The organism is Leptolyngbya sp. 7M, from assembly GCF_018128485.1.
On sequence record NZ_CP070897.1, the window covers coordinates 4,292,448 to 4,747,466 of the forward strand.

At 50.3% G+C, this 455,019-nt stretch carries 470 protein-coding genes, 5 tRNA genes, 2 rRNA genes, 34 pseudogenes, 1 riboswitch and 3 other annotated features (2 of these 515 running past the window's edge); of the genes and pseudogenes, 267 read left to right on the forward strand and 244 right to left on the reverse strand.

Annotation, left to right across the window (positions count from 1 at the left end):
- Both hpsL and JVX88_RS21955 read right to left on the reverse strand, forming a co-directional pair.
- A protein-coding gene (gene hpsL / locus JVX88_RS21950) for a hormogonium polysaccharide biosynthesis protein HpsL (RefSeq protein ID WP_263975205.1) crosses the window boundary here: on the reverse strand, positions 1-602 show its 5' end (the start). The gene continues 1,060 nt to the left of window position 1, outside the view; only the first 602 of its 1,662 coding nucleotides appear in the window; it begins with the start codon at positions 600-602; the stop codon falls past the left edge of the window.
- Between the two features lie 146 nt (positions 603-748).
- The gene (locus JVX88_RS21955) at positions 749-1,606 is read right to left on the reverse strand and encodes a manganese catalase family protein (protein ID WP_211620264.1); all 858 of its coding nucleotides are present in this window, start codon (positions 1,604-1,606) and stop codon (positions 749-751) included.
- 1,389 nt (positions 1,607-2,995) lie between these two features.
- Here JVX88_RS21955 and JVX88_RS21960 point away from each other — a divergent pair.
- Genes JVX88_RS21960 through JVX88_RS21970 form a run of 3 tightly spaced genes read left to right on the forward strand, consistent with a single transcriptional unit; the run spans position 2,996 to position 5,210 of the window.
- Positions 2,996-3,397, forward strand: coding sequence for an acyl-CoA dehydrogenase family protein (locus JVX88_RS21960; RefSeq protein ID WP_263975620.1), 402 nt, complete (start codon positions 2,996-2,998; stop codon positions 3,395-3,397).
- 11 nt (positions 3,398-3,408) lie between these two features.
- Positions 3,409-4,743: an LLM class flavin-dependent oxidoreductase gene (locus JVX88_RS21965; RefSeq protein ID WP_211620266.1), complete on the forward strand. Its 1,335-nt coding sequence runs from the start codon at positions 3,409-3,411 to the stop codon at positions 4,741-4,743.
- On the forward strand, positions 4,740-5,210 hold the full coding sequence (locus JVX88_RS21970; protein ID WP_211620268.1) for a hypothetical protein: 471 nt from the start codon (positions 4,740-4,742) through the stop codon (positions 5,208-5,210). The genes JVX88_RS21965 and JVX88_RS21970 overlap by 4 nt, the downstream gene beginning before the upstream one ends.
- Here the strand turns inward: JVX88_RS21970 and JVX88_RS21975 are convergent.
- Complete coding sequence (locus tag JVX88_RS21975; RefSeq protein WP_211620270.1) at positions 5,150-5,929, reverse strand: response regulator transcription factor; 780 nt, start codon at positions 5,927-5,929, stop codon at positions 5,150-5,152. The two genes, JVX88_RS21970 and JVX88_RS21975, sit on opposite strands and share 61 nt — an antisense overlap.
- Before the next feature lie 394 nt (positions 5,930-6,323).
- Between JVX88_RS21975 and JVX88_RS21980 the strand changes: the two genes are divergently transcribed.
- Both JVX88_RS21980 and JVX88_RS40900 read left to right on the forward strand, forming a co-directional pair.
- On the forward strand, positions 6,324-6,725 hold the full coding sequence (locus tag JVX88_RS21980; protein WP_263975206.1) for a Uma2 family endonuclease: 402 nt from the start codon (positions 6,324-6,326) through the stop codon (positions 6,723-6,725).
- Positions 6,646-6,909 (forward strand): Uma2 family endonuclease, encoded by a 264-nt coding sequence (locus JVX88_RS40900; protein ID WP_263975207.1) that lies wholly within the window; start codon positions 6,646-6,648, stop codon positions 6,907-6,909. Before JVX88_RS21980 ends, JVX88_RS40900 begins: the two co-directional genes overlap by 80 nt.
- Positions 6,910-6,924: 15 nt before the next feature.
- Here the strand turns inward: JVX88_RS40900 and JVX88_RS38835 are convergent, their stop codons facing one another.
- Positions 6,925-7,323, reverse strand: coding sequence for an ABC transporter substrate-binding protein (locus JVX88_RS38835; protein WP_410503723.1), 399 nt, complete (start codon positions 7,321-7,323; stop codon positions 6,925-6,927).
- 60 nt (positions 7,324-7,383) lie between these two features.
- Between JVX88_RS38835 and JVX88_RS21985 the strand changes: the two genes are divergently transcribed.
- Positions 7,384-7,680, forward strand: a complete 297-nt coding sequence (locus JVX88_RS21985) for a ribulose bisphosphate carboxylase small subunit (RefSeq protein WP_410503724.1) — start codon at positions 7,384-7,386, stop codon at positions 7,678-7,680.
- Positions 7,681-8,031: 351 nt separating this feature from the next.
- Here the strand turns inward: JVX88_RS21985 and JVX88_RS21990 are convergent, their stop codons facing one another.
- Both JVX88_RS21990 and JVX88_RS21995 read right to left on the reverse strand, forming a co-directional pair.
- Entirely contained in the window at positions 8,032-8,331 is a 300-nt protein-coding gene (locus JVX88_RS21990; RefSeq protein ID WP_211620272.1) for a hypothetical protein, read from the reverse strand.
- Between the two features lie 165 nt (positions 8,332-8,496).
- Positions 8,497-8,799, reverse strand: coding sequence for a hypothetical protein (locus JVX88_RS21995; protein ID WP_211620274.1), 303 nt, complete (start codon positions 8,797-8,799; stop codon positions 8,497-8,499).
- Between the two features lie 149 nt (positions 8,800-8,948).
- Between JVX88_RS21995 and JVX88_RS22000 the strand changes: the two genes are divergently transcribed.
- Positions 8,949-9,548: an AAA family ATPase gene (locus JVX88_RS22000; protein ID WP_263975208.1), complete on the forward strand. Its 600-nt coding sequence runs from the start codon at positions 8,949-8,951 to the stop codon at positions 9,546-9,548.
- A 167-nt stretch (positions 9,549-9,715) separates the two neighbouring features.
- On the opposite strand, the gene JVX88_RS22005 is transcribed toward JVX88_RS22000, so the two are convergent.
- Positions 9,716-10,042, reverse strand: a complete 327-nt coding sequence (locus tag JVX88_RS22005) for a BON domain-containing protein (RefSeq protein ID WP_211620276.1) — start codon at positions 10,040-10,042, stop codon at positions 9,716-9,718.
- Between the two features lie 381 nt (positions 10,043-10,423).
- Between JVX88_RS22005 and JVX88_RS22010 the strand changes: the two genes are divergently transcribed.
- From JVX88_RS22010 to JVX88_RS22025, 4 genes and pseudogenes are all read left to right on the forward strand, one after another.
- The gene (locus JVX88_RS22010; protein WP_211620278.1) at positions 10,424-10,627 is read left to right on the forward strand and encodes a hypothetical protein; all 204 of its coding nucleotides are present in this window, start codon (positions 10,424-10,426) and stop codon (positions 10,625-10,627) included.
- Between the two features lie 321 nt (positions 10,628-10,948).
- Positions 10,949-11,683: pseudogene (gene nadA, locus JVX88_RS22015) on the forward strand (quinolinate synthase NadA); the annotation flags it as partial.
- 53 nt (positions 11,684-11,736) lie between these two features.
- A tRNA-Ser gene (locus JVX88_RS22020) sits at positions 11,737-11,824 on the forward strand.
- A 237-nt stretch (positions 11,825-12,061) separates the two neighbouring features.
- Positions 12,062-13,138: an IS5 family transposase gene (locus JVX88_RS22025; RefSeq protein ID WP_211620280.1), complete on the forward strand. Its 1,077-nt coding sequence runs from the start codon at positions 12,062-12,064 to the stop codon at positions 13,136-13,138.
- Positions 13,139-13,348: 210 nt separating this feature from the next.
- Here the strand turns inward: JVX88_RS22025 and tnpC (JVX88_RS44295) are convergent.
- Positions 13,349-14,137: pseudogene (gene tnpC, locus JVX88_RS44295) on the reverse strand (IS66 family transposase); the annotation flags it as partial.
- On the opposite strand from tnpC (JVX88_RS44295), the gene JVX88_RS22035 reads away from it, so the two are divergent.
- The gene (locus JVX88_RS22035) at positions 14,019-14,606 is read left to right on the forward strand and encodes a hypothetical protein (RefSeq protein ID WP_211620282.1); all 588 of its coding nucleotides are present in this window, start codon (positions 14,019-14,021) and stop codon (positions 14,604-14,606) included. The pseudogene tnpC (JVX88_RS44295) and the gene JVX88_RS22035 overlap by 119 nt on opposite strands.
- Positions 14,607-15,095: 489 nt before the next feature.
- Positions 15,096-16,172: a DegT/DnrJ/EryC1/StrS family aminotransferase gene (locus JVX88_RS22040; RefSeq protein ID WP_211620283.1), complete on the forward strand. Its 1,077-nt coding sequence runs from the start codon at positions 15,096-15,098 to the stop codon at positions 16,170-16,172.
- A 145-nt stretch (positions 16,173-16,317) separates the two neighbouring features.
- Here JVX88_RS22040 and JVX88_RS22045 read toward each other — a convergent pair whose 3' ends face one another.
- On the reverse strand, positions 16,318-18,363 hold the full coding sequence (locus JVX88_RS22045; RefSeq protein WP_315875353.1) for a S8 family peptidase: 2,046 nt from the start codon (positions 18,361-18,363) through the stop codon (positions 16,318-16,320).
- On the opposite strand from JVX88_RS22045, the gene JVX88_RS22050 reads away from it, so the two are divergent.
- Positions 18,328-18,792, forward strand: coding sequence for a hypothetical protein (locus tag JVX88_RS22050; protein WP_317134408.1), 465 nt, complete (start codon positions 18,328-18,330; stop codon positions 18,790-18,792). The two genes, JVX88_RS22045 and JVX88_RS22050, sit on opposite strands and share 36 nt — an antisense overlap.
- Before the next feature lie 724 nt (positions 18,793-19,516).
- A pseudogene (locus JVX88_RS22055) lies at positions 19,517-20,371 on the forward strand (protein kinase domain-containing protein); the annotation flags it as partial.
- Here JVX88_RS22055 and JVX88_RS22060 read toward each other — a convergent pair.
- Positions 20,318-20,944, reverse strand: coding sequence for an SDR family oxidoreductase (locus tag JVX88_RS22060; RefSeq protein ID WP_263975622.1), 627 nt, complete (start codon positions 20,942-20,944; stop codon positions 20,318-20,320). The pseudogene JVX88_RS22055 and the gene JVX88_RS22060 sit on opposite strands and share 54 nt — an antisense overlap.
- Positions 20,935-21,639 (reverse strand): GNAT family N-acetyltransferase, encoded by a 705-nt coding sequence (locus JVX88_RS22065; protein WP_211620287.1) that lies wholly within the window; start codon positions 21,637-21,639, stop codon positions 20,935-20,937. Before JVX88_RS22065 ends, JVX88_RS22060 begins: the two co-directional genes overlap by 10 nt.
- Before the next feature lie 906 nt (positions 21,640-22,545).
- Positions 22,546-23,514 (forward strand) — a sequence feature (23S ribosomal RNA rRNA prediction is too short).
- Between the two features lie 96 nt (positions 23,515-23,610).
- On the opposite strand from JVX88_RS22065, the gene rrf (JVX88_RS22075) reads away from it, so the two are divergent.
- Both rrf (JVX88_RS22075) and JVX88_RS22080 read left to right on the forward strand, forming a co-directional pair.
- Positions 23,611-23,726 (forward strand): 5S ribosomal RNA (gene rrf / locus JVX88_RS22075).
- A 227-nt stretch (positions 23,727-23,953) separates the two neighbouring features.
- The gene (locus tag JVX88_RS22080) at positions 23,954-24,169 is read left to right on the forward strand and encodes a hypothetical protein (protein WP_211620289.1); all 216 of its coding nucleotides are present in this window, start codon (positions 23,954-23,956) and stop codon (positions 24,167-24,169) included.
- A gap of 632 nt (positions 24,170-24,801) precedes the next feature.
- Here the strand turns inward: JVX88_RS22080 and JVX88_RS22085 are convergent.
- The 4 genes and pseudogenes from JVX88_RS22085 to JVX88_RS44300 all read right to left on the reverse strand — a co-directional run bounded on the left by JVX88_RS22085 (position 24,802) and on the right by JVX88_RS44300 (position 30,023).
- On the reverse strand, positions 24,802-26,559 hold the full coding sequence (locus tag JVX88_RS22085; protein ID WP_211620290.1) for an MASE1 domain-containing protein: 1,758 nt from the start codon (positions 26,557-26,559) through the stop codon (positions 24,802-24,804).
- 494 nt (positions 26,560-27,053) lie between these two features.
- Entirely contained in the window at positions 27,054-27,518 is a 465-nt protein-coding gene (locus JVX88_RS22090) for a hypothetical protein (RefSeq protein ID WP_211620292.1), read from the reverse strand.
- A 2-nt stretch (positions 27,519-27,520) separates the two neighbouring features.
- Positions 27,521-29,260, reverse strand: coding sequence for a type I-D CRISPR-associated helicase Cas3' (cas3, locus tag JVX88_RS22095; protein WP_211620294.1), 1,740 nt, complete (start codon positions 29,258-29,260; stop codon positions 27,521-27,523).
- Positions 29,194-30,023, reverse strand: a pseudogene (locus JVX88_RS44300) (DUF2887 domain-containing protein). Before JVX88_RS44300 ends, cas3 begins: the two are co-directional and overlap by 67 nt.
- 85 nt (positions 30,024-30,108) lie before the next feature.
- Between JVX88_RS44300 and JVX88_RS43185 the strand changes: the two are divergent.
- Together JVX88_RS43185 and JVX88_RS43190 are read left to right on the forward strand one after the other, a co-directional pair.
- Positions 30,109-30,348: a hypothetical protein gene (locus JVX88_RS43185; RefSeq protein ID WP_211620296.1), complete on the forward strand. Its 240-nt coding sequence runs from the start codon at positions 30,109-30,111 to the stop codon at positions 30,346-30,348.
- Positions 30,345-30,539 carry a hypothetical protein gene (locus JVX88_RS43190; protein ID WP_211620298.1) on the forward strand — a complete coding sequence of 65 codons (195 nt, stop codon included), beginning with the start codon at positions 30,345-30,347 and terminating at the stop codon, positions 30,537-30,539. Before JVX88_RS43185 ends, JVX88_RS43190 begins: the two co-directional genes overlap by 4 nt.
- On the opposite strand, the gene JVX88_RS22115 is transcribed toward JVX88_RS43190, so the two are convergent.
- On the reverse strand, positions 30,540-31,328 hold the full coding sequence (locus tag JVX88_RS22115; protein ID WP_211620300.1) for a sulfite exporter TauE/SafE family protein: 789 nt from the start codon (positions 31,326-31,328) through the stop codon (positions 30,540-30,542).
- A 478-nt stretch (positions 31,329-31,806) separates the two neighbouring features.
- Between JVX88_RS22115 and JVX88_RS22120 the strand changes: the two are divergent.
- Positions 31,807-32,402, forward strand: a pseudogene (locus JVX88_RS22120) (ISNCY family transposase); the annotation flags it as partial.
- A gap of 548 nt (positions 32,403-32,950) precedes the next feature.
- On the opposite strand, the gene JVX88_RS22125 reads toward JVX88_RS22120, so the two are convergent.
- The 3 genes from JVX88_RS22125 to JVX88_RS22135 are packed head-to-tail and all read right to left on the reverse strand — an operon-like array spanning position 32,951 to position 33,931.
- Positions 32,951-33,346: a VOC family protein gene (locus JVX88_RS22125; protein ID WP_211620301.1), complete on the reverse strand. Its 396-nt coding sequence runs from the start codon at positions 33,344-33,346 to the stop codon at positions 32,951-32,953.
- A gap of 24 nt (positions 33,347-33,370) precedes the next feature.
- Positions 33,371-33,514: a hypothetical protein gene (locus JVX88_RS22130; protein WP_211620303.1), complete on the reverse strand. Its 144-nt coding sequence runs from the start codon at positions 33,512-33,514 to the stop codon at positions 33,371-33,373.
- Positions 33,515-33,574: 60 nt separating this feature from the next.
- Complete coding sequence (locus JVX88_RS22135; RefSeq protein WP_211620305.1) at positions 33,575-33,931, reverse strand: glycogen debranching enzyme N-terminal domain-containing protein; 357 nt, start codon at positions 33,929-33,931, stop codon at positions 33,575-33,577.
- Between the two features lie 246 nt (positions 33,932-34,177).
- On the opposite strand from JVX88_RS22135, the gene JVX88_RS22140 reads away from it, so the two are divergent.
- From JVX88_RS22140 to JVX88_RS22150, 3 genes are all read left to right on the forward strand, one after another.
- Positions 34,178-34,789, forward strand: coding sequence for a peroxiredoxin (locus JVX88_RS22140; RefSeq protein WP_036001408.1), 612 nt, complete (start codon positions 34,178-34,180; stop codon positions 34,787-34,789).
- A gap of 234 nt (positions 34,790-35,023) precedes the next feature.
- Positions 35,024-35,278 carry a hypothetical protein gene (locus JVX88_RS22145; RefSeq protein WP_036001410.1) on the forward strand — a complete coding sequence of 85 codons (255 nt, stop codon included), beginning with the start codon at positions 35,024-35,026 and terminating at the stop codon, positions 35,276-35,278.
- Between the two features lie 20 nt (positions 35,279-35,298).
- A complete protein-coding gene (locus JVX88_RS22150) occupies positions 35,299-35,817 on the forward strand; it encodes an MltA domain-containing protein (protein WP_225931138.1) in 519 nt (172 codons plus the stop codon).
- A 255-nt stretch (positions 35,818-36,072) separates the two neighbouring features.
- On the opposite strand, the gene JVX88_RS22155 is transcribed toward JVX88_RS22150, so the two are convergent.
- Positions 36,073-36,384, reverse strand: coding sequence for a helix-turn-helix domain-containing protein (locus tag JVX88_RS22155; RefSeq protein WP_211620307.1), 312 nt, complete (start codon positions 36,382-36,384; stop codon positions 36,073-36,075).
- A gap of 433 nt (positions 36,385-36,817) precedes the next feature.
- On the opposite strand from JVX88_RS22155, the gene JVX88_RS22160 reads away from it, so the two are divergent.
- Positions 36,818-38,647 (forward strand): SH3 domain-containing protein, encoded by a 1,830-nt coding sequence (locus tag JVX88_RS22160; RefSeq protein ID WP_211620309.1) that lies wholly within the window; start codon positions 36,818-36,820, stop codon positions 38,645-38,647.
- Positions 38,648-39,374: 727 nt separating this feature from the next.
- A complete protein-coding gene (locus tag JVX88_RS22165) occupies positions 39,375-40,145 on the forward strand; it encodes a hypothetical protein (protein WP_211620310.1) in 771 nt (256 codons plus the stop codon).
- On the opposite strand, the gene JVX88_RS22170 is transcribed toward JVX88_RS22165, so the two are convergent.
- Genes JVX88_RS22170 through JVX88_RS22195 form a run of 6 tightly spaced genes read right to left on the reverse strand, consistent with a single transcriptional unit; the run spans position 40,142 to position 43,714 of the window.
- A complete protein-coding gene (locus tag JVX88_RS22170; protein WP_211620312.1) occupies positions 40,142-40,441 on the reverse strand; it encodes an ATP-binding cassette domain-containing protein in 300 nt (99 codons plus the stop codon). The two genes, JVX88_RS22165 and JVX88_RS22170, sit on opposite strands and share 4 nt — an antisense overlap.
- Positions 40,438-41,250 carry an ABC transporter ATP-binding protein gene (locus tag JVX88_RS22175; protein WP_211620314.1) on the reverse strand — a complete coding sequence of 271 codons (813 nt, stop codon included), beginning with the start codon at positions 41,248-41,250 and terminating at the stop codon, positions 40,438-40,440. Before JVX88_RS22175 ends, JVX88_RS22170 begins: the two co-directional genes overlap by 4 nt.
- Entirely contained in the window at positions 41,243-42,112 is an 870-nt protein-coding gene (nikC, locus tag JVX88_RS22180) for a nickel ABC transporter permease subunit NikC (protein ID WP_211620316.1), read from the reverse strand. The genes JVX88_RS22175 and nikC overlap by 8 nt, the downstream gene beginning before the upstream one ends.
- Positions 42,113-42,114: 2 nt before the next feature.
- Positions 42,115-42,309: an ABC transporter permease subunit gene (locus tag JVX88_RS22185; RefSeq protein WP_211620318.1), complete on the reverse strand. Its 195-nt coding sequence runs from the start codon at positions 42,307-42,309 to the stop codon at positions 42,115-42,117.
- Positions 42,306-42,686, reverse strand: coding sequence for a hypothetical protein (locus JVX88_RS22190; protein WP_211620320.1), 381 nt, complete (start codon positions 42,684-42,686; stop codon positions 42,306-42,308). The genes JVX88_RS22185 and JVX88_RS22190 overlap by 4 nt, the downstream gene beginning before the upstream one ends.
- 53 nt (positions 42,687-42,739) lie before the next feature.
- A complete protein-coding gene (locus JVX88_RS22195; protein ID WP_211620322.1) occupies positions 42,740-43,714 on the reverse strand; it encodes a TIGR03885 family FMN-dependent LLM class oxidoreductase in 975 nt (324 codons plus the stop codon).
- A gap of 298 nt (positions 43,715-44,012) precedes the next feature.
- Between JVX88_RS22195 and JVX88_RS43195 the strand changes: the two genes are divergently transcribed.
- The 5 genes and pseudogenes from JVX88_RS43195 to JVX88_RS22220 form a co-directional block, all read left to right on the forward strand.
- Positions 44,013-44,366: a zinc-binding dehydrogenase gene (locus tag JVX88_RS43195; RefSeq protein WP_211620324.1), complete on the forward strand. Its 354-nt coding sequence runs from the start codon at positions 44,013-44,015 to the stop codon at positions 44,364-44,366.
- Positions 44,367-44,469: 103 nt separating this feature from the next.
- Positions 44,470-44,817 carry a tRNA-guanine transglycosylase gene (locus JVX88_RS22205; RefSeq protein ID WP_211620326.1) on the forward strand — a complete coding sequence of 116 codons (348 nt, stop codon included), beginning with the start codon at positions 44,470-44,472 and terminating at the stop codon, positions 44,815-44,817.
- A gap of 38 nt (positions 44,818-44,855) precedes the next feature.
- Entirely contained in the window at positions 44,856-45,278 is a 423-nt protein-coding gene (locus JVX88_RS22210; protein WP_211620328.1) for a (2Fe-2S) ferredoxin domain-containing protein, read from the forward strand.
- Positions 45,279-45,674: 396 nt separating this feature from the next.
- Complete coding sequence (locus JVX88_RS22215; protein WP_035997335.1) at positions 45,675-46,325, forward strand: response regulator transcription factor; 651 nt, start codon at positions 45,675-45,677, stop codon at positions 46,323-46,325.
- Positions 46,326-46,667: 342 nt separating this feature from the next.
- Positions 46,668-47,090: pseudogene (locus JVX88_RS22220) on the forward strand (DUF6658 family protein); the annotation flags it as partial.
- Between the two features lie 200 nt (positions 47,091-47,290).
- Here JVX88_RS22220 and JVX88_RS22225 read toward each other — a convergent pair.
- Entirely contained in the window at positions 47,291-47,674 is a 384-nt protein-coding gene (locus JVX88_RS22225; protein WP_211620332.1) for a nuclear transport factor 2 family protein, read from the reverse strand.
- Between the two features lie 578 nt (positions 47,675-48,252).
- Here JVX88_RS22225 and JVX88_RS22230 point away from each other — a divergent pair.
- The 3 genes and pseudogenes from JVX88_RS22230 to JVX88_RS22240 all read left to right on the forward strand — a co-directional run bounded on the left by JVX88_RS22230 (position 48,253) and on the right by JVX88_RS22240 (position 49,559).
- Entirely contained in the window at positions 48,253-48,939 is a 687-nt protein-coding gene (locus tag JVX88_RS22230) for an N-acetylneuraminate synthase family protein (RefSeq protein WP_211620334.1), read from the forward strand.
- Positions 48,837-49,088, forward strand: a pseudogene (locus JVX88_RS22235) (allophycocyanin subunit beta); the annotation flags it as partial. The gene JVX88_RS22230 and the pseudogene JVX88_RS22235, both read left to right, overlap by 103 nt.
- Positions 49,089-49,355: 267 nt before the next feature.
- Positions 49,356-49,559 carry a phycobilisome linker polypeptide gene (locus JVX88_RS22240; RefSeq protein ID WP_036003986.1) on the forward strand — a complete coding sequence of 68 codons (204 nt, stop codon included), beginning with the start codon at positions 49,356-49,358 and terminating at the stop codon, positions 49,557-49,559.
- A gap of 217 nt (positions 49,560-49,776) precedes the next feature.
- On the opposite strand, the gene JVX88_RS22245 is transcribed toward JVX88_RS22240, so the two are convergent.
- The gene (locus JVX88_RS22245; RefSeq protein ID WP_211620336.1) at positions 49,777-50,406 is read right to left on the reverse strand and encodes a hypothetical protein; all 630 of its coding nucleotides are present in this window, start codon (positions 50,404-50,406) and stop codon (positions 49,777-49,779) included.
- A gap of 201 nt (positions 50,407-50,607) precedes the next feature.
- On the opposite strand from JVX88_RS22245, the gene JVX88_RS22250 reads away from it, so the two are divergent.
- From JVX88_RS22250 to JVX88_RS22275, 5 genes are all read left to right on the forward strand, one after another.
- Positions 50,608-51,078: an FtsW/RodA/SpoVE family cell cycle protein gene (locus tag JVX88_RS22250; protein WP_211620338.1), complete on the forward strand. Its 471-nt coding sequence runs from the start codon at positions 50,608-50,610 to the stop codon at positions 51,076-51,078.
- A gap of 384 nt (positions 51,079-51,462) precedes the next feature.
- Complete coding sequence (locus JVX88_RS22255) at positions 51,463-53,541, forward strand: fused N-dimethylarginine dimethylaminohydrolase/saccharopine dehydrogenase domain-containing protein (protein WP_317134409.1); 2,079 nt, start codon at positions 51,463-51,465, stop codon at positions 53,539-53,541.
- A gap of 835 nt (positions 53,542-54,376) precedes the next feature.
- A complete protein-coding gene (locus JVX88_RS22265; protein ID WP_035996351.1) occupies positions 54,377-54,679 on the forward strand; it encodes an RNA recognition motif domain-containing protein in 303 nt (100 codons plus the stop codon).
- A gap of 149 nt (positions 54,680-54,828) precedes the next feature.
- A complete protein-coding gene (gene rpsU / locus JVX88_RS22270) occupies positions 54,829-55,017 on the forward strand; it encodes a 30S ribosomal protein S21 (RefSeq protein ID WP_035996349.1) in 189 nt (62 codons plus the stop codon).
- Positions 55,018-55,341: 324 nt separating this feature from the next.
- Positions 55,342-56,205 (forward strand): sugar ABC transporter permease, encoded by an 864-nt coding sequence (locus tag JVX88_RS22275; protein ID WP_211620342.1) that lies wholly within the window; start codon positions 55,342-55,344, stop codon positions 56,203-56,205.
- Positions 56,206-56,513: 308 nt separating this feature from the next.
- Here the strand turns inward: JVX88_RS22275 and JVX88_RS22280 are convergent, their stop codons facing one another.
- Positions 56,514-56,696 carry an NblA/ycf18 family protein gene (locus JVX88_RS22280; protein WP_211620344.1) on the reverse strand — a complete coding sequence of 61 codons (183 nt, stop codon included), beginning with the start codon at positions 56,694-56,696 and terminating at the stop codon, positions 56,514-56,516.
- A gap of 217 nt (positions 56,697-56,913) precedes the next feature.
- Between JVX88_RS22280 and JVX88_RS22285 the strand changes: the two genes are divergently transcribed.
- The 5 genes from JVX88_RS22285 to JVX88_RS43205 all read left to right on the forward strand — a co-directional run bounded on the left by JVX88_RS22285 (position 56,914) and on the right by JVX88_RS43205 (position 64,781).
- A complete protein-coding gene (locus tag JVX88_RS22285; protein ID WP_211620345.1) occupies positions 56,914-57,525 on the forward strand; it encodes a phycobiliprotein lyase in 612 nt (203 codons plus the stop codon).
- A 174-nt stretch (positions 57,526-57,699) separates the two neighbouring features.
- A complete protein-coding gene (locus tag JVX88_RS22290) occupies positions 57,700-59,640 on the forward strand; it encodes a glycoside hydrolase family 2 protein (protein WP_211620347.1) in 1,941 nt (646 codons plus the stop codon).
- A complete protein-coding gene (locus tag JVX88_RS43200) occupies positions 59,631-62,270 on the forward strand; it encodes a DVUA0089 family protein (RefSeq protein ID WP_211620349.1) in 2,640 nt (879 codons plus the stop codon). The genes JVX88_RS22290 and JVX88_RS43200 overlap by 10 nt, the downstream gene beginning before the upstream one ends.
- Positions 62,271-62,334: 64 nt before the next feature.
- The gene (locus JVX88_RS22300) at positions 62,335-63,324 is read left to right on the forward strand and encodes a CobW family GTP-binding protein (RefSeq protein WP_211620351.1); all 990 of its coding nucleotides are present in this window, start codon (positions 62,335-62,337) and stop codon (positions 63,322-63,324) included.
- The gene (locus JVX88_RS43205) at positions 63,312-64,781 is read left to right on the forward strand and encodes a helix-turn-helix domain-containing protein (RefSeq protein ID WP_211620353.1); all 1,470 of its coding nucleotides are present in this window, start codon (positions 63,312-63,314) and stop codon (positions 64,779-64,781) included. Before JVX88_RS22300 ends, JVX88_RS43205 begins: the two co-directional genes overlap by 13 nt.
- 94 nt (positions 64,782-64,875) lie before the next feature.
- Here the strand turns inward: JVX88_RS43205 and JVX88_RS22310 are convergent, their stop codons facing one another.
- Entirely contained in the window at positions 64,876-67,506 is a 2,631-nt protein-coding gene (locus tag JVX88_RS22310) for a response regulator (protein ID WP_211620355.1), read from the reverse strand.
- A 124-nt stretch (positions 67,507-67,630) separates the two neighbouring features.
- Here JVX88_RS22310 and JVX88_RS22315 point away from each other — a divergent pair, with 124 nt between their 5' ends.
- Positions 67,631-67,819, forward strand: coding sequence for a DUF4278 domain-containing protein (locus tag JVX88_RS22315; protein ID WP_211620357.1), 189 nt, complete (start codon positions 67,631-67,633; stop codon positions 67,817-67,819).
- A gap of 122 nt (positions 67,820-67,941) precedes the next feature.
- Positions 67,942-68,313, forward strand: a complete 372-nt coding sequence (locus JVX88_RS22320) for a hypothetical protein (RefSeq protein WP_211620359.1) — start codon at positions 67,942-67,944, stop codon at positions 68,311-68,313.
- Here JVX88_RS22320 and JVX88_RS22325 read toward each other — a convergent pair.
- The 5 genes from JVX88_RS22325 to JVX88_RS22345 all read right to left on the reverse strand — a co-directional run bounded on the left by JVX88_RS22325 (position 68,252) and on the right by JVX88_RS22345 (position 74,239).
- Positions 68,252-68,980, reverse strand: coding sequence for a hypothetical protein (locus tag JVX88_RS22325; protein WP_211620360.1), 729 nt, complete (start codon positions 68,978-68,980; stop codon positions 68,252-68,254). The genes JVX88_RS22320 and JVX88_RS22325 overlap by 62 nt on opposite strands.
- Before the next feature lie 50 nt (positions 68,981-69,030).
- Entirely contained in the window at positions 69,031-69,264 is a 234-nt protein-coding gene (locus JVX88_RS22330; RefSeq protein WP_035997028.1) for an NfeD family protein, read from the reverse strand.
- Positions 69,265-70,341: 1,077 nt separating this feature from the next.
- Positions 70,342-70,962 carry a succinate--CoA ligase subunit alpha gene (locus JVX88_RS22335; RefSeq protein ID WP_211620362.1) on the reverse strand — a complete coding sequence of 207 codons (621 nt, stop codon included), beginning with the start codon at positions 70,960-70,962 and terminating at the stop codon, positions 70,342-70,344.
- 22 nt (positions 70,963-70,984) lie between these two features.
- On the reverse strand, positions 70,985-72,166 hold the full coding sequence (locus JVX88_RS22340; protein WP_211620364.1) for a succinate--CoA ligase subunit beta: 1,182 nt from the start codon (positions 72,164-72,166) through the stop codon (positions 70,985-70,987).
- Between the two features lie 825 nt (positions 72,167-72,991).
- A complete protein-coding gene (locus JVX88_RS22345; RefSeq protein WP_211620366.1) occupies positions 72,992-74,239 on the reverse strand; it encodes a Zn-dependent hydrolase in 1,248 nt (415 codons plus the stop codon).
- A 142-nt stretch (positions 74,240-74,381) separates the two neighbouring features.
- On the opposite strand from JVX88_RS22345, the gene JVX88_RS22350 reads away from it, so the two are divergent.
- Positions 74,382-74,579 (forward strand): hypothetical protein, encoded by a 198-nt coding sequence (locus tag JVX88_RS22350; RefSeq protein ID WP_211620368.1) that lies wholly within the window; start codon positions 74,382-74,384, stop codon positions 74,577-74,579.
- A 106-nt stretch (positions 74,580-74,685) separates the two neighbouring features.
- Here the strand turns inward: JVX88_RS22350 and tpiA are convergent, their stop codons facing one another.
- The 4 genes from tpiA to JVX88_RS22370 form a co-directional block, all read right to left on the reverse strand.
- Positions 74,686-75,336 (reverse strand): triose-phosphate isomerase, encoded by a 651-nt coding sequence (gene tpiA, locus JVX88_RS22355; RefSeq protein WP_211620370.1) that lies wholly within the window; start codon positions 75,334-75,336, stop codon positions 74,686-74,688.
- A gap of 121 nt (positions 75,337-75,457) precedes the next feature.
- Entirely contained in the window at positions 75,458-76,387 is a 930-nt protein-coding gene (locus JVX88_RS22360; protein WP_211620372.1) for a histone deacetylase, read from the reverse strand.
- 109 nt (positions 76,388-76,496) lie between these two features.
- Positions 76,497-76,820, reverse strand: coding sequence for a TIGR00730 family Rossman fold protein (locus tag JVX88_RS22365; RefSeq protein ID WP_211620373.1), 324 nt, complete (start codon positions 76,818-76,820; stop codon positions 76,497-76,499).
- Positions 76,821-76,824: 4 nt separating this feature from the next.
- The gene (locus tag JVX88_RS22370; protein ID WP_225931140.1) at positions 76,825-77,328 is read right to left on the reverse strand and encodes a DUF29 domain-containing protein; all 504 of its coding nucleotides are present in this window, start codon (positions 77,326-77,328) and stop codon (positions 76,825-76,827) included.
- A gap of 208 nt (positions 77,329-77,536) precedes the next feature.
- On the opposite strand from JVX88_RS22370, the gene JVX88_RS22375 reads away from it, so the two are divergent.
- Positions 77,537-77,842, forward strand: a complete 306-nt coding sequence (locus tag JVX88_RS22375) for a hypothetical protein (protein ID WP_211620374.1) — start codon at positions 77,537-77,539, stop codon at positions 77,840-77,842.
- A gap of 10 nt (positions 77,843-77,852) precedes the next feature.
- Here JVX88_RS22375 and JVX88_RS22380 read toward each other — a convergent pair whose 3' ends face one another.
- From JVX88_RS22380 to JVX88_RS22390, 3 genes are all read right to left on the reverse strand, one after another.
- A complete protein-coding gene (locus JVX88_RS22380; protein ID WP_211620376.1) occupies positions 77,853-78,416 on the reverse strand; it encodes a hypothetical protein in 564 nt (187 codons plus the stop codon).
- Between the two features lie 629 nt (positions 78,417-79,045).
- Positions 79,046-79,396, reverse strand: coding sequence for a hypothetical protein (locus JVX88_RS22385; protein WP_211620378.1), 351 nt, complete (start codon positions 79,394-79,396; stop codon positions 79,046-79,048).
- Positions 79,397-79,621: 225 nt separating this feature from the next.
- The gene (locus JVX88_RS22390) at positions 79,622-80,332 is read right to left on the reverse strand and encodes a Uma2 family endonuclease (RefSeq protein ID WP_211620380.1); all 711 of its coding nucleotides are present in this window, start codon (positions 80,330-80,332) and stop codon (positions 79,622-79,624) included.
- Between the two features lie 88 nt (positions 80,333-80,420).
- On the opposite strand from JVX88_RS22390, the gene JVX88_RS22395 reads away from it, so the two are divergent.
- Positions 80,421-80,999 carry a Uma2 family endonuclease gene (locus JVX88_RS22395; RefSeq protein WP_225931141.1) on the forward strand — a complete coding sequence of 193 codons (579 nt, stop codon included), beginning with the start codon at positions 80,421-80,423 and terminating at the stop codon, positions 80,997-80,999.
- 12 nt (positions 81,000-81,011) lie between these two features.
- Here JVX88_RS22395 and JVX88_RS22400 read toward each other — a convergent pair whose 3' ends face one another.
- Complete coding sequence (locus JVX88_RS22400; protein WP_211620382.1) at positions 81,012-81,170, reverse strand: helix-turn-helix domain-containing protein; 159 nt, start codon at positions 81,168-81,170, stop codon at positions 81,012-81,014.
- Positions 81,171-81,173: 3 nt separating this feature from the next.
- Between JVX88_RS22400 and JVX88_RS22405 the strand changes: the two genes are divergently transcribed.
- Positions 81,174-83,348: an acyltransferase domain-containing protein gene (locus JVX88_RS22405; RefSeq protein ID WP_211620384.1), complete on the forward strand. Its 2,175-nt coding sequence runs from the start codon at positions 81,174-81,176 to the stop codon at positions 83,346-83,348.
- Positions 83,349-83,467: 119 nt separating this feature from the next.
- A complete protein-coding gene (gene tnpC / locus JVX88_RS22410; RefSeq protein ID WP_211620386.1) occupies positions 83,468-84,997 on the forward strand; it encodes an IS66 family transposase in 1,530 nt (509 codons plus the stop codon).
- Positions 84,998-85,154: 157 nt separating this feature from the next.
- Here tnpC (JVX88_RS22410) and JVX88_RS22415 read toward each other — a convergent pair whose 3' ends face one another.
- The 3 genes from JVX88_RS22415 to pipX all read right to left on the reverse strand — a co-directional run bounded on the left by JVX88_RS22415 (position 85,155) and on the right by pipX (position 86,903).
- Positions 85,155-85,424: a hypothetical protein gene (locus JVX88_RS22415; RefSeq protein ID WP_211620388.1), complete on the reverse strand. Its 270-nt coding sequence runs from the start codon at positions 85,422-85,424 to the stop codon at positions 85,155-85,157.
- A 485-nt stretch (positions 85,425-85,909) separates the two neighbouring features.
- Positions 85,910-86,584, reverse strand: coding sequence for a YggS family pyridoxal phosphate-dependent enzyme (locus tag JVX88_RS22420; protein ID WP_211620389.1), 675 nt, complete (start codon positions 86,582-86,584; stop codon positions 85,910-85,912).
- A gap of 49 nt (positions 86,585-86,633) precedes the next feature.
- Positions 86,634-86,903, reverse strand: coding sequence for a transcriptional coactivator PipX (gene pipX, locus JVX88_RS22425; RefSeq protein ID WP_035996468.1), 270 nt, complete (start codon positions 86,901-86,903; stop codon positions 86,634-86,636).
- A gap of 808 nt (positions 86,904-87,711) precedes the next feature.
- Between pipX and JVX88_RS22430 the strand changes: the two genes are divergently transcribed.
- Positions 87,712-88,635, forward strand: coding sequence for a S1C family serine protease (locus JVX88_RS22430; protein ID WP_211620391.1), 924 nt, complete (start codon positions 87,712-87,714; stop codon positions 88,633-88,635).
- Positions 88,636-88,693: 58 nt separating this feature from the next.
- Here JVX88_RS22430 and JVX88_RS22435 read toward each other — a convergent pair whose 3' ends face one another.
- The 3 genes from JVX88_RS22435 to JVX88_RS40940 form a co-directional block, all read right to left on the reverse strand.
- Positions 88,694-89,578, reverse strand: a complete 885-nt coding sequence (locus JVX88_RS22435) for a helix-turn-helix domain-containing protein (RefSeq protein WP_211620392.1) — start codon at positions 89,576-89,578, stop codon at positions 88,694-88,696.
- Positions 89,579-89,748: 170 nt separating this feature from the next.
- Positions 89,749-89,952 carry a hypothetical protein gene (locus tag JVX88_RS22440; protein WP_211620394.1) on the reverse strand — a complete coding sequence of 68 codons (204 nt, stop codon included), beginning with the start codon at positions 89,950-89,952 and terminating at the stop codon, positions 89,749-89,751.
- A gap of 212 nt (positions 89,953-90,164) precedes the next feature.
- On the reverse strand, positions 90,165-91,262 hold the full coding sequence (locus JVX88_RS40940) for a pentapeptide repeat-containing protein (RefSeq protein WP_211620396.1): 1,098 nt from the start codon (positions 91,260-91,262) through the stop codon (positions 90,165-90,167).
- A gap of 751 nt (positions 91,263-92,013) precedes the next feature.
- Between JVX88_RS40940 and JVX88_RS22450 the strand changes: the two genes are divergently transcribed.
- Together JVX88_RS22450 and JVX88_RS22455 are read left to right on the forward strand one after the other, a co-directional pair.
- Positions 92,014-92,247 carry a PTPA-CTERM sorting domain-containing protein gene (locus tag JVX88_RS22450; protein ID WP_211620397.1) on the forward strand — a complete coding sequence of 78 codons (234 nt, stop codon included), beginning with the start codon at positions 92,014-92,016 and terminating at the stop codon, positions 92,245-92,247.
- Between the two features lie 296 nt (positions 92,248-92,543).
- Positions 92,544-93,302, forward strand: a complete 759-nt coding sequence (locus JVX88_RS22455) for a Uma2 family endonuclease (protein ID WP_263975213.1) — start codon at positions 92,544-92,546, stop codon at positions 93,300-93,302.
- Positions 93,303-93,331: 29 nt separating this feature from the next.
- On the opposite strand, the gene JVX88_RS22460 is transcribed toward JVX88_RS22455, so the two are convergent.
- The 5 genes from JVX88_RS22460 to JVX88_RS22480 form a co-directional block, all read right to left on the reverse strand.
- Positions 93,332-93,619, reverse strand: a complete 288-nt coding sequence (locus JVX88_RS22460; RefSeq protein ID WP_211620399.1) for a hypothetical protein — start codon at positions 93,617-93,619, stop codon at positions 93,332-93,334.
- A 287-nt stretch (positions 93,620-93,906) separates the two neighbouring features.
- Positions 93,907-95,634 (reverse strand): MGH1-like glycoside hydrolase domain-containing protein, encoded by a 1,728-nt coding sequence (locus tag JVX88_RS22465; protein WP_263975214.1) that lies wholly within the window; start codon positions 95,632-95,634, stop codon positions 93,907-93,909.
- 90 nt (positions 95,635-95,724) lie between these two features.
- Positions 95,725-96,180 (reverse strand): HdeD family acid-resistance protein, encoded by a 456-nt coding sequence (locus tag JVX88_RS22470; protein ID WP_211620401.1) that lies wholly within the window; start codon positions 96,178-96,180, stop codon positions 95,725-95,727.
- Positions 96,181-96,753: 573 nt separating this feature from the next.
- On the reverse strand, positions 96,754-97,569 hold the full coding sequence (locus JVX88_RS22475) for a cyanophycinase (RefSeq protein WP_211620402.1): 816 nt from the start codon (positions 97,567-97,569) through the stop codon (positions 96,754-96,756).
- A gap of 720 nt (positions 97,570-98,289) precedes the next feature.
- The gene (locus JVX88_RS22480) at positions 98,290-98,733 is read right to left on the reverse strand and encodes an ROK family protein (protein ID WP_211620404.1); all 444 of its coding nucleotides are present in this window, start codon (positions 98,731-98,733) and stop codon (positions 98,290-98,292) included.
- A gap of 464 nt (positions 98,734-99,197) precedes the next feature.
- Here JVX88_RS22480 and JVX88_RS22485 point away from each other — a divergent pair, with 464 nt between their 5' ends.
- A complete protein-coding gene (locus JVX88_RS22485) occupies positions 99,198-99,797 on the forward strand; it encodes a hypothetical protein (protein WP_211620406.1) in 600 nt (199 codons plus the stop codon).
- A gap of 91 nt (positions 99,798-99,888) precedes the next feature.
- Positions 99,889-100,578 (forward strand): FecR domain-containing protein, encoded by a 690-nt coding sequence (locus JVX88_RS22490; RefSeq protein ID WP_211620407.1) that lies wholly within the window; start codon positions 99,889-99,891, stop codon positions 100,576-100,578.
- Here the strand turns inward: JVX88_RS22490 and JVX88_RS22495 are convergent.
- Positions 100,529-101,095, reverse strand: coding sequence for a recombinase family protein (locus JVX88_RS22495; protein ID WP_211620409.1), 567 nt, complete (start codon positions 101,093-101,095; stop codon positions 100,529-100,531). The two genes, JVX88_RS22490 and JVX88_RS22495, sit on opposite strands and share 50 nt — an antisense overlap.
- A gap of 295 nt (positions 101,096-101,390) precedes the next feature.
- Positions 101,391-101,801: a very short patch repair endonuclease gene (locus tag JVX88_RS22500; protein WP_211620411.1), complete on the reverse strand. Its 411-nt coding sequence runs from the start codon at positions 101,799-101,801 to the stop codon at positions 101,391-101,393.
- Here JVX88_RS22500 and JVX88_RS22505 point away from each other — a divergent pair.
- Positions 101,800-102,576, forward strand: a complete 777-nt coding sequence (locus JVX88_RS22505) for an HNH endonuclease (protein ID WP_211620413.1) — start codon at positions 101,800-101,802, stop codon at positions 102,574-102,576. The genes JVX88_RS22500 and JVX88_RS22505 overlap by 2 nt on opposite strands.
- 119 nt (positions 102,577-102,695) lie before the next feature.
- On the opposite strand, the gene JVX88_RS22510 is transcribed toward JVX88_RS22505, so the two are convergent.
- Together JVX88_RS22510 and JVX88_RS22515 are read right to left on the reverse strand one after the other, a co-directional pair.
- Positions 102,696-102,908, reverse strand: coding sequence for a hypothetical protein (locus tag JVX88_RS22510; protein ID WP_211620415.1), 213 nt, complete (start codon positions 102,906-102,908; stop codon positions 102,696-102,698).
- Positions 102,909-103,342: 434 nt separating this feature from the next.
- A complete protein-coding gene (locus JVX88_RS22515) occupies positions 103,343-103,960 on the reverse strand; it encodes an integron integrase (RefSeq protein ID WP_211620417.1) in 618 nt (205 codons plus the stop codon).
- 38 nt (positions 103,961-103,998) lie between these two features.
- On the opposite strand from JVX88_RS22515, the gene JVX88_RS22520 reads away from it, so the two are divergent.
- Together JVX88_RS22520 and JVX88_RS22525 are read left to right on the forward strand one after the other, a co-directional pair.
- Positions 103,999-104,274: a hypothetical protein gene (locus JVX88_RS22520; RefSeq protein ID WP_211620419.1), complete on the forward strand. Its 276-nt coding sequence runs from the start codon at positions 103,999-104,001 to the stop codon at positions 104,272-104,274.
- A 1-nt stretch (position 104,275) separates the two neighbouring features.
- Complete coding sequence (locus tag JVX88_RS22525; protein WP_211620421.1) at positions 104,276-104,722, forward strand: hypothetical protein; 447 nt, start codon at positions 104,276-104,278, stop codon at positions 104,720-104,722.
- A gap of 346 nt (positions 104,723-105,068) precedes the next feature.
- On the opposite strand, the gene JVX88_RS22530 is transcribed toward JVX88_RS22525, so the two are convergent.
- The 7 genes from JVX88_RS22530 to JVX88_RS22560 all read right to left on the reverse strand — a co-directional run bounded on the left by JVX88_RS22530 (position 105,069) and on the right by JVX88_RS22560 (position 108,956).
- Complete coding sequence (locus JVX88_RS22530; RefSeq protein ID WP_211620423.1) at positions 105,069-105,395, reverse strand: hypothetical protein; 327 nt, start codon at positions 105,393-105,395, stop codon at positions 105,069-105,071.
- A gap of 8 nt (positions 105,396-105,403) precedes the next feature.
- Complete coding sequence (locus tag JVX88_RS22535; protein ID WP_211620425.1) at positions 105,404-105,847, reverse strand: hypothetical protein; 444 nt, start codon at positions 105,845-105,847, stop codon at positions 105,404-105,406.
- Positions 105,847-106,098, reverse strand: coding sequence for a hypothetical protein (locus JVX88_RS22540; RefSeq protein WP_211620427.1), 252 nt, complete (start codon positions 106,096-106,098; stop codon positions 105,847-105,849). The genes JVX88_RS22535 and JVX88_RS22540 overlap by 1 nt, the downstream gene beginning before the upstream one ends.
- The gene (locus JVX88_RS22545) at positions 106,098-106,640 is read right to left on the reverse strand and encodes a hypothetical protein (protein WP_211620428.1); all 543 of its coding nucleotides are present in this window, start codon (positions 106,638-106,640) and stop codon (positions 106,098-106,100) included. Before JVX88_RS22545 ends, JVX88_RS22540 begins: the two co-directional genes overlap by 1 nt.
- A gap of 189 nt (positions 106,641-106,829) precedes the next feature.
- Complete coding sequence (locus JVX88_RS22550; protein WP_211620430.1) at positions 106,830-107,453, reverse strand: TMEM165/GDT1 family protein; 624 nt, start codon at positions 107,451-107,453, stop codon at positions 106,830-106,832.
- Positions 107,454-107,830: 377 nt separating this feature from the next.
- Positions 107,831-108,451, reverse strand: a complete 621-nt coding sequence (locus JVX88_RS22555; protein ID WP_211620432.1) for a TetR/AcrR family transcriptional regulator — start codon at positions 108,449-108,451, stop codon at positions 107,831-107,833.
- A gap of 148 nt (positions 108,452-108,599) precedes the next feature.
- A complete protein-coding gene (locus tag JVX88_RS22560; RefSeq protein ID WP_263975215.1) occupies positions 108,600-108,956 on the reverse strand; it encodes an EAL domain-containing protein in 357 nt (118 codons plus the stop codon).
- On the opposite strand from JVX88_RS22560, the gene JVX88_RS22565 reads away from it, so the two are divergent.
- The gene (locus JVX88_RS22565; RefSeq protein ID WP_225931143.1) at positions 108,925-110,847 is read left to right on the forward strand and encodes a TonB-dependent siderophore receptor; all 1,923 of its coding nucleotides are present in this window, start codon (positions 108,925-108,927) and stop codon (positions 110,845-110,847) included. The genes JVX88_RS22560 and JVX88_RS22565 overlap by 32 nt on opposite strands.
- A gap of 8 nt (positions 110,848-110,855) precedes the next feature.
- Here the strand turns inward: JVX88_RS22565 and JVX88_RS44305 are convergent.
- The 6 genes and pseudogenes from JVX88_RS44305 to JVX88_RS22595 all read right to left on the reverse strand — a co-directional run.
- A pseudogene (locus JVX88_RS44305) lies at positions 110,856-110,957 on the reverse strand (IS1 family transposase); the annotation flags it as partial.
- Between the two features lie 238 nt (positions 110,958-111,195).
- Positions 111,196-111,318: pseudogene (locus JVX88_RS22575) on the reverse strand (IS1 family transposase); the annotation flags it as partial.
- Positions 111,319-111,710: 392 nt separating this feature from the next.
- Positions 111,711-112,532 carry a potassium channel family protein gene (locus JVX88_RS22580; protein WP_211620438.1) on the reverse strand — a complete coding sequence of 274 codons (822 nt, stop codon included), beginning with the start codon at positions 112,530-112,532 and terminating at the stop codon, positions 111,711-111,713.
- A 537-nt stretch (positions 112,533-113,069) separates the two neighbouring features.
- Positions 113,070-114,722, reverse strand: coding sequence for a cadherin repeat domain-containing protein (locus JVX88_RS22585; protein ID WP_211620440.1), 1,653 nt, complete (start codon positions 114,720-114,722; stop codon positions 113,070-113,072).
- A gap of 449 nt (positions 114,723-115,171) precedes the next feature.
- Positions 115,172-117,409: a non-ribosomal peptide synthetase gene (locus JVX88_RS22590; protein WP_211620441.1), complete on the reverse strand. Its 2,238-nt coding sequence runs from the start codon at positions 117,407-117,409 to the stop codon at positions 115,172-115,174.
- Positions 117,406-119,535 (reverse strand): proline dehydrogenase family protein, encoded by a 2,130-nt coding sequence (locus tag JVX88_RS22595; protein ID WP_211620443.1) that lies wholly within the window; start codon positions 119,533-119,535, stop codon positions 117,406-117,408. Before JVX88_RS22595 ends, JVX88_RS22590 begins: the two co-directional genes overlap by 4 nt.
- 8 nt (positions 119,536-119,543) lie before the next feature.
- Here JVX88_RS22595 and JVX88_RS22600 point away from each other — a divergent pair, with 8 nt between their 5' ends.
- Positions 119,544-119,996: a sensor histidine kinase gene (locus JVX88_RS22600; protein ID WP_211620445.1), complete on the forward strand. Its 453-nt coding sequence runs from the start codon at positions 119,544-119,546 to the stop codon at positions 119,994-119,996.
- Between the two features lie 253 nt (positions 119,997-120,249).
- Entirely contained in the window at positions 120,250-121,347 is a 1,098-nt protein-coding gene (locus JVX88_RS22605; RefSeq protein ID WP_211620447.1) for a trypsin-like peptidase domain-containing protein, read from the forward strand.
- A gap of 104 nt (positions 121,348-121,451) precedes the next feature.
- Here JVX88_RS22605 and JVX88_RS42185 read toward each other — a convergent pair whose 3' ends face one another.
- Positions 121,452-121,784, reverse strand: coding sequence for a hypothetical protein (locus tag JVX88_RS42185; protein WP_211629098.1), 333 nt, complete (start codon positions 121,782-121,784; stop codon positions 121,452-121,454).
- On the opposite strand from JVX88_RS42185, the gene katG reads away from it, so the two are divergent.
- Positions 121,665-123,701 carry a catalase/peroxidase HPI gene (katG, locus tag JVX88_RS22615; protein ID WP_211620448.1) on the forward strand — a complete coding sequence of 679 codons (2,037 nt, stop codon included), beginning with the start codon at positions 121,665-121,667 and terminating at the stop codon, positions 123,699-123,701. The two genes, JVX88_RS42185 and katG, sit on opposite strands and share 120 nt — an antisense overlap.
- Positions 123,702-123,738: 37 nt before the next feature.
- Here the strand turns inward: katG and JVX88_RS22620 are convergent, their stop codons facing one another.
- The 3 genes from JVX88_RS22620 to JVX88_RS22630 are packed head-to-tail and all read right to left on the reverse strand — an operon-like array spanning position 123,739 to position 125,848.
- Entirely contained in the window at positions 123,739-123,864 is a 126-nt protein-coding gene (locus JVX88_RS22620) for a dihydrofolate reductase (RefSeq protein WP_211620450.1), read from the reverse strand.
- Positions 123,861-124,562 (reverse strand): YqjF family protein, encoded by a 702-nt coding sequence (locus JVX88_RS22625; protein ID WP_211620451.1) that lies wholly within the window; start codon positions 124,560-124,562, stop codon positions 123,861-123,863. The genes JVX88_RS22620 and JVX88_RS22625 overlap by 4 nt, the downstream gene beginning before the upstream one ends.
- Positions 124,559-125,848: a SelB C-terminal domain-containing protein gene (locus JVX88_RS22630; protein ID WP_211620453.1), complete on the reverse strand. Its 1,290-nt coding sequence runs from the start codon at positions 125,846-125,848 to the stop codon at positions 124,559-124,561. The genes JVX88_RS22625 and JVX88_RS22630 overlap by 4 nt, the downstream gene beginning before the upstream one ends.
- On the opposite strand from JVX88_RS22630, the gene JVX88_RS22635 reads away from it, so the two are divergent.
- The 6 genes from JVX88_RS22635 (at position 125,795) to JVX88_RS43210 (ending at position 130,126) form a co-directional block, all read left to right on the forward strand.
- Positions 125,795-126,997 carry an inositol-3-phosphate synthase gene (locus JVX88_RS22635; protein WP_211620455.1) on the forward strand — a complete coding sequence of 401 codons (1,203 nt, stop codon included), beginning with the start codon at positions 125,795-125,797 and terminating at the stop codon, positions 126,995-126,997. The genes JVX88_RS22630 and JVX88_RS22635 overlap by 54 nt on opposite strands.
- Positions 126,998-127,093: 96 nt before the next feature.
- Entirely contained in the window at positions 127,094-127,609 is a 516-nt protein-coding gene (locus JVX88_RS22640; protein WP_211620457.1) for a cysteine peptidase family C39 domain-containing protein, read from the forward strand.
- 270 nt (positions 127,610-127,879) lie between these two features.
- Positions 127,880-128,017 carry a hypothetical protein gene (locus JVX88_RS22645; RefSeq protein ID WP_211620459.1) on the forward strand — a complete coding sequence of 46 codons (138 nt, stop codon included), beginning with the start codon at positions 127,880-127,882 and terminating at the stop codon, positions 128,015-128,017.
- 607 nt (positions 128,018-128,624) lie between these two features.
- Entirely contained in the window at positions 128,625-129,443 is an 819-nt protein-coding gene (locus JVX88_RS22650) for a hypothetical protein (protein ID WP_211620461.1), read from the forward strand.
- A 213-nt stretch (positions 129,444-129,656) separates the two neighbouring features.
- Positions 129,657-129,893, forward strand: coding sequence for a photosystem I reaction center subunit IV (locus JVX88_RS22655; RefSeq protein ID WP_036000115.1), 237 nt, complete (start codon positions 129,657-129,659; stop codon positions 129,891-129,893).
- A gap of 44 nt (positions 129,894-129,937) precedes the next feature.
- Entirely contained in the window at positions 129,938-130,126 is a 189-nt protein-coding gene (locus tag JVX88_RS43210) for a DNA-formamidopyrimidine glycosylase family protein (RefSeq protein WP_317134665.1), read from the forward strand.
- Between the two features lie 64 nt (positions 130,127-130,190).
- Here JVX88_RS43210 and JVX88_RS22660 read toward each other — a convergent pair.
- Positions 130,191-131,690, reverse strand: a pseudogene (locus JVX88_RS22660) (protein kinase domain-containing protein); the annotation flags it as partial.
- A 194-nt stretch (positions 131,691-131,884) separates the two neighbouring features.
- Positions 131,885-132,211, reverse strand: coding sequence for a response regulator (locus tag JVX88_RS22665; RefSeq protein WP_225931144.1), 327 nt, complete (start codon positions 132,209-132,211; stop codon positions 131,885-131,887).
- A 137-nt stretch (positions 132,212-132,348) separates the two neighbouring features.
- Here JVX88_RS22665 and JVX88_RS22670 point away from each other — a divergent pair, with 137 nt between their 5' ends.
- The 5 genes and pseudogenes from JVX88_RS22670 to JVX88_RS22690 all read left to right on the forward strand — a co-directional run bounded on the left by JVX88_RS22670 (position 132,349) and on the right by JVX88_RS22690 (position 138,212).
- The gene (locus tag JVX88_RS22670; RefSeq protein WP_211620464.1) at positions 132,349-132,615 is read left to right on the forward strand and encodes a hypothetical protein; all 267 of its coding nucleotides are present in this window, start codon (positions 132,349-132,351) and stop codon (positions 132,613-132,615) included.
- A 452-nt stretch (positions 132,616-133,067) separates the two neighbouring features.
- Positions 133,068-134,300: a POTRA domain-containing protein gene (locus JVX88_RS22675; RefSeq protein WP_225931700.1), complete on the forward strand. Its 1,233-nt coding sequence runs from the start codon at positions 133,068-133,070 to the stop codon at positions 134,298-134,300.
- Positions 134,270-136,489, forward strand: a pseudogene (bchH, locus tag JVX88_RS22680) (magnesium chelatase subunit H); the annotation flags it as partial. The gene JVX88_RS22675 and the pseudogene bchH, both read left to right, overlap by 31 nt.
- 98 nt (positions 136,490-136,587) lie before the next feature.
- On the forward strand, positions 136,588-137,232 hold the full coding sequence (locus JVX88_RS22685) for a calcium-binding protein (protein WP_211620468.1): 645 nt from the start codon (positions 136,588-136,590) through the stop codon (positions 137,230-137,232).
- 221 nt (positions 137,233-137,453) lie between these two features.
- Positions 137,454-138,212 carry a glycosyltransferase gene (locus JVX88_RS22690; RefSeq protein ID WP_211620470.1) on the forward strand — a complete coding sequence of 253 codons (759 nt, stop codon included), beginning with the start codon at positions 137,454-137,456 and terminating at the stop codon, positions 138,210-138,212.
- A 69-nt stretch (positions 138,213-138,281) separates the two neighbouring features.
- Here JVX88_RS22690 and JVX88_RS22695 read toward each other — a convergent pair whose 3' ends face one another.
- On the reverse strand, positions 138,282-138,452 hold the full coding sequence (locus JVX88_RS22695; RefSeq protein ID WP_211620472.1) for a hypothetical protein: 171 nt from the start codon (positions 138,450-138,452) through the stop codon (positions 138,282-138,284).
- Here JVX88_RS22695 and JVX88_RS22700 point away from each other — a divergent pair.
- The 3 genes from JVX88_RS22700 to JVX88_RS22710 all read left to right on the forward strand — a co-directional run bounded on the left by JVX88_RS22700 (position 138,452) and on the right by JVX88_RS22710 (position 142,722).
- The gene (locus JVX88_RS22700; RefSeq protein ID WP_211620474.1) at positions 138,452-139,486 is read left to right on the forward strand and encodes a sensor histidine kinase; all 1,035 of its coding nucleotides are present in this window, start codon (positions 138,452-138,454) and stop codon (positions 139,484-139,486) included. The genes JVX88_RS22695 and JVX88_RS22700 overlap by 1 nt on opposite strands.
- Before the next feature lie 116 nt (positions 139,487-139,602).
- Positions 139,603-140,592 carry a DUF4336 domain-containing protein gene (locus JVX88_RS22705; protein ID WP_211620476.1) on the forward strand — a complete coding sequence of 330 codons (990 nt, stop codon included), beginning with the start codon at positions 139,603-139,605 and terminating at the stop codon, positions 140,590-140,592.
- Between the two features lie 117 nt (positions 140,593-140,709).
- Positions 140,710-142,722 carry a carboxypeptidase-like regulatory domain-containing protein gene (locus tag JVX88_RS22710; RefSeq protein ID WP_211620478.1) on the forward strand — a complete coding sequence of 671 codons (2,013 nt, stop codon included), beginning with the start codon at positions 140,710-140,712 and terminating at the stop codon, positions 142,720-142,722.
- On the opposite strand, the gene JVX88_RS22715 is transcribed toward JVX88_RS22710, so the two are convergent.
- Positions 142,719-143,957, reverse strand: coding sequence for a sigma-70 family RNA polymerase sigma factor (locus JVX88_RS22715; protein ID WP_211620481.1), 1,239 nt, complete (start codon positions 143,955-143,957; stop codon positions 142,719-142,721). The genes JVX88_RS22710 and JVX88_RS22715 overlap by 4 nt on opposite strands.
- Positions 143,958-144,149: 192 nt before the next feature.
- On the opposite strand from JVX88_RS22715, the gene JVX88_RS22720 reads away from it, so the two are divergent.
- A complete protein-coding gene (locus tag JVX88_RS22720) occupies positions 144,150-146,249 on the forward strand; it encodes a calcium-binding protein (protein ID WP_211620483.1) in 2,100 nt (699 codons plus the stop codon).
- Between the two features lie 207 nt (positions 146,250-146,456).
- Here JVX88_RS22720 and JVX88_RS22725 read toward each other — a convergent pair whose 3' ends face one another.
- The 3 genes from JVX88_RS22725 to JVX88_RS22735 all read right to left on the reverse strand — a co-directional run bounded on the left by JVX88_RS22725 (position 146,457) and on the right by JVX88_RS22735 (position 149,164).
- Positions 146,457-147,917 (reverse strand): alpha/beta hydrolase, encoded by a 1,461-nt coding sequence (locus JVX88_RS22725; RefSeq protein ID WP_211620485.1) that lies wholly within the window; start codon positions 147,915-147,917, stop codon positions 146,457-146,459.
- Between the two features lie 77 nt (positions 147,918-147,994).
- A complete protein-coding gene (locus JVX88_RS22730) occupies positions 147,995-148,948 on the reverse strand; it encodes a glycosyltransferase (RefSeq protein WP_211628817.1) in 954 nt (317 codons plus the stop codon).
- A gap of 42 nt (positions 148,949-148,990) precedes the next feature.
- Positions 148,991-149,164 carry a hypothetical protein gene (locus tag JVX88_RS22735; RefSeq protein WP_211620487.1) on the reverse strand — a complete coding sequence of 58 codons (174 nt, stop codon included), beginning with the start codon at positions 149,162-149,164 and terminating at the stop codon, positions 148,991-148,993.
- Positions 149,165-149,627: 463 nt separating this feature from the next.
- Here JVX88_RS22735 and JVX88_RS22740 point away from each other — a divergent pair, with 463 nt between their 5' ends.
- Entirely contained in the window at positions 149,628-150,752 is a 1,125-nt protein-coding gene (locus JVX88_RS22740) for a trypsin-like peptidase domain-containing protein (protein WP_211620489.1), read from the forward strand.
- Between the two features lie 131 nt (positions 150,753-150,883).
- Here JVX88_RS22740 and JVX88_RS22745 read toward each other — a convergent pair whose 3' ends face one another.
- Positions 150,884-151,051: a DUF2996 domain-containing protein gene (locus JVX88_RS22745; protein WP_211620491.1), complete on the reverse strand. Its 168-nt coding sequence runs from the start codon at positions 151,049-151,051 to the stop codon at positions 150,884-150,886.
- Positions 151,052-151,185: 134 nt separating this feature from the next.
- Here JVX88_RS22745 and JVX88_RS22750 point away from each other — a divergent pair, with 134 nt between their 5' ends.
- The 5 genes from JVX88_RS22750 (at position 151,186) to JVX88_RS22770 (ending at position 155,326) form a co-directional block, all read left to right on the forward strand.
- Positions 151,186-152,565, forward strand: coding sequence for a HetZ-related protein (locus tag JVX88_RS22750; RefSeq protein WP_211620493.1), 1,380 nt, complete (start codon positions 151,186-151,188; stop codon positions 152,563-152,565).
- A gap of 391 nt (positions 152,566-152,956) precedes the next feature.
- The gene (locus JVX88_RS22755) at positions 152,957-153,139 is read left to right on the forward strand and encodes a hypothetical protein (RefSeq protein WP_211620495.1); all 183 of its coding nucleotides are present in this window, start codon (positions 152,957-152,959) and stop codon (positions 153,137-153,139) included.
- A 31-nt stretch (positions 153,140-153,170) separates the two neighbouring features.
- Entirely contained in the window at positions 153,171-153,377 is a 207-nt protein-coding gene (locus JVX88_RS22760) for an ATP-binding protein (RefSeq protein WP_317134410.1), read from the forward strand.
- Positions 153,378-153,478: 101 nt separating this feature from the next.
- On the forward strand, positions 153,479-153,934 hold the full coding sequence (locus tag JVX88_RS22765) for a response regulator (protein WP_211620497.1): 456 nt from the start codon (positions 153,479-153,481) through the stop codon (positions 153,932-153,934).
- Positions 153,935-154,138: 204 nt separating this feature from the next.
- A complete protein-coding gene (locus JVX88_RS22770) occupies positions 154,139-155,326 on the forward strand; it encodes a response regulator (RefSeq protein ID WP_211620499.1) in 1,188 nt (395 codons plus the stop codon).
- A 9-nt stretch (positions 155,327-155,335) separates the two neighbouring features.
- Here the strand turns inward: JVX88_RS22770 and JVX88_RS38900 are convergent.
- The 3 genes and pseudogenes from JVX88_RS38900 to dnaN form a co-directional block, all read right to left on the reverse strand.
- Positions 155,336-156,181, reverse strand: a pseudogene (locus JVX88_RS38900) (ABC transporter ATP-binding protein); the annotation flags it as partial.
- 218 nt (positions 156,182-156,399) lie between these two features.
- On the reverse strand, positions 156,400-156,597 hold the full coding sequence (locus JVX88_RS22775) for a type II toxin-antitoxin system RelE/ParE family toxin (RefSeq protein ID WP_211620501.1): 198 nt from the start codon (positions 156,595-156,597) through the stop codon (positions 156,400-156,402).
- A gap of 177 nt (positions 156,598-156,774) precedes the next feature.
- On the reverse strand, positions 156,775-157,278 hold the full coding sequence (gene dnaN / locus JVX88_RS22780; protein ID WP_410503797.1) for a DNA polymerase III subunit beta: 504 nt from the start codon (positions 157,276-157,278) through the stop codon (positions 156,775-156,777).
- Positions 157,279-157,319: 41 nt separating this feature from the next.
- On the opposite strand from dnaN, the pseudogene JVX88_RS22785 reads away from it, so the two are divergent.
- A pseudogene (locus JVX88_RS22785) lies at positions 157,320-159,401 on the forward strand (dihydropteroate synthase); the annotation flags it as partial.
- Here the strand turns inward: JVX88_RS22785 and JVX88_RS22790 are convergent.
- The 14 genes from JVX88_RS22790 to sbcD all read right to left on the reverse strand — a co-directional run bounded on the left by JVX88_RS22790 (position 159,353) and on the right by sbcD (position 170,053).
- Entirely contained in the window at positions 159,353-159,994 is a 642-nt protein-coding gene (locus JVX88_RS22790) for a hypothetical protein (RefSeq protein WP_211620503.1), read from the reverse strand. The pseudogene JVX88_RS22785 and the gene JVX88_RS22790 sit on opposite strands and share 49 nt — an antisense overlap.
- A 165-nt stretch (positions 159,995-160,159) precedes the next feature.
- Positions 160,160-160,732, reverse strand: coding sequence for a hypothetical protein (locus JVX88_RS22795; RefSeq protein WP_211620505.1), 573 nt, complete (start codon positions 160,730-160,732; stop codon positions 160,160-160,162).
- A gap of 363 nt (positions 160,733-161,095) precedes the next feature.
- On the reverse strand, positions 161,096-161,542 hold the full coding sequence (locus tag JVX88_RS22800) for a DUF4142 domain-containing protein (RefSeq protein WP_211620507.1): 447 nt from the start codon (positions 161,540-161,542) through the stop codon (positions 161,096-161,098).
- Positions 161,543-162,182: 640 nt separating this feature from the next.
- Positions 162,183-163,046, reverse strand: a complete 864-nt coding sequence (gene ylqF, locus JVX88_RS22805; protein WP_211620509.1) for a ribosome biogenesis GTPase YlqF — start codon at positions 163,044-163,046, stop codon at positions 162,183-162,185.
- A 50-nt stretch (positions 163,047-163,096) separates the two neighbouring features.
- Positions 163,097-163,528, reverse strand: a complete 432-nt coding sequence (locus JVX88_RS22810) for a molybdopterin cofactor-binding domain-containing protein (protein ID WP_263975216.1) — start codon at positions 163,526-163,528, stop codon at positions 163,097-163,099.
- A complete protein-coding gene (locus tag JVX88_RS22815) occupies positions 163,516-164,100 on the reverse strand; it encodes a transporter substrate-binding domain-containing protein (RefSeq protein ID WP_211620511.1) in 585 nt (194 codons plus the stop codon). The genes JVX88_RS22810 and JVX88_RS22815 overlap by 13 nt, the downstream gene beginning before the upstream one ends.
- Positions 164,101-164,791: 691 nt before the next feature.
- Positions 164,792-165,001, reverse strand: coding sequence for a hypothetical protein (locus JVX88_RS22820; protein ID WP_211620513.1), 210 nt, complete (start codon positions 164,999-165,001; stop codon positions 164,792-164,794).
- Positions 165,002-165,164: 163 nt separating this feature from the next.
- Positions 165,165-165,380, reverse strand: coding sequence for a hypothetical protein (locus JVX88_RS22825; protein ID WP_211620515.1), 216 nt, complete (start codon positions 165,378-165,380; stop codon positions 165,165-165,167).
- Between the two features lie 339 nt (positions 165,381-165,719).
- Positions 165,720-166,157 carry a putative toxin-antitoxin system toxin component, PIN family gene (locus tag JVX88_RS22830; RefSeq protein ID WP_211620517.1) on the reverse strand — a complete coding sequence of 146 codons (438 nt, stop codon included), beginning with the start codon at positions 166,155-166,157 and terminating at the stop codon, positions 165,720-165,722.
- Between the two features lie 59 nt (positions 166,158-166,216).
- A complete protein-coding gene (locus tag JVX88_RS22835) occupies positions 166,217-166,933 on the reverse strand; it encodes a 2-phosphosulfolactate phosphatase (RefSeq protein ID WP_211620519.1) in 717 nt (238 codons plus the stop codon).
- A 206-nt stretch (positions 166,934-167,139) separates the two neighbouring features.
- Positions 167,140-167,742, reverse strand: coding sequence for an alpha/beta fold hydrolase (locus tag JVX88_RS22840; protein ID WP_211620520.1), 603 nt, complete (start codon positions 167,740-167,742; stop codon positions 167,140-167,142).
- Between the two features lie 40 nt (positions 167,743-167,782).
- A complete protein-coding gene (locus JVX88_RS22845) occupies positions 167,783-168,673 on the reverse strand; it encodes a metal ABC transporter ATP-binding protein (protein WP_211620522.1) in 891 nt (296 codons plus the stop codon).
- 1 nt (position 168,674) lies between these two features.
- A complete protein-coding gene (locus JVX88_RS22850) occupies positions 168,675-169,712 on the reverse strand; it encodes a metal ABC transporter substrate-binding protein (RefSeq protein ID WP_263975217.1) in 1,038 nt (345 codons plus the stop codon).
- A gap of 14 nt (positions 169,713-169,726) precedes the next feature.
- Positions 169,727-170,053, reverse strand: a complete 327-nt coding sequence (gene sbcD, locus JVX88_RS22855; RefSeq protein WP_263975218.1) for an exonuclease subunit SbcD — start codon at positions 170,051-170,053, stop codon at positions 169,727-169,729.
- 414 nt (positions 170,054-170,467) lie between these two features.
- Between sbcD and rseP the strand changes: the two genes are divergently transcribed.
- The 7 genes from rseP to JVX88_RS22890 all read left to right on the forward strand — a co-directional run bounded on the left by rseP (position 170,468) and on the right by JVX88_RS22890 (position 178,662).
- Positions 170,468-171,571 (forward strand): RIP metalloprotease RseP, encoded by a 1,104-nt coding sequence (rseP, locus tag JVX88_RS22860; RefSeq protein WP_211620524.1) that lies wholly within the window; start codon positions 170,468-170,470, stop codon positions 171,569-171,571.
- Between the two features lie 571 nt (positions 171,572-172,142).
- The gene (locus JVX88_RS22865) at positions 172,143-173,804 is read left to right on the forward strand and encodes an ABC transporter substrate-binding protein (RefSeq protein WP_225931145.1); all 1,662 of its coding nucleotides are present in this window, start codon (positions 172,143-172,145) and stop codon (positions 173,802-173,804) included.
- On the forward strand, positions 173,795-174,094 hold the full coding sequence (locus JVX88_RS22870) for a hypothetical protein (protein WP_211620526.1): 300 nt from the start codon (positions 173,795-173,797) through the stop codon (positions 174,092-174,094). The genes JVX88_RS22865 and JVX88_RS22870 overlap by 10 nt, the downstream gene beginning before the upstream one ends.
- A complete protein-coding gene (locus tag JVX88_RS22875; RefSeq protein WP_211620528.1) occupies positions 174,051-176,060 on the forward strand; it encodes a M16 family metallopeptidase in 2,010 nt (669 codons plus the stop codon). Before JVX88_RS22870 ends, JVX88_RS22875 begins: the two co-directional genes overlap by 44 nt.
- Before the next feature lie 20 nt (positions 176,061-176,080).
- Positions 176,081-177,175 (forward strand): ATP-binding protein, encoded by a 1,095-nt coding sequence (locus JVX88_RS22880; RefSeq protein WP_211620530.1) that lies wholly within the window; start codon positions 176,081-176,083, stop codon positions 177,173-177,175.
- 57 nt (positions 177,176-177,232) lie between these two features.
- Positions 177,233-178,057: a tetratricopeptide repeat protein gene (locus tag JVX88_RS22885; protein WP_211620532.1), complete on the forward strand. Its 825-nt coding sequence runs from the start codon at positions 177,233-177,235 to the stop codon at positions 178,055-178,057.
- A 17-nt stretch (positions 178,058-178,074) separates the two neighbouring features.
- A complete protein-coding gene (locus JVX88_RS22890) occupies positions 178,075-178,662 on the forward strand; it encodes a phosphoribosylformylglycinamidine cyclo-ligase (RefSeq protein WP_211620534.1) in 588 nt (195 codons plus the stop codon).
- A 302-nt stretch (positions 178,663-178,964) separates the two neighbouring features.
- On the opposite strand, the gene JVX88_RS22895 is transcribed toward JVX88_RS22890, so the two are convergent.
- Positions 178,965-179,051: transfer RNA gene (locus tag JVX88_RS22895), tRNA-Ser, on the reverse strand.
- A 568-nt stretch (positions 179,052-179,619) separates the two neighbouring features.
- Here JVX88_RS22895 and JVX88_RS22900 point away from each other — a divergent pair.
- Positions 179,620-180,216 carry a phosphodiesterase gene (locus JVX88_RS22900; protein WP_211620536.1) on the forward strand — a complete coding sequence of 199 codons (597 nt, stop codon included), beginning with the start codon at positions 179,620-179,622 and terminating at the stop codon, positions 180,214-180,216.
- Here the strand turns inward: JVX88_RS22900 and JVX88_RS22905 are convergent.
- Complete coding sequence (locus tag JVX88_RS22905) at positions 180,179-181,699, reverse strand: serine/threonine protein kinase (RefSeq protein ID WP_211620538.1); 1,521 nt, start codon at positions 181,697-181,699, stop codon at positions 180,179-180,181. The two genes, JVX88_RS22900 and JVX88_RS22905, sit on opposite strands and share 38 nt — an antisense overlap.
- Positions 181,700-182,574: 875 nt before the next feature.
- Here JVX88_RS22905 and JVX88_RS22910 point away from each other — a divergent pair.
- Together JVX88_RS22910 and JVX88_RS22915 are read left to right on the forward strand one after the other, a co-directional pair.
- A complete protein-coding gene (locus JVX88_RS22910) occupies positions 182,575-182,826 on the forward strand; it encodes a hypothetical protein (protein WP_211620540.1) in 252 nt (83 codons plus the stop codon).
- Positions 182,827-182,957: 131 nt separating this feature from the next.
- On the forward strand, positions 182,958-183,521 hold the full coding sequence (locus JVX88_RS22915; protein WP_211620542.1) for a Tfp pilus assembly protein FimT/FimU: 564 nt from the start codon (positions 182,958-182,960) through the stop codon (positions 183,519-183,521).
- An 88-nt stretch (positions 183,522-183,609) separates the two neighbouring features.
- On the opposite strand, the gene cbiB is transcribed toward JVX88_RS22915, so the two are convergent.
- A complete protein-coding gene (gene cbiB, locus JVX88_RS22920) occupies positions 183,610-184,332 on the reverse strand; it encodes an adenosylcobinamide-phosphate synthase CbiB (protein ID WP_211620544.1) in 723 nt (240 codons plus the stop codon).
- A 5-nt stretch (positions 184,333-184,337) separates the two neighbouring features.
- Between cbiB and JVX88_RS22925 the strand changes: the two genes are divergently transcribed.
- Both JVX88_RS22925 and JVX88_RS22930 read left to right on the forward strand, forming a co-directional pair.
- A complete protein-coding gene (locus JVX88_RS22925; protein ID WP_211620546.1) occupies positions 184,338-185,543 on the forward strand; it encodes a DUF3769 domain-containing protein in 1,206 nt (401 codons plus the stop codon).
- Positions 185,544-185,754: 211 nt separating this feature from the next.
- Complete coding sequence (locus JVX88_RS22930) at positions 185,755-186,462, forward strand: hypothetical protein (RefSeq protein ID WP_211620548.1); 708 nt, start codon at positions 185,755-185,757, stop codon at positions 186,460-186,462.
- On the opposite strand, the gene JVX88_RS22935 is transcribed toward JVX88_RS22930, so the two are convergent.
- Entirely contained in the window at positions 186,429-187,067 is a 639-nt protein-coding gene (locus JVX88_RS22935) for a peroxiredoxin (protein WP_211620550.1), read from the reverse strand. The genes JVX88_RS22930 and JVX88_RS22935 overlap by 34 nt on opposite strands.
- Positions 187,068-187,390: 323 nt before the next feature.
- On the opposite strand from JVX88_RS22935, the gene JVX88_RS22940 reads away from it, so the two are divergent.
- A complete protein-coding gene (locus JVX88_RS22940; protein ID WP_211620552.1) occupies positions 187,391-187,705 on the forward strand; it encodes a hypothetical protein in 315 nt (104 codons plus the stop codon).
- A 169-nt stretch (positions 187,706-187,874) separates the two neighbouring features.
- Positions 187,875-188,234 carry a cupin domain-containing protein gene (locus JVX88_RS22945; RefSeq protein ID WP_211620553.1) on the forward strand — a complete coding sequence of 120 codons (360 nt, stop codon included), beginning with the start codon at positions 187,875-187,877 and terminating at the stop codon, positions 188,232-188,234.
- Between the two features lie 224 nt (positions 188,235-188,458).
- On the opposite strand, the gene JVX88_RS22950 is transcribed toward JVX88_RS22945, so the two are convergent.
- Entirely contained in the window at positions 188,459-188,614 is a 156-nt protein-coding gene (locus JVX88_RS22950) for a hypothetical protein (RefSeq protein ID WP_211620555.1), read from the reverse strand.
- 382 nt (positions 188,615-188,996) lie between these two features.
- Here JVX88_RS22950 and clpS point away from each other — a divergent pair, with 382 nt between their 5' ends.
- The 9 genes from clpS (at position 188,997) to JVX88_RS22995 (ending at position 195,079) form a co-directional block, all read left to right on the forward strand.
- On the forward strand, positions 188,997-189,278 hold the full coding sequence (gene clpS / locus JVX88_RS22955) for an ATP-dependent Clp protease adapter ClpS (protein ID WP_035996409.1): 282 nt from the start codon (positions 188,997-188,999) through the stop codon (positions 189,276-189,278).
- An 83-nt stretch (positions 189,279-189,361) separates the two neighbouring features.
- Entirely contained in the window at positions 189,362-190,231 is an 870-nt protein-coding gene (locus JVX88_RS22960) for a CPBP family intramembrane glutamic endopeptidase (RefSeq protein WP_225931146.1), read from the forward strand.
- Positions 190,232-190,376: 145 nt separating this feature from the next.
- Positions 190,377-191,693, forward strand: coding sequence for a DUF3611 family protein (locus tag JVX88_RS22965; protein ID WP_211620557.1), 1,317 nt, complete (start codon positions 190,377-190,379; stop codon positions 191,691-191,693).
- A gap of 399 nt (positions 191,694-192,092) precedes the next feature.
- The gene (locus JVX88_RS22970; protein WP_211620559.1) at positions 192,093-192,650 is read left to right on the forward strand and encodes a Wzz/FepE/Etk N-terminal domain-containing protein; all 558 of its coding nucleotides are present in this window, start codon (positions 192,093-192,095) and stop codon (positions 192,648-192,650) included.
- A gap of 22 nt (positions 192,651-192,672) precedes the next feature.
- The gene (locus tag JVX88_RS22975) at positions 192,673-193,155 is read left to right on the forward strand and encodes a hypothetical protein (protein ID WP_211620561.1); all 483 of its coding nucleotides are present in this window, start codon (positions 192,673-192,675) and stop codon (positions 193,153-193,155) included.
- Positions 193,156-193,289: 134 nt separating this feature from the next.
- Positions 193,290-193,931, forward strand: a complete 642-nt coding sequence (locus JVX88_RS22980; protein ID WP_211620563.1) for a YqiA/YcfP family alpha/beta fold hydrolase — start codon at positions 193,290-193,292, stop codon at positions 193,929-193,931.
- A 48-nt stretch (positions 193,932-193,979) separates the two neighbouring features.
- Positions 193,980-194,366 (forward strand): hypothetical protein, encoded by a 387-nt coding sequence (locus JVX88_RS22985; RefSeq protein WP_211620565.1) that lies wholly within the window; start codon positions 193,980-193,982, stop codon positions 194,364-194,366.
- Between the two features lie 98 nt (positions 194,367-194,464).
- On the forward strand, positions 194,465-194,779 hold the full coding sequence (locus JVX88_RS22990) for a photosystem II reaction center protein L (protein WP_211620567.1): 315 nt from the start codon (positions 194,465-194,467) through the stop codon (positions 194,777-194,779).
- A gap of 180 nt (positions 194,780-194,959) precedes the next feature.
- Positions 194,960-195,079 carry a photosystem II reaction center protein J gene (locus JVX88_RS22995; RefSeq protein WP_072009711.1) on the forward strand — a complete coding sequence of 40 codons (120 nt, stop codon included), beginning with the start codon at positions 194,960-194,962 and terminating at the stop codon, positions 195,077-195,079.
- Between the two features lie 313 nt (positions 195,080-195,392).
- Here the strand turns inward: JVX88_RS22995 and JVX88_RS23000 are convergent, their stop codons facing one another.
- On the reverse strand, positions 195,393-195,593 hold the full coding sequence (locus JVX88_RS23000) for a hypothetical protein (RefSeq protein ID WP_035998579.1): 201 nt from the start codon (positions 195,591-195,593) through the stop codon (positions 195,393-195,395).
- Positions 195,594-196,706: 1,113 nt separating this feature from the next.
- On the opposite strand from JVX88_RS23000, the gene JVX88_RS23005 reads away from it, so the two are divergent.
- The 3 genes and pseudogenes from JVX88_RS23005 to JVX88_RS44310 form a co-directional block, all read left to right on the forward strand.
- Positions 196,707-196,943 (forward strand): hypothetical protein, encoded by a 237-nt coding sequence (locus JVX88_RS23005; protein ID WP_211620569.1) that lies wholly within the window; start codon positions 196,707-196,709, stop codon positions 196,941-196,943.
- 70 nt (positions 196,944-197,013) lie between these two features.
- Positions 197,014-198,150, forward strand: coding sequence for a glycosyltransferase family 4 protein (locus JVX88_RS23010; RefSeq protein ID WP_211620571.1), 1,137 nt, complete (start codon positions 197,014-197,016; stop codon positions 198,148-198,150).
- 256 nt (positions 198,151-198,406) lie between these two features.
- A pseudogene (locus JVX88_RS44310) lies at positions 198,407-198,745 on the forward strand (WecB/TagA/CpsF family glycosyltransferase); the annotation flags it as partial.
- Here JVX88_RS44310 and JVX88_RS23015 read toward each other — a convergent pair.
- Positions 198,650-199,486, reverse strand: coding sequence for an integron integrase (locus tag JVX88_RS23015; protein WP_211620573.1), 837 nt, complete (start codon positions 199,484-199,486; stop codon positions 198,650-198,652). The pseudogene JVX88_RS44310 and the gene JVX88_RS23015 sit on opposite strands and share 96 nt — an antisense overlap.
- Before the next feature lie 485 nt (positions 199,487-199,971).
- On the opposite strand from JVX88_RS23015, the gene JVX88_RS23020 reads away from it, so the two are divergent.
- Positions 199,972-200,568, forward strand: a complete 597-nt coding sequence (locus JVX88_RS23020) for a hypothetical protein (protein WP_211620575.1) — start codon at positions 199,972-199,974, stop codon at positions 200,566-200,568.
- A gap of 252 nt (positions 200,569-200,820) precedes the next feature.
- On the opposite strand, the gene JVX88_RS23025 is transcribed toward JVX88_RS23020, so the two are convergent.
- Complete coding sequence (locus JVX88_RS23025) at positions 200,821-201,582, reverse strand: DUF3084 domain-containing protein (protein ID WP_211620577.1); 762 nt, start codon at positions 201,580-201,582, stop codon at positions 200,821-200,823.
- A 386-nt stretch (positions 201,583-201,968) separates the two neighbouring features.
- On the opposite strand from JVX88_RS23025, the gene JVX88_RS23030 reads away from it, so the two are divergent.
- From JVX88_RS23030 to JVX88_RS23040, 3 genes and pseudogenes are all read left to right on the forward strand, one after another.
- Positions 201,969-203,096 (forward strand): lipid-A-disaccharide synthase-related protein, encoded by a 1,128-nt coding sequence (locus tag JVX88_RS23030; RefSeq protein ID WP_263975219.1) that lies wholly within the window; start codon positions 201,969-201,971, stop codon positions 203,094-203,096.
- 172 nt (positions 203,097-203,268) lie between these two features.
- Positions 203,269-204,015 (forward strand): HAD family hydrolase, encoded by a 747-nt coding sequence (locus JVX88_RS23035; protein WP_211620579.1) that lies wholly within the window; start codon positions 203,269-203,271, stop codon positions 204,013-204,015.
- Positions 204,016-204,228: 213 nt separating this feature from the next.
- A pseudogene (locus JVX88_RS23040) lies at positions 204,229-204,972 on the forward strand (S-adenosylmethionine synthetase N-terminal domain-containing protein); the annotation flags it as partial.
- A gap of 54 nt (positions 204,973-205,026) precedes the next feature.
- Here JVX88_RS23040 and JVX88_RS23045 read toward each other — a convergent pair.
- Positions 205,027-205,248, reverse strand: a pseudogene (locus tag JVX88_RS23045) (DUF29 domain-containing protein); the annotation flags it as partial.
- Between the two features lie 36 nt (positions 205,249-205,284).
- Complete coding sequence (gene dxr / locus JVX88_RS23050) at positions 205,285-206,469, reverse strand: 1-deoxy-D-xylulose-5-phosphate reductoisomerase (protein WP_211620581.1); 1,185 nt, start codon at positions 206,467-206,469, stop codon at positions 205,285-205,287.
- 170 nt (positions 206,470-206,639) lie between these two features.
- Between dxr and JVX88_RS23055 the strand changes: the two genes are divergently transcribed.
- Positions 206,640-207,080, forward strand: coding sequence for a hypothetical protein (locus tag JVX88_RS23055; protein ID WP_211620582.1), 441 nt, complete (start codon positions 206,640-206,642; stop codon positions 207,078-207,080).
- Here the strand turns inward: JVX88_RS23055 and JVX88_RS23060 are convergent.
- Positions 207,000-207,656 carry an amino acid ABC transporter ATP-binding protein gene (locus JVX88_RS23060; RefSeq protein WP_211620584.1) on the reverse strand — a complete coding sequence of 219 codons (657 nt, stop codon included), beginning with the start codon at positions 207,654-207,656 and terminating at the stop codon, positions 207,000-207,002. The two genes, JVX88_RS23055 and JVX88_RS23060, sit on opposite strands and share 81 nt — an antisense overlap.
- A 58-nt stretch (positions 207,657-207,714) precedes the next feature.
- On the opposite strand from JVX88_RS23060, the gene JVX88_RS44315 reads away from it, so the two are divergent.
- From JVX88_RS44315 to ribA, 8 genes are all read left to right on the forward strand, one after another.
- Positions 207,715-207,912 (forward strand): transporter substrate-binding domain-containing protein, encoded by a 198-nt coding sequence (locus JVX88_RS44315; RefSeq protein WP_410503725.1) that lies wholly within the window; start codon positions 207,715-207,717, stop codon positions 207,910-207,912.
- Positions 207,913-208,001: 89 nt separating this feature from the next.
- Positions 208,002-209,054 carry an ABC transporter substrate-binding protein/permease gene (locus JVX88_RS44320; protein WP_410503726.1) on the forward strand — a complete coding sequence of 351 codons (1,053 nt, stop codon included), beginning with the start codon at positions 208,002-208,004 and terminating at the stop codon, positions 209,052-209,054.
- Positions 209,055-209,116: 62 nt separating this feature from the next.
- A complete protein-coding gene (locus JVX88_RS23070) occupies positions 209,117-209,266 on the forward strand; it encodes a hypothetical protein (RefSeq protein ID WP_211620586.1) in 150 nt (49 codons plus the stop codon).
- Positions 209,267-209,280: 14 nt separating this feature from the next.
- A complete protein-coding gene (locus tag JVX88_RS23075) occupies positions 209,281-209,613 on the forward strand; it encodes a nucleotidyltransferase domain-containing protein (protein WP_211620588.1) in 333 nt (110 codons plus the stop codon).
- Entirely contained in the window at positions 209,582-209,890 is a 309-nt protein-coding gene (locus JVX88_RS23080; RefSeq protein ID WP_211620590.1) for a HEPN domain-containing protein, read from the forward strand. Before JVX88_RS23075 ends, JVX88_RS23080 begins: the two co-directional genes overlap by 32 nt.
- Positions 209,891-209,979: 89 nt before the next feature.
- Entirely contained in the window at positions 209,980-210,789 is an 810-nt protein-coding gene (locus JVX88_RS23085; RefSeq protein ID WP_211620591.1) for a DEAD/DEAH box helicase family protein, read from the forward strand.
- Positions 210,777-211,187, forward strand: a complete 411-nt coding sequence (locus JVX88_RS23090; RefSeq protein ID WP_211620593.1) for a hypothetical protein — start codon at positions 210,777-210,779, stop codon at positions 211,185-211,187. Before JVX88_RS23085 ends, JVX88_RS23090 begins: the two co-directional genes overlap by 13 nt.
- A complete protein-coding gene (gene ribA, locus JVX88_RS23095) occupies positions 211,171-212,343 on the forward strand; it encodes a GTP cyclohydrolase II (protein ID WP_211620595.1) in 1,173 nt (390 codons plus the stop codon). The genes JVX88_RS23090 and ribA overlap by 17 nt, the downstream gene beginning before the upstream one ends.
- A 25-nt stretch (positions 212,344-212,368) precedes the next feature.
- On the opposite strand, the gene JVX88_RS23100 is transcribed toward ribA, so the two are convergent.
- From JVX88_RS23100 to scpB, 4 genes are all read right to left on the reverse strand, one after another.
- Positions 212,369-213,196, reverse strand: coding sequence for an MATE family efflux transporter (locus JVX88_RS23100; RefSeq protein ID WP_211620597.1), 828 nt, complete (start codon positions 213,194-213,196; stop codon positions 212,369-212,371).
- Positions 213,150-213,671, reverse strand: a complete 522-nt coding sequence (locus tag JVX88_RS23105) for a S1 RNA-binding domain-containing protein (RefSeq protein WP_211620598.1) — start codon at positions 213,669-213,671, stop codon at positions 213,150-213,152. Before JVX88_RS23105 ends, JVX88_RS23100 begins: the two co-directional genes overlap by 47 nt.
- A gap of 580 nt (positions 213,672-214,251) precedes the next feature.
- Positions 214,252-215,124, reverse strand: a complete 873-nt coding sequence (locus JVX88_RS23110) for an aldose epimerase (protein WP_211620600.1) — start codon at positions 215,122-215,124, stop codon at positions 214,252-214,254.
- Between the two features lie 128 nt (positions 215,125-215,252).
- Entirely contained in the window at positions 215,253-215,759 is a 507-nt protein-coding gene (gene scpB / locus JVX88_RS23115; RefSeq protein ID WP_211620602.1) for an SMC-Scp complex subunit ScpB, read from the reverse strand.
- Between the two features lie 348 nt (positions 215,760-216,107).
- Between scpB and JVX88_RS23120 the strand changes: the two genes are divergently transcribed.
- The 4 genes from JVX88_RS23120 (at position 216,108) to JVX88_RS23135 (ending at position 221,494) form a co-directional block, all read left to right on the forward strand.
- A complete protein-coding gene (locus tag JVX88_RS23120; protein WP_035996516.1) occupies positions 216,108-216,305 on the forward strand; it encodes a DUF2949 domain-containing protein in 198 nt (65 codons plus the stop codon).
- Between the two features lie 319 nt (positions 216,306-216,624).
- On the forward strand, positions 216,625-217,416 hold the full coding sequence (locus JVX88_RS23125; protein ID WP_211620604.1) for an ATP-dependent metallopeptidase FtsH/Yme1/Tma family protein: 792 nt from the start codon (positions 216,625-216,627) through the stop codon (positions 217,414-217,416).
- A gap of 715 nt (positions 217,417-218,131) precedes the next feature.
- Positions 218,132-219,514, forward strand: coding sequence for an MFS transporter (locus JVX88_RS23130; RefSeq protein WP_211620606.1), 1,383 nt, complete (start codon positions 218,132-218,134; stop codon positions 219,512-219,514).
- Between the two features lie 219 nt (positions 219,515-219,733).
- The gene (locus tag JVX88_RS23135; protein WP_211620608.1) at positions 219,734-221,494 is read left to right on the forward strand and encodes a hypothetical protein; all 1,761 of its coding nucleotides are present in this window, start codon (positions 219,734-219,736) and stop codon (positions 221,492-221,494) included.
- Here the strand turns inward: JVX88_RS23135 and JVX88_RS23140 are convergent.
- The 6 genes from JVX88_RS23140 to sat form a co-directional block, all read right to left on the reverse strand.
- The gene (locus JVX88_RS23140; protein ID WP_211620610.1) at positions 221,489-222,997 is read right to left on the reverse strand and encodes a GUN4 domain-containing protein; all 1,509 of its coding nucleotides are present in this window, start codon (positions 222,995-222,997) and stop codon (positions 221,489-221,491) included. The genes JVX88_RS23135 and JVX88_RS23140 overlap by 6 nt on opposite strands.
- Positions 222,998-223,061: 64 nt before the next feature.
- Positions 223,062-223,499 (reverse strand): GDYXXLXY domain-containing protein, encoded by a 438-nt coding sequence (locus tag JVX88_RS23145; protein ID WP_211620612.1) that lies wholly within the window; start codon positions 223,497-223,499, stop codon positions 223,062-223,064.
- Complete coding sequence (locus JVX88_RS44325; protein ID WP_315875298.1) at positions 223,399-223,911, reverse strand: condensation domain-containing protein; 513 nt, start codon at positions 223,909-223,911, stop codon at positions 223,399-223,401. The genes JVX88_RS23145 and JVX88_RS44325 overlap by 101 nt, the downstream gene beginning before the upstream one ends.
- 76 nt (positions 223,912-223,987) lie before the next feature.
- Positions 223,988-224,902, reverse strand: a complete 915-nt coding sequence (locus tag JVX88_RS23155; RefSeq protein WP_211620616.1) for a methyltransferase, TIGR04325 family — start codon at positions 224,900-224,902, stop codon at positions 223,988-223,990.
- A gap of 76 nt (positions 224,903-224,978) precedes the next feature.
- On the reverse strand, positions 224,979-225,605 hold the full coding sequence (locus tag JVX88_RS38915; protein WP_225931148.1) for a lysine-specific demethylase: 627 nt from the start codon (positions 225,603-225,605) through the stop codon (positions 224,979-224,981).
- Between the two features lie 106 nt (positions 225,606-225,711).
- Positions 225,712-226,890: a sulfate adenylyltransferase gene (gene sat, locus JVX88_RS23165; protein ID WP_211620618.1), complete on the reverse strand. Its 1,179-nt coding sequence runs from the start codon at positions 226,888-226,890 to the stop codon at positions 225,712-225,714.
- 696 nt (positions 226,891-227,586) lie between these two features.
- On the opposite strand from sat, the gene JVX88_RS23170 reads away from it, so the two are divergent.
- Positions 227,587-227,733, forward strand: coding sequence for a metallothionein (locus JVX88_RS23170; protein ID WP_263975220.1), 147 nt, complete (start codon positions 227,587-227,589; stop codon positions 227,731-227,733).
- 142 nt (positions 227,734-227,875) lie between these two features.
- Here JVX88_RS23170 and JVX88_RS23175 read toward each other — a convergent pair whose 3' ends face one another.
- The gene (locus JVX88_RS23175) at positions 227,876-228,403 is read right to left on the reverse strand and encodes an RNA-guided endonuclease InsQ/TnpB family protein (protein ID WP_211620622.1); all 528 of its coding nucleotides are present in this window, start codon (positions 228,401-228,403) and stop codon (positions 227,876-227,878) included.
- A gap of 214 nt (positions 228,404-228,617) precedes the next feature.
- Between JVX88_RS23175 and JVX88_RS23180 the strand changes: the two genes are divergently transcribed.
- The gene (locus tag JVX88_RS23180) at positions 228,618-229,190 is read left to right on the forward strand and encodes a Uma2 family endonuclease (RefSeq protein WP_211620624.1); all 573 of its coding nucleotides are present in this window, start codon (positions 228,618-228,620) and stop codon (positions 229,188-229,190) included.
- 301 nt (positions 229,191-229,491) lie between these two features.
- Here the strand turns inward: JVX88_RS23180 and JVX88_RS40955 are convergent, their stop codons facing one another.
- From JVX88_RS40955 to JVX88_RS23190, 3 genes are all read right to left on the reverse strand, one after another.
- Complete coding sequence (locus JVX88_RS40955; protein WP_263975699.1) at positions 229,492-229,620, reverse strand: hypothetical protein; 129 nt, start codon at positions 229,618-229,620, stop codon at positions 229,492-229,494.
- Positions 229,577-231,121, reverse strand: coding sequence for a 4Fe-4S binding protein (locus JVX88_RS23185; RefSeq protein WP_211620626.1), 1,545 nt, complete (start codon positions 231,119-231,121; stop codon positions 229,577-229,579). Before JVX88_RS23185 ends, JVX88_RS40955 begins: the two co-directional genes overlap by 44 nt.
- A 499-nt stretch (positions 231,122-231,620) precedes the next feature.
- The gene (locus JVX88_RS23190; protein WP_211620628.1) at positions 231,621-233,717 is read right to left on the reverse strand and encodes a non-ribosomal peptide synthetase; all 2,097 of its coding nucleotides are present in this window, start codon (positions 233,715-233,717) and stop codon (positions 231,621-231,623) included.
- 1 nt (position 233,718) lies between these two features.
- Between JVX88_RS23190 and JVX88_RS23195 the strand changes: the two genes are divergently transcribed.
- The 3 genes from JVX88_RS23195 (at position 233,719) to JVX88_RS23205 (ending at position 235,929) form a co-directional block, all read left to right on the forward strand.
- Positions 233,719-234,225 carry a PIG-L deacetylase family protein gene (locus JVX88_RS23195; RefSeq protein WP_211620629.1) on the forward strand — a complete coding sequence of 169 codons (507 nt, stop codon included), beginning with the start codon at positions 233,719-233,721 and terminating at the stop codon, positions 234,223-234,225.
- Between the two features lie 84 nt (positions 234,226-234,309).
- Entirely contained in the window at positions 234,310-235,770 is a 1,461-nt protein-coding gene (locus tag JVX88_RS23200) for a hypothetical protein (RefSeq protein ID WP_211620631.1), read from the forward strand.
- Positions 235,771-235,785: 15 nt separating this feature from the next.
- Positions 235,786-235,929 (forward strand): hypothetical protein, encoded by a 144-nt coding sequence (locus JVX88_RS23205; protein ID WP_211620633.1) that lies wholly within the window; start codon positions 235,786-235,788, stop codon positions 235,927-235,929.
- A 27-nt stretch (positions 235,930-235,956) separates the two neighbouring features.
- Here the strand turns inward: JVX88_RS23205 and JVX88_RS23210 are convergent, their stop codons facing one another.
- Positions 235,957-237,765: a hypothetical protein gene (locus JVX88_RS23210; protein WP_211620635.1), complete on the reverse strand. Its 1,809-nt coding sequence runs from the start codon at positions 237,763-237,765 to the stop codon at positions 235,957-235,959.
- Between the two features lie 19 nt (positions 237,766-237,784).
- On the opposite strand from JVX88_RS23210, the gene JVX88_RS23215 reads away from it, so the two are divergent.
- On the forward strand, positions 237,785-238,240 hold the full coding sequence (locus tag JVX88_RS23215; RefSeq protein WP_211620637.1) for a CPP1-like family protein: 456 nt from the start codon (positions 237,785-237,787) through the stop codon (positions 238,238-238,240).
- 152 nt (positions 238,241-238,392) lie between these two features.
- Here JVX88_RS23215 and JVX88_RS23220 read toward each other — a convergent pair whose 3' ends face one another.
- From JVX88_RS23220 to JVX88_RS23230, 3 genes are all read right to left on the reverse strand, one after another.
- Positions 238,393-238,800: a hypothetical protein gene (locus tag JVX88_RS23220; protein ID WP_211620639.1), complete on the reverse strand. Its 408-nt coding sequence runs from the start codon at positions 238,798-238,800 to the stop codon at positions 238,393-238,395.
- 556 nt (positions 238,801-239,356) lie between these two features.
- Positions 239,357-239,821 carry an SbcC/MukB-like Walker B domain-containing protein gene (locus JVX88_RS23225; protein WP_317134413.1) on the reverse strand — a complete coding sequence of 155 codons (465 nt, stop codon included), beginning with the start codon at positions 239,819-239,821 and terminating at the stop codon, positions 239,357-239,359.
- The gene (locus tag JVX88_RS23230; RefSeq protein ID WP_211620641.1) at positions 239,776-240,663 is read right to left on the reverse strand and encodes an isopenicillin N synthase family dioxygenase; all 888 of its coding nucleotides are present in this window, start codon (positions 240,661-240,663) and stop codon (positions 239,776-239,778) included. Before JVX88_RS23230 ends, JVX88_RS23225 begins: the two co-directional genes overlap by 46 nt.
- Before the next feature lie 200 nt (positions 240,664-240,863).
- Between JVX88_RS23230 and JVX88_RS23235 the strand changes: the two genes are divergently transcribed.
- The 4 genes from JVX88_RS23235 (at position 240,864) to JVX88_RS23250 (ending at position 243,933) form a co-directional block, all read left to right on the forward strand.
- Positions 240,864-241,232, forward strand: a complete 369-nt coding sequence (locus tag JVX88_RS23235) for a peptidase C15 (protein ID WP_225931149.1) — start codon at positions 240,864-240,866, stop codon at positions 241,230-241,232.
- 358 nt (positions 241,233-241,590) lie between these two features.
- Positions 241,591-241,896, forward strand: a complete 306-nt coding sequence (locus JVX88_RS23240; RefSeq protein WP_211620645.1) for a hypothetical protein — start codon at positions 241,591-241,593, stop codon at positions 241,894-241,896.
- Positions 241,868-242,662, forward strand: a complete 795-nt coding sequence (locus JVX88_RS23245; protein ID WP_211620646.1) for a C39 family peptidase — start codon at positions 241,868-241,870, stop codon at positions 242,660-242,662. Before JVX88_RS23240 ends, JVX88_RS23245 begins: the two co-directional genes overlap by 29 nt.
- A gap of 302 nt (positions 242,663-242,964) precedes the next feature.
- Complete coding sequence (locus JVX88_RS23250; RefSeq protein WP_211620648.1) at positions 242,965-243,933, forward strand: hypothetical protein; 969 nt, start codon at positions 242,965-242,967, stop codon at positions 243,931-243,933.
- A gap of 64 nt (positions 243,934-243,997) precedes the next feature.
- Here the strand turns inward: JVX88_RS23250 and JVX88_RS23255 are convergent, their stop codons facing one another.
- Positions 243,998-244,756, reverse strand: a complete 759-nt coding sequence (locus tag JVX88_RS23255; protein ID WP_211620650.1) for a tetratricopeptide repeat protein — start codon at positions 244,754-244,756, stop codon at positions 243,998-244,000.
- A gap of 16 nt (positions 244,757-244,772) precedes the next feature.
- On the reverse strand, positions 244,773-245,948 hold the full coding sequence (locus JVX88_RS23260) for a hypothetical protein (protein ID WP_211620652.1): 1,176 nt from the start codon (positions 245,946-245,948) through the stop codon (positions 244,773-244,775).
- A 31-nt stretch (positions 245,949-245,979) separates the two neighbouring features.
- On the opposite strand from JVX88_RS23260, the gene JVX88_RS23265 reads away from it, so the two are divergent.
- Both JVX88_RS23265 and JVX88_RS23270 read left to right on the forward strand, forming a co-directional pair.
- A complete protein-coding gene (locus JVX88_RS23265) occupies positions 245,980-247,068 on the forward strand; it encodes a glycosyltransferase family 4 protein (protein WP_211620654.1) in 1,089 nt (362 codons plus the stop codon).
- A 445-nt stretch (positions 247,069-247,513) separates the two neighbouring features.
- Entirely contained in the window at positions 247,514-248,092 is a 579-nt protein-coding gene (locus JVX88_RS23270; protein WP_211620656.1) for a glycogen debranching N-terminal domain-containing protein, read from the forward strand.
- A gap of 182 nt (positions 248,093-248,274) precedes the next feature.
- Here JVX88_RS23270 and JVX88_RS23275 read toward each other — a convergent pair whose 3' ends face one another.
- Positions 248,275-249,717 (reverse strand): serine/threonine protein kinase, encoded by a 1,443-nt coding sequence (locus JVX88_RS23275; RefSeq protein WP_211620658.1) that lies wholly within the window; start codon positions 249,715-249,717, stop codon positions 248,275-248,277.
- 26 nt (positions 249,718-249,743) lie between these two features.
- Positions 249,744-249,956: a hypothetical protein gene (locus JVX88_RS23280; protein WP_211620659.1), complete on the reverse strand. Its 213-nt coding sequence runs from the start codon at positions 249,954-249,956 to the stop codon at positions 249,744-249,746.
- Between the two features lie 177 nt (positions 249,957-250,133).
- Between JVX88_RS23280 and JVX88_RS40960 the strand changes: the two genes are divergently transcribed.
- Both JVX88_RS40960 and mobF read left to right on the forward strand, forming a co-directional pair.
- Positions 250,134-250,580 (forward strand): hypothetical protein, encoded by a 447-nt coding sequence (locus tag JVX88_RS40960; protein ID WP_211620660.1) that lies wholly within the window; start codon positions 250,134-250,136, stop codon positions 250,578-250,580.
- A 124-nt stretch (positions 250,581-250,704) separates the two neighbouring features.
- Positions 250,705-252,903: a MobF family relaxase gene (mobF, locus tag JVX88_RS23290; RefSeq protein WP_211620661.1), complete on the forward strand. Its 2,199-nt coding sequence runs from the start codon at positions 250,705-250,707 to the stop codon at positions 252,901-252,903.
- Positions 252,904-254,007: 1,104 nt separating this feature from the next.
- On the opposite strand, the gene JVX88_RS23295 is transcribed toward mobF, so the two are convergent.
- Positions 254,008-255,501, reverse strand: coding sequence for an ABC transporter ATP-binding protein (locus JVX88_RS23295; protein WP_211620662.1), 1,494 nt, complete (start codon positions 255,499-255,501; stop codon positions 254,008-254,010).
- 99 nt (positions 255,502-255,600) lie between these two features.
- On the opposite strand from JVX88_RS23295, the gene JVX88_RS23300 reads away from it, so the two are divergent.
- A complete protein-coding gene (locus JVX88_RS23300) occupies positions 255,601-256,125 on the forward strand; it encodes an OB-fold nucleic acid binding domain-containing protein (protein WP_211620663.1) in 525 nt (174 codons plus the stop codon).
- Positions 256,109-256,372, forward strand: a complete 264-nt coding sequence (locus tag JVX88_RS23305) for a hypothetical protein (protein ID WP_211620664.1) — start codon at positions 256,109-256,111, stop codon at positions 256,370-256,372. The genes JVX88_RS23300 and JVX88_RS23305 overlap by 17 nt, the downstream gene beginning before the upstream one ends.
- A 369-nt stretch (positions 256,373-256,741) precedes the next feature.
- Here the strand turns inward: JVX88_RS23305 and JVX88_RS23310 are convergent, their stop codons facing one another.
- From JVX88_RS23310 to JVX88_RS23325, 4 genes are all read right to left on the reverse strand, one after another.
- The gene (locus JVX88_RS23310) at positions 256,742-256,963 is read right to left on the reverse strand and encodes a DUF4327 family protein (protein WP_035999156.1); all 222 of its coding nucleotides are present in this window, start codon (positions 256,961-256,963) and stop codon (positions 256,742-256,744) included.
- A 666-nt stretch (positions 256,964-257,629) separates the two neighbouring features.
- Positions 257,630-258,160, reverse strand: coding sequence for a 4-hydroxythreonine-4-phosphate dehydrogenase PdxA (locus tag JVX88_RS23315; protein WP_317134414.1), 531 nt, complete (start codon positions 258,158-258,160; stop codon positions 257,630-257,632).
- 50 nt (positions 258,161-258,210) lie between these two features.
- A complete protein-coding gene (locus tag JVX88_RS23320) occupies positions 258,211-259,632 on the reverse strand; it encodes a DUF1254 domain-containing protein (protein ID WP_211620668.1) in 1,422 nt (473 codons plus the stop codon).
- Between the two features lie 431 nt (positions 259,633-260,063).
- Positions 260,064-260,561, reverse strand: a complete 498-nt coding sequence (locus JVX88_RS23325) for a tetratricopeptide repeat protein (protein ID WP_211620670.1) — start codon at positions 260,559-260,561, stop codon at positions 260,064-260,066.
- Positions 260,562-260,917: 356 nt separating this feature from the next.
- On the opposite strand from JVX88_RS23325, the gene JVX88_RS38930 reads away from it, so the two are divergent.
- The 3 genes from JVX88_RS38930 (at position 260,918) to JVX88_RS23340 (ending at position 264,242) form a co-directional block, all read left to right on the forward strand.
- Positions 260,918-262,231, forward strand: coding sequence for a hypothetical protein (locus JVX88_RS38930; protein ID WP_225931151.1), 1,314 nt, complete (start codon positions 260,918-260,920; stop codon positions 262,229-262,231).
- Positions 262,216-262,659: a hypothetical protein gene (locus JVX88_RS23335; protein ID WP_211620672.1), complete on the forward strand. Its 444-nt coding sequence runs from the start codon at positions 262,216-262,218 to the stop codon at positions 262,657-262,659. The genes JVX88_RS38930 and JVX88_RS23335 overlap by 16 nt, the downstream gene beginning before the upstream one ends.
- Before the next feature lie 113 nt (positions 262,660-262,772).
- On the forward strand, positions 262,773-264,242 hold the full coding sequence (locus tag JVX88_RS23340; RefSeq protein ID WP_211620674.1) for a S8 family serine peptidase: 1,470 nt from the start codon (positions 262,773-262,775) through the stop codon (positions 264,240-264,242).
- A gap of 45 nt (positions 264,243-264,287) precedes the next feature.
- Here the strand turns inward: JVX88_RS23340 and JVX88_RS44330 are convergent.
- Positions 264,288-264,902: pseudogene (locus JVX88_RS44330) on the reverse strand (pentapeptide repeat-containing protein); the annotation flags it as partial.
- A gap of 404 nt (positions 264,903-265,306) precedes the next feature.
- Between JVX88_RS44330 and JVX88_RS23350 the strand changes: the two are divergent.
- The 7 genes from JVX88_RS23350 (at position 265,307) to JVX88_RS23380 (ending at position 272,052) form a co-directional block, all read left to right on the forward strand.
- On the forward strand, positions 265,307-266,275 hold the full coding sequence (locus JVX88_RS23350; protein WP_211620676.1) for an EAL domain-containing protein: 969 nt from the start codon (positions 265,307-265,309) through the stop codon (positions 266,273-266,275).
- A complete protein-coding gene (locus JVX88_RS23355) occupies positions 266,262-268,232 on the forward strand; it encodes a peptidase domain-containing ABC transporter (RefSeq protein WP_211620678.1) in 1,971 nt (656 codons plus the stop codon). Before JVX88_RS23350 ends, JVX88_RS23355 begins: the two co-directional genes overlap by 14 nt.
- A 177-nt stretch (positions 268,233-268,409) precedes the next feature.
- On the forward strand, positions 268,410-269,285 hold the full coding sequence (locus tag JVX88_RS23360) for an S-methyl-5'-thioadenosine phosphorylase (RefSeq protein WP_211620680.1): 876 nt from the start codon (positions 268,410-268,412) through the stop codon (positions 269,283-269,285).
- 183 nt (positions 269,286-269,468) lie between these two features.
- Positions 269,469-270,038, forward strand: coding sequence for an alpha/beta hydrolase (locus JVX88_RS23365; RefSeq protein WP_211620682.1), 570 nt, complete (start codon positions 269,469-269,471; stop codon positions 270,036-270,038).
- 256 nt (positions 270,039-270,294) lie between these two features.
- On the forward strand, positions 270,295-270,399 hold the full coding sequence (locus JVX88_RS23370; RefSeq protein WP_225931704.1) for a DUF2256 domain-containing protein: 105 nt from the start codon (positions 270,295-270,297) through the stop codon (positions 270,397-270,399).
- A 236-nt stretch (positions 270,400-270,635) separates the two neighbouring features.
- The gene (locus JVX88_RS23375; RefSeq protein WP_211620684.1) at positions 270,636-271,598 is read left to right on the forward strand and encodes an isoaspartyl peptidase/L-asparaginase; all 963 of its coding nucleotides are present in this window, start codon (positions 270,636-270,638) and stop codon (positions 271,596-271,598) included.
- Between the two features lie 91 nt (positions 271,599-271,689).
- Entirely contained in the window at positions 271,690-272,052 is a 363-nt protein-coding gene (locus JVX88_RS23380; protein WP_211620686.1) for a hypothetical protein, read from the forward strand.
- A 254-nt stretch (positions 272,053-272,306) separates the two neighbouring features.
- On the opposite strand, the gene JVX88_RS23385 is transcribed toward JVX88_RS23380, so the two are convergent.
- Positions 272,307-272,558 carry a hypothetical protein gene (locus JVX88_RS23385; RefSeq protein WP_211620688.1) on the reverse strand — a complete coding sequence of 84 codons (252 nt, stop codon included), beginning with the start codon at positions 272,556-272,558 and terminating at the stop codon, positions 272,307-272,309.
- A 773-nt stretch (positions 272,559-273,331) separates the two neighbouring features.
- Between JVX88_RS23385 and JVX88_RS23390 the strand changes: the two genes are divergently transcribed.
- Both JVX88_RS23390 and JVX88_RS23395 read left to right on the forward strand, forming a co-directional pair.
- Positions 273,332-274,027 carry a hypothetical protein gene (locus JVX88_RS23390; protein ID WP_211620690.1) on the forward strand — a complete coding sequence of 232 codons (696 nt, stop codon included), beginning with the start codon at positions 273,332-273,334 and terminating at the stop codon, positions 274,025-274,027.
- Positions 274,028-274,117: 90 nt separating this feature from the next.
- A complete protein-coding gene (locus JVX88_RS23395) occupies positions 274,118-274,363 on the forward strand; it encodes a DUF1822 family protein (RefSeq protein ID WP_211620693.1) in 246 nt (81 codons plus the stop codon).
- A 56-nt stretch (positions 274,364-274,419) separates the two neighbouring features.
- Here the strand turns inward: JVX88_RS23395 and JVX88_RS23400 are convergent, their stop codons facing one another.
- Positions 274,420-275,319, reverse strand: coding sequence for a J domain-containing protein (locus JVX88_RS23400; RefSeq protein ID WP_211620695.1), 900 nt, complete (start codon positions 275,317-275,319; stop codon positions 274,420-274,422).
- A gap of 384 nt (positions 275,320-275,703) precedes the next feature.
- On the opposite strand from JVX88_RS23400, the gene JVX88_RS23405 reads away from it, so the two are divergent.
- Positions 275,704-276,126: an NINE protein gene (locus tag JVX88_RS23405; RefSeq protein WP_263975221.1), complete on the forward strand. Its 423-nt coding sequence runs from the start codon at positions 275,704-275,706 to the stop codon at positions 276,124-276,126.
- 203 nt (positions 276,127-276,329) lie between these two features.
- Here the strand turns inward: JVX88_RS23405 and JVX88_RS23410 are convergent, their stop codons facing one another.
- The gene (locus tag JVX88_RS23410) at positions 276,330-277,619 is read right to left on the reverse strand and encodes an AMP-binding protein (RefSeq protein WP_211620697.1); all 1,290 of its coding nucleotides are present in this window, start codon (positions 277,617-277,619) and stop codon (positions 276,330-276,332) included.
- A 913-nt stretch (positions 277,620-278,532) separates the two neighbouring features.
- Positions 278,533-278,736: a photosystem II reaction center phosphoprotein PsbH gene (gene psbH, locus JVX88_RS23415; RefSeq protein ID WP_211620700.1), complete on the reverse strand. Its 204-nt coding sequence runs from the start codon at positions 278,734-278,736 to the stop codon at positions 278,533-278,535.
- A 65-nt stretch (positions 278,737-278,801) separates the two neighbouring features.
- On the opposite strand from psbH, the gene psbN reads away from it, so the two are divergent.
- On the forward strand, positions 278,802-278,981 hold the full coding sequence (psbN, locus tag JVX88_RS23420; protein WP_410503728.1) for a photosystem II reaction center protein PsbN: 180 nt from the start codon (positions 278,802-278,804) through the stop codon (positions 278,979-278,981).
- Between the two features lie 165 nt (positions 278,982-279,146).
- On the opposite strand, the gene JVX88_RS23425 is transcribed toward psbN, so the two are convergent.
- The 3 genes and pseudogenes from JVX88_RS23425 to JVX88_RS23435 form a co-directional block, all read right to left on the reverse strand.
- Complete coding sequence (locus JVX88_RS23425) at positions 279,147-279,506, reverse strand: STAS domain-containing protein (protein ID WP_211620703.1); 360 nt, start codon at positions 279,504-279,506, stop codon at positions 279,147-279,149.
- Between the two features lie 177 nt (positions 279,507-279,683).
- Positions 279,684-280,433 (reverse strand): annotated as a pseudogene (gene hemF, locus JVX88_RS23430) (oxygen-dependent coproporphyrinogen oxidase); the annotation flags it as partial.
- 279 nt (positions 280,434-280,712) lie between these two features.
- On the reverse strand, positions 280,713-281,189 hold the full coding sequence (locus tag JVX88_RS23435) for a bis(5'-nucleosyl)-tetraphosphatase (protein ID WP_211620705.1): 477 nt from the start codon (positions 281,187-281,189) through the stop codon (positions 280,713-280,715).
- A 478-nt stretch (positions 281,190-281,667) separates the two neighbouring features.
- Here JVX88_RS23435 and JVX88_RS23440 point away from each other — a divergent pair, with 478 nt between their 5' ends.
- The 8 genes from JVX88_RS23440 (at position 281,668) to sppA (ending at position 287,941) form a co-directional block, all read left to right on the forward strand.
- Positions 281,668-282,078 (forward strand): Npun_F0494 family protein, encoded by a 411-nt coding sequence (locus tag JVX88_RS23440; protein ID WP_051925746.1) that lies wholly within the window; start codon positions 281,668-281,670, stop codon positions 282,076-282,078.
- 74 nt (positions 282,079-282,152) lie between these two features.
- The gene (locus JVX88_RS23445) at positions 282,153-282,473 is read left to right on the forward strand and encodes a hypothetical protein (protein ID WP_317134416.1); all 321 of its coding nucleotides are present in this window, start codon (positions 282,153-282,155) and stop codon (positions 282,471-282,473) included.
- Between the two features lie 384 nt (positions 282,474-282,857).
- Positions 282,858-283,904, forward strand: a complete 1,047-nt coding sequence (locus JVX88_RS23450) for a sulfonate ABC transporter substrate-binding protein (protein WP_211620708.1) — start codon at positions 282,858-282,860, stop codon at positions 283,902-283,904.
- Positions 283,905-283,938: 34 nt separating this feature from the next.
- A complete protein-coding gene (locus tag JVX88_RS23455; protein ID WP_211620711.1) occupies positions 283,939-284,547 on the forward strand; it encodes a TauD/TfdA dioxygenase family protein in 609 nt (202 codons plus the stop codon).
- Between the two features lie 26 nt (positions 284,548-284,573).
- Positions 284,574-285,173, forward strand: a complete 600-nt coding sequence (locus tag JVX88_RS23460) for a YqaA family protein (RefSeq protein WP_211620713.1) — start codon at positions 284,574-284,576, stop codon at positions 285,171-285,173.
- 65 nt (positions 285,174-285,238) lie between these two features.
- A tRNA-Pro gene (locus tag JVX88_RS23465) sits at positions 285,239-285,315 on the forward strand.
- Positions 285,316-285,460: 145 nt separating this feature from the next.
- Positions 285,461-285,536, forward strand: a riboswitch (SAM riboswitch).
- Between the two features lie 132 nt (positions 285,537-285,668).
- Positions 285,669-286,610, forward strand: coding sequence for a homocysteine S-methyltransferase family protein (locus JVX88_RS23470; protein ID WP_211620716.1), 942 nt, complete (start codon positions 285,669-285,671; stop codon positions 286,608-286,610).
- Entirely contained in the window at positions 286,532-287,941 is a 1,410-nt protein-coding gene (gene sppA, locus JVX88_RS23475; protein WP_211620719.1) for a signal peptide peptidase SppA, read from the forward strand. Before JVX88_RS23470 ends, sppA begins: the two co-directional genes overlap by 79 nt.
- Positions 287,942-288,027: 86 nt before the next feature.
- On the opposite strand, the gene JVX88_RS23480 is transcribed toward sppA, so the two are convergent.
- Together JVX88_RS23480 and JVX88_RS23485 are read right to left on the reverse strand one after the other, a co-directional pair.
- On the reverse strand, positions 288,028-288,552 hold the full coding sequence (locus tag JVX88_RS23480; protein ID WP_211620722.1) for a hypothetical protein: 525 nt from the start codon (positions 288,550-288,552) through the stop codon (positions 288,028-288,030).
- A 1-nt stretch (position 288,553) separates the two neighbouring features.
- A complete protein-coding gene (locus JVX88_RS23485) occupies positions 288,554-289,336 on the reverse strand; it encodes a GntR family transcriptional regulator (RefSeq protein WP_211620725.1) in 783 nt (260 codons plus the stop codon).
- A 98-nt stretch (positions 289,337-289,434) separates the two neighbouring features.
- Here JVX88_RS23485 and JVX88_RS23490 point away from each other — a divergent pair, with 98 nt between their 5' ends.
- Entirely contained in the window at positions 289,435-291,330 is a 1,896-nt protein-coding gene (locus JVX88_RS23490) for a 2-isopropylmalate synthase (RefSeq protein WP_211620728.1), read from the forward strand.
- A gap of 36 nt (positions 291,331-291,366) precedes the next feature.
- Here the strand turns inward: JVX88_RS23490 and JVX88_RS23495 are convergent, their stop codons facing one another.
- Positions 291,367-291,654 carry a hypothetical protein gene (locus JVX88_RS23495; RefSeq protein WP_211620731.1) on the reverse strand — a complete coding sequence of 96 codons (288 nt, stop codon included), beginning with the start codon at positions 291,652-291,654 and terminating at the stop codon, positions 291,367-291,369.
- A 38-nt stretch (positions 291,655-291,692) separates the two neighbouring features.
- Here JVX88_RS23495 and JVX88_RS38940 point away from each other — a divergent pair, with 38 nt between their 5' ends.
- Positions 291,693-292,583, forward strand: a complete 891-nt coding sequence (locus JVX88_RS38940) for an SMC family ATPase (protein WP_315875299.1) — start codon at positions 291,693-291,695, stop codon at positions 292,581-292,583.
- A 682-nt stretch (positions 292,584-293,265) separates the two neighbouring features.
- Here the strand turns inward: JVX88_RS38940 and JVX88_RS42215 are convergent.
- Positions 293,266-293,607, reverse strand: a pseudogene (locus tag JVX88_RS42215) (carboxypeptidase-like regulatory domain-containing protein); the annotation flags it as partial.
- A gap of 277 nt (positions 293,608-293,884) precedes the next feature.
- On the opposite strand from JVX88_RS42215, the gene JVX88_RS23505 reads away from it, so the two are divergent.
- From JVX88_RS23505 to gcvH, 3 genes are all read left to right on the forward strand, one after another.
- A complete protein-coding gene (locus tag JVX88_RS23505) occupies positions 293,885-294,580 on the forward strand; it encodes an FAD-dependent oxidoreductase (protein ID WP_211620737.1) in 696 nt (231 codons plus the stop codon).
- Entirely contained in the window at positions 294,577-295,428 is an 852-nt protein-coding gene (locus JVX88_RS23510) for a mechanosensitive ion channel family protein (RefSeq protein WP_211620739.1), read from the forward strand. The genes JVX88_RS23505 and JVX88_RS23510 overlap by 4 nt, the downstream gene beginning before the upstream one ends.
- 198 nt (positions 295,429-295,626) lie before the next feature.
- Positions 295,627-296,016 (forward strand): glycine cleavage system protein GcvH, encoded by a 390-nt coding sequence (gene gcvH / locus JVX88_RS23515; protein WP_211620741.1) that lies wholly within the window; start codon positions 295,627-295,629, stop codon positions 296,014-296,016.
- A gap of 860 nt (positions 296,017-296,876) precedes the next feature.
- On the opposite strand, the pseudogene JVX88_RS23520 reads toward gcvH, so the two are convergent.
- Both JVX88_RS23520 and JVX88_RS23525 read right to left on the reverse strand, forming a co-directional pair.
- Positions 296,877-298,553 (reverse strand): annotated as a pseudogene (locus JVX88_RS23520) (efflux RND transporter permease subunit); the annotation flags it as partial.
- Positions 298,550-299,377 carry a hypothetical protein gene (locus JVX88_RS23525; protein WP_211620744.1) on the reverse strand — a complete coding sequence of 276 codons (828 nt, stop codon included), beginning with the start codon at positions 299,375-299,377 and terminating at the stop codon, positions 298,550-298,552. The pseudogene JVX88_RS23520 and the gene JVX88_RS23525, both read right to left, overlap by 4 nt.
- 1,100 nt (positions 299,378-300,477) lie before the next feature.
- On the opposite strand from JVX88_RS23525, the gene JVX88_RS23530 reads away from it, so the two are divergent.
- Together JVX88_RS23530 and JVX88_RS23535 are read left to right on the forward strand one after the other, a co-directional pair.
- On the forward strand, positions 300,478-300,924 hold the full coding sequence (locus JVX88_RS23530) for a histidine phosphatase family protein (RefSeq protein ID WP_211620746.1): 447 nt from the start codon (positions 300,478-300,480) through the stop codon (positions 300,922-300,924).
- Positions 300,925-301,009: 85 nt separating this feature from the next.
- Positions 301,010-302,038 (forward strand): tetratricopeptide repeat protein, encoded by a 1,029-nt coding sequence (locus tag JVX88_RS23535; RefSeq protein ID WP_211620748.1) that lies wholly within the window; start codon positions 301,010-301,012, stop codon positions 302,036-302,038.
- Between the two features lie 79 nt (positions 302,039-302,117).
- Here the strand turns inward: JVX88_RS23535 and JVX88_RS23540 are convergent, their stop codons facing one another.
- The 6 genes and pseudogenes from JVX88_RS23540 to JVX88_RS23565 all read right to left on the reverse strand — a co-directional run bounded on the left by JVX88_RS23540 (position 302,118) and on the right by JVX88_RS23565 (position 307,122).
- Positions 302,118-302,588, reverse strand: a complete 471-nt coding sequence (locus JVX88_RS23540; RefSeq protein WP_211620750.1) for a TonB-dependent receptor — start codon at positions 302,586-302,588, stop codon at positions 302,118-302,120.
- A gap of 2 nt (positions 302,589-302,590) precedes the next feature.
- Positions 302,591-303,797 (reverse strand): annotated as a pseudogene (locus JVX88_RS23545) (IS701 family transposase); the annotation flags it as partial.
- A gap of 603 nt (positions 303,798-304,400) precedes the next feature.
- Positions 304,401-305,117, reverse strand: coding sequence for a hypothetical protein (locus tag JVX88_RS23550; RefSeq protein WP_211620752.1), 717 nt, complete (start codon positions 305,115-305,117; stop codon positions 304,401-304,403).
- A gap of 7 nt (positions 305,118-305,124) precedes the next feature.
- Positions 305,125-305,757, reverse strand: coding sequence for an RNA polymerase sigma factor (locus JVX88_RS23555; RefSeq protein ID WP_211620754.1), 633 nt, complete (start codon positions 305,755-305,757; stop codon positions 305,125-305,127).
- A gap of 109 nt (positions 305,758-305,866) precedes the next feature.
- A complete protein-coding gene (locus JVX88_RS23560) occupies positions 305,867-306,472 on the reverse strand; it encodes a hypothetical protein (RefSeq protein ID WP_211620756.1) in 606 nt (201 codons plus the stop codon).
- Between the two features lie 53 nt (positions 306,473-306,525).
- The gene (locus tag JVX88_RS23565) at positions 306,526-307,122 is read right to left on the reverse strand and encodes a Gfo/Idh/MocA family oxidoreductase (protein WP_317134417.1); all 597 of its coding nucleotides are present in this window, start codon (positions 307,120-307,122) and stop codon (positions 306,526-306,528) included.
- 372 nt (positions 307,123-307,494) lie between these two features.
- Here JVX88_RS23565 and JVX88_RS23570 point away from each other — a divergent pair, with 372 nt between their 5' ends.
- Together JVX88_RS23570 and JVX88_RS40970 are read left to right on the forward strand one after the other, a co-directional pair.
- Entirely contained in the window at positions 307,495-308,184 is a 690-nt protein-coding gene (locus tag JVX88_RS23570; protein WP_211620758.1) for a response regulator transcription factor, read from the forward strand.
- A gap of 207 nt (positions 308,185-308,391) precedes the next feature.
- The gene (locus tag JVX88_RS40970; RefSeq protein ID WP_036000008.1) at positions 308,392-308,514 is read left to right on the forward strand and encodes a hypothetical protein; all 123 of its coding nucleotides are present in this window, start codon (positions 308,392-308,394) and stop codon (positions 308,512-308,514) included.
- Between the two features lie 34 nt (positions 308,515-308,548).
- Here JVX88_RS40970 and JVX88_RS23575 read toward each other — a convergent pair whose 3' ends face one another.
- On the reverse strand, positions 308,549-309,043 hold the full coding sequence (locus tag JVX88_RS23575) for a tetratricopeptide repeat protein (RefSeq protein ID WP_211620760.1): 495 nt from the start codon (positions 309,041-309,043) through the stop codon (positions 308,549-308,551).
- Positions 309,044-309,389: 346 nt separating this feature from the next.
- Between JVX88_RS23575 and rpiA the strand changes: the two genes are divergently transcribed.
- Positions 309,390-310,100 (forward strand): ribose-5-phosphate isomerase RpiA, encoded by a 711-nt coding sequence (gene rpiA, locus JVX88_RS23580; RefSeq protein WP_211620762.1) that lies wholly within the window; start codon positions 309,390-309,392, stop codon positions 310,098-310,100.
- A 10-nt stretch (positions 310,101-310,110) separates the two neighbouring features.
- Here rpiA and JVX88_RS23585 read toward each other — a convergent pair whose 3' ends face one another.
- The 3 genes from JVX88_RS23585 to JVX88_RS23595 form a co-directional block, all read right to left on the reverse strand.
- A complete protein-coding gene (locus tag JVX88_RS23585; RefSeq protein ID WP_225931152.1) occupies positions 310,111-310,515 on the reverse strand; it encodes a DUF2325 domain-containing protein in 405 nt (134 codons plus the stop codon).
- 89 nt (positions 310,516-310,604) lie between these two features.
- Positions 310,605-311,588 (reverse strand): GAF domain-containing protein, encoded by a 984-nt coding sequence (locus JVX88_RS23590; protein WP_211620765.1) that lies wholly within the window; start codon positions 311,586-311,588, stop codon positions 310,605-310,607.
- Positions 311,558-311,905 carry a hypothetical protein gene (locus JVX88_RS23595; protein ID WP_035997616.1) on the reverse strand — a complete coding sequence of 116 codons (348 nt, stop codon included), beginning with the start codon at positions 311,903-311,905 and terminating at the stop codon, positions 311,558-311,560. Before JVX88_RS23595 ends, JVX88_RS23590 begins: the two co-directional genes overlap by 31 nt.
- A 226-nt stretch (positions 311,906-312,131) precedes the next feature.
- Between JVX88_RS23595 and tmk the strand changes: the two genes are divergently transcribed.
- Together tmk and cobA are read left to right on the forward strand one after the other, a co-directional pair.
- Entirely contained in the window at positions 312,132-312,767 is a 636-nt protein-coding gene (tmk, locus tag JVX88_RS23600) for a dTMP kinase (protein WP_211620768.1), read from the forward strand.
- Between the two features lie 926 nt (positions 312,768-313,693).
- On the forward strand, positions 313,694-314,503 hold the full coding sequence (cobA, locus tag JVX88_RS23605; protein WP_211620771.1) for a uroporphyrinogen-III C-methyltransferase: 810 nt from the start codon (positions 313,694-313,696) through the stop codon (positions 314,501-314,503).
- A gap of 43 nt (positions 314,504-314,546) precedes the next feature.
- Here cobA and JVX88_RS23610 read toward each other — a convergent pair whose 3' ends face one another.
- Positions 314,547-315,086 carry a carboxypeptidase-like regulatory domain-containing protein gene (locus JVX88_RS23610; RefSeq protein ID WP_211620774.1) on the reverse strand — a complete coding sequence of 180 codons (540 nt, stop codon included), beginning with the start codon at positions 315,084-315,086 and terminating at the stop codon, positions 314,547-314,549.
- Between the two features lie 393 nt (positions 315,087-315,479).
- On the opposite strand from JVX88_RS23610, the gene JVX88_RS23615 reads away from it, so the two are divergent.
- Positions 315,480-316,244 carry a hypothetical protein gene (locus tag JVX88_RS23615; RefSeq protein ID WP_211620777.1) on the forward strand — a complete coding sequence of 255 codons (765 nt, stop codon included), beginning with the start codon at positions 315,480-315,482 and terminating at the stop codon, positions 316,242-316,244.
- Here the strand turns inward: JVX88_RS23615 and JVX88_RS23620 are convergent.
- The gene (locus tag JVX88_RS23620) at positions 316,241-316,630 is read right to left on the reverse strand and encodes a helix-hairpin-helix domain-containing protein (protein WP_211620780.1); all 390 of its coding nucleotides are present in this window, start codon (positions 316,628-316,630) and stop codon (positions 316,241-316,243) included. The two genes, JVX88_RS23615 and JVX88_RS23620, sit on opposite strands and share 4 nt — an antisense overlap.
- 17 nt (positions 316,631-316,647) lie before the next feature.
- Here JVX88_RS23620 and JVX88_RS23625 point away from each other — a divergent pair, with 17 nt between their 5' ends.
- The 7 genes and pseudogenes from JVX88_RS23625 to JVX88_RS23655 all read left to right on the forward strand — a co-directional run bounded on the left by JVX88_RS23625 (position 316,648) and on the right by JVX88_RS23655 (position 320,047).
- Positions 316,648-317,124 carry a hypothetical protein gene (locus JVX88_RS23625; protein ID WP_263975222.1) on the forward strand — a complete coding sequence of 159 codons (477 nt, stop codon included), beginning with the start codon at positions 316,648-316,650 and terminating at the stop codon, positions 317,122-317,124.
- Positions 317,121-317,504, forward strand: a complete 384-nt coding sequence (locus tag JVX88_RS23630) for a Na+/H+ antiporter subunit E (protein WP_036001912.1) — start codon at positions 317,121-317,123, stop codon at positions 317,502-317,504. The genes JVX88_RS23625 and JVX88_RS23630 overlap by 4 nt, the downstream gene beginning before the upstream one ends.
- Positions 317,501-317,767: a hypothetical protein gene (locus JVX88_RS23635; RefSeq protein ID WP_036001909.1), complete on the forward strand. Its 267-nt coding sequence runs from the start codon at positions 317,501-317,503 to the stop codon at positions 317,765-317,767. Before JVX88_RS23630 ends, JVX88_RS23635 begins: the two co-directional genes overlap by 4 nt.
- A gap of 56 nt (positions 317,768-317,823) precedes the next feature.
- Positions 317,824-318,063: pseudogene (locus JVX88_RS23640) on the forward strand (monovalent cation/H(+) antiporter subunit G); the annotation flags it as partial.
- Positions 318,059-318,574, forward strand: a pseudogene (locus tag JVX88_RS23645) (DUF4040 domain-containing protein); the annotation flags it as partial. The pseudogenes JVX88_RS23640 and JVX88_RS23645, both read left to right, overlap by 5 nt.
- Before the next feature lie 110 nt (positions 318,575-318,684).
- A complete protein-coding gene (locus JVX88_RS44335) occupies positions 318,685-319,065 on the forward strand; it encodes a TonB-dependent receptor domain-containing protein (protein ID WP_315875356.1) in 381 nt (126 codons plus the stop codon).
- Between the two features lie 154 nt (positions 319,066-319,219).
- Positions 319,220-320,047, forward strand: coding sequence for an iron-siderophore ABC transporter substrate-binding protein (locus JVX88_RS23655; RefSeq protein ID WP_211620783.1), 828 nt, complete (start codon positions 319,220-319,222; stop codon positions 320,045-320,047).
- Positions 320,048-320,258: 211 nt separating this feature from the next.
- Here JVX88_RS23655 and JVX88_RS23660 read toward each other — a convergent pair whose 3' ends face one another.
- Complete coding sequence (locus JVX88_RS23660) at positions 320,259-320,615, reverse strand: type II toxin-antitoxin system VapC family toxin (protein ID WP_211628828.1); 357 nt, start codon at positions 320,613-320,615, stop codon at positions 320,259-320,261.
- A 1,081-nt stretch (positions 320,616-321,696) separates the two neighbouring features.
- Here JVX88_RS23660 and JVX88_RS23665 point away from each other — a divergent pair.
- A pseudogene (locus tag JVX88_RS23665) lies at positions 321,697-322,626 on the forward strand (nitrogenase component 1); the annotation flags it as partial.
- Between the two features lie 2 nt (positions 322,627-322,628).
- Positions 322,629-322,775, forward strand: coding sequence for a hypothetical protein (locus JVX88_RS23670; protein ID WP_211620786.1), 147 nt, complete (start codon positions 322,629-322,631; stop codon positions 322,773-322,775).
- 53 nt (positions 322,776-322,828) lie between these two features.
- Here the strand turns inward: JVX88_RS23670 and JVX88_RS23675 are convergent, their stop codons facing one another.
- Positions 322,829-323,071, reverse strand: a complete 243-nt coding sequence (locus JVX88_RS23675; protein WP_211620789.1) for a hypothetical protein — start codon at positions 323,069-323,071, stop codon at positions 322,829-322,831.
- Between the two features lie 391 nt (positions 323,072-323,462).
- Here JVX88_RS23675 and purC point away from each other — a divergent pair, with 391 nt between their 5' ends.
- A complete protein-coding gene (purC, locus tag JVX88_RS23680; RefSeq protein ID WP_211620792.1) occupies positions 323,463-324,197 on the forward strand; it encodes a phosphoribosylaminoimidazolesuccinocarboxamide synthase in 735 nt (244 codons plus the stop codon).
- 383 nt (positions 324,198-324,580) lie between these two features.
- Here the strand turns inward: purC and JVX88_RS23685 are convergent, their stop codons facing one another.
- From JVX88_RS23685 to JVX88_RS23700, 4 genes are all read right to left on the reverse strand, one after another.
- Positions 324,581-325,042: a NusA N-terminal domain-containing protein gene (locus tag JVX88_RS23685; protein ID WP_211620795.1), complete on the reverse strand. Its 462-nt coding sequence runs from the start codon at positions 325,040-325,042 to the stop codon at positions 324,581-324,583.
- A gap of 41 nt (positions 325,043-325,083) precedes the next feature.
- Positions 325,084-325,566: a ribosome maturation factor RimP gene (gene rimP, locus JVX88_RS23690; protein WP_211620796.1), complete on the reverse strand. Its 483-nt coding sequence runs from the start codon at positions 325,564-325,566 to the stop codon at positions 325,084-325,086.
- Between the two features lie 111 nt (positions 325,567-325,677).
- Positions 325,678-326,085, reverse strand: coding sequence for a hypothetical protein (locus JVX88_RS23695; protein WP_211620799.1), 408 nt, complete (start codon positions 326,083-326,085; stop codon positions 325,678-325,680).
- 42 nt (positions 326,086-326,127) lie between these two features.
- On the reverse strand, positions 326,128-326,649 hold the full coding sequence (locus JVX88_RS23700; RefSeq protein WP_211620802.1) for an ROK family protein: 522 nt from the start codon (positions 326,647-326,649) through the stop codon (positions 326,128-326,130).
- A 51-nt stretch (positions 326,650-326,700) separates the two neighbouring features.
- Here JVX88_RS23700 and JVX88_RS23705 point away from each other — a divergent pair, with 51 nt between their 5' ends.
- Both JVX88_RS23705 and JVX88_RS23710 read left to right on the forward strand, forming a co-directional pair.
- Entirely contained in the window at positions 326,701-327,705 is a 1,005-nt protein-coding gene (locus tag JVX88_RS23705; protein ID WP_211620805.1) for an AraC family transcriptional regulator, read from the forward strand.
- 139 nt (positions 327,706-327,844) lie between these two features.
- Positions 327,845-328,756: a TonB-dependent receptor plug domain-containing protein gene (locus tag JVX88_RS23710; protein ID WP_410503798.1), complete on the forward strand. Its 912-nt coding sequence runs from the start codon at positions 327,845-327,847 to the stop codon at positions 328,754-328,756.
- Here JVX88_RS23710 and JVX88_RS44340 read toward each other — a convergent pair.
- The 3 genes and pseudogenes from JVX88_RS44340 to JVX88_RS23720 all read right to left on the reverse strand — a co-directional run.
- Positions 328,696-329,037, reverse strand: a pseudogene (locus tag JVX88_RS44340) (lactate racemase domain-containing protein); the annotation flags it as partial. The gene JVX88_RS23710 and the pseudogene JVX88_RS44340 sit on opposite strands and share 61 nt — an antisense overlap.
- 41 nt (positions 329,038-329,078) lie before the next feature.
- On the reverse strand, positions 329,079-330,020 hold the full coding sequence (locus JVX88_RS23715; RefSeq protein ID WP_211620811.1) for a cation diffusion facilitator family transporter: 942 nt from the start codon (positions 330,018-330,020) through the stop codon (positions 329,079-329,081).
- 18 nt (positions 330,021-330,038) lie between these two features.
- Positions 330,039-330,614: a fibronectin type III domain-containing protein gene (locus tag JVX88_RS23720; protein ID WP_211620814.1), complete on the reverse strand. Its 576-nt coding sequence runs from the start codon at positions 330,612-330,614 to the stop codon at positions 330,039-330,041.
- Here JVX88_RS23720 and tuf point away from each other — a divergent pair.
- From tuf to JVX88_RS23735, 3 genes are all read left to right on the forward strand, one after another.
- Positions 330,607-331,794, forward strand: coding sequence for an elongation factor Tu (gene tuf, locus JVX88_RS23725; RefSeq protein WP_211620817.1), 1,188 nt, complete (start codon positions 330,607-330,609; stop codon positions 331,792-331,794). The genes JVX88_RS23720 and tuf overlap by 8 nt on opposite strands.
- Positions 331,795-331,877: 83 nt before the next feature.
- The gene (gene rpsJ / locus JVX88_RS23730) at positions 331,878-332,198 is read left to right on the forward strand and encodes a 30S ribosomal protein S10 (protein ID WP_211620820.1); all 321 of its coding nucleotides are present in this window, start codon (positions 331,878-331,880) and stop codon (positions 332,196-332,198) included.
- A gap of 92 nt (positions 332,199-332,290) precedes the next feature.
- Positions 332,291-332,710, forward strand: coding sequence for a large ribosomal subunit protein uL3 (locus JVX88_RS23735; RefSeq protein ID WP_211620823.1), 420 nt, complete (start codon positions 332,291-332,293; stop codon positions 332,708-332,710).
- On the opposite strand, the gene JVX88_RS23740 is transcribed toward JVX88_RS23735, so the two are convergent.
- A tRNA-Met gene (locus tag JVX88_RS23740) sits at positions 332,689-332,765 on the reverse strand. The two genes, JVX88_RS23735 and JVX88_RS23740, sit on opposite strands and share 22 nt — an antisense overlap.
- A 108-nt stretch (positions 332,766-332,873) precedes the next feature.
- Positions 332,874-332,988 (reverse strand): 5S ribosomal RNA (gene rrf, locus JVX88_RS23745).
- Positions 332,989-333,232: 244 nt separating this feature from the next.
- Positions 333,233-334,087, reverse strand: a sequence feature (23S ribosomal RNA rRNA prediction is too short).
- A 9-nt stretch (positions 334,088-334,096) separates the two neighbouring features.
- Positions 334,097-334,434 (reverse strand) — a sequence feature (23S ribosomal RNA rRNA prediction is too short).
- A 52-nt stretch (positions 334,435-334,486) separates the two neighbouring features.
- Between rrf (JVX88_RS23745) and JVX88_RS23750 the strand changes: the two genes are divergently transcribed.
- The 4 genes from JVX88_RS23750 (at position 334,487) to JVX88_RS23765 (ending at position 337,788) form a co-directional block, all read left to right on the forward strand.
- On the forward strand, positions 334,487-335,047 hold the full coding sequence (locus JVX88_RS23750) for a hypothetical protein (protein ID WP_211620825.1): 561 nt from the start codon (positions 334,487-334,489) through the stop codon (positions 335,045-335,047).
- A 42-nt stretch (positions 335,048-335,089) separates the two neighbouring features.
- The gene (locus JVX88_RS23755) at positions 335,090-335,485 is read left to right on the forward strand and encodes a hypothetical protein (protein WP_211620827.1); all 396 of its coding nucleotides are present in this window, start codon (positions 335,090-335,092) and stop codon (positions 335,483-335,485) included.
- Between the two features lie 182 nt (positions 335,486-335,667).
- Positions 335,668-335,835 (forward strand): hypothetical protein, encoded by a 168-nt coding sequence (locus tag JVX88_RS23760; protein WP_211620829.1) that lies wholly within the window; start codon positions 335,668-335,670, stop codon positions 335,833-335,835.
- 690 nt (positions 335,836-336,525) lie between these two features.
- On the forward strand, positions 336,526-337,788 hold the full coding sequence (locus JVX88_RS23765) for a S8 family serine peptidase (RefSeq protein ID WP_225931154.1): 1,263 nt from the start codon (positions 336,526-336,528) through the stop codon (positions 337,786-337,788).
- An 11-nt stretch (positions 337,789-337,799) separates the two neighbouring features.
- Here JVX88_RS23765 and JVX88_RS23770 read toward each other — a convergent pair whose 3' ends face one another.
- Positions 337,800-338,441: a Uma2 family endonuclease gene (locus JVX88_RS23770; protein ID WP_211620831.1), complete on the reverse strand. Its 642-nt coding sequence runs from the start codon at positions 338,439-338,441 to the stop codon at positions 337,800-337,802.
- Positions 338,442-338,613: 172 nt separating this feature from the next.
- Here JVX88_RS23770 and JVX88_RS23775 point away from each other — a divergent pair, with 172 nt between their 5' ends.
- Both JVX88_RS23775 and JVX88_RS23780 read left to right on the forward strand, forming a co-directional pair.
- Entirely contained in the window at positions 338,614-339,204 is a 591-nt protein-coding gene (locus JVX88_RS23775) for a hypothetical protein (protein WP_211620833.1), read from the forward strand.
- A 277-nt stretch (positions 339,205-339,481) separates the two neighbouring features.
- On the forward strand, positions 339,482-340,690 hold the full coding sequence (locus tag JVX88_RS23780; RefSeq protein ID WP_211620835.1) for a hypothetical protein: 1,209 nt from the start codon (positions 339,482-339,484) through the stop codon (positions 340,688-340,690).
- A 78-nt stretch (positions 340,691-340,768) separates the two neighbouring features.
- Here JVX88_RS23780 and JVX88_RS23785 read toward each other — a convergent pair whose 3' ends face one another.
- The gene (locus tag JVX88_RS23785; RefSeq protein WP_211620837.1) at positions 340,769-341,791 is read right to left on the reverse strand and encodes a sulfate/molybdate ABC transporter ATP-binding protein; all 1,023 of its coding nucleotides are present in this window, start codon (positions 341,789-341,791) and stop codon (positions 340,769-340,771) included.
- Positions 341,792-342,128: 337 nt separating this feature from the next.
- Here JVX88_RS23785 and JVX88_RS44345 point away from each other — a divergent pair.
- A pseudogene (locus JVX88_RS44345) lies at positions 342,129-342,464 on the forward strand (substrate-binding domain-containing protein); the annotation flags it as partial.
- Here the strand turns inward: JVX88_RS44345 and JVX88_RS44350 are convergent.
- Entirely contained in the window at positions 342,426-342,782 is a 357-nt protein-coding gene (locus JVX88_RS44350) for a hypothetical protein (RefSeq protein WP_263975224.1), read from the reverse strand. The pseudogene JVX88_RS44345 and the gene JVX88_RS44350 overlap by 39 nt on opposite strands.
- A gap of 158 nt (positions 342,783-342,940) precedes the next feature.
- Here JVX88_RS44350 and JVX88_RS23795 point away from each other — a divergent pair, with 158 nt between their 5' ends.
- The gene (locus JVX88_RS23795; protein ID WP_211620839.1) at positions 342,941-343,735 is read left to right on the forward strand and encodes an MBL fold metallo-hydrolase; all 795 of its coding nucleotides are present in this window, start codon (positions 342,941-342,943) and stop codon (positions 343,733-343,735) included.
- A gap of 617 nt (positions 343,736-344,352) precedes the next feature.
- Here JVX88_RS23795 and JVX88_RS23800 read toward each other — a convergent pair.
- Together JVX88_RS23800 and JVX88_RS23805 are read right to left on the reverse strand one after the other, a co-directional pair.
- The gene (locus tag JVX88_RS23800) at positions 344,353-345,132 is read right to left on the reverse strand and encodes a calcium-binding protein (RefSeq protein ID WP_211620842.1); all 780 of its coding nucleotides are present in this window, start codon (positions 345,130-345,132) and stop codon (positions 344,353-344,355) included.
- A gap of 1,137 nt (positions 345,133-346,269) precedes the next feature.
- Complete coding sequence (locus JVX88_RS23805; protein WP_211620845.1) at positions 346,270-346,461, reverse strand: (d)CMP kinase; 192 nt, start codon at positions 346,459-346,461, stop codon at positions 346,270-346,272.
- 1,419 nt (positions 346,462-347,880) lie between these two features.
- On the opposite strand from JVX88_RS23805, the gene JVX88_RS23810 reads away from it, so the two are divergent.
- Positions 347,881-348,477 (forward strand): DUF6335 family protein, encoded by a 597-nt coding sequence (locus JVX88_RS23810; RefSeq protein WP_211620848.1) that lies wholly within the window; start codon positions 347,881-347,883, stop codon positions 348,475-348,477.
- Between the two features lie 17 nt (positions 348,478-348,494).
- On the opposite strand, the pseudogene JVX88_RS23815 reads toward JVX88_RS23810, so the two are convergent.
- Positions 348,495-349,190 (reverse strand): annotated as a pseudogene (locus tag JVX88_RS23815) (thiamine pyrophosphate-dependent enzyme); the annotation flags it as partial.
- A gap of 1,090 nt (positions 349,191-350,280) precedes the next feature.
- Between JVX88_RS23815 and JVX88_RS23820 the strand changes: the two are divergent.
- A complete protein-coding gene (locus JVX88_RS23820; RefSeq protein ID WP_211620851.1) occupies positions 350,281-352,386 on the forward strand; it encodes a PAS domain S-box protein in 2,106 nt (701 codons plus the stop codon).
- A 157-nt stretch (positions 352,387-352,543) separates the two neighbouring features.
- Here JVX88_RS23820 and JVX88_RS43230 read toward each other — a convergent pair whose 3' ends face one another.
- A complete protein-coding gene (locus tag JVX88_RS43230) occupies positions 352,544-355,081 on the reverse strand; it encodes an AAA family ATPase (protein WP_211620854.1) in 2,538 nt (845 codons plus the stop codon).
- An 883-nt stretch (positions 355,082-355,964) separates the two neighbouring features.
- Positions 355,965-356,294 (reverse strand): hypothetical protein, encoded by a 330-nt coding sequence (locus JVX88_RS23830; protein WP_211620857.1) that lies wholly within the window; start codon positions 356,292-356,294, stop codon positions 355,965-355,967.
- A 37-nt stretch (positions 356,295-356,331) separates the two neighbouring features.
- On the opposite strand from JVX88_RS23830, the pseudogene JVX88_RS23835 reads away from it, so the two are divergent.
- The 9 genes and pseudogenes from JVX88_RS23835 to JVX88_RS23875 form a co-directional block, all read left to right on the forward strand.
- Positions 356,332-358,206: pseudogene (locus JVX88_RS23835) on the forward strand (protein kinase domain-containing protein); the annotation flags it as partial.
- An 81-nt stretch (positions 358,207-358,287) separates the two neighbouring features.
- A complete protein-coding gene (locus JVX88_RS23840) occupies positions 358,288-358,539 on the forward strand; it encodes a hypothetical protein (protein WP_211620861.1) in 252 nt (83 codons plus the stop codon).
- Positions 358,532-358,819 carry an MSMEG_0570 family nitrogen starvation response protein gene (locus JVX88_RS23845; protein WP_211620863.1) on the forward strand — a complete coding sequence of 96 codons (288 nt, stop codon included), beginning with the start codon at positions 358,532-358,534 and terminating at the stop codon, positions 358,817-358,819. Before JVX88_RS23840 ends, JVX88_RS23845 begins: the two co-directional genes overlap by 8 nt.
- A 164-nt stretch (positions 358,820-358,983) precedes the next feature.
- Positions 358,984-359,373 carry a 6-pyruvoyl trahydropterin synthase family protein gene (locus tag JVX88_RS23850; RefSeq protein ID WP_211620866.1) on the forward strand — a complete coding sequence of 130 codons (390 nt, stop codon included), beginning with the start codon at positions 358,984-358,986 and terminating at the stop codon, positions 359,371-359,373.
- Between the two features lie 9 nt (positions 359,374-359,382).
- Entirely contained in the window at positions 359,383-360,048 is a 666-nt protein-coding gene (locus JVX88_RS23855; RefSeq protein ID WP_263975225.1) for a 7-carboxy-7-deazaguanine synthase QueE, read from the forward strand.
- 11 nt (positions 360,049-360,059) lie between these two features.
- A complete protein-coding gene (locus JVX88_RS23860) occupies positions 360,060-360,356 on the forward strand; it encodes a 7-cyano-7-deazaguanine synthase (protein WP_317134419.1) in 297 nt (98 codons plus the stop codon).
- 16 nt (positions 360,357-360,372) lie between these two features.
- Positions 360,373-360,846, forward strand: coding sequence for a GNAT family N-acetyltransferase (locus JVX88_RS23865; RefSeq protein WP_225931155.1), 474 nt, complete (start codon positions 360,373-360,375; stop codon positions 360,844-360,846).
- Positions 360,847-360,966: 120 nt separating this feature from the next.
- Positions 360,967-361,176 carry a hypothetical protein gene (locus tag JVX88_RS23870; RefSeq protein WP_036001577.1) on the forward strand — a complete coding sequence of 70 codons (210 nt, stop codon included), beginning with the start codon at positions 360,967-360,969 and terminating at the stop codon, positions 361,174-361,176.
- A gap of 26 nt (positions 361,177-361,202) precedes the next feature.
- Entirely contained in the window at positions 361,203-361,676 is a 474-nt protein-coding gene (locus JVX88_RS23875; protein ID WP_211620869.1) for a hypothetical protein, read from the forward strand.
- Between the two features lie 18 nt (positions 361,677-361,694).
- Here JVX88_RS23875 and JVX88_RS23880 read toward each other — a convergent pair whose 3' ends face one another.
- Genes JVX88_RS23880 through JVX88_RS23890 form a run of 3 tightly spaced genes read right to left on the reverse strand, consistent with a single transcriptional unit; the run spans position 361,695 to position 363,670 of the window.
- A complete protein-coding gene (locus JVX88_RS23880; RefSeq protein ID WP_211620871.1) occupies positions 361,695-362,201 on the reverse strand; it encodes a TetR/AcrR family transcriptional regulator in 507 nt (168 codons plus the stop codon).
- Positions 362,114-362,917: a DUF3598 family protein gene (locus tag JVX88_RS23885; protein WP_211620875.1), complete on the reverse strand. Its 804-nt coding sequence runs from the start codon at positions 362,915-362,917 to the stop codon at positions 362,114-362,116. Before JVX88_RS23885 ends, JVX88_RS23880 begins: the two co-directional genes overlap by 88 nt.
- 51 nt (positions 362,918-362,968) lie before the next feature.
- On the reverse strand, positions 362,969-363,670 hold the full coding sequence (locus tag JVX88_RS23890; RefSeq protein WP_211620877.1) for a PHP domain-containing protein: 702 nt from the start codon (positions 363,668-363,670) through the stop codon (positions 362,969-362,971).
- Between the two features lie 550 nt (positions 363,671-364,220).
- Between JVX88_RS23890 and JVX88_RS23895 the strand changes: the two genes are divergently transcribed.
- The 6 genes from JVX88_RS23895 to JVX88_RS23920 all read left to right on the forward strand — a co-directional run bounded on the left by JVX88_RS23895 (position 364,221) and on the right by JVX88_RS23920 (position 368,160).
- Positions 364,221-364,835 carry an acetate/propionate family kinase gene (locus tag JVX88_RS23895; RefSeq protein WP_211620879.1) on the forward strand — a complete coding sequence of 205 codons (615 nt, stop codon included), beginning with the start codon at positions 364,221-364,223 and terminating at the stop codon, positions 364,833-364,835.
- A 170-nt stretch (positions 364,836-365,005) separates the two neighbouring features.
- Positions 365,006-365,260: a hypothetical protein gene (locus tag JVX88_RS23900; RefSeq protein WP_211620882.1), complete on the forward strand. Its 255-nt coding sequence runs from the start codon at positions 365,006-365,008 to the stop codon at positions 365,258-365,260.
- Positions 365,261-365,442: 182 nt separating this feature from the next.
- Entirely contained in the window at positions 365,443-365,964 is a 522-nt protein-coding gene (gene purE, locus JVX88_RS23905) for a 5-(carboxyamino)imidazole ribonucleotide mutase (protein WP_211620885.1), read from the forward strand.
- Between the two features lie 39 nt (positions 365,965-366,003).
- On the forward strand, positions 366,004-366,990 hold the full coding sequence (locus JVX88_RS23910) for a polysaccharide biosynthesis/export family protein (RefSeq protein WP_211620888.1): 987 nt from the start codon (positions 366,004-366,006) through the stop codon (positions 366,988-366,990).
- A 77-nt stretch (positions 366,991-367,067) separates the two neighbouring features.
- On the forward strand, positions 367,068-367,274 hold the full coding sequence (locus JVX88_RS23915; protein ID WP_211620891.1) for a hypothetical protein: 207 nt from the start codon (positions 367,068-367,070) through the stop codon (positions 367,272-367,274).
- Positions 367,249-368,160, forward strand: a complete 912-nt coding sequence (locus JVX88_RS23920) for a matrixin family metalloprotease (RefSeq protein WP_211620893.1) — start codon at positions 367,249-367,251, stop codon at positions 368,158-368,160. Before JVX88_RS23915 ends, JVX88_RS23920 begins: the two co-directional genes overlap by 26 nt.
- Here the strand turns inward: JVX88_RS23920 and larC are convergent.
- Positions 368,074-369,315 carry a nickel pincer cofactor biosynthesis protein LarC gene (larC, locus tag JVX88_RS23925; RefSeq protein WP_211620896.1) on the reverse strand — a complete coding sequence of 414 codons (1,242 nt, stop codon included), beginning with the start codon at positions 369,313-369,315 and terminating at the stop codon, positions 368,074-368,076. The two genes, JVX88_RS23920 and larC, sit on opposite strands and share 87 nt — an antisense overlap.
- 35 nt (positions 369,316-369,350) lie before the next feature.
- Here larC and JVX88_RS23930 point away from each other — a divergent pair, with 35 nt between their 5' ends.
- On the forward strand, positions 369,351-370,004 hold the full coding sequence (locus JVX88_RS23930) for an L-threonylcarbamoyladenylate synthase (protein ID WP_211620899.1): 654 nt from the start codon (positions 369,351-369,353) through the stop codon (positions 370,002-370,004).
- Here the strand turns inward: JVX88_RS23930 and JVX88_RS23935 are convergent.
- Both JVX88_RS23935 and JVX88_RS23940 read right to left on the reverse strand, forming a co-directional pair.
- Positions 369,981-370,382 carry a glutamine amidotransferase-related protein gene (locus JVX88_RS23935; RefSeq protein WP_211620903.1) on the reverse strand — a complete coding sequence of 134 codons (402 nt, stop codon included), beginning with the start codon at positions 370,380-370,382 and terminating at the stop codon, positions 369,981-369,983. The genes JVX88_RS23930 and JVX88_RS23935 overlap by 24 nt on opposite strands.
- A gap of 11 nt (positions 370,383-370,393) precedes the next feature.
- Positions 370,394-371,344: a diiron oxygenase gene (locus tag JVX88_RS23940; RefSeq protein WP_211620906.1), complete on the reverse strand. Its 951-nt coding sequence runs from the start codon at positions 371,342-371,344 to the stop codon at positions 370,394-370,396.
- Positions 371,345-372,113: 769 nt separating this feature from the next.
- Between JVX88_RS23940 and JVX88_RS23945 the strand changes: the two genes are divergently transcribed.
- From JVX88_RS23945 to JVX88_RS23955, 3 genes are all read left to right on the forward strand, one after another.
- A complete protein-coding gene (locus tag JVX88_RS23945) occupies positions 372,114-373,106 on the forward strand; it encodes a Rieske 2Fe-2S domain-containing protein (protein WP_211620909.1) in 993 nt (330 codons plus the stop codon).
- A gap of 444 nt (positions 373,107-373,550) precedes the next feature.
- Entirely contained in the window at positions 373,551-374,141 is a 591-nt protein-coding gene (locus JVX88_RS23950; protein ID WP_211620912.1) for a biotin/lipoyl-binding protein, read from the forward strand.
- Complete coding sequence (locus tag JVX88_RS23955) at positions 374,033-375,118, forward strand: trypsin-like peptidase domain-containing protein (protein ID WP_211620914.1); 1,086 nt, start codon at positions 374,033-374,035, stop codon at positions 375,116-375,118. Before JVX88_RS23950 ends, JVX88_RS23955 begins: the two co-directional genes overlap by 109 nt.
- A 201-nt stretch (positions 375,119-375,319) precedes the next feature.
- Here JVX88_RS23955 and JVX88_RS43235 read toward each other — a convergent pair whose 3' ends face one another.
- On the reverse strand, positions 375,320-376,534 hold the full coding sequence (locus JVX88_RS43235; protein ID WP_263975226.1) for a thiamine pyrophosphate-dependent enzyme: 1,215 nt from the start codon (positions 376,532-376,534) through the stop codon (positions 375,320-375,322).
- Between the two features lie 310 nt (positions 376,535-376,844).
- Between JVX88_RS43235 and JVX88_RS23970 the strand changes: the two genes are divergently transcribed.
- On the forward strand, positions 376,845-377,735 hold the full coding sequence (locus tag JVX88_RS23970; RefSeq protein ID WP_211620917.1) for a nuclear transport factor 2 family protein: 891 nt from the start codon (positions 376,845-376,847) through the stop codon (positions 377,733-377,735).
- A 47-nt stretch (positions 377,736-377,782) separates the two neighbouring features.
- Here JVX88_RS23970 and JVX88_RS44355 read toward each other — a convergent pair whose 3' ends face one another.
- Positions 377,783-377,914, reverse strand: a complete 132-nt coding sequence (locus JVX88_RS44355) for a DUF6464 family protein (protein ID WP_225931156.1) — start codon at positions 377,912-377,914, stop codon at positions 377,783-377,785.
- Positions 377,915-377,920: 6 nt separating this feature from the next.
- Between JVX88_RS44355 and JVX88_RS40990 the strand changes: the two genes are divergently transcribed.
- Both JVX88_RS40990 and JVX88_RS23980 read left to right on the forward strand, forming a co-directional pair.
- Complete coding sequence (locus JVX88_RS40990) at positions 377,921-378,676, forward strand: type II toxin-antitoxin system HicB family antitoxin (protein ID WP_211620919.1); 756 nt, start codon at positions 377,921-377,923, stop codon at positions 378,674-378,676.
- Positions 378,677-378,727: 51 nt separating this feature from the next.
- Positions 378,728-379,861 (forward strand): hypothetical protein, encoded by a 1,134-nt coding sequence (locus tag JVX88_RS23980; protein ID WP_211620922.1) that lies wholly within the window; start codon positions 378,728-378,730, stop codon positions 379,859-379,861.
- A 59-nt stretch (positions 379,862-379,920) separates the two neighbouring features.
- Here JVX88_RS23980 and JVX88_RS23985 read toward each other — a convergent pair whose 3' ends face one another.
- The 6 genes from JVX88_RS23985 to JVX88_RS24010 all read right to left on the reverse strand — a co-directional run bounded on the left by JVX88_RS23985 (position 379,921) and on the right by JVX88_RS24010 (position 383,313).
- A complete protein-coding gene (locus tag JVX88_RS23985; RefSeq protein ID WP_211620924.1) occupies positions 379,921-380,652 on the reverse strand; it encodes a PmeII family type II restriction endonuclease in 732 nt (243 codons plus the stop codon).
- 11 nt (positions 380,653-380,663) lie between these two features.
- Positions 380,664-381,488: a DNA-methyltransferase gene (locus tag JVX88_RS23990; protein ID WP_211620927.1), complete on the reverse strand. Its 825-nt coding sequence runs from the start codon at positions 381,486-381,488 to the stop codon at positions 380,664-380,666.
- A gap of 83 nt (positions 381,489-381,571) precedes the next feature.
- On the reverse strand, positions 381,572-381,736 hold the full coding sequence (locus tag JVX88_RS23995; protein ID WP_263975227.1) for a 4Fe-4S binding protein: 165 nt from the start codon (positions 381,734-381,736) through the stop codon (positions 381,572-381,574).
- 299 nt (positions 381,737-382,035) lie between these two features.
- Positions 382,036-382,515, reverse strand: coding sequence for a DUF29 domain-containing protein (locus JVX88_RS24000; RefSeq protein ID WP_211620930.1), 480 nt, complete (start codon positions 382,513-382,515; stop codon positions 382,036-382,038).
- Positions 382,516-382,577: 62 nt separating this feature from the next.
- Positions 382,578-383,069, reverse strand: coding sequence for a DUF29 domain-containing protein (locus tag JVX88_RS24005; protein WP_225931157.1), 492 nt, complete (start codon positions 383,067-383,069; stop codon positions 382,578-382,580).
- Positions 383,070-383,124: 55 nt separating this feature from the next.
- Entirely contained in the window at positions 383,125-383,313 is a 189-nt protein-coding gene (locus JVX88_RS24010) for a DUF3096 domain-containing protein (RefSeq protein WP_211620932.1), read from the reverse strand.
- Positions 383,314-383,734: 421 nt separating this feature from the next.
- Here JVX88_RS24010 and JVX88_RS24015 point away from each other — a divergent pair, with 421 nt between their 5' ends.
- Positions 383,735-383,938, forward strand: a complete 204-nt coding sequence (locus tag JVX88_RS24015) for a hypothetical protein (RefSeq protein WP_211620935.1) — start codon at positions 383,735-383,737, stop codon at positions 383,936-383,938.
- Positions 383,939-383,971: 33 nt separating this feature from the next.
- Here JVX88_RS24015 and JVX88_RS24020 read toward each other — a convergent pair whose 3' ends face one another.
- A complete protein-coding gene (locus JVX88_RS24020; RefSeq protein WP_211629099.1) occupies positions 383,972-384,721 on the reverse strand; it encodes a hypothetical protein in 750 nt (249 codons plus the stop codon).
- Positions 384,685-385,632: a CHAT domain-containing protein gene (locus tag JVX88_RS24025; RefSeq protein WP_211620938.1), complete on the reverse strand. Its 948-nt coding sequence runs from the start codon at positions 385,630-385,632 to the stop codon at positions 384,685-384,687. Before JVX88_RS24025 ends, JVX88_RS24020 begins: the two co-directional genes overlap by 37 nt.
- A gap of 171 nt (positions 385,633-385,803) precedes the next feature.
- On the opposite strand from JVX88_RS24025, the gene JVX88_RS24030 reads away from it, so the two are divergent.
- Together JVX88_RS24030 and JVX88_RS43240 are read left to right on the forward strand one after the other, a co-directional pair.
- On the forward strand, positions 385,804-387,630 hold the full coding sequence (locus tag JVX88_RS24030) for a hypothetical protein (protein ID WP_211620941.1): 1,827 nt from the start codon (positions 385,804-385,806) through the stop codon (positions 387,628-387,630).
- Between the two features lie 547 nt (positions 387,631-388,177).
- A complete protein-coding gene (locus JVX88_RS43240; protein ID WP_211620943.1) occupies positions 388,178-389,581 on the forward strand; it encodes a serine/threonine-protein kinase in 1,404 nt (467 codons plus the stop codon).
- A gap of 32 nt (positions 389,582-389,613) precedes the next feature.
- Here JVX88_RS43240 and JVX88_RS24040 read toward each other — a convergent pair.
- The 3 genes and pseudogenes from JVX88_RS24040 to eno form a co-directional block, all read right to left on the reverse strand.
- Positions 389,614-391,296, reverse strand: a pseudogene (locus JVX88_RS24040) (GAF domain-containing protein); the annotation flags it as partial.
- A gap of 183 nt (positions 391,297-391,479) precedes the next feature.
- Entirely contained in the window at positions 391,480-392,253 is a 774-nt protein-coding gene (locus tag JVX88_RS24045) for a 2-hydroxyacid dehydrogenase (protein WP_211620946.1), read from the reverse strand.
- Between the two features lie 94 nt (positions 392,254-392,347).
- Positions 392,348-393,427, reverse strand: coding sequence for a phosphopyruvate hydratase (gene eno, locus JVX88_RS24050; RefSeq protein ID WP_211628836.1), 1,080 nt, complete (start codon positions 393,425-393,427; stop codon positions 392,348-392,350).
- Positions 393,428-393,431: 4 nt separating this feature from the next.
- Between eno and JVX88_RS24055 the strand changes: the two are divergent.
- Positions 393,432-393,584, forward strand: a pseudogene (locus JVX88_RS24055) (cytochrome b N-terminal domain-containing protein); the annotation flags it as partial.
- Positions 393,585-393,740: 156 nt separating this feature from the next.
- Positions 393,741-394,223, forward strand: a complete 483-nt coding sequence (gene petD, locus JVX88_RS24060) for a cytochrome b6-f complex subunit IV (protein ID WP_211620949.1) — start codon at positions 393,741-393,743, stop codon at positions 394,221-394,223.
- Between the two features lie 298 nt (positions 394,224-394,521).
- On the opposite strand, the gene JVX88_RS24065 is transcribed toward petD, so the two are convergent.
- Both JVX88_RS24065 and JVX88_RS43245 read right to left on the reverse strand, forming a co-directional pair.
- Entirely contained in the window at positions 394,522-395,142 is a 621-nt protein-coding gene (locus JVX88_RS24065; RefSeq protein ID WP_263975228.1) for a serine O-acetyltransferase, read from the reverse strand.
- Positions 395,139-395,741, reverse strand: a complete 603-nt coding sequence (locus JVX88_RS43245; protein WP_211620952.1) for an MFS transporter — start codon at positions 395,739-395,741, stop codon at positions 395,139-395,141. The genes JVX88_RS24065 and JVX88_RS43245 overlap by 4 nt, the downstream gene beginning before the upstream one ends.
- Positions 395,742-396,118: 377 nt before the next feature.
- On the opposite strand from JVX88_RS43245, the gene cysH reads away from it, so the two are divergent.
- Positions 396,119-396,877 carry a phosphoadenosine phosphosulfate reductase gene (cysH, locus tag JVX88_RS24075; RefSeq protein WP_211620954.1) on the forward strand — a complete coding sequence of 253 codons (759 nt, stop codon included), beginning with the start codon at positions 396,119-396,121 and terminating at the stop codon, positions 396,875-396,877.
- Between the two features lie 59 nt (positions 396,878-396,936).
- On the opposite strand, the gene JVX88_RS24080 is transcribed toward cysH, so the two are convergent.
- The 3 genes from JVX88_RS24080 to JVX88_RS24090 form a co-directional block, all read right to left on the reverse strand.
- Positions 396,937-397,302 (reverse strand): ArsR/SmtB family transcription factor, encoded by a 366-nt coding sequence (locus JVX88_RS24080; protein ID WP_211620957.1) that lies wholly within the window; start codon positions 397,300-397,302, stop codon positions 396,937-396,939.
- Positions 397,299-398,351: a response regulator gene (locus JVX88_RS24085; RefSeq protein ID WP_211620960.1), complete on the reverse strand. Its 1,053-nt coding sequence runs from the start codon at positions 398,349-398,351 to the stop codon at positions 397,299-397,301. The genes JVX88_RS24080 and JVX88_RS24085 overlap by 4 nt, the downstream gene beginning before the upstream one ends.
- A 292-nt stretch (positions 398,352-398,643) precedes the next feature.
- On the reverse strand, positions 398,644-399,228 hold the full coding sequence (locus tag JVX88_RS24090; protein ID WP_211620963.1) for a DUF2267 domain-containing protein: 585 nt from the start codon (positions 399,226-399,228) through the stop codon (positions 398,644-398,646).
- Here JVX88_RS24090 and JVX88_RS24095 point away from each other — a divergent pair.
- On the forward strand, positions 399,215-399,454 hold the full coding sequence (locus JVX88_RS24095) for a cobaltochelatase subunit CobN (protein WP_225931159.1): 240 nt from the start codon (positions 399,215-399,217) through the stop codon (positions 399,452-399,454). The two genes, JVX88_RS24090 and JVX88_RS24095, sit on opposite strands and share 14 nt — an antisense overlap.
- A gap of 586 nt (positions 399,455-400,040) precedes the next feature.
- The gene (locus JVX88_RS24105) at positions 400,041-400,322 is read left to right on the forward strand and encodes a hypothetical protein (RefSeq protein WP_211620966.1); all 282 of its coding nucleotides are present in this window, start codon (positions 400,041-400,043) and stop codon (positions 400,320-400,322) included.
- Between the two features lie 23 nt (positions 400,323-400,345).
- On the opposite strand, the gene JVX88_RS24110 is transcribed toward JVX88_RS24105, so the two are convergent.
- The 8 genes from JVX88_RS24110 to JVX88_RS24145 all read right to left on the reverse strand — a co-directional run bounded on the left by JVX88_RS24110 (position 400,346) and on the right by JVX88_RS24145 (position 403,722).
- Complete coding sequence (locus tag JVX88_RS24110; RefSeq protein ID WP_410503729.1) at positions 400,346-401,101, reverse strand: hypothetical protein; 756 nt, start codon at positions 401,099-401,101, stop codon at positions 400,346-400,348.
- A 233-nt stretch (positions 401,102-401,334) separates the two neighbouring features.
- On the reverse strand, positions 401,335-401,601 hold the full coding sequence (locus JVX88_RS24115; protein ID WP_211620968.1) for a hypothetical protein: 267 nt from the start codon (positions 401,599-401,601) through the stop codon (positions 401,335-401,337).
- Between the two features lie 73 nt (positions 401,602-401,674).
- Positions 401,675-401,833: a hypothetical protein gene (locus JVX88_RS24120; protein WP_211620970.1), complete on the reverse strand. Its 159-nt coding sequence runs from the start codon at positions 401,831-401,833 to the stop codon at positions 401,675-401,677.
- A gap of 10 nt (positions 401,834-401,843) precedes the next feature.
- A complete protein-coding gene (locus tag JVX88_RS24125) occupies positions 401,844-402,035 on the reverse strand; it encodes a hypothetical protein (RefSeq protein WP_211620972.1) in 192 nt (63 codons plus the stop codon).
- A complete protein-coding gene (locus JVX88_RS24130) occupies positions 402,026-402,256 on the reverse strand; it encodes a hypothetical protein (protein WP_211620974.1) in 231 nt (76 codons plus the stop codon). The genes JVX88_RS24125 and JVX88_RS24130 overlap by 10 nt, the downstream gene beginning before the upstream one ends.
- Positions 402,257-402,327: 71 nt before the next feature.
- Positions 402,328-402,609 carry a helix-turn-helix transcriptional regulator gene (locus JVX88_RS24135; protein WP_211620978.1) on the reverse strand — a complete coding sequence of 94 codons (282 nt, stop codon included), beginning with the start codon at positions 402,607-402,609 and terminating at the stop codon, positions 402,328-402,330.
- A 481-nt stretch (positions 402,610-403,090) separates the two neighbouring features.
- Positions 403,091-403,279: a hypothetical protein gene (locus JVX88_RS44360; RefSeq protein WP_410503730.1), complete on the reverse strand. Its 189-nt coding sequence runs from the start codon at positions 403,277-403,279 to the stop codon at positions 403,091-403,093.
- 77 nt (positions 403,280-403,356) lie between these two features.
- A complete protein-coding gene (locus tag JVX88_RS24145) occupies positions 403,357-403,722 on the reverse strand; it encodes a helix-turn-helix domain-containing protein (RefSeq protein WP_211620981.1) in 366 nt (121 codons plus the stop codon).
- 503 nt (positions 403,723-404,225) lie between these two features.
- Between JVX88_RS24145 and JVX88_RS24150 the strand changes: the two genes are divergently transcribed.
- The 4 genes and pseudogenes from JVX88_RS24150 to cysW all read left to right on the forward strand — a co-directional run bounded on the left by JVX88_RS24150 (position 404,226) and on the right by cysW (position 406,461).
- Positions 404,226-404,456, forward strand: a complete 231-nt coding sequence (locus JVX88_RS24150; protein ID WP_211620984.1) for an addiction module protein — start codon at positions 404,226-404,228, stop codon at positions 404,454-404,456.
- Between the two features lie 62 nt (positions 404,457-404,518).
- Positions 404,519-404,743 (forward strand): annotated as a pseudogene (locus tag JVX88_RS44365) (type II toxin-antitoxin system RelE/ParE family toxin); the annotation flags it as partial.
- A 250-nt stretch (positions 404,744-404,993) separates the two neighbouring features.
- A complete protein-coding gene (gene cysT / locus JVX88_RS24160) occupies positions 404,994-405,581 on the forward strand; it encodes a sulfate ABC transporter permease subunit CysT (protein ID WP_263975229.1) in 588 nt (195 codons plus the stop codon).
- Positions 405,571-406,461: a sulfate ABC transporter permease subunit CysW gene (gene cysW / locus JVX88_RS24165; protein ID WP_211620988.1), complete on the forward strand. Its 891-nt coding sequence runs from the start codon at positions 405,571-405,573 to the stop codon at positions 406,459-406,461. The genes cysT and cysW overlap by 11 nt, the downstream gene beginning before the upstream one ends.
- 82 nt (positions 406,462-406,543) lie before the next feature.
- Here the strand turns inward: cysW and JVX88_RS24170 are convergent, their stop codons facing one another.
- From JVX88_RS24170 to JVX88_RS24185, 4 genes and pseudogenes are all read right to left on the reverse strand, one after another.
- Positions 406,544-406,915, reverse strand: a complete 372-nt coding sequence (locus JVX88_RS24170; RefSeq protein ID WP_211620991.1) for a hypothetical protein — start codon at positions 406,913-406,915, stop codon at positions 406,544-406,546.
- Between the two features lie 53 nt (positions 406,916-406,968).
- A pseudogene (locus JVX88_RS24175) lies at positions 406,969-407,160 on the reverse strand (AAA family ATPase); the annotation flags it as partial.
- Between the two features lie 178 nt (positions 407,161-407,338).
- Positions 407,339-408,226 (reverse strand): Fe-S cluster assembly protein NifU, encoded by an 888-nt coding sequence (nifU, locus tag JVX88_RS24180; protein ID WP_211620994.1) that lies wholly within the window; start codon positions 408,224-408,226, stop codon positions 407,339-407,341.
- Between the two features lie 147 nt (positions 408,227-408,373).
- Positions 408,374-408,982 (reverse strand): aminotransferase class V-fold PLP-dependent enzyme, encoded by a 609-nt coding sequence (locus tag JVX88_RS24185; protein WP_263975230.1) that lies wholly within the window; start codon positions 408,980-408,982, stop codon positions 408,374-408,376.
- Positions 408,983-409,520: 538 nt separating this feature from the next.
- On the opposite strand from JVX88_RS24185, the gene JVX88_RS24190 reads away from it, so the two are divergent.
- Positions 409,521-409,685, forward strand: a complete 165-nt coding sequence (locus JVX88_RS24190) for a hypothetical protein (protein ID WP_211620997.1) — start codon at positions 409,521-409,523, stop codon at positions 409,683-409,685.
- Between the two features lie 298 nt (positions 409,686-409,983).
- On the opposite strand, the gene JVX88_RS24195 is transcribed toward JVX88_RS24190, so the two are convergent.
- Positions 409,984-410,226, reverse strand: coding sequence for a hypothetical protein (locus JVX88_RS24195; protein ID WP_211621000.1), 243 nt, complete (start codon positions 410,224-410,226; stop codon positions 409,984-409,986).
- Positions 410,227-411,063: 837 nt separating this feature from the next.
- Here JVX88_RS24195 and JVX88_RS24200 point away from each other — a divergent pair.
- The 7 genes and pseudogenes from JVX88_RS24200 to JVX88_RS44370 form a co-directional block, all read left to right on the forward strand.
- On the forward strand, positions 411,064-412,179 hold the full coding sequence (locus tag JVX88_RS24200) for a type IV pilus twitching motility protein PilT (protein WP_211621003.1): 1,116 nt from the start codon (positions 411,064-411,066) through the stop codon (positions 412,177-412,179).
- Between the two features lie 145 nt (positions 412,180-412,324).
- Entirely contained in the window at positions 412,325-412,807 is a 483-nt protein-coding gene (locus JVX88_RS24205; RefSeq protein WP_211621006.1) for a type II secretion system F family protein, read from the forward strand.
- Entirely contained in the window at positions 412,804-413,100 is a 297-nt protein-coding gene (locus JVX88_RS24210; protein WP_211621009.1) for an N-acetylmuramoyl-L-alanine amidase, read from the forward strand. The genes JVX88_RS24205 and JVX88_RS24210 overlap by 4 nt, the downstream gene beginning before the upstream one ends.
- 38 nt (positions 413,101-413,138) lie before the next feature.
- Entirely contained in the window at positions 413,139-414,041 is a 903-nt protein-coding gene (locus JVX88_RS24215) for a 3'(2'),5'-bisphosphate nucleotidase CysQ (protein ID WP_225931160.1), read from the forward strand.
- 535 nt (positions 414,042-414,576) lie between these two features.
- Positions 414,577-415,395 carry a sensor histidine kinase gene (locus tag JVX88_RS24220; protein WP_211621012.1) on the forward strand — a complete coding sequence of 273 codons (819 nt, stop codon included), beginning with the start codon at positions 414,577-414,579 and terminating at the stop codon, positions 415,393-415,395.
- A 13-nt stretch (positions 415,396-415,408) separates the two neighbouring features.
- Complete coding sequence (locus JVX88_RS24225; protein WP_211621015.1) at positions 415,409-416,005, forward strand: DUF4126 domain-containing protein; 597 nt, start codon at positions 415,409-415,411, stop codon at positions 416,003-416,005.
- Between the two features lie 293 nt (positions 416,006-416,298).
- Positions 416,299-416,541 (forward strand): annotated as a pseudogene (locus JVX88_RS44370) (CAP domain-containing protein); the annotation flags it as partial.
- A 52-nt stretch (positions 416,542-416,593) separates the two neighbouring features.
- On the opposite strand, the gene JVX88_RS24235 reads toward JVX88_RS44370, so the two are convergent.
- The gene (locus JVX88_RS24235; protein ID WP_317134422.1) at positions 416,594-417,805 is read right to left on the reverse strand and encodes an Rne/Rng family ribonuclease; all 1,212 of its coding nucleotides are present in this window, start codon (positions 417,803-417,805) and stop codon (positions 416,594-416,596) included.
- 736 nt (positions 417,806-418,541) lie between these two features.
- Here JVX88_RS24235 and proS point away from each other — a divergent pair.
- Positions 418,542-419,774, forward strand: a complete 1,233-nt coding sequence (gene proS / locus JVX88_RS24240) for a proline--tRNA ligase (RefSeq protein ID WP_317134423.1) — start codon at positions 418,542-418,544, stop codon at positions 419,772-419,774.
- 12 nt (positions 419,775-419,786) lie between these two features.
- On the opposite strand, the gene JVX88_RS38995 is transcribed toward proS, so the two are convergent.
- The gene (locus JVX88_RS38995; RefSeq protein WP_225931161.1) at positions 419,787-420,917 is read right to left on the reverse strand and encodes an alkaline phosphatase PhoX; all 1,131 of its coding nucleotides are present in this window, start codon (positions 420,915-420,917) and stop codon (positions 419,787-419,789) included.
- A 679-nt stretch (positions 420,918-421,596) separates the two neighbouring features.
- Here JVX88_RS38995 and JVX88_RS24250 point away from each other — a divergent pair.
- Complete coding sequence (locus JVX88_RS24250; protein WP_317134424.1) at positions 421,597-422,400, forward strand: ABC1 kinase family protein; 804 nt, start codon at positions 421,597-421,599, stop codon at positions 422,398-422,400.
- On the opposite strand, the gene JVX88_RS24255 is transcribed toward JVX88_RS24250, so the two are convergent.
- Positions 422,354-422,731, reverse strand: coding sequence for a hypothetical protein (locus JVX88_RS24255; protein ID WP_211621018.1), 378 nt, complete (start codon positions 422,729-422,731; stop codon positions 422,354-422,356). The two genes, JVX88_RS24250 and JVX88_RS24255, sit on opposite strands and share 47 nt — an antisense overlap.
- A gap of 449 nt (positions 422,732-423,180) precedes the next feature.
- Between JVX88_RS24255 and JVX88_RS24260 the strand changes: the two genes are divergently transcribed.
- The 5 genes from JVX88_RS24260 to JVX88_RS24280 all read left to right on the forward strand — a co-directional run bounded on the left by JVX88_RS24260 (position 423,181) and on the right by JVX88_RS24280 (position 427,859).
- Entirely contained in the window at positions 423,181-424,302 is a 1,122-nt protein-coding gene (locus JVX88_RS24260; protein ID WP_211621021.1) for an AAA family ATPase, read from the forward strand.
- A 307-nt stretch (positions 424,303-424,609) separates the two neighbouring features.
- Positions 424,610-426,229, forward strand: coding sequence for a S8 family serine peptidase (locus JVX88_RS39000; protein WP_317134425.1), 1,620 nt, complete (start codon positions 424,610-424,612; stop codon positions 426,227-426,229).
- A 5-nt stretch (positions 426,230-426,234) separates the two neighbouring features.
- The gene (locus JVX88_RS24270) at positions 426,235-426,486 is read left to right on the forward strand and encodes a hypothetical protein (RefSeq protein ID WP_317134426.1); all 252 of its coding nucleotides are present in this window, start codon (positions 426,235-426,237) and stop codon (positions 426,484-426,486) included.
- Between the two features lie 285 nt (positions 426,487-426,771).
- Positions 426,772-427,134 (forward strand): NAD(P)H-quinone oxidoreductase subunit 3, encoded by a 363-nt coding sequence (locus tag JVX88_RS24275; RefSeq protein WP_035997461.1) that lies wholly within the window; start codon positions 426,772-426,774, stop codon positions 427,132-427,134.
- Positions 427,125-427,859: an NADH dehydrogenase subunit K gene (locus JVX88_RS24280; protein ID WP_225931162.1), complete on the forward strand. Its 735-nt coding sequence runs from the start codon at positions 427,125-427,127 to the stop codon at positions 427,857-427,859. Before JVX88_RS24275 ends, JVX88_RS24280 begins: the two co-directional genes overlap by 10 nt.
- Before the next feature lie 91 nt (positions 427,860-427,950).
- On the opposite strand, the gene JVX88_RS43255 is transcribed toward JVX88_RS24280, so the two are convergent.
- Positions 427,951-428,178, reverse strand: a complete 228-nt coding sequence (locus JVX88_RS43255; protein WP_211621026.1) for a hypothetical protein — start codon at positions 428,176-428,178, stop codon at positions 427,951-427,953.
- Between JVX88_RS43255 and JVX88_RS24290 the strand changes: the two genes are divergently transcribed.
- Positions 428,178-428,870 (forward strand): FAD-binding protein, encoded by a 693-nt coding sequence (locus tag JVX88_RS24290; protein ID WP_263975231.1) that lies wholly within the window; start codon positions 428,178-428,180, stop codon positions 428,868-428,870. The genes JVX88_RS43255 and JVX88_RS24290 overlap by 1 nt on opposite strands.
- A 4-nt stretch (positions 428,871-428,874) precedes the next feature.
- Positions 428,875-429,675, forward strand: coding sequence for a succinate dehydrogenase iron-sulfur subunit (gene sdhB / locus JVX88_RS24295; RefSeq protein WP_211621031.1), 801 nt, complete (start codon positions 428,875-428,877; stop codon positions 429,673-429,675).
- 4 nt (positions 429,676-429,679) lie between these two features.
- Here sdhB and JVX88_RS24300 read toward each other — a convergent pair whose 3' ends face one another.
- From JVX88_RS24300 to JVX88_RS24315, 4 genes are all read right to left on the reverse strand, one after another.
- A complete protein-coding gene (locus JVX88_RS24300) occupies positions 429,680-430,054 on the reverse strand; it encodes an EAL domain-containing protein (RefSeq protein WP_211621033.1) in 375 nt (124 codons plus the stop codon).
- Complete coding sequence (locus JVX88_RS24305; protein WP_211621036.1) at positions 429,973-430,911, reverse strand: hypothetical protein; 939 nt, start codon at positions 430,909-430,911, stop codon at positions 429,973-429,975. Before JVX88_RS24305 ends, JVX88_RS24300 begins: the two co-directional genes overlap by 82 nt.
- A gap of 1,027 nt (positions 430,912-431,938) precedes the next feature.
- A complete protein-coding gene (locus tag JVX88_RS24310; RefSeq protein WP_211621039.1) occupies positions 431,939-433,246 on the reverse strand; it encodes an O-antigen ligase family protein in 1,308 nt (435 codons plus the stop codon).
- Positions 433,243-433,770 carry a carbohydrate binding domain-containing protein gene (locus tag JVX88_RS24315; RefSeq protein WP_211621042.1) on the reverse strand — a complete coding sequence of 176 codons (528 nt, stop codon included), beginning with the start codon at positions 433,768-433,770 and terminating at the stop codon, positions 433,243-433,245. The genes JVX88_RS24310 and JVX88_RS24315 overlap by 4 nt, the downstream gene beginning before the upstream one ends.
- On the opposite strand from JVX88_RS24315, the gene JVX88_RS24320 reads away from it, so the two are divergent.
- Both JVX88_RS24320 and der read left to right on the forward strand, forming a co-directional pair.
- The gene (locus tag JVX88_RS24320; RefSeq protein ID WP_211621044.1) at positions 433,760-434,236 is read left to right on the forward strand and encodes a hypothetical protein; all 477 of its coding nucleotides are present in this window, start codon (positions 433,760-433,762) and stop codon (positions 434,234-434,236) included. The genes JVX88_RS24315 and JVX88_RS24320 overlap by 11 nt on opposite strands.
- Before the next feature lie 156 nt (positions 434,237-434,392).
- Positions 434,393-435,754 carry a ribosome biogenesis GTPase Der gene (der, locus tag JVX88_RS24325; RefSeq protein ID WP_211621046.1) on the forward strand — a complete coding sequence of 454 codons (1,362 nt, stop codon included), beginning with the start codon at positions 434,393-434,395 and terminating at the stop codon, positions 435,752-435,754.
- 12 nt (positions 435,755-435,766) lie between these two features.
- Here the strand turns inward: der and JVX88_RS24330 are convergent, their stop codons facing one another.
- The 3 genes from JVX88_RS24330 to JVX88_RS24340 are packed head-to-tail and all read right to left on the reverse strand — an operon-like array spanning position 435,767 to position 437,658.
- Positions 435,767-436,690, reverse strand: coding sequence for a nucleoside hydrolase (locus JVX88_RS24330; RefSeq protein WP_211621048.1), 924 nt, complete (start codon positions 436,688-436,690; stop codon positions 435,767-435,769).
- Positions 436,691-436,715: 25 nt separating this feature from the next.
- Positions 436,716-437,255, reverse strand: coding sequence for a nucleoside 2-deoxyribosyltransferase (locus JVX88_RS24335; RefSeq protein WP_211621050.1), 540 nt, complete (start codon positions 437,253-437,255; stop codon positions 436,716-436,718).
- A 4-nt stretch (positions 437,256-437,259) separates the two neighbouring features.
- Positions 437,260-437,658, reverse strand: a complete 399-nt coding sequence (locus tag JVX88_RS24340; protein WP_211621052.1) for a Na+ dependent nucleoside transporter N-terminal domain-containing protein — start codon at positions 437,656-437,658, stop codon at positions 437,260-437,262.
- Positions 437,659-437,687: 29 nt separating this feature from the next.
- Between JVX88_RS24340 and JVX88_RS24345 the strand changes: the two genes are divergently transcribed.
- Complete coding sequence (locus JVX88_RS24345) at positions 437,688-438,224, forward strand: class I SAM-dependent methyltransferase (protein WP_263975232.1); 537 nt, start codon at positions 437,688-437,690, stop codon at positions 438,222-438,224.
- Positions 438,225-438,234: 10 nt separating this feature from the next.
- Here the strand turns inward: JVX88_RS24345 and JVX88_RS24350 are convergent, their stop codons facing one another.
- Positions 438,235-438,915, reverse strand: coding sequence for a GntR family transcriptional regulator (locus tag JVX88_RS24350; protein ID WP_211621056.1), 681 nt, complete (start codon positions 438,913-438,915; stop codon positions 438,235-438,237).
- 508 nt (positions 438,916-439,423) lie between these two features.
- On the opposite strand from JVX88_RS24350, the gene JVX88_RS24355 reads away from it, so the two are divergent.
- Positions 439,424-439,693 (forward strand): Rieske 2Fe-2S domain-containing protein, encoded by a 270-nt coding sequence (locus tag JVX88_RS24355; protein WP_263975626.1) that lies wholly within the window; start codon positions 439,424-439,426, stop codon positions 439,691-439,693.
- Here JVX88_RS24355 and JVX88_RS39010 read toward each other — a convergent pair.
- Positions 439,662-441,212: pseudogene (locus tag JVX88_RS39010) on the reverse strand (hypothetical protein); the annotation flags it as partial. The gene JVX88_RS24355 and the pseudogene JVX88_RS39010 sit on opposite strands and share 32 nt — an antisense overlap.
- A 301-nt stretch (positions 441,213-441,513) precedes the next feature.
- Here JVX88_RS39010 and glmU point away from each other — a divergent pair.
- Positions 441,514-442,764, forward strand: coding sequence for a bifunctional UDP-N-acetylglucosamine diphosphorylase/glucosamine-1-phosphate N-acetyltransferase GlmU (gene glmU, locus JVX88_RS24360; RefSeq protein ID WP_263975233.1), 1,251 nt, complete (start codon positions 441,514-441,516; stop codon positions 442,762-442,764).
- 117 nt (positions 442,765-442,881) lie between these two features.
- Here glmU and JVX88_RS39015 read toward each other — a convergent pair whose 3' ends face one another.
- Positions 442,882-443,379 carry a penicillin-binding transpeptidase domain-containing protein gene (locus tag JVX88_RS39015; protein ID WP_263975234.1) on the reverse strand — a complete coding sequence of 166 codons (498 nt, stop codon included), beginning with the start codon at positions 443,377-443,379 and terminating at the stop codon, positions 442,882-442,884.
- A 15-nt stretch (positions 443,380-443,394) separates the two neighbouring features.
- Here JVX88_RS39015 and JVX88_RS39020 point away from each other — a divergent pair, with 15 nt between their 5' ends.
- The 4 genes from JVX88_RS39020 to JVX88_RS24380 all read left to right on the forward strand — a co-directional run bounded on the left by JVX88_RS39020 (position 443,395) and on the right by JVX88_RS24380 (position 446,476).
- Positions 443,395-443,715: a hypothetical protein gene (locus JVX88_RS39020; protein ID WP_225931866.1), complete on the forward strand. Its 321-nt coding sequence runs from the start codon at positions 443,395-443,397 to the stop codon at positions 443,713-443,715.
- A 105-nt stretch (positions 443,716-443,820) separates the two neighbouring features.
- Positions 443,821-444,363, forward strand: coding sequence for a sigma-70 family RNA polymerase sigma factor (locus JVX88_RS24370; protein ID WP_211621065.1), 543 nt, complete (start codon positions 443,821-443,823; stop codon positions 444,361-444,363).
- Positions 444,360-445,268 carry an anti-sigma factor family protein gene (locus tag JVX88_RS24375; protein ID WP_211621068.1) on the forward strand — a complete coding sequence of 303 codons (909 nt, stop codon included), beginning with the start codon at positions 444,360-444,362 and terminating at the stop codon, positions 445,266-445,268. The genes JVX88_RS24370 and JVX88_RS24375 overlap by 4 nt, the downstream gene beginning before the upstream one ends.
- 461 nt (positions 445,269-445,729) lie before the next feature.
- Positions 445,730-446,476 (forward strand): creatininase family protein, encoded by a 747-nt coding sequence (locus JVX88_RS24380; RefSeq protein WP_211621072.1) that lies wholly within the window; start codon positions 445,730-445,732, stop codon positions 446,474-446,476.
- Between the two features lie 9 nt (positions 446,477-446,485).
- Here JVX88_RS24380 and JVX88_RS24385 read toward each other — a convergent pair whose 3' ends face one another.
- From JVX88_RS24385 to JVX88_RS43260, 3 genes are all read right to left on the reverse strand, one after another.
- On the reverse strand, positions 446,486-446,767 hold the full coding sequence (locus tag JVX88_RS24385; RefSeq protein ID WP_211629101.1) for a hypothetical protein: 282 nt from the start codon (positions 446,765-446,767) through the stop codon (positions 446,486-446,488).
- A 141-nt stretch (positions 446,768-446,908) separates the two neighbouring features.
- Positions 446,909-446,990, reverse strand: a tRNA-Leu gene (locus tag JVX88_RS24390).
- Positions 446,969-447,136 (reverse strand): hypothetical protein, encoded by a 168-nt coding sequence (locus tag JVX88_RS43260; protein ID WP_211621076.1) that lies wholly within the window; start codon positions 447,134-447,136, stop codon positions 446,969-446,971. Before JVX88_RS43260 ends, JVX88_RS24390 begins: the two co-directional genes overlap by 22 nt.
- Before the next feature lie 770 nt (positions 447,137-447,906).
- On the opposite strand from JVX88_RS43260, the gene JVX88_RS24400 reads away from it, so the two are divergent.
- The gene (locus tag JVX88_RS24400) at positions 447,907-448,440 is read left to right on the forward strand and encodes a hypothetical protein (RefSeq protein ID WP_211621078.1); all 534 of its coding nucleotides are present in this window, start codon (positions 447,907-447,909) and stop codon (positions 448,438-448,440) included.
- Between the two features lie 180 nt (positions 448,441-448,620).
- Here JVX88_RS24400 and JVX88_RS24405 read toward each other — a convergent pair whose 3' ends face one another.
- From JVX88_RS24405 to JVX88_RS24425, 5 genes are all read right to left on the reverse strand, one after another.
- Positions 448,621-448,929, reverse strand: coding sequence for a GTP-binding protein (locus JVX88_RS24405; RefSeq protein ID WP_211621081.1), 309 nt, complete (start codon positions 448,927-448,929; stop codon positions 448,621-448,623).
- Positions 448,892-449,032: a hypothetical protein gene (locus JVX88_RS24410; protein WP_211621084.1), complete on the reverse strand. Its 141-nt coding sequence runs from the start codon at positions 449,030-449,032 to the stop codon at positions 448,892-448,894. Before JVX88_RS24410 ends, JVX88_RS24405 begins: the two co-directional genes overlap by 38 nt.
- An 89-nt stretch (positions 449,033-449,121) precedes the next feature.
- On the reverse strand, positions 449,122-449,589 hold the full coding sequence (locus JVX88_RS24415) for a 4-Cys prefix domain-containing protein (protein ID WP_211621087.1): 468 nt from the start codon (positions 449,587-449,589) through the stop codon (positions 449,122-449,124).
- A gap of 192 nt (positions 449,590-449,781) precedes the next feature.
- Positions 449,782-450,153 (reverse strand): NAD(P)H-quinone oxidoreductase subunit M, encoded by a 372-nt coding sequence (locus JVX88_RS24420; RefSeq protein WP_036005219.1) that lies wholly within the window; start codon positions 450,151-450,153, stop codon positions 449,782-449,784.
- A gap of 807 nt (positions 450,154-450,960) precedes the next feature.
- Positions 450,961-452,289 (reverse strand): pentapeptide repeat-containing protein, encoded by a 1,329-nt coding sequence (locus tag JVX88_RS24425; protein ID WP_211621090.1) that lies wholly within the window; start codon positions 452,287-452,289, stop codon positions 450,961-450,963.
- Between the two features lie 197 nt (positions 452,290-452,486).
- Here JVX88_RS24425 and JVX88_RS44375 point away from each other — a divergent pair, with 197 nt between their 5' ends.
- Complete coding sequence (locus JVX88_RS44375; protein ID WP_263975627.1) at positions 452,487-452,585, forward strand: DUF29 domain-containing protein; 99 nt, start codon at positions 452,487-452,489, stop codon at positions 452,583-452,585.
- Here the strand turns inward: JVX88_RS44375 and JVX88_RS24435 are convergent.
- A complete protein-coding gene (locus tag JVX88_RS24435) occupies positions 452,570-452,827 on the reverse strand; it encodes a helix-turn-helix domain-containing protein (RefSeq protein WP_211621093.1) in 258 nt (85 codons plus the stop codon). The genes JVX88_RS44375 and JVX88_RS24435 overlap by 16 nt on opposite strands.
- 34 nt (positions 452,828-452,861) lie before the next feature.
- Between JVX88_RS24435 and JVX88_RS24440 the strand changes: the two genes are divergently transcribed.
- Positions 452,862-453,551, forward strand: a complete 690-nt coding sequence (locus tag JVX88_RS24440; RefSeq protein WP_211621095.1) for a WD40 repeat domain-containing protein — start codon at positions 452,862-452,864, stop codon at positions 453,549-453,551.
- A 140-nt stretch (positions 453,552-453,691) separates the two neighbouring features.
- Positions 453,692-454,921: a serine/threonine-protein kinase gene (locus tag JVX88_RS24445; protein WP_211621097.1), complete on the forward strand. Its 1,230-nt coding sequence runs from the start codon at positions 453,692-453,694 to the stop codon at positions 454,919-454,921.
- Here JVX88_RS24445 and JVX88_RS24450 read toward each other — a convergent pair.
- On the reverse strand, positions 454,815-455,019 hold the 3' portion of the coding sequence (locus JVX88_RS24450; RefSeq protein ID WP_211621099.1) for an LpxD N-terminal domain-containing protein. 308 nt of this gene lie beyond the right edge of the window; the window shows 205 of its 513 coding nt (coding positions 309-513); the start codon falls outside the window, past its right edge — the gene reads right to left on this strand; it ends in the stop codon at positions 454,815-454,817. The genes JVX88_RS24445 and JVX88_RS24450 overlap by 107 nt on opposite strands.

Consider the following 455,019-nt stretch of genomic DNA (forward strand, 5'->3'; position numbering starts at 1 on the left):
AGGTAGTAGGCGCAAGGAATCAGAGGCGCATAGCCAATCAAAACCTTGAGGCCCAAAATTCCCATCGCAATCGGCTGCTCGCCGCCTTTGCCAAAGAACTGCTGATACGTGTTGCTAGCTAGCATCGTGAACGTACAGCAGACCAGCAGAATGATCAAGGGCGTCACTAACTGCTTGGGAATCAGAATCGGCAATCGTTCGCGGCGGCAATGTTGATAGATACCAACTAGAGCTGGTAGATAGAACCCATCCTTAGCGAGCTGCAAGAGGGGACTGTTGCCGATCAAATAGGTGATGGTGCCGCCGAACGGCATGTAGATTAAAAATGCCCACAGCGCCAAACGCGGATATTTAAACGAAAGCGACAGGCACAAGATGGCTACCACAACCGCCACAGCGACCTTAGGGCCACCAATTAGCCCCAACGGTGCGCTGACAAACAGGGCAAATAGGAACGAGAAAATCGTGAAGTTGGTGACTTCTTTGCGGAGTCGGGCGGCTTTGCGCTTTTGTGCTAGCTTTTCCTTCAAGCTCAATTCGCCCTGACCAGGCGAGTCGGCTTGAGTGAGAGGCGGTTGGATCTGGGGTCTACTGACTAGCACTATGAATAGGTGCAGCTCTACAACGTTTGCGGTTTGTCCTTGTTAGTTATTCCCGACCGTGGGGGTGGAGTAACGTAGGGTGGAAAGGGGGCGCGTAGAGGCGTTTTGCAAAACGCCTGTACAATACAGTGTCTAAATTAGGGTGTTTAGTCGGATCCATGTAAGCGCGGATCGCCTGGAGGCGGCAAATGCTCTTCGCTCAGGGGTTGGGGCTTGGCAACATACTGAAATTCGCCTTTGCCATCGGGGGTTTGCCCTTTGGCCCAGCGACCTTCTCCGCTCTCCTCACCGTCTGAGTGGTTCCAGAACTGATAGGCATACTCGTTCTTGCCATATTCGTAAGCAACTTTGGGAACCACTACATCTTCAAAGCCTTCTGCCTTCAGATCTTCAATGGCTGCTATCCACTGGTTTTGGTGCATCGTGTCGCGGGCGATCATAAAGCTGAGGTGGTCTCTCACGCCTGGATCGTCGGTCATTTCATACAGCCGTACCGCCTGCATCAAACCCTGAGACTCGGCATGCAGATTAGAGCGAAAATCGGCCAACAGGTTGCCGCTGGCAATAATAAAGCGACCATTCCAGGGAAAGCCAACGCTATCAGCTGGCATAGCGCCGCCACCTGAAACAATTCCATGCTGCGGATTCATGGCGGCATTGATCGTATCGGTAATCACTTCCCTAGGATTACTACCTCCCATCACAGCACCCACCACCGGATCTTTAGCGCCATTCTCTTGCATTTTGATTGGTGCTTTATCAAGTAGATAGGCGATCATTGTAGCCAGCATCTCGACGTGGCCGATTTCCTCAGTGCCGATGTCTAGTAGCATATCGCGGTATTTAGCAGGGCCTCGGCAATTCCAGCCTTGGAAGAGATACTGCATCATCACAGTCATTTCACCAAAAGCACCGCCAACCAGTTCCTGTAGCTTTTTAGCGTAGGCGGCATCAGGCTTGGTAGGCGGAGTAAAATACTGCAACTGTTTTGCATGATAAAACATCGAAGTTACCTCAATTCAACTTCAAACAGAGCTTGGACAATGCTGCAAGGATGCCTGTGCTAGCAGGCAACAAAAATAGAGCATTAGGTTTTCGCTACTTGCTTTTCTAACGTTTGAAAATAGTTGCTAAATCAACCGCAGGAGAGACCATAGGAAAACTCAATCCTAAGGGCGACTGAATGTTGAAATTGAGGAATTTTCGCTATCTCAATCTGAGTAAGCGAAGGTAAGAAGCAGTGTATTTGCGATCACCTGATTAGTTCATTCAGAAGCTGTTTGAAATGCGAATAAATCCCCCCTTCTCGGGATCCTGGCTAGGACCAGCAGTTATTACTTCGGCGGGGTTAGAGAATGTAGGCAGGAGCATACCGGCTGGGATATCCCAGCCTTCGCTGCCCCCAACCCCCTTTTGGGGGGCTAGGGAGACATTCTTTCACATTGCCGGAGTAAACATTGCCGGAGTAATAGGAGAGGCTAGTGCAGAGTACTTTGATACTGTTCAAACGGGTTTAGAGGGTTGCTATACGTATGTACGGATACAGCCTCTGAATAGCTGGTTAAACTCCCCGCTTTCCTACCCAATTCTGGTAGGCATGGGTAAGCTGAATTTGTTCCCAAGTAGACAGTTGCTCCAGCTTTTTGGTCGAACCTTGGATTTGCAAAAACTGTTCCAGCTGCTGTCTGGTTGGAAGTAGGGTTGTTTGGCTTGATGTAATTTGTTTCCTCATAGCTAACGACACTGTAGACTGGTGTGTTACGGAATGCGCTGTAGAAAAATGGTTATACGAAGACATAGTTGTTGGTTCTTGTTTTGTGGTTGTTTTGTGGTTGTTTTGTGGTTGTTTTGCGATTTTCAAACGTCGATTGAGCAAGTCTTTACTCAACCTGCTTCTAAAAGTCCATCAGGGCATTTGACAAGTCACTTGATGCACTCTCATGTAGTGCATTCTCATGGATACTATTCCATGTAGCATCCTATGTAACTTTGTAGCTTAAATAAACCTGTGCTAGGTCAGCCCTAGAATAGATTTAAACCTGCTTCAGTCCTTACTGTTCCCTCTAGTCGAGGAAAAGCTATATCGAGAAAAAGACAGCGCTACAGAGAGCAGAACACTGCTCAACGCCTTTCCTGAGTTTGTTTGAGCAAAGGGACACAGACAGACTGAAGGCTTTTCAGTTCACTTCAATAGTTAGCCCTGTAAAGGTTACCACATATGCCACCGCAAGCGCCACTCACGGTTATTGGTGGTTTAGGCTATTGGTGATTTAAGGTTTGCTTTTCAGCTGTACAGTTATTAGGGTCGTATCGGTCCTTATGATGCGGCTAATACAATCTTTATACTAACAAATTTAGCAAAAATCTATACGCAAAGCCAAACCAGAGCCTGGATCACCTCAGGTGTGGAAAAAGCCACCGCCGATCCCTACATGCTGCATCACTATGGCGAAGCCTGGACTAATCTAGAAGCCGCCACTCTGCTGACCGATCGCGCTAATCAGCTCGTGCAGACGGCCTGGGAAAAAGGCAATGAATTAACGGCGGCAGAACGAGGTGAATGTGCAGTGGCGATTGCAACCGCAAAAACCTTTGTGACTCGGATTGGATTGGAAATCACCAGCAACATTTTTGATTGGATGGGGGCAAGGGCAACATCATCTCAATATGGCTTTGATCGGTTTTGGCGCAACCTCCGTACCTTCACACTACATGATCCGGTAGATTACAAGATTCGTGCTTTGGGCAACTGGGTATTGAATGGCGAGTTTCCCACCCCAGATTTTTACTCCTAGGAGGGTGATCGATGCCGCAAATGCACCTCGCTGCTTTTTTAATTGCCGGCCCTGTGGCTCACAGTCATGCGCTCTGGCGACATCCCCAAACTCAGCTTGGCTTTCTGCAACCAGCTTACTATCAGCAGATTGCGCAAGTGCTAGAGCGAGGTAAATTCGATCTAGTGTTTTTTGCCGATCGATTGGCTGTTTCCGATCGGTATGGTGGGAATCTGCAAGTCGGAGTGCAGTACGGCGATCAGGATACGTTTCGGCTAGATCCGGTTCCGGTGCTGTCCATGATGGCAGCGAGTACGAAGTACATTGGCTTGGGAGCTACCCGGTCCACCACCTATTACCATCCCTATCAGGTTGCACGCACCTTCGCTACCCTTGATCACCTCAGCAGCGGACGAGCAGCCTGGAATGTGGTGACTTCGGTGAACAATGCAGAAGCCCAGAACTTTGGCTTACCAGAACACCTAGAACATGATCGGCGCTATGACCGAGCCGATGAGTTTTTAGAATTAACGCTGAAATTGTGGCAGAGTTGGCAAGCAGATGCCTTGATTTTCGATCAACAGGCTGGGATTCTGGCTGATCCTACGAAAATAGATTATGTGCACCATCAGGGTGAGTGGTTTCAGTCACGGGGACCGTTGAATGTGCCGCGCAGTCCGCAGGGGCATCCGGTGATCATTCAGGCTGGCTCATCAGGACGGGGCAAGGAATTTGCGGCGCGTTGGGCCGAGGTGATTTTCACGATTCAGCCTAGTTTGACGTTGGCGCAACAGTTCTATGCCGACATGAAAGCGCGACTTGTGGCCTATGGACGTTCACCCAACTCCTGCAAAATTCTGCTGGCAGTAATGCCGTTTATTGGCGCAACTGAGGCTATTGCTGAGGCAAAGCGAACTGAGCACAACCAGCTTGTCTACCCTTTGGTTGGGCTTTCAACCCTCTCAAATCATCTCAACTACGACTTCTCCCAGCATGATTTAGATAAACCGCTCGAAGCTGTCAGCGTGCAGGGAATGCGCGGCATCTATGACCTGATTGCGCACCTGAGCCAGACTGAATTGCTCACTCTAGCGGAAATTGGCCGCCGCTACGGAGCCAGTGTATTAGTACCGCAACTAATCGGTACTGCTGTTGAAATTGCCGATCAACTAGAGCAATTCTTTCACGCCCAAGCTTGTGATGGCTTTGTGATTTCCCCTGCCTACTTGCCGGGTGCATTTGAAGAGTTTGTTGAACTTGTCATCCCTGAGCTGCAAAACCGCAGTCTATTCCGAGACGAATATACGGGTAAAACCCTACGCAATCATCTCAACCTTTGCAATTCTCCTGAGGAAGTTGCTCTATGACGTTTTTATCGGTATCTTTTAATGTTCAAAGGCTCGTACCCTCTACATTAAGCGCAATCCTAGTTCTGGGTGCTCTGGCGGGTTGCTCAACGGTTAAATCAACCCAGTCGAATGTAGACAACCTGCAAAGTTCTAGTCAATCTGCCGCAAATTCAATTGACGCGACGCAACAAGTTGTTCGAATTGGCTATGTCCGCTGGGGGCTATTGCCAATTGCCCGAGAACGGAAAGTATTAGAAGAAACACTGGCCAAACAAAACATCAAAGTGGAATGGGTTGGGCCGTTTCCTGCTTTTGCGCCCGTCCTGGAAGCAGTGAATGCAGGAGAAGTGGATTTTACCTCTGGCGGTGACATTCCCGGTATTTCTGGTTTGGTGGGTGGCACTCCGGTTTGTATCATCGGCTATCAGGCCCAGATACTGTCAATCCCAGCCTGCACAGTAACAGTAGTCACATTTTCGCCTTGATCGTTTTCTGTTTGTTCACTTGGCGCTTTTGCCGCTTTGGGCTTTGCTTCGGGTCTGAGCCGATAGCCAATCCCATACACGGTTTCAACCGGATCATTCAGAACGCCTGCCGTCTTCAACTTTTGCCGTAGCCCCTTTATGTGGGAACGGATTGTGTCTTCGCTGGGAGTTTCCTCAAACGACCAGATGTGATCAATCAGGGCACCGGTGCTAAAGATGCGATGCGGATTGCGCAGAAACAGCTCTAGCAAACCGTATTCTTTGGGGGTTAATCGTACCAGCTCACCGTTGCAAGTGACTTCACAAAGGCTGGGGTCCAACCTTAAATTACACCACTCCAGCAGAGGAGGTAAGGCCGCCCCGCCCCGCCGCAATAGGGCGCGAATTCGCGCCAACAACTCCGGCAAATTGAACGGTTTTGCGACATAGTCATCGGCTCCGGCATCTAAACCCGTGACTTTGTTAGTGCTGGCATTCTGGGCTGTTAATAACAAAATGGGCGTCTGGTTGCCCTGAGAGCGCAGCTTGCGACATAAACTAATCCCATCGAGTTTCGGCAACACCACGTCTAGCAATACTAGGTCATAGGCAAAGGATTCCAGTAGCGTCCATCCCGTTTCACCATCAGTTACCACATCCACCACGTAATGGTGCTCGCTCAACGCTTTCACGAGCGGTTCAGCAATTAGCGAATCGTCCTCGATCAATAAAATTTTCATAATCCGCTAGCCGCGACAAATAGGACATGCATGCCGTTTACAACGCTCCTATTGCTAGGCTAGCTCGAATCCAAACTGAGTAGCTTGTAGATTTATTGGGCATGGCCGGGAACCCAGACCAGCTAAGCCTGCCAGCTCTAATAAAGAATATTAAGAACTTTGAGATTTGAGATTGTTCATAAACAAAGATTGCGGTTCTCCTCAACGGCTTCAGAGATATCCAACCTGGCAGCTCAACCTATAATCTATTAATCTAGACAAGTCATCTCAAAAACGTCATGGCAATCACATGTGAAGCTGCATAGAATTTACCCCACCGCCTACGGCACCTCCCCTTGGTAAGGGGAGGTTGGGAGGGGTCTGATAATAAGCCGCTTCACAAAAAATTGGTATCATGGCAATCACAACCAAGAAATGGACCTTTGCAGAGTACCTTATCTATGACGACGGCACAGGGGCTAGATATGAGCTGGTCAATGGAGATCTCGTTTGCATGGCATTAGGTACCGGGGAACATGGAGATATTAGCGAGTTCCTCAACGAAGTATTCAAAGCCGAAATCAAGCGCACCTCGCGGTCTTGGACTTCTAAAGATATGAAGATCGGGATTCAATCACCAAGAAGCAGCCGGGATACCTCAAGAGTGCCTGATGTGGTTGTGCTGCCTTTAGAGCAATGGGAAGGGTTGAAAAAACGGGAATCTGTGATCACGTTAAATGAAGCTCCTCCTTATACTGGTGGTAGAAGTCGTCAGCCCAACTACAGCGGCAGCAGACTATCGTGCAAAACATACTGAATATGCTGTGTTAAATATTCCGGAGTATTGGATTGTTGACCCCATCCAATCACTGGTAACAATTTGCACTTTGCGGGATGGGGCCTATGATGATCGGGTTTTTCAAGGAAATGAGCTGCTTGTTTCTCCCACCTTTTCCGAGTTGAACTTGACAGCAACCCAAGTATTGGCAGCAGAACGCTGACAGGGGTTGATTGCTCTAGGAGAGATCGGGGATCAAATACTTGAACAAATCATCCACGACTAGATTAGCCGAAATGGGGCCGCTGCCAATCCAGTAGCTGGGCACATAATAGACTCGGTTTTGCTGCACAGCAGGCAATTTCTGCCAGAGGGGATCAGTTTTGAGTTTATCGATCTGAGCCTGTGCGTCTTGTGTTGCTTCTAACGTGTTTTCGCCAACCCACGTAAATATTACATCGCCATTCACTAAATCGAGCCGTTCTTGGTTGACGGCGGCCTGAATTGGATTGTTGAACATTTGCTGAGCTTCGGTGGCTGAGAGGTTTTGAGCCGGTGGGCGCGGTAGACCTGCATCTTGCAAAATCACACCGCAAAACGAATCCTTGAAATAGACGTTGATCTGGGAGGGTGACAAGGGAGCTACAACATAGAGTGAATCAGACCCAAAGAGCGTCGGTACGAAACTTTTTCCTATTTGCCTCCGCTCAGCGATGCCCAAATTGCTCGTCAAATTCAATACACAATCGATCAAGGCTACATTCCTTGCGTCGAGTTCAACGAGGACTCCGCCGCCGAAACCCACTACTGGACGATGTGGAAGCTGCCGTTGTTCAACGCCAGATCGCCGCAAGAAGTCCTCAACGAGGTTCAGCAGTGCCGCTCTGAATACAACAGCTGCTACATCCGTGTCGTTGCCTTCGACAACGTGAAGCAGTGCCAGGTGATGAGCTTTATTGTGCACAAGCCCAATGCAGGCGGATACCGCTACTAGAAAGTTTTGAGTTTTGAGTTTTAAGTTTTGAGTTGATAAGGCTCATTCAATTAGAATTCAAAGCTTGTTAGATGGCTTCGGTGATCCGAACTAACCCCAATTGAGAATAGGAGGTGGGATAGCCTGCCTCCTTTCATCTTGGCGATTCTTTTATCTTGGCAATTGTTCTTGCAAGCACTGATTGTATCGTTGCCGCAGTAATCTACTTTGATTACCCCAACATCCCTTTACTGGCTTTTTACTGGAAATCTAAATCAGCAAAATAGGAGGTAAATCAATCTACCTCCCGTTGATTACTGTTTGATTACCGTTTGCTAAAGTCTGTTACCGTTAGGCGGCACCAGATTATTTCTAGTTAAATTCGCGTAATTCGATTCTGCCGGTGCATTTGGCCTGCTTGAAGCCTGTTCCACCCGCAACTGGAGTAGTCAGCTCAACATATACGCGAGGTTTCAACCCACCGCCTGCTGGAGTTTCAACAAAGTATTGGAATGAGCTTAACGCGCCAATCATCGAACCAGCCGCTGCAGGCACATCGGTAATTAACAGTGCAGTTCCAGTTCCATCAAAGTTTGTTACTCCGATGTTGCACTGGCTACCTTTAAACTCAACCTTTTGGATCTTTTCGTAATCAAATGTTAGGTTAGGCATAATTTCAGTTTTCCTGTGTGTTGTGTGTTGAACTATTCCTAAATGGTCATTATGGATTTGCAATCAGGCTTTACAATGAGATAAGTACTGTTAGTCACAACTTCATTATTGTGATAGTACTTATCCCAATGCAGTTTTAATTTCTAGGCTTGTTCGCAAAAAATTCTAGACAAACTCGCGCAGTTCGATTCTGCCCGCATATTGCGCTTGATCAACCCCGCCAGCACCAGCAGCGATCGCACTATGCTCGATCATGACAACGGGCTGGTTCTGATTAAAAGGAGGTTGAATCTGGAGGTTAGAGTTTTGAACGGCACCCAGCATGGTTCCAGCGCCAGCGGGGACATCGGTAATCAGCAGCGCATTGCTCGATCCAGCTTTGTAATTCTTGAATGAAACATTGCACTTATTCGGATCAGATTTGAATTCTACCTTTTGCAGGTTGGCTAACGAAATGACAAGTTGCATAATTCTCCTTAAACACTTTCAGTCAATATGTTGGGGTTATATTGAGAGATTCACCTCATTTCACCCGCTGCATCCTCATTCTGGGCGATAGCCTGAGTGACTGGCAGTACCCGGACGGGTAATTTCTTCTACCGTGAGCTAGCTTCCTTATGAGTTACTACCTTGCTCCTCGATTTCTCGATAAGCTTTCAATTCACATCACCAAAAATTATTTGGATTTGCCTGGTGTGAAAGTACCCTTGATTTTGGGTATTCATGGCCGCAAAGGTGAAGGCAAATCGTTTCAGTGCGAGTTAGTGTTTGAGCGCATGGGCGTGATTCCGGTGCATATGTCGGCAGGAGAGTTAGAAAGCCCCGATGCAGGCGATCCGGCACGGCTGATTCGGTTACGCTATCGAGAAGCAGCAGAAGCCGTCAAGGTGAACGGCAAAATGGCCGTGTTGATGATTAACGACATTGACGCGGGAATGGGTCGCGTGGATCAGTTCACGCAATATACGGTCAACACTCAGCTTGTGGCCGGAACCTTGATGAACATTGCCGACAACCCTACCAACGTGCAGCTACCAGGCAGCTACGATGCTGAGCCAATTCAGCGGATTCCAATTATCGTCACCGGCAATGATTTCTCAACCCTGTATGCGCCTCTGATCCGCGATGGCCGCATGGAAAAGTTTTACTGGGAGCCGGACCGGGCTGATCGAATTGGCATTGTCAGCGGTATCTTTGCCGGCGATGGTGTTTGTTGACCGCGCGAAGGATTTGATCAAAAAGTCCCATGATTCCAGATTTACTAAACTTGAGCAGTAGATCGATTTGATGGCGAGAGAAAAGACGGGTAAAGCAGGCACTTTGGTCACTGGGCGTGCTCTTCCCGTCCCTATCACACTGATGGACTAATTACGAACCTAGGGAGCTAACCAACCGTAACCTGGCTGGTATCAACCTCGGTAGCACCATTTACACTGCTGGCAACTCTCACAGCCTTATCAAGCAATTGCTGATTGGGTACTTTGCCTTTCAGCACGACTTTGCTGCTAAGCTGGGCTACCCAGAGATTGTCCAAAGGCTCTAACTCAGCATCATTATCAAACGCTAAAGCTACCCGCTTGGCTAGGCCGCTTTCGTCGAATTCCCCATTCAGTCCTACCTTTGCGGCCGGAATTCCCGGATCGCTAGGAGCAGGAGGAGTTGCTGGAACTTCTTCTTTCTTTTTGCCGAAAATTCTATTCAAAAATCCCATAATTTCATCTCCACAGAAAGTAGAATCAATCAGTCAGATTATCAGCGAACCGCCTTAACCCTGGAAAAAGGAAAGGTTAATTTAAAGGTTCCGTCTATAAGCTGGTGTGAATTAGTTCCAGCGCTCAGATGATTATTGAACTACGCAGGATTGTACAGTCCACTCGTTAAGCGCAGATCAGCCGTAGGTCAGATTTGGGCTGGCTGGATGACTTGAAACAATAGCTTTGAACCAACCCGCTTTCGTCGTAAGCCGTGGACGGTTGGCCCCAAACTGTTACAAGTAGACTTTCTATCATGGCAAAATGGCAAATGGTGCAGCGCAATCTGCGGCAGATATCCGACCAAACATCTGACTGAATCGAGAGAGAGGAGCACACTGATGAATCCAACTGAGGTGAACTGCGTAGAAACCTGCGTAAATGGCTGTGTTTTGGGTGACGAGTGCCCGAACAAGGAGTATCAGGAACAAGCGGCCAAATTTATTCAGGAAACATCGCTCGACCGGATGCTGGAGATTGCTGAAGAAGCACTCCGCAAAAAGCACATGGCTCCACCCCAGTGGGTCTACCCAGAAGATTTGTAACCCGCCTACCACCTACTAACGCCTACTAAACTAACGCCTACTAAAATGAGGACATCTTTGCCGTCATGCCCAGAGTCCACTGGGTAGAGCGTAGTAGCGCTCAGTTTTTGCTGCTATCCGTTGATTTTCACCAGTTCTGCTGCAGTCATTTTTGGTAAGAAAAACTATAATTAGAGGACTAAACATCCCTATCTATCTAGCTCAATCAGCAGAAATCAACGAATAACTGTGTTTGCAACTACACTTTCTTACCAAAAACCAACGGCATCCCCGATCGATTACTTCAGTGCCATCGCGGCGCTTAAGCAGGAACTGAATGCGGTGATTCTGGCCCACTACTACCAAGATCCCGACATTCAGGATGTGGCTGACTATTTGGGCGATTCCTTAGGCTTGTCGCAACAGGCTGCCACGACCGATGCCGACGTGATTGTGTTTGCCGGCGTTCACTTCATGGCTGAAACCGCCAAAATCCTCAATCCCGCTAAACTTGTGCTGCTGCCGGATCTGAACGCGGGCTGCTCTTTGGCCGATAGCTGCCCACCCGACGCCTTTGCCGCCTTCAAAGCCAAATATCCTAACCATTTGGTGATCTCCTACATCAACTGCACCGCCGAGATCAAGGCGATGAGCGACATTATCTGCACCAGCTCCAATGCCGTCAAAATCGTCAACCAAATTCCTGCCGATCAGCCGATTATCTTTGCCCCCGACCGCAACCTGGGCCGCTACGTAATCGAACAGACCGGGCGCGACATGGTGCTGTGGCAGGGAAGCTGTATGGTGCATGAAACCTTCTCAGAAAAGAAAATTGTGCAGTTGCAAATCCAGCATCCCGACGCAGAAGTAATCGCCCACCCCGAATGTGAAGACGCCGTTCTGCGCCACGCCCAATACATCGGCTCCACCACGGCTCTACTGAACTATGTGCAGCGCAGTACTCAGCGCTCATTTATCGTGGCAACCGAACCGGGCATCATCCACCAAATGCAGAAAGCCGCCCCCAACAAGCAGTTTATTCCGGCACCACCAATGAACCAATGCGCCTGTAACGAATGCCCCCACATGCGCCTCAACACCCTCGAAAAACTCTATCTAGCCCTGACCCAGGAGGGGTGCGAGAGCGGCCGAATCGGCACGCTTGGAAAGCGTGTGTGGGGCAACCCACCGTGGGTTCGAATCCCACTCCCTCCGCCAGCTTCCCCCGTATCCAACCCTTCTCCCGACCGGTGACCGGCGCCGAAAGGCGCAGATTTCCCCTGGCCTTGGCGCACCGGCCCTGATACTGCGCAGGCGGAACGAGCACCGTTTTCGCTCTCCGGAGGGCGGGTTCGCTCCGGACCTTGATACTAGGCCGATTGGACGCCTCGAAAAACCACTGGCTTCGGCGCGGGGTGATCTGATTCGCTGATCTCCTCGGCGAAGGGGTCGGCGATGGTGGGTCAGGCGGGTTTCTTCGATGCGGATGAACGGCTTCGCGCTCTGTCTGCGGCCGGCGATCCGCTGGAGCGGCTGCGCGCGGTGGTGGATTTCGAGGCGTTCCGCGCCGAGCTGGAAGCGGGTTTGCCGCGCGCCGACCGCAGCCGGGGCGGGCGTCCGCCCTACGACGCGGTTCTGATGTTCAGGGTCCTGGTGCTTCAGGCGCTGTACACGCTTTCGGACGAGCAGACGGAGTACCAGCTGCGCGACCGGCTGAGCTTCATGCGCTTCGTCGGTTTGGCGCTGCACGATCCGGTCCCCGACGCCAAGACGATCTGGCTGTATCGCGAACGGCTGAGGCGGGCCGGCGCGCTGGCGCGGCTGTTCGCGCGGTTCGATGCGCTGCTGGCGGAGCGCGGCTATCTGGCGATGGGTGGGCAGATCGTCGACGCCACCGTGGTGGAGGCGCGCCGGCCGCGGCTGACGCAGGAGGAGAAGCGCAGGCTGCGCGAGGGCGGCACGCCCGAGGGGTGGTCGAAGGCGCGGGAGCGCCAGATCGATCGCGATGGCCGCTGGACCATCAAGCGCGGCCGCAAGGCGCCGCCTGGGGATGCGCAGCGTCAGGCGATGGGCGAGATCGCGGTGCCGGTGTTCGGCTACAAGAACCACCTCGGCATCGATCGCGGACATGGCTTCATCCGCCGCTTCACCGTCACCCATGCGGCACGCCACGACGGCAGCCAGCTCGGCGCCGTGCTGGACCCGGAGAACACTGGCAGTGGCGTCTGGGGCGACGTGGCCTATCGCAGCAAGGCCAACGTCGCGCTCTTGGAACGGCGCGGCCTGGCGCCACAGTTCCAGCGCGCCAAGCCGCGCGGACGGTCGATGCCGGCGCACGTCGCTCGCGGCAATGCCACCCGCGCGCGCGTGCGCAGCCTGGTCGAGCACGTCTTCGCCGCCCAGAAGCGCCGCATGGGATTGATCGTGCGCTCGATCGGCCTCGCCCGCGCCACCGCGCGGATCACGCTGGCCAACCTCGTCTACACCATGCGCCGGCTGGTCTGGATCGAGGGGAGAACTGCGCCAGCCTGACCGCTCAGACCGCTTGGAACACCCAAGCCAGCCGCTCCGGCCCGAAACCAATCTCCACGTCGACCGCGCTCGCCGCGGTCGCGCCGATCGCAAGACCTCAGCCGCGCCAAAAAACAGGGTTATTCGAGGCGTCCAGGCGGCGTCGGGCCGTAGGTTCCAGGGTGCGAGTTCGCCGATGCGGTTGATCGGCTGCGTGGCGATGCGGTCGAGCAGGACGCGCAGATAGGCCTGCGGGTCCCAGCCATTCAGCTCCGCGGTGCCGACCAGGGTGTAGATGATCGCGGCGCGCCTGCCGCCCTCCAGCGAGCCGGCGAACAGGTAGTTCTTCCGGCCCAGCGCGAGCGGGCGCATCCGCCGCTCGGCGGCGTTGTTGTGCAGGCAGGCGCGGCCGTCGCGCAGCACCGTGGTCAACGCCGTCCACTGCGCCAGCGTGTAGCGGATGGCCTTCGCCAGGTCGGACTTGCCGGAGATGCGGCGCAGCGTCGCTTCCAGCCAGGCGTGCAGGTCGGCCATCACCGGCGCCGCGCGCGCCTGGCGGGCGGCGAGGCGCGCCTCGGGCGGCTGGCCGTCGATCTCCGCCTCGAGGGCGAACAGCGGCGCCATGCGCTCGATCGCCTCGCGCGCGAGCGGGCTGCCGTTCGCCAGCATCTCGTCGTGGAAGTGGCGCCGTGCATGCGTCCAGCAGGCCGCCTCGACCACCCGGCCGCTCTCGTACAGCGCGTTGAACCCGGCATACGCGTCGGCTTGGAGGATGCCGCGGAACGCGCGCAGGCGGCGTTGCGGGTTTGGGAGAGGCTGCAATCTACCTCTATAATTCAATGATTTATTGTCTACGTATTGTCTATCGCGATCGAATTTCTCGGATCCAAGGAAGCCTGTGATGAGCAAAGTTGGAGTGTGGTCAAGTTTGTCCGTCGGTATTGTTCTGCTGTTGAGCAGTCCGGTTAAAGCCTTACCGGGCCAGACGGTGACGGAGGTTGCTACCTGGATGCAAACCAATCCGACGATTCAACCAGCCCCCGGCGAAACTCTGCTAGTCCGCAGAACGGACAGTCCTTCTCGGCGATTTATCTTTAAAGCGTCGATTACTTCTCCAGGTCGAGCTGTATCCGGTGATCGCAGAGACATTATCCGCAGTGAAAGCATCACCTTATTTGACATGGTGTATGGCGTCAGTCAGCCGCGTCTGGAGGAAGCGCTGGGCATTATCTACGGCGATGGGGTGTATCAGGATTACCAACAAGCTGAGGTGGTGTATCAATACCCAACCGCTGAAATGCTGAGCCGAGCCGAAAGTCAGAATGCGCCGTTGCTGCGATTTATTCAGGGAGAAGTACGACAGGGAGAACGCTACGGCTACTGGGTTGAAACGGTGCAAACACCAGAAGGCAAGCCCCACAATGGTCAAATGACCGTTTTTCTGCTGGAGGATCTGCCCAAGCTAACGAGTGAACTTGAGAGCCGTTAGGGGTGATTTAGGTAGCGTCTACCGCTAAAACTCGACAATCGCATCTCACGAACAGACCTAGTAAACTCGAACCAGCCTACGGTTTGCGGGGAGTACAGTTTGTAAGTCGATTGTAATCGGCAGAAAGCTGCAAGAGTATCAAAAGTTACGGCGTTGATAGCAGAATTACGACAAAAGCACTGCCTGCTCTAGCGCCTAGCGACAGGTTGAATATGGGCTTCTCGGTAGGCTTGTTCAGTAGGCTTGTAAAGTCATCTAGTCACAGTTTTGCTTAGATCCTAGCTAGACTAAGCACCGCGTTGATTTTACAAAGACTTTACTATTTACGAGTATTAAAAATTACAAATAATTCGGCATAACTAAAGTAAGCCTCCCTTCAATGCCTGCCACAATGCAGCCTGGGATAACGAGCCAACGTCCGGCCAAATAGTTCCGCAGTTAGGCAAATTCTTCTCAAGCTTTACTCTCCGTCGCGTTAATGTTTTCGCCATGCACCATTCCACTATTCCATTCGTTGATCTCACTGCTCAGCATCAGCCGATTCAAGCCAAGCTGGAGCAAGCCGTTCAGGATGTGATTCGCCAGGGAGACTATGTCCTGGGGCAAGCCTTGAGCGAGTTTGAAACTGCCTTTGCCCTTGCTTGTGGCGCAACCTACGGGGTTGGGGTCGCCTCTGGAACCGATGCCATTGCTCTGGGGCTGCAAGCATGTGGCATTGGCGAAGGTGATGAAGTCATTCTGCCGGCCAATACTTTTGTCGCAACGCTGATTGGTGTACTGCGCTCTGGGGCTACACCTGTGTTTGTGGACTGCGATCCCAAAACAGCCTTGATTGATTTGATGGCTGCCGAAAAAGCAATCACAACCCGCACCAGGGCGATCATTCCGGTCCACCTCTATGGCCAGATGGTATCGCCGCGAAGGTTGCTGGATCTGGCAAGCACCTACGATCTGCTGATTTTCGAAGATGCAGCTCAAGCCCACCTAGCCGAACGGGAAGGGTATCGAGCTGGCTCCATTGGCATTGCTGCTGCATTTAGCTTCTACCCCAGCAAAAATCTGGGTGGCTTTGGGGATGGCGGTATGCTGGTGACACGAGAAGAAATCATTGCCCAAACCATGCGCTCTCTGCGTAATTACGGCGCAACTCGCAAATATTTCCATACTGACTTTGGTACTAATAGTCGTCTCGATACGCTTCAAGCCGCTGTCCTCAAAACCAAATTCCCCTTCCTCTATGACTGGAACTGTGACCGCAACCGCATTGCTCGCCAATATGACGCTTTGCTGAAGCCATTAGCTGAATATGGCATTGTTCCGATTGAAAACCACTGTGATGCAGGGCATGTTTATCACCTCTATGTAATTCGGGTTACTGAAGCTAGCCCTATTGAACGGACGACACTGCAAACAGCTTTGGCCGAAATGGGAATTCAAACCGGTATTCACTATCCAATTCCCTGTCATTTACAGCCAGCATTCCATTGCTTGGGTTACCGAGCGGGTGAGGTGCTTATCGGTTTAATTGAGCTGGGACAGAAGTTTTGGCAAAAGTGCTTGACTTAGAGTGTACTCGAATCTCTTCACGCTCGAAAAGGCTCCTGCGATCGCAGCCGATTGCTTTGTTATCAGTGCAGCTACCCCTTTTACACAGTCTAGATTTAGCAAAAGGCTCGGACTATCGGTGCAATGGGCTATTGAGTACATTGTTTTACGCATTGGGATCAAACCCAACTGTAAACTCAATCGTGCCCGAATTATCGTCGCCCACTCCAGTTGCAGCTATGGATTGTCCTGCGCCTCCACTGCGATCGCCGCTGATTTGACCCGTCAGAAAGTCATAGACCAGATTGAGGTCTTTATAACCATCGGTTGGACTGATATCGATCCAGTCATTGTCGAACGTTAGAAACTCGTCGTCATCATAGACTCGAATGGTGATAGGCACCTGAGGTGTAGTCACTGCCTGACTCAATTTCCAGTATGGAGTAATATTATTTCCAGTTTGAGTCGGACTCCTCAACCAAAATGCTTCATCGTTAGGTGGGTTTTCAGAGAACGAAACCAAAGCGTAGAAATCAGAATCATTGTCGACGGGACCGAAATCACTATCAAAATCACCGATCAGACGGTCGATACTTACGGTCAATTTTTCACTCTGGAGCCGCTCAGAGCTAATAATGTTATTTCTCTCATTCGTCTCACCTACTTGATTGGTTCGATCAACAATCACCCCAATATAAGCACTGCCATTCTTAAAGTCAGTCCAAATTGGATCAGTTGCAGGGGGTAACTCGAGTTGGTCTGCTATTCGTATACTCCCGCCGCCACTGAGGGCGTAGGAACCCGGACTGCCTAGAGAATAGTCGCTGGGAGTAATCGTGCTATCGTTAGATAAATAGAAATCTACTCCAAAGAGAGATGAGTTACCTGAGCCAGTATTGTAAATCCGGAAGTTGGTATTAACGGTACTACCCGGACTAAATGTCGTCTGATCTAGCAAAAAGAGTCCTGGGTCTAAATCAACTGAGTTCTCGCCGGGTGGCTCCTCAGGTGGGATATCTGGTGGTTCTTCGGGTGGATTGAGGGCCAGAATTGCGTTAGCGAGAGCCAGCATATTGGCGCGGCGGAACTGAAGCCCAGTGTTCTCTACATTATCATCTTCATCATCTCCGTCAATGATACTATCTCCACTTCTTACTAAAAGTTGCTTGAATTCCGTAGGAGTGAGCCGCCGATCGAGAACTTGCTGCGCTAATTGCTGTGCCAGAACAGCCATTCCTGCAACGTGAGGAGCAGCTTGGCTGGTGCCACTCATAATACTGATAAAGTCCAGATCACCTGGAGTGCTGCTCAATCCTGCGCCGGTAATTTGAGCACCCGGAGCGAAAATAGTTGTCAGGGTAGAATCGCGTTGGGAGAAGCTCGCAATCTGATCTGCAGTAGTAGTCATGCTTCTGGCACCATCATTTGGTGAATCATCAGAATTTTTTGTAGGATAAAACTGCTCTCCGACATCTGCATCATAGACAGCGCCAACCGACAGTGAGTTGTAGTCGGCAGAAGGGTATGCTACTCCTTGGGCACTCTTATGCTCATAAAAGTCATTACCTGAAGAGGAGACAACAATCACATTTCGAGCCGCCAACTCTGCCAGTTCATCATCAATACCCTCAAGTCTTTGCAGCGTGTCATAGTTTTTATCTCTACTTCCAATCGACATATTAATACTGGCAATATTGAACCGATCGACATTGTCCACTACCCATTGCAGCGCCTGCTCAACATAGCCATATTCAAATCCATCTGAGTCATTTTGGAACACCTTGAGAGCGATAATGTCTGCTCCTGGTGCTACACCATCTGAATATTGACTATTGACAGCACTTCCACTTCCAGCCGCAATACTGGCAACATTCGTACCATGCCCAGTGTAACGTCCAGCGCCGTCGGTCGCGTCGTCATCATGATCGGCATAGTCATGATCAGAGACAATTCGAGATTCTCCGCCTGCTGCATTGAAGAAGGGATGGGTCAGGTTGATACCGGTATCAATAATAACTGTAGAGAAGGTTGTACCATCAATTCCAGCGAACTGAGGTTTGCTGCCAAGCGCAGGATCGCCGCTACGAAAGTCTGGGACTTTGATCAGCGGTAGCGATTCAGCAGTAGATGGACTACCTGTGGCATCAGACCCGTCTACGCCGAGCCAGATTGGTCGGTGCAGCGACTGTTCGATTGGGTTGAAGGGCGGGATATCGCTCCGCTACAAGGAGAAGGCTGGGGCGGTGGACAAGCTCGTGGAATCCTGCTGCCCGCCAACCTCACCGTTGCAACTTACCTGCTGGGCACCCCGGTCCAACCGGATTTGACCGGAGCAATTCTAGCGTTTGAGGATGTGTCCGAGGCTCCCTACCGCATCGATCGAATGTTGACGCAGTGGCGCATGATGGGCGCTTTCAACAGCGTTAAAGGCATTGCACTAGGACGGTTCAGTCAGTGTGACCCCACTCCTGGAATTCCTAGCTTTACGACCTCTGAGGTGCTGCGCGAGCGCCTCTCGGATTTAGGAATACCGGTAGTTGCTGAATTGCCCTTTGGCCATGAAGGCGTCAATGCAGCTCTGCCGGTCGGTGTTCCAGTCGAGTTGGACGGCGATCAAGGCAGCTTGAGCATCCTGAATTGAGAGGCAAACCGTTACTTGCGGGTTTAACGATGGTCGGTCAACTTAAGCCAAGCATCTAACCATCACTCTTTACTGGAAAGCCGGTTGTAACTTGCTAAAACTGCGATTCTACTTTGCTAAATCTTTTGCTAAATCTGAAGTGCTAGCACCATTAGCGCTCACTTTTCACAGTGATTTATATCCTGCCACCCCTGTGACTCAGATAGCTGCCACTCATAGCGTGGAACTGAAACAATGCCATGAATTCTGTTCCTGCCATTGCTCATACAATTAGAAACACAATTAAACTGTTTATCACTTTAATCTTTTAGTCACTATTGATTCCTACAGCTCAAAAATTCAATTTTGTCCTGCATCTAATCCCGATTAAGATTTGAATTATGGGCTGTTGGGTCTGGAAGTTGACTAGGGAAATTTATTGGTAGGCGTGTGGCTAACATACAGTGCAGATTCATCTTCATCGGTGTGCTGGCTCACTGAAAGGACAATGCCAACCCCACGGGGACGGATTTCAGACCCTGCTTCAGCCTGAGATGGCAAGCTAGTGGAGATTGTCATAGTCCTCATGCATTCCATTGAACCTGCAATGTAGTAAACTTCATCCACTGACTGTGCGATTCAGCCCTCAATTTTGCTTGCTTGGCTTCGTTTCATTGCCTTACCCTCTGATACAAACCCACCGCAGGGTGAATCATTCATCTAATGCCATAGTGCGCTACCTGCTATGATCTGCTGTCTCAATCCCCAATGCCAGAAACCTCTCAATTCAGATAATACAAAGGTTTGCCAGAACTGCGGTACACCCTTGAGCCTGTTGAGAGGCCGCTATCAGGCTGTACAGTTGCTGGGGCAAGGGGGATTTGGCAGAACCTACTTGGCGTTAGATGAAGACCGGCTAAAATCTCGCTGCGTGATCAAGCAGTTTTCACCTCAGGTCCAAGGCACAAAGTCACTGGAAAAAGCCGTGCGCCTGTTTAACCAGGAAGCGGTGCGGCTGCATGAATTGGGAGAGCATACCCAAATCCCAGCCCTATTGGCCTATTTTGAGCAGGACGGCTACCTCTATCTGGTGCAGCAATTCATTGAAGGCCAGAGTCTGCTGCAAGAGATGAAACAGCATGGCGCGTTTAATGAACGTCAAATTCGCGATGTGCTGGCCGATGTGCTGCCAATTCTTAGGTTTGTGCATCGACATCAGGTGATCCACCGAGACATCACGCCAATGAACATTCTGCGCCGTCAGACCGATGATCGGTTGATGCTGATCGATTTCGGTGTTGCTAAGCAAATCCGGGAAGAGGCGGCTGGGGAAGTAGGGACTCGAATTGGTACAGAAGGCTACGCGCCAATGGAACAATTTCGTGGCGGCAAGGCATATCCAGCCAGCGATTTGTATAGTTTGGGTGCCACTTGCCTACATTTAATGACAGAAACTCGCCCTGATAACCTCTACGATCCGCTAAATGGGCGTTGGATTTGGCGCGATTACTTGCAGCACGAAAAAGGTGTAGTTGTCAGTGACCAGCTAGCCCACATTCTGGACAATATGCTCCGCGATCTGGTTAACGAGCGCTATCAGTCTGCAGATGAAGTGATGCGCGATCTGAATGCTGATTCGTTTCTGCCAACCCCTAAACCAACGCCTGCCTCGCCTCCTCCGGTTTCTCCCTCGGCGATACCGACAGCCCAGCGAGGCTCCACAGTTCGAGGCAAACCCCGATGGCCGCAAAATTGTATAGTTGAGGCCGCTGTTGCGCAGATATTGTTCGACGGCCCACTTGGCTTTGAACACCGGCGCATCTTCATAGCCGCGATCGGCTCCCAGCACCGAAATGAAGACAAAATGCGCTACGCCTGCGGCTTTAGCAGCATCGATCAGATCAATATTGGCTCGGTAGTCCAATGCCTGTGCCCCACCCCGACTCGACGCATTCGACCCGTGGGCGCTAATCACATAACGGACTCCCTGGCAGGCTTTTTGAATATCGCGTTCTTCTAGTAAGTCGCCAATAAAAATCTCGGCTCCCCGATGCTCCAGCTCTCCATAGCGAGAGGTGAGCTTAACAAAGGCTCGGATCGGTTGCTCCCGTTCCCGCAGCAGTCGCACAATTCGACGTCCCAATCCTCCGGTTGCACCTGTAACTAAGAACATGCCGATTCTCCCAATTCTTGCAGCCGTTTACGTAAGAATAACTGCCGAGGTTGTCCTAGCAGCAGCGTGACGGGGTTCACCTCAATTCGCTGCACTCGATAACCTGTTTTCCAATATAGACGCCGCGCTTGGTGATTGTTTTCTAGAACATGCAGGTAGAGATCGCTAAAGCCCCAGTCAAGGGCAATTTTTTCACAGGTCTGCAACAACTGCTGGGCAATTCCCTGCCGTCGATAGTCGCTTTTAACCGCCAAGTTGGACAAGTAAAGATATTTAGTATTCCAGGGTTGCAGCAGGGACGGTGTTTTCAAGCTCAGCTCTACGGTACCGACTAAGGTATCACGACCAAGCACCAAACCAGTTGGGGCAACTCGTCCACTCAATTCTGAAAAAGCCTGTCCTTTTAGCGTTGGTTTGACAGCCACTAAACAGGCATAGTGACTGCTACGGCTATGAAAGCGGCTCTTCAAATCTTCGTAGATTCCGGCTTTCAGGAGAGGATACACCCACCGCATCCAACCCTCCTGGCCGTGAAAGCTGCTAGCAAGCAAATCTGCTAACGCGAGTAGATCCTGCTGCCGAACGGTGCGCGTCAAGAAGGAAGTATCGCTACGGGTTTGATAAGCGGACTGGTTGTGAGCCGAGGTTGAATTAGGTGATGAGGACGACAAAGCTTCTGAGTGCGGGGTAGACATGCGTTTAGAAAGGGGGGGATGCCCTCATTGTAGTCCTGAGAATTAGTTATAGGACTTCAGTTAAAAGCCTTACAGGACTGGGCACTCTCTAGATCAGGTTTAAGCATCTAAACCGTTTCATTCGCACCTGATTTCGGATCGACCTGATTGCAATCAAGCTAAGACTGAAATGATGCCTAAAATACGTGACTGTTTGCAGATTTGATGAAGCAAATGCAGCCTGAGAGCCAAAAATCGACGGGAAGCTGTATATTCGGTGCTAAACAGACAATTATCGCTCCTAAAGAGTGAAAATGCCAATTTAATCCATCCGTTTAGCCGAAGCCCTGTTCAACCAACCGACTAGCCTCCTAGGAATTCTTTGAGCTCTATGAATAGAAACTGGAATAGAAACTGCCTACTCGTGAACATTACACCGATAAGCATCCCTAGCGTTCGGTACCGTCCTAGGCAGTTGACTGGCCACGGTTGATCTCAGCCCACTTGCCCGAAATCTTTAACTGTTGACAACTGTTGACGCCAAGCGCTAGGCATTTCTGCCGCAGGCATTTACTTGACAAAGCCCTACTCATCTAACTGCCCTCAAACCGAGGAGAGCGGTGCATGAAATCTTTAGATCCAAACAAACCTTCGATTTTAGTGGTGGATGATGAGCCAGACAACCTGGATCTGCTCTACCGCACCTTTCACCGAGAATTTAAAGTACTGCGAGCAGAGAATGGTCCGGCAGCTCTGGAGATGCTAGCGCAGGTAGGTGAGGTAGCCGTGATTATCTCTGACCAGCGCATGCCGATGATGAGCGGCACTGAGTTTCTTAGCCTCACTGCTACCCAATACCCAGATACGATTCGGATTATTTTGACCGGCTACACCGATGTAGAAGATCTGGTCGAGGCGATCAACTCCGGTAAAGTATTCAAATATGTCACTAAACCGTGGGACGACGAAGAGCTAAAAGCTGTAGTGCGGCAGGCGGTGGATACCCACAATGTCCTTAAAACCCGCACCCAAGAGCTGCGGCGAACCTTACGGCAAGAATCTCCGGAAAGACCCCGTGCACCTTGACTACAACTTGATAGTGATTTCGGGCAAGTAATGCGCAGCATAGGTGGGAGGCTTTGATGTCAGGCTCTTGGGCTTGGCGGAGCCATCGGTGAGATACCACCCTTTGCTTGTTTGGACTCTAACCTCGACCCGTAAGCCGGGTCAGGGACATTATCAGGCGGGTAGTTTGACTGGGGCGGTCGCCTCCCAAAGAGTAACGGAGGCGCTCGAAGGTTGGCTCAGGCTGTTTGGAAATCAGCCGCAGAGTGTAAACGCATAAGCCAGCTTGACTGCGAGACATACACGTCGAGCAGGTACGAAAGTAGGAGTTAGTGATCCGGCGGTTCCGCATGGAAGGGCCGTCGCTCAACGGATAAAAGGTACGCCGGGGATAACAGGCTGATCCTGCCCAAGAGTTCACATCGACGGCAGGGTTTGGCACCTCGATGTCGGCTCATCGCATCCTGGGGCTGAAGAAGGTCCCAAGGGTTTGGCTGTTCGCCAATTAAAGCGGTACGTGAGCTGGGTTCAGAACGTCGCGAGACAGTTCGGTCCCTATCTGGTGTGGGCGTAGCAGAATTGAGGGAATCTGTCCTTAGTACGAGAGGACCGGGATGGATCCACCTCTAGTGTACGAGTTATCGCGCCAGCGGTAGCGCTCGGTAGCTAAGTGGAGCATGGATAAACGCTGAATGCATCTAAGCGTGAAGCCAGACCCAAGATAAGTTCTGCCCGTGAGACTCCTGGAAGACCACCAGGTTGATAGGCTGGAGATGTAAGTGCAGTAATGTACTTAGTTGACCAGTACTAATTGTCCCAAGGCTTGACCATAAAATTTGTTGACTGGCAAATTTATGTTTAAGCAACTTCGTAGGAAATATCGCATATATTCAGTTGTCAGAGATCAGATGAGATCTTTACAAGTTTTCCGGTGATTGTATCGACAGGGTCACACCCGTTCCCATCCCGAACACGGAAGTTAAGCCTGTTTGAGCCGATGATACTGCAGCTTTCAGTTGTGGGAAAGTAGGTAGTCGCCGGATCTATTTCAAAGAGCCTGCTCATTTGTTTGAGCGGGCTTTTTTGCGTTTGGTTCAGACGGCAAGCAATGATTTAAGAGCGCAATGTTCGAGTTCGCAGGTTCTGCCGGCGTGATCTGGATAATCAGCAAAGAAAAGGGCTTTGCCCGTTTTCCGTAAAGTTCTACGTTCACTGAGTTGCCGATTCCAAGTATGTCAATGGATGCCAGCAGTGATTTGGTACCGTAAAATTGCAGATTCGCGCCCTGATTGCCAAAAAAGCGTTTTCCCTACAAACGAGCAATGACAGCATTGTTGTTTGTATTGTAGGGTATCGCGATGTTTTTCTCGCCTACAAAGACCAGCCCTTTAATGCCGAAATCGATAAAGCCGGTGTTGTAGAAGTAGTGGTCACCGTGAGATGTATATTTGATCGTGTTTCCACTTGCCGGCTGTCTTTCGCCTAATCCGCCGAGAATGTTCGTTCCGGAGCCGTTATTGAAAAAGTGGTTGATGTTAGAAGTTAGGGTGATGTAGAGTTGTTTGCTGCATTGTTAACGACCAAAAATGCTGTAATTTCCACAGCGTCGATTGCCAGATATCTGATAGCTGACCGTGGGCTGGTCGCACCGGCAAAATTCTCGACTCGGACACCTTCGCCGGGTCCGCTAGTCAGAACCATCAATGGAAGGTCGGGCCCGGCTGTAAGTTCGCACCAATGTCATGTAACCACAGAAAAGGAAATTATATGGACAGTCGAAGGGAGCAAATCTATACTCTAATCTGGAAGATATCGCAGTGATAATCGAACGAACATTCAGAATTTTGTCGTATGCGGTGGTCCTTTGCGGATTTGCTTCTCTGTGGATATCTGGCGTATTTGGGGTATTTGGGACCGCTCTTTTTTTTGCGGTATTGATTGTTTCGATACTGATCGAAGGTTCGCGTTGGCAAATATCCGAGCGCGTTGGAACCGCGCTTACCGTGCTTGCCTTACCAGCATTCTATGTACTTTGGAAAGGCGGCTTCTTTGAGTTTACTGGGCCTGAAACGGAGCTTCCGGGTATTTTGGCGCGCCTGATCCTTTCACTTACTGCCATCAAGCTTTTACAAAAGAAGGGCGATCGCGACTGGATCTTTCTTTACGTAATGGCATTCTTCCAGGTATGTAGAACGGATCGAATAGCTTGGTTTTGGCTGAGTCGGGAATGCCGATGCCGTTGTCTGCAATTCCGATGGCTACTGCATTATGGCGCTTCTCTGTTGTGATGGTGATAGTAGGTGATTCGATCTGCCCTCGTTTCATGCCTTCCTCTAGGGCGTCGATGGCGTTGGCCAAAATATTCATAAATACCTGATTCATCTGGCCGACATAGCATTCCACCGGCGGCAAGTCCCCATAGCGTCTGATTAGCTGAATCGCGTCACGGTCGCAGGTAGCTTTGAGGCGATGCTGCAAAATCAACAGGGTACTGTCGATGCCTTCATGGATATCAACCGCTTTCACCTCGGCTTCATCCATGCGCGAGAAGTTGCGCAGTGAAGTAACAATCCGCTGAATGCGGTCGGTCCCTAATTTCATCGATCCCAGCACCTTGGGCAGATCGGCTTTGAGAAACTCCAGATCAAACTCGGCGGCGAGAGCCGCAAATTGCTGACCATCTCCCGCTTGCTCACATTCGATCAAGGTCATCACATCCTGACAATATGCTTCCAGGTGCAGCAAATTTCCGGCGATGAAGTTGACTGGGTTGTTGATCTCATGGGCAATGCCCGCTACAAGTTGCCCCAAACTCGACATTTTTTCAGTCTGCACGAGCTGGGTTTGGGCTTGCTTCAGGGCTTGCAGCGTTTCTTCTAGCTGTCGCTGCTGGATTTGTAGTTGCTCGAAGGCGGCTATGCGTTCTTCTACCCGCAACGCTAATTCCTGATTGGCGGTCGCTAACGCGGCTTCTGATTGTCGCTGCTGAGACAAAATCGCAGTTAACATGAGGGTGGTAATGGCAACGGTGCCCATAAACGTTTGTAAGAGCAGCAACGATTCATTCAATGACGCCCGCATGAAGGAGCTTTTGCCGTAAACCGTCCCAAAAATTGCCAGCATCACCACCACAACTACGCTGGTCGTCGCGCCCCGTGGCCCCAACCGGAAGGTGGCCCAAATTAGACAGGGAATGAGCAGGTACTCTACAGGATAGGCCATCCAGAAGGCGAATTTGCTGATTCCAAACAGCAGTGCCAGCATTAGCAGCATCTCGATCAGTTGCCCCATGCGCGATCGCCCCTTGGATACCTCGTCCCAGGCCAGAAACATGGGCAGCAGCACAATCAGCGAGATCATGTTGCCAATCCACCAGGTCAGCCAAACGGAACCAAAATCGCTCCAGCCAGACAGGCCAAAGATACAGAAGGTCGTTACGCCAATCGTTGCATTCACTGCTGGGCTGAGGGCTGCAATCAGCGCAAACTTCAACACATGGTTGATGGAACTAAAGAAATGCCCCATCGGGATCAGCCGCTGCATCAGGAAATTGCCCAATACGGCTTCTAAGGCGGGACTGGCTGCACAGATTGCTCCAACGACAATCGCCACTCCCCAGTTTTGGCTAGCTTGATAAAAGCTCGGTGTGCTGGCTAGCAAATCGCCCAGCCAAATGGCCGGAATCATGCGATAGCCAAACCAGAAAACGCCGATCCAGGCAATTGGGGCTGGAAACCAGATCGGCGTCACATTGCCAGGGGGAATGGGTAGCGCAACTAACATTCCGAGTTTAGCGGTGCCGTAATAGATCGCTGCTAATCCGAATGGCAGAGCTAATGCCAACATGCGTTGTCGTGCTAACTGGCTTATTTGCATCTGACGTCTCTCAGTCCAACTGATGGTTGAGTAATTTGCGTGAATTCGTTTCGTAAGTAATATTCCCGCAAACAATTCTGCGGTTGACATAGTAGTTGCAATTAGCTGCAATTAGCAGACGTAACAAGCCGCATCAACAGATAATTAGTTATCCAGAAAAAACTGTAGGATATTGTACAATTCTTGCCGTTTGTCAGGATTTTCACATCTTTCGGCAATCACAGGAATAGTTAGAGAAGCAGGATTAGCAGATTTCAGATGGATGAAGTAAAACGGTTTGGGAAACACTTTAAGATAAGCAAAATACAATTTTGACAGTTCAAGCGAGAGTTACAATTACAAGATTAGATTAAAAAAATTAGTTGAATTTAGGTAGACACAAATTGTAGCCATAGATAACCATCAATGATGGTTATTAAAGAGACATCGATCAAGCCATATATCTACCTAGGTTTAAGGCTGTCTTAAGCTGAATTACTTAGAAGACAAATCACCTATGCGCCAAAATTGAGTCGGTCTCCCCATCGCTGGCAGGTTGCCAGAATTGCCGGAATTTCAGACGCTTTAGGTGGTTGAGCCGATTCTTTCTGTCCTCGTTCTGCTTTGTCATAGTCATGCAGTGTCATGGCGAGGCAGAGCAAGCGTTTCTCGGTGTCAGACAACTGGAGGGATGATGGTAGATATTGACTCAAATTCCATGCTATCAACAGCGCATTGAGAACATGAACCAATAAACTTTGGTCGGGTCGGTTGGCCCACTTTCGGGCAGTTTCTCGGGCTCGGCGGTCGCCCTGCTTCAGTAAGCTCTGGTAGTGGGATTCCTCTGACCCACCCAGTGCTGTGATCAGGGAAAACTCCCGTTCTAATGCAGGGAGTACGGTTTCCAGAAACGTTCGCAGGATTGGATCAGTCTCTTCGGGCAGCGTTTCGATCAGGAGTGCTTGTAGGAGCGTTTGCATAGCTAGAAGATGTAGGGTCTTGAGTTTTCACAGGGTTGGAGCCGCCACTTCAGCGATTCCAGCAACAGGGCATCTTGATTGAAGGCACAGGCATAGACCTGACCATCGGCATCGGTCAAACGATAAAGACCAAATAGAGGACTGAGCCGCAACCTTCTCGCAACATCCCAGTGGCTTTGCTGCGATCTGCGATTGACTTCTACTAGAAATGTCAGCAGTTTTTGTTTGCGCAAACAATTCCGCACTTCAGTTTGAGGATGTCCAGTGATCGTCAACTTACTGATCAGAGACAACGTGCATTGCTGGATCTCCTCTGGACCAAGATCGGTTTGTAGCTCAATTGGCTGTCGTTCGTCTAACCATCTCTGAACTCTGAGATAGACTGTAATGTAACGTTCATCAAATTCAGTTGCAGCATGATGGTAATGTTGGGCCGTTTCCAGAAACGAAGCGCGATCGATCACGTCTACAGTCACATAAGGTAGAAGCCGGAGTAGATCGTAGGTATAAAACCGAGAATCATCCCAAATCGCAGCCTGTAAATCTGTTCCACCCCGAAAACGCAGTAATTCTTTCTGGACTGCTTTACCGACTGGCTCCTTTCCCAATGCATGCCAATGTCGTTTTTTATCGAGCTGATCGCCATACACTCGTCGTAAATCTGCTGCTATTTTTTCCTGTAAAGGCTGCATCACATCGGCGTTACCTTTACTCATGGTGATGAGCATTCCCTGAGCCTGCAAAGCTCCCCAGTAGGCGCGGTACTGCTCAAACTCCTTGGGCGGGTCGAAGGCTGACTCAATGATTTCTCGAAAGTCTGATTCCGTTTCAGCCGAACGAATCCGGCTGATTTTTTGCCCCTCGGCAAGCTGCTCTTGCAAGCGAGCCATAATCCAGGGGGTGCGGCTTGGAATTAAGACAAAGGCTTGATAACAAGAAAACCCAGGGTGTCGCCCTAACCGTCCTAATCGCTGGATAAAGGTTGCCGAATCGCTGGTTTCAAAAATCAGCAGGTGAATCCGAAAATCAACACCAATATCAACGGCTGATGTCGCAACAACCAGGACTGATTGAGGTGCGTTAGACAGCTCATTCCGAATTTTCTCCCGCTCCAAGCGGTCAATTCGCCCACTGATCTCTTGGACCTTGATTTCGCTCTCAGAGAAAACTGTCTGTAGTGCTCGGACGACCCGACTTACCTGAGCGATTGAGTTGAGAATAATCAGTCCACGCCCTGCTGCTTCGGCAGTCAGCAGTTGGCGAATCAGATCTGCCTGCTCTAGGAGCCATTGCAGAGAATCTGTACTGTCATCGAGCTGCACGAATTCTAGCTGAACCAGCTGACAGATCTGTCGATATCCTGGCTGTTCAGCACTGGCGTACTGCCCTTTGATCCGCTTAACCTGAAATCCAGATTGGCGTAGGCTATCAATGAACGTTTGCTTGGGTGTTGCAGATGTAAACAACGCTTTCAGAGGGCGTTTACGCAAACGGCTATAGCGAATCAGCAATAAACTGTTAAGAATAGCAGCTTCTTGATGTGCTCCAAAGATATGAAATTCGTCAGCAATATGCAGATCGGGTGATCGCGCCAGTGTATTTGGTAGATCAACTTGATTGTATGCAGGATTACGGTAGCGAAAATGGGTAATGAGATGGAAAATGTCCGGGTTCGTCAGAATAATTGAGCTTTGTTTGAGCGATCGCCACAGCTCCTTAAACCAGTAAGGGTGCTTAAACAACCTTCGGGCATCATAGCAGGTTCAAACACGAAGTCGGCCAACACTCCAGCGACTAAATAGCCCAATGGTGCTGTGATCTGAGACAGGAAGGAGCGAGCCGCAAACACTCGCCCTTGCACACTTGGCTCCACTTTAGCCAGCCAGATAGCCTGGTAGGAGCTACTGTAGAACGGGATAAAGAAAGCTCCAAGGAAACCAGCTGTAAGCCAGACTACCGGAACTTGTCCCAATCCCAAAATCATTTCTCCGCCAAAGCTAAGGGCAGCACCGATTCTGCTTAACAAATAGCGGGCTTCCTCAGGAGTTTGGTCTTCCTTAATCGTCGTCAGCACCATCAGTGCTACCCAAACTGGCAATTGCCGAACCTCGCCCAACTCATCTAGGTAGACTCGGTGTACCTGCTCTCCACTCAGTGGGGTTCGATGCGGATACACGTCCTCTTGCTCAATTCTCCGAGTGGATAAATGACGATCGCTTGCCAATCTCTAAACCGTTCTCGATTGCGGTAAAAATACAAGGCTGACTCTGCAAATACCCGTTCGTACAGCCGTTGGTCCTTCTGAAACTGCACCTCACAGAAGTAGACCGTGCCCACTTCTCCTTCAGGAGGCAGAAACACTCCATTGATCTCAAACTTTGGCTCTTTCACCGTTACTGAATCGAAGCCATAGGCTTGGGCGTTGGCGGGTGGTTCACTCAGTAGTTCAAATAGTAAGGATGAAGATTGTTGAAAGAGTTTGTAAAAAATCGAATCGCGTCGCATACCGCTTACACTGCTGAACTTGAGCAAGTGTACTACAGAATATCTCTATCAACACCCCTTAAATCTATGCCCAAACATAACTTATTTGTTCGTCAATCCTGCCACCGTTCTTCCGAAGAGCGACCCAAACATCAACCAGCGGATGGCACTCAACTACTCGAACGACTCCATACATTATGCGCTGAACGTGACCAACAACTTGACGGGCATTGCTACAATCAAAAGCTTCACAGCAGAAGCCTATGAGCGCAATCAGGTTCAATCTGAAAGTGATGCCTACTGCCTGGTAAAGCGATCGCTTTGTCTGCCGCTTTTTTCCCCATGATTCGGTTTACGATCGTTGCAGGATTTATTGCGACATTGTTCTTTGGTGGAGTCGCCGTGATCAACAATCAAATCACAGTAGGCACCTATGGTTTTATGGTGTTTATTGTGCAACTACTGCTGTGGCCCTTTGCCACCTTGAGCCAACTCATGGATAGCTATCAACAATCTGGCATCCATAATTTACCTTAACTAGTGAACAAAAAAGTAGATAGTAATGGCACATCCCACACTAATCACAAAACTCCGGACCCAGATCGGATGCAGCCGCTGCGCAAAACGAGCACTACTGTAGCCGCCAATCAAAGCTGCACTAGCCATTAGCGTTGCCTGCCACCAAAGCACCGCATGAGCCGCAATAAAGGTAATCACCGCGACTCCATTGGTACAGGTGGCTAGCCAGGTTTTCATCGCGTTCATTGTATGGATGTTTCTCCATCCCATCAACTCCAAAATTGCCAAAATCACAATGCCAGCACCGCCGCCAAAAAAACCAATGTAAATCGCAATCCCAAATTGCAGCAGCAGGGCTAGAACTAAGGGCAAATGATACTCCGCCTGAGTGGACGAACGAGCCGAGGAATGGCGTCGCAGCCAGCGAATCAGGGGTTGACCAAAGGCAAACACAACGGTTGCCGTCAGCATCAAATAGGGAAGCAGCGTGGTGAAGGTAGCCTGAGGCGTATGCAGCAGGATCTGTGCTCCCAAAATGCCGCCAGTAACGCTGGTGATGGTCAGCAGCAGTAGTTCTCGTCGTAAACTGATTAGCTCTTTTCGATAGGCAATCGTGCTGGCTACGGTGCCCACCCAAAGCGAGGCTGTATTCGTGGCATTGGCTTCGATTGCAGGCATGCCGGTAAACAGCAGCGTGGGGAACACAATCAAACCACCACCGCCCGCCACACCGTTGATCAGGCCACCCAGTAGCGCTACTCCAAATAATAAAACGAGTGAGAAGCCAGAATTTGCAAACTCCACCATAGTTGAGAAGAAACAATGCTTCCTCTACGGTAAGAACTGGATTTATAGATGTCCAATATATCTTTAGCTGGGTTTTAATACTTGAGAAGTCTTTTGGCAGTGGAAAGTAGAATAGTAGCCGCACTCAAGCTGATAATTTTAGCAACAGATTTAGTAACGGAGCTAGTAATTGATTTAGTAATTGTCTTAGTGAGCATTGTAATTACTTCGTTATTCGTTAATGTTACAATCCTAAACAATTCCAGGAAGGCTGAAAGCATGGTTTTGAAAAAGCTATATCAGACTATTGATACGCGAACCAATCATAGTAATGAAACATTATCGCCTTAATATCGGTGTTGTCAAGGTTAAGATAACTACAACAGCAATTCTATTTTGGCGAAAGGCTTTTCAAGTCCTGGCAGTAGCGGTATTGTGAGGACATCTGAGAGAGCCAAGAGCGCCAGAACTGTTGAAAGAACGGAGGTTGTTTGACACCATAGTCGGTGCTTTTCGCCAGCGCCTGTCCTCGCTACCGGACAAACGCACTGGCAAGAATACCCGCTATGGGATGGAAGATGCAGCCTTAAGCGCATTTAGCGTGTTCTTTACCCAGACCCCTTCGTTTCTGGCATACTAACGCATGATGGAGGGCAGCAAAGGGAAAAGCAATGCCCAAAGCCTGTTTGGTGTCCATCAGATCCTAAGCGACAACCAAATCCGGGACCTGTTAGATCCCGTGGCCCCTGAGCAGGTGTTTCCTGTGTTTGAGGAGATCTTGCAGGGGTTAGAACAGCAGGTGCAGTTAGAGCGCTTCCGCTCGGTTGCGGGCACCCTGTTGATTGCCATCGATGGAACTGAATACTTTAGTTCGAGCCAAATCCACTGCTCGAACGGCTCAAAGCGTAACCTGAAGTCAGGAGAGACCCACTACTTCCATAGCGTCATCACCCCGGTCATTTATCTCAATGGGGTGCCCCTGAGAGATAGCAATGATGCCCTGTTGGTGAACTGGTGCGAAATCACAGGTGCGAAATCACAGTGAGCCGTCCTAACGGCAAGGTGACCTATAAAAATTTGTTTGCCACCAATTACCTTGTTCTATTATTTTCTCAGATTAGTGCGCAGCGTAGTTAATCCTATCGGATCGCTCCTTCCCGGTACTTCACCCGATAAGGTGAGGCTAATACTTTTCTACTCTACCTTTCGGTCGATCGTTGTGATTCGATTCTTTTATGCTGTCAATTTTTGCAAAGTCGCAAAGTAAGCCAGATCACCGGTCTTAAACAATCCATACCAGGCTTCTAGAACTTGAGAAGCGTAGAGATCAAGTCTTCGTTAAACCAACCGTTTTGATTTGATACCGTCCAGGATTCGCTTGAGCATCGGGGTTATTGATTCCAGCGATCGCATATCCCGTTTCCTAATCAGCGAGTATATCAAATACAAACAGGTGTACAATTTGCTTCATACTTCCTCCTTTTGCGATCGCCCTCCAAACAACAATTATTTTCTGAGTTGGATCAACGTCCTAACTCAGTAGTCAATTTTGTATTACCCCAGTTTAGGCAACTAGCTTAGTTTCGGTTGTGCAATTCTTGCGTTACTGTCAAAATTTTGCGATCGCTTTCCAAAAATGTAGATCACGATGCAGCTTGATCGGTCATCCATTGAACCAGTTGCAACACAACCCCATTTGGATCAGTCACTTGAAAGAATCGTTCGCCCCAGGGTTCTGTTTCAATCGGAGTTGTAATTGTGACTCCTTCGGACTGTAATCGGCTGTATTCGCGATCGATGTCATTCACAACAAAGACAACGAGCAAGCCATCCGCCCGATGACTGCGTAGATGGACTGGCTTAAAGCTTTTCAGCCCAGTTTGTAGAAAGATTAAATTAAATCCTGCATCGGGCCGAGAGAGTGATACAAAGCCCTCGGCTGACATATCTTCCTTGAAGCCAAAGTGTTGCTTAACGAACTCAGCCGACGCGGTGACATCATCAACGTTGAGCGAGATTGCTGAAGCGGTAATTTCCATAGATAACTATTTCTCCATTTCTTCTCAATGTTTCACCTGATAGTGCAGCAACATGAATCCGTTGCGATAAATCTTGCTGTTCGTCAGGCTCAGGGAAACCTGCGGAACAGCACCTGCAAGCAGGGGAATGCCGCAACCGAGTAGAATCGGATGGACTTTCAGAATCATCTCGTTGATCTCTGGAAATAGCACTGTGGCTAAACTGCCGCCCCACACAACCAGATGTCTTTACCAGGTTGTTGCTTCAATTCTCTGACGCATCAACAACCGCCGAGTCAACTGCCAGTGAGATCGGCTCCAGGTCCAAGTCGGCACCGGATCGACCTCAAACCCTTGCAATAGACGATATCCAAGCGGCGCAACCGCTCCACTTTTCCAGAAATTAACGCCTAGCTCTACCAATTGGCCAGCTAGCTCCAGGCTGGCATCAATACGCGACAGCAGCAAGGTTCGTTGACCGGGCGGATCAAGAGCTGCGCTCAGCCAACCGTGGTAGGTGCGAGTATGGGCATCGCAAATGGTGCCGCTAGCAAAACTTCCCAATCCATTCGTTAGCAGCCATTCTCTGGTATCTAAATTATCCATGCCCCCTACGTTGAATGGCTGTTTGGTTTACCAGTCAGACTTAATTATTGGCAAACCTACGGTTTTAGGCAACAGGGAAGCAATACTCAGTACTGAGATTGCCTGCCTCTACTCAAAATCGTTATGACTATGATATAGTTGTTACAGTTCTTCAAGCATATGCTCTGCTGGCGGCTGAAGCTTAGTCGGCTAGTTAAGGGCAATACTTTATTGAAAGTAGACGTAGTTAGTTAAGGAGATTCATTCATGACCCTGACCTACAGTTCCGAAGGATGTCTCCGGGTTGGTCAATCTGCACCTGACTTCACGGCCACTGCTGTATACGATCAGGAATTCAAAACAATTAAGCTATCAGACTATCGCGGCAAGTACGTTGTTCTGTTCTTCTACCCGCTAGATTTCACCTTTGTTTGCCCTACTGAGATTACCGCATTTAGCGATCGCTACGACGAGTTCAAAGCCATCAACACAGAAATTTTAGGTGTATCGGTAGACAGCGAATTCTCTCACTTGGCTTGGACGCAAACCGATCGGAAGTCGGGTGGGGTTGGCGATTTGGCGTATCCGCTAGTATCAGATATCAAGAAAGAAATCAGCGCAGCTTACAATGTGCTCGATCCAGAAGCCGGTATTGCTCTGCGTGGTCTGTTCATCATCGACAAAGATGGTGTGATTCAGCACTCCACGATCAACAACCTGGCCTTCGGTCGTAGCGTGGATGAAACGTTGCGGACGCTGCAAGCGATTCAGTATGTACAGTCTCACCCCGATGAAGTTTGCCCTGCAAACTGGAAGCCCGGTGATGCCACGATGAATCCTGATCCGGTTAAATCGAAGGAATTTTTTGCGGCAGTGTAGTAAAGTGATCGATTAAATCATCTGATTGGTTTCCGTAGGTGGGTCGCAACCCACCTTTTTTGTGGCTGTGATTTTGCTGCTGTGATTGCTGTAGGTTTGGGGTGGTGCTGTTGAACTGCTTTCCGATCGGGGAATATTGACAGGGAATGTTGACCCCGTTGCTCGACTAGGTGAATAGCCATTTTCCCTCGGGCTAACGTAGGGTATTGTTGTTAAGGCGTTGAGGATGATCCTATGCCCAGAACTCCGAGTGAATATGCCGTTCACATCCTGCTGGAAGGGGGGCACCGCGAAGAAGTCCGCTTCTCGACTATCCAAGATTTTCAAAAGTGGTATAGCGGCGAACTGGTGCCCAAATCTGGTTCCGATGATTTCATTAACGTGCCGCTGAAAACAATGCAGGGCGAGTATATGGTGCTGCGTCCGTCGCAGGTAGTGGCCTTGCGAGTAGAGCCAGTCTTCTACGGCAGCGTGGATCGAGATTTTTGAGGTTGAGTTTTTACATCGCAATGAAACCGTTTGTCTGGCTTGCTATCAGTTTGGGCACAATGCTCTCGCCTATGCCAGCCCAGGGGCCAATTCAGATTAGTCAAGGTGTAACGAGTCCAGACTCCGCTCCTCCGATTCAGACGAACCAAGAGCAGGCCAGGCTACCCCTCCAGCGGGTGGAATGGAGTGCAGAGGTGTCATCTGAGCTAGGTTTAGACGATCGGCTCTGGAGTCGGTCCAGCGATCGAGCGGCCTTGGTCACCGCTATCGACTACTCGCTTGACTATTTGCAAACGCCAGAAGCGGTTGCCGTCTATCAAGCCTATCCAATTTCTGACTTTAGCTTGGAGCGAGTGCGTCGGAGTTTGGTTCGATTTCGCCAGTTGGTCTTGACAGCCCGTTCGCCAGAGGTGCTCCGCTCGACAGTCCAGCAGGAGTTTGACCTGTACCAGTCCGTTGGTTCGGATGGAGAGGGAACCGTCAGCTTTACGGGCTACTTTGAGCCGGCTGCTGAAATTCGGCTGACTCAGAAGAGGTAATCTGTTTATCCATAATCTATTAAGATATCAGGCTTAGGATATCCAATGTGAGGCAGCCCAGCACAGCAACTCAGCCAATGTCTGGTCGTAAAGCTGAGCGGATTACCAATTTAATTGGACTATTCAATTGGGCTATGCCCAGGCTTTGACGTTTTGGAATGCCATAGGCTATGGGATTCCTCTTTTGATATCGATAAGGGAAGCTAGTGGAAGTCAAAGGGGTTTCAAACAGAGCCTAGTTAACCCAAAATCCAGCTATTCCAACAGCGAATCGCTTTCTTCTGGCAACGGCACTGGTTCTAGAGCATCTTTAGAGATGGGTAATGTACAGCAGTTCACTTCGTCAATACACACTTTGCCCCACTGCAACGCCCATCGCACTAGCGCCACCCGATTGCCGGTCGCCGTTTTGGTCAAGATATTGCTGATATGGTTATCAACGGTCCGCTTGCTGATTTCCAACTTCTCGGCAATTTCCTGGTTGGTTAAGCCAGCAGCCACCAGTTCCACGATTTGCAATTCTCTCTCTGAGAGAGAGCCAGAGGTCTGAGACTCACCACCAGTCATATATACTTTCCCGTCGGACTACCAAACTGTGTATATGTACTTACTCTACTCATAATTCTAGTCAGTTTAGCAAGATGTCACTAGAGTCCGGATTAAAAACTTGAGGCAAGGGGCAGTTGGGGTAAAGGAATCAGAAGCTAAAAGGTAGGAAGTGGGTTGATCTGGCTCGCATGACTCTAGCTGGTTTCTGTGGATATCTTGCCCAGTAGGCGCGGCGGTCTAGAGGGGAGCTGTAGGGCGAAGGGCCAACCCAGAAGGATCAGTGGGCCATGCATTTCTACAACAGCTATCGGATTGCTATATGCTGGGGTCCTAGTCTGGTGCATAATCCCTGGTGCATAATCTCAGAGGCACTCCAATGGCTAGTTCGAAGTCAGCGATCAGAGGTTGTTGATCAAAACAGAGGCTGTTGATCAGAAAAAGTGAGCGAGATATGAAGTACATCATGGGGATGGTTGGAGTCAGCGCCGGTATGGTGATGAACATGGGACTTGCTGCCGTCGTCTGGGCCGAACAACCGCTGTCAGTGGTGTATCCATCCGATGGCCATGAAACCACCGCTGCCCAAATTTTTCTGATTGGCACGGCTCCGCCTGCGGGAGAAGTCACCGTCAATGGTCAGCCCATTGAGCGCAGCACGGCTGGACACTTTGCGCCTAGCTTCCCGCTCCAGCTTGGCGAGAATACTTTCACCTTGCGCTATCAAGATCAGGAACTCGTTCTGCGAGTAACTCGCACCGACCCCAACCCAACACTGCCGCTGGGAACTGGTTTTGCCGAAGGGTCGCTTGTCCCGGCAGTCGATATAGCCCGTTTACCGAATGAGCCGATTTGTTTCAGCGCCATTGCTCCGGCTCCGGCCACGGTCAGCGTCAGTTTGAGCAACCAAACCATCGCGCTACTGCCCCAACCCAGTTCAGTCAATTTGCCGCCCAATTCTGCAGTTTTAACCTTTAGCAATCAGCCGGCTCCGTCACCGATTACCACCTACCAAGGCTGCATGGCTGTTGCAAGTCCTGGTGATCTGGGGGTACCAGAATTTCAGCTCACCCTCAACGGCTCTACAGTCCGTCAATCTGGCCCCGGTCGCGTTAGTGTGATTGCGCCGGCCCAAGCTGAGGTGGTCGAAGTCACTGCCGATTCCGGTACGGCCCGCAGCGGCCCCAGCACCGACTACTCACGCCTCACACCTCTACCAAAGGGCACCCAAGCCAGCGTTACCGGACGAGAAGGAGAATGGCTGCGACTCGACTATGGCGGCTGGATCAGAGCCAGTGAGACCCAAGCCATCCCCAATGCAGCATTGCCCCGCACCCTGATCCGCAGCATCCGCGCTGGGACAGTGGGAGAGTGGACCGAAATCGCCTTTCCGCTACAAGTTCCGGTTCCTATGACCGTGCAACAGGGCAACCGCAGTTTTGCCCTCACCCTGCACAATACTACGGCCCAAACCGATACGATTTTTCTGAACGATGATCCGGTGATTGAACGACTCGATTGGCAGCAGGCGGCTCCCAGTCAGGTGCAGTATACCTTCAACCTCAAATCCGCCCAGCAGTGGGGTTACAAACTGCGCTATGTGCGGCTGACCCAAAATCAAGGCTCATCGCGTTTGGGAGTCCGAGCTTCGCTAGAAATTCTGGCACCCCAGGAACGTCTAATCCTGCAGCAAGAAACGGTGCGTGCCCAGCGAACCATGCCCACCACCAAAGTCGCAACCCTACTGATGGCGGAAGGGACACCCACGCTATCCGTCGGCAGTCAGATTCAATATCGCCTTTACAACTACAGCGAGCATCCGGTTTACTTTCTGCTGTTGGGCCTCGATACCAAAGGTAATGCTCTGATCTTCTATCCCAACCTCACGCCAACTGCGGCGGCAGCTATCAATCCACTTGCACCTGGTGAAGCGGTGACGGTGCCTCAAGCTCATGCGGCCAACTGGTTGGTGCAGCCTCCTAACGGTGTGGCGGAAACCCATCTGGTCTGTAGCCGAGCACCCTTCACGCAAACCTATCAGGTGTTAGCAGACATGCCGGTTAAGGTACCGGCTCAGGAAGTGGCTGTTCTACTTAACCCGCTAGACGTGGTGCAGGCAATCCTGCACGATTTGCATCAGGCCAGTAGTGAATTGCTGCCGATCAGCGAGGTGCCCAGCGATGTTTATGCGCTCGATGTCAATGCCTGGGCAACGTTGAGCTTTGTCTATCAAGTGTCAGGATTTGCGCAGGAATTAGGTGAGGCAAAGAGAGGCATTGCATAAACTAGGCATCGCATAAAAGAAGGATGAGCTTTACCAAACTCGACTGGTGCCAAGATCTACGGAGGTTAGCTTGGTTTAGACTAGAAGCCTGCTGCTTGAAGAAGGAGTGCTAGGGGGTCATAGACGCTCCCATGTATTAAATGGAGTTTGTTACTGCAATAGCATAGAATCTGCTCATCAAACTTCATCTAAGCCTCATCTAATCCCAGTATTAAATTTACAGTTTGTTGTATAACTTAAGACTGTTAAGAACTTCAGTCATCCAGCATCAAATTGAGCGGCCTGGTCAGATTGCCCTAGTTACAGCCTCCACAAGCGCATCAACTCTTCTCAATTTGAATGCTTAACGCTCGGTACACCCCACTGAGTCAAAGTCATTAGCTCCTCACTCCTTCCCTCAGGCAAGTTGAGCATTCCTGCCGAGGATGGCCCCAGTGAGTGGGGTTCAATCTGTGTTCAAGGCAATGTTTTTGGTCTATGCGCCTCTTCTTCAACTAAATAATCAATATGTGTGACTTCTAATCGGTTGATTATTCTTTGCGTTCAGATTTCGCTGACTTTAGTTTGAGAGTGATATTGCTCTCAGTCGCATCTTGCTGACTTCTCATGAGAAGTAACGCAGCAAAGTTTTTGAGTTGTTGCCGGTGCTATATACAGCAGCATCTCAGTTTTGCCTGCTTAGCTTATCTCAATCTATTCAACGTTCAAATGATTCAGCCCTACCATCATGGAAGAGACACAAATTCATTGGCTGGCTTCTGAACTTTTGCTGGGCAACAAGCATCCACTGCAACCTAATTCTGGGCTAACTTTACAGCAACCTGTTCAGCTAAGTGTAGGAGATCTATTCTCTGCGATTGTTCCAAGTGGTGTAGTGAGTCCATTCTCTGTTGTCCCACAGCTAAATTCCCTTGATTTGTCTAGCACAGTTTCAGATCGGGCTTCCCCTTCCCCTCAAGATATTCTCACTGGCCATCCTTTCGACGCTCCGCTGGTCTACTCGGACGTAGAATCATTGAACCTGAAATTCACTCAACCCTTCAACAAACCTTGCACCTCGACTGAGGAAACCTTATCAGCAGCAGTTACAATCGCTGCTGAGCAGTTAGAGGCTTTCCTGGCAGATCCAGCCTTCACTACCAAAATGCAACAAGCGTTTGGAGGAACGGGGAACGTTGAAGCCGGACGAGCAGCGCTGAGCCAATTGCTGAATTCTGATATGACAACGCCTTCGCCACTCCGTCTTGAGATCTTACCCACAGCTTCGTCAGCCGAGACAATTGTGCAAGGGGCATTTTCAGCCGAGACGAATACGATTTACCTATTTGAGGATTTTCTGTCTCGCCACATTGACAATCCTCAAGCCGTTGCAGCCGTGTTGCTCGAAGAGATCGGGCACTCCCTCGATGCGCAGCTCAATTCAACCGATACTCCGGGCGATGAAGGCGCGATTTTTGCCGCCCTCGTGCAAGGGCACTCCTTATCGCAGCAAGCTTAGCTATCTTGAAAAACCACCTGCATATCGCGCCGCAGCGATCGCAGTTCCTGTGGTTTTAGCTGGCTCAATTCCTTGCCCTGAAACCAGATCTCGCCGCGATCGGGCTTTTCTAAACCCAGCACCATCCGTCCTAACGTACTTTTCCCAGCACCGCTTTCCCCCACCACACCTAAACAACTTCCAGACGCAAGATCGATCGAAACATCTTGCAATGCTGGAATAAGCTGCGTTTTACCACTCCAGCCCAACCGTAACTGATAGGTTTTAGAAACATGCTGTACGGATAGTAATGTCATCGTCTTGCTCCCAAGTGATGCGTTAATCGAGACGCAAGAAGTGAACGAGTATAGGCATGTTGAGGATGATCGAATAACTGCTCGACGCTGGTTTGTTCGACAAACTCACCATTCCGCATTACCGCCACGCGATCGGCGAGTTGAGCAATCACGCCTAGATCGTGCGTGACTAATAGTAGAGCGCAATTGGTTTGCTGTTGCAGTTGTTTGATCAGTCCCAGAATTTGCATTTGAGTAATCACATCCAATGCGGTTGTCGGTTCATCGGCAATTAACACTTGCGGTTGTAAAGAAAGCGCGATCGCAATCATGACCCGTTGCAGCATGCCACCGCTGAGTTGAAATGGAAATTGACGCAGCACTCGCGACGGATCAGGTAAACCAACGGCGGCTAAATGTTCAGTGGCGATCGATCGAGCCGCAGTATCAGACAGTGAGCGATGCGATCGTAGGGTTTCGATAAATTGCCGTTGAATCGTGGCGATCGGGTTGAAGAAACTAGCGGGATTTTGCAGAACCATGCCGATTTTTTCTCCGCGGATCTGGCGCAACTCAGCCGGATTTAACCCGATTAATTCCTGCCCTAAAAGCTGGACGCTGCCTTGAACCGTTGCCCCTTGCAGTAATCCCAGAATCGATAGACAGGTAACACTTTTGCCACTACCACTTTCGCCAATGATGCCTAAAACTTTTCCCGATCGCAGTTGAAAGCTGATATTGCGGACGATCGGAATTGTTCCAGAATTGCGACGCGATCGCACCGGAAATGCAACCTGCAATTGATTAACAGTGAGGACAGATTCAGCCATTTTGTAATTTCGTTTTCAATGTTTCCATTCGCACTTGCTTCTCCATACGCGGATCAAGCACATCCCGCAGCACATCACCCACAATATTAAACGCGAGGGTCGTGATAAAAATCATCAAACCTGGGTAGAGCATCAGTTCTGGCTGGCGGCGGAAATACTCACGTCCGTCGTTGATCATGGCTCCCCATTCTGGTGTAGGAGGCTGAATGCCTAATCCCAAAAACGATAAGCCTGCAATGTGCAAAATCATGTGGCTAATATCGAGCGATGTGAGAATAGCCAGTTCCGCGATCGTATACGGCAAGATATGCCTGAGCATGATCGGCAAACTGCTTGCGCCGGATACAATCGCCGCTTGAATAAAATCGCTTTCCTTCACGCTTAAGACGCGACTGCGAACAATGCGGGCATAGCCTGCCCAGTGGGTTATTGCCAGGGCAAAGATTAAATTCCCAACTCCGGCTCCTGAGATGCCAACGATCGCCAGCGACAAAATCAGCGCCGGAAAGGCGAGAAACACATCGCATAGCCGCATTAGCCAGCTATCCACTTTGCCGCCCACATAGCCCGCGATCAAGCCAACAATCAGGCTAATAGTAGTGGTGAACATAATGACCACCAGCGAGATCGACAGCGACACCCGTGAGCCGTAGATTAAGCGTGACAAGATACAGCGACCGAGATGATCGGTTCCCAACGGAAAAGCAGCACTCGGCGGCTGAAGCTTCTGTGTTAAATCAACCGCTAAGGGATCGTGAGGTGCGATCAGCGGGGCGAATATTGCGGTGAGAACGACGATCGCAATCAGGCTAAGACCTAGCCACGCCAGTTTGTGATCCAAAAGCTTTTGCAGAATTGCCATGATTAAACTTCTTGTTTACCAAAACGAATACGCGGATCGAAATAGCTGTAGGTCAAATCAACGATGAGATTGACGACGACAAATAGCACAGCTGTTAAACAGACATAGCACTGCACGACTGGATAATCGCGATTGAGAATGGATTGAACTGCAAATCGTCCCAGTCCCGGCAGTGCGAACACATTTTCTACGATCACTGCACCAGAAATAAAATCACCGGCATCTGATTGCGCGTCTCTAACTGGACCTGAATTGGTTGGCTCGACTGGACGGCTTCCCTGAGCTGCAAGTTGATCAATCTAGCTCGTTCCTCTGCACTGAACTGTTCAGAATTGCTGATTTGAAACAGGGGTTGACCATCCAGAACAACCGTTGCCTGATTGGCGATTCGACTGGCAGTTGGATTAGTCGTTTGAGCTGCAGATGAATTTTGAAATTGAGCGATTGCAGGCGATAAAAGACCAAATAGCAAACTGACGCTAAGAATAATCGAGATTACAAGCGTAAACCAACGAAAGCTGGAACTTAAGCAGATCCGTGAACGGCGAGAATAAAACAACTGAAAGCAAGGCATCGGTTCTTCAACGCAACAACTGGTTTGATCGTATCCTTCACTCCAATCTGGCACTAATCTTGCTTGGCTGCCAGCATCGGAATCACTTTCTCACCAAATGTACGAATAAACTGCTCTTGTTCTCGATTGACGTTGTGTAAAATCAACTCATCAAATCCCAACTCAATGTCTTGCTGCAACCACTCGAGATGCTGCTGAATATCGGCTGAGATGCGAACATAGTTATTCAATTCATCGGGCTGAATAAATTCTCCTAGGGCGTCAAATTGCTGGGGCGTGCGTAACTCGGTCAGAACATGGTTAGGAAAAATATTACTGCGCCATTGCTGGTGTGCCTTCTGTTGAGCGCTTGCCAGATCCCGGTCATAGGAAAGCTGTACTTTTAAGATCATTGGCTTGCCGACTCCTCCCCCACGCCGAAAGGCTTCTACAACCGGCCTCAGCTTTTCTGGTGGACGAGAAATCGTAATCAGGCCATCGGCCCAGCTTCCTAGCCATTCAGCGGTTTTCGCCGTTACGGCAGCTCCAATAATCAAAGGTGGCGTCTGGGGGCGGGTGTAAAGCCTGGCCTCTTCTACACAAACCAATCCCCGCTGGGTGACGGTCTCTCCAGCCCACAGAGCACGCATAATATCAGCGCATTCCTTCAGGCGAGCATTGCGTTCGTCTTTACAGAGCCATTTATTGCCGGTAATCCGTTCGTTTAGCGCCTGACCGCTGCCAATCGTCAGCCAAAAGCGATTCGGAAACATCTCGGCTAGGGTAGCGGCAGCCTGAGCGATAATCGCAGGATGATAGCGGTCGCCGGGTGCATTGACAATCCGATAGGCCAAACTGGGAGTCGCCTGCATCGCTGCACCAAGCCACGACCAAGCAAAGCCACTCTGTCCCTGCTGCTCACTCCAGGGATGAAAATGATCCGAGGAAAGGACATGGGTAAATCCTGCCTGTTCTGCTAATTGTACATATTGGAGGAGTTCACTGGGTTTGAACTGTTCGTGGGAGGCATGAAAACCAATTTTGACCATAAATGAACTCATCTCCTAAACTGAAAAGTGAACGCGAAATATAAACGATTCAGTAAACGCTAGAGCTAATGCTGATACAATCGCAGATAATGCAATTGAACTGACTAAGCATGGCCCAAGCATTCCACTCTTAGCAACTTTGCTGTCTCTCAACGTCCTGCTAAGGTTAGAAATTATAGAAATCACCAATATTAAAGTCGCTGGTATTGCAGCCAGGTGAACTGTCAGCGAATCATCAGATTCCCCCAAATGTGCCAGAATCAAAGGCAGAAGCAAACTTCATCCTAAGGAGTGCGTCATGAAAGCTGTAATCATCAACCGTTATGGTTTGCCGGATGTATTGCAGTATGCCGATATAGACAAGCCCCAGATTAAGCCCGATCAAATGCTGGTTAAGGTCTATGCTAGCAGCGTCAACCCCATTGATTGGAAAATTAGAAAAGGGATGCTGAAAATTCTCACCGGCAATCGTTTTCCGATCGTGCTTGGCTTTGATGTGGCGGGTGAAGTTTACTTAAAACAGCAGATTGAGACCGGCAAACTTCAGAGTGTTATCGATCGCACCTATCCGCTAGCAGCAGCTGCAGCCGCCCATACCTACAGTGAGACAGGACGCGCCCAAGGAAAAGTTGTGATCACAATCGCTAGCTAGTTTTGTTCGCTAATTCATCGGCTGATTCTGCTGGCGTTCGGTTGCACGTTTTACTTTAGTAATCCAGGGCTGATACATTCTTAGAATTTCAGCATAAGGAACGGTGGTTTCAAATACCAGTTGTGAGAGTTTGGCCCGCCACGGCAGTGCGTTAGTACGAGGAGAGCGCTGGAATCTCAAAAACGCTCGCTTCAAGGAAGATTTTACGCCCCTCGATGCAGATTGTCCCTGCTACACCTGCCGCCACTTCAGCCGCGCCTACATCAGCCATTTGCTCAGATCTCAGGAAATTCTGGGCTACACCCTGCTTTCGATTCACAACATCACCGAACTGGTGCGGTTCACGGAACGAATTCGAGCCGCGATTCTAGCTAATCGGTTTGTAGAAGAGTTTGGCGATTGGCTCCAGCCAAGTGAATCTCCAGCGGTTGCTCATTTCCGTTCGATATAATTGCTTCACTAATCCACTAGAGTTCTACAGGATCGTCCATGCCTCCCGACTGCGATCTGCTCGCGTCTGACTCTCTTCATACCTGTGTGAAAGCGCTGGGGTTGCCCCAGATTCAGCGCCATGTTTTTATCTGTGCCGATCAAACCAATCCTAAATGCTGTAGCAAAACAGATAGTCTAGTCGCTTGGGACTACCTGAAGCAGCGGCTCAAGCAGCTCAAACTGGATCAGCCCACGGCAGAGGGGACTTCCTGTGTGTTTCGCACCAAAGCCAACTGTTTACGAGTTTGCCAGCAGGGGCCGATTTTGGTCGTCTACCCGGATGGAGTTTGGTACCATAGCGCCACTCCGGAAGTGATCGAACGGATCATTCAAGAACATTTGCTAAGAAATCAGATCGTGCAGGACTATGCGTTTTTGGTTCACCCCTTGCCCCAACCCGCCGAGGTAGAGCCGAGCTAAAGCAGCAGGAAAGCGCCAATCGAGCCATGCCTGGAAGCTGATTTTGTATGACTGAGGAAAAATTCTGCTGAGTCATGCTAACAACACTACCCGATTGGAGGAAAAGCAATATACAATATCGCGGTAGATAGACTCGTAGTTTCTACCTCTGACTTCGGAGCGTCGAGTGGTTCTCTGAGTTCAGTGAATTCACGGTTTGTCTTGACCGCCTCGGCTTGTGATTGAGTAGTTTCTCTCTTCAGATTTGTGAAATCTAGCTTCCAAAATTGAAATAGTGTGCCATCCACCCGTGCAATCAACCAAAGTCGTTTCGGCGATTTCGGCGTTGTGTAGAATTACTGGATATCATAATTGGCAGGTTTTGCTATTGACTCTGAACATAGCGAGTAGTTAAGCATGAGCAAGGAAACTAGCGTAGGAGAGCACAAGCGGCTGTTGCTGATTGATGACGATCCGAACTTAATTCTATTAGTCAAAGATTATTTGGAGTTTCGAGGGTACGAAGTCATTACCGCAGAAAATGGTCAAGATGCACTGGAGTTGCTGGACAACGAGACTCCAGACATGATCATTTGCGATGTGATGATGCCGCAGATGGATGGCTATTCACTGGTTGAGAATGTCCGCAAAAATCCTCGCACAAGCTGGATTCCAGTTCTGTTTCTATCCGCTAAAGGGCAGAGTCAAGATCGGGTGAAGGGATTAAATACAGGGGCTGATGTCTACATGGTGAAGCCCTTCGAACCCGAAGAATTGGTAGCTCAGGTCGAGTCCTCACTCAAGCAGGCATCGCGGTTAATTCAGCGGCAAGACAAGTCTACCGAAACGACTCCTAAAATCCAGGTGCCCTTCGATGTAGAGCTAACTCCCACCGAGCTGCGGGTCGTTCAGTTTGTGGCACGAGGCATGGCAAATCGGGAAATTGCTGAGGAGCTGAACGTGAGCCAACGGACAATTGAAAGCCACGTCAGCAACATGTTGGGCAAAACTGGGCTGCATAACCGCACTGAACTAGCGCGTTGGGCGATCGAAAACAGCATGGCTTAAGATGATGGCTTGGGTCATGATCTAGGCGCATCGCATAGAGGACTTGTTCAACTTGGCTTCTGGCACCTTCCAAAAAACCAGCCTAAGCTGGCAGCTTCAGCAGCTCTCTCAACAAGTGGGCGAGTGGTTAGAGGGTCTGCTGCCGCGTAACGCCAACGCCCCTACCGCCGACATCCCTCAACTACCAGAATGGCTACTCGAGGGGCTATTTTGGCTGATGGTGATTGCTGCAATTGTGTGGGCCGGCTGGCAGCTCTACAGGCTGCTGGGTCCCTATTTAGCTGAGTTTTGGCAAGTTGAGCAGGTGGATGATCGAACGGGTGTGGCTCCGTCTCCGCAGCACATGAAATGGGCGCAAAGCCTGATAATCCCGCTGTTCAAATGGGTGGACAAAACAACCCCTACAAAATGGGCGGCGATGGCTATACCAAGTACAAAATGTCTACCGACCCAGCCGCTCACCGCAACGACCAATCCAGCCTGCCGCTCACGCCGCTTGTAGCCGTAGCTGAACCCAACGGAGCCGATGGCTTGCTCTATCCTGGCCCCGACAAGGCTAAATCTGCTGGTAGTGTCAATGACTTTGTCAGCCCAGAGCGGCAACGAGAACTATGGGATCCGGCCCAAATTCCGTCCAAACCTCAGCCTAGTATCAATCGCTCTGACCCGGATGCAAAGTTGCTAGAGCGCGTTGGACAAGCTTTTGAAGATGCCTCTCAGTTCTTGAACGAAGGTACTGAGGTGCTCGGCGAGCCTCATTCTTAGGAACCTAGGGCGTCCGATAGGGGCGAAGCATTTGCTCAATCATTTGGAGCGCAAGCCTACAGATTTATCAGCAAGATCCTCCAAGTAAGGGCGAAGCATTTGCTCAATCATTTGGAGCGCAAGCCTACAGATTTATCAGCAAATGCTTCGCCCCTATCTGACGCCCAACCAACCGAATCCAAATCAAAACCCCACATCGATCACCCTCTGATTTGCGCCATCATCGCCTTGTCATCCCAATAGGATGAAACCTGCTGAATTTTATCGTCTCGCATCACAAATACGCTAATTCCTTCAGCTATTCCTCGCTTGCCGCTCTTGCCCTCAGCTCGCATGGTCCATTTGACGGCGGCTTGGTTGCTATTGATAAAGACATGGTCCTGTGAGAGCTGGAGGTCTTTGAAAGCGAGTGTCAGCAGGCTAAAAAATTCTTCAGCGTTTTCGCGCGGCTTGCTGGGTGGATTGCCAACCGGATCGTAAATCAGTGCATCCTCAGTGAAATTCTCAGCCCACGCTTGCGGGTTCATGGCTTGAAGCTGGGTAAAGTAGGCGTCTACTAAGGCTCGAATTGTTTCTGGCGGCATGGCAAGTTTCTCCGAGTTCTACAGCGACTTATAGATTACTTAGGGCAATAGGCCCACTCTACAACAGACGCGGTCAGCAAACCCATTGCTCTCCTGCCAAAATGGCAGCAACAAACCGACCTGCCCCAACAGGGTACTTGACGGACTTCTGTAGACTTTGCTACGGTTAGCAGTAAGTTAATTTTCTATCGCAAATCCGAGAGTTTATGCTGCACTCCAGCCAATACTTTTATTTTTGGTTTTTTACGGAGGTTCACCAGGGGTGAGTTCAGTTTGTTATGAACCTCTTGGTGAACCGCAGAACGAACTCTGCGGTTTTTGTTTTATGAGTCTGTTTTAGTTTACTAGTTCACTAATTGACCCACTCGACCCCATCCTGAGGACACCTCGATGACTCACTCACTCGCAAATTGGTTTGGTTTTTACTTTTTTTGGACCAGGAAAACATCCGGGTGAAATGGTCATGCAAATGCTCAGGCAGCCCGGAACCGCAAGGAACCGGGTTTTTTAATTTTGATTAGCTCTCCTAACTCAAAACTCAAAACTTAAAACTCAAAACTAACCACAAGGATCCTTCCATGCAGAAAGCAAAACTCACCCTCAAAACCAGCCCCGACCACCAAACGATTGTGCAAATCTCTGAACAGGTCAGCGTCGGTGGCAGCGATCTCCTGATAGTAGGCGGCCCCTGTGCCGTTGAAAGCCAAGCCCAGATGGAAGCGGTTGCTAGCCGGCTGGTGATGGCTCCGGTGCAGGCCATACGCGGTGGGGTATATAAGCCCCGGACCTCACCCTATGACTTTCAGGGGCTAGGCGTGGAAGGACTGAAGATTTTAGCAGCGGTGCGGGAACGCTCGGGGCTGCCGGTAATCACCGAGGTGATGGCAATTTCCCAAATTGAAGCGATTACCACCTATGCTGACGTGCTGCAAGTGGGGAGCCGCAATATGCAAAATTTTGATTTATTGAAAGCGCTAGGTGAAATTAATAAACCCGTATTGTTAAAGCGCGGTTTGGCGGCGACGATCGAAGAATTCGTGATGGCTGCCGAATATATTCTGAGTCATGGGAATCCCAACGTAATCCTATGCGAGCGCGGCATCCGCAGTTTCGATACCTACACGCGCAATGTGCTGGATTTGGGTGCAGTGGTGGCCCTGAAGCAAATTGCATCCGCGACCTCGACTACTACCTCCGCTATGCCACCTACGCTATGCTGGCTGGCGATCCTTCCATCCTGGATGAGCGCGTGCTCAACGGTTTGAAGGAAACCTACAACTCGCTGGGTGTACCCATTGCCGCTACCGTGCAAGCAATCCAGGCAATCAAGGAAGTCACCGCTAGCTTGGTGGGTGCTGATGCTGGTAAAGAAATGGGCGTTTACCTCGATTACATCTGCTCTGGCTTGAGCTAATTTCTTAAGTTGTGAGTGTTGAGCGCTGAATGATGGTGAAAGTTCTATCTAATTCAAAGCTCAAAACTTAGAACTCAAAACTGATTGAAGTCTGGGAAGTCTGGTGTGAGTGTTAGATCGTTGATGGCTGTTTCAAGGCGGCTATGGCAGTCTAAGATTGGCCCTAGATTCCCAGGCTTAGCGTAATTAGCTGAAGTGATTTTAGATAACGTCTAAAAGTCTAAATTCAACAGAAGTTTTTCAGTTTACAAGGAGAGTGACGGCCCCATGCGAATGTTCAAAATCACGGCTTGCGTTCCTAGCCAAACCCGGATTCGCACACAGCGGGAACTGCAAAACACCTACTTCACCAAACTGGTTCCTTACGATAACTGGTTCAAGGAGCAGCAGCGCATCATGAAGATGGGTGGCAAGATTGTTAAGGTTGAATTGGCGACGGGTAAACCGGGCGTCAATACGGGCTTGGCGTAGTTCTATTTAGCTCTTTTCCAGTTGGATCTATTTAGACGAGTTTCAGCTCTGACTGACGGCGTCAAGCAAAATCTAATAAGCAAAATCTCAAAGGTTGAGAGAAATTTGAGAGGGTGTTTGAAGAGTGGGAGGGGTGAGCCTTGACGCACTTTTCGGGCATCCTCTTAAAGTTTTAAAAGTATTTAAGGGATGGTGGCGAGAGATGCAAAAAGCATAATCATTTAGCCTTTGTGTCAGGTTCCAAAATTTTGATCAAAATTCGCAACAGAGCTTCTAAGTCGGCAGGAACCCGGTAGAGATCAAGGTCTTGGATCACTTCACGAGATCGGCGATCAAACTGACCAAACTGCCAGATCGTTCCGGTTGAAATTGCTCCTTGCAAGATGGGTTGCTCAGATTCTATCCATTGATCGAGGGCAATGAGTTCGATGGCGAGTTGAACAAAGCCTCGTTCTAGATCTTCATTCTTCGCTTCGATTACCAGAAATGTCTGGTGAGTTTGGAGCAGGTAATCCAACGAGCCTTTGAGTTGGTTACTAACAGCAACAGGATATTCCACGTTGAGAGTAGCCTGAGTATAGTGCAGCACATCCATCAACACAGGTGCAATCAAGAATTCCCGTCGTGCCATTTCGCTAGTCAGGCTCAGACGGGGAAGGCTTTCCTCGATTCGGGCCGTTAAGTCGGTGAGGCGATCTAGGTCGCCGGAGTAATGAGGCAACTTGAGAGAGCAGCGTTGGAGAGAAGCGTTGAAATAGGCCAAAATATCTTGCGGAGCAAAGTTGAGTTTGAAGTAGTCGGCAAAGATGTAGGACTGATCGGGTTGAATAATCGTTGCTCTAGACATAGAAGGCGACTCCTATCGACAAATCCACAAGTAAGTTTGAATAACTTTAATTCGGGGCTGGATCAAAATCCTTAGACTTGAGCTACCCTATGGAGGCATCTTCTGCAAAAGGCTGTCTTACTAGGCGATTGTCTTGGTTGATCAGCCTAGAATCCTGCGAGTTGCTGTATCTAGTTTCCATCTCATTATCGTCAATCCGGCATGGCTTCAATCGTTCGCTTCCTGTTGCCGTTTTATGATCCCTCGGCTCAAACCTGGTCATTTGAGGCGCGTGCCCTGCGCTGGTTGACTTTCTTGTGGCTGTCAGTCGGGTTAGTGGTGATGTTTTCGGCGTCCTACGTGGCAGCCGGTGCCGAGCGGGGGGATAACCTATATTTCTTCAAAGGTCAGCTCGTCTGGATTTTTCTGGGCTTGACTTGCTTCAACATCCTGGTCCACTCTTCGATGCGCTATGCGCTGGGTTTGGCTGACTGGGGCATCATGATTTTCCTGGGACTGATCCTGGCGACGCTGATTCCGGGAATTGGCACAACGGTAAATGGCGCGACGCGTTGGTTGGTAATTGGACCTGCGGCGATTCAGCCCTCAGAGATGATCAAGCCGAAATCAACCTGCCAGACGCTCATTCATTTACTCCTCGCGTTTTCCCGTTCAGCTGCAGCGTTCCATTAGCGTCATGAATTCCTGACTCGTCACGCTAATCTTATCCGAATCTAAATTCGCTACCGTAATAAGATAGATAGTTGGCTTTCTCAGCTTTTTTAACCAATTTGCAACCCCTAATTCAAGTACTTACAGCGTTTTTCACTCATGTGAGGTATGGGGGTGTGGGGGCTTCGCCCCCACGCAGGGGCAGTGCCCCTGCACCCCGTTTTTCGTACTTCACTAGCCTGAAAAAGGCTGTAGACGAGATTTCAGGTACTTAAACGAATAGCAAGCAAGTGAATGGAAACGGGTAACAGAGTTTGGCTGCGAGTCTCTGTCAAGACGACCCTTTGAAAGTTGGTTCCATTGCTTCTCAAATGACTGCTTCCACATTACACGACTGAATTGATTATGAGTACAGCTTCAATCCGTTTTCTGATGTGTCCTCCCACCTACTACGACGTGGATTATGTGATTAATCCGTGGATGGAAGGAAATGTGCATAAATCGTCCCGCGATCGCGCTGTGGAGCAATGGCAAAAATTGTTCCATGTGATGAAGGAACATGCCGTCGTGGACTTGGTTGAGCCGCAGCTTGGTGTGCCCGATATGGTGTTCACGGCCAATGCTGGTTTGGTTCTAGAAAACACCGTTGTTTTGAGCCGCTTCTATCACAAAGAGCGTCAAGGCGAAGAACCGTTCTTCCAGCAGTGGTTTGAACAGAATGGGTTTACGGTCCATACGCTGCCCAAAGACCTACCGTTTGAAGGAGCTGGAGATGCCTTGCTCGACCGCGAAGGCCGCTGGCTCTGGGCTGGATATGGATTTCGTTCTGAACTCGACTCCCATCCCTATCTGGCCAAATGGTTGGATATTGAAGTGCTGTCGTTGCGGTTGATGGACGAGCGGTTCTATCACCTTGATACCTGTTTCTGCCCGCTGGCAAACGGCTATTTGCTCTATTACCCACCCGCGTTCGACTCCTACTCGAATCGCCTGATCGAAATGCGTGTTCCTGAGCACAAGCGAATTGCTGTTGATGAACCTGATGCAGTTAACTTTGCTTGTAATGCGGTCAACATCGATCGCGTCATCATCATGAACAAAGCCAGTGATGACCTGAAACAGCGACTAGAGCAGGTGGGTTTCCGAATCGTAGAAACGCCGCTGACGGAATTCTTGAAAGCCGGTGGAGCCGCCAAATGCTTAACCCTGCGGGTGACCGAATCGGTTCAGCCTTTACACCATGCTGCTGCTACAATCGAGAGCCGCACAATTCAACTGCAAGGCCATTTGCTGGATTCGGGGTTGATCAGTCGAGCGTTGGATCTGGTCAGTGAAGGCGGCGGTAGCTTCCAGGTGTTGAACTTTCACTTGGGTGAGCAAAAGCAAAGCACCTCTTCGGCAGAAATTCGGGTCACGGCACCGTCCCACGACGTGATGGAAAAAATCATGTCGCAGTTGATCGATCTGGGAGCGGTAGCACCGCCGCAAGAAGTTTGTGACAACCCGCTGGAAACCGTCACCCAAGATGGCGTGGCACCGGATGATTTCTATGTCACCACGATCTACCCCACCGAGGTGCGGGTCAACTGTGAGTGGGTGCGGGTCCAGAACCAGCGCATGGACGGAGCAATTGTGGTTTCTCAAACTCCAGAAGGCGTGGTGGCGGAATGCAAACTGCTGCGAGATTTGCGTCAGGGGGACCGCGTAGTCGTCGGGGTTGAAGGCATCCGCACTGTGCGCAAGACCGAATCGCGGGAAGTGCGGACCGCCAACGACAAAGAGTTCAGCTTTATGGGTTCGGGGGTTTCCAGCGAGCGGCGCGTGGAGCTAGTCGTTGAGCAAATCGCCTGGGAACTGCGCCAAATCCGCGACCGGGGCGGCAAGATGGTGGTGGTGGCTGGACCGGTGGTGATCCATACGGGCGGTGCCGAACACCTGTCGCGTCTGATCCGCGAGGGCTATGTGCAGGCGCTGCTGGGCGGAAACGCGATCGCCGTCCACGATATTGAGCAAGCGCTGATGGGAACCTCGCTGGGAGTCGATATGCAGCGGGGGGTCTCTGTCCGGGGCGGGCATCGTCACCACCTGAAGGCGATCAACACGATTCGGCGCTCTGCGGATAGTGGGAACGCCACTTACCCCAATCGATGGCGCTCCAATGCAGGACTGCCAGATGCTCTCCGTTTGCCATCTCGGTTGCCTTCCTTGTTCGCTGCGCCTCCAACGTCAATCTCACAATCCCAGCTACTCGTTTCTGCCGCCGGCCCGTTCGGCCCGACCGGCCACATTTTCGATGGCCGCCACCGCCGCCCGGGAGCCAGCAATGATGTCTCGCTCTTGCCCACCCAGGTAGAGTCGCCCAAAACTGCCCACCGCAGAAATATGCAGAATGTTGATCAATGCGGCTTTTTCGGCTTCGTTAGCGGCAAGGGCGGCATAGGCAGCGGGTTCCACTTCCAACACATACAGCGTTTGCCCCGCTAGCAACATATTGCCTTTGCGGGTGCGGTTGATCAACTGGGTGTGGTGAGCGTCAATATTGCGAATAATTTGGCTAGAAATAATGCGCGGCTTCAGACAATCGCGGCGATCGGCTCCTATGGCCTCTAATACGGCTTGCCCTGCAGCCTGGGTGTCGCTCTGCCGGCTTGAATGCACCTCCAGCAACCCATACAAGCGCTCAATCACCAGCACCCCCGGACGCACCACAGCAGCCTTGAGGGCGATGTCCATCAGGCGGTTGATTTCGATCCCAGGGGAAATCTCAACCCACAGCGAAGAGTCACCCGGCAATGGCAAAAAGCCTAGTGCTTGAGTTCCCAAATAGGCAGCGTGCTGCGGCTGCAAGCTGTCCAGATATACGTAACTGCGAAGATCAATACCCAAGGTATGCTATCAAACCCCAACGTCAACCTGCACCATCGTCGATCTCGGCATAAACTGCGCTGACTCGCTCAATTAAATTCACTAATCGCCAGGATTAGCTGCAATCATTGACTGCCTTCGATGACGACCTTGCATTGAGTTCTATTATCTCTGAATTGTAAACAACCTTTAAAAATTTCTGTCTCGGGTTTAGGGAAAGCACCTGCCGCTCTACTGCTAATTGTCACTGCCAGTTGCTTCTGCCAGTTGCTTCTGCCAATTGCTTCTGCTAATTGCTACAGGCAGGTGTAGTCAATATTCTTGATCTCAAACCCTTCATTTCAAGCTAGGATGAAGGTCGAGATGCCATATTCGGTGCTAAGTTGCATTTGTACAAGGTTGACAATCAACGCTCCGACTATTTAATTCTCTGTACTGTTACATGGAGCGGTTTATGTCAATCTACGTTGGAAACCTGTCCTACCAGGTCACTGAGGAAGATATCAATACGGTCTTCTCAGAGTACGGCACCGTGACACGGGTGCAGTTGCCAACTGATCGTGAAACTGGCCGGATGCGCGGCTTTGGATTTGTCGAGATGTCATCGGATGCGGAAGAACAAGCTGCTATTGATGCGCTTGACGGTGCAGAGTGGATGGGGCGCGACCTGAAGGTCAATAAAGCGAAGCCTCGCGAAGAGCGTCCGGCAGGCGGTAGCTTTGGCAACAACCGCAGACGGAACGACCGTCGCTACTAGTTGCTGTTACAGCCGCTATTGAGCTTAGGCCGACATGAGGCTAATCAAAATATTCGGAGCTTTCAGCAGATCAGGGAACTGCCTTGCTCTGTTGGAAGCTCCTTTAGGCTTTAGATTTTTGCTGCTGTTTATGAATGAGGAATTTCTGCATGGCTCAAGTCATTTTGGGAGAGAACGAAGGGATCGAGTCGGCTCTACGCCGCTTTAAGCGTCAGGTGTCCAAGGCGGATATTTTTGCTGACATGAAGAAGAACCGGCATTTTGAGACGCCGTTAGAAAAGGAAAAACGCAAAGCGCTAGCAAGACGGAAGAAGCGCCGCTTTCGCTCCAAGGCATAAGGGAATTTGAGTCTGGTCTCTAATTAGCTTTCGCGCAGTATTGTTCATAATTTTTGATAAGGTGCAGGTTAGATGGCGCAGTCGGTCAGTCCGTCTCGCAACCGCACCTTATTGGCGTATATTGGCGTATTTATTACCTATGCGAAAACTCGTCAGAGTTTTTGAATTTTAAAACCCCTTCAGGAATTTCAAATAGACTCTTAAGACCGGATGAAGAATTTGCCCACTCTGCAATAGCGGTAGCTGATCCAATCTCGCTGTCCGGAAATCTGCTCTGGGCTGTGATGAATCGAGCTGTTACCCTTCTCAGAGCCCTGGCTAGCGATGTTAGCGGCGCTGCTGTCGGGAGCAGTAATTGGCTTGCTCAACGGCCTGTTTATTGCAGTGTTGCGGGTACCGTCGTTTATTGTCACCTTGGCTGGTTCAATTGCCTATGCCGGACTGCTGTTGGTAGTAATGGGGCCGCAGACAACTCTAGTTGTGCGAGATCCAACGATTCGCGCCCTAGCCCCGACCTACCTACCGCCAGCGCTGGGTTGGGGAATTCCGCTAGTTTGTTTGGCGCTCTATGCCGCAGGGGTCTGGTATAACCAATGGCGTCGCTCTCAGAGTGGCTTGCCGGTCAAACATCCGACTCAGTTAGTCTTGCAACTCCTGACAGCAACGGTCGTGGTGCTGATCCTGATGTTCCTATTTCATAGCTACCAGGGTGTGCCGCAGGCGGTAATGATTGCTTTGGGATTGGTGGTCATTTTCTGGCTCGTGTTGCGCAAAACGCCCTTTGGCCGACATTTGTATGCGGTGGGCGGCAATGCGGAAGCGGCTCGCCGGGCCGGAATTAACGTTGTTCGCATGAAGCTGACCGTATTCATTTTGGCGTCCACTCTGGCTGCCTTTGCCGGCATTATGATGACTTCTCGCAGTACAGCTGTTGCTACTCAGATCAGCTCGACGCTGCTGCTGAATGCAATCGCGGCGGCTGTGATTGGTGGAGTTAGCTTATTTGGAGGCCGTGGCTCGGTTTGGGCCGTGGTGCTGGGTGCTCTAGTGATCGGCAGCCTCGATAATGGCTTAGATTTGCTGAACCAGGATCAGGGTGTGAAAAACATCGTCCAGGGTGCAGTTTTGGTGTTAGCTGTGACTGCGGATGCGGTTGTGCGACGGGCCGGATTCTCTAGAGGCAAGTGAGTTGAGCAGCATCTACGCGGCTATACCAGTGAAGTTTATGCCTTGGTAGCCTATTTGTAAACGATGTTGAAAATGTTAAACTCAGCTCTAGAGCTTGATCCTCCCTAACCCTCCTTATAAAGGCTACGGTGTACACACAGGCTGATTCTGTCGGTATTCTCGTCCTTGCCGCTGCTTAAACCTCATACATGGGGGACTTCCGATTTTTGTCCGTCCAATGAGTGAGTCATGTGACAGCCAAGGGGGTGGAATTGTTTTACTTGATTCAAGACGTTTATCTCTCGCCAGAGGTGACGATTGCTTGAGCGCTAGACCGGCTTGAGCAGATCGTCTTTGAGCAACGACCGAATCACGTTTTCTTTGATCATCAGTTGCCGCAATACTTCAAGCAACATCTCTTGCGCCTGCTCTTGATTGAGCTGCTTCACCTGCTCGGCATAGGCGCGCAGACTAAACTGCTGCTCTAAACTCAGTCCAATCGGTAACTCCATGCGCTGGCTCCTTGCTCTACTTCGGGCCTAACTAGCCTAGTTGTTAAATAACGTAACACAACTCTTGACAAAGTGTCTATTTTCTGGGTGCTCTGTCCGTGCCTATCTTTAGTCAAGCATGACCCATCCAGGTCTATCATCGATCTGAGGGTGGACCGCTCTAGGGCCAGTCTCCTATTTGAGGTCTATGTAGTTGGAAGGAGACCACACACACCGCATGAATGCTATTGAGTTCTTTCACCACAGTGCTGGCCATTGGCGCTCGTTGCGCACAACCCACCATCTCGCCTTTCGCCGCACCGAAGCAGGCGAGTCAGCGATTGTCGTTGAACCGCTGGCAGCCGATGACCCGCAGGTCGTGGCGATTTGTCAGATGCATCAGGTGGACCCGGCGAGGGCGATTGGCGGTGCGTATGTGCGCTGGGACGGGTCGATGGCCTGGGACCGCTCAGAGGATGAAAATCATACCGGCTCGACGGTGTTTGCGCTGGTGCCCGAGGATGCGAGCCAGCGCTCGGGGCAGTTGCTGCGCGAACGCGGCTATGCCGAGATTGTGCCGGTGGTGGGGCAGTTCCAGATGGACGCTACCGATGGGCTGGTTTTGACCACTGAGTATGAAACGATGAGTTCGATTGAGCGCTTTTGGTTTGCTAGTCCCAACCTGCGCTTGCGCACCAGTACGGTCAAACGCTTTGGTGGCTTTAGTACGGCCACCTTCTGCACCGAGGTGCGCACTGATGCGATGCGCTCGCCCGATGAGCAGACCCCGGCGGAGTATTTCTCGCTGTTGGCTGCTGAAATTCACTCAAACCAACCTAATCCAAGCTAATTCGACCCAAATCGGCACTTGAACTGAAAAACAACGACCAACAATTGGGTTGAAACGTAAATATTCCCCAAAATCCGGGGATACCATAGAGAAAGGAGGATAAAGCGATTTGTAATAAACCGCTTTATCTCCTAGCCTAAAGAGAATCCCCTTTCAAGAGACAGTAGAAATCTGATGAAAGCATTTGGCAAATGTCTTGAGGACGCCCAACCCTGCGTCATCTCAAACTCAGACACTTTGAACCTGCCTGATATGGCTTATCCGCGCCCGCAATTGCAGCGATCTGACTGGCTGTGCCTTAACGGTCCGTGGAAGTTTAGCTTTGACGATGCTGGAGACTACCGTCAACCAAGCGACATTGCAACCTGGACGCATATTATCGAGGTTCCGTTTGCGCCCGAATCTATCCAAAGTGGGATTTATGATACCGGCTTTCACCCTAACTGCTGGTACGAACGAGAATTTGAGCTGCCATCTGTTGATGTCCCAGCTGCTGTAGCATCGACTGGCAAACGGGTGCTGCTGCATTTCGGCGCGGTAGACTATCGCACTCGGGTTTGGGTCAATGGCCAATTTGTGGCAGAGCACGAAGGCGGTCACACTCCTTTTAGTGCTGATATTACTGCCGTGCTGAATCCCGATGGCAAGCAGCGAGTTACGGTTTGGGCCGAAGATGATCCGTTTGATCTGGCCAAGCCTCGCGGCAAACAGGACTGGCAGTTGCATCCCCATAGCATCTGGTATCCCCGCACAAGCGGCATCTGGCAAACGGTATGGGTCGAGCAAGTGCCAGCAACCTACATCGACTCGATTCGCTGGACGCCCCATTTTGAACGCTGGGAAATTGGCTTTGAAGCTTTTGTGACCGGGCAGCAGCAAGAGAATGTGCAAATCAAAGTCAAGCTCACGGCCGGCAAACAGTTGCTGGTCAACGACACCTACGAAGTACTGAACGGAGAAATCCATCGCCGCATTGCCCTCTCCGATCCGGGCATCGACGATTACCGCAACGAACTGCTCTGGAGTCCAGAAAAACCAACGCTGATCCAGGCTGAGGTCCAGCTCTGGCAAAACAACCAGCTGCTCGATCAGGTGCAATCCTACACCGCCATGCGCACCGTCAGCATTCATCGCGATCGGTTTATGCTCAACGGACAACCCTACTATTTACGGCTCGTACTCGACCAGGGCTATTGGCCAGAATCGCTCATGACAGCCCCTTCCGGAGAAGCCTTGCGGCAGGATGTGGAGTTGGTCAAGCAAATGGGGTTCAACGGCGTCCGCAAACACCAAAAAGTAGAAGATCCTCGCTTCCTTTACTGGGCTGATGTGCTGGGGCTATTGGTATGGGAAGAAATGCCGAGCGCCTATCGGTTCACGCCCAAAGCCGTAGAGCGCATGATGAAAGAGTGGGCTGAAGTAATCAAACGAGACGCTAGCCACCCCTGCATTGTAGTTTGGGTGCCATTCAACGAATCCTGGGGTGTTCCCGATCTGACCGCTACACCCGCCCACCGCAACTATGTGCAAGCCCTTTACCACCTTACCAAAGCCCTCGATTCAACCCGTCCGGTAGTGGGCAACGACGGCTGGGAGAGTACAGCTACCGATATCCTTGCCATCCACGACTATGACAATAATCCGGTTCAGCTAATCAACCGCTATGGCCCAGAAGTGAAGTTGTCCGATTTGTTTGATCGCCAGCGTCCGGGTGGGCGGGTATTAACCCTAGATGGCTACCCCCATCAAGGACAGCCGATTATGCTAACCGAATTTGGCGGCATCGCTTATGGTAAACCAGATGATCACAGCATTTGGGGCTATGTACGTTCTGCGGAAGTGTCTGAGCTGCAAACTCGCTACACCGCGCTTCTAACTGCCGTGAACCAAATCGAACTGTTTAGCGGTTTCTGCTACACCCAGTTAACCGACACATTCCAAGAAGCCAACGGTTTGCTCTACGCCGACCGCACCCCCAAATTCCCGCTTGAGGCAATTCGAGCCGCCACAATGGGCTGGAGCACATCACAACCCACTGTGTTAACAACCGTTCACCTAGAGGGGGCGTCAAACTCAATTCACACCCAGTTGCACTGTGGTAACCAGTGTCATTGAAGAAAACTGCCACGATCAAGCTGCCGGTTGCCGATGATGGCACAGCGGAAGGGCCAGAAACTGCCGTGTTTACGCTGCAAGATGGACCGACCTATCAAGTGGCTCCAAATGCTATCGAGGGCAAGTTCACGATTGTAGATACCGCCGATCAAGCTCCACCCGCAACTGTAGTAGGGGAACCCAATGATACAATTGCTACCGCTTTTGATACCAAGCTGAGCGACTTGTATCCCACCTTCAAGATCAAGAGCCGCATTGATTTCGACTCTGCGAATCCTAGTGTAGATGCGACCGAAGATGTAGACTTCTATAAGTTCACCCTCAAAGCTGGTGAAACCGTCACCATCGACACGGACGCTACAGCCGTTAATCTGGGCAACTTCATCAACACTGGCTTCAACACGGTGCTGCGCTTGTTTGACGCCAATGGTAACGAGTTGGCTCTCAACAACAACGGCAGTGCGCCCGATGAGGTGTTCTTCCGAACGCTGGACTCCTTCATCAGCTATACGGCTGAAACTGACGGCACCTACTATGTCGCAGTCAGCAGTTCCAACAACAATGCCTATGATCCAAACCAGGCTGGAACTGGCAGTGGTAGCACCCGTGGTGAGTATGAGTTGGAAATCAAGCTGAATCCAGAGCAGCCTGCACCAACGGCGTTACCTCCAGCAAGAACACCAGCTGCTAATGCGCCAACTGTGACCATGGATACGGTAGTGGGAACATTCGATGGGGTCCGGGGTGCCCGCGACCTGCCGAACCCGCCTTCTCCCGATTTTGTCAACCCCAATTTCGACAACATTGTAGTTCCAGCATTGGTGCAGTCCCTAGCCCCTACATTGGCACGCGGTCAATCTCTGCTCACTTTCTCCTTCCAGACTGAAGGCGAGATTCCGCCCGAAGGCGTTGAGGTATTCATTAAAGCCGATGCTGACATTGCGGAATTTCTCAACAAGGATGCACGGGTGCTGCTAGTCGGCGCGAATACCAACGGACCCATCTACAGCAACACAGGTGAACTGATTGGCTTCAAGCTGTCTTTGTTTGAACCCCAAGCCAACGCCACCTTTGTGTTACAGAACAAAAAGGAAGCTGAAACCGACGGTCCTAAGACTGTTAACTTTAGCCTGTTGCCGACCCGCAATTACAAGATTGGCGGAAAAGCGACTCTGCCGGTGACAGTCTATGACACGATCGAGCAGGCCAACGCTGCTGTATTGAAGGAGCCATTTCCAGAAGTCAGCCTTAGCCTCAGCCAAACGGCGCTGGTGGAATCGGAAGGCACCGAAACTACATTGACCTTCAACGTCAAAGGTGAGATCCCAGCTGAGGGTCTGCTGGTCTATGTCGATAGCCCGACGAGAATAGCACTGAGCGAGCTGGATTTGACAAATGCCAAAATTACAGGGGGCCAATTCCCGCCAGCCAACTTCGACGCCAGCGGTTTTTACTTCAAGATCACCGAGCAGACTGCCAGCATTACCTTTAAGGCGCTGGACGAGACAAAGTTGCCGCTAATCTACACGCCAGAGGAAGCCTCTGAAGGTTTGGAAGGCTTTACTTACAAACTTGTGAAGGCACCTGGGTACACGGTGAATACCGAGGCGAGTGAGATTAAGTTTACGATTGCGGATACACCTGATTCGCAAGTGCGAGTCAGCCTCACCGGATCACCTGCTGTGCTGGTGGAAGCTGAGGGAACAGTAGCCAAACTCAATTTCAGCCTCAGCGCCCCGCCACCGGAAGAAGGTGTGTTGGTAACTATTGCTGCCCCAGAAATGCTAGAGTTTAATTCCAAAACTCTAAAAGCAGAGGGCGGAAAGCTAGTTTCGGCTGCTCCTGACAACACCAGCTTCACCTTCCGCATCACCTCCCAGACTGCTAGCGTTAGCGTTGCCGTTGCTGATGATGGCGTGGTTGAACAGCTGGAGAAAGCTACCTTCACACTTCTACCTGGTGTGGGGTATGAAGTTAGCCCCACCGCTAGCGTCGCTACCTTTACACTGGTGGATACGACGGCAGACATTCCGCCAATTACGCAGGAAACTGATACAGGTACAGCCGGAAATGACACTCTTAAGACTGCTAATGTTGTCTCCTTACGCTATGGAGAAGCTAGCGTCAGCGGCTCTATTTCGGGTCGGAGTGGTGTTGGTGTTTCTCTAGCTTGTGCCTTTCTGGTATTTGTGATGGTTGGAACCTCAGCTCCACTGCCCCCTGCTCTGGCCCAAATCGTGCAGCGTTTTCAGCGGGTTTCAGATCCGAAGCAACGCTATGAGCAGTTGATTTCGTTGGCGAAACGGCTTGACCCTCTGCCCGAAGCAGCCAAAATTCCAGAGAACAAGGTATCTGGTTGTGTCTCGCAGGTCTACATCACAGCGGATCTGGTGGATGGCAAGGTGAAATATCAGGGCGATTCGGATTCACAGCTCGTCAAAGGCTTGGTGGCGCTGTTAATCAAAGGCTTAGACGGCTTACCACCCGAAGAAATTTTGCAGGTGACGCCAGACTTTATTCAAGCCACTGGGCTGAATGTCAGCCTCACACCGTCCCGCGCCAATGGTTTTTACAACATCTTCCGGATGATGCAGCAAAAAGCCTACCAATTGCAGGGCGCGGCTTCGTAGAGATTCATTTACCATAGAGTACGAACTAAACTGATAATCATTCTCGGATTAGGGGCGTTTAGCTATGATTGCAGTTGAAGCGAAAGATACAGTTCCCGTCACAGTTCTGACTGGGTATCTGGGAGCTGGTAAAACAACGCTACTGAATCGGATTCTGACCCATGAGCATGGCAAAAAGGTGGCGGTGATCGTCAATGAATTTGGCGAAATTGGGATTGATAATCAGCTTGTGGTCGATACTGACGAAGAAATTTTTGAAATGAACAACGGCTGCATCTGCTGCACGGTGCGAGGCGACCTGATTCGGATCATCAGCAAATTAATGCGGCGGCGTGACAAATTTGACCATCTGGTGATTGAAACTACCGGCTTGGCCGATCCCGCTCCAGTGATCCAGACCTTTTTCATGGACGAGGATGTCCAGTCCCAAACCGAACTGGACGCCGTGGTGACGGTCGTAGATGCTAAGCATATCTGGCAGCATTGGGATGCCGACGAAGCCCAGGAGCAAATTGCCTTTGCTGACGTGATTCTGCTCAACAAGACCGATTTGGTTGAGTCAGCCCAACTCGATGAATTGGAACAGCGCATCCGCTCGATGAATTCCCTTGCGAAAATCTACCGCACCCGCAATGCGGAAGTGGAAATGAATGCGCTGTTGGGCGTCAGTGCGTTTAACTTGGACCGAGCACTGGAGCTAGACCCGGATTTTTTGGAAGAGGCTGAGCAGGGACATCACCACGAGCATGAGCATGATGAAACTGTGAAATCCGTGGGGATTGTGGAAGCGGGTGCCGTCGATGAAGTCAAGCTGAACCAGTGGTTGGGCTATCTGCTGCAAACCCAAGGTCCAGATATCTTCCGCATGAAAGGGATCTTGAATATCGATGGCGAAGACCGGCGCTTCGTCTTTCAGGGGGTCCACATGCTCTTTGACGGCAGACCCGATCGGCCCTGGCGACCCAACGAAACCCGCCGCAATGAGCTAGTGTTCATTGGACGCAATCTCGATGAAGCACAACTGAGAGAGGATTTTCGGGCGTGCCTGGCGTAAACAAAGGGGTAAGTAAAACAGCCAAACAGCAAACGGCGAACAGCCAAGTCTTTACACTGCTGGGGCAGCACAGCTTATCCGACTACGTTACGGCGATTGCCTGGTTTCCTGAAGCAGTCGGCTCAGCGGCTAACTACCTGGTTGCCAGCTCGGCAGCCGGAGAAGTGGCACTCTACCAAGTGGGTACCCAACTCGATGGCACCATGCTCCAGAGCGTGACCGATCAGTCTGTGGATTGTTTGGTTGTCTCTAGGGATGGGCAGTTTGTAGCAGCGGGGGGGCAAGATGGGCGAGTCCAGATTTGGCAGGTGGAACTGGCTGAGTTATCTTCTCCCAAACCAACGCTGATCGCCAGTTTGGAAAACGCGCCAGCCTGGGTAGATCGGATGGCCTGGAATCCGCAGCAGAATTTGTTGGCGTTTAGTTTAGGACGCTATGTGCAAGTATGGGATGCTGCCGCTAATCAGGTAGTGACAACGCTCAACTTTGAAAACTCATCGGTGCTTGATATTACCTGGCATCCGGACGGCGATCGGCTAACGGTGGCAGGCTACCAAGGCATCAAAGTCTGGTCGGCAGCAGATTGGGATGATGACCCCTACTTGGTTGAAATTCCTTCGGCGAGCACTATCTGGTCGAGTCAAGCTCAAGGTTGGGACAACATCTTAGTTGAGCAATTCCGGCATCCTCCCGGAGAAGAGCGTAGTCACTTCAGCGAGGAACATGCCATTTGTCTATCTTTGGCTCCGCGTCCAGTTCGCTTGCTGCAAATCAAAGGCGGCAGAACCTATGTAGGATTGCAAGCCAAAGGGGACGTTTCGCTTACGCCTGCTAAGGTGCCGTCCTTTTTTCGTTGGGAAAGTGATGATAGTTGTCTACAGATTCGGATTGCATCGCGGTTCATTCAGAACATTGCCAGGGATATGCTCACCACTGATCCCGATCGCCTGGAATTGCGCTTAGAATTTCAAACTCGTGATCCCCAGCTTGAAGCGATCGCCATGATGCTGCTAGCTGAACTTAAACAAGAAAATCCAGGTGGAAAACTGTATGTTGAATCCCTGTCTAATGTGCTAGCAGTACATCTGCTGAGGCAATATCTTGCTCCAAAAAATCACCTGATTGTTTATGAAAGGGGTTTATCTGAGCGACAAATTCTAAAAGTTGTAGAATACATTGATGCCCATCTCGATCAAGACATTAAGTTGGTCAATCTGGCTACATTACTGGGTATTAGTGAATCTCATCTTAGCCATCGATTTAAGCAATCAATTGGCATAACACCCTATCAATATTTACTGCAACAACGGATAGAACGGGCAAAGCAGTTATTGAAACACAGCAATCATACCATTATGGACATTGCCTTTCTGTGTGGATTCAACAACCACAGCCACTTGAGCAAACAGTTTCGTCAATTGACAGGGATGACACCCAAAGCTTACAGAGCTAGTTGAGATAATTTTTTCAATTTGTACTCGACAGCCTGAAGGCAGGAACTGAACCCCGTAGTCCTTTAGCGCGGCTCGTGGGGTCAAAGGGATACCATACTCACAAATTCGGAGAGGAACCGTACCCTGTAGAGTAAGTGATCAGGGGCAATTCGACTTGAATTTGGCATCCCTTTTCAGGTGCGCTTTCGATGCGTAAGTGACCGTCGAGGGCTGCAACTCGTTCGCGCATTCCCTGCAAGCCAAATCCACCTGCTTGATGAGCTGGATCAAAGCCTTTTCCGTTGTCGGTTACTGTCAACTGAATGTAGTCTGCGATCGCTCTGATTTGAACTTCAACTGCTGTTGCCTCGGCGTGTTTACTAATATTTGTCAGAGCTTCTTGGAGAATGCGATACAGTGCTCGATCCGCTTCCGGCGGTGTAGAAGTTTGCATATTGATGCGGGTAGAAACGGATATCCCTGTTCCCTGCTGGAAGTCATTGAGGAGTGCTTCGATCGCGCCCTTGAAACAGAGTTCTTTGTGAACATCGGCTCGGAGCGTGCTGACCGAACACCGAACTTCTTGCATGGCGATCGTAGCCAGCCGCTGTGCCTGTTCGACGAACCCTTGTGCTTGATTGATGTCTTTCTGCCAAAGTTTAACCGCAGTTTGGAGCTGAATATTTTGGGCGGTGAGCGTGTGTCCCAGAGAATCATGGATCTCGCGGGCAATCCGGTTACGCTCCTGAATTGCGGCGAGGTCTTCAACCTGAAGCGCATAGTTTTGCAACTGCTGGTGGGCGATCGCCAATTGCTCTTTCATGCGTCGTTCCGAAAGCAGCGTACTGACCAGCTTTAATGCAAAAAACAGACCCAGTCCAAACATTAACGTTTCAGCAATCAGATGCATCCAAAATAGATGCCGACTTTCCACTTCAACCAGCGAAGCAACGTTCTGCACATAACGGACTTGATGCACCAGAAACAGCAGAAAGCTTAAAATTGCTACTATCCATCGACCGGTCGGCTCAAATAGGAAGCAGCTTTGAATCAGAACAATCAGATATAGCGTTGGTAAAACATGGAGATACCCAAGCGTTGCACCATAAAAAATCAGACTGATTTCAATGGCAACATAGCTTACTTGATGGATCAGATTGCTGCCAGGCAGGAACGCTGCCATGACACAAAGGATGCCCAAAACTGAAACATGCTGGATTGGCAAGTGATTTTCCTCCACTGATTCCATCACTGCGAAGGAAAAACAGGTCGTAATCATTAACCACTCCGCATAGAGTAGAAAACGAAACGGATTGGGTTGGAGCTTGAGCGGATAAAAAAGGATACTCACCAATAGCGCCAACGCCTCTGGCTGAGCTTCGAGGCTGAGAATCAACAAATTGGGCTGATGATTATTGAGCCAACGGTGAGCCTCAGCGACGGTTGAGCAGTTGTGCCAAGCGGCAATCGTTGTTTGCTGCTGAAGCGTCAGATGTAGTTGCGGATCAACCCCAATTAGTAAAATCTGCAAGGGTGATGGAACGGTTGCGGTACTTGAGTCAAGTTTTAGCTGTGATTGTGCTTGTGGTCGCGTTTGTGGTCGCGTTTGTGGTCGCGTTTGTGGTCGCGTTTGTGGTTGAGTCTTTAAATCTATAGCTGCATTCTCATTAGTTTGAACAACAGGTAGATTTAAGTGTGCTTCTAATCGATGCAGCAGTGTGGGTAAGGTTTGCAATTCTGATGCAGTATCTTTTGTATCTTCTGTTAATATTCGTTCAATCGTTCGAGATAGTTCAGTTCCTTCATCTTTGCCAAACGCACCCAAAACCCCGGCTAACTTGTGGGCCGCGTGGGCAGCATTCTGACGCAGTTCAGGCGTAAGAGTTGGCACTGCCATTGCTGCCTGTTGCAAGAGTGCAAGCCGCTGCTGCATTGTGCCTTGGTACTGCTGCCAGAGCTTAGCAAAGGTTTGCTCCATTTGCTGCTGCACGCCTTGCCGGTCGCGTAAACCAGACTGTTCTGGCGATGGAGCACTCGATGGCGGAGCAGGCGTAGGGGGCGGAGTGGAGCGTGCAAGAATTTGAGGATGGAGCCGATAGCCCATACCGTAAATATTTTCAATCCAGTCTAGATCGCTGGCTTTCTTGAGCTTTTGTCGCAGTCCTTTAATATGGGCTTTCACGCCTTCGTCTGAAGGTAAATCGTCGAATGTCCACAGGTGCTCAATCATATAGGCACGGCTGAACAAACGGGTGGGGTTGCGCAGAAATAGCTCTAGCAAGCCGTATTCTTTTGGCGTCAGCTTTAAGGGCTGATCCTGATAAACGACGCGCTTCTGGCTAGGATCGAGCTGAAGATCGGCAATTTCTAACACCGTTGTAGGAGCAACTTCGCCACGCCGCAGCAATGCCCGCACCCGTGCTTGTAGTTCACCAAAATCGAGCGGCTTAATCAGATAATCGTCAGCTCCGGCATCCAGCCCTCGGATTCGATCGATAGCGGCATCTTTAGCCGTAATCAGCAGAATCGGAGTTTTACAACCCTGCGATCGCAGCCGTTGGCAGAGGGAAATGCCATCGAGTTTGGGCAAACCCACATCCATCAGAATCAAATCATAGTCGGCGCTTTGGGCATATTCCCATCCCATGCTGCCATCGTCAATGTGATCAACGGCATAGCGTTGCTGAGTCAGCGAGCGCACCAGCAAATCACTCAGGATTTCGTCGTCTTCAATCAGCAAGATCCGCATTCTCGATTCGTCTCCAAAATTTTGCTGCCGCCTGTCCCAATCTTCCCGATCTCTTCCCTTTTGCTTCTTACCTTAAAAGCATCTCAGAAATCAATCCAACTGACAAACCTCAGGAGAACCAACCATGCAACTCACTTATCGTGGTATCCAGTACAACTCAAACGTTCAGGCTGAAGTAACCCTTCCTACTCAAACAACCGCTCGCTATCGCGGTATTACTTACTCACTCAATCGAGCTGCTAAGCCTACTGTTTCGCTGAACTGTCAACTGCGATTCATGGGAGCAACTTACCGCAAGACGCTGTTCTATTAGAGGATCCTAAAAACCCAGATCCTGCTTTCTATCTTGGCATCGGTTCACCAACACAGTTCCCCAATCACCGCTCACCAATCACATCAACCATCAATCACTTCAAAGCATATGAGGATATGATCATGCAACTCGCCTATTGCGACATTCGCTACAATTCCCCCCCTGAAACAAGTGACTCGATTCCGAATGAAAGTTTTGCCCAGTCCATTCAGTTAATCCTTGACGAAAATCGCCGAGTGCTAGACAAGATTAGTTATTTTGCGCTCGAGCAACTGGCTCAAACCATTACCGTAGCCAACCGGATCTTTGTGTTTGGCGGAGGCCGCAGTGGTTTGGTGATGCGGATGACAGCAATGCGCCTCATGCATCTGGGCTGCCAGGTTTATGTAGTCGGTGAAACGATTACTCCCTCAATTGCACGAGGAGATCTACTCATCGCCTATATATTGCCTGCACAATTGGAGCAACTTGCCGACTCCAGTAGGGATGGGTAATCTGCTGGGCTTGCAGCAGCACCGTTTCATATTGGTGGGCTTTGAAGGCGGCTTCGACAGTTTGCCAACGGCTCTGGTTGTTCAACCACTCTTGTTGCCAACCGCGAATTTTGTTCTGAGCTTCGCTATAAAGCGGGTTATCGGGTGTGATTGCGCTGGCCGTTTTAAGGGCGTCCTCGAATCTGCCGTTGGAATCGCGGTAATATCCTTCAGCAACTTGCAGAATTTGATTGGACCATTGCCAAACCAACTGCTGGACTTGGGCAGCGACAGCACTATCTGAGATAGTCTGCACCTCGCTAATCGCATCCTTCAATTGGCCGGCACTGGCTTGACTTTGTGCTCGGTTGATCACAGCCGTGGTTAAGGCGCGTTGACACTGGTCCTGTAAAACGATGGCTCGGCTATGAAACAAGGTCTCAACTGGGATTTGCTGAGTTCCCCGGATGCAGCGTTGGTGGTCTCCTGCCGCCTTGAGGTACTCAACTCGAGCCAAAATAGCCTGATGCTGCTGCTCGACCCGCTGCTGCTGATCCACTTTGACTAGCCAGTAGAAGCGAACTGCGAGTGAGCCAGTAGCCAGGAAAACCGAACCCGTCAAAACCATAGCCAAACCAATTCGAACAGATCGCAAATGATCGGAAGGAGGCGGCATCGGGGTACGCATAGTGTTCTACCTCTCTCTAAGCTTGTTCTCCTGCTCTGGACCAATCATCACTAGGCAAGCTGAGCAGAAGTGACAGGGGTGACCAGCAGCGTGATTCCATCTCGACCAACCACAACCACCTGTTCTGAAGGTTCTGCTTGGACATACGCATCTGAATAGAGTCGAGCTGGCCAAAAACTAGCTCGATATTTCACGCGCCCCCGGCGATTAGGCGCAATCATCTGGACCACTTCACCAATACCAGGTTGGGCAAATAGTTCGATTCGCTCTGAGGTCTTCGACATAGCCATAACTGCATTACCTTTCACAAACTAAGGGGGACTGATTTGGACCGGAAATTAGCAGATGGGAAATTGCGGATTTGACCCCATTCTCTTAGGCCACAACCCTAGGGGGCTGTGCATCGACTGAGTTATTCCGCTGAGTTGCTGTTGTCTTCCGAATTGGGTTCTGGCCGATCGGACCTCCTAAAAGTTCAGTAAATCAATTTTGACCACTTTTATGATTTCTGTCAAGATATCAATTTGATACTATTTTTAATATCAGTCTGATGCTCTTGTTGCTGGATTTCTTATAGCAGTGAGCTTTTACAGAGGAAGTGCAAGTGGTTGAGGAGGCTGAGCCTGTTGCCGCTCGCTTTGGGTAAAGTCAGTGCATCAAGCACCTCAATAGTTATGCAATCTTGCTTAAAACATCAGAAGGCAGAGCAGTCCAGAGGATTTACAGGTGTGCAAATAGCGTCTAGCCCAAGGTTCTGAAGGAGATTGATATCAAAAATTATATCTTGCGTCGAAAGTAGGCTTCTATTTTCAGAAACTGCTAACCCCTGCTACATTGCTGGCTTTGTCGCTAGCCTGAATCAGGCAAGAGCTTGTATCTCCAAGCTCAGGCACCTCCACGATCGAAGACTGGCGTGGAAGCTCAGGTCAAAGCAGCGGCTGGAGAAAATTAGACAATACCCTTGCCATTGCGGGATTGACATTGATATCTTAAGTTGATATCTTAATGGACTAGCTGAAGTATAGACGTGTCTTTTGTCTACTCTCATGAGTTGCAGGTTTTAGATTGCATATCTAAGCCTAGAGGCAGGTTATATCTTAGGTGCACGGTACGTCGTGATTAGGGAAAGCGTTTGATGCCTCTCTGCCGCTATTCCCGTAGAACATCGCGGTAGGATAGGGAGATATTTGCTAGTGGGGTGCCTTCTAGCGAGGTTTTTAGTTAGTTTGCATTTGAACTACCTTTGGCACAGCGTTTTAGCGTTGCTTCGGAGTTCGCTATTCAGCTTCGTGTTCTCTCCCTGTCAGTCCAGTCAGGCTTCTTGGTCAGACGACGTGCCAAACCTGTCTAGCCTTCAGCATCTACCAACGAATGTGCATCTTTTTTAATGAGTTACCAGATGAACAGCAAAATACCGTTAGAGCTATCTTTGCATGAATTCGATCGCCGCCAATCCCCACCGCAATCGATTGACCTAGCCCAGCCCGCGTCAGCTCTAATGCCACTTCGTAGGTAAGGGTACCACTGCGACTAATCAGACCTACAGGTCCAGACGTGTAGCAATAGGGGGGATGGGTGCCTAGCAAAATTTGGTCGGGTACGATCACCCCAGGGCTACTGGAGCCAACCACCAGCGTTTCTGTGGCTTCCGCCTCCCGCAAAAGCCGCACCATGTCCAAGGGCGGCACTCCTTCTGTAATCAGAATTAGCTGCCGAATTCCAGCGGCCATCGCTTCTAACGCCGCATCTAACACTTCATAGGGAGGGGCGAAAATTATAGTTGTATCAATGTGGTCAGTGATGTCCAAAGCCTGTTCCACCAAATCGAAGACGGGGATGTCTTCAACTGTTGTACCACCATAGCCCGCGCTGACGCCTGCCACAATTGACGTTCCATAGGCTCGCATAATCGGCACATGTAAAGAACCAAGTGCTTCAGCAATTCCCTGAACCAGCACTCTACTATCGGCAGTGAAATTCATGGTAAACAGACAACTTTATACCTCAGGCAGATGCGAGCAGCAAGGAAGGCGGCTTCCCCGGCTTGGCACCAGTGGCAGAAGTGAGGCTAACCGTTTCAGCAATAGCATCATCCATTGACTCGTACACCGGTATATCCATTGCTGCCAATAGTCCACGACCCGCAGGAAACTGATCTCCCACCAGCCGCACGACCAAAGTCGGCAATTGCCGATTAGCTGGCTGCCATTTTAACCAAGAGGCAATCGTTTCAGCAATTTGCAGGCAGGAAACCACCCCACCCACCAGGTTTACACAAATCACCTTAACGCCCTTCTCCTGAATCAACAGGTCGAGTCCCTGCTTCAGTCGGTCTTGCAGATCGTTGGTAGAGGCATACTGGCGATAATCTGCGCCCAAATCGACGAAACTGGCTGGTTTGCCTTTGGCTTTGTGCAGCAGATCGAGGGTTGCCATTGTTAGCCCCGCTCCGTTGCACAGCACACCAATATTGCCTTCACGGGCAACCCCATTCAGATTAGAAACTGGTAGGCCGGCTTGGGCGGGGATGGTCGCTAACAAGGCTGCCAAGTCAGGCTGGCGTCCTAGGGCAGCATCATTGACAGTGATTTTTCCATCAAGCGCCATCAGCTCACCACTGCTGCTGACAGCTAATGGATTGATTTCAACTAGATCCAGGTCTCGCTCAGCAAACAGATGATACATTTTTTCAACTAGCGCACTGACCGAGCGCATCAGATTTCCTTGTAGGCCCATTTTCAGCGCTAGGCGACGGGCATAGAAGGGCGAGAATTCTTGATCAACTACCACCTGCCGCATATGCTTGAGAGACGATTCGACGTCAATCCCACCAAATTGAGACCCCAACAGCAGAGGCCGACGACTAGAAGGATCCAGAGTAACGGCCAAATAAAATTCTCGTTCGGGATTGTACTTTGCCTCTGCCAGCAGCACCTTTGGATACTTGCCCATAATCGGCAGATGGAAAATTGCTTGAGCTGCCGCAATCGCATCGATTGTATTTTCAACGAAGCGAATTCCACCCAGTTTGCCTCGCGCTCCCGTATACACCTGCGACTTGAGAACAACCGGGAAAGGAATTCTCAATCCCTTCAAGTCAGTGGGATGATCAATGCGCTGGGAGGGCAAAACTGGAATGCCCATCTGACGGAATAATTCCTTGGCTTGATACTCTAGCAAATCCATTTTTCTAATCCAAACTGATGCTAACTAAATCCCTGGAAAGCTATCAGCGTAAGTAACTTGGGTTAAGGGAAAGTAAAGATAGCTTTCTTGAGCGTACCCACTAACTGAAATTGCGTATGCAACAAAAGCTGCACTTTTGAAGAAATGTTTTGCGGACTTTGATTACAGACTTTTCCAGATGGATTAGCGTGAGGCTGAACAAAGACAATATTGTTGACTAGCTTCAGCGTAATCAGCCCGTGCGTCTACGCATCCTATCTCCGGATAGAGTCCCAGATAGAGTGTCTAGACAGAGGCTAGGAGAGGTGGAACCAAATTACGCAGATTGTTCCTGCTGAGTACTACCATCGCTGCTGTCCCGTCTCCCCGCCCTAGCATCATGAGCCTAAGATACAAAATAATCCACAATCAAACGTTAGAGACAGGGTAGACGGAAAGGGGATGGGTGGAAACATGAGCGAAAGTTACACTATTTCAATCCTCGAAATTGTCAACGTAGACACATCAATGCTCTGCTTAACGCTCTGCGAACTATCAGCAAGCTAGATCAGCAACTGGGATGAAGCACTAGGACGGCACGCTGTAAAGGATCTGAAAAGCGCTTCACTGCTGGTAGCCAAACTGGCTCGATTTCCCTAGCTCCGTCTCGATCAGGACTTCAGGCAGTTTTGGTGTGTATACATTGCTCCACAAACGGTTCCCTTTTCCGGGAGAAGGATGGGGGATCAAACGAATGAACTCAATTGTATGGCTAAACCTCCGCCTCCTTTAGCAGGCGCGATAAGACGTAAATTTTCTCAATATTCTTAACTGAAGGGAGTTGACTTAGCAGGCGTAGGCTGCATCGAGTTGGAGCAAGGTGTGCAGCAGCACATTCGCCCCTTGGGTGCACTGCTCTGGGGAGGTGTATTCAGCACTGGAGTGGCTCAACCCTTCCTGGCTGGGCACAAAAATCATGCCCATATCGGTAATCCGGCCAATTTCTAGCGAATCATGACCGGCACGGCTCGGCATGTAGCGGTGGCTAAGCTTCAGCTCTTGAGCGACGAATTCGATCGTTTTTTGCACTAAGGGGGCAGCTGGCGTCGGTTGAACGCACAGCACCGGAGTCACATCAATTTCCGTATTGGTGTCCGCAGCAATCTGGTTCAGCTCACGCAGCAATCGCGACATCATTGTATCGAGGCAGTCTTGTGACAAATCGCGCATGTCCACCGACAGTTCTACCTGACCCGGCACAATATTCACGGCATTAGGCGCTACATTCAGATAACCTACGGTGGCAACCGGCTGGCTGGGCATGCTGAGGGCAATTTGCTTCACAGCCAAAATCACCTGAGCAGCGGCCACCAACGCATCCTGGCGCATATCCATCGGAGTCGTGCCGGCATGGTTAGCTTGTCCCTTAATCGTAATCATCTGCCGCAGCATTCCCACCACACCCTGAACCACGCCAATTTCGGTCTGGGTGCACTCTAGAACCGCTCCCTGCTCCACATGTAGCTCCACAAAGGCAGCCATATCGTCACGGCTGCGACGGGCCGAAGGAATCTCATCCCAATTGCCGCCAATCGCTTCTAAACAGGACTCGATCGGTTGACCGACCTTAGGCTGATAGCGTTCGGGTGCGTTTAGCACCACCGTGCCCGCCATTGCCTGACTGCCAATCATCGAGCTTTCTTCGTCGGTAAAGACAATGACTTCCAGCGGATGCTTCAATCGGATGTCGTTTTCCCGCAGGGTGCGCACCACTTCAATTCCAGCCAGCACGCCCAACACGCCATCATAACAACCACCCGACGGCACCGTATCGATATGGGAACCTGTAGCCAGAGCTGGGGCATCCTCGACGCGGCCCGCATAGCGACCAATAATGTTGCCAGCGGCATCGGTACGAACGCTCATCCCGGCTTCGATCATCCACTGCTGTACCAGATAGCGGGCTTGCAGGTCTTCTGCGGAAAACGCCAGCCGACAAATATCACCATTGGGCAACTGACCAACACGCGCTAGGCGGTTGATACTGGCATTGAGGCGACTGTGGTTGACCGAGAGAACCGAAAGAACTTGCATGAACACTCCTCCTTTGAGTTGGTGCGAGATTAGATTGATGCGAGTAAATCTGAGAGAGGTTGGGCAGTGAGTAAATGACTAATTTGAGAACTGGATGAACTGACTAGGGCTGAAGCGACTTCTGAACAGTTTTGAAAAATGCATGCTTGAATACGCCATCGGTGCCCAGCTCAATGCTCTAGTGGATGGGAGGACTATGTTCATCCAGGTATTGACCCCAGTTAGGGCAGACAAACTGTCCAATCCACGAGAAATCAATTGTTTTGAGCAAGCTGCACATGGCGTAATTGGCGTAGAGCGTAAAAAAGAATTTTTCTATCTTGCAAAGTTTGCGAATTAAGTTTGCGAACTGATTGCTCTAAAGCAGTAAAAGCGTTTTTAATTCTTGTATGCCGTAGACTGTATACAAAAATTCCCGAGAATGCAGTGTAGCGCTATACAATCCTTCACGTCTTCCTCCGATAGGGTATGCCTCCAGGTTTTACCGAACCGCCGTACAAAATCGGGACATCCGGGTTCTTGAGCTGGCTGCGAATTAGGCCAATAATCCGGTTGGCTTCAGTCGCATCGCAGGTTTCGCCGGTGCCAATCGCCCAAATTGGTTCATAGGCAATCACAAGATTGTGTTGATCGACTCCCACCAAATCTTCGGTGAGCTGGTCAGTGATCACCGTTTCGGTTTCGCCCGTATCCCGCTGCTGCTTTGACTCTCCCACACAGAGGATCGGAATCAGACCATGTTTTTGTGCCGCCTTCAGCCGCAGATTGACTGTAGCATCGGTTTCGCCAAAATACTGCCGCCGCTCACTGTGACCAATCACGACATAACGTACATTTAACTCTGCCAGCATGGGGCCAGAAATCTCGCCGGTGTAGGCTCCTTCGGCTTCCCAGTGAACGTTTTGAGCGCCGAGGCGAACTCGTGTGCCATGCAGCGCTTTAGATAGCGTCTCTAATGCCGTGAAGGGCGCACAGATGACAATCTCCCGATCCTCTGGGATCTCATCGAGCTGATCGAGAAATTTTTGCAACATCTCCAGTGCTTCTGCACGGGTTTTGTACATTTTCCAGTTGCCAGCAATTATGACCTTACGCACGGGTGAATTCAATGGCTATCTCGTCTCAACAGTTCAAAAAGGTGCATCCTCTAGTCTAAGGCTTCGTGGTAGCAATGTCGCGTCGTTTTCGCTGACGGTCTGCTGAATCAGCAAGGACAGATTAGAAATACTCTTTGCAAGCTTCGATCGTGCTGACAACCGATTCTGCTAGAGCCTTGTAATCATAGCCACCTTCTAAACCGAAGAGCACCTGAGGTGTGAGCTGCAAGCAATAGTGGGTGAAAAGGCCGTAGTCGCTGGGATTGAGAGCGATGTGAGCCAGGGGATCGGCTTTGGCGGCATCGTATCCAGCGCTGACGATCAGCAAATTCGGACGAAAATCCCGCAAGTAAGGAATAATTTTCTGCTCGAACAACGGCTGGTAGTCTCTGAGGCTGCTGCCTGCCGCCATTGGAAAATTGCGTACATTATCAAACTTGCCGCGTTCTTGAGCTGTACCAGTGCCCGGATAGTGGGGAAATTCATGCAGCGAACAGTAGACAATCGCCGGATTGGTTTCGACGATGGCCTGAGTGCCATTCCCGTGGTGCACATCCCAATCGAGGATCGCCACCCGCTCTACCTGAGGCTGCCGCAGGGCGTACAGAGCCGCAATTGCCGCATTCGAGAAAATACAGAAGCCCATCCCGCGTTGAGCCAGGGCATGATGGCCGGGGGGTCGAGTAAGAGCAAACGCTGGCTTCCTCGACTGCAACACCCGATCCACTCCGTCTAGCCAAGCATTCACTGCTAACAAGGCCACCTCGTAGCTGCGAGGAGAAACAACCGTATCCGGGTCAATATGGCCACCGCCTTCATCGGCTAAGCGTTTGAGCGCCTCAACATACCGCTGGGGATGCACAGCATAGAGAGCATCGGCCAATCGCCCATCCTCTAAACAGGCCGGAGTAGGAGTGCACCATTCAATTTGCTCTGCCCAAGTGGTTGCCTGCAAGGCAGTAGTTGCTGCCGTCAGACGACCTGCATTTTCCGGATGATAGAAGCCGGTGTCGTGTTCCAAAAATTCGTCTGAGTAGAAAATAGGGAACATAGGGCAGGGAGAGGAAGGTTAGCTGCACCAATTGTAGCCATCGTTGTAGCAGTCATTGATTGCATGGGGTTGAATGGGCAAGCTGAATCGGTAACAACGTATCAACCGCTCATGGCTTAATATCTTCAGCCCACTTGGCTACATTTTGGGGCCGGTAGGCGGCAAACTGATCGAGCAGTTGCTCAGGGGTAGCAGCGGTCAACACAATCGAGCGATGTTGGGAGCGAACGAACTCTTCACTAAGGGCGTGGTCGAATAGCCGGATCAGGTGATCGTAGTAACCTTCCACGTTCAGCAAACCATGCGGTTTTTGATGTAAACCCAACTGGGTCCAGGTCAGCACTTCGCAGAATTCTTCTAGAGTACCGTAGCCACCGGGCAGAGCAATAAAGCCATCGGCCAAGTCTGCCATCAGGGCTTTGCGTTCGTGCATGGAGTCAACCAGATGAAGCTGGGTCAGGCCGCTGTGGGCAATTTGAAAACTGCCAGAATTCCTCACTCAGCAGGGTCTCTACTTCACGGTTAAACGGCCACTGATCGGGAAACTGGACTTGCGGATAATTGGCTCGAACATCGATTAGGGCATCTTTCCAGCACTGATTAAACACCTCAACTAGGTAATTTTTGAGGCCAGGAGATTGCTTTAGTAAAGAACGCAACTGCCGCCGCTGTTCTCGAATGGTGTTTTCCCATCCCCGGTAGTTGGGGGGCTTTTGGACATAAACCCGCTTCAATAGATAAGCAAGTAAAACCACCAAGCGATTTTCCAATTCACGTCGGTCACGTGCGGCCAAGCCGTCAATCTCCTCGATTAAATGGTCTAAATCCAACTGGTCAAACTTGTGCGCCTTGAGTTGGGCAACCGTTGCTTTGCACCAAGCTACAAAATCCTGATCGTATAAGCTGAAGTCAGGCATCGTTTGAGCCATGTTTTGAGCCATTTTTCAGTTCTGCCAGAGCTACTTCCAACGCTATCACACCCCGCCAAGAGCAGTTCGACAATCCAGATGGACTCATCTTTAGCTATTGTCTTTAGTCATTAAGTACCTCGGCATAATTAAAAACCAGATTCAAAACCCTGCGCCGCCCGCGGCGCGGGCGGCGCAGGGTTTTATGTTTAATTATGCTCACCTACTTAAAGTTAAAGCTATGAAAAAATTCATCGCTCTGGTTTTAGGACTTGCTCTGGCCTTCAGTCTACCCTTACCTGCTACAGCCGCTTTTTGCCGCATCATCGGAGGACAGACTATCTGCATCCTGGAAATTAAGCGCAGTGCCAAAAACTACTGGGAATATCGTGCTGCCGTGAAAGTGAATGACGAAGAGCGCCCGATCGAAATTTACAACTGCCGCGAGCAGATTCGAGTCAGACAAGACGGTATAACCGTGCCGTTTCAGCCCAATGGAGCTGGCGAGTTGATTTGTCGGGTGCTCAATCGTGCTCGCCAGTCGTAAGCTAATGGCTTTATTGCTTCGCAAGCTGGCTGAGTAGCGCTAGCGCCTCTCGTGTTTGCTGCTGATTTTGCTCTTCCTGCTGGCGAGCTTCGGCCTCGGCTCTACGAGCTTCCTCTTCCAATAACTCTTTGACCAGATCCACAGGAGGCAACATGGTTGAGTAATGTTCGCGCAACCAATAGTGAGCGGCAGATAGCACCGTTGTCAGCTTGGTATCGCGCTTCAGCCTGACTTTTTTCTCCTTCACCACCTGGCACAGCTCTAGATACAAATGCTTGATCAGGCCCGGTTCGGTTCTCAGCTCTCGGCTATTGGGGATATTTGAGCTAGCCAGCATTGCCTCCAAACGAGCATTGGCACTGCGGGTCCATTGCTTGAGGATTTCGATTTCCAGCTCGGTTTCTTCAAACATCTTGCGCTTGGCCTTAAACATGCGGCTGCGGTAGGGCAAGTCCCTCATTTCTTGCTTCAGGCGTGCCCGGACCAGATATAAGTCATGAATTCTGCGGTTTGCTTCTTTCAAAGATTTTGGCAAAACCACGTCGATTTCGACGCCACGAATGTTGAATAGCATAGGTTTGATTGAGGTTTGTAGAGATTAAACGAATCCCAAAACCTAGCCTCTCTTTAGTCGAAGCAAAAACAGGGGGCTATGCAGTGATGTAAAATCCACCTTAGCCTCCCATGCTGCTGAACTCAGCCGAGGGGGTCAGCCGCCTTGGAGCTGCCGGATACAGCCTGGGGCGGCGCTAGATTTTGGACGAACTAGACCAAATGAATCAGATCAATGAATCAGATTAGCAACTGAACGAACTGAATTTACTGAACTGAATTTACTGAACTTAATAAAGGTTGCCTCGGATTTTTGAAACAACTTAAACAGAGAGATTACTCGCATCGTGTCTCTTTAGTCAACTATTTTGCAGAAACTGTAGCGTTTCAACAAATTTGTAGGGTAGGAGTCAGCAGTCAGAATGTTGTTTAACGTTTGCATGAACAGGCTGAGCCTATGGGTGCTCCTAGATTGTTCACCTGAAATGTAAGACCTGCCCTTATATCTCTACCCCTCCCTCTATCTCTACCCCTGCTCCTGATACAAATCCGCCTCAATGACCATACCAGCGTAAGGGCGAAGCATTTGCTGATAGACCTGTACGCTTGCGTTTTAAGTTATTAAGTCTTGACTATTACAGCTAAAGAAAGCTAGGTTGATGTATGCGGCTGCTTCCTCATCGAGATTGACGGAATTTTAGCCACTTCTGTTGCCTGTAACACTTCAGCCACTTGCGCTAACTGGGTCATCCATTCGTCAACCGTTGTGGCAGCATCCTCTAGTTCATTCAATCGAGGAATTACCGTTGGCAGAGCGGATTGTGGGCTGTGGGTTACTGGTTCTTCGTTCTGTTCTAACGACAAATGATTTGTGACTTGTGACAGATCTGCTCGCTGTTCCTGATCTCCAATTTCTGCTAAACGATTTTCAGCCCAAACAGGTTGAGCCATCAATAAGATTGGCACGATAATAGCCAATTGTCCCCAAACGCCCGATCGCATCCCCATACATCCTCACACCAGAAGTCAGCGCTTCAAGTCAGCTAATTAAGAAAGGTTTCAAGAAGCTTACCCTGGTGATGAAGAACTTGACTAGCGCTTTTGACTTGTAGACGCACTTTTTTGATCCGCCGACGCACTTTTTGCTCTGAGGAGGCAGGTCGCGATCGTCCAACTGATCAAACAACACCATTTGACGACCCATAGCAAGACTTTATAAAGCATCCTCTACAGGTCAGGCAACTGATCAGGATCAAGCCCTTGGGATCGCAAATAGTTTTCCAAGCGTTTGCGTTGTTGTCGTTCGGCTTCAGCTCGCTGTCGTTCGGCTTCGGCTTCACTCAAATAGCGATCGCCCTTCTGGTCAAACCATCCCAACGCCTCTCGCTGCATTGGGTCAGTTGGGAGACTACAACGCCCAATCCCTAACCCGATCTCTGGCATCCAAAACGGTTCTCCCCTCTGCAACTGGTAGGCACCTTCGACTACCTTGTAGACCTCAAAAGGCAAATGCTTATCCCGCTGCCAGAACCTGGGATTGTAAATCACGTAGTACAACACCCCAAGGCGAGCATAGATGCTCATTTTTTCATCGTACTCTCCTCCTGGAGTTTGCGACACCACCTCTAGGGCTAGGATCGGCGGAACGCCTTGCTCTTCCCATAACACATAGCTATTGCGCGATCGCCCGTTCTTGCGCCGTTCTACCCCCAGGCTCAAAAATCCATCAGGAACCACTGGCACCCGTGGATTCACTCCGGTCGTGTGATAAACTGCCATATCTACCGCAAAAAACCAGTCCTGACGGTCTTTCCACAGGTACTCCAGCCAAAATAGCAGGACATTAGGCAGCCAATTCTGATCCTCATTATCCACAGGAGTTTCGTCGGAACTGGGAAGCTCGTCGCTAGTGGGAAGATTTAGGTCTGCTTCAAGCATGTCAGCCCTCCAGCGTTCTGGATATGCCCCATTGTAACTCTCCCTGGGTAGCGACTAGGATCAGAAACAACCGACTTGAGGTATCGCCATGGCTCAAGCAATGCAGCACCCCACCACATCTGGACTCATCCCAGCAAAAATCACCCTTGAGCAATATCACCGCATGGTTGACGCTGGGGTTTGGGAGGACTGCCATGTTGAGCTGTTAGATGGAGTTATTGTTGAAATGGCACCAGAGGGAATCCCTCATGCCAGTGATTCGAGCCGAACCGGGGAGTTCCTGATCCACCAACTAGGACAACGCGCTCATATCAGGTTTGCCAAACCGATTAGCTTACCCAATCACTCAGAGCCAGAACCAGATTTGGCGATCGTCCAACGGCTTGATGACTATTATCGCAGTCACCATCCCTATCCAGAAAATATATTTTGGTTGATTGAGTATGCCAACAGTAGCCTGGAAAAAGATTTGGGAGTGAAGGCGGGTATCTATGCCGCAGCAGGCATCCCTGAATATTGGGTGGTCAATTTACAGGAAAATCAGCTGATTGTATTCCGTGACCCGGTGAATGGAAAATATCAATCTCGGCAAGAACTGACATCGGGCAGCATCAGTCCCTTAGCATTTCCTGATGTGGCGATCGATGTAATGCAACTGCTTAGATAAATCTGTCATTCATTAAATCTCTTTTCGTCGTTGCAACTGAAACGCTTTAGGATTGAGTCCGAACTTCTTGCGAAAGGCAGCAGCAAAGTTACCTCGGTTCGCATAGCCTACGCTTGCCGCGACTTGCTCAATTGAAATGTCTGGATTACTGAGCAACTGTTGGGCGGCCATAGCTTGGGTGAATATGTAGCGGCTACACTGGCCGGAGTGTTTGACCTGGAAGATGCCTTGATGATTGTGGCGACGCGGGCGCAGCTCATGCAGCAATGTCCAGCAGGGGCGATGTTGTCGATTGGACTGGCTGAGTCGGAAGTGGTGTCTAGGCTGCCCGCCGATTTATCAATTGCCGCTGTGAATGCGCCTCGTGCTTGTGTCGTTTCTGGTGCACCAGAGGCAATCGAGCGATTTGAGCAGCAGCTCACCGCAGAGGGGGTGGCCTGTCGGCGGCTCCATACCTCCCATGCTTTCCATTCGCCCTTGATGGCATCAGTGATCGATCCACTGCGCGAGCGGTTGCAATCTATTGTGCTGCATCCCCCCCAACTGCCGTTTATCTCGAATCTGACCGGCACCTGGATCACGGCATCTGAAGCGACTAATCCCGACTACTGGGTGCAGCATTTGCGTCAGCCGGTCCGCTTTGCTGCTGGGATCACCGAACTGCTGAAAAAACCGGACCTCGTCTTGCTCGAAGTTGGTCCTGGACGCACGCTCAGCACCTTGTCAAAACAAATCATCGGTACTGCCACGCCAACGTTAATTTTGCCATCATTGCGGCATCCTCAAGAGCAAACGTCTGAACTAGAAATCTTGCTTCACAGTTTGAGGCAACTCTGGTTAGCGGGTGCTGACATTGATTGTTCCACTCTTTATTCTGAATCCCAGCACCGGATTCCTCTACCCACCTATCCGTTTGAGCACCAACGCTACTGGATCGAGCTTCAGCCACAATCAGACTCTGTGCCTGTTCAAACCTCTGTTCCAGCTTCAGTCAAAAATCCTGATTTGTCAGATTGGTTTTATCTGCCTTCCTGGAGCCGCTCGACTCGGCTTGCGAGCACACCACCTCAGTTGCCGTCCTCTGGATGCTGGTTAATTTTCCTGGATTCTGAGGGAATTGCAGCGATACTGGTTCCAGCACTGCGCCAAGCCGGACATACCGTGATCAGCGTCAAGGTGGGAGATCGCTTCAGTCAGCAGGATACTGTTTACACGATCGATCCCAAAAATCAGCAGGACTATCACCGTCTGTTTACCGCCTTGCAGCAATCAAACAACCCACCGCAGCAGATTATTCATGCCTGGAGTATCACCAGTGCTACAAACTTGGAGCGGCCAGACGCCGGATTCTATAGCCTGATTGCTTTGGCACAAGCCTGCCAGAAAATTGGCCCCATTTCGATTGCCGTCCTCACGAATCAGTTGTTTGATCTACCCGGAGCAACGACCTGGGAGCCGCTAAAAGCAACTTTACTCGGTGCTTGTCGGGTGATTCGTCAGGAATGTGGTTTGCCCTGCCGCATGATTGAACTCGATCTAGCTGAAGTAAAACCAGAGCACATATTGACGGAATTACTGCGGCCCGATTCAGAACTAGCTGTTGCCCACCGCGATCACTACCGCTGGATACCGATTATTGAACCGATTCAGTTACTAGAGCCGAATGCTGAAGAGAATGCCAACTCCACACTGCTGCAACCCCACCAGATCTATCTAATTGCCGGGGATCTAGTTGAAGGACTAGGACTAATCTTTGCGCAATTATTCGCCACCGTGCAGGCCAAATTGATTCTGATCGGACGAGTAGGTCTACCCGATAAACAAGATTGGACCAATTGGTTGAGTACGCATGGCTCAGATAATTCGGTGAGCCGCTACATTTTGACGCTTCAGGCGTTAGAAGCCCAGGGAATTGAGCTGCATTGCTTCAGCGCCGATTTAACCGACGAACTCAAACTGCGAGCGATTGTAGAGCAGGTCTATCAGCAGTTAGGCCCAATTCATGCTGCCGTTCATGCTGATGTTATGGGCGATCAGGCAAGCTGTTTGATTGCATCCCTCACGCCAGCCAAGATCGAGCGACAATTTCGGGCCAAGGTGATTGGGCTACAGGTATTTGAAACCATCCTGCGTGGTAAGGTCAACGGCTTCTATTTGCTGCAATCCTCCCTTTCGGCTCTAGTCGGAGGTGTGGGCTTCGCTGCCTATGCCGCTGCCAATGCCTTTATGGATGCCTTCGCCTTGCAGCAGAATCGCTCAAGTGCTGTCCCCTGGATCACGATCAACTGGGATGCCTGTCGGTTGGATCAGCGAGCGTGGTGCTGTCTCATGCGCAGCTCGCGATGCTGATCGAGGGGATCGACTGGCGTCGTCCCGAACGACAATGGAAGCCGCGAAAAGCGGGCTGAAAGCTGCCCGAAAACCTCAGAAAAGCTTGAGAAAACGGCGTTCTCGTGGTATCTGAATCCATGCGGCTCGATCTCGACAATCTGCCGTCCGATGTGGGCCTCCTGCACCAGTTGGTGCGCGACATGGCGAGCTTGGTCGACACCCGCAACGACGAGATCGAACGCCTCCAGGCGATCATCAAGAAGCTCCAGCGGATGCAGTTCGGGCGCCGTTCCGAGCGGCTCGATCCCGATCAGCTGGCGCTCGGCCTGGAAGACCTCGATGCCGATATCGGACGCGTCGAGGAAAGCCGTCCGGTGGTGGTCGAAGCTGCCAGCGATCCACGGCCCCACCGCACGCCGCTGCCCGATCATCTGGAGCGCGAAGACATCGTCATCGTTCCCGGGCACGAGGTATGCCCGTGCTGCGGCGGCGCGATGCACGGTATGGGTGAGAGCGTCTCCGAGATGCTCGACTGGGTGCCCGCACGGCTGCGGGTGGTGCGCATCGCGCGCCCCAAATACGCCTGCCGCGCATGTGGCAACCTGGTCCAGGCCCCGGCTCCCGAACGCGTGATCGCGGGCGGTCTGGCAACGCCTGCGTTGCTCACGCAGGTGCTGGTGAGCAAGTACTGCGACCACACCCCGCTCTACCGCCAGTCGCGCATCTTCGCGCGGCACGGGGTCGATCTGGCACGCTCGACGCTCGCGGGATGGGTCGGCGGTGCGTGCTGGTGGCTCGAGGCGCTGCACGAGCGGCTGCGTGACGACGTGTTCACCTCCGACCATCTGTTCGCAGATGACACGCCGGTTCCGGTGCTCGATCCGGGACGCGGGCGAACCAAGACCGGGCGCCTGTGGGTCTATGCCCGCGAGCAGCGCGGATGGGGCGGGCCTGCACCACCTGCTGCGGTCTATCTGTTCGCGCCCGACCGCAAGGCCGAGCGTCCGCTGGCCCATCTTGCGCACTTCAAGGGCGTGCTTCACGTCGATGGCTATGCCGGGTTCGAGCGCCTCACGGCGCGCGGAGACATCGTGCTCGCGGCCTGCTGGGCGCATACGCGGCGCAAGTTCTACGACGTCCATCAGCAGACCGGCTCTCCGGTGGCGGAAGAAGCGTTGCGCCGGATCGCCGATCTCTATGCGGTCGAGGCCAAGGTACGCGGTTCCGTGTCCGACGACCGCCTTGCATGGCGTCGGTCGCTCAGCGCGCCGCATCTGGCCGCGTTCAAGCCCTGGCTCGAGGCACAACTGGCGCAGCTCCCACGCAGCAGCACCCTTGCCGATGCGATCCGCTATGCGCTCGCACGCTGGGCTGGCCTTACCCGGTTCCTCGACGATGGACGCATTGAGCTCGACACCAATCCGGTCGAGCGCGCGATCCGTCCGGTTGCGCTCGGGCGCAAGAACCACCTGTTCGCGGGCTCCGATGGCGGCGGTCACCGCTGGGCTGTCGTGTGCTCGCTGATCGAGACGGCGAAGCTCAACAACGTCGAGCCCTATGCCTGGCTCAGCGACGTCCTGACCCGCATGGTCGATGGCCATCCCGCCACCCGACTCGACGAACTCCTGCCGTGGAACTGGGCGCTCAGCCATCGTGCCGACGCCTGACGTGCAAGGACCGGACGCTAACTCTGCCCTGAAATCCGACGCTTACGGACGTTGGTCCTAGGACTGAGCAGCGCTGATTTCGGATGCGGTTAGGACGCAGCAAGGATGCCGCCGGCTGATCGGTGAAGGTGCGGAGGGCGTGCTGCGGTGATGCCGATCAGACGGCGGTGGCGGCGTCGTGGCGAAGGGCGTCGAGGCGCTGCGAGCAGACCTCCTGAACGGTTCGGCCCAGCTCTTCGACCTGCGCCCCGAGCCACGCCAGCTCTTCCTTCGAGATGCGGTAGTGCTTGGAGTAGCGCGCCTTGACGTAGGCTTCCTTGAGCTTCTCAAACCGCGCGCGATCGCGCTTGGTATCGCGCGGCCAGACATAGGTCAGGCGTGGATCGATCCGCTCGGCTTGGGTGCGCAGGAAACCAAGGTTGTGCACGTGCGGAGTGTAAAAGGTGCAGACCAAGAGCACATGACAAATAAAAGTAACACTGTATCGCTCATGAAATATGGGTAATTAGCAAAGGCAAAGCTGTCAAAAGATCCTGGTGCTGATTGCAGCTAAGTCTCTGAAGCAAGCCGTTGACGAAACAGTAATTTCCCAAGACGGGAAACTCGACCAATCCTCTGTGTTTAGGTCAGCCTAAACCTGTCCAATTGACGTCAAACCAACTGTTAAACCAACTGTCAAGCTGACTGAACGGATTCTTCAAAGACTGTTACATCGATTTAAGTTCTTTTACTTCCTCTGTATAGGGTTTGCCAGAGGAGATAGGACATTCTTGTGGCGACGGCTATAGCTTCAGAGTGCATACACTGCTTGCAGGAACGAGCGACTTAAACGCACAGTGTTAAAACAACAAGGCGTTTTTAGAATCACAAAAATTGCCACAGGTTGTGACAGGGCGAAAATGGAGGCAGATGTTAAGTTCTTTTGCCAAACAGGGTGCTGCCAAGCCGGACCATGGTTGCACCTGCTTGTACTGCTAGCTGGTAGTCGTTCGACATCCCCATCGATAGCTCCTGAATCGGCAGGCTGGATTGCTGGCGAATTTGCTCGGCTAGTTGGCGCGCTTGCTGGAAAATGGCTAATATTTCTGCGTCAGGCAGGCCGTAGGGAGGAATCGTCATCAGGCCCACAATATCGAGATGCTGGCACTGGCTTAGCTCTGGTAGAGCGTCTAATAGCTCTGGAACAGTCCAGCCATATTTGTTGGGATCAGGAACGATTTTTATCTGAAGACAGAGTTTGGGTTTTATAGGCAGACTTGCCGCTAATTGATCCAGTCGTTGCGCCAGTTTAAGGCTATCAAGTGAATGGATCCATTGAAACTGGTCTAACGCTTTAGCGGCCTTATTGGTTTGCAGATGCCCAATCAAATGCCAGGTAATGTCTTGCAAATGCTGTAACTGATCTTGTTTTACCACTGCTTCCTGGATCCGACTTTCGCCAAAATCGCGCAGACCTAGTTGATAGGCTGCCTGAATTGCTTCTACTGGCACTTGCTTTGTCACCGCAATTAACTTGACTGTCCCCGGTAACGTCAGGCGAACTTGTGCTAACCGTTCAGCCAATTGCTCAATTGAAACCGTACTCATGCCAAACTACTCATGCCAAACTACTCATGCCAAACTACTCATGCCAAACTCATGCAAAGGTCTGTTTGTGAATCGCTTGAAGTTGGTTATACGCTTGCACCTGTCCCGTGCGACGCAGCTCTCTTAGTCGCCCTTCTACCAATAGACGAGCATCTGTACGACCAATGGGTTCAAATCGAATTCCTGCTGTTTCAGTAATAACAAGGAAAAACAGGCGTTGGGCATATAGGGTGGCAAAGAGTTCACGATTCTCTTCCAGCAGACAGATTCTGAACAGCAAGCCCAGGGTCGGATGATTTAGGTAAGTTTCGATAGTCATTCGATTTTAGGCTGCATCAGGAAGAACAAGGATGGAAGCGATTGAACACTGAATTGGTGAGATGCATAGCAATGCCGAAGCTGGGTCAACCCTAACCGAAAGAAAAAATAAACAGACTCCGGTGGAGTACGGAACATACGCAATTGAGTTAAAAAATAACGGTTGGAATTACTGGAATGACCAAAATTACAATCTACTTGCTTCATGGACTGCTCAAAGCATGATCTCGCAATTTAGGGATCAGCAAAAATTGACTGCTCCACCAGTGCAATCAGAGCTTGAATGACGCTGCATTGCCTAGAATCTCGATTTGGATCAGTTGAAGCTAGCCGTTTTTGCTTCAGCCGCCTATCCCAGTAGAAGTTGTTAAACACTGCCCATAAACTCAAAATAAGAAAGTTTCTATAGTTTTCATTCCCTACTGTATGGGAAAATGTGCCGCATTGCTACAAAAAGCCCAATTGTTGGTTAAATAGTTGGTTTCAACTTGATTAGATTGGCTCGAGTTAGAGCGATCGAGTTGATGCAAGTTAATCAATCAGGAGGTTAATCTAGTTGCCTCCCCAGAGAAACCGAGCCATCCAGAATAAAACAATTCCTAAAAGCGCTAACCAATCCCACACACGTAAGCGAAACCGATGCCAACGAACCTGATGCTGATTTGGCGTAGTAAAACCCCGCACCTGCATGGCGCTTGCAAAACCAAAAAAGATTCTATCTTAAAGTTTGACTAAAACTGTCTAGACAATGGGGTACACCTCATCATTCCGTTAGCGATGATGCGCTCCTAGATGCCTATTCTCAGGCTGTGATTCGCGTGGCGGAACAGGTGGGTCCGTCAGTGGTCAATATTGAGGTATATCAGCCTCAGCGCCGTCGCCATGCAGCCGCTTCAGAAGCACAGGGGAATGGGTCTGGCTTCATCATTACGCCCGATGGCTACATTTTGACCAACAGTCATGTTGTGCATAGTGCCAGCCGCATCGAAGTCACCCTGGCCGATGGGCGCAAAGGTCCGGCTGAGCTGATCGGGGACGATCCAGATACCGATTTAGCGGTGATTCGGATTCATGCTGCCAATTTGGTTCCAGCTAAGCTCGGCGATTCTCAAGCGATCCGGGTGGGGCAGTTGGTGGTAGCAATCGGTAATCCCTACGGCTTTCAGGCCACTGTGACGGCGGGGGTTGTGAGTGCCTTAGGCCGATCCTTGCGTGCCCGTTCGGGTCGGCTGATCAATGACGTGATTCAAACCGATGCAGCCCTGAACCCCGGTAACTCTGGTGGGCCGCTGGTAGCGTCCAACGGTGAAGTAATTGGAGTGAACACGGCAATTATCCTACCGGCTCAAGGGATCTGCTTCGCAACTGCGATCAACACGGCCAAGTTTGTCACAGCGGCACTGATTATGGAGGGCCGGATCCGGCGGGGGTACATTGGCGTCAGCGGTCAAAATGTGCCGCTTCATCGTCGGTTAGTGCGTTACCATGATTTGCCAGTAGAAACGGGCGTGTTGGTTCTGTCTACGGAACTGGGAAGCCCAGCCAACCAGGCTGGTTTGATCCAAGGAGATGTAATTGTCGGATTAGATGACGAACCGATTGCCAGCATTGATGACCTGCACCGTCGCCTGACTGGAGAACGAGTGGGGCTACGCTCAACCCTAATCGTGATTCGCGGCACCGAGAAGCTTCAGGTCGCGATTACGCCGGAGGAGTCCAGATCAAAGGACTAGTAGTTAGGAGCAACAGCAACAACAGACAAGGGGGAAGATCCCCCTTCTAACTTTCTGCTTAATTTTGCTCAGTTGACTGACTCTCTTCTGTACTTTCGGTTGAGGAGGCACTAGAGCTGGTTTGCGTCGAAGCAAATGTTTTCTCCTCGACTGCACCGGGTGCTCCCATCTGCTCAGCTTTGCCACCATTGTGGGCTATCGTCACACCGCCTGCATTTCCCGCTCGGATGCGGACTTGTTTATCGGCGGTCCAGGTCCGTTCGGTGCCTTCAGGTAACACCTCTGCCAGTTTCACCTCTCCATCGGTTTCAACCTCCAGCCAAGACTGCGCGGTCAGTTTGACCTCGACGCGGACAGGCTTATCAGAAGCGGCATTCCGGGCGCGATTTGCCGTACTGCGAGACGTGGGGCTTCCTGTGGCAGCGCCTTGCTGGTTCGATGGATTGGTCGCTGGAGGCGTAGTGGGAACAATAGCTTGAGTGGAAGGGCTATTTCCTGGACGGACATTGACTGAACTGGGCGCAGTGGCCGAACGTCCCACAATGTAGGACAAAAGGCTGACGGAGGCCATGATTAGCACAATGTAGGCAATATACAAGTGCAAGGGCCGCAACTGAGCTGCAGGGGAATCTTTCCAGGAAGATGGGGCAATCTGCAAACTCTTTTCGGCTGGAAAAGCTTCAGCAAATTCTACTCCGTCTAGGCCCATCGCCTCGGCATAGCGACGAATAAAACCCTGCACATAGACCGGTTCGGGTAATTGGTGCAATTTGCCCTCTTCAATGGCTTTCAGCAGCCGGGGCTGAATCAGCGTGCGAGCTGCCACGTCTTCCAGAGATAACCCGCCCTCTTCTCGGACATGCCGGAGGTAAGCACCAATCTGCATCAGCCGCTCAACCTGCTCTTGCTGGAGGTGGGAAACATCTCTGGCCATAGTCTTCATATCACTCACTCACCAAGTCATTAAAGGGCAAAAATCAAACAATTCAACAACTCAAAAACAGGCAAAAACGTAGAACACGAAACTAGATTTTGACTGGAACAGGATCAGGATTTGCCTTAGGACCAGCAGCTTACATCGATGCAACCCCTTGCCTGGTAGTCGCTTTTGCTCTACTGCGGCTGCCACGTACCGTCTGGCATACAGATCAGAGGACCTACTGTGTCGCCGGTTTGGTAAGTTTCGCCTTCATAGACGCATTCGGCCCGTGCAGGGGAAGCTGTAAAAACTTGAGCTAGCAGCGCAATTAAAATGCTTGCAAACAGTAATAGCAATGAGTTTTTTTGGTTGTGGGAATCATTTGTTTTCGTAGACATAGCCGTCAATTCCTTATAAACTTCTGCATCAATAAATTTTCTATATTTAGCGTGAACAGATTGATTTAGAAACTGGTTACTTTGTTCCAACTGATTCAGTGTAGATATCAGATAAAGCGTTTAAAATTTTTATTTCTTAGGCCATACTGATTTGACTATAGCTTCTCAATTCAGCAAAATTACTATTTTTCAGGAATTCTCTAGATTCTACGTCAATTAACCTCGCAATATTCACGTAATCGATCTGATGTTTTATCTTTACCCATAGTGCACAGAAGCATTCCCTTCTTATCTATACCCTCAGGTAGCACAGTTTTTTGATTGTACTTAGCGCCTTTCAGGATTGCACCCTGTAAATTTGCACCCTGTAAATTTGCACCCTGTAAATCTGCATACTGCAAATCTGCTTCCTTGAAATTTGCTCCTGCTAAATTGGCCTCACTTAAATTCGCTACTTGCAATTTGGCTCTAATTAGCAGTGCTTCAGTTAGATCGGCTTTTCTCAGGACCGTCGCCTGCATCTTGGCATCAGTCAACACCGTCTTAGATAGATCGGCCTCTGTCAGAGTAGCGCTCTGTAAATTTGCCGCGTCTAAGTTCAATTCTGATAGTTTGGAATTAGACAAATCAGCTCCGGAAAGATCAATTCCTATTAGACGGATTATAGGGCGCTCCATTATCATTTCATTTAATTTGATGGTGCTCAGCTTAAGTTCGGCAGGCTTACATTTGGCTTTGTCCACTTCCAGCTTCTGATTAACCGGGCATCCGCCAATCAAATCAGCTTGATACAGAAATTTGATCAACTTCCCTTTATGCTCTCCATTGGGATTTGGCTGCCCCAAGAGCTTAGATAGCCAAGGTTGATTCTCATATAGTTGGCTGGCTGCATTTAAGTTAATAGCCTCTGCCATCCGCTTCGCCTCTGCTCTCTGCTCTGCTTTTGCTTTTGCTTCAGCATCTGTAGAGGAGACTTCATTGCTATCAGACAGGCGCAGTCCCTTGTCAACCAGGAGATCTTTCATTTCCTCAAGATAGGTTGACATGATTTCATGGCGCTGTTGATTGGAGGCAGCATCCATTTGTTGCAAGGTTAAGAAAGTAACAGAAATAGGTACTGCGGCAGAGGCCATGAATTTTAGCCAACTGAACGAAGATTCCTTGCGAATGCCAGCACAAAACCAATCCCAACTTTTACCAATGAACCCTTTTTTTGATCCTGAGGGTGATGCTACGTGTTCTGCTTTCTGGTCATTCACCTGATCGTCATCGTCATCATCAGAAAGTAGATCTATGTCGATAATTGCCATCCTAGTAGCCTTCTAGAGAATTTGCTGATAATTTGTCAATAAGACGGCAAGCCAAAATTGCGCCTTTCGGCGTTTTAATCACGTTTTAATCAACTGCAGATGAAATTGAACTGATTACTCGGCTTTCCAGGAGCCGTCAGGCATACAAATTGAAGAGCCTACTCTTTCGCCAGTCTCAAATCTCATGCCCTCATACCAACATTCCGCCCGCGCTGGCAAAGCGAAGAGAAGCGGTGCAGCAACAGCAACGAGAACGCCAGAGAAAAGCAAGAATAATTTAGGGCGTTGAACAGAATCAATTTTCGTGGACATGGGTATTGGCCTTGAAATTTGAGAACAGAGGAACGAAGAATGCGTACAGACCGTGAGGCGAATCAGGTAGACGTTGAAGCTAGTAGAAACTAGGGGATTAGAGTGAGCGAACAGAACTATCAATAACTTCCGTAGATTTGCGGGTTGATCCGAATATAATCCAGGAATCTTTGCCTTATTTTTAGATTTTCGTAAAGCAGGACGGCTGGTTTCTGAGCGGCTGATGAAGACTGATGCGGCCTGGGTTGCAAACAGCTTGGCTAAATCAACGGCAGCGATCTAGCCAAGTGCGGCCACCTATTTCTGCATGCCTTTTCTTAAAGTTTGACTAAAACTGTCTAGACAATGGGGTACACCTCACGATTTCGGATTTGGTTTACTCGAGGCTGGCAAATCCTTCTCGTTTGACATCTTCTACGGAGCGGCTCCTACCGAGACTTTGGCACTGTCTGCATTGGCGGCTGTTGGGGCAGAAGTTTACTCCTTTGGACAACCTGCTGGGGGTGCAAAGAGTGGAGAACCAAATACCTTTATTTTTGCGTTCAAGGGCGTTGGCGGCTCACCCGTTGTTCCAATCCCTACTCCTGCTTTGCTGCCAGGTCTGATTGGTCTAGGGCTAACAGCTTGGCGGAAGCGGAAGGGCGACACCGTGCAGGAACAAGCTAACGGTTAAGACGCTCCTCACAGTAATATTGATTACACAGAAGTGATCAATTTGAGTCGTAATACAGAGGCAGTGTTTCAACTGCCTTTTTTGCATCGCTTGGGCATCAACCTTGGGCATCAACAGATTTCACATAGCTGGTAAGCTTTGCTGCTGGCAAGGAATAGACAGGTGTTGCTAGTCAAGCTATCTCCTCTATAAAAAAGCTGCTTAGGTGAGGGCAGATTTTATCTAATGCTTCAAGGAATTGCTTCCCATCAACTACAATAGGAACAACCTCTGCGGTGTTTAGGAGGCTGCTAGCCGTGCCAGATCCCGTCTTGGAAGCAGAACAGTTTGCAGAACAATTCACAGCAGAGCCTGAGGCTGAGTGGCAGATCTATGCCCCGACTCAGGACGATTTACCTTGCGATGATGACATTCCGATGGAGACGCTTCGCCACAAGCTGCAAATGGATATCCTGGTGGATGCCTACATCAACTGGTTGATTGCCAATCAGATACAGGGATTTATTGGGGGCAACATGTTTGTTTATTTCAGCCCCGATCAGGTCCGCAATCAGAATTACCGGGGGCCGGATGTGTTTGTCGTCAAAGATGTGCCATCCGGGGAGCGGCGCAGTTGGTTGGTTTGGCAAGAGGGCAAAGCCCCGGATGTGGTGATTGAATTGCTGTCAGCCTCCACAGCTAGACGCGATAAAACGGAGAAGAAGCAGATTTACCAGGATCAGTTGCGAGTAACCGAATATTTCTGGTATGACCCCTTCAACCCCGATGATTTTGCCGGCTTTAGTTTACAGCGAGGATTTTATCAACCCTTAAATTTTGATGCTCAGCAACGGCTTGTGAGCGAACAGCTTGGCTTAGCTTTGGTTCGCTGGCAGGGTGTTTTCAAGCAGGTCGAGGCAGTTTGGCTGCGCTGGGCTACCCTGGACGGCGAATTGCTACCAACTGATGGGGAACTTGCAGAACAAGAGCGTCAACGCGCTGAAGAAGAACGTCAACGCGCCGATCGCCTTGCTGCCAAATTGCGGGAACTTGGCATCGATCCGGATCAGCCTTGAGAGCTGAGTTTTTCGGGAGACATCAGCTTCTAGCGTTCCTCAAAGCTAGGCAGGTGGTTGCGTCGTTGACGTAAGACCGGGCGATCTCTTGTTTTTGACGATGATGACTGTGGTATAGAAGACGGCTCCTCAATGGATTCGAGTTTGGTGGCTTCTAGGAGAAAGACTCGATAGCCATACACTGTATAGAGATTCTGGTAAGTGCACATATAGCCTTCCTCTTGCAATTGAGCAGCGCGCGCCGCACGAGCTTGCCGGGCTTGTTCCTCATCACCCCAGTCGAGTTCAAGGAAGGTTTCCTGAATTGTGGTTGTCAAAGCACACCTCGGTACGAAATCGGAGACAGTAGACTATTACATTCTTCTCCTGACAAAATTTGCTAGTAGAATTTGTCGAAGAAACGGTAGTCCAGTCTTTATTCTAGTCAACTTGAGTGATCCTGGACAGACAGCCAAGACTAATTTGTAGTTCGTATCTGTATTTGTAATTACTTCAAGTGACTCTTTCTTGAAGATCTGATGAAATGGCAGCAACGCTCTTGCTCTTAGTTGGTGGGTATGTTTGGATCGAGGGAACAACTTGGGTAATTCTACCGAAGCGGCAATTAGATGCGAACAGGGGCAGCAGGGGCAACACTAATCTGAAACAGCAACCTAAACAGCCAGCCTAAACCAGTAAGACAGGGTCGCAAGTTGTGACAGATAAAGTTTAACGAATGGCAAAATAGTCCTTCATCTTTGCGGTTGACCCACCAGGTGAAGTTGATCAACAGCTTAGAAAAGGCGTACTTGAGGAACTCAATATCCCCCTCGCCCTTGTTGACCTCTCGATCGCGGGTGTAGATTTCCCAGGTGGCAAAGGCATGCACCGGCGGGTTGACATCACCAAAGTTCCATTCATAGGCCGGGATTTGGCCATTGGGATGCAGATAATCTTCCCGCAGCATCAGCATGAGCTGATGTTTCGCAAAGGCTGGATCGATCAGGCTGATCGGAATCACATGGAAAGCCAAATCCCAAGCTGCGTACCAGGGATATTCCCACTTATCGGGCATGGAAATAATGTCGTCGTTGTGCATATGGAACCAATCGCTGTTCCGCACAGACCTCCTCTGATCCGAACGGGTCCAGGGAGTAACGCCTCGTTCCCGCAGCCATTGGTCCAGGTCGTAATAGAAGTATTGTTTTGTCCACATCATGCCAGCCAAAGCCTGCCGCATGACGTTAGCCCGATCCGGATTGGTCAGAACCACTGGCGGAATTATGGTCTCATAGAATTCATCGGCTTCCTTCAGCCGCGCTGCAAAGGTTTGGTCAAAGCCAAGGCCGAAGGGATCTCCCATTTGAGTGGGTTCATATTTAGTCAGGCGCAAGCGGATCACCTCTGTCTCGCCAGGTCCGACTAGCAGTTTGTAATGGGGAGCAACTTTAGTTCCAGTACCGTGGGGATTGACGGCATCCAGTTGCCCTTGTACTACGTAATTGTTGATGCCATCTTTGGTGTAGAGATTGGCGTTAGCTGTGCCAAAAATCCGCTGATTGTTCGTTTCATTCTCTGTAAACAGTAGCGGCACAAGACTATCACAATAGAAATAATAGTCTTTTATATAATGATCCAATAACGTATCGTTTATATGGGCATATACGGCACTGTTGCCCATTCCCTCAACCTTGGTCAATACCGGTTTGGCTCCGCCATCGGTCCAAGACCAGGTATTGCGAAACCAGAGCGTCGGCAGCACATGAATCGGGGCCGCTTCTGGACCGCGGTTGACAATGCTGATTTTGATCAACACATCTTCGGCGTCGGCTTTGGCGTATTCGACGAACACATCAAAGTAGCGATCCTCATCAAAGATACCCGTGTCCAACAGCTCGTACTCCAACTCATAGCGGCTGCGGTTGCGGTTCGTTTCCACTAAATCTCGGTAGGGGAACTCGTTTTGAGGATATTTGTAGAGATACTTCATGTACGAGTGGGTAGGCGTACTGTCCAGGTAGAAGTAGTACTCCTTGACATCTTCCCCGTGGTTGCCTTCGCTGTTGGTCAACCCAAATAGCCGTTCCTTCAAAATCGGATCGTTACCGTTCCAAAGTCCTAGCGCAAAGCAGAGCAGGTTGTGGTTATCGGTAATACCACCCAGTCCATCTTCGCCCCAGCGGTAGGCGCGTGATCGGGCATGGTCATGCGGAAAGTAGTTCCAGGCATTGCCATCCGTACTGTAATCTTCGCGCACAGTACCCCACTGGCGTTCACTCAGGTAGGGTCCCCATTTATACCAATCAACTTGACCCCGATGGGTTTGCTCTAGCCGCTGCTGCTCTGTGCTCATGGATGGCTCCTAAATCCGGAGATATGTAAATGAATCAGAATAGAAACAAGACTCAATCGGTCAGGTTGGGCTGCAATCAAAAGACTTAAGTCATACTCGATCTTGTGTTGCGTCATTCGACAACTGGTTCCGAATCGCCCAGGGGATCATCAGCATCCAACCGCCTGCCAGTATGAAGCTAATTCCAGTGAAAACTCCCAATAGCCAAAAGGCGTTGAAGGGCCAGCGATACAAAATCAAGATGCCGAGCACAACTGCAACCATGCCGCTCAGGAGCATCCAACCCCAGTTTGGAGCTGGACGCATGGAGAAAGCGGCAATCACCTCGACAATTCCCTGGATCAAAATTGCCCATCCCAACGCTAAGGTTAGGGTGAGTTGGGCACCAAAGATGTTGCTCAGTAACAAAATGCCAGTCACGATGTAAAGAATGCCAACCAAAAGCCGCAGCCAAAAGCCTCGTTGCGAGCGAGATTGCAATGCATGAGTAACTCGAACTAACCCAGCGATCAAGAAAATCCAGGAAAGGAGGACCATCTGGATCATCAGCAGACGTAAGTTCGGCTAAACTGGGGAGCACTTCTGCTAGCCCTTTGTAGAAGTCAGGAATTTGGTGGGTCGGGGTTGCTGCCAGACCTTCTAGATCGAGACGAATCACGATCAACTTATGATGACGAATACTCCAGTAATTCGGACCACGAAGGGTTTGAGTTTTGAGAATTTTCATAGGGTAATCGAATAAAAGATGTTCTAGCGGCAGGACAGCAAGCGCAACACTAGTCTAGTCTTTAACCTCAGAAAGCACTAAACCGTTCACCACGAACAGTTTGGCCTGAGAACTTGCAAAAACTTCTCAGAAACAGATAGGCAAAAACAACCATCGGCTGGATGTAGTAGTAGCTCAACGGTTAGATCAAAAAGCAGGATTTTGCAAGATCATACCCCTTCAATTTAGATGAATACGGGTGATTCAGTTGGCTTCTGAGGGTGTAACTTTTATTTTGACAGGTTATTTCCACAACGCCGTATCTTTCATCCTAAGTCGTCCCTCTGCTTAAATATCCTGTCTGTACTCTATTTTCCGTACTCCATTTAGAGTTAGGCATCAAGCGGCATCGATTAGCGATTAACCGGAACTACCTGACGTTTGTGCAGGTCATACCGGTCGCCATGACTGAGAATATGCACCCGCAGGTTATGAATACTGATTGGATCGGTGGCGCTGATTTGAGCATAGTTGGTGTGGGATACGTCGGTAGGATCAACCACGGTGACAGTGCCTCTGCCAATCACCTGAAACGTGCCGTTGCCTTCAAACATGGCGCAGGTATCTTCATCGATGCCGATTCCCATTTTGTCGATGTTGGAAGCAACCGCGCTGAGTAACCGCGCCATCCGATTCCGGTTGTGGAAATGCTGGTCCACAATCACCTCTGGAATGATCCCCAAACCTGTAGTCATGTCAACTAACGAACGATTGGGGGGTTCGCCACTGCCACCGCCCGCAATCATGTGATATCCCATCACGGCAGCTCCAGCGCTGGTTCCAGCCAGGGTAATTTCTCCCATCTGTGCCCGCATCCGCACGCGCTCCATAATCGGGGTGTCAGCCAGCAAACCACACAGCCGCAACTGGTCTCCGCCAGTCATAAACACGCCAGTGCAGTCTTCCACAAAGGCTTGCCAGACCGCATCTTCGCCATGCTCCCGCTCTCGGATATCCAGCACCTCGATGGCCTTGGCTCCCATCTCTTCAAAGATGTCATGGTAGCGGCTGCCAATCACGGTCGGCTCTCGCGAGGCAGAAGGAATAATCGCAATGCGAGCATCTGCACCTCCCGATCGCTGAAAGAAGGTTTGCAGAATTTGTCGTCCATGAATTTTATCTTCGGCTCCGCCAATCACTAAGACGGCTGTTTTCGTGGGCTGAGGCATCCTCTGCTCAAGGGGTTGTGAATCTAGTTGCAGCATCATATCGCTTCTGGACGACAATTTGGGCACTCGCTGAATTAATTGCTCCAGAAACCGACTGAACATGATGCCATTTCGATTCATTCGCTTACTTTAACAGTCAAGTCCGCTTACTTTATCAAGGAGAGTAGTTGGCCTATCCCTACGGCTCTTGGAAACAATCTCAATCCTTTCTTAAATTATCCTAAAAGCAGAAGAAGTTCCTCAAAATCCTCAGAACCCAAGTGGCAAAAGGGTTGACCTGGTACAGACTTCTGAGACAGACTCAAGCTGTCCCTATTTAGCGGTCTGCTGGCGAGACCAATCGATGCAGAGACGAAGGACCCTTATTAGCCGTCTGCCCATCTCTGCCATTCGTTCAGGGACTTCATCTCTATCAGCAGTATTGCTGACAACCATTTCGTTTGATTATGGCTGACTTTGCCCCTTGGAATTGATGGTTCAGATACAGTCTGCCAAAGCGGCAGACCTGAGTTTACTAGGGTTTGCGACTCCAGTTTCTCTCTACAGGTTCCAATAGCGTTCTATATTTATTTGCTTTTCTCGATTAGGGAACCGGTTAATCGGCCAGTCAGGAATTTGGCAGTTTGATAGCTCACCCCTTGACCCCTTTAGAGGCTAAATAAAGACAAAATTTTCTTGCAGCCTATTTAAAAGGTTAAGAAGGTTAGACTTTTGTATAGACTACGGTGTGACAGCAGCAGCAGTCGCATCGTTTTCTACTACGACTGGAACATCAAAACAATTAGAGAACTGAGCTCTAAGTGGGTAATCATTCAAAAACGGGAGGTTCGGTGATTCGGTCACCACCCCAGAGCCAATATCTAAGACTGCCGGAAACGCCGCTGCAAACCCGACCACTTTGAATCCCTTAAGACGAGAATCAATTAGCTCTCTGGCCATTTCAGATATAGACCGGACGAATTCTGAGGGCCCTGCGGAATGAAAAGTCTTTCTTGAGAATTTCTCAATGACCTTTCCGTCGGGACTAATGGCTCCGATCCGGATATTTGTGCCCCCAACATCAGCTGCAATTACTGCTAATGATGCATCATATCCAAAAACATCTTTGTCGGTTACGAGATGCATAAGGTAATTAAATTCATCATTACCATAAAGCTTCTCCAAACTATAGCAGAAGTAGAACTTACATTGCCGAAATTCAGGGCAACTCAATTTTCCAAATTTCGCCTGCGAAATAGCTTGATTTCCTCCTATGATGATCTTTCTTCGGCCATTCTTGCCCCACCCAACTTCGGGTTAATAGATTAATAGATATGGTCCCGCAAACTTAATTAGGGCCCGAGGTCGCAAACCTCTGCTCTGAAACCTTGCCAGGCCTGGGTCAGATAGCGTTGGATTCGGGGGTATTTTTTTGTGACCAGACATTTATTTCTTTGTCTTAGTGTGGTTTTGTGATATAAAGGTCTCACAAATCCTTAGCTTAGAAGTTTTACGGGCTGTCAAGGAATTCTTTTCACGGTTTGAACGTTTAGCGTGACTTTTATTGACACGCTGTGAGGATTTGTGTAAAAGTTGTAAGGTCTGCTTTTTTTGAAATCATTGAAAACTGGCGATTTAAGAGGAGAGATATGACTTGTAACCTTTTGATTAGAAGAGCACTGTCGTCGTGCTTGATGGTCGCTGTCTTTGCGACGTATTCGATGGTCACCCTTGCCGTACCGGGCAAGCTGGCTGGAGATTTGACTGTTTTTGGAAATAGTGGGACTAATGAAGTACCGTCGATCTTGATCAACGGTGAAACTTCGCGGTCGGGACGCACCGTATTTGCTCCAAGTACTGTTGTTACACCCGAAGGTGTTTATGCTGTGATCAGTTACAACGGCATTGGTCGTATTGAGATCGCTCCGAATACAAGCTATACACTAGACCTGACGGGCGATAAATTTGGCGGTGAGCTTACATCAGGATCGGTAAAGATCCTCAGCTCTTCTGTAGCTGGTGAAATAAAGACACCGTCAGGGACGGTAACTGTGAATTCGGGTGAGACAGCAACCGCAACCGGCAAAGCCCGTCAAAATGACGATGATGACGATAAAGGTGGCGCCGCTTGGGTTTGGTTTGCACTTGCAATGGGCGGCGCAGTAGCCGGGATTCTTTATGCCACTTTGAAAGAATCGAATCGTGCGGATCTTGGAGGTGGCGGTACCGTCATCAGTCCTACTCGCTAGGGTTTTGCTAAACTGCTCCACGGCAGTTATCATTGCCGTGGATTGAAATCTTTATAAATTACAGGGGATCGACAGGAGGAAATTGAATCAAATGCTTGGCAAAAATAGCTTTCGCAAAATTCTTACATCATTGACCGCCGTTGCTGTTCTTTGCGTTTATTCGACAGTGGCACTCGCTTTTTCAAAAGATGTAACCGCGGAGATCACGGTTACTGGACAGGTTACTGTTAACGGGATCACTGCCGTTTCGAATGCAACGGTCATTTCTGGCAGTACGATCGTTACAGGCCCTAATTCGAGTGCAACGATCAGCCTTGGTAAGAATGGTCGGATCGAACTTAACGCTGACACCAGCATGGTTCTTAATTTTTCGGGCAATTCAGTTGTAGGAATTCTTTCCGCCGGAAAAACTCGCGTTGCAACCGCAACAGGGGTTCCGACAACAATCACTACAAAAGACGCCACAGTAATTGCCGATGCCGGGCAAGCCGATGTCTTCACGGTCGAAGTGGAGTGCTCACACACACACGTAGATACGATCTCTGGTCTGGTCACCCTGCGTGAGGGCACGTCCGACAGGCAGATCGCCGCAGGAACGTCGGAGATTGCCGGGAAATTGGAACAGACCGGCTGTGTGGTCAGGTCCGGTGACTGGCCCTGCACGGCGAGATCGTGGGCATCCTCAAGTGCCGCCGTCACATCGGCGAATATGCGTTGGGGACGTTGCGGCATCACGCCGCTGACCCTTCAGCGAGCACACGGTAGACACTTGCCCTGCTGATCCCGAGCCGGGCGGCGATCTCGGTAGCGCCAAGGCCGGACTGGCGAAGCTCCGCCACCTGCGACGCCTTGCGTCGCGCCGTTGGTGCACGGCCCTTGTAGCGCCCTTCCTGTTTGGCCTTGGCTATACCGATCCGCTGTCTCTCCAACATCATGGTGCGCTCGGCTTCCGAGACTGCGGCAAGCACGGTGATGAGTAATCGTCCGGTGGCGGACTTCGTGTCGAGTTCACCCCCGCCGAAGTCGAGCACCCGAACGCCGACGCCCTTGGCTTCGAGCTTCGCCACGATGTTCAGCAGTTCCACCGTCGAACGGGCGAGGCGGCACATGCGCTTCACCACTAGGACATCCCCCTCCCGGCAATATCCGAGTGCCGCTTCAAGCTCGGCGCGCTGCGACAGTGCCGAGACCTGTTCCACGAACAAGCGTTCGCACCCTGCTGCCTTCAGGTCTTCAATCTGACCCTCCAGCCCGGCGCGCTGATGTAACTGGCTCGTGCGAGCGTATCCGATGAGCATGGTTTTCCTCCCGACAGAGGAAAATGCTGGCATGCCGTGCAGGCGAAGTCACGCAGCAAGTGCCTCAAAAACGGCAGAAAACAGCCATTCCAATCCCCAGTCCAACATCTAAAAGCTAGTGCATCGCACTTGCAACCCGTTGCAAGGGGCAGGTCTCGGCACCTTGCAAATACTCCTGTCTCGCTAGAGTTTTGGACCTGCGGGACAATGTCTCACATGAGTTCTGGGCCACGTCCGTGCGACAAATCAGTGGGATTTTGCGAAGTCGCACATCAGCAGGCGGTGCGAGACAGTGTTAGTCGAGAAATGCAGTGAGCCTATCAAGCAGATTGGGATCGCGAACTTCACATTCCCAGATCACGAGTATGTCCCAACCTTGCCCCATCAAAGCCGCTCTGTTCCGCTCATCACGCTCGATATTCCGAGCTAGTTTTATGTTCCAATAGTCTGGGTTTGACTTCGGCCTTCGCCCATCCAAACAAGCGGTATCGGAGTGCTGATGCCAGAAGCAGCCATGAACGAAGATCGCTTTGCGTCGTGATCCGAATACGATGTCTGGCTTGCCCGGCAAATCGTGGCGGTGGAGCCTATACCTGTAGCCTGCTCGATGAAGCAGACGCCGAACAATCATTTCGGGCTTGGTATCCTTTGCCCTGATCTTGCTCATATTGACCGACCGTTGGGCAGGTGACACGGTGTCAGCCATGACGACTATTGACCCTGTTAAAGCTGGCAGTGCTGCCGGGGTGGGAATCCTCGAACTGCTGCAAAAGCATCCTGATGGTCTAAATGCTGCCGAGATTCGAGCCGCAGTTGGCGACGCGGGCGACCAAGAGCAACTAATGCGACGGCTGCGGCACGTCCGCAAATACTATCACGTCCCCTATGAGAAGGTGGATGGCAGATGGGTGTATGTTTTTCGCGGCGAAAAGCAAAACGTCAAAACCGACTCCGGGGCGATCAGCGGAAAGCAAAGGGCGCGCATCCTGAACCTTGCCAAAGGCCGCTGCCAGATGTGCGGGCGGACCGTTGAAGGTGACGGCATCAAACTCCAGGTAGACCATCGCGTCCCGCAAACATGGGGCGGCTTGACAGTTGATGAGAACCTGTGGGCCATTTGCGTCCAATGCAATCACGGCAAGCGCGACTTTTTTGCGTCGTTCGATCCTGATGAAATGGCCGAACTGGTCAAAATCGAGTCCGTCCACGAACGGATAGCGCGGTTCTTGCGGATGCACGAAGGCGAGTGGGTCGATTCCCATTACATCGAAGACATTGCGAACGTCCGCGACAGGCAAGAGGATTGGCAGAAACGCCTTCGCGAACTGCGTTACCCAGTTGTCGGCATGGACATAGAGACAGGCCGATATAAGACCCCGGAAGGCTTCATCCGTAGCCGCTACAAGCTCGTGAAGTGGGTCGATCTACCGCCAGATCATCAGCAGCTAATCCGAGCGTGGGACAACAAGGAGAACAGTTAAGCAGATTTTACAGCACCAAAACAGGAGCAGAGACAGCTCCCCGCTCCTAATTGTTGATCTTCCTGTCGTTGATCTTCCTGTGAATCGATCAGCGCTGAGCCTATCGGTTCAGGATTCGATTAGCGTTCCAGCACGGTCATGAATTTGCCCTTGGCAAAGGGGGCCGGGATGATCGGGGTGAACTTGGCTCGGTCCGGCACCAGATTGCGGACATAGAACTCGTTCATCTGGTGAATCACCTGGTCGCGAGTACCAATAATCCAGATCTGTGCTCTATCGTCTCCATAGGTGTGATCGATTACGGTCCGTGATTCGTTACATTCGGTATTCATTCGGTTTAGCCTCGTTTGTTTGATTTCGCTAAAGAAATCGCTCAAGGCACCATGCCTGACTACAGGACGCATCAAACGAGGCTGCCTAGACAGTACCGTTGCACAGTACAATCAACACAGCCTTGCTCTCTGGTTGTCGCAGAGAGTCAGGTGAGCTGGTCCTTAAGTGGTGTCAACACTTTTGGATCAGCGCCCCGAATCGCCTGCCTTGAGCGGCCCACTAGCCCTCTTCGGGACCGAGAAAAACTAGTATCGCAAAGCATAAACCAAAGCAGGGAGAAACACAAGCGTAGCACTGTAATTGTTAACCGTGGGTGAATGTTGCCTCAACAGAATCCCTTGCTTGGCTCAAACCACTGCTTGGCTAGACACCGATTGTCAGCTGAACCCTTAAACCCTGCTCTGCCAAATCAGGCTACAAACCTCAAACCTCGCTACCCATCCAACGGACTTCTGACGCCACGCCCCCCTCGATTCCACACATGAGTGTAAATCATTGTTGTCTTAACGTCCTTGTGCCCAAGCAGTTCTTGAATCGTGCCAATGTCATACCCGCTCTCCAACAAATGAGTAGCAAAGCTGTGCCGGAAGGTGTGGCAGCCAATCCGCTTGGTGAGCTTTACAGCCCTTGCTGCTTGTTTAACTGCTTTTTGTACGCCACTTTCATGTAAATGATGTCGGCACATTAGCCCGCTACGTGGATCTTTGGCAATTGAACTGGATGGAAATACATACTGCCAGATCCATTCCTGGTTGGCATGCGGATATTTCCGCTCCAACGCAAAGGGTAGATTCACGGCTCCAAACCCTCGACTCAAGTCTCGTTGGTGTTGCCGTTGGACACCTACTAAATGATCTCGCAATTCTGCTGCGACACTTGATGGCAGCATGGTCACACGGCTCTTGCTGCCTTTCCCATCTCTAACCACGATTTGCTGTTGAGCAAAGTCAACGTCCTTCACTCGTAAGCGCAATTCTTCGCTCAGGCGAAGACCACTCCCGTACAGTAGCTTCACGACCAGTTGATAAATACCATCACACTGCTGGATCACCGCGAGCGCTTCCTATTCTTTTAGGTACTGGCATTTTTATGGGTGTTAATGCCCTACTTGATACAGGAGACAAATCCAAGAAGGCACAGTTACAAGCTGAAAAAGAACGCAAAGCGCAGCTAGTGATTAAAAACATGCAAGGAGCTATTAATCAGTTAGTAGAGCAAATTGAGGGTCTTCAAGAAAAAGCGATTAACCTTGAGGCTAGTGCTTCTGATGCAGAAGCAAATCGCGAAGCAATTAGACTGTTGACTGAGCGACTGAAATTCATGCAGCAATCAATTGCTAAGCGGAAGCAAGCCTTTGGAGTCTAAGATGCTTTCTAATAAACTTATTGTGGAGCTTGGTATTGCTTTACAAGCCCAAAATCGTGTTCTCCAAGAACTTAAATTAGCAGTTTCTGAAATAGATGCTAGCTTGGCAGAATCCGCCCAAAAACTCTCTGGTGTTAGCGAAACAACGCATCAACTTAGAGAACTTGAAGCTTTAATGGATGAGCTTGAGGCTGATCAGGATTGGATTGAGGAAGAAGACTTTGGTGATTTCGATCCAAATCAAATTTTAAGTCTCTATGAAAATCGCCAGCAATCTATTTTTCAAGAACTAACCAAAATTGGGTTCAAGGATTGGGATAGCTTTGTGAGGCAATGCCAAATCTATGTGCTATCTCAGGGAGTCGATCCGCTAGCTCCCTATGAGGCTTTCTTAACAGAAGCAGATCTCAAAAAACGCGTCAGATTTTCTGAGAAGTGTCCCCTTTGAACCGTTAGTGCCTCGATGCTCTCGCTCAAGTGAGGCTCTGACGATGAATATCGGCAAAGTCTACCAGAGTCTCCAAAGTGCGTTCCTATTGGTTTCTGCCATCAGTCAAGCCTCACGTTGCAGTTGGTGCTGTGATTCTCTGATGGCTTCAAACTTTTTAAAATGCTAAAACCCGCTGATATAGCGGGTCTCATTCAATCGGAGCGGCGGGATTTGAACCCACGACCCCTACTACCCCAAAACTTTAATTTATTGGCTGTAGAGCTTTATAATTGGGATTTTCAGCTATTCGCAAGTAGCAAATATCCCAATTCATTATCTCAACTGATTCTCCTAGCTCCGAGGCTCAGCTAGAGTTGCGCCGCTCGTAAGTCGTGTTTTTCTGTAGATAAGCCTCAATACTGCCAACAGTGTTGACAACTTCTTTGAGCTGGGTAGAAACCCTCAAGTTGATGTGCTCTACTCGCTCTTTTAATCCCTGAGTTGTCAACGACAGCCGATCGTCAAGATTTTCCATTTCAACCCGTAGCACCCTCATTTCTTCTCTCAGCTCTAGGTCACGAGTTTCTAACCGATTCAGCAAGGTTTGTACCTTGGCAAAGGTGCCTAGGATGCTGAGTATTCCTACGATTAGGGTAATCGCAGCACTAACGATTGTCAGGGTATTCATCATGGGAAATCTCAGAGCTGCTGCTCTAGTGCATCGATCCGCTCAAATACAGTGAGATCCGCGCCATCGTAGCGCCAGATTTCAATGGAAACATCATCGAGCCAGTAGGGGAAATCAACCCGCAGCAACCAAGACGGTGAAATTTTAGGAAAGACGCAAAGCGTTAGCAATCCCAATTGCAACCGCGTGCGTCTGGTCTGGGTGGCTGCGGGAAAGTTGCTGGTTGTGCTGGGCAGAAACAGTAAGAGCTGTGATGCCCAGCCCGCCGTTACCCAATAGGATCGGGCCGAGTCGCTCCGACAACCAATTAAAAGCACGTGGCTATTTTCAATCACCCAGCTTCTAGCTAGTAGGCGATTCTGGTAGGGCGTAGGCGTTTGTGGAGCCTGGTAGCTGGTTCGCTCTACCAGGTTCCATTCCAGGGTATCGGTGAAATCGAGAAAGCGGCGATCCATTAGCGCTCGATGAAAATCTCTTCTTTGATGGCAAACTCTAAGTTTTCTTCAGCCGTATCTAGCAGTTCGGCTGGCTCATAGCCATGCTGAGCCATCCAGTCAAAATAGAATTCCCAGTCAATCTGCCCATCAATCAATTGTTGGGTCAGCTTCGAGCGCCGAACCATTGCATCCCACTCCGCCGCCAGCTCCTCATCACTCATGCCCGCCGTAATGATGAGTGGCGTTTCAATTAGACTGGCGGCCAGCATCAGACGGGGACCTTCTCAGGTGTGAATGAGATTCGCTTGATGTCAGCCGCGCCGAATGCGGTTACTACCGCAGTCCGAACCGCGCTAGCTCCGGTCTCAAATTCTTCTGCCGTAGTCAGCGCTCCAAATGGGGCCGTGAAGCTATCTCCCTCATACTTGAGGTAAAACAGCTTGGTGATTTTTGATTGCACATAGGCCGCGTTACCGTTTCCTTGGAATGCTTGCACGCGAGCTGGACGGAATCCAGAGAGCCGATCCGCATTAGCTAGCTGGGTTCCCTGAATAAATAGCCGGTTCGTCAGCGCGTTGCCCAGTCCGGTCACTGACTGCTGGGAAACTCGAACTAATACAAAAGCATTTTCGCCTAAATCCATTCCGAATGGGCGCAAAGCTGCGGGCACTGTCTGCCTACGACCCCCACGAGTGCCTCCCTGTAGCCGCTTGGTTGGCCTGGTGGCGGCATTGCGGATGTAATCGACGTAGTTTGTCAGGGCTGTATCGTATTCGGCCCCCTTCTTGATTTGAGAAAAGCGACGTGACATAAAGCTGAAAGCCTCATTCTGATTGGTTTCTGGCTAAAGCTTACCCACCGGCGCTTGTGGGCGCAACAGCTCGCCAACGGTCGATTGCATACGCTAAACCTTGGTGCAAAAAACCGCAGTACCCTAGGGCCCGGTTGGGAACCGTAACTACCCAGAAAAAGGAGTGTTAATTTTTGTTACTTTCTATCCTTAAGCTTGCAGCAGTTCATATAAACCAACAGCAGCAAAAATTAGGAATAGCGTACCACCCAACATCGTGATCGTGCGTTCAGAAATGCGGCCACACACCATCCGCCCACAAACTACTGCAATGGCGGCACAAACAGCATGACCTAGGATAGCTCCTACCGCCACACCAACTGGATTGTTAGCAGCCGCAAGGGCAATCGTAGCGATCTGGGTGCGATCGCCCCACTCTGCTAAAAAGGTCAACCCAAAGGCTTCTGTAACGATAGCAATGGGAGTATGCCGCTTCGGCAGCTTCTCTTCAGCCTGTTTAACTGCCAGCAGTGCTTCTTGCTGCTCCTCCACGCAGGCTTGATCCGTCATCTGGCTAGCGCTGTAGAGCAATTTGAAGCCAAAGCCCACAAACAAGAGCACTTTAGCCCACTGCACATAAATGGCTGGCAGTAGGGTAGCCGCCTGACCGAATAGCACTGACAAAATGGTCATTAGAGCCAGGGCTGCCACTGCTCCTATAAACACCCAACGCCGAGGGTGACGCATCGCCAAAATAGCGGCAATAAAAAATGTCTTATCGCCTAACTCGGAAACAGTAATTAATAAAAGCCCTGCGGTAAAAGCAGTCAACATCCTCAAGCTCCTCTCTCAAATCGTTAGGGAATCATATGGATCTGAGTGAGCTTGATGAACCATAAGACTCCACCAAGCTCACATCTGTGAACTCAGTGAAGGTCTCACTTACAAGCTTCTGAACGCCTAAGCTGAAAACACGATTCTACGTAAATCTTGTTTCATCTTGACTTTAAGCAATCAGCGCCTGTCACTTAAGCCAGGTTCATCACCAGTATGTTGACTTAAGTAGTCTAGCCTACGAGAAATCTTTCTATGCTAGCAGCTACTTCCCTTCGCTTCAGGATGAATATAACGTTTGATGTTGTTCTCTGTCAATAGGTAGAGGCGAATAGATAGAGGCGAAATAGATAGTCAGGCACATGAGTAATCAAGTTTTAAGAAGCAGGCGCAGCCAGCACTCCATTTAGGAAAATATCGGCCATGCCTTCAGCCATCTCCAGCATGGCTTGGGGAGACGAATCACCAGGCATAATCGTGTCTCGACTGAACCCGGCAATGGTAAACATGCCTAAGAAAACTTGAGCCACAATTCGAGGATTCATGCGGCGATAGATGCCCTGATCCATTGCCGTTTCAAAAAAAGCTTCCGCCACGTCCGTCATTTTAGTGATCACCTCAGACTGAATTTGTTCGCGTAGGTCTGGATGAAACTGCGCTTCCATGAAGCAAACCCGTAGCAGATCAGCATTTTGGTGCAGGTTCAGCATCCGTTTCCGCATCACCTGGGCGATGGCTTTATAGCTAGCCATTTCACTCAACTCGGTGAGCAAATCCGTCAGAATTTCGACCCAACCTTGAGTGGCAACCTCGATCAAAATCGCTTTTTTATTTTCGAAGTGACGGAAAATTGTCCCCTCAGCAACGCCAGCTTCCTGTGCCAAATCCCGCGTGGTTGTGCCGTCATAGCCGTGGCGAGCAAACAGCTTCCTGGCGGCTTGTAAGATGCGAGTTTGGGTTTCTACCTCAGTCGGAGCATTGGAGAAAGCAGGACGCATAATAGCAAATTACCTAGGGTTATTTAGCCGATATTAGCGGTATTACCGGCTGGAGTGATTGGATAATCCGTAAAACTTTACAGATTATTACTGAATTGATCAAAAGGTTGATGCCAATCGCTGCGCAATCCCAGAAAATTTAGCAATTCTACACACTGCGATTGCCAAACGGCTTAAACTGGCCCTGCTCTAGTTCTTGTGTCAACAGGGGTTCGATCGCCTGCACATCTCGCGGTTGGGAAAATAAATAGCCTTGGGCATATTCGCAGCGGAGCGAGCGAAGCTGAGCTAATTGCTTGGGAGTCTCCACCCCTTCAGCCACCACCTCCATGCCCAGATTCCAAGCCAGGGTAATGATGGTTCGCACAATCGCCAATTGTTCGCCATCGATATCTACTCGTTGAATAAAGGAGCGATCAACCTTCAGCGTGTCAATCGGGAACCGATGCAGATAGCTAAGGGAAGAATACCCAGTGCCAAAATCATCAAAAGCGATTACGGTCATACCGCGACAGGTGCTTGAAGACCGCAACGTTAGAACTTTAACTGAGGCAGTGCAAACTGTCCCAAGTGTTGTTGATAGTGGAGACATCTTCGGTGCGCCCTCAGGAGGTGTGAGTATTCGAGGCTTTGGTCTAGGCTTTTCACCGAGGGAAAACTTACGTGATGCGGTTCCTGATGCGGATTATATTGACATCATTCCGATTGGAACGATCGAGCGCGTGGAAGTGCTTAGAGGAGCCGCTTCCATCCTCTACGGGGCTGTAGAACCCGGTGGCGTAATCAACAGGATTACTCGGCAACCGCTTAGTGAACCCTATTACCAAGTTGCACTTGAAGCAGGCAATTATGGGTACGTTCAGCCCAGCATCGACTTCTCCGGGCCGCTCACCGCAGATGGAGATGTCCTGTATCGCTTGATTGCTGGCTACGAACGTTCAGATTATATTCAACCCTTTGTCGAAGAGGAACTGATCACGGTTGCCCCTTCACTGACTGTAAACCTGGGAGATCAAACCACCCTCAACTTTTACTATGAATATGCTCGGTATTTCTCGGATGCCCCCAAAACCGATGCAGCATTCCTGAGTGATGGCAGTTTGACACCCAGAGATCTGTACCTGGGGTATCCGATTCCGGGCTTATACGCGATCACAAACCACAGAATGGGCTATAGATTCACACACGAATTTAACGAAGACTTACAGTTGCGGCATAATTTCGCTATCTCGCTGGCTGATTTCATCGATAATCGCTCAGGTGCGCTAGATACTATCGAAGACGATCGCTTTTTTACCTTCGGAGTTGGCGAGAATGAATCTAGCAGAAACAGATATTTTGGACAGGTTGACTTACTGGCGGAGTTTGAGACTGGATCAATTGCCCACCAACTGCTAGTCGGCTTTGACGCTAGTCTCTCTGAAGATGACTACACTGCTCAGTTTGCCCCCAATGTACCTGTTTTTGACATTCGCAACCCAAACTATGATTATGCCCCAGACGAATTGGTTCCAGAGTTCGACAGACTGACGCGGATTACAAATTATGCAGCTTATATCCAAGACCAGATCGCCTTGAGCGATCGTCTGAAATTACTGATTGGCGGTCGCTACGATTGGCTCAGTAGCGATACTCAAGGAGGTGAGCCTGGAGAACTTAGCACGACAGAAAGTAGGCGAATTCAAAATGATGGAGCCTTCAGTCCTCGAATTGGTTTAGTGTATCAGCCCAGTGACACCGTTTCGCTGTATGCCAGCTACAGTCGATCGTTCAACCAAACCATTGGATTGAGCCAAGATGGCAGCGCGTTTGAGCCGAGTAGAGGAACGCAGTACGAAGTTGGGGTTAAAACAGATTTTCTAGACAGGCTTTCAGCAACCTTAGCCGCCTATGAGATCACGAAGACGAACGTCAACGTAGCCGATCCCGACGACCCTGATTTTGAAATTCAGATCGGAGAGCAACGCAGTCGCGGGATTGAGTTAGAGATTGGAGGAGAGGTTTTACGCGGCTGGAACATCATTGCCTCCTATGCTTTCACCAATGCTGAAATTTCGGAAGATCCCGTTTTTGCAGGCAATCAAGTTGGGGGTGTGCCGGAGCATCAAGCTAGCCTCTGGACAACCTATCAGATTCAGAGCGGCAGTCTGGAAGGATTGGGATTTGGACTGGGGCTATTTTATGTGGGTGAACGACCGGGAGATTCGAGTAACACCCAGATACTCGATGGTTACTTCCGCACCGATGCAGCCCTTTACTATCGACGCGATCGCTTCAATGCGGCAATTAATATCAGCAATCTATTCGATAGTGACTATGCTCTCGGAGGCAGCGGCGTCTTCGCTGTGAGGAACGAGCCATTTACAATCATTGGTTCTGTCAGTTGGGAATTTTGATTTGCCAGTGGGTACACCTTCCAACCATCGATGACATAAAAGAAACACCCCCAGCATCGCACGATGCGCCACAGATGCTGGAAGGTTTGGGCACTGTGGTCGCCAATCACCTAGCTGAATAACACCATTTGACTCGGCCAGCCAGACAATCGCGGCAGCGATTGCGGCTAAACGTAAGTTCTTTCTTAAAAAAATGAGAATGATTATTATTCTGTTGACGTACTGTTGCAACCACGATTGGGACAACTTGAGCACGCGGGCGATGCCTGCCAAAGGAATTTTCTCTAACAGCAAGCGGTCAATTATGGCGCTCTTGTCTGGTTCCCGTCGTTTCCACTGAGGGTTTTCGACAAATTGGCGACCACAATCCCGGCATTTGTAGTTTTGTTTGCCTCGTCGAGTGGTGCCATTCTTCATGATGTCATCAGAGCCACAATTGGGACAGCGGAGGAACCGAGGAATGCTTGACATAGGAGATACCAAGAATAACCTTTGTCTATTTTCTCCATCCTTTACTAAAAAAGTCTACCGCATTTTCAACTTGTGTTTAAAGCTAGTATGCATCTTTAAATTATTCTTGCCTTGTCGTTTGCAGTATAGGTTATACTTATTTGTCTCATTCTATATTTATATCAACTTAGTCTCACCAAATGGGCTTTTACTGCAATCCTAAGCAATCTTCTGCATGAATATTTATCGAAATCTTACGGGCAGAAGCAGCTACACCGACAATGAATTACCCCTTAGCGTAACCTGTCCATCCCACTTCTAGCTCCTGGCTCTTGACTTCTGACTCCTGACCTTTAAAGATTTCGCCTTATACCTCATCAGCAACTAGTAGCTGTGATTTGCCTCAACCACATCTATGATTGTTCTTGCTGTTGATTGTTCAATGTATGGATTTCAGCTCGCAAGGCAGCAATTTCAGCCTTTAAATCGGCCATTGCCTCCATTCCTACAACCTCGCTATTGGGATCAGCTGCATCCTGTCCAATAAAAAAGCTGGCGATACTGGCTGTGAGATAGCCAAACATGGCGAAGGCGTAGAGCGCCAGAAAAAAGCAAAGCACTCTTCCTTCCGGGCTTTTGGGTGAATAGTCAGTTCCCATCGTTGTCATCAACATGGCTGTCCACCAGAGGGCAGTACTGTAGTCTGGAATACCTGTATTGGGTACATCCTGTTCAAAGGCATAGATCCCTGCCGCTCCTATTAACGTCACCAAGCCTGTCAAGCCAACCACATAGCCGAAGCCGCGCCGACGCACACTCGTTGCCAAGGTCCGCATGCTGCGATTGGTTTGAGTGAGTAAGCGTAAGAGCCAGAGACTGCGAATAGTACGTGTAGTTTGCAGAACCCGCAGGAATTTAAAAATACGGAAAACCCTGAGAGCCGGAAGGACGAGGGATAGTACTGTCAGCCAGTTTCGTTGTAGATAAAGACGTTTCTCAGGCGCTAGGAGAAATTCGACAACAAAATCCACAATAAATACAATCCAGATGGTCATGCTGACTGCTTCTAACAAAGGCGTAAGGCCATATGTGAGTTCAATCACAAATAGAGCAAGCCAAACAATGCTAAGAATGAGCATGGGAATGTCGAACCAGTCCTCGATCTGCTGTAGAATCTCCCGCCGCTCCTGATTTAGAGCCTGTTGATGTTGATCGGACGAGTTGAAGTTGTGCATAGCAAGTGAGGCAGCGATTTCAATAGCTAGATCAAGCCTACACCGATGTGAACTCCAGCCAATCAACTTCTGAATGGACTACCGAATGGATAGTATGTACAACAGTGATTTGAAGCGATTAGCGGTGGATTTTGGAGGTTTAAAGAGTAGATCTTAGTGTGACCCTATTAACGAGACATACAGCATTCACAAATTGATTGTGAACAGGGGGTGTGGGGGCGTTGCCCCCACGCAGGGGTGGAACCCCTGCACCCCGTTCAGATCCGATCAAGGATTGCTGTAGTTTCATAACCAGAATTAGCCCTACCCTGTAGGACTGATTTAGCGACTTGTGTGTACACCGTAGCCTCTTAGCCAGGGATTGAGCATTGAACGTAGTCGAAATGCGTCCTACAAAGAATTCCACCGGCCTGCTTATAAGCAGGGCATGTTAATAATTAAACCGATCTACAATAGCTAAAATAATTGATGTTTGAGTTTGAGTTTCAAGCACGGTGAGTGCAACTAAAATGACTCATCGTTAAACTAATTATGGATTTAAATATAGAACGCTGAAACGGCCCAATAGGCCGGCTTTTGTGCTTTTAAAAGTGAGTGAATTTTGGAATCTTTAGGCTCTTCTGGGTTTAGGGTGATAAGCAAAGTTCGAACTCGAATCGAATAGCTGGGTTTAGTCTCAAAGTCGGGGCTGGCTTTCAGGCGCAGTTCGTTGTTGACAATGGTAAAGGCGCTATTGTCGGTATCACCAGTGCCAGCTGCCAGCGCGTAGGTAAAGCTGTCGCCTGTATCTGGATCAACAGTGCTAAAATTGCCAACCAGAAAATTCGCTGCAACGTTCTCATTGATCCGATCGTTGGATAGCCGAATGTCCTGTGGCACGGAAGTACCAGGTGTTTCTGGTAAGTCCCTAACCGTGATGGTGAACACCTTTTCCAATGCCAGATTGCCTTTATCGCGGGTTCTAACCCGGATCGAATAGCTGGGTTTGGCCTCGAAGTTAGGAACCCCCTTAAGCCGCAGCTCATTATTGATCAGGGTGAAGGCATTGTTGTCGGTACTGCCCTGTCCGGAAACCAACTCGTAGGTAAAGCTATCACCAATGTCGGGATCAACCGTGCTGAATCGGCCTACTAGCGAATTAGCTGGAATGTTCTCGTCGATTTGACTATTGCTGAGCAGCAGATCGCGGGGCGGATTAGTTCCCGGCAGTTCGGGTAGGTCGTTGACGTTGATTGTAAACACCTTCTCGAACGGAAGGTTGCCCTTGTCTGTGGTTCGGACTCGAATCGAGTAGCTGGGTTTGGTTTCAAAGTCGGGGATGTTCCGGATCCGCAGCTGGTTGTTGACAATTGTGAAAGCATTATTATCAGCACTACCTGTTCCATTTACCAGCGTGTAGGTAAAGGTTTCATTTTGATCAGGGTCAATCGTACTGAAGTTGCCAACAATTGAATTTGCCGGAATATTTTCGTTGATGCGGCTATTGCTGAGCAGAATGTCCTGCGGTGGATTTGTCCCTGGGTCATCATTTAAGTCCCTGACCCTGATGGTAAATGCTTTCTCAAGACTGAGACCTTTGGAATCGGTGGTGCGGACCCGAATTGAGTAGGAAGGCTTGGTCTCAAAGTCGGGACGATTCTTGAGAATCAGCTCGCCATTCACAATTGTAAAGGCACTGTTATCGGCGCTGCCCTGCCCCGACACAAGCTGATAGGAAAAAGAATCATTTTTGTCGGAATCGATGGTTGTGAATTTACCGACTACCGAGTTCGCTGGTTTGTTTTCGTCAATAATGGTGGAGCTGAGGGCCAGGTCAATTGGTCGTTCGTTAATGTCTGTGACATTGATGATGAACGTCTTCTCGAACGTCAGTTTGTCCTTGTCCGTCGTGCGGACCCGAATCGAGTAGGACGGCTTGGTCTCAAAATTGGCTGAATTGCGCAGCCGCAGTTCGTTGTTGACAATCCGGAAGGCAGCATTATCGCTACTGCCCGTACCCGTAACCAGCTCGTAGGTAAAGGTTTCATTCGGGTCGGGATCAACCGTACTAAAACGGCCTACAACAGCATCTGCCGGGTTATTTTCCTGGATGCTGGTAGCACTGAGCCGGATATCGGTCGGTCTTTCTCCCACATCCCGGACATTGATCGTGAAGGGCTTCTCAAATACCAACCCACCCTTGTCTTTCACTTGCACCCGAACCGAATAGCTAGGTTTAGCCTCAAAGTTTGGTGCATTGATCAGGCGCAGTTCTCGACCGACGATGCGGAAGGCGCTGTTGTCGGCGCTGCCAGGGCCAGCTACCAGTGAGTAGGTGAAGGTTTCGTTGGCGTCAGGATCCGTCGGTGTAAAGGTTCCTACAACCGAATCTGCCGGTTTATTTTCATCGATGGTGCTGGTACTGAGGGTTAGGTTCGTGGGGGCTTCGTTGATATCTTTAACCGTGACGGTTAACAGCTTGGTGAGGCTGCGGCCATCGGGGTCGGTAGTCCTGACCCGGATCGTGTACTGCGGTTTGGTTTCAAAATCAGGAACGGGTTTGAGGATCAGCCGGTCGTTATTGACTGTGAACTTATCTCCATCACCAAAGCTCGTATCCAGGGTATAGGTGAAAGGCCCATTGCTGTCATCGGTAGTGATCAGGGTGCCAATAACAGAATTGGCTGGCGAATTTTCGATGATTTCGCTATTGCTGAGGGTGAGATTGGTGGGGGTGCCATCAATGTCGGGTAGGTCTTTGACATTGACAACAAACTGTTTAGGGCTGGCAGATCGGCTGCCGGTAGAACCGCTAGCACGGCTGGGGTGAGCAGGGCATGGGTAATGGCGTTGTCCTGAAGAAATTGCACTAGGGCTGTTCCCGGTAGCTGAGCCGATTTGGGTGGAATGTACAGCGTGCCACCAGAACCGAAGGCAAGCGCAATTTCAAACACAGATGCATCAAAACTGAGAGAACTAAATTGCAGAATCCGACTATTGGAGTCGACATCAAAGAGTTGCTGCTGGGCTTGCACTACATTAGATAAACCACGATGGGACAGTAGAACGCCTTTGGGAACACCTGTGGAACCAGAGGTGTAGATGACATAGGCCAAGTTATCTGTGGTGACAAGCGAGTGTTGAGGGAACGAGGCAGAAGCAGAAATGGAAGGGATAGGGACATCAGAGAGGTGATCTAAGCAAAACAGTTTTGCTTCACAGGTAGGGAAGGAGGCCATCAACCAGGATTGGGTCAGCAGAATTGGCACCTGGGTATCGGTTAGCATGAAGTGCAGCCGTTCATCAGGATAACTGGGATCGAGGGGGACATAGGCTCCGCCGGCTTTGAGAATTCCTAAAATTCCGATCACCATGTCAGTAGAACGCTCCACCGCTAGTCCTACCAGGGTATTGGGCTGAACGCCCATTTGCTTCAAGAGTTGGGCTAGCTGATTGGCTCGTTCGTCTAGTTCTCTATAGGTGAGGCAATCTGGTTCAGACACAAGCGCAATCGCCTCTGGAGTTTGTTGCACCTGAGCTTCAAAGAGTTGATGAAAGCACAGATCGGTGGTGGACTGAGTTTCGGTTTGGTTCCAGGCAACTAAAATTTGCTGATATTCGGAGGGTGTAAGCAGTGGTAAATCCGATAGACGAGCCTCAGGATTAGCCACAATGCCTGCTAGTAAAGTTTGAAAATGGCCGATCAATCGGTGAATGCGGTCATCGTCGAATAGATCCGTACTGTAGGAGATAAAACCACTTAAACCGTCCTGAGACGGCCAGAGGCTCCGCAATCCCTGAGTTGGCTCCCACAAGTGAATTTCCAGATCAAATCGGGTGCTGGCGGTCTCTAAAGGTGCGGGTTCCAGCCTCAATCGCGGCAACTCTAGGGCTTGCACTGGAGCATTTTGTAGAGCAAAGGCCACTTGAAACAGCGGATTATGGCTAAGGTCTCGATCCGGATCTAAGGCTTCAACCAGCTTCTCAAATGGTAAATCTTGGTGTTCATAGGCTTTCAAGGCAGTGATCCGAACCCGTTCCAATAGTTCACGAAATGTCGGATTCTCTGACAGATCAGATCGCATCACTAAGCTATTCACAAAAAAGCCAATTAATTCTTCCAAATCGCTGTGATGGCGATTCGCGATTGGCACACCGACAGCAATATCGTCCTGTTGGGTGTAGCGATGTAGCAAAGTCTGAAAGGCCGCTAGCAGGGTCATAAACAGCGACACTCCGGCTTGCTGACTCAAGCTGACTAGCTGTTGGGTCAGGCTGGGAGAAATTTGCAGCGGCTGAGTTGCGCCTCGGTAGGTCTGAACTGCAGGACGAGGCCGGTCGCTTGGCAAATTCAACATCGGCAGATCTCGTAGCTGATTGCGCCAGTACGCAAGCTGATGCGCTAAAACCTCTCCCTGTAGCCAATTGCGCTGCCAATAAACAAAATCGGTGTACTGAATCGGTAAAGCAGGCAAGCTAGGGGTTCGGCCTTCTACCAGTGCAGCGTAAAAGTGAGCCAATTCCCGGATCAGCACGCCAATGGACCAACCATCAGCCACAATGTGATGCATCGTTAGCAGCAACAGCACCTCAGTTGGCTCAAATTGCAGTAACGATACTCGCAGCGGTGCATCAACCGTTAAATTGAAGGGATGTTGCGCTTCAGCCGCCGCCAATTGTTGGCTAATTTGGTCTCGTTCATGACTCGGTACCGTGTGCAAATCTATAACTGAAAAATCGACTTGCACGTTATTCAGAATAATCTGGACTGGCTCTCCATCGCGGACAACAAATCTGGTGCGCAAGGTCGCGTGCCGCTGGATAATGCAGTCAAACGCCTGCTCCAAGGCCGTTTGATCTAAATTTCCACTGAGGCGAATGGCCGCAGGCACATTCATTTCTGACCGCTATAGCCAAAGGCCGAATAGACCACGCCCTGCACTGCTTGATCCAGATCAGCACTTTCATCCACGATAATGGCATTCTTGCCGCCCATTTCCGCAATCACCCGCTTCAAATGTTTTTGGCCGGGTTGCAGTTCCGCCGCTTCTCGGTAAATCCGACAGCCCACTTCCTGGGATCCGGTGAACGTAATCATATGAACATCGGGGTGGCGTACCATATGCGAACCCACGGTTGAACCTTTACCGGGAACATACTGAAATACGCCCTTAGGAATGCCCGCTTCGACTAAGATTTCGGCCAGTTTGGCGGCAATCACCGATGACACCTCCGCTGGTTTAAGCAGGGTGCAGTTGCCCGTCACTAGCGATGCCACTGTCATACCTGTAGGAATCGCCAGCGGGAAATTCCAAGGAGAAATAATCAGCGACACACCGCGGGGCTGGTAATGGTAGCGGTTAGTTTCACCCACCACATCGTAATTCACGCCCTGTTCCAGACGCTCCATCTCGTCCGCGTAGTAGCGGCAAAAGTCGATGGCCTCGGAAACTTCTGGATCAGCTTGACCCAAAGGTTTGCCGGTTTCTAACCCCATCCAGGCGCACAGCTCAGCCCGACGCTCTTCCATCAAATCGGCAGCACGACGCAGAATATTGGCTCGCTCTTTGACTGGCGTTTTCTTCCAGGCAGGAAATGCGGCCTTGGCAGCCTGAATCGCTTGCTCGGCCTGTTCGATGCTCAACAGCCCCACCTGACCAATCACTTCGGTTGGATTCGAAGGATTCAGCGAATCGATGTGGTCTAGGGTATTAATGTACTCACCATTCACTAAGGGTAGGTAGGTTCTACCTAACTGCTGCCGCACGGTTTGGATCGCCGCCAGTGCCCGGTCACGCTTTTCGGCAATCGCAAAGTCGGTGTCAGAAGCGTTGGTGAAGGGTTGAATCGGGGAGGGAGTTAGATTGGCTGGCGTGGAGTTGGTTAGCTCCGTGCTTTCGGGAGGGGCGAGGAGTTCTTCGATTGGGCGTTCTTCTAGGTTTTGCCGCAGGAAGGAGGGGTTGGCGGTGTTTTCGAGCAGGCGGCGAATCAGGTAGGCCATGCCGGGAATCAGTTCGCCGTAGGGACAGTAGACGCGCACCCGGAAGCCTTGATCGACCAGGGCTTTGGCGAGTTTATCAGCCATGCCGTAGAGGACTTGCAGCTCGATGCGGCGGCGAGGAATGTTGAGTTCGCGGGCAATGGCAATGGCATGAGCTTGAGAGCGGACATTGTGGCTGCCAATTGCGGCATAAAGATACTCGTGGTTCTCCAACAGCAGGCGCGTCATCCGCTCGAAGTTGGCATCGGTGGAAACTTTATGGGCGAAAACCGGCACATCCCAGTGATGCTGATTGGCTTTGATCGTTTCCTGATCCCAGTAAGCGCCTTTGACCAGACGCACCGTCAGCGGAGTGCCGCGCTCTTTGGCCCATTCAATCAGATCTTTTAAGTCATTGTAGGAATCGCGTAAATAGGCTTGTAGCGTCACGCCTAGATCGGTGCGATGGCGGAATTCCTCTTCCAAAAGCAGCTTTTTCAGAATGGTCAGCGTCAGGTCTTTGTAGGCATATTGCTCCATATCGAAGTGAACAGCGGCTCCCAGTTCCTGAGCGCGGCGCAGCAAGCGGCGAATTCGTTCGCTGACTCGTTCTTCGCTGCCCTTGGCGTCAAGGGGATCGAACTGGGAGTAGAAGGCGGTCAGCTTCACCGAAACCTGCACCTTGGGCAACGGTTCACCCTCGGCCTGATCGATCAAATCGACTGTAGACCAGCGTTGCGATGCTTCTGTGAGCTGCTGCATCAAATCCAGATATCGATCCAGATACAGCTTGGCTTCTGCTTCTGTTACTACGGCTTCACCGAGCAGATCCACCGTATAGGTCATTTTTTGTTTGCGCAACTGTTCAATGGTTTTGATCACCTGTTGAATGTTGTCGCCTGCAATATATTTATGCGCTAATGTTTCAACGGCTCCTGAAACCGTTGTTGCGGCCAATTGACCGGGCATCGAATCGGGATTGGCGAAGTTGAGCATTCCCTTTAGGGCACCGGGCAATTCGACCGTTTCTCGCCCCAGAAGCATTGCGAAGCGTGGATCTAGTGTCTCTGCTGCAACCGTTAGCGGCGGATTATGCCGCCCAAGCCGCAGACCAGGAATTAAGCTTCGTCAACCAGTTGCCAAATCAACCGATACCTTTGCAGGCTGATCCGGAATTGCTGCAGCAAGCAGTTAAAAACCTGCTCGATAACGCGATCAAATACACTTCGGCAGGCGGCACAATCGAGCTACAGGTGTTTAGCCAAGCGCGACGGGCCATGATTCAGGTGCGAGATAGCGGTAGCGGCATTCCGGCCGTTGATTTGCCGCATATTTTCGATCGGTTTTACCGAGTCGATCAGGCTAGAACGCGAGAAACCGGCGGCTTTGGGTTAGGGCTGGCGATCGCGCAGCAAATTGTGCAGGCGCATGGTGGACAAATCCGGGTGAATAGCGTCTTAGGTCAAGGGTCAACGTTTGCAATTGAGCTGCCCCTAAAGCCCTAGAGCATGGGTATAGAGCGCGACACCATAAAGCGCAGCCTACAGAGCGTGACACTTTCTTGTCATTTTTGCGGCTCACAATATCAGGTAGAGGTAAGAAACAGTCCAATGCACCGCGTGAATGATCGCTTATTGATCCGCTCAAAACCGTTATGCCTACTCCAGCTAGCTGTGGTTTGAGGCATCAGTCTGACCGGATGTAGCGAGCCGCCGCATTTCTAGAACGCTTACTTACTCCCATTGCCTAACTCCTCACATGAACAAGTCAGCTATTTATCTATCCACATTATTGGTCGGATCGATTGTCAGTGTCTCGCTCCTGAATCGTCCGACGCCCATTCAATCGCAACCGCTTGAGCCAATGGCCGCTCAGTCTAGCCAAACCAATACCAATTTCGTTACTGCTGTCGTTCAAGAAGTTAGTCCGGCAGTTGTGCGGATTGATTCAACTCGGTCATCCCTCCGAAATCAATCTGGTATTGCTCGCGGTACTGGCTCAGGCTTTATTTTCGATGCTAGCGGTTTGATCTTAACGAATGCCCATGTAGTCAATCGGGCTACGAGCGTTCGAGTTACCTTAAACGATGGGCGCACCTTTACCGGACAGGTTTTGGGCGCGGATGCATCTTCAGATGTTGCGGTTGTGCGCATCCCTGCTAACAATTTGCCGGTTGTGCCCTTGGGCAATTCAGCTCAAGTCCAGCCGGGGGAATGGGCAATCGCCATTGGCAACCCGCTAGGGCTAGATCAGACTGTCACTGTCGGCATTGTCAGTGCCACCAATCGAGCCGGCAGTGCGATCGGTTCCCCTAATCAACGGGACAGCTTTATTCAAACCGATGCGGCCATCAATCCAGGTAACTCGGGCGGGCCACTGCTGAACGAAGACGGTGAGGTAATCGGTATCAATACCGCAATTCGGGCTAACGCTTCTGGAATTGGATTTGCCATTCCGATCAACAAAGCCAAAGAAGTCATGCCCCTATTAGCGCGCGGAGAAAAAGTTTCCCATCCTTACCTGGGTGTGCAAATTATGACGCTGACGCCTGACTTAGCAAAACAGAACAACAGCGACCCGAATGCGACGATCATGCTGCCGGAGGTTTCGGGGGTGCTGGTGATGGGCGTAGTGCCCAACTCACCTGCGGCCAATGCCGGAATTCGTCGGGGGGATGTGATTACCCAAATCGATGGTCAAACCATTACCGATGCCGAGCAATTGCAAAACCTAGTAGACCGGAGTGGTGTGGGTAAATCTCTGCGGGTCACGATCAGACGAGGTAACGGAACACAGCAGGTTTCGGTCCGGACCGCAGAACTCCAGGCGCAAGCCAGTCAAACTAGTCAGTTCTAGATCATCTCTAGATCATCTGAGTCAGGGTTGAATAGAGCCAGGAATCAGGTAGTTGGAGCCAGGCTGCCATCTGCCTGATTTTTGTTTGAGTCGCCTGAAGCTACCTAGCGGCCAAATCGCTGTCGGAGTCGGGCCACGAGTTGATCGACTTCGGGTAGGCCAGTACGAGCCGCCAGAACTGCAAACACGCCCAAACCAATGGCCCCCGCTACGCTCAGTTGAATCAGCTGAACCAGCAGTCCTTCCGTGCCTAGCCATACTTCCAACCCCCAGCGGGTGGCCCAGTACTCAGGCAGAATTCCGAACTCGCCGATCCGATGGGCGAGGATTTCGATTACGCGGCTGAGTTCAAGACGCTCGATCTCAACGCGGTCATGGAAGACCTCAAAGCTCTTATGACTGATTCGCAGGACTGGTGGCCGGCTGATTACGGTCATTATGGCCCGTTCATGATCCGCATGGCTTGGCACGCTGCGGGAACGTATCGCGTCGCCGATGGCCGCGGCGGTGCAGGCAACGGCGAGCAGCGGTTCGCTCCGACGAACAGCTGGCCCGACAACGGTAACCTCGACAAAGCACGCAGACTTCTTTGGCCGATCAAACAAAAGTATGGCCGCAAGCTCTCATGGGCTGACCTATTCATCCTGGCCGGAAATGCGGCCCTCGAATCGATGGGCTTTAAGACATTTGGCTTTGGCGGCGGACGTGAGGATGTTTGGCAGGCGCAGGAAGATACCTATTGGGGATCTGAGGGCGAATGGCTCGGCGACAAACGCTACACGGGCGACCGCGAACTTGAAAATCCGCTCGCCGCTGTCCAGATGGGTTTGATCTACGTTAATCCCGAAGGCCCGAACGGCAATCCGGATCCGCTCGCTTCGGCGCGTGATATTCGTGAAACGTTCGGTCGCATGGCGATGAACGACTATGAAACGGTAGCCCTGACCGCCGGAGGACACACTTTTGGTAAAGCCCACGGAGCAGGCGATGCGGCCCACGTTGGCCCCGAACCAGAAGGTGCCCCGATAGAAGCACAAGGCTTTGGCTGGTTGAGCACATACGGCTCGGGAAAGGGGGCTGATGCGATCACGAGCGGTATCGAAGGAGCCTGGACGCCGACGCCGATCCAGTGGGACAACAGCTATTTTGAGACACTTTTCGGCAACGAATGGGAGCTTACAAAGAGCCCCGCAGGAGCGAATCAGTGGCGTCCCATCAATGCTGAGCCAAACGTCCCCGACGCTGCCGACCCGAACAAAAAGCACCTGCCAATGATGACCACCGCTGATATGGCGATGCGGATGGACCCCGAATACGAAAAGATCTCTCGCCACTTCTTAGAAAATCCGGAAGAGTTTGCCGATGCTTTCGCACGTGCTTGGTTCAAGCTAACTCACCGCGACATGGGACCCAAGGCGCGATATCTCGGATCAATGGTCCCGGCAGAAGACCTCATTTGGCAGGATCCCGTTCCCGCGGGCATAACGCTCAGCGATGCTGATGTTTCCGTATTGAAGGACAAGATCCTTGCTTCAGGCTTGAGCATTTCTGAATTGGTCTCGACCGCTTGGGCATCGGCATCGACCTTCCGCCGTACTGATTATCGAGGCGGTGCGAATGGAGCTCGCATCCGATTGTCCCCGCAGAAGTTCTGGGAGGTAAACAATCCCGTCCAGCTCGAAAAGGTATTGAACGTCCTTTCCGGAATTCAGTCCGAATTCAACTCAGGCGGTAAGAATGTCTCGATCGCTGATCTGATCGTTCTCGGCGGCAATGCAGCGATTGAAAAGGCGGCAAAGGATGCCGGTTTCGACATTTCGGTGCCGTTCACTTCGGGCCGCGGCGACGCGACCCAGGAACAGACCGAGGTCGATTCATTCAAATACTTGGAACCGCAGGCCGATGGCTTCCGCAACTACAAAAAAGGCCATCACAATACGCCAGCAGAAGAAATGCTTGTTGACAAAGCAGGCCTCCTCGGTCTGACGGCTCCTGAGATGACCGTTCTCATTGGCGGCATGCGTGTGCTCGATACGAACTGGGACGGCTCGAAACACGGCGTTTTCACATCGCGTCCCGGCCAGCTTACGAACGATTTCTTCGTCAATCTGCTCGATATGAGCACGCGTTGGGAATCGGCGAACGGCGATGGGCAGGTGTTCAACGGTATCGACCGCAAGACTGGCGAGAAGAAATGGACCGGAACCCGCGTCGATCTGATCTTCGGTTCGAATTCAGAGCTTCGTGCACTTGCGGAGGTCTATGCATGCAGCGACAGCAAAGAGAAATTCGTCAAGGATTTCGTCGCGGCTTGGAACAAGGTGATGAACGCAGACCGTTTCGACGTTGCGTAAGCTGTTCCGAGTTACGCCTTTAGGCGTCAAAGTCTAACTACTCTACCGCATTTCCCGTGGTGGTTTCTTTGAAAAATTTCAGGTCTGCCGGATAATGCCAAGGCAATTTACCGTCCTTGCCGATGGCATAGTTTCTTGAAATTGCGATAATGCCGATTATCATACGATCTTTTCACCCTTGTAAACCGATATATCCGAGCCTTTTGCCAGAACGACCGAATAGGGCTCTTCGTTGTTGAGGAATGCGAACTCCGGCCCATAGGTGCAGCCGAAATCAACGTCGATCCGCGGATTTCCGGCTTCGAACAATTCCCATTTCGGATGCTCGACCTTGTATTCATCGGTTCGTCCGCCGCGGCGTTTAGTGTAACCCCAATAGTGTTCGATGATGAACTCCGCATGCGAGCCTTCATCCGGCACACCAATGTTCTTCCCGCTTTCGACGCTTATCGAGTTGCGGCAGGCGCCTTTTTCCCAAGAGTATCTGACATTCAGCGCGTCGCGGTTATGGGACATCAGCCATCGCTCATATGGCTCGCCGTAAAGCGTGCGTGCGATCATCGCTATCGCCGCACGCGGCACGATCTCTTTTACAAAGACAACGCCGCGGCGGAGCTCGTCCCTGACTTCCCGTCGAACATAGAATCTTAGGTTTACCTCCTCAAAGTTGATGTGAAACGGAACCAAAAAATCCATTACGCGTGTATCAAGGAACATAAAGCCAACAAGGCTGACAAAGCAGTGGCCGTCGTAAAGATCAAGATCGGTCCCGGCCGGCACGCGGTCCGCGAGAAGCTTAGGCGGAACCTCGTAGTTCGCCATTATAAGGTCGCGCCATTCGGCAGTAAGAAATCTCTTCATTTCAGCACGATCCGCTTATCGCCTTTTCTAATGGTTATCCGCTCGCGGTCAAAGAATTCCAGCAATGGTATCGCATATTTTCTTGAGACACCGGCGATCTCTTTGAATTTGGCAACATCGATCGTACGGTCCTCGGTCCGGTCAGCGTAATTTTGAATGGCAGACACCAGAGCGTCGATAGGGGTCCGAGCAAACCAGAATTCTTCCGATATCTTGATAAGCTCTCCCGATCTCAATTTCATGTGTACGATCTTCTTCGCCTCGGCAGCTTCAATATTCCCGAGAGCCGCCCTAATAGCGTCATCTAACTTTGGAGGTTCGACACCTGCTTTTGTCAGAGCTGTGATGAGCCGATCAGCAAACGCCTGTTCGTTAGGGGAGAGCTGCTGCTTGTGTTCGGCAAGTCGGATTGTAGTTCCTTCAACCGCTAACTTGTTTTCCACTGCGAGATGCTCGATCACAGCGTTCATCACTTCATCCGGTACGAACTTGAAAAGGCGTTCTCGCAGTTCTTCACGTGACATCCCCGCGGCGAGCGGCTTTTCTCTGTGGTATTGGGAAAGAACCGCGATAGTGTCTTGGATCGATCCTTCCAAAACCAATGGGTCGATCAATACATCGCCAATGCGTGCCGCAGAACCCCGTCCGACCGCAACGTCAACTGCCTTTTCAGCGGTCCTGAGTGTCCATGCGGTTTGTGTCCGGAGGTCTTTCATTGATAGACCTTGTTTGCCTGTTCGCTTTACCAGAGTGGTTACCAATTCGGGCGGATCGTCACCGACATCCGCCAAGGCGGACACGAATGTGGCCGCATCTTTGATATCACGGCGTCTATGTTTTTCCGTGTGCGGCAATATGATGGTCCCGCCGCCGATGGTTCTCTGCGGCGAGTAAGTCCTGATGATAAAGCGTTCGCCAGTGTACGAAGCTATTGACGTTTCGAGCCGGAGTTGGGCGTAATCGGTCTGCCCGGGCAAGATCTCGCCATCTTGATTAAGAACTAAAACCCTTGCGAGCACCTCCGCCGTTCCGATATGTACACGGATCCGTTGACGATCTTTCAGCGGACGCGGCGAAGTTGTTAGCATTTCGCATCGTGTGTCAATGATCTGCGTCGGTTCCAGGACACCGGGTTCGGCAAGGATCATCCCGCGCGTGATCCTTGAATGATCGATGCCGGCAAGATTTACAGCCGCTCGCTGTCCCGCACTGATGTTTGAGGTCGTTCGGCCGTGGGATTGCAAGCCGCGAACACGCAGAGTTCTTCTGACCGGAAGAAGCTCCATCTCGCAACGGACAATCGGGTTCCAAAGATAAATGAGTTTGTTCCTCTTGCGGCCTTGGACGATATCGTTTTCGGCGCATGGGACATCTTTTCCGAAAACGCGTACGAAGCGGCGCTTAACGCAGGTGTTTTAGAGAAGGAGTTGCTGAACCAGGTCGCCGAGCAGCTCGCCTCGCTTAAGCCGATGCCGGCCGTCTTTGAACAGAAGTATGTGAAACGTCTGTATGGTACCAACACAAAGTCCGGTCGGAACAAGATGGAGCTTGCCGAGCAGCTCATTGAAGATATTACAAACTTCAAGAAGGAAAATGGGTGCGACCGGCTCGTGATGGTCTGGGCTGCCTCGACCGAGATCTTCCTTGAGGAAAGCGAAGCACACCGGAGCATTCAGGCTTTTGAAAAAGGTCTTTATGATAACGATCCATCGATCTCGCCCTCGATGATCTACGCCTACGCGGCTATAGTGTCCGGTGTCCCATTCGCCAACGGCGCTCCGAATCTAACCGTTGATATTCCCGCGCTGACAAAGCTCGCCGAAGACAGGAATGTGCCGATCTGCGGAAAGGATTTTAAGACCGGACAAACGTTAATGAAGACCATCATCGCTCCCGGGCTGAAGGCCAGGATGCTCGGACTAGACGGGTGGTATTCAACTAACATTCTAGGTAACCGCGATGGTGAGGTTCTTGACGATCCGGAGAATTTCAAGACAAAAGAGGAATCAAAGCTTTCGGTGCTTGAGCATATTCTGCAGCCCGAGGTTTATCCCGATCTTTATAAGGATTTCTCGCACGTGGTTCGTATAAATTATTATCCGCCGCGGGGGGATAACAAAGAAGGCTGGGACAATATCGACATCTTCGGCTGGCTAGGCTATAAGATGCAGATAAAGATAGATTTTCTATGCAGAGATTCTATCCTTGCCGCACCGCTTGCCCTTGACCTGGCGTTATTCCTCGATCTTGCGCAGCGTGCTGGTATGCGCGGGGTTCAAGAGTGGCTTTCCTTCTATTTCAAAGCTCCGCAGACCGCCCCTGGACTTTACCCTGAACACGATCTCTTTATACAGCTGGTCAAGCTAAAGAACACACTTCGCCATATCATGGGCGAGGAAATGATCACGCATCTCGGCAGAGAATATTATGACTGAGGGGATGCAAATTTACCCCACTCTTTTCGTCATTCTCCTGCAGATCGATATGGAGCTGTTCCGATACCGATCGAGTAATTTATATCGAGGTCTTATATGGGAGCTAGATGGGCGAGAGACAGTAAAGGGAATTATCATTATCTACTTCATCAGGAAATGGATCAGTCTTGCGGGCCGGCATGTGTTGCAATGGCCGAAAGCATTTATAAGCAGGCCTGTATGATCGATCCGGAAGGGCGGGCAAGGCAAGTGTCACAGCTCTATCCAGGGAGTTTTGATCCGAAAAACGGTACTAAGGCAACAAATCTTGCGTATGTGCTGAATCATATAGGCGTGCGGGCGTATCGCTCAGAAGGTGTCGGGGGATCGAAAATCTTCGATTATTTTTGGCATTATTGCGGTGAGCGAACGCCGATAATCGCCCACATAGCGTGGGCTGGCGGTGGCGGCCATTTTACGTTGCTGAAAGAGATCGACAGGTCAACCCACCGGATGCTTTTCCTAGATCCTTGGTATGATGTTGTCGAGGTCGATCGGAAGAATCTTCCGAATTACTCGAAGAATGGCGCAAATGGCACACTAAGCGGTTGGATGACGATCACCTATCGCTGATCTGCTTTAGGTGAGGGCGTTTCGCGTGGTTTGGTCTTGAATATTTGTAGATTATGTGCGAATAATTATCGAGATGGGGCGGTGCCGTTTCCCGCGGGCTCCGCACCGTTTTGATCGTATCCAGCCAACGCGCGATATTTTGCTTTCATCTTTAGATTCGGAGGATCGGTTGCGGAGCACCCTAACGCACTTCTTTAAGCAATTTGATCATCTGATCACACGCGGCGGTGGGTCAAATATTCGGTCTGCAGGCATGGGGGAATTTTAAGAATGAAGAATGAAGTGCCGAAAAAGAAAGACAATCGCTCAAAGGGTGTATTGCTCGATCCAGACAGGAAAAGTCCGCGCGCAGACCAAGGCTCGATGATCTTCCAAACAATAGCTCAGCAAGCCTTAGAATTCCACTGATTCAGGGGTACGAACAGGCCATTTGAGGCAAAAATATATTAATATTTTTTATGAAAATAAAATTTGTTGATGGCCCCCGTCTAGCAACGGGCTAAGAAATTGTCTATGGAAGTAGGACTCACGGGCAGGACTTGCTTAACTGAATTTTATAATTCATGAGAGAATATTTCTAGTGGTGCAGAGCTGAAATTTTGATTTTTGATTGAGGGACTCAGTTTCGCAGTTGAGTTTAAGCAGTTGAGTTTAAGCAGTTGAGTTTAAGCAGTTGTGTTTAATTCAATGGGAACCCTGAGGTAATTCTGGGTACTTTGCAAGGTAAACCTGCTGCTGCGGGAAAACAGCGGGTGAACTCAGAAATTGTGTCAAAAATTTTCCCGATGACAGTTAATCCCGATGGTAGCCAATACAGTCTTTGCTTCTGCAGCTTGGGTTTCAACAGAATTTGCTTGTACAAACTTATTTGTAGATGTAACCAGGTGCAACTTTAGATTTGTAGATTGATCTAGTTTTAACGAAGCAGTTTAACAAAGCAGTTTGGGGCCAGTTCGAGACAAGGCAGAAACATCTAAATTATCCTGGAGTTGTGCAGATTTATTGGGGAGGGGCAATGCGTCAGATTTTACTCATCGCTTCGGCAACAGTTTTAGGATTTGCGGCGGCTGGCTGTGATTTGTTTTCTGGATCAGGAGGCGATACTCCAACTGTTGAGGAATCTCCAGTTGTGGTTAGTCCGGCTCCGACAGCCAGTCCATCTCCTGGACAGGCATCTCCCCCAGCATTTAACCAACCGACAGTGCAACAGAAACCGAGGGGCATCTTACCTCCCGATCTGATTAGCTCAACCGACCCTAATCAAAGAGTTCAGCAAGTTCAGGGTGACCGTTCTGATCCGTTTGCGCTGCTGCCAACAACGCCATCAGTGCAACTGGCGGAAGGTGCCGCTCCTCCAACCCAAACTACAGCACCGACCGCGCCTGCTCCTACCGCGACCGGTGGTACTCAACCCCAAACCCGACAGACTGCCCAAGCCCCGCGCCCTGCTAGGACTGGTGGCGGTTCTCAAGCTCGTCCGGCGAATCGTACCCCTGCTAAACCAGCCCCGACTAGCCCAATCGCGGCGGCCCCTCCCCGGCCTCAGCCTGTTCTAGCCAGGGCTGTTGAGGTGACTGGAGTGGTGCAGATTGGCGATCAGGTCTATGCCATTGTTAATGCTCCCAATGAACCGACCAGCCGCTATGTGCAACCGGGACAGCGGTTGGCAGGTGGGCAGGTGTTGGTGCGCCGGATTGAAATGAACCGAGCGGAGCCAGTTGTGATTCTGGAGCAGAACGGCGTAGAAGTGGTGCGTGCGGTTGGCGAAGGCGGCGCAGCTCCAGCAGATACACCAGCGGCAGCCACTCCGGCTGTTTCTAGTCCAGCCACCTAACAAATCAGCGCTTTGTTCTAGCGTTTTGTTCTAGCGCTTTGGTAACGGTTCGCAATTTCTGGTCACGTCGAGTAACAAAACTTAAGCTGTGGGTAAATCGATCGCCACAACAGTCGTAGTACGCTGAAAAGCGATAGCTTAAACTGTTCCGGTGTTAGCCAACCGCTGAGGCCGGGATGGGAAAACGATTGATACCCCTAAAGGAAAAAACCCATGGTTCAACGTGGTTCTAAAGTCCGAATCCTTCGGAAAGAGTCCTACTGGTACAACCAAGTCGGTACGGTTGCGTCGATCGACCAAAGTGGCATCAAGTACCCAGTGATTGTCCGGTTTGATACGGTTAACTACACTGGCTACAGCGGCAATTCAGGTGGCGTTAACACGAATAACTTTGCGGAAGCTGAGTTAGCAGAAGTGGAAGCGCCCAAAGCAAAAGCTGCTAAGTCCTAACTCCCGTCGCTCCTACGGTAAAAGGGGACATCGAATTTTCTGTTGTGCCTGAACTTCCTGAAGTTGAAACGGTTCGGCAGGGTTTAAATCAAGTAACTCTGCAACAAATGATTCAGGGTGGGGATGTGTTGCTTGATCGCACCGACGCCTACCCTTTTTCGTCTGCAGAATCAGTTTCTTGGTTGATACAGACAGTCGCTCTAGCAGTTTGTCTACCGGACTCTGGTAGGTGAGCCTGCGCAGCCTGAGGCCATCGAAAGTGTGTACCAAACTGGTAGAGGTAAGATTCCATAGCTTGAGCGTGTTGTCGGCACTGCCCGAAACGACATAGGAGCCATCGGGGCTAAAGGCTAGGGCCGTTACCTCGGCTTGGTGGCCTCGAAAGACATAGAGACACTGGCCCGTTTCCACCTGCCACAGCTTCACCTGTCCATCTGCCCCACCAGAGAGCGCATAGCGACCATCGGCACTGAGGGCGATTGCTTGAGAGGGTTGGCTACTGGGGGTAGGGTTACTGCGGTCAGGGCTGTTTCGGTTAGGGCTGTTTCGATCATTCAACTGCCGCAGCCATTGGCGGCTGGGCGGCTGGGTTAGGGCAAAGCTACGGACGGCCTCCAGATCGGAGGCGAGGTCGTCCGGTAGGCCCTGGGCAGCATCTAAGCTGGCCAAGGCGGCTTGATAGTCGCCTCGTTCTAGTTGCACCAGCCCAATCAAGTAGTTTACGGTGGGTGCTTCGGGTGATGACCCAATCGTGCGGCAGGATTCTAGCTGGCGTAGCAGCGCCCAGTCGTCGATTGCCCCTAGTCGCCAATTCAGCAAGCCCCGGTTATAGGTCGAGGCGGCATGGTCAGGCTGCAGGGATACGGCTCGTTCCCATAGGGCAGTGGCGGCCTCTGGCGCGTCTAAATCCAATTGGCAGAGGGCCTGATTGTTGAGCCGGTCGGCGAGTGAGCTGGCAGGTGAGGCTTGGCGGGGATAGGTACTGGCTGTCAGGAGTTGGTAAATGGTTTGTAGCCGCTGGGCCACCTGTTGCATATCGACCGTGGTGGGGATGGTCAAACAAGTTTGCAGCAGGTCCAGCAGCGGTTCGGGTAAGGCTGGAATCTGGGGGAAGGAATCTGTCCCGCTTGCGCGATCGGGCGAGCCAGTTTTGAGATAGGTGGCCAATACCTCTGCCGCAGAGCCAGATTCTACCCGTTCACCTAAAAACATTTCTAGTACAGTCAAGCCCCAGCCCTCGACATCGCTGAGTGCCGGATGTAGGCCACCACCCGCGGCCCGATGGGCATTGGTGAGGCCAAAATCACCCAGCTTGGCAACGGTTTTGGGAGTTAAATAGACCGTATCTGGACTGACATTGTGGTGAACGACGCCCTGCTGATGGGCAAAATCTAGCCCCCAGGCTAGCTGAATGGCAATATCGAGAATCCGCCGCAGAGAGGTGCCGCCCCGATAGAGATCGCGATTTCGAATCCAGGTGCGCAGATTGCTGCCGGAGCTGTATTCAGTGAACAGCAGCAGCAGGCCGTCAATCTGACGCAGGTAATAACAGCTGAGGATATGAGGATGCAAACCGAGGTTAATCCAGGCAGCCACATCTGTTTGTAAAGCTTCTACCCCCCCCATGGACGTGATTAAGTCGGGTTTGAAGCTGCGGATGATCAGGTCGGTTTTCCAGGTCAGATGGGTAGCTTTGTAGATCTCCCCCAATTCGTCTTGACCCAGAATTGCTACGATTTTGTACCGCTTCAGCAGAATATCACCCGCTTGCCACTGGGTGCTGATTTGATTGGACATAGGCAGCCAAACCTCTCCCCATCTTTTGAGGTGCCGTTTGCTAAGGGTATCCGACTACCCCCAGCTTAAACTGTGTTCCCTATTTCGTCAGGGTTTTTCCGGAGATTTTGTCAGTAATCGCATCTTCTACTAGCGAAATTCGCGATGCTGCTAAACCCTTTTCGTGATTAGCATTCAAGTTTTGGTCACTCATATCATGACTTTGGTCCGACTAAATGGGCAATTGCTTCAACCAGTTTAGTGGGTTCAAGGGGCTTAGAAATATGCTGGTGGAAGCCGGCGGCCATTGCCTGCTGATAATCAATTTCTCCAGCATAGGCCGTTAGCGCAATCGCGGGAATCGTGCCTCCTTGCTCTGGTGGCAATGTTCTAATCTGGCGCACCAACATGTACCCATCCACATCCGGCATGCCAATATCGCTCAGCAACAGATCAGGCTTGAATTGGGTCAATGTGGCGATCGCTTCGCTAGCGCACCACGGGCGCATTCCTGCGGCTTTATCAGACGAGGAGCACGCCACAGTATATTGCGTTTTCTGCTGCCCAAACTAGAAGAGTTAATGGACGCGGGCAAACTAGGATTACGAACCAACCAGATTCGCTGACAGGACTGCGAACGGAGCAGGGTCTTATCGGTATTACCCGTAGCGATGAGTTAGTGAACTATTTTGCCAAGAAGAATGGTAACAAAAACAATAGAGAGCCAATTGTGAAACAGGTGAGCGGTAAAGCTGTATATCAAGACGACTCTGATAGAAAGCTGGCAATGGGTTTTGGTGATCCTGATTTAAGAACAGAATTTAGTCAGAAGCAAAGGGGTTTACAGCCTCAGAGGCAAGAGGTGACGCCATTTGATAGCAACTCTTCCGGATTTTCTCCACTAGCAGTAATGATATCACCGAGTCATAATAATTTGTCTGCTTAGCCTTCTGAATAGACAGAACCTATACAAGAATTAGATGTACACATAGTTGTTTTGGAGAAAGATTGTAGACATAGTACAGTTTTGACTGCTACATACAGTAATCCTTTGTAGGATCTGAACGGGGTGCAGGGGTGGAACCCCTGCGTGGGGGCAGCGCCCTACCCCCCTGTTCACAACCAATTTGTGAACGCTGTAGCTAAACAACAAGTTTGGGCTGAATCGTTTTTGTCGCAAGCTTACGACAGTGGCAATGTAGAGTTAATCTATATTGCCTTTTTCTTCAGATCAAAAATGATTGTATTTTGAGCTTGATTAAATAAATTTTACGTAAAATCCAGCCAATTTGGATTGATTACCGGTATTGTATGGTCAAGCATTCGCATGTAGGCTAGAAGAGGTTAGGGGTGAGTCGAACAAACAAAGGGGGATTTACCGCCGGATATACCATTGCGATGAGCCTTGGCTTCAGTTCCCATGCCTTCGCTCAGCCTACCCTTTCCCCCGGAGTAACGCTACCGCCTGACACAGCTGAGCAAGTTGATCCATCGCTCCCGACTCCAGATTTGCCACCGCTGCACAATCAACCGCCTACTGATCCCCTTGATCCCGGCCTACAACCATCCGTAGCACCTCAAGCTGAACCTTCCTTGCTTGATACGTCCTTTTCAATCAACCGGGTGGAGGTGTTGGGAAATACGGTTTTAGAGGCAGAAATTGATGAAATTGTAGAAAAATTTTTAGCGGATCATCCCACTGCCACATTTGATGATTTGGTAACCCTGCGTTCCTCAATCACTCAGCTTTATATTGAGAACGGCTATATTACGTCCGGTGCTTTTTTGCCCAATAATCAGGATTTGAGCGATGGCGAAGTGCAGATTCAGGTCGTTGAAGGAACGCTAGAAGACATCCAAATTACTGGACTGACGCGTCTACAAGAAGTGTATGTCCGCTCTCGCCTCAATCTCGCCAACTCGACACCGCTGAATCAACGCGACCTAGAACAGGCACTGCAATTACTCCAACTCAATCCGCTGGTGCAACAGGTCAACGCTGAGCTAACAGCAGGCAGTGCACCGGGGCGCAACATTTTGCTCGTTGAAATTCAAGAAGCATCACCATTTCAGTTGGGCATCGGCGGCGACAATTACCAGTCGCCCAGCATTGGCTCAGAGCAGTTCAGCATCCAGGCTAGCTACGCCAACTTGATTGGCCTCGGCGACCAGATTAGCGCGGGTTACGGCATTACCGAAGGCTTGGATAGCTTTGATGTCGGCTTTGCGATTCCGGTTAATCCAATGGATGGCACAATCAGCCTGGGCTATAGCAACGATGCCTCACGGATTCTGGAAACCGATTTTGAAGACCTCGATATTCGCAGCGAATCCGAGACGTTCTCCCTGAGTTTCCGCCAGCCAATCGTCAGGACCCCAACCGAAGAGTTTGCCCTGGGGTTGGGAGTCGATCTGCGCCGTAGCACTACCTTCCTAGAAGATGAACCCTTCTCGTTTTCAATCGGCCCCGAAGACGGTGAATCCAACGTCACGGTCGTTCGTTTATCGCAAGACTGGGTGAAACGGGATGCTCGCTCGGTGTTGGCGGCCCGCTCTCAGTTCAGCATCGGCATTGATGCCTTCGACGCCACCATCAACGCGTTGGTCTGGTACTACAGCGGACCCACCTAGTCACTGGCGACGATGCCCACTATGTGGCGATGGTGCAAGAGCTTGAGTCGATGGGAGCTAAGGTGATTCCGGTATTTGCCGGCGGGTTAGATTTCTCTAAGCCTGTAGATGCCTTCTTCTATGACCCGATCACGAAGCATGCAATTGTGGATGTAGTGGTTTCGCTGACCGGGTTTGCGCTAGTCGGCGGTCCGGCGCGGCAGGATCATCCCAAAGCCGTAGATGCCCTGAAGCGGCTGAATCGCCCCTACATGGTGGCGCTGCCGCTCGTGTTCCAAACCACGGAAGAATGGCAAGACAGCGACCTGGGGCTGCATCCGATCCAGGTAGCGCTGCAAATTGCCATCCCCGAACTAGATGGTGCGATTGAGCCAATTATTTTATCGGGACGGGACGGCACCACAGGTAAGGCCATCGCTCTGCAAGACCGGATCGAAGCGATTGCCCAGCGGGCCATGAAGTGGGCCAACCTGCGCCGCAAGCCGAAGCTGCACAAGAAAGTAGCGATCACCGTATTCAGCTTCCCACCGGATAAGGGCAATGTTGGAACGGCGGCCTATCTGGATGTGTTCGGCTCAATCTATGAAGTCGTCAAGGCGTTGCAGCACAATGGCTATGACGTTCAAGGCTTGCCGGATTCGCCCGAAGCGCTGATGCAGGAAGTGATCCACGATGCCCAGGCTCAGTACAGCAGTCCGGAGCTGAATATTGCCTACCGCATGTCGGTGCCAGAATACGAGCAGCTCACGCCCTATCACCATCGCCTAGAGGAATCCTGGGGTCCGGCTCCCGGCCACCTCAACACCGACGGCCAAAACCTGCTGGTGTTTGGCAAAGAGTTCGGCAATGTGTTCATTGGCGTGCAGCCTACCTTTGGCTACGAAGGTGACCCAATGCGGCTGCTGTTCTCCCGTTCGGCCAGTCCCCATCATGGCTTTGCTGCCTACTACACCTATCTGGAGCATATCTGGCAGGCCGATGCGGTATTGCACTTTGGCACTCACGGTTCGCTGGAGTTTATGCCCGGCAAGCAAATGGGCATGTCCGGCGATTGCTATCCTGATAGCTTGATTGGTACAATTCCCAACCTGTACTACTACGCCGCCAACAACCCCTCGGAAGCGACGATTGCCAAGCGCCGCAGCTATGCCGAAACGATTAGCTATTTGACGCCTCCTGCCGAAAATGCCGGACTCTACAAGGGCTTAAAAGAGCTAAGCGAACTGATTGCCTCTTACCAAACCCTGAAGGACTCTGGACGAGCTGTGCCGATTGTCAACGCGATCATTGACAAGTGCCGCCTGGTCAACCTAGACAAGGACATTGCTCTGCCGGAAGGTGACGATGCCTCCAACCTCACCGCTGAGGAGCGGGATACGCTAGTTGGCAAGGTTTACATCAAGCTAATGGAGATCGAATCGCGGCTGTTGCCCTGTGGGCTGCATGTGATCGGTAAAGCTCCCACAGCAGAAGAGGCAATCGCCACGCTGGTGAATATTGCTGGTATCGATCGGCCTGAAGATGAGATCCAAAGCCTGCCGCGCATCATTGCCAACAGCCTGGGACGTGACATCGACGAGATCTACCGCAACAGCGACCGGGGGGTGCTGGCGGACGTGCAGTTGCTCTACGAGATCAACCAGGCGTCTCGCGCAGCCATTACAGCGATGGTGAAAGAGCAGACCGATGCCGACGGTCGCGTCTCGAAAGTCACCAAGCTCAATTTCTTTAATCTGGGTCGCAAAGAACCCTGGATCGAAGCCTTGATCGAGGCGGGCTATCCAAAAGTCGATCCGGAGGCGATCAAGCCCCTGTTCGAGTATCTGGAGTTCTGCCTCAAGCAGGTGACCGCCGACAACGAGCTGGGAGCCTTGGTGAAAGCGCTGGAGGGCGAATACATTCTGCCTGGACCCGGCGGTGACCCGATTCGCAACCCGGATGTACTGCCAACCGGGAAAAACATCCATGCCCTCGATCCGCAGTCAATCCCGACTAGCGCGGCGGTACAGGCGGCTCACATTGTGGTGGATCGCTTGCTGGCTCGCGAACGTAGCGAAAATGGTGGCCCGATGGCTTCAGCCTCAGATTTGATTATGGTTTTCCCTTTATTGATCTGGACGATCGGGGAGACAATGCCCAGGATGATGGATTTTACTTTAGCGTTCGCTATCAGTATTGAGGCTGAATAAACCCAAAAAGCTCTCCAGTGAAGTGAGTAGAGAGAGAAAAATACAAGTTCAAACCTATCTCTCTCAAATACTCACCAATACATTCTGGAGGCATTACCATGACTTATACATATTATGGTACAAACAATAGCGATTATTTCAATTACATGGGTGCAGATCGTCTGGTAGCTTATGGCTACAGCGGTAACGACAGGATTTTTGGCAATACGCAGAATGATTCGCTTTATGGTCACGATGGCAATGATTCGCTCTACGGCTGGACAGGCAACGATTATCTCTCTGGTAGTTCCGGCAACGATTATCTCTCTGGTAGTTCCGGCAACGATTATCTCTCTGGTAGTTCCGGCAACGATTATCTCAGTGGCGGCAGCGGCAATGATTCCCTCTTGGGCGGCAGTGGGAACGATTCGCTCGTCGGTGGATCGGGCAACGATCGTTTAGATGGCTACGCCACGACTGGAGTCGAGTACGATACACTGGATGGCGGTACGGGTTCAGATACGTTTGTCTTGGGTGGTTCTTGGGGTGTTTCCTATCAGGGACGCGGTTATGCCACCATTAAAAGCTGGGATACGAGCGATTGGATTGAGGTACGAGGCAGCCGCAGCCAATATTCACTCCGTTCTGGCAACTGGGGCGGCTCTTCAGCCACAGATACGGGAATTTACTATGGCAGTGATTTGGTTGGTGTCGTTCAAGATACCACTAACGTCAGCATGTCGAGGGATTTCCGGTTTGTCTAGTTCGGTTTGTTTTCAGCCTAGCCATTTCTCCTGAAGTATGTGAATGAATCGAGTTGACTCAACTACTTGCGCTCACCGCAGGTAGTTTTCTGTTGTAGGTGTTTCAGTTCAAGCGTGAATAGTGCCTTTCGAGTTGACGCTGGCTGGCGTTGATGATAGGATTCCGCCATTCAATGGTGAGGTTCTGAATCTATTATTTCTACAATGCAACCGTAAACTCAATGTCTCTGATCTCGATCGTCACGACTGTTTATAACCGGGAACGATATCTTGATAAGGCCATCGAAAGCGTTTTGACTCAAACCTACGATAACTGGGAGCTATTGATTTGGGATGATGGTTCTACCGATCGTTCCGTCGAGATCGCGCATTACTATGCCAAGCAAGATAATCGAGTTCGAGTAATAGCAGCAGAGCATCGCGGACAAGGACGGGCGCTGCGAGCCGCTTTTGCTGAAGCTGCTGGCGAATACATTGGTCAGGTAGACAGTGATGATGTTTTAGCGGCAACCGCACTGGAAGCAACAGCCGCTGTTTTAGATGCTCAACCTTCGGTTGGTTTGGTCTACACAGATTATATGGTGATCGATGAAAAGGGATGGATCAAAGGCCAAGGCGAGCGGTGTAAAATTCCTTACTCGCAAGAGCGGCTTTTGGTTGATTTTATGATTTTCCACTTTCGCCTAATGCGACGCTCGATTTATAACCATGTTGGAGGGATTGATCCAAAGTTTGAATACGCTGAAGACTACGAACTTTGCCTACGCTTATCTGAGGTAACAGAAATTTGCCATATCAACCAGCCGCTGTACTATTACAGAACCCACCAACAAAGTCTTTCCTGTGAGCGACGAATCGAGCAAATTCTCCAGTCCCACAAAGCCATTTCCCAAGCGCTGGAACGCCGTGGTTTGGCAAACCAATTTGAGTGCCATGTCGAGATTAGCAGCACATTCTCGATTCGCGCTAAGAACCATTAACGTCCTCAATAACTTTCGCAGCAACGTTGCCATCAACTTTATTGTTAGCTTTATTGCTAGCTTTATCAGTTACCAGGGGCTGCCAATCATCGTAAAAGCGGACCAATAGAAGGGATCGGCCAGGTTGGGGCTGCCGATTTGGTCCTCTAGTCCTTGCAGAGGAATCATCGTTCCGTCCGATAGACGCAAAAAGCCATCGCCATTTTGATCATAGTCAAACAGAACTTCGCCATTAATCATTGCCAGTTGGGCTTGAGTTCATTGGAATTATTTATCTAGAAAACAACCTGACGCTAGGAGCATTCACGGCTGAACGGTTGGAATTGCTGAAACTACTGACGGCTCAGGCGGCGATCGCGATCGAAAATGCCCGTTTGTATGCTCGCGAACAAGAAAGATCTCATCAACTTCAGGCTTCGTTAGAACAACTGCAACACACGCAGGCGCAGCTCGTGCAAACCGAAAAGATTTCCCAATTGGGTCAACTGGTGGCGGGTGTGGCCCATGAGGTGAATAACCCGATTGGTTTTATTGCCGGAAACCTCTCCCACGCAACTGAATACATTCAGGACTTGGTAGAGCATTTGCAGCACTATCAGCAGCACTATCCTACGCCGGTAGCGGCGATCCAAAACCATGCCGAGGAAATCGAGCTAGAATTTTTGCTCGAAGATCTGCCGCAGATGATTGACTCTATGAAGCTGGGCATTGATCGGATTCGCGATGTGATGCAGTCGCTACGGAACTACTCGCGTCAGGATGGCAAAGAAAAACAATGGACGGATCTACATATGGGCCTCAACACAACGCTGATGATCTTGTCCCATCGACTCAAAGCGAAACCCGACTGTCTAGCGATTCGAGTGGTTAAGCAATACGGTGAGTTGCCGCCATTTAAATGCTACAGCGGACAACTTAATCAGGTGTTTATGAACTTAATTGCGAATGCTATCGATGCCATCGAGGAAGAAAATGTGACTCGGAAAACGGCGGGGCTGAAGCCAAAACAAAATACAATCACGATCCGAACGGCGGCTACAGAGAATGGAGTTGAGATTCACATTGTCGATGATGGCCCTGGGATTCCTTTGGAAATTCAGCAGCGACTGTTTGATGCCTTCTTTACCACTAAGCCGGAAGGTAAGGGAACGGGCTTAGGACTTTCGATTAGCTATCAAATTGTGACGCAGCAGCATGGTGGCAAGCTGGAATGTATCTCGTCCCCAGGGCAGGGAACTGAATTTGTGATTCAGCTTCCAGTCATGGCTCTGTGAAATTAGCCCTATGAGATTGGCCCTGTGAGATCAGCCCTGCGGCCCCTGTGAAATCGACCACAAGTATACGAAAATGAAAAGGATCGGGTGGTGCTTAAAGGAGCGACGTGACCGCGATGAAACTTGATGCTAAGGACTCAGCCTGGACGTTCTGGTTTACTCTGCCGCTCTATCCCTACAACAAGCGGCGGACACTCCGGACCGAAGTGGTTAAGGACACGATTTGGACCTTTGACCAAGTGCAGGGCATTCTCTACACGGTGGTGCCGATCCGGATGACTGTTGTCAAGCTGGCGGCAGGGGGACTGCTTGTCTATGCGCCCGTGGCTCCTACCCGCGAGTGCATTCGGTTGCTTAATGAGTTGGTAGCGGTGCATGGTCCGGTGAAACATATTATTCTGCCCACCAGTTCGGGTCTAGAGCACAAGATTTTTGTGGGACCGTTTGCGCGACGGTTTCCGCAGGCGCAGGTCTGGGTGGCCCCTAATCAGTGGAGCTTTCCGCTAAATTTGCCGCTGAGCTGGCTGGGTTTTCCGCCCAAGCGAACTCGCGTGCTGCCGGAGTATAGTATTTTGACTCCCTTTGCTGACGAGTTTGAGTATGCTAGCCTGGATATCGATTTAGGACGAGGTACGTTTGCCGAAGTGGCGATGCTGCACCGCCGGTCACGCACCCTGCTGGTCACCGATGCAGTGGTGTCTGTGCCAGAGGAACCGCCGGCGATCGTTCAGCTCGATCCGTATCCTTTGTTGTTTCATGCTAGAGATAGTGCGACTGAGCCGATAGAAGATACTGAAACCAATCGCCGCAAAGGATGGCAGCGGATCTCGCTGTTTGCCTTTTATTTTCGTCCTAGTGCCCTAGAGCCGGTCAGTCTGCCTCGCACCCTTCAAGGGGCATTCAAGGCTCCAGATCGCTCCAAAAAAGCTTACTTTGGCCTCTATCCGTTTGTGTGGCAGCCGGACTGGAAGCAATCGTTTGAGGCGCTACGAGGCGAGGGGCGGCTGTTTGTGGCTCCGATTTTGCAAACGCTGATCTTTCCGCAGGCTCCTCAGCAAACCCTGGCTTGGGCCGACCGAAGTTTGATGCGGTTCGGCAGGAAATAAATAGCCGCCTGACCGAGGAGCGGGTTGCTTTGAGCCTAGATTCGTTCCTTGATGAGGCACGAACTCGTATAGACGTTACGATTTTCGAAAAGAATCCATAAATCCAGATCGGTTGATATGCAGAATAGGTCTTTATTCATCGCCTGTTCTATTCTGGTCGCGACAGTCTTGATATCGGGAATCCTTTGCCGTGACCGCAAAGCCGCGGCCACATCGGGAATTTCTATAGGTGGTCCGACCTGGGGTTCAGCCCACCGTTACGCTCTCGTTCCCCGACTGCAGTTCGGTGCTCTAACCACTGATCAAGATCTGAGACCGTTGGGAGGAGGTCTCGAGGTATTTTCCCCGAAGGACGAACTCGGGCTTTTGGCAACCCGAACCAATGATCATCCAGGTGAGGTAAATTTGCCATCGCTTTTTGGATCGACCCAGATGCCGGCGCCTTCATTGTCATTCGAAGGCTTGAAGAATTTCGATAACGGGCCGATATATAATTACCTGATAATACCGCCCGATATGACCGGCGACGTCGGCCCAAGCCATTACGTTCAAGCTACGAATTCTCTCCTACGTGTTTTCGACAAGGACGGCGTCGCCCTGACGCCGCCGTTCAAGATCAGCAAACTTTTCGAACCGCTCGGCTCTGCGTGTTCAACTCGTAACGACGGGCTCCCGAACGTGCTTTACGATACGCTTGCTGACCGATGGCTGATCAGCCAGCAGTGCACGGCATTTCCACCGTTCCGTCAGATGATCGCTGTCTCGACCTCAGGCGATCCGCTAGGGCCATACCATTCCTATGAATTCGCAATGCCGAACATTCGGCTGAATGATTTTGGGAAATTCGGCATTTGGCCGGATGGGTATTATATGTCCACAGATGAGTTTTTCGGTTCTGACTATAGCGGCAGCGGAATGTTCGCGTTCGATCGTGAGCGTATGCTTGATGGCGACGCGACCGCCGGATACGTTTATTTCTACACCACTGATCCGGCGGGTATAAGACGTCGCGGGTTTCTTCCGAGCGATCTTGACGGGCTGCGTCCCCCCCCGGCAAATTCACCGAACATCTTCATATCATTTGCCGCGACAGAGTACGGGGATGGTATCGATGCCCTGCGGCTCTTTGAATTCAAGGCCGACTTTCGCCAGCCGGAACTTTCGACATTCACGGAGCTTGCTGAAAGCCCACTTTTAGTGACGGCTTTTGACCCGACAAGTCCTGCCGGACGAGCGGATATTGCACAGCCGCCGCCCGGTGAAAAACTGGATTCGCAGAGCGACAGGCTCGGGCATAGGCTTGCTTACCGGAATATAGGCTCGTATGAGTCTTTGGTCGTTAGTCAGACGGTAAGAATGACGCCGCCTGGTTCGGAATATAGGGCAGGGATCCGCGTTTATGAGTTAAGAAGGAACGGAGGAAATTTTGTCGTCTCCACAAGTGCGACATTAGGCGACGTGGAAAGTTCACGCTGGATCGGCTCTGCAGCGCAGGACCATTCATCGAACATTGCGGTGGGTTACAATTTTGTCTCTGATACTAAGCGCGTTTCAATAAATTATAGTGGCCGGACACCAGCTGATCCGACGAGCGTCTTTCGTGCGGAGAACAGTCTGATAGAAGGCACCGGTGTGCAGAAAGCGTTCGGATGGCGTTGGGGTGAATATAGCGGTATGAGCGTCGATCCCTCAGATGACTGTACCTTTTGGCTGACCAATGCGTACTACTCGCTGGAAAGCGAGCAGGCAAGTGATTTCGGCTGGTTGACCCGAATCGGCCGGTTCAAATTCCAAGAATGCGAACCTGCCATTTTTGCGCGCATCTCCGGCATCGTTACCGACGCAAGAACCGGGTCACCGATCACAAAGGCGAAGGTAAGGATCGGCCGGTATCGGCGCGATACGAACCCGGGTGGGCTATATGGACCGGCCTCGATATTGCCGGGTTCTTACCAAATGACCGTGGAGGCAAGCGGCTATCGACAAGCGAGTCGGGACGTAAACGCATCTGGTGACTTTGTCGAAAATTTCGCGTTGGAGCCGATACCGACAATTTCGAGCCATGGTATTGATCAAGCCAGAGTTCGGTGGGGTCAGCAAATGCAAACATGGTCATGGGTCCTCTGCTAGGTGGATGGAGCGGTCCCGTTCATTTGGTAGCGAGCATTCAGCCACTCATCCAACGCGGTGCTCATGTCTTTTATTAGGGCGGGAGTGGGCGCAATATTCAGCGACTGGCCCCACTGCACCAGAGCGGTTAATAATTTTTCTCTCGCCTTACTCAACCGCCGCGACACCGACGCCTGACTGATCGCCATTTCCTGCATGATCTGCTGCTGGGTTTTGCCCTGCTGATAATACAGCCGCAAAATGTCCTGCGATTGAGAATCGAGCTGGCTCAGGGCGGTGGTGAGGGTCTGGTTCAGCTTAGCCTGCTGGCGGCTGCGGTCGTCGCTCTCCTCGGCTTCGATCAGTTCGGTCAGGAGGGAGTCACTGGTGGGATCGGCTAAGGTATCCTGCACTTCGGTAGCTTCTTCGCTAAATTTGGGCATATTCAGCGAACCCACTGCCGGATAGAGGTAAGAACGCACCCAGTTCGCCATCTGAGTCAGCCAGCGTTCGATCGTAGCGGCTTGGACTGCCGGACCGGGTGGCACCAACTGATGGCGCTCTTGGTTATAGAGCTGAGCCACCGCGTCCCAGAAGGCTGGATCGGGTTTGGGCAGTCTTTCTCCTGGTGCAGCGGGCACATAGAGCTGATTGAAACAGATCCAAGCCAACCGATAGGGGGCTATTGTAGTTTCAGCCAGTCCAGCTTGATGCAGCGCCTCCAGCAACCGTTTTTTGCTCGTCCGCCGCAGTAGAGACCAGCCGGTAGACAAATCCACCACCTGCCGCTGCCGTAGGGCATCCCGCAACACGCTACTAAAGGCCATCCCAGCATAGGTTTTGAGGCTGGCTCCCCGCTCTGGATTGTAGCCCTTGAGAACCACTGGCACCTCGGCGACGGCAATCTGAAAACAGTCGGCCAGACGATAGTGCAAATCAGTAAACTTGCGCACCGTTTGTTGGGCAGCCCAATAGCATGGCTCCTGTAGATAGGCGGCCAGGTGCAGTCTAGCCTGTTGATGGGGATTCTCGGCCTTCATTCTCACCTGACTCTCATCCATGCCCAGATTGGCAACCTGCCAGTGCTTATACCAATACAGCGCCCAAAACTGTTCAGACGTAGGCACCTGCTTGGTTTGCTCTAGCTGCTGCATGCGGCGACGCAAACGGGCATCGGCAATCCAGCGATCGAAGCGATCGGCTTCAAACTGCAAAAAGGTGGAGAACAGCTCAGTAATTTGCTGACGAGGACGCATAAATCAATCGGTTTTTGATTCATCCATTCTATCTCCAGCCAAACAAGCGCCTGTTCCGGGTTTAGAGAATTGTAAACAATTGTCAATCGATATCCCGCTTGAGTGAATAAACCGAGCGACTTCTTCCTATAGCTCATTAACAGGAAATTGTTCCACCCAATTCACGAATTTCAACTCAAGGAGAATGGATTCATGGCAAGCTATCCCACCATCTACAATGACACCATTTTCGGCACTGCCGCGAACGACACGATCGATGCATTGGCAGGAAACGATACGGTGTTTGGTGGTAATGGAGATGACAAAATTTACGGGAATGCTGGTAATGACGTGCTGCTTTACGGCGACTATGGCAACGATACAGTTTACGGCGGCACCGGTAATGACAATGTGATCGGAAGCTGGGGTAATGATTACTTATACGGAGAATCCGGCAACGATGTGATCGGCTTTGAAAGCACGCATGACGAAATTGGTGATGACTACTGCGATGGCGGCAGCGGCGACGACAAAATCTATTCTGGGACTGGGAACGATACCAACTACGGCGGCTATGGATTCGATATCATCTACGCCGGCGCTGGTAACGACTACGTGAATGGCGGCCACTATTCCATCTACGACTACAGTTCTAATTACCTCTATGGCGAAGCTGGAAATGACTATATGGTAGGTGGTTATGGCTATGACTATATGGATGGTGGCGCTGATAATGACACGTTAGTTGGGATGAGTGGTAGCGATACCCTAATTGGTGGATTCGGCAATGATAATCTCTTTGGCGGTGATGGCGACGATTTCCTTTCGATTATCGATCCGCCTGCCGTTCCCGCTGAGCAGAACGGAGCGAAACAGGGATTGAACCATTGGAATCCCGGGATGCTGTGGAGCGGCTTTGGAGTGTCCGACCAGTGGAATGACCAGCACTATTTCTACGGCTATTACCTGTCTACGGCGGCTTTGGTGTCTCTGCTGGATGGCTGCTGGAGCGACACCAAACCGGCTCACCTCTGGTCTGACCCCGACCAGATGGGGACGGCAATTGACCAATGGCTGAAAACCCTGGTCTACGACCCGACGCTGGACCCGCAGTATTTTGACTTTAACCAGACTTGCCAATCCCACTCGATCACCTACAGCAAATATGCCTTCTTCGACCAGTGGAATGGGCATCCCTGGGCGGCAGGCGTTTCACCAGGACGAGCGGGCGATGTCAGCGATGGCTCCAAAAAACCGTTCGATCCCTGGTCGGTGTGGATGTCCTACGGCACCGGAAATTTCTCCTTTGATGACGAGAACGAAAACTCGACCTGGGAAGGGCTGCAAGCCTATAGTGCGGCGATTCTTTGGGGTGCAGGCAGCAACCGCAAAGCGATTGTCGATCAGGGCATTTACTTGCTCACCACCGGCAATGCCGCCAGCGATCTCTACTTCCTGGACAAAAACTATAACCTGAAGCACAGCAGTCAAAACCAGTACACCTGGTGCCCCCTCACCACCGGCACCCCTGCCAGCCAAAAGGACGGTGATAACCACTACCCGACCCATACCGGCTTTGTGGATGCCTGCCCCACCGCCTTCTACGGCGATGCGAGCGCCGGCTGTTCGATTCTGCAAAAGGGCAGCCCGTCGCTGAATAACTTCTTCTATGCCTTTCCTACGGGGTCTAAGTTCATTCAAGCCTATCCGCCGACCCCCTGGACGATGGGCATGACCCGCAACCCGTCCTACATGCAGCAGTGGGCTGATGTGTTTACCCGCGCCGAGTGGACCGATGCTCGCAACAGTGCCCTGTTTCAAGCTGGGAACTGGCTGGGTATGGCGATGACCTCGTCTCTGTGTGGCGTGCCCTACAACCCCGGCGACGACCCCACGAAAACCCAACCCTACGTCGATCGGGTCTGGTCGAGCTGGAATGTGGTGGGGCAAGAACCGGGCAGTCAGGTGACGGGCATGATGCAGCCCTCGGAACAGCCGACCTCGGTGCTGAATCTGCTGCATGTGATCGAGGAGTATGGCACCCCCGACTGGAGCATCTACGCCAAAGTCACCGATCAAACCGGTGCCGAGGTCAATGAGATTGTGTTCACGGCAGCCTTCACCCAAGTCAATCCCCAAAATTCCTCCGTGACTTCAACACTGGTGGCCTTTAATCCAGGCTGGGAAACGCGCTATGTTCTGTTCTATCGCCTCGCTGCCGATGGCAATCTCTCCCACAGTCAGTTGGTGGCGGTCAACAACAGTCAGCCGATCGCGGTCCCGCCGAAGAAGATGGTGGTGGTGAGTCTGTAGATTTTGTTGTGTTCGGTTTCGACATCGCTCATCCATTGCTGAAGTACGGGCTAAAACCCTGGTCTAGTCTGCTACCCTGCAGGAACGCTGTGCGTAGAGCAGACTTCCCCTACTAGCCCGTCGTTGACGCGCGGGTGGGCAATGACGCAGCCGAGACAATTGGATTGACACAAAATTCTGAACAGCATCGCTGACCTGAGGCAGCAATTAGCCAGTAACGGGCTTGAATTCACCTTTTGGCAGATAGATGAATGAACTCGTCTGTAGACTTAACTCTGACTGATGAACAGGCATAGGTGATGATGGTAATTGAGGTAACTCAACAGTTACCAAATTGGTTGTTTCTAGCTGCTTCTCCAACCGTAAACGCACATTCTTGATTTCTACCTTTTGCTGTATTACTGCAGTCAAAAGTTTCCAAAGACGCGGTGCAAAAATACGCTCCACCACCTGAGACGAATATCCCACCACCATGATGTCCTTGAGCTTTTTCCCTTGCAGCGTCTGCTCCAAGATACTCTTATTCACCTCCGACAACGGCAATTCACCCTTGGCACAGAGCAGTTGATCGGTGAAGGTCATCAGTTTAGCGATGTGGTGTTTCTCATCCTGCGGGCGATCAAGAAATTCTGTGGCCGGAAGCAGGTTATTTTTTAATGTCGTGCGCGACTGACTAAACGAATTTCCCGTTAGCCAAGCCACGTTGCTACCTGGATGCTCCAATGCCACGACCGTCAGCCCATGCGAGGCCAAATGGTAAGCCAGATACCCCAAAAAGCGACGATCGGCTCCAAAGCCGTGAGAAATCACAACGAGTGGACCGTGAGTCCGGCGCGTCCAGTACAAGTCAACTGGAATCGTTCGTTCACGCTGGTAGTCTCTCAGCACCATCGTTTGTTTCCAAACCCAATAGGATCCGGCCTTGGTCGGATCAATGGAGCTGCGGATGGGTTGGCTCTTAACGGTCAGTTCCCGCTCCAGAACCGAACTCAGCGCCTGACTCTGCCAATAGGGCAAGTTGAGTTGGGATGCTAATGCAATAGCTGAAGTCGCATCGATGGTGACGGTTTGCTTTGGAAAGGCTCGCAACAGCCCTAAAAGGCTAATTCCACCTGGCTGTTTGGCTGCCTGCATCAGCGCTACCTGCAATTGGGTTGGGCTAGCATCGGGGATCGCCACTTGCAGCGTATTAAGAAAACGCTCACCGGCAGAAGAGTGCAGCAAATCTTCCACTAGCTTGTCGCCAATACTAGGGTCAAGGTGGAGCCGACTCCGCAACGTATATCGGACATCAGCGTTCAGCAGCGGTGCATAGAGCTGCAAGCCAGGAGGGATTTCTCCTGTATCGGCAAAACGCTCTAGATCGGAAATAGCTACAGATTGTTTGAACGGCCCTAAACGCACAGCTACCCGCTCTGCAGCCAACCCTGGTGTCGCCATTCCCGCTAACATTAGCGGCAGCATCCACAGCGTTCCTAAAGCCGCCTTTTTAGGAGAGCCAGACCAAGATACTTTTTCAGGTAGGCTGCTGAACCAGGAACGAGCAATAGCAGACCACTCACTCATCCACTGATTTGTCCATTTGCTCGTCCATTGACTAGAGGACAACGAGGATTGACGCATGGTCTGATGGGGTCGTCTAAGCTGAAACCAAGGAACAATATTCACTGGCATTTACTGGCATTTACTGGCAATCGATTCAGGAATCTGCTAACCGAGATGGTTGCTAGAAAGACAAACGCCTTTCAGCCTTGATCTCGTGGTGGAGAAAGCTGTGCTGCCATAGGGGCTAGAGGTTCCGGCCAAGAAAACCAGACAATTTCTCGCGCTGCATCTGGTAAACGCGCCTGACGCTGTCCCTGAGCACGAGCCTGCTGACAAAGCAAATTGAGCGGTGTTTCTACCATCGCATCAATCCAACCCAAAAGGCCAGTCTCACTGTGATTAACTTTTATAACTGTAACTGGCATTTCTTTTAGTAGCCAACGACTCCATCGGTAGATCCAATCTCGCCGAGTCAGTTCTTTCATCAAGCTAACTCCATGAAGCTGGTGCAGATAGCGATTCGAGCGCCCATAACGTCTCCACTGACTGCGTAATTCCGCCAATGTAGCTCGATGCCGATGCCGCACAATTGCCTGCTCTGCAAACTGAATTTGCCAGCAGCCCTGTTGAAGGATCCGCCAGCAGAGATCAGCATCTCCACCCGTAGTCAGATGAGGGCGAAATAGACCAACTTGTTCCAGCGTTGATCGCCGCACCGCCAGATTAGCTGTCTGACCATAGGGCAGAAATGAATGCGCTAGGGTATGGGTTTGGGACAGGATAGCCTGACGATCCGCATAGCGTTCCAGCCACGTTTGCCCCGGTAAGGCGACAACCTCTCCAGCTACAATGCCAACCTTCGGTTGGCTGAAGGGTTGGAGCAGATGCATGAGCCAGTCGGACTGGGGTCGGCAATCGGCATCAGTGAAGACAAAAATTTCTCCTCTAGCAGCTCTTAAGCCAGTGTTGCGGGCGGCATAAGCGCTCTGAATCTCGGTTTCGCGCAAATAGCAAAAGTTGGATAGGGCTGAATCAGAGATGAAACGCTGCAAAATCTCGGCAGTGCGATCCGTGCTGTTATTGTCTACCAGCAAATACTCAACCCGTTCGCTCGGATAGGTTTGCTGCCGCAGACAAGTTAGCAAATCGGGCAGAGCGGGAAGTGATTCGAGATACCAGCGTTTCGTCGCGTCCGCCTAGAAGTAGCCGCCGCCCTTCTCCTTCGCCCCGGCGTCGGTCTGGATCAGATTCTGATTATGTAGACTACCAACCGATTGATTTTCCAGACGATCGGCCCGACAATCCTCGCGATGATTGGCAATAGTTGACCCACTTTTAGTTTGCTCAACCTCCTGAGTTTGGTATGCCATAGCTTTGATGTTCTCCTGTTCTGTGAGGCTCAGAGCTTATTTTTTTAGAGCCTATCTGAAAACTCGTCAGAGTTGCTGATCAAACCTCTGGCTCCAGGGAGGTGGTAAGAGGTTGCCTGAATCAGAACAACTAGGGACGAATAGTTTGTTTAGCCGGGTGTGAGGAGTCCTGTCTGGTATTGCGGGGTGTGAGGAGACGAAGAGATAGGGTGATATCGTCAAAATTGGCTGCTTGGAATCTACAATCGACAGCCACTGGTGTTTGCAACAATCAGGATGTTGAATCGCAGACTGAGCGACTATCCCAACAAAAAACAAACTTATCCGAGCCGGATCAGGTAGATAGAATTACCACCATTGTTGCTGATGACTGCTATAGGTTAAAACAGGCAGTAATGGAACTGGATTTGTCCACGTCCGATAGAGCAGCCTCACACATCACAAGTCAAGCCACGGTTAAAGCATGAACATCAATCTCCGTCTCATCACCTCAGGATTCGCCATTGTTGGCACTTCCTTGGGCATCAACTTGCTCAATGCCTTCTCTGCCGTTGAGTTGTTGAATCCAGTTACCTTGGGCCGTGCATCCCATCAAGCCTTAGCTCAAGAAGTGGAAGAAGATGTGAACGTCCGTGTGTATCAGGCCGCCAGCCCTGCGGTTGTTTCAATTGAAGCTGGGGATGGAAACGGCAGTGGCACCATTATCAGCCCGGACGGTTTGATTTTGACAAATGCCCACGTGGTTGCCGGTGCGCGCACGGTTCAAGTGGTCTTACCCGACGGCACTAAGCTGCAAGGCGATGTGGTTGCCTTTGGTGAAGCGGGCTTAGATCTGGCAGCTGTGCAGCTACGCGGACAGCGCAACCTACCGACGGTTCCGATTGCCGACCCTGCATCTGTATCTGTGGGACAACGGGCCTTTGCAATTGGCAATCCGTTTGGTCAGTTTCAGGGGACATTCACGACTGGTATTGTCAGCCGCATTGATAGCAATCGAGGGTTAATCCAAACCGATACGGCAATTAATCCTGGGAATTCAGGTGGGCCGCTGCTGAATAGTCGCGGCGAGTTAATTGGTGTCAACAGCGCCATCTTTTCCCCTAGGGGAGCAGGGGGCAATATCGGGATTGGCTTTGCTATTTCGGTGGATCGGATACAGCCATTCCTGACGGCGGTTCGTGATGGTACGGCTCCACGCACAGCTCAGCAATCGCCAATGCTGGCAGGAGGACAACCAGCTCAGCGGATCACACCAAATACCCCTGTAGCGGGTCAGTTGAGTCAGGAGAGCGGAATCCTACCGGCGGACAACAGCTATTTCAATGCCTATACCTTTGAAGGCAAAGCTGGGCAACAGGTAGTGATTGAAATGACAAGCAGCGAACTAGACGCCTATCTAATTCTGCTAGCACCGGATGGTCGGGATGTTGCCCAAGACGATGACGGCGGCGGTGGTTCCGATGCCCGCTTAGTGACATCTCTGCCGGCTGACGGCACCTATACGGTTTTAGCCAACACCTATCGTGCGGGACAAACTGGACGTTACAACATTCGCTTGACAACTGACGGTAATCGTTTAGAACGGTAGAGCTAGGCTATTAGCCAAACTTCATAGCAACAAGCCCCAAATTGGTTAGCGAAAGCTACCGCTTTGGGGCTAGATTTTATGTTTATGATGTTATGACTGCCCTACCGATGAGTCGAACTGATGGGGCAGATTTAATTCATCACTAGCCATTTCTGTCCGTTCAAGCGCTGCACCGTATAGAGCAACAGCAAATCTAAGTTCACTTTGCGCTCATCAATCATAAAGGACTCGATCAAAGTAGGTTGAGCGCCATTGTCTGCACACGTGAAAAATTTAGGAGCCTGAATATCTGTAGACACAGGAAGTGGAGCAGAAACAACTTCGCTCGTTTTGGACTCCTAATTCTTAAACCCAGTATTTCTTGAATTTAGGAAGATCCACAACTTGCACCCGGTGTGATTCTGCCTGCTGTTGTGCATCACCGGAAACAGCCATGAATGTTGAACCTGTAAACTCTGCTAGTCCCCCCAACTCAAACGATCATCCATCTCAATCAACTGAGATTGCTTCGACCGGGGTGCCATCATCTGAATCGCTGAAACAGCCGCAATCGCTGAAACAGCCGGAACAGTCTGAACGATCCAAACAGCCTGAACGGTCCGAACAGCCTAGCCAGCCGACTGTCCTGCTACCAGAGACACTGGCTACTTCTTCTAACCGCGCTCCCGACCCGCTTCAGGACGAAAATCAAATTTTGGCGCTGGTTCAGCAGATCTTAACGGAGTACCAAGCCGAGTTACCGGCTCTGTCAGCTTCGGTGCGGGCAGTTGTGACTCGAATCGCTGTTGAAGTTGTACGCATTTGTAGTAAGAGCGACCGGATTTACAATTCGGGTGAGGTGCAATTCTGGCAGATGAAGCTAGCTCGTCTGCGCATGCAAAAATGCCTCAACTACTACCGGCTTGGCTCTCGACAAGGTCGCGTCGAGTTGATGAGCCACTTGAGTACGATGGTCTATCGCCACATTGCTCCCCATCAGTCGCAGCTCGGCTTTTCGGCCCGCTATAACGCAATTGAGGATTTCTTGCAAGGGTTCAACGTTGAAGTGCTCAAAGCCTTTCGGCGGGAGAATGGGCTAGATGCCAACTACTGCCCCAAAACTCGCCTAGAGCTTGCTGAATATATGGCCTTTACCGAGCAGTATGCCAAGCGGCACATCCTGCTGCCAGGACAGCGCAAACAGCAGTTGATTGTTTTGCGTGCTCAAGGGTATGCTCAACGTCAACCTCCCGAAGCTGTGCTCGACCTAGAGTTAGCGATGGACTCAGCCAAGGGAGAAGAAGCGGAAATGCACAGCCGCTCCGCCATGATGCAGCAGGTGCGTGAACAGATGGTTGCCGAAACCGTTGATCCTGCCGACTCGGTGATCCGTGACCGGGTCATTACGGAATTAATCGAGTATCTGGAGGAACAGGGGCAACCTGATTGCGTTGAGTATCTGATCCTAAAGCTTAAGGATCTGTCTGCGCCTGAAATTGATGACCTGCTCGGTCTCTCTCCCCGTCAGCGGGACTATTTGCAGCAGCGCTTTAAGTACCATGTCGAGAAGTTTGCCCGATCCCATCGCTGGCAGTTGGTACACCAATGGCTAGGAGCAGACCTCGACCAAAATCTGGGCATGACTCAGCAGCAGTGGGATCTATTCCTTAGCCGATTGACGCCTGATCTACAGCAGCTCCTGCAGCTCAAGAGCAAGCAGCTTGACGACCAAGAGATTGCTAAAATTCTGAAATGCACACCTGTACAGGTGAGAAAGCGCTGGGTGAAGCTACTGAATTTGGCTTGGGAAGCTCGCAATAGTTCAACCGTGTAGTCGTTGACCTCCTGCATCGATGCCAATCGATGTTAAGATTTGCACGAAAGCAACTATGCAAACAACCATTTGAACCACTTCAGTCAATGGGTTCCCTTGGCTGAGTTGATTTTTCGCAGCTCTACTTGATTTGTGCATTCCAAGTCCGTGCTGCGGTGACGGGGGCAACCACCATATTCAAAATTTAAAAGAAATGAGATGATGTCAGGGTTCTAAAACTTTGTTGTTGTAACTGATATCATTACGCTGTTGCTTGATCAGGGTGATTTCTGCGTTCTCAACCGCTCCACTTAGTTATTGGACTTCAGTCATTGGGCTTTAGTCATTGAGCTACGGATGCAGGTTGATGAGTTGACTGCTAGAACAGCGTTGAGCGAGAAGGAGCCGCATAGTGACAGCAGGATCAGAGTTAACCCCTGGGACCTTAGTGGATCGCCGCTACCGAATTCAATGCACCCTGGGACGGGGCGGATTCGGACGGACATATTTAGCAGCCGATGAGCGGCGCTTTAACGAACTCTGCGTGCTGAAAGAATTTGTACCTAACAGTCAGGCCGATCCGGTCGTGGGCTGATCCCCAAACCCTAACCAAGCCAATCTTTTACGTGCGCGACAACGGAATTGGCATTCGGGAACGCCATCTGGAAACGATTTTTCGGCTGTTTAAGCGACTGCATCCCCAAACCATGTACGGCGGTGGCACGGGCGCAGGGCTGACCATTGCCAAAAAGATTGTCGAGCGGCACGGCGGCGAAATGTGGGTCAACTCCAACTATGGTGAGGGGTCGGTGTTTTATTTCACGCTGGAGTGATTAAGCTTTTTAATAGCTCTGCTAAACTTAACAAATGATTACAAAACTTTACGAGATCTAGAATGGGATAAGCTTTTTAATAAAATCTTTAGATTCATCTCATGACGGTAAAATCTTACGAGCCTTTACTAGTTGCCGAGGATAGCGACGAAGATTTCGTAACGTTGCAGCGCTTGATGCAGCGAATGAAGGTGCAAAACCCAATTTACCGCTGTACCGATGGCGATTCGGTGCTGGATTTTTTGCAGCAAGTCGGTGAATTTGAGGAGTCGGGCAGGGCACTACCATCGGTAATTTTGTTGGATCTAAATCTACCCGGTACCGATGGCCGCGATGTCCTGGCCCAACTCAAGCAGGACCAAAGCTTGCGGGAAATTCCTATCGTTGTGTTTACGACATCGTCTAACCCAAAGGACATTGAGTTTTGCTACCAGAATGGTGCAAACGGCTACTTGATCAAACCCATGGATGCCCGCGAACTGCAAAGAACGATTCAAGCCTTTGTTGACTATTGGTTAGAGGCCAATATGCCTCCAATTCAGCCATCCCAATCATGAATGGTGATCACCCTAGGCCACGCTCATAACCTTGACAGATCTAACCTGTGGCCCTAGCTTGCATCCACACTGCCCTGCCTCTAAAGCAACTATTGCTCAAATTGAAGAAATTTTAGATTTTGCTTTTACTACGAATAGATTTTTCCCAGACTCTGCAAGTTGTGACATCCTTAATAGAGGAGAGTGACCTTCTCCAGGTGAATTATGGTAGAAACCTGCACGCTGCTAATTGTGGATGACTGTGCAGAAGATAGAGAAGTCTGCCGGCGGTATTTGCTCAAAGATCCACAACAGTCTTATCAAATTTTGGAAGCGGATTCGGCAGAAGATGGCTTGTCGCTGTGTCAAGAACGCAATTGCGACGCTATCTTGCTAGATTTCTGTTTACCCACGATGAACGGATTGGAATTCCTTGATGCCCTGAAGCAGCACCAACCCGATCCAGTACCCGTAATTTTGCTCACTGGCTACGGGGCCGAAGAGGTGGCCGTCGAAGCCATGAAGAAAGGTATTCAAGATTATTTGATCAAGCAGCAATTGCAGCCCGACGTACTCCAGCTCACGGTCCGCAATGCCATTCAGCACTGGCAGTCTCAAATTCAGCTCAACAAAACTGAACAGCGGCAGCGGCTCGTCAACACTATTGCCTTGCACATGCGGCAATCTCTGGATCGCCAACAGGTACTGCATACTGCCGTTACTCAAATTCAACAGCTTTTGGAATGTGACCAGGTGGCAGTCTATCAGGCGCAGTATGGCGAAGCTCAACCACCCGACCTCAGCAAATGGCAACAAGTCATAGCAGCCGGACGCTCTAGAACTGTATCTCCTCCCCCTAGCGATCTCTGGATCGAGACCATCGAGGCGGCAATCCATCAAGCAGACCCAGCTAATGCCGCCATTGACCCAACTGGAGGGAGTTGGGAGACGCAAAACAAACTGATTCTGCCGCTTTTTCTATCATCTACCGAGGTCACGCAGGGACAGCCTATTCAGAGACAGCGATTATGGGGTGTGCTCGTGGCTCAGCACAGTGCGGTGAAGCCATGGCACAGCGATGAAGTTGAGATTGTGCGAGAGCTGGTCACTCAGTTGGAAAGTGCTTTGCAGCAGGCTGAACAGTTTAGCCAAATGCAGGCAGCGTTGGAGCAGGCGCAGCAGCTCAATGTTTTTAAGTCGCAAATGGTGGCAACGGTTTCCCACGAGTACCGCAATCCCCTGACGGCGATCTTAGCCGCAGCTTCTACCCTCAAACTCTACAGCGAACAATTCGATTTGGCGCAGCAGCAGCATTGCTCGCTGATACTCATCCATCAATTCACTCAGGTCTGTGAAGGGCCACAGCAACCGTTGAATGATAAACACCAGAAAGCCATAAGTACCAGCCGATAAATTGCCACGGGCGACGGCAACACCACCCAAAAATAGAGTCGCTGTGAACCCGACCAGAATCACAATCCGAATCAACGGCACAAAGGCAGCACTCAGGGCGATCGCTCTTGCATTACTGCGACGGTAGGCTTCACTTTCAACGGTGACGCGATCGCGCTCATACTCCTCTGCCGTAAAGCTTTTGATCGTGGCAATGCCAGAGAGATTATTGGTCAATCGACTGCTGATCAAGCCACTTTTCTCTCGCACATCGGCATAGCGCGGCTCCAGTTTGGCTTGAAACACCATCGATCCCCAAAGCACAAAGGGAATCGGTAGCATTGCCCACCAAGATACACCGGGAGCCAGGGCAATGAACGTACTGCCGACAAACAGAACGGTGGTGAGAAAATGGAGAATGTTGTGAGCGCCAAAGTTAAGGAATCGCTCCAATTGATTAATGTCATCGTTGAGGATCGACAGCAGCATCCCGGTACTGCGTTCCTCGAAGTAGCTCAGTTCCAACTCTTGCAAATGGCTGTAGGCATCGACGCGCAGTTCGTGCTGGAGGGTTTGCGCGAGATTTTGCCATAGCCAACTGTAGAGATATTCGGTGAGGGATTCTAAGCTCCAGATCAGCAGGGTTAGTAAGGATAAAATTGCCAGTTGTCCGGTGATGCTGGTGATACCAAATCGAGCGATCAGGGAGTTTTCTTCACTCACGACGACATCAATGGCAATGCCAATCAGATAGGGTGGAGCGAGGTCGAAGATGGTGTTGAGGATGGAGCAGATGATTGCGCTCCAAATCTGAACCTGATAAGGTTTGGCATATCGGAGTAGACGCAGGAGTGGTTGAGCAGAGCGAATGACCATTTGTTAAAATGAGAGCTTAGAAACCTCTCAAGAATCTGTAAATTTAAATCTTTTTTTTAGTTTTTACCTAAAATTGTGTTGAAACTGTATATTACTCAATCTGACTCTCCTTCCAAAATGTTACTGATGTCTTGAGTTGCGTATAGAATTCGCACTACCTCGATCGCATCACCCCGCTCAAAGTAAAAAATCAGATATTTTTTGAAGCCCTTTACTGCCTATTTCCTTAATCCTTGCAATCGAGAATTCTCAACAGAAGGACTGCCTACTCCTGGTATTCTGGCAAGTTGGGCGATCGTCGATCGTGCCGAATCAAAAAAACGCAATGCTGCTTCGAGGTTATTTTCAGCAATATAGGCAAAATAATCATCTAAATCCTGGCTTGCCTTCGGTCTGATGATGATTCGCTTGGTCATGTGTCAGTCTGGAAGGGAGATATTCAGCATTCGTCACCAACCCCAAGCTGTTACATCATCTGCTTTCAGGATAGCTAGAAACACTGCCCATTCAGCTCGCTCGACTGCTTCAAAAGGCTGGCTACGACACTATCCGCACCAGAGAGCTTCCTTCGACAGCCAAACCGCAATTTTTACTTACGATCTCACCTGCACCGGCATCACCAGATACGTCATCTTCATGCCACCGATGGGATTTAGCACCGAAGGGCTAGTGGCGGCATTGAACTGCATTTGGACATCGGTCGTATTGAATGCCTTTAGACCTTCCAGCAAGTATCGGACGTTAAAAGCAATTTCGAGATCATCACCCGAAATTTGAGCCGGGATCGCTTCTCGTCCGCTGCCAACATCTTGGGCATCGACAGATAGGACAATTTCTTGCTTGACGCTGTCTAGATTGATTTTGACAATGCTGTTCTTTTGATCGGCCAACACTCCGATCCGCTCCAGCGCCGACACAAACAGCCGCCGCTCTATCGTCATTTGACGCGAAAACTGACGGGGGATGAGCTGGCGGTAGTTGGGATATTGGCCTTCTAGCAGCCGGCTAGTTAAGCGTTGATTTGCCCACTCGCACACCAACTGACCTGGATCAAACCGCACCGCAACCGAGTCCGCAGCCGAGTTGAGCTGGATCATCCGCTCTAATTCTCGCAGTGCTTTGGCAGGCACAGTGCGGCGTATTGGCAATTCTGGAACCCTATCCGATTGATATCTTGGGACTGAACTGCGCCACAGGCCCCGACCGCATGGCTGACCACATCAAATATTTGACTGAAAACGCACCGTTTGTTGTGTCCTGTATCCCCAATGCTGGTTTGCCAGAGAACGTCGGTGGCCATGCCCACTACCGGCTGACGCCGACCGAACTGCGGCTGGCGCTGCATAGGTTCGTTGAAGATTGGGGCGTGCAGGTGATTGGTGGCTGTTGCGGTACTCGACCTGAGCACATCAAGGAGCTGGCCGAAATTGCTAAAACCCTGCGGCCCAAAAAGCGGGCAGTGCGGATCAATGAGCGCGCCTGGATGAACGGCCAAGTCTATGCCTCGGAGACGCCTCGTCCGGCGTTGAACTACAGTCCGGCCGCGGCCTCAATCTATACGGCCCAACCCTACCAGCAGGACAATTCCTTCCTGATTGTGGGGGAGCGTCTCAATGCTAGCGGTTCTAAAAAAGTGCGCGAGCTACTCAATGCCGACGACTGGGATGGCCTGATTGCGATTGCCAAATCCCAGGTAAAGGAAGGTGCCCATGTCTTAGACGTGAACGTAGACTACGTGGGCCGGGACGGGGAACGCGACATGCAGGAGTTAGTTTCGCGGCTGGTCACCAACGTCACGATTCCGCTAATGCTCGACTCCACTGAATGGACCAAAATGGAAGCTGGTCTAAAGGTGGCGGGAGGCAAATGTATCCTCAACTCCACCAACTACGAGGATGGACCAGAGCGCTTCTTTAAAGTGTTGGAGCTAGCTAAGAAATACGGAGCTGGGGTGGTTGTCGGCACAATCGACGAAGACGGCATGGCTCGTACTGCCGCCAAGAAATTTCAGATTGCTCAACGAGCTTACCGAGATGCCGTCGAGTTTGGTATTCCGCCCCATGAGATTTTCTTTGATACTCTGGCGCTGCCCATTTCAACTGGGATCGAGGAGGACCGGGAAAATGGTAAAGCCACGATCGAAGCAATCCAGATGATCCGCGAGCGATTGCCTGGGGTGCACTTCATGCTGGGCGTGTCCAACATTTCCTTTGGCCTCAGTCCGGCAGCCCGGATTACCCTCAACTCCACGTTTCTGCATGAGGCGATGCAGGCCGGCATGGATGGAGCAATTGTCTCAGCTGCCAAGATCTTGCCCCTGGCCAAAATTACCCCCGAGCAACAGGAGGTTTGTCGCGATCTGATCTACGACCGCCGCCGATTCGAAGGTGATATTTGCGTCTACGATCCCTTAACTGCTTTGACCACGATGTTTGAGGGCGTCAGCGCCAAGGATGCCCGGTCTGGATCGTCGCTGGCCGACCTACCGATCGAAGAACGTCTGAAGCAGCATATCATCGACGGTGAACGGATTGGCCTAGAAGAGGCGCTGAAGATTGCCCTGGAGCAGTACCAGCCGCTGGAAATCATCAACACATTCCTGCTGGATGGCATGAAGGTAGTGGGTGAACTGTTCGGCTCTGGACAAATGCAGTTGCCCTTTGTGCTGCAATCGGCAGAAACGATGAAAGCAGCTGTGGCCTTCCTGGAACCGCTAATGGAGAAGACTGATGCCAGCGATGGAAAAGGCACATTTGTGATCGCCACAGTCAAAGGAGATGTGCATGACATCGGCAAAAACCTGGTGGATATCATCCTGACCAACAACGGCTATAAGGTGATTAACCTCGGCATCAAGCAACCGGTAGAGAACATTATTGACGCTTACCACGAGCACAAGGCGGACTGCATTGCTATGAGCGGTCTGCTGGTCAAATCCACGGCCTTTATGAAAGAAAACCTGGAGGTATTTAACCAGCGCGGCATTACGGTGCCAGTTATTTTGGGTGGAGCGGCCCTGACGCCCAAGTTCGTCTACGAAGATTGCCAGAACACCTACAGCGGTCAGGTGATCTATGGCAAGGATGCCTTTGCCGACCTCACCTTTATGGATCGGCTGATGCCCGCTAAACAGCAAGGCAAATGGGATGACCTGGCAGGTTTTACCGCAGATTACGCCCAGTACAACCAAAAGGGTCGCCAAGCCGTAGAAGCCGCCGAGCCTAGATCGGCGCAGATAGTGTCGTTTGGCAAATGAAAAAAGCTGACAATACTATTGATAACCGTTTGTACCCGCTGTTTACTCGCGCTTGGATGGGATTGTTCGGTCTTGCTGTTGAAGATATAGTCGGTTGCGTCAATTAAAATCACGGCTCTAGGCTGGTTTAAGTCGATGCCTAGGTGCTTAGCTTGGTTCAACACTACACTACTGACATGACCCCGCAGCAGACTATAGATTAGCTGGTTTTTCAATTCATACTGGTTGGCTGACGAATGAGGAACTCGCTGGTTGGCAAGCGTTTCTAGTAAAGCATCCACTAGCTGCAGCGAAACGGCTTCTCGCTCAAACGATTGGATCAAATTGGCGTCATTAACAGACGAGCGACAGTCCAACAAAAGTTGCAAAAGCTTGAGAACAGAAGATTGGTCTGAATCCCAATTCAAGCCGTCACCACTCAGGCGAGAGGCACAGTCGGGCAGACCGCGTTCATCGGTTCTTGCTTCAGTCGCACAGGCAGACGAACGAAAAGATACAGCCGTTCCCACTGCATCGCCGTTTCCTACTTCTGCTGAATGGGCAAACTGGTCGAACATAGAGGAGCATTTATTTGAATAAGATGATGAACAACCCTATCAACTCTGAGAACGCCTGTGATCATTCCCAAGAGGAATCGTCTGTGAAATCAATGTGTGATTGATAACACTTAGCTGCTTTAGAATTGCCCAAGCATCTGCAAGATATGGTTCAAGAAAATAGGTTCAAGAAGCGCTACTCCGCCGTTTGCGAGTCGAACTGGTGCGTGAACTGGAGCGAGTTGTTTTGGTTTCAGCCTGCTTTTGACTCGATGGCCGTCTACCTCGTTTCGGAGCTGCTTCAGGCGCTTCGGTGGGAGCTGCTTCAGCCAATTGTCCGTTCGATTGTCCGTTCTGGGCCGGTTCAGCCTCTGCCGCCATTGCATCTAGTCCTGAGCCTACCTCAGTTTCCAGGGTTTCTAGTGCTTCCGCCTTCCCTGTAGTTTCTGTAGACCGCCGCCGCCCTGAAGAAACAGAACCTTTTGCTTTGGCTTGGCGGTTGCTGCGAGCTAGGTAATGCTTGAGGGAAGAAGGGGCAATTGCAACGCCTTGTGCTGCTAGCATGGCTGTAATGTCTTCGTAGGAATAGCCCTTATCTAAGGCAGCCGTAATATGCCCGCGCAGAGCATCCACAACTTCTCGCAACGAGAGCTGTTCTTTTGGCTTTTCTGGCAGTTCCTGCAAAATCTGGGATGCTTGATTCACCGCATCCTTCGAGACGAGAGTTGCGTTGGGAGAACGTCTGGTAGTTGAAATCATTGCCTAATAAACTAATCGTTTAGTTTAATCTTAACTAATCCTAACTGATTATTGCTAATACTAAATCTTTTTTGTCGAATCAATTCGCGCCAAATTCTTTAATTCTGTTCTCGCTCAAGCTGTAGATTTAGCTTCTCTTATATGATCTACAGCGCGCTAGCATCGGCTAATCATCCTAGTCCCGCTCATACCCCGCTGCTTTTAGATGTGTTGTCTTCAGCGGTGGGATGATTGAGGGAATTGCTGCGTAATCAACCTTCTGCGCAGATCTGAGCGAAAGACTAACCAATCGGTCAGCGGCTGCAAGAATTTTGGCAGAAGGTTGAAGACGGTCCTTGCGAATGCCAATTGAGTTGAGGCTGGTCAACGAACTGGGGAGTCAGGCATCGTGGGTGCTGGACTGCGGCCAGCGTTGCTGCGGGGTGTAGATTGGTTACTCTGAGGTGGGGTATCGATCCGGGGAGGAACTTGAGCCACTTCATACCCCGTCAGAGCGCTAGCGGTGTTGTAGTGCTGGGTGATAATTGATAAACCTTGAGATGCCAAGCGGACTAAGTCCTGATTTTGTCCCAACCCCGCTTCCCGCTGATAGATTGCAGCATTTTCCAGATGGGCATTGATACCAGTTTCGTTCATAAAGGCGACATCAAACTGCTCACCAGAGAGGGACATCAAGCGCTGCATCACTTCCTGATCTCTAGGCGTAGGTTCTGAAGGTAAGTTAACGCCGAGACTGGGTGCCAAACGCACCAAATTATGACTGGATTTTTCTGCGAATTGACGGCTGCGTAATCCTGCAACATTGAGCAATTCAACGATTCAATCAGCCTATCAAATGATTGGATGGTCATATCTTTTGTCAGCACAAGTAAATACAAGATTTCACGAGTGGGTGAGAACCACAGAGCAGGCTATTCCTCATCAGGAAATTCCTAGAGGTTTTAATCAAGCTTAATGAAACTTAGATTTTCTAAGTAATACTACGTAAAACCTAAGAGAGTTTAAATCGATTTGAAAACCATGGGCAATCGCAATATTGCTTAGATGCTGCACCACTTAGCTTCTGAAAGTTCAATGGCTTTACTATTGTTTTGAGATCTAAAAACGGTGTAGTATACTAGGCTTTCACTAGCGGCAATTCGCCAACCGCTGCTTATATCAAGTCGGCTTGAACAACCCCAATATCGTAAGGGCGAAGCATTTGCGAAGTGAATTCTAGGTGTGGTTACAGAGCTTGTGATGCAAATGCTTCGCCCTTACCAGAACTATAGCTAATCAACCAGACTTGATATTAGTGCTCCGCAAAGTAGGGGAAATGGCCTATTTGCAAAGCAGCCCTACAAAACGCGACAGATGATTGTTTGCACCTCATGTTCAGGCATCTGTAAGCTGAAGTCATAGTGCCGTTATGCCTACAGAGTTAGCCAGTATAAAAACCTTTAGCAAACCTTTAGGAGGGCGGTAATTCTAGGGCAATCGCTCCCAATATGCCTTTACGAAAATCATTCAAGATCTGGCGAGCCGTGCGTTCTGAATCGCCTCGATATTTCTGTTCGGCTAAAACGGCAATATAGCTTTCGCCGGTTAGATCCGTTGGATCGAGTCCATACCGTTGATCGAGGGTTGCCAACACTTCTACCCCAGTCAGACGCGGAGCCACCTGTTTGAGCAGGTCTACAAAGGCGGCTGCTACTCGTTGGGTGTCGTAGGCTGCTTCGCCAATGTCATCACAGATCGCCAGCTTAAGGGCCGCCGTTTGATCGGTGAGTTTAGAGGGCAAAACTCCAGGGGCATCGAGTAATTCGATTTGATCCGAGATGCGGACCCAGCGCAGTTGCCGCGTTACACCCGGACGGCGCGCGCTCTCTACCACTCGGCGATTTAACAACCGATTGATCAAAGCTGACTTGCCTACATTGGGAAACCCGATCACCACCGCTCGAACTGGACGCGGTAACATGCCCCGATCCCTTCGTCGTTGATTGATTTGCTCACCAATGGCCTGAACCGCTTTAGCTACTGCAGGCACTCCCTGTCCTTGGTTGGAGTTAGTAAAATACGGCTCTTCTCCCTGCTCGCGAAACCAATGAATCCAGGCTTGGTGGACTGCAGGTGGAATCATGTCTACGCGGTTCAGGACCAACACCCGGCCTTTGTTCCCAATCCACTGGGACACCTGAGGATGCTGAGTCGCTAGCGGAATGCGGGCGTCTCGTACCTCCAGCACCACATCCACTTTTTTGAGCTGCTCAGCTAACTGCCGCTCGGCTTTGGCGATGTGACCGGGATACCACTGAATGGGAGGAGAAGTCATGGGCAACAGGAGCAGGAACTTCTCCCCTATCTTAGGATAGATAGCGCCAGCTAAACGGATGCGGTAAGCTGCGAATCAGCCGGCACTCGACTATGGGCGCGGACATACTCGATCGCTCGTAGGGTCGCTTCTGGTGTAGCCGGAGCCGCCAGCGGCACGTAATTGGCCTGTCCAAAGGCAGCAACCGCCGCTCGAATCGCTTCTCGAACTGACATAGCCAGCATCAGCGGTGGTTCACCAACAGCTTTACTGCCATAGATCACACCATCTTGAGCGGCTCGTTCCAGTAGATGCACTTCAAAGTGTTCTGGAATTTCGCTAATAGTGGGAATTTTGTAGGTGCTAGGTGCATCGCTGCGAAAGCGTCCCTGCTCATCCCAAACCAGTTCCTCCATCGTTAACCAACCCATTCCCTGGACGAATCCACCTTCGATCTGGCCCCGATCTACTAGAGAATTGATCGATTCACCTACGTCATGCACAATATCGACCTGACGCAGCTTGAAGCTGCCTGTAAAGCCATCGACTTGTCCGTCAGGTTCTGCTCGGTTGTGGTGCCAGACTGAACGCAGATTGATTTACCGCTCAGCCCCTTAACGTCTTGAATACCTGAAGCAGTAGTCACCATCATGCCTTGACCATCAAAGAAGGTGGTCGGCGCGAACTCTAACCCTAGGGCAGTGTCGCGGTTGATGGTCCAGGTCGTGTTGCGAACCAGGACATCAATCTCTCCTGCTGCTAACGCCGTAAACCGTTCTTGAGCACTCAAATTACGAAATTCAACTTTAGTGGGATCGTCGAACAATGCCGCCGCAATTGCTCGACAAAAATCCACATCCATCCCTGAGTATTCACCTGTGTTGTCTACAAAACTGAAGCCCGGCAGTTGCCCATTCACACCACAGATCAGCGAACCTCGACTAGTTACTGTATTGAGTGTGCTATTGGCATTGTTGTCTCCACCCTGGGCTGTTGAGTCACCCGTTGAGGCGCAGGCTACTGCAACCGCTGCTGTGAGGATGGTGGCTAGCAGCAGGGAAATCCATTTACGCATAAACCCTATTTCACTCACCGAACATTAATGAACAAAAATTTTATTTTAGACAGAGAAGCTAATGCACTTATCTGCATGGAGAAACTGGTCAACATCTACACAACGGCCTGAACGTAAATTCAGCCACCAAATGAGAGCTAGCTTACCCATCCAGAATGTATTGCATCTGCCCTGTGCCTTAATTGAAACTATTTACCAGCTTTTTCAACAGTCTACTGGTTTGAAAATTTTGTGTGTATCGGACTTCACAGTTTTTATCAGGAAAAGCCAGATTAGTAGGATCAGGCTGTAGCGTCGAATCAGAACTTAACTATTTGTTATGGGCAGATTGTTATAGACAGATTGTTATGGGTAGACGCGAAGAGAGAAGAGCCATCCCAATTCAGCTGAACGGCTGACTAAAGTGAGCTGAGAGCCATCCAGGCAAGCGCACGAGGTGCATAAAGGCATTGCCGCAGGCATTTCCGCAAAAAATGACTCCTGAGCAGTAGGATTTGTACCCATCAGCATCAAGAGCCGAATTCTGAAATTTCGATAATTTGCCTGATGGTGGTCTAACTGGCTTTATGGAGTTGGAAATGAATTGAGTGATTCTGTGATGCGTACAAACGCCCTGCTTGCTACAAACAATCAGCCTGGTTTGTATGCAGCAGATTTAACTTGACTAAACCCTTACACGTTGACTGACCGACTAGCACTCCTGCACCAACTCTCGGATTAGAGGAAGACGGCTGTGGATATAGTTACTGAAGATGGCCGTCTCACCATGATTTAAGGCTTGCTCAGAGCGCAATTGCCGTAAGAGCCACTGTTCTAAGCTATTGTCATCTAGCGTTACAGGAATGTTGGCTCGAATTCCTTCAACTAGAGACCAGAATTGCCGCATCATTGTAGGACTCATGGCAACCTCGACTTAAGAATTTCTTTATTTTTTAGCCTATCTGACTATACTGGATACCAGTCTTTCTCCACACAAGAAGACACAAGAGTTACAAAATCCTTTACAGATTGAGGTAAAACTTGACAAATAGGAGGTTGGCGTAACAATTTTAGGTGGCTTGCCACTATCGACCTAGCATCCAGTTGGTAGCGTCATCAAACGAATTGTCAAATCTGCTGTCAAACATCACGGTGTAGCTGGCCGAAGGAGTCATTTGTTGCAGCATCTTCAGGTGAGCCTCGGCGTCAGTCCGGCGCTGAAAGCGGTTGAGTACAGAGTGTTGGAGGTTGGGCTGCAGGCGAATAATGCACCAAGGCTGAGGGCGTTCAGTGTAGTTCATAGCTAATTTGGAGCAATGTTTGGATAAATGCTGCCTGATTGTAGCCATACCCGCTCGCTTTGTACACCACCAGAGTCAGTTGATAAAATTTTTGATTGATTGGATTTAGTGAAGCAACCAGATGATTCGCAGAGCCATCCCTGCTAATCCGGTTGGCAGCGAGCAAGGGGTCCAGGCTCCATCTACCATTTAATTTTGGTTCAATAACTAATCTGTTACTACAGCCATCCTTTCTTGAGTTTGAACGGGGTGCAGGGGTTCCACCCCTGCGTGGGGGCGACTCAGCAAGGTGAGCAAGCTGTTGATGCAAGGTTTCAGGCAATCGTAATGTTAATCGACTCACGGCTGTTCTCCTAATGCTAGTAAGTTGACAAATTCTACAGGTGTCATAATCCGCAATCCCAATGAATCTCTCGCACTCCGAAAATCTCGAATATTAAAGGTAACCACGATCGCCCCCGCATTCATTGCACAATCGATCACTAAATCGTCCCCTGCATCTGGAGAAGTCGGTCGCCACGAGAAATAAATATTTGTGTATTGAGCAATATTCAGAAGTTGCCCCAATACAGGTTGCAACTTACTCCAGCGTTCTCCTGAGAGCTTTCGAGACAGCACATCATCATATTCATAGGCAAGCGCATTAGAGACACAAACCACTATCAGCCCAGCCAGCCAAGCATCAATAATCAGACCTGAAGCTCCGCCCTGCTTGGTCAGTCCTTCAAACACAACATTAGTATCAACCACAATCCGAGGTAAAAGCAGACCAGGCATGACACCATTATAGCACCATAGACGGTGCCATACTATGGGTTTACCTCCAATCGGATTATTTATCTCGCGTGATTTACGTATGCTCTATCCACTAACGTGGGAACGCAATCACTAACATCTATTTTTGATGCTAAATCAACATCTTGCTCAAAGCCTCGCTCAATCAATTCTTGACCAGAACCACACTGCTCTATCAAATGTTCCAGAGATTGATGAACATCTAAATAGGCTGCAACTGCCGATCGCGCTTCTGGTGATAAGTTCCCTTTAAGATGGCTGATCACCGCTCCTGCTCCAATGAAATCCTCAAACGAAGGGCGGAGACTGCCATCACTCCATTTCTCTCCTGCTGGGATAATAGCAATGCGTCGTCCATAGTTCAGAGCAGCTAAAGCAACGGCTCTACAATTTCTCAAACATGCGGTTAAAGTCGGAGTTACTGCTGTTGCTAAACTTAGAGACGAGCCATTAGGCGAGGGAAGCACAAGCCGAGTTCCTTCACCTACAGAAAGCAAGGAAGTGGGTGACAACGAATAACGGACACTTCCGCGCTTTTCTGCTATTTCTGCGTTAATAGATTGAGCAAATGCTTTGACAGCTTCATCTTGCCATTGATAGGGAAAAACGATCGCACCTCGACTATTAGCAATATCAACGCAAGTCGAAAATGAGAGGACATCAATGATGATGATTACATCGCTGATAGGAGCTAAATGCAAAACTCCCTTCTCGCCCCACTCACACCGCACCTCAAACTCAGATTGCTCGAAGCTCATAAACTATGCATCGTTTCAACACTTAACGTTCACCTAATACTGAACTTCTCACAGACAGCTTGATTGTACCGTCCCAAACCAGGAACGAAGCAAGATAACGTTCCGGCTGAGCGGCTGCAAACAACCTTTGCGTCTCAACCGACCATGTTTTTACGTTCCGGTGCAGCGCGGTTGTTCGACTGCTGGAACCTGTTCCTTTTCGCTCCTCACATCATCGATGTCACCTCTCCTAAAAACTGCAGCACAGCTTGATTAAATAGCTCAGGAAATTCCATCCAACAGTTATGTCCGCCCCGTTCTAATATGACTAACTCAGCTTTTGGAATCTTGGCAGCGAGTTCTTCTGAAAACTCTATAGGAATGAAGATATCATCTCCACCAATCAACACCAGGGTCGGAACTGAGATTTGGCTGATTTGCGATCGCGTGTCATGCTTCATGAGCGCAGCAACTTGTCCGGCAAAACCGTGAGTGGATAGTGGATGAGGATGACTGATCGCAAGATTGACTGAAGCCATCACCGTTTCATCATCTTCAAAAAATTCGTCTGTGTAACTCCACAAAAAGCCTTCTCTGATGCGGGTTTCTAAAGATACATTTTCGTTGAGCATTCTCAGCCAGGTCTGAACTAAATGTTTTGCTTTGGCGGGAAATTGGGCGGCGGTTGTATTGAGTAGCAGACTTTTCACTAACTCTGGATATTTCAGTGCAATGATCTGGGCAATCATGCCACCCATTGAAAAGCCCAAAATATGAGCGTTATCCACATTCAAAAAATTCAACAAGGCGGCAGCGTCATCCGCCATCATTCATGCTGGAGGGGTGCGGTGAACCAGTGCAGTGGATCCATTAGCGTTCCTCCTGACTGCCTCGCGCTAGGCGGCTTTTTGTGAAGGGCAAATCGGCTAAGCCGCCGCCAAAGGTGCGAGAAAGATTCTCCTGGGTAAACACCTCCGAGGTATCGCCATAGGCCAGAATGGTGCGATTGATCAATACCACCTGATCGCAGAAAGTGGTAATCGAAGCTAAATCGTGAGTCGAGATCAAAATCGTGTGGCCTTGCTGACGCAGTTCCAGCAGCAGGTCGATCATCGCCTTCTCGGTTTTGACATCGACGCCGGCAAAGGGTTCATCGAGTAGCAAGACCGTTCCCTGCTGAGCCAAGGCGCGAGCAAAGAAGGTGCGTTTCTTCTGACCGCCGGAAAGTTCACCGATCTGTCGGTCTCGCAGTTCCCAAATTTGCAGTTTTTCCAAACTTTCACGCACGACCTGCCGATCGCGAGCGCTGGGGATCCGCAGAAAGTTCATATAGCCATAGCGGCCCATCATCACGACATCGTAGACGCTGACCGGGAAGTTCCAATCTACTTCTTCGGCTTGAGGTACATAGGCAACCAGGTTCTGTTTCTGGACGCGACGGACCGGCAAGCCATTAATCAACACCCGCCCTGTAACCGGTTTGACAAATCCCATGATGGCTTTGAATAGCGTCGATTTTCCAGCTCCATTCATGCCAACCAAACCGCAGATCGAACCCGCCTTGAGCTGCAAGTTGGCTCCGTGCAAAGCCACCTTCCCGTGATAGGCAATCGTCAAATTTTCGACATCAATGCTGGCCGCAGGAGAATGGGCTGCGGATGCTGCCGAGGAGGAATGAGCGGAAGCATGGGCCGGATAGGAATTGGCTGGTGAGGAATGAACCAGATAGGAATGGGTTGGATAGCGGTTGGCTGAGTGCATATCAACTTCCTTGCAGTCCTTGAATGAGCGTGGTGACGTTATGTTCTAGCAGTTTGAGATAGGTCGGGGCCGTTCCGTCAGGCGAGAGCGAATCGACGTAAAACACACCGCCAAATTTAGCCCCCGTTGCTTGAGCTACCTGCTTTTGAGGTTCATTGTTGACCGTGCTCTCGCAAAATACCGCCGGGATCTGATTGGTTTTTACTGTGTTGATGACCCGTTCGACTTGCCTGGGAGTCGCTTGCTGCTCGGAATTTACTGCCCAGAGGTAGACTTCCTTGAGGCCATAGTCCCGCGCCAGATAGGAGAATGCCCCTTCACAGCTCACCATATAGCGCTTCTCAGGCGGCACGGCAGCGATGGCGTTGCGCAATTTCTGATCGATAGCTTTGATCTGCTGGCTGTAGGTTTCAGCATTGGCCCGATAGGTTTCGGCATTAGCCGGATCTAGCTCAGTCAGCGCCTTGCGAATATTTTCGACATAGATCAGCGCGTTTTGAGGCGACATCCAGGCATGGGGATTGGGCTTGCCCTGATACGCATCTTCGCTAATCGCTACCGGCTGCACGCCCTCACTCAAGGTGACTCGCGGCACTCTGGGCAGGCTGTTGTAGAAGCGATCGGCCCAACGCTCCAAGTTCAAGCCGTTATCGAGAATCAGGTCAGCTTGTTGCGCTGTCGCTAAATCGCTGGGAGTCGGCTCATAGCCATGAATTTCAAAGCCCGGTTTAACAATCGATCTCACGATAGCCTTGTCACCAGCCACATTCTGGGCCATGTCGGCAATCACCGTAAAGGTCGTCAGGATCAATGGCTGCTCGTCTTGCTGTTCGTCTACGGGCTGATTGGCCGCCGTCGCTTCTGCCTCAGACCCGGAATTGGCCTGCGGTTGAGTAGCATTCAGTGTGCATCCACCTGCCCATAGCCCCAGCATCAGCACCAGCGAAACGGACACATGCTTGCCGAAGCGACGACTGGAATGATTGTGAAGCAAGTTACACCAATCGTTGAGTCGAGTTCCCATCCCAACGCCTTTCATAATCCTTTCATTTTCTACTGTACTACGGACCTGGCAAAAGTGAAAGAAAAATGAAATCGATGTTCCGCTCTCTGCCAGCTTGGCTTATTCTGGCGTTGGTGCGGCGGACGAAACTGAGCGGCAAAAGCTTCCTGCACGATTGGCAGTGGCGTGGCATCCGGAAACGCATCTCCACCAAACAAAACGAGATCCACCGGCTCAGCAATTGCACGGTCAATACAGCGCCCCAGAGTAGCCACGAAATCCTCCAGACGAGTATTCAGTCCTGTTTCTGGATTGATTCGCCCATGGGAAAATCCGCTACCCAGATGAATATCAGAAAGATGGAGAATCTTGATCATGGCAAAGCCCTTTGACGAAGGCGTTCAGTGCCAGCTCGCAAAGGCCAGCACCTGCCCCAACCATAGCATCATTGAGGGAGCATCATTGAGGGAGGCAGGCGTTAGGAGGCAGGCGTGGAGGTGGGGCAGGTTTGTCAAAAGAGTCGAAAGAGGACTGTGAACAAAGTAGGAATCCTGGTTCAATCCTTTGACATGACAAAACTACTTGTATAAGGCTTCAGCTGTTGGATCAGAAGTCGGAAGAGATGCTAGTTGCTGTTTCTTGTCATTCCACGCCAAGTTCCCTGCAGCCTGATCAACCCGCAAAATAAATTCTGACTTCTGACTTCTGACTCCTATCTATATTTATATAAAGTCGGATTTGCAACCGCAATCTAGAATAGACGAAGGCACTTAGAAACGTTTTTGGGGGTAATGTCATTGTTTTGGACTCTGGCAACGATCGCAGTTTTGGCGCTGCTCATTGTGGTTCACGAACTAGGGCACTTTCTGGCAGCGCGGCTCCAAGGTATTCATGTGAATCGCTTCTCGATTGGCTTCGGCCCAATTTTATGGAAATATCAGGGACCGGAAACCGAATATGCGATTCGCGCCTTTCCGCTGGGTGGCTTTGTTGGCTTTCCCGATGACGATCCGGACAGCGAGATCCCGCCCAACGATCCCAACCTGTTGCGGAATCGGCCTGTTTTGGACCGGGCAATTGTGATCAGTGCTGGGGTAATTGCCAACCTAATTTTTGCCTACTTTGTATTTGTAGCCCAATACAGTGTGATTGGTGTACCCGAGAAGTTTGATTTTCAGCCTGGTGTGATTGTGCCGGAAGTTACCTCTCAGGAATCACCGGCGGCATTAGCTGGCATCAAGTCGGGCGACATTATCCTGGCGGCAGATGGTCAAGAACTGGGGGCATCCGAGCAGGCAATTCGCACTTTGATGGATGTGATTCGTGATAACCCGAATGATCCAGTCGATTTGAAGGTGCAGCGGGGCGAACGTCAGCTTCAGGTCAGCGTCACACCCAAAATTGGAGATGATGGCGTGGCTCGGATTGGTGTACAGTTGGCTCCTAATGGCAGCATTACCGCCTATCGTCGTCCCAATGGTTTTTTTGAAGTGCTGGGTTTGGCTGCCGAGCAGTTTCAGAGCATGTTTGTCACCACTGTAAACGGCTTCTGGTCGCTATTTACTGATTTTCCTTCGGTTGCCAGTAAGGTGGCAGGTCCGGTCAAAATTGTTGAGCAGGGTGCAGGGTTAGCCTCTTCTAATGCCAACACCTTATTTCCCTTCACGGCGATCATCAGCATCAACTTGGCCATTATCAATATCCTGCCGCTGCCTGCTCTCGATGGGGGGCAACTCGCTTTTCTACTGGTAGAAGGCTTACGTGGTAAACCCATTCCTACCCGCATTCAAGAAAATGTCATGCAAACGGGGTTAGTGCTCCTACTTGGTCTGGGCATTTTTCTGATTGTGCGCGACACGGCTCAACTTGAAGTATTCCAGCGCCTGTTCCAATGAGTCGTTTTAGTAAATCCTGAGAATGGTTACTAGCCTCTCTGAGGTCTAGCCATTTAAGTCTGGAAAATTGAATAAACTCAACAACGTGTGAGCGGGATCACTGCCTAACAGACTGCTCAGCTTCACACTGGGCAAAGCATTGCTGTCTCTCCATACTCTACACTCCCATCCTGTTCGATAGTGGTTACTACACGCAAATTAGGAGCGATAAACCCAGGAGCCAAAAAGCTGGGAACTAAAAAGCTGGGAACTAAAAAGCTGGGAACCAAAAAACAAAGGGCGTCGGAAATCTTGACTCGGTTGAAGCGCCTCTATCCAGAAGCTCCCAGATGCTTGGCGGTTAAAACCGCAGCTATACAGCAGCTATACAGACAATGTGCACCTGCGCACACTCAACGGCCCATCAAATCTGCTTTGTCTATGAAGGTGACTGGCAACTGCATACGTTGTCTGTGTTGTCTTATAGTCTGTATAGTCTGTGTAGCCACGTTGGTGAAGCTTGCCTGCAGGGCTTATTCATTCGCCAGGTATGCTTTGATGTTGCAAGCAATTTGTTCATCTACAGTTCAATATGAATCAGCGTGTTAAACTCTCTGCTTGGCTATTGGGATTAGTCATGTTGTTCACCGCCTGTACTCCCAATCGATCGAATACTCCAACCACTACAACTCAAAATCCGAATCAAAATCCAAACCCAAATGCCGGTAGCTCAGCTGCTCAGGCTGGCTCTGCTGAGCAGATTGTTTTAGCAATTGGTGGTGAGAGCGAGGAAGGCTATGATCCGACCTTGGGCTGGGGGCGCTATGGTTCGCCGCTGTTTCACAGTACATTGCTGCGGCGCAACCAAAATCTAGAAGTTGTCAATGATTTAGCCACAGATTATCAAATTAGCGATGACCGCAAAGTTTGGACGGTAAAGATTCGCTCGGATGCCCAGTTCTCGGATGGAAAACCTGTTACGGCTGAAGATGTGGCCTATACGTTTAATAAAGCGGCAGAGAGTGGTGGACTTACGGATGTGACGGTATTGGATCAGGCCGTGGCCATCGATCCAACAACGGTAGAGTTACGCCTGAAGCAACCACAGAGTACATTCATCAATCGCTTGATCACGTTGGGAATTGTGCCGAAACATGCCCACGGCCCTGACTATGCCCGCAAGCCGATTGGTTCGGGTCCTTATCAAATGGTGCAGTGGGACGAAGGGCAGCAGTTGATTGTGGAAGCCAACCCGAACTACTACGGAGAAGCACCGCAAATTAAACGCCTGGTGTTTCTGTTTACCGAAGAAGATGCGGCCTTTGCAGCCGCCAAGGCGGGACAGGTGCAGGTGGCTTCAGTGCCCCAGTCACTGGCAGTACAATCCATTGAGGGCATGCAGCTTTACGATGTCACCAGTATCGATAATCGCGGCTTAATGTTTCCCTACCCAACGGCAAATCAAAAGAAAACACCGGACGGTGCTCCGGTTGGCAACGATGTAACTGCTGATCGGGCAATTCGCCAAGCGGTAAACTATGCAGTCGATCGGAAAGCTTTGGTTGAAGGGGTATTGGAGGGTTACGGTTCACCGGCTTATGGTCCGGTTAGTGGTTTAGCCTGGGAGGAGCCGCAAGCCAACATTCAGGATGCCCAACCGGAGAAAGCCAAGCAAATTTTGGCGGCAGGGGGATGGCAAGACACGAATGGAGACGGCATCGTTGAAAAGAATGGCCTCAAGGCCGAATTCACGATTCTCTATCCGGCCAGTGACAGTACTCGTCAAGCCCTAGCGCTATCCGTGATAGAGATGCTGAAGCCAGTCGGAATTCAAGCCAAAGCTGCCGGTAAAAGCTGGGATGAAATCGAACCGTTGATGCACAGCAATGTGGTGCTGTTTGGTTGGGGCAGCCACGACCAAACCGAGATGTACAATCTTTACCACAGCAAAGCGGCGCAGGGCGATTTCTATAACGCAGGCTATTACGCCAATTCTCAGATCGATCAGGTGCTGGATCTGGCGATGGGTGCGCCTTCAGAACAGGAGGCCATTGCCTTTTGGAAAGCGGCCCAGTGGGATGGTCAAAAGGGCTTTACCGCTCAGGGAGATGCGGCTTGGGCCTGGTTGGTGAATTTAGATCACACCTATTTTGTCAACAATTGCTTGGATATTGGCGAGCCGCAAATTGAACCGCACGGACATGGCTGGCCGATTACTGCGAATATTGCTGAGTGGAAGTGGACATGCAATTAAATCTGCAACTAAAGCGTTTGGCTCAATTTACAGTCCGCAAGCTGATTCGGCTGGTACTGCTGCTGATGGCTGTGTCCCTATTCAGCTTTGTGCTGGTGAGTTTGTCGCCGGTTGATCCAATCAATGCCTATGTGGGAGCCGAGATGTTGCAGATCGGCCCGGAACAGCGGCACGGCAGCTACTCCCGGAACAGCCATTCCAGCAACCGCCGCTCCAACCGCCGCTCCGGTGTCGATGACGCAGGGGGTGAAGAAAACAGTCTTGCAGAATGGCCTCACAGTACTGACTAAGGAAATTCATACAGCTCCAGTGGTGAGCGTACAGGTGTGGTATCGGGTTGGCTCGCGCAACGAAACGCCCGAACAAAACGGCATTTCCCATCAGTTAGAACATTTACTGTTCAAAGGCACAGTGGATCGTCCGCTTCAGTTTGGCCGGTTTTTTAATGCGTTGGGCAGTCAGTCGAATGCCTTTACCGGCTACGACGAAACCGCCTACTTCGGCACCGTGGAAAGTAACAAACTCGAAGCTCTGCTGACCCTAGAAGCTGACCGCATGCTCAATTCTGTCATCGGCTCTGAGCAGCTTGATAGCGAGCGGCAGGTGGTGAGCTCAGAACTCCAGGGCTACGAAAACAGTCCCGACTATCGGCTGACCCGAGCTGTGATGGCCGCTGCGTTTCCCCATCATCCCTATGGCCAGATGCCGGGTGGCACCAAGGCCGTTGTGGAACAGTTCACCCCAGAGCAGGTACAGCGCTACTATCGCACCTACTACCGACCCGATAATGCCATTCTGGTGATTACGGGAGATTTTGTCACCGCATCGGTTTTGCAAACAGTGCAGGAGCTATTTGGGCACCTAGCGCCTCCTCAAGCAGCGGCTCGCTTAGATGCCAGTTCTGCCAGTTCTGCCAGTTCTGCGCAGCAGCGGTCCCAGCAGTCGTCTGCCCCAACCGCTCCAATTTGGCTGCAAGAAGCTGGCAGTGTCGCTTTATTGGAAGCCGTTTATCCCTTGCCAAATCTGAATCATCCGGATGTACCCGCGATTAATTTGATGGATTATATCCTGACCGCTGGGCGCAATTCGCGGCTCTATCAGGCGTTAGTGGAATCGGGATTGGCTAGCTCGGCATCAGCCTATCCAGAAACGCTGCTGGAGTTGGGCTGGTACACTATTTTTGCAGTGGCGGCTCCGGAACAGGATCTGGCTCAGCTCGATCGGGTGTTGCAGCAAGCGGTGGCTGACATTCGACAAAACCCGGTTACAGAAGAGGAATTGCAGCGGGCAAAAGCCCTGCTCAAAACGGCAATTGTGCTCAACAATCAGGACATTACCAGTCAGGCCAGTCAGTTGGCCTATGACCAAACTGTGGCGGATGACTATCGCTACAGCGATCGCTATCTGGCTGCGCTTGAGCAAGTGACGGTGGCTGATATTCAGCGTGTGGCCCAAACCTACCTCGATCCGAGCCAGCGCACTCTGGGTTTATTTGAACCGACTGCTACTGCGGGGCAGGCAAATCTAGCAACCGCTGACCGTTCAGAGCCAACTATCGAAAGCTTTAGCCCTAGTCAGCCTGTAGATCCGGCAGAGGTAGCTCGTTATTTACCACCGATTCCGCCTTCCACCACTACCTCCCAAGCGCTGCCGACTCAGTTCAAATTAGATAATGGTCTGCAAGTGCTGCTGCTGCCCGATCCTAGTACACCAATGGTCAACCTGAGCGGCTGGATTGGAACTGGCGGCAGTGGGTTTGACCCCGAAGCCAAAGCTGGATTAGCGAGTCTGACGGCAGACAACTTGATGAATGGCACCCAACGCCAAACTGCCTTGAGTTTGGCCCAAACCTTAGAAGATGTGGGTGCAGAACTCAGCTTTGGCGCATATCAGGAGGGCGTCAGTTTTTCTGGCTATGCTTTGAATCAACATCTGCCGACGCTGGTGCAAACCATGGCCGAGGTGCTGCAACAGGCGACCTTTCCGGCTGACCAACTCGAACTGAGCCGTCAGCGGGCGCTGACCAGCCTCAAGGCTGAGCTGGATGACCCCAGTAGCTTGGGTTGGCGGATATTTCAGCAGGCGATTTACCCCAGCGGCCATCCCTTCCATGCCTTTCCCACCGAAACGAATCTGAAGCAAATTACCCAGGCCGATCTGGTGCAGTTTTATCGAACCTACTACCATCCGGGTGCTACCTCGCTGGTGCTGGTGGGTGACTTTAATCCAGAACAGGTACGCTCGCTGCTTCGCTGATTACCGATCTGCTGCCCAAATTGAAAGGGAAAACCCGGTTACTGTGGATCACAGGGATTTCTGGAATTGGCAAAACCGTCTTAGGGGAATGCCTTGCCAGCAAAGCTTGGGAGAGCGATTCTGCTTTTCAATGGATTTATCTGGAAGTTTTGGAGGGACAAAGTCCAGATTTTCCTTCTGTTGCGTCTGATTTGCTCGCTAAACTAGGCGATCGTGATATTGACCCTCAGGAACGGAACAACCCGGATCAGTTAGCCAAACGACTGTTGCGAAAGCTGCAATCTCATCCCTATTGGATACAACTGGATGCATTGGAACGATTACTCAATCCTGAGCACCCCACCGAATTTGTTGATGCTTACTGGGCTACCTTTCTTCAGCGTTGCCTAACCAACTCCCCTTTTGCCAGTTGTTTGGTCTTGACTTCCCAATCGTTTCCCAATCCGCTAATTGAATGGAACGATCGCTACCCCAACGTCTGGGTAGAAATCCGGCTGGACGGGCTATCGCAGGTCGAGCAACAACTGGAATTCTTTGCTAAACGTGGAATTGCAGTAGATGCCGTTAACCAGGACGTCCTGGCGCAGATTGCCAAAATCTATGAAGTTCATCCTCTAGTTTTGAAGGTAAATGCCGAAGATATTCTCAAGGAATTTGCAGGGGATGTCGATCGCTATTGGCAAGTGAACCAACTCGAATTTGAACAAGTTGCCAGAGAACTACAAGTCGCCCGACTGGATGAAACAATATATAATGAAGCCCTCGATCGCAAAGTCCGAGACCGCATCAAGAAATCCCTGGAACAACTACCAACGGATGCCTTGGATTTACTCTACCGTAGTTCTGGCTACCGCCGTCCTGTCCCCAAATCGTTTTGGCTTGGGATGATTGGCGATCGTTCTTTCCAGAAGCAGAAAGAAGCCTATCGAGTATTGGGCGATCGGGCTTTGATTGAGCAGGAAGTCAATCAAAATCAACGCCTGATTCGTCAACATAATTTAATTCGGAATATCGCCTACGATTTGCTATGCCAAATTCGATCGCATGGGAAGTTGCCGAACACCAAGCGGCTGAACTTTGGCTCACAGTCTACGAACCTGATCATAACGTGCTGAATCTGGAAAAATAGCGGGGGCGATCGAGGCATTTCATCATTATTGCGAATTGGAAGATTGGAAGAATCTCAGGAAATACTGCTAACCCCTCTTGATTCTTTTAATGGAGTAAATTTATCTAGGCAACTAGAATTTTGGGGGTATTACCAAGAAGAAATGGATATGTGCCAGCGACTTCTTAACAAAACAACATCTGCTACAGATATTCTCTGCCTTGCAAGTCTAGGCAATTGTTACTTACGCCTAGCTAACTATCAGCAAGCTACTAATTACTATCAGCAGAGTTTACTTCTTGCTCGTAAAATTAATGATCGTTCGCGTGAAGGCGATGCATTAGGTAATTTAGGGCTTGTTTCATACAGACTAGCCAACTATGAGCAGGCAATTGAATATCACCAACAAGATTTAGCTATTAAACGTGAAATTGGTGATTGCCTAGCGGAAGGTAACGCTTTGGGTAATCTAGGACTGGTTTACAAAAATCTAGGGGACTATTTTCAGGCAATTGAGTATCAGCAACAAAGTTTAACAATTGCTCGTAAACTTGAAAGTCAACAAAGTGAAGCGAATGCCCTATGTAATTTGGGAATTATTCACTATCATTTAGATGACTATCTAGAAGCAATTAATTACTTTCAACAGTACTTAAGAATTGTTCGCAAAATTGGTGATCGGTTGGGCGAAAGTACTGCTCTGAGTAATCTGGGTGAGATTTTTATAAAACTTGAACGTTACACAGAGGCTTCGAAAAGTTTACAGTTGTCCCTCGAATTAGTTAAAGAAATTTGTGATCGACAGGGAGAAGGCATTGCTCTTGTAAATCTGGGATATATGTCAATCAAACTAAAACAGTATTCAGATGCACGGCTCTTCTGGGTTTAGGGTGATAAGCAAAGTTAATGGGAGAAGCAGGCGAGCAGGCGAGAACGAAAGTTGTCGAAATTCACAAATCCGGTTCAGCGGTACAGGTAGGGGATGTAGCGGTGGGGTTGGCGAGTGCGGGACTGCACAGCAATGGCTATAGCCTGGTGCGCAAAATTATTGAACTCACTGGGCATCAGTTGATGGATCGGCCCAATGAATTGGGTGGCAGAACTCTGGCTGAGGAACTGCTGACGCCGACGCAGATTTACGTCAAGCCGGTCCTATCGGCACTTCGGTCAGGATTGGAAATTCACGGGATGGCCCATATCACGGGTGGCGGCCTACCGGAGAATCTGCCACGCTGTCTGGCAGCGGATCAGTCGATTCGGATTCAGGTGGATCGTTGGGAAATACCGCCGGTCTTTGAGTGGCTGGCGTCTCGCGGTGCAGTTGCGCCGTTAGAAATGTTTAATACCTTTAATATGGGCATCGGCTATGTGCTGCTGGTGCCGTCGAGTCAGGTTGAATCCACCATTCAGTGGTTCACCGCTCAAGAACTGCCGGCCTATGCTATCGGTGAAGTGATTGCCGGTGCGGGTGAACTGGTATTTAGCGGCTTATAGATTGCTAATCCGTTGATTTGGTGCAGCGCTTGGTCTCTGGTACCAACAATCCAGATTTGTGCTTTTTCGTCATCAAAGACGTTCAGATTCTCGTTAAATTCGATAGTCGTTGTAATGTAGCCTCGCTGCTTTGATTTCTAGAAGAAATCGCTCAAGCAGATGCATAACTATTAACTATAGTGAGCATCAAGCGAGGCGATGATATTGGCCGTTCAATCACAGTACAGTCAACATAGCCTAGTTTTCTGGTGGTAACAGAAAGTCAGGTCAGCTGACGCTTAAGTTAAGAGCCTAGCGAAGAACGGAGAGAGAGGGATTCGAACCCTCGTTAGAGTTACCCCTAAACAGCATTTCCAGTGCTGCGCCTTCAACCACTCGGCCATCTCTCCAGGGGATTTGAGCTATGGCTTATTTTGCCACAGGTCTGCCATCATAGCAAAAAAAGCAGCGTTCGCAAAGAGGCGGCTGCGACTCGATGATCTACCCAAAGATGCGAGTTATTACCTTCACGCAGCTTAACGTTATGCAATCTAAGATTACATAATTCAAGACCACGCAATAATTCACCCAACTAACCTGGCGAAACGCCCATCGATAGTGTGATTTTGATCACATTAAAGCTTGAGTTGGATTCCTGTTGCTGGATCAGGAAACAAGTATGGTGTAAAAGCGGTCGCGTGTAACGGGAATTGAAGAGCGACTGCTCCCAACCAGGGGTGATTCTGCATCCAACCAGACCTAAGTTCTTACCTGCCCTTCGGGCAATGCATCTAGCTAGATCGCCGACCGTCATAAACGCTAACTGAGTTAAGCCCAGACTGAATGAAGTATGAATGCAGCAACTTGAGCCGAATCCCTGAATTCTGGTTCCTAGATTCTGGACTGAGGTGGCAGTTGCCAGTGCCGTGAATCAGCGCATCTTCAAAAAATCTTCATGTTTAGTATTCATCAGTGAATATGCCTCTTTTATCTCCCCTTCAGGTCGTTCAACTTTCCGATACCCATCTGTTTGCCGATCCCAATCGAGAGCTGTTGGGCCTATCAACGGCAGATTCGCTCAAAACCGTATTGGATTCAGTTCGCCAAATCCAGCCCAAGCCCGATCTGCTGCTGCTGACCGGCGACCTGTCTCAAGACGAATCTGCCAAATCCTATGAACGCCTGCGTGATTTATTAGAGCCACTTCAGATTCCGGCCTACTGGCTACCAGGAAACCATGACTACCCACCGCTGATGGCACAAATCCTGATGACGCCATTGATTGCTACCGACAAGGTGTTTCAGGGCGGCGGTTGGAACTTTATTCTGCTCAACTCGATGACCACAGGCAAGGTCTACGGTGAGCTGTCAGCCGATTCTCTCGACTGGTTAGAGCAGCAACTTCAGCAGTGCCCTGTCCAGCCCACGCTAATTGCCTTACATCACCCGCCCTGCCCAATTGGATCTAACTGGATTGATCAAATTGGCCTCCGCCATCCAGAAGCGCTGTTTGCCGTGCTTGATCGCTATGAGCAGGTTAAGTTAGTGCTCTTTGGCTGCGGTTGCCCTGTCTAGGCGGTGGCGCTACAGCTGGAGGTGGTGCATCAATTGGCTCGGTTGATTCAGTTGACTCAGCTGAATCGGTTGAATCTTCTGGAGTCGAATCTGTTTCCTCACTTGGCGGAGAGGGTTCAGCCTCAACTGCTTCTGGAGATGACTCAGTGGCTTCGGGACTCGGCTCGAGCGTCTCTAACGGGCTGGGTGAGTTTAGAGGAAATTCTGGCTCGTTTCGGTCTCTTCTTCTTGATCTAGGGACATTATCAATGATCTCTGGAGCGGGCGCCAATTCTTCTTGGTCGGGTTGGGAACCTTCCGTGGGTGAAAGTACAGCATAAACAGCGATGCCCGCCACTGCGGTAATCGTCAGCAGCCCAAAAATTAAACCACCCCGCCAAGGTTTGTGTCCTGGAGGGGGTGCGGTTGGAGCGCTGGGATCAGGAGCCGGCAATACAATATAATCCGCCTGATCCGAATTAGAGCGGGAATTTTTGACGCGGTTCTTACTCTTAGAGCGATTCGCTTTCGCTGGATTGACTTGTGGAGGCGGAATCACAGGCTGGGGTTGAGAACGAGGCTGACGCCGAAACGGACCAGAGCGATAGCGGGGACTAACGGCTACAGTTGCTGCTGTGGATGTGCTAGAGCGGCGACCTGAATTGGGTGAAGCAATTGGCGGCAGGTCAGGAGATGCCTCCGGCAACAGTGCTAGCCAATCCGACACCGTACTGGGACGGTAGCGAGCTTCAACCGCCATGCCGCGCATCACAGCCTGGTTGACGGCAGCACTCAGCTGGGGCTGTAGGTCACGAGGTGCCGGCATCGGTCGCCGGTCGCGGAGAATCGAGGCAATGGGCACCTGGGCCGTCAGCAAAGCGTAGAGGGTGGCCGCTAAGCCATACACATCCGTTGCAGGGGTGCGCCTTTCCTGCATTACATACTGCTCAATCGGCGCGTAGCCTTCTGAAATTAGGCTGGTGTGGGTCTGGGTTTTGCCATCGGTAAATTCGCGAGCAATGCCAAAGTCAATCAAAATCACTTCCTGAGTGCCTTGGCGCAAAATGATGTTTTGGGGTTTCACATCCCGATGCAGCAGGCCGTTTTGGTGCACTACTTCCAGAGCTGCGCCAATCTGGCGGATGTAGTGAACCGCAATTTCTTCTGGTAAAGGATGATTAGAAAAAACAATTTGCTCCAGAGTCTGGCCAGGGATGTAGTCCATCACCAGATAGGGCACATCATCTTCGATGAAAAAGTCATTCACCCGCACAATGTTGGGATGGACACAAAGAGCCAATCGGCGTGCTTCGTCGTGAAACTGCTGCTCCATCTTGCTGAACTGGGGATGGTTCTGGTTCAGCATATTCAGCGTTTTGATGACCACAGGTTGCCCCAAATAATGGTGCGTGGCCCGAAACGTCACCCCAAAACCGCCCTGGCCCAGTAGCTGATCCAGAGTATATTTGCCGCCCTGCAAGGTTTTACCCAATAGCGTGTTCATACGCCCTTAACTCACCCAATGGAGCACTTTAGATTTAGGACTTTATTTAGGATACGCGAATCTCTTCGGTACCGTTAGTAGGCTTAGGACACACCCTGAGCTGCCATAAACACCCAAACTCCCACCCTGCTGGGCAACTATACCTTTCTCCTGATCCTCAAGCAAATCCGGAATTCCCCGATTGGGGGATGTAGATTCATCACAAGAAGCATATTTTAGATATATAAGCCTTATTCTTAATATTTATTTAGGAGGCTCACAATGTTAGTTGCTCTAGCTGGATTTCTCTTCTTGGGTGGATATGCGTTAACCTCGGCAATCTTTGTTTCCCGGATTGGTGAATTTGAATCGGCAAGCAAGTAGGATTAAAGACTGCGTGTTATGCCCGTTGTCTGCAATACACCTGCAATACACCCGCAACACGTTTGTATGCATCTGTAACACACTAAAATCTGCGCCAGTAGGGTTTACCCTTCAAAAAAATACCTACTAGGTTGCCAATCAGCATCGTATAGGACGGTTCTAGTAGCTCGGTTGGAATCGGCAAAATACTCCTCGCTAGCAAGATCCGCTACGTTCTGAGCCAATTCAACTCAGACGGAACCCGAAACGCTGGTTACGTCAATCCTGGTCAGTTCAGTAACTTCACAAGCTGGCCCTATGGCAACAACAGCGATGGTCGATTCGTTAACCTCCAGTCGGCCCGCCCAAACGGAAGAGCCGATACGTTAGTCGATTTTGTTGGTTTTGATTATTTAGATCCCACCGTAGCTAATGCGGCTGGACAAACTGGCTTCTGTCCTAACTCTCCTGCTAGCACCGTTACCTACAGCATCTCTCCTCCAGCAGGTTTGTTGCAGGGAGATTTTGCCAATGTGCGAAGTTTCTATGCCTGTGTTGCGGCTCCGACCCAGTCGGTTCGGTCAGGAGGGCAGACAATTTCACTGCCGGATCCGACCCAATACCGCGATGTTGTTGTGTACCTCAGAGGGAGCGCTACCGGGAGACCGGGCATTTTACCCGATAGAGATGGTCTCTTCCTCAGAAGCAACGATCAGGATATTTTACCGGTGCTGCAAACTCGAGTCCTCAACCGTAGCGTCTTAGGCCGCAAACCGACACCGTGACGGTTTAGGTTTAGGCTACTAAAGCTTAGGTCGCTAAATCGACAGAATGGACAAATAAATAAGACAAATAAATAAATAGATATCGTACTAAGCTTCCTTTCAATCCTTATCACACTGGAGTTGAACCCTCAATGAGCAAATTAGCCCCATACCGCTCTACTGCTGGCTTTACGCTAGTTGAAATGATTGTGGTGATCATGCTAGCCGTGATTTTGGCGCTGATTGCAGCTCCCGGTTGGTTGAGCTTTGCCAACAGCCGCCGCGCCGAAGCAGGCAGAGAGCAGATCTTTCAACTCCTGCGGCAAGCCCAGACGCAAGCGATTCGCAGCCGCCAAAACCAGGTAGTCAACTTTATTGCACCGCCAGATCAACTGCCAGCCGTCAAAATTGCAGAGGACATTGTTCAACCAATCGATGGGCAAGATCCTAACAGTCAGGGGAATGCCAATTTACTGAAACTCGAAGTCAGCTCGAATGCGAAAGTAGGTTGCGCGCCCGATGCGGTTGGCTGTGTGGTGTTCAACGACCGGGGTAACATTGCGATTGAAGCCAATGATCTAGGGGAAAACGGCATCGTGATTTCAGTATCTTCTCCAGCAGATAACACCAATATCAACAGTAGGCGCTGTGTTATTGTAAAAACCCTGTTGGGGGCGATGGCGACCAGTAGCGGAGAGGATTGTAAACTGTCGTAGACAATCCAGTGCTGATAGTCGCGATGTTTTTAAAAGTGGTCTATAGACGGAAGACGCCCACCCGCTCAGCTAACTGAACCAACTCTTGCTAGCGTGATCGCCAAATTAACACTAGCCAAACGACTAGCCAGGACAAAAAGCTCACACGAGTCAGGTGCAGCGCCTGCCTGATTTTCTCTGCGCTGATTGGATTGAGCGGATCCCCCAATATGGGTTTGGGTTTAATCACGCCTTTGTAGCGGTTAATGCCACCAACCTGTACTCCTAAAATAGCGGCATAGGCGCACTCGCTCCAACCTGAATTTGGACTAGGGTCTTGAACGGCATCCCGCTGGCAGAGTTGCCAAACCCGTTGGGGAGAACCAGACCAGAGAGCCAAGGTCAGCACATGCAGTCGGCAGGGCAACCAGGTCAAAACATCTTCTAACCGAGCGCTGAACCAGCCGAGGTGGGTATAGGGAGGATCCCGATAGCCGACCATTGAGTCTAGGGTGCTAGCCGCTTTGTAAGCGAGTGCTATTGGCGCGCTGCCGATTGGTAAACTGGCTCCCAGAATGGCGTAGAACAAGGGAGCCATGACGCCGTCGGTGGCATTTTCCGTCACGGTTTCCAAGACGGCTCGCAAAATTTCCGCTTCTGAGAGGTCTGCTGTATCACGGCCCACATATCGGCTCAGCTTGGCTCTGGCGGTAACCAGGTCTCCTACTGCAAGAGGCTGGAGTACATCCTCAGCGGCTTGGCGCAAACTGCGTCCGGCAAAACAGCTTGCTAGCAAAATGACAGCTACCGTTAGGCCGAGAAAGGGATGCAAACCGTTTGCTACTTGATAACCGTAGACGCAACTCCGGCTTGTTTAACTTCGGGTTCGACGACAAGGACCGGGACGGTTTCTTTATTGAACGCAGGTTTGATGTCTATTCCACGCCGCTAGTCTCGTTTAGCCTGACACCCCAAATTCTGGTGCAGCGAGCAATTGACCAGGGTAGCTTTCCCGATCCCGATCACTTCGGTCTGGTTGCCGATCTGGATTTTCGCCCTAGCCCCAACACCACGGTTCAAGCTGTCGCCAATTTTAGCAGCCTGGATTTTAGCGAAATCGAGGATCGGCTGCGGGCCAGCGTGCGAGCACAGCAGCGGGTGTTTAACCATACCGTGGCGCTGGAATACAGCTACCGCGACCGGCTATTCAACGGCTCGTTGGGCTTTCAGGATGTGCAAAGCAGCCTTGGCCTGGTGATAAATTCACCCCGCTATGTGCTGGGAGATAGCTTGATCAATCTCACCTATCAAGGCAGTATTCAATACGTCAATGCCCAAACTGACCAGGCAGACCTCTATCCATCGCTGCGTCAGGATCGAGATTTGAGCTGCATCGATCCCGATGACCGAGCTACAACTGGTAATGGCTGTGCAGACCTAACGCGTTATCAGGTGGCGGCTACTCTCAGTCGCTTCTTTCCCATCTGGTATGGCACTCCCCTGCCGCCGACTCCCACCGAAGGGCTGCGCTATACACCAACCCCGGTTGTGCCCTATCTGGGCGTGTTTACCCAGGTGCAGGGGGTTTACAGTGGCTATAGCAACGGCGACACCCAGGCCAGCTTGCGCGGTAGTGTTACTCTACTGGGTCAGATCGGTCGGTTTTCGCGACCATTTTTGGACTCCACAGAATTCAGTTTTGGCTATTTCAATACTCTACTAGAGGGCAAATCGCCCTTTTTGTTTGACCGAGTCGGCGATTCCCAGTTTGTGATTGCTAGCCTGACCCAGCAGATCTATGGACCGTTACGGGCTGGGGTACAGGTTGCCTATAACCTCGATACTCAGGATGAGATTGATACGGTGTACAGACTAGAATATAGACGCCGTACTTACTCCATCATTGCCACCTATAGCAGCGGCAGGCGAGAAGCAACCCTCAGCTTTCAGTTAAATGACTTCAATTGGACTGGTGATCCGGGACCCTTTTCTGGCTCAGGCAGCAACACGGTTGAAAGTAGCGTCATTCCAAGTATCAACTAGGCTGCAATTCATCTTGAACTAGTTGATAGACATTGGCTGAATGAATGGGAATACGTTGACCACGTGATTCAAGGACTGATGGAACGCTCAGCTTGTCACTGACATTGTTGAAAGCTGGCATTGTTGAAAGTGAATTTTCGTGCGATTCCGATCCATTGCCCCAATTTCCCGATTAAAGTTTGTTAAGAACCCTTTTTATACTGTGGGTGGCATGACTGAGCAAGCCAAAGATGTGATTGCTGTAAATGTGGCTGAGTTAATGACTCGCTATAGTTTTGATCTAGGAGGCTATGGGCTAGAGCAGTGGATCGAACAATGGTTGCGGCAATATCCGGCAGAATGGTTAAGTCCGGCTGTAATCGAGGCGCTTTATCAAGGTCGCTATAAAGCTGTTTCGGTTTGGCAGATTTTGGAACTTTGGCGACGGCGGGGCAGACCGCTTCAGCACTTCAGTCGCGAGTTTGAACGGATGATTTCGGGTCGCTCGCTGCAGCTCTTGTTTGCCGAACCGAGGTTCACTGAACCGCTCCTCACGATTCCCCAACCTGTTTTAGTAGGTGCAGAAACCAACGGCAGCAATTCTAGATACCGCTCGGCGGTTGAACCGAGGCAGCTCGTACCTCAAAACCTGAGCGTGGATACCTCGGCGCTAGTATTTCCAGCCCGTCCTTCCACTTATGACTCTCCTCCATCCGAAACACCACCTGCAATCCAGCCCTTTCGACCGTCCCAGCAGTTCCAATTAAGCTTGCCACCAGAAATTCGCCAGCCGCTAGTCAAAGCACCAAGTCGTACACCGATTCAACGATTTGTGCCAGTACCAAAATCGCCGGAAATTGACGATCGATTACACGATAAGCTGAAAGGTTGTGCTATCAAATCGCCTTACTTGTTGGGTTGGGGAGTCATCCGCAGATAGGGCTTCAGCTCGGTGACGCCTTTGGGGAACTTTTGCTTTGCTTCGTCGGTGGGAATCGTTGGCACAACCACCACATCATCACCATCCTTCCAATCGGCGGGGGTGGCTACACTGTAGTTATCTGTGAGCTGAAGCGAGTCAATTACCCGCAGGATTTCCTCGAAATTGCGACCGGCGCTGGGTGGATAGGTCATCGACAAGCGCAGCTTCTTGCTGGGATCGATGATAAACACCGTGCGGACCGTCACCTTGGCATTGGCATTGGGGTGAATCATGTCATAGAGGTCAGAAACCTTTTTATCCGGATCGGCCAGGATGGGATAGTTGAGTTTGGTTCCCTGGGTTTCCTCGATGTCGCCGACCCAACCTTGGTGGGAATTAACATCATCCACACTCAGCGCAATGACCTTAACGTTACGCTTATCAAACTCGGGCTTCAGCTTAGCGACCGTACCGAGTTCAGTGGTGCAAACGGGGGTGTAGTCAGCTGGGTGGGAAAAAAGCACAACCCAACTATCGCCTGCCCAGTCGTAAAAGTTAATTTCACCATCCGTGGAGGCTTGGGTGAAGTTGGGAACCGTGTCCCAAAGTCGGAGTGCAACCATAACTGAAATTCCTGTCTGTTACTTCAACAACAAATCAATCCTTACCATGAACTATCATCTCACAAACTCCGGTTTCCCGATGGGGGTTTAGAGCTTTCTTAATGATTTGAGCCTTTTGCCAGGATTTGGTCAGCCGATCCTCTGCCTAAAATCCGCAACCCCCAATTCATAAAAAACCGAGCGCAACAAATCGCAACAAAAAAGCATCTATTTCCAAGCATTTTCCAAGCATTCACAAGCATTCAATTGTAGCGGTAATTCAATTCCAAAATTCGGTCTTAAGATGGGGAAGTAATTCCACACCCTGTTTCAGTTGATTAGCGATGCTTCAACTCTTGCATCCATTGATTCGCGGTTTGCTTCACCTGATCCAGCCAATCTTAGTACCTCTATGTTTTGGCCTCGCTTGGCTGCTGGTAGCGCTAATTTTTTGGAGCCTTTGGAGTGCGATGCGCGATGCTGTTAGCCATGCCAAACAGATGCATGACATTCCCTGTGCCGACTGTCAGTTTTTTACCAACAGCCATTACTTGAAATGTCCGGTTCATCCCAATGCAGCCCTGTCAACCGAGGCGATCAACTGTCCCGATTATCAAGCGGCTAGTTATTCAACTTTGCCAGATGATTTTGCCAGATGATGAAATTGCCAGACGATAATCCAGCAGGCAACTAGTACTGAAACTAGCCTACCGGCATTGAGGGAAACGCAACCAGGAAAACTTTAGTCAAATAGTTCGTCCTGCGGATTGGATTCGTGTGAATTTATACAGTTGTTCACCTTAGTTTAATTGGCAAGATTGATCGGCAATGTTGATTCGGAAGCTATTGGAATGCCCAGAGTTTGTTGCAGGAGATGCAACTCTGCTGCGGGAATTGCTGCATCCAGATAAACAGCCTTTGGCGCTGCGCTACAGTTTGGCCCATGCAATTGTGCCACCTGGAGCTAGTTCCAAACCACACTCTCTCAAGACCTCTGAGGTTTACTATGTCCTCAGCGGCACTGCGGAAATGCATATCAATGACGATGTGCAAACGATTGTCCCCGGCGATGCGGTTTACATTCCCCCTGACGCTAAACAATTCGTGCGCAACCTGAGTGCAGAACCGTTTGTCTTCCTCTGCATTGTTGACCCAGCTTGGCAACCAGAAGATGAAACTGTGGACTAGCCCTACAAGATCTTTGTCAACCATCAGGTTGGCCTGATCGACGGTGGATGTTTCAGTCGTTTGGCAAACCTAACTAAACCTAACTTGTGAATAGTGAATTTAAGTGAAGTTAAACAACCGTTGCGCAACCATTTCATGCTCCGATTGCCATGATTGGTTGTTTCATGATGGATTTTGTTTAATTTTTGCCCAGGAATTGTGATTTAGTATACAGAATAACCTTGTTAAGAATTGATGAAGGTACCGTCCCCATCTTGATCCTGACTTTGCCAAGTGACGACAAAATTACCGAGGGAACCAATAGCAATATCGGGCTTTTCTTGATTGCCGCTGACATAGGTATTGACGCGAAAGTCGGAGCTGGATGAGTTAGCGCTCATAGTCTTTCTCGATGCGGGTGCAGCACCATGATAGATGCCATATCTAGAGTTGAACCGCTTTGTTAAGTAATATTTTGGCCTAGATGTAGGGTAAATAGAATAACAGGTCCAGTTTTATAGTGTGCCTCTGTGGTTTTCAGTACAGGTGGGGTTTTGCAGGATTCGATTGCGAAATTTGCTTAACTCAACGGCCCCAAAGTTTCCATTGAGTTTCCATTGGTTTACCAAAGGTTCAAGGTAACGCTGCAAACCTGACTAGTTAAACTTTTTCCTGATAAATGTCCTCTTCTAGCCTGACCAAAATCGAGCCGGGATGTTATAAGTTAAAGTGAGATTTTTTAACTAAACGTAAAAACAGAGTTGTTTACTGAGAGGACGATCCGTGGCAGTCGAAACGATTGAACAACGTTCTACAGCCCGAAAGCTTGCTCCTCGCTATCGGGTTTTGCTGCATAACGATGATTTCAACTCGATGGAGTACGTGGTGCAGGTGCTGATGAAGACGGTACCAAGCCTGACCATACCTCAGGCTGTCAACATCATGATGGAAGCCCACACTAACGGGATTGCCTTGGTAATTACCTGTGCCCAAGAGCATGCTGAGTTTTATTGTGAAACCCTGAAAAATCACAGTTTAACCAGCACGATCGAGCCAGACGAATAGGCTACCCAAGCATGTAGCCAAAAGGCTAAAGACTTCAGCCAAAAGCCAAATCAGCTCATTCAGTCGGGACTCTTTACCGCATCGTGAAACCGCCATTAGACCAGCTTAGGAATTTTCCAGCACCGCTGCGGATTGTGGCGTTTTTGCTGCTGTTGGGAATAATTTGGCTGCCGTTTGCGATCCCAATTGCCCTGTGGAGCCGCGATCCAAATCAGACCACGATTTGGGCCATGATGGTGCTGTTTGTTGAGTTCCTGCTGCTGGTGCGCTGGTGGGGGCGACAGATTCATCATGAGCGGCAGGTTTTCCAAACCTATGGCCTCACCTTGAACCGAATTAGTTTAGTAGAAGGGTTGCAAGGATTGGGCTGGGGAACCGCAAGTCTGCTGCTGCTGTTTCTGGTTCAGAGTTTGGTTGGCTGGGTGAGTTGGCGTCCGCCGCAGGTGTCCTTTGGGCAAATTATTCTGGAGGGCTTGCTGGTGGCTCTGGGTGTGGGTTTGGCCGAGGAGTTGGTGTTTCGCGGCTGGATTTTGGACGAACTGCAGCGAGACTATAGCCCTGGGGTGGCGCTCTGGGCTAATAGTGGAGTGTTCGCGGCGCTGCATTTCATTAAACCGCTGCCAGAAATTATCCGCACTTTTCCCCAGTTTCCCGGTCTGGTGCTACTCGGCGCTATTTTGGTCTGGATGAAGCGCTCTACCCGGTCGCAACAACGCACTGCTGTTAAACTAATCACTCATAATGGACGTTTGGGCCTGCCGATTGGTTTTCATGCCGGTCTGGTTTGGGGCTATTACTTGCTGAAAGTCGGCGGGTTAGTAACGCTAACCAATCGGGTTCCAGCTTGGGTAACTGGCATCGATGAAAATCCTCTAGCTGGGCTGGTGGGACTGCTGTTTTTGGCGAGCCTAGCAATCTATTGGCGGCGGCGCTCAGCCAAGACTTGGGCATAGGAAAGCGGTGAGAATTGATAATGTTGCGATGCATTGCAGGGTGATCTGAACCGCCTTGGCTCTGGTATCGTAACCACAGATTTGCTTTCTTGAAGTAGCCTAGAGGAAATTGCAGTTTCTGGCTGCTCGCTTCTATCTAAAACCTATGGCAAACCGATCTGATTCCTATTCGCTTCCGCCCGTTGTTCAACAAGTTGCTACGGCATTTCGCCTCGTGGGCTGGATCAGTTTTTGGACACAGATTGTACTGGGAGTGGTTTCTGGAGTCGTTTTAATTTTTGCGGCAGGCAGTTTTGGTGCTGCTGCTCCTCACACCCAACCTGCTCAAATTACCCAGTCTCAGGTACCGCCTTCTGGTGCACCCACCCAATCGTCACCGCGCCGGGGTGTGATTCTTACCCCTTCTCTGCCGAACCGAACGATTGTTCCACCTCCCACTTCGGCCTTCCCCTTTGAAGAAGCCTATACCCTGGGCCCCAGCGATCAGATTCAAATCGATATTTTTGATGTGCCCGAACTCAGCGGCGCGACCGCAGGCCGGTATATTGTTCAGCTTGATGGCACGATCAATTTAATTTGGGCCGGGCCGGTCAAGGTACAAGGATTAACGCTTCAACAGGCAGAACAGGCTATCAGTCAGGCTTATGCCCGGTTCATCCGCAATCCGCTTGTAACCGTCAGCTTGATCGAAACCCGCTCCCTTCGCATTAGCGTGGCCGGTGAAGTGAAGCGACCTGGAGCCTATGTAATTAGCCCAGAAGGCGCGACCGACAACCGAATTTTGGTAGAAGCTGGTGGTGCTGGTGGTGGTGTAACCAATCAATGGCCCACCGTCACCAAAGCCCTGCAAGCCGCAGGTGGGATTACCCAATTTGCGGATTTGCGTCGGGTTCAGGTGCGCCGACCTTTGTCTGATGGTTCGTTAGAAATTATCGATGTCAACCTCTGGGAGCTACTGCGGACCGGCGAGCTGAATCAGGACATCCGACTGCGTGACCGCGACGCGATTGTAATTCCTACGGCAACCACCCTCAATGAGAGCGAAGCGCTTGTGCTCGGCTCGGCTAACCTCTCGCCAGAAACGATTCGGGTCAATGTGATTGGAGAAGTGTCCAATCCTGGGGTAATTGAGGTATCCCCTAATACGCCTATGAATCAAGCCTTGCTTGCAGCGGGCGGTTTCCAACGGCCTCGTGCTCGAACTAGCAAAGTTGAGCTAGTGCGCCTCAGCCCGAATGGCACTGCAATTCGACGCACCGTTGATGTGGACTTGGCGGCTGGCATCAACGATCAGACCAATCCAGCTTTGCGAGACTTTGACACAATCATCGTCAGCCGCAACGGCAATGCTGTATTCTCTGACAATCTCAACAGCGTTTTAGATCCATTTGATCGATTCTTTGGGATTTTCAACACCATCTTCGGCACAATCAACACGATTACTGAGATTGGCGACGAATAGACGAATAACTGAATAACTGACAGCTAATGACGAACAAACAGGTACTAAATGATTAATTGATTTATTGCTCAACTACAGACCACAAACGCAAAAGGTCGTTTCTCTCATCGTCTCAGCTTTGTTCTACCATCAGGTCTAATATCAGGTCCAACAGTAAGAACTCGGATGCATCTTAAGTAAAAGGCTGATCATGATAAACACTAGATAGGCGCAGGTTGCGAAAGAGGCAGGGTTGAATGATACCAAGCACCCATATTATAGAGATACTGCTCCCGGCAGTCTGGGCATACTTTTTCTCTAAGCGAGGAGACTTTGCTGGTGGTTTTTGCAGCTTCAGCCAGGTGTCGCGGCGATCTATTACTTCTCTAAGTCGGGTTAGTAAGCTACACAGAGGTCAACATGGAGATTGAACAAACCACTCAAGCATCAGCGGCTCAAGCATCAGCGCCTGTGGTGCGGGGGAGACCAGTTGTGCAGTTAGCCCCGCCCGATGTCGATGACCTGGACAATGCCCCCAATCGAGGGTTAAATTTGCGTTCCCTGGGTCGAACGATTCAGCGACAAGCCTTATTGATCGCCGGGGTCGCTACCGTTGTGGCTGTTGCCGCCGGTTTTCAAGCGATGAAGATTCGCCCCGTCTACCAAGGAAACTTCCAGTTGCTGGTTGAACCGGTCTCCAACGCTGCTCGTGTTACTGACCCATTGACAGTTACCCGCACCCAGGGCGACAACATTCCATCAGGCGATGTGTTTACGCTGGACTATTCAACCCAAATTGAGATTCTACAAAGCCCCAGCATGTTGACCTCAATTGTGCAGGAGGTGAAAACCCAGTATCCTGAATTCACCTACGATCAACTGCGGGCAGGGCTAAAGGTGCAGCGATTGGTACCAGAGAACGCTCCGGACGCGACGCCGTCTCGATCGGGCCTTACAGCAATTTGGCGGCAAAATTGACGGCTCCAATACCTACCGCGACTTGGCACAGCGTTTCCTCACCTACAGCAGCCACGCCTGTTCCTATCAGGGCTTTAAGAACGATCTCTACGAATATCTGACCGATTCGGTTGATTCCAAATACGGCAACAATCAGTTTAATCAGCGCCTCTATAACCACCTGCAAGCCATCCTGCCCGACCAGGACGAGCATCAACTCAACGATGTGCTGCTGATTGGTACCTGCCGCAAGCTGCTCAATTTCCTGGTGGTCGAAAATTCGCAGTGCCCGAATCACGCTATTTTTGTTGACCTCACCGGCAATTTGGGCATCACCGCCACCATTGGCCTGCTGCTAAAAATCGTCTTGATCTGCCGTAAGGTCAAACCCTATCTCGAAAAACAGTTCGCGATTCTGTTTAAGCACTACGAAACCTGCACCCGCAACAGCGTCACTTGGCTGATCGATTCGCTAGAAAATCTCAATGTTGCCTTCAGCATCAACTTCGGTAGCCTTAGTTTGTGAACTACCAGTTTGTGAACTACCAGTTTGTGAACCACCAGTTTGTGAATCACCAGTTTGTGAATCACCAGGATACGAATCACCAGGATACAAATCACCAGAATTTAGATATGAAACCTAACCCCAACCCTTAAACCTTGACGACCTTCATCTACCTCCACGGTTTTGCCTCCAGTCCCCAATCCGCTAAGGCTCAATACTTTCGCAACCAGTTTGCCTCGCTGGGTATCCCGTTGCAGATTCCCGATCTGAATCAGCCTAACTTTTACTCTCTCACCCTGACTCGGCAATTGCAGCAAGTCGAGGCGCTGTTGTCGGCTGATGATGCAGTGATTCTGATTGGCTCCAGTTTTGGTGGTCTGACGGCAGCTTGGCTGGGAGAACGGTTCCTGCAGATCGAGCGCTTGGTTTTACTGGCTCCGGCATTTCAGTTTCTAGCCCACTGGCAGCCCAGACTGGGCGCAGAGTCGATGCAGCAATGGCAACAAACCGGCTCGCTGCTGGTCTACCATTATGGTGCTCAACAACAGCTTCCTCTCAGCTATTCTTTCATCACTGACCTAGCCCAATACGATGAAACCAAGCTGCACCGCTCGATCCCAACGCTGATTTTGCACGGAACAGAGGATGACGTGATTTCCATTCAGGCCAGCCGCGATTTTGCTGCCGATCGTGCCCATGTCCAACTCCTGGAACTGGAAAGCGATCATGCCCTAGTGAATGTGCAAGATACACTCTGGCAAGCGACTCAGGCGTTTTGCCAGCTTGCCAAAACTTAGCTGTCCCTTCGACGAGTCATCTCCATAGCTCTGCTTCAATTTCTAGTCATGCTCAGATTCTGCTTGCTGTCGCTGCTGATCGCTCCCCTGCTGGTGCTACCGCTATCCGGCAGAGCTGAATCCTTCTCACACAGCGTAGAAAAAATTACGTTTAACCTGGCCGTCATTTCACCGGCTGGTTTGATTGGCGAGGGAACCAATCTACAGTCCGTCAGCTACGAGTTTTGTATTCCAGCCACCGAGACTCACCGCACCGAAGTCCAGGCGATCGATCCGTCTGTACAGTATTTCCCCCATTCCAGAGGTCGAATTGACTGTAGTGACGACCAGATTCTTTGTATTGGCCATACCCATCAGGCCCGCTGGCGCGAGATTTTGCAGCAACTTGCCAGTTTGGACTACGTAGAGCGGATTGACCGCTTTTGGGGAGAGTAGACAACGCCACAGCAAACCCGAAGCGCAAACGCCAAATGCAAATCCGGCAGGCCATCTGCCGTTAGAATGGGGAATGCGTTGTCCTAAGCTTAATCTCTATGTCTGTTCGCGTTCGTATTGCTCCCAGCCCAACCGGAAACCTGCACATTGGTACCGCTCGCACGGCAGTTTTTAACTGGCTGTTTGCGCGTCATCAGGGTGGCACCTTTGTTCTGCGGATCGAAGACACCGATCTGGAGCGGTCGCGGCCTGAATATACGCAAAATATTCTAGATGGCTTAACCTGGCTCGGCCTCACCTGGGATGCAAATCCTAACAAGCAGCCTGTTGAGTTGAACCGGACTTCACTCTATCTTGGTCTGCTGCTCATTTTCGTACTCGGTATTTTGTTCTCTAGCTATTTCTTCAACTAGGTTATATCTGGGGAGGAATGCACTCTAAAGCGCTTACTTCCTGCCCAGGTAGCCTAGGGTTAGTAGGCTTTTGTAATTTGATTGCCCTACTCTCGCTGTGGCTAGTTAGGTTACGTAGGTCTTTCATATTTGCGTTTTCAGAATACTAGCAAACCAAGTCGTATTAGGAGGTAAAAAGCAATGTTGCAGTCTGGCAGAATTCCCCTTTGGGTTGTAGCAACAATCGCCGGAACTGGTGTCCTTGTTGTGGTAGGACTCTTCTTCTATGGTGCATATGCCGGATTGGGTTCTTCAGTCTAATCGCTTCTAATCGCTTTTGACTGGTTCGTTAGCCTTGAGGTTCAATTCAGCTATTTTGAAACCTAAGAAAGTTTGACTCTGAAGAGAATCCGCTTTAAGCAAAGAAGAACAACTGAAAAAGAACCGCCCTATTTCCGAACCGATGAGGGCGGTTCTTTAATTTTTAATATTTAGCTGATCTTGATTGACCACAAAACTTTAGCCATTGTTCGCCTGTTAGTTATAGACACGATCTTCTGGAATCAACCGTGCCTACACAAACTAACTGCACAGGCTGCTCAGCTCTAATTGAGTTGAATCCCCTACTTCAAAGCTACTTCGCAGCTACCTTGATCGCAGATTGAGGAATGACTGTCAGAGACTGGGTATGAGGCCGTTGATTAAACCAGTTCAATCCTACAACGGTATAAGTCTCAGAGTTATGATTCTGAAACGTGTCTCCAACCGCAAATGTCTTATCGCTGACTAAGGTACCGATCGGTCTGCGGTGGGTGTCGATTAGCAAGTATTGCATTAGAAATACCTCTTGAAATTAGGACGATGAACTACAAAAAACAAACTACTAAGTACCTCGGCATAATTAAAAACCAGATTCAAAACCCTGCGCCGCCCGCTGCGCGGGCGGCGCAGGGTTTTGGGTTTTATGTTTAATTATGCTCACCTACTTAAACTATTCACACGAAATAAGAGAAGAGCCACTGGAAAGAAATTGCTAATAGTTAGAAGCAAGAATACTTTGCAACTATAAGCTATAACTACAACTTACAACTATGAATTTGTTTTCCTCCGCCTAACTTCCATTCCAGTTTTCACTCCAGGACTCTTCTATCAGCGTCAATCCATTAAAGTCTAGATGCATTGAATACTTGCTCAACTACAGGAAAAACCGAGCAGGGCAGCTTGTTAATCCCTTTACGTTTGCTTAGGTTTCAATCTGTAGAAAACCAGCTATTCAAACAGAAAACTTATGGCCGACCATCATCGGAAAGACAGCCAAAACTATCCCGGCAGGCAGATACAGCCATCCAGCCAAGGACAAACCAATCCAGACCAACAGAACCATTTGACAGCCTTACTCAAGAAGAGCTGAAGATCTAATTAGATCATTTACAAGCTATTTCTAAGCACTAACAGGAAGTAATCCCCATCCGAACAATAACTGCATTACCTATTCAGAACTGCCTTCAGTAATTGATTGGAAGACTGAACCAAATTGTAAGCACTTAAGCGGAAAAATTAACGCCTAGGAAACTATTGAGTGGACTTTTCAAACTATCTGAATCTGTCTGTTTAGCGACTCCCATTCTTATAACATGTCTTTTTGAGAAATGACTAACTTTAAGAAAGTTTATTTTCAACTTGATTTGAGTTAACAATTCGCCCAACTCCTTACCAATTCTGGGATAAAGCAACTCTAATTTTCTCTTTTAAGAGGAATATTTCTGCACTATAGCTTCTTTCAATAGGGTAGTAAATGTTGCAGAACTACCTAATTAAACTCTTACAAAAGAATTTTGGACCTCTTCACTATCCATAGACCAGTTGCTTTTATTTTCAGCTGAACTGGGTAGGTCGGGTTCTAATAACTACCCAATTTGCCCTGCCGTTTAACGGTCTGGGTCGCCCATTGAAACAGGAAAATACCCACACAGAAATACACAGCCAGAGCCGAACGCCGGAATTCTTTTTGCCGCTGATGCTCCTCTTATTCACAGTTCTAGTCAATCTTACCGAAAGCACATTCTTGGACCGCAACACTATTTACTGGGTGTTGTATAGCGCGGCCATTTTGTCACTAGTTGTTCGCCATCAGCAGGAGCCACTCACCGCTGCCAAGCTACAGTGGCAAGATTGTCATGCCTGATTGACTCTGATTGAATCTACTCGAAGCTGAGATAAAAAACTTGATAAAAATCAAATAGAGTTATCTGAAAATGAATACGTTTGCTAATCGAAAATTTGTCAGAGTATTAATGTTAGGCGCAGGGTTGGATGTCCAAGGCGGCATTACTTCGGTAGAAAAGCTGATGCTAGACTACGCGCCACCGGAACTCAAAATTCGCCATGTGCCTACGTTCGCCAAGGGGTCTGCGACTCGCAATATTGCCGTTTTTTTGGGCGCGATTGCTACCCTGATTCAAGCGTTGAGCCGCAATCAGACCGATCTGGTGCACATTCATTTTTCCGATCGAGGCAGTACGTTTCGTAAGCTGATTCTGGCCTTTATTATCCTGTGTTTTCGCAAACCTTTCGTTTTGCATTGTCATGGAGCCGCCTACCGGGAATTCTACACCCAGCTACCTCGCGTTGTGAAAGAGTTGATTATCGCTGGGTTCAGTCAATGTGCAAAGTTTATTGCCCTGTCCGAAAGCTGGCGCGATTTTTACTCAAAAAGCTTTCACCTCAGCCCAGATCAGATGGTCGTGCTGCCAAATCCTGTAGTGCTGCCAGCCGAAGTGCCGGATCGGAGCCAGCAGCAAACGATTACCTTTGTGTTTTTGGGTCGGATTGGTGAGCATGGGGGTGCCCTCGATGTGGTGCGTTCAGTGATTGCCTTTCCGCGTCAGGACAAGGGGGCTTTCGATCTGATTCGGGCCTTTGCTGCCCTACCTGAATCGGTGCGTGCTCAAGCTCGACTGGTACTGGCTGGGAATGGAAATGTGGAACAAGCCCAAACCCTAATTGCAGATTTAGGACTTGCCGATCGGGCGGTGGTTCACGCTTGGGTCAATCCAACTCAGCGTGATCAACTGCTCGCAAATGCCAGTGTGTTTGTGTTGCCGTCCTACAACGAAGGGCTACCCATGTCGATGCTGGAGGCGATGGCCTGGGAATTACCGGTGATTGTAACACCAGTGGGTGGTATTCCAGAAGTAATCACGTCGGGGCGAAATGGCTTGTTAGTGCAGCCAGGCAATCTAATGGAACTGACAGAGGCAATGAAGCGATTAATTCAAGATCACCAACTGCGGAACGAGCTAGGCATCGCAGCACAAAATACAGTTCGAGCATTAGATGTAAAGCACTATATGCAGTCAATTTTGAAACTTTATGTTTCGATCCTGGAATGATTTTGACTAAATCAAGCGTAGATTTTGCAAATTTCAGCATACGGAGTAGTATACGATGAGATACAATTTTATTGGCGTTGATGTAGATGTGATCACCTACAAGGAGTTGTTTGCTAAGTGTGAGCAATGGCTACAAGACAAATCGGCTCGCTCGAAGCATGTTGCTTGCGTCAATGTCAACTGTGTAGTTGAAAGTTACCTGAACCGCGAGATCAAAGAAATTTTTACGCGAGCTGATATATCCGGTCCCGACAGTATGCCGTTTGTCTATTGGATTCGGTTAGTCACAGGCCAAAAGTGCGATCGGCTGTATGCGCCCGATATTATTCTCAATCTTTGCCGCATTGCAGTTCAGCGGGGATACCGGCTCTATCTCTACGGTGGGGCAGAGGGAGTTCCAGAAACAATGCAGCAATTTTTGCAAAGCAAGTTTCCTGGACTGCAAATTGTAGGCACCTACTCGCCGCCATTCCGCAAGCTCACACCGCAAGAAGACGCCCTAGTGTGCGAGCAGATCCGTCAGGCTAATCCAGATTTCATCATTGTTGGTTTGGGATCCCCCAAGCAAGATCAGTGGATTCAGGACCATCTCAACAAAATTCCTGGCACCATCATGATTGCCTCTGGAGCTGCCTTTGATTTCTTTAGTAACCGGGGAAGGAAACACAAATTGCCAGATCCAGGCACGGTCAGCATGAGGATACTTGCGTTCCAGAGCAAAGGGAAGGTAAACCGAACCATAGCCCTGGTCTAAGTCCAATTGGTGTAATCGCTTGACTCTTTGCAAATGAACTTGCAAGGGTTCAATCAAACGCTCAGGCAGCATGGTCACTCGGCTTTCGTTTCCTTTAGCATCCCGCACCACAATTTGACGTTGAGCAAAATCCAAATCCTTGATGCGTAACCGCAATCCCTCATTGAGGCGCAAGCCACTGCCATACAATACCTTGATCACCAGTCCAGGGACACCTGAGATATTTTGTAGAACCAAACGAACTTCCGCTCTGGTGAGCACAGTCGGCAGGTAGCGGGAACGTTTTGCTCGCACCGCGTCTAACGGAAACTCCAACTCTTGATGCAACACACTGCGATACAAAAACAGCAGGGCACTAAGCGCTTGATTTTGAGTGGAAGCAGAAACATTGCCTTCAACTGCCAGGTAAGTGAGAAATGCTTCAATCTCTTCGCCGCCCATGTCTTTTGGATGAGTTTTGTTATGGAAGAGGATATAACGGCGAATCCAGCCCACATAAGTTTGCTCAGTTCGATAGGAGTAGTGCTTAAGGCGGATCGCGTCTCGCACTTGGTCGAGTAATTTTTTAGGTTGCGATTCCATAACAAGGGAGATGCATAAATAGAACACATGTATTAAATACTACATCTTGCTCCTCCGTGAGAACGATGAAGATTTGTTGAAGCTATCTGCATAACACCCTATAGCGGGGATATTATATAGGTAAAAATCTGGCTAAACCCCCAAATCAGGGTGTTATCAAGAATCTAATCTGCATAAATGTCTCTATCAAGGTAAATAGCCCGACATCTGTCTGTATAACACCCCAAAAATGGGAGCTTATGCAGAACAAATTTCAGCCTAATCTCCCTCAGTAGAGGTGATATTCAACTTCCGTCTTGGCTACACACACCATTTGGGGGTGTTATGCAGAATAGGGGGAGGGAAGTCAGTCTAAATATGAGTTATGCCGCAAGGCGATGGGTGGAGACTGTACTTGAAGGTTATCTGTCAGCATCCAAAGTTAAGTAATTCAATTCGAGATAGTCTGTGGAATACGTTTTCAGGTTGGTTATGGTGTGTCAAAAATGGATACAACTCCTAATCAAAGATTAGAATATCTTTACAAAGAGTATGTAAGACTTAATGACAAGGCAGAAAGCTTGATAAGTAGTACTTATGACGATTTCAAGTCACTTGGAGTAGTAGGCGCAGTTATCATTGTCTGGAAACCAATTTCAGAAATCATTCTGCCTACAATTCCAAAACTTGAATCAAGTCTGTTTTTGTTTTTGGGTTTTTTGAGTTTACTTATAATCCTGGGGTTGGTTGCATTATCAAACTTAATTAAACAATCCTATTCTTGGTATTTTGTCTATAACTTGCAAGCATATGAGGTGGAAATCAAAAAAGAATTAAGAGAGGCAGAAGATTCACAAGTTTTCAATTTCAATTTAGGTAAAGGAGAGACAAGATTTATCGTAGCGTCATACCGCTTAGCATTCAGAACATTTGTGCTTTCATTCGCTGCTTTCATTACTTTTATACCTTTCGCAATTCTTTGTTATTCAAGCGTTTTTTATGCGGCACTCTATCTTGCAATATCACTTATCGGATTTACAGTTTATTTGCAAATTTTCAAGAGAGTATTAAAGCAATACTCTAGCCACAAGTTTTTGCTGTAAGTATAAATAGAGTAGATAAAGTTTTTCATGAAATATGAATAATGGATTTGCTGAAGTGTATTAGACGATTCAAAAATACCAGTTTGACAAAGCGGCATAACAACCCGGTTGGAGCGGACTGATGGGAAATGCTGGTGTAAATGCAAAGGTTACTTGCATCCGCTCAACCGGAACGTTATGCGGCAGTGTCAGGTCACTGTCGTGCGTCTGGCGTGGAACTGTCGTGGTGTCATTGAGGCAAGTCTCACAGATTCACGGCCCCAAGTTCGTCAACACTGGAGAGCTCCCATGGATGCGCACATCACGCTCCAGCGTATCTTTTTGTTGGGCCAGAAACGCGATTTGGCTTTCTAGATCTTTGAGTTTCGTTTCTCGACTGGCAATTGCCTGATCGCGCTGAGCAATTTCCTGATCGCGTTGAGCAATTTGTTCGCGCACGGCATCGCGTTGGCGGATTAGCTCTTGCCGGTCGGTTTGAAGCTGCTCAATTTCTGCCTGTAATGTCGCGGCCTGTTGGGAAACGGTGCTGAGCAACTGCTGCGCTTGCTGAAATTTAGTCTGACTTTCGTTTAAGCGCTGTTGGGTGCTTTTGAGCTGGGCTTGGGTTTGCACCTGCTGCTCAACTGCCTGTTGCAGAGAGCGGTTAATTTGCTCTAGCTGGCGCTGAGCAGTGTTCTGTTGACGACGGGCGTTTTTTAACCGCGTTTCGATGCGCTCCTTCTCAGACTGAGCTTCTTTTAGTTCTTCGCGGGTTTCTTTTAGGTCGTCCTGGATATTCTCTAGCTCAAACACACCGGTCCGGAGTTGGTCGCTGACCGCAAATAGCAGCGAAAAGGTAGATGCAGAAATAATTACACCCGTCAAAATTGTGATCAGGGTAGCAGTTCTGCGGGGGCGCAGATTAAATAGGGTGAGACGGGCTTTGCCAACGCGCGTACCTAGGCGATCACCCACCGTAGCAATCACCCCACCTAAGACCAACACCGCCGCAATCAAGACCAACCCAGTGGTCATCGTTTCTCTAGAAAAGTTCAGATCCAGCCTACTGTATTCTGAACAAGGGATGCCGGGACAACCTAGTTTGTTTCAGAATTTTCTACAAGAGGGTTGTGGCTCAAGTCCTGAAGCCCAGGATTTTTAGCCATTTTTCATTAAACTAGCGCATTTAGCCGGTGAATTCCTCTAGACCAGCGGGAGATTTGGGCCTGACCTTCACTTTCCGCTTTTCACTTTCCGCCTTTCATTGGCCGGCCTGTAGCTGTCTAAATCTCGATTGAGGGAACGCTCAAGCAATCGTCAAGGTGTGTAAGCAGTTGATGACACCCACTAGGAAAGCCCTCAACACTATTTCGGGTGACCAAGCGGGTTGAGTCAGTGCCCCTAACCTTGTAGGCTGACCAATGGTCAAGTTTCTACCGCACCTTCAACTCACCAGTGCTATGCAGCTACTTTGCCTCAGTAACGGTCATGGAGAAGATTTGATTGCGCTACGAATTTTGCAAGCGTTACAGCGCCACTCTAAACAACTCCAGCTGGCAGCCCTACCGATTGTTGGACAAGGAGAATTCTATCGTGCTCATGGGATTCCGATTGTGGGTGCGGTGCAGGCGATGCCTTCTGGAGGCTTTATTTATATGGATGGTCGTCAGCTGGCTCGCGATTTGCAAGGCGGATTGGTACAGCTCACTCTGGCTCAACTCAAAACTGTGCGGCAATGGGCGCAGCAGGGCGGTGTCGTGCTGGCGGTCGGCGATATCGTTCCGCTACTGTTCGCCTGGTGGAGTGGAGCAGCTTATGGATTTGTGGGTACGGCCAAGTCGGAGTATTACCTACGGGATGAGCAAGGCTGGTTACCCAGGCAATCCTGGTTTGAGCGGTTAGAGCGCTGGTCTGGCTCAGTGTATCTGCCCTGGGATCGCTGGTTGATGGCCCATCCTCGTTGCAAGGCAGTTTTTCCACGCGATCGTCTCACTAGCACCGTATTGCAAAAATGGGGCATTCCAGCTTTTGATCTGGGAAATCCTATGATGGATGGCTTGGAACCAACCGGCGTGGAGTGGGCAATGGCGGCAGATGATCCAAACGCGTCAGAACAGGGCTGTCTTACCTTCGTGCTGCTGCCCGGCTCCAGACCTCCAGAAGCCTATGAAAATTGGCAAATTCTCTTACAGGCCGTATCGGCCCTAGTGATGGCCTGGGGAAATCAGCGATCATTATTATTTCTGGCTGCTGTTGCCCCCCAGCTTGACCCGGTGCCACTACAAAGAACGTTGGAAGCTTACAGTTGGCGATTGTCTGGCTCGGTGGGTAATCCCTCTGACCGCTCTGGCTCCCAACTTGTGTTTAGCCAGTACCGCACCAGCCTAGGTGATATGGTGAAGAACCCTCAAGTGGTTTACGACAAGGCGGAAGAGATGGCTGCTAAGTACCGCGAGCGAATGCTGCAACAGTCTCAACCTGTTGCTGAAGCAGCTGCTCCTGTTGAAATGCCCGTTGAAGAGGAATTGCCTTCAGCAGAAGAAGAATAGGTTGAATAACCTACTGGATTAATATTTGATTGCATTTGAGGAGGGTTATCCCTCCTCTCTTTTATGGAAGCTATTTTTACACAGCGTTTTTCGCAGGTACTGAATGGGAGATTACTGTGGCAATCAAGACCCTTTAACCAAATTGGTTAGTACTCACTAGCGGAGGTGCTACTTGGTAACAATTCGCTGCCCAGGTCAACTTTTCCAAAACATTCAAGCGATTGTTTTTGATAAAGACGGTACTTTAGCAAGTTCTGAAGCCTATCTCCGCAACTTGGCCCACCGGCGAGCGCGTTTAATTGATGCTCAAGTTCCTGGTGTTCAAGAACCTTTATTGATGGCATTTGGGATCGACGAAAATCGAATTAACCCAGCAGGATTGATGGCTGTTGGAACTCGACTGGAGAACGAAATTGCCGCAGCTGCTTATATTGCTGAAACGGGAAAAGATTGGGTAGAGGCATTGCAACTAGTTCACGCAGCTTTTTCAGAAGCTGATCGACAAATGCTTAAAAAAGCTCAAGAAACTCCCTTAATTGAAGGTGCATTAGAGCTAATTCAGAAATTAGCAAATGCAGAAGTTAAACTTGCCATCCTTTCATCGGATAGTGCTACAAACGTAGACGAATTTGTTGAACATTACAATTTACAATCCTACTTCCAAGTAATTTGTGGAGTAAATCAACAGTATCCAACCAAATCAAATCCTCAACTTCTTCAGCATTTATCAGTCTCACTCAATGTTTTGCCTCAACACATGTTGATGATTGGAGATTCGCAGGTTGATCTGGAGATTGCAATCCAAACCTGTATGGCAGGCTGTATTGTTTTCACTGAGGGTTGGACCTCTGCCCTTTCTTCTAAATCTCCCACAGCGAAGTGTACAATATCTCGATTTGATCAAATCGAGATAGAATAAGGCTTTCAGTGATTTTACACATCAATTTAAACGCTAAAAAAAACAAAACTCGTGGGATCACTTACCAAAATTTCATACTGTTTCGTGGAGGAGATCGCTGAAATTTACATAAAGCAATGAAGCGTATGATATTCTCCAAAGTTAATGAGGCATTTTTTAGCTGATTTCAGTTAGACCGTTCCTGTCGTTTAGTTTTATAGAGAGGACATTCGCTTGACTCGTCATTACCTCTTCACATCGGAATCTGTGACCGAAGGTCATCCTGATAAGATTTGCGACCAAATTTCAGACACTATTTTAGATGCTCTACTGGCCCAGGATCCAACGAGCCGTGTAGCAGCAGAAGTGGTTGTCAATACAGGTCTGGTACTAATTACGGGAGAAATTACCTCCAAAGCCCAAGTTAACTTTGTTGACTTGGCTCGCAAAAAGATTGCAGAGATTGGCTATACCGATGCCGTTAACGGCTTCGCTGCCAATAGCTGCTCTGTCTTAGTAGCACTCGATGAACAATCTCCCGATATTGCTCAAGGGGTGGATCAGGCACATGAGACTCGTGAACAGGCAAGTGATGAAGAGCTAGATGCAGTTGGTGCTGGTGACCAAGGCATTATGTTCGGCTTTGCCTGCAACGAGACGCCTGAACTGATGCCGTTGCCAATCTCGCTGGCCCATCGCATTGCCCGGAAGTTGGCTGCAGTCCGCAAAACAGGGCAGCTTCCCTATTTGCGTCCTGATGGCAAAACCCAAGTCACTGTAGCTTACGAAGATGGCCGCCCGGTTGGAATCGACACTATTCTGGTTTCAACTCAGCACACGCCGACGATTGGAGACATCACCGATACTGCGGCTGTGCAAGCCAAAATCAAAGAAGACCTTTGGACCTACGTGGTTCAACCCTGCTTTGCTGATATTAATGTCAAGCCCGATGCCAACACTCGCTTTTTGGTTAATCCAACTGGCAAGTTTGTGATTGGCGGGGGGTTGATAGTGCCACTTGAGCAGGTGAAGCAGAACTACCACAAGATTGTTCTTGAGGCTTTTCCGCTCCCGCTTCGACAGATCAGCGATTTCCTCGATCAAGTTTTCCCAATCGACACTGGCATAGTCTTGGGCACGCAGTTGCTCGACTGTAGTTTCAACCCAGCGAACAAAATCAGTATCGTAAAGCCGTTTAGAGTCAATTGGCAGCTCAATGGACATCAGCCAGCCTCCCGGATTTGTGCCTTCCATTCATTGTAAGGGCCGAGAGCTAGGACCTAATAAACGCTAAACGACCACAGCCTGATCGAGCTTGCCATGGATGGCTAACACTTCCTGCCGCGCCCAGCGGTCGGCTTCTAGAATATCGTCGAGTGTGGGGCTGGAGAGGTTGTGAGTCGTGTGGCGTTCACAGACGGCTTCGATCAGGCGAGGGATATCGAGGAAACCAATTTTTTTGTCTAGGAATAAAGCGACCACCTGTTCGTTAGCGGCATTTAGAACCGCTGGCATCGTTCCACCTGCCCGTCCGGCGGCATAGGCCAACTTCATACAGGGGTATTTCTGGTGATCGGGTTCGCGGAAGGTGAGGCTACCCACTTTGACTAGATCTAACCGCTCCCAGTTCGTGGCAATCCGCTCTGGGTAGGAGAGGGCATAGAGCAAGGGCAACCGCATATCTGCCCAACCCAACTGCGCCAGCACCGAGGTGTCTTGCAGTTCAATCAAGGAATGAATAATGCTTTGAGGATGAATCACAATCTCGATCTGGTCGTAATCTATGCCAAACAGAAAATGAGCTTCGATCACTTCTAAGCCTTTGTTCATCAGCGTAGCCGAGTCGATCGTGATCTTTTGCCCCATCGACCAGTTGGGATGCTTCAGCGCGTCAGCCACCGTTACGGTAGCCAGCTTTTCGACCGGCAGATCCCGGAATGCTCCTCCGGAAGCTGTCAGCAAAATCCGCCGCAGTCCACCCGCTGGCACACCCTGAAGGCACTGAAAAATGGCCGAATGCTCGGAGTCGGCTGGCAGTAGCTTCACGCCATGTTCCTGCAACAGCGGCAGCACCACTGGACCGCCCGCGATCAAGGTTTCTTTGTTGGCTAGGGCAATGTCTTTCCCAGCTTGAATGGCGGCAATCGTGGGCAGCAGTCCGGCACAGCCCACAATTCCCGTCACCACGGCTTGGGCATCGCCGTAGCGGGCCACTTCCACCACACCGGCTTCTCCGCCGAGCAGAATCGGCTGTGGATCGAGGTCGGCAATCGCTTCTTTCAGCAGAGGTAGCTGATCCGGGTTGCAAATCGCCACAATCTGGGGACGAAACTGCCGGACTTGCTGGGCTAGGAGTTGAACATTATTGCGTGCAGCTAGCCCCACAATCCGAAATTGATCGGGATACTGGGAAACAATATCGAGCGTTTGCGTTCCAATCGAGCCGGTTGAACCCAGCAGAGTAATTGCTTTCACAACTTTGATACCTCAAGCGTCTTGCCGACCATTCGCAGCAATTCCACTATAAAATGCCTGGGGATCAAAAATGACGTGGTTGGTTGATTAACCTGTTGATGGCATGAATTGAGTACAATCACGCTAACCCTCTTCCATGTCGAGTTAATACCAAGCATCCGAGTCAAGCCATGACCAACCGACCTTCCCGTACTGTTCCGAATGGGGATACGCCCCTGGCTGGACTGTCTCTGCAAAAATTGCCGTTCATCAACACCGAACCCGAAGAGGAAGACGAATACTTCGAGTATTTCTCGGATGAACCGGGCAGTATTCCTGGCACCCTCAGCATTGAAGCGGATGCCTCGCCGCCGGTAATTTTCTTGATCGACTATGATGCCAACAAAGCAGTTCGGGTCAAGATCGATCAGCCGGAGGATTGCACTCCCTACCTCGATTCGGTCTCGGTTTCCTGGGTGGATGTGCAGGGGTTGGGCAACGAGGATGTGCTGCGGCGAATTGGTGAAGTATTTGACCTGCATCCGCTGATGCTAGAAGACGTGGTGAATGTACCCCAGCGTCCCAAAATTGACGAATACGGCGATCAGTTGTCTGATTCGATTGAGAAATAGCCCCAGTCGCTCACTTTGAGGATTCGTCAGCACTTCCCGTGCTGGTCCTGCTTCCACTACATAACCTAGCTGCTGCATCACTTCAAGCACTTCACCGACCAGTTCTGGGTCAAGAGCGCTAGTTGGCTCGTCAAACAACATAACTTTGGGCTGCATACAGAGGGCACGAGCAATGGCAACCCGTTGTTTTTGGCCGCCTGAAAGGTGATCAGGGTAAGCTTTGGCCTTTTCAATTAATCCGACTTGTTCTAAATAGTAGTGCGCTCGATCCTTACTTTCGGCTGGTGAGAGTGCTAATACTTTCTCAGGTGCTAGCGTTAAGTTGTCCAATACAGTCAGGTGTGGAAACAGATTGAACTGTTGGAATACCATACCCACATTAGAGCGAAGCTGGCGTAACTGGCGCTGGCTCAAATTTAGACGAGATAGATCCATACCGTCAATCACAATTTGGCCGCGATCAATCGCTTCTAAGTGATTCAGGCATCGTAGCAATATACTTTTGCCACAGCCCGACGAGCCAATTACCGCTAATACCTCTCCCTGATTAACTTGACCTGTGATACCTTTGAGCACTTTTAGCGGACCAAAGCTTTTCTCGACCTGCTCAAAAGCGAGAGCGCAGCCAAGAACATTGACGGTAGCCGTTGAGCCAGTTTACGCTCCGTTTGAATTCAAAGCCCCGAATGGGGAACTCCAGGGATTTGATATTGATATTATTCGGGCGATTGGCGAAGCCGCAGATTTTCAGGTCGAATTTCAGAGCATTGCTTTTGACGGCATGATTCCGGCTCTGCAAGCGGGCACGGTTGATGCGGCAGTAGGGGCATAGATTCGCTAGACGACCTGCGAGGCAAACGAGTTGCAGTACAAATTGGCACGACTGGCGCTAAGGCTGTTGAAGCGATTCCGGATGTCGAAGTGCGCACCTTTAATACCGCGGTTTTAACTTTGCAGGAGCTACAGAATGGTAACGTCGATGCCGCTGTGAACGATGCGCCCGTGATGCTATACGCCATCAAAACCGGCAATCTAGCAGGAATTCGAGTGAATAGCCAATTGCTGACCGAGGAGTTTTACGGGATTCCTACACCGCTAAATTCACCGAACCTAGAGCTAATTAATCGCGGATTCACGACCATTCTGGAGAACGGTACCTACAGACAGCTCTACCAGAAATGGTTTAATGCGGAACCACCAGAGCTTCCGGCTACTGCGCCGGGAATTGAGCAGGCTACGGCTAATCGAGTTGAGTCACTGAGTGTCATTCAAAGTGCGCTACCGCTATTGATGTGGGGTGCATTGATTACATTGCAATTAACAGCATTGTCGGCAGTTTTGGGACTGATTGGCGGTTCGCTGTTGGGCATTGCTCGGTTATCAAAAGTACCTCTGCTGCGCTGGGCGGCGAGGGCTTATATTGAGTTCTTTCGCGGCACGCCGTTACTGGTGCAGATCTTTATGGTTTACTTCGGCATTCCTGCCATCATGCAGCAGCTCGGGGTCGAATTTTCGCTGAATCGCTTTGTAGCAGCTGTCGCCGCCTTGAGTCTCAACTGTGCCGCCTATGTGGCTGAGATCGTTCGCGGTGGAATTCAATCTATTGATATTGGACAAACCGAAGCCGCACATTCGCTGGGATTGGGTGAAACTCAAACAATGCGTTATGTCATTTTTCCGCAAGCAATTCGCCGCATGCTGCCACCGCTTGGAAATGTGTTTATCTCGCTTCTGAAAGACACAAGTCTCGTAGCTGTAATTGGGTTTGAAGAATTGTTCCAACAAGGACAGCTCATCGTGGCCGCCAACTATCGTCCGTTTGAACTCTATGCCTTAGTCGCTGTGATTTACCTGGCTCTGACGCTACTTTCTTCGCAAGTTTTCAGCTATTTAGAACGACAGATGAATCCAACCGAGCGGCGTCAATCTGTTGCCCCAACAGAGCCAGGTGGAGTCTATTCAGGGGCAGCTTAGGGGATGGATCGATTCAGTACTCAATCTAAGTATGCATTAGAGAACGTCGTAAGCAGCCCGTGATGGATGCCCTCGGTTTCGATGGCATGATCCGTTTCTTGCGGCAGTTTGAACCAGGGCAAGGTGACTACACGGCTGAACGTCAGCAACGCCTACAAAAAATTTCGTTAGACGATATTTTTGCTGAAATTGAACATCATAGAGAATCCTGAAAAGGAGATGCAGCATGATTTCCATCAGCCAAATTCAGGCTTTTAGCCAACAAATTGCTGAAAAATTTCAGCCAGAACGCATTATTTTGTTTGGCTCTTACGCCTATGGGCAACCCACTGAAGACTCAGACGTGGATTTATTGGTGATCCTGCCCTTTGAAGAAATGCCAGTGCAAAAGGCGATCGCCATTCGTCAACAAATCAAAGCTCCCTTTCCGCTTGATCTGATGGCGAGAACTCCTCAACAAATTCAGCAACGCATGGAAATGGGCGACTTTTTTATTCAAGACATCATGAAAAATGGTCGTGTTCTTTATGAAGCCAATCACGCAAGAGTGGGTCAATAAAGCAGAAGGTGATTTTGCCACTGCTCAGCGAGAGCTTCAGGTGCAGCAAACACCCAACTATGATGCTGTGTGCTTTCACGCTCAGCAATGTATTGAAAAATATTTAAAGGCTTGCCTGCAAGAAGAAAATATTGCATTTACTAAAACTCACGATCTGAGCGCACTATTGGATTTATTCTTGCCTGTTCAGCCAGCATGGGCATCCCTGCGTCCGGTTCTCGACGCTCTGACAACCTATGCCGTTGAGTTTCGCTATCCAGGTGTGTCGGCTAATTAGACTATAGCCAATCAAGCCTTTCAAGATTGTGCTGCCATTCGTCAAACCATTCGACAGCATCTTTCGCTGTAACCTCACAGACCCCACCCATGACCTCCTCCAGCCTCAACCCCACCGTTCTTGAACCCCAGTTTGCCCCCTGGCAGGAACCCAACGCCCATCGCGTCCGAGCTGAAAAATCTGGCGACCCCGCTGTGGTGAAACAGGGACGACGGGCATCCCCGATCGAGGTGGTGAATAACCTACGGGCAGCAGTGCGAGAGTGGCGAGAAGCCTTCTACATCGGAGCCAGCGACACCACGATTCAACTGCTGAATCACTGGTTTAACCGCGCCCATCGCAAAATCACCCCCGATGGTGAAGAATTTGAGTTTCGCTACTACTTCTGTCAGCGAGAAGCCGTCGAAACCCTGGTTTACCTCAAGGAAGTGCGGCGGATTGAGTGTCTGTCGCAAATCATTGCCGAGTTTGGCGGCGTGAATGCGGAAGTACAGGCATTAGGCATCACCGAAGATGAAGATGCCTGGAGCCGCTACGCCTTCAAACTGGCAACCGGGGCAGGCAAAACCAAAGTCATGAGCCTCTGCATCGTCTGGAGCTACTTCCACGCCCTGCGAGAATCTCATTCAGAAATGGCACGGCATTTTGTCGTGATCGCTCCCAACCTCACCGTCTACGAACGCCTCAAAGACGACTTTGGCAACGGGCGTGTGTTTGACGAAGACCCGCTAATCCCCCCGAATGGCGCGGCGACTGGAATCTATCGGTGGTGCTGCAAGACGAAGCCAGCGGAGCCGCTACGGGTGGGACGCTCTACCTCACCAATATTCGCCTCTACGATACCGCCAAACGTAAAAAGCAAGCTGAAGAGGATTCCTACGCCTGGATGGGTCCAGTAGTATCCAAAACCAAAGCCCTCGATACCGGGGCTGCTCTGCGAGACAGAATCACCGCCCACCGTCGGGTGATGGTACTCAATGACGAAGCCCACCATGTTTGGGACTCTGGCTCTGCCTGGAACGAAGCCATCCGCACCCTGCACGAAACCATCCTGTCTTGCAGCGGTTACAAATTGGTAGCACCACTGGATTTCTCTGCCACACCCAAAGACAACAAAGGACTACTGTTCAAACATATTGTCTGCGATACGCCCCTGGGGGAAGCGGTGGATGCCGGAATTGTCAAAACCCCGCTAATTGGGCAAGCCAGCCGCAAGTTAGTGGAACAAGCCGACGACAACGCCGCCTACCGTTGGGAACAGCATTTGCTTTTGGGCTACGATGATCGAGTACGCTAAGCGCCATGAGCTGAAGCTGATTAGCATCGCCGACTTAATTAGCTATCGGTTGCAGCATGAGCGATTTGTACAGCGCGAGGCCATTGCCAATTTGCCGACCCAGTTCGGACATTTTCAAGTTTACGGCTATCGCAACCTGCTAGATAATTCTGAGCATATTGCGATTGTCAAAGGCGATCCGGCTACCTTCAAGAACAGAAGCGTGATGGTGCGGGTACATTCTGAATGTTTGACCGGGGACGCTCTCGGCTCGTTGCGCTGCGACTGCCGCATGCAGCTTCAGGCAGCCCTGAAGATGATCGAGAATGCGGGACAGGGGGTAGTCGTTTACCTGCGGCAGGAAGGGCGGGGGATTGGGCTAATCAATAAACTCAAAGCCTATTCGCTGCAGGACATGGGTCTGGATACGGTAGAGGCGAACGAACGCTTGGGCTTTCCGGCGGATCAGCGGAACTATGGCGTCGGTGCTCAGATTCTCAATGATTTGGGGGTGCAAAAGTTTTGCTTAATTACCAACAACCCTCGCAAGATTGCCGGCCTTAAAGGTTATGGGTTGGAAATGGTCGATCGAGTGCCGCTGCTGATCGAAGCAACCTCCTATAATGCTGACTACCTAGCGACTAAGGCCGAGAAGCTGGGTCATCTGCTGCTGCGCACCTTTCTGATTACTGTGTCTATTCAGTGGCAAGACGAGCAGCTTTCGGTCACAGAACGCTATGAACGGTTAGAAAAAATCCGTCACTTGGCTAAAACGCACGATTTCTTACTGCAAGAAGAAGCACGATCGCTTGCCTCAGCTCTGTTTGGACAATCGAGTCTCACTTTTCATTTGGGGTTTGATCAATCTGAATTGGCTACACCAGAGTGGTATCGCCAGCCGAGTCATCCCTATGTCCGAGCTATCGCCGAAATTTTGGATAGCTTAGCCGCTTGGCCGTCAGTGCAGCAACTCGAATTTCTGATCGCAACGGGAGAGGATCCGCTGACCAATTTGCAGGTGCAGCTCGATCGACAAATTTTCCGACTGGCTCGTACTCCGGATGGTTTAGAACATCACCAAGCCTTTGCGCCTGATATGATCAACCCCTCAACGGTTTGTCAGAATTTGCAAACTCAACGCATTTACGTATTCTCAACCCATCTACCGGCAGATTAGCCGATTGGTGTTCTTGAGATTGGTGTTATTGAATTGTTCTCAGCACCTGACTGCCCAAAAAGACCACTCGCGCTGCCATGAAGACAGAGAGGGCAAGCCAGAGTAAATCGTTGCTTTGCAGTTGCCAAGCCCAAACTACCAATGGCACAAAACCAAAGAGAGTGGCAAACAGGGCGGCGTTGCGCAATGTTGCCCCTTCTGCCAAACCCAAGAAATAGCCGTCTAGCATAAAGGCAATCGAGCCGAAGCCCAGCACGGGAATCAGCCAAAACACGTAACGCCCGATTTGGGCCAGCACTTCAGTATGGTTGGTCAAGAGGGCAAATAAGGGCATCGGAAACAGCACAAACAGCAGCGCAAATGTGACGCCAATCACCAGACTGCTGCCACCCGATAGACCAATCAAGCCCAGCAGCGGTTTTTTGTTGCCTTGCCCATGCAGTACACCAGTGAGACTTTCTGTCGCAAAAGCGAGGCCATCAATCAAGTACACTGCGAAGCTGAACACCTGCAACAGCAGGGCGTTCTCTGCCAACAGGATGGCTCCAATTGCGGAACTGAAATTTGTGAACACCGAAAAGGTCGATAGAAACGCCAGGGTGCGAATAAAAATATTGCCGTTCAGCGTCAGAGTGCTTTGGAATGCGGCAGTATCCCACAGCTTTGACTGGATTGCCTGAATTTCCAGCCAGGAGGTTTGGCGAGCGCATAGAACCAACCCCAACAGCGCCATTAGGTATTGGCTTATGGTGATTGCCCAACCAGCTCCGGCACTGTTCCAGCCCCAGCGCACTACAAAGAAATAGTCAAGCAAAATGTTGGCTCCATTGCCAAGTGCCGAAATTAGCAGCACCTGACCGCTTTTTTCCTGACCCAGCAGGGAAAGCCTCCAGGCTATCCCGTTCGACCAAATGGGAGCGGGGAATAAATCCCCGAATACCCTGCACGTCAACCGTGACACCACCTTTATTGACTCCACTGACTCTGGCCTGAACGCTTTGTTTTTCTTCTTGCAGCAGAGCCAAATTCTGCCAGACTTGCTTCATCTGTAACTGTCGCAGTGAAAGCGTTACCTGTCCGTCTGCATCTTGCTCACGGATGATCATGAAATCACGCTCTTCACCGAGGGGCAAAACTTCTGCTAGATTCACAACCCGTCCCAAAGACGCTTCTTCTATTGGCAGAAATGCCGCAGCTTTGCCACCAATATCTACATAAATACCGTCAGATTCGTAGCTCGCCACCTTGCCTCGAACCACCTGGCCCTTTTGAAACTGGTAATCGTGTTGTTCAAGCGCTTTGGCAAAATCGTCAGTAGAAAAGGACAACGTGAGCCTCCTAGTCAAATCAATCTGCTGTCGAGGGATAGCTATTTTTGGCTCCCAGACTTCCAGACTTCCTAAATATAATCAATTCTTTTGGCATCTGGCAGGGATAAACCTTGGAACTTGTGTTCCCACAAACTTGACAATTGTCGCCTCCCAGGGTTGGTCGGGAACAATGGACAGTGTGTACCGTAAACCGTAGCGAAATTTACAAAATCTGCATACTATCCCTACCTTGGGAACTAGTGAAATTTATCGAGATTCGCCAAGCTGAATATAGGAAGATTTGCCCCCGTATCGAAATTACCTTCTGTGCATATGAACATAATTCAAACTCAAATTCACTGCTGGGCCTTAAAGCATTTACCGTTGCTACCCACCCTCAGATATCAAAACCAGGTCCAGCATTTGGAGAAGTGCTTGAGAAAATATTATGTCTGGGAACCGCATTCCTAAACCGTGCAGTAGAAGGGCAGCAGAAGGGCAGCCGACTAATCTGTGTACAGAGCAGAACTATCCGGCTTGTGTAGTGAACGAAGTACCCACCCTACCCAATAACTGGGCAACCGTCAGGCAGAAGCAGCTATTTCAAGAATTCTACGTTCAGCCGCACTCTGGTTTCTAACGTAGCACCCGCTTCTAGCTGGACCAAATTCTCTCCCGTATTCAAAGCGTTGCGTGGCCCACTCCAAGGTTCTAGGCAGTAGTAGTCTTTGCCGTTGATTGTCCAAAACACCAGTGTCGAGTAGGTGGCATCATAGTCGAGCGTGAGGCGGAACTGCCGCTGGTGGTCTGTGACCCGCGTCGATTGCTGACCCAGTTGGCGAAAGGCCACATCAATTTCATCTTGGTCAAAATCAAAGTTGCCTGTAAACGGATGCAGCGTTTGGGTTTGCTGATCCTGGAACTGCACGGCTGGGATTTCAAATTGAAGCTGAGTTTTATCGCCTACCAGGAAGTAGGGATGCAGCCCGGTTGAAAACGGCATTGGCTGGTCGGACCGATTGGTGTGACGCTGTTGCAGGATTAGCGAATGCCCCTGTAGCTGATAGGTAAAGTTGAGCTGAAAATCAAATGGGTAACTCTGTCGTGTCTGCTCATTGCTGGTGAGTTGCAGAGTAATGCTAGCTGCATCCTGACTAGCCTGATCAATCACTTGCCAGGGCAAATCGCGCGCAAATCCATGCTGCTTTAGGCTGTATTGCTGACCGCCGTAGGTGTAGAGATTGTTGGGTAGGTTGCCGCAGATTGGAAACAGGATCGGTACTCCGCCTCGGACTGTCTGTTCTGGGTGGCTGAACCGCTCAGCATCCAGGTAAAGCAACTCCTGATGCTGCACCTGCCAGCGGGTAATAATGCCTCCCCGTTCTGGCACTACTTCTAAGCAGGCCGAGCTGCTTTGATCGGTCAAGATATAGGTTTTGTATTGCCGCTGCTCTGTGGTGACTGCAAACACCGATTCATCTCCTGACTAATTCCTGGATTAGTGGTTCTGAGTTGGATGCTACTCTCCCTATTCTAGGTTCAAGCCTCTATTGCGGCTCCTGTGGTTTGGCTTCGGTGGCAGCGGGTGATTCCGGGTAGCTAATGAAAGGATCGGTCTGCATCTCGGCATGTGGCTGTGGGTTGGGGCAGTTGTTCAACCTGGAAATACTGATAAAACTTTTCGGTGACTTGCAGCCAATAGGAGCGGCCATCGGCCTGTCTGCGTTTCTTGACAAATCCCAGGCCGACCAGCTCCTGCACATGCTGATAGGCACCGGAGCCGCGTAATTCCACTAACTTGGTTTGACTAATCGACCCCTTGAGGGCAATCGCAGCCAGCGTCCGCAGGGCACCCACTCCCAAATCGACCGGAATCAGCCGCTGGATCAAATCATGGAAGGCTTCGCGGAGCTGAAGGCAGTAGCCGTTCGGAGTTTCTACCACCTCTAGGGCACCGTCGCGGTGGGCATAATCGGCCATTAGCTCTAGCAGCCCTGCTTCTGCTTCTGCTCGCTCACAGCCGGCATATTCGGCAATTTTGGCAATCGGCAGGGGCTGGGCTTTGAGGTAGAGAATCGCCTCGATTTTGCTCGATAGGCTTGTCATGGCTGAGGTCCGCCCGAAACGGCAAGAAACCAGATCAACGAAACGACAGTAGAGTATAGCGGAGTTTCCGCAGAATTAAATGAATATCCAGCGGCTTCTCAGATTGTTCTCATTTGAGTTGGAGAAAATGGCAGCCAGACTGCTTCTTATCTTCAGCTTATTTATTTCCGGTTTAATGATGGTCAAATCCTGCTCAAGCCAGCTGATTACGACCGTTAAATTCGCTCAATTCTTTCTCAGGATCCATGTTCCATCTAAAGCAAATCTCGCTATAATTAGCTTCAACAATTCTGAATTTATTTCATAAAACTTAACATAAATGTTACATTTGTTAATGGGAGTTGTGCGATGACTTCTAATCCCGCTACTCAGGCCCGATTGATTACCTTTTTGCAAGAGGAGTTGGCGATTCCGTCTTCGGCCATTGCCCTAGCCTTACGCCATCCAGAGTCGGAGACAAACTGGCTGCCAATTATCCTGTGGCAATACGGATTGATTAATCTTCAGCAGTTAAACCAGGTGTTTGAGTGGATGGAGACGGCGTGAGAGTAGGAGACAGATGCTAGTCGGCTATCCCTATCTCGACTGGCGTAGAATCTCGCCGGAACTCTACCAGAAGTCCAGTCTGGGATGCGAGTCAACAACTTAAAATTAGTGTGTAGCTTTGCAAAGAAGTTAACCAACTGGAACTGGCGAGCGCTGCGCCATTGCAATGTGAAGATCGGAAATATTCAAGTCTTGAAAATTGAGTTGATAGGTTCGATGCAAACCTGAAATCCCGAAACTGAACACTCATAGAACGCTTGGAGTGTCCGATTAGTCTTTGCTACGCCCAAACGACGTTTAGAAAATCGCGTTGAGATTTATGGCAATTAAAGACCAACCTCAGCCCCCTCGTTCGCGGCAGATTGGCAATATTCTGCTGCTGATTTCTGGGCTGTTTTTACTCGTTAATTTGTTTTTGCCCAATCTATTTGGTCCGCCAATTCCGCGGGTGCCCTACAGTCTGTTTATTCACCAGGTGCAGGATCAGGAAGTGGCGCGAGTCTCGGTAGGGCAGAACGAAATTCGCTACCAGCTCAAGGCCGAAGCCGATCAGCCTGGACAGGTGCTGTCCACGACGCCAATTTTTGACCTGGAGCTGCCCAAGCTGCTTGAGGCGAATGGTGTCGAGTTTGCCGCGGCCCCACCTCCCAAAAACGGCTGGTTTACCAATGTTCTGGGCTGGGTGATTCCGCCGCTGATTTTTGTGGCGATCTGGCAGTTTTTCATTAATCGGGGTGGTGGCCCGCAGGGCGCTCTATCGATTGGGAAAAGTAAGGCTAAAGTCTATGTTGAAAGCGATTCGGGCCGGGTCACCTTTGCGGATGTGGCTGGCGTGGAAGAAGCCAAGACCGAGCTGATCGAAATCGTTGACTTTTTGAAAAATCCGCAGCGTTTCACTCAGATTGGAGCCAGAATTCCTAGAGGTGTGCTGCTGGTAGGTCCGCCGGGTACTGGTAAAACTCTGCTGGCGCGAGCAGTAGCGGGCGAAGCTGGAGTGCCCTTCTTCAGCATTTCAGGTTCGGAATTTGTGGAGTTTCTGGGCAAATTGAATTTATCACTCCACAAGCTAGTCAATATTTACAAGCCTACTTCAGTAAAACGCTGGAACTGAGCCAACTTCCTGCCTCACTCCGGGCATGAATCAGACATCAAGTTGCCTCAACTCAAATATTAGACCAACCTATGTCCTGTTTGCCCTTGCGCATTGAGCAGAATGATAAACAATTGGAGCGGTGCGATACCCGTCCTGCCATGTCAGAATCAAGCTCAATTTGAGCAGCGTAAGACTAAAATCTATTGCAGTGCGCCGCTGACTAATTTGAAGCACCAATGGATGCTCTGCCTGAAACTTAAAAATACACAAATGAATACAACCGTGATTATTAGCGGCCACCCTTGGGCAGCAGCAGCCCTCGTTAGGAATGACACCAATAGCATCATATAACCCCATGCTTTGGTGAAAAAGTGGGGCGATACCAGGATAGGGAACAAGAAGTTCCCTGTTCTTGAGAAGCTGTATTTTAAGAGATTTTAAGAGATGAAATTTGACTGAGAAAATGTCATCATTTCTGCCCTCATCAAGGATGAAATACTCTATCCTCCTGGCAAGGATGGTGACTGAAAATCTTCCCTAAGGGAGACTCGACGGAACTGGTGAGCACTTAGCATATGGGCCAGGTCTTGTTAAAAACTCTAAAAACAAGCACAAAAAGTTTTTCTAATCCATTAACCAATATTTGATAATACCGCTCTTTGGTGAAGCTGAACTGGCGATCATTTCAGTCAAACAATTCAATCAACAATATCGACAACACCTCTTGAACATTATGTCACCTGGGAAAAATCGTCTCGATCATCCAGCTCATATCGAACCTGCGAATCGCGAGCTTCGATTAAGGCAGCACAGAGATCTTTTTCGACTTTTAGCGATTGCCGCTGGACTGATTTTTCTGCAAGGCTACATGATTGCTCCATTAATTCCTCGCTTAGCAGACCTGTTCAATGTTCCCGTTCAGAAGATTGGCTTTATCGTTCCGATCTACATGCTGGCCTATGCCCTGATGGCGTTGTTCTATGGGATCCTATCCGACCGCTTTGGTCGCTGGGCGATCATCCGAATTTCCCTGCTCATTTTTGTGATTTGCACAGGATTGACCGCAACCGCCCAAACGGCATCTCAATTGGCAATATGGCGGCTGCTGACGGGGATTGGTGCCAGTGGTGTGATTCCCCTGACTTTTGCACTCATTGGTGATTTGTTTCCTTTCACGCAGCGGGGAAGTAAATTAGGGCTGGTTTTTGCGGCCATGGAAGGAGGGATGGCTGCCGGTTCCGCTGGCGGCGCAATTCTGGAGCCTTTCGTAGGGTGGCGAATGTTGTTCATGGGAACTGCTGTGATGGCCGGACTGGTTCTCTGGCGGCTACGCCGCTATGGTGCCTTGTTCGATACTGCTAAAGCAGCAACGCTGCCGACGATTCGCCAAGTGTTTCGAGGCTATAGCGAGGTTTTACGAACATTTCGGGGGCAGCGTACCTATGCTTATGTGTTATGGAATGGCATCTATCATTCCGGTGTTTATACCTGGCTGGGATTGTATCTGTCACAACGCTACGATATGAATGCCTTCAATATTGGCTTAACCATCCTGGGTTACGGCATTCCTGGGCTTTTGTTCAGCGCGCCTATCGGCAAAGCGGTCGATTTCTGGGGACGACGTTGGTTGGTTCCCGCTGGATTAGTAATGGCTGCTTTGGCGGGCATTGCCATGATTTTTGAAATTCCACCCACGGGAACCACAATCGCCATTCTGGTGTTATCGCTGGGGTATGACTTAACCCAACCGCTGTTTGTTGGCATCGTGACGGACTTGGGCGACGACAATAATCTGGGGCAAACCATGGGGCTTAAAGTCTTTACCCTCTTCACTGGCTTCGGGATTGGCAGTTTCATATTTGGTGAACTCCTTAATCTGGGTTTTGGTTGGTCTCTGGCCATTTTTAGCGGCATCCAGTTCGTTGCTGGATTGATTGCTGTACCCCTTTTCTGGCAGGAAGTTCCCTGGCGGCGATCGCAAGTTCGCTCTGGAAGCCGGCCTGAGCGGGCCGCCGATTCCGCAGATCGTGACGAGAACGTTCGATTCGCCCACCCGAAGCCGATCTTATCTCTCTCGCGCGTGCAGCTGCTGACGCTCGGCGTGCACGAGGCGTGAGCCTTCAGGCGGCGCGGAGTGTCAGCAACGCTCTCGGAATCCGCTTCGATTCCTCGGGTGCGCCGATCGATGCCGCCCTTTCGTGATCGTCTGCGGCATCGGCATGCAGCATCGGCCGCTCGTGGCCAGGAACGGGACAACTGGATCGCGGCTACGCTTGCAGGAACCGGGGCGACAGTGCGTATTACAGCACGCAGCTTCGCGTGCTGCGTGTGTGCCTTGGGGTCGATCGAGGGCATCCGCCCGAGCAGCATTTCCTTCCTTGGTCCTCCGCGCATTCTGGTGGCAGATCGAAATGATCTCCTCGAGGGCGAAGAGGTTATCGGTCTATGCGCGATCTTCAGACGATTTCTCGGATTTTTGCTTCGGGTGCGGTCGCCGTCTTCGCATCATGAAGTCAACTCGTGCCACGAGCGAACTCAGGAGGATGCTTCTGTGGTTGATCGAAACGTTGTCGCGTGCGTTGCCGCTGCTGGGCTTGCGATCCCTGCCGTGGCACAAGTGCCGGCAGAAGTAGTACTTAAGACGGGTGATCCGACCTCGGCCGGACGAACGCTGACCAACTTGTTTGACTATCCCGTCGTGGACAACCAAGGCCGCATCGGTATCCATGTCTCCGATTCCGGGTCGACCTCGGTCATCGCGCGCGTCCAGCCTGGGCTCTTCGAGGACGTGCTTCGATCGTCGACCGTCGCGCCCGGCGTCGGCCTTCTGTTCAACTTCGCTGCTCCGAGCAGTTTGGTCTCAACACGGGATGATCGCTTTGCCGTCCGCGGTGAATTCCAGGATCCGATCACATTCGCTGGCGTGACTGCGATCGTCGCGGGCGTGCCCGGCAGCCTCACCGCACCGTTCCGCTCCGGCACGCCGAACCCTTTAGGCGGCACCTACTTCGCCCAAAACTATCAGTTCTATGTCACAAGTTTCCCCTACGCCGTCACGAACTCCGGCGTCGTCGCATTCAATGAGGGTAGCGGAGGGTTTCCAGCCCCGCCACAGGGCTATCACACGTTCTCGTCGGGCTCAGGCACGCCACTGGCGTACCAGACTCAAGTCGTGCCCGGACTCGCTCCGGGGACGTTCTCAAGCTTCACGACCAATGGGAATACCAGACTTGCCAGGGCCACTTCGCAAGGGACGCTCGTCTTCTGGGCACAGACTTCTGTGCCGCCGACCTCGACCGGCGCCCAAGGCTTATGGACCGTCAACCCAACATCCGCGCCGACGGCGGTGTCCTTGATCAATACGGTGCCCAGCGGCTACACCAACGCCTGGAACATCGTCGGCGTGACGCCTTGGGGCATCAGTGAGACCGCAGGTGTGCTCCACGCCGCACTGATCAGCAACATCCAGACTTTCGCGTTCGAACGAGGATCGCTGTATCGCACCACGAGCAGCGGCACCACCGCGATCGTTCTGGGCCTCGATCCGGCCCCGGGCTACCCAGGCAAGGTTTGGAGAGTCCGTCCGCTCGATGCGCTGGGCGTGATCAACCGCCAAGGGCACGTCCTCTTCAAGGCCGACGTCGGCGACCTGCTCAACCCGGTGACAGGCGAGTTTCAGCCGATCACCGAAGCATTTTACGTCGGAACACCGTTCCAGCCGCTGATGGCCCTTAACTCGCAGGCTCCGTTCTTGCCTGCGGGTTTCAATGTCACGACCGTCCCCGGCTTTGCCATCAACGACGACGGAAGGTTCGTCGTCGCCGCTCGAGCGGTACGGTCGAGCCCATTCGAGTCGCGTCAGGTGCTGTACTACGGCCGATACGACCTGGGCCTGCTCGGCGTCATCCTCCAGACCGGATCCGCCATCGAGGTCGCCCCCGGAGATACGAGAACAGTCCAATGGATCTCCTCGGCCGCGGAGGTGCGGACGCTCGGGCCCAGCGGTGGCTTCGTCGGCGGGCAAACATCGGGCCTCGACGAAGGTCGTCTCAGGAGCCGCCGCGTAGCAGTCGAGAGGCATTTTTTATCGCTATAGTTTACAGGCTTCTATACGAGAGAAGAGTCCCCAACTTCCCCCAACAACAAAATCAAATACTCTCAACAACGGAAGATGTCCTGTCACAGCAGAGGTATTTGAAATAACATCTTCGTAATAAATCCATCTTCCATTCCTGATCCAACCGAGTCGATCACCAAATCTTTCCCATATATCTTTCCCCGGATATTTCCCATCGGGCTTACCACCACACTCCAAATAAATTCTCTTTTGTACACTAAAACCAAATTTCCCATCGCTATACTTTACCCAAAGTCGATCAATATTCAGCAGATCCTGGCAGGGAAACATTTGGATATCTTCTTCTCGAAACCAGCCTTCTTTTTGCCGATCTATAACTTCACACATCCGATTGGCTGTCTCCCGATCAGCTTTTTTCCAGTTGCCTGCTTTCAACAAATCCCGTAGTTTGGTGTAGTAATTGGCTCCAAATCGTTCGGAACTGAGATCATCATTAGATGATATGAATGGTGAGATTGTCAGTTCTGCGGGTAGGGGAGCGATCAATGGCTGAGATTGCTCAGGTTGAGGTGGATTAGTGCCTACAGAATAATTGTTTCTCAATCGAGCTATCTTCCGGTCAACACGATCAATTGCAGATCGAGCCTCCCGGATTCGATCTCTAGATTGAGCCGCTTCAATGATTTCCCACCAGAGTTGCTTGGCCGTTTCAAAGTCTTCCTCCAATTCAGCTTTGGTCGCCCGATTAACGAGAACGGTGATATCCGCTGCCGTCACAGCATTCGGAAGCAACGGCTGCAATGCTTTAGAAGCAGGTTCAACTCGAATCCGAGGCACCTGATCACGGCGCTGATTCAACTCTGCAACTCTGCGCCGCAAATACTGCTCTAGCTGGTCGGGTAGCGTGTGGTGCTTCAGCCCTTCTACTAAGGCATAGGTGAATGCACCCTGTTTAACGCTGTCTAACTCATAGGAATACTGGCCATAGTCACAGGCAAAGATGGTGGTGATGCCGCGACTCTGAGCCAACTCTACCGTTTGTTTGCCCACCTCAGCAGAAATCAACGTGCGACTACCTTGAAGCTGACGGCAGTTGTCCAGTACCAGCACAATATCGGCGGTCTGGTGCCTTCGCAGCGAAGCAATCACCTCATCAATGGGCAGGGCAATCTTCAGCTCGATGTCTTCCAGCAGGCTATCGGCAGTCAAGAGATAGTCGCGGCCATTTTGGCTAACGCCATGTCCAGCAAAGAAGAACCAGAGCCGATCTACCGGACCAATGCGGCTGGGATCCAGGTCGCGGTTTAATAGCTTGATTAAAGTAGCGTAGGTGGGATAGGTGGGGCTGGTTCGGTATTCTGTCTCTCCCAGACAAAGCCGGATCTGATCTGGAGCAAAGCCAGCCTGAGTCGAGAGAAACTCGTAGATCAACTGGGCATCAGGAACCGCATAGTTGAGCTGCCGCTCTGGATGATGCTCATACTGGTTGATGCCGATAATAATTGCCCAATTGTTCGCCATCTATAGCTGTTTAGCTAGAAGATTAGCCCAATCATAGCCGCTGGCCAAGCGTTCAACCAATCCCCTAAAACCGATAATTGCGATCCTTGACCCAGAGGCTAATCGGTACCGCATTACCGCTGCCATCTACCTTCACCTCCACCACAAATGCCTGTCGGTCCTGAGTTTGGCTGATGTCGGTGTTGAGTGCGTTGCGCTGGGCTTCTGGCATGTAGTAGGTTTCGAGGCCGTAGCTGATTTGTCCATAGCGGTTCGTGCGGCCCTGAATCGCCACCTGATTTGCGGCCAGATTTGTAGGACGAGTGGGGCTAATGCGGACGGGCTGCCAAGGTTTCGGCGGAGTGGTTTCTGTGGCGGGTGCTTCCAAGACCACATAGAACTGTCCGGCCTTGAACTGCTGCTCAAACCATTCGCCACCGGGCAGAGACCGCAACTGATCGGAACGGGAAATTTCGTAGCCCAGCGTTTGGTAATGGCCGCGCAGCACGAAATAGGGGACCATGTTCCAAATCAAAGGGTTGCTCAACGGCATACCGTTTCAAATTGGCAATTTTACTGGCTTGCTCTGGACCATTGAGTTCAGACAGATCAGTTAAAGGCAGTTCCAATGTCAACAAGTCAGCAATACATAGAGTACTTCCATCGGGGCTGATAGTGGTTCGCAGGGCTTCATGACGATTGACCAGTGCTTGTAACGCAGTCCGCAATGCTTTAATGTCCAGACGCCCTTGTAGCTTCAAGGTTTGGGATTCGTTGTAAGCGCAATTAGCATCTTTCCCTAGCCGAACTGACGCCCAGATCTCTTTTTGTGCCTCCATTGCTGGTGCTGTTAACAGCAAATCTCCATCAGCAAATGGATCAAAATCAACTGCTGTTAAAGTGCGAGGTGAATCTAGGGGAGAAGCCATATCCATATATCCATATATCCTTACTTCTTAAAACATCCTTTTTAATGTTTGCACCCTGTCTACTCACCCGAGTTGGTATCTACTAAGTGACTGAGTAAGCTTGTTCGACAGAGTGGGACTGAGAGGCAGAGCAATTAGCTGAAAAGGGTTTTGTGGTTCCTCTTAAACGCAGATAAAAACCATGATAGGCATCAACAAAACATTCTGGATGGAAAGGAATGCGACAGGTGCGATCGATCTCCCAACTATCAACAAGTTCGTAGCCCAAATTAATCAAAGAAGCTAGAAACTCGGCACGATTCTGAATCTTATAAGGAACATAGGAAGATAGAAGATTCTGCAATGTAAAATACTCTTTCCCAGAATGAAATGGAACATGATGGATAATGAGATGACGAGGCTTAGTAGACAATTGTTGAAGGAGTTCTGACAGGGGAAATTCCAGATACTGGAGGGTTCCACAAGTCAGGAAAATGTCGCAGCCCTCTGCATCAGAGATGTTAACTGTGTAAGATAAGCCTGGACTAGGAAATCGTTTTAGAATTTCATTCCCAGCATTGACTGCTTCTGGAAGATCGCAAATCTTCCAATTGAGTGATGAGGGATAAGAAATATATTTTTGATAGGCATAATAGCTGTAACCTGTATTTCCACCCAAGTCAAATACAGTAGAGTTATCTGAGAATGCTTCTCTTAGCCAAACAAGGACAGGATAGTCTATAGGTTGAAATTTATTAATTTCTTCAATACTCAAAGTAGGATGAGATCTATAAAATTCAGCCTGATTGTAGCTGTTAGACACTTTCTGAGGTATTGATTTAAGTGCTGCTGAAAAGGATGAAAATTTACCCCGATACTCTGCACAGCTTCTCGGAAATACCCAGTAGTACAGGTACAAATCTGATAAAAGCGGAATATTTAGAACCAAATCTCGGAGACTTTGCTTCAGATTTTGCCCGCTTTTTTGCCCACGAATAACAGTTCCACCAACTTTCATCCAATTTCCCCCTAAATAAACTTGTCTACTTTTTGGTAGTTCTTAGCAGAGTTAAATATCTCGCGTTTTCAGCAATTTATTTTCCGACTATTCTTACAATTCCATTAATAATATTGTTGATTCGCGTTATGCCTGAACGCACAACCTCTGATTTGTTTTGAGGATTCCGCTTTGCGATCAATGCCATTGAGGTAGATTTGATCTTATCTAAAAGCATTGAATTCCCTGGTTCAGTTGGCTTGAAGCCCAATTTACGTAAGTAGTGATTGAATTGGTAGATGTTTGCTTGTGTAATAGACTCTTCTAAATACATGAGTACACTTAGTGCGATCGAAAAATTATTTCCAGTTCTTACCCAGTGTGGAGCTAATGTTGGTTGATGAACTCCTTTTCCGCCAGTTAGATGATAAACCTTTGCCTTTGCCTGATTTTCTTCTCGATAGGTTGCTGCTCCCACATTCCCCATGTAGAGTTGTTCAATCTCCTCGGCGGTTAAAATCGAGCGATCGCCTGCGTCAAAAAGGCTGACATCTTTATCACCATGAATCTGAAATAGGAAATTCACCTCGGAGTCAATGTGGTAAGGCGTAACCGAGTTCGGAGAAGCAATGAAGATATACCCTCCAAAGACGGCTTGAGTAATGGTGGTTTTTCCGGCTCCACTCAATCCAGTAAACCAAACGGTAACTCCACGATGCTGCATGATTTGCTCCATTGCTGTATTAATTACGAATGATTGCTGCTCCCCCTATGCCCTACGGGCAAACTGCGTCAACATCAGGGGGACTTTCAACTGCTTTCGGTTGAGTTCAAACACCAACTGGAATTTGCATTGCCCTAGCCAGCTCAGCCGCCACCTCAGGACGGGAGAATTCGGGCGGCGGTAGCTCACCTCGGCGTAACATCTCTCGTACTTTTGTACCTGATAGATGAATCCGTTCTTCTGGTGTACTCGAACTCGTTTTGCTGGTTGCCATTTGCTGAGTCCGCCGACAGTAAAAGGCATGTTCAAACTTCATGGGTTGAATACCCAATTCACCGGGTGCAAATTCATCAAAGATATATTGGGCATCATAGGTGCCATAGTAGTCGCCAACGCCCGCGTGATCGCGTCCAACAATGAAATGAGTACAGCCATAGTTTTTGCGCACCAAGGCATGGAAAATGGCCTCTCGCGGTCCGGCATAGCGCATCGCTGCTGGGTTAATGGCCAGAATCACGCGGTCCAGCGGAAAGTATTTTTCTAGCAGAATCTCATAGCAGCGCATCCGCACATCAGCCGGGATATCATCTTCCTTGGTTGCGCCTACTAAGGGATGCAGAAACAATCCATCTACGGTTTCTAGGGCACACTTGATGATGTACTCATGCGCTCGGTGAATCGGATTGCGCGTTTGGAAGCCGACAACCGTTTGCCAACCTTTTTGACGGAACAAAGCACGGGACTCAGCCGGGTCAATTTGGTAGGCAGGAAAGTTGGGATGGGGACGGCGCTCTAGTAGCCAGACATCGCCTGCTAAATTAACATCACCTTGGCTGTAGACTACCTTAACGCCCGGATGCTTCTCATCAGTTGTGCGATAAACTTGCTGAGCTTCGTGTTCTTTGTCACAGACGTATTTCTGAGTCAGTTGCAACACGCCCACAAACCGGCCATTCGGATCATCTAACCGAATCCACGCTCCTTCCTTGAGGCGAGCCGCCTGTTCCGCATTGACCGAGAGAGTAATCGGAATCGACCAAGGCAACCCATTAGCCAAATGCATTTCATCAACCACACGCTGATAATCTGCCTCACCCATAAACCCGGTGAGCGGACTAAAGCCACCAATCGCAATCAATTCCAAATCGGAAAGGGCGCGCTGATTCAGACAGATGCGTGGCAAATGATCGGCCTGCTCCAGAAATTGAGCCTTTTGTTCCGGGGTGCAAATGCGGTTAATTAGAGTGCCGCCGTGGGGAGCAATGCTATTCAAATCGTGATTCAAAATCGCCTCCAAGAGAACAAGATGGTTCAACAAACCTAGTAGAAGGCACCTACAGAGCAGCGAATCCAGTGACCACCCTATTCAAACCTTGGCCCTTGCTGAATTCAGGTACGACTCAGCAACGCAAAACAATAACGAACGACAATCAATTCGAACAAACTTGAACACCCTGACGCTGTTGCAAAACAGCTTTGCTCTCGCCTATTTTTTATCAATATTCGCAACAATATGGAATCATCCGGTAGGGATTTAATGATCTAGATCATTTTTCTACCAATGTTTATCAAATCATTACCATACTGCAAAAACTGCAAAAAATTTTGTAGAGAGAAGCAGAAGTTGTATCAAATCGGTCGATTCGCCATAAGCATATAGGAGAAAATGCTCTGCCGTTGTAAGTGCCATACCTATTCGCAAGCGCACAAACAATCTATCAATCTAAAAGCCAAAAGCAAACATAACAAAATCTTGACAAACTGCTGGCATACGCTTGCCTTCTGCTCAGTTATGCTTTATCCTGTCCGATACTGGTTTTTCTCGCCCTAGATCTACCAGTGTTTCGGCTTAAGGCAGGGCGCTGATCCAGAGTGTTGGGACCACTCGAGACCAGCTAACCTGACTTCCTGGTACCAGCAGGAAGCAAGGCTGTGTTTGATTTTATCTCACCTGCCTCGCTGAGTGTTGACCGTTACTCAAATGAAATGCGCCTGTGAGCCTTGCCTTTGCGTCGTTTCCGTGGACCAGGCTGTAGAAAAAGAAGGCAAATACTATTGCAGTCAAGCCTGTGCCGACGGCCATCAGAACGGTCAGCATGGCTGTGGACATACGGGATGTGGATGTTAAATAAACGTTTTGAGTTCTAAGTTTTGAGTTGAATTGGCGTTGAAGTTCGACAGAAATCAACTGAAGGCTCAAGGCCTAGAAGTGACATACTCCCGACGCTCATCCTACGGATAGAGCGCGGGCTTCTTCCTTCACAGTCCTCCTATTGGATCGGACTCCAGAAGCTTTGTTGAGGAATTACAACCTCTTTGCCATCACTATCCGTTAGAAACGATTTCAGTCCCATATCGATGCCGATTGTATTCTCTATTGTCGGCAACCCTGGAGTGAGTTCGGGGACAGAACCATCTTGCAGCGATAGCGTGATGTAGTAGCCATCTGCTTTTTTGGTGATTGCAGCCGTCTTGATCGCAAAACCATCTGGGATCGGTCGATGCATAATCAGTTTCAGTTTGCCAAGTTTGGGGAGCTGAACAAACCGACCGTGAATATATTCCCGTTTTACAGGATCGGGAAATGAAAGCGAGCGGTAACGCCCTACACCTTTGAAGCTTGGCTTGCCGCTACGCTTGCCGTTGCAGTCCCCTTTTACCCAGCGCTCAAACGTCGTGTCTACCCGCTGCACAACGTCTTGCAACGTATGAGAGGGGATCGCTGCATATTCTGGAAATAGTCGTTTTGAGTTGGCCAGATCTCGTTTTTGAGAGTAGAAGTCAGGGCGGTCTTTCAACTCTGGAAGTGGTCAGCCAAAATAACAATTCACCTGTCAGGAGTGACAGCATTACAGAAGGAGTAAAGCTGCTAGCGGCAGGTGAACGGGGTCGTTCACAGGTATGGTGTGACAGGTATGGTGTGACAGGTATGGTGTGACAGATAAGTGTGACAGTTAAATTGAGTGTATCGTATCGTGGATCATAGGCAGACGATTGCAGCAGAGGGCAACCATGATGACCCAGCTTCTAGGCAAACCCGCTGAACAGCGATTTATCCAAACTGGTGTGAGTTGGAAGAGTTTTAAGGCGATTCAAAGTGGTTTCGCTGGCTCACCTGGAGTTCGCCTGTTCTACTACGAGGGAGAGCTAGAGATTTTGTCTACTTCACCAGAACATGAAATTGTGAAAGGCAATATTGGTTACTTACTCGAAGATTTCATGCTCAATCAGGGAATGGAGTTTGTTGCCACGGGTTCGTTCTCTCAAGAAAAGGAAGCGGTAGCTTCGGCTCAAGCAGATGAGTCCTATTGTTTTGGTGTAAGGAAATCAATTCCAGACTTGGCAATAGAAGTTGTCATCACCAGCGGTGGACCCGACAAACTTAAGCGATACAAGGCGTTAGGAGTTCAAGAGGTCTGGTTTTGGGAAGACGGTGAGATCAGTGTCTATCAATTAGTTCTAACGAACTACCAAAAAGCAAACAAAAGTCAATTCGTTAAGGGTATCAATCTTGAACGACTGGCTCAGTGCGCAGCGATTGAGTCCCGACCTCAAGCAGTTAGAGAGTTTAGGCAAAACCAGTAATTTGGCCTTGAACCACGTTGATACTGTGAGATTTACACTGCTTATTATTGGTTCTTTGAGTCACATATCCTCATTAGCCAAGTGACTCATTAGCCAAGTGACTCATCAGCCAAGTGACCGACGCGGTGATGGATGGATCCGAACTCACGAGTACAGCCCAAAATTAGTACAAGTGAGCCGATACTCCTTTAAAGAGCCAAATCTGAAAAGAGCCAAATCTGAGAATCCTCAAAACAAAAAATGTCCTCACTTGAGAGAGGACATCGTTCACATTGTTTTCGTTGATGTTTAGCCTTTGAGCTTAAAGGTTCGCCATCACGGCTCTGGCCGCTTCTAGGGTGCGGTCGATGTCCTCGTCGGTGTGGGCGAGGGAGGTGAAGCCAGCCTCAAACTGGGAGGGGGCAAGGTAGATACCGTGCTCTAGCATCATGGTTGGCTAACTCTCGCTGGCTCAGTTGCAGCGTTTTTCTAGCAGCCGCGATCTGCTGAGCCGAAAGGGTAGAGCGGGGATGAGCGACCTGCTTTCGCTGTGACTGTCGTAATTTGCGCTTCGTAGCTTGAGATGCTTGCACGTCCCACCCGTCTGGTAATTCAAACGAGAGTAACCGCGCCTGCATCAGCCGGTGCCATTTGTCCCGTGGAGCAGCATCGGTGAGGCGGTTCTCGCGGCTGCCGTCATTGATCCAAAACTCTAGAGCGGCTTCAGCATCGTCGGGTAACTCGGCTAGTCGGACCCAAAGAGGTTGAATATCGGGTGGATAGGTGTGGGGATCGAACAGAGGTTTAAGGCCATATTGATGCAGCACCTCCAGATCGCTTTCAAACGAGCGCAGCAGGCGTTTGCGTTCTTCTCGTTGGCTGGCAGCCTGTAACAGTTTGGTTTCTCCGTAGGCAATCCGCATTAGGGTAGGCACTGTCAGGCGCTGCTCGTTGCCTAACTTCGCTTTGAATAGCAGCCAGAGCATCATCCGTGCCGCTCCTTCGTGCTGTTGCCAAATGCTTGTAACCGTGCGTAGTAGGGATTTTGGCAGACTGCCATACTGATAGAAGGCGATCCCTTCTCTGGCGGCCTGCCGGTTGAGAAAGTGTTTGGCCCAAGCGCCCGCTTTGATGCGGAAGGTGAATCCCGTTAAGTGTTTACAACCCAGGTCATCTTCCTGAAAATAATGCTGAATTTCTAGTAAATGCCAGAGACGGCTCTGATGCAGCGAGAACCCTCGCACTCGACCCTGTTGCGACCAGTGAATGTCAAGCTGAAGTTTGCAGGGCTGTTCGACCAGGTGTTTGATCAGGGTCAACTTAGCGAGTTTGCTGAGGTCTTTGCGCTTCTCTAAGCCCAGGTACTCTTCAATCTGGCGGTCGCTAATCACAAAGTCCTGCTGCCAGGGTTGCTCCAGCGCAGTGGCATGGGCAGCATAAATTAGATGCAAACACGCAACACGGACATCCCAAGCGGCAAGGTCAGCTTCAGCCGTAGCACTGTCAAACGGCAGGGAATCCTCTGCGTCGAGGGGTTGGGTGAGGCGAAACGCAATTGCCCCCCGGCCACCATTCACCTGCCGCTCGTAGCACAGCTTGCCATCTGAATCCGGCTTCCACGACAGGGATTGACCTTGAGCTAGCACGTTACATGCTTCCCATACCACAATCGCAGAGGCAAACGGATTACTTTTGCCGTTGGCAAACAGGCTGGGGCTAGGCAAGGTGGTGGCCGTAGTTTTGCAGCGTCCTTTCTTGGCCTGTAGCGGCACGGGGGGGCGGTCAATCGGACAAATACTGACGCATTGTGGCTCAGCCGCATCATCTTTACAGTCATCGCACAACATTGGATCAATCCACAGGTCTTCACCTGCCGATTTGATAGCGCCTTTAGGGCACTGGGGAATGCAATCACCACATTGGATACAACGGTTTGTAATACTGTGCGCCATAGAATTACACGGTGAATTACAAGGTTGAGCAATGAAATTGACGTGATCGAAAAGATTGACAAGGCCAGCAAAACAGCCCCCAACGCTAGGTTGAGTAGATCGAAAGCGAATTTGTTTGATCCCTAGACTTGAGTTTGTTCACGCAGCGGTGTATACACAAGCCCTCCTAGCCCCCTTTTCTGCATTTCCGCAGTCAGCAAACTTTGAGCAATGAACCGAGCAGGGAACCAACGGATTAGGCGAATCTGACTAGACAACGTGCTATCTCAATTTGGGTGAGTGAGCACCATCTCCACAGTTATAAATAAGAACATTTCTTTATTTTGTTCAATTTAAGCGATTAAACAATTTCTTAAGCTTTGTTTGAAGTGGGTTTGAGATGAGTATTTTGAGTTTTTGTTTAGATCCCATTCTCCTAACTCAAGAGAGGTGCCCTAGGCAGTAGAGTAAATTCATCCAGTCTTATACATGATCAAACATGAATTAAATTAAAAATGAATTAAAAATAAAACATTCTGTTTTCTAAGCACTCAATCATAGGTGGTAAATTGGCTAAACGCTGCTGCCAATAGTCGAGTGAACGTTGATAAACTTCTGAGGTGCGCCAGGAGCGCTCTGCCAGCACATAGTCTCGGAAAGAGAGGCTGAGCGGCGGCAATGCTCGTTCGGGATGTTGCAGTATCTGCGCTAATTCTTGCCCCAAAAGTTGAAAGCTCCAGGCATCGCCAATTAGAACGTCGAAGCTGATGCAAAAACGAATTTTGTTCTGATCTAAAAGAACAGCCTGGATGTCAAACAGTGGATAGGTATCGGTGGGTAAAACCTGATGGGAGAGCTGATTGCGCAGTTCGGTCAAGCGGGCAGTGGTTTCTGTAGTGTTGCAGCCCCGCAGATCGAGGGTGTTGATGCGGTAGGGCGGCACTTCAGCTAAAATCCGCTGCTGACCGTCGGGCTGAACAATGACGCGCAGCATCTCGTGACGGTTGATCAATCGCTGCATGGCTTGCTCTACTTGAGCCACAGTCAGCCCAACTACTTCAATCTCGCGGTAGCCGTGGGTGGATACATTGCCTAGCTCAAACGCAGCGTGGCGGCCAATCCAGTAGGCTTGCTGAATCTCGGTGAGGGGGAAGGGCTGGTGGCGCTGATCGGGATTCGGTGTTAAAGTCGGAAACAGCGGCTGGGAGATACGAGTGGAAACACTAGTGGAAGTATCAATAGAAATATCATTCAAAATATTGGCGGAAATACCGACAGAGATTTTAGCGGCGAGTTCGGCAACGGTGGGCGATTGAAACAGAGTCCGCAGGGGAAGTTCGATTCCTAGCGCTTCACTGATGCGGGCTACTACGGTCATCGCCAGGAGAGAGTGACCGCCCAACTCAAAGAAATTATCGTCGCGGCCAATCGCATCTATTTGCAGTTCGGTCTGCCAGATCGCCGCGATCGTTTGTTCGATGGCAGTGGCGGGGGGTGTTTTAGATTGAGCCGATTGAGCCGTTGGCTGGGGCAAGGCTGAGCGATTCAGTTTGCCGTTGGGTAGACGGGGCAGTTCGGGCAGGGCAATCCAGACTGCTGGAACCATGTAGGCGGGCAGGCGGGCAGAGATAAATTGCCGTAGTTCTGTCACCGGATCGGCATTGGCACTGTTCCGATTCGCTGTTACCCAATAGGCAACCAATTGGTCTGCCTGAACCGTCACGACTGCTTCGCGCACCTGAGGATGCTGAGCCAGGAGGGTTTCGATTTCGCCTAGCTCGATGCGAAAGCCCCGTAGCTTCACCTGCTGGTCCACTCGCCCTAGATACTCAATGCAACCATCCGCTCGATACCGCCCTCGGTCCCCAGTTCGATACAGCCGCGTTCCCACTCCAAACGGATTAGGCACAAACCGCTCGGCCGTCATCGCCGCTCGCTTCCAGTAGCCCCGCGCTACCCCCGCGCCTGCTAGGTAGATCTCACCGACCACTCCCAGCGGTACCGGTTGAAGCTGGGCATCGAGCAGATAGACTTGGCGGTTGGCAATCGGCCTGCCAATCGGAGGAGGGGTAGCACCAGAGGGCGGCAGCGGGATGCGGTAGGCCGTGGAGTAGGTGGTGTCTTCGGAAGGACCGTAGAGGTTGTAGAGGTGGGTGACTGAGGAGTGAGCATAGACCTGCTCGACGAGGGCCGCACTGAGGGCTTCTCCGGCCAGGGTGAGTGTGGTCAGGTTGGGGGGCAGTGCCTGAAGCTGGAGCAGGGCGTGGGCTACCGAGGGCACGGTGTTGAGCAGCGTCAGGTGATGCAGATGCGGAAGCTGGGGCAGATGCAGAGCCGAGTCAGTCAAGACGACTGTGCCGCCGCTGCTCAAGGGAGCCAATAGCTCGAACACCGAGAGGTCAAAGCAGAGCGACGTCGAAGCTAGCACGGCTGCCAGTTGCTCAAAGCTGAAGGTGTTCTGTGCCCAGTGCAGCAAGGCCACCGTGTTGCGGTGCTCGATGGCGACGCCCTTGGGCACTCCTGTGGAGCCAGAGGTGTAGATCAGGTAGGCCAAGTCCGCAGGCGTGGCAGCACTTGGGACAGGGTCAGGGGAGCAGTGGCAAACCGTTATTGCCATTTTGACAACGCATCAGCCGGAAGAAATTTTTGTGCCCCATCACCAAGAGCCGCCTGCGGATCATGCTGTCACCAATCACATTGTTTGGGAAGCCATTCGGCAAATTAATCTACCCGTAACCGTCTACGAATACCCAATTTGGCTGTGGGACCAATATCCTTGGACAAATATGATTTTGAGTAATCAGAGCTTTTGGGCTAAGTTAGGCACCGGTATCCGTTCAGGATTGGGCTGGCGCTTAATTCGTGAGTTGAGATGTGCAGTTGAGATTCGGGAGATTCTCGAGCTAAAACAAAAAGCCCTGAGTCAGCACCGATCGCAGATGCAGCCCCTGCTCGCCAATTCCCAGTGGCTCACCTTAGGTGATTTATCAAACGGCGAATTTCTCAACTGCTTTTTTCAAAACTATGAATTCTTCCATCCAGTCAAAGTTAACCCAGCCACAGCCAGTAAACAACTATCCGATTCAACCGCAAACACGGCAGCTAGAAGCCGAGATGGTTTTTAACTCCTGACTCCTGACTTCTAACTTCTGACTTCTAACTTCTGACTCCTGACTTCTGACTCCTGACTTCTGACTCCTAATTCCTCAATGCATTCCCAACTCAAACCCAGCAAAACCTTAGACTCCTTTACAACTGATATTGCTCAGGGGCGAGTCATTGGTAGCAGAACGCCCAGCGGCAGCCTGCGTCAAGGCATGGATGTGGAGCACCAGATGGCGATCGATCACAATGCGCTGCGGATGAGGCCATTGGTCAAACCGGGTTGGGCTAGACAAGGCATCGCCTATGGTCCCTATAATCGCCAGAATGGACTAACTCTAGCCGTGTTTCTGCTCAACGGGCACAATACCTCTCAGTCGGGCAGCATTCTGCAAACATTGAAAATTCGTGCTCTGAGCTGGGCTTTGGGGTTACCAGAGACTGGGCGAGTCCGGTGGCGTTTGCTGCGGCGATTTGTGCGCTGGTTAGGAAGCGAGCAACCCTTCGCGATTATGCGCAAACTGCAATACTGGGCTGCCAACACACCAGAGCGGTTTCAGCCTCCAGAACTGAATGAAAATTTAGCTGTCGGATGGTTTCCTAGTGCAGTGCCGCCAGATCCGCTCACTCAAGGCAATGCATTTATTGTGCATGCGCTGGGAGGCAACAACGGTGAACTGCGAACGCGGATTGGCAAGCAATGGCAGCCTGCCATTCAGGGATTACAAAATCTGCAGACCTACTATATTCTGATGCTGCGGGAGCAAGGCGCAGTCTATTACGCCGCCTCTGTGCCTCAAGCGCATGGTTTCGTTCCCTATCCGTTCATTCGCCCGATTGCAATTGATGCTTTCAACCAAGATAAAACCATCTATGCGGCTGTTTATCAAAGTGTCCTGGGGCAGATCGGTTTTATGGTTGATACCCGTGTCTATGGAATTCATGTAGAACTGCTGCCGCGCTTTGCTACCTGGTATGGCACAGCTCACGCTGCGGATTCTCTGCGGGGCGGGGGGCCACTTCAGCAGTCCCAGGCTGAGGTGGGAGGAACCTGGATCGTCCATCTAGGAAATGCTGAGCGAACGCCAGTCGGAACCCAATTCCCAACTCCCGGCTGGGCAGTGCTGGACCCTGGCGCACCATCGGGACTGGTTCACATACTGCTGACAACAGCTGCAACGGTGGTCCCGGTTTCTCTAATCTGGCGGTTTCAGGATGAAGCCCACTTCTGGAATCTACATCTCAGTGCTGAGGGCGTTCAACTCCGGCTTTGCAAAGCAGGTATGGAGGAGATCATCGCAGTTAGTTCAGAATGGACACTCCAGCCCAACGGCCATTACTCAGTGCAAGTTCTCGATGATGGCCAGGAGTTTAGCCTTTATTGCAACGGCGATTTGCTGTTTGGTCGTTGGTTTCAAGATCAGCGGCTACAGGCCGCAACCGGAGTCGGTCTGGGTACGATGACAGCCAACTTGGTTCGATTCGAGTATTTTGAAGCGCATCCCCGCCAGATTCCTCTGCCGCCAGAACTCGATTTGGTCCTTTCCTCTGCCGGTCACAATACCTGAAAGGAAACCTCGGCGATGCCATTCCGCAATTCCTTGTCCGTCGCGAACATTGAAAACCTTGAAGGCTTCACCGTTTGCCGAGTAATAAAGACGACCGTCGGTAAGTACGCCATCGCAATCCATCAAAAGCAAACGAATGCGGGCAAGTCGTGGCCCTAGGTTCATATTTTCGATAAAAGACTAAGTTCAGCGGACCTCGAATATCTCTACTGCGCTCATTCGCCACCCGCCGCCGGTACGCACAAGCCTATAAACTGCCATTCCGGTCTCTATTTCCCGGTTCAAGAGTCGCACTGACATCGCCGCTTCCACAAGCACCGTATCCGCGTCCAAAACATCTGCGTGTTTTAGGTCAGACTTCCACTCAACTGCATTGCCGGAAATGCCGCTGGCAAATCTTGCGATCTCACCCGAAAGTATAAGTGCATCTATTTCGGCCTTGCGGTTCGAGATAGCTGCCCGGTCAAATTGGGTGAAGTATGCACGTATACTATCTTCTCCCGCAAACGGACGGTTCAAACGATTTCGAACATTTCGTGCCAGCAAGCTAGCTCCGTATTCGCCCTCGGCACGGATAGCGTCCGAGACATATCGTAACGCCTCGTCATTTCTGCCAGTTCGCGAAAGCACGTCAGCCAATCCGGCAGCCGCCCAAGCCATACTGCGTGCCCCCGGCAGTTTTTCGGCCAATACTGAATTGAATTCGCGCTCCGCATCAAGGAGCCGATTCTGGGCAAGAAGGGACCTTGCCAGCAAAACCCGCACGTCATCAAAACGCGGCTCCCATCGTAGTACTGTTCGGGCTGTCTTTTCAGCTTCCGCAAATGCCTGCCTGTCGAAATCTCGCTTCACGGCAAGAAGCAGATCGCTGTCCGTGGTCTCACGCGGAGCGATATCATCCGAATAATCTATTTGTGGATACAGCTTCTCAGGATCTATCTCTACCCGCTCAATGCGGGATGTAGTACGGAAGTTCACTTCTCCAAAACTCGTCGCTCGGATCGTAACCGGTGCTGACATCGTTTCGCCATTTGCAAGGAAAGCCCGAACATCAACGGTAACATCTCCGGAACCGGTGTTCCTCACCGCAACCGAATATTGCCCGTCCGCTTGCCGCGGCAGTCCGACGAGCAGATTCCCCTCGGTACGCTCGTCAAGCATTTTATCGAGAAATTCCTTTTGTCCGGGAAACGCAGCCCTGAGATCCGCTAAAGTTACCGAACCCGAACGCATTGACTCCTTTAACGCGTTCAAGAATTCGCGCTGTCCTACCTTTCGCTGAAGCAATCGCCAGACCATCGCTCCTTTATTGGCAACTGCGGCAAAGTAGTAATCATCGAGCGGAGCGACCAAATTTAATGGTTCGTCGCGCCTGGAAACTGCCGAATAGGCGATTCGCTGGCGTGTCCGCTCCATATCCGCGATGTCGCGCCCGAATTTATGCTCGATGAACTGATTCGCAAAATGGCGCGGCAGGCCCTCGCGTACGACGCCATAACCATCACCGCTTACATTCACCGAATCACCGATCCAAAGCTTTGCAACCCCCTCCGCGATGTTCATCGCTGTCAAGGAATCGATCTTCGGTCTCGCAAGTGTAGAGGAATCGATCAGCATCGTTCCACCGGAGTGGTAACCGGAGCCACGTCCAACTGTTACGATCCGAAGCGGTGTGTTAGGTTTCGAACCGAACATCTCAGAATAGAAGGCGACAGCATCAGCCGCCAACTGAGCCAATTCAGACGCTCGCTTCTTGCCCTCTGCATCAGTTCCAACCGGTGCGAGGACTGAAACTCCTGCTGCATTCTCTTCCTGCCATTTTCCTGCAGCAAAGAATGGCTGGACAAGAAGCTTTTGGTCAAATACGCCGGAGCTTTCGCTGCCCGTCGAAACAACGCGCAAACCTGATGGAGAAGTTACACGCAAGCGCATAGGTGCGTGATCTGCCCCACGAGCGAAATACCAACTGTTCGGTGTCGGATACCAGAACGACATCGGTAAAAAATGTGAGTTGATGGACCGGCTGCGGTTACGGCAAGAAGGCAAAATCAAAGTTCCCGATCGGATTCGCTTCCCGGAACGGTTGGTTGAGCCACCGCCCGAATTTGCTCCCACTCCGCCAAAACAGACTCCAGACTGGCTCCAGCGCTTGATTGATACTCCCAGCCGAGCTGATGTTCTCTGGCCTGCAGCAATTTTTGTGGGTACCGGGCTACTGAGCTTGAGTGCTCCGCCTTTAGCGTTAGCGTTGGGGGTAGGCGTTAGCCTCTATTTCCTCAATCGCAAAGAGCACAAGTTTGGTCGGGCATTTCTGCTGACGCTGATCGGCTTGATCGTTGGGGTTGTGTTGGGTCTACAGATTGGACAATTCCTCCTTCCGCAACTACAGCAAATTTCGTTGAACTTGAATTCGTTTGCAGCGCTCGTTACGTTCTTTGTCCTCTGGCTGATTAGCAGCTTCCTGCGCTAGTTGTCACGTACCGTTCAAAATCGGCTCTAGAAGTTAACCCTAACGCAAGCACTCTACTCAGCAAACGCTGCAAATCGTCATATAGTCAGTCAGAGAAATTGACTCCATCGGGTACAGGCCAAATCCAAGTTTGTACCCTAATTATTTCGCTTCTATTCTGCCGCCTCTTCGTCTTGATCGGAACGCGACTGCGAAGAGGTAAACAATCCTGCTTTTACGGTAAAGTCCAGATCGGCAGGCAGAACTCTAGAAGAAGCCGCTAACTGCGAAGAGGGAGCTGACAGCGAGGTTGGCAAGTGAACGGTCTGATGACAAAGGATCGCCAGCACGCAGGAACAGAAGGCTAACAAGCAAAAATCCAGGTTTTTACCCGAAGCAAGCCATTGCAACGCTACCGCTGAGGGGGAGGGTGGTAGTTGGGATAGCTGGCTCGTTTTTGCCAGTACGGGCTTTGCTAGAGCAGAAGCAGGTTGAACCGTTAGCGCTACAGCAGCATGTTTGCGTGGCCAGTTTGGTTCATTCGTTGCTTCACTAAACGATCGATGTCTTCTGTGTTTCACAGTCTCAAGCCTCATGAATACCGATTGAATCCACTGTGGAATCCCCTATGTAGACTGCCCAACTTGATCGAGTAAGTTGCAGCACTCAAGCTACCAGTCTAGTAAACTTAACGCACTTCGGACGGGAGTTGTTCCGGAAAGTTTTGCAATTTGTCTAGTGCTCTACAGATTTTTACGGAGAATTCAGCAGCGTTTCTATTCCGCATCTAGAGTACATTAGTCCAGCAATTTTAGGTGGCGTTGATCACTTTACACGCATGCATTTGCCAACTAATCTAGAGCGCAACCAGACAGATTTAGGAGCAAATGCTCATGACTCCTGCTATTGAAGTAAGGGCGGTCGCGCAGCGGTGCTTTGCACTCAGCATTTGCCAAGTAATCTAGAGCGCAATTAGACAGATTTAGGAGCAAATGCTCATGACTCCTGCTATTGAAGTAAGGGCGAAGCATTTGCCAAGTAATCTAGAGCGCAATTAGACAGATTTAGGAGCAAATGCTTCGCCCCTACCGAACCGACGCCAGATCAATCAAACCTAACATACCTTCTGACTTCTAACTAAGCCGTCAACCTCAACTGAGACCCCTGCTCGGTCTTACAAACTTCGATCCGGGTTTGAAAGGCTTCTTTGAGATGGGGAATGTGGGTAACGGTGAGGATACAGGCAAAATCCGCCGCAATCGTATTAATCGCCCCAATCAGGCGGTCGCAGCCGGCGTCATCCTGAGTACCAAAGCCCTCGTCAATGATCAATAGCTGTAGGGCCATGCCAGACCGCTGAGCTAGCAATCGCGCTAGAGCTAGCCGGATCGCAAAATTGACCCGAAAGGCTTCTCCGCCAGAATAGGTTTCGTAGGGACGGGTGCCCTGCACATCGCTAATCAAAATATCTAGCGTATCAATCATTTTGGTGGCGGCCAGATTGGTTTTGCGGCTGGATCGCTGAGTGACAAACTGGACATGAAGTTGATTGGCGCTCAAGCGGCCCAAAATTTGATTGGTTTCGGCTTCGAGCTGGGGCACTGGTCTCGGCAAGTATCGAGGCAGGCGATTTCCACCTCTGGATTTGGGTCGCAAAACAGCGCCATCGAATAGCGCGAGCGTCCTAGCGCGACTCCCTGAGGCAGCACAACCCGATGCGGCGTCGAGTGCCAGTCATCATTGGTCCAGCGTTGCAGAGCATCACCGCTATTGACCACAATAGCCTGCTTCAAGACAGGTACAGGCAACCAGTCCCCCTGAAGAGAGCGAATTTCTAGCCCATCTGTGGCTCCATGCTCCTGGAACAGCAGCGTGATTGTGCCGTAATCAGTGTGCTCTCCAGCCCGGAGTTGATTAGTGTTGTCAGGATGGGGCCAAGCCGGATAATGGAGCAGGCGCAAAAAGAAATTTTGGCCGTGGCGTTCGACCAGAAACGATTCTGGCAGATGCAGCGCCAAGGCGATGGCTTCTAGGAGAGGTAGCGCCGCTTCGGTAATGCAATCTTGGTAAAACTGCTCAACCACCCGCCGAAACTGCTTTAGCCCGGACGGCCAGTCCGTTTGCAGACCGACATTAAACGCTTCCTTTAAGTCCCATGCTCGATCTGGATTCAGGCGTTCTGCCGCTAAGGGCACATAGCCACAGTTAGTTTGAGGCGACCGCAGCACTTGCTGCTTGACCGCCGTGGGTAGGGCAAAGAAAGATTTTGCTTCCGCGAAGGTTTGTTCGATTTGGGCCGCCGCTAAGCGATATCCTGTCACGTAAAAAAAACCGTAGGTTTGGCAGGCTTGTTTGATCTGCTGGGCAACAAGCCTTTTGGCCTCAGGATCCTGGGTCAAAAACGGAGCGAAATCAACGATAGGAATAGCCGTGGGATGATTCATTTCGATGATTTAATGTTTTTTAATCTGAGCTGTTGACTAGATCAAACATCGTGGCTAGACGAATTTTATTGACTTCTTTCGCGCCCTGGAAAGCTCATCATCGAGGTAACTCTTCTGATCAGCTCCTCGCAGAAATCACCCAAATTCCTACGTTGTCTCGGTCACTTTATTGCTTGAGATACTTACCCGTCAACCTGCCGGTGGCTAGGGATATAATCATCGCCAAACTGGAACAAACTCAACCCGATTTACTAGTTTGCTGTGGTATGGCTGAGGCTCGATCTCAACTGAATGTCGAAGCTCAGGCTGTTGTCAGCAATGTCGTTTTGGCTACCAAGCTTGATTTGAAACAGCTCACATTTGGTTTAAATCACACCGTGATCAGCTATGATGCTGGACGATTTGTTTGTAATAGCTTGTACCATGCAATGCTAGATTATTTGAAAAGTTGTGCTCCCTACCAAAACGGTCTCTTTGTCCATGTTCCCCTGCTAACGGCCCAGAATTGGGAGCCAATTGCTGCAGATTTTCGTCAACTGCTGGAGCGATTGTTAACCCTGAACCACTAACCCTGAACCACTAACTCTGAACCACTAACTCTGGGCCACTAACTACAATCCATCCACTGCGATCCACTTGGACCAATCGACTGCATCTAACCCAAGACCAGTAAATTTGCACAATAAATTTCGACGACGTTAAAGCTGCATTGAGCCAAACAAATTCACGAGAACAAATTCAGCTAAACCCTTGGCCCCAATAGCATCGACCCAGAATTCAACTAGAAATCTATCCAACCACTACCCACTGGCTGAATCAGTAGCCAATTACACGAGCAACACACGATTGGCTCTGGCCCAGTCTTGCATCTACACTTTGTGTTCTGCGTTGCATTTTGTTGTTAATTGAAACTCGAAACCTATTGCCGTGTCGTCACTGAAACCGTTGCCCATGTATAAGCGCAGCCGTCGGAGCTGGAAGCGGAAACCCCGTCGCCGTCCTTGGTATTTTTACCTCATACCGATTGTGGGAATCCCAATTGGCTTAGAGATCTTGACCCGGTTGCTGTTTGGCTTCACGGGGTTAGACCAAGCCTTCAGCCAAGAACAGTCGGAGCAGGCCAAGCGAGTAGAAGCCTATCAGCTAGGGTTCCTCAGCCCCGATCGCCAGCCCTACAAGAATTTACCCAATCAGGGTTTTGCTCATGACCTACACGCTAAAAATCGATCGTGATACTTGGCTGAAACTGTCTACTGCTCAAAGCTCAGCCTTAGCCGATGACCAAAAGCAAGCCATTTCAGCCGGAACTTTATTACCCATCTCTAGCTACGAAATTGTCGGCGATCATCTCAAGGTTTCCCTGGGAACGGACGCTCAGGACCAGCAGTTGTCCTATCAAGGGCACAACACTTGGTACGTCTTTAGACCGGATGTAGAAATTCTGCAAGATGGTAAACCCCTGGATTTAACCCCCAGTTCGGTTAACTTGCCGATTCCGCACTATGACTACTATGACCAAAATGACAACAAAGAAGCACCGGGAGGTTCCTGCAATGTCACAGCGCTGGCAATGGATTTAGCCTATCTGGGGGTGCCTCAACGTCATCCGGATATGCGCTATCCCGATGAATTAGATGCCTATTGCGATCAGCATGGATTAGACCGGCACTCGCCGCTTGATTTAGCCAAAGTGGTAGCAGCCTACGGCTGTAAAGATGATTTTAGCTACAACAGCAATTGGGATGCGATTAAAACCTGGTTGGCCAGCGGACTGCCGGTTGTGGTGCATACGCAGTTGACCCGATCAGGTCATGTGATTTTACTGCGGGGATACGACGAGACAGGGGTTTGGGTAAATGACCCCAACGGAGAATGGACCGCAGACGGCTATGACGAAGGCAAAACTGGGGAAAATCTGCACTATTCCTGGGAGCTAATGTATCAAACGGTTTCTAGCGACAATCAACTCTGGGCACATCATATTTGGAAAGGGCAATAGAGAAACGATGCCATTCCCAATGTGAACTATTCTATTGGTTGCCAAGTTGATCATCCGGTTGGCGATATTTTGGCGATTAATTAGCGTTCGATTGGCGTTTGTGTCCTATACCTGAAATGACACCACAAGTAGTCCACGCGATTGTCGCGCCGGATTCAGTTTCGCTTCAAGCAGAGTTTCTTAAAGAGTTCCTTAAACCGTCAATTGATTTCTCTTTCCCAGAAGTGCTGGTCTGCGGTGGATTGAGTGCTGTCACTATTGCTGTGCAACCAAGATGATGAACGGTTTATTTGGAGAGTATTATGCCTAATTTGTTACCGATTGAGATTCAGGATATTCATCCCGTTGTGCTTCAACTGGGTATTATTATTGGCGTAATTCAGCAGAATCAGACTAATTATTTCCTCGATCTCGATTGGTTTGAGAATCCAGTTCCCGCGCTGAAAAATATTCCGAATGAGCGGGCAAACCTCTTGACGCTGTTTCAAGATCTGCTGGGCAATCCGATGCAGAATCCTCCGGCAGATGGTCGATCTTGGTATGCCATTACGCAACAGGGTAAACCCACCTACTGTTATGGGGTATTGCCTCCAGATGGTAGTGGTACCAGCTCCACAGTCGGAGTCGGTATAATGTATCCCTACGTTGATGGTAATATCACAATTAAATTTCATGTTTATATACCTTTGTTTGCATTGCCAGTTAGCGGCAATCCGGTGATTACGGGGCAACCGAATTATCCGCTAGAAATTGGAGTAGACCTAAAAAACACGCAGAACAAATTTACTAGCGGCACCGTCAGTTTTGATGGACTGCAATTCCTGGGCAAGGTGCTGTTTGCGGGCACCGGCTCCTCGTTCCAGATCAGTTTCCTGGACGTGCAGCCGCCCAACACCGGCCCCTTTACAACAATCCAAGAGCTGCTGAACAGCCTTCCTGGACTTGGCTTGCCTAAAGACTGGATTGACGCGGTTCTGGCATCCCAGGAGGTGATCAATTTTCTGACTCAGAAGATTGGTACCTCCAACGAAACTCCTGGGATACTGCTGGTGGATATGGGGTTATTGCAATCATCGGGTCAATCATCAGGTCAGCCTTACGTGTTGGGCGATCTCTCGAAGTTTCTCAACCAATCACCTCAGACGCTGCTGGAGAATTTCTTCTTTACGGTCCTAAGCCAGCTCTCTAGTAATACGAATCCGCTGATCCCTCTCTCGGGACAGGGCAACGGCATCTACGGTAAATCAATCTCCATAACCACGATGTTCTGACTGAAAGATGAGCAAGTACTGTTGCTTACGTCTAACAAATACTTGTCGTCCCAGGCTATAGATGTCACCAATTATTTGACGTTCGCAAAGCATTGATCTCAGAAAGTCGCTTATGCGCATCGTCAGCGATATAGCTTCTTTTACTTAAGGCGAGGCGATTAAATTGAAATCGAGCATTTTCGACATCGCCTCGAGCGAGATAAACGTTGGCTAATTTCTGGATTGCAAAATCGCCGTAAACGGTGCGTCCATAATCATGCACAAATTGTTCTAATAGTCCGATTCCATCCGGAGTATCCCAAATCCACCCAAAGGAAGCTCCATCCTTTCGCAGAACAAGGAAATCATGTGCCTGTTTATCCTCTCCTACTGGTTCTAAAATTGTAATCGGAACGCTTTTAGATGAATGTCCGTTCAGAAAAAATCTAACTTGATAATCACCGGGAGAAGGAAATAACTCGAGCGTTCGATCAATCAGCTGATATTTCTCAACTTCTTCGAATTTAGAAGGTTCTAGTTGGTTGGGAAGAGAAATCGTCCCGCCCATCGTTACCGCCGAGGTTAGACCTTGGAATCTGGTCGTCTTTCCTTCTAAGGTCACCTCAACAGTCACGTCTTGAGAAACTCTCGGCAATGTAACGCCTTTATCCGGCATAGGAACCTTGAATTTTACATAGATTGGTTCTAGTAGAAAGAAGGTATTTTGGTTGAGCTGAACAGCAAGCTCGTCGATCCGAGTTGTCTCGGTAATTCTTTGCGCCTCGGTCGTGATTGCGACCATGTATAAAACAACTGCAGCAAACGCTAGTAAAATCATTCTCATATAACTTCTCCCTTACTCAAACGCCGGGACTTTTGACTCGTTTGCGAATAAGATTAATATGCTCCTCGTGAAGAGAATAATCGTCGGTTTGACCCTGTAAACGATTCGGATAATCCATAATTCTGTATGTGGCAATTAATCGGTCGGGCGCGCTTGGATTTGAATTCTTGTTATCGCCCTTTAAGCCAAACTGGTGCCCAAGTTCATGAGGCACAGTAGTTCCTTGGTTCTGAACCAATGATCCTAGCTGCAAAAAATATGTTCTGGACACATCAGTCATTACCTCTAGGTAGATCAAACTTCCGAATGCTCCTTTGGGAATTAGGGACGAGCAGGTCGTACCTACGCATGTGCTTGATTCGAAACAATCGCACAATACAACACCAGGCCCAATTCCGTGGCCGATTCCAAGATTAGCTCTTGTTTCGCCGTCTGCATCTTCATGCTCTTCGTCCTGATAGCCGACCAAGAAATAAGATATCCAGAACTCATCTTTTTCATCATTTGCTGAATTTCGATTTGAATTGATCAAAGTAGGTAGATTAGATTCAAGTACATTCAGCGTGAAAGGAATATTGACTTGATTATAATTTGCGACATTCTGAGTCCATTCGTATGCCGGTTTTACATATGCTTCTGCATACACATTTCTAGGTCCCCCGTCGGGATAGGCACCGTCCTCCGGCCTTAAGTGATCAAAGCTCTGCGGTAGGACGGTAATTGGTTCATTGACAAGTACTTCATTCTCATCTCCATCGACTTCGTAAGGTAGAAAAGTGCCCGTGGAAAAAATGGGACTATCGTCAGAGTTGAAATCGTCATCGTCGTAGAGAGAAAAAGGGGTTCCATCCGTAATTTTGATTGGTCGATTTGTAGTATTCAGAAGTTTAACTGCATTGGAAGTGTTCGAATTTACTAACAAATCATTGCTCGCCGTCAGAAATCTGCCGAAAGAAAATCGATGAACATCCAATGGAGTCGAGATCGTCAAATTCACAAAAGCGGTTCCATGCTTCAACCCTGTGCTCCTCGGTATCATAACCGTGCCATTCACAGTTCCCGTAATTTGATTTATTGTTCCTACACCCACCATAGAATCAACCTCAATGTGCAGACGCCGCCAAACGGTAAGCATGTCCGAGCGGCAAGCTTTGTTGCCGACCGTTGCTGATTCACAGTTAATTGAACGCACGCTTAACAATTAGCAATTTAGGAGACTTGTTATGCGAATTGCTCAAGTTGCCCCCTTATGGGAGCGAGTACCCCCTCCGGCCTATGGAGGAACTGAACTCGTGGTCGCTCATTTAGCGAATGAATTAACTCGTCGTGGTCATGATGTTACCCTGTTTGCTACAGCCGATTCAAAAACGCTAGCAAAACTAGAACCCGGCGCACCCCAACCGATGCGTCTTGCAGGTGTCACCCCGGTTGAATATCAGCTCTATGATTTGATGCAGCTAACGCGGGTGGTGCAGCAGGCTGATCAGTTTGATGTGATTCACTTCCATGTTGATGCTTCCGCTTTGCCCTACGGCAATCTTCTCAAAACCCCGGTGGTGCATACCATCCACGGCGTCCTTACCCCGACAGCAGCAGAGCTGTTTGCCCAGAACCGACACCAAAACTTTGTGAGTATCTCTGATTCGCAGCGACGAAACGATCTGGGACTGAATTATGTTGCTACGGTCTATAACGGAATTGATCCAGCCACTTATGAATTTCATCCGCAGCCAGATGAGCCTCCTTATCTGGCTTTCTTTGGGCGAATTTCGCCGGAAAAGGGTCCCCACTTGGCGATTGAGCTGGCAAAACGCACCGGATGGCGCTTAATCATGGCAGGCAAGGTAGATCGGGCCGATCAAGCCTTCTATGAAAGCGAAGTCAAGCCGTTGATTGACGGGAAGCAAATCGTCTATGTCGGTGAAGCCAACCATGCCCAAAAGAGCGAGATTATGGGGCGGGCTGTAGCAACTCTGTGCTTGCTGACCTGGGAAGAACCCTTCGGACTGGTAATGCCAGAGTCAATGGTTTGCGGTACGCCCGTGATTGCAATGGCGCGTGGTTCTGCCCCTGAGCTGATTGTGCATGGCAAAACTGGCTTTTTGTGCCATTCGATGGATGAATGTGTGGCAGCTCTAGCTCAGATTGAGACCATCGACCGGAAAGCCTGCCGTGAGCATGTGGAACAAAACTTTAGCCACATCCGCATGGTAGAAGGCTACGAGGCGGTTTATTACCAGCTCATGGAAAAACGGTTTGCCCAAAACGGTAAGCTGCAACGCTCTAAGCCAACCTCTGAACCCGTGATCTAAACCAAACCGGAATCTGACCGTAACCTAACCTAGAGGGGCGGGCAACAGTTCGCCCTTCTGGTCCTGAATTCAATTAGATAAGTGAATGCGTAGGCGAGGTTGGTCTACAGCGGCACAGCTTCTGTATCCTTCGAAACTTCTTGAAATCTCGTCTGTCGATCCGCAATCCCACCTGTTTTTTGATTGAGCGTAGATTAAATTAACAAACAATTTAAGTAGCTCAAAATATTTTGATTAATTTGGAGAATTACCTAGCAGCCCAAATAGAGCAAGTAAAATTTTAAAGAGCGATTTCTGTCAATCATCTAGCCTTACCACGTTTCTTGGTAGGGGAATCGTTGTGCAAGCCTCCTAAATCTTTCGTAAATCTTGCAAATATGGGTTTTGCGTTCCCCCTGCCCTATTTTAGGTTTACATTGCCCTATTTACGTGCTGGTTCTAAATTATGCCTGATATTGTCGAACTAGATGGACGCACCTTCATTCCGGCTGAACAGTTGAGCCTACCGCAAGCCTGTACTACTCCCGGACGGTTCCAATCTACCCTCACTTTAAAGGACGATGATCTGTTTTTGATCACCGATACCTTGGGGAACATCAATGGCTGTCTTGAGGAAGACAGCAACAGCAGTTTGGGGCTTTTCTGTCGTGACACCCGTTTCCTGAGTTTGCTCGATTTGCAAATTGAAAAGCACACTCCGGTGCTGTTGAGCAGCACGGCCCAAAAAGGATTTGCCCTTTCGGTGCTTTGCGCCAATCCTTATATTGAGAATCGGCTGTTGGCCGAGGTAATTGGGGTACAACGCGAAGTGGTCCTCAACGGTGGCCTATTTGAGGAGTTGACCATCACCAACTACAGCCGCGAACCGGTTAAGTTTGAAATCAGCCTATCATTTGCAGCACAAATAACCATGCTCGCCAAGTTGCCATCGGTTTACCTCCTTTTATGCGTCATCTATGCGTCAGTGAAAGCTATAGTCCTAGCAAGTTTCACAATCAGGTCTAAATCAAATTTAATAACTTAGGACAGAGTAACCAAATGATTGGCCCCTATCCTAGAATCTTGACATCAATCAACCTGGAGATGAACTGCCTTTGGTAGGAAGCTTTGAGCGGATGGAAATCTCAAGAGTGCTCAATCACTCACTCCAAAGGCTTAGAAGCAGGCTGAGTGTCAGGCTTAGAAGGCATCAACCGCTTCTGAACATTATGGCTGATGCATCAATTGCCAAAATATTTGGGCTTGCTGTGGATCGGTGATTTCATTCACAATCGCTTCTACCAATTCTTCAGGAGAAATTGGAGTCTGTTGCATCAGTAGATCGTCCAGAACCAGAGTGCCGACTGGACCAATGCATTGAACTAAAGCCTGCTGACAGCGTTCTAGAAAATCCGAACTAAAGTTGATAGTTGGCTTTGTGCTTGATAAAGATACACTAGAGTCAAAAGTTTTAGAATGACTCATAGAAACCTCAGAAGAGACCTGTGAGAACTGTGTAGAAGACCATAACTCGCTGGTCAAACTAGCTCTAAACTCTTCTGCCTGAGCTAGATCGGGAATTTCTGTTGCTAGCGCTTCAATCAGCTCAGCGGGAGTGAGATTGGCAGACTGAGTCAATACTTGCTCCAACACAAAGGTGGCAATTGGCCCAATTCGTCGCGACAGCTCCTGTTGGCAATGGTGAATGAAGGCTGAAGTCAGCGTGGTAGGAGTCGGTGGTTGGTTGGCTGGATGAGTGGTAGCGGGCTTCTGCGGAGCAGTTGGGGAGTAGCGGGCTTCTGCGGAGCAGTTAGGTGGTAGCGGGCTTCTACGGGGCAGTTGGGCGGATGAGATAACAGGCCGCAAATCGGCTAGGATCTCAGCAGCAGATTGGTAGCGGGCTTTTGGTTTGTCATACAGCATTCGCTCTAGAATTCTAGCTAGCGTAGTGCTGATCTTGACAGAATCCTGCCAGCGCCACTCTAACGTTTCCTGGTCCATCAAAAGCTGGGGTTCTTGGCCGGTCAGCAATACTAGTGCCGTTACACCCAGCGCATACAGATCACTGGATGGAAAACACTGGCCCATGCGCAGTTGTTCGGGGGGGGCATAGCCAAACTTACCGACAAACGAAGCTGTATCTGATGCTTTGCCATAGGCATAGATTTGATTTATTGTCTGTTTGACCAAGCCAAAATCGATTAAAACCGGGCGACTATTGGAAGCATCGGGTCGCATGACATTATCAGGGGAAATGTCACGATGCACAATTTGCCGCTGGTGCAAATACTCCAATACAGGCAGCAAATCCTGAAACCATTGAATCACCTCTGTCTCGGAAAAGGCTTGTCTCTGCGACTGGCGCTCACGTAAAAGCTGAGCGTAGGTTTCACCTGCAATATACTCCTGGACTAAAAACAACCTTTCTTGCGCGACAAACCAGGCTAGAAACTTGGGAATTTGGGGATGGTCAATTTCGTAGAGGACGCGCGCCTCGCGTTCAAACAACTCCCGTGCTTTCTGTATAGCGTACTGGGTGCGATTAGCTGGGGCAAATTCCTTGAGCACACAGGGATGGTTGAAGCAGTGCGTATCGTAGGCTAGATAGGTCTGCCCAAAGCCGCCCCGACCCAAGAGTTTCTGAATTTGATAGCGATTGTTAATTAGCATTCATGCTTCATCCGCATCCCAGAGTCTCAAAGTGTAGATGTTGGAGATTCAACTGTTGGCACCATCTCCATAGTCAAAACAGCAGGTTTTTGCTGCACCCTGGCTTCTAGAGGCCGCACTTTGGCAACCAGTTTGATGAACTGCTCGTAATTGGGCAAAGCTGCTTCAGGTATGTAACCAGCATCGCCAATAATGCTAGAAGGGGCATTCCGCATGGCGGTTTCAATCTGATATTGCAAGTTGCGATCTACGGTAGGAGCTAGCAAAACTGCGCTAGCCGGAACGGATCTCCCAGAGATCATCGCACCCATCAGCCTGACGGTCGTAGGCGTAGCGGGGCTTGCGGAAGAGGGTGTGTAGAAGATTCATGTATAGTCCTTTCGGTAGAGGGGCGAGCCCGAAGGCCCGCCCGGTTGATGTGCCTAGTCCTTCTTGTCGCTGATGACGCGAAGCGTGATGCGTCCGTCAAGAGGCACGGTCTCGATCTGGATGTTGAATCCGTTGCCGTCTGCATGCGGCCAGGCAGCTCCGATTCGCGTCCAAAAGCCCTTCTTGTTGTCCTGGCCGCGGACGTGGTACGCGGCGTAGGTCGGTGTGCGGTCAACGGTGGCGATAGTGGTGTCGGTCATGTTCTGTCTCCTTGTCGTTTGGGGACACGCCTATCGCGTCCCGATGGCACGATCAATGAAGCCGTGGCAGACGTGGCGCAGCGTAATGGTCAAGCGAAGAGCCGAAGGCTTCCGCTCGCGGAAAGCGGCTCTGGCAGCTTGAACCGTCACGGCGACGGCTTCACAGTGCCATGTCACGGACGCGGGCAGTGTCACACTCACGCGGAGACTGCATTGACACAATCCCGCCACTGAGGTACTGACAAACACACTGCAACTCCGCCGAGCATCGCGGCGTAGCAGTGCAAGCATCGAGCGAACGTTCGCGTGCGATGCAGAACGTCAACATCGCAATGAACTGCGTGGTGAGGGCAAATCCATGCTTCGTGTGACACAGAGCAACAGTGCCGCCCGTGCGAAGAGCTACTACAGCACGGCTGACTACTACACCGAAGGACAGGAGCTTGTCGGCCTTTGGCGTGGCAAGGGTGCGGCGCGCCTGAAGCTCTCCGGCATGATTGACCGGGATGACTGGGATCTGCTCTGCGACAATCGTCAGCCCGAAACAGGCGAAGCCCTCACACCGCGGCGCAAGGACGAGCGCCGCGTCGGCTACGACTTCAACTTTCACTGCCCCAAGAGCGTGTCACTGCTTTACGGACTCACTCAGGACCAGCGGATTCTTCAGGCTTTCCGTGAGTCAGTCGAGGCGACGATGGAGGACATCGAAGCCGAGTCCAAGGCTCGCGTCCGCCGCGGCGGAAAGAACGAAGACCGACTGACCGGCAATCTCGCCTGGGGCGAGTTCGTGCATTTCACTGCACGGCCGGAGGATGGCGTTCCCGACCCGCACTTGCACGCTCACTGCTTCGTGTTCAATGGCACCTTTGACGAACAGGAGGACCGTTGGAAAGCGGTCCAGGTCGGAGACATCAAGCGGGATGCCCCGTATTTCGAGGCGGTCTTTCACTCGCGGTTCGCGCGCCGGCTAGAAGAGCTCGGCCTAGAAACGCGGCGGACAGTGAACGGCTGGGAACTCACGGGGATCGCTCCGGAAACTCTCACCACATTTTCCAGACGAACGGCTCGCATTGAGAAGTTGGCGAAAGCACGCGGGATCACCAATCCGGACGCAAAGGCCGAACTGGGAGCGCAGACACGCTCCGGTAAAGCGAAGGAAATGTCCATGCCGGAGTTGAACCATCTCTGGCGTTCGCGGATGACGGAGCAGGAACTTGCCAGCCTGGATGCCGTGAGACGCCGCGTGGGCCGCGATCCTATCGGAGAGGACGATCGTGCCGCTCTGGGTGCCGTGGAACGAGCGATGGCGCACAGCTTTGAGCGGGCCTCAGTGCTGCCGGAGCGGACGTTCTTGGCGGAAGCACTGAGGCAGGGCTACGGGGTGGCATCGCGCGAGACGATCGAAAGGCTTGCCGGCAAACAGCCATTGATTCGGGCGACACGGGATGGTCGCCAACTCGTCACGTCGTTGGAAGTGCTGGAAGAGGAGAAGGCCATGCTGCGATTCGCCCGCGAAGGCAGAGGCACATGTCGGCCCATCCACCTGGGAACGATCACGTTTCCTGTCAAGAACTTCAGCGAGGAGCAGAAACGGGCAGTACGCCACGTGGTTACCTCAAAGGACCGAGTCGTACTGATTCGAGGTGCGGCGGGCGCGGGCAAGACGAGCATGATGAAGGTGGCTCGCGATGTTAGCGTTGCCATTGCTGCTGAGAATGTGATTTTAGCGGCGGGCACGATTGGCACAACGCGGATTTTGCTGAACAGTGCGAAGACAACCCCAGCAATCGCCAATCCCCGTATCGGCAAAGGACTGATCCTGCATCCCTCGGTACCCCTGATCGGCATATTTGACAAGACCATCAAGCTGTTAGAGGGGCTGGATAGCGCCACGTTTGTCGAGGCGTTCGGCGTCACTCCGGGTTTCATCTTTGAAACGATGGGAGGACTTCCTGCCTATGGCGCACTTCTGGTCCCTGGCAATGGCAAGCAGGTCTATGAGACGGTCAGCCAGTTTAATCAATGCGCCGGATTTGGCACCATGCTGGTCGATACTCCCTCGGATGATAACTGCGTCAGTTTAGATGAGCAGGGTGATGTAATGGTGCAATATGGTCTGAGTGATAGTGACAAGCAGCGGCTACGTACGGGAGTAGCGATTGGCATTCGCATGATGTTTATGGCCGGGGCCAAGCAGGTGATCATTCCATCAAACGAGAATTTCCTCAATCAGGAGAACTTTGATCCGATGGTTGGTGTATACCTCACTGATATTGCACAAGCAGATCTGGTAGAACGGAATCTGAATTTTACTCCGAATCGCACCCTGCTGACGGCTGCCCACTTGCAGGCAACCAATAAAATGAGCAGCTCTCCTGAAACTGGGGTGGTTTCTAAACACCAGCGTGTCTGGAACGTGTTGACCGGAACTGAGATCCCGAATCTTTACATCATGGATAGCAGCATCTTTCCAACCTCTGTTGGGGCAAACCCAATGCAGACGATTTATACCTTCGCCTACATCTTTTCCAAGCGCTTGCTACAAGGGATGGCATAGGCAACTCAATCTTCGCATCCTAACTCATCCGCCCTTCAATCGCAGGTTGATTAAAAACCTCTGAACGTTAGCCACCTTCCTATCCACTTATGGAGTCCTAACCATGTCTGATTCTATTCAAAATGATCCGGCAAACAGTATTCAAATTGGCAATCTGATTAGTGACTGGGAAGGTCTCGCTCCAGTAACGCCCTACCTCCATCTGACTGCTCCAGCCGTATCTAATTCGAATTCAACTCCTGATCAATCTAAGTATCCCAGTGTCGTAGGGACTCGGCGCTTGGCAGTCACCGATACGGCTCAAAATATCCGTAAACGCTCCTGGATGGGCTGGTTTCTCTGGGGCGATGGCACTCCACCGCCGGGAGTTACGCCCGGCTATCCGGTGACTGAAACCTCACCGCCGCTGTATAACAACGACAACTGGGATTTCTTTTCCTGGCAATACTCAGCCGGAGATGACCCCAATAACGGCAAATGGAAAGCGATTCGTCTCGATCAGCAGCCGCTATATCTGAATCCGTTTCGGATCAATTACAACTGGGCACCGGGCAGATTTGGCTATCAAACCCAGCCCTTGCTTCCCTTCAAAAGCAACGTTGGCTACTGGGCAGATAAAAAAATCGTCCGCGGCCCCAATCTTTCCCTGTCCTATCCCTATCTGGTCGAATATGGCGACTACATCGATAAAACCAAAGTCCCGGAATTCCCCGATGAGTGGCGGAAGTCCTGGCTGTATATTCATACGCGACCGCTGGAAACCCTGGTCATGGTGCCCGGAATTAAAACTCCGGCGGAACTGTTAACCCCAGGGATCTGGAATCAGGTGGGCACGGATCATCAGCCCTTTCCCTATCCGGTTTGGGATGAAACCCTCGGACCTGCGGATCAAACACCCTTTTGCATCAAAGTCGATCGCATGGGAGATTGGGATGCCGATCTGATCTGGGAAGGCACCCATGCCAATGCTGCTAACTACGACCAGAACAAATACCAGCCCACGGCCTTTCATCAGCCGGGAATAGGCAATTACCTGAAAATGACGGTGGCCCAAGGATCGCCGCTGATCTGGTGTGAAACCAATAACAGTCAGTACGTCAACTTCTATAATTTGATTCGCACTAACGAACTCGGATACATTGCCGACACAGGAGGCACGCTGCCCACGTTCATAAATTTCTCTATGAACTCATCGGCATTCGCAATGCGGCACACTTGCTTTACGTCTTCGAAAGAGGCTTCCGGGTTCGAGAACCTGATGTTCTCGAGTATTGTCCCATCAAAAAGAAAGTTGTCCTGCAAAACAACACCGAGATGTCTTCGATAATCGCGCAGCCGAATCGTTTGAAGATCTTTCCCATCAATTCTAATAACGCCATTAGTTGGCTGAATGAAGTTCAGTACCAGACTCAATATAGTTGACTTACCAGAACCGCTGGAACCTACAAGTGCGGTTGTCGTTCCTGCTTCAGAGATAAATGAGATCCCTTTTAATACGGGCACATCTTTTTCATACTCGAACTCGACTTTTTCAAATTCAATGTCTCCGTTGGGCTCTGGAAGAGGGTTGCGCTTCGCGTCTTCTTCAGTTTCGGTCGGCATTGCCATAACCTCGCGTATGCGGTCGAGCCCTGCCAAAGCCTCTGTAACCTGCGTTCCTATCGCGGCCAGCTCTACTACGGGAAGCGCGAGCAAGAAAGTGAATGAGATATACATCAGAAAATCGCCGAGCGTCATCGTCTGCTGCTGGATCGCATTGCCGCCAATGATTATCATTGCCACTGCAACAGCCCCGATCACCAAAGAAGCAAATGAATTTATTGCCGAAACCCCGGTAACCGATTTTGCTACATTCCTGAATAACCTGTGAGCACCGCGGGCAAAGGAGAGCTCCTCTCGCTTTTCGGCTGTGTAGGCCTTAACTATTCGTATGCCGCCCAGCGATTCGCCCAGGCGTCCGGTAACTTCCGCTGTTATCTCACCGCGTTCACGAAATATCGGCCTCAAAAGTTTTAATGCATACAGGAGAACACCGCCGAAAACTGCAATAACCGCAAGCGTCGCAAGTGTCAGCTGCCAGTTCAAATAGAAAAGTACACCGATCGAGATCGTGGCAGTAACAAGGCTTCCGAGTATCTGGCCGAGTCCCGTACCAACAAGGTTCCTGATACCCTCCGCGTCATTCATTATCCGCGAGATCAATTGACCTGATTGCGTCGAATCAAAATATGTTATCGGTAGGCGTTCGATATGTGTTTGCACGCGCTTCCGCATCTCAGTTATCGCACGCTGTGCCGCCACGCCGAGTATCTGCGAAAGAGCAAATGAAGTAGAAGCCTGGATCAGCGTTGCAATACCGATCGCCATCGCGATATACGTGAGCAGTTCGTATCGGCCTTTTCCAAGCACTTCGTCGCCGATATATTTAGTGGAGGCCGGAAGCACCATACCCGCCAATCGGGATACCAAAAGCAAAATACTTCCCAGCGCGAGACGCCAGCGTGCGTCCCAAACGATCTTTTTTGCCTCAGCCCACGCACCAGTGTAGCTGATCTTCTTTTTGCCCTTTTTTGAGTCGCTACCAGCCTCGTCTGCCATTCATTACAGTGTTCGCCCGCAAAGCCGACAAGTCAAGCCCGGAAACTCTCGTGATCAGGCTTTTTCAGTCTACGCGATATAGCGTAGAATCTTCTTTTTATGCCGCAGACATATATCAACGAATTAAAGGACAAGATCGGCGAGTCGGTCACGCTGAAAGGCTGGCTCTATAACAAGCGTTCGAGCGGAAAGCTCGTGTTTTTGCAGCTCCGCGATGGGACGGGCATCGTGCAATGCGTGGTTTTCAAGCCGAATGACGAGGCGTTGTATGAGGTCGCGGATTCGCTGGGGCAGGAATCGTCTATCATCGTTACCGGAACTGTGAAAGAGGACGCGCGTTCGCCGATCGGCGTCGAACTCGACGTGACGGGGCTTGAAGTTTTGCAGAATGTGCACGATTACCCGATCACGCCAAAAGAACACGGCACGGAATTCCTGATGGATCATCGCCATCTGTGGATACGTTCGAAGCGGCAGCACGCAATTTTGAAAATTCGCCATACCGTCATCAAAGCGGTGCGTGATTATTTCGATTCGAACGGCTTTACGCTCGCCGACACGCCCATCTTCACGCCCGCCGCGTGCGAAGGCACGACGACGCTGCAAGTTGACAACCGAGCTTAGCCAGTTGGCGGAAGAATGGGAGACGAAAGGCATTTCCACTGAACAGGAAGCCCGCAATTTTGTGGATACCCTCTGGAGAAGAGATACTAACCCGTCCGCAAGTCAGGCAGTTCCCCAGTCGCCCATGTCGTCCTTGCCTAGAGAGTCAGTCTCGCCTGATGTGCAGCAAGATTTACAGGAACTAACGGCCCAAATTGCGGCAATTCGTGCTGAAATTGAGCGGCTGCGTGACCAAGATAATTCCTGAAGCCGCCGTTCATTTTATTCAATTCAATCTAGTTGGGGTTAGATTCCCCGACCCTTGGGGCGTTCGTATTCGGTCATGTGAACCGAAATACCCTGCCGCAAACGGCGGGGTGAGTTTATTTATTAAAGACAAGAAAAATCAGGTGTTTCTCTAGTACCGCTAGGATTTTAGAAAAACGCCTGGTTATTTACTCGTAGATGCTGATTTATGGAGCAAAAGCGCCGCAGCTCAGATTTAGATCACAATTTATGGATCTCTAAATTAGAGCAAATTATGCAGAGCATTGTGCTAACTGAGGGTGTTTACAATTGCCGATTGAGTTCGTCTATTAAGCAAAATAGATTTGTTTGATTAAAACGATCAATCAATTCAATCATTTTCCCAGTCTTCCCGGCCCAACAAATCGCCAATTCGATCGCGCAGCAGGAAATCGTGATCTTCTAGAACACACTCGATCCCAGCCCACTCGCGAGCAGGAATGTATTGACAGAGGACATAGATCGGCTGGTGACGGCTAACAACCCCCTTTTGTACCAATTGCCGTGCTTCATCTTGCAGTAGGTTCATTGAATACTGAACAGATTGAATCATGATTCACCCTCTGGAAACTGGATTATGGTTCGTTTATGCCCAAATAGGCGGAGAAAGTAGAGAAGAGCATGACAGCTCGAATCCAAATTCGGCGAAGTAGCACAAAGTTAAACTGAGAAATCGTCTTTGTAATCAGGTATACTGAATGATTTCTATTTTCACGCTAACGCTCTACTGATCATATTAATAAAGATTACGAAGGTCAGCAAATCTTGACGAAATATTGGGGCTGTGCTGTAGAGATGCTGAAGTTGCGATACTGAGCCGAGAATGGTTAGAACATGCCAGGAGCCGAACAAAAACAGGGTAATACCGCTAGGAACACATTGAAGTTGTGCTCAAACTTCTACCTAAGCTAGATGCACGATGAGATCCACCGAGGCTAGGAAATGCAGCCAAAACCTGGCATTCCCATGTCGCAATATCGCAAATAAACAAATAAAGCAGTGGGCGGCAGCTGATCCATCCTTTACCTCTGAGTCATCTCATTCTGGATTGAATATAAGCTAGCCCTAGAGCACCTACATTTGAGCTTATCCTCCCTAATTAGCCTAAAATTCAAAGGTTCCGGCATATTAGCCTTAAAATCATTTTTATGCTTTCTCAAGCTTTCTTAGGCTTTTCTTAGTCTTCTATTAATATTGATTGCAAAACCTGCGGGTTTAGTTAAACGACAACCGCGGTCCGACGTTTCTGACCGATCTCGATTGCCACTTGAATTGCTGCTTTGAAGCTATCCGCTTGGGCAATACCCCGTCCAGCAATATCAAACGCGGTGCCGTGGTCAGGAGAGGTGCGAATAAACGGTAAGCCAATCGTGGTATTCACAGCCCGGTCAAACGCCATGAGCTTAACGGGAATCAAGCCTTGGTCGTGATAGAGCGCGAGATAGGCATCTTCACCAAGATCGGCACCTGCTGAGCCGCTACTGCTCTGCCCGTACCATGCTTGGGCTGGACGAACCCATAAGGTATCGGGAGGAACCGGACCTCGCAGGTGAACCTGGGGAAATTGAGCAGCCATCTCCTCTAGCCAGGGAATCAGCCAGGTTTGCTCCTCCTGTCCGAGTTGACCTTGCTCTCCGCTATGGGGATTGAGGCCAGCAATTGCAATCCGGGGATGACTCAGGCAAAAGTCTTGCTGCAATGACTGAACCAATAGCTCTAGCTTCTGCCACGCCAATTGAAAAAGGTTCAAAAACCTACTTGACCCCATCCTTCTCAAAGGCTATGTTAGCTGACAAATGATTACTTTACTTTTTCGATATCTGGAAGTGTCCAGATGCGCTCGAAGTATGGCTCGGTCGGAGCATAAAACCGGAAGTAGGCAAACCAGCCACGGTCGGGCAAAGTCGGTGCCCAGTTTGTTTCCTTGCCGGTTGGTGCAGTGGGGGCAAAATAGAGATCCACAGATCCATCGGCATTCTGGATTAAATCCCCGCGCGAATCCACACCCGCAATATTGTATGGGGTATCGATAAAGCAACGGGTTTCCGTGTCGTAAAGCGTGATCGACCAGAACTGTTTGACGGGTGCATGGGGTGGAACGCGGAGGGTGTAACAGTTGCCGCCCTGAAGCCAATCACCTTCCCTGTCTTTCTGGATGCCGATGTATTGCTGGCCGAGTCCAGGCGTTGTGGTCGTCATCCCGGCACTCAGGGTGACGGCTTCGTAAAACCAGGCAGTGCGTTCATCCAGGGCGGTGTGGTGTTCTGTTTCTTGATTGGCTTCCAGCAACACAGCGTTCTTCCAGTGCGTACCGGGCCAGATGTGAGCTTCCGGCTGGCGCTTGGCATAGCTGAGGCTCCGAGCCATCGCCTCCCCAACGACAGCCGCCTGTTCCAGGATCTGCTGCTGACGAGCATCGGGCTGGAACGGTTTACCCTTTTCGATGCCAAGCGGTTTGAGCATCGCCACCATCATGCGATCGCGTTCATGCACAGGCTCTTCGTTCAGCATCTTAGCCAGCAGTCGCCAGTAGTCTAAACTACTACCTGGCCAGCTGCTCCACGTTTTGCCTGTCCCCAGGATGATCCTCGTCTGGCGGGGATTAGCTCGCTGCGCGTAGGCGTATGCCTGATAACTGGCGTTTAGCGCCTCGGTCTCCTGCGGGTCAGTGGTCAGCACCCGGAAGGCATGGAAGAGATTGTTGGTGGGCGACTGGACGATGTGATAGCTCTCAACATCCAATGGGGCTTCCTGATCAGGGGCGAGCACAAGGTACTTACCGCCTTCTCCCTTGTCCGGGCCAGTCAGCCCCAGGTCGGTGATCGGACGCTGCCAGAAATCCAGGATGCCGCCTGCGGTCTGACCTTTTGGGTAATCGATCACCAAGGGGCCAGTCCGTTGCAGGTTCAGGAAACCGACCACATAGGGCGTGGTGTCATTGGCGGTGAGAATGGGGAGTTTATCGCGGAAACTGGTCGTCAACACCAGATCGCCATCCTGCTGATCAAACACCGTTTCGTGGGCTTCCTGCCACTGAGCAAAGCTGACTAAAGGAATCGCCCAGAGATAGGTCTGTACCGCCCGCTGGAAGTCGAGTTCGTCATAGAGTCGGGTGAGACTTTCTGCCGTGGGATACCCACCCTCGAACGCTAACGGCCCGATACGGGAATCTAGGGTGCCTGTCATTGGTAGCGTTTGCGCCTGGGTTGTGTCGTCCTGCATCGGGTTCTCCTAAAAGAGTTAATAGTTTGCACTGCTATGAAATTCTAGACTGAAATCCTGATCCTTATTGTGATCCTTATTGAATTTGCCAATCTCCAGGCTCCCAGCGACTCAAAACCCTGTTGCGATAGCAGGCTAACGGTCCGGTTGAGCGGCTGTCAGTAATCTTTGCAGCCACGCCAAGATCTCTCGACAGTCCGCTGCAAGCGAATTATGGGATGACAGAGCTGTTGGATGAGTAATGGACTCAGAAGCAGCAATGATAGAGAAGTGGGTGACGACTTTCCAATCGGTGGCAGTTTGATGCCTAATAACATAACGCCGCACCCACCTGAAGCGCTTGAAGTCAATTGACGAATTCTACGTGCTCCGCACAGGCTGCACCAACAGGGAGCGACGGCTCATGTCCTCCATCATGGCTTCGCTTGACCTCAAGTTGAGCAGAGTCTGATTCTGGCACAGTTTGAAGAGGAGGGATACGACGATGGCTGTAGAAAACTTCGCCGCCTGCATTGGGGTTGATGGGTCAGACAAAAATCGGCGGCAGCTTCTCGGTCGCCTAATCGCTGTTTGGTTTGGGCCAGCAGCACCGTGTAGTCAGGTTGATCGGGATTTAGGTCGGCCAGCTTTTGCAGCGGCGGCAGCAATTCTTCCAGCTTGCCTTGCTGAATTCGGGTTTCGACTAAACCCCGCAGGGCGGTTTGATTATCTGGCTCACGTTGCAGCACTAGCTCGTATCCTTTAGCTTGCGCCTCTAGATCGGCACTTGGCGACCCGCTAGGCCGAGGCGAAGGCGTCGCAGAACCGGCAGGCTTCTGGCTTTGCTGAAACGCACCGCTAAAGGGCAAAATAATCGAGAACCCGACAAAGGCGAGTACCCCAATTGCCATCACCAAACCAGTCAGCCAGCGATTACGCTTGTTAGACACGAGCAGCTCCCAAACTCTACAGGTTCATCACATCTGTTTTACCTAAATTTGGCAAATTCTGATCGCTTAATTTAGTATGAGTAATTTAAACGCTGAGAGAATTCTTTACAGAGATCCCTGATGTTGACAATTGAGATTGTATAAACAGAATGGACGAATCTGAAGGTCAAGAATCTCATAGCCCAACCAGCCCAACTACCCAACTATGTGCTCAACATATGTATTCAACCGCAGAGCGCATTTAATCTGAGTGCTACCCTAGTGTTAAATTCACACTAGACTGTAGTGTGTCAGTTTGCAGATCTGCTGTAGTGCTCAACGGTATGTGGTTCTATTACCGCTGTCAAGGAGGTTCTATGAGTCCTGACCCGAACAAATCCTCTCAGTCGTCTAAATCGGCTTCGTCCCCCAAATCGCGGACGGAGGCTCAGGCCAATTTAGCCCCCGAAACTTCCTCACCAGCGGAACCCATGACTGACCAATCTTCCAAAGCAACGCTAATTACTCCTCCCACTCGTATGACCACACCCGACGAGGCCGCACCCAAACCCGATGGGCCAAACGCTGTTGGGTCTAACCAACCCTCTGATCATGCCATGGATGCCATTTCTGCACCTATGATCCCAGCAGAACCTGAAACGTCTGAAGATTCTGTTGATTTGACTGATTCTGACGAGACCGCTTCCCAGGATTCAGATGCTGAGACTAACTCTGCTGAGCCTTCTGCATCAAGTTCTGAGCCAATCGCTGAGTCAGCCGTAGCCAGTCAGGCTACTGCCGGAGCGGAGTCTGCTGAGGCCAAGCACCCAATTCGCAATTCTGACAGCTCTGAGGTTGGCAGTTCATCCGATAGCGATGTTCAAAGCAATAATCCAACCGATCATCAAGCCGATAGTCAAACGGCACCCCTGCGACAACAGCCCATTCCTCCGGCCAGTGAGCCGATGCAGTATCGGGCGATTGGCTTAGTGCGCGGCAAGTATACTCCCTCAGAGGAGCAGTTCACCCGGGGTTCGATTTTGACCGATGATGGAGTGATAATTGACGCCGTTCTGCTGGGACGGGTTATGAGCTTGGTCAAGAAGCACATTAACCTGGACGAATCCCACCTCTGGGTGGTTTACCCCCGCACTAGAGAAAGGGATTTAGAACTGCACATGCAGATTGTGGGTGTCTGGGAGCCAGAGAAATTGAACCGGGCTGGCGGCCTGGGTGATGGTGCTGCCCACGCGGATGACGCGGATGAGGCCGATGAGGCCGATGATGTGGATGACTCAGATGATTCAGATGATTCAGAGCTGGAGTCTGAAACCGAGCTGGAAGCTGAACTCGATAATTCGGAGCCAACCGAGCAGGAAGACGCTGAAGCATCGGACCCCGAATCAGCTGCCGAGCAGACTCAGGCCGAGTCGAGCGAGACAGCTGATGCTGCGCCCGCACCCGCTATGGGCGTTGCCCTGACTCCTCCCGAAGAATTGAATGATCGCTACTTTTCTGTACGCGGAGAAGTGGTCTATCAATCAGAAGAAGAGCAACGGTTGCTGGTGAAGATTCGCCGTGCTCCTAAGCAGGGTACAACCCAGGCACGAGCCTTCAAAGTCGGCCTCAAAGGTACTTTGGCTGGCAAAGCGCTTGGCTACGCCCAGGAGAAAATTTGGTGCGTTATCTAATCTTTGTATTTGGGGCAACTATCATCATTCTAATCAGTGTATTTATCTCGGTCGGTCTTTATCAACTAACTAAATCCTTAAATACTTCGTCCCCTATTCCTCAAGCTGTTTCCCAAACCAAAGAACCTTTTCCGAAGGAGACTGATTTGACTGCCGAAAATGCCTCTAAACTGGCTCCGACACTGAGATTGCGTTTAAGTCAACTATCCCCTGAAGCCAATCCCCAGGTCAATATCTTGTTGCGCACAACGAGTGCTTTAACTGCTGAGCAACGCTCCCAACTTGAAGCAAATGGAGCGAACGTTCGCACTGTAGCTGGAGATATTGTTACCGCTTCCTTACCCTTAAGACAGACGCTCGCATTAGCTGAACTCGACTTTGTACGCTATGTCGAATTATCAGGTCCGCTCTATCCGGAATCGCCTTAATTTTCTATGTTTCTAGCTTATGAGCGATAAAATAAGCACCCGTGTTCTGGAATAGATTCTAGCGGCTGTGCTCCTTCGCAAGCAAATTCACTTCACTTATCAATAGGTGTGCTATGAGTAAAATTGATCCTCGGCTTCAGTTGCTCCAACGAAATCAAACTGTTTTACCAGAGCTAGAAGCAACCGGGCGATTTGCAATAGAGTCTACAGAAACGGGGCCGAAAGTGAAAGTGCTGCTGAAATATCGTGGCAGCATCACAGACTTAGAACAACGCGGCTTAGAAGTTCGGACCGTAGCCGGAGATATTATTTCGGGTGTAATTGAGTTATCGCAATTGAACGCCATTGCTGCCTTACCGGACCTAATTCGGATCGAGAGCGCTCGTCCAATGGTAAGAGAACTGAGCCGCAGTGTGCCGGAAATTCGAGCTAACCTCGTTCATACTGGCTCTCCCGCCTATAAAGGCACAGGCGTTATTATTGGGATTATTGATTCGGGAATTGACTACACTCACGCTAGTTTTAGAAAGCCAGATGGCACCAGCCGGATTCTGGCGATTTGGGATCAATATTTAGAACCAATTGGAAATGAATCCAGTCCAGCACGTTTTAATCCACGCTATGGGTATGGAGTGGAATACACCAAAGCAGAAATTGACGCGGCACTGGCGGCAGCTGATCCGTTTAGCATCGTTAGACATGAAGACGACTACTCAGTAGGACACGGCACCCATGTAGCTGGAATTGCTGCTGGAGACGGTTCAAGCGCTGGTAATGGGCAACCTGCATCTATATTCGTGGGAGTTGCGCCAGAAGCTGACATTATTGTGGTGGCGAATCAGGTTAACTCGGAAATTTTTGGCGATTCGGCTGAAACGTTAGATGCAATTAGCTACATTTTTGATAAAGCCACTGCTTTAGGAAAAGCCGTTGTAATTAACCTGAGCCAGGGCGATAACTTAGGCCCCCATGATGGAACCAGCCTGTTAGAACAGGGAATTGATAACCTGTTGGGAAACCCTGGCAGAGCGATGGTAAAATCTGCTGGAAACGAAGGAGCGCTGGGTCGCCATGCTAGCGGCTTCGTTGCTGTGGACGGTCAAACTCAGGTGCGATTTGCGGTAGATGCGAATGATGCCACCTTGAATACAATTGACATCTGGTATGCGGGCAGCGATCGGTTTGACATCACCATTACATCCCCTGATCTCAATACCAGTGCAGTTGTGAGACCCGGTACTACCACCAGTTTTACCATGCCCAATGGCAATCAGATTTCGATTGTTTCCGCTATTAATAACCCCAACAACAAAGACAACCAGATCTACATTCAGCAGACGCGCGGTACCAGTCCGAGCATTCAGCCCGGTAGCTGGTCGTTTACCCTGCGGGGCACAACGGTCACCAACGGTCGGTTTGATGCCTGGATCGAACGGGGGCACCCCGCCAACACACCCGAATTTCGGCCGCCCCATCGAGATGACACGCTGACGATTTCGATTCCGGGTACTTCTAAAGAAGTGATTGCCGTTGCGTCCTACATTACCTCCGATGGTCCAAACAGAGGTAGCCGCATCACTTAGGTCAGCGCCGCGCAGGTCGGCATGGCTCAGGTTCGCACCCCGGAGAACGGCTTCACGCAAGTTGGCTTTTTGTAGATAGGCGTGGGTCAGGTTCGCATCTCGCAAATCGACTCGACTCAGGTTGGCTCGACTCAGATCGGTGTGGCTGAGGTCGGCATGGCTCAGATCGACTTTGCTGAGCAGCGCCCAAAGGATAAACGCCATGTTGGGGTTAGCCCAGACCAGAAATGAATAGTTCGATTCGTCTACGACCACAATCGACCAGATCAGCGTCGTCCAAATCAGAATAATCCCAACCAGAATAATGTTCTTCAGCCAACTGCCCATCTGCTGAGTGTTGGTTTCCCGCAGGTTGATCCAAACCAAAATTGTCCACAGCAGATTAGCCCAAATCAAAATAATTCCAACAAACCGAGCTTCCGTCAGCGACATCCACAGCAAGGTAGCCCAGACAAAATTGGCCCACAGCAGTAATGTGCCGATAAAATGCATCCGGCCTAGGTTTGCGCCTCTCAGGTTTGCACCGCTGAAGTTTTTTTTACCGCGCCAGAGGTTAATCCGGGTTCGCAGCCCTGGGAAAAAGCTAAATCGCGGCTTGCGGCTGGGCGGAACAAACCGGTTCGATGGATTCGATTCAGAAGAGTGGCGCGGTGGATTCATCTGAGACAAGGTGGATAATGGGATGCAAAAAGCTGAGATGCAAAAAACCGAGATGCAGCAATGAAATACTGAGCAGTTGAGGTGCACCCTGCACTTTCAGAGTTGTATCTCATTGAATATCCAAGCGGCAAGTTAGCCCATCCGCCAACTCGACTGGTTTTTGGGTCTGTCGTCCGCAGATTCCGTAAATTCCGTAGATTCCGTAGGTTGCGCTCCTCAATTACCGCTTGGTTGATTGAAACCAATTTGCGGGAAAACTAGCCTCAGTGCTAATGACCACGATGTGCTAATGGTGACACTAGCCGGTTTTCAACATCTAGGAGCTGAGTTTCAGCGAGAAATTGCAGTAGAGGTTGAATTTAGGGGTTGAAAACTGCGAGATTCGAGGATATTAACTGGTTGATATGACTGCTCCCGCGACTCCACCCAAAATTCTCATTGCTGAGGATGAACTAATTGTCGCAGAAAACATTGCTCGACATCTCAATCAGCAAGGCTATCTGGTTGTTGCCATTGTTGATTCTGGTGAAGCCGCTGTTGCCGAGGCTGCCCAAACTCAGCCGGATTTGATCTTGATGGACATTATGCTGCAAGGCGAGATTGATGGCGTCCGGGCTGCTAGTGCCATCAATGCTCAATGTCATCTGCCTGTGATCTACATGACGGCCTACGCCGACGATAAAACCCTAGAACGAGCGAAACAAACCGATCCCTATGGCTACTTGGTCAAACCCTTTAAGCCCCATGACCTGAAGACAACCATTGAAGTGGCGCTACAAAAACATCGATCGGTGGCTGCTGACCGGGTGCGCTATGCGGCTCAACTGCGAGCGGCTCAAGACCAACTCAACTACCTGCATTCGCTGATTGGCTGTGAAGTCTTAACTCGTCCGAAAGCGACTCCTGACCAGGATCTGGGCCTAGAAATGGATTTACGGCGGGCACTGGATCGACAGGAATGCCATTTGGTCTATCAGCCTAGGGTGGAGTTGCTCTCGGGCCGGATCGTTGGAGCAGAAGCATTGGTTCGTTGGCAGCATCCTACTCGTGGCCTTGTGTCACCTGCTCAGTTTATTCCTATTGCAGAAGTCACAGGTTTGATCGAGCCATTGGGAAAATGGGTTTTGCAGAGTGCTTGCCGACAACTCAAGGCTTGGCAACAAGCTGGATTAGACGATTTGACCATTGCAGTGAACCTGTCGGGCTATCAGCTCAAACAACCCCATCTCTACCAGCAAATTCAGCGCATATTGCACACTACGGGTCTCGATCCCCAAAGCTTGGAGCTTGAACTTACTGAAAGTACGCTGATCGAAGACATTGAAATGGCTTCCCAGCAGTTGCAAGGGCTGAAGGGAAATGATGGGCCTTAACGCTCAACTTGTGGTGGTTCCAGCTAGCGCAATTGGTCGATTAGAAGCGCCAGCACTAGTGCAGTGGCAAGACAGTTTGGCGCTGCTCTACAGCATTAGCGAGCGTGAGCTGGTGATTGCAGTGCCGGAACTGGGCATTGTCCGCCGCAAACCAGCCGATTTTGTCGAGACCTGGGGAGAGCGAGGCGAAGTTCTGCTGCTCAAACCCACTAAGCAAACGCCACAACAGCGCTTTGGTCTGTCCTGGTTTTTGCCCGCAATTCGCAAACATCGCCGGGTTTTGATCGAGGTGTTCATTGCCTCTTTCTTTGTGCAGCTATTTGCCCTAGCCAACCCTCTGATGATTCAGGTGATCATCGACAAGGTAATCATCCAAAAAAGCGTCGATACGCTGCATGTGTTGGGGATTTTGTTGCTGGTGTTGGCAGTGTTTGAAGCCGTGCTTAGCAGCTTACGGACCTATCTATTTGTTGATACCACCAACCGGATCGATATGTCTCTAGGCTCGGAGATCATCGATCACCTGTTTCGTTTACCCCTGAGGTACTTCGAGAAGCGACCTGTGGGTGAACTGGCAACCCGGATTAACGAGCTAGAGAATATCCGCCAATTCTTAACTGGTACGGCCTTGACCGTGGTCTTGGATGCCGTTTTCTCGGTAATCTACATTGTGGTGATGTTCATCTATAGCTGGCTGTTGACGCTGGTTTCACTGGTGACGATTCCTCTGTTTGTGCTGTTAGCAATGGTGGCCTCACCACTGATTCGCCAGCAGTTGCGAGTCAAGGCCGAGCGCAACGCTGAAACCCAGTCCTATTTGGTAGAAGTGGTATCCGGGATCCAAACCGTCAAAGCCCAGAATATGGAGCTTCGAGCCAGATGGCAGTGGCAACAGCGCTATGCCCGCTATGTTAGCGCTGGTTTTAAGACGGTATTGACCTCTACAACGGCTGGATCGGCTAGTAACTTCCTGAACCAGCTTTCTGGACTGCTGGTGCTGTGGGTGGGTGCCTACTTGGTCTTGCAAAACCAGCTGACTCTGGGTCAATTAATTGCCTTCCGGATCATTGCCGGCTATGTCACTAGCCCACTGCTGCGATTAGCGCAACTCTGGCAGAACTTCCAGGAAGTGGGGCTGTCGCTAGAGCGCTTGAGCGACATCATCGATTCTGCCCCTGAAGCAGACGAAGTGGATCGCCTCAATATTCCAATGCCTCCCATTCAAGGCGCTGTTAAATTCGACGATGTCTCCTTCCGATTTGGCACCAGCGGGCCTTACCAGCTCAATAACGTTAGCCTCGAGTTCCCGACTGGATCGTTTGTGGGCATTGTTGGTCTCAGCGGTTCGGGTAAGAGTACGCTGATGAAACTCTTGCCACGCTTGTATGATCTCGAATCAGGGCGAATCTTGATCGATGGTTATGACATCAGCAAGGTAGAACTCAACTCCTTGCGGCAGCAAGTCGGGATTGTGCCCCAGGATAGCTTGCTGTTTGAAGGCACAATTCAAGAGAACATTGCCCTTACCTGCCCAGGGGCATCAGCGGAAGAAATCATCCGAGCCGCCCAAATTGCGGCAGCCCATGATTTCATTATGGGATTACCCAGTGGCTACAACACTCGCGTCGGTGAACGGGGTGCTTCTCTCTCTGGCGGACAGCGGCAGCGGATTGCGATTGCTCGAACCGTTTTGCAGCATCCCCGCTTGTTGATTCTAGATGAGGCGACCAGTGCGCTAGACTACGATTCAGAACGTCGCGTGTGTCTCAATCTGGCAGAAGAGTTCCAAGGGCGTACCGTGTTCTTCATTACGCACCGCCTCAGTACGATTCGCAATGCCGACACGATTGTGTTGATGGATAAGGGATCTCCAGTTGAGATCGGTACCCATGATCAGCTGATGGCACTGCGGGGTCGCTATTTCTGTCTCTATCAACAGCAAGAAGCCGAAATGTAGCCTGCTGGTCGTTTGCATCAATCCCGTCAATTAACTAATTTGCTTCCAATAATTTACCAGAATCAATTACCAATTGAAGTCCTTTCAAAGCTTAATCAAAAGAGCCTTCCTCTGCCACCGCAGCAAACAAGCGTGTAAAATGACTTGGCATTACCTTGGCATTACAGGAAAAAACTCATGACGGAGCAGGTCAAGATCGGCATTATTGGCGGCAGCGGACTCTACAAAATGGAAGCCCTGAAGGATGTCGAGGAAGTGCAAATTGATACCCCGTTTGGACCACCGTCGGATGCGCTGATTTTAGGAACATTGGACGGAACGCGAGTGGCTTTTCTGGCGCGACACGGTCGGAACCATACCTTGATGCCGTCAGAATTACCATTTCGAGCCAATGTCTACGCTATGAAGAGCCTCGGCGTCGAGTATCTGATCTCGGCTTCGGCAGTCGGTTCATTGCAAGCCGCGGTGAAGCCGCTGGACATGGTCGTGCCCGATCAGTTTATTGACCGCACCAAAAACCGCGTTTCTACCTTTTTTGGAGAAGGCTTGGTGGCCCACATCACCTTCGGCGACCCAATTTGCCCCCATTTGGCTTCAGTCCTAGCGGACGCCATTGCCAGCCTGAACTTGCCCGACGTTGACCTGCACCGAGGCGGCACCTATGTCTGTATGGAAGGCCCCGCTTTCTCTACTAAGGCCGAGTCCAATCTGTATCGCAGCTGGGGAGCTACGATCATTGGCATGACCAACCTGCCAGAAGCCAAGCTAGCCCGCGAAGCCGAGATTGCCTACGCCACCCTAGCGCTCGTCACTGATTACGACTGTTGGCATCCCGACCATGACAGCGTCACGGTGGAAATGGTAATCGGCAACCTAACCAAAAATGCCGTCAATGCCCAGCGAGTGATTCAGGAAACCGTGCGGCGGCTGAGCCAGAACCCACCGGCCTCCGAAGCCCACTCAGCTCTGAAGTATGCCATCATCACTCCCCTGGACAAAGCTCCAGCCGCTACCAAAGATAAGCTAAAGCTGTTGCTGCAAAAGTATTTGTAGGAAGAGGATTTTGTAGAAGTGGTCCACTTGTCGCTTAATCAACTACCGCTCAAACCACTGCTGGCAACAGGCTGGATTTCTTCACCTACATAGGCTAGGGTGTAGCCAGCCCACTAGGGGGATGTGGGACTAGCCTTGGGTGTGTTATGCCAAATTAAGGGATTTACTGCGGAGAACAAAACCATGCTAAAGCTAGGGCATCGATTACGTTTAGCGTTGACTGGCTTGGTAACCCTAGGAACAGTCGTCACGATAGCCTTACCTACCCCAGCTGCTGAGACGGTAGTCTTACGCTATGGTATTTTTCGCGGCTCGCTCCCCGTCTCCGATTTAAACGAATTTGTTGAGACGGGAGAAACGTCCCGCCGTCTGCGGCGCTATCTCCGCTTGGCTGACCTTGAAGAGGAGCAATTCCGCCAAATCCTGACGGAAGAAGTCTCCACGAGTCCCAGAACCCTAAAACTACTGCTAGGCAGTCCCGCTGGCGATGTGCTGCTACAAGAAGTAAGCGAGTATCTGTATGTTCCTAATCGGCGCGATGATCAGGACAAACTGCGCACGGCTCTCACCACCTCGGCTGAAGACAGCCAAATCAGCCTGATTGAAGTGTTGCAGAACTACCCCAGCAACCGGGTCTACATCAACGTCAATCGAGTTGTATCAACCTATCAGCAATTTGCCTCGATTCAAGAACGGTTTGGGGGAATCCTGAATGGTCGCCTTGGTGAGATTATCGAAGGGCTTGGCCTGTAGTCTCTCTGTAGACTCTGCAGCCTTTGACAAATGTCTGACTCACCCGCGCAGGCGGGCGTTATCTATTCAAGAGCAGCATGGGCTGACTTTAACCCGCCAGCCCCAGAGCTTCGTTACTTATTCAGCTTAATAAGCCAATGTCTCTAAAGTTTCTCGCAAATACCGGCTCACTAGCTGCTCCAAACTAGAGCTTTGCATCTGCCGGTTGGCCAGTGCCCGTTCTGCTAGCCAGCGTTGAAAACCGGAACTCGCTGCAATCACCTTTTGCAAGCGCAAAAAGTGGGAAGACTGCTGGGATGAAGTAAAGTATTGCTCGGAGCGCTGTCGGCGGCATCGAACCGCATCCCAAACCACAGATTGATCAGAGACCTAGGTGGCTCAGTTTCTGCTATCTTCAGATATTGTTAAAGGCCGCTGAAGCACGACTGTTCCGATCGCCAGCATTCAGTTCAGTTAGCGTCAGTCTCGATTCGTTGCAGCTCCACTAGGTTTTGCTTTGCCGCTCCAGCTAGGTTCGCTTGTGTATTCCCGTCTGATGCTGCTGTTGAACCGTGTTCGGCCTATTGCGTTTACTGAAATCTAGGGTATCTCTCAACTATGTCAACGGGTTTAATTCAGCCCAAGCTAATTATTCATGGTGGAGCAGGCAGCTCCCTGAAAGGTAAAGCGGGCGCAGATGCAGTGCGTCGATCCCTCTACACGGTAATTACTGAAGTCTATGAGCTGCTGCTAGCAGGCACAGATGCTAAGTCGGCGGTGATTCGTGGCTGCCAGCTTCTAGAAGATGATCCGCGCTTTAATGCAGGTACCGGCTCAGTACTTCAGTCCGACGGGCAGATTCGCATGAGTGCTTCTTTAATGGATGGCACCCAACAGCGATTCAGCGGTGTAATTAACGTTTCGCGCGTCAAAAACCCGATTGAGCTGGCCGAGTTTCTACAAACCTCCGATGACCGCGTTTTGTCGGATATGGGTGCACTGGAGCTGATGCGAGAATTGCAGTTGCCCTACTACGACCCGCTGACCAAAATCCGACTACAGGAGTGGATCCTGGAACGAGAAGGCAACTTTGATAAAGCGATGGCTGGCGTAGTAGCTGAACGCGAGCTAGTTTCCGAAGCTGGACGCGGGACCATCGGCGTGGTGGTGCTCGATTCTCATGGACGGCTAGCTACAGGAACCTCAACCGGTGGCAAAGGGTTTGAGCGCATCGGTCGAGTCAGCGATTCGGCCATGCCAGCGGGCAATTATGCCGATGCACATGCAGCCATTAGCTGTACAGGGATCGGCGAAGACATTATTGAAGAATGTCTGGCTGCGCGCATCGTCATCCGAGTCACGGATGGGATGCCCCTGCTCAAAGCATTTGAGTGCTCATTTCAAGAGGCTCAGTCCCGCAAACGGGATTTTGGTGCCATTGGCATTGCCGCCGATGGGACGATTGCCTGGGGAAAAACCAGCGAAGTGCTGCTGGCCGCTTATCATGATGGAGAAAAAATGGGCGATACCCTGGAGATGGGACCAGGCACCCAAACCCAATGTCGAGTCAGCCGCCTCTGAAGCAACTTTGAAGCAACTTTGAAGCAACTTGCTCCTGAGCAACGGCTTGCCGTTATCCTAAAAGAAATATTTCTGCTAATAGAAAATTGCTATGAAAGTTTGGGCAGTTGCCGTTGTTGTATTTTTCGGGGCAGCAGAACTCTACCAATGGCTGCAACATCTGAAGCTGCCCCTGCCGGTTTATGGTATGGCCGGTTTGCTGTTGGCGATTGTCTCCAATGCAGAGCACTGGTATCCACCTCAAGCAAAATTGCCCTTAGAACCAGACGCTACTTTAGTTCCCGATTTGCTTTCCCCACCAGAGGCGATCCCTCGCCAATCATCCGCTGACTCTCCCATTCCCCCTAACATCGAAGCCCCATCTCAATCGGGAACAGGTCCCCAATTGCCCAATTTCGCTCCCACCGTTTCACCATCGATTTCTTTTACGATTCAGAAACGGAAGCAGGAGTAGGGAGAGGAGGAGGAGGAGGAAGACAGAGGAGGTAAGGAAGATGGGGGAGCGGAAAAATCACTCCGCTATTAATCAGAGCGTTTCTAGTAAAGCTTGCTCTCTTCTAATCGCTTGCAGAAGCCAGCCATCCTCGTCTATTTCAGCAATATCTGCTCACCATCTTTCATGAGATTGGGCTTTTTCTCGAATCACAATCCACATTCGCTGAACTAATCCCCAACCTCCACCCAGGTAGACAGCAGTCACCATGCCTCCTAAGAAATGAAGTGGATGATCTCCATTCGATCGGCAGCCAGACGAGTGCGCCAGGTTGAGTAGGACTCATCTGCCTCAATCCCCATTAGTGCGCCACCAGCAACACCCGTCGGCAGAGTGCTACTGGGTTCAACATAGATATTGACCGTTACATCATCCGTAAAATAGGTAGACCAAAGACGACCCGCCGTTTCAAAGGCGACCATCTGTTCCAGCGTTGTACCTGGACCGTAGGTGAATACAATATTCATAGCTAAGGCTCTCAGAAGTTTTCAGGTGAGTTAAATCATTTCAAGCCACAAGCAATGGCTTTACCGGCCAACAATCGAACTGGACCAGTAGGTAGAGCACTAAATCAGCCATGCTGAACGAAGATCCTGATTCAACCTCAGCTTTAAATTGGGTTTCTCTAATTGGGTTTCTCCAATTGAATTTCTCCAATTAAATTTGATAGATTATTTCATTGCTACATTACATTGCTTATAAAGGGTTGCGTAAAATAGTTTAGCCCATCTGTCCAGACGAAGAACGAAACATGAGAAAACTCTCATTCAATCAAGCATCTACCATGATCGCTTCTATGCAAAACATGAGAAAACTCTCATCCAATCTGATGATCTGTTGTGACCACTCTCGTTGATTATCATGCCAATCTGTTTTTTAAGAATTATCACCTCCTCCTTCATCTAAAATTTGTTCCTGATTTGATTCTTTGCTGCCATTCCGTCTTTTTGCTACTCACCGTAACGCATCGTTTGTAGAACTATAAGTAGACCGCCTTAATTAAACAGAGAACCCAAGGAAATCGGGGAAGCGCCCCTCCGGTTTCTTTATCTAACGTTTAATTGTGCCCATCTACTTACCAGAAAAGAATTTAATGTTAAGATTCGTAACAAGTTCCATTGATTGGGCAGATGCAAGCAGAATCGTTAGTAGAGAAACACGACAATGCAGGGAGGTGAAGCGCGAGCTGTAGCCACTGGGTGCAGAATGCCGATTGACTTCAAAACGGCGGAGCAGATTCATGGTGGATAGGCAGGAGGATATTTATGATTCGACCGCGGCAGCGGATGCGGCTCAGGATCCGCTAGAGGCGAGGCTAGCCAAGTGGATTCAAGCGATCCAAGCTTTAGGCTCCTCCAGTCCGGAACGGCGGCACTTTTTGAATCGGCTGGTGAACGAAATTCTGCGATCGGGTAAATTGGGGCATCCACAGCGGTCGATTTGGCCGGCTAGCCTTTACGAAGATCTATACAATGAGGCCCTGCAACGAACGCTGTTAATCATCTGCCAAACAGTTGAGCAATATAGACCAGAAAATCCAGTCATGGCATGGGTGAACTTTCGATTACAGCATCAGTTTACTGAAGTGGTGAAAGACTATCAGAAGCAGGGTATCACCCAAATGCCGACAGGCAGCCGTTTTCCGGTCCGACTTCCTTCTCTGGAGGATTTACCCAGGCCGTCTCCTGCCCCAGAGGCCGATCTGCCCATCCAGCAATTTTTGCAACAGGATCCCGAAGGGCTACTCAAAAAACAGCGGTTGCGAGAGCGCCCCGACATAACGTTTCAGACATTGGCGATTGCTAAATTTGTAGAAGGCAAAACCTGGCCCGAAGTTGCCGCCACTTTGGATATTCCATCCCAGACACTTTGCAGTTTCTTTAATCGTCAACTCAAACATCTGATTCCCTATTTCAAAAAGTACTTAGAAGTATAGTTAAACTGTCCTGCTGGCAGGAGTTATTTTTAAATACCTGTTGCTACGGATGCTGATGTTGTTAATGGTTGGAGTGCAGCGAAATCAGCTATGAATCAAACCATAGAGCCGCTTACCTTTACTGTACCGCTTTCATTTGCAGCTCATGCAATGGCCCAACAGCAAGGACCCCAAACTCAGCCAACCTATTTGAAGGCGCTAGCGGTTTATGCTGTTGACTTTTACCTGCGCTGTATGGGGATCGAAACCGATCTTGAGCAGAGCGACTGGCACGACCCCTGGATGGCGAAATTGATTGATGTGGCAGACCTGTGGCTCAAACCCTACGGTAAGTGAAAATCCGCTAAGGAAATAATGTGGCGACGGGACCAGGATGGATTCGCCATAAGGCTCTACCGCTTTCTAGTAAACAAGCTAAATAACCCACTGCTGGCTCTGGCGGTGGCTTTGGGAACTGGGTCAGTCAAGTCCAGCCGTTTGGCATACTGCAACGCGAGTGGATCATTCGGGTTAAATTTTAGCGCCTGCCGGAAGTGGACTTTAGCCATGCCGACTAAATTCTGCATCAGATACGCCTTCGCCAAGAGAGAGTGGTACTCACTGCGATTCGGCTCTAGACGAATTGCATCTCGTAATTCAGCTACTACCTGCGTCCAGTTAGATTTCTTGGCGTATTCTTGCGCTCGGTAATAATGACGCTGGGCATAGTTAATCGCAATCTGCGGTGTTTCGGTCTGGCTGGGTGCAAACTGAGCTGGTTTGACCTGAGTTGCCGAAACAATTCCAGTCCGCTTTTCCCGAATCACTGGATCGCCGATTTTCAATGATAGGTAGGTCAAATTCAACTCTGCAAGCTGGCGAGTGCTGGCTTCAAACTTGGCGAGCTGGCGATATTGCACTTCTCCCAGTTGAACGACCGATTGCTCATAAAACACATCGGCTTCTTGCAACGGTAGCTTCAAGAGCTGACGCGCCATTGTTCCTTGTGGCAGTAGCGATTCATCCTGGTTAATTTGTCGAACTCGCAACCGCAACAATGCGATCGTTTCGGCTCGTTCTTTTTCCTGCTTGAGTCGCTGATAGGCCGGGTTCACCAGCTTTGCCAAAATTTGACCGGCGAGGGTTTGAATCGCAGGGTCGGCTGCAATCAATGTATCGGGGTGAAGTAGCTTAGCAATTGTGTGGTAACGCTTCAAGACTCGTCGTTCATCTGCTGCCACAGACAGGCCCAACACCGCGTAGGGATCAGAGAGTTGACTCAGCCATTCTGAAGAGAAAGAAATCTGTGACATTTCAGGGAGGCAGTTGTGCTGTAGATATCAGTATACAGAAGTCTCAATAGCAGGGAATTGGCAGCGCTTTCTTCCCGGTAGAAGCCGATGAAATCAGTTAAGCAGTTTCTTTCGGAGAAAATCAACCAAGGCTGCGATTTTGCTCTCTGCTGCCATGGATTTTCATCTGAGATGGTAAAGCCCCCTATGTTGGTAAGCTTACTTTACCCTAGTACAATCCCGCTGGAATTGAGACGAAAGTTATGACGGAAAGTTCACTGGTTCTATTTGGTCTGCCCTCGATACAATAAAGCGATTGCAGGCGATTGGGGTAGTACTATCTGTGCCGAGTTGCGTCTAATAGGCGGCTGGTAACTATTTTTTCCCTGGTGGCTATTTAAGCAAATGGTCTCGATTGGCGACATGCTGAGTAAAGCGAAGGATCGAAAAATTGCAGCCCTATTGGCGTGTGCCGGTATTTTCCTACCGGGGCTGCATAAGTTTTACCTGGGTCAGCCCAAATGGGGGGTGATCTATCTTTTGTTGAGTTGGACCCCAATCCCTAGAATCGCCAGCATCGTCGAAGCCATTTGGTACTTATTTCAAGACCGTGATCAGTTTGATAGCAGATTTAATCCCCCTTCGCTTAATCCCACTTCCGGTCAAGCCTTGTCCAAGCAAGGGCCGTTTGCTCCTGCTCAAGTAGAGCTGCAAGTAGAACGAGTAGCGTCAGCGCTGCGGCAAATTGAACAGCTCCGACAAGAAGGGTTGATCTCAGAGTACGAATTTGAACAAAAGCGCCGTCAGTTGCTTGATCGCATTCGCTAAGTCTTTCTAGGTTTTCTATGGAATACTGCCTTCTGGCCAAATGACCAATAACTCCTGACTCCTGACTCCTAGCTCCTGCCCTCTCAACCACTGCCACACCTCCTGAGACCTTATATCAATGTCACTCCGCCATCGTCTCCTTCAGGACCCTTACTACCGCTTTCAGTCTGTGGCCGAATTGAGAGCTGCTGCTGCCTTGGGGATTAAACTCGATGTGAATCGAGCCTGTGTGGATGACTGGCTGCGGTTGCCGGGTTTGAGGTAAGCTGCCCGCCAAACAGTGTCCGCCATTTGGCAAACACCAGCCAGTCGGCGAGCTTGAGCTGAAGGGCATACAGTCCTCGCGGAGGATTGCCCAGTTCGTACTGCCGAGCCAACGCCAAGGCCCAGCGCAACAGTACCTGCTCTAGAACAGACCCGGATTTCTGGCTGGTTTCCAGAATCTTGCTATAAATTTTCTCCAGCAATAGCGGCACTGTCACGAGGATGGTCGGATGTACCTGCTGGAGATGCTTCATTACATGATTCGGATTAGAGAAATAGATGCTGTATCCCTGACTGATGTGACCGTACAGTAGGGTACGGGCGAGAACATGATTCAACGGCAGAAAGGAAAGTACGACTTCTGCGCCGCGCTTCAGACCAGGAATCACGGCAAATGAAGTCAGAGCATTAGCCGACAGATTTTCGTGGGTTAACATGACCCCCTGGGGTTGGCCATGTTCATCGGGGATGTAAACGATCGTCGCCAAATCAGACGGTTGCAAGTTGGCATACAACTGCTGGAGTCGCGATTGAGTTTCTGGCCCTACCTCCTGACCTTTAGTTTGAATGGCGGCTAGCGAATAAACCGGCAGATGACAAGGAAAGGCACTAGCCGGGTGATTGGCAACCGGATGCAGCAGCATCGGTACATCGAGACAGGCAGCTTCAGGAATGGGTTCAGCCTTGCTCTGGGCCGACTCTGAGGTGGATGCAGTCGCTGGGGTCCAGTGTTCCGGTACTGTGGCTATGATGATCTGCTGCAATGCGGTGTTTTCCAGGTAAGGCGCAATCTGGGTCAACAAATCCAAATTGGAAATGATTAGGACTTTGGCCTCACTGTGCCGCAGCACAAAAATAATATGTTCGAGGGTTTGGGTTAGATCAATTGGTACATCTACCAAGTTGGCTAGCAGGCAGCCTAGATCGGCGATACAGAAGTGAATATCGCTGTGCATCAATAAGGCAACCCGATCGCCCTGCTTTAACCCCAACTCCACTAATCCCAGCGCCAGAGATTCAACCGCCGTTCGGAATGCCTGATTGGATAGCGGCTGCCATCCAGTTTCCGTCCATTGATTAAAGGCATGGGCATTGGGCGTATAAACGCAGGCGTCATTTAGAAGTGAAGGTAGAGTATATCCTCGGATCACTTCCTCTGATGCGCCTTGTGATGCGCCTCGCGATCTGGCTTTTGGTGCAGCTTGTTGACTCGTTTTAGTGCATACCATTTCTCTTAGAAGAAGAAACCCTTCTCCAATGCAGTGTTTGATGCATGTTTGCTCAGTAATTTTCCTGGTGATTGGTCAGGGGTGACTGTTTAGTCACGGCTTAGTCACGGCTTATTCACAGAGAGCAGATAAGACAAATGGTGATCCTAAGCTAATGACTAACGATGTCCACCTGCTACCTGGGTGTGCAACATATAGCAACTAGTTTGAAATCCATCCTCACGCCACAAACTTCGTGTATTATTCGCAAATCACCAGTTCTTCTGTAGAGCCTTTTGTGAAGTAAAAATGAATCGCAAATGATGCTCTCAATGGCCCTGTTGGTGATATGCTATTAGTGACATTCTAATGTCATTTTAATGTCATTGCTATTTTCTTGCTATTTTCTGAGCAGATAAATGATCAATCACCAGTTTTGAGATGCAACCTGTAAGATGGATGCTGACTTCTGATTCCTGAGTTTTGAATCCAGAATCTCCTTTCAGGTTAGTAGCAATTAGTAATAATCGACAAACGCTTTGAGATTTTGGCTCTAATACGCCTAACTCTCTCTAGCTGTTAGTTTTAGTGTAGCGAGTCAATTATAAAAATGTCAGGCTTTATACATTTCTTGAGAAAATAAGTCTCAAGTGTTAAGTTTTTGAAGCTTTTCTGAGAGTAATTAGGGCAGTCTGCTCGAGACAGTTATTAAAAACAGCGATGCTGCTGAATAGTGCTATAAATCCGCGAACGAGATGCTCACACTGTTGCGTAATTGTCCTTGTCGTATGAGCATCTCACTCACGTCGGCAGCCCCTCCCTCTAGTAAGCCATCACCTCAATCGCTTAACTCAAAACTCAAAACTATTAAAAAGCCCCGGACAACCCAGGGCAATCGTTATGAAAACTCATCAAGCTAAGCCGAGAGCCAGCCTTAGCCACCGAGGCTAGACCAATCGACCTCGACGCCGTTCAGGAGCAGCGAGGAGTTATAGATCTGCAGAATAATCAGCAAGAAAACAAAGAACAACCCCATGAAAACTGCCATCAGGGGCGTGGTTCCCCAGCCAGGGGCGACCTTACCGTATTCAGAGTTGAGGGGTTTAAGGATATCTCCCAAGCGAGTCCGCTGTGCCATGAGTGACCTTCTATAGTTCTCTAACGTTTTTAATGATCCGTAATATCATAAGAATAATACTATTTATGGTTCTTCAAAATATGGAGCTTGCAACAGTTTTTAGCATTCAGAACCTGGAGCCTGCCACGGCAATGATTGTAGCGATTGGAGCTTTTCTGTTGGCAATCACTGCGCTCTCGATCTACACCTCATTTGGGCCGCCTGCTAAGGAACTGGACGATCCGTTTGAAGATCACGAAGATTAAGAGTCATAAAGATGAGTTTCGTTTGATGTCGGTTCAACTCAGCTAAGACTCGAACTGAGTCCAGCACAAATTCAGCTCAAGCTCAAGGGGGAAGTTGCTTCCCCTCATTTTTTATCGTAGAGAAACCATAGGTTGGCACAGCCCTTTGCTCTAATCCGCCGCAGGCTAGGTAGTAATGCCACGAGAAACGCCTTCTAGGGCATCTTCTTCGGTATCAAAAATCTCAAACACCGAGTCCATCATTGTCACTTCAAAGACGAGCTTGGCTTCGGGATGCACCTTACAGATGCGAAAACTGCCTTTGACTTTATCGGCATCGCGCATTCCGGCCACCAAGGATGTCAATCCAGAACTATCAATGAAGTTGACTTGGCCCAAGTTTACAACAATGTGAGGACTAATCTTAGAAATACACTCTTGCAGCTTGGGCCGAAATTGCCATGCTGTCGTAATATCAAGCCGCCCGGTCGGTGTGAGAACAACAACAGTTCTGCCATCTTGAGTGGTACGGATTGTCTGCTCCATTGGAGATGTATCCTTCCTTGGGACTTATGAGTATCTTAGGCCAATCCTTCTGCGATGCCTGAATCAACTACTGCATTAAGGGCCATTGAACCCTAACGTAGTTTAACTTAGCACTATCTATCTTGCCCCAAGGAAGGTCAATCCTCACAGGATTTTTGCGGTCTTGTCTAGATCGGTTTAACTAACCGTGCTGCCTAACCAGTCTTGTGGTTTGAGAAAAACCTCGTAGAGTTGGGCTTCCGGCGTTTCCGGCTCCGGATGGTAGCTATACTCCCAGCGGACCAAGGGCGGCAGCGACATCAGAATGGACTCAGTACGACCATTGGTTTGCAGGCCAAAGATTGTGCCTCGGTCATAGACCAGATTGAACTCAACATAGCGTCCGCGTCGGTAGAGCTGGAAGTTGCGCTCCCGTTCGCCCCACTCGGTAGTTTGGCGCTTTTCGGCAATCGGCACATAGGCGGGTAGAAAGGCATTGCCGCAGTCTTGCACAAAGGCAAATAGTTGTTCCCAACTGCGAGGTTCTACCTCACCAATTGCATCGCTATAGGCCGCTGCCGGTCCCTTGGAGTCGGGGCCGTGGTAAAGCTTACCGCGACTATCTTGATAGTCAAAGAAGATGCCGCCAACACCGCGAGTTTCGCCCCGATGCTTGAGATAAAAGTACTCGTCGCACCAGCGTTTGAAGGTCGGGTAGTACTCGCTGTGGTGCCGGTCGCAGGCATCCTTCAAGGTTTGGTGAAAGTGTTTCACGTCTTCAACAAAGGGATAGTAGGGCGTCAGGTCGATGCCACCACCAAACCACCAGACTGGACCAGCTTCAAAGTAGCGATAGTTGAGGTGTACCGTGGGCACATAGGGATTGCGCGGATGCAGCACCATAGAAGTTCCGGTGGCATAAAATCCGTGTCCGGCGGCTTCGTTTGTGGAGCTTGGGTTGTGGTCGGGGCTTCTGTGGTCGGCGCTTGAGTCGTATCAGGTGCAGGCGCAACTTCAGAGGTGGTTTGGGGCTGGTTGCAAGCCGCTAACGTCGCAAAAACGCCCAATCCGGCGGCACTCAACAAAAACTTTTTGAAAACACGATTGCGCTGAAGCATAGTTATATCGGTCCTTTGCAAAACTTCCTCAACAGAAGTTAACAATCGCGGCACGGCTCAGCCCTCATCCATGAGATAGACCTTTTGCCTCAATTTTTTCTACCCTTGTCTAGATGTTGAGCAGGTTCCCCAAATTAGTTCGGAAATAATCATTGACTTGAATCAGAAGCTGTTTGCTTTGCACAAAGGTGATTTGCTCCAGCGCAGCTTGGAACGGTAGCCAGGCATAATCGCGGATCTCGTCAGCCTGATAGTTCACCTCGGCTGAATTCACGAGAGCCACAAAATAAGTTACCGTCTTGCGTAGCGTTTTGCTTTTTTTAAAGACGGTATAGGTTTCACTAAAACTGGTGGTGCCAATTAGCCGATAGGCGCGAATTCCTGTTTCTTCTTCAAACTCTCGACAGGCTGACTCAATTGGCGTTTCGCCCAACTCGGCGTGACCCTTGGGGAATCCCCAGTGCCCTGCTTGATGCTGAATCAGCAAATATTTTTCTGCGTCAACTTCTGGACTAGACCCTCCAGGTGCTGCCAAAATGGGCACAATTCCAAACGCTTGATCGTCTACGCCATTATTGCTCACCATCGTTCGTTCCTAAAGTTGCTACTGCTGGTCCTGATTTCACGTTGATAACAGCCATATCGCCTCCGCCAACCCTAGTTTACAAAGCTAGTTACAAAGCCAGTTACAAAGCTAGTTACAAAGGTCGAAGCACTCCCCAGAAGAACCATCAGAAAAACCATCAGAAAAAACGCGCGCATCCTGATGTCATACTTGCTATCGGAATTATCGCTTACTCAACATTGTTTTAGTACTATGCGAATTGATATCAAACACTAGGGTGAATGGACCAGCAAAATAAAAGTAGTGAGAATTAGACAATCATTTAGAGCGTCCGGATGGAATTACCAGGATTAAAATCGCCTCAACTTTGAGAAAAGCCATAATATAGAGGGCAATATAGTAGCCCCAGTTTGATTCGCAGCTTAGCTAAACTGCACAACTTACAGAGCATGTCGGTGTAGGATTAGGTAGGTTAGTAGCCCCAGATACATAGTGCCCTATGACTTCCACTGCAAAGGTGCCGCGATATTCTCCCGCAACCCTAGAGCGAGCCGAACGAGCTGTTCGTTGTGCTCCCTTTCAATTGAAATTGTTTACAACGATGCGGCGGCAAAGTGTAGATATCAGGGCGATTGCCGGATCTGCAGGCGTTGAAAATGGATACAGTCAGCAGCCGCTTCCAGAAATGGCGGTTGAGCAGTTAATGCTTTGGTTAATTCAGGTGGGACTATTACGGCGAGAGGTGGATGGTCAGGGGTTGACCAGCAGCTTTCGCTTGACCCCATTGGGGCATCTGTTGGTGGAACAGTGGCAGCAAGAAGGTAAGCTTCCTGCCGCGAACTGGCGCGATCGTTTATATAATTCCCTGAGTCGATGGCTTCGTTTGCCGGATTGGTTACAGCCGCTTTAGCAGCGGTGGAGCGACCTGAGGGATATCGCTTGCTTCTGCATAGCAATGATATAGAGGGATGAAGGAGGACTGGCATGAAAGCCATCATGGTTGTGGGAACGACATCTCACGCTGGGAAGTCGCTGCTCTGTACAGCGCTCTGTCGGATTTTAAGCCGGCGGGGCTGGCGCGTGGCTCCGTTTAAGGGGCAAAACATGGCGCTCAATGCCTATGTCACTGCTTCTGGGGGAGAAATCGGTCATGCGCAGGCAGTGCAGGCATGGGCCGCTGGCATTGCCCCACGGGTGGAAATGAACCCGATTCTACTCAAGCCCCAAGGCGATATGACGTCCCAAGTGATTCTGAAAGGCAGAGCTGCTGGCAAGGTTATGCGAGATTGGCCATTTCAGTTTTAACCGCATTAGTGAGATTAGCAAAAATGAGATGACTAACATTCAGCTAAAGCAAATTTGCTCATGATCTGAAATAACTGAAGTACAAAGGCTATTCAACTAATTTCTGACAATAGCTGAAATGCTTTTCGAGTAGCAGAACTTACACTGGAAGAGGCATAAATTAATTTCATTTGTAAGCGTGTGGGTTTATCCATCTTGATGAGTTTTCTTTGCTGCCATTTCGTAATTATTTTTCACTCAGCGCTTCCTTAGTTGCCAAATTGTAAAGATGCTTGTCACAGCTATCAACTTCTATGGTACCCTTATATGAAATCCACTATATCTTGATAAAGATACCGGAGATTGATCATTCGCTTGTGAACTGGGAATTAAAGGAAATCCAATATGCTTGATGCACTTCAGCAATGGTTGCCGTTTCATTGGGTTCGACGCTGCTTTCAAGCCCTGCCACGACGACCATTTGCCCTTTTGTTTGCGGTTGGATTAGGACTGAGCTTCATCACCGCTGCTTGCTCGCCTAATTCAACCTCTAACTCTACAACGGCCCCAGCGGCCCCAACTCAATCCGTCCAAGTGCGGATCGGCTATCAAAAGGCTGCTACTATTCTCAATGTGCTCAGAACCCGTGAGGATTTAGCCAAAACGCTTGCAGATTCTGGCGCAACCGTGTCTTGGTCTGAATTTCCAGCCGGTCAACCCATGCTAGAGGCATTAAACGCCGGCTCAATTGACTTTGGCTATACGGGAGAAGCCCCGCCGATTTTTGCCCAAGCTGCTGGAGCGCCCTTACTATATGTGGCTTATGATCCTTGGAGTCCTAAAGCAGAAGCGATTGTGGTGCCTAAGGATTCGCCGATTCAATCTGTGGCCGATCTAAAAGGCAAGAAGGTTGCGGTTGCTAAAGGGTCCAACACTAACTATCTACTGGTTGCAGCTCTAGAAAAGGCAGGATTGAAGTTTAGCGATATTGAACCTGCTTATCTGCCACCTGCGGATGCCAGAGTTGCTTTTGAAGGTAGACAAGTCGATGCTTGGGCGATTTGGGATCCCTTCTTAGCGGTGGCAGAATCAGCGGCTGGAGCGCGAATCATCACCGATGCCACTGGGCTAGCCCCGAATCGCGGCTATTATTTAGCAGCCAAATCCTTTGTTGAGCAGCATCCAGAACAGCTCAAAGCAGTGTTGAATAGCGTTAAGCAAGTGAGTGACTGGGCTGCTAAAAAACCAACCGATGTCGCCAAGTTCCTAGCTCCAGAACTGAAAATCGATCCGGCTCCACTGGAGAAAGCTGAGAAGCGCCGCGAATATGGTGTATTGCCAATCACAGACGATGTAATCAATGATCAACAGAAAATTGCTGATACTTTCCAGAAAATTGGCCTGATTCCTAAAGAGATCAATGTGCGTGAGGTTGTTTGGACCGATAAATAAGAGAATTCGCACTTGAAATGACTTGGAGTGAACTATGAGTATTAACTTAGACATCTATCCGATTGCTGGGCGAATTGGCGCGGAAATTAGAGGCGTCAATCTGAGTAGAACGCTGAATGATTCGGTAATTAACGAAATCCGAAAAGCTTTGGTGCAATACAAAGTCATCTTCTTCCGGCAGCAAAATCTGAGTGCAGATGAACAGATTGCCTTTGCTCGCTACTTTGGTGAATTGACGACAGCCCACCCAACCTTACCACCCCTAGGTGAACATCCAGAAGTATTGGATCTCGATTATGGCCGCACGGCAACGCGCTCAAATGAATGGCACACCGATGTCACGTTTGTGGATCGTCCGCCGCTTGGTTCAATCTTGCGAGCTATAGAAATTCCACCAGTTGGAGGCGATACCATTTGGGCCAATACCGTCACCGCTTACCAAGATTTGCCAGTCCCGCTTCAGACGTTAGCCGATCGTCTTTGGGCCGTTCACACGAATGCTTATGATTATGTGAAACCAGCCGTAACGCTGAACGAAGCCACCGAAGCCTATCACAAGCGAAAAAGGCTTCACGAAAGAGAATTGCGGACCTTGCACATTTGTTCCGCTCATCGGCCGTCATGGCTGGAAGGACCGGGATAATAATTAATTGATCGAGGGATACTTGTTTGAAAAAGATCTTTGAATATTTGCGAAGGCTGAAATCGTGGGTGGAGAGCTACGCAGAGAAGCCATACGCTGAATGGGCATTATTTATTATCGCATTCACCGAATCATCATTTTTCCCCATCCCGCCCGATGTCTTGTTGATAGCGATGGCGGTTATAACACCTTCTAAGGCATTCCGGTATGCGGCGGTCTGTTTGGCAGGTTCTGTGCTCGGCGGTGTTTTCGGATACTTTATCGGAATGCTGTTTTACGAAACCGTCGGCCAGCCTATTTTACAGTTTTATGGGGCGATGGGACATTATGAAACTGTACGCAGCCTCTACAACGAGCATGCATTTTGGGCGATCCTGGCCGCGGGTTTTACGCCGATCCCTTACAAAGTGTTTACGATTGCCGCTGGTGCGTTCGAGGTCTCTCTTTCAACTCTTGTTATTGCGTCAATAATAGGTCGCGGGGCACGGTTTGGCCTTGTCGCTGCACTTTTCTATTTCTTTGGTGCACCGATCAAGAAGTTCATCGACAGATATTTTGAGATATTGACCATCGTGTTTCTTGTTCTGCTCATAGGTGGCTTTGTTGTTATCCGCCTGTTTTTATAGAAAGTTGGTTGACACCTGTCTGTGGGTTACTTAGACTATTCGTTCGCGGCATTTTCGCGATGCTTCGGGGCGTGGCTCAGCCTGGTAGAGCGCACGGTTCGGGACCGTGAGGTCGGAGGTTCAAATCCTCTCGCCCCGACCATTTTTGAGAAAAAACACTCGGTCATTGACCGAGGTTTTTCCTTTTTTGGCCTGTAAAATACCGTAATAAAACAAAGAAAGATAAGGAATACTTGAGTGGTGCCCTAATTTCAGATAGACATAATTGAACCAGTTGCCTTAAAATACAAACACTAAGTGGTGAGTTATTGCGACTTGCGGCCACGTAAAATAATCCGCTAAACAGCTTAGAGTAGGGTACTTAAACGAAAACTCTGTGCTGCATAAGCGGCACAGAGTTTTTGTTTCTAGGAACCGGCCGTAATACCCGCGAATTGATGTGAATGGCGAATCGCTATATGTCATCTTTTTCGTGTCTTTCGCGGGAATTTGGATATGAACTTTCTTGATCTGCTAAAAGAAAAGGTCGTTGTTTTCGACGGCGCAATGGGGACTTTCCTGCAGTCGCTCAATCTGTCCATCGACGAATGGGGCGGGCCGGAGTTTGAGAACTGTTCCGAAAATCTGCTTTACACGCGGCCGGATGCGATCGAAAGCGTTCACACTGCATTTCTCGAGGCCGGCTGCGACGTCATTGAGACGAACAGTTTTGGCGGCAGCGAGGTCGTTTTATCTGAATTCGGCATCGCGGATAAGACTTACGACGTAAATTTCAAGGCCGCATCGCTCGCAAAACGCATAGCCCGGGATTTCTCAAGGCTGGATAAGCCGCGATTCGTCGCGGGCTCAATAGGGCCGGGAACGAAACTGCCGACGCTCGGGCACATAACTTATCGAGACCTCCGAAAGGCATACGTCGAACAGGTCCGCGGGCTTGTCGAAGGCGGCAGCGATATCCTGATCGTCGAAACCTGTCAGGATCTGTTGCAGACGAAGGCGGCTCTGGCTGCGATATTCGATCATTTCAAACAAAACAGGGTTCGCATCCCGGTGATCGCTCAGGTCACGATCGAAACTTTCGGCACGATGTTGAATGGAACGGAGATCGCCGCGGCATTGACGGCGCTTGAACCATTCCCGATAGACGTTATCGGAATGAACTGCGGCACCGGCCCAAAACAAATGGCCGAATCGCTCAAGTATCTTTGTGAAAATTCGCCCATCGCGGTTTCTGTCCTGCCTAATGCAGGCTTGCCGGAAGTAAAGGACGGCAAGCAGCATTACGACGAAACGCCCGAAAGCTTCATGCCATCGCAGATCTTAAGGCCTCCGGCAAACCCGTATATGCATATATGCAAATGGGCACCAACCGCGATTATTACATCGCGACCGCGGCCGACAAGATCTATCTGCCGCCGCCCGGGGATCTTTACATAAATGGCTTCGCGGCAGAAGCGATGTTTTACAAAGGGTCGCTTGATAAGCTCGGCATTGATACGGACGTCATTCAGATCGGACCCAAATACAAGAATGCGCCTGACCAATACACCCGAAAGGAAATGGGCGAAGGCCAAAGAGAGGTGATCAATGCCATTCTCGATGAATTCTATGGCCGTTTCACGAATGCCATTGCCTCATCACGCAATAAATCAGCAGAGGACGTAGGCGGAATTATTGACAATGCTCCGTACAACGCTCCGCAAGCGAAGGAACTGGGGCTTATTGATGATGCGATCTATCTGGATCAGGTCCACGAACTTATCAAACAGCAGCTGGGTTACGGCGAAAACGAGCCGCTGCGAACGATTGGCGGAGGGAAATATCGTGATATCCCGTCTGATTCTCTCGGGTTGAACAATGGCGAACGCATCGCGGTCATATTTGCTTCCGGCGGCATAAACACAGGCCGCTCCAGCGACAGCCCGTTCGGCGGACAGATGGTTGGATCGGATACAGTGGTGCAGGCCGTAAATGATGCAGCTGCAGACACGGGGATCAAAGCGATCGTTCTCCGCGTTGATTCGCCCGGCGGCTCAGCCCTCGCGTCAGACCTAATGTACCGGGCGATCGACAATGCAAAGGCGAAAGGGAAGCCGGTTGTCGTCTCTATGTCGGATGTCGCCGCTTCAGGCGGATATTACATTTCTGCAAATGCAGATAAGATCGTTGCCGAACCTGCTACTATAACCGGCTCCATTGGTGTGTTCATGGGAAAACCGGTCGTAAAAGGTCTTTATGATTGGCTCGGCATAACCAACGAATACATCCTGCGCGGAAAGAATGCCGGCATATTCCGGCTAACGGAAAAATGGACGCCGGAAGAACGCGCGAAGATGGAAGAACAGACCAACCACATCTACTTCACCAACTTTGTTCCAAAAGTTGCTAAGGGCCGAAATATGACCGATGAGCAGGTCAATACACTTGGACAGGGCCGGGTCTGGACCGGCACGCAGGCAAAGGCCAATGGGCTGATCGATGAATTCGGCGGGCTGGAAAAGGCCATATCGTTAGCGAAAGAGCTTGCGAATCTGCCCGCTGACAAAGACGTCCGCCGAGTAGTTTTTCCGGCTCCGCGTCCGTTCTTTGAAACGATCTTTGGAAGTGATGAAGATGCCACCGTCTCTGAGAATTACAAGGTTCAGAAGGCTCTGGCCGATTCGCTCCCGGCTGAGGCCCGCCGAGCTTTCCGCTTTGCTCAAATGATCGACCGAATGCATAACGGCGAGGCAATGATGATGCTTCCCTTCGAATTGCAGATCCGATGAAAGAAGATCTTAAGGTGGCCAAATAAGTTCTAAAGGATCGGGGCAATGTTAATAGATCTGTCGATGGGCTTTGTTCAACCCGCTGATCACTTAGGGTCATCGCGGTTCGTAGGGGACTGTGTTGGACGCGGTTCCGCAGTTGGGGTGCGGGCTGGCGTTGGCTGCGGCGACGGTGTCCTTGTAGGAGCGGTCGCTGTGTTAGTATTCGCGCCATCTTCCGGCCGCGGAGTCGGTGTTGGGGTTCGGGTTGGAACAACCGTCGGACATATAACCAATCCACTAGGGAGCATAGTACAGCCGGGATCCATCGTAAACGGGCTGCCGCTATCGGGCGGGATCGTTACCGAACCGCCCGGTGGCTGCAATGAACGCGCGTTGGCCCAAGGGTCATAGCCATCGCCTCCCGGAAGCTGATCCATAGGAAGAGCGACATTGGAATTCACATCCAAACCGGCGCCGGGCAAAGATGCAAGGTTGCGTTCGTCTAGCCCGGTCGCGGGATTGAGGGGTTGAACTGGAAGACCGTTCGCATCCGGCTGGATTGTGGTTACTGGTCCAGAACCCGTGACAATCGCAACCTTCCCTGACAAATCAAATAGATTGTTTTCCATCTCACTCAGTTTTTGAAACAACTTGTTCCGAATGAGAAAAGGGCAAAGAAGTTAAACCGACCTGTAAACCATTTACAAGAGATGGCTTTAACAATCGTTCAGACCGACCTTCAGCCGATCCGCCCTGCAAATACTCGACCAACTGCTCAGCGGCCTGCCCGATATGCTGCTGCAGTATCTGAATCGCGGCTATAGTATCTCGCTGACGACAGGCCGCTAAGAGCTGGTGGTGTTCGGCTTGGCTGCGGTCGCGGTACTGCAATTCCTGCATTTGCAGCCGAATATAGCGATCGACATTGATATGCAAAGTTTTGATCATGCTGAGCAGACGCGGTCGATTTGCTGGCTGATATAAGGCGCTATGAAACTGCCAGTTCAGCTCAGCCCAGCGCATTGGCTCAGTAGCTTGCTCGGTCTCTTGCAAAAGTTGGGCTGCTCGGTCGAGGTCGGCATCGCTGAGGTGGGGAATGGCTAGCTGGAGGGCCATCGTTTCTAGCGCCATGCGGATCTCGCAGATTTCTTGGGCTTCGGAGAAAGACAGACTCGAAACCATCGCACCCCGATTGGGATGAAAGGTGACTAACCCTTCTGCCTCTAGCTGCCGCAGGGCTTCTCGCACCGGAATCCGGCTGACGCCAAACTGGGTGGCAATTTCGTCTTGCCGCAGGGACTGGCCTTCTTGAAATAACCCATGCTGGATTGCCTGCCGCAGGGCTTCTGCAATCAAATCTGGGGTACTGCGTTGATGTTGCAGCACATTGGCTGCCAGGTCGTTCAAGTTCATATCCGATCAAATTCATACTTTATATTGTATACAAAAAGGAGGATCGTATACAATATCCAATAATCACGCTTTCTCTCATTCCTTTCTAGGAGTCTGTTATGAGCATTCCACAGCCCGATCGGGTCATCATCTTCGATACCACCCTCCGCGATGGCGAGCAGTCCCCCGGAGCTACCCTCAACGCCGAAGAAAAGCTGGCGATTGCTCATCAACTGGCTCTCCTGGGTGTGGATGTGATTGAAGCAGGCTTTGCCGCCTCTAGCCCTGGTGATTTTGCTGCCGTGCGGGCAATTGCCGAGCAGGTGGGCACACCCGATGGCCCGATTATCTGCAGTTTGGCGCGAGCCGTGCGTCAGGATATCCAAACCGCTGCCGAAGCACTGCAACCCGCTGCCCATTCCCGCATTCATGTGTTTATTTCGGCCTCGGATATTCACCTTCAGTATCAGTTGCGCAAATCCCGCGCCGAGGTGCTGGCCATCGTGGAGGAAATGGTGGCCTATGCCAAATCCTTTGTGGAAGATGTGGAATTTTCGCCCATGGATGCCACCCGTGCCGAACCCGCTTACCTCTACCAAATGCTAGAAATGGCGATTCGGGCTGGGGCGACCACGATCAACATTCCAGATACTGTCGGCTATCGCACCCCCAAGGAAATGGAGCGGCTGATTCAAGGAATTCGCACCCACGTGGCTGGGATCGATCAGGTGGTGCTGTCGGTTCATACCCAGAACGATTTGGGGTTGGCAACGGCCAATGCGCTAGCGGCTATCGAGCATGGAATACGGCAGATTGAATGCACGATTAACGGCATCGGTGAACGGGCAGGCAATACAGCGCTGGAAGAAATCGCCATGGCGCTGGAGGTGCGCAAGTCCTACTTCAATCCGTTTTTGGGTCGGCCAGTTGAATCAGAGGCACCCCTCACCCGCATCAAAACCACCGAAATTTACAAAACATCGCGCTTGGTATCGCACCTGACTGGTATGTTAGTCCAACCCAATAAAGCAATTGTGGGTGCCAATGCCTTTGCCCATGAGTCCGGAATTCACCAAGACGGCGTGCTCAAGCACCGCGAAACCTATGAAATTATGGAAGCGGCCTCGATTGGTCTAGCCGAAAATCAGATCGTTTTGGGGAAACACTCTGGCCGCAATGCCTTTCGAACGCGGCTGAGTGCAAAATTTTGCATCTCAGAAGGGGCATTGCGTGTAAACGGTTGGGACCGGGAAGAGGTGCGGGTATTCGTGCGGGACGGTCGGCCGTTTGAGTTTCGAGTACTTGAACGCAACACACGTACGGAACGTCCAAATTGGCTTTGGATAACACGTTCGGCCGGGGACGCTGCTTCCTCACCGTTCAGCAACTGCCTTGGCGGAGCGTCTGTTGAGATCGACGTACCGGTCGGGACGATGTTGAATCTAGAAGCAAGAACTTCGGGCGCTGTTATCGACACAGTGAAGAACGCCAGCGTTAAAGTGATCGAAGGAAGCATTCAGCTGCGTAATATTCCTGGTGGCGTGAAGGCGGAAACTTTTCAAGGCGACATCATTCTTGAAAATTCGGGCGGCGAGATCACATTGAAAACTGTAGCCGGCAATATAGTGGCAATGGAGATCACTCCCGGTAGCATCGGCGACGTCCTCAGCGCCAACACCTCAAGCGGGAGCATCTCATTCAAAGACGTAAAGCATCGCCAAATAAAGGCTTGGACCATAACCGGTTCAATGCTGTTCAACGGTTCGCTTCTTGCAGGCGGTATCTATAATTTCAGGACAACGAATGGCACCCTTGATCTTCAGCTTCCAAAAGACGTTTCGTGCACGTTCATTGCAGCTTATGGATTCGGCTCCTTCAGTTCTTCGTTGCCGATAAACGTCCTGGAGGAAAGAAAAACACCGGGCGGGAATAATGTTGTCGCAAGGATCGGCGACGGCGCTGCCACTGTTAATTTGACAACCATCAGCGGAAATATAGCAATCCGCGGTCAGTAATAGCTTTGGTCGCGGCCAGCAATCGTAATGCTCTGCTTACATTCCCACGAACTTTCTTCCGGTTCTCTGTTCGAAGATCTCTGCCATCGCAGGCTCTGAATCGTCGCGGCTGATCCTTTCTACTCTCCACATCGGAATAAATTGATCGCTCATTGGAAGGTAATCTTCATCGTTGAATATCGAAGAACACCAATCGTCAAAATAACCAAGATCGATAGCACGAAGCCAAACGCCGGAAGCGTTTATCTCGTCCAAGATCCCGAGCAACTTTTCCCGCGGAGTGTGCAGAACTGCGATCACCACTTCTCCAGATACGATCTTCATAAGCAAATTCTAGGCTGTTGTCCGAGCCGAGACAATTCGTGGATGGGTATTCTTTCGGTTTGGGGGCGGTTCGCATAGAATTTATTTCCAAGGTGCAGATAAAGAGACTAGAACTCGACAATATAAAATCGCACGCCGCATCGGTGTTCGAATTCCGGCCCGGAACGACCGCCATTTCCGGTGAGAACGGGGTAGGAAAAACGACGATCGTTGAGGCGATCGCATGGGCATTGTTCGATGTTCTTGACTATAAGAAGGACGATTTTGTCCGACGCGGTGCGAAGAAAGGCTCTGTAAGAGTAACGTTCGAAAGCGGAGCGGATGAACGCGATTACGTTGTTTATCGCGATACTGGTACTGGCTATTACGTTTACGATCCTCGCCTCAAGATGCGGCTCGCAGATAAAAAGGAGGAAGTAACTAGATTCCTTTGGCAGCATCTTGGTCTTGAGCCCGGCACGGACCTCGAAACGTTATTCAAACATGCCATCGGCGTTCCACAGGGAACGTTCACGGCCATATTTCTGGCCACCGCTGCTGAACGCAAACGTACATTTGATACGCTCTTAAAGGTTGAAGAATATCGCCGCGGAGCCGAAGAACTCCTTAAGACGCAACGATTTATCGAGAATCGGATATCGGGTATGAACGTTCTGATCGCCCGTGCGGAAGGTGAACTTGAAAGATCTAACGCCCTCGAGGCCGAAAGGGCCGAAGTTGAACACTCTTTACTTTCGTTAACGAAGAAATCCGAAGAACTGCAGGCAGCATTGGTTCTACTCAATGACCAAGCGGCTGACCTTGATAGGCTTGCCGAGGCTGCCGACGCGGCGCAAAAAAAGCTTGCGGAGCGGAAAGCTGAATTCGAAAAAGATTCAATGTGTTCTTCTTGTCGAGAACAAAGTCGGTCCGGCCAAAAAGAGCCGTAGGGTTATTGGTCCCTCGCTTTTCTCCTTCGAGAGCTAAAAGTTCGGTGGGGATCTGGACGCCCGCCGGTCGCTGAAATTCAACCACAAACGGAACTCTTAATAGATTCTGTTCGATGCTGAAGAAAAAGAAAGCCCTATTGCGAACTATTGGCCCGCCGACCGAACCGCCGAATTGGTTCTGTGCATTATCCAATCTTCTTCCAAAGGCATTCTCAGATGTTAAATGGCGATTGCGATTGAAATAGAATGCTTCGCCGCGAACATCATTCGTGCCTGATTTCGTAACTACGTTGACAAAACCGGCGTTGGTTCGGCCCACCTCGGCGCTTGCGCCCGAGCGGACCACTTGAAACTCGCGGACCGCCGACTGCGGAAAGAAAAACACAGACTCATTGCCGCCGCGCTGATTTCCCTGCAGCGGATCATTATAGTCGGTTCCATCGACAGAGATATTTGAATTGATCGAACGCTGCCCCGCAACAACAAGACCGCTTCGGTCGGCTTCCTGAATAACTGCCGGCGTCAAAGTAACGAACTCAGTGAAATTCCGGCCGCGAACCGGCAGATCGGAAACAAGCCGTTCGCTTATGGAAGATCCGGTCGTCGTAGTTTCGGTATCGATAAGGTCTGCACCTGCAACTATGTCCACCTGTGCAGTAACGTCGGCTGGCTGTAGGGTGATGTTTAGCGGAGTGGTCTCACCAACTCGTAAAAGCACGCCCTCTCGTCGTCCTTCTGCAAAGCCGTCAGCAGAAACTGCGACGATATATCTCCCAACGGGCAAGACACGCGAAGAATAGCGCCCGCTGCTGTCGCTAACGGTGCTTCGCTCAAGCCCTGTTTCCAGGTTTCGGATCGTAACGGCTGCTCCGGCGACCGAGCCGCCATTGGGATCAACGATAGTGCCTTCGATCGCGGCACTGCCGAACTCTGATTGGCCCAAAACACCGGCGGCCAAAGACACAAATAGCATGAACAGCGCTATCTGCCGATAAGCTGTTGAGGTGATAGTGTGCTTATTCATTAAGTTGGTAAATACTCCTTTTATGCATCCACTCGATCGTGCCGTTGTTAATGGACACGATCCGAACGGCCTGAATTCAGTTGAATAATCTGTGAAATGGGAATCAACTAGACAGCCTAAGGAGGGCAGGTTACGTAAAAGTAAACAAAACCTTAAAGGAAGGTAAAATCGGTAAAGTAGTATCCTTGATCGTTCGCCGGGAGCTTTTGTGAGGTCATAGACTCTCCGTTATAATCAACTATTTAAGTCAAATACTAAATCTAAGAGGAACAAGACATTGGCAGAACAATTTGACGTAACTATCATCGGAGCCGGCCCGGGCGGTTATGTGGCGGCGGTCCGCGGAGCCCAGCTAGGCTTAAAAGTAGCCATTATTGAAAAAGAAAAGGGCGCAAAACTCGGCGGCACGTGCGGCCTTCGCGGCTGTATCCCGACAAAGGCATTGCTAAATGCAGCACATCTTTACCAAAAAGCAGGTGAATTCGAGAAATTTGGTTTGAAAGTTAACGGGCTGGAATACGATTGGGCCGGCATTCAGAATTACAAATCCGGTATAGTTGACAAGAACGCGGCTGGCGTAACCTATCTGATGAAGAAGAATAAGGTTACCGTCTTTAACGGCCACGGCAGGATCGCAGGTAAGGGCAAGGTCGAGGTCGCACTCGCCGACGGTAAGAAAGAGACAATTGATACAAAGAACATCATTATCGCGACCGGTTCGGTTGTGCGGCCAATACCTGGGTTTGAGGTTGACGGTAAGAATGTCGTGAACTCCGATCAAATTTTAGAGCTCGACCGCGTTCCCAAATCGATGATCGTTATGGGCTCCGGCGCGGTCGGCGTCGAATTCGCGAGCGTTTATCACCGATTCGGCTGCGAGACGACCGTCGTCGAACTGCTCGACCGAATAGTACCGATCGAAGATGCTGACGCGTTGCAGCTGAAATCTACCCTGAGCCGTCTCGTAGCATGACAGAATCGGACCTAATCGCACTGCGAGCCAGGTTCCTAGACAGCTTTCAGCACCAGAAAACCCTACAGCAACAGCGGCGAGTCGTGGGTTTTTTCCGCTGGCTGCTGGCTTGGGCACAAGTGCTCGTTTGGACGGTAGGACTAATCCTCGCTCTAACAGCCTTTCCTTGGACCAGGCAATATGCACGGCAGTTTCTCGGCACGCCTACCACTCTGCTGTTGATTTGGTTTTTTACTAGTCTGGTGAGCCGCTTGGGCAGTGGACTACTGCACCTGCTAGCTGATGCCTGGGTCAAGTTTGGGGCGGCGGCGGCCGACGACCCGCAGCGAGATATTTTACGCATCTCCACGATTCTCGCCTCGATTAAGCCTGTGAAGACGGTTGTGGTGTACGGCGTTGGCATAGTAGCTGCCTTGGTTTACCTGGGACTGCCCTTGAGTCTAGTGTTGACCTTAGCTGGGATTGTCGGACTAGCGCTGCTGCTGATTTGTCAAAATTTCGTCAGAGATGGATTAATGGGCTGTCTAATTCTCTGGGAAGACCAATATGCGATTGGCGATGTGATTAGCACAGGCCAACATACAGGACTGGTGGAACGAATGAATCTGCGGTTGACTCAACTGCGCCATGCTGGCGGGCTAGTCTCCCTGGCCAATAGCTCAATCGCCCAAGTCACCAATTTGACCCAGAGCTGGCAACAGCGGCAGGAAGCTCTGCACCCAAAAGCAATGGGGCCTCGGACCACAGCTAACGGTATCGCCAATCCCTTTAACGGTACTGATCCGTTCAACGGTATGGATCCATTTGGGGGCAGCGACTCTGGTGAGCCAACGGCCAGTGAAGGCTAAGTTTTTATGAAACCGCTCCCTTAATCAATTGAATTTATTGAAATAATTGTTTAGAAGGCCGGCTCTTGAGTAGACTGCATTCAGGTGGTGTAAACGCATCAACCTGTTTTGGCTCGATTCTGGTTTCAGCTTGATCAGCAGCGTCCGATAGGCGTTGGTAATCGTGGCTTCATGATAACGATGAAAGGATGACCGCATATGGCATTTGAGTACCCTGATGATTTGAAGTATTCGGATACACATGAATACGCCCGGCTCGAAGGCGAAATTGCCACCATTGGCATCACGGCGTTTGCCGTCGATCAACTTGGCGATATTGTGTTTCTAGAATTACCAGAAATTGGTGAAGCCTTAGAAAAAGGAGAAACCTTTGGCACGGTTGAGTCAGTAAAAGCCGTTGAAGATTTGAAAGCTCCGATTACTGGTACCGTGGTTGAGCGTAACGATGCCCTTCTAGAAGCCCCAGAACAGCTCGCAGAAGATCCCTACGGTGAAGGCTGGATGCTGAAGCTGCGTGTAGATGATCCAGGCGAACTCGATGACGCCATGACGGCAGACGAATATCGGGAGCAGGTAGAAGGAGACTAGTTTTCCACCTAAGCTCCAACTCAGAACTTAGACTACCGCTACTGCCTGCGGCAACACTGCGCCACCTGCAGAAGCAAGCTACAAAGCCTAAAGCTACAAGTCTTTTGTTCAAGCTGTAACCTAAAACTCAAAACTTAAAACTTAAAACTCAAAACTTACTTAAAGGGGACGTAGCTCAAGACTCTGTAAAGACAAAGGGGCCGCGTCTCTTTCTGATCAGGGGAATGTTAGGCTAAGGTTAAAGGCTAATTGTTGCAAACTGTTGCAAACTGTTGCGGAAACCGTTAGAACATAATCTAACTTGATTTTCCGAGTCTCCCCCTCATTGAAATTTCCTCCCTATGTCTTCAGAGTTCTCCACTGATCTTGCAAGGTCAGAAAAGCCGGACCTTTACACCACAGCTGATGCTCAAACGCTCACGGTCGAACGAGCTGTGATTCAGTCCTCAAATGCTCAAGCCTCTAAAGCCAGTAACGGCCAAGCCTCTGCTGGATTCGTGACCAAACCAGCTAACCAGCAGGGCAAGCAATTTCAGCTGCATGGCGGCGAAGTCGTCGCCATACACCTTGACCGCCACGTCGCCGCGCACGCCGGAGATCAGCTCGTTGAAGCGCATCTGGATCGGCTGCGTGAACTCGTAGTTCTGACCCGGCTGGGCTGCTGAGATCGCCTGGATCAGCTCCAACAACGCGCCTTTGTGTCCCGCGAAGCTCGGCCCTTCCTCTTCTTCCTCTTCACCTTCCTGGTGCGTCCCGAGTCCCGCGCGTTCATTTTCTTCTCGCTTCTCGGCAGCGAGGCGGCGGAGTGCGTCCTCGCTCCGCCACTCGGACCTTGGCCTGAAGATCACGAAGGTGTCTGAGATGTTTGGGGGCATCGGGTCGGCTGCCAGTTCCGCTGTACCCGTCTTGGAGAAGATGAACGCCACTTCAGGAAGCGTGGAGATCGCCTTCTCAAGGCTCTGCTGCATCGCATGGGACTGCGAGAGCGAAGTGCTCGGCATGCGCAGTGCCTGCAGGGCCAGGTCCTTCTCGTCGAGCGTGGGGACAAACTCCTGCCCGAGGCGCGTGAAGAGCGCCAGCGAACCCAGGAACGCGACCACCGCGCCGATCACCACCGCGTAGCGGAGCCTGACCGCCCAGCGGACCACCGGCTCGTAGACCTTCTTGGCCCAGCGGATCAGGAACATGTCCTTCTCTGTGACTTTGCCGGTGATGCACAGGGCGACCATCGCGGGGATGAAGGTCAGGGAGAGGATGAACGCCGCGATGAGCGCGAGGATGACCGTGATGGCCATCGGGTGGAACATCTTGCCCTCGACGCCCGAGAGCGCGAGGATGGGGAAGTAGACCGTGATGATGATCGCCTCGCCGAAGGCGGTGGCCTTGCGGACCTCCTTGCTGGCGTCAAAGACGATGTGCAGGCGTTCTTGCAGCGTGAGCAGCCTGCCCTTCTTGTGCTGCTCCTCGGCCAGACGTCTGAGGCAGTTCTCCACGATGATGACCGCGCCGTCGACGATCAGGCCGAAGTCGATCGCCCCCAGCGACATCAGGTTGCCGCTGACCTTGCTCTGCACCATGCCCGTGGCGGTCATAAGCATCGACAGCGGAATCGCCAGCGAGCAGATGAGCGCGGCCCGCCAGTTGCCCAGCAGCAGCAAGAGCACCACGATCACCAGGATCGCGCCCTCGATGAGGTTCTTCTGCACCGTGGCGATGGTCGCGTCCACGAGCTTGGTGCGGTTGAGGACCGTCTTGGCCTTGATCCCCGCGGGCAGCGAGCGCTGGATCTCGGCCATTTTGGCATCGACCGCCGCCGCCACCGTGCGGCTGTTGGCCCCGATGAGCATGATGGCCGTGCCCACCACCACGTCCTCGCCGTTCTCGCTGGCCGAGCCGGTGCGGAGCTCGCGGCCCAGCCCCACGCCGTTGACGCCCACCACGTCGCGCACGTACACCGGCACGCCGCTGCGTGTTCCGACGACGATGCTCTCGATCTCCTCGATGGTCTGGATGCGCCCGGTGGCGCGAACGAGGTAACTCTCCCCCTTGTGCTCGACGTACCCCGCGCCGGTGGAGACGTTGTTCTTCTCCAGCGCCTCGATCACGTTGTGGAACGTCAACCCATAGGAGACCAGCTTCATCGGATCGGGCTGGACGTGGTACTGCTTGACGAACCCGCCGATGGCGTCCACGCCCGCCACATCCTTCACGCCCTTGAGCTGCGGGCGGATGATCCAGTCCTGAACCTCGCGCAGATACGACGCCAGCTCGACCTCGGTGGTCAGCCGCCGCCCTTCGGGCGAGAGGTACGAGCCATCGGACTGCCAGCCGACCTTGCCGTCCTCGATGGTCGCGCCCTGGCCGCGCGGGTGTTCGTACTCGACGGTGTACATGTACACCTCGCCCAGCCCCGTGGCGATCGGGCCCATGATCGTCTCGACCCCCGGCGGCAGCGCGCCCGCCGCCTCGCGCAGCCGCTCGCCGACTTGCTGGCGCGCGAAGTAGATATCCACGCCGCCGTCAAAGACCGCCGTCACCTGCGAGAACCCGGCGGACGCAGACCATTGGCATAGCTAAGGCGAAGCACGGTGCGATTGCCACTAGCCTCCAGCTTCAGCGACTTGATCTGCTTCCCAGCCTTGGCCGCAAAACTACTCGCAACGGCAGGATTCAGGCGGGCATCAATCGTGACAGTTGTTTCCCCCTGCTGTTCGCTCACCCGCCAAGGAGCAGCCTGATCCAGGTCAATCACCACCCGGTCTCCCCAAGTTTGGGGACCTTGCCGCACCGCATTGACCTGGGCCTCAGGCGTAGAAATCTGGAGGTCTTCTCCCTGCACCTGCACCCGCCAGCCAAACTGCTGCGTTAGTTTAGAGATATCGACATAGCGATACTGCTTGGTTAACCAGGTAGCCAAATTCAACGGCGTAGTACGGTGATCTGAGAACCATTCCACTGGCTGTTGGGTGACATCACTGGTGTCAAGCAACTCGATGCCCAGTGCTTCGATCAATCCCGCATCGGCAATGCCCAGACTTTGCTGCCGCTGGCTCCAAGGAATCTGCAATTTCCGGCCATTCAGGGTGATTTGTCCACCGTGCCGGGTGATAGAGACCGGAATCGAAGCCTGAGCCAACGTGGGGACCCAAGCCGGACTGTGAGCCGCTGGAGACAGCACAAAGTTTTGAAACGGTTCAGCATTGCCCTGCTGCTTATTGAACGTCAGGGAAAGGGCGACGACCACTAGGGGCGAGAGGAGTACGAGTCTAAATCGGCCTAGGGGAGAAGAATGGGGGAGATAGGTGTTTTGAAATCGACGATGCCGTAATCGACGATGGTGACGAGTTCTAGCTCTAACCACGGTTTTTATCTTCGAGTGTGAGGAGTGAACGGTACTGGTAAGTGTTGTTACAGATATTGGTATTAGGTGATCTGCGAAAACGCAACCTAGCGAACCGGCATAGCTCGAACGGCTATCGAACATGAAAATGGGTTTGAGTTCTGGAGGTCCGTACTGCTTGCTGAAGGATCAGGTGCTTAAGTACTCGTTTTCCAGAATTTCCCACCTTTGCCCGGATGAGGAGAGAGATTTTACAAATCGTTGCCAACTGAATATACAGCGTTTTTCACTCATGTGAGGTATGGGAGTGTGGGGCTTCGGCCCCAGACAGGGGCACTGCCCCTGCACCCCGTTTTTCGTACTTCACTAGCTTGAAAAAGGCTGTAAGTGCAATTCTGATATCAGCCCGATTCTCAGCAGATGTCAAGCATCTATCAAAAAACGGTTATTGTAGTCACCTTTGTTTAGGCGATTAGTTTCATAATTGAAGAGGAGGACAACCCTGTCGTTCATGGTTATTGAAGGAGTGTTAAGGAGTAAGCAGCAGAGTGAGTTGGGGCATTGACCGATTGGATAGCTTTCTAGCTAGTCAACCCACAAATTCGAAAATGCAACCAAAAATGATTGATTGAGCCTAGGCCCGAGGGATTGCCAAGGTGAAACAAATTTTTATAATATTTTTACTCTGTCCTTTTCATAGTGTTGCTCTTGGTTAAGCAATTGGCTTGACAAGATGTGCTTTTGCAAAGGGTCATCTAATTCTAAATTCCAGAGAGTCGATTTCAAGGAGTGTGGCTGAAGCAACTCCAGTTAATTGTTCTCTCGTAACCTTACACCAGCTTTAATTTGTGACCCACTTTACATGCAATAGCTTGGAATCGTGCCAATGCCTGAACAACGGTTGGCTCCGGTGATTGGCTCTGGTTGGTGGCGTTTGTGCAACCAGATTTGAACAATTCCTAAGCGCTATTTTAGTCTTCGTTCTGACTGCAAATCGTGAAAGATTGGTAAGTATTGGTAAGCGTTAGTGAAGCTTTTTTCCTAAGTTATTCGTTAAATAAGTTCAAAAAGAATTGCATCCGGTTTAAGTGAATTTGTCACCTCGTGGGGGTAATACAAGCGTGAATCAAAGTCAATGGAACAATCAGGGACAAGTTGGTTATGCTGGTCAGCCGTGGCTTATAGAAGAAAGGGATGCCTGCGGCGTTGGCTTTATTGCCGATGACTACTTAGCGCTTGTACGCAGAAATGTCCATCATAAAATAACTAATGGCGAAAGCTATCGGGACCTCCTCCGCCGAACAACCAGCGAGCTTTCGAACATATTAAGACGACATCCGGGCCAGCGGATCGCCATATTCTCCCACACGGGTGCGATCTGCTTTATGACCCTTCACCTGATGGGTGCGATCCGTCCTGATACTAAACAAACCCCTTGGCTTGTAACCTCAAATTGCGGCATCAATCGCTTTGAGATCCGCGGCAAGAACAACATCCGCGTCCTCGCCATTAACGACACCCGTCACCTTTCTGAAATCACCGGCAATGACGCCTTCGCATCGCGTTAGGAAAAGATCTTTTCCTTGACAATGTTCGGCGATTCCTGAAGAATCAGGCTACTCTTCCATATTAGTACCTTTAAGGAGCACCTCAATGAACCTCTCTCAAGTATTCCGGATCTTAGTCTTGTTCTCATTTCTGTTCTCGGTAAGTTCTAATCTTCTGGCACAAGTTGATGAGGTCCGAGAGATAACCGGCTTACCGATAGCTATTGGCCAACCTGTTATATATGGTCGCGTCGTGCTGGAAAATTTTGATCGAAATGCAAAGCGTCCAATCATATTTGTTTCCCTCGTGAGTGGAGGAACACAGATCGAGCGCCGCCCAGCAAACAGTTCTGGCCATTTTTACTTTATGAGGCGAGCGGTACCTGGAGCGACGCTTGTTCTAGAGATCGATGGGATGGAATTACAGCGTGCATTTCTAACGCCAACAGGAAGTGATCAGATACGGCAAGATTTCTCGATTGACTGGCGTGCGATCCGGGGTGGAGTCCCGTCAGCCCGCGGCAACGTCATCTCTGCAAAAGACAGCTATAAACGCACGACCGAAAATCAAACTGCACTTGATAAGGCGATGCGGCATATGAGAGATGGGAAGAACTCAGAGGCAATCGCGGCTTTCGAAGCACTACTGGCAAAAGATCCGAATGATCATCACGCCTGGATGCTTCTAGGCACCCTTTATATGGCTGAGAAAAAGACCGGAAGTGCAGAAGAGGCATACAAAAAAGCTCTCGCCTTAAAGCCGGCGCTTACTTCGGCGCTTCTGAACTATGGTCGGCTCGAAATGACTCGTAAATCGTTTGAGAAAGCTATTGAATTGTTATTGAAGGCAGTTGAGGCTGAACCGAATTCAGCCGATGCTAATCATTTCCTTGGCGAATCATATCTACAGATCAAGAAGGGCTCGCTTGCAGTCGGTTATCTGAACAAGGCCATCGAACTGGCTCCGATCGAAAAGGCGGAGCTTCATCTGCGGCTTGCCGCTCTATACAACGGTGCCGGGCTGAAAGATCGAGCGGCCGAGGAATACAAGAAATTCCTCGAAAAGATAAATGACCATCCCGAGAGGAAAAAGTTTGAACAATATATAAAGGAAAATAGTCTCCGAACTCAGTAATTCCTTTAGATCCTTCGACATATGAAAAAGCCGGGAACTAGAAAGCTCCCGGCATAAGTTTTTTTACATTGATCAGATACTAGAATTCGTATCTGAAGCCGAACTGCACCCGACGCGGCGTTCCTTGGATACCGTTGAATATACGGCCAAAGTCCCCCGGTACAGTACAATTATTCGCCGGCGTACAGCGGTCAGCATCTGACCCCAGACCATAACTCGAACGAGTAAAGTTTCCTGCGCTGAAGTACTGTGTATTGGTAATATTGAATACTTCAAAACGGAACTGGAACTTATGGTTTTCTGACCATGGCATCGTTACAGACTTTGAAAGTCCCATATCCAGTGACTGGTATCCCGGAAGCCTGAAAACATTCCGTTCACCCGTCTCACCAGGGTAAGCGTTGCGGAACGAGGCGTATGCAGCTGCAGGATCAGCAAAAAAGTTCCTCGTGTTTCGATCTACTGCCGCGGTAACCGCCCTGATGCGTGTGGCGTTGGATTGAACGTTCCAGTTCGTTGCCCAAAGCTGTCCGTCAAACGGAGCGCTCAATGGCGGCGGGACTGAAGGAAGAGGAAGGCGATCATGGTCATCAGGGCGTGGCGATGTAGGCCCTGCCAGGATCGCCCTTCGAAGTGATCGAGGCCGAGTTCCTCTTTCATCTGCTGATGGGCCTGTTCGCAGGCCCATCGCGCTTTGATCGTTGCTGCGAGACGCCGCAGCGATGCGTCGGCCGGAAGGTTGGAGAGATGGTATTTCCGCTCGCCGGAGCGCCGGTGCTCGCCGATCAGCCAAACCTCCTCGCCGGGCAGATGCTGCGCGCCGAGAGCGCCGATCCGCTGCGGCTCGCCGTCAGCGACACGCACCCGCAGCGCGGCGAAACGGGCACTGAGCTTTCCCTTCCGCCCGCAGCGCCAGCTGAGGGTGCGCCACGTCGCGTTCTCCAGCATGGTCTGCGCCGGGACCGAAGGAACGTCAGGGATGTGACGTTTGCGGGGCCTGCCGCGGCTGGCGAGGGGAAAGATCATCGTCACGTCGGCGGGATAGACCTTCTGCTTGTGCGGGATGCCGACCGCCCAAGCGAGCCCTCTCGCGCTCAACCCTTGGCGGAACGGAGCGGACAGGCCGTAGCCGGCATCGGCCAGCACGCAGCCGAAGGAGAGACCCGTCGCGCGCAGCCGGTCGATCTCCGCAAGCGCAATCTCGGGCTTGGTGCGGGGGACGCGCCACTCCTGTGGCACACCGGCGCGGATCAGGCGTTCTGGATCGCGCGTCCAGCTCGCAGGCAGGAACAGCTGAAGCCCCACCACCACGGGGACCTCACGCGCAGCCAGGGTCAAGGAGACAAGCGTCTGGCAGTTCGCCGTCTTGCCGAGCGCAGCCGCGTATTGCGGCGCGACCCCAACCGAATGCGCCCCTTTCTTCGGCAGCGTCGTGTCATCCACGATCAGGACGGCGTCTTCCCCGCCGAGCAGCCGGTCCGCCTGGCGCACGAGTGCCGCTTCCAGCGGCGCCGCATCCCACGTTCCGGCGGCGATGAAGTGATGCAGCTGGTCGTAGCCAACTGTGCCGTCGCGCAACGCCATGGGCTGCATGCTCTTGCGCTCGCCGACCTCGATCAGCCCCGCCACATAGGCCGGACAGACCCGCCGCCGCGCCGCGTGGCCCAGCACCTCCAGAAACGGCGCAAGCCACGCCTCGAGATCGCCACGCCACTCCGCCATAGTCGGCCCTCCACCAAGCCGACCACCCATGAATCACACCAAGCCGCGTCGGGGGAACCCCCAAGCGCCTCACACCAACAAAATGCCAAAGGAGTGCCAGGCTATGTCCGACATGAAGCCTCGGTAGACAAACGATTATAGCGCTGGATAATGTTGGATCTGCCGGCCTCACCCTATCTCCCTGCCACCCGAAAATCGTGAGTCGTTGAATATCAGGGAATATAAAGATGCCAAGCGTCAGAAGGAAATTTACTCTCTTCCATATGTCTCTTCTAAAGCCAGCGCAGTCAAGGCTCGGGGAGTTCATCGGAACACGGGCGGATTGGATTCGATATAGTCTTAAAGACAGATTTACATTTCACTATTGGGGCGGAAAGGATCTTCATTGGGTCCCGGTTGAAATTCATGAACATCTTATACTTGGAGTAATTCAACGAGAAGTGAATCATGTCGCTCATCAAGCACCAGATGACGGCGGTCTCGAGTTCACAGCGAGAGAATGGCAGGGGGCTTATGTCGTTGTTGACCCTCTAGATCATGAAGATGGCCAGAAAGGTGCTGTAGAAAATGATGTAGTTGGAAAACCAGAATCTCTAATACGACACCTTGTGGCGAGTTTGAACAATCGCGACGATGCACCTTATGTGATTGAAGTTGAGCCTCTGTTTGATTCAAAAGATTTTTGGGAATTTTCCGAAAGACATAATAACATACTGAGGTATGTCCGCTTTAACTTTGTTGTTCCGAATATGTGGGGGGCTGCGAGCGAGGTGGAAGAAGATATCAAGGAGGCTGGACGCCAAACTGGCGCACAGAGGATTTCGACATCCTTTTCTGGAAAGATCGGCATGATCGGATCGCGAGCGGGATTTGCGGCACGCTCGATGGATCCGCCGAGTTCTTGCCCAGGTCGGGTCGGAGTTGCCGCAGTCTCTCTCCGGGTCTGACGAGCTTTGTCAGCTGTCGAGCGGTTTGCCGACATAGTTGCTGGCGGAACTTCAAGCACGGAATTACCAAGATCATTGGGAATGTCCGTCGCATTCGGATCGGTGGCGGTAGCTGAATCGCTTGCGACCTCCTTCTCGATTCCGGATCCATTGCTCGCAGAACTGATCTGCGGAGTGCTGCTTTCATTGTTCAAAACGTAAAGGCCGACCAAAACAAATACGATCAAGGCACACATAGTGACTGCCGCCGGCACCAACCACGGGAAACCCTGCCTTGATTCTTTTCGCCTTATACGATCGGCGACCGCGGTCTGGAATCCGGCCGGGGCTTCGATCCGCGGCAATTCCCGAAGTGCGTTGGTGATGCCGGCATCGACGTCTTTACTGTTATCCTGTCTCCGGTTAATCATTTCTGCCTCATATTTGCCCGTCCAGCTTTTCCCGTAAAAGCCCGCGGGCTCGGCTTATCCTTGATTTTGTCGTTCCGAGTCCAAGCTCCATCACGGCAGCGACCTCTTCATAACTCAGACCTTCGATATCACGAAGAATTATCGGCGCCTTATATCTCAACGGCAACGAATAGATAGCCTTTGCGATCATTCTTGCTCTTTCATCCTCGATAAGTTCCTCTTCTGGAAGCGGCCTTTCATCGCGTGGCTGGAACTCCGCCATCTCGTCAGGGTCAGACATACTAAGTCCGGTCAGTGATAGCAGCTTTCGGCGTTTCCTCTTTCGGATCTCGCTTATAGCAAGATTTGTCGCGATCCGGTAGATATATGTCGAGAACGCGAACTTCGTGTGATAGCGCTCTATCGCAAAATAGACGCGGACAAAGGTCTCCTGTGCCAGATCCACAGCCTCTTCGTAATCGTTCAAAAATCTGTACAGATAGTTGGTTATCGGACTCTTATAGCGCCCGACTATCTCAGAGAATGCATCGTCATCCCCGTTCTTAGTCGCCTCGATAAGGGCGTGGTCGGAAAGTTTCGCATTAGCCACGTAGCTTTGATGTACCTCCGGGCCACTGCGTCCGATCTTGTCGAAAGGCATACATTCAAACCTTTGTACAACACTTTTCTTAGCTCATCCAGTTTCTAACCCCACAATAGCTTTCACGCCAATTGCGGGGTTGAGTTGCATTTATATTGGATAGTTTGAATTATTTCGAAATCCTTCGCATGCTCATCACAAGAAAGAGCGTGTCAGAATCTGATGTATTGAGTGTTGAGACGATAGTCGGTGTGTTCTCCGCAAAAACCAAACGATCGATACTTGTATAAACTGATTCATTGACAAAAGTATCTATCGGCGGTTTGTCATCTGAACGTGCGATCGGCACACGTACCGGCAGCCTTGCAACAAATCGGAACGAACGCATCGCGAGGGCACCGCGGCCATCCGCGGCAGCCGTTTCTCCGACACTTCCGAATCGTATCTCGGCAAATCCCCGACGAGGCGAAGAACCATGGTTGCCGATCCGCAGAATACTGCGATGGTCGTACGTGCCGCCGTGAGCAATTACCGTAAAGTAGCGGTCAACAACGCCGATACGGTTCTTTCCATATTTTTGACGAATAGAAGAAGCAACGCCGGAAAGCGCGGATGGAAGTTCAGGCCTTTTGCCATCTTCCGGCAACTCGGCAAGTAAGTAGAGCTCTACCTCATAGAGTTTATCGGAATTCGCAGATGCGGCGTTCTGGGCAATGGCCGGAAATGCGGCCATAAAAAAGAGCACTAAGAGTGCAGTTAGTTTTCTTGAAAACATCGGTCTATCTCCTTTTCATTTATGGGGGAGCACGACCGATTCCACTCCTTTCGCTATGAAAGGTTGCAAATAAATGTTGATAGAACCACTAGGTCAGGCGGTTGGCTTCGTAAAAAGGCCGTCATCGACCTTTTGCCCTCCGAATAGGGACTCATCCGGTGAGCCTCTAGCGCTAGCATCTCCTCGGTTTTGAGTACCTTGTGCAGCTCTTGAAAGGCTGGATTAAACCGTTCGATGTGACCGACCTGGAGAATCCGATGGGATTCAGCCGCAGCGTTGACCAAGGTTTCTGCCTCGGTGATGCTCGCTGCAATTGGCTTCTCGATCAGCACATGTTTACCCGACTGCAAACAGGCCATGCCAACGGCATAATGCAACCGGGTAGGTACCGCAATGCAGACCGCATCCACATAGGGCAGTAGATCCTGATAGTGCTCAAAAAACTTGACTCGATATTTGCTAGCCGTATCTAACCCACGCTCCACATTCACATCGGCAATCCCAACCAACTCTACATCCTTGAGGAGGCTGAGGACGCGCGTGTGATGCTGCCCCATATTGCCCACGCCAATGACGCCAATCCGGATTGGCTCTAGATGATGACGCTGTCCCGACCCATTTGGTTGTCCATTCAACGAGTTGATTTGCACTCCTGCTGTCTCCTACACCACCACAATAAAAAGCACACCACTCACAACCAACTAGATACTACCATTTAGTAATTTGTATAAAGAATTCTAAATTTTTGTTTGACCTCGGCTAGCTAAACGCTCCTATTTTCACGGTTGGGTCAATCTGGCTCCAAAACCAGTGTGTCAGTTCTTATCCCGTCCATTTAGCTGTAACTTAGCTGTAACCGCGAGATTAGGAGATTTGCTGCCGATGAATTGGCCGTTATGCTGAAAAACAGCTGTAAATTCAAAACCGGCAACCTTGTAACAGCTGATTGCCCAGCTTTAGGTTTAGCAATCAAGCAACCAGAAGTTGAGCGACAATAGGGTAAGTAGGACTGATGAATTTCCATGCCCCTAACGATTCTTGTGGCTGACGATGATTTGGGCACGCGCCTCTCCGTCAGTGACTACCTCACGATATTGGGCTATGCGGTAATTACGGCTGAAAATGGGCAAAAAGCTCTGGAAATGGTCGGCCAGTATCAACCGCATCTGATTGTGACGGACATTATGATGCCGTTACTGGATGGGTACGAGTTTATTCGGCAGGTACGCTGTCAGCCTGCATTTCGCTTGCTGCCGGTGATCTTCTTGACAGCTCGCACCAACACCGAAGAACGGATTCGGGGCTATCAGTTAGGTTGCGATGCCTATTTGCCCAAACCATTTGAATTGGCAGAACTGGGTGCAGTTGTACGGAATTTGCTAGAGCGCTCGCAAATGATTGAATCCGAGTGGCGGCTGCGGCTGCGTTCGGTTGAGTCGGTTGGCCCTGAAACTCATGAAACTGAACCAGTAACAACGTTTGAGAAAAAGACAGCCGCTATGGCGACGGTGACGCTAGAACTGACAACTCGTGAGCAGGAAGTGTTGGCAGTCTTAGTCGAATGCCTATCAAACGTGCAGATTGCCGATCGGCTCCACCTCAGCCCTCGCACAGTAGAAAAATATGTCAGCAGCCTTCTGCGCAAAACCCAGACCAATAATCGGGCCGAGCTAGTGCGCTTTGCGATTGAGCATCATCTAGTGAATTCATAGGTAAAGCTCGATATCAAAAGGTAGATCCAGCGATTTTTCTACCGGATTCCCTTGCTAAATTCAGCCGAATTCTAAAGAATGTTAGTACACAAGCCAATTCGGTCGGTTTGTGGTTCAAAATCGAATTGAATTTGGACTATGGGACTGAATTTAGCCCACCCGCTTAACTAAAACTGAACACCCAATCTTAAAGACTTTCTCGAAATCATGGATGTAAAACTGATTTTGTTGGCCCTAACTCCCGTTTTCATCATTGCTTGTTTGTTCTTTGGTACCCGTAACGGCTTCTACGATACGGATAACTATCATGGCAACGGCTCTGCCCACTAGAACTTGCTTTTAGAGGTTTTAGTTTCTAGAGTTTTCAGTTCTGAGTTTTCAGGTGCATTGGCCCGTTCTTGGGGCACTCGTTGGAGATGGCAATCGTTTCACCCTTGAGCGCTTCTTGCTGGCGTTGCAGCCGTCGCAGGGCTACGCCTCGGTTATACCAGGTGAGGGCATCTTTGGGGCGTTTTTTCAGGATGCGCTCATAGCCTTTGATCACGTCCTCGTGGCGTCCCAGCCGATCGAGGGCAAAACAGTAAGCCTGTAAAACGGCGCGGTCGTTGGGGTCGAACTTGATGGCCTGAGTGTAGCTAGCAATGGCCTTTTGCCATTCTCCGGCTTCCAGCAGTGCGTCACCCTGATTGCGCCAATAGGTGAAGTTAAGCTGTTGGGATACAACTCCGGTTAGTTCCTTTGGCTGCGTGTCTTGCAGCGAGAGCATCCCGCTCGGACTGATCAGGTTGGGACTAACCGTTTCAACCTCCCGAATCAAAAGTTCCAAATTAGCAGCACTGCTATCTTGATCGAGTTCCATGCTCAAGCCCATTCCTGATCCAATAATCGATATCAGACAAAAATCTAGACAGGCTAGCCAAGCCAGCCAGGGTAGAATAGCCCTTCCCCTACTTCATTCCTACAAGCCGAACCAATCCAATTCAGGGGAATACCTGTGGACTCTGGGTGAAGATTTCTAGAGCAGGCGCATGGGTCTAGCTACCAGTCAACAAAATTTCTGCGGCAAATTTACTCACTTAGATTGAGCTGGGAGTCCTTTTAAGTCATGCTAGTTAGGGCTAGAAACCGTTAGTCGTATCTGTAGACTTAATTCGCAGACTTAATTCGCAGACTTAATTCGCAGACTTATTGGAGGAAAATTTGTCATGACCGCAGGACTCGATCCCGTCAAGTTGATGAAACAAGAAGTTGGCAGAGCCGCCGCGAACCGAGTGCAGTATGGCTCAATTGTGGGCTTGGGAACGGGTTCAACCACGGCCTTTGCGATTCAATTTCTGGGAGAGCGGCTCAAATCTGGGGAGCTGAAAGACATTAAAGGCATTCCCACCTCCTTCCAGGCATCGGTGTTGGCTAAGCAGTATGGCATTCCCCTCACAACTCTCGATGAAATTGACAAAATCGACATCGCCATCGACGGGGCCGATGAAGTGGATCCCAACAAAAACCTGATCAAAGGTGGCGGTGCGGCTCACACCAGAGAAAAAATCGTCGATTCGTTAGCCGATTTGTTTATTGTAGTTGTGGATAGCTCCAAGCTAGTGGAGCGGCTTGGGTCTACCTTTCCCCTACCCCTAGAAGTATTGCCAGTCGCCATTTCACCTGTGACCAAAGCGGTCGAGAAGCTGGGCGGCATCCCTGAGCTGCGCATGGCAGTCAAAAAAGATGGTCCCGTCATCACCGACCAAGGCAACATGATTATTGATGTCAAGTTCGACGCTATCGACAATCCTGCCGAGATGGAGAAAACCCTCAACAACATTCCCGGCGTTCTAGATAACGGCTTGTTCGTCAACGTGGCCGATATTATTCTGGTGGGCGAAGTAAAAGATGGACAGCCGAGCGTAAGAGAAATTTAAGACGCCAGCGCTAAGCAGGTTTAGAAAAATGATTGAGGCGGCGCGCCAGCTGTTTGGTTTTGAGGCCGTACTCAATCGCTTCTAGGACTCGGACTACGCCGGTAGTGTTGATCATTTCGGTAGGTTTACCGGCCCGCTGAGCAGCGTGAATGGCTTTATCGGTGAGTTTATGGCTGGTATAGCCAGTGAGAATCAGAATCAGATCGGCATTGGCAATGTGGGTCTCGGCCTGTTCGGCGATCTGCGGACCCGCTTGAGCCGTACACCAAACCAGGTTGACGTTGGCATCTCGCAGGCGATTGCGAATGGCGGTTTCCAGCCGGTCATGGCCGCCAAAAATTACGACTTTGCCTTCCAATTGGCCATAGGGATTGGGGCGTTTTTCGGAACTGCGGTGACGGACGCGGGGCTGCACATCCGGTGCCCGATCGACTCGTGCCCGGTTTTCTAAGGCTTTGTTGTAGATAAAGCTCAGGGTCTGCTCATGGCTGCCTCGTAACCGCGCTACGGGGCCTTCTTCACTAGAGAGTCTCGCACGCGCTCAGTGATGCGTTTTAGCATCGACTCATAGTCCAGCGCCTTTTTCAACTGCTCTGTGCGCTGCTGCACCTCCCGTTCCAAATCCAAGTTCAGCCGGTATGCCTGCTGATAGAGTTCTGAATGCTGTAACGCAATTGCGGCCTCCTGGGCCACTTGCTGAAGAGTGTCGATCTCAAACCACTGCCAAATCCGTTGGCTCTGCTGATAGACCACAATCAGGCCCGAAATCTTGTTTACTCGCTGAATCAGAGCCGTTAGCAAAGCCATTCCCGGCTGTACCAGCGGTACTAAGGCTGGAGGAATAGGAGCACTACTTCCATCAAATCCGAGCGGAATGTCCTGCTGACAAAAGGCAACGAGTTCGCTCACTTGCGCGGTGTTTAGCGTGGTGCCTAGCCGTGTTTTAGCTGAGCTAGGAGTTGCAGTCACAATGGTCGCGGCCACAGAGTCTGTTACAGGAATGGTTTGAGGATTCGTCTGGGTTTTGGCAGGATCATAAATCCAATCATCAACCAACTGATACACCACCGCATGATCAGCCTGGAGCAATTGCTGAGCTGCCACAGCAGTTTGAGCCAAAATCTCTTGCGGATTTAGCGACTGCCGCAGTTTCTGAGTGATCTGCATCAGTTGGCGCTCGTGCTGATATTGGTTCAGCAGTTGTTCATGCTGGTGCTGATACTGGTGCTGATACTGATGTTGGTACTGGTGCTGGAGCATCAGTGGTTCAGATGGATGAACTGCTGTTTGAGAGCCAGTCAGTAGCTCAAATAGCCGTCTCACTTCTGCCACGGCAGCCGCTCGCTCAGCCGCAGATAGCTCTGGATTCGAAAGAGAGTGGAGAACGGCATCCAACTGTTGCTGCACGACCTCGATTGGAGACTTTCCAGGAAGATGCACGCCGTCCTCCAAATAGTTCAACTGGCCGCGCTGTTGATTAAATGCCACTGGCGATTCTCAACAACGGCTCGATTCACCAAGTTGAACATATCGCGGCAATGATTATTGCTTTGCAGCGGTAGCTCCTCGTTTTTAACCACGAAACTCATGCGAACTTCCGCCTCAGGCGACGCAAACCGATCAATCAGCACTTCTACCGTCACTAGCTTGGCAAACGAGACACCACCGGGGACTTCACGAGCCACCAAATAGTCTTCTGTTGAGTAAATCACATCCATCCGGCAGGAGCGGAGAATATCAGTCAGCATCTGCCGCAAACGGTCAAAGGATACCGACACAGTGAATAGACTAGTGTAACGAGCCATAGGCAACCCCGGATGTCTAGCTGTGCAACCGTCTGATCTTACCCAACCGGAATTTCTACCTGACGTCAAGATGCAAGCGTAACAAATTCCGCATTTGCGGTAAGACCATCCCAGGCTCGGTCGTCGTGCGACCGTTCTTCCTATCTTAGCTTCTATACTCAGTTCGGTAGAGTCGATCAGAAAGTTTGATATCAAATCTGCTCTTGTTCAAATTATTCTATGTGCCATGCCAGGAAAGTTCATTGTTTTTGAAGGGGTAGAAGGATCGGGCAAGACCACCCAAATTGAGCAAACGCGAGCTTGGTTGCTGAGCAGTCCTGTGATTGCTCGCCTCCGGCAGCAGAACCAGGTTTCTCAAGTTATTACAACCCGCGAACCGGGCGGAACGCCCATCGGTAAAACCCTGCGGCAGTTACTGCTCCAGCCCAGTGACGAAGCGATTCCAGACCGGACCGAACTGCTGCTCTATGCGGCTGACCGTGCCCAGCATGTAGAAACGTTCCTTAAGCCGCTGTTGGCCACCGGAGCGGTTATTCTCTGTGACCGCTACACTGATTCCACGGTGGCCTATCAGGGCTATGGTCGTGGCTTGAATCGACTGCTGATCGATCAGCTCAATCAAATTGCCACCAACGGCCTACAAAGCGACCTCACCTTCTGGCTCGATGTGAATGTAGAAGTTGGATTAGCGCGTGCCCGCGACCGGGCGGCCCAAGATCGGAATTTGATTCAAAAAGTCATCCTGCGGTGGATTGGCTTCGATCACATCCAAACAGAGATCGGCATTGCGCGAGAGGGTATTGCGCAGATCCCAGCCATAAACCGCCAGATTGTGATTCATCGGCTGCTGGGGGTCCGGTAAAACCGAGCCTTCTCCCCGCTCCCAGTAGTCCTCCACCTGGTCGAGAAACTCGCGCACCACAATTAGACCAGGCGCAAACTCCCACCAGTCTAGCGTGTCGCCAAAGCGCTTCTCTAGCTCGCGCACCAATCGCTCTAGGTTCAAGGGCAGGCCGTCACCCGGTCCACCATAGCTGGGAAACCGGAAGGTTGTCCCCCCCAATTCCTGGGCAATCAGAGCCGGATAGGACAGGTGGGTATTAAAAATAGCGCCACTCTGAAAGCCTTGGGTGAGGGAATCACCAATCGTGACCAGGCGATGGCGGGGCCGACCCGACCAATCCACTTGAACCGGAATTCCTAGCGTGGGATCGGTGACAGGACGGCGAGCCTCGGCGCGAATAATCACATCTGGAGGCGTTTTGGTGTCGAGCATAGCAGGGGTGACATTCCGGGGCATGGCGGCTCCTCAAAGCTGTCTGAAATCTAGCCTATTTTGGATAATTCTGGCGAAAATGCAAAATCAGGATATATGAATGCAAAACCTTCATAAATCTCAACGAAACTGTAGCGATGACTACTGGTTTTCTGAAGCAGACTTAATACCTTGAAGTAAGACGAATAAATAGACGGCCACTTCTGTTCCCACCTACAGTCATCATCCACACTCACCGCCTACAGTCACCACCTACAGTCATTAATCGCTCATTAGTCACTATCAATAGTCACTATCAAATCATTGATGGCCGCTACAGCTTACAGCGCTTCTCAGAGCAGCGAGCTACTTGGTTTCGCCCATTTAGCATTCCTTTACACCTGCTATTCCTTGGCTGAGCCAATGCTGCCTGTCTGCAATTTGCTGCTAGTTTGAACCATCTGCTTGCAAATAAATCCTTTAACAGTCTGCCTGCGTCTGCGTTAGCGTCCTCCTATCCTAATTTGCCACCCATGAATCGTGCGGTTCTGTCTGATCAATTTTCTACCTCATCTCATCATTTCTATGCTGGCAAAGTGTACCTGGTTGGTGCCGGTCCTGGCGATCCCGGTTTGCTGACCCTAAAGGCAAAAGTGCTGCTCGAACATGCCGATGTTGTAATCTACGATGCTCTGGTTAGCCCAGCGATTCTGGCGATGATCAACCCCCAAGCCGAACAGATCAATGCCGGAAAACGGCGGGGACGGCACTCGTTGCCCCAGGAGGAAACCACCCAGCTTTTGATCGAGAAAGCCAAAACTCATGCGGTCGTGGTGCGACTCAAAGGCGGCGATCCGTTTGTGTTTGGTCGGGGTGGTGAGGAAATGGAGGATTTGATTTATGCCGGTGTATCCGTAGAAGTAGTTCCAGGCATCACTTCTGGTATTGCAGCTCCTGCCTACGCAGGTATTCCCTTAACTCATCGCCGGTATAGTTCTTCGGTTACGTTTGTCACCGGCCATGAATCAGTCGGAAAATATCGGCCTCAAGTCAACTGGCAGGCCATTGCCCATGCCTCAGAAACGATTGTGGTTTACATGGGTATTCACAATTTGGGTTACATTGTGGAGCAACTCACAACGGCAGGACTCAGTTCTGAAACGCCGGTTGCGCTAGTTCGCTGGGGCACGCGACCAGAGCAGGAAACGTTGCTGGGTACGTTAGCGACGATTGTAGAGCAGGCGATTAGCAACCAGTTTGAAGCACCTGCCATTGTTGTAGTCGGTGAAGTGGTAAATCTTCATACTCTCCTGAGTCAGGCAGAAGTAGCGCAGTGCATTTAATCTCATCCTGAGTTTGTGCCCAATCAGGCGGCTAAAGCCACGCCTACACAGACCAAACCTGCCTTCGCAGGTTACTCAACGGGCATTCGACGAAGCTCAGCCGAGTTGCCAACTTGATTTGCATAGGCGGAAGATTTTCAATTTCCTTTGGGCTGATAGACGTATCCAATTCGGACCGGGTCGTTTCGACCAACGGCGGGGTCGTCGTGATCGTTACCGTTTCTTCAATGCTGCCCGGTTGGAGTGTGAAATTCACATTCTGACGTGAGCCGACGTTCAACTCTACATCTTCGATGAGAGAGCGGCTAAATGATTGTGCCTCCGCCGAAACGTTGTAGCGTCCTGGCGGTAAGCTGGTTACGACGAACTCGCCATCGTTACCAGTTGTTGTTGTGCGTTCGGCGCCGGTGCCGCGGTTGGTGACCACTACCTTTGCACCTGCCACGACATTACCATTGGCGTCAACCACACGCCCGGTCATCGAGGCAGTGGTAACCTGCGCCTCAACTGCCGAAAACAACAAGCCGATGAATGCAAACGAGAGCAACATCGAGCTAAGGAAAACTAATTGTTTTCGAAACATATTTTGGGAACCTCCGATTGTCGATTTGGTTGGATTTTTCATCTTTTTGCCCGACAAATGACCGCATTCGGGCAGATTTGATTCAAGTTACAAAGAAGTTAAATCGAAACTCGCTTGCGCAGTAGGCCAAATACGTTCCATTAGTCAAAAATGACCAACCACCGTAAAAAGTCAACAATTCGCGGGGTTTTTTGTTGAAGATCCGGCAGGCTATCCAAAAAGTTGGATTTATCGCATAAAATTTTGAATATTCAATGACTCATAGTCTCGTCAGATAGCCAATTGGGTATCGACAGGCTCGATGCGGATCATCTTTACTAGGAGTTACTTTAAGAGCGCATATGTGCAATATTTTTCTTGACCAGATAAATTAGTGTTGTTTCAATTTAGTCTATGGGACATTACCAATTTTGGCTAGTGCGAGCATCTTTGTTCGTTTGGTTCATTTTAGTGTTGCTGTTGGGCACATCTGCAGTATCCGGGCAGATAAAGACATTTCGTTGGGACACCGAGATGTGCACATTTTCAGGCACGTACGATTCACGGAAATATACAGAAAAACAGCTTCGAGATACGCTGAAGTTGCTGAACGGAGCAAACGCTTATCTTTCGAAAGGTCCGTGGGTGTGGAAGTGGGAAGACATCGAATCGATCGATGTTCCTGCACTTGATGCCGAGTACCGTGCGAAGCGGGCAGAGATCGAATCGCTCGAGGTGGTGCCGCTTCCGTATTGGCAGAATGTTAAGGCAGCACAACTGAAAGAGCTGGACCAGGTTTATCGACATCAGAAAACAAAAGCACTCGCCTATACTGATCCGAAGGTATTGAGAGATTACCCTGCTGCACCTGCTTGTAAAGCTAAATACGTTGAGCCGCTAATTGCCCGAGATGACACCCTCCTGAAGGTTTGGCTGGATGTGAATATGAACTCGAGAAGCAATAATGCCGATCCGGGCAGGCTAAAACGCATCTTTGATGAACAAATGGCATCTCCGGATCGCATAAAATTCGCGGTCGTTGAAGTAATGGGATTCGGTTGGGGAAATTGTGCAAATGCAGAGATCGAACGTGACGAAGGCGCCAGTGATGGATCGCACGAGAAGGAATTCAGAAAACTGTTTACCCGTGTTCGAACGATCGAATGTGAAGAGCCCTAATCTTCCGAGGGTTTGCCAACTGCCTTTCGTTGGTTCTCAAAATGCATGAAAATGTCATTCGCCGCGCGGTTCCCAACAAAGGGTCTTAATTGGTCGACCGTGGCTTTTGCTATTCGTTCGATCGAGCCAAATTCTTTAAGCAACTTCATCTTACGCTTTTCACCTATACCCGGGATCGCTGAAAGTTCGGAGGTGAAGTCGCGTTTCTCACGGCGTTTACGGTGAAACTCGACCGCAGTCTTGTGGGTTTCTTCCCGTATTTGAAGTACGAGCCGAAATGCCAGCGAGTTGCGGTCGAAACTGATCGGACGGTCTTCGCGTCCGTGTACCAATAGGTGCGATATCTCATTGTGCCGCTTGGGCGGCTTGACGATCCCGACGAGCATGTCGCAGTTTTAAGGAGTTGCAGCACAGGCCAATTCCCACCCCGATCTGGATTGCCTTGGTGATGGCAAGTTTCTCGATTTCTGGCTTTCCAATGTTGTCGGGCTTTGGGGCCAAGGTGCTGACCATGAAAAGCTTAGCGCCTTGGCAGCCAATGGCGATGAATTTAGCGGCATTGGGAACGGCCATCTCGTTTGCCAAATTTATCTTTTTGCCCCACAAGTCCCAAGAGCCAGCTAGCGTCAAACCCGGTTTTTGGGCAGCGGTGATTTTGCTGATCGGTGGGTTGCTGATTGCTAATGTGGTGTATTTCGAGGCATATACCCTGGCAAATATTGCCAAACCGTTAGCGATTATAGGATTGGGCTGGGTGGCTTATTTTGCTATCTTTCGCCGCACCACTGTCAAATTGCCGCGCGTTCTAGAAGAATTTGATCATCTAATCGGAGTGATGAGCTTGATGTTGATCCTACTGTTTTGGATGGTGTGGGCATGATCGGACATCTGATTCTGCGATTGACTATTTGGTTTCTGCTCACGGCCAATTTCAGTTTGGCCAATATCATCATTGGTGTGATCATTGCTCTGATATTACCCAGAGGCTTCCCGGGTTCTGAGCGGTTCAGGGATTGGCTGCAATCATTTTGGAAAATCATCGTGGCGATTCCCCAAGCCTATGTTGAATCATTCGATATGATCCTGAATCCCCATCTTGAAGAAGAGATCGTCATGGAACGGGTGCCAGCACCCCGCTCATCGCGATTAATCTTCTTAGATGTGTTTCTGATTACCTTCACACCCAAAACGATTGTTGTGAAATACCACGAAGAGGGTTGGTACGAAGTTCACTATGTGCGCAGGAGGAAGAGACGATGATCCTGAACCTGGCGTTGATTGCCATGATTCTGGCCCTACTGATTCCAATTTACACGGTTTGTAAGGATCAAGATATTTGGCAGCGAATGTTAGCCTTTGCCAGTGTGGCATCTAAGGCAGCGATTCTAATCCTGGTGATTTCGGTGCTGCGGGATGACTGGATGATTGGCGTGGTCGGGGTGATTATCCTCAGCGTCGGCAATGCTGGATTGATGCTGCTGGCTCACATTATCAAGCGCATGAATGATTTAGCGAGCACATGAATGATTGAAAGCTAGTGGATTTTATGAAGCACACATAGAACTTGTCTATAGAAACTATGATCAATCTATTGAGCTATTTTTGTATTGCCACTGGCATTGTCTTTTGGTCTTGGGGCACAGCGGATCTGCTCAGTAAACGCTCGGTATTATTTAAGCTGCACAGCCTGTCGGTTGCCGATACCCTTGGCTCAATTGCAATTGTGGTGGGTTTGCTGCTGAAAATTCCTAGAGAATGGCCGCTGCTGTTGCTGGCGATTATTTGCCTTGCCCTTTGGAATACCATGCTGGGATATGTGTTGGCCTATTGTTCTAGCGCTAGTAACGGAGGTAGCTGTGACTGTAAGTTATGTATATGTGCTGACGGCCCTGTTACCGTTGACGGCCTCCATACTGGTGACTCAGGCCAACCCCTATCATGCGCTGGTGCTGCGCGGGATTTTAGGCGCAGTGGCCGCCTTAGTTTACACAGTTTTAGGCGCGGCAGATGTGGCCCTGACCGAAGCGTTGGTAGGCACCATGCTGGCAATTACACTGTATGCGGTGGCGGTGCGTTCGTCACTGGTGATGCGGCTGGGTGTACTGAAGGAAGCAATACCAGATTGGAGAGCTGCATCAAAATCAGATGACGCGCTGGTTGCTTTGCACCAGGCTGATCAGGCTAATTCTGAACAGCCGAGTTTTGCGCCACTTTTAAGTGATCTGCGCACCGTTTGCAGTAAACACCATCTGCGACTTGAGCTAGTCTCCTATCCGGATTCCCAAGCCTTGCAGCAAGCGTTAGTGGACAAAGAAATTCACGCTTCTCTTCGAGTAGAACATAAAGATAGATATTTCCCTGAATCTAGTTTTGAACCTAACTCGGAAGCCAGGGTGTTGAGTTCAACATCACGGGTGAAATTTTACCAGGCTGGAATATTATCGCAGGCTACGCCTATACCGATGCTCGAATTAGCGAAGACAATGATTTTCCCGTTGGCAATCGCATCAATAATGTTCCTGAAAATAGCTTTAACCTGTGGACAACTTACAGATTTCAAGCGGGTAGTTTAGAAGGTTTAGGGTTTGGTTTAGGGCTATTTTATCAGGGCGAACGACAAGGGGATCTGGCAAACACATTTCAGCTTCCTAGTTACCTACGAACAGATGCCGCTATTTTCTATGAACGCGATCGATTCAGGGCTGCACTCAATTTTAGGAATCTCTTTGATATTGAATATTATGAAACGGCGTCCAGCGTTCTTTCAGTTTTTCCGGGTGCTCCCTTTGAGGTACAAGGAACAATTTCTTGGACATTTTGAGTAGGTTTCTATGAGCAGGTTTCTAGATCGCCTCACATATCTAATACTCCTTGGAATTATGACCTGCCTGGTCATTACGGCTTGTAGTCCAAGTAGCTCCAAACAGCCTAGTTTAGTCCAACCCGTGAATAACTGTCGCCTCGTACAACACACGATGGGAGAAACATGTGTTCCGAACCCTCCCCAGCGTCTTGTTACACTATCTCAATTTACTCTAGCCAATGTACTTGCTTTAGGATTTAAGCCAGTCGGCAGCACATCTAATGCTCGGCAAGTTGATTTTCCAGCCTACTTAAAAAATGAGCCACAAGGAATCAAGAAATTGGGGAGAGAAGAAGCGCCAAATCTAGAAGGAATATTGCTACTCAAGCCCGATCTCATTCTCGGCAAAGACAATTCTGAAGCAATCTATCCCCACCTTTCTCAAATCGCTCCTACAGTGTTGGGAAAATGGGAAAGTACTCCATCCTGGCGCGAACATTTCAACTTTGTCGCTGAAGTATTAGATAGAAAAGAACTAGCACAACAGTTGTGGAAAAGGTATAACCAACGAATTCAAGCCCTAAAAGTAGATTTAGACAATCGATATCAAAATCAACAAATATCGGTAATCAGAATTAGTAACGATGGTTCAATCGTTGTTGATGCTAAGAACTCATTTGTTGGCTCTATTCTGAATGATATTGGATTACAACGCCCGAAATTACAGGAGGCTGTCGGACTTTACGGTGTGGCAGTCAGTAACTTATCTGAGGAAAATTTGAATGAAATTGATGGTGATATTCTTTTTATTTTGACTTTCACGGACGACGATCGAAACAAGCTGCAAGACTTGCAACGAAAGCCTCTTTGGCAAACGCTTAGAGCCGTTCAGCAAGGAAAGGTATACCTCGTTGAAGGGGAAACTTGGGTCGGTTCAACCATTCTTGCTGCCGACGCTGTCATTAATGATCTTTACAAATATCTTGTCAATACACCTTAAAATCTATGCCGAAACACATTCTCATTCGCAGATCTTGTACCTATTTTCCTCAAGAAAGTCCCCCGATTACCAAGGTGGCAAACACAATGTTCTATGCCATCAAACCATTCCTTTGAAAACCGATTGGGCTTTGCACTGCGCGATCGCATATTTACCTTTCAAGCGATCGAATGGTTGAAGCACTGGAGAGGATCGATGGGGTCGATCGAATTTACCAAATGGTTTCAACGTCAGACAGGCGAATTTGGCGTTGGCAAAGCCTCTCCTTTGGAGAATCGCGACTAATTACGGGAACACCTAGATGTAAAGCTGTTGCTGCAATCATGCGACCGGGTAGATCGGGAACTTGCGATCGCTCAACCCGGCTCAAGGCTTGAGCAACATAACGATTAAAAGGAACCTCAGCTAACACTGCGTTTTCATCATCAACGGCTTCCAACAACCGCTCAAGTGTCTCCGTTGCAATTCGTCCTCGCTCACTCAGGTAAACAATTTCAGCCAAAGTAATCGATGAAAAAGCCACCTGGTTTCCCTCAGCCGCAATCTGCTCGATGGCTGTTCTGGCAATCTCAGAGAGCCGACGACTATTCGAGCTGAGAAATTAACCCTGTACGACTTAGAAAAACGGTTCAACATGCAGCCAGTGCGGGAGTGCCAGTTTTTCTCAGAATGGCAAACGGGATTACCAGAGCTAACCGAACCAGAAAAGCACCGGTTGAATCGCACTAAGCAGAAGTACTTGCATCTTCCGGCCCGTCGATGCCAGCGGAAATGGTGAAAATGGTGGGGTTTCTCTGCAACCTGGATTACCTCAGCTCCTTGCCTATATGTTGACATCGCCCCAGGCTGAACCACCCGTCTATGGGATAGTTGATAACGGCAGCAATTTCATTTTTTTCGAAGCTGGATGCCGCGTTATGCTTTGTCGGATGCTTGTTCCCGCAGGGTGGGCAGACCATCTATCTATAATGTTATAAAATTTCTCGGCAAGCAATAAAACAATAGAAGCCGACAGATTCATAAATGACTTTGCAAATATTGCAGCATACGACCTGACTAATATTTCGCCAACTTCCATTCGTTCTTTCCGGTCATCTCATTTATACAGATTCTATGCAGGTAAATGATTAAAATCTCACTTGATTTGCCAATTCAGTCATAATCAAACTGTTTACAGCTGTATATATTAAAAGTGCAAGAATTGAAGTACAAGAATTGAAGTACAAAAGCTAAAAGCACAGCCGAATCAAATTTTTGCTCATGTCTCGCCGTTGTTGGCTGACAGGCTTGACGTATTTGGCATAATCCAAAACTCCTCAACAGAACTTGTAGATATGCAACAAAAGATTAAACTTTCTTGCAGCTAGGCGAAGGAAATGGCTTTGCCAAAGTGCCTGAAATGCTTCTCAAGCGAAGCTTTTGCCGTTTTCTATCTTTGTCTAGCATGCTCTGATTCCCTACTTCCCAGTTTCCCCTTTCTGCGACAATCAAGAACAGCCTTACCAACCTCAAATTCAAGCCTTTAGCCTGTCTTTAGCCTAACTTGCTCTTTAGCCTAACTAGAACTAGAGTTGCTTTACAAAAGCTGTCTCACAAATGCCTTAGCCTCCTTGGGAAAACGCAAATCAGCATAACGGAGATCTGAATTTATGAAATTGGCCTACTGGATGTATGCCGGACCGGCGCATATTGGGACGCTTCGCATCGCCAGTTCTTTTAAAAACGTTCATGCCATCATGCACGCCCCCCTGGGAGATGACTATTTCAACGTCATGCGGTCCATGCTAGAGCGAGAGCGCGACTTCACGCCCGTCACGGCTAGCATCGTCGATCGCAATGTTTTAGCTCGCGGTTCTCAGGAAAAAGTGGTCGAAAATATTACCCGCAAAGATCAGGAAGAGCATCCAGACTTGATTGTGCTGACGCCCACCTGCACCTCCAGCATTTTGCAAGAAGATTTGCAGAACTTTGTGGACCGGGCGCAACTCGAAGCCAAAGGTGATGTGCTGCTGGCGGATGTGAACCACTACCGTGTCAATGAACTGCAAGCCGCTGACCGCACCTTGCAACAAATCGTGCAGTTTTACATCGATAAAGCCCGCAAGAAAAACGAACTGCCCCAGGGAAAAACCGAAAAGCCCTCGGTGAATATCATCGGCATCTCGACATTGGGCTTTCACAACAACCACGACCGCACTGAACTGAAGCGGCTGATGGCCGATCTGGGCATTGAAGTGAACGCAGTGATTCCAGACGGAGCTTCGGTACATGAGCTGAAGAATCTGCCGCGCGCTTGGTTTAACCTAGTGCCCTATCGAGAGCTGGGACTGATGGCAGCAAACTATCTGCAAACCGAGTTCAACATGCCGTTGGTGAATATTACCCCAATGGGCTTGGTGGAAACGGCTCGCTGTATCCGTGCCATCCAAAAGGTGCTGAACGAGCAGGGTGCCGATGTGGACTATGAGTCGTTCATTGATGAGCAGACTCGTTTTGTGTCGCAGGCGGCCTGGTTCTCGCGCTCGATTGACTGCCAAAACCTGACGGGCAAGAAAGCGGTCGTATTTGGCGACAACACCCAATGAGTGCCTTCGCGACGATCCTAGAAGATATTGATCATCAAGATAAGGCAGCCTACATGCATCTAAAGCGCTGCGAACACTGGCTGAGCAACCCGCCTACCGATGCACTCTGGGATGAGGGCGTTTGGACAATGGAAGAGAAATAGCTTGTGTTTCTGCCGTTTTGCCCTAGCCTCGATTGTGCAGGCGGCTGTGCAAGCTAGGACTGAAACGGATTTTCGCCGATACCCAGCTCTTTTTTGCTGCGTTTGAGCTGTTTCCACAAGGCATGAATTTGCTGATAGGACTCTTCCGGGGAAAGCTTACCGTTAGTTTGCAGGCCGCAGATGAGGCTGACCCGATGCGAAAACTCCTGCAAGTTGGCATTAAAAACCAGATTTTCCGGCTGTACCGAACCTCGGTAATGACTGCGGGGATAGAGAAAATTGTAGCGATCGACCATCAGCCGCCTCCTTAGTCAGAATTTAAGTAAAAATCTTAACCATTCTTAATTAGTCGATTGATTAACCAGCTCTTAATCTGATCTTAACCTCATTAGAGTGAAATCGCCTACACCCCAAGGGGTGAAGTAACTACACAAGCCTTGGAGTTTTGGGATACTTGGGAGATGCTCCTGGGCCAGGTTAAACCCTTCCTCTTACCCAAAAACAGGTTGCAGTGAAAAATGCCCAGCCAATTTCGTCCTAGATTAGTCCTGTGGCCAGGAAGCATAAAACATGTTGGACCAGAAAACAGAGAGAATTTAAACCTATTGACAAACTGGGCCACTATTTGGGAGTACTTGCCCGGTAGAATGATTAAGTTCGCTTAAAACTTTCCTTTCTCCTGCTGCAATGACGGCCCATTCTATCGTTTACGAAGGCAAAGCTAAAATCCTCTACACAACGGATGATCCAAACGTTCTGTTGACCTATTTTAAGGACGACGCGACAGCATTTAATGCTCAGAAGCGCGGCAGTATTGCTGGCAAAGGTGAGATGAATTGCGCAATTTCAAGCCATTTGTTTCAGCTTTTGGAAACGCAAGGCATTGCCACCCACTGGTTAGGGCGACCAGCTCCCAACGAAATGCAGGTCCAGGCCGTAAAAATTTTGCCTTTAGAAGTCGTGCTCAGGAACATTGCTGCCGGTAGCCTCTGTCAACAAACAGGGATACCTCTGGGAACGGTGCTAAAGGAGCCGTTGGTAGAGTTTTACTACAAGAATGACTCGTTGGGTGATCCGCTGCTAACGCCCGATCGCCTACGGTTGCTAGAGTTGGCGACTCCAGAACAGGTCGAGCAGCTGCGCTCCACCGCCTTGCAAATCAATCAGGTGCTGACTGGCTTTTTTCAGAAGTGTGGCATCACGCTGGTAGATTTCAAGCTGGAATTTGGTCTTGATGCGAATCAAAGGCTGCTGTTGGCCGATGAAATTAGTCCAGATACCTGTCGGCTTTGGAATCAGGCAGACTCTGATCCAAGCCAGCGGGTGCTCGACAAAGATCGATTCCGTCATGATTTAGGCAATGTAGAGGCCGCCTACCGACAGGTGCTAGACCGAGTTCTGGCACAACCGGTTCAACCGTAGGGTGAAGCAATGCTGTAAAATTGCTCCGTTACATTTGTACATCTTCCCAATTTCCAGTTTTCTTTAGATTGTTCGATTCTGACCTGTTCTTACTTGGTCGTTCGGTGTGTGGAAGTGCCAAATTATTTGAACTGTATGCAAGTATCTCCTTTCGTGCTGGCAGCCTTAACTGCCTCTGCGGCGCTTGGCGTTGCCAACCCAGTCAAAGCACAGTCGCCTGACTCTGTGGAACCCAACCCTGGGACTGTCAACAGCGTGGAGTACGCAGAATCTGCAGAATCTACAGATAGCCTCAACCTTGATTTTAAACCAGACTCTTTTGAAGGCAATGACGCTACTCTGGCTTCGGTATCAGAAATCGGGACACCGGAAACTGCGGCTGCTCAATCGATTGAGCAACCCGTTGAACAGCCATCGGACTTGCAGGCCTTTCGATCGATGTATTCCTCATAAACCTTTTCCCGGATCGCCTCACGAACTTTCTGGACAAGTATCTGTTTCGCCGTTTGGGCTGCGATGCGGCCCATTTCTTCCTGCGGAAGCGGAATTTGGAGCATATCGCCGACTTCTATCTCATCGCCGGCCATTTCTTGCGCCTCAACAAGCGAAAGTTCTGCGTTCGGATCTTCGACCTCATCCACAACGACCTTTTGAAGGGATATCTCAATGATCCCCTCTTCATTGTTCCAATCAACTTCGATGTTATCACCGGTCTTGTCCTGCGACCTGAACTGTTTACGGGCCGCAGCTTTTACCGCGTCCTTCATCGCCTCGATCACCATTTCGCGATCCAGTCCCTGTTCGTTACACAGTGCCTCGATACTTTGTCCGATTGCTGAGATCATATTCCTGCAACATCTTGCCGCCATTCATAGAGCAGCAAACTTTATCCTTTCAAACTTGCCCCAAGATCGACCTTGAGGTTCGCCTGTTTAATATTTCCAATATCAATGACAACGCGACCCGAATCTCTGTCGAACACGACTACCGAATCGCCTTCCACCCCACCGATCAAGCCGGTAAAACTCGCCTTTCCATTTATCTTTTCAATTGTCTTTAGGCGAACGGAATGACCCTCGAACTTCTTGAAGTCATCGATACGATAGAGCCCGCGTTCTATTCCCGGAGACGACACTTCCAATATGTAAGATGACGGTATCAGGTCGTCTGCATCAAGCCGCTGCTCGATCGCTCTCGATGCATCGGCACAATCGTCAAGCGTTATGCCTTCTGGCTTGTCAATATAGATCCGGATCACGGGCCTTTTCTTTGACCCGGCAGTCTCGGCATGAACGAATTCGAAACCCGTTGCCTCGACTGTTTCACGGGAAATTACCCGGATCCTTTCCATTACGTCGACGCCTATCATTCTATCTAGAGCTGCAAAACAAAAAGTGGGCTCGAGACCCACTCATCACGGACCACACCTGAAATCAAATGAGGATAATACTACATCTTAGCCCCTAAACTCAAGGGAGTTTCACAGATTCTGTTCGATCTTGCCAAGAAGCCCCCCAACGTTCCCATAGGTTTCCTTTAGCGTGGAGAACTTTTTCTTATCAGGTTTGGCGGTGAATTCTTCTAGCATCACAAGCAATTCCTTAGCTCCGGTAACTGCCCGCTTCGAGAAACGCTCAAGTTCCTGTCCCTTATCCGGAAGCCCCGCCAGTGATTTCTTTGCTTCGGCAGCTCCCCAATGAGTCAAACGAATGACGTGCTTTGTTTTGGTTTCAGTTACCCAGCTTTCATCCATCAGGAACTTGCTGATGTCGTTAAGACTAGGAAAAAAGCCCTCTCGTTTGAGAAGATCGACGAGATCAACATCAACGGTATCTTTTCCGTCGGTTTCCTCATAGATCTTGGTCAGTACTTTGTGATATACGTCCATATTCGATTCAGCTGGCCATACCCAAGCCAATATTCCAAGATATTATCCTGACTTTCGCATATCAAAAACCAGCGAAGCCGCGCCGATCATTCCAGAATCGTCCCCAAGTTCGGCGCGGACAAGTTTAGCACGTTCGGCAGGACGGCGAAATGCCCTAGCCTTTATTGTTTCCCGCATACTGCCTGAAAACATATCCCATGCTCCCGAAAGGCCGCCGCCAATGACAATGACCTCTGGGTTGAATATATTTATGAATCCTGCAATGGCGATGCCAAGAGCCTCCCCCATTCGATCAAATACTGCGAGTGCAAGTTGATCGCGTCGAACTGCATACTCGTAAAGATCAATTGGAGTGACGTTTCCACGCCCATGAAGCTCAGAATCAGGAAACTCCTGCTCGAAATCGGTAAATACCTTTGCTAGCCCAGTAGCCGAAGCATACTGCTCAAGGCATCCTTTGCTCCCACAACCGCATTCTGATCCATTGGGTTTGACACAAACGTGACCTAGCTCGCCCGCTGTTCCGTCGATACCTCCAGGTGACAGAGTGCAACTGTGAAACATCTCCTGAGCTGAGATAATGAGAAATTATCCTGTTAAGTTGTAAACCTTAGCATGAGCCTCATCCTCTCAGAAAAAGCCTTACCAAATTTGTCCCAGGAAGAGGGGTCTTCTCTTCCCTTGGCTCCACTGGGTAGTTATGAACTCGTTATCCCAGGTTCTGAACCAGCCTCCCAGTCCAGCAGCCGTGGCTACAAGCGATCGATTAACCTGCGCTATGGGTTGAATCTGCTGATTCGAGATTATTGGTTACAGGATGTGTTGGTCGAGGAGAATTTGCCGAGTGCTTCGGAACTCACCCTGGAGTTTGGCTTTAATCTCATCGATCCTAATCTGGATAATGCAGGTAACGCTACCGCTTCAAGTAGTTTTCTTCAACTGACAGACAAACAAACCTGCACAGATTTCCAAGAATGGCAAACCAAAGGTAGGCTCGTCAAAATTGACTTACATTTGGAGTCTCCGGCTGAGTCTCTGTACTTCAGTTCAGAACAACTCGAATTGCTTCCATTTGAGTTGCAGGAAATTGTCGCTCGGCAGCAAGACGATTGGTATACCCCCCTGGGATCGATCGCCCCTAATATTCAACTGGTGCTTCAGCAGATTCTCAACTGTCCCTACACCGGATCAATTCAACAGGTTTATCTGGAAGGAAAAGCTCTGGAATTAATTGCGTTGCAATCGGCTCATTTTTTGCAGTTTGAGCCATCCAGCCCGCGCTATTCCCTAAAACGATCGGATGTTGACCGAATTCATCAAGCTAGAGCGATCGTGACTCAGCGGTTAGAGAATCCCCCTTCGCTGCTGGAGTTGGCTCGTGCAGTGGGGCTAAATGATTGCACTTTGAAGCGGGGCTTCCGTCAAGTATTTAATACCACTGTCTTTGGCTACATCCGGCAGCAACGGTTAACCAAAGCGCGTCAGTTATTACAAGAAACAGAACTGAGCATTGCTGAGGTCACCTGTTTAGTGGGATACACGCACCCCGGACATTTTGCCGCTGCCTTTAAGCGGGAGTTTGGTGTGAGTCCAAAGAGCTTCAAGAATTCCGTTCTGTGACTAGAAAATTCCGTTGTGTAGCAGACGCGATCGCCTGATTCATCCTATGGTTGCCTATATCTATTTGAAAGTCATTTGCAACTGGTTTCCAATGCTGGATGGTGTGAGGGATATGAATCAGATAGGCTGTGGTGTGCTGATGGGGGTAGTCGGAGCGATCGCTACAATAGCTCAACCGATTGCGGTACAGGCGATCGAGGATGAACCTTTGGCAAGAACGAATCCTCCCGCTCCGCAACTGAGCGAACTGGATGCGGCTGCAACAACTGTGGAAGAATGGTTGGCTCAAGAGGCATCTTTGGCACAGTTGCTGACTCAGGTAATCAGTATTCAGTTGAATGGAACGGAGACCGGGTTGGAGCTAGTCTTAGAAACTGCTGAAGGGCAGTTAACAGATCCGGTAACTTCGGTGGTGGGGAATGCTTTGATTGCTGATATTCCCAATGCAGTGCTGGCGTTGCCGGATGGGGAGGAGGAGTTTCAGCAGGCAAATCCGATCGAGGGGATTGCGTTAGTGAGCGTGACGAGTTTGCCGGATAATCGGGTGCGTGTTGCTATTACAGGGGTAGATGCGCCACCGACGGCGGACGTGCGTGTGGAAGGTCAAGAATTTGTCCTCAGTGTCGTTCCGGGAACGGAAGGGATCAGTTCAGATGAAGATGCCATTCAAGTGGTGGTGGCAGGGGAGCAGGACGAAGGCTATAACCCTTCCAGAGCCACCACTGCTACACGGACGGATACTCCCTTGAGCGATATCCCAGCCTCCATTACAGTGATTCCTCGCCAAGTCATTGAAGATCAGGGAGCCGTTCGACTCGATGAAATATTACGTAATGCAAGTGGGGTGACTTTTTCCAGTTCTTTTGGGAATCGAGGGCAGGATTTTCTAATCCGAGGATTTGGAGCAACGACTATGATGTTTCGCATCAGGTCGCGCGGATCGTGGTCGAGCGTTTTTATGCGCTGCGCGATGAAAGGTGTAAGTATCTCCGCTTTTTCCTTTTCGGTAACAGGGCGATGTATCCCGGTTGCGAAGATAGCCGCCATCTGATGCGGCGGAGTTCCGTTTGCGATCAGCCGCCGGACGAGTAGATTCACGACCTGGCCCGCACCGGCTCGGCGGGTTGCATCGGGCACTACAAATAGAACAGAGCCACCGTCAGATGTAAGTTCTTCGAGCGGCTCTGTGGCTAATGGCCTGTCAAGGCTCCCTCCGATCTCCGCATCGGTCAAAGGGTGGGCAGATCTCGGCGGCGACAGCAATTCAAAACGATCTTTATTGTATTCGAGTTCGAACTGTTGCCGTCCGTAACCGAAAGCCGTCTTCTGCATAAATTCAGGAAATAAGCCGTGAGATAGCAATTGTCCAAGAGCTAATGCAAATGGTTCTTGGCCGGTTCAAAACATCGCGTGCCGGTCTCGCAAATGTAAACGGCTTCGGCCTCGTTGTCGAGCGTTTCCATTTGTATCGTAAGATGGCTGATGCCGAAATCTGTTCGCAGCCGGTCGCGGATAACGCCAAGCAATTCTGAATGAAGGACCGATTCGTCGTGCGTAATGTGTGCCGAAAGAGCATCAATGCCGGAAGAGATCGTCCAGACATGCAGATCGTGGATACCGGCTACTCCATCAACGTCCAGTATTGCAGTTTCGACCTTTGCTAGTTCTATGTGACGCGGCGTACCCTCCAGAAGCACGTTGACCGATTCAAGTATCAGCCGCCATGCGCTTATTATTATTACAAGACTGATCGCAACGCTACACAGCGGATCCGCCCAATACCAACCAAAGGTAATTATCAATACCCCTGCAGTTATTGCCGCGACCGAACCCAGCAGATCGCCCATGACATGGAGCCAGGCACCGCGCAGATTCAGGTCATGTTTGTGATCCGAGTGCAGCAGCGACGCGGCGATGATATTAACCACCAGGCCGCCGGCCGCAACCAGCGTCATTTCAAAACCTTTAACGGCTGGCGGCGCGGACCAGCGTTCGTATGCTTCAAAGATGATCCAGATAGAAAGCAACGCGAGCGCGATGCCGTTCAAGAATGCGGCTAAGATCTCCGTCCGATAATAGCCGTATGTTTTCTTTGATGTGGCTGGTCGCCGGGCAAACCAGATCGCACCAAGCGTAAGCGAAAGTGCGGCCACATCCGTGAACATATGACCGGCGTCCGCGATCAGAGCCAAAGAATTCGCAAGCCATCCGCCGACCGCCTCGACCACCATATAAATGAAGGTGATCACCAAGGCGATCTTTAGCTTCAATACGCTTTTTTCTGAGCGGCGATGATCTTTATGTGTTGTGCTCAATTCAAAATATCGTGGGCATCAATACCGTCGCACCACACGAGATGTTCTTAACGATAGAACAAATCCCGCACGGTTGCCGTCCACGTCGTTCATTTCGATGGCGACCTCGGTCTTCGGGGTGGAGATCTGCATACGGAAAGACCCGTCCCCGCCGGCGAAGACCTCGCGGCCGACCGCGCGCACCAAAAGTCCCGGCCGCGTTTTACCGGAGATAATGTAAATATTGCCGCCTACGTTCTCGATCTTCCAATCTGTTACATCCACCGTCATTGCAGCCTGTCGCCGGACCACGGTAAAACGGCCGGGCTCGCTCCAATCGCTCGTTTGACCGGAGCGCGCGGTTGATTTCAGACGCCAATAATATGTTCCGGGCCCTAGGCCGGCAAGGCGGAATTCGCGTGCCGTTAGGTTAGATCGGTCGGCAAGTATCGCATCGGCAGCGAAAGAAGGAGACCGAGTTATTTGTATGTAATATGAGGCGATCGGCCCGCCGCCGGCGTCTTGCCAATTGAACGTGATATTAACGCCCGAGCCAGTCGAATCTGTTATTTGTGCACCGCTTGCGGGGGAGGTCAGCCGAGGTAAGATGAGCAAAGAGAAATTTGATCGGTCGAAGCCGCACGTGAATATAGGGACGATAGGGCACGTGGATCATGGTAAGACGACGTTGACGGCGGCGATCACGAAGGTATTGGCGAAGCACAATCCGAAGATCACGGTGCGGGCATTTGATTCGATCGACAATGCGCCTGAGGAGAAGGCGAGGGGTATCACGATCGCGACGGCGCACGTTGAGTATGAGACGGCGAATCGGCATTATGCGCACGTAGATTGTCCCGGGCACGCTGACTATGTGAAGAACATGATCACAGGGGCGGCACAGATGGACGGGGCTATCCTGGTGGTAGCGGCGACGGATGGGCCGATGCCGCAGACGCGGGAGCACATATTGCTGGCTCGTCAGGTAGGCGTACCGGCGATGGTGGTGTTCATGAACAAGGTGGACATGGTGGACGACGCGGAGCTTTTGGAGCTTGTGGAGATGGAGATCCGGGAGCTTTTGTCGAGCTATGAGTTCCCTGGGGACGATATCCCTGTGATCAAGGGTTCGGCATTGAAGGCGCTTGAAGGGGACGAGAAATGGGAGAAGACGATCGATGAGCTGATGGAAGCGGTGGACAGCTATATCCCGACGCCTGAGCGCGAGACTGACAAGCCGTTCCTGATGCCCGTTGAGGACATCTTCACCATTCAGGGGAGAGGCACGGTAGCGACGGGCCGTATCGAGCGAGGGACGATCAACGTGAACGAGCCGGTGGAGATCGTGGGGATCCGCGAGACGAAGAACTCTGTGGTAACGGGCGTTGAGATGTTCAAGAAGCTGCTTGATTCGGGAATGGCAGGAGACAACGTCGGGCTGCTTTTGAGAGGCGTTGAGCGTAAGGAGATCGAGCGCGGACAGGTGATAGCCAAGCCTGGAACGATCACGCCGCATACGAAGTTCAAGGCGGAGGCATACGTGCTGACGAAAGAAGAAGGCGGACGCCACACGCCGTTCTTTACGGGCTACCGGCCGCAGTTCTACTTCCGTACGACGGACGTTACGGGAGTGGCGAACCTGCCGGCAGGAGTTGAGATGGTGATGCCGGGCGATAACATCCAGATGGAGATCGAACTGATCGCCCCGATCGCAATGGAAAAAGGGCTCCGCTTCGCTATCCGCGAAGGCGGCCGCACCGTCGGTGCAGGCACGGTTACGGAGATCGTTGAATAGTTGGAAATTAGGCAGCGGGCAGTCGGCAAAATAAACGAACTGCTAACTGCTCGCGGCCCAGCCAATAGCTGAGAGCAATATATATGCTGAGTGAAAAGATCCGGATCAAGCTGAAGGCGTACGATCATCGCGTTCTTGATCAATCGACCCAGGAGATCGTCGATACGGCGAAGCGAACCGGTGCAAGGATCGCGGGACCGATCCCGCTTCCGACCGTTAAGAATAAGTGGACCGTTCTCAGGTCGCCGCACGTTGACAAGAAATCACGTGAGCAGTTTGAGATCAGGACACATAAGCGCCTGATGGATATTCTCGATCCGACATCGGAGACTGTCGATGCTTTGATGAAGCTCGACCTTCCGGCCGGCGTGGATGTTGAGATAAAGGCTTTTGGTAAGAACTAACTGATTTTTGATTTTAGGTCCTGTATATTTGGCTCGCCCAGCGAACCTAAAGGTCTTCAGGATCGCAAATCCGAAATCCAAGATCGAAAAATATGATCAGCGGAATCATTGGAAGAAAGGTCGGAATGACGCAGTTGTTTGCCGAGGACGGAACGGTAACACCGGTTACGGTCATCAAGGCAGGTCCGTGCGTCGTTGTCCAGACCAAGAGCGCCGCGGGGCGAGATGGCTATAACGCAGTTCAGCTTGGGCTTGTTGAAGACACCCCGATCCGTGTAAAGCGGGTCAAGAAGCCAATGCTTGGCCATTTTGAGAAGACTGGCGGCGGCATACCGCCGACCCGTGTTTTGAAGGAGATCCGTCTTGAGGCGGAGCCCGAAGCAAGCGTTGGAGATCGCGCTGCGGGCGCCGGCCTGAGCGGCCGGGCGAAACGACGAAGCCCCTGTCATCGCGAAGGATGCCAGGGGCTTGTGGGAGTATTGGGATGTGATGGATGCGGGGACAGGATTTGAACCTGTGACCTTCAGGTTATGAGCCTGACGAGCTACCGGGCTGCTCCACCCCGCGGGAGGGGTCAGTGGTCAGAGGTCAGTGGTCAGAGGGGTTTGAGTGTGTGGTGAGGCCAGTTTTTTCTGACCTCTGACCTCTGACTGCTGTTTCTGATCCGGCTGGGTGGTCCGGCGGCGACCGACTCTCCCGCATCTTGAGATGCAGTACCATGGGCGCTGAGGTGTTTCACGGCCGAGTTCGGGATGGGATCGGGTGTGTCATCCTCGCGATGACCACCGGACCACCGGGCCGGATCAGAGCGGTCAGTGTCAGAGGTCAGAGGTCAGAACGATGTTCTGACGGCTGACCGCTGACGGCTGACCTCTGGATCTGGTGTGTGTGCGGGGCAGGGGGCCTTTGTCTGACCCCTGACCTCTGACGGCTGGCTTCTGACAGCTGTTGCACGGCTTGGTGCTGCGCGCGGGCCGGGTGTCCTGGGGACGCCCTGGCCGGTGCGGTGCTGGTGATGGGGTGGGCGAACGCGATCGGGCGATTAGGACCGCTCGGCTGAGAGGGTTACCCCTCGTATACCTGCGGCCTATTGACGTGGTGGTCTTCCACGGCCCTCGGCGAGACCTGGTTTTGAGGTCGGTTTCCCGCTTAGATGCCTTCAGCGGTTATCCGTTCCGCACTTGGCCACCCGGCCGTGCCGCTGGCGCGACAACCGGTTCACCAGAGGTGCGTCCTTCCCGGTCCTCTCGTACTAGGGAAAGCTCCTCGCAAGTCTCATACACCCACAGCAGATAGGGACCGAACTGTCTCACGACGTTCTAAACCCAGCTCACGTACCGCTTTAATCGGCGAACAGCCGAACCCTTGGGACCTGCTCCAGCCCCGGGATGCGATGAGCCGACATCGAGGTGCCAAACCTCCCCGTCGATGTGGACTCTTGGGGGAGATCAGCCTGTTATCCCTAGAGTACCTTTTATCCGTTGAGCGATGGCCCTTCCACGCGGGACCACCGGATCACTAAGGCCGACTTTCGTCTCTGCTCGCGCTGTCGCGCTCGCAGTCAGGCGGGCTTGTGCCTTTGCACTCAACAGCCGATGTCCGACCGGCCTGAGCCCACCATCGCGCGCCTCCGTTACCATTTGGGAGGCGACCGCCCCAGTCAAACTGCCCACCACGCAGGGTCCCGATCCCGGATGACGGGATGCGGTTAGACGCCAGAAAGGCGCAGGGTGGTATTTCAAGGCTGGCTCCACCAAGGCTGGCGCCCCGGCTTCAAAGCCTCCCACCTATCCTACACAGCCCCTTCCTGGCGCCACTGCGAAGTTGCAGTAAAGGTTCATAGGGTCTTTCCGTCTAACTGCGGGTACCCCGCATCTTCACGGGGAATTCAATTTCGCTGAGCCCATGCTGGAGACAGTGGGGAGGTCGTTACGCCATTCGTGCAGGTCGGAACTTACCCGACAAGGAATTTCGCTACCTTAGGACCGTTATAGTTACGGCCGCCGTTTACCGGGGCTTCGGTTCGGAGCTCGCACTCCTCCCCTTGACCTTCCGGCACCGGGCAGGCGTCAGACCCTATACGTCGTCTCGCGACTTCGCAGAGCCCTGTGTTTTTACTAAACAGTCGCCACCCCCTGGTCTGTGCCACCCATCCCTGGTTGCCCAGGAACAGGTCCCGCTTATCCCGAAGTTACGCGGGCAATTTGCCTAGTTCCTTCAGCATGGTTCCCTCAAGCGCCTTGGTATGCTCAACCAGTCCACCTGTGTCGGTTTCGGGTACGGTCCATATGCCAGAGCTGTTTCCCGGACCCCTCCAACCGCACCCCCAATCCGATAAGGGGATACAGCGTCTCAGGGCCGTCACTTCTGGCGGGCGCGGCTTATTCAGCAGGATACGCCTTTTTTCTCCTTTTTCTCATACACCAGATCCAACCATAACTCCATCAGAACCCACCATCAAAGTCCTTCCTAGGGGAGCAGATCCATTCAATCCCGACAGTCTTGTTGAAATAGAAGGTCCTATCTTTTTGGAAATAGGAAGCAATACTCGAACATTTGATATTGATGGTAATCCTGAAGATAATGGTGCTGGGTTGGTACACATTCTAGCTGCACATGCTACAGACTTTACTAATCAAGGAATACCTGAAGACAGGATTGTAGATGCCGTAGTAGCGGCTGTGACTAAGGGAACAGATGTTGGATCTCAGGGAAAGAAAGTAGGTCGCCGCATCTATGAAGTGAATCTAGGAGAAGCACTGGGAATTCCAGGGCTTGGGGTGAGGCGTATAGCTGTGACTGTAGGAGACAATGGATTTATTGTTGGGGCTAATCCTGTCAGTTTCTAGTAGCAGTAATTCTCTTGAGCAAATCAACTAGGAGAGGTAACGATGGTTTTGAGATTCAAATTGAAGGCGAATTATAGTAGTTGGCCTACATGGTATGCCGACGGTGTTAGGGTTGGAGACTTTGATCCTGCTCAACTTCCCATTAGTCAAGAAACCCTTCAACGCCTGCTCAAGTGGCAGGAGGTTTACGACAGCACTTATCAGGACGACTATCCGTATAACTCCAGCTTTCCCAGCCAAGAGGCACGAGAAATTTGGGGCCGAGAGAGACTAAGGCTTTGGGCACAACTGCACAATGAGCTCAGTTCAGAGTATGAGGTAGTTAGTGACATCATGCATGAAGGAAAGATACAAGTTTTGACACTAGAAGAATTACCAGACGAAATCAAAGCAAGGTGTCAGAATGACATCGAGAATGCATCACAGCCATTGCTGTAGAATGTGCTTACAGAAGTGCTAACTCAGATTGTTGTACTCAGACAATAGATGTAGGCAGTCACTCATGTCGTAAAACCCAGTAAATATGACGTGGCTGCCTTTTCCAATGAATAGAGAGATTTACACCAAATACAACCCGACTTTTGGATGCAGCCAGACAACTGTGGCGAGAGGTTAACCTGTTGCAAGGTATTGGGCGCACTTATGCGGCACTTAAACCTGCTTTGGCTGCGGATACGGCCACGACTCCGACACCCAACTTCCTCGATGCGCTGTGGCGGGCACAGTTGCCCAGTGACCCCAGTACGCCAAAACCCTATGAGGAGATTCGAGCTGAGCTGAATTTGTGATTTTCTCAATGGGAAAAAGTACGTTGAGGTTAGAGTATACTGCCACAATTGATAAAAACAATCCCCATATTGGAAGGTATGCCTCCCATCCTAGCTATGTCTCTTATCCCTATACTTTGGAGCTACGATATTCAGTTAACGATAGCTTTAAAGACGCTTTGGATGAACTGAATTTAATTCCTGGTGATCAAGAGCTTCCTAGCAATCCTACACCATATCCACTGACAGCATCATGGACAATCATTGAGGCTGGCTGGACGAGTCCCACGTATAATTACTAGCTAGAGTGATGAATATGTCACTTTGAGTAGTGACTGTCCTCATTCAGTGTTGCAAGAGCAACGAAGTAGAATGAAGTATCTCAGTAACAATAAAGCAATGTTGAGATACTTCATTCTTTTAGATAATTCATCTAATACAATGATGTATTTTCAAAACAACTGGCTCTTCTATTTCATTACTTCAAGCAGGTAGTTTCAATAATGGCACGCCAACTTAACAAACTGATATTAGTTTTAATATTACTAATTTGCTTTGCCTGTGTACCAATTGACTATGAGGGCAATTTGACGAATGGCTATAAGATTGTTAAAACAAATAGCACTAGTTATGCTATCACCTATCCAGGGACAACAGTGCTAGTTCCCGAAGAGTACATCACAGGCATCAACATCAAAGGCGATATTATCTTTGGTAGAATTGATCCGCTTACACCAGAACAGCAAAGGCAATCCTGGAGAAATTGCTGGCGATCGAATCGACAATGACCGCAATGGCTACGTCGATGACCTGTTTGGTTGGAACTTTGGCGCAGGCCAGAATAACAACAACGTGCTGCCAGGTACACGCGATCCAGGACAGGCGCACGGAACCCATGTGGCTGGAACGATTGCAGCCGAGTATAACGGATTTGGCACAACGGGTGTTGCCCCCAACGCTAAAATCATGGCGCTTCGAATCAGTGATGTACGAGGCAATCGCTTTACGAATCCAGGCAATTTAGCCGAAGCAATTCGCTATGCGGTAAACAACGGCGCGAAAGTCATCAACATGAGCCTAGGATGGACCGAATCGCCTGAGTTGATCAATGCCCTCAACTATGCTGCTAGTCGCAATGTCATCACTGTCAGTGCGGCTGGCAATAGTGGGCTGGCTGCGCCCGCTGCTCCCGCTAAATATGCAACCCATCTTGGTATTTCAGTAGGTGCCATCGACTTCTATGGTAGAATTGCCACCTTCTCTAACCGGGCTGGGTTTGACAGCCGCATGCAGCATGTAGTTGCGCCGGGGGTAGGGGTGTGGTCCACCATGCCCACGAATTTCTCGAAGTGGTATGACACAATGAACGGCACCTCAATGGCAGCTCCCCATGTGGCTGGTGTGATTGCCCTGATGCTGCAACGCAACCGCAGTCTCACCCAGTCCCAAATCCTGGATTACTTGACTAAAACCGCGCGGCGAGACAGCTTTACTGGGGCAAGTCCTAATGCAACCTGGGGTTACGGCAAACTGGATGCCAAAGCAGCGGTCGATCTGGTTACGCCGCCTCAATTGAAAGTCGTTTCACTCTACGAATACCATGCTCAAGATCCGGCAGGTCGCTGGCGCTTCTTCTATAGCAGAGCCGCGAATGTGATGGATGGATGGACGCGCAGCGGGCGAGAGTTTCTGGTGATTGGTGAGAAGGCCGAGGATGCGATTCCGGTCTATCGCTTTTCCGCCGATACGCCTTGGCGGTTCCAGTATTCGCGTTCGATCAATGCCGGTGGCGACGGTTGGCACAACGACGGGATTGCCTTCTACGCCTATGCAAATGCCGCTTTCAACAGACGACCCATCTATCAATACTCGGCTCCAAATCCCTGGCGGTTCCGCTATTCGCCTGAGGCCAGCTTGCCTGATCCGGGCTGGCGCAATGATGGCGTAGCATTCTACATTCCAACCAGCCGCTAGTTGCCGGGCCATTAAGTAGCTTGAAATTTGGCCATTAGCCAAGCCACAAGCTGACCATCATCCATCTGTTGCCGTTGTTCGATCGCCTCTCGGATAACGGCAATTTCTAAATTCGGCAGCACCTGCGATTGCTGAATGCGTTTGCTGCCGCAATTGATCATTTGAAAGGCAATTATCTCAGCTTTCTCGACATCAACTACCCAATATTCTGAAACACCTAATTCCTCATAAAGCAGGCGTTTTTTACCCAGATCATCATTCAGCGAAGTATCGGCAATTTCAATTGCTAAATCGGGAGGCGGTACCTGATCAAGATTGACGACCGAACTGCCCTGCGGAGCCAACGACGCCCGCTCACCCAGATAATATGACACATCCGGTTGGGCTTCTCGAACGCCAGGCTTCCGGTAGCTGCAATTGACCAAACCTCGTAGAGGAATCCCTTTCAACGCACAATAGAGCGTGATGATGACATGAATAATGCCGTTATTGCTAGCGTGATCAGGGCCAACTCCCATTTCCACCCGCATTTGACCGCCATAATAGTATCCTTTGGCTTTGGTATAGGTCGAATTGTCAGTCACCTGTAGAAATTCTTCCCAAGTTGCCGTTAGCCAGGTATTAGTCAGTAACTTAGGTTGGCTTTGTACCATAGGTACCATAGTAAGATTCAGAAAGCAGCAGACCTTGAAGTAATCTAACCCAATTCAATCATAGAGTGCGTTCGCGTAGATAGGTGCAGCACAATCATCTTTCCTGATTCGCAGTCAGCCGCTGCTGGTGTATCGCTTTGTCAACTATCTGCGGCGGTCTCAGCGAGGAGGCATGACTCAAGTGCCAACCGGAGAGCTGATTCGCCTGGTGTCTGAAGAAATTACGCCCGATGATGCCGATAACCCGGTCAGTTTGCTAGACGCTCAGGCAATTTCTCAGTACCAGGAATCCCAAGCCTGGGAAGAACAGCAGGCAATGCGCTCCAAAGTGCTGCAAGAATTCCTGACTTATTTGGAACAAGAGGTAGAACCTGCTGCTGCCGAGTGGCTCAAACTTCATCTGCAAGGCCAATCCCAAGAGGTGATTGCTCAAACGCTGAACCTAACGGTAAATCAGGTTTATCGGCTACGAGAGAAAATTAGCTACCATGCGATTCGCGTGTTTGGGTTTAAGCATCAGTCAGAGCTAGTCGGCACATGGCTCGGTACATCCTTGGCCGAGCACAATCTGGGACTCACCCCAGAACAATGGCAAACGCTTTGGGATGGTCTCACACCAGTGCAGAGGGAAATCATTGAACGGTTAAAAGCCAAATGTGGCCTGGATACCATTGCTAAAGAGCTGAATTTGAAAGTGAATCAGGTCACAGGTGAATGGAGTAAGATCTATCTAGCGGCTCAGAAATTGCGCAATATATACTAAATTTTTGACTAAAGGCTGGAGTTACGGACCGTAAAAGTCTGTAGGAACCATTTGCAGTAACCATTCTGTAGTAATCATTATCACAGCAGCTATCACAACCATCAGGCATGAGTTAGGCATGAGCAGCCTTATTTTGACCGGCTCGGCATGAACCGGCTGAATGGCTAATATATCGGGTGTTCTTGTTGGACAGGCAAATTACACGAAGGGTTAAGACGGCAGAAGAGTGCTCTTAGCCCTGAGTTGGGCACTCTAACTTAAGGGTTGGGTAACAGCTATGGCGTCGCCTTTAGACAACCAACGGGCGTCGAATCTCAGGCACTCGGTTCATCAACGCATTCTCTCCCAGTTTCAAGACGACTGGGCGACCCGTTTGAATGTCGATCAAATGTTTGTCTTGATTGACGGCGTTTTACCGTTTGAAGCCTGTCTGTACTATCAAGTTTTACCCCTGTTTCTAGAGGGCAATCAGCTACATCTAGGCATGGTCAGCCCCGATGATATGGCTGCCAGTGACTATGTGCGCCGCATTGTTTCCTACTTGAACTATTCCCTAACTTGCCATGCCGTTTCTTCTGAAGCTCTGCGAGTGGCGTTAACGGCCTATCTCAACCATGTTGGCAGTCAGCAAACTAGCCGCGAAGCCTTCAACTACGGCCATTACCGCCACACTACTCGCAAAGGTGACCGAGCCAGCAATCCCAACGAACGCCTGACGCTAGTCGTAGATAGCCCAGATGACCTGTATAGCGAGATGGACGGAGCTGAGGTAACGGCGCGTCCCATTACAGCGTCACCTAGCCCCACTGCAGCAGCAGGAAATCTAACGGAACAAACAGCTGAGAATCGGTCAGCTCAACCTGCAACCCAGCCTTCAGTTAGTTCCGAGGCGGCGGTTTCACCAGTCGTTTCGGCAGAACAGGTTCCACCGGAACAAGCTGAAGTCACTGAGCCAGTAGTTAATCCTGAACCATCCCAGCCATGCGAACTGGCCCAGCCAGATGCTCATCCGCTGTTGAACTCGCCTGCTCCAGCCCCGTCACCAGAGGCCCAACCAGCAGCCACAGCACCCGTTAAGCCTCTAGCAATGCTCCAGCTCCAGACCAAGCACATCACCAGCCCAATTGAGACACTAACGACCTTACCCCCTCAGGAACTGGTGCAGGAACTGCTGGCGCGCGTGTTGCTTGGTGGGATTGGGCGCTTGTATTTTGAGTGCTATGCCCAGCATGGGCGAGTGATCTGGAGCCAAAATGGTGTCCTGCAATCTGTGCTTGATCCGGTGGCACTGCCGGTGTTTCAAGCCGTGATTCAGGAGCTAAAGAATCTTGGGACGACTGCACACCGCACGGCCACCGCTAGCACCCAATCCAGGCAGGACTTGGCAACTCGGGATTATTTTTGCCGTTGTGGGATTAGTTACCGTATTTTTGTCCACGCAGCACTATCTGGCGATCCGGCGGGAAATTCGCGAACACAGCGATGAAATTACCGAACGTTGGGTCATTGTATTCAGCATTGCCGTCATTTTGATGGGTAGCGGCGTTTTATATTACGTGCTTGGCTAAGCCGTCTGCACGGCAAAGGACTTGGCCTCTTTCGGCTTCACATAGACCTGCTGACCCAACCGCAGATTCAGCTGTTTGAAGACCTCCCGTGATAGATAGGCTGTAAACGATTGCCCATCTTCTAGCCCCAATTCAACTTGAATTTCCCAGCCGAGGTGAATGACTCGCAATACCGTGGCTGGTACCGTTGTTTGGTCTGGACTGAGTTCGATGATCACATCATGAGGCCGCAGAAACACCGGAGCCGAATCTGGAGCTGAATTCCAATCGCCAACCTGACGAAACAGCGGTGCGGTGCTGGGCAATACATTCACCGGACCAATAAAGCTCATCACAAACGGGCTAGCCGGATTGTCGTACAGGTCTGCGGGGGTACCAACCTGCTCTACCCTGCCGTGGTTCATCACCACAATCTCATCCGAGACTTCCATGGCCTCCTCTTGGTCGTGGGTCACAAACACGGTAGTGACATGGACGGTGTCATGCAAATTGCGCAACCAGGCTCGCAGATCTTTACGGACTTTAGCATCGAGGGCACCGAATGGCTCATCCAGCAGCAGCACTTTTGGTTCCAAAGCAAGTGCCCGCGCCAAGGCCACCCGCTGCCGTTGCCCACCCGACAACTGGGATGGATAGCGCTCGCCCAAGGATTGGAGCTGAATCAGGTCCAGCAGTTCATCCACTCGGTTCTGGATGCGGGCTTTTGACTGTTTGGCAATCTCTAGGCCAAAGGCAATGTTTTGCCGGACTGTTAGGTGCTTGAACAAGGCGTAGTGCTGAAACACAAAGCCAATGCCTCGCTTTTGTACACTCTCGTAGGTAGCATCGCGTCCGGTGACAAAAATTCGTCCACTGTCGGGAGATTCTAGACCCGCAATCAAGCGCAGCAGGGTGGATTTGCCGGAACCAGAGGGGCCAAGTAGGGCAACCAGCGAGCCAGTCTTGACCTCGATGCTGACCTGGTCCACGGCTTTGAAATCACCAAACTGTTTGGATACGTTGTCTACCAAAATGCCCATAGGATAAACCTTTTACGACTAAACGAAGGGGGATCGAAAACCCCAAAAAACTAATCGAGATACTGGTGTTTTATCACAACTTGAGCTAAATTTAACCTAAATAATCCGGCAACTTGATCGATTTACCGAAGTTTTAATCTCTAGTAAGTTTATCGGATTACTGTTGATTTTTTACCAGATTACGGTAGAGTAACTTTAATAACTCCGGTATCTTGACTGATTTGCCGAGGTTAGGTTGTGTTCTATTCAACAGAATTGATTTGTATTTGGAGAGGACTACATGAGTAGCTTTAGATGGGGCCGCTTGCGCCTGCGTTCGTTCCGTGGGTTTGTTTCGATGTTTTTAGTCGGGGTTGGCTTATGTCTCACACTGGCCGCCTGCAATTCTGCGCCCAACTCCACGGCTACGAGTGACAGCGCCTCTCCGGCTCAAGGCGGCACGGTCAACTTAACCCTCGTCTCCTACGCCGTCACCCAAGCCGCCTACGAGCAGATCATTCCCAAGTTTGCCGCCAAGTGGAAAGCCGATCACAATCAAGAAGTGGTGTTTGACCAGAGCTACGGCGGTTCTGGCTCCCAAACTCGCGCTGTCATCGATGGCCTAGAAGCCGATGTGGTAGCGCTGGCGTTAGCTCTAGATACCAAGAAAATCGAGAAGGCAGGGCTGATCGATGCGGGCTGGGAAAACGAAGCGCCCAATAACTCGATTGTGCACAAGCGCATGACCGGGGGCATAGGGCAGCGAATTCAGCGTTGCCCAATCGGGTACCAGCCACGCTTCCCCTACCGGACCGAGACCGCTTCCAGCAGCGACGGCATCGTACATCACCGGAATCGCCTGCTGCGCGATCGAAATACTGACGCCCTGGGTTTGATGCTCGGCTAAAAAATCCACATGGAAGGCTTTTGCCCGAATCACATTGGCATTGTCGCACCAGAGCACCCGCACAAAGCGAATATTCTCTGCCTCTAATGCTGAACGAACGTCCATAGATGCCTAAATGCCAATCAATGTTTTATTACAGTACCTCAAGTTCTGGCAATTGCTGAATCCCACTGGAGCCGAAGCTAGGTGCGTTCAATCGTTTTAATCTTTTAGTAACATTCCGTTACAATAATCTCATCCTTCATTACAAGTTCCCGACAGCCATGCACCTGACCTGGTTAAACAGCAATTCCTGGTTGATTGAAATGGGCGGACTGCGGATTCTGCTCGATCCGTGGCTAGTTGGCCCGCTGGAGTTTGGCAATCTGTCCTGGTTGTTTCGGGGAGAGCACACCCGTCCCGTAGCGATTCCAGAGCCGGTCGATCTGATTTTGCTGTCGCAGGGGTTGGAAGACCACGCCCATCCAGCAACGCTGCGGCAGTTGGACCGAACCATTCCGGTGGTGGCCTCTCCAAACGCTGCAAAGGTCGTACAGGGACTGGGCTATCAGCAGGTGACGGCGCTAGCGCATGGAGAAACCTATCAGATAGGCCAGCAGATGGGCCAGCTCACGATTCAAGCAGTGCCCGGTTCCCCGATTGGGCCGATGTTGACGGAAAATGGCTATCTGCTGAAGGATGCTGCCGGAACCCAGCTCTATTACGAACCGCACGGCCATCATTCGCCCAGCTTAAAAGCCTTTGCGCCAGTGGATGTGGTGATTGCGCCGGTGGTGGATCTGGAGATTCCTTTGCTGGGGGCAATTATCAAAGGCTGTCGCAGTGCCCTAGAGGTGGCCCAATGGCTGCAACCACAGGTGCTTTTACCTACCGCTGCTGGAGGGGATGTAGCCTTTTCTGGCTTACTGGCAAAGGTGTTACGCGCCCAAGGCAGCCCAACTGAACTGCAACAGCAGTTGACTCAGCATCAGCTTCCGACTAAACTAATTGCTCCACCTCCGGGAGAACGGGTGAATTTACCTCTAGCAGTTACTTCTGCTGGTTCAGAGCATCTGTGACGAGCCGCACTGACAAAGCCAGTCTGAGCCGCTAGATTGCTCAGTATGATTCCCTAAAGGCGATGCATCCAAGTCACCAAGTCTGTAATTGTGCGGAGTTTTGCTTCCGCTTTACCTGAACTCTATTTGGATGCCCGTATTTCTCAGGTTGTTGACGTTGTCAAGAGTTCGGTAGTCTAACGGAAGCTTGGTCTCTAGGCCACTCTGCTTAGCAAGATCCTGTGATCGTACGGGTCGCTTTCAGATTGGTACTGCTGACCGATTTTAGCGGCTCAAGATACCGAACCCTGTGCGATTTTTGCAGCAAGCGGATGTCTCCCAATTCAGCCCCTGCATCCCAGCATCGTTTGTGTGGTAAAGGTCACTTCTCTCTGCTTTTGCTGCCCTCAGTTGTTGACCCCATCCCTTCACATCAGACCTAAACAATGAATTCCCCCGATCAGGAAAAGGTTCTCGGCTTTAAACGACGTGAAATTGCCCCTTCACGCTGCCAACCTCAGACGCCGGACAATACTTACGCAGCCGGATTCGCACCAAGCTTCACCGCAGGCCAGGAGCTGACCGAGATAGGATTACTTCAGCAACTAGAACAAGAGCAGCTAATCAACAAAATTGCGCTACAGATTTTTCAGGCATCCGATCTCTCTTATATTCTGAACCTGGCTGTCACCGAGATTCGCCGGTTTTTGCAGGCCGACCGCGTTTTGATTGAGCGCTATCACAAGGGCGAAAGTTTGGCCGTGGCGGAATCGGGAGAAGGATTCAGCACCTTGCAACCAATCATTGCCGAGGCCACCGTTGAGGGTATCGCTACCTACTTCACCGTAGAGTTCGTCGTTGCCGCCGTCTCCTTCGATGTAGTCGTTGCCGCTGCCACCATCTAGGTAGTCAATCCCCTCAGCGCCCAACAGTTCGTCGTTGCCGGCTTCTCCGTAGAGGTAGTTAGGGGCAAAGTCAAACGGAGCAGTCGGATCGCCGTTGGCATTCATGACATCGTTACCGCTGTCGCCATACATGATGTCGCTGCCGAGGCCGCCATTCATGAGGTCGTTACCGCTGCCGCCATCCATGAAGTCGTCGCCATCGAAGCCGCTCATGTTGTCATTGCCGGTTCCGCCTTCCATGTAGTCATTGCCGAAACCGCCATCCATGAAGTCGTCGCCGTCTTCACCGTAGATGGTATCATCGCCACCACCACCGTAGATGGTGTCAAAGCCAGTGCCGCCAAAGATAGTGTCATCACCAGCATTGCCGAATAGATCATCATGGCCGCCCAGCCCGTAAAGGACATCATTGCCAGCATTACCTTGCAGCCAATCTCGGGATTCGCTACCAGTCAAGACATCATCGAATGGTGTTCCAATTCGCGTAACCATAGTTAGTCTCCATTTGTGCAAGTTCTATAACTAAATCATTGCTTGACAGACTACGAACGCAATCACCCGTGTAGGTACCATTTGAGAAAACTGAATGGTTTTTCGGATGTTCAAGTTCATATAGTTCGCTTACAAAAATTCAGTCTGCAATATTGAAAAGTGATTACTAATTTGTCTCCAAATTCATCACTTTTTGCAGGAGAAAAGTTCCCTCGATTTGAGAGATGTTTGCTCCACACGGTTTTTCTAAGTGAATTGCTGCTCAACCGCAATTAGAACGGCTGCGCAAATCAAGCTCACTCGAACTACAGAAAACAGTGCAGGCCAAAATTAAGCCAAGATGGCAAGTCGTTTTGGGTAAGTTTTTTCTAAACAGCTTATTCAACCTGATGTATGGTCAGATAACTAGGGGGTAAGACGTTTGTTACAAGTAAGTCATTGCCACTCTAGGATCTGAATCCAATTCGGTTGATCTCCTTAAAATCGATGAAGCGAACCAAGTCAATTGCTCGAAGAGCCACCTCAAAGCAGGGTTAATCTAGCGAAACCACTCATCGCCTTCGTGATCGAGGGGTTTACCAGATGAGGTGTATCTAGTTGAATTTGCCTGAATTTGATTTACAACGGGTAGGGCACGAACTGATTACTCAAAACTGATTACTCAAAACTGATTATTCAATGTAGATTGCTTGTAGATGCAGTCACTCTCACGGTTTTGAGCGAATAGCAAGCTTCAACCAGTTGACCAACCTTTTGAGTTACAAACAATTAGGTTGCTGCTCTGGCTGCTGCTTATGATAAGCGCTGACTAGTGAACCGTTTTAGTAGACTGTTGACCTAAACTGACTTATATGTACCCTGTGGCGATAAGACTTGTATCAGCGTAATCTGCCAGTGACACACATTTTATGTCGATGTAATGTCAATGTAGTATTACTTGAATTTCTTACTCTACTCATAGACTACTCAACAGGTTACAGCAAATCCGGTAACTTTGATCTTTTTCCAAATTGCTTAATCTTTTCAATAGATCAATTCTATGCTACAGCAAATCCGTAGCGCTGACAGCTAGTCGGCTAGCAGGCCGGATGGCTTGGCTGCTTTACGTTGATAGCGAATACTGTCTTACTAATCTTCTACGGTTGGCCTGGGATGACTTCAGCTCAATGCTTGGGAAGCAGCCTCATTCATCTGTACTACACGCTGTTGATACAGACTGGCAATTTTAGCTACCACTTCGTCGATTGTCAGATCGTCCGTGACAATTTCGATGGCATCGCCTGCTTTGCGTAAGGGTGAAATGGGGCGTGTGCTGTCCTTGAGATCCCGCTCGTAAATGGCCTGTTCCAAGTCGCCAACTTGGCTCGCAACGCCTCATCTTCGTTGGCCCGGTCAACCAGCTGATCCAGGGCCTGCTGGCGCTGCTTGCGCGAGTCCCGCCCCGGAACTTCCAAAATAATCTCCGGAGCCTGCTTGAGTGCATAAGAAACCATACTACTTACCTTTTACTTTCACTTTAGTCTTTACAACTTACTGCTTACTTTCCACCCTTTATAGGCGCTTTCACCGCTGCCGCTAAGAGCCTATCTGCTAAGAGCCTATCTGAAAATGCCGAAGGGATTTTGGAATTCCAACACTCTGACAAGCCTCATAGGTAGTAAGCCGCAGCCTAACCGGCCACAAGCTTATTGTTACAGTTCAATATCGTTACAGTTCAATCGTGTTGCTCAATTTTTACAAAATTAGAGACTTTAATCCTATCGATCTCACTCCATAGGCCTCATTATTTTAACAATAAAAACAGGTTTTGTAGTACACCAGAGTAAAATACAGCCGCCGCCGCCTCATCTAAATACCCCTAGAGGTTGTTCTACCAGGTTATAGAAATCAGGGTATAAATATCTAAATTACCTGCTCTAATCCTTGTCATTATTAGCATTGGTTCCTGTATACTTCTATAACAACATTGGTGCTTAAGATAAATTGCACAACGTGTATTTTAATAATTCGCAGTTCACATTATTCATTAGCCGTGATTGAAACAGTCACGGGGATTTAAGAGTGAACTGGCCTTGTTGTGACTGAAGTCTTTCAAACAACAGACAACTGGATTGACCTTCACATAAAAATCAGCAACAGGATCGTCAATTCTAACCTTTAGTGGTACAGTCGCTAACATCAACTCAGCACTCAATAGCTTAGCATGTTGTAGCAACGCCAACTATAACAGCAAGGATACGCTGGTAATGACAACTTGCGATTGTGATAATACGGCAGTAGTGAAGTTCATCAGGATAATGATGCTATTGATATTATTGTCAATTTAGTTAAGGTTTCTACAACCGTTGTAGAAACGCCAAAACTTAGCATTGATGAGGAGTTTTTGTAGGAATTCATTTTATTTACTCAAACTATTGATAGCAGTGTGCTGACCCTGTTTGACACCCTGGTTGACAGACAAAACTCTAGTCGCTGGCGGCTTCAAGCCGCGCCTACACAGACCTAATCTGCGAACGTGGATTACTTAACCAAACGAATAGTCGGCGCAGGGCGTTCGACTGAGCGCTCACGAGCCGCCATCTTCCCGCTCGGCTGTTTTTCTGGCTCCATAGGGGGCAGTGTGGGCTTCGAGTGAGCCTCAGCTGAACTCCTCGCGCCGAAGCCCATCTCCCTCATTCGAAATATGTCACTTCTACCTGCATGGGGATTCTGCTGCAAGCAAAATCCAGTATCTTCAGGTATAAAGACACGCTTGCAAGGCTAAATGTTATGGTGGATAAAGCAAATCGATTTAATCAAGCCAAGCAAAAAAGCTATGAAGCTGCCCGACGGGATGTGGAGGCAGAAGTTAACCGAGAACTCAGTGATGATCCGACCAATTTAGACGAGTTAGAAAGCTTAGAAAGTGACTTAGGACTAGAGGAAGTTGACCTGGATCAGGGCGTGATTGATACGGTGGCTGCTGACACCAGTGACGATAACCTAGATGCCGACGATGATGGCATCGAGGATGATGAGGACACCGAAGAGCTGATTGATGACCGTCCTCAAGCGCTCACCGAATCCTATGGAACTGGTCTCCAGGGTCAACCTGCTGACCGAGCAGGCCGCTACTCCCGTCGCAGTGATCACCATCTCTACAACGACCCTGAACCTGTCCTTACCGGGGGGGATATCGACGCTAATTATGAGCAGGCCAGCGTAGTGGGAGATGAAGCCGTAGGCGGTACGGTGGCTACTCCAGATCAGGATGTAGTTGATGAACTGGGAGCTGCTGTAGGTATAGAGATGGATGATCGCTCGTTTTTACGCACGGGCGATATGCTAGAACCTTCTCCAGCGCGGGCGCGGGCAACTGCCTCTTGAGCCACGGTGCGAACGGCTAGCACATCCATTCCGTCTACTTCAATTCCAGGCATTCCAAATACGCTGGCTTTTTTGAAAATTTCTGGCTGGGACGTGGCCCGCTCGTGCGCCATACCAATCGCCCACTTGTTATTTTCCACCACAAAAATAATCGGCAGATTCCACAGAGCTGCCATGTTGAGACACTCGAAAAACTGACCGTTGTTGGTGGTGCCATCACCAAAGAAAGCCGCCGTCACTTGATCGGCAGATTCATCACCCATTACCTCCCGGCGATACTTGGACTGAAAGGCCGCACCTAGCGCTACCGGAATTCCTTCTCCAATGAAGGCATAGCCGCCCAATAGCCGATACTCTGCAGAAAACAGGTGCATCGAGCCACCTCGACCTTTGCTACAGCCCGTCGCTTTGCCAAATAGCTCAGCCATGACATTACGAGCCGGAACGCCAACGCTGAGGGCATGGACGTGGTCGCGGTAGGTGCTGCAGACATAGTCTTCCCCTGGGCGCATCGCCTTGATTACGCCAGTAGAGACAGCTTCTTGTCCGTTATAGAGGTGGACAAATCCAAACATTTTGCCGCGATAGTACATTTCAGCGCACTTGTCCTCAAAGAAGCGCCCGAGCACCATGTCTTCATAGAGCATCAGGCCGTCTTCACGGGAAATGGGGGCAATCGAGGGTAGCGTTGGAATTGTCCGTTCCTGAGTCATGAATTGATAGTATCCTTAACAGTAGTAAAACAACAGTAAACTCAGATCGGTTTAGCCGACTGGTTCAACCTGGGGTTTGGGTTAGTAACGCAGTTTTAGATATTATCAAGTTTCGGGGTTACGAATCTATCTAGTTCATCACCACTTCATCTCTGGACTGCATCTACTTAAATTCTGCTAAAAAGCCCAGTCTTGCCCGATTGTACGTATTGAGTGTGTGCATCAAGACCAGCATTTGAAGCTTCATTTTGTACTGGCTCCACTCCTCACCAGCAGGGCGTCTTGCACCATCAGGATAGGTTTTGCCACAAAGCTGTTTGCAGACAAATTCCTTGCAGACAGGTCCTTGCAGACAAATCACAGATTTGCTAAACCTGCTCTCAGGAGGTGTGTCGGCTAATCACGGCTAATCAAGTTAGTTCGATTCCAGAACTGGAAGCCGGTCTGAAGTTTGTTCGCATCTTTGGTTCGCGCCTCTGATACGACTTCCTGGATATGGCTCTCCCAATATAGCTTGTCTAAACAGCTCAGTTTAGGTTGGTGACTCTACTCCGCCCTGCCAGCGCTACCCGTTGATTCCCCGACTTTTTCACCTTGTAACTCTATTCTGCTCCACGATATAGCGCGATTTTCTTATCAGAAAAAGTTTAATCCTAACACTAAGAAGCATGGAAAGCATAGATTCTAAATTAAGGAAGCACTAGTTCAACTCGATTAGCTCGTCCATCGAATGGAATTTTCTCAGCAAGTCCGTGTGGTATGGATGGAGATCCGCTAAAATTGACGAGCCTTGCCTGGTATCGCAAGGAGCAAGGGAGTACATAAGTTCGCAGTGGCAGTGATGCATAGAGTTTAATCTTTTTTACTGCACGTAACGAAGGGGTTGCACTTCTCAAGAGTCCAGCGTATAAAGCAGGGTAAGTTTTTAGTAAACCCTCCGGTGACGAAACGCAAAATTGATAATGGTTTGCCCCTACCAGAGGCAAAACTATGGAGTCAGCCTTTGTAGTTGCTGAATGGTCGAGGTCTATCGTAGAACTGGGGAAAGTTTACTTTTAGTGTCAGTTGTAGATTGCAGGGGATAGGGAACGTGCGAATTCCGCTGGATTACTACCGGATTCTTGGTTTACCGATTCAGGCGACTGCCGAACAGTTGCAGCAGGCTCATCGTGATCGTATCCAGCAACTTCCCCGTCGCGAGTTCTCCGAGGCTGCCATTGTGGCCCTGCTTGGGTTTAACGTTTGGGAATTGTTTCCCGAGGCGGCTACAGCCGATGCTTACCCTCAACTGCATCGAGCCATGGGCGAACAGGTCGCGGTGCAGTTTGAGTATTTTCATTCCCCCAAAAATTGCTGGATTGAGAACCGGGGTTATCCTTCGCCCGAGGGAGTGACAGTCTTTTTGGCGGACATCACTGATCGCAAGCGCATCGAAGCCGAACGGAAGCAAACCGAGGTCGAAATTCAGCAGCTTAATCAGCAATTGAGCCATCGCGTTACTGAACTGCAAACCCTGTTTGATTTGCTGCCGGTTGGCGTAGCGATTGCCCTAGACCCGGAGTGCCGCACGATTCGCGTCAATCCCTACCTGTCTGAACTGACGCGCGTTCCGATCGATGCAAATGCTTCCCAGAGTGCGCCACTCGAAGAGCGCCCGATCTATCGCTTGTGCCGAGAGGGTGCAGAAATCCCCGTGGAAAATTTGCCGATGCAGTATGCCGCAGCTCATAACACCGAAGTTAAAGATGAGGTTTTAGATCTGGTTCATCCTGACGGCACAGTGGTTAAACTGCTCTGTTACTGCTCTCCTCTGTTGGATGAGCAAGGCAACGTCAGAGGCGTGTTAGGGGCTTTTGTCGATATTACCCAGCGCGTGGCGATTGAAACGGCTTTGAGAGAAAACGAAGAACGGCTGAAGCTGGCGGTGGAAGCTGGAAGGATGGTGGCTTGGGAATGGAACCCGTTTACCAATACCATCATCACCTCTTCTAATTTCTCTGAAATCTATGGCATCCCCGAAATTTGGGCAGCCGAACAGGGCTTTGCTCTAGTGCATCCAGAGGATCGAACTCGCCATCAAACAACCGTTGAAAACGCCGTTGCCACCAGCGGCACTTACCAATCAGAATTTCGATTTATCCGTCCAGATAATGGTGCGATCATCTGGCTGGAAGAACGAGGGCAAGCCATTCTAGATAGAAATGGTAACGTACAAAAGCTGATTGGAATCACGATCGATATCACCGCCCGCAAACAGGCGGAGGAAGACTTGCGTCTAAACCGCGAGCGCCTTGCTTTTGTGCTGGACAATACTGGCATTGGGCTATGGCTAAACTCGCTACCGCTGAATAATCTGAATTGGGACAATCGCACCAGGGAGTTTTTCTTCGTTTCACCGGGTGTTGAAACCACCATCGAGCTATTCTGGAGCCGCTTGCATCCAGACGATCGAGAGCCAACCCGCTTGGCGATTGAAGCGTCGCTGCGCGATCGGACTCTGTACCAGATTGACCATCGGGCGGTAAATCCAGACACAGGGGAAATTCGTTGGATTCGATCGGCTGGAAAAGCAATCTATGCACCGGACGGCACGCCGATCCGCTTCGACGGCATCAACTATGACATTACCGATCGCAAACAAACTGAATTGGCATTACGCGAGGCTGAAGAACGGCTGCGTGTAGCATTACAGAACGCCCCAATTACTGTATTTAACCAGGATCATGAATTGAAGTACACCTGGATTCACAACCCGGTGCTGCATGATTTACATGAGATGCTTGGCAAGCACGATCGCGACTATTTGCCACCCGAAGATGCAGAACCTCTCACCGCGATCAAACAACAAGTTCTGGAAACGGGAATCGGTGCGCGTGAAGAAATCAAAATTACAAGAGAGGGAACGCACTACTACTACGACTTAACCGTAGAACCATTACGAGATGAGAATAATCAAACTATTGGCATTACCTGTGCCGCCATTGACGTCTCAGAACTGAAGCAGAGTGAGATTAATTTACGCGAAAGTGAAGCGCGCTTTCGGGGTGTGGTGGAGTCCAACATGGTCGGCATCCTGTTCTGGGATGCGTCCGGCTGCATCACTGACGGCAACGAAATGGCAGTGCAAATGCTGGGCTATAGCCGAGAAGAACTGCAATCTGGGCAAGTTCGTTGGATCGACATCACGCCACGCTAGGGGGGTCTCAACAGGATTTGCGATCTACTGAGATTAAGTAATTCACCCTAATTAAACAACAATATAGAGTGCAGGCATCTTGCCCTAAGCAAGACGTTTGTACGCATTATGGACTCTGAAAATAATTTAGTTGATTTACTTAATTCAATTCCGAAAGTTAAGTCATCTTCCATTCCGTCTCCGACAAACTCTTACCCATTTTTTGGTATTCTCGGCGAGACGCATGGAAGAGGTGCCGCATTGTGACAGCACTGTTGGTCTCGGCGGCCAAAAACGCGGCGGCTAGCGCGATATTTTTGATGTTGCCTCCGTTTAACTTAAGCTGACGAGCTAGAAAGTCTAAATCTACCTCTGGAGCGAGCGGCACTTGAGCGGCCCAAACCGTTTGCCAAATGCAACGACGGCTACTTTCATCGGGAGCCGGGAAATGCACAATAAACGATAGGCGGCGGGTAAACGCCTCATCTAAATTCTGCCGCAGATTGGTGGTTAAAATTGCAATTCCTGCATACGCTTCCATTTTTTGCAGTAGATAGCTGACTTCAATATTGGCAAAGCGATCGTGGGCATCTCGAATTTCGGACCGTTTCCCAAATAAAGCATCGGCTTCGTCAAACAGTAAGATCGCATTGGCGGCTTCCGCTGCTCGAAAGATTCGATCCAGGTTCTTCTCAGTTTCACCAATGTATTTACTCACCACCTGCGACAGATCAATTCTGTAAAGATCCAACTGTAATTCATTGGCAATCACGCCTGCGGCCATGGTTTTACCCGTTCCAGGCGGACCAGAAAATAACACGTTAATTCCCTGACCTGCGAATGATTTCTGGTCAAATCTCCAGTCTCGATAAACTCGATAGCGATATTTGAATTGATTACAGATCTCTCGTAATTGGTTGAGAGAATCAATTGGCAAAACAATATCGGTCCAGTTAGCCTGCGCTCCTACTTTTTGTGCCAAAGCCGACAGGTGGTGATGCAACTGTGAATGCACTGCGGTTAACACATCCTGAAGCGTTGGTTGAGCATGAATCGATGAATCGGAAGTCAGTGCAGCGTTCCATTCAGCCTGATGACAGGCGGTAGTCACGGCATCGGCAATTTGGGTGGGACCAAGCTGAAACCGATCACTCAAAAGCTGCACATCTGTATCGTACAGATTCACCCCAGCTGCTGTCAGTGCTGCCTGCCAGTAAACTCGACGCTCCGATTGCTCAGGGCAAGCAAATGACACAGACAAAACGCCCTTAGCCGTTTCCTGTAGGCTGCCCCAGGGTTTGGTACCCGATAGAATGACAATGCCTTTTGCCTCCGTAAGCGCTGCTAAAAAGCGGTGATAGCTGAACTCTAAGTCAGGGCTTTGCAGTCCATCTAGTTTTTCGATATAAAGCAAGGCATCTTGCAGCCAAACCGCTTGCAGCAGAATCGATAAGCGGGATTCAAAACTGTCTCTTGGCTTCAGCATTCCTACAATATTGGCTAGGAGCAAGGGTTGCTTCAGGTCCTGAGCGATGGCAATTGCTGCCTGTTGTTTTTCTGGCTCCTGCGTGCCTTCAAAGTAGAAACACAGCGATTGATTGATTTGCCGTACCGCGATTTGTCTCAAGCAAGACTCTACGATAGTTTTTCTAACTAGCGGTATTTCTTTAGCTGGGTTTGGCTCAATCCACTCACAGAACGAGCCGAGCCGCAAGTCTAATCCAGTTTGGCCCAACAGAAACTGAACGATTTGATCATCGAGCTTGAGAAAATGCGATAACAGCGAAGGTTCAACCTGATAGGGATCGGGCAATACTCGTACTATACCCGATCGCACTAATGGCGCATTCGCTGCAAAATACTGCCGGCGTTCTAATTTTAGGGTAGCTGAGGCACAGAGTAGATTCAGCGCCAGATCGACACAAGGCCGGCGGTATCGTCCATCGTTTTGCAAATAGGCATAAATTTGCTCATAGCGACGATCCGTGTGGTGCACCAACGTGAAGGTGCTCATCCAGAAATGGTAAACCAACCAAGGCAGGAGCCAAAACTTGACAAAGCCCCAGATACCTGTAAAGGCAATCAGGCTAGGAAAGAACACAACCGCAAAAATTACAACCGCAGCAATCGAAATTTTCACCTTATCCCGATCGCGTTGGGAGAACCTGGATAAGTCAAAATGCAGGTTTCCCCAGTGGATAATCGAAGCTAGCCACCAAAACCGACTGCGCAAACCACGATAGACGAATCGAACCAGCGGCGGTGCTCCGGCGTAGTTGTCGGAAGTCCAAGGTTGCCAAGCATTGTCTACCAACAGTTCATTCGTGTGGACATGGTGGAAATCATGCAGAATGCGCCAACTATGGAAAGGATAGATCAACGGCAGCATCAAGATGTGCCCGACCCAATCATTAACCCAGCGGCGCTTAGCAAACGAGCGATGCCCACAGTCATGAGCAATCACGAAGAAGCCGGTCAGGGCAGTACCTGTGAAGATCCAGGCGAAGGGAAGCAGAAACCAGGGAGCATGAGCAATGGCAATATAGCCAGCTGTTACAGCCGAGACACTGAGCACCACCTGTAGCCAAGCCTTACGGCGGTCTTTTTCAAAACAGGTGGGCGGCAGGGTTTTGATAATGTCTTTTAGTTCAAAATCAAGATCGGCATCTACTGAGAGAGCGGGTGTATTGACAAAATTTTCCGTCGTTGCAGTCATGTAGTCGATTACATCTCCATATAAGGATGGGTTGCATCATCACACAACCCAGAGTCGCGAACCTGACGCAAACACAGATAATGGCCCCATGCCCACGTAAACTCAGATTCGGGTTCTAAGTAACCATCAGGACAGGCAGAACCCTGAAAATACTTAAAAAACCTTTACATTTATACCACAAGACGGGATTGACTATCCGATCCAAAAGCAGGGATTTTCAATCAATTCCATAATTTTTTAAGGCTTGTAGCAATTTTGCGTTGAAGTTCCTCAAAAAGCGATCCTGTTGGCTTACTGCCATGAAGCGATAGGACAGAGTTTGGATCTTGAGTTGGATCAAAAATTGGCCGTCAGCCTTACCAACCCTGAGAATTATGGCCAAATCATTCAACTTCGCATACATTTATATGTCTAATTTAGGATTGAGTAACAGTTACGGCATCTACGGATAACTGTGTCAACTTTAATCACCAAACTACTTAGCAGAAACGAATCATCCGATTCTGCATATTACTCCTGGTTGATCTGCTAATTTCCTGCTGGTTTTTTGATGATTTTTTGATGATTTTGTATAAACTACATTCCTCAATAGTTTGACTATGCCTTGAACCGTTTCATTAACCCATTTCCAGTCAACCCGATTGCGATTAAAAATACCTCCGGTCAAATTTGGAAGCTGGGGATGAAAAACCCAATATCCAAGAAACCGGAGGTAATATGAAGATGAGTCCTCTCTAGAACTGATTTAGTACTGTATACAGAGAGGGTAGAACCGCTAGAAACGGAACCAATCTATGCTAGAACACTTGCAGTAAATGAGTCGTTGAATCGGAGTTGAGGGGAACACTACTTAGAATATCAGCGACCCGAGACTGACCTGAGACTAAGAAGATGCTTTGCCCCGCCGCTTACGGGTGGGAGCAGCCGCAACCGATTTGGTGCGTGAAGCAGTCGAGCGAGTTGTTTTGGGTTCAGGGGCACTTGCCTTCGCCGCGCTGCGTCTACCTCGTTTGGGTGCTGCTTCCGTCGATGCAGCCGTTACCAAATCTGGCAATTCTTGATCTTCCTCAGGTTCCAATGCTTCAGCCGCCTTCGATGAACGGCGACGACGAGTTTGGGTACCTGCTCCCTTTGCTTTGAGCTGGCGGTTACTACGCGCGAGGTAATGCTTCAGCGATGATGGCGCAATGGAAACACCCTGCTTAGCCAACATTGCTGCAATATCCTCGTAGGAATAAGGCGGGTTTGGCCGTACCTATTTGGCGGAGGATGTTCACCGCTTTCAGGAAGCTTGTGTTTTAAAAGAATTTGCTCCCCAGGTGCAAGGTAGCTATGCGCTAGCAAAGGCCGAAGAACTGTTTGCCAGAGAAGCGGGTGTGCTCTACCGGCTCAACCATCCCCAAATTCCGCGCTTTCGCGAACTGTTTCGGGCTGCCGTTGAGGGTCACGATCGGCTGTTTTTGGTGCAGGATTATGTCGAAGGCCGCACCTATCGTCAGCTTTTGGAGGCCCGCAGTCAGCAAGGCATCTATTTTTCAGAGCTTGAAATTCGGCAATTACTGGCTCAACTGCTGCCAGTCTTGCAGTACCTGCATAGCGCGGGGGTCATTCATCGCGATATTGCTCCAGACAACCTGATTTTACGGACTATCGATCGGTTGCCGGTGCTAATCGACTTCGGTGGCGTGAAGCAAATCGCTGCCGCCGCGACCTCGGCTTATGTGAACTCTAGCGTTGCCGAAACTGCCGCTCCTTTGACTCGACTGGGCAAAGTGGGCTACGCGCCGCCAGAGCAGATGCATCAAGGCCAAGTCTCACCTGAAAGTGACCTGTATGCTGTAGCCGTTACTGCCTTGGTGCTGCTGAGTGGTAAAGAGCCAGCTGAACTTCTCGATCCGAGTGGACGCAGTCAACCCTGGCAGTCGCTCGTTTCCCTCAGTCCAGAGCTGACCGAGATTTTGACGCGCATGCTGTCCCTGCATCCGGAGGATCGGTTTGCTTCGGCTGAAGCCGTCCTGCGAGCGTTGGTTCCATCAACTGACCCTGCGGTTCCAAGCCTGTCCATTCCCGAATCCACTCCGGCTTCTAGTCCTGATTCTGTCCCCAACTCCCCCAGTGCGCCTCCGACCAAGGTGACTCAAGCTGCGCCTACGCCTGCCAATCTTGCTCCTCGCTCCAAATCGGGCAGCTGGCTGACGCTGCTGTGGCTGGTGCCGTTGGTTTCCCTAATTGGAGCTGGCTGGTGGTGGCGCGAAGACTTATTAGCCCTACTGCCTCAACGTCCCAATTCGTCCCCTGTACAACCAGAGCCGCAGAATCCCCAAAACCCTCTGGAGCGTCGGGCCGAGGCGGCTGGAGTTGACTATGGGTTTTTGATCGCTCTCACCGATGCCACCTTCTACGAACGCCATCCTGAGCGAGCCGGACAGCCCCTATCTGATCGAGACGAAGATGCTAAATGGCGCAGCATTTGGGCCACCATTGCCGATGAGTGGCTCACCCAGTTGCCCCAGATCCTTAGCCCAGAAGCTCGTCAAAAACTAGGCCGCTACAGCGACGCCGACCGCGAGCAATGGAAGCAGCAGATCAATCCGCTCTATGTTGGCAGCCGTTCGCTCTACGATTTAACCGATGCTCAATTTTTCCATTTGTTTCCGGAGCAGCGCGGCAAGGAGTTTATCGATCAGCCGATCGGTCAGGTATGGCAGGCGATGGCAACCGATCAGATTCAAGCTTTACAAGATGGCAAAACGCTAGCGCGCATTCAATTTGAGCCGGGAGCCTTTAGTCAACAGCAGCAGGATAGTTTGGAAGTCGGCAGTGGCCGGGTTTACATTGCCAATCTGTCTGCTGGACAAATTATGCGTCTGAATCTGCAGGCTCCTGCCCAGAGTAGTGCCCTCTCTATCTACCTGCCGCGCCCCACTGCCGATTTACCAATGCTGCTGGAAGACTCGGCTAATCTGACCTGGACCGGCACCCTACCCCAGTCTGGCTATTACGAGATTGTGGTAGTTAACACAGCGACTCAACCCATCCAGTACCAGCTCAACCTGGCGGTTGATAATGTGTTTTCAAGTCCGATTGCGCCTGAGCAGGGTGAAGCTCCAGAGGCGAAAGATTAGCAGAGAATCTCTTACAGCCGTTCCTGACAAAGCTGCCGAAAATGATCGCCCCGCTGTTCGAAGTTAGCGTATTGGTCGAAGGTGCTAGAGGCGATCGCGTCCGGGCTGCCGGTTGTTATTCCAAATCAGGCTCCGTTTACCGAATTTCTGCTGCCAGATCAGGCGGTTTGGGTTGATCCCTTGTCGGTGGATGCGCTTGCAGACGCGATGCTGGCAGTGCTAAAACCGAATGCTATTCCTAATCCACCAGATCAAATCTGCGCCTCGTTTTCGTGGCAAACTTCTGCCAAAATGCATTTAGACCATTATTCTAAACTCCTGAGCCATGCCTGAGATACGCTTTCGGATTCGCTGGTGTGATGGCACCGAAGATACCTGCTATTCACCATCCCTGATTGTCAAACAATACTTTACGCCTAACCAAACCTATGATCTGGATGACTTTGTTGACCGCTCTCGCACCGCCCTACAGATTGCCAGCGACCGGGTGAAGGCTAAGTATGGCTATCCCTGTGGTCTGGCCTTGGGCCAACTTGAGGAGATCGAAGCCAAAGCTCAGCAGTATTGCCATTTGCCCGATCCGCAGGTGGAGTTTCTACAGTTTATTGAGTGACTCGGGTAACTTTGTTAATATTGATTCCAGCGGTAGGATGAAATGCTATAAGGTTTGAGTCTTATGACGCTATGAGTGGATTTAATCTAGAGTCCCCTGGCGATGGCTAAAGGCCGGTCGGAGACCATCGATAGCGGTTTATAAATGACTTGGTGTAGATCCAAATGCCCAAATGGAAACTTTCTACGGAGTTCACCTTTGATGCCGCCCACTTCATCCGAGACTATGACGGTCCCTGTGGGCGGATGCATGGACATACCTACAAAGTTAGGATTGAGGCGTTCTCCAGTCAACTTCATGCTTCCGAATACTGCCCTCACCCCGTCATGGTGGTTGACTTCCGCACACTCCGTTGGGCAAAGCAAGATCTGCTTAAAGGAGGTCTTGACCATTCGGTTCTAAATGAAGTTCTGCCCGAAGGTTACGAAACCACTGCCGAGATGATTGCTCAATATATCTACGACAAGACGAAAAAGCAATTGCCCTCTGATGTGAAGCTGAAGGTCGCTGTGTCTGAAACTCCCAATTCTTGGGCTGAATATGAGGACGACTAGGAGCGATACATGCTTCGCACACACAATGTGAACCTTATGACAAGCCTGATCCCCACTACCGTAACCTCTAAAGCAACCTCGGCAGTCCTGCCAGTGGTGGAAACCTTCCACTCGGTTCAGGGCGAGGGAGTCTGGACAGGTACAAATGCCTTTTTTATTCGACTAGCAGGATGTGATGTGGGTTGTCCTTGGTGTGATACCAAACATTCCTGGAATGCTCGTCGCCATCCTCAACGCCTCACTGCTGACCTGATTGCAGAAGCGAAAGCGGTCAATCCGGCGATCGTCGTCATTACGGGTGGTGAACCTCTGATGTATGACCTCTTCTCCCTCAGTAATGGTTTGCGAGCCGCAGGTCTTCGAGTGCATCTAGAGACCTCTGGAGCACACCCCTTCAGTGGTAACTTCGACTGGGTTACATTTTCCCCTAAGCGGTCTAAGCCACCTCACAACAGTATTTATCCACAGGTAAGTGAACTGAAGGTTGTGGTTACTAACCCGTCTGATCTGTCATGGGCAGAAGATCACGCTGCCCAAATTCCAACCGATGTGGTCAAACTTCTACAACCGGAATGGGGCACACCTGATAGTTACTCGCTCATCTTTGAGTATGTTCTCAGTCACCCGGAGTGGCGAATCAGCTTACAAACCCATAAATTCACCAACATTCGATAAGGAGTGAACTGATGAATACCCCCAAAGCAGTTGTTTTATTGTCTGGTGGTCTAGATTCGGCAACCTCTGCAGCTCAGGCGATCGCCGATGGCTATGAATTAATTGCCCTGTCGCTCCACTATGGTCAACGGCACGATCGTGAACTGATTGCCGCTAAACGGGTAGCTGAGCATTTGGGGATCAAGGAACACTTTGTGGTCGATGTGAAATGCCCCTGCGATTGGGTTCTATCAGCGAATTGGAGCACAAGTTTTACAAGATGCCCGTATCTGCCGTGTGACTGGAGCGGCGTTGCCATTGTTAGCTGAGGATGGATCAGCTGGGTTGTCATGGAATCTGCGTCCAATTACGGCGAATGACATCGAGGATGTTTTTGCGCTAGTGAGAGCGAATATTGAATATGATGGCAATTTGCATCTATTTGTAGGCAGCCCAGAGGCGTTGGCCGAGCATTTGCTGCAGCATTCCTACGCTGAAGTGGTAATTGCCGAGCAGCATCAGCAAGCGGTTGGTCTGGCGCTATTTTGCACCAACTACTCCACCTTTTTGACCAAGCCAGGATTGTTTATTGAAGACTTATTTGTGCGGCCAGAGTATCGCGGTCAGGGCGTTGGTCGTTCGCTATTGGCCTACTTGGCCCAGCGGGTGCTCAACCGCAACTACGGCAGATTAGAATGGTGCGTTCGGATCTGGAATCAGCGAGCGATTGAGTTCTACCAACGACAGGGAGCCATGATTTTACCCGACTGGCGCGTCTGTCAGCTCTATCGGGATGCTATCGAGCAGTTAGCAGCCTGAAGGGTTGATGGAGCTAGGATCCAGGAATTTCTGCATTTTTGGAAAAATTTTTCCTTCCTAGCAGCAGGTTGATTTAGGCTAGAGGGTGGCTATGCCGACACTACGGTTGGAGGAATATCTATGGCAACGATTTGGGTAAACGAGCAGATTGATCCCTGCGGCATTATTCGGGCCTGCATTGCTTGCTGTGACGAAACTCAGGCCCAGGAATGTCATGATTCGTTTGAGTCGAACCTGACGCTAGAGCAAAAAGCGCAGGGCTGGGTGGCCCAAATCCGGACGGTGGAATCCTGGGATGAAGTGCCCGTGAATGCACTCAAGCTAGACTGAGAGTAAGTTTTGAGTTTTGAGTTTCAATGCTTGATTTCCTGTTCAGGCACGCTCGTCTATTTGCTCGACAACTCTGGCAGTTTTTGCAAAGGTTAGGGCAAAACCTTCTGGCGTTAATCATTGCTGTTTTGATGCCAATAGGCATTTGGCTCGGTTTACCTGCGCTATTTGGGCGCAGCACTGGCGCTGAAGTCAATGCAGAACTGTTTACAAACTTAATTGAGGTGGCGCTGCCGCTGGCAGAGTACGAAGAGATTCCCCAGCCTGATGCAGCCGAACGACGTGGCCCTATGGCAGAAGCACGACCCGATCTAAGCCACTGGATATTACGAATTGAGGCTCCAGTCAACTCTAGTGAGTCCGTACTGCTCCCTAATCAGCCTCTATCCCTGAACCGATTCAACCCATTTGATCAGCCTTACTCCACCACCTTCCCCGATGCAGCATTGCATTTGGTTCAGAAGCAGATAGAAGTGCGGCCCCTGTGGATGTATGCCTGAGCGGTGATTCACCAGGCGCTACCTAGAATCTGGCTGCTGCACAATTAGTGCCACGAGCTGTTTGATTACTCGCTCACCCTCCAGAGGCGAAACCTGTTTGCCGTAGAGAATTTCCTGAGCCAGCAAAAACGAGACTAATGATCCAGAAAAAATATGGGCTGCTGCTTCTGGGTCGGCGATCTTGAGTTCTGGATGAGCACGAAAATAGGCGCTGAGCATTTGGCGGCCTCGGTGAATCACGGTACGGCTATAGAGCTGAGCCAATTCTGGAAACCGCGCTGACTCGGCAATCAGCACCCGAAATAGATTCAGGTATTCTGGGCTGCCCAGCTTGTGCAGAAACACCGTTGCCAACTGGTGTAACAATACCTCCGGTTCGCCGTGCAAATCCTCCATCCCCAGTTCCCGCTGCAAGCGATGGATTGTCACCCGCTCAACTAGGGCAGTAAACAAGCCTTCCTTATCCTGGAAATGGCTATAGATCGTTTGTTTCGAGACACCGGCTGCCGCAGCCACCCGATCCATGCTGGTACCAGCATAGCCGTATCGGGCAGCAGCAATACCTGCACCGGATAGCGACCTTGCTGAAACCGCAGAATCGGGCCATCTACATGGGCGGTCGAAGTTAGTTCAATTCCAGGAGCACTGATCGACTGATGCAGTTGATTGCCTTCTAACCTCACCGAGAGCCGCGTCGGGTAACAGGCCGGATTGCGCCAGTCAGGATAGAGCGTCACCGATTCCCCCTGCCATTCGCCCACTAGCTGCTCTGGAGTCAGAGGTTGGATAGGAGGTTGGATAGGTGGCAGCGATTCAGCAATAGATGTGTCTTGCCGATGTTCCCGAATCAGAGTGATTTTGGCTAACTGACTGGCCTTGTCAAATAACTGCACGATCCGCAACCGCCGATCGCCATCGATAAAACCCAGCTCTGCACCAAACTCGGAAAACGGACCATACTGGATCGACCCCTGGGAAAAGGCGCCATTCTCGAAAACCAAAACACCCCGATTCAAGGAGCTGTATTCCAGTACCCGGTCATAGATCACCGCTCCGGTTGAGGAAAACTTTTGGATCGTTTGCCGCACGGTGCGGTTGTCGTTCAGTCCCGCGAGCGTCACCAAGCTGGGGCTGTCTGCTTCGATGGTTCCATCTGGAGAAATTTGCGTAAATGAGCCTTGCCACGCGCCCAGGTTTTGCAGCAGGTTGCTCCACTGGGATGATGCCCCCAAATCAGTCATGCCGGTTTCCTTACTACTCCCTTACTACTCCCTTACTACTCCCTTACTACTCTAGAGGCGCTGCAACAGCGACAGGCCATGCGTATCGGTACCGCAGGTGTGGAGCAGACTATAGCGGTCGCCCAAGCTGCCAACTGCCTCGGTTTCTTTGGGGCTGGGCCGCCAGGGAGATGGGTTATTGTAGGCGTAGTAGGTTTCAACCCCATCGATGCCCAGATCCACCGCAGCGGGAATCAGCTCCTGAGGCGAACGACGATAGCGGGCTGGATGGGCCAACACCGCCAACCCACCAGCCTGCTGAATCGCGCCAATCACCTGAGCCGCCTGGTAGCTTTTACCCGTGGGTGTGGTTCCCTGCAGGTAGGGCTGTATCGCCGCATGGTCCAGGTCAAAGGCATAGGCCAGGATATGCACCTCATCGGAGAGGAGACCAGCATTGATCTCAGTTCCGGTCCAGAGCTGCGGGATCACCCGCTCCGGCTGGGTTTGCTGCTGATCTGCCAGCCATTGCCGTGCCCTCAGGTAGCCGTTGACACTGTGGTGATCGGTAATCGCTAACCCTTGCAGACCAATTTCAACCGCTTGGTGGATTAACTGCTCTGGCTGTAACCTGCCATCGGAACAGACCGTATGCATGTGAAAGTTGAACGAGCGCGGACAACTCTCCACCGTAATGGTCTCGAATACAGATCGAAGTGCTGCTGCATCTGGAGCACCACAGGAAGCCCTACTGCCAGCTAGATTCACAGCCATACTGCTACCTTAACGGTTGTTCATATTTCGTCTTCTACTATAGCCGACCCGATCTGGAACCGGGGTATCTTACCCAACCGTCCTCGCAGGGCTTCCATCAACCAGCAGAGTATGGCCTGCACCTCAGTCGATCGAAAATGAATTTGTTTGGATCACTAGATTTGGGTGCGTTCGCGCAGCGTGGGCATAGCACAATCCCCTTTTCTGAGCTGCCCGCAGGGCTATAATCCCCCTAAACCCCAGCGGAGATGCACCTTCGGCCTAGAATAAGAGGGACTTCAAATCGTTGTTGGTTTGGTTCCTCTCTTTTATAAGCTACGGTTTTGTAAGCTACGGTGTACACACAAATCGAGTCGATTAGGCTTCTAGGCTTTTTGGCCCCCTACATCCCCCAATTCTGGGGGACTTCCGAACCTGATTCGGTTTGAATCATGGGAGGAAAAACTGGCTTAACGTTGACTCAAACTTCCCCAGAATAGGGAAATTATAGCCCTGCGAGCATCCCAGGAAAGGAACCAGTCATCGCTACTGTGCTCAGCGGGCGGCTCAGTTGCTGAATCGGGATTTGAAGGAGCTGCGGATCGTTACCTGTCATTTGGGCAATGGCTGCTCGTTGGCGGCGATTCGAGACGGCTACAGCATCAACACCACAATGGGTTTCACGCCACTAGATGGCCTGATGATGGGAAGTCGTTCCGGGGCTGTGGACCCCAGCATTTTGCTCTACCTGATCCGGGAGCAGGGGTATAGCGCCGAGCAGTTGGAAGCGATCCTGAATCAAGAATCGGGGTTGTTTGGGGTCTCCGGCGTTTCTAACGATCTGCGGCTAGTGATGCAGGCAATTGCCGATGGCGATGTTCGTGCCCAGCTTGCGCTTGATATGTACATTGAACGGCTAAAGCAATTCATTGGCGCGATGATTGCCAGCTTGGGTGGACTGGATGTGCTGATATTTACGGCTGGTGTCGGTGAAAATGCGCCCAATGTTCGAGCTGAAGCTTGTGCTGCGTTTGCCTATATGGGATTGCAGCTAGATCTCGATAGGAATAGCCGTCCTCGCGATCAGGTCATCTCTAGCGCCAATTCCAGCGTGATTGTGATGGTGATCCATACTCAGGAAGACTGGGCGATTGCTCGCGAATGCTGGCAAATAGCAATGGCTTAATCAAAAAGACTCGAATCGGGTCTGCTAGGGCATGAAATCAGCAAACAAAATCAGCCAAACTCCTCAGAACTTCCAGAAACTCAGCCGAACTTCCAGAAAGCAACCGTGGTCAATATCCTTACAGTGGTTGCATCCAAGTCAAGGATTCATCCAACTAACCAGTAACAACCGTGAAATCTAACTTCAATCTCAACCTAGCGTTTCTATTGGTTTTCTTCACCACCACTAGCTTTACGCTACTCTCCGGTGGGTGTTCGATTTGGCTTGCCACCAATGGCAATCTCTCTCAGCCTCAAACGCGCGTGTTTGAAACCTGTAATGCCACCTGGAACATGGGCATTGGCGCTATCTTTGGGCTGCTGGGCAGCAAAGCCACCGATCTCCTGCAATCGGATCAAGACTCCCAAGACTCCGAAGAGGAATAATGATTAAGTTTTGAGTTTTGAGTTTTGTAGCTTGCCTCTGCGGAGCCAGTGTTTTGAGTTAATGAAAGGAAGGCACTTGAGGTGACGTTGCTCTTTGCCAATCTGTTTCAAGCTCAAATTCAAGCTCAAATCCATCACCCACCTCCTCTCAACACTCAAAACTAAGAACTGAAAACTAATCTATGGCCTCCCCCTCTATCGGCATTATTATGGGCAGCGACTCGGACCTGCCCACTATGCAAAAAGCCATCGCTGTTTGCGAAGAATTCGGTGTGTCCTATGAAGTAGCAATTGTCTCAGCTCACCGCACTCCCGAACGGATGGTGGACTATGCCCAAACTGCTCATCGGCGTGGCCTCAAAGTCATCATTGCTGGAGCGGGCGGTGCGGCCCATCTTCCTGGCATGGTGGCTTCTCTGACGCCCCTACCTGTGATCGGTGTGCCCGTTCCTAGCCGTCATCTTCAGGGTGTAGACTCCCTCTATTCGATTGTGCAGATGCCCGCTGGCATTCCAGTGGCCACTGTCGCGATTGGCAATGCCCAAAATGCTGGTCTGTTAGCCGTGCAGATGCTTGCTAGCCACCAACCAGAACTGTTAGAGAAGGTGCAGCAGTACCGGCGGAGGTTGCAGCAAATGGTAATGGACAAACAGACTAAACTCGATCAGCTCGGCTATCAGCAATATTTGCAAGGGATGGGTTGAATCCGTCACAAGCGCTTTGTTGGTCGGCGTTTGGGCAGCTTGGGTAGTCTTCGCCCAGAGCCTAATCGACGAAAGCGCTCCCCCAGTCTAAGGCGTTCGGCAGGTCGGCGCAGCACTTCAAAGGGAGCCAGCGGTGCTTCAGGTGCTTTATCTGGAGCGCTGGGCTTCACCTCTACCTTGTCTGAAGTAGATGTGATCGGAAGTACTGAGTTTGATTGGCGTGGCGAACTTACGCCCGAGGGCTTTCTCGATGGTCTTGATGAACTTCCAAAACCTATCTTTGCTCTTTGTCGCTCGCCCGAGGATGTTTCCAAAGAGATAGAGGTAGGCTATTCCCGCATTCTTCGTGATCCTCGGGTCAGCGTCCGTATCATCGACCGGTCGAACAGAGCAGTTGCCGTTCTTGACGGGGCGGTGCGAACGCCACATAGATTTCGGATACAGCGCAGAGTTAGTCTAGTGGAGCTGCTTGTATCCGCTGGCGGCTTGACCGATGCGGCAGGCGGCGAGATCCGTATCCAGCGACCCAGGGATCTTTCGTGCCGCGAACGGCGCGAAGCCACTAGCGACGGAGAATCACGTCCAAACGTCACAATTATAAAGATCACTGACCTTCTGAACGGCCTTCCGGAGGCGAATCCGATAATTGTAAGCGGAGATATAATAACGGTCCTGGAAGCATATCCGATCTATGTGATCGGTGGGGTTATGCGTCCGGGAAAGATAGACTCACGCTCTAAAGTAACCCTTTCGCGGGCGATATCAATGTCAGGGGGCTTCTCACGAAGCGCGGATAAAGAAAGCATAGCCATCATTAGAAAAGAGGGTGGAGCCGGTGAGATTTTAGAAGTATCTCTTGCGAAGATCGAAAATGGCGAAGTGGATGATCCTATACTGAAACCGTTTGATATTGTTGATGTTAGGGAAAAAGGGAAACCGCCGAAACGCCCGATCTCAGATCCGGAGCAGATCTCGCGCAGAGTAGGAACGGGAGTGTCGGAATACGCCCTCAAGATCATTGACTGAAATCTTTAATATTGAAGCCTTTGCCCAAAAGTGTTTCAATATTAGATTGGTTCGGTCTATTGGGAAAGAGTATGGCAATGAATCTGAGCCGCAGGAATGTGGCACTTCTTTGGTTTTTGGCTGCAGCGATCGTGATCGGAATCCTGGTCAAGTTAGAACAGATTGCGCTTTTGTATGTATTCGCGACTGTAGGTTTAGTAATATTGCTGCTTATCGTTGCGTTCTCGGATCTTGAGAATGTTGGAAAAGGCGGCGAAGGTGGCTTCGCATCAAAAAAAGAATAGTTCGGGAAGGCTCGCATCCTTTCAGATCTCGGCGGCTCTCGCTGGCTTTGCACTCATCTTGTGCTTGCTGGTGGGGAATTCGCTTGCGACGACCGTTGACGCTGGGCCGGATGTTGATCTCAGATGGCCCGCACGGCGTATCGTCATTTCATTATCATCGTCATTGCAAGAAACCTCACCGGCGATAATGCGCGGATCTAACGTTCGGACGGCGTTAGAGAGTGCCCTAAAAAGCTGGTCCTCTGCGGCAAACTTATCCTTCGAGATCATTGAAACTGACCAAACGAACGTCAGCCCAGCGGGATCGTCCGGTGATGGCGTGAACCTTATCACGATCGCCGGTTCGGCTGAAAACATCCTTTTTTTAAGTACGCACGGCCCCCGTGTCCCAGCCGCAACACGCATTTTCTACGACCGTCGCGGACGGATAACCGAAACAGACATCGTATTAAATCCCTCAGAGCTTTTTTCGACAAATGGTGCTTTCGGCACTTTTGATCTTGAAACGGTGCTTCTGCACGAAATAGGTCATCTTCTCGGTCTGGAACACTCAGACCTTCCATTTGCGAGTATGTACGATGGCATCGCTCGGAACGGTATTTTGGGTGGTCTGATGGCTTATGGGCGTGAGCTAAGCGACGTGGACGTCGCAATGGCCCGCACGAAGTACGGACCTCCTGATGGAGTTAATGATTGTTGCACGAGCCTAACAGCAAAGATTTTGACGGGCCAAAGACGTCCGGCCATTAATGAAAAGGTCTGGCTTGAAGAATCTCTTTCAGGGCGATTGGTGTCCGCCCTACAAACAGACCGCTCGGGCGTTGTTAGATTTGAAGCGCTGCTGAATAGAATGCCGAATTCCCAAGGTAGTCGTTTCCCGAAATAGAATAGCCTCGCAGGTAGATACCTGTACTGGATCGCAAATGACTGTCAGCAACACGCCAGGACGCGATTTTTTCATGCCGATGCTTTGGGTAAACACATCCAGTGCTCCTGCTGCCAATAAGGCTGCCATGACATAGCCAATTGCCTGAGGATTCAGATCATCGATTTGAGTTTCTAGAACTGCAACCATATCCAATCCAGCCTCTGGCGTTGCCGAAGCGGGAACTCTCTCGCTTACTGTGCCTGGATTAGCAGCAGGATGGGACAAGGATTGATGGTGATGGTTAGCGACTGCCTCAGCCTTGCTGTCTGTCTCGCCAATCCACAGCCGCAAAATATTGGGAATGGCAAGATTGGTTGAACCCGCGCCTAAACCAACCTGTTGTAGCAGCAGCGGTGGTGGTGCCCCAAACCCAGTGGCTAATGTGGTGACAATCGCAGCCCCTGTCGGTGTCACTAACTCTTTTTCAATTCCATTGCTGTAGATAGGAACTTGCCGCATCTCCCAAAGCTTGAGGACTGCGGGTGCCGGAACTGGAAGGCGACCATGAGCTGCCCAAACTGTGCCACCTCCAATCGGCAACGCTGAACAGTAGAGCTGTTCAATGCCCAGCCAGTCCAATCCTAGACAGGTGCCTACAATATCGACGATAGCGTCCGTAGCACCCACTTCATGGAAATGAACTTGTTCCGGAGGGATGCCATGAACGGCAGCCTCAGCCTCGGCTAAGCGACGAAAAACGGCCAAACTCCAGTCCGTGACCCGAACCGGCAGATGGGCTAAGCGGATTAGCTGTTCGATCTCAGGCAGATGACGAGAATGGGAGTGGGTTGCAATGGGTGATTCTTGATGGCTGTGGTCAGGATCGGAGTGGGCGTGGGCATGAGCAGCGGAGACAGCAGCCTGTAAATCGGTGGGTGAATCGACTGTATGCCCATTGGAGCTAGTCTGGGAGCACAAATGAACATAAACTTTGGTAGCCTGCTGACCGTTGCGATGGACCAACTGTGCCTGCAAGCCATATTCACGGTTCAGCCCCAATCGTTCTAGTTGCTCAGCTAGATAGGCAAGCGGTACTCCCGCATGAACCAGGGCACCCAGGCACATATCGCCCGAAACTCCAGTCGGACAGTCTAGGTAGGCTACTTTTGTCATAATTGCAGCGTCAGGTAATTGAAGCAGAGGGTAGCATGGCCGTCATTTATAAGCTCCATCCAGAATCTCCCCAAGCCCATCGTGTGGCCAAAATTCGAGAGGCCCTGCGGGAGGGAGCCGTGATTCTTTATCCCACAGACACAGTCTACGCGATTGGTTGCGATCTGAATGCAAAATCAGCTGTAGAGCGGGTTCGACACATTAAGCAAATGTCGAATGATAAGCCGTTGACGTTTCTGTGCTCCTCCTTATCTAATATTGCGGCCTATGCGCAGGTTAGCGATGCGGCCTATCGGTTGATCAAGCGGCTGATTCCCGGTCCCTACACGTTTTTGTTACCTGCTACCAAACTTGTGCCTCGGTTAGTGATGAGTCCAAAACGGAAAACAACCGGCATCCGCGTTCCCAATCACGCCATCTGCCAAGCCTTGCTGCAAGAGTTGGGTAATCCCATCATTTCTACATCGGCTCCCAGCGTTATTCATCTGGAGGATCAGCCGATTACGACAACAGAGTTATTCGACCGGCTGGATAAGGTTGTAGATGTGGTGATTGATGATGGTTCAATGGTGGGCTACCGTGTCTCCACAATCTTGGATTTAACCACAGACGAACCCGTGGTGATTCGCAAGGGCTTGGGTTGGGAAGCCGTGGCCGATCTAGAGCTAGCAGAAGTGCATGATGGCTAGCAAACCGAGAATTAACAGCTGAGGGCTAGCAAGTGACGGGTGAGAACCAGTTGAGAAACTGGCCGATTGGTAAACTCTTGCTCCTAAAGCGCGAGCCATTAACTGCGCCCCTAGACATATTCCTAGCGTAGGCAAATCGTTAGCGAGACGATACTCCAACAGACGCAACTCATCAGTTAGAAACGGATAGTTCTGCTCCTCGTAGGCTCCAATTGGACCTCCAAGAACTACCAGCAAATCTATGCCAGGGTCAATGCTTGTTATATCATCAGCCCCAGCTTCTACATACTTCACTGTGTAGTTTAGCTGATTCAATGCTTCAGCTAAAGTTCCCAGATCCTCAAAGGCAACATGCCGAATCACAGTGGCGTATTTCATGGTCATTTCTCTCACATCAATTCGTAATCTGCAAAAACTCGCTCAATGGCAGGATTCTCGAACACTCCAGCCGCTGCAAACATTTTCAACGTTGGGTTGGCAGCTTGCCGAACGACTTGAGCAATTTGATCAGGAACATAAACTTCTTCTAAAATTCCTTCCGAATCCTTCGCATTAAAGCCTAAGCGTCGCAGAATGCTATATTCAAGTTGGCGATCGGGTCCCAGGAATGCCCAGACCAGTTGAGGCAGTAATTGACCCATTTCCTCTTGCTCATAGGATGCAAGGCTTTGCCAAAGGACAGGGAACAAACCACGGAAATAAACACTGTGTAAGGCTTCGTCTGCTGCATGATCACCAATCACCGCACGGACAATCGGAGCAACTTGAGGATCGTGGGGAACATTGTTGAGGATCTTGGTCACCAGTGTTTCTGAGATGGTGACAAAGAATAATTTAATGAGATTGGGTGATAGCCGAGTTTGATGGTCAGCAATGATTTTCTCGATGATGCGATCGAATTGGGGGCGACCAATCACCGATCGGTTGAGTCCAAATGCTGCTTCCACTTGAGTCGAGAACAACTCTACGAAAAGAGCATGTCCGCCTTCATCACAATAAATACGCAGAGCATCATTGCGCTGGAGCGTGTTCAAAGAAATCGGTGCGCGTCCTTGAGCTAGACTGCTGCAAACAGGATTGACATGGCTCAATTCTAATAAGGTGGTGAATTGCAAATGGGCAAGGAGTCGATAAGCTAGAACCGTTACCCAACGAGTTGAATCTGAGGCAATGGCAGGATGAGCTGCTAACGGAACCAGATCGGGAGAAAAGGGTAATCCTTCAATGTCACCTTCCCGGAAGGGTTTACTCCGTATCCAACTGGATTCATTCCATCGGCTGAACGGGCTTTGGTAGGTTTCTTGAACGATGGGTGCAACTAGCTTGTTTACTGTCATCATGAGAAAGCTCCTTGACATTAAGGGCAACAACGCTAGCGGAAATCAATATTTACAATTTCCAACCAACTCCGTTTCACCTGTTACAAACGTTTATCTGCCTACATGCTATTGGCTCATTGGAGTGAGGTAATGATCCAATTTGAGATTTTTCGAGTGTACCAATTGCTGGAATATTCCCTCTTGTGCCATTTCTGACGAAAGAGAAGACTGAAAGCTTGGGGTGTCATTTTTATGGCAACTCAGTTGAAGAACAGCACAGAAAGTCATGGAATAGGCGAAGACTTTGACTTAAAACCTGATATGTGACGTAACCTTTGTGACGAAAAATGAAGATGACTGCGGCTAGATTAAAGAATTGCTTATCTCCCGCAGTCGCTCAGGTGTGGTATCAAAGTTCAGTTCAAGGTTGCATTTTTTTAGGTAGCCACAAGTATGTTTTGGCTGCTTGAGGAAAATTGGTATACAAAAAATATCTCAAATTGGCTCATTACATCGATCCATTTGCTTGGATAGGATGACAACTGCTGCACGGATTTGTCTGTCGTGTGTGAACCAAAGATATTGAATAGGTAAGCACTTGGCTAGTTGTTGATAGCATTGCCTGGAAGATGAAGAATTAGATGGATACCGATTAAATGTATGAGTTTGATAGATACGCCCTATTTAGTTTCAATTCAGGTAGGACTGCCCACGTGAAAGTTCTGTCATATTTTAGAAACACGACGGATTTTTCATAATTTTACCTGATCTAGCTTTAACGGAGAATGCCATGCAGTCTATGCTTCCAGGTGCACCCTGGCTATTGGCTCATCGGTCGATGCTGAAGCCCAACCAGCCTCGCAAATTTTCCCTCTACGGTATTGACTATGTGATCTGGGAGGATCAAGCGGGAGCGATTCATGCCCTACCGAATGCCTGTCCCCATATGGGAGCAATGCTGTCAGAAGGCTGGTGTGAGGTGCAACCAGACGGCAGCAGCACAGTTGTTTGTCCATTTCACGCGCTGCCATTCGATAACGCCGGATGTACTGTTCTACCCGACTCAAGCAAAAAAACATTACCTCTACTGCAGCCTCTAGAACTGATTGTTCAAGGAGATTTCATCTGGTCCTATGGAGGACATGAACCGAAGATTCCGATTCCCACAGTTCTGAACCAGATCGCAAACAAGTATTCCTTTATCGGCTATACAGCCGATTGCAGCGTTGCAACCGATCTATTGACCATGCTCTTGATTATGCATGACTATAATCATCAGAACGGTACCCATCGCGATCTATTTCGCATCACTGAAGTCAGGTTCCATCGCTTCATCGATGAAGGCCATCATTCCCATGCGTTCTACGATATGCCGACTGCACCGTACAGTTTGCTAGAAAAGCTGAGGAAGCCGGATCTATTTCTATTACCAAGCTTAATCAAGGCCCACCTGGAAAATTACTTCCCGTTTCTAGTAATACTGCACGGGGAAATGCCGATTGGTAGGGCAGTGCAATGTCATTTGTTTGTTCCCGAAGCGGAGAACCGCACCCGGACCTATATTCTGCTGTTTGGTCAAGCGAAACATCCTGCTTTCAATGTATTAGGCCGCAGCTATCTCAATTTCGGTAAGATTGTTGTCGATCAGGATACAGATATTCTCGGTAAACTTTATGCTGATACAGCTCAGAAAGTTAAACTTAACAACGAGGTTGGCATGGATTGGATACGGCGTAATTTTGCCAGTTTCCCAGAGGTTGTAGAGCCGAATCTTTCTAGATAAATCATACATAAGTAGGTGAGCATAATTAAACCAGATCCAAAACGCTGCGCCGCCCGCGCAGCGTTTTGGGTTTTATGTTTAATTATGCCGAGGTACTTAGTATGATAAATCGGTTGGGAAATTTATTTGGAAGGTTGGGAGAAGGTAGCGGCAGGGGTAGAGAATTTTTGCAGGAGGGTGACAGCTATTGAAAGCTGATTCCTTGGGTGGCGAGGCATCGCCGCCAACCACCCGCCCAAGAATGTTGCGGATATCCATTGACCTTTGAAGTTGACAAACCGAGAGAACGACTCCCGACAGGCAGGCATTTCATCCTGATTTCATTTTTTTGTGGGAATCTGAACCACAGACGTGAGAGGCATGCGCCGCTCAAATAGTTCTTGCTTCGTGTCTCCTACCGATTCCCCTACGATGAGATCAATTTCCCCATCTTCCCCCAGGACAGTGCATCGATTTTCTGGAGCCGTACTCAGCTTTATTCTGCTTGCCACACCTGTTGCGGTTGTTGCCCATGGTGGTCATGGCGATGAATTTCATAGTCATGATGCCCAATTTGCCGATAGCATTCAGGTGGATGCAGAAACCGCGCAGCGAATTGGATTAAAGGTAGAGCCAGTGATGCTGCGACGCCTAGCATTTGGCATCAAAGCGACAGGGCAAATTGAAGCCTTGCCAAGCCGTCGAGTAGAAGTGACCTATCCGGTGGGAGGCACGATTGTGCGGCTGTTTGTGCAGCCTGGTGATCGGGTTAAACAGGGCCAGCCAGTGGCCGTGATTACTAGCGCTGAATTAGCCGAACTGCGAGTTAACGCCCTCGATCGCCAAGCCGAGATGAGCGGTGAAGTGGAAAAAGCCAAGGCTGATTTGCTGTTAGCACAACAAAAACCATTCGCGAACTGGGAAACACGGCTCCAGGCTATGGTGGTTTGGGTGGGTTTAATAGCTATGGCATCACGCAACTGGAGTATGACCGCTGGCGGCAACTCAACGGTAAACCGATTCGGGATCTGGTTGAGATCGAAAACCAGGAAGTAAGGGCCATCTACCAAATGCACTGGCAGGATGGGGATTGCGGTCGCCACCTATCGCCTTTGGATGTCGCCTGTTTGGATAGTGCGGTTAGTTTTGGTGTCCCTCAGACCAAGCAACTATTGGCGAATTTACCGACTGACCCTACAGAGGCAGCCCTAGAGGTAGTGAGCCGGCGAGAGCTATTGCGGCGTAGTCAGCTCCGGCCTCCACTGACGCCTGGAAAACAGTTGGCGCTTCGAGACGGCTTGAGGCGGGATCGGATACTAGCTGATTTAGTGGCCGATCTGCCGACGCAGGTTATACCATCGCCTATGCCTGAGGCAGTTTCACCGCTTCCTACAGCCGCTCTTTCGGCAGAGCAAATTTATAGCAAAATCAAACCCGTGACGGTCGAAGTATGGAACAGCAGCCATCAGGGGATCGCTTCAACCGCAGCAGGGATCATCCTATCACCAGACGGCTTGATTCTGACCAACCATCATGTAGTGGAGCGGAATCCGTCTCCAAGCGTCAAGTTAGCTGATGGACGCCAGTTTCGAGGCACTGTGACTTCATTTGATCCGGAACTGGATCTGGCCCTGATTCAACTCAAGCGAGTCAACGGCCTACCCATAACGCCGTTTGCAACCAGTACAGCTCAGGTCAAAGTGGGGGATCGGGTTTATGCGATTGGTTCGCCACGGGGAGAGAGTTGGAAAATGAGCAGTTCCCAGGTAATTGAGTTAAACAGCACCTGTGCCAATGGTACGTCTCCGCTGCGCTGCATTCGCACACCAGACGGCTTTCTACAGCCCGGCAATAGTGGCGGTCCCCTGATCGATGGATCGGGTCAAGTAATTGGTGTGAATCGAGCGGTGCAGCAATCAACCGGCGAAGGCGTTAGTATTCCAATTGAAACCATTCAAGATTTTCTAGCCAAGCGCATGGGACCGCCCCATTTGATTGACCCACTGCCAAGGCGGTCACGACGCTGGTTTTAAGAAGCAACATTTTATCCTTTTGTTGTCATCGTACGTTTCTGATTTCATACCAGGAATATTTCTAATTTTGCTATAGCAATCATTCTCTTAGACTAAGTCGGATCATTAATCAATGCGGGTTTTACCAAAATAAAGGCCCCCAGAGATTGGAGGCCCTTTATCAACGTTATCTAGCTGCTCAGTTTGTCCAGTCAGCGACTGCTAGAGCTTGGTTCCGCACTCGGGGCAAAACTTGTTGTCAGGTTCATTCTCAGTACCGCAGTTGCTGCATAGAATCGGACCGGCACTTTCTTCCCGTTCAGGTGGCTTGGGCAAACCTATCATTTGGGCATTGCTCTTACCAGGAGCGACCATCGGGTAGCAGTTTTCATCGCGCTTCACCCGTACATCGAGGAGAACCGGACCGTCGTGAGCCAGCATCTCTGCGATCGCATCTTGCAACTGATTGCGGTGCTCAATGATCATTCCCTTCAAGCCAAACGCCTGGGCCAGTAGCTCAAAGTTGGGCATTCCGGGCTGCATATCTGAAGAGGAGTAGCGCTCTCCATAGAAAGCCTGCTGCCACTGCCGCACCATGCCCTGCCAGCCGTTGTTAATGATCACAGTTTTAACATTAATCCCGTACTGAGCCAGGGTTCCCAACTCCTGACAGTTCATCTGGAAGCTAGCATCACCGCTGATACAGATTACCTCCTGATCGGGAAGGGCTACCTTTGCACCCATCGCGGCAGGCATCCCGTAGCCCATCGTACCCAGACCCGCACTAGAGATCCAACGCCGCGGCCCCATCTTGAGGAACTGGGCGGCCCACATTTGGTGCTGAGCGAGACCCGATAGGGACTGCTGGCTCAGATCCATTTGAAATTGATCTCGCACTGGCGTTCCCACCCATACCGTTTTTGCTCTGGGCAGATAGCGAGCCGCCGCCTCAAATCCTAACGCCACCACAGTACACCAACCACTCAGCCAGCGGGTAACTTTGCCCGGTAAGGCGTTTGACTCATGCAGCATCACGGGTAAGCCCAGTGTCCGAGCCGCAATCACCACTGGAGCCGCAATGTAGCCACCGGTTGTAAACACAGCTTCAAACCCACCTCGTTGCAGCAGTTGCCGCACTTTGAAGATAGATAGCACCAGCCGGCTGAAGGTGCGAAGCGTGCTCAAGCCCAACCGCTGCTGAAAGCCGCCTACCGAAATTGTATGTAGTGGGAATCGGTCCGGCACAAGCTGCGTTTCCAGCCGATCGGGCACTCCTAGCCACTCGATCTGATACTCTGGCAACGCTTCTGCCACCGCTAAGGCTGGAAACAAATGGCCCCCAGTTCCACTAGCTGCAATTAGTAACTTGGGTCGCTTTAGTTGGGGATTGGGCAAATCATCCGACTCTGAAGTCGCAACCAAGACTGGACGCTCCATAGATCTCAAGCCTGAATTCTTGCGTGATTGCTCGCGTTTAAGCCAGAACAGGTTAGAGCAGATTATTGATTTATAATCACCTAGATCTCTACTCAAGCGCAGGCTAAAATAATGTACCTTAAATTCGAGCCGGTGAACCTTTACTGACTGAATTACTGAACCTCCTACCTCATCTACCCATTCTCTACTGATTCAGTACTGACTTTCAGTTGTTTCAAAGCCTGAGCTACTGGGCCAAATACTCAGCCGATTCCCAAGCCGATTCCCAAGCCAAAGTAATTTCTAGCGTTTTTTGAGCGGACCCCCACCCATGCCAAACCGTTTTATTCCCCAGTTTGTTTCTCAGTTGCGGTCAATTCCATCTGCATCCATGTCGTTGGGCCAATCCCGACACCGGTCCGGGCAGCTGCGCCTTTTGTTCGCATCTCTAACGCTGGGGCTAGCCCTCAGTTGGGCTAGTAGTTGGGCCGATCGGGTTGCCGCTCAAGTGCCTAGCAATGCCCCAGAAGCACCTCCCCCCGAGCTGGCAAATCTGCTGAGCCGAATCGACACAGCCGCCTCTGCTGGAGATTTGGCCGCTGTGATGCGCTTTTACAGTCCAAACTTTACTAGCGCCGATGGGCTGACCTACGACACCCTGAAGCAAACCCTCGAAGATCTCTGGAAACGCTATCCTGATTTGCAATACCAAACCACATTAGAGAGTTGGGAACAGCAGGGTGACGTGATCACCACCGTCACTACTACCACTATCATTGGGGTTTATCCCGATGAACGACGCGATCTCAACCTTTCAGCCACGATCACCGCGCGTCAACGCCTGCAAAATGATCAAATCGTGGAGCAAGAAATTTTGAGCGAACGCAGCGAACTCACCGCTGGCGACAATCCACCCACAGTTAGCTTTAATCTACCGGAGCAGGTGACTCCCGGTCAGGAATTTGATTTCGATGCAGTTGTGATGGAACCCCTGGGTGAACGGCTGTTGCTAGGAGCGGCTCTAGAAGAACCGATTGGCGTCGAGAATTACCTGAATCCCGCCCCAATTGAGCTGGAGTTGTTGAGTTCAGGTGGTTTATTTAAGGTAGGGCAAGCCCCTAAAAGCCCAGACGATCGTTGGATTTCTGCCGTGATCGTGCGCTATGACGGTATTACAGCTGTGACGCAGCGCCTGCGAGTGGTTGATCAAGCGGGCAATTGATGCCTCTTATTTGCTATTTAATTAGCTTTGCTGATTAGCCCTGCCAACTAGTTTTGCTGATTATTGGCCAACTTCCGGATCGGTAGTTCCTGATAGTGGGAACACCCTTCACAGGGACCACACGGATTCACCGCACAGCGAATATGGCTAGAACGGCGTGGGGTAGGAGTTGAACCCAATTAGCTATGTTCAAGTATAAAAACTATATCGCCAAAGTAGAAGTGGATACGGAGTCAGACATGCTCTATGGACGAGTCCTCAATATTGGCGATGAAACGGCTCGTGATATCATTACTTTTGAAGGTAGAACGGTACGAGAGGCTGAGCAGAAATTCCAAAGAGCCGTTGATACATATATAGAGTTCTGCAAAACTCAAGGCATAGAACCAAATAAGCCATTTTCAGGGAAGCTGCCCTTTAGAACAACACCGGAAATTCATCGAGATATCTATATTGCTGCTACACGAGCGAACAAAAGTATTAACGCCTGGATGGAGGAGACCCTCAGTCAGGCAGCTAAGCAGGCCGAAAGCCCAATCCATTCCTCTACTGAACGGCAGCAAGAGTTTGAAATTTCTTTCGCAGAGTACGGACGACTACTAACCGACCTGCGAAATAAGATTATGCGTCTTAAAACTATTATTGAACCTTACCTGCAAGAGAAAACCACCAGTACATTCGCTCGTCTGTATGGAGAACTGAAGCCGGTCTTAAAGGACAAAGAATTAGCAGACTTACTAGAAAAAGTAGAAACAGCTCAAGAATACTTGAAGTCGGTTCAGTCACAACAGGCCGCTTTATTTGCTCTAACGGAACAATCGGTAAATCCAGCGTCTAGTTTGACTACGGTTGATTTGGATGGAGGGATTGACTTAGAGGATGCAGAGAGAAACACGGAAAAAGATGTGAAAACACTGTCAGTGCAGTCGGGAAATGGTTGACACAGCTCTCTGTTTCCCGAATATTAATAACTGGAGTTGTGGCCCGAACGAATGTCGCGAGTTATTTTGGTCAGCTGCGATCTTCTGCTTCCTGATCTGGAGGCTTACACTTTCGCTATTTCTGGCATAGTTCAGCAATGGCAGGGAGAACTGCGGCCCCAAGCCCTATCGCAAACGTTAGACTTTATCGGGCAAGAATGGTTTGATATCTTGCGAGATGCCGAAGCAACCACGGCAAAGCTGGTTTGGCTAAAGAGCTTTATTCAGTTCCCGGCCAAGTATCCAACCCAATTCACGCCTCGTCAGATTGATTTTAGCGAACAGGATTTGCTGAAACTGGAGGTGCAGGAAGCTGAGCGATTACAGGTGCCGCTCGTGTGTTTCGAGGCTGGAAAGTATGAAGAGCTTTGTCGCCAACTCGGCAGCAGAGTTTATGTGATCGATATTGACAATTTGCCACTGCTAGCTCTACACCATCAGCTTCAATTCAGTAGTCACTCCTCGTTCTCACCAACCACAACGCCACACCACCCGGATCCGGTGGAGAATTTGCCGGTGCCGACTGTAGAGAACGAACTACCCATAATTGATGCGCCTACTTCTACGCTTGAGTTTGAAGAAGAAGTAGCTGTTAACGGCGCGGATCCAACTCCACGATTGCGAAGTCCCCAAACCGAAACCAATCTTCAGGTTGAAGAACAACCAATTTACCAATTGGATTCGGAGGGTAGGGTAAGACCTACCCTTAATCGTTCTATCCCTCCGGCTGATACCCTACCGCTGCTGATTTTTTTCCTACTGGCTAAGCTCTTACCCCATCGTCTAACCCACGACTCTCATTTAGATAATCTGGCTAAACAGAACATAGAATCTCTATCCCAAATCTTGTCAGTTGATCTAGCAGCAATCGTTAATCAAGTGGGAGGAGGCGTTCTGGAGTTACTGCAGCCCAGTTTGGTTCTCCAGCCTGTTGCAGCAGCCACTGTTAGTAATGGCCCAACCAACGTGCCAGGTACAGCAGCTAGTACTCTAGAAGAACCGTCGCTAGAGCAACAGGTTAGCCCATTAGCGGCTGAAATTGCAAATACCAGCTCGGTTGATTCCAATCCAGAGGGGCCAGATGTTCAGGTGCTTGACAATACTGGCTGGCTCGATGCGGATGATGTCGCTGATTGTTTTTTCTGATGTTACCTTTGACTTGCGATGTATTTCGGCCAATCCGGTCCTAAATATGTCACCATAAATCATCTCCCTGAGTTGACCTCGACTATTTTCTCCCAGTCAATGCTCCCGTCCTTTCTACAGAACTCATTAGAGAAGTCTTTTGTGAATTTGTTGACGACTTTGGCATACGACTGCATGAAAGCATCATTCCGTTCTTTTGCCCTATAACCAAGCGGCTCAATTATGTCCAAATATAACTTTTCATTTCCCGAGATGAATTCCCAGAAACGTTGACCACACAGCTTTCGATAGTCTCCCTTTTCAGGATTATTATCTTTCCCGTAGCAACATCCATTGACCGCTTCGATTGGAAAGTTTGCTCCGCTCGTTCTCAATATTTTCTTCGCCCTCTTGAAGTCCTCGACCATCTTACGAATTTGTGTGCTGTTACCCCAATGTGGACCAGACTTGATATTGATAATGTAACGCGTTCCGTCGAGATCGAATTCCAAATCGATTCCTTCAATGCCAGATTTTCGGCCAGCATAGACCTTTTCGTTAATGAAAATCGCCAAGCCTTCGAGCCAATCACCGAAAATCGTTTCCTCGCTCGACGAGATTTGAGCATCAAGCAAACCTTTAATGATTTGTTCCGAGGTGAGAACGTTCTTGGCTTTGAACAGGTAAGGATTTTTTCGGTTGAGAACTTTGTGTAGTTTTAGCCCGTCTAGACTTTGAAGCCTTTTCTCATGAAACGTGCCAATGTTCTCCTCGACGTAACGGGTTACGTCCGTCAGGCTCAGCTTTTCCATATTGGACAAGTTTAGAATAGAACTGGCTCGGCATTTTCGATCTTCTCTCGAACCATCTCTAAATACTCAGCTACAATCTCTACGCCAATTGCATCGCGACCCATCCTATTCGCAACAAAAACGGTGGTGCCTGATCCCATAAAGGGATCAAGAACAGTGTCGCCTTCTTTTGTGAAGAGTTTTATGAACCATTCGGGCAATTCTTCTGGAAACGCTGCCGGATGATTCTTGTTGTTGCATTCGGTCGCCAAATGAATGACGTTCGTCGGATAAGCCATATCTCGGTTTATCCAGTTCGAAATGTTTTTTCCAAAGCCGCTTCCAACTTTGGACGGATCGCGAACCTTGTCCGTCTCGCTCAGATTTCGGAGCCTTGATTTGGCCCAGTCGCCCATGGGAACCATTACGGCTTCTTGATACATGTTGAACTGCTTTTCTTTGTTGAACTGAAGGAGTCTTTCCCAGGAATCACGGAACCGATTCGGCCATTTGCCGGGATAAGAATTCTTCTTGTGCCAGATAAATTCTTCAGTCCAGAGCCAGCCGTGTTCCCTCATCTTTAAGATAAGCTCGAGGACGTATGTGCTCCGCTCGCCGTTGAAGGCGCTTTCCTTAATGTTAAGAATGAACGTGCCAGTAGGTTTGAGGACCTCGTAAAGTTCGTCAGCGATTGGCATGAACCAATCAACATATTCATATTGAGAAATACCGCCATACGTGGTCTTGCGTCGTTCAGCATACGGCGGTGAAGTGAAGATCAAATCGATGGAATTTGGCGGAAGCTTAGAGAGCTCTTTTGCGGCGTCACCTAATAGCAGTTTGATCTTATTTTTCATTGCTTTTGATTGAACATTATAAGTATATTTCACCGCCGAAACCACTACAGAACGCAAGTACTCACACTTCACTCAACGCAGAACTAGACCGCACCATTTCCATTCCTTTGTATCTGCACTAAGTTACCGTACTTGACTTCGCCGGCTTTGGTTACGTTGTACCAAAATTTTTGCATATCCCAGGCGGCAGTGGGGCAGCGTTCGGCGCAGAGACCGCAGTGGAGGCAGACGTCTTCGTCCTTTGCCATTATGCGGCCGGTTTTTAGGCCGTCGGCGACGTAGATGTCTTGGGTCGCGCTCGGCAGGCAACGCGAATGCGGCGATAGTCTGCAAGCCAGGCCAGGATCGAACTAAATCCTCACCACATTGCCAGACAAACGCATGGTTTTGCTCGTACAGATGGGTATCCCAGCTCTGGACTAGAGCATCAATCGCATTCATAGACTGCAAGCCTTTACTGATTTCTACAGTAGAAGAGGCTTCTTTTGATGTCCAATATATTTATAGTTGGCAATTAATATTTTCAGGATATCAGTCTCTTGAGAGCCTATTGCCACTCGCTTACATCGGTTGATGCTCCTGGAAAGAAGGTTGCTTCCAAGATTTGCTCTAGGCTGTAGGGACAGTCCGACGGCAAATCTCGATATCGCAGCGGCGTTTCGCGCACGACTAGATCAATTCCTGCCCGGTAGCCTTTTTCAACGGCTTCGGGTAAATAGGGCTTCAGACTCGGATTTTCTTGCAGCAGCTCTAAAATTTCCCGTCGTTGCTCTCGAATTGTGACGAACCAGCTCTTGCAGCGTGCTTCAACCTGAAACTGCCATTTCAGCAAATGCCCTAGCAACACGCCCAGGCGATTCCGCAACTCCTGCCGCTGCTGTTTGCCCAATGACTCGATCTCCTCCACCAGATTGGGAATATCCAACTGTTCCCATGCGCCCGCTTGCAGTAATTTCGCCTGTACTTGCGTCCAAGCATGAAAGTCGGTTTCGTAGAGGTCAGGATTAGGAGAAGATTTGGCAGTCATCGGCTAGCTCCTTTACTGTCTCTACTGGTGCTCGTTACTCCAAATATATTAGTCTCAAACCGTTATTCCCAATCCGTTTGCTCAATCGGCTCTCCAGGAAGAAATCTGCCGTCCAAAGCTTGCTCCAAACGATAAGGACAGTCCGACGGCAAATCTCGATATCGCAGCGGCGTTTCGCGCACGACTAGATCAACCCCATCTGGATAAGCTTCGGCTAGAGCTTGGGGCAGATAGGGCTTGAGGCTGGGATTTTGCTGGAGTAGACGCCGAATGCGGCGGCGTTGCTCTCGAATTGTGGCATACCCGCTCTTGCTGCGATGTTCAGCTTGGAATTCCCACTTGAGCAAATGACCAAATAACACACCTAAACGGTTCACTAGCTCCTGCCGCTGCTGCTTTCCCAATGACTCGATCTCTTCGATTAAATTGGCAATATCGAGCTGCTCCCAGGCACGTTGTTGGAGTAAACGAACCTGCTCCTGCGTCCAGGCATAAAAGTCTGCTTCGTACAGGTCTTGCATTTCGCTCGCTGATAGTTCAATCTCTGTACTCATATCCTGGCTCTCTCACTGAGCCTATTGTATCGGTTGTCTACCCTTCGACTAGCAGCTAGAGCCGTAGCCCAAACACTTCGATTAAGCCAATCAAAATCAGGTAAATCGCCACAATTAGATTGAGCAGCCGCGGTACTAACAGAATCAGAATTCCAGCCAGTAATGCAATTAAGCCATTCAGCCGTAAACTGACCTGAACCGTTTCCTGAGCTAACAGCAGGTTGTACAGCAGCATGTTCAGCATAGTTCCTCAACTCCAGATCGTTAGATCATTGTGTCATCACCCTACTCCAGCCTTGCGTTTGCAGCGTATACCGAAAGAGTGATACGGCGAAGTTAGCAAGGGCTGAAACCTAGGCAGATGTATTAGCTATATCCCGCCGGTTTACATTCTTGATTTTGAAGGCATTTGCAGTTCATCTGATTGTTATCTCGCTTTAATCCTGGGTTGGGGCAGCGCTTTAAGTCACTCATCCCCCACCAGATGCTTCCCATTTCCATCCTAATAAAAAGCTTGATTTGGCGGCGTTTGGGGCAGTGACTATAATTGAGGGCAGATGTTTGCTTCTCAGTGCCTTTTATGACCCAGCAGCCCACCTACGGCCCCCACAACCCACACCCGCTGTCAACGCTACGGACTGAACTGGTGTGGGAGGGCAAGAATTTTGGCTGGGGCCACGGTCAGTACAGTAGCCGTCTGGCAGTCTGCAAATCGCGACCTGCAATTTCAAATTACAGCGGCAGATGAACTCAAGCAGTTGCAGGAACGGGTGATTGATCTAGAGGCTATTGCCAGTACAGGACAGCTCGAATGGCAGCGACAGCCGCGCCCTAGCAGCGACCTCAGAAGCAACCGCACAGAGGCTTAGTAGATTTTAGGAGATTACAGTTTCTCATTCACGTTAGGCATAAACAAACTGATTCGTATTTGTCAGGTTCAGCCCAGTTCGGTTTTCGATAATTCCAATCAACTCATTGTTGCTGCCCAAGCTGCCGTTGCCGTCCTTATCGATGTAGATGGCAGTCCCGGCGATGCCGCTAATTGGCGATGGTCCCAACAGGTAATCCTGCGGTGAACCCCATAGCTGCACGCGATCAATTCCCGTTTGGAAATCTTTGATCCGCGCATACTCTGTTAGGCCGGCTGTATTGGTCAGGCCATCATCGTAATAGGCTGCGCCCCAAGCACCCAAGACAAAGGTGTTGACTCCAGTCGTACCCATCAGCACATCAATTTGTTGCTTCACCGGATCACGATCGCCTTGAAACAATCGCTCGATGGCTTCATACCAACGGTTGGCCATTTTTTGCTCGCCAGTGGCATTGGGATGCACTCCGTCGTAAGTATCAGTAGCTGCATCAAAGCCAACCGCATGATTAACCAGGATGATTGGCGATTCAATTGTATTTTGTCGAGCTGCGAGGGCGGCAATTCGCTGGTTTAGATCGGTGAGTCCAGTGTCGCTCCACTGATAGGGAATAACCTGGGCCAGCAGGATCGCCACATTCGGGTTATTAGCTCGCCGTACGCCAATGATTTGCTCCAGTTCGCTAATTGTACTGATGTTGGAATTGCCCTGGAGCATATCGTTAGTGTTGAGTTGCCAGGACTCAGTTAGAGCCAGTTGCCCAACAGCACATAAGGTGCCCAAAACCGAGGCGCGCCATACTGAGGATCATGCAGCAGCGAGAGTTGGGCTTGCCGCAGGGCTTCGGCCTTCGAGAGGCGATTCTGCACTAGCGTTTGGTAAAACCGCTCCATCAAAACGGCACCGGAACCGTCATCGAGGTTCCACAACGAGGCAATCGTGCTGCGTGCCCCGGCTCGAACAGCAACGCCAGCCATCCCCAACGCGGCCCGTCGGTCGCCAGCAGCAGTCCGGCAGGCACTCAAAACCAGCAGTTCAATTGGGTCAGGGCTGTTGATTTCTTCAGCTTGCAGCAAATTGCTGAGTTCATTGACATTGATTGGTCGGTCCCAGGCCAAAATGAATGTATCAGGTGCATTGGAGCTAAACTGACCGTGGGTGGCAATGTGAACAATCGAAAACGCTGAGCTATCGAGCTGCTTTTGCAAATTGGCTTGGGTAAAGGTTTGGTTCAGTAGCACCTTGCTCGGCAGTTCGGCCTGAATGTCTTCAACTTCCTGCGTCACATAGTTGAGGGCCGAGAAGTTAGCCCGCGCCTCGCTTAAGCCAGCTACCAACACATTAAAGCGACGGTCTTGCAGCGGTTTGGGATCGGCAATTTGCAACCCTGGAGCCAAAGCCAGACTGTAGCGTTCGATCAAAAACTGCTCTCCGTCTGAGAGGGCAGCAACGGGTAGATTTCGCAGGGAGCCGTCAAGAACAAAAACCAGCGTTTCTATCTCTGTTTCATTAAGCCAATCGTTGGCTGGTCGAATCAACCAATCGTAAACTTGCTGTGAGAGTGCGTATAGCCGTTGCGAAGTATAGGGACGTTTCAATTCCGTCAGCAGTTCATCTACTGTAGCTTCTACTTGGGTTTTGGCTATTTCGGTTGTGTAATGTAGCAGATCGCGTTGTGGTAGTTTCAGAATCACCTCAATCCGATCCGGCAACACGATCGTGTAGAAAATCGCTACCTATCAGAACCAGTTGTCCTCGCTAGTGCCGAGCCACCAAATGCCGAGCCAGCAATAGAGCTAGAGAGAACAGAGCCAGAAGATGAGACTAGGACGGTTTCGCCTGATAGTGGCTCCCTCGATGTTAGCTTGCCTGATACTACTTCGCCTGCTGCTATAGACAACACAATCCCAGCCAACGTTAGTCCAGAGTTAGGGTTTGATACAGTAACCGAATCGTCAGACTTTCCAAATGATGCAACATTGCTCAGAGAAGACTCAGAGCCTGACCCAATGCATCCAGAAGTTAGTGAACCTAGTGAACCTAGTGAACTAGTTGCCGAGCCGCAAGACAGCAATCCGTTAACTGATCTTGATCTGGTTGTCAAATCACTTTCAGATAGGATTATTAATATTCTTGGTAACATCTCTGTTTCCACAGCAGAGGATGAGCCTGCTGAGATAAGTGAGAACCTATCTCAATCAGATTTAGATACACCAAAAAACATTGAATCGTTATTAGCTGATGATGAGCTAGATGAAATTCTACGGAAAATTGGTATTACTCCAGTAGAATCTGCTTCTGAATCAATTAGTGTAACTTCCTCGGCAACTGATCTAACTGAAGCAAACGAAGCTGGTGATCTATCTTGGCAAGAGTCTGCTGTGGCAGATTTAGCTCCAGAAATGGACGCTTCAACTGATACAGGGGATAAAAAAAAAGATGAAGGGCCAGCAGCGACAGCGTTCACCAATCTACTTGAAGATACACAATCATTAGAGCAGGCTGAATCACTAAATCTTGACGCTGATGCAGCCGATGCTGCATTGCATAGTGTGCTTCAATCAGTTGAAGCACCAAACTCTGTTGCAGATTCTGCAGAAACCATCGTTGAAGTCGATGCTGCCGAAATCGATGCTGCTGAAACCGATGCTGCTGAAATTGATGCTGCTGAAACCGATGCTGTTGACGCGCTGTCAGACAATGCGATTCTAACCGAATCAGACCTGCTGTCAGATGATGACTTTGAGTTAGATGACATTAATACGATTGACACAGTGGACACAGTGGACACAGTGGACAGTGTGGACGCTGTCCAGACTGTTGATGCTGTTAGTCCTGTGAATACTGTCAATACTGTCAATACTGTTGACGCTACTGACACTTACGCCATTGCCCCGATTAGCTCTATCAACCCAACGAGTGCTGCGGCTGCCTCTCCAACTTTGGTTGCAGACACACTTACAGATACAAATGCCTACAGTGCCTCGGTTGCCCCTACAGCCGATAGTGCTGAAGAAAAACAGCGGTTTCAATGGTCGGCCTCGAATATTGTGCTGGGGAGTGCGATCGGCTCGTTTCTGTTAGTGGGCGGTGTATATGGGTTGAGCCGGCCCTGTGTGGTCGGCAGTTGTGAGCAGCTCCAACGGGCACAGCAACTCAGTCAAGAAGCCGTAGAGACGGCGCAAACAACCGAATCTGCTCTAGAGGTGGTAGAAGCCCACAAGAAGCTAAATGAAGCCAGCTATTTGTTGGGCACAATTCCCATGTGGTCGCCTCATTACCAATCTGCGCAGGGGTTACTCAAGCGCTATGAGGAGCAATCGGTTTTGTTGGGGCAAGTGGTGGAGGCTTTAGAAAAAGCCAATACAGCGGCTCAAAAAAGTCAAAATCCCCCCCATCCTTTACAGGAGTGGCGAGAAATTCAGTGGCTGTGGCGAGAGGTGATTGAACAATTGGAGGACATTTCACCAGATAATCCCCTCTATTCGTTAGTCCAACGGAAGCTAGAGGAGTATCGAGCCAACCTGGCAAATGTTAACCAGCGGGTTGGAATTGAACAACAGGCCCAAGATCGAATTGCTGCCGCTCGTCAAGCTGGAGAAATGGCATCAGCCAGAGCAGAAGCAGCCAAATCTGCTGACAACTGGCAAGAAACGGTGGCAACTTGGACAACTGAGCCTGACGTGAATTAATCGCTTTTGTTTCATTAATCCACCTCTAGAAATAAACCACCCTGTGAGCACTTTGGCAATTCCCCCAGCCGGTCAGTCTGGAAAGATAGAGGCTAAAGACAGAGGCTTTCGACTCGACAGATCCTTCGCTATGATGGGAGGCCAACCGACTCGCAGGGTGCAGTCGAGGGTCGGAAAGTACACCCAAACAAGTGGGACAGTCTAGCCAGTTGAGCTTAGCAAATGCTGGTAAAACCATGATGGAGAGGATTGGCAGGGGTGGGCACGTTTATCTTAAGTTCACGCCTACGATTTAATCTCTCCATCGACGGCTTGGTTAAACTGGTGCTGGCACAGTCTGAAATGACTCACTGTTATGACCCAGTTGTGACCCAGGTATGACCCACAGTCTGTGGCGAATCAGTTGATGGTGCATCGGTCTATGATGCATTGATCTGCGGTGCATTGACCTGTGGTAATCGACCTGTGGTGAATCAACTTGTGGCGAACCTGTCTGTGGCGAACCTGTCTGTGGCGAATTGTTGTTGTCTGAAATTGAGTTGTCGCTATGCAACCCCCAATTCCTAGTGGGACTATCCTGCAAAATCGTTACCGTATCCTCAGTATTTTGGGACAGGGTGGTTTTGGTCGAACCTATTTAGCTGAGGACAGCAACCGCTACGACGAACGGTGTGCCATGAAGGAATTTATTCCACCCCAGGGCAGCCAGTACACCCTCAACAAAGCGCGCGAGCTATTTCAGCGAGAGGCTGCCATTCTCTACCAAATTTCCCATCCTCAGATTCCCCAGTTCCGCGCCACCTTTGAGGAGAATCAACGCCTGTTTCTGGTGCAGGACTATGTAGAAGGCAAAACCTATCGAGCACTGCTCAACGAACGCAAAGTCTACGGCTCCACCTTTTCTGAAGCAGAGGCACTGCAATTGCTCTATCAGCTTTTGCCAGTGCTGGCCCACATTCACACGAAGAATATCATTCACCGGGATATTGCCCCGGACAACATTATTTTGCGCGAGCGCGATAACTTGCCGGTGCTGATTGACTTTGGTGTGGTGAAGGAAATTGTGACGCGGTTCCAGACGCCCGAGACCGATGTTCCCACTACCGTTGGCAAATTGGGCTACGCCCCCAGCGAGCAAATGCAAACCGGACGGGCCTATCCCAATAGCGATCTCTATTCGCTGGCTGTGACTGCCGTGGTGCTAATGACCGGACGCGAGCCGCACGAACTTTACGATGATCGCAATCTGGTCTGGAACTGGCAGCGGTGGGTGCCCCAGGTGCATCCCGGACTGGCCGAAGTCCTGAATCGGATGCTGAGCTATCGACCGGGCGATCGGTATCAGTCAGTCAGTGAAGTGGCGCAAGCATTACAAGCCCTGGTTACTCCTACAGCCATCCGGGCAGAACAATCAGTGCCGCCCCAGCCACCTGCCCTCAATCCGGTTCCAACTCCTCTGCCCGCACCAGCGAGGCCCACGCCGACGGCTGCCAATGCTAATCTGTCCCAGATGAAAACGATCCCTGTGGGACGACCGGCTCCGGCCAACTACACCACCAACTACACCACCAACTACACCACCCAGGCCAATCCTAAGACGACGCCAGTACGTCCCGCGCCAACGCCCGTGATTCCTACTCACGACACTTCAATCTGGGAGAATCCTTGGGCCATTCTGTCGGTTGGTCTAGGCATTGCAACGGTGACAGGAATTGCTGCTTGGGCAATTGTCAGCGCCATTCTCAACACCACACAGCCAGCCCCCACGGTGACTCCCTCTCCCACACCAATTGTCGAAACGCCAATTTCTACTCCCACGCCCGAACCATCCCCCACCTTGACGCCCGACCCACAGCCGGTCGAGTATAGCCAACCCCTCAACCTGCAGCCAAATGGAGCTGCAACCACGGTAGAAGGCAATTGGGAGTTGATCAGGTTCTCCATCCGCTGAGTTAGTTTGACCAGGGTTTGCAGTTTGGCAACGCCATCCTCGGTCAGGGCTTCGCCATAGTCTTCCATTAAGAAGTGAGCGTAGTTGTGGATGCCGCGTAGCGGTTCCTTCAGGTCGTGGGAGGCAATATAGGCGAAAGAATCGAGTTCTTCGTTGCTCCGCTGGAGTTCAAAATTCATCGAGGCCAGTTCATCAGCCTGCCGCAGCACAATTCCAACAATCAGGCTGCGCAGTTCGGCTACGGCTTCAATCTCAGCAGCTTCCCAGGGCAAGGAACAACCCCGCACGGTTTCCTGCCACAAATCAAAGGATTGGCGCGGAGACAGATGCCGACTGCCATTTGTCCCCACTGTTACTGATTCATTCGGGTTGCCGCCCCAGTTTACGGTTTGAATCACCTCCGGACGAAACCAGAGAATGTAATTGTGGTGCACGCGCGAAATTTCCAAAGCCAAGACGCCGCTGGCAACGGCCTGAAACGCTTGGGCTGCTGGGTAGTCTCTAGAAAGCGAGCGGCTTGCAAATAAATTCTGCTGTAGGTGCGGTTTGATCCAATCGAGCAGGGCTTGAATTTCCTCTTCGGACGGGGTTTGACCAACTCGAACGTAGCGTTTACCGCTACAGATCACCGCTCCGGTGGCGTTGACCAGCTCAAGCAATTGGGCTTGCAGTTGCACCATGCCATCCAGCAAATGCTCAGCCTGAGACAACGCTCCCACAAATTGGGTCTGCAATGATTTCAAGCGGTGTTTATAGTCAAGGTCTTCCGTGACAGCTTTATTAGCTAACTCGACAGACATCACCTGCCCGATAAACTCGCAAGCTGTGCGGATGCGGTAAGGAACATATTTGGGTGAGGTGTGGTGACAGGCGATCAACCCCCAGAGTTTTTGATCTTGAATTAGGGAGATTGACATCGAGGCTGTCACACCCATATTGTGCAGATACTCTAGATGGCAAGGCGAAACGCTGCGCAATACCGAGAGGCTCAGATCCAGCGGTTGGTGAGTGACGGGATTGTGAGCCGGAATAAGGGGTACGGGTTGGTAACTCGCATCTGGCACCAGCCGTAACCAGTTGCGGGTATAGAGGTGGCGGGCGGCTGGAGGAATGTCTGAGGCTGGATAGTGCAAGCCTAAATAGGGCGTTTCCTGATCGGTATCTTCGGCGATGACGCTGCCAGACTCTTCCTGGTCAAAGCGATAGACCATCACCCGGTTAAAGCCTGTGATGCGGCGGATTTCTTTTGCCCCAAGCTGACACATTTCAACCAGCGTGGCTGCTTGCTGAATGTGGGTGATAGGGCCTTTAACCTGATGATAAAAATCAAAGAAGTTGACTTTGCTGCGGTCCCGTTTTGGCTCCAGTTCCAAAATAATGGCTGAGTCGGAATGATGCACAATCCCGTCAAAATAAACCGAGCGATTCTGGCACTTGATTGCTAGATCGAGAGGATTGATACTGGCAAAATTTCCTACCAAACACTGTTGAATCAGTTGAATCTGTTTGGTGCTCAGCAGGTTGGACAGGGGCTGGCCCAGTAATTCTTCTGGTTGACGGCCAATAATTTCTTGAATGTTACGGCTGACCTGAATTATCTCTAGGTTTGGTTGCAACACCAGTAGAACGCCATGAGGCTGGATCTGCCCTGGAGCATGGATCGCTTCCTGGTCGTAATGGGTTAAATGGGTTGAATTAGCGGTTGCATCAGTCATGCCCTGCTTCCTAAACTCTCATTTCAGCATGAGAAATCCGATAAGGCCGATAAGCTACAAGAGCCTACCCGAAAACCCTGTTGGGATTTTGAAATTCAAAAACTCTGACGAGTTTACTGACATTGCAGTCAGAGAAATCGGATAGGTAGCTGGAAGGGTGACAACAGGGTACAAAGGTAGCTGCTATCGGAAGTACCCAATTTTCCCAGACTTGATGCCTTCAATCACAGCTTTTGTATCAACCAATTTACCTCGGCTCGTGTTAATCAACATCACACCTGGTTTCATTTGATCGATGGCATTGGTGTTAATAATATGTTCTGTAGAGGGCAGTAATGGGCAGTGTAGTGAGATAATATCTGAGTTCTCTAGCAATTCAAAGAGTTCGACATAGCGGGCGGCACCAATTGCCTCGAAAGCTGAGTTAGGGTAAGCGTCATAGCCAAGCAACTGGCAGCCGAATCCGTGCATAATTTGGGCAAAAATCATGCCAATTTTGCCGGTGCCAATTACGCCCACCGTGCGACCATGCAGGTCAAATCCCATCAGGCCATCGAGGGCAAAGTTGTCATCTCGAACTCGATTAAAGGCGCGATGCAGTTTACGATTCAGCATTAGCACCAAGCCTACCGCATGTTCTGCCACTGAATAGGGTGAATAGTTAGTCACCCGCGCCACTCTAATCCCAACTTCCTCTGCCACTTTGAGATCGACCTGGTTAAATCCGGTACAGCGCAGCAGCAGGTATTGAACCCCTTCTGAAGCTAGAAGCTTCAAAGTATGGGCATCGGCACTGTCATTTACGAAAATACAGGCTGCTGTTGCACCTGTTGCCAGAGTTGCCGTGGTTGCATCGAGGCGCGGTTCCAGATAAATCAGCTCATGGTCGCGCTTAGCATTGGCCCGATCCAAAAACTGGCGATCGTATTTGCGCGTGTTAAAAACAGCAATTTTCATAGCCGACCTCAAGATTGTTAAAAGCAGATTCAAGGCAGTTTAGAAAGCAATTTGAATGGGGTGGATGTCCACCCCCAGAAGTTAGCTGCTGGCGCTACCGAGTGATGGTCTGCTTGCGCTTAAAGGCATTGGCACCCGCATAGCTGGCTTTACTGCCCAATTCGGCCTCAATTCGCAGCAGTTGATTGTATTTGGCCAACCGTTCGCCACGACAAGGAGCACCGCTCTTGATCTGACCAGTTCCGGTCGCGACTACCAGATCGGCGATAAAGTCATCTGGAGTTTCGCCAGAACGATGGCTAACCATACAGGTATAGCCACCAGCAAAAGAATCCCGAATCGCTGCCAAAGTTTCGCTGACCGAGCCGATTTGGTTCACCTTAATTAGGGTGCTGTTGCCCACGCCATCGGCAATCGCCTGCTTGATGATTTTGGGATTGGTGACAAAGGCATCATCGCCCACAAGCTGAATGCGGTCGCCAAGCCGCTTGGTGATTAGCTTCCAGCCTTCCCAGTCCTTTTCGCCCAAGCCGTCTTCGATCGAAACAATCGGGTATTGGTTCACCCAACCTTCCCACAAGTCAATCATTTCTTCAGAGGATTTGCGGCTCTGATCGGATTTGTAGAACAGATAGGTGCCGTCCTCTTGGTAAAGTTCGCTGGTGGCGGGGTCGAGGGCAATCGCCATGTCTTCACCGGCCCGCAATCCAGCCTTTTCAATGCCTTCCAAAATCAGCTCGATTGCTTCCACATTCGCCTTCAGGTTAGGGGCAAAACCGCCTTCATCGCCCACGCCCGTACTGTATCCCTTTTGTTTCAATACCGACTTGAGGGCATGGTAGGCATCGGCTCCCATTTGCATCGCGTCACTAAAGGTGGCGGCACCAACTGGAGCAATCATGAATTCCTGGAAGTCCACGCTGTTGTCGGCATGGGCACCACCATTCAGCACATTGAAGCAGGGTACAGGCAGCAGATGGGCGTCTTCGCCTCCCAGATAGCGGTAGAGGGATTGGCCCTGAGCGATTGCTGCGGCCCGCGCTACCGCCATCGAAACGCCCAGAATTGCGTTGGCCCCCAATTTCGACTTGTACTCAGTGCCGTCGAGTTCCAGCATGGTGTTGTCTACCGCAGCTTGGTCGGCTCCATTAGCTCCCTTGAGAGCATCGGCAATTAGGGTGGAATTGCTGCGCGGTGGTGAAAGCGTTGGGCAAGCGACCTTGACCCGCTTCTACAGCCTGCACACCTTCGTCTTGCCCTGGGCCATCGCAGTGTTTATGCTGCTGCACTTCTTGATGATCCGGAAGCAAGGTATTTCTGGTCCCCTGTAAGTCTCACCCTAAGGTAATTCCTGCTGTAAGAAAGTGGTGGGAATGTCAGATTTTGAGGCACGCAATTGCTTAGATTGCCATTAAACTAGCTTCTATATCCGCACCTGACATTTCCGATCTGCATGTTTTGACTCTATCCAAGGAGAGCACTCCGTCATGGCAACAGTTAAGAAGCCGGATCTTGCTGATCCAGTTTTGCGCGAAAAGCTCAAGAAAGGCATGGGACACAACTACTACGGTGAACCAGCCTGGCCTAATGATCTTCTCTATATATTCCCGGTTGTAATTCTGGGCACCATTGCTTGCTGCGTTGGCTTGGCCGTCCTCGACCCAGCCATGGTAGGCGAACCGGGTAACCCCTTTGCCACTCCCCTAGAAATTCTGCCGGAGTGGTACCTCTATCCCGCTTTCCAGATTCTGCGGATTGTGCCTAACAAGCTGCTAGGAGTTGCTTTGCAGACAGCAATCCCCCTGGGCTTGATGTTAATTCCCTTCATCGAGAGCGTTAACAAGTTCCAGAATCCCTTCCGCCGCCCCGTTGCAATGGCGTTCTTCCTGTTCGGAACGGCTGTTACCCTCTGGTTGGGAATTGGCGCTACTTTCCCGATTGACAAGTCTCTGACCTTGGGCTTGTTCTAATCTCTAGAGCGCTCTTAGGCCGAACTTATGGCACCTGCAATCGATTTTTGTGGCTGAGGCTGCAATAGTTGATTGCAGGTGTTGTATTTTCAGTAGCGATGGGCACTCCCGTGAAGCGAGGGCAGTATGCGCTCATAAGACTAAAAATTCAGAGCATCAAGAACCACGGGATACAGCATGCATCTCAACATACAAGCTCCCGTGTGACAACAGCAATAGGCAGATTAAGAGTTTGCTATCGAGCAATTTTCCCATAGCATCTCTGATCTCAGTTCTGTTGGTTTGATGAATTCTGTAGCTAGTTCTGTGTTGGCTTGGCTTGAAGAAGTTTTGCTGGAATGCCCACTGCCGTTTGTCCACTCGGTACGTCCGACAGCACTACGGCATTTGCGCCAATGCTGGCATCATCACCAATCGTCACATCTCCCAAAATTTTCGCCCCTGCTCCTACGTTGACCCGCGCTCCAAGCTTAGGAGCATCATCAGGGCGGTCGAGGTAGCGATTGCCCAGGGTAACTCCCTGGCGAATAATGCAATCATCGCCAATCACGCTGAACCCGTGGATGATAATCCCATTTTGGTGCTCAATCACGACCCGCCGCCCCAGCTTGACGGTGTAGGGTAGATCAATCCCATAGCCATTACGAACTTTGCGATATAGCGAACGGTATAAAAGACTGAATGGCGCTCTTAGCAGTTTCGGTTCAATCTGCATCCGCCATACGCCAAACCGGTAAACAGCCACGGCCCGAAACCCTGGCTTAGTCCAGTCCCGCCCATGAGCTTGCCAATCCTCTCGGATCTGCTGCCACAGAGACAAAGGAGCTTCGGTTGCAGCAGCATCGACTGGGTTGTTTGCCGTGTTGTTTGCAGAAATCACCGGTTGGGATTGGTTAACAGCGGTTTTCAGAATACTCAAATTTCTGCCCCCTTGAATAGAACGCTGTTGAGCAAGAAGTCGCTGAGCAAATTGGGCGGATCGGTGTCTGGTTTGCGCTGCACTGCACGCCGCAAGCGCCAAAGCGCATAACCCGATGCCCACGCTGCCTCGGTTAGGACGGCATACCACCAGCCGTAGTTTTTGACAAAAAAGCGACGACGCGAATCAAACCAGTAGGTTGGGCGGCGTTTGGGTTGACGTTTGGCGGCCACACTCAGGCCCAGCAGCATTCGCCCCAGCAAAATTGGCCCAATCGAACTCAGCACAAAGCCGGAACTGCCGGCCAACCCGTAGAGAAACACCGCTAACCCCAGCAGACCCTTGCGGCCAAAGCGATCAATAATCGTGCCTGCTATGGGGGCACCCAGTGCAATAAATAGCGCTGGAACCGTCAACACCAACCGCACCCAGTAGTCTGCGTTAGCCACCGCTGAAAAGTATTGCCGCATAGCGGGAAGAGAAGGGGCAATCGTCGCGCCAGCCATTACGGTTAAGGTGCTGACCAGGAGCAGAGTTGCCTTTACCGGAAGCGTATCGGGATTACGAGGTCTAGTCGTGCTCTCGTGGTTGGAGTTCATGGTTGCGGGAATGGTTGGGGTTCATGCTGGGAGTGATTGAACCATACCCCACTGGATTTTTAAACACAAGCTCAACAAAGCAAGACTAAACGCCAAGGCTGTCAAGCCAAACCCACACTTGCTCAGCCATAAGCGAGACTGGTAAGTAGACACCCACTGCTGAGACGAATGCAGTTTCAGCGAGCTACTGCTTTTCTTCGGGATCATCCTACCGCCAGATGGCAAAATTTATGGGAAGATTGCTAAATGATAAAGGATTAAATTCCTCTCCTCAAAGTCAAAGGTCTCTTCCAAGGCTCGTCGCTGAGCCAGTTACCGAACCAGTTACTAAACCAGTTACCAAACCAGTCACCGAGCAAGTCACAATTGGGAGTGCAATGACCAGCGTAAGATTGAAGCACAACGAAGCCAGCCTTACTGAAATGAATCAGCGGCTTGCTAATGCAGATGCGGTCCAGATCGTGCAGTGGGCGGTTGATACCTTCAACGAAGGACTGGTGATGAGTACCAGTTTTGGAATCCACTCCGCTGTGATGCTGCATATGGTGACCCAAATCGTGCCTGATATTCCAGTGATCTGGGTCGATACAGGCTATCTCCCTAGCACCACCTATCTGTTTGCTGAAGAGCTGGCCGAAACGCTAAAGCTCAACCTCAAGGTTTATCAGTCTCCTATTAGTCCGGCTCGCATGGAGGCTCTCTATGGGCGGCTGTGGGCACAAGATGATGTGGAATCGCTGAACCGCTATGACCAAATTCGTAAGGTGGAACCAATGCAGCGGGCACTGCGCGAACTGGGTGCAACTGCTTGGATCGCTGGACTCCGCAGCAACCAGACCGACTATCGTAAATCGCTAGAAGTGGTGAACCTGCAAGGGGCCATCTACAAGATTCTGCCGATTCTCAACTGGTCATCTAAGCAGGTATACGACTATCTCGTTACCCACGATCTGCCCTACCATCCCCTGTTTGACGAGGGCTATGTTACAGTGGGCGATTGGCATTCGAGCCGCCCGCTTACCGCTACTGATGAAAACGAGCGTGATACCCGCTTCCAAGGGCTGAAACAGGAGTGCGGCATCCATCTACCTCTGACGGCGGGAGAATCGGAAAGCTTTGACTCCAGTTCGCTGTAGGTGAGCACAGGTAGGTGAGCACAGTCTGTATCTCCCAACTCCTGAGACCAATTCTGTCTCTAGGGGTTTGCGCCTACGGACAGCGACGTGGCTACCGCATCAGGTAATCCATCAAGCGTGGGAGGACGCATGGAACGCAGAACAACCTCCAGCAGCCCCGGAAACAAAGAGTCGAGATCGCTCTGGCGCAGCGAATTGATATGTTGCGTTCCTTCTTTGCGGCAACGCAGCACACCCGCCTCGCGTAGAACACGCAAATGGTGCGACATGGTAGATTTGGGCACGTCACAATCCAGCGCCGCACAGGGCAATTCGCCTTTTTCAGCCAAGCACCTGACGATCTCTAAACGCACCGGATCCCCAAGGGCATACAGCACGCCTGCTAACGATATATCTTTTTGATTGGGGTGATACAGCAATCTCATATCTCAACCGTAAATGGGTGACATTGCAGGGTATGGCCCTCAATATTGATTAAACTTTCCTTCCTATCGGCTTCAAACATCTCAATGGCCCGCTTGTTGCAGTCCACCGTCAGTAGAGTATCTGGATCAACCAGAAACAAGGCATCGGTTGACTCGTTGAAAATCGCTTCTCGCAAATCTCGACTGCGGGAAATCTCCAATTCGATTTGCTTGCGCTCGCTGATATTTCGCACTAGACATAGGACGCGATCCGATTGGTAGGGAACGATGCGAGCTTCTTCGTACTGAATCCGATCGCCAAACTGAATTTGTTGCTCAAAAGTTTGTATCTTGCCTGTGTCCAGCGCTTGTCGAATAGCGGTTAGATACTGAATCGCAAGCTCTGGAGGAAGGATATCGTTGATATACAGGCCGGTGAGGTCCAAATCCTCTGAAGCGATTAACTCACCCATAAATTGATTGCGGGAAAAGCTGAGATATTGGCCCTCAGCATTCACGATTGTCATGATTTCTGGAACTGCTGATAAAATGGCGCGATTTTGTTCCTCACTGTCACGTAGCGTCATTTCTAGCCGTTTCTGTTCCGTATTTAACGCTTCTACTTCCCGGTTCGCTTGCTCCAGTGCAGCCTGCTGACGAGTGATCTGCTGGTCCTGCTGGTAGCGTCGCAGAGCCTCGGTTACAGTCAGGCTCAAATCCGTCTCATCCCAGGGTTTGGTAATAAACCGATAAAGATTACCCCGATGTACCACATTGACTACATCCTTTGTCCTGGTTTGCTCTGTCAGCATTACCTTTAGCATCTCAGGATAGCGAGCGTGGAGTGCAATCAGCAATTCATCACCCTGCATCCCTGGCATGTTCTGATCAACAATCACCAAAGGGATCTCAACACCTTTCGCCATCAGCGCATCAACCAGGGTTAGGGCCTCATCACCACTCTCAGCAGTTTCGACCATGTAATCAGGAAAATCCTGCATTAACTGAGTTCTCAGGGTGAGCAGAACATTCTGTTCGTCATCAACACAGAGGATGGTCGGAGTATTCATGTCGGCTACTCATGGGAGAAGGTCAAAAACTTTGGCATGGTTTATAGTTTAATTGTTTATTTGAGCTGAATTTCTGCCACGACAAAGGCGGGTCACGTAAACAAACTGTCGCATGCTAGCAACTAGTTCGCTAAACCCGCCTGTGTAATCAATTCCCAATCAATTAACCAATCAACAAGGTTTGATCCCCCTAGATCCCCCTTGATAAGGGGACTTCAAACCACTGTTAGCTTGATTCCCCGCTTTTTAAAGGGGGTTAGGGGGGATCTCAACAGGATTTGCAATCACTGAATTAGGCTTCTTGCCAAAGTTCGCGCACGCCACCTTCAGGCAGCCAGCTTGCGATCTCCTGAATCCGCTCCTGTGATAGTTCTGCCTTCGTGGCTGAGAATACCGCCTTCACGGCCCGTTTCCGTTCCGCGTCTTTATGCTCAAAACCGCGCTCAAAGCCGCCTTCATTGGCCACTCGGAAGAAAAAGCGGTCCGAATCAATCTTGAAAATACCAGGGCCTTGCCAAGGTGGACGCACCCGGCTCAGGAAGTCTACTAACGGGTTGGTATCACGCCACAGATCGGCAACTTCCATTTGCAGCGCCTTTTCCTTAGTTGGCATGGCGTCTTCATGTAATTCAGCTTCAACCCGCTCAGCCGATTCGGTGCTCATCAGGTCGCGCATGACGCGGAATACCACCTCAGCAAAATCTCTGGCATCGTAGGGGTCAGCGAACCCGCCATCGACCATCACCTTTTCCAAAAAAGAACGATTCGGATCGGCTTCTAGAATTCTGGAATCCTCAACTTCGGTTGGATCAACTTCCGGGACATGCTGTTCGGGTAGATCCTGCGTGACATCCTGCTTGACAGTGTTATCAGCCATTGTTGTTTCCCACAACTGGATCTACGAAGACACTAATGCCACCTTCATCCAGGATGAAGCGATGCGCAATCGCCTGATGAACCTGAATCCACACTCGTTTCGCAAGGTAGTGAGTACGCTGCTGGAAGTGAATGGGCGCGGCTATTGGGAAACTAGCGAAGAGAACCTGGATCTGCTGCGTCAGCTTTACCAGGAAGTGGAAGACCGGATCGAAGGCATCGAGTAGTCAACTCCGCTAGAAACCTAGATTTCAAAAGCAGTCAGGAGCTATTTGTTAACTCTTGGCTGTTTTTGTAACGTAGAGCTAGCCCAACCTGACGAATGCGAACAGGAGACAGTCATCGTGTATTTGTCCGGGGGTGAGAATCGGCTCCCGCTCGGTGATTGGGGCCGGGAGCGTAGTGACGCGAGACATCCCCGATGATGTGTTTGCGGCAGGCAACCCCTGTCGAGTAATCCGCCCTATCAGCGAGGAGGATCAGCCTCGAACAAGCACAGGAGGTACGACATCAACTATCGCGTAGCTGCTCTGTTAGTAGGTGACTGTTAGCAAGTGACTTTGACTTCATCTTCCCGCTCAACCACATAGTGCATCCTAGAGAAAACGGTTGCTGGTGCTTGACATTCACCATGTTGCGAAAATCACATGCTTTAATTAGCAAACAAAAACAGCATTTACAGCTAAATGCAGCATTTTTTCGGCTATGTTGCGGTGTTGATGAATTCAAGTTCTAGGTAGATTAAAGTGGAAAGAGTAGCAAAAGCGACAATCTTTCGAGCTTTGTCCTGCATCTACAGAACGAACTAGAACCATGAATTTAGTTGATTTCCACTACGGTTGGTTAATCGAAATTGTGCCTACGGCGGCAGGATATCAAGCAATTTGTTACTCGCCTTGCCGTCAGCGCTTCGCCTCAAACCCGCAAGCTTCTGAGATCGATGCATTCTACGCCGCCAAGCAGGAAATTGACTATCAATTAGCTTGCCGTTCCCTCACTCAAGCCTTACAAACACTTTATGAAGCAGGTCACCTTCATTCAGATGACTGGAAACGCCTGCAACAATCCCTCACCAGCACTGTTAAGACCGAATAGACCAAGACCGAATAGACAGGAAACTACTGAAGAATGGTTTTAGACACAATTCGGGTCTTTTTGCGGTCGGCCTCTGACAACTCTTCGCCTTCTTGCAGACGGGTGGCGTTGTCTTGTAAGACGGTGGCCGCATTGTAGTCTCCCATCTGGAGTGCCGTTTTTGCGGCGGATTGCAGCATTGTAGCTGCTCCACTCCGGTCGCCCTGGATTAGCTTCATTTCGGCGATTTGAGTTTGGCGGTATTTGGCAAGCGCTAAAACATGCTGCTGCACCTGCGGATTGGCGGCGGGCTGATACAGCGATAACACATGGGCAAAGGCTTGAACTGACTCCGACAGCAGGTTTTCGCTACCAATCACCGGATCGTCATAGCGAACCTGTAGCGTGGCAATTGGCTGCTCTCCTTCGGGCAGTTGGCTGATATAGAGGTTGGCTAGCACCACCCGCGGCACTTCGGTCATCAGATCGCCTAGGCGCACCACATACTGGTTTCGTTCCTCTACGGTTGCCAACTCCACAGTTTCTGGCACCACTTGGGCAATCGGCTTCAGTTCGGCTAAACGCACCTGAGGCGAGAGGGTGAGCAGCAGATGGGCATTGGTCAGACCCACGGACTGAATGCGGTTGAACAAACGGCTGAACTCGCTCACTGCTTCTTCTGGATGCTGGATATAGGAGAGGGTGCCGCCTGCTGCATCGGCAATTTGCTCCAACACATCCTGATTCCAGTGGTTGCCAAAGCCGAGGGTGCTGAGGGTGAGGTTATAGCCAGCCGCCAACTGGGCCAGCTTCAGACAGCGCTCGTTGCTACCATGCTCGTTTTCGCCATCCGTGAGCAGAAACGCCTGCGAACATTGAGCAAGTCTTGCGAGTCGCCAAACGACTTACCAATAAACTGTCTGCGGTGTTAGACAGGCACTCATGGGCTAATGCCAATAAAAAAAGGCTTGAGGTTTTGATACCCTCAAGCCCGATTAGTTCGCTCAGGTTCAACTTTTCAATTCACAAGTCTCTATTGATCTGGGCCACCCTGCTGCCGCAACAGATAATCCATCACGCGATCAATGCGTTCTAATGCTGCGTTGATGCTGTTGATGGATTGGTTAAACTGCTGTGATTCTTGCTGTTGTATAGCAATAAACTGCTGAAGCGACTGTAGCAACGTTGCAACCGCTCTGCTATTAGCATCTACCTGCTGCTGTGTTTGGGCGATTTGTCGGGCGTTGGCTTCGATCTGCGCTTCAATTCGATCTAGCCTGTTTTCTCCTGAATTGGTCATGATTGTATTAACTCCTAAGTAGTGACTTTACTTGGGGGTAATTGGGCAGAGGGTTGCGGCCTCTGCCTTCATCCTAAGCTTTGTCAGGCAATTCAATCGCCAGGTCAATCAAAGTGGCAACAACGACCTTCAACCGCTCCTTATCCTCTCGCTTTAACGGAACCGGAATTTTAATTTCTACCTGACGTGCTGCCTGATCGATAGCGATGGTATATACATCATGTCTAGTCATTCGTGCCTCTCTATCCATCAATGGCTTTGCCGCCATCTGTGCAATGGCTGATTGATTTGCCCTGATACATAGTCAAGAACGTATCTTTAGGAAAGGCCCGCGACAGTGCCTTTAATACGCGTTTTGCGGTTGCATGGTCTGCCACTTCAGCCGTTAACTTACCATTGCGGTAAATCTTCCACGGGTTCTTGTCTAGTTGCATGAGTCGTTCAGCTCCCGTTCGATTCTCGGTTGTTCCAACGTGCCGCGTCCGCTGATGTCGTTGACGCGCCATTGGTCGTTTTCTCGAACCAAGGCAAACAGATACTCGAACTCAGATTTACTGGCATACCAACAATTCGGCGAGCTGGGAGATTGACGCACCACATAGCCCATCGCCTGCAAGCGAGTGCTGATCAGATTGAACAGATTTGAGTTATCCATAGATATAGCTCCTGAGTAGATACGTTACTTGGGGCGAAAGGGGCAGGAGGAGCGAACTCCTGCCTCCGGAGTTAGTTCAAGTCATCATCTTGATGAACGGCGGGATTGTTATGAGCAGTCTCACCGCTTTGAGTTTTAGGTCCAAAATCGTCAGGGATATCTTCAATAGGGCGTTGAAGAAGACGGCATAGGGTTTTCATCTGAGGAATGGTCAATTTGGGAGTTGACTTTCCTTGTTCCCAGTTACGCACTGTTTGCTCTGTAACATCCAAAGCATCTGCGATGTCTTTTTGCGTTAAGTCAAGCTCCTTACGTAACGACACAAGTACTGACTCCTTACGATTTGCATCCATCTTACCTCAAATTGATTTAACCTCAAACTGATTTGAGGTAAGATCAACTCAGCCCCAAATCAATTTGAGGTGGGACAACAGAGCAGGGCTTGACTCCGGGCGAAGGCTTTGCTCTGCTCTGCCAACATCTTCGCGTTACCTGTCAACAGGTAGCGAGGTTCATATGTCTTATTGAAGTGGCTGAATGGCTGAGAAGCAAAAAGCAGGCCCGATCGCGAGGCTGCTTACTCAAGTTAGAGGAAGTAAAACATCAACTACGGTTGTGGCTCATCTGGCTGAAACTCAATCACAATTCGAATGTTGCCCTGCTGCCAAGGTTTTCCTGGTTCAAGCGCTCGACACGGTACTCCTTGGAATGGTCCCAATTCTCCTAAAGCTTGCCTGAGCATCTCTCTAAGCTCTCCGACGGTGCAAGTTTTCAAGTCTTTGAAGAGGTGAAACCGATCTGCTTGAGTCCCTAGCCCCTTTTTTGGCTGAATGCTCAGACTTTGAAGAATATGATCACCAAGCGGGTGTCCTCCTGATACAACGACTGGAGATCCTGTAAAAACGCCACTGTATGGTCCTCGTTGCCTGCGCTATATTCCTGGACCACAAATCGCTTGGTGAGATAGTCGAATGCGCTGTAGTAAGTTTGCCGAACCTTGAGCGACTTGATTTCAACATCCACCCGTTTTCTGCGGCGGCTCCACCCATAGCCACTCGCATCGCCCCACAGCAGGTGGCATTCGTCAACAAACAGGACTCTTACCCTTCCGTCTGCGATTTCACGACGGTACGTAACCAGTAGCTCTTCAATTTCTCTTTTTTTTCCTGAATTTGCTGGTCATCTTTGTCCGGATGGGCAGGGTGCGCCTTCTTCCAACTAACCCCCGCAGATTTCAGCAGGGCATAGTAACTCTGGAGTGACTGATACACGACCCCGTAGCAATCCTCGATGTGGTCTATCACTTCCTCCAATGTCCAAGCATCCTGCCCATCCAGCCACCTGAACAACTCTTGCTTTTGCTCAGCACTCAGATAGCCTGCTGTTCCCCAGTAATTCGATCGCAGTCCTTGAATTCCTGAGCGTTCGTAGCGTTGGCAACTTGCACTGATGAAGCCAAGCGACACTTGCAGAATATCGTGGATCGTGCGATAACTTTACCCGTGTTGGCTCATCTGCACGGCAAGGGCACGTTTGAGTTCAATGGGCGGCGGATTACTGGCTATGAATTGTTCGAGCGTTTCCATCGTCACGGTAGGATAGACTTGAAGGACATTCTTAGCCTATCATCCGTTCACTTCCTATTTAGGTTGGCTGTAATATTAACGATATTCTTTCTGTAGATCGCAACAAAGAAGATATTGCTAAAATCTTGGAAATCTCTGAAGAATTGGCTGGTGAGTGGCTTAAGAGAGCAGAAGAGCTTGGTAAAATTAAAAAGCTTCAAAGCCCAGTTCGATACATCGCTGTTTCACATATTTCTCACGAATAATTATCGGTCAATCTTCAAATATGAACCTATTCCAATCGACTGCTAGTAAATGCTTCAAGTCGGGCGGCTACTTCATCGAATTCTGGCATATTAAACTTTGCTACAATTGCATCAGAGTTTAGTATTATGTGAGGTGTTATGCGATCTATTGAGCAACTGACTGAGGAAATATTGTCCCTTCCTAGTGAGTCAAGAGCACTCCTGGCGGACAAGTTGGTGGAAAGCTTGGAGTTCGACACCGACTCAGAAATTCAGGCTGTTTGGGTAACTGAAGCCAAGCGCCGACGAGATGAGGTGCGAGAGGGTTCTGTCCAGCCAATTTCAGGCGAGGATGCTTTAGCGCAAGTCAGACGGCTGATTGAGCCATGAGATATGTATTTCACCTTGAAGCGTTGAATGAGTACGCTTAAGCAGTTCAATACTATACAGAGCAGAGAGTTGAGGTTGCTCAAGCGTTCATAAACGCGATTGAGGATACAGTTTATCGGATCAGGGAGTCTCCAACCCGTTACGCTGCAATTGATGAAGATGTTCGGCGGTGTATGGCGCGTAAGTTTCCATATGGTGTTCTCTACACAATTGAGCAGGACTACATTTTGATTTTGGCGGTTATGCATTGCAGTCGTGAGCGTGGTTACTGGAAAAGCCGCAAGTAGTTGAAACCGCCAGCCGCCTAACACTGCACTGCAACGGACGGGACAGAGATCTTGGCTGTGTCTCTAATGTTGTCTGCCGTCGTTGAGCTTCACCGTTATGCTGCTTCTCCTAATGGAACTTCGATCATGGCTGACGTTGTTGATGTGAGTTCATCATATGTGAGAACATCATCCAAACATGCCGCTGGGCACCAGCACTGTCACCCATCGCATCAAATAGTTCCACTATAGAGCGGAGGAAGGCGTTCTCATGGCTACAACCTATTTGCTGACGGTCGCGTGGATGTGGGCGATTGTGGATTCGCTGATCGATTTGCCCTTTGCTTTGCCGACAGCGGTAGCAGGTTTAACGCTGGCAACGGTTTACAGCGATACGGGCTGGCTGGGGTCGCTGCTGGCTCCGTTTGGCATCAAGGTGGCCTTTACGCGACTGGGGGTGTTTGTGGCGATGCTGTTTATCTCGCTGCCGTTTGTGGTACGTACAGTGCAGCCAGTCCTGCAAGAGGCGGAACGGGAAATCGAAGAGGCGGCTTGGTCGCTGGGAGCCTCGCAATGGCAAACCTTTTGGCGGGTGGTGCTGCCGCCGATTATTCCAGCCGTGTTGACCGGAGTGGCGCTGGGGTTTGCGCGAGCGGTGGGCGAGTATGGGTCGGTGGTGATTGTGGCGTCTAACGTGCCGTTCAAAGCCCTGATTGCGCCGGTGCTGATCTTTCAGCGCCTTGAACAATACGACTATGCTGGAGCCACGGTAATCGGCACGGTGATGCTGCTGATTTCGCTGCTGATGTTGTTGGCAATTAACCTACTGCAAGCTTGGGGACGACGCTATGGTAACTAAGACAAAATTAATCAAACCCGATACTACTCCAGCTACCACGACAGCTCCAGAGTCTACAAGCTGGCAAAAGTTAATCAAACCGTTGTTAATTGCGTTTGTAATTCTCTATTTAGGTTTGGTTCTGTTCATTCCGGCCTTGAATGTGTTTGTCCAAGCCTTTAGCGGTGGCGTTGGTTTGTTTCTCAAAACTTTTTCTCAACGTGCTTTCTTAAATGCGCTCTGGCTAACCATCCTGATGGCAATCATTGCGGTGCCTTTGAATACGGTGTTTGGGCTATGTGCTGCCTGGGCGATTGCTCGTAACAAGCAGTTTCCGGGACGAACGCTGTTGATTAGCTTGATTGATTTGCCGTTTTCGGTGTCGCCGGTGGTGGCAGGTCTGATGATTGTGTTGCTCTACGGTCGCAATGGCTGGTTTGGGCCGCTGCTGGAAGCGAACGATATCAAGATCATTTTCGCGGTACCGGGCATGGTGTTAGCGACGCTGTTTGTGTCGCTGCCGTTTGTGGCCCGTGAGGTGCTGCCGGTGTTAGAGGAAATTGGCCCAGAGCAGGAAGAGGCAGCTAAGACCCTGGGAGCTAGCGAGTGGCAGACTTTTTGGCGCGTCACGTTACCGTCAATTCGCTGGGGCTTGCTCTATGGGGTGCTGCTGACTAACGCTAGAGCGATGGGAGAATTTGGAGCGGTGGCAGTGGTGTCGGGCAACATTACGGGCAAAACGCAAACCCTGCCGCTGTTTGTGGAAGAAGCTTATAAGCAATACCATACAGAAGCGGCCTATTCAGCAGCAGTGCTGTTGGCTGGTTTGGCAATCGTGACGATGGTGGCAAAGGCGCTATTGGAACGCCGGACAGGGTTGAAGACGGGGGCAGGGCATTGATCGCTGTATATACGGGCGAAGCATTTGCATCAGAAGCTCTGTAGCTATGCCTTGGATTCATTTCGCAAATACTTCGCCCTTACTAATTGCTGTCAGCGTTAGTTTTGCTTGTATCGATACTTCTATTCATACTTTCATCGATACTTCCATCAATATTCCCATCGAGACTTTTATCGGTATCAAATGTATCTTCAAGTAGTTTAATTTCTTGGCGGACTGACGCCAACTCAATTTGAGCTATATTCAACTCAGATGTCAGCGATTGCAGTGTATTTTTGAGTGTGCTCGATTCGAGGTTGGTAAGTTCTAATTTTTCGCGTAGCTTCTTACCCTCAGTTATTTCCAAAAATGCTAATGTTATACCCAAGAATTTTTGTTTAGAATCATAGACTGGAGCAATCGTAACATCAAAATATTTTGTGGTTGTTAAACTGCTCCACTCTAAATTTTTCAAAACTACCGGATGATGGCGGTGGAACGGTTGGTTCAGAATCTGGAAACCGAGTTCAAGTGGAGAATCGTGGTTTGGGCTTTGCTGTGCAGCATCAAGCAGGTGGAATCGGCTTTGGGGTCACAGCCAACGATCATGATGCGCTCGCCTATCTCGGCTAAACCAGCAATAGTATTTTGCGAAGTGGTCGATTTACCAATCCCGCCTTTGCCGTAGAACGCAATCTGTCTAATATTTTCGTCAGTCATGGGAGAGTCTCCTTTAAGGTATTAAGGGGTGAGCGGACAATCATCAGTCATCAATTATTCAGAGGTTCATTCATTCGTTTACTTCTTAGTTCATGAGGATGTTCGTCAAGATTTGATGACTGGATTAGGAGGTTGGAATCAATCGGAGGCGATCGCCCAACGGGAAGTCGAATGGGCATCATGAAACCGCTTCAACAACTAAGTTAGGTGAAACATGGTCGCGTAACCGAGCTTCAATCGAATTTTTTAGCGTCGCCAGACTGCTGCTACAGGAGCCACAAGCCCCCTTCAGAACCACTTTGACGACATCACCGTCTACGTCATATAGTTCGACATCACCGCCATCGGCAAGCAGAACCGGGCGCACTTCTTGCAGAACCGCCTGAATCAAGTTGATTTTTTGCACCGTAGTCAGGGGTCGATTCTGGGCTTGAGCCGTAGCAATTTCCGCTGCAACCCGGATCGCCGTCAGATCTTTTTCCTCCTGAATTGCCGCAATCAGATCTTCAATTTCGGCAGCACAAGAGCTACAGCCACCGCCCGCCTTGACGTAGCTGGTGACTTGCTCTACTGTAGTCAAATTATTTTCGATCACTACACGGCGGATGCGATTTTCACTCACACCGAAGCAGCTACAGACGAGTCTACCGTCATCCTCTTCATGTTCTTCCACTTCGATACCGCGATATTTATAAATTGCTGCTTCTAATGCTTCCTGTCCCATCACCGAACAGTGCATTTTTTCTTCTGGCAGTCCACCTAAATATTCGGCAATATCGCGATTACTGATATTCAGAGCTTCATCTAATGTCAGTCCTTTGATGATTTCCGTCAGGGCCGAAGATGAGGCGATGGCGCTAGTGCAGCCAAAGGTTTGAAACCGCGCATCTAGAATTTTATCGGTATCGACTTCAACTTTGAGGTGCAGTCTGAGCGCATCACCGCAGGCAATGCTGCCCACTTCGCCAAACACAACCGCAATCCCTGCTTCATCTGTCGCTTCGATCGCTCCCTGGTTTTTGGGATTATAGAACAGTTCCAATACTTTCTCAGTGTAGTCCCACATGGCAGTTACTTGCTTAAGTTTTGAGTTTTGAGTTTTGAGTTTTGAGTGGAGGCTATAGCTTGCTTTTACGTAGCAGTGGGTCGAATGTTGAGTGTTGAATTTAGTTATGAGTGTCGAGAATTAAGTAATGAACTTAAAACTTAAAACTCAAAATTTCCCCACCACCGCTTCTTCTCGGTCTTGTAGCCATTCGGCTTGGTCGTTGTTGAAGGGAGAGAGGGCGCGTAGCCGTTCGACGATTCCTGGCATCACCTCTAGGACATGGTCTACTTCGGCTTCGGTGGTGTAGCGCGAAAGGCTGAACCGAATCGAGCCGTGCAGAATCGTGTAGGGTAAACCCATCGCTCGCAGGACGTGAGATGGCTCTAGGGAACCGGACGTACAGGCAGAGCCAGAGGAGGCACAGATGCCGTACTGGTTGAGGCAAAACAGAATTGCTTCGCCTTCGATGTACTTGAAGCCAATGTTGGTGGTGTTGGGCAGGCGGTTTTTCCGGTCGCCGTTGATCTCGGTTGCGGGAATCGCCAGCAGTCCTTTTTCCAGCCGATCCCGCAGCTTTTTCTCCTGGGCCACATCCGCGAGGTGAACCTGAGCCAGTTCAGCCGCTTTGCCCAATCCTACAATGCCCGCTACGTTTTCGGTGCCTGCTCTGCGTCCGCGTTCCTGATGACCGCTGACAAAACTCCAGACATCTTCGTCTATGCAACAGCAGCTAGAGTGCAGACATTTTGTCCTGTACCTGTGAGGAGAAGGCATTAAGTTTAGGCATTAGTAGGATGCTGATCAATGATTCAGTTGAATAACTTAGTGTTGCTTAATTTGTGTAATTGTTATTGAATTAATGATTCTTTTTATAAAGATGTTTTGCTCAAGCTACTTATTCAAATCACTGTAGAGTGCTGAATTTAGTGATTTGAGCGAAATCTAAGCTAAGTGGATTCAAAGCGAAGTTTGCTTAATGATGGAAGACTGTAAAGAATGATAGACTGCACATCTGTATTTCAGGCTTGGTCTCGTATGATTGAGATGTAAGCTCAGTTTGAACTAAATTAACGGTTGGTTCTCAGCAAATTCTCATTAGTTAGTTTCAGGGTTTAACGTTTCCCAAACTGTTCTTCTAGATCGTTCAAATTGAGTGGCGGGAAAACGATTTTCAGCTCAAATCTAAGCTTCAAAGAATGGCTGAATGAATAATTGCTTGCCAATTAGCGAGATGGTTTAAATCGCACTCAAATCGAGCTGTTCAACAGGCTTAGATTGAATTGTTTATTTCTTCTAACCTGAGGTCAGAACTATGAATATCTTCAAAGTTTTTAGTGATACTATTCGCTACCTGTACGAAGGTGCTACAGCGCTTTTCAGTCCTGACCATGATCATTATCCCAATATCGGTGTACAACCCTTTACTGGAGAACCTTATTCTGAATGGGTGCCCCCCGCTGATCAAAAACTAAAATAGCAATCTATCGATCAACCTATGCGTATGCGCCTGATGGGTAGGAAATTACTCTTGCCCAGTTTGTTGCTCAGTCTGTTGTCACTCTATCGATTGGCTTACTGATTTATTTGCCAATTCGATTTACTAAAAGCCTTGCTCAAACCAACAGTAAATCTAAAATCAATGTTACGTTTGGGCAATGGTAGCCAAGATTTGATATCGGGGGGAAGTCGTTCGGCTTCCCTTTGTTGTTGTTATAAGGTTATTGTTATAGGCTATCAACTTATTCTGGAGAACCGAGTATATTTAGCCAGCCTATTTAAACGCCAGGAACAGGTTTGCGGTTTTGGCGATTAGCTTGTCTCCACTTTTGCATCCAAACTACCTTTTTAGGGGCCGTGCTTTTCCAACCGGCCTGTTCTAATTGGTTAGGGCTGGCAGTTGTCACCATCTCATAGCGAGGGCAATAGATGACGACCATGTGCTGATTGCTCATCGTGACATAGCAAGGACCCCAATCCAGTCCTTCGCATTCAACGGTTTGTCCTTCTTCCCAGTTCATTGACCTAGACCTTCAACTTAGCCATCTGCATGGTTGCACTATAGGTTGACAGAAGCAGTCGAGACTTCCTACGTCTATATCAACCAGATGGGTGACATGGAACCACTGCTTCTCCTATCATCGCAAAAACTTCAAACAAATCAGACATTTGTGTTGCTCGATACGATTAATTTCAGGAGATTTTGACATTTAAATCAAATAATTCAAACATTTGGCTGTCGGTAGGTGTGGTTTGTCCGAAATGTTAATCATTCTGCAGTTATAGAAAATTCAATGCGGGTTCTTGTTTGGGAATCGTCAGGGATTGCTGCAGACGGTAAATTGGGTTTTTGCTAAAGACAGGTGAACATCCTGGTTTGTGATTAATTGAGGTTGGTAAATTGGTTGAAAATTGAGTGTTTTTATTTGATGTAATTTTGTTACGAGCTGGGGTGAGGGATTGAACACGAAATAGTTTTGACAGGATGACAACACGGTGTCTATTTGCTCGAGCGGCAGAAGCTGGATCTGTACTTCGGGATTGAGACTGTGGCTTAGCGATAGTAAGTTCATTGTTTGACTGGGTTCCGCCACTAAAATCGGGCTAATAGCCTGATTCACCAATAAATTGTCGCTTACCTGTCGCTGCTGTGGTGCTGAGCTGAAGCAGGAATGGCTGGACTGCCCCTACTGCACAACGCCCAGATTTCAAGATTAAATTGCCGGCTGACGTTACTTGTTGGCAGAGCAGCAAATCTCAGTTTTGATTTCCCTACAAACTTTTGCTATTTGACCGCTGTTCGACCGACAGCACTCACGCACTTCCCTGGCATAACCCTGGCATAAGGAGAGAACGTTATGGAGCTAATGATCGAAGACTTGATGGAACAGCTAATCGAAATGGGCGGGTCTGATATGCACCTGTCGGCTGGTTTGCCTCCCTATTTCCGGATTAGCGGTCATCTCACCCCGATTGGCGATGAACCAATGACGGCCGAACAATGTCAGCGGCTGATCTTCAGCATGCTCAACAACACGCAGCGAAAAAACCTAGAGCAAAACTGGGAGCTAGACTGTTCCTACGGCGTTAAAGGCTTGGCTCGCTTTCGGGTGAATGTCTATAAAGATCGAGGCACCTATGCCGCCTGTTTACGGGCGCTCAGTTCTAAAATTCCCAGCTTCGACAAACTCGGTCTGCCGGATGTGGTGCGGGAAATGTCAGAAAAGCCACGCGGTCTGATTCTGGTAACGGGTCCGACGGGTTCGGGTAAAACCACGACGCTGGCCGCCATGATCGACCTGATTAACCGCACCCGCGCTGAACACATTCTGACCATCGAAGACCCGATTGAATTTGTCTACGAGCCGATTAAAAGCCTGATCCACCAGCGACAGTTGGGTGAAGACACCAAGAGCTTTGCTAATGCGCTACGGGCTGCCCTGCGGGAAGACCCAGATATTATCCTGGTGGGGGAAATGCGTGACCTGGAAACGATTTCGCTGGCCATCTCCGCCGCAGAAACCGGCCACTTGGTCTTTGCTACCCTGCACACTAGCTCCGCGGCCCAAACCGTAGACCGGATGATCGACGTATTTCCAGCAGAGCGGCAGCAGCAAGTGCGGGTCCAGCTCTCGAACTCACTAGTTGCCGTCTTTAGCCAAACCTTAGTCGCCAAGAAAAACCCCAAGCCTGGTGAATTTGGGCGGGCAATGGCACAAGAGATCATGGTTGTCACGCCCGCGATTGCCAACCTGATTCGGGAAGGCAAAACCTCACAGATCTACTCGGCGATTCAAACCGGCGGCAAATTGGGCATGGTGACGTTAGAAAAGGTACTGGCCGATCTCTATAAAGCGGGCACGATTTCCTTTGAGGCGGCCATGTCCAAAACCTCTCGCCCAGATGAATTGCAGCGCCTGATCGGTAACGCTCCGATGGCCGCCAAGCCCGGTATGTCCGCCGCCGCTAAGTAGGTTGCACCTGATTAGGTGACCAGCCGAATGCGAGATGCTCAAAAAGATCGTTCATGCCTAGTTCATTTGTAGACAAATAGATCTACGATGAACGAAAAATCGCCTGACTCCCCTGAGAATTTCTTCACTTCGATGGTTGTAAGCTATGCCTACCTATGTCGTTCGAGCGAGAGACACCAAAGGAAACCCCAAACGCGAAAAGATCACGGCTAACTCCCCGTCCGAGGCTCGCACGGCTCTACGGGAAAAAGGGCTATTTGTCCAAGAGTTGACCGAGGATCGGGGACTGTTTGAAAAACTCAGTACCCTTGACCTCAAGGACATCCAAACAGCTTTAACCAGCGTCACGGTGAAGGACAAGGCTGTCTTTTCACGCCAATTTGCCGTGTTGATCAATGCGGGAGTCGCCTTAGTGCGCGGATTAGGGGTGCTTTCTGATCAGTGCCCCAATCCTAAACTCAAGAAAGCGCTTCAGGAAATTAGCGCCGATGTGCAGCAGGGCACCAACCTCTCGGATGCAATGCGGAAGCACCCCCATTGCTTTGATGGTCTCTATGTCAGCATGGTGCAGGCTGGCGAGCCAACGCCGATATTTTTGTCAGCATCCACGCCAATGCCATCAGCATGAGCCGCCCTGATGTCAATGGGGTCGAAACCTATTTTTACTCGTCTGCGGCTGGTCGAGAGTTATCCGCCTACCTGCTAGACAGCTTGCTGGAGGCAACTGGCATGAACAATCGCGGTGTCAAAGAAGCCAGATTTTTTGTTTTGCGACGCACTAACATGCCAGCTAGTCTGGTTGAATTGGGATTTGTGACGGGCGCAGAAGATGCTCCTAGACTGGCCGACTCCAACTTTCGTGAGCTTCTGGCCAAAGCTGTTGCTCGTGGAATTCTGCAATACATTGTTGATACTTTTTAGTCGCTACCGTTGAGTGGATGCCTTTAGCGAGAATACAGTTGACTCCTTCCACTCCACCCCTGATCATGCCGCCCTTCACCGCTGCCCAGATTCAAGCCATGCGTCAACTGATGCAACGCTGCGGACAGACCGCCCAGCAAATGGCTGCCCACGAGTTTCAGGTGTATGAAAAAGGCAAGCACGACTATGTCACTGATGTGGATCGTGCTCTGGACCAACAACTCACCGCAGGATTGGCGCGTTTATTTCCGGCAGATCAAATCATTAGCGAAGAAAATCCAGATTCCTGGAGCGCCTTTGCCACCCCTGCCGATCGACAGTGGTTTGTAGATCCATTAGATGGTACCGATGACTTTATTCACGGTCGCTCTCACTATGCGGTCATGGCCGGACTGCTCGTAGGGCATCAGCCGGCGGCAGGATGGATCTACGCCCCAGCAGTTAATCGGCTCTATTACGGTGGTTCTGAGATTGGCCTATTTCAAGCCACAGGGATGGCTCCGGCAGAACCGCTCCAGCCAGTCGAACCGGCCCATCCGTCCGCCAACTTCTGCCCCATTCTGTTGGGATATAGAGATCAGAAACGTTTTGGTAGCGCCATTGCTCATCTGATTCCTGCTGCTCAGTTTAGCTCGATTGGCAGTTTTGGCCTCAAGGTGCTGCAAGTCATCTGCGGTCAGGCTGGACTGTACCTGTACCTGAATCGCCGCGTCAAACTATGGGATACCACAGCTCCGGTTGCCTTGGCCCAAGCGGCTGGCTTGGTTTGCTGTGACTTAAACGGCGAACCCTTACGATTCACGTCCGATAGAATTAACGCCCAAACCTTAGCCCATCAGCAGCTCATCATTATTGGCTGGCGCAGCTATGTGACAGCTTTGTTACCCTGCCTGCAGCAAGCCGTTTTAGAGTGTTGCCCATTACCAGAACGACAATTTTAGTAGGCTCTGCCTCTAGCCACACAGAATGAATGCAGAACGAATGCAAACGGTAGCGGCATTTCCTTCAATCGGGTGAGGCAATTTTGGGTCTGACACTCTACGCTATAAGTAAGCTAGAAAGTTGCTAGTAACCATCTGTGTCAATATCTGTGTCAATGACTGCTAAGTGTGGTTGCGAATGTGGTTTGAGCCGTGTTCCTTATTTGAGTTGTTCTTGGGTTGGTGAATCTATCCGCGTGAGCCACAATCGGTTTGAGTTGGAGAAGCAGGTTGGGGATATCGCTTCGCGGCTCTAGTTAGGGCTTCGGTTGAAACTTACCAATTGGACATTTTGTAGCAACGCTGTTGGTGGGCTGGCCTTAAGCCATTCTTGAGTACTTAAGCGACTGACTTAACTGGTAGGCAACTGAGGTTTAGTGTTGTGCCGTGACACCAAACCTTGAGTTTGCTTTCGGAATTTGCAGTATTGCATCTGTAGTTAATCAGAAGGCCGTTGAAGCAACCGCGTAGCATCTCGATTTTACGGAGGACGGATATGAAACGTTCTATTTTAGCAACACTAACTTTGTTGCCGACCTTATTGCTGCCGCTTCCAGCTCAAGCGGAAAACCCGGCCCATGTGCAGCAACTCCTTGATACGCGGATTGGCTTTCTGAAGCTGATTCTAGACGGCATGATCGACGAACCTGAAGAACAGCGTCAGTGCATTGACGAAGCCTATCGCTCTGCTATGCATTTGATGGATGTGATTCAGGACATTCTCGACATTGCCAAAATTGAAGCGGGCAAAATGCAGCTTGATCTCAACCCGGTTAAGCTCGATGACCTGCTGGTTGATGTCGAGAAGTTCACCCGTCCGCAGGCTCAGCAGCGTAATTTAAGCTTCGAGATTCGTGCTCCTGATACGCGAGACGAGGTGATCCTATACGGCAACTACCAGCGCTTAAAGCAGGTAATGCTGAATCTGGTCGGCAATGCGATCAAATTCACCCATGAGGGCAGCATTACGATTAGCGCCGAAGTAATTCCGGGCAAAGTGGTCGTGCAGGGCGAAGAAAAGCCCGGTATGGTCAAAATTAGCGTCGCCGATACGGGAATTGGGGTATCGCTAGAAAAGCAAGACAAGCTGTTTCAAACCTTTAGCCAGGTGGATGGCTCGCGGACGCGACAGTATGGCGGCACTGGCTTGGGGTTAGCGATTTCTCAAAAGCTGGTGGAAGCGATGGGCGGAGTGGTGAACTTCTTCAGCATGGGCGAAGGGTTGGGATCCACCGTGACCTTCACCGTACCGCTGTATCAAGATCCGGTGATGGTGGCAGCACCGTTGACCGATTCGGCAGATTTGCTGCTTTAAGGGAGGGTGACCAATGCTGGAAGTATTAGCCGCCCTCTCGCTTTCGGCTGCGGTGGGGATGCGAATTGGCCTGCCACTGCTGCTGATTGGCCTGCTCTACAGCGATAACCTCTGGGCCAATGTACCGATTTTGTCACAAATTCCGCCGCCGATTGTCTTAGGGGTACTGGTGAGCTGGTCGCTGGTGGAACTCCTGTTCTCAAAGGAGCGCTTGGGGCAGAGGCTGTTGCAAATCGTGCAGCTTTTGTTCAGTCCTCTTGTGGGTGGGATTGTAGGCATGACTGTGGCTCGCACCGCCCAACTTGATGCTGCTTTGGCTTGGGTGTTAACCATTTTGGGTGGCTTGCTGGCGTTTGTGCTGCACCTTGTGCAGGTAGGCTGGTCCTATCGGCTACGGGGATTGCCGATCTGGGTGATCTTCATTCAAGACTTTCTCTGTGTCGCTTTAGCCCTACTCGCCTTTGATGCCCCTCAACAGGGGGGCTTACTGGCGCTGCTGCTACTCTGGCTGACAATTCGCAGTTCAACTGAATGGCGACGCTGGTATATTCAGCAGGCGGGTGCCAGAAATAGTCGCAATCCGCGTCAGTACAAGCGTGATCCAGACTAGTAGATGCTCAGAGAAATAGCCAATTGAGATAGCAAGCAAGATAGCAGATACGATGGCAAATGGGTCTGTTGAGCGATTAGTCATCGATCTCGATCACACCCGGGGGACCGCAACTCTACTAACCTGAAGGCGGCAAATCAGACACTCTTGGAGGTGTTTTAATGAACAACAGAGTGCCTACAGTTACGCCTGCGCGTACCCAACTGGCGGTTGAGCTAGGCCGATCCCAAACCAGATCGGCGTTCAGTCAATCTCGAATGCGGGTCAACAAGCGGGCCACCGCCAACTCCTCGATGGCGACGTTGGAACAATCTGTGTTTCAGCAGATCAACCAGTATCGTCAGCAGAGAGGATTGGCTCCACTAACGCGCAATGCCACTATCAACCAACAGGCGCGTCAGCATAGCCAAAATATGGCGAATAGCCGTACCTTGAGCCATAACGGTTTTAGCACTCGCATTCAAACAATCGGCAAAACGATTCCCTACCGGGCTGCTGCCGAAAACGTAGCCTACAATGCGGGTTTCAGCAATCCGGCGGCCCAGGCCGTAAACGGGTGGCTTAAAAGTTCGGGGCATCTGCGCAACATCATGGGCAACTATAAGTCGGGCAGGTTTGCCCAAACAGCTCATAAATATTTTGGCCCTGGCGTTTACGCGTTAATTCGACCAAGCCCAATTCGGAAAGCTGAGCGATTTGAGGTCTCGCCTTGTCAACCCGCAGCGCTTTGTTGAACTGCTCCAGGACTTGCAGTTGGTCACGTCGAGAATCCATGTCGATGAAGTCCACGATGATCACGCCTGCAATGTTGCGTAAACGAAGCTGACGGGCAATTTCTGCCGCGGCCTCACAGTTGGTCCACAGCACCGTTTCACGGGCCGTTGCGGAGCGCGTAAAGGAGCCAGAGTTGACATCAATGACGGTCAGGGCTTCCGTGCGCTCAATAATGATATAGCCACCAGAGGGTAAGTCAACCCTGGGCTTGAGTGCTTCCCGAATTGCAGCGTTAACGCGGAAGTACTCCAAAATTGGCACTCGGTCACGGTGATGGTCGATTAACACACCTTGAGGACTTTTGCCGCCGCTCCAGTTGACCAAGTGTTGCTTGACGCGCTTCAAACCCGTATGAGAATCTACCACAATCCGGTTAACGTCAGCGCTGTAGACATCGCGCAAAACCTTTTGGATGAAATCATCGTCGCGATTTAACAGGCTAGGCGGACGCAGCGTCATCGCCTCTTGCTGAATACTTTCCCATTGTTTCTGCAGGGTTTCCAGGTCTTCTAGGATGGCTTCTTCGGCCATGCCCTCCGCTTCGGTACGGACCAGTAGTCCCATTCCAGCCGGTTTGATCAAAATGGCGAGTGCCCTGAGTCGATTGCGCTCGGCATCATTGCGGATCCGACGGGACAAGTTGACGCCGCGACCAAAGGGCATCAGCACTAGGTAGCGCCCTGGCAGGCTGATGTTCCCGGTCAAACGCGGCCCCTTGTTGCCGGTCGGTTCCTTCATGACCTGCACAAGCACTTTTTGTTGCGGAGCAAGTAGTTCTGTGATGGAACCGGCAGATTTTCTCAGCCGCAGTGGCCCTAAATCAGTAACGTGAATAAACCCGTTGCGTTCGCTGTCACCAATATTTACAAACGCGGCGTCAATACCCGGTAAGACATTTTCGACAACGCCTAGATAGATATCTCCAACCTGATGGGTTCCCTTAGCAACGATCAACTCTTGAATTTGATCTTCCGAAAAAACGGCAGCAATCCGGTGCTGCTCAGCGATAATAATTTGCTTTGGCATTCAATTTCCTCAAAAATTTTCAGCATTGAAGGCACTAACTCTATCTGTGCCATCGACGCTGGTACAGGCAGTTTCATAGCCGAGTTCTGACATGGCACAGTCTATTTTTCCGAGACATCCTACTTCGATTGATCTCAGAGGGGTCAACCCTAGATAGCGGACTAAGATAGCGGAAAGCGCCCAGCAAGCATTAGGAAAGCTGGTATGGATCTCTAAAGCACTCAATGATTGAACAACAATCAAACAATAGAACCCTTCGCTCGATACCTTTCTAGGAAGACAGGCACCCAGGAACTGGAAGTAAGACAAAAACTTTGCAGAAGCAGACTTCGCCCTGTATCTGGCACCGATTGAATCACTAGCAACCGGAAAGAGAAATGAGTCTGCAACGGCTTCTCTTGCAAAGATTATAGCGCGGACAAAGTTTTACGCCACAAGTACAACAAACATTTTGCTAAAACGGTGGGCAAAAGTTTATAAAAACTCCATAAGCCAATCTGGTAGGGTGGGATTCTACAAGATAAGGGCAGGAGCAAACTACCGCCTTCTAAGCCGCCTTTTGACCTTCTGAATTGTTCAACCCATTTAGCGACAGATAAAGTGCAGTTACCTTGCCTACCACGAGCAAGAGGCTGTGCCCACAGCGAGCAAGAGGCCTGTGCTAAACACATGCTTTGCAAATGCACTGTTAAATCTGAACTGAATCTGAACAATAACCTGGTCGAGCTTTCGGGCCGTGGATGCGGATTCTGGCGCGATTGGTGGCTCTGGGTCCCAAGAGTTCATGGTGCTGGCCGATGCCGGCGAAGACGAAGTGCTTTACACCGAAGATGGCCAATACGCCGCTAACGTGGAAAAGGCGATTTCCCTTCCCGCCGATGCTGCCGCTTCTCCCTACAAAAAGTTTGAAAAGCTGGATACCCCCAATACCCCCACCATTGCCAGTTTATCTGAGCTGCTGAAATGCTCACCGACGCTGATCCTGAAGAACGTGCTGTATCAAGTCACCTACGACAACGGCATGAATGTACTGGTGCTGGTCAGCATCCGGGGCGATCAGGATGTAAATGAAGTGAAGCTGCAAAACGAGTTGAGCAAATTGGCCTCTGAGTACGGCGGCAGCGCCGTGATTGGGCTGAAGGTGCCAAGCGAAGAAGATCAGCAGCAGTGGGCGGCTAAACCGTTACCGCTGGGCTATATTGCTCCCGATCTGGCCGATAACTACATCCAGAAAACCAAAAATCTAGCGCCCAAGTTCTTGCGGATGGTGGATAAAACGGCAGTGGAACTGAAGAACTTCGTGACCGGCTCAAACGAGTCGGGTTATCACGTTGCCGGAGCCAACTGGGGTAAACAATATGAGTTACCCAAGCTAATTGTGGATGTGCGCAAAGCGATGGTGGGCGATCGGGCGGTGCATGACCCGAAGCAAACCTTGCAGAGCGCTCGCGGCATCGAAATCGGCCATATTTTCCAGCTCGGTACCAAGTACTCCAAAGCAATGGGAGCCACCTACACCAACGAACAGGGCGAGGAAATGCCGCTGGTGATGGGCTGCTACGGAATTGGCGTGTCGCGCTTGGCTCAGGCAGCGGTGGAACAATCCTATGACAAGGACGGAATTATCTGGCCGGTGGCGATTGCCCCCTATCAGGTGATCGTGACGATTCCCAACATCAACGATAACGACCAGGTGTCGGCAGCCGAAGTGATCTACAGCGAACTCACTAAAGCCGGCGTCGAAGCCTTGTTAGACGACCGCGATGAACGAGCTGGCGTCAAATTCAAAGATGCGGATCTGGTCGGCATTCCCTACCGGATCGTCACCGGACGCTCGATTCAGCAGGGCAAGGTGGAAGTGGTGAAACGCGCTAGCCGCGAAACTGAGGAAATTTCGATTCACGAAGTTGTTCCGACAATCAAACGCTGGATTGATGAAGCGATGAATGGAGATAAGAATAATCGGTAATATGAATGCGCTTTAGCGAAACGTCATGGCTAGGGTCGGCTTAGTGATGGCTGGGACAATCCGCTCGCTCGCCATTCTAGCCCCCGATAGGTTGCGAGCCGTTGGCCCTACCTGAAGCGCTGCCAACCCACCCATAATAAACAGCTCACCGGCCAGTTCATTGGATCGTTTATCAGGCCGCCAGCGCAAATGCTCATCTAATACTGGCAATCCATTCACCACATCGATGGGAGATTGTTCCAACAATTGCCCCAGAAGTAAGTCTTGCGTCACATCCAGTTTGGAGCCGGTGGCGAGCCAGATCCGATCAATACGTTCAATACGTTCAATGCGCTGGGAATGAATGTGATCGTGTATGGTGGGATGTATAGTGGGATGTATGGTGGGATGATAATGCTCCACAGCTTGCGCATTCGCGGACAGAGAACGAGCGCAAGTAATCTGCCAACCATCGCCTAACCAAGCGGCCTCCGTCACTTGGCACTGCTCATAGAACGTCAGTTTGCCGTCATGGTGGGCACGCCGCAGTTGAGTCATGATGGCCGGCGTCATGGAGCCACCGTTGCGGGCCTGCTGAATCATCTGGAAGCGGGTTGCCCAACTCGGCTCGTCCCAAAAGTGCTTCAGGTATTTCGGTCCCAGCCAACCCGGATCGGCATCAAACAGCTTTTCATAGAGGCTTACGGCCTCAAAGGGCAGCGCTTTGCCAATCACCTGCTGGAAGGTTTGGGTCCAGGGAAGGGCGCTGATGTACTCAAAGTTAACTGTCAGATAACCTTCGTTCGGACTGGTTTCTACAAAGGATAAATAATCGTTGTTATAGCCAAAGCGGGAATCGCCTACCGGATCGCCCCAGGCAGCAATCACTTGATAGGTATAGCCTTCCGGCAGCACAACATCATCTACAACCGTGTATTGGCTGTAGTCGCTGAGCTGTTTGAGTCGATCTAAACCATCGGTTGGCAGAGGCATCGGTCCTCGGACAGGCTTGAAACTGACGCCGCCGGTCTGAGCAAATGCAGCTTCGCCGTTCAACGATAGAGAAGTCATCTGATCTCGCCCTTGATGCATCAAAGGCTGGAACGCTAAGGAACCTGCACCTGCGCCCAAAAATGCTAGGAAATGTCTCCGTTTAATTGCCATTTTTAGTTCTGCTCTCGTAGGAATGGAACTCAGGAATTGAGCGCTTGTCTTGCGATTGAGTTCTGTGTCATGTTTAACGCGCACAGATCCTCCTGGAGAGAACTTACCAAGGTCGATTTAAGCTAGCGTAATCCCAACATTAAGGTCCGATAGAAGGTCCGAAGGAAATGGGCAGCTAGCCGTCCGTTTGGCTCTGGCGTCAGCAGGATTTGAACCAGAACAGTAATCGTGCTATGGGCATCTGGGGAGTGGCCAAGCAGGCCAGCAGCAAATGTTGCGAGCAGTTTTTGCAATTCTCAATATCGAGTTAATAAACCTTATTGTTTCTATTGGTTTCTTAATGGATATAAATGAGTCAAATTTGATCGATCGCTGACAAAACCCTCGATTTTATGGAATCATAGTCAATAAGGAATTCTACCTAGTGGGTTCCTGATGATATGAAAATTAACTTTTTCTGGAAAATAGCCAAGAAAAATTTGTAGTTTCTTATACTATAGTTAACCTCCAAATAACAATGCGGGCACTCTTATTGGGTCGGATTCCTGCCCTCCATAGACTGCCCAAATCAAGGGGTAAGTCAGTGCGAGTATGCTGAAACTGTTTGAATACAGTTTGATATGCAATAAACGCCTGTGCAGATCTTGGAGCTATCCGATTTAGAGAGGCAGTAGGAGACGTGACTCAATCTTTCTTCGACCAGATGCGGCGCTACGACCCGCAAGCTATTCGTCAATACTACCGCTATCGCCCTTGGCAAGCGATTTGGCGTGCTCTAACTATCATCTGGTTGTTCTCTGGGTTCATTTTGAGCCTGAAGTGGGACGAATGGTTCAACCAGGTTGAAGCCAACAAACTGAAGCGGGCCACGCAGCTACGGCAGCTGTTGACTCATTTGGGACCAACCTATATCAAAGTCGGGCAAGCCCTTTCCACCCGACCCGATCTGGTCCGTAAGGATTTCCTCGATGAGCTGACCAAGCTGCAAGACCGGCTACCTCCCTTCCCGACACCAATTGCCTTTGCGATCATCGAACGGGAACTGGACCGCAGCATTGAAGAAACCTACAGCGAAATTTCGCCTGAGCCTGTAGCTGCCGCGAGTTTGGGGCAGGTGTATCGCGCCCGACTCCGCAGTGGGGAAGAAGTGGCGGTCAAAGTTCAGCGGCCTAATCTGCTGCCGGTGCTGACCCTGGACCTCTATTTGCTGCGCTGGGCGGCTAGCTGGATGACTCCCTGGCTACCGCTGAATTTGGGACACGACCTGACGCTGATTGTGGACGAATTTGGCACCAAGCTATTTGAGGAAGTCGATTACCTCAACGAAGGCCGCAATGCTGAAAAGTTTGCCGCCAATTTTCAAAACGACCCCAGCGTCAAAGTGCCGTTGATTTATTGGCGCTATAGCAACCGGCATGTGCTGACTTTGGAGTGGATCAATGGCTATAAGCTGACCGACTCACAAATAGGCCAGCTTGAATGACACGGCGACCGTCTACCCAGGCGCGAAAGGCATCGGGTACCACACGACGAACCTGGCGCAACAGGCTGTCACTGCTGCCTTCAACCACTAGGCGATAGCGAAACTCCTCCTGGCTTGAGCTAGACGCAGGACGACGATTGCCAGAGTTAGAGCGATTGGGGCGAGTAATCGGAGGACGCAAAGGAGCTTGGGCGACTGGTGAAGCGAGCGCCGTTTGATGAGCTGCTGGTTTTGGAGCCTGGTTTGTCTCAATTGCTTGAGCCACAGGCATCAGGGCCAAACAGTCAACCAGCACAGCCGTCATCATCATCAAAGCCGACACACGAGGCATGTTCTATCTCATTCCCTAGAAAAGAGTCTGTCAGTATTTGTCTGAGTTGGGTTCCAGTTTGTTCCCAATTGGTCCCCACAAGTGCCGCGAGGAGTTTAACAGTTGGAATTATCCAGGGTGAAGCTATTAGTATGTTCGTATCTATATATTCATTTCCACATGTAAACTTCTATCGAAATTCAGTCCTAGATCGTCAACTCTAGTTTCTGTTCTGTGTAAACCTGCGAATTTCAGCTATTTTCCAGCTAGGTTTACTTAAAACGACACCTGCTCATGCCCTGATTCTTTTAGTGGCTGCAATCAGCAATTGCGACCAGTAGACAACACCCAACTCATTTTTCTGCTGTCAAGCCGGATTCATTATCCCAGATTGCCTGAGCGATTGGATCAAAAGTTGGGATAACTAGGGTTTGGTGATGGTCTAGTGCCTGTAGCAACTGTAGGAATTCATGAGCGAGCTATTTCGAGGATTTGAGCAATTGTTAGAGCTAGCCAAAGCGCTGGAAGACAAACTGGAGAAAGGCGAAATCAAAGCCGATGTGCAGATTAATACTCGCCCCCTTAGCAGCATTCCTCGCCAAGGTAACATTCCCCGTGGTGCAAGCAGGGTTGGTTCTGGTGACAATATAGGTCGCTCTAACATAGGTCGCTCTAGCATTCCGCCTGATTCAGTGCAGCCGCCTGTTGCTAAGGAAAATACTCAAGCTTCAGATCAGACAAATTCAGAAACTGGCTCCAGTGTTTCGCTTCAAGATGTCGGTGGGCTGGCCGGAGTGTTGAAGGAACTGCGAGAACTGGTGGAAATTCCGCTCAAGCGTCCAGAATTACTGGCAAAACTGGGACTGGAGCCGCCCCGTGGCATCCTGCTGGTGGGGCCGCCTGGAACTGGCAAAACCCTGACGGCCCGTGCTTTAGCAGCAGAACTGGGCGTCAACTACATTGCCTTGGTTGGTCCGGAAGTGATGGGCAAGTATTACGGCGAGGCCGAAGCCCGGCTCCGCAGCATTTTTGAGAAGGCCACCCGCTCGGCTCCCTGTCTGATCTTCATCGATGAGATTGATAGTCTGGCACCGGATCGGGCCAAAGTGGAGGGCGAAGTGGAAAAGCGGCTAGTCGCTCAGTTGCTTAGCCTCATGGATGGTTTTGCCCAAATGCAGGGGGTGATTGTGCTGGCGGCTACCAATCGTCTCGATCATCTTGATCCGGCACTGCGGCGTCCGGGCCGATTGGATCGGGAAGTGCAGTTTCGGGTACCGGATCGGGATGGACGATTAGAAATTCTTCAGATCCAGACTCGTACCATGCCGCTGGATGAGTCGGTGGATTTGACAGCGGTTGCCGATTTGGCTGTGGGAATGGTCGGTGCAGATCTGAAAGCAGTTTGTCAGAAAGCTGCCTATTTAGCGCTGCGACGGCAAGTGCCCGACTTACAAACGGTTCCAGACACCCTTACCCTGACCCAGGCGGATTTTTTGCAGGCGCTCAAGGATGTAAAGCCCTCGGTGTTGCGTTCGGTGGAAATTGAGTCGCCGCAGGTGAGCTGGGAAGAGATTGGCGGACTGGAATTCTAGCGCTAGTCAGCAGATTCAGCTTGCACTTTAATGACCATCGTGACCATTCAATGGCTTACCCAGGTAGTAGAAAAGTGTCAAGTTAGCTAGAAACAGAATTGAATAAAAGTAGGGCAACATCCCAATCAAATTTTATCTGGGCTGCATCACTCCTGCGCTGATACAAACTCTCTACAGCATGGCTCCCCATCAGATGCCGTACTGTATGCACCAAATGCACCAATTCAGGTTTGCATACCTGTGAGTTACGGATTGGTATGACGCTCTACTGCCAAAACTTAAAATTTAGAACTTAAAACTCCTCCACATGGTAGGCAAATTTACAACTCAAGGCGATCGGGTTATGCGTGCTCAGGTGGCACGGCGCAATTTTCATCTGGATGGACGCGGTATCAAGATCGGCGTGATCTCAGATAGCTTTAACGCATTTAGAAAAGCAAGTCGCGATGTTGCCAAGGGTGAATTGCCAGGACGGCAAAACCCCTTGGGCTACAACCAATCGGTGCGAATCCTGAAGGATTTACGCCGGGGCAGCGATGAAGGGCGGGCCATGCTGCAAATTATTACCGACATTGCGCCAGGAGCTGAACTGCTGTTTCATACCGCCTACCAGTCAAGGAATGCTATTACTGAAAAGAGTTTTGCCCGTGCTGTGAAAGCGCTCGCTAGGGCTGGGGCAAACGTCATCGTAGATGATGTGGGAATACCCACTGCATTCTTTCAAGATGGATTGTTAGCCCAAACGGTGACTAAAGTAGTGAATCGGGGCGTGGCCTATTTCTCAGCGGTAGGAAACGATAGTAATCGCTCTTACGAAAGTACCTTCCGTCCCAGTTCTACCTTTACGCTGAACGGCATTACTTATGAAGCACATGACTTTGATCCAGGTGAGGGAGTTGATCTATTCCAGAATGTCAACTTTGGCTTTGGTGGGGCTATCCAACCCCTATTGAGCTGGGATCAGCCAATCGGCAAAATCAGCAGCGATCTGGCTTTGTTTTTGGTCTCTACGCCCCAATTGCCCACTGCCGACGCGAACCTATTGGCGGTCTCCACGAATTTATTTTCTAACGGCGTTGAACAACCGCTTGAACAGCTTTTTTATCAGTCTGATATATCAAAAACAGCTTATCTGGTAATTGCTAGAAAAGCCGATCCTCAAAATATTAATACTCAAATTAAATGGATTAGTACGGCGAACGATTTGGATCGAGATATTGGTTACGAGTATATCAGTAAAACCAGTAATGCAGCGGAACAATCAACCATCTATGGACAGCCTAATGCTAAAGGAGCGGTCGCAGTGGGTGCTGTGGTCCTGAGTAAGACGCCGGTGTTTGGGGTCAATCCACCTGTGCTGGAAGAATTCTCTAGCCGTGGCGGCACGCCCATTTTGTTTGATGCCCAGGGCAATCGCCTCCGCACCCCCGAAATTCGCCTGAAGCCAGAGCTGGTCGCACCTAGCGGGGTTGCTACTAGCTTGAGGATTTTCAATCCCTTCTCTGGCACCTCAGCCGCGGCCCCCCATGCAGCAGCCGTTGCAGCCTTACTCTGGCAGCGAGCCGGTGGACCCAAACGGTTATCGCCTGCCCAACTGACTCAAATCATGCAGCGCACCGCTATTCCCCTCGACCCAGCCGGCAACTTCCGCAGTGGAGCTGGTTTGGTGCAGGCTGATGCTGCTGTTTTAGCATCCTACCAACGGCACATAAGCGGCACCAAGGGTAAAAACCGATTGCGAGGCCATGGAGGAGCCGATAACCTGTTTGGATTAGGCGGCAGCGATCGGCTCAGCGGGGCAAGCGGATTTGATGCATTGTTTGGCGGCACTCACCATGATCACCTGCACGGCAATACCGGTAACGATTACTTACTCGGCGGGCGAGGGAATGACCGACTGGTTGGTGGACGAGTCTGGCGCTGCTGAATGGCGTGATTCGCCTCCTACCCGGCACGGTCGGAAAGGAAGAATCCCTCAAGCTGGAAAGCTTTGAAACCGGGCTGCTGGACTATCCCCAATACACCCGCCCTGCCGAGTTTCGCGGCTGGAAAGTACCTGATGTGCTGCTGTCAGGGAATCATCAAGCGATCGCCGAGTGGCGTAAACAACAGCAAATCCAACGCACCCGCGAACGCCGACCGGATCTGTGGCAAACCTGGAAAGAGCAGTCTGAAGAGTTTTGAGGTTTGAGGTTTAAGTTGAGTTGGCGCAGCGGCTCAAAAAAACGTCGGAATTTACTCTGTTGATATAGTTATAAAACTACATGTTCTCCGCAGACTGCACTATCACAGAGAAAAACTACATGCCACGCACAGGCTACGCCACCAAACCTTCTAGTTGCCACTGCCTTTAGCGATTTTGATTTGGTTTATAACGCCTTTCTATCAAAACGGTAGGATTAGGCAATTTTCTATAATGTAAAAAACAGGTAACATTGTCTGAGATAACCCTACTAAGCGGCGGCTATTGTGTTTGTTCTTACCGGGTACGACTATTTTCTGGTCTTTATCATCGTTTGCAGTCTAGTGGCTGCGGCAGCAATTATTCTATCTTCGGTTTTGGCTCCAAAACGAAAAGGGGTGGAGCGTCGCCTCACCTATGAATCCGGAATGGAGCCGATTGGTGGAGCCTGGATTCAGTTCAACATCCGCTACTACATGTTTGCCTTGGTGTTTGTAGTCTTCGATGTTGAAACCGTCTTCCTTTACCCTTGGGCCGTTGCCTTCCACCAACTGGGGCTGTTGGCCTTTGTAGAAGCGTTAATCTTCATTGCGATCCTGGTGGTTGCCCTCGTTTATGCCTGGCGAAAAGGAGCACTTGAATGGTCATGAATCCTTCCCCTTCAAAAGATACGTTGCAGCAGTTGCTGAACCCGATTGGGCGACCGGAAGTCACCACCGATCTGTCGGAAAACGTCATTCTGACCACGGTTGACGACCTCTACAACTGGGCACGCCTGTCCAGCCTTTGGCCGTTGCTCTATGGTACGGCCTGCTGTTTTATTGAATTTGCGGCGCTGATCGGCTCCCGGTTTGACTTTGACCGCTTTGGCTTGTTGCCGCGATGCAGTCCCCGTCAGGCAGATCTGATCATCACTGCTGGCACGATCACGATGAAAATGGCTCCGGCATTGGTGCGGCTCTATGAGCAAATGCCCGAGCCGAAATACGTGATTGCTATGGGTGCCTGCACGATCACCGGCGGCATGTTCAGCATGGATTCGCCTTCGGCAGTACGCGGCGTCGATAAGCTGATTCCGGTGGATGTTTACATTCCTGGCTGCCCTCCCCGCCCAGAAGCCATCATTGATGCCATCATCAAGCTGCGCAAGAAGATCTCGAACGAGTCCCTGGCTGAACGGGGTGAAGTGGCCCAGACCCACCGCTACTACACCACCAGCCACAATATGCTTTCCGTACCGCTAATCCATGACGGCAAGTATTTGCAGCGCAGCGAGCGTCAGGCTCCGCCGAAGGAACTGATGGAAGCAATGGGTATGCCGATTCCTGCGGCTCTAGAGCAACAAGCGCAGAAGGAGGAAGTGGACCGTGGCTGATGAGATTCAAGCAAGCGAGAGTCAAATTGTCGAGGCTGGTCCCGTCTCCCGCTGGCTGACCGAAAATGGCTTTGAGCATGAGGCAATGGAATCAGACCACCTCGGCGTTGAAGTGGTGCGGGTGGATCGGGAGTTTCTGCTGCCGTTTTGCACCGCGCTGTACGGCTATGGCTTCAACTACTTGCAGTGCCAGTGTGCCTACGATACGGGTCCGGGTGGCGATTTGGTCAGCGTCTACCACCTGGTCAAGGTTTCCGACAATGCCGATCGGCCTCGCGGCATGTTCCGATGCGGATATTTCCCGGCGTTCATTATTCAATGGGCGGGCTCTGGGTCGATTATGAACAGCGGACGAATATCCCGGGCCTGCTTGCTGCCGGCGAATGTGATTATTCTATCCACGGTGCAAATCGCTTGGGTGCAAATTCCCTGGTTTCTTGTGTTTATGGCGGTTTTGTTGCGGCTCCGTCGGCCATCGAATACGCAAAGAATGTCGAACGCGGCAGCACCGAAACGAACGGCATCTTTGACTCAGAGCTTAAGCGTCAGCAGGAGATAAACGATTCCATCATCAAGAGCGAAGGCGGCGAGAATCAATACAAGCTGCACGAAGAGCTCGGCAAATGGATGACTGACAACGTAACGGTCGTTCGTTATAACGATAAGCTGAAGGCAACGGACGAAAAGCTTTTGGAGCTGCAGGACAGACTGAAAAGGATCTCGATAAACGATAACAATCTCTGGGCGACGCAGGCCGTGCCGCACGCACGTCAGCTGAAAAATATGATCGAGCTTGCCCGCGTTATTACGCTCGGAGCACTGAACAGGAATGAATCCCGCGGAGCTCATTACAAGCCCGAGTTCCCGGATCGGAACGACGAAGATTGGATGAAGACGACGATCGCGGAATATTCGGCTGAGGCTCCGGTCTTTAGCTATGAACCGGTCGATGTCTCGCTGGTCGAACCGCGTAAAAGGGATTATTCGAAAGGAAAAGCTAAGGCAAACTGACCCTATGTCAACAAGCGGACATATAGAAAAAAACCGACTCGAAAAACCTCCGGCAAAGCTCAAGCTGAAGATCCAGCGGCGGGAAAAGGAAGGCGCAAATGCCTATTGGGAAACGTTCGAACTGCAGTATCGGCGAAACCTGAACGTCATTTCTGCGTTGATGGAGATCCGCAAGAATCCCGTAACCATTGAAGGCAGGAAGACGACGCCGCCGGTCTGGGACATGAGCTGTCTTGAGCAGGTCTGCGGGATCTGCACGATGGTCATTGATGGCCGCGTGCGCCAGTCCTGCTCGGCCCTTATTGACGACCTCTTGCTCGAATCCGGAAGCGATACCATCACTCTTCAGCCGATGTCGAAATTCCCGAATGTCCGTGACCTCAAGGTAGATCGTTCAAAGATGTTCGAGCACCTTAAACAGGTACATGCCTGGATCGAGCTTGACGGGAGCCACAGCCTCGGGCCGGGCCCGCAGATGTCTAATGAAACGGCTCAGGAACGATATGCTTACTCGCGTTGTATGACCTGCGGCTGCTGCCTCGAGGCGTGTCCGCAATCCGGCGACGATAAATACATCGGTCCGCAGGCCATCGCACAGGCCCGGCTCTTCAATATGCATCCTACCGGTAAGATGGACCTGGACGAACGTCTTGACGGCCTCACAGGCGATGACGGCATCGGCAACTGCGGCAATGCTCAGAATTGCGTTCAGGTCTGCCCTATGAATATTCCCTTAACGAAAGCCATCTACGAAACTAACCGTGATATCACGGTCAATTCCTTGTTCGGTTGGCTGAAAAAGTAGGCCGTCATTGGACGGTCGGAAGTACTGAGACATTGCCGATGTCCGCTCGGTCTAACCGGAGCGGCATCGGATGCCGCAAGAATTCTCGCACTTCTTCCGCGTTCATCGGACGGGCACAGTGGTATCCTTGCCCTAGCTCGCAGCCTAAGGCAAGCAATACTTGAAGCTGTTCCTCGCTTTCGATCCCTTCGGCTATCGTCTTCAGTCCAAGATTGTGTGCTAACGAGATTATTGTCCGCACAACCTCCAGATTCGCTCCTTTCTCGTTCAAAGGGCGAACGAAAGAACGATCTATTTTCAGCGTCGATATCGGCAGCCTGACCAGGTAACTAAGATTGGAATATCCCGTCCCGAAATCATCGATATCGACATCCCCCAACTAGTAACCAAATTCTCGAACCGCCTCAGCAAGATTTGAGAATCATCTACAACAAAGATCTCATAACTGGTTCCGGCTTGCAACGAGGTCAAAGTTACTAGCTGTTTGCTAACCAATTGGGCAAATAGTTTGGCAGTTTCGAGTGGGTCTTGACCTAGTTCTGCCGAAATGTCGTTCAGCGTTTTACGTTCAGCTACTAAAGCCTGCAACCGCTGCTGTTGAGCAAAATTTAAAGTCGTAGCGCTAACAGCCTGAGCATTCAGCATTGGAAAGCTTTCCATAGATGAAATCAAGCTTTGGAGCTTGTACCATTCGATTTGCCGTTCCTTCGCTGTAGCGAGTACCTTTTCTAAATCAAATCCTGCAATTAAAGGTTGAATCTCTGGCATAGGTAATGGCATAAAATCAGCATAACCTGCTCGATCAAACAGGTAGTTGTCACAATCTACTAAAAGGCTGAGCCACAGAGCCTGTCGGGACTCATTCGGGCTAATCAAGTTCAGTTGATACAGCTGATTCAGGCGATCAAATAGCAGTGCGGATAGATTTTCTGGCTCTTCTAAAGGTAACTGTTGCTCTAACTGTAGGATGGCACTTCTGACTAACTCACCGCGAAAACGGGGAATATAACGTCGAAAGCACTCGAGAAACCATTGCCAGGAAAATTGCTGATTACCTGAGAATACAACCTGTGAGCGCGATAAGACCAAATGCCATGCTTTTTTGCCAGCTATTCCAGATAGCTCAGGAAATTCAAATAGCCAGTAGCTAGTTGGCAACTCTTGAGCAATTTGTCTTAGTCTTTGGGGCAATTCTTGTGCTTGAAACTTAAAACGGCAGGATTCTGGAGTGATCATAAATTTGTTACTAACAAGAAGCTTGGAAATTAAAGCATAATCAAAGCTGAAGATATTCTTGCCATAACTCTAGCGTTGATGACAGCACACCTAGTGATCGCTCTCGATGAGTTATGGCATAACATCAGAAAATTGAAACTATCCCTATAAGACAAGGACGTTCCTTTATCTTTGCTTTCTAAAATGCTTTGTAAGGCTAAAGCTGCACAAAAGAACTGGTCAGGGTACCAGCTTCTAGCAGGATAGATAAGTTGCACCCTTGGGAACTATGCTGTTTAGCCAACAGTCTGCTTAAAAAACTGGCTCAATCTGATTCAAATGCCAGCGGTAAAAGCTTTCCCTAAATACAGCTATTACATACTCCAAATCTAGGGCAACAAGCGGCTTGTTCAGTAGACTTCGTTATATTTTACTTAGCCGCTTTTCTCCTAGTTGCTTCAGATGCACAATACATCAGCCGAAGCCACATTGAATGGCTTACCAATATTGTGCGGCAAAAATGCACCAATAGTTACAGCCCCAAATTATCTTATATTGTGTCTGAACACCTGACAGTTTGTCAAAAAAACATAAGCAACTTACGTAGAATTACCCAAAGGATGCCAACAGCTAATGTTTTACTGGACAAATTCAATCAGACCCCTCAACTTTTAACCTTTCCAAAGAAGGCTAACTTTTGTAGAGCAAATTTATTTGGAAAGTAAGAAGGCTTTCTTTGGACAAGTTGACCAGAAAACAACAAAAATTTATTAGCCACACTTTTGCTCATCGTTAAAGATTTGGATAGATGCAAGAATAAAAATTATGAAGAACTACTCATCGGCCTAAGCTCTCGCCACCTAATTGAAGTTTTTGAAAAGTTGTGAGGAAAACCATTAAAGTATTGAACTACTCAGCAAAAGCAGCCAAACTTTAGGATATGGTGTGAAAGAGGGGTGATTCATATTGCTGTCTCGCAGCACAAGCAATCCATCTACCAAGCTTTGCTATTTCAAGCCTCACTCTTTCATCACCTTATGTTTAGAAATTACTCCATTCCCCCGTGGAAAAAGTGCGTCCTCAAAGGGAAATCGAAAATACTGTGGACCAGAACACCAAAGCATCCTGCAGTTGAGCCAACTCTAATTCCAATATCGGCTCGAGAAGACGCTGACCCGATAGCTTTTCGGGCCCGGACGAAAAGAAACCAGAGAAAAATGACGAACGGAAGGATTCCTATCAATCCGCCTTCAGCCAAGATCTGTAAATACTCGTTGTGTGCTTGCTCGATTCGAAAAAGGCCATTTCGCGTATCGAGTTGTGGAAAGGCAACACTAAACGCGTCAAAGCCCGCACCTAGAATCGGATGTTCTGCAAATATCTTTAGTGCAACGCTCCAATAATGTAATCGCCCGCTCGTAACATCCTCTGTATCAGTACTTAATCCGATCCCACGAAGAACGCTTTCACCCCCACCCAGCAGGACTGCAAGGCCAATGATCGCACCGATCAAGACCAGACCGAGGGCAAGAATGCCTGCCCCACGTCGCCAGAACACATTTGGAGCACTATCTTCTGCATCAAATGATCCGCGAGAATAGATGAGGATGAGTGTCAAGGTCGAAAGAAGGCTTATGATCCCGCCGCGTGAACCCGTAAAAAATGCCGCTGTTGCCATTATTATCACCGCGATAATTAATAGCGGAAACAGATCTTTCCTTACCCCCCGCGTGAATACTAGGCCTAGTGCCGGCCCGAGCAACATTACCATCAAAGAAGCGAAATGGTGTTGGTTAACATATGACCCAAATGGAATTGCCTGAGGGGTCGGACGCAAGCCATAGATCGCACCCGGATCCGCAAGCTTTTGAATGATGCCGAAAAAACCTGCGATCATCCCAAACGCGATGAGGACCATCACGAGACTCTTGACGCGCTTTCCAGAGTTTACGAAAGTAAGCGCAGCCGCTAAGAAGACAAGAAGCAGAACAAGTCTTACCGCAAACATCCGCGTCGCAAATGGATCCATGGTCAACGCCTGCGATGCCGGTATGCTCAACACCTGATCTGGATCTCCGGTAATACCAAGCGGCAACAGTTGGAATAGCGCGATCGCGATCAGGATGACGATCGGGATCTGAAGACGGTCATTGCTGATCGAAAACTTGCCTTTGCGAAAAGCATTAGCAGTCCATATAAGGACGAGCAGCAATGTAAGCACCGCAAGTATACTGGTAGAGATTGGATCGACCGCACCGTATGCGACTACGGCGAAGATGAAGATTATGCAAAGAAGTAAAAAGCAGGCCGAATCGAGCGCTGAAGGAGAATCACTTTTCCGATCGGCTGCCGTCATTTATCTCGGTCAATGCGTTCCAACAAAATATCATCGATCCAAAGATTGCCTGAAGCCAGGCACGAATTGGTGATGCAATCTCTTACTAAGACTATTTCAATACCGTCAGTAGTCTCAGGAACTGTAAGATCGGTCAAGATAGCTCGCCATTCCGCCGATGTGACCATTGGCCCGATCGACGCGATCCGCTTTCCGGAGGTTTTGTCGTTTACCGCCCAAAGGATCTGAGCTTCAGTGTCAAGATCGGCCAAATAGAAGAGAGAGAGCCGATATTGACGTCCGGGTTCAACTGCAACTACTTGGGACACAGAACGAAACTCTTTTGCTCGTTGCCCAAAACTCACCAGCAGGCTGAATCGTCCGCTTCGGCTTTTCCCTTCTGTCAACCCTATCCTTGGAAGTTCGCCACCAGCTATCGTCCATTCGAAGATGCTTTTGGCCTCCATCTGTACAAGCGTTTCAAGATCTCCATTCCGCACGTTGCCGGGAACAGGATCATTACCTAGCTCACCGATGTCTGACATCACGGTAAATGCATTGCGATACCGATGTTTTTCGACCAACTTCGAATACAATCCTCTTCCGATCGTTGAAAAGGGATCTGACCTTTTATCACCGCCGTATCCTTTCCAGCCGGTGAATCGGATGCTCGGTCAAATTTTGAGTCCACTACAGGATCAAATCGATGAGTTAGCAGCGGATCCATTTGATGACGAACTATTAGAAGAATTCTTGATCTATCTGGAAGACTGCCGCGACTATCTGCAGCGAGCACAGCAATCCTTCCGCTCAATGCCCAATCCGTCGAACGTAGCAGGCGTAGCCGCCCATCTTTACTATTGCTTAAATCAGGTAGGCGATGGGATCGACGAACTAGAGCGCTTCACCACAAGCTACGACGAACATTATCTCCATACTGGACAAGAACTGTTTCGGATTGCTTACGGTCTACGACGAGAAGCCCAAGCTGCCATGAAAGACATTCAGTAGAAATCACTGAAGGCTGGCCACAAGACGTTATTCTCGTCCCAATTTCTCGTTCATCACCATCTCGCTAAGGTCGTTCCCAGAGTTTTTGCGCCACAATGGTTAAGGACTAAATCCGCCGGGTTATTCCGTCTTACCCATCATCTACTCTTCTGCTTTATGCCTTTACCAGTTGTCGCCATTGTGGGACGCCCTAATGTAGGGAAATCGACCCTAGTAAATCGTCTTTCTGGCATTATGGATGCTATTGTTCATGACGAGCCAGGAGTGACACGAGATCGCACCTACCGTCCGGCCTTCTGGCGTGACCGAGATTTTTTGGTTGTTGATACAGGCGGTCTGGTCTTTGATGACAACACAGAATTTTTGCCTCTGATTCGAGAGCAGGTGATGTTGGCATTGGCAGAGGCCAGCGTAGCGGTGATGGTTGTGGATGGTCAAACAGGTTTAACTGCCGCCGATGAAACGATTGCAACTTGGTTGAGACAGCAGCCCGTGCCCGTCCTGTTAGCCGTCAACAAATGTGAATCGCCAGACCAAGGATTGACTCAGGCTGCCGAGTTTTGGCAATTGGGCTTAGGCGAGCCCTATCCGGTTTCAGGCATTCATGGTAGCGGCACCGGCGATTTGCTCGACGAAGTGATCAATTACCTACCGCCAACCGATGCGCTGGAGGACACCGAAGAAATCCGCGTCGCGATTGTGGGCCGTCCGAACGTCGGCAAATCTAGCTTATTGAATGCCTTCGTTGGCGAGCAGCGGGCTATTGTTAGCCCAATTTCAGGCACCACCCGCGACACTATCGATATGGTTGTTGAACGGCCAGATCGGCGCTATCGATTGATTGACACGGCTGGGATTCGCAAGAAAAAGCAGGTGGAATACGGGCCAGAATTCTTTGGCATTAACCGTTCCTTTAAGGCAATTCGGCGAGCCGATGTGGTGTTGCTCGTACTGGATGCGTTAGATGGCGTCACTGAGCAAGACCAAAAGCTAGCCGGACGAGTGGCAGATGATGGCCGCGCCTGTGTGCTGGTAGTGAATAAGTGGGATGCAATTGAAAAAGACTCCCACACCATCTACGACTATGAGCGGCTGTTAAAAGAACGGCTGCATTTTACAGATTGGGCTGAAACCATTTTTGTCAGCGCCCACACCGGCCAGCGGGTCGAGAAAATTTTAGATTTGGTGGACAGTGCTGCTGAGCAACATCGCCGGCGCGTCAGCACTTCGGTCATCAACGAAGCCTTAGCAGAAGCCTTGAAATGGCACACTCCGCCCACTACTCGACAAGGCCGACAAGGAAAAATCTACTACGGCACCCAAGTCGCCAGCCAACCGCCCACGATCACGCTGTTTGTCAATGATCCCAAGCTGTTCAACGAAAACTACCGGCGCTATATGGAGCGTCAGTTTCGGCAACAGCTCGGCTTTCAGGGAACACCAATTCGCCTGTTCTGGAGGGGCAAAAAAGTTCGAGAATTAGAACAAAGCGCGAACCGTGCCACCAAAGTGAAGTAGCCAGTGAAATAGCTAGTGAAATAGCCGTTCAGCCGCACCACGTTTAGCAGAGTGGCGGCGATCGATTATGGTTTTGCCGCGTGTCCATTCACCGCTGGTTTCGATCTCAACTTGTGCTCGCCGAAACAACAGCGTCTCTGGATGAAACAGATAGGCCAGCGTTGCCGCATCATGTACTAAGAATCCTGGCCTACCGCCGGTTTCACGAAAGGCCATAGCCGTTTCCACCATAAATTGACAGAGCGCCACGGTAAATTTTGCAATCGGATGATCAGGATTCACGGCGCTAATTTGCTGAGCCATTTCGGGCGTGAAGATCAACCGTCGGGTTACATCTAGCGGAATGATTACCAACCGTGTACAGCGTTGAAAGACGAGATGGGCTGCTTCTGGGTCGTAGGCAATATTGAATTCGGCTTCCGGTGTAATATTGCCAGGATGTAAAAATGCGCCGCCCATGATCACAATTTCTTTAGCAAGGTTGAGAACACCTGGAGATTTTCGCTCCGCTGCGGCTAAATTGGTGAGCGGACCAATCGCTACAAGGGTAATTTCTCCTGGAGCTGCATGCAATTGCTCAATCAACACATCGTCAGAATAGCGCGCCGTTTCATAGTTCTGATGAGGTGCTGGCAACGTATTCGATAAATTACCCATTCCATCTGCGCCATGAATCGCACCTGCATCTTCCACATCGTCTTTAGCGGAGCCACCAATAACGCCGCGTCCCACCTCTACTGCTGGAAAACCACCGAGTTGCAGTAATTTGCAGGCAGCCGCAAAGGTGTAGTTAGCGTGAACGTTGCCATCTACTGCCGTGACCGCCACAATTTCGGCTAATCCCTGTTTCGCCAAACTTTGTAACCACAGAAACGCAAACGAATCGTCGCCGCCTGGGTCGGTATCGAGAACAATTTTGACCTTCGGAGTAACCATGAAACCTATCAATCGACACAACTCATCAATACAACAAACGCTCTGCCGCCGATTGTACTGTTGTCTCAAAAACTTTCAGCTCAGTGTAATAAAACTCGGAGCTGATTTGTTCACGCATCAGTACACCGCCACTTGTAAAAATTGCCCCTTCTAACATGAGATTATCTGCCATCTCAAACGATTCAATTGACATACCATTTGCATCCCATCCAGGAGCACTAGCTGTGACTCGCTGGGTGTAAAACCGCTCATCATTGGTGTATCCAAACAATGGCTTGCCCTGAGCTGCCATATAGCCCATCTCGAAAGCGGTACCCACATCCATACTGGGACCCCGAAATGGCGTCATGTTAGCAATGATCAAATCACAGCTATCCATCAGTTCAATGTTGCTGGTATAGATCGCAATACCCATTTCAAAGGGCGATAGATTGGACAAATCCAGGTTGGCATCAAATGGAAACAGACCGACAAACCCGTAGGCTTGACAAATTTCCTGTTTGGCGCGAGCAATTTTCAATGGTTCCGGCAAAAACACATCTGGCCCAGCAAGATAGACGCGCATGATTTCAAAGTTTACTCCCCAACAGCAATCCGGCAATGCAGGCACTCACAAAGTTGGTGAGAGAACCTGCAATCATTGCCCGTGGTCCTAATCGAGCCACATCGTTGCGACGGGAGGGAACTATGCCGCCAATCGCCCCAATCTGTTGACCGATAGAAGAGTTCTCGCCATAGACAAACTCAGCCCCAACATCGGAAAAATTGGGAAACGGGGTAACAAGATTACCAATGGTGCTGAAAATAGCAAAGCCAACGGGCAACAGCAACACAAATAGGCCAAATAGAAATTGGATCGCAAATCCCCAAATTACTGGACGCCATCGAATCGCACGCCGATCAACTGATAGCAAATAGGCCAGCCCAAAGAAAACGAAGATACCAATCAATGAAATGAACCGCTCCATGGGCACTCCCGATTCTCAAGTTTGGAAAATTGTCCAAAAGCACTCGGCTGTTGGCGCAGCAGGTGGGGACAACGGGTCAGGTGTACGGCGTTGATTTTTCAGCGGCTCAGTTAGCGATTGCCAAACAGCGAGCCGAGCAGTCGGTGCGGCCCCTTGTCATCACCTGGGTTGAGGCGGATGCGTTGAATTTACCGTTTGAGGCGAACCAGTTTGATGCCGCTACAATGGGCTACGGTCTGCGGAATGTGCTCGATATTCCCCGCAGCCTCAACGAACTGCATCGGGTGCTAAAACCAGGAGCCAAGGCAGCGATTTTAGACTTTCATCGTCCTGCCAATTCAGCGATGCGGGCCTTTCAGCAGTGGTACCTGGATACAATTGTGGTTCCTGCTGCGGAATCCCTGGGGCTAAAGGAAGAATATGTCTACATTAGCCCCAGCCTCGATCGCTTTCCCAGCGGAGCCGAACAGGTTGACCTAGCGCGTCAAACCGGCTTTGTGAATGTAGTTCACTATCCCATTGCAGAAGGAATGATGGGGGTTTTAGTGGCTCAGAAACCGAGCTGAGCTTGGCAGGTTATTCCATATATAGCCGTGCAACTGCTTCCTTGATCACTTCCACTAACTGAGCTTGGCGTAGCTTCACATGGGCATACATCAGGTTGGCAGCGGCATTGGCATCGCGCTGTTTGATGGCCGAGAGAATCCGGTGGTGTTCTTCGCAGGTGCTGTGGCGAAACGATTCCTGCTCTAGCGAAATCAGCCGGAGAAAGTGAACCCGCGCATTCAGATTATCTAGAGTGTGTAGGATTTCCGTGTTGTGGGAGAGCGAGGCGAGGCGCTGATGAAAGTCTTCGTCGGCTTGGGCACATTCAACCGAAGTGAAGCAATCAAAGTTGAGGGCCACTTTTTCCCACCAGGCGATCAAATCCTCTACTTCTGCGTCGGTGGCTCGCTCTGTGGCTAGCCGAGCGCTGATCATCTCCAGACCACTGCGCATCTCGTAGAGATCAAAAATCATTTTCTGCTCTAGGGGACGGCCTGAAAACCCACGGCGCGGAATGAACTCTAGCAACCCTTCGGCCACCAGACGATTCAGTACCTCACGTAAGGGAGTCCGACTGACGCCCAGCGAGGCTGCCAACTCGGTTTCGTTTAATGGTTCACCCGGACGAAATTTGTAGTTCATTGCCATTTCACGAAGCTGGTGATAGATCCGATCGACGCTGCTTGATGATTTGGGTTTGGCGCTGGGCATGACTCACCTAAAGTTGCAATCCTGTGCTGTATTCATTCGTTATTTGCTTTACTGCTTTTAATCACTTGTTAATCACTTGTTAATCATTTGGTATTTGCCTCGACCCACTCTACTCGTGTCAAGCACCTCTGACAAAAAATGTATTCAAAACTACAATCCAGGACTGACAAGACTTCTATTGTTGTATACAACGCTAAATACAGTGCTGTATACAACGTCTGAATGCTTCAATGATAGCATGACCTAAATTTCTCCAGCTTGTTCTCTAGGGTATAGCCCATTTCGTAATTTTCTTTTGCAACAAACATGATCTGCTCATGAAGACTAACATCTATAAAACTAGCGCCACTATGATCATGCTTTAACGCTCAATTTCACTAACAAAGGTGCAGCAGTCTATATACTGGCCTAGTCGCTTTCATGCCAAAGTTTGATCAACTCTATTTATTGCAATATTCCTATGCTGGTCACGCAACAACCCATACTCAAGCGCTTTTGGTATCCGGTCATGCCGCTGACGCATTTGGCAGACGGGACACCCCAATCTTTTGAGCTGTTGGGCCAACGCATCGTACTTTGGCTCGATACAAATGGCAATCCGGCTGCGGTGGCCGATCGCTGCTGTCACCGTTCTGCCCGCCTATCGCTGGGACAAGTGGTGAATGGCTGCATTCGCTGTCCCTATCACGGCTCGAACCACCGGCTCCTGGTTGCAAATCGGCGACTCGTTTGGTGCCTTGAGCTGTGCCATCGCTCACCCATAGTTCGGTTCCGCTGACGCCATCATCCGCCACAAAGTAGAGCAGACCACCTACTCTGGTGAAGTCTCTCAATTCTGCTCTCTGCGGGAAGTCAAACAGTTTGGTGGTGCGGGTGAGGGTTCCTGCCGAGGCCCAGAGTGAAGTTCTGCGCTGACCTTGAGCATTGATGGAATCGGCTGTGAAGTAAGCTAACCCGTTAACATCCGTGAAGTTGTTTGCACCAGAGCTAGCATTGCCTACCAGAATATCCCGCACAGGAGTGGGATTGCCATTGCCAGGTGTAAACGAAAGATTCAGTTTATAGGTAGAGCCGTCCGTAGTGCCTGCCTTGGGTTGGGTACGAATGAAATAGGTGATGTTGGGGTCGTAGGTTCCATTGAATATCTCAGCCGCCCGTCCCGGATTCTTCCCTCGATCGGCAGAAGTGTTTGGTTCACCTTGGGCATAAACATCGACATCCAAATCACCGAACAGCCCCTCGTCAATCGGTTTTCCGGCCAGTTCAAGTCTAAGCGTGCCCCGGGAAGGCACTTTGAACTTAAAGTAATCCACCGGCGAGTCTTTGCCGTTAGCGACTACATAGTTCAGCCGATCAATTTTGGGTGGTGTATTTGCTGTACCCAGGGTGCCCAGGTCCGTGGCCGTTGCTTCAGTGTTTTTAATCGTATCGGTTTGCTTAGCGTAGTTCAGCCTAAAGCTAATTGGCGTCGTACCCGTTGTTTTACGAAATACACGCGCAATGTATTTTCCTTGCTCTAGCGGTTGAATCAATCGCTCTGCTTCGGTACCCGGATTCAGCGACGACTTAAACTTGGTTTTTCCATCTGCCGAAAGGATTTCTAGATCAGCATCGCCGCTCAAGCCAGATAAGGTGAACTGGTAATCGCCGCGTCCAACATCGATCGAGTAGCGCTTCTCAAATTCATTGCTGCTGAGCTGCCCGCTGGTACTGGTGCCTGGGATCGGAACTACCGGAACTGGGCTAGGGCTAGGACCAGCAATTGGGCCAGGGTTCGGACCAGGAATCGGACCGGGATTGGGACCAGGAATTGGACTGGGATTGGGGCCAGGAAGGGGCGGATTGGGGTCAGGGTTCGGACCAGCAATTGGGCTGCCTGCCAGAGTGGCAACATAGCGAGTGTTGTTGCCCTGCCGCTTGAGAAACCGAATAAAATACTCGCTGGCATCTAGCTCGGTTGTAATACTTTCGGCACGATTGCCACCCCTTCTAGAAGCGGCAACAAGCTGAAAATTCGCATTGCGTTCTCTAGCCTTCAGTCGCCGAAAATCGATTTTGCCAATACTTTTTAGCACATCGCCAACTGGGCGAATCAACCGATATAGCTCGACATCTACATTATTTTTCTTGGCAATGCCAGTCAGTGTGAGGCTGAAACTACTGCGCTGGCTAACATTTAAGCGAACTAAATCGTCTAGATCTTTGCGCGGAAATCGACCGCTTACGACTGCGTTTAGATCAATGACGCTGGCTCCATTTAGCCGGCTATCTCTGTCGCCTCCTGCCGCTCTCGCCATAACTGTATTACCCCATAGGTTTCCGACATGGTTTAGTCTTCCCCCTTCTAACTGTGAATAAATCACCAATGAACAGATGACAAATTGATAAGTTCATAAGTTCATCTGAAGTTAAAAAAGAGGTTGATTTTATCCGTAGCTTCACGAACAAACGAACTTAGCAATTAGAGAGCTGCACCTGATGATTACCCAGCCCACAGTTTGAACTTGATCGAATGAGCCATTAAACAAGCCATCAAATTCTGCCGGAAGACAGATTTCAAACCCAAGAAATATCCATCGCCGGAGGGCCGCCACGACTGTGATTGTAGGCTATGAGGCCGAGCAGGTGCGGCAGTCTTTCGCCCAACGACCCGACTTAGAATTTGTCGAACAAACTGAGCAATTGGGAACAGGTCATGCTGTGCAGCAGTTACTGCCTCATTTACAAGGATTTGAAGGTAGCCTGCTGGTGTTGAATGGAGATGTGCCGTTGCTGCGGCCTCAAACCTTAATGACTCTCCTGCACACCCATCAAACCCACCAAAACGCGGCGACGATTCTGACGGCCCAAATGCCGGACGCCAAAGGCTACGGTCGGGTGTTTTGCGATGGTAACAACCTAGTGACGCAGATTGTGGAAGACCGGGACTGCACCCCAGCTCAGCGGCAAAATCGGCGGGTGAATGCTGGCATCTACTGCTTTAACTGGAGCCAGCTCGCGGCCATCTTGCCCAAATTGCAGAGCAATAACGACCAACAAGAATACTACCTGACCGATGCGGTCAATTTTTTATCGCCAGTGATGGCGGTTGATGTAGATGATTATCAGGAGATTTTGGGGATTAACGACCGCAAGCAACTGGCGACAGCCTACGAAATCTTGCAAACCCGCATCAAAGATGATTGGATGGCGGCAGGTGTTACCCTAATCAACCCAGATACGATCACGATCGATGACACAGTGCAGCTCGGTAATGATGTGGTGATTGAACCCCAAACCCATCTGCGCGGTCAAACAGTGATTAGATCGGGCAGCCGGATTGGACCGGGTTGTTTGATTGAAGACAGCCAAATTGGTGAGAATGTCACTGTGCTCTATTCGGTGGTCAACAAGAGCGTGATTCAGTCTAATAGCCGCATCGGCCCCTATACCCATCTGCGTAGTCAGGTTGAGGTGGGGCAAGGCTGCCGGATTGGTAACTTTGTGGAGCTGAAGAATGCGCGGTTGGGAACCCGCACCAATGTGGCTCACCTTTCTTACTTGGGAGATGCGACACTGGGCAATCAGGTGAATGTGGGAGCGGGTACCATCACCGCCAACTACGACGGTGTCAAGAAACACCGAACTCAGATCGGCGACCGCACTAAAACTGGGTCAAACAGCGTGCTGGTGGCTCCGATTACGGTTGGGCAAGATGTGACGATTGCGGCTGGCTCTACTGTAACCGAGGATGTGCCAAATGACGCTCTGGTGATTGCTCGTGCCCGTCAGGTGGTCAAACCGGGTTGGCAACTGAAAAGCCAATCAGCCAATCAGAGTACACCAGATACCAAAGAGAAACCGGAATAAAACTGAAATAAAGCGGCGTGAAGTCAGCCGTTCACCACTTCGAGTTCCACCCCTTGATCTGATTGATCTGATTCGATCTCTGCTGATTCTGTAAATGCTCTGAGTTGCTTGGTTGACTTATTCGCTCTCGCCTTGACCGTCGTCAGCGACCTGGATCGGGTCTACCCCCTCCTCTGTCCAATCGGTAGCAGGAGTGGGTTCTTCGGCTAGCGGGTTGATCGGATGGTGGAAGTCGATAGAATCCTGGATGTCTTCAGGCACAACGCTCTCTAGGCCAACATCATCTGGTTTGGTAGGCGGAATTCGTTCGCTGGCAATCAGCGCTTCCATCACTTCCTTGACGATCGGAGCGGCAACGGTAGAACCGTAGGCATCGTCGCCCTGAGGTTCGTCCACCACAGCCAAAACCGCATAGCGGGGAGCCTCAACCGGGAGAATACCAATAAAGCTGGTGATACGAGCGCGGCTATAACCGCCATATTGACTGGCTTTCTGAGCAGTTCCGGTTTTACCAGCAATCCGGAAGCCGGGAATTTGAGCCACCTGTCCCGTGCCGTTCAGTACGGCCTGCTCCATCATTTTGAGGACTGCTTCTGTAGTTTTGGGCGTAAACACAGGTTGCGGCTTGGGATGTTCAGGCTGCCACTTCAGCTTTCGGCAGCTGCATCGCTGCTTGCCTATTTCGCTGATCAACAAGCGGAAACACGTCTTATTATCGGCAAGATTAAGGGTGATTTTGGCATTGGAAGTCGCCATTTTTATGAATGTCTTCGCAGGCTCTCTTTCGTAGAGGCGGAATATGTTGAAGCTCCTGCTGATAATGCCGAACTTCCGGGGCTGGACCTGATCGCAAAGGAACCTGTAAGGAGCCAGATCTATGTCGTTTCCACGTCCTTTACGGGACAGATCGGCCCTCATCCGGATCTTGACCTTGATATATTGTCGGTTTGACCCGTTCCGGTGTCATAAATCGGTCATTAGTGGTGTATCTTTATCGTGAAAGGTATTGATCGATGCTGAAAAATGAGAGATTCTTCGGAAATCATTGTGGACTTGATGTCCGAGCAAACATCGGCCGCCGCGGCAAAAGACAGGATCGAGTTTGAGGAGGCGTTCTCGCTTCACCATCGAACTGTCTTTAGGGCCGCACGGTCGATCGTGCGCGATGCGGGACTGGCCGAAGATGTAACACAGGAAACGTTCATTCGGCTTTATCGGCATATTGATTCGATCACGGATTTTGAAATGCTTCGGCCTTGGCTGATCCGCGTCGCGATGAACCTTGCAAAGAACGTTGTTCGCGGAAACATAAGAGCGAACACGCGTGATGAAAAATACGTCAAAGAATTAGTTGAAAATGGCGTTGTTTCGGTTGAAGAAGAATTTGAACAGAAGGCCGAACTTAGCGAAGTTCAGCGGGCTCTTGAGATGGTTCGGGAGCCTTTAAGAAGTTGCCTTATATTGAAGCAGCAGGGTCTGACGTATAAAGAGATCGCGGAGAGTCTTTCGCTGAACGAAGCCAGTATCGGAACGTTTGTTGCCCGGGCAAGGTCTGAATTCAAGAAGTTTTACGGCACGACCGATAAAGAGGTCATATGAGCAAAGATTGTCTAAACGAAGGAGCCATTCAGGCATATATTGACGGCGAAATATCGCCTTCCGAATTTTCGGCAGCGACTAGCCACGTATCTTTATGTGAAGAATGTGCGCGACTTCTCGCGGCGGCGGAAGATGAGAATTCGTTGGTCTTTGCGGCGCTTGACCGTGAGATGAATGCGCTTGTTCCAACGCAAAGGCTTTGGGCTAAGATCAGTGAATCTATTGAAACTGAGGCTTCCCGCGTATCGGTCTGGTCAAGGTTAAGAGCGGCCATCTTTGCACCTCTGCTCAACCCAGCGCTCTCCGCGGTTGCGGGGGTTCTTTTGGTCGTTGGTATCGTGTCAGTCTCTTTTCTGACAAAGGACGTTCCTGAAGAACTTGCCTCTCAGACAGCTCAGACCGCCGGACAGCAGGTTCCGATAACGTTATCTTCAGATGTGCAGTCATCTACGTCGGTTTCGGTGCCGCCTCAGGTCCCTTCTGGTGTATCTGAGGTCGAGCAACATTCGGCGACCCGAAATATTGCTCCCGTGCATGTTTCAAATCTTCCTGCGGATGAGTTGCGCCGGCTTGCACGCGGACAGCGGTCGCAGACCGCACAGCGTCCCGCTCCGCAGTATTTGAACTATCAGTACTTGCCGGGCGAGGAAAGCTACATAAAGACAATTGCAGAGCTTGAACAGAATGCTTCAGCTCAAACCGTTTCGTTCAGGGCTTCAAGCCAGGTTGCGTTGCAGCGGGATCTCGCGGTAGTGGATGAATCGATCAAACGAATGCGTGAGGTCGTACGGAAGAATCCGCGGAATCAAGCTGCGAGACAAATGCTGTATTCCGCATATCAGGACAAGGTAGATCTATTGAACTCGGCCGCGCAGCGTGACGAGCTGATGGCGAGCCTTCGCTGATATAGCTTAAAAGGCATACATAAATGATCAATTTTCGGGACAAGATCTTCAGGGTAAATCGCCCATCAAACTGCATAAGCGTTGAGTGACGCTAGCAACCTTCAATGGACCCCAGATACAGCAGACCTGGAAGCCGGGAAACGGGCACGATCTGAAAGAGATGAGACAAGTCGTTCGACACAAAAACGATACAAAAGTTCACAAGAGAGTTCACCGGTCCGAGCGAGTGAGGAGTAGAATTGGCCTTCCTCCAAGTTTAGTAAGATTATCCCACTGATGCTGCAGAAGGCACTAAAATTTACCTACCATTCTAACGAGATTAGAGAAAATTTGGGGATTGTCCCAGGTCTACAGCCGCTTTACGGTGCTTAACTTCACAGATCTTAGTAAAATGGCTGCAAACCTCACTAGCTCAATGGCTAATTGGCCTGATTGGCCTGATTAACTCCTGATTGACTATTATGTTGTTGCATTTAAGTACCTGGCCTGAAGTCGAAGCCTACTTGAACCACTCTTCGGGTTTAATTCTTCCTATCGGTTCCACCGAGCAACATGGGCCGACCGGCTTAATTGGCACCGACGCGATCTGCGCTGAGGCGATTGCTCGTGGCGTCGGGGAGGCAACTCAGGCTTTAGTAGCCCCGACAATCAATGTGGGCATGGCTCTACACCACACTGCCTTTCCGGGCAGTATCAGTCTGCGCCCCAGTACGCTGATGTTGGTGATCCGTGACTATCTCACTAGCTTGGCTAGGGCTGGATTTACCAAGTTTTTCTTTATCAATGGGCATGGCGGCAACATGGCAACTCTCAAAGCCGCCTTTTCCGAGACCTATGCTGTATTAGCCGACCTGAATCTACCCAATAGCGATCGGGTGCAGTGTCGTCTAGCCAACTGGTTTATGTGCAGTTCAGTTTATCAGTTGGCAAAGGAACTATACGGCAATCAGGAAGGGTCTCATGCTACGCCCAGCGAAGTTGCCTTGACCCAATATGTTTATCCTGAAGCGATTAAACAGGCGGAGTTGTCACCAGAGGCGGCTTCGGGCCATCCGATTTACGGTGCGGCTGACTTTCGCCGGCGCTATCCCGATGGACGCATGGGGTCTAATCCAGCTCTAGCTACGCCTGAGCATGGCAAACAGTTCTATGAGCGAGCCGTGAAGGAATTGAGCAGCAGTTATTTAGAGTTCTTGGCGCAGGATTAGGACAGACAACTAAGCGAGCCATTGTTCATCAGTAGCGGGGTTGGTAGTGGGCAGCCCACACTCGGTCTGTTGATGGAGCTGAACAACCGAAGAGGTAAAAAATCGAAGAGGGAAGAGACCATTACTGTCCTTCCCTCCGTGATCATCAGCTTGCTGACCTGTTTGCTTGAGTTTTTGTCTCAGTGCCTTGAGCTGTTTTTGTTTTTGACGCTGTCGGGCACTGCCGCCTCGGCCTTTATCGTTTCGCCCTTCTCGACGTGGCGATTCCCATCGTTTTAAGCGCTGGCTCATAAGCTTATCTGCCTTCGTTTATTTGCCTTCACTGCATTTAGATCGTAACTAGGAATTCCTTCAGCCAAACGGCTAAGCATTCCGTAATTTCCATACTAAAAAAATACGGCTGTCAGCCGTTGAAGATGCTCTGAAAAGCAATGGGCAGAGTCGGACTCGAACCGACATGACCGAAGTCGCCACATTTTGAGTGTGGTGCGTCTACCAATTTCGCCATCCGCCCTGGATGTCAACTTTCCCATTATAGCTCATTGAGCGTTTTTGTAGCAGCGATTGATAGTCTTGACTGCTAGACCAGCGATCGATTTCTCGCGCTCGTAGGACCGGAACCGGATGGGTTAGTCGGGCAGTTTGCATTTGTTTCAGCATTTTGCCCAACTCATCCAGGTTGGCATCGTCGTAGGAGCGGGCCTGGGCTAAGAAGGCGTCCAGATTGAGCTGGGAGGCCAGAGCCGGTGAGGCTCCACTTCCCTCCCAGCTTTCGCTTCAGCCTCATCTCGTTTTGTCAGTCAATCAGATTGAAACAGTGGGATCTACTATGGAATCCGCGGTTATGGAGTTGGTGTGAACTAAAGTTTGATCCGTCAAATTCATGAACGCACCTACTCTGCACAGCAGCAATTTAGAAGGTAGTAATGCTTACTCTTACTCCAGTTGAAATTACTCCAGATGGGATACCGAAGTATCGAAACATCAGAAGTATCGAAACATCAGAAGTATCGAAACATCAATGGAAATTTATTAAGTTCAGCGAACATCCTCAATTTACAAACAGACCTTTATGACGGTCATGAGAAACTTTTCATCTTTATAGATTCTTTAAATAAAGTTTCGAAATCTAGTTTTGAAGTAGCTGTGTCATCAATTCGTGACAAGTTCTTGTGATTAATACTGCAAATTTCTATCTTTAGATAGTTGTTTTATTTACACCGCATGTTGAGACCAACCCTGTCTATCCTCTTCGCTGTCGTTCGCGCAGCTCAACCTGTTGGTCGCGGGCAGCACTCTCGTCAATTAATATCCCTCGCTGACGCTATGCTGGAGGTATAGAATTCGGAGGTCCTTCCTTCTTCATCGCTCCGCTTGATATTCATTCCCTGATTCATGTCCTAGCAACTGAAGGCGCGGTATCTATTCCTTTGTTGACCGAATCAGCGAGGCAGGCGCTTCAGCAAGCAGCAGAGGGCTTTGACTACGAACCGGAGGTAAAAACCATTGGCACTGGCGACCGCATTGTCAGAACTGACTATAGTGCCTGTAACCAGTTTCCGGAAGTTGGGTTATATCCAGAATTTAAGCAGGCATTTCAGAGCTTGATGGATCAGGCGTGCGCTCGGCTGGATGACTATCCGTTTAGTACCCCCTTGCAATTCACGGAACTGGTGCTGCAACGGTATGCCCCCGGTCAGCTCGGCATCACTCCCCATCGAGACAGTTTGAGAGCAATTAACCTGATTGCCCTGGTTAACCTGAGTGGGCAAGCCGAATTTTATCGCTGTGATGACCGTCAGGGGACGAATGCTGTTTTACTCGATACCAATCCCGGCCATGTAATTTTCCTGCGTGCGCCTGGTTTCCTCAATACATCTGTGCGTCCGTTTCATTTTCTCACCAACATTCGTTCCATCCGTTATAGTTTGGGTTTGCGGCAACGGATCGAGAATAAACGATAAGGCGATGACCCAGGTGTTGGCATAGCATAAATGAGTTTTGTTCGCGTAGCGTCTCCGCAGGAGATGTTTTGAGTTTTGGGTTAAAGGTGTGTCGGCAATAGCGTCATATTGAAGATGCTCGGAATCAGAGTTAGATATATTCCGTAATAAATTTACCGAGTTTGAGTGTGGCATAAGGATTTACATTTTACTTTCTGCCTGTTCACATATTTTTAACCGTTCAAGAATTTCTGATCGGTGCGTAGTAATTTGTTTACCGATGAAGACAAGTTCGGTTGAGGCAGGTTCAAATTGTTCTAGATCCCAGCGTCCGGCGACAAAATTGAACAGATAGGTGCCTTCGGGAAATTGCACAAACCCTTTGGCGCGGTAAACCGCAGGACTGAGAGAATCGGCGAATTCAGTGAAACAAGTAGGATCGTAAACGACCTGGGAGGTGTAGCTAAAGGATTCAAATTCCGGTTGATGATGATGCGAGGATGGCTGCAAACAGTGCCATAATCCGCGCCGGTACCCGCATTCCGTCTTTGTATGAGACCGGGATCTCCCAAATCACATCGGAAATTTGGTTTAAGACCTCGATAGGAGCCATGACGTTACCTCGTGGACGGTGGGGATGTCTTCAGTTGAAGCGCCTGATGCTGAATTGTCAAAACTACCCGACTCCAAGCTGCGTTTTGATCACCCTTTCCATTGGGCGGCTAAAGCTGGCAAAAGCTGAATTGGCTCGGACGCGGCAGGCAATCCAGGCAGCTGGCGCTCAATCCAAGTATCGGTTGGGCAAAGCGGCACATGGTCAAGCAGGGCCATGCCAGTGGTGGCCGTGCCGATTGGCAACCAATCATAAATTTGGGGAACATGCAGTGGATAGGAGGTTAGCCGCAGATAGGGCAGAAGGAATTCGGGCAGTTCCTGATAGGTACCGGACAGTAAACCTGGCTTTGTATCGAGAAATACAGAAGGTTGCTTGCACAGATAGCGCTCGGCCACTAGATCTCCAGCCCGATAGGCGGAAGCGCTTTCCCCCAAGGCCCACAGATAACGGTGGGGCAGCGGCGTGGAACACTTCTGGCAAAACTTTTGATCTTCTGAATTGGCTGCTTGACAGGTTGGGTTAGGGCAGTAGAGCATTGCCGCAGCGTTTTGCATGAAGCCAGGAATACGACAGTCTTACCAGGATATCTTAGACGCCCATAGCTGGATCATGCTCTTCCCAGCCAGATTTGTGCAACATAACTTACGGGTTGCCTGCTTTTACTTGCCTTGGCCACCTGCTTCCTGGCTATTCAAACCTGAAGGAGTTTTAAATTTCAAAACCCTAACCAGCCTTCCGAGCAGCTCTTACTCGCTCTTGATCGCCAGGTGATCGCTCGAACTGCCGTCGTCAGCCAAGCGTGGTAAGCCCAGGCTATAGTTACGGACACGGCTATTCAGGTTGTAGGAGACCTGACCAGCATTGAGCAGAGAGCGCACAAAGTGCTCCAGATCCGAACCAATCCGGCGCAGGTTGTAATCAGTGAGGTCTGCTCCGTCGTAGGCTGCTACCAATTCGTCGAACTTGCGATATACCTGCTGCAGGGCATCATCATTCCACAGCAGTTCGTTATCCGGATCGACATCGAGCGTCAGCTTATTTTCACTGGGAACCAGCTCGTCATTCTGAATTTCGGCAGTAAAGATCCGAATATGGCGGGTTGTGGACTTGAGCAGCATAGGGTGTCAGTTTCGTTGTAGACAGATTCGTTGTAGACGGTGTGAACTAGAAGTTGAATTGAGGTTGAGCCTGGAAGGAATCTAGTTTCTTAAAGTTATCTTACAAGTATCTTTGAACCCTGGACAGCAACCATTGCAGTTGATTCTAATCGGGTTGGGTTAGCTATCGCTTCAATCAGGCGCACTACAAAGGTTTTCCCAGCTTGAGCTGCGGTTCTTATATCTTTCTTATGGGTTCTATTAACAGCTATGTTGCTGCCATTTTGATTGCGGCGACTACCTGACCTAGCTTTTGAATCAGGCGATCAAAGTTTTATCAACACTTTATCGAACTGCCGATTCTATTAATTTTTCCCTACTATAGGAAAATGACAGATCTGTAGAATCTTAAAGGGTGGCAAACGGTTGGGTTATCCAAAACCAGAATCAGGGCACTCTGGATGGGTTCGCACAGGCTGTTTGCTCATTGATTGATTTGCTCATTGATTGATTTGCTCATTGACATCGGTTATTCCACGGGTGCAACAGGAAAGATTCGCATGGGTATCAACCAAACTCAACAGAAGCGCAGAAACCTGGATTGGGCAGTGGATCGAACGAAGGATTTGTCGATTGCGGCAGAGCGCAAAAAATCGGGTCAATGGCTTGGCTTTTTGTTCAAGAATCTGTCCCTCATGGCAACGGGCGGAGCGTTGATGTTAGGCTTTCTCAGCCTGATGGGGATATGGCACACGGGCAGTCAGTTTCTCAATAACTTGCGGTCTTGGTTCACGGTAGCTGAGCCACCTGCCAAAGTCGATGTGCGGTCTACGGTCGTGCAGCAAGTGCGGGGAGCCAGCGAATTAACCACGGCGGTTTACAGCATGGAGTCGGTGGTCGCAACAGGGTTTCGTTGCCTTGCAGCGTCGGGACTGACAACACACGACCAATTTTGCCTGGATCGCCCAGGATACGGGCCAGTCTTGGATCAAACTGCAAATTCGGCACATTCAAGTAGGCCCGTTCAGCAAAGCGGGCATCGGCAAAGTCGGCCTGATCCAGAATCGTGGCTCCGCGTAAATTGACCGTTTGATCAAACTCGGCCTGCCGAAAACTGACGGTTCTTTCAAACACGGCTTCACTCAGAAACAGCGCCTGGAAAAACTGATCGCGGTCAAACAAAACGGTGTCTCGCCAACGGGTGACAGACAGATCGGCGGTGTCTCGCCACTGGATGCGGGTGAAATTGGCAACCTGTTGAAATAGGGCCTGGTTAAAGCTAGCTGAGGCGCGAAATTCACTGCTTTGAAGATTGACCGTTCCTTGAAACAACGCTTGATTAAAACGGGCGCGATTAAAGAAAATGGCGCTACGAAACCGTACATCACGCTGAAACACGGCATTGGCAAAGTTGGCGGAACGGCTAAATCGTGTCTCGGACCAATCCGACTCTTGGGCGAAAGTGGCTCCCTGCGCTTCCACCCGGCCTAGAAAGAAAGTATTGGTGAAATTGACAAAGCCCTCAAACCGAGTCTGCACCATCAGCAGCGGTGCCCGCAGCACAGTAATTTGCAACGGGGCAATTTGGGACTGTACTAACAGCGACCGTGACAACTGGCTCAACTGAGAAAGTCGCCGCCGATCGCGGGCGAGCTGGGCTTGTTCTGCTTCGCTAAAGATGGGCAACAGCGACTGACCATACAGCGGAGTTCGAAGGCCCAAATCGCTGAATTTAAATTCTCCCTGGATCACCGAGTAGCTGAGATCGAGGCCGAGCGGCTCCTGGGATCGCTGAATCTGGGTCTGAATCAGGTGGTAAAACTGGTCGCGGAAGGCTGCATTTTCGGGGCGCAGGTCAATCACGAGCTGACGCAAATCCAGCGTGCGGATGCCCTCGGTTTGCATTGGTGATTTCAGTCGTGTCTGTAACAGCTCCAGCGTCAGGGGTGTGCGTTCCGGCAGAGCAACAGCAGCCACAGCAGGCTGGGAATACCAGAAGCTGCTACCTCCGATCAAGATACTCAGCAGCAGAACCAGTTCAATCAGACTAGAGACTAATCCAGCAACGGGCGAGAACCAGAACAGGTGGCCGTGAGCGTTTACTTCCCGCATTGAGCCGCCGGACCCAGAGGTCTCTGACCAACAGGTTTTTGCCAAACATGAGAAATAGCGTCTCAAGCAAACGGTTTTCAACGATGTGACACTGACGGCTGCACTCGATCAGAATATCCCTGACTGACCCACAATAGATCGCCCGCTTCATTAAAAAACATGCCGATCACGGCGATAGGCTCTTATGAAACTGCGGCAAAATCAAGGAAAGATTCATCTGTAGTTATCAGGCCGCGCGTAAACTGGCCGCAGTCGAAACCGACAAGCCAATCAGCGAGTTTCCCAACGACTGTCCGTTTACTCCAGAACAGGTACTGGATTTGGACTATTTGCCGGAGTGATCCGCCTGGTCAGACTGCGGAGTGCGTTCTAGATACAGATTAATAAAGTCTTCTGCCGCCGTTTCGTTTAGTTGGCGCAGGGCTTTGACGATTTCAGTCACGGATTCGGCTGAGGGATCGGTTATTTCCTTAAACCATTGGTAAACCGTAGAACGATTGATACCCATCGTTACCGCCAACCGATTTTGGCTAATTCTATAGGTTTCTAATACCTGCCTGAGCGCTTTCCCTGCCTTCCCCATGCCCCAATAGTGTCAGAGGAACATAAGCAAGTAAATGTTTGTGTTTACAAACAAGACTCGAAATGATAACGTTTGTAATTACGAACATCCTGTAAAGGCAGCGCTACTACGCATCCTCAGCGGCCATGAAGCGGCGATCTGGTCCGTGGCGATCAGTCCGGATGGCAACACGCTAGCTAGCGCCAGTACCGATCAGACAATTAAGCTCTGGGATCTGAAAACTGGTGAACTGCAACGAACGCTAGAAGGCCATACGAACTGGGTGTTTGCGGTTGCTTTTAGCCCCACTCAGCCGCTCCTAGCCAGTGCCAGCCAAGACCGCACAATCAAGCTTTGGAACGCTGAAACCGGAGCCTTGCTGCAAACCTTAACCGGACATGACGATACCGTCAGGGCGATTGCCTTCGCGCCAGAGGGTCAAACCCTCGCCAGCGCCCGTTGGGTTAAAACGGTCAGACTCTGGCAGATTCCATCCGGTGAACTGCTGCAAACCTTTACCGAGCACCGCGATCGCGTGCTTAGCGTGGCGTTTAATGTCGATGGACAAACCCTTGCTAGCGGCAGTCGTGATCAGTTAGTTAAACTCTGGGATGTCAATAGCCCAGACGCCATCGGCACCTTTTATGGTCATACCGATTGGGTGCTCTCGGTGGCCTTCAGCCCAGATGGCAAAACATTAGCCAGCGGCAGCCGAGATCAAACCGTTATACTTTGGCGTCAGTGATGGTTGCAACAATCGTCTAGCGATTTTGTCAATCCTGCTAAATGCGATATTCTTAGGAGTACATGATCCTTGAGGATACATGCGTTTGCTGCGGGCACGAAAGCTAGCTGTTGTCGCAACCGTGAGCGGGAGAAACGAGCATGGATATTCAGACAGGCGATCAGGAATTGACAGACGCGCTGGATGAGCCAAACTTCACGGGTCGCTTGCTCGGTGAAAACCATCGCTATCGCTTGCAGCAGTATCTTGGCGGCGGCGGCATGGGCGATGTGTATGTAGCAATAGACACTTCTCTTAATCAAACGGTGGCCGTTAAATTACTCAAAGCATCTCTGTTGGCCGAACCGGAGCTACTCCAGCGGTTTGAGCGAGAGTGTGCTATTTGTGCAGCACTGAAGAGTCCCCACATCGTTCAAATTCGCGACTATGGTGTCACGGCTGATGGATATCCGTTTTATGTCATGGAGTATCTTCAGGGGCAACCATTAAGCCAGTTGTTGGAGTCCCATCCCCGATTGCCGGTTGAGCAAGCTTGCACCATTGCCATCCAAATTTGCGCTGGCTTACAGGTAGCCCATGCGGGCATCATGCTCTGGAATCCGGAAGCTGGCTCTGACCTCTGGACGAACGTGATCCACCGCGATTTGAAGCCAGACAATATTTTTTTAGTGCCAACTGCGTTAGGCGATCTGGTTAAAATCATTGACTTTGGCGTCGCTAAACTTCGCAGCATTCAGCAGATGGCGGCCTCCACAACCGATATGTTTCTCGGCACTCGGCACTATGCAGCCCCAGAGCAACTAGAGCTAAGTCAAGATTTAGATGCCCAAGCCGATATCTACAGCTTAGGCGTGATCCTGTACGAGATGCTGACGGGATCCGATCCGTTTGGCTTTGATTTTCGCCATCGCGAAGTGCCCGAACGACTCTGGCTAACAGCCCATCTTTCGCAGACACCCCTACCGTTTTGTGCCCATCCGAGCGGTGAGCAGATTCCTCCAGATCTGGAGGCAATTGTAATGCGCTGTTTGGCAAAAGCTCCCCAAGATCGGTATGCCTCGGTGAGCCAGCTCAGCCAAGCCCTCCGCGAAATTGTCGAGGCGGATCCTCAGGTCGCTCCTCAGGTCGCTCCTCAGGTCGCTCCAGTGCTTAGCCCCGCCTCATTGCGTCATTCCGAACATACTCCAACCTATAGTCGTTTATATACGTTGCTGACAGCAGCCATGCTGCTTACTTGCCTAGGCGCAATTGGGGCTGCTATCATCACTGGAATTTCACGCAGCCGGCATGAAGTACGGTCCGGTCGCCAATTTGTACATCGGGATAGACCACGACACTGGGATGAATGCAAACCCCGTTGCCGATTTTGACATTGGCCTGGATCACGCTGTAGGCCCCGACCGACACCTCCTGCCCGATCTGAGTGGTTGGGTGAATCACTGCCGTTGGATGGATGCCCGGTTCGGGC

Coding starts and splice junctions, on each gene's coding strand:
- JVX88_RS22675 (WP_225931700.1), top strand. CDS start 133,068: ATGAGCCTTGGCTTCAGTTCCCATGCCTTCGCTCAGCCTACCCTTTCC.
- dnaN (WP_410503797.1), bottom strand. CDS start 157,278: ATGATCCAGCTCAACTCGGCTGCGGACTCGGTTGCGGTGCGGTTTGAT.
- JVX88_RS24005 (WP_225931157.1), bottom strand. CDS start 383,069: ATGAGTACAGAGATTGAACTATCAGCGAGCGAAATGCAAGACCTGTAC.
- JVX88_RS22175 (WP_211620314.1), bottom strand. CDS start 41,250: ATGGCTGAATCTGTCCTCACTGTTAATCAATTGCAGGTTGCATTTCCG.
- JVX88_RS22915 (WP_211620542.1), top strand. CDS start 182,958: ATGAGCAAATTAGCCCCATACCGCTCTACTGCTGGCTTTACGCTAGTT.
- katG (WP_211620448.1), top strand. CDS start 121,665: ATGGGCGAGGATTTCGATTACGCGGCTGAGTTCAAGACGCTCGATCTC.
- JVX88_RS22995 (WP_072009711.1), top strand. CDS start 194,960: ATGTTGCAGTCTGGCAGAATTCCCCTTTGGGTTGTAGCAACAATCGCC.
- JVX88_RS42185 (WP_211629098.1), bottom strand. CDS start 121,784: ATGACCGTAATCAGCCGGCCACCAGTCCTGCGAATCAGTCATAAGAGC.
- JVX88_RS39020 (WP_225931866.1), top strand. CDS start 443,395: ATGTTCAGGCTGCCACTTCAGCTTTCGGCAGCTGCATCGCTGCTTGCC.
- tnpC (WP_211620386.1), top strand. CDS start 83,468: ATGCGGCTCGATCTCGACAATCTGCCGTCCGATGTGGGCCTCCTGCAC.
- JVX88_RS24205 (WP_211621006.1), top strand. CDS start 412,325: ATGCCTACCTATGTCGTTCGAGCGAGAGACACCAAAGGAAACCCCAAA.
- JVX88_RS22035 (WP_211620282.1), top strand. CDS start 14,019: ATGAGCAAAGTTGGAGTGTGGTCAAGTTTGTCCGTCGGTATTGTTCTG.
- JVX88_RS43235 (WP_263975226.1), bottom strand. CDS start 376,534: ATGGAGCGTCCAGTCTTGGTTGCGACTTCAGAGTCGGATGATTTGCCC.
- JVX88_RS24440 (WP_211621095.1), top strand. CDS start 452,862: ATGTTTGTGTTTACAAACAAGACTCGAAATGATAACGTTTGTAATTAC.
- JVX88_RS23405 (WP_263975221.1), top strand. CDS start 275,704: ATGGTCTCGATTGGCGACATGCTGAGTAAAGCGAAGGATCGAAAAATT.
- JVX88_RS22510 (WP_211620415.1), bottom strand. CDS start 102,908: ATGAATACCGAATGTAACGAATCACGGACCGTAATCGATCACACCTAT.
- JVX88_RS24235 (WP_317134422.1), bottom strand. CDS start 417,805: ATGCCAAAGCAAATTATTATCGCTGAGCAGCACCGGATTGCTGCCGTT.
- JVX88_RS22865 (WP_225931145.1), top strand. CDS start 172,143: ATGAATCAGCGTGTTAAACTCTCTGCTTGGCTATTGGGATTAGTCATG.
- JVX88_RS22385 (WP_211620378.1), bottom strand. CDS start 79,396: ATGCGATCGGGCGTTTGGGGACAATTGGCTATTATCGTGCCAATCTTA.
- JVX88_RS22245 (WP_211620336.1), bottom strand. CDS start 50,406: ATGTCTAGAGCAACGATTATTCAACCCGATCAGTCCTACATCTTTGCC.
- JVX88_RS22815 (WP_211620511.1), bottom strand. CDS start 164,100: ATGCGTAAATGGATTTCCCTGCTGCTAGCCACCATCCTCACAGCAGCG.
- rpsJ (WP_211620820.1), top strand. CDS start 331,878: ATGCTGAGTGAAAAGATCCGGATCAAGCTGAAGGCGTACGATCATCGC.
- JVX88_RS23395 (WP_211620693.1), top strand. CDS start 274,118: ATGAATCAAACCATAGAGCCGCTTACCTTTACTGTACCGCTTTCATTT.
- JVX88_RS22230 (WP_211620334.1), top strand. CDS start 48,253: ATGCAGAAAGCAAAACTCACCCTCAAAACCAGCCCCGACCACCAAACG.
- JVX88_RS22580 (WP_211620438.1), bottom strand. CDS start 112,532: ATGCACAACTTCAACTCGTCCGATCAACATCAACAGGCTCTAAATCAG.
- JVX88_RS24200 (WP_211621003.1), top strand. CDS start 411,064: ATGGAGCTAATGATCGAAGACTTGATGGAACAGCTAATCGAAATGGGC.
- JVX88_RS22000 (WP_263975208.1), top strand. CDS start 8,949: ATGAGTTACTACCTTGCTCCTCGATTTCTCGATAAGCTTTCAATTCAC.
- JVX88_RS23875 (WP_211620869.1), top strand. CDS start 361,203: ATGCTTGATTTCCTGTTCAGGCACGCTCGTCTATTTGCTCGACAACTC.
- JVX88_RS21980 (WP_263975206.1), top strand. CDS start 6,324: ATGGCAATCACAACCAAGAAATGGACCTTTGCAGAGTACCTTATCTAT.
- JVX88_RS22620 (WP_211620450.1), bottom strand. CDS start 123,864: ATGATAATCGGCATTATCGCAATTTCAAGAAACTATGCCATCGGCAAG.
- JVX88_RS40940 (WP_211620396.1), bottom strand. CDS start 91,262: ATGGCAATTATCGACATAGATCTACTTTCTGATGATGACGATGACGAT.
- JVX88_RS23255 (WP_211620650.1), bottom strand. CDS start 244,756: ATGAGAATGATTTTACTAGCGTTTGCTGCAGTTGTTTTATACATGGTC.
- JVX88_RS23610 (WP_211620774.1), bottom strand. CDS start 315,086: ATGTTTCGAAAACAATTAGTTTTCCTTAGCTCGATGTTGCTCTCGTTT.
- JVX88_RS21965 (WP_211620266.1), top strand. CDS start 3,409: ATGCCGCAAATGCACCTCGCTGCTTTTTTAATTGCCGGCCCTGTGGCT.
- JVX88_RS23495 (WP_211620731.1), bottom strand. CDS start 291,654: ATGAAGATCGTATCTGGAGAAGTGGTGATCGCAGTTCTGCACACTCCG.
- JVX88_RS22285 (WP_211620345.1), top strand. CDS start 56,914: ATGAATGCTATTGAGTTCTTTCACCACAGTGCTGGCCATTGGCGCTCG.
- JVX88_RS22275 (WP_211620342.1), top strand. CDS start 55,342: ATGTTAGCGGCGCTGCTGTCGGGAGCAGTAATTGGCTTGCTCAACGGC.
- JVX88_RS22255 (WP_317134409.1), top strand. CDS start 51,463: ATGAGTACAGCTTCAATCCGTTTTCTGATGTGTCCTCCCACCTACTAC.
- cysW (WP_211620988.1), top strand. CDS start 405,571: ATGGTAACTAAGACAAAATTAATCAAACCCGATACTACTCCAGCTACC.
- JVX88_RS22360 (WP_211620372.1), bottom strand. CDS start 76,387: ATGTTCCCTATTTTCTACTCAGACGAATTTTTGGAACACGACACCGGC.
- JVX88_RS22640 (WP_211620457.1), top strand. CDS start 127,094: ATGGGAGCTAGATGGGCGAGAGACAGTAAAGGGAATTATCATTATCTA.
- tmk (WP_211620768.1), top strand. CDS start 312,132: ATGCCAGGAAAGTTCATTGTTTTTGAAGGGGTAGAAGGATCGGGCAAG.
- JVX88_RS24150 (WP_211620984.1), top strand. CDS start 404,226: ATGCGATCTATTGAGCAACTGACTGAGGAAATATTGTCCCTTCCTAGT.
- JVX88_RS24375 (WP_211621068.1), top strand. CDS start 444,360: ATGAGCAAAGATTGTCTAAACGAAGGAGCCATTCAGGCATATATTGAC.
- JVX88_RS24130 (WP_211620974.1), bottom strand. CDS start 402,256: ATGGATAACTCAAATCTGTTCAATCTGATCAGCACTCGCTTGCAGGCG.
- JVX88_RS22475 (WP_211620402.1), bottom strand. CDS start 97,569: ATGCCTCAGCCCACGAAAACAGCCGTCTTAGTGATTGGCGGAGCCGAA.
- JVX88_RS23775 (WP_211620833.1), top strand. CDS start 338,614: ATGACTCAAGTGCCAACCGGAGAGCTGATTCGCCTGGTGTCTGAAGAA.
- JVX88_RS22485 (WP_211620406.1), top strand. CDS start 99,198: ATGACTTGTAACCTTTTGATTAGAAGAGCACTGTCGTCGTGCTTGATG.
- JVX88_RS44325 (WP_315875298.1), bottom strand. CDS start 223,911: ATGGATATGGCTTCTCCCCTAGATTCACCTCGCACTTTAACAGCAGTT.
- psbN (WP_410503728.1), top strand. CDS start 278,802: ATGGTTCTTCAAAATATGGAGCTTGCAACAGTTTTTAGCATTCAGAAC.
- JVX88_RS24290 (WP_263975231.1), top strand. CDS start 428,178: ATGGGCGGGCTCTGGGTCGATTATGAACAGCGGACGAATATCCCGGGC.
- JVX88_RS23890 (WP_211620877.1), bottom strand. CDS start 363,670: ATGGCTGTGAATCTAGCTGGCAGTAGGGCTTCCTGTGGTGCTCCAGAT.
- JVX88_RS23985 (WP_211620924.1), bottom strand. CDS start 380,652: ATGGAAAAGCTGAGCCTGACGGACGTAACCCGTTACGTCGAGGAGAAC.
- JVX88_RS22365 (WP_211620373.1), bottom strand. CDS start 76,820: ATGCACGAACGCAAAGCCCTGATGGCAGACTTGGCCGATGGCTTTATT.
- JVX88_RS24320 (WP_211621044.1), top strand. CDS start 433,760: ATGTCTGACATCACGGTAAATGCATTGCGATACCGATGTTTTTCGACC.
- JVX88_RS23010 (WP_211620571.1), top strand. CDS start 197,014: ATGAATACGTTTGCTAATCGAAAATTTGTCAGAGTATTAATGTTAGGC.
- JVX88_RS43240 (WP_211620943.1), top strand. CDS start 388,178: ATGCAACCCCCAATTCCTAGTGGGACTATCCTGCAAAATCGTTACCGT.
- JVX88_RS22965 (WP_211620557.1), top strand. CDS start 190,377: ATGGCAAACCGATCTGATTCCTATTCGCTTCCGCCCGTTGTTCAACAA.
- JVX88_RS24330 (WP_211621048.1), bottom strand. CDS start 436,690: ATGGTTACTCCGAAGGTCAAAATTGTTCTCGATACCGACCCAGGCGGC.
- JVX88_RS22655 (WP_036000115.1), top strand. CDS start 129,657: ATGGTTCAACGTGGTTCTAAAGTCCGAATCCTTCGGAAAGAGTCCTAC.
- JVX88_RS23685 (WP_211620795.1), bottom strand. CDS start 325,042: ATGATCTCAGCAATCGGACAAAGTATCGAGGCACTGTGTAACGAACAG.
- JVX88_RS24380 (WP_211621072.1), top strand. CDS start 445,730: ATGTTGTTGCATTTAAGTACCTGGCCTGAAGTCGAAGCCTACTTGAAC.
- JVX88_RS23410 (WP_211620697.1), bottom strand. CDS start 277,619: ATGGTATGCACTAAAACGAGTCAACAAGCTGCACCAAAAGCCAGATCG.
- JVX88_RS23230 (WP_211620641.1), bottom strand. CDS start 240,663: ATGAATCATCCCACGGCTATTCCTATCGTTGATTTCGCTCCGTTTTTG.
- JVX88_RS22890 (WP_211620534.1), top strand. CDS start 178,075: ATGGGAGAAGCAGGCGAGCAGGCGAGAACGAAAGTTGTCGAAATTCAC.
- JVX88_RS23940 (WP_211620906.1), bottom strand. CDS start 371,344: ATGATGACAGTAAACAAGCTAGTTGCACCCATCGTTCAAGAAACCTAC.
- JVX88_RS22040 (WP_211620283.1), top strand. CDS start 15,096: ATGCACCATTCCACTATTCCATTCGTTGATCTCACTGCTCAGCATCAG.
- JVX88_RS22555 (WP_211620432.1), bottom strand. CDS start 108,451: ATGCGTCCTGCTTTCTCCAATGCTCCGACTGAGGTAGAAACCCAAACT.
- JVX88_RS22795 (WP_211620505.1), bottom strand. CDS start 160,732: ATGATTTCAACTACCAGACGTTCTCCCAACGCAACTCTCGTCTCGAAG.
- JVX88_RS22390 (WP_211620380.1), bottom strand. CDS start 80,332: ATGCTTGAAGCAGACCTAAATCTTCCCACTAGCGACGAGCTTCCCAGT.
- JVX88_RS24125 (WP_211620972.1), bottom strand. CDS start 402,035: ATGCAACTAGACAAGAACCCGTGGAAGATTTACCGCAATGGTAAGTTA.
- JVX88_RS22330 (WP_035997028.1), bottom strand. CDS start 69,264: ATGTCGAAGACCTCAGAGCGAATCGAACTATTTGCCCAACCTGGTATT.
- JVX88_RS22495 (WP_211620409.1), bottom strand. CDS start 101,095: ATGCTCATCGGATACGCTCGCACGAGCCAGTTACATCAGCGCGCCGGG.
- JVX88_RS22500 (WP_211620411.1), bottom strand. CDS start 101,801: ATGGCTGACACCGTGTCACCTGCCCAACGGTCGGTCAATATGAGCAAG.
- JVX88_RS23735 (WP_211620823.1), top strand. CDS start 332,291: ATGATCAGCGGAATCATTGGAAGAAAGGTCGGAATGACGCAGTTGTTT.
- JVX88_RS22970 (WP_211620559.1), top strand. CDS start 192,093: ATGGAGATTGAACAAACCACTCAAGCATCAGCGGCTCAAGCATCAGCG.
- JVX88_RS23750 (WP_211620825.1), top strand. CDS start 334,487: ATGCCAGAGCTGTTTCCCGGACCCCTCCAACCGCACCCCCAATCCGAT.
- JVX88_RS23670 (WP_211620786.1), top strand. CDS start 322,629: ATGAGTGCCTTCGCGACGATCCTAGAAGATATTGATCATCAAGATAAG.
- JVX88_RS23615 (WP_211620777.1), top strand. CDS start 315,480: ATGGGACATTACCAATTTTGGCTAGTGCGAGCATCTTTGTTCGTTTGG.
- JVX88_RS23980 (WP_211620922.1), top strand. CDS start 378,728: ATGTCGCGAGTTATTTTGGTCAGCTGCGATCTTCTGCTTCCTGATCTG.
- JVX88_RS23275 (WP_211620658.1), bottom strand. CDS start 249,717: ATGCTAATTAACAATCGCTATCAAATTCAGAAACTCTTGGGTCGGGGC.
- JVX88_RS22645 (WP_211620459.1), top strand. CDS start 127,880: ATGAAGAATGAAGTGCCGAAAAAGAAAGACAATCGCTCAAAGGGTGTA.
- JVX88_RS23055 (WP_211620582.1), top strand. CDS start 206,640: ATGACCAACCGACCTTCCCGTACTGTTCCGAATGGGGATACGCCCCTG.
- JVX88_RS22525 (WP_211620421.1), top strand. CDS start 104,276: ATGCTTTCTAATAAACTTATTGTGGAGCTTGGTATTGCTTTACAAGCC.
- JVX88_RS22625 (WP_211620451.1), bottom strand. CDS start 124,562: ATGAAGAGATTTCTTACTGCCGAATGGCGCGACCTTATAATGGCGAAC.
- JVX88_RS40990 (WP_211620919.1), top strand. CDS start 377,921: ATGTTCAAGTATAAAAACTATATCGCCAAAGTAGAAGTGGATACGGAG.
- JVX88_RS43230 (WP_211620854.1), bottom strand. CDS start 355,081: ATGACTGCAACGACGGAAAATTTTGTCAATACACCCGCTCTCTCAGTA.
- cysH (WP_211620954.1), top strand. CDS start 396,119: ATGACCAGCGTAAGATTGAAGCACAACGAAGCCAGCCTTACTGAAATG.
- JVX88_RS24010 (WP_211620932.1), bottom strand. CDS start 383,313: ATGCTGAACATGCTGCTGTACAACCTGCTGTTAGCTCAGGAAACGGTT.
- JVX88_RS23830 (WP_211620857.1), bottom strand. CDS start 356,294: ATGTTGGCTAAGCAGGGTGTTTCCATTGCGCCATCATCGCTGAAGCAT.
- purC (WP_211620792.1), top strand. CDS start 323,463: ATGACGGCCCATTCTATCGTTTACGAAGGCAAAGCTAAAATCCTCTAC.
- JVX88_RS22950 (WP_211620555.1), bottom strand. CDS start 188,614: ATGAGCGCTAACTCATCCAGCTCCGACTTTCGCGTCAATACCTATGTC.
- JVX88_RS23470 (WP_211620716.1), top strand. CDS start 285,669: ATGAACTTTCTTGATCTGCTAAAAGAAAAGGTCGTTGTTTTCGACGGC.
- JVX88_RS22820 (WP_211620513.1), bottom strand. CDS start 165,001: ATGAGTCCTACAATGATGCGGCAATTCTGGTCTCTAGTTGAAGGAATT.
- JVX88_RS22990 (WP_211620567.1), top strand. CDS start 194,465: ATGTCTGTTCGCGTTCGTATTGCTCCCAGCCCAACCGGAAACCTGCAC.
- JVX88_RS22465 (WP_263975214.1), bottom strand. CDS start 95,634: ATGAGCACAGAGCAGCAGCGGCTAGAGCAAACCCATCGGGGTCAAGTT.
- JVX88_RS22490 (WP_211620407.1), top strand. CDS start 99,889: ATGCTTGGCAAAAATAGCTTTCGCAAAATTCTTACATCATTGACCGCC.
- JVX88_RS23020 (WP_211620575.1), top strand. CDS start 199,972: ATGGATACAACTCCTAATCAAAGATTAGAATATCTTTACAAAGAGTAT.
- JVX88_RS23675 (WP_211620789.1), bottom strand. CDS start 323,071: ATGGTCGATCGCTACAATTTTCTCTATCCCCGCAGTCATTACCGAGGT.
- JVX88_RS22750 (WP_211620493.1), top strand. CDS start 151,186: ATGAATGTTGAACCTGTAAACTCTGCTAGTCCCCCCAACTCAAACGAT.
- JVX88_RS22835 (WP_211620519.1), bottom strand. CDS start 166,933: ATGAGCTTCGAGCAATCTGAGTTTGAGGTGCGGTGTGAGTGGGGCGAG.
- JVX88_RS23945 (WP_211620909.1), top strand. CDS start 372,114: ATGCAGTCTATGCTTCCAGGTGCACCCTGGCTATTGGCTCATCGGTCG.
- JVX88_RS23130 (WP_211620606.1), top strand. CDS start 218,132: ATGTCACCTGGGAAAAATCGTCTCGATCATCCAGCTCATATCGAACCT.
- JVX88_RS22065 (WP_211620287.1), bottom strand. CDS start 21,639: ATGTCTACCCCGCACTCAGAAGCTTTGTCGTCCTCATCACCTAATTCA.
- JVX88_RS24420 (WP_036005219.1), bottom strand. CDS start 450,153: ATGCTGCTCAAGTCCACAACCCGCCATATTCGGATCTTTACTGCCGAA.
- JVX88_RS22170 (WP_211620312.1), bottom strand. CDS start 40,441: ATGACATTACTATCCGTACAGCATGTTTCTAAAACCTATCAGTTACGG.
- JVX88_RS38915 (WP_225931148.1), bottom strand. CDS start 225,605: ATGCAGCATCGTGGAGTTACCGTTTGGTTTACTGGATTGAGTGGAGCC.
- JVX88_RS23810 (WP_211620848.1), top strand. CDS start 347,881: ATGGTGGATAAAGCAAATCGATTTAATCAAGCCAAGCAAAAAAGCTAT.
- JVX88_RS22590 (WP_211620441.1), bottom strand. CDS start 117,409: ATGAATGTGCCTGCGGCCATTCGCCTCAGTGGAAATTTAGATCAAACG.
- ribA (WP_211620595.1), top strand. CDS start 211,171: ATGATCGAGTACGCTAAGCGCCATGAGCTGAAGCTGATTAGCATCGCC.
- JVX88_RS23310 (WP_035999156.1), bottom strand. CDS start 256,963: ATGATTCAATCTGTTCAGTATTCAATGAACCTACTGCAAGATGAAGCA.
- JVX88_RS24435 (WP_211621093.1), bottom strand. CDS start 452,827: ATGGGGAAGGCAGGGAAAGCGCTCAGGCAGGTATTAGAAACCTATAGA.
- JVX88_RS22705 (WP_211620476.1), top strand. CDS start 139,603: ATGAAACTTGATGCTAAGGACTCAGCCTGGACGTTCTGGTTTACTCTG.
- JVX88_RS23350 (WP_211620676.1), top strand. CDS start 265,307: ATGACTGCTCCCGCGACTCCACCCAAAATTCTCATTGCTGAGGATGAA.
- JVX88_RS39000 (WP_317134425.1), top strand. CDS start 424,610: ATGGTAGGCAAATTTACAACTCAAGGCGATCGGGTTATGCGTGCTCAG.
- JVX88_RS23990 (WP_211620927.1), bottom strand. CDS start 381,488: ATGAAAAATAAGATCAAACTGCTATTAGGTGACGCCGCAAAAGAGCTC.
- ylqF (WP_211620509.1), bottom strand. CDS start 163,046: ATGACTTCTCCTCCCATTCAGTGGTATCCCGGTCACATCGCCAAAGCC.
- JVX88_RS23635 (WP_036001909.1), top strand. CDS start 317,501: ATGATCCTGAACCTGGCGTTGATTGCCATGATTCTGGCCCTACTGATT.
- JVX88_RS24045 (WP_211620946.1), bottom strand. CDS start 392,253: ATGAAAATTGCTGTTTTTAACACGCGCAAATACGATCGCCAGTTTTTG.
- JVX88_RS23425 (WP_211620703.1), bottom strand. CDS start 279,506: ATGGAGCAGACAATCCGTACCACTCAAGATGGCAGAACTGTTGTTGTT.
- JVX88_RS23170 (WP_263975220.1), top strand. CDS start 227,587: ATGAAATGCGCCTGTGAGCCTTGCCTTTGCGTCGTTTCCGTGGACCAG.
- JVX88_RS22195 (WP_211620322.1), bottom strand. CDS start 43,714: ATGGTCAAAATTGGTTTTCATGCCTCCCACGAACAGTTCAAACCCAGT.
- JVX88_RS40960 (WP_211620660.1), top strand. CDS start 250,134: ATGTGCCTAGTCCTTCTTGTCGCTGATGACGCGAAGCGTGATGCGTCC.
- JVX88_RS23445 (WP_317134416.1), top strand. CDS start 282,153: ATGAAAGCCATCATGGTTGTGGGAACGACATCTCACGCTGGGAAGTCG.
- JVX88_RS22770 (WP_211620499.1), top strand. CDS start 154,139: ATGGTAGAAACCTGCACGCTGCTAATTGTGGATGACTGTGCAGAAGAT.
- JVX88_RS22765 (WP_211620497.1), top strand. CDS start 153,479: ATGACGGTAAAATCTTACGAGCCTTTACTAGTTGCCGAGGATAGCGAC.
- JVX88_RS23860 (WP_317134419.1), top strand. CDS start 360,060: ATGAATACCCCCAAAGCAGTTGTTTTATTGTCTGGTGGTCTAGATTCG.
- JVX88_RS23575 (WP_211620760.1), bottom strand. CDS start 309,043: ATGGAACTCGATCAAGATAGCAGTGCTGCTAATTTGGAACTTTTGATT.
- JVX88_RS23205 (WP_211620633.1), top strand. CDS start 235,786: ATGCCATTCCGCAATTCCTTGTCCGTCGCGAACATTGAAAACCTTGAA.
- JVX88_RS23930 (WP_211620899.1), top strand. CDS start 369,351: ATGGCCGTCATTTATAAGCTCCATCCAGAATCTCCCCAAGCCCATCGT.
- JVX88_RS22340 (WP_211620364.1), bottom strand. CDS start 72,166: ATGGATTTGCTAGAGTATCAAGCCAAGGAATTATTCCGTCAGATGGGC.
- JVX88_RS23340 (WP_211620674.1), top strand. CDS start 262,773: ATGAGTAAAATTGATCCTCGGCTTCAGTTGCTCCAACGAAATCAAACT.
- JVX88_RS23850 (WP_211620866.1), top strand. CDS start 358,984: ATGCCCAAATGGAAACTTTCTACGGAGTTCACCTTTGATGCCGCCCAC.
- JVX88_RS22735 (WP_211620487.1), bottom strand. CDS start 149,164: ATGGCATACCAAACTCAGGAGGTTGAGCAAACTAAAAGTGGGTCAACT.
- JVX88_RS23140 (WP_211620610.1), bottom strand. CDS start 222,997: ATGGCGAACAATTGGGCAATTATTATCGGCATCAACCAGTATGAGCAT.
- JVX88_RS21970 (WP_211620268.1), top strand. CDS start 4,740: ATGACGTTTTTATCGGTATCTTTTAATGTTCAAAGGCTCGTACCCTCT.
- JVX88_RS22685 (WP_211620468.1), top strand. CDS start 136,588: ATGACTTATACATATTATGGTACAAACAATAGCGATTATTTCAATTAC.
- JVX88_RS23120 (WP_035996516.1), top strand. CDS start 216,108: ATGACTTCTAATCCCGCTACTCAGGCCCGATTGATTACCTTTTTGCAA.
- JVX88_RS43190 (WP_211620298.1), top strand. CDS start 30,345: ATGATTCGGTTTACGATCGTTGCAGGATTTATTGCGACATTGTTCTTT.
- JVX88_RS22830 (WP_211620517.1), bottom strand. CDS start 166,157: ATGCCTGGTCTGCTTTTACCTCGGATTGTGGTTGATACTAATGTTGTG.
- sppA (WP_211620719.1), top strand. CDS start 286,532: ATGGGCACCAACCGCGATTATTACATCGCGACCGCGGCCGACAAGATC.
- JVX88_RS22695 (WP_211620472.1), bottom strand. CDS start 138,452: ATGATTAATGGCGAAGTTCTGTTTGACTATGATCAAAATGGCGATGGC.
- JVX88_RS22740 (WP_211620489.1), top strand. CDS start 149,628: ATGAACATCAATCTCCGTCTCATCACCTCAGGATTCGCCATTGTTGGC.
- JVX88_RS23180 (WP_211620624.1), top strand. CDS start 228,618: ATGATGACCCAGCTTCTAGGCAAACCCGCTGAACAGCGATTTATCCAA.
- JVX88_RS22715 (WP_211620481.1), bottom strand. CDS start 143,957: ATGCGTCCTCGTCAGCAAATTACTGAGCTGTTCTCCACCTTTTTGCAG.
- JVX88_RS22380 (WP_211620376.1), bottom strand. CDS start 78,416: ATGCTATTCAACATTCGTGGCGTCGAAATCGACGTGGTTTTGCCAAAA.
- JVX88_RS22190 (WP_211620320.1), bottom strand. CDS start 42,686: ATGCCTTGCTTTCAGTTGTTTTATTCTCGCCGTTCACGGATCTGCTTA.
- JVX88_RS22115 (WP_211620300.1), bottom strand. CDS start 31,328: ATGGTGGAGTTTGCAAATTCTGGCTTCTCACTCGTTTTATTATTTGGA.
- JVX88_RS24225 (WP_211621015.1), top strand. CDS start 415,409: ATGCTGGAAGTATTAGCCGCCCTCTCGCTTTCGGCTGCGGTGGGGATG.
- JVX88_RS22790 (WP_211620503.1), bottom strand. CDS start 159,994: ATGTTCGACCAGTTTGCCCATTCAGCAGAAGTAGGAAACGGCGATGCA.
- nifU (WP_211620994.1), bottom strand. CDS start 408,226: ATGTGGGACTACACTGAGAAAGTATTGGAACTGTTCTATAATCCCAAA.
- JVX88_RS22630 (WP_211620453.1), bottom strand. CDS start 125,848: ATGGAGCTTCTTCCGGTCAGAAGAACTCTGCGTGTTCGCGGCTTGCAA.
- JVX88_RS24120 (WP_211620970.1), bottom strand. CDS start 401,833: ATGACTAGACATGATGTATATACCATCGCTATCGATCAGGCAGCACGT.
- JVX88_RS23560 (WP_211620756.1), bottom strand. CDS start 306,472: ATGTTTTCAAGAAAACTAACTGCACTCTTAGTGCTCTTTTTTATGGCC.
- nikC (WP_211620316.1), bottom strand. CDS start 42,112: ATGGCAATTCTGCAAAAGCTTTTGGATCACAAACTGGCGTGGCTAGGT.
- JVX88_RS23455 (WP_211620711.1), top strand. CDS start 283,939: ATGAGTATTAACTTAGACATCTATCCGATTGCTGGGCGAATTGGCGCG.
- JVX88_RS24350 (WP_211621056.1), bottom strand. CDS start 438,915: ATGCCCAGCGCCAAACCCAAATCATCAAGCAGCGTCGATCGGATCTAT.
- JVX88_RS22210 (WP_211620328.1), top strand. CDS start 44,856: ATGCCTCCCGACTGCGATCTGCTCGCGTCTGACTCTCTTCATACCTGT.
- JVX88_RS23885 (WP_211620875.1), bottom strand. CDS start 362,917: ATGACTGATTTGGGGGCATCATCCCAGTGGAGCAACCTGCTGCAAAAC.
- JVX88_RS24190 (WP_211620997.1), top strand. CDS start 409,521: ATGAATATCTTCAAAGTTTTTAGTGATACTATTCGCTACCTGTACGAA.
- JVX88_RS23015 (WP_211620573.1), bottom strand. CDS start 199,486: ATGGAATCGCAACCTAAAAAATTACTCGACCAAGTGCGAGACGCGATC.
- JVX88_RS23025 (WP_211620577.1), bottom strand. CDS start 201,582: ATGACCACTGGGTTGGTCTTGATTGCGGCGGTGTTGGTCTTAGGTGGG.
- JVX88_RS23145 (WP_211620612.1), bottom strand. CDS start 223,499: ATGGTCCCCTATTTCGTGCTGCGCGGCCATTACCAAACGCTGGGCTAC.
- rimP (WP_211620796.1), bottom strand. CDS start 325,566: ATGATAGGCGTCGACGTAATGGAAAGGATCCGGGTAATTTCCCGTGAA.
- JVX88_RS22165 (WP_211620310.1), top strand. CDS start 39,375: ATGGAAGAGACACAAATTCATTGGCTGGCTTCTGAACTTTTGCTGGGC.
- JVX88_RS24445 (WP_211621097.1), top strand. CDS start 453,692: ATGGATATTCAGACAGGCGATCAGGAATTGACAGACGCGCTGGATGAG.
- sdhB (WP_211621031.1), top strand. CDS start 428,875: ATGTCAACAAGCGGACATATAGAAAAAAACCGACTCGAAAAACCTCCG.
- JVX88_RS23385 (WP_211620688.1), bottom strand. CDS start 272,558: ATGAATATTGTATTCACCTACGGTCCAGGTACAACGCTGGAACAGATG.
- JVX88_RS22540 (WP_211620427.1), bottom strand. CDS start 106,098: ATGCTGGCCGCCAGTCTAATTGAAACGCCACTCATCATTACGGCGGGC.
- JVX88_RS22775 (WP_211620501.1), bottom strand. CDS start 156,597: ATGACCAAGCGAATCATCATCAGACCGAAGGCAAGCCAGGATTTAGAT.
- rpsU (WP_035996349.1), top strand. CDS start 54,829: ATGGCTCAAGTCATTTTGGGAGAGAACGAAGGGATCGAGTCGGCTCTA.
- JVX88_RS23270 (WP_211620656.1), top strand. CDS start 247,514: ATGCCTGATATTGTCGAACTAGATGGACGCACCTTCATTCCGGCTGAA.
- JVX88_RS23070 (WP_211620586.1), top strand. CDS start 209,117: ATGGATGCCCTCGGTTTCGATGGCATGATCCGTTTCTTGCGGCAGTTT.
- JVX88_RS22985 (WP_211620565.1), top strand. CDS start 193,980: ATGCTCAGATTCTGCTTGCTGTCGCTGCTGATCGCTCCCCTGCTGGTG.
- JVX88_RS23450 (WP_211620708.1), top strand. CDS start 282,858: ATGCTTGATGCACTTCAGCAATGGTTGCCGTTTCATTGGGTTCGACGC.
- JVX88_RS23630 (WP_036001912.1), top strand. CDS start 317,121: ATGATCGGACATCTGATTCTGCGATTGACTATTTGGTTTCTGCTCACG.
- JVX88_RS23710 (WP_410503798.1), top strand. CDS start 327,845: ATGGGGGTAGTCGGAGCGATCGCTACAATAGCTCAACCGATTGCGGTA.
- JVX88_RS23695 (WP_211620799.1), bottom strand. CDS start 326,085: ATGGACGTATATCACAAAGTACTGACCAAGATCTATGAGGAAACCGAC.
- purE (WP_211620885.1), top strand. CDS start 365,443: ATGGCCTCCCCCTCTATCGGCATTATTATGGGCAGCGACTCGGACCTG.
- JVX88_RS23355 (WP_211620678.1), top strand. CDS start 266,262: ATGATGGGCCTTAACGCTCAACTTGTGGTGGTTCCAGCTAGCGCAATT.
- JVX88_RS23490 (WP_211620728.1), top strand. CDS start 289,435: ATGAGCATTCCACAGCCCGATCGGGTCATCATCTTCGATACCACCCTC.
- JVX88_RS22940 (WP_211620552.1), top strand. CDS start 187,391: ATGCTTCAACTCTTGCATCCATTGATTCGCGGTTTGCTTCACCTGATC.
- JVX88_RS23880 (WP_211620871.1), bottom strand. CDS start 362,201: ATGGATCGGGTGGCTGCGGCAGCCGGTGTCTCGAAACAAACGATCTAT.
- JVX88_RS22690 (WP_211620470.1), top strand. CDS start 137,454: ATGTCTCTGATCTCGATCGTCACGACTGTTTATAACCGGGAACGATAT.
- JVX88_RS44350 (WP_263975224.1), bottom strand. CDS start 342,782: ATGGACGTTCGTTCAGCATTAGAGGCAGAGAATATTCGCTTTGTGCGG.
- JVX88_RS40970 (WP_036000008.1), top strand. CDS start 308,392: ATGGATGTAAAACTGATTTTGTTGGCCCTAACTCCCGTTTTCATCATT.
- JVX88_RS22595 (WP_211620443.1), bottom strand. CDS start 119,535: ATGCTTCTGGGGCGAGAAACGGTCGAATTGCCCGGTGCCCTAAAGGGA.
- JVX88_RS24000 (WP_211620930.1), bottom strand. CDS start 382,515: ATGACTGCCAAATCTTCTCCTAATCCTGACCTCTACGAAACCGACTTT.
- JVX88_RS23320 (WP_211620668.1), bottom strand. CDS start 259,632: ATGCAGGACGACACAACCCAGGCGCAAACGCTACCAATGACAGGCACC.
- JVX88_RS24280 (WP_225931162.1), top strand. CDS start 427,125: ATGGTCATGAATCCTTCCCCTTCAAAAGATACGTTGCAGCAGTTGCTG.
- JVX88_RS43245 (WP_211620952.1), bottom strand. CDS start 395,741: ATGAACTCCAACCACGAGAGCACGACTAGACCTCGTAATCCCGATACG.
- JVX88_RS22150 (WP_225931138.1), top strand. CDS start 35,299: ATGAAACCGTTTGTCTGGCTTGCTATCAGTTTGGGCACAATGCTCTCG.
- JVX88_RS43195 (WP_211620324.1), top strand. CDS start 44,013: ATGAAAGCTGTAATCATCAACCGTTATGGTTTGCCGGATGTATTGCAG.
- JVX88_RS22520 (WP_211620419.1), top strand. CDS start 103,999: ATGGGTGTTAATGCCCTACTTGATACAGGAGACAAATCCAAGAAGGCA.
- JVX88_RS22370 (WP_225931140.1), bottom strand. CDS start 77,328: ATGGCTCAAAACATGGCTCAAACGATGCCTGACTTCAGCTTATACGAT.
- JVX88_RS22440 (WP_211620394.1), bottom strand. CDS start 89,952: ATGTCTACGAAAACAAATGATTCCCACAACCAAAAAAACTCATTGCTA.
- JVX88_RS23510 (WP_211620739.1), top strand. CDS start 294,577: ATGACAGAATCGGACCTAATCGCACTGCGAGCCAGGTTCCTAGACAGC.
- JVX88_RS22315 (WP_211620357.1), top strand. CDS start 67,631: ATGCAACTCACTTATCGTGGTATCCAGTACAACTCAAACGTTCAGGCT.
- sbcD (WP_263975218.1), bottom strand. CDS start 170,053: ATGATCAAGATTCTCCATCTTTCTGATATTCATCTGGGTAGCGGATTT.
- JVX88_RS22710 (WP_211620478.1), top strand. CDS start 140,710: ATGCAGAATAGGTCTTTATTCATCGCCTGTTCTATTCTGGTCGCGACA.
- JVX88_RS22560 (WP_263975215.1), bottom strand. CDS start 108,956: ATGACCGTAATCGCTTTTGATGATTTTGGCACTGGGTATTCTTCCCTT.
- JVX88_RS23555 (WP_211620754.1), bottom strand. CDS start 305,757: ATGCCTTTCGACAAGATCGGACGCAGTGGCCCGGAGGTACATCAAAGC.
- JVX88_RS22850 (WP_263975217.1), bottom strand. CDS start 169,712: ATGAAAGGCGTTGGGATGGGAACTCGACTCAACGATTGGTGTAACTTG.
- JVX88_RS23855 (WP_263975225.1), top strand. CDS start 359,383: ATGCTTCGCACACACAATGTGAACCTTATGACAAGCCTGATCCCCACT.
- JVX88_RS23380 (WP_211620686.1), top strand. CDS start 271,690: ATGAAAGTTTGGGCAGTTGCCGTTGTTGTATTTTTCGGGGCAGCAGAA.
- rpiA (WP_211620762.1), top strand. CDS start 309,390: ATGACCGCAGGACTCGATCCCGTCAAGTTGATGAAACAAGAAGTTGGC.
- JVX88_RS24310 (WP_211621039.1), bottom strand. CDS start 433,246: ATGACGGCAGCCGATCGGAAAAGTGATTCTCCTTCAGCGCTCGATTCG.
- JVX88_RS24385 (WP_211629101.1), bottom strand. CDS start 446,767: ATGAGCCAGCGCTTAAAACGATGGGAATCGCCACGTCGAGAAGGGCGA.
- JVX88_RS23200 (WP_211620631.1), top strand. CDS start 234,310: ATGCATTCCCAACTCAAACCCAGCAAAACCTTAGACTCCTTTACAACT.
- JVX88_RS21995 (WP_211620274.1), bottom strand. CDS start 8,799: ATGCAACTTGTCATTTCGTTAGCCAACCTGCAAAAGGTAGAATTCAAA.
- JVX88_RS22125 (WP_211620301.1), bottom strand. CDS start 33,346: ATGGAAATTACCGCTTCAGCAATCTCGCTCAACGTTGATGATGTCACC.
- JVX88_RS24410 (WP_211621084.1), bottom strand. CDS start 449,032: ATGGCTCCTATCGAGGTCTTAAACCAAATTTCCGATGTGATTTGGGAG.
- JVX88_RS23080 (WP_211620590.1), top strand. CDS start 209,582: ATGAAGCCAATCACGCAAGAGTGGGTCAATAAAGCAGAAGGTGATTTT.
- JVX88_RS23755 (WP_211620827.1), top strand. CDS start 335,090: ATGGTTTTGAGATTCAAATTGAAGGCGAATTATAGTAGTTGGCCTACA.
- JVX88_RS23795 (WP_211620839.1), top strand. CDS start 342,941: ATGCACCTGACCTGGTTAAACAGCAATTCCTGGTTGATTGAAATGGGC.
- JVX88_RS43260 (WP_211621076.1), bottom strand. CDS start 447,136: ATGCTGAAACAAATGCAAACTGCCCGACTAACCCATCCGGTTCCGGTC.
- JVX88_RS23440 (WP_051925746.1), top strand. CDS start 281,668: ATGACTTCCACTGCAAAGGTGCCGCGATATTCTCCCGCAACCCTAGAG.
- JVX88_RS23190 (WP_211620628.1), bottom strand. CDS start 233,717: ATGGCAATAACGGTTTGCCACTGCTCCCCTGACCCTGTCCCAAGTGCT.
- JVX88_RS22395 (WP_225931141.1), top strand. CDS start 80,421: ATGGCTCAAGCAATGCAGCACCCCACCACATCTGGACTCATCCCAGCA.
- JVX88_RS24340 (WP_211621052.1), bottom strand. CDS start 437,658: ATGGAGCGGTTCATTTCATTGATTGGTATCTTCGTTTTCTTTGGGCTG.
- JVX88_RS23700 (WP_211620802.1), bottom strand. CDS start 326,649: ATGTTTCACAGTTGCACTCTGTCACCTGGAGGTATCGACGGAACAGCG.
- JVX88_RS22550 (WP_211620430.1), bottom strand. CDS start 107,453: ATGTTGACTGCTTTTACCGCAGGGCTTTTATTAATTACTGTTTCCGAG.
- JVX88_RS38995 (WP_225931161.1), bottom strand. CDS start 420,917: ATGGCAATTAAACGGAGACATTTCCTAGCATTTTTGGGCGCAGGTGCA.
- JVX88_RS22420 (WP_211620389.1), bottom strand. CDS start 86,584: ATGAGTACGGTTTCAATTGAGCAATTGGCTGAACGGTTAGCACAAGTT.
- JVX88_RS22930 (WP_211620548.1), top strand. CDS start 185,755: ATGACTGAGCAAGCCAAAGATGTGATTGCTGTAAATGTGGCTGAGTTA.
- mobF (WP_211620661.1), top strand. CDS start 250,705: ATGCTTCGTGTGACACAGAGCAACAGTGCCGCCCGTGCGAAGAGCTAC.
- JVX88_RS24255 (WP_211621018.1), bottom strand. CDS start 422,731: ATGCCTCGTGTGTCGGCTTTGATGATGATGACGGCTGTGCTGGTTGAC.
- JVX88_RS22225 (WP_211620332.1), bottom strand. CDS start 47,674: ATGCCGCCAGAAACAATTCGAGCCTTAGTAGACGCCTACTTTACCCAG.
- JVX88_RS24315 (WP_211621042.1), bottom strand. CDS start 433,770: ATGTCAGACATCGGTGAGCTAGGTAATGATCCTGTTCCCGGCAACGTG.
- JVX88_RS22300 (WP_211620351.1), top strand. CDS start 62,335: ATGATTGCAGTTGAAGCGAAAGATACAGTTCCCGTCACAGTTCTGACT.
- JVX88_RS23995 (WP_263975227.1), bottom strand. CDS start 381,736: ATGGCAAAGGACGAAGACGTCTGCCTCCACTGCGGTCTCTGCGCCGAA.
- JVX88_RS22905 (WP_211620538.1), bottom strand. CDS start 181,699: ATGAACACGCTATTGGGTAAAACCTTGCAGGGCGGCAAATATACTCTG.
- scpB (WP_211620602.1), bottom strand. CDS start 215,759: ATGACAAGCCTATCGAGCAAAATCGAGGCGATTCTCTACCTCAAAGCC.
- JVX88_RS22530 (WP_211620423.1), bottom strand. CDS start 105,395: ATGATGAATACCCTGACAATCGTTAGTGCTGCGATTACCCTAATCGTA.
- JVX88_RS21990 (WP_211620272.1), bottom strand. CDS start 8,331: ATGCCTAACCTAACATTTGATTACGAAAAGATCCAAAAGGTTGAGTTT.
- JVX88_RS23550 (WP_211620752.1), bottom strand. CDS start 305,117: ATGATTAACCGGAGACAGGATAACAGTAAAGACGTCGATGCCGGCATC.
- JVX88_RS22400 (WP_211620382.1), bottom strand. CDS start 81,170: ATGGCCGCCCAACAGTTGCTCAGTAATCCAGACATTTCAATTGAGCAA.
- JVX88_RS40955 (WP_263975699.1), bottom strand. CDS start 229,620: ATGATGCTAGAGCACGGTATCTACCTTGCCCCCTCCCAGTTTGAGGCT.
- JVX88_RS22290 (WP_211620347.1), top strand. CDS start 57,700: ATGAAAGCATTTGGCAAATGTCTTGAGGACGCCCAACCCTGCGTCATC.
- JVX88_RS22025 (WP_211620280.1), top strand. CDS start 12,062: ATGGTGGGTCAGGCGGGTTTCTTCGATGCGGATGAACGGCTTCGCGCT.
- JVX88_RS22130 (WP_211620303.1), bottom strand. CDS start 33,514: ATGATTCTGAAAGTCCATCCGATTCTACTCGGTTGCGGCATTCCCCTG.
- JVX88_RS23375 (WP_211620684.1), top strand. CDS start 270,636: ATGTCAACGGGTTTAATTCAGCCCAAGCTAATTATTCATGGTGGAGCA.
- JVX88_RS22135 (WP_211620305.1), bottom strand. CDS start 33,931: ATGGATAATTTAGATACCAGAGAATGGCTGCTAACGAATGGATTGGGA.
- JVX88_RS22535 (WP_211620425.1), bottom strand. CDS start 105,847: ATGGATCGCCGCTTTCTCGATTTCACCGATACCCTGGAATGGAACCTG.
- JVX88_RS24355 (WP_263975626.1), top strand. CDS start 439,424: ATGCCGCTGACGCATTTGGCAGACGGGACACCCCAATCTTTTGAGCTG.
- JVX88_RS22720 (WP_211620483.1), top strand. CDS start 144,150: ATGGCAAGCTATCCCACCATCTACAATGACACCATTTTCGGCACTGCC.
- JVX88_RS23705 (WP_211620805.1), top strand. CDS start 326,701: ATGAGCCTCATCCTCTCAGAAAAAGCCTTACCAAATTTGTCCCAGGAA.
- JVX88_RS23535 (WP_211620748.1), top strand. CDS start 301,010: ATGAACCTCTCTCAAGTATTCCGGATCTTAGTCTTGTTCTCATTTCTG.
- JVX88_RS22845 (WP_211620522.1), bottom strand. CDS start 168,673: ATGCACTCAGCCAACCGCTATCCAACCCATTCCTATCTGGTTCATTCC.
- JVX88_RS23085 (WP_211620591.1), top strand. CDS start 209,980: ATGACCTCCTCCAGCCTCAACCCCACCGTTCTTGAACCCCAGTTTGCC.
- JVX88_RS24135 (WP_211620978.1), bottom strand. CDS start 402,609: ATGGATGCAAATCGTAAGGAGTCAGTACTTGTGTCGTTACGTAAGGAG.
- JVX88_RS22505 (WP_211620413.1), top strand. CDS start 101,800: ATGACGACTATTGACCCTGTTAAAGCTGGCAGTGCTGCCGGGGTGGGA.
- JVX88_RS22825 (WP_211620515.1), bottom strand. CDS start 165,380: ATGAACTACACTGAACGCCCTCAGCCTTGGTGCATTATTCGCCTGCAG.
- JVX88_RS22250 (WP_211620338.1), top strand. CDS start 50,608: ATGGCTTCAATCGTTCGCTTCCTGTTGCCGTTTTATGATCCCTCGGCT.
- JVX88_RS24220 (WP_211621012.1), top strand. CDS start 414,577: ATGAAACGTTCTATTTTAGCAACACTAACTTTGTTGCCGACCTTATTG.
- JVX88_RS23250 (WP_211620648.1), top strand. CDS start 242,965: ATGCCTAATTTGTTACCGATTGAGATTCAGGATATTCATCCCGTTGTG.
- JVX88_RS23185 (WP_211620626.1), bottom strand. CDS start 231,121: ATGGCGCACAGTATTACAAACCGTTGTATCCAATGTGGTGATTGCATT.
- JVX88_RS23620 (WP_211620780.1), bottom strand. CDS start 316,630: ATGCTCGTCGGGATCGTCAAGCCGCCCAAGCGGCACAATGAGATATCG.
- JVX88_RS24080 (WP_211620957.1), bottom strand. CDS start 397,302: ATGAGATTGCTGTATCACCCCAATCAAAAAGATATATCGTTAGCAGGC.
- cysT (WP_263975229.1), top strand. CDS start 404,994: ATGGCTACAACCTATTTGCTGACGGTCGCGTGGATGTGGGCGATTGTG.
- JVX88_RS22085 (WP_211620290.1), bottom strand. CDS start 26,559: ATGCAAATAAGCCAGTTAGCACGACAACGCATGTTGGCATTAGCTCTG.
- JVX88_RS22310 (WP_211620355.1), bottom strand. CDS start 67,506: ATGCGGATCTTGCTGATTGAAGACGACGAAATCCTGAGTGATTTGCTG.
- JVX88_RS24210 (WP_211621009.1), top strand. CDS start 412,804: ATGAGCCGCCCTGATGTCAATGGGGTCGAAACCTATTTTTACTCGTCT.
- JVX88_RS23780 (WP_211620835.1), top strand. CDS start 339,482: ATGGCGTCGCCTTTAGACAACCAACGGGCGTCGAATCTCAGGCACTCG.
- JVX88_RS22350 (WP_211620368.1), top strand. CDS start 74,382: ATGCTTGAATACGCCATCGGTGCCCAGCTCAATGCTCTAGTGGATGGG.
- JVX88_RS23075 (WP_211620588.1), top strand. CDS start 209,281: ATGATTTCCATCAGCCAAATTCAGGCTTTTAGCCAACAAATTGCTGAA.
- JVX88_RS24370 (WP_211621065.1), top strand. CDS start 443,821: ATGTCCGAGCAAACATCGGCCGCCGCGGCAAAAGACAGGATCGAGTTT.
- JVX88_RS22335 (WP_211620362.1), bottom strand. CDS start 70,962: ATGAATTTCACTGCCGATAGTAGAGTGCTGGTTCAGGGAATTGCTGAA.
- JVX88_RS24090 (WP_211620963.1), bottom strand. CDS start 399,228: ATGGCTGATAACACTGTCAAGCAGGATGTCACGCAGGATCTACCCGAA.
- JVX88_RS23770 (WP_211620831.1), bottom strand. CDS start 338,441: ATGGTACAAAGCCAACCTAAGTTACTGACTAATACCTGGCTAACGGCA.
- JVX88_RS23090 (WP_211620593.1), top strand. CDS start 210,777: ATGGGTCCAGTAGTATCCAAAACCAAAGCCCTCGATACCGGGGCTGCT.
- JVX88_RS22005 (WP_211620276.1), bottom strand. CDS start 10,042: ATGGGATTTTTGAATAGAATTTTCGGCAAAAAGAAAGAAGAAGTTCCA.
- JVX88_RS23030 (WP_263975219.1), top strand. CDS start 201,969: ATGGTCAAGTTTCTACCGCACCTTCAACTCACCAGTGCTATGCAGCTA.
- JVX88_RS23000 (WP_035998579.1), bottom strand. CDS start 195,593: ATGCAATACTTGCTAATCGACACCCACCGCAGACCGATCGGTACCTTA.
- JVX88_RS38930 (WP_225931151.1), top strand. CDS start 260,918: ATGAGTCCTGACCCGAACAAATCCTCTCAGTCGTCTAAATCGGCTTCG.
- gcvH (WP_211620741.1), top strand. CDS start 295,627: ATGGCATTTGAGTACCCTGATGATTTGAAGTATTCGGATACACATGAA.
- JVX88_RS23265 (WP_211620654.1), top strand. CDS start 245,980: ATGCGAATTGCTCAAGTTGCCCCCTTATGGGAGCGAGTACCCCCTCCG.
- JVX88_RS22240 (WP_036003986.1), top strand. CDS start 49,356: ATGCGAATGTTCAAAATCACGGCTTGCGTTCCTAGCCAAACCCGGATT.
- JVX88_RS23970 (WP_211620917.1), top strand. CDS start 376,845: ATGCCAAACCGTTTTATTCCCCAGTTTGTTTCTCAGTTGCGGTCAATT.
- JVX88_RS22265 (WP_035996351.1), top strand. CDS start 54,377: ATGTCAATCTACGTTGGAAACCTGTCCTACCAGGTCACTGAGGAAGAT.
- JVX88_RS23480 (WP_211620722.1), bottom strand. CDS start 288,552: ATGGAAAACAATCTATTTGATTTGTCAGGGAAGGTTGCGATTGTCACG.
- JVX88_RS22435 (WP_211620392.1), bottom strand. CDS start 89,578: ATGAAGACTATGGCCAGAGATGTTTCCCACCTCCAGCAAGAGCAGGTT.
- JVX88_RS22010 (WP_211620278.1), top strand. CDS start 10,424: ATGAATCCAACTGAGGTGAACTGCGTAGAAACCTGCGTAAATGGCTGT.
- der (WP_211621046.1), top strand. CDS start 434,393: ATGCCTTTACCAGTTGTCGCCATTGTGGGACGCCCTAATGTAGGGAAA.
- JVX88_RS23655 (WP_211620783.1), top strand. CDS start 319,220: ATGGGAGAAACATGTGTTCCGAACCCTCCCCAGCGTCTTGTTACACTA.
- JVX88_RS22325 (WP_211620360.1), bottom strand. CDS start 68,980: ATGCGTACCCCGATGCCGCCTCCTTCCGATCATTTGCGATCTGTTCGA.
- JVX88_RS22160 (WP_211620309.1), top strand. CDS start 36,818: ATGAAGTACATCATGGGGATGGTTGGAGTCAGCGCCGGTATGGTGATG.
- larC (WP_211620896.1), bottom strand. CDS start 369,315: ATGACAAAAGTAGCCTACCTAGACTGTCCGACTGGAGTTTCGGGCGAT.
- JVX88_RS22945 (WP_211620553.1), top strand. CDS start 187,875: ATGTTGATTCGGAAGCTATTGGAATGCCCAGAGTTTGTTGCAGGAGAT.
- JVX88_RS21955 (WP_211620264.1), bottom strand. CDS start 1,606: ATGTTTTATCATGCAAAACAGTTGCAGTATTTTACTCCGCCTACCAAG.
- JVX88_RS23210 (WP_211620635.1), bottom strand. CDS start 237,765: ATGTCGTTCTGGTATCCGACACCGAACAGTTGGTATTTCGCTCGTGGG.
- JVX88_RS22060 (WP_263975622.1), bottom strand. CDS start 20,944: ATGTTCTTAGTTACAGGTGCAACCGGAGGATTGGGACGTCGAATTGTG.
- JVX88_RS23935 (WP_211620903.1), bottom strand. CDS start 370,382: ATGAAATACGCCACTGTGATTCGGCATGTTGCCTTTGAGGATCTGGGA.
- JVX88_RS23870 (WP_036001577.1), top strand. CDS start 360,967: ATGGCAACGATTTGGGTAAACGAGCAGATTGATCCCTGCGGCATTATT.
- JVX88_RS22545 (WP_211620428.1), bottom strand. CDS start 106,640: ATGTCACGTCGCTTTTCTCAAATCAAGAAGGGGGCCGAATACGATACA.
- JVX88_RS22345 (WP_211620366.1), bottom strand. CDS start 74,239: ATGCAAGTTCTTTCGGTTCTCTCGGTCAACCACAGTCGCCTCAATGCC.
- cobA (WP_211620771.1), top strand. CDS start 313,694: ATGAATCGTGCGGTTCTGTCTGATCAATTTTCTACCTCATCTCATCAT.
- JVX88_RS23595 (WP_035997616.1), bottom strand. CDS start 311,905: ATGGCTCGTTACACTAGTCTATTCACTGTGTCGGTATCCTTTGACCGT.
- JVX88_RS22840 (WP_211620520.1), bottom strand. CDS start 167,742: ATGATGGCGGATGACGCTGCCGCCTTGTTGAATTTTTTGAATGTGGAT.
- JVX88_RS23570 (WP_211620758.1), top strand. CDS start 307,495: ATGCCCCTAACGATTCTTGTGGCTGACGATGATTTGGGCACGCGCCTC.
- JVX88_RS22650 (WP_211620461.1), top strand. CDS start 128,625: ATGCGTCAGATTTTACTCATCGCTTCGGCAACAGTTTTAGGATTTGCG.
- JVX88_RS24115 (WP_211620968.1), bottom strand. CDS start 401,601: ATGACCAATTCAGGAGAAAACAGGCTAGATCGAATTGAAGCGCAGATC.
- JVX88_RS23365 (WP_211620682.1), top strand. CDS start 269,469: ATGCTAAAGCTAGGGCATCGATTACGTTTAGCGTTGACTGGCTTGGTA.
- JVX88_RS22145 (WP_036001410.1), top strand. CDS start 35,024: ATGCCCAGAACTCCGAGTGAATATGCCGTTCACATCCTGCTGGAAGGG.
- JVX88_RS22935 (WP_211620550.1), bottom strand. CDS start 187,067: ATGGTTGCACTCCGACTTTGGGACACGGTTCCCAACTTCACCCAAGCC.
- psbH (WP_211620700.1), bottom strand. CDS start 278,736: ATGGCACAGCGGACTCGCTTGGGAGATATCCTTAAACCCCTCAACTCT.
- JVX88_RS23300 (WP_211620663.1), top strand. CDS start 255,601: ATGCCGCAGACATATATCAACGAATTAAAGGACAAGATCGGCGAGTCG.
- JVX88_RS23125 (WP_211620604.1), top strand. CDS start 216,625: ATGGCAATTAAAGACCAACCTCAGCCCCCTCGTTCGCGGCAGATTGGC.
- pipX (WP_035996468.1), bottom strand. CDS start 86,903: ATGACTATCGAAACTTACCTAAATCATCCGACCCTGGGCTTGCTGTTC.
- JVX88_RS23390 (WP_211620690.1), top strand. CDS start 273,332: ATGGTGGATAGGCAGGAGGATATTTATGATTCGACCGCGGCAGCGGAT.
- rseP (WP_211620524.1), top strand. CDS start 170,468: ATGTCATTGTTTTGGACTCTGGCAACGATCGCAGTTTTGGCGCTGCTC.
- JVX88_RS22870 (WP_211620526.1), top strand. CDS start 173,795: ATGCAATTAAATCTGCAACTAAAGCGTTTGGCTCAATTTACAGTCCGC.
- JVX88_RS23400 (WP_211620695.1), bottom strand. CDS start 275,319: ATGTCACAGATTTCTTTCTCTTCAGAATGGCTGAGTCAACTCTCTGAT.
- JVX88_RS40900 (WP_263975207.1), top strand. CDS start 6,646: ATGAAGCTCCTCCTTATACTGGTGGTAGAAGTCGTCAGCCCAACTACA.
- JVX88_RS23485 (WP_211620725.1), bottom strand. CDS start 289,336: ATGAACTTGAACGACCTGGCAGCCAATGTGCTGCAACATCAACGCAGT.
- JVX88_RS24305 (WP_211621036.1), bottom strand. CDS start 430,911: ATGATCACTCCAGAATCCTGCCGTTTTAAGTTTCAAGCACAAGAATTG.
- JVX88_RS23295 (WP_211620662.1), bottom strand. CDS start 255,501: ATGGCAGACGAGGCTGGTAGCGACTCAAAAAAGGGCAAAAAGAAGATC.
- JVX88_RS22090 (WP_211620292.1), bottom strand. CDS start 27,518: ATGCAAACGCTCCTACAAGCACTCCTGATCGAAACGCTGCCCGAAGAG.
- JVX88_RS22375 (WP_211620374.1), top strand. CDS start 77,537: ATGAAAAAATTCATCGCTCTGGTTTTAGGACTTGCTCTGGCCTTCAGT.
- petD (WP_211620949.1), top strand. CDS start 393,741: ATGGCAACAGTTAAGAAGCCGGATCTTGCTGATCCAGTTTTGCGCGAA.
- JVX88_RS22320 (WP_211620359.1), top strand. CDS start 67,942: ATGCAACTCGCCTATTGCGACATTCGCTACAATTCCCCCCCTGAAACA.
- JVX88_RS23245 (WP_211620646.1), top strand. CDS start 241,868: ATGACCTACACGCTAAAAATCGATCGTGATACTTGGCTGAAACTGTCT.
- JVX88_RS23435 (WP_211620705.1), bottom strand. CDS start 281,189: ATGGTGAGCAATAATGGCGTAGACGATCAAGCGTTTGGAATTGTGCCC.
- JVX88_RS24415 (WP_211621087.1), bottom strand. CDS start 449,589: ATGCAAAACGCTGCGGCAATGCTCTACTGCCCTAACCCAACCTGTCAA.
- JVX88_RS24335 (WP_211621050.1), bottom strand. CDS start 437,255: ATGCGCGTCTATCTTGCTGGGCCAGATGTGTTTTTGCCGGAACCATTG.
- JVX88_RS23915 (WP_211620891.1), top strand. CDS start 367,068: ATGAATCTGAGCCGCAGGAATGTGGCACTTCTTTGGTTTTTGGCTGCA.
- JVX88_RS21975 (WP_211620270.1), bottom strand. CDS start 5,929: ATGAAAATTTTATTGATCGAGGACGATTCGCTAATTGCTGAACCGCTC.
- JVX88_RS22140 (WP_036001408.1), top strand. CDS start 34,178: ATGACCCTGACCTACAGTTCCGAAGGATGTCTCCGGGTTGGTCAATCT.
- JVX88_RS24195 (WP_211621000.1), bottom strand. CDS start 410,226: ATGAACTGGGAAGAAGGACAAACCGTTGAATGCGAAGGACTGGATTGG.
- JVX88_RS22605 (WP_211620447.1), top strand. CDS start 120,250: ATGAACAAGTCAGCTATTTATCTATCCACATTATTGGTCGGATCGATT.
- JVX88_RS22215 (WP_035997335.1), top strand. CDS start 45,675: ATGAGCAAGGAAACTAGCGTAGGAGAGCACAAGCGGCTGTTGCTGATT.
- JVX88_RS22470 (WP_211620401.1), bottom strand. CDS start 96,180: ATGATCCAGATGGTCCTCCTTTCCTGGATTTTCTTGATCGCTGGGTTA.
- JVX88_RS23360 (WP_211620680.1), top strand. CDS start 268,410: ATGACGGAGCAGGTCAAGATCGGCATTATTGGCGGCAGCGGACTCTAC.
- JVX88_RS22900 (WP_211620536.1), top strand. CDS start 179,620: ATGCCTCTTTTATCTCCCCTTCAGGTCGTTCAACTTTCCGATACCCAT.
- JVX88_RS23845 (WP_211620863.1), top strand. CDS start 358,532: ATGCCTGAGATACGCTTTCGGATTCGCTGGTGTGATGGCACCGAAGAT.
- JVX88_RS22280 (WP_211620344.1), bottom strand. CDS start 56,696: ATGGAGTTACCGATTGGACTGAGTTTAGAGCAGCAGTTTAGTCTGCGC.
- JVX88_RS24105 (WP_211620966.1), top strand. CDS start 400,041: ATGAATTTAGTTGATTTCCACTACGGTTGGTTAATCGAAATTGTGCCT.
- JVX88_RS24185 (WP_263975230.1), bottom strand. CDS start 408,982: ATGCCTTCTCCTCACAGGTACAGGACAAAATGTCTGCACTCTAGCTGC.
- tuf (WP_211620817.1), top strand. CDS start 330,607: ATGAGCAAAGAGAAATTTGATCGGTCGAAGCCGCACGTGAATATAGGG.
- JVX88_RS23785 (WP_211620837.1), bottom strand. CDS start 341,791: ATGGGCATTTTGGTAGACAACGTATCCAAACAGTTTGGTGATTTCAAA.
- JVX88_RS22155 (WP_211620307.1), bottom strand. CDS start 36,384: ATGACTGGTGGTGAGTCTCAGACCTCTGGCTCTCTCTCAGAGAGAGAA.
- JVX88_RS24085 (WP_211620960.1), bottom strand. CDS start 398,351: ATGAATACTCCGACCATCCTCTGTGTTGATGACGAACAGAATGTTCTG.
- JVX88_RS23155 (WP_211620616.1), bottom strand. CDS start 224,902: ATGAAAGTTGGTGGAACTGTTATTCGTGGGCAAAAAAGCGGGCAAAAT.
- JVX88_RS23215 (WP_211620637.1), top strand. CDS start 237,785: ATGGACCGGCTGCGGTTACGGCAAGAAGGCAAAATCAAAGTTCCCGAT.
- JVX88_RS24260 (WP_211621021.1), top strand. CDS start 423,181: ATGAGCGAGCTATTTCGAGGATTTGAGCAATTGTTAGAGCTAGCCAAA.